General features: G+C 64.7%; 422 protein-coding genes, 1 other RNA gene and 5 pseudogenes (2 of these 428 only partly in view). 203 read left to right on the forward strand and 225 right to left on the reverse strand.

Annotated features, from left to right (window positions below; all coding sequences use genetic code 11):
- From putA to PIN01S_RS00475, 4 genes are all read left to right on the forward strand, one after another.
- Positions 1-6: the end of a trifunctional transcriptional regulator/proline dehydrogenase/L-glutamate gamma-semialdehyde dehydrogenase gene (gene putA, locus PIN01S_RS00460; protein WP_084332869.1), read on the forward strand. Its footprint begins 3966 nt before the window's first position; the window shows 6 of its 3972 coding nt (coding positions 3967-3972); its start codon lies off the left edge, out of view; it ends in the stop codon at positions 4-6.
- Between the two features lie 260 nt (positions 7-266).
- Complete coding sequence (locus tag PIN01S_RS00465; RefSeq protein ID WP_084332870.1) at positions 267-2069, forward strand: acyl-CoA dehydrogenase; 1803 nt, start codon at positions 267-269, stop codon at positions 2067-2069.
- A 294-nt stretch (positions 2070-2363) separates the two neighbouring features.
- Positions 2364-3692 carry a TrkH family potassium uptake protein gene (locus PIN01S_RS00470; protein ID WP_084332871.1) on the forward strand — a complete coding sequence of 443 codons (1329 nt, stop codon included), beginning with the start codon at positions 2364-2366 and terminating at the stop codon, positions 3690-3692.
- Complete coding sequence (locus tag PIN01S_RS00475; RefSeq protein ID WP_212633043.1) at positions 3682-4377, forward strand: potassium channel family protein; 696 nt, start codon at positions 3682-3684, stop codon at positions 4375-4377. Before PIN01S_RS00470 ends, PIN01S_RS00475 begins: the two co-directional genes overlap by 11 nt.
- Here PIN01S_RS00475 and PIN01S_RS00480 read toward each other — a convergent pair whose 3' ends face one another.
- On the reverse strand, positions 4378-5271 hold the full coding sequence (locus tag PIN01S_RS00480) for a LysR family transcriptional regulator (protein WP_084332872.1): 894 nt from the start codon (positions 5269-5271) through the stop codon (positions 4378-4380).
- 85 nt (positions 5272-5356) lie between these two features.
- On the opposite strand from PIN01S_RS00480, the gene PIN01S_RS00485 reads away from it, so the two are divergent.
- From PIN01S_RS00485 to selO, 4 genes are all read left to right on the forward strand, one after another.
- The gene (locus PIN01S_RS00485) at positions 5357-6142 is read left to right on the forward strand and encodes an NAD(P)H-dependent oxidoreductase (protein WP_084332873.1); all 786 of its coding nucleotides are present in this window, start codon (positions 5357-5359) and stop codon (positions 6140-6142) included.
- Positions 6143-6830: 688 nt separating this feature from the next.
- Positions 6831-8576 (forward strand): potassium/proton antiporter, encoded by a 1746-nt coding sequence (locus PIN01S_RS00490; protein ID WP_084332874.1) that lies wholly within the window; start codon positions 6831-6833, stop codon positions 8574-8576.
- Positions 8577-8612: 36 nt separating this feature from the next.
- Positions 8613-11960, forward strand: coding sequence for a mechanosensitive channel MscK (gene mscK, locus PIN01S_RS00495; protein WP_084332875.1), 3348 nt, complete (start codon positions 8613-8615; stop codon positions 11958-11960).
- 106 nt (positions 11961-12066) lie between these two features.
- A complete protein-coding gene (selO, locus tag PIN01S_RS00500) occupies positions 12067-13527 on the forward strand; it encodes a protein adenylyltransferase SelO (protein ID WP_084332876.1) in 1461 nt (486 codons plus the stop codon).
- Positions 13528-13553: 26 nt separating this feature from the next.
- Here selO and PIN01S_RS00505 read toward each other — a convergent pair whose 3' ends face one another.
- Positions 13554-14252: an aspartate/glutamate racemase family protein gene (locus PIN01S_RS00505; RefSeq protein WP_084332877.1), complete on the reverse strand. Its 699-nt coding sequence runs from the start codon at positions 14250-14252 to the stop codon at positions 13554-13556.
- Between the two features lie 217 nt (positions 14253-14469).
- On the opposite strand from PIN01S_RS00505, the gene PIN01S_RS00510 reads away from it, so the two are divergent.
- The 4 genes from PIN01S_RS00510 (at position 14470) to PIN01S_RS00525 (ending at position 18197) form a co-directional block, all read left to right on the forward strand.
- Positions 14470-16260: an SLC13 family permease gene (locus PIN01S_RS00510; protein ID WP_084332878.1), complete on the forward strand. Its 1791-nt coding sequence runs from the start codon at positions 14470-14472 to the stop codon at positions 16258-16260.
- A gap of 82 nt (positions 16261-16342) precedes the next feature.
- Positions 16343-16777, forward strand: a complete 435-nt coding sequence (trxC, locus tag PIN01S_RS00515; RefSeq protein ID WP_084332879.1) for a thioredoxin TrxC — start codon at positions 16343-16345, stop codon at positions 16775-16777.
- A 92-nt stretch (positions 16778-16869) separates the two neighbouring features.
- Entirely contained in the window at positions 16870-17310 is a 441-nt protein-coding gene (locus PIN01S_RS00520; protein ID WP_084332880.1) for a PaaI family thioesterase, read from the forward strand.
- A gap of 89 nt (positions 17311-17399) precedes the next feature.
- A complete protein-coding gene (locus PIN01S_RS00525; protein WP_084332881.1) occupies positions 17400-18197 on the forward strand; it encodes a universal stress protein in 798 nt (265 codons plus the stop codon).
- A 521-nt stretch (positions 18198-18718) separates the two neighbouring features.
- Here the strand turns inward: PIN01S_RS00525 and PIN01S_RS00530 are convergent.
- Positions 18719-19489: a ParA family protein gene (locus PIN01S_RS00530; protein ID WP_084332882.1), complete on the reverse strand. Its 771-nt coding sequence runs from the start codon at positions 19487-19489 to the stop codon at positions 18719-18721.
- Between the two features lie 317 nt (positions 19490-19806).
- On the opposite strand from PIN01S_RS00530, the gene PIN01S_RS00535 reads away from it, so the two are divergent.
- The 23 genes from PIN01S_RS00535 (at position 19807) to PIN01S_RS00645 (ending at position 39074) form a co-directional block, all read left to right on the forward strand.
- A complete protein-coding gene (locus tag PIN01S_RS00535) occupies positions 19807-20532 on the forward strand; it encodes a beta-ketoacyl synthase chain length factor (RefSeq protein WP_084332883.1) in 726 nt (241 codons plus the stop codon).
- A complete protein-coding gene (locus PIN01S_RS00540; protein ID WP_084332884.1) occupies positions 20508-21317 on the forward strand; it encodes a lysophospholipid acyltransferase family protein in 810 nt (269 codons plus the stop codon). The genes PIN01S_RS00535 and PIN01S_RS00540 overlap by 25 nt, the downstream gene beginning before the upstream one ends.
- On the forward strand, positions 21298-21558 hold the full coding sequence (locus PIN01S_RS00545) for a phosphopantetheine-binding protein (RefSeq protein WP_084332885.1): 261 nt from the start codon (positions 21298-21300) through the stop codon (positions 21556-21558). The genes PIN01S_RS00540 and PIN01S_RS00545 overlap by 20 nt, the downstream gene beginning before the upstream one ends.
- Before the next feature lie 9 nt (positions 21559-21567).
- Entirely contained in the window at positions 21568-21819 is a 252-nt protein-coding gene (locus tag PIN01S_RS00550) for an acyl carrier protein (protein ID WP_084332886.1), read from the forward strand.
- The gene (locus PIN01S_RS00555) at positions 21816-22361 is read left to right on the forward strand and encodes a COG4648 family protein (RefSeq protein WP_084332887.1); all 546 of its coding nucleotides are present in this window, start codon (positions 21816-21818) and stop codon (positions 22359-22361) included. Before PIN01S_RS00550 ends, PIN01S_RS00555 begins: the two co-directional genes overlap by 4 nt.
- Positions 22358-24037, forward strand: coding sequence for an acyl-CoA synthetase family protein (locus PIN01S_RS00560; RefSeq protein WP_084332888.1), 1680 nt, complete (start codon positions 22358-22360; stop codon positions 24035-24037). Before PIN01S_RS00555 ends, PIN01S_RS00560 begins: the two co-directional genes overlap by 4 nt.
- Positions 24030-24815, forward strand: a complete 786-nt coding sequence (locus PIN01S_RS00565; protein WP_084332889.1) for a glycosyltransferase family 2 protein — start codon at positions 24030-24032, stop codon at positions 24813-24815. The genes PIN01S_RS00560 and PIN01S_RS00565 overlap by 8 nt, the downstream gene beginning before the upstream one ends.
- Entirely contained in the window at positions 24812-25747 is a 936-nt protein-coding gene (locus PIN01S_RS00570) for a lysophospholipid acyltransferase family protein (RefSeq protein ID WP_084332890.1), read from the forward strand. The genes PIN01S_RS00565 and PIN01S_RS00570 overlap by 4 nt, the downstream gene beginning before the upstream one ends.
- A complete protein-coding gene (locus PIN01S_RS00575) occupies positions 25737-27269 on the forward strand; it encodes an HAL/PAL/TAL family ammonia-lyase (RefSeq protein ID WP_084332891.1) in 1533 nt (510 codons plus the stop codon). Before PIN01S_RS00570 ends, PIN01S_RS00575 begins: the two co-directional genes overlap by 11 nt.
- Positions 27262-27687 carry an acyl-CoA thioesterase gene (locus PIN01S_RS00580; RefSeq protein ID WP_084332892.1) on the forward strand — a complete coding sequence of 142 codons (426 nt, stop codon included), beginning with the start codon at positions 27262-27264 and terminating at the stop codon, positions 27685-27687. Before PIN01S_RS00575 ends, PIN01S_RS00580 begins: the two co-directional genes overlap by 8 nt.
- 8 nt (positions 27688-27695) lie before the next feature.
- Entirely contained in the window at positions 27696-28289 is a 594-nt protein-coding gene (locus PIN01S_RS00585) for an outer membrane lipoprotein carrier protein LolA (protein ID WP_084333572.1), read from the forward strand.
- On the forward strand, positions 28279-30606 hold the full coding sequence (locus PIN01S_RS00590; RefSeq protein WP_084332893.1) for an MMPL family transporter: 2328 nt from the start codon (positions 28279-28281) through the stop codon (positions 30604-30606). The genes PIN01S_RS00585 and PIN01S_RS00590 overlap by 11 nt, the downstream gene beginning before the upstream one ends.
- Entirely contained in the window at positions 30603-31757 is a 1155-nt protein-coding gene (locus PIN01S_RS00595; protein WP_084332894.1) for a cation:proton antiporter, read from the forward strand. The genes PIN01S_RS00590 and PIN01S_RS00595 overlap by 4 nt, the downstream gene beginning before the upstream one ends.
- Entirely contained in the window at positions 31744-32982 is a 1239-nt protein-coding gene (locus tag PIN01S_RS00600; protein ID WP_084332895.1) for an NAD(P)/FAD-dependent oxidoreductase, read from the forward strand. Before PIN01S_RS00595 ends, PIN01S_RS00600 begins: the two co-directional genes overlap by 14 nt.
- Positions 32983-33022: 40 nt before the next feature.
- The gene (locus PIN01S_RS00605) at positions 33023-33751 is read left to right on the forward strand and encodes a class I SAM-dependent methyltransferase (RefSeq protein WP_084332896.1); all 729 of its coding nucleotides are present in this window, start codon (positions 33023-33025) and stop codon (positions 33749-33751) included.
- Entirely contained in the window at positions 33748-34260 is a 513-nt protein-coding gene (locus PIN01S_RS00610; protein ID WP_084332897.1) for a DUF3261 domain-containing protein, read from the forward strand. The genes PIN01S_RS00605 and PIN01S_RS00610 overlap by 4 nt, the downstream gene beginning before the upstream one ends.
- A complete protein-coding gene (locus PIN01S_RS00615; RefSeq protein WP_084332898.1) occupies positions 34257-35447 on the forward strand; it encodes a beta-ketoacyl-[acyl-carrier-protein] synthase family protein in 1191 nt (396 codons plus the stop codon). Before PIN01S_RS00610 ends, PIN01S_RS00615 begins: the two co-directional genes overlap by 4 nt.
- Complete coding sequence (locus tag PIN01S_RS00620) at positions 35444-35899, forward strand: hotdog family protein (RefSeq protein WP_084332899.1); 456 nt, start codon at positions 35444-35446, stop codon at positions 35897-35899. The genes PIN01S_RS00615 and PIN01S_RS00620 overlap by 4 nt, the downstream gene beginning before the upstream one ends.
- On the forward strand, positions 35892-36620 hold the full coding sequence (fabG, locus tag PIN01S_RS00625) for a 3-oxoacyl-ACP reductase FabG (protein WP_084332900.1): 729 nt from the start codon (positions 35892-35894) through the stop codon (positions 36618-36620). Before PIN01S_RS00620 ends, fabG begins: the two co-directional genes overlap by 8 nt.
- Positions 36621-36628: 8 nt before the next feature.
- Complete coding sequence (locus tag PIN01S_RS00630) at positions 36629-37855, forward strand: beta-ketoacyl-ACP synthase (RefSeq protein WP_084333573.1); 1227 nt, start codon at positions 36629-36631, stop codon at positions 37853-37855.
- A 41-nt stretch (positions 37856-37896) separates the two neighbouring features.
- Entirely contained in the window at positions 37897-38340 is a 444-nt protein-coding gene (locus PIN01S_RS00635) for an excinuclease (RefSeq protein ID WP_084332901.1), read from the forward strand.
- On the forward strand, positions 38330-38656 hold the full coding sequence (locus tag PIN01S_RS00640; protein WP_084332902.1) for a c-type cytochrome: 327 nt from the start codon (positions 38330-38332) through the stop codon (positions 38654-38656). The genes PIN01S_RS00635 and PIN01S_RS00640 overlap by 11 nt, the downstream gene beginning before the upstream one ends.
- A 127-nt stretch (positions 38657-38783) precedes the next feature.
- Complete coding sequence (locus PIN01S_RS00645; RefSeq protein WP_084332903.1) at positions 38784-39074, forward strand: hypothetical protein; 291 nt, start codon at positions 38784-38786, stop codon at positions 39072-39074.
- Positions 39075-39111: 37 nt separating this feature from the next.
- Here PIN01S_RS00645 and hemE read toward each other — a convergent pair whose 3' ends face one another.
- From hemE to PIN01S_RS00700, 11 genes are all read right to left on the reverse strand, one after another.
- Positions 39112-40179 carry a uroporphyrinogen decarboxylase gene (hemE, locus tag PIN01S_RS00650; protein ID WP_084332904.1) on the reverse strand — a complete coding sequence of 356 codons (1068 nt, stop codon included), beginning with the start codon at positions 40177-40179 and terminating at the stop codon, positions 39112-39114.
- Positions 40180-40381: 202 nt separating this feature from the next.
- Positions 40382-41800 (reverse strand): FAD-dependent oxidoreductase, encoded by a 1419-nt coding sequence (locus PIN01S_RS00655; protein ID WP_084332905.1) that lies wholly within the window; start codon positions 41798-41800, stop codon positions 40382-40384.
- A 99-nt stretch (positions 41801-41899) separates the two neighbouring features.
- Positions 41900-46348, reverse strand: a complete 4449-nt coding sequence (gene gltB, locus PIN01S_RS00660) for a glutamate synthase large subunit (protein WP_084332906.1) — start codon at positions 46346-46348, stop codon at positions 41900-41902.
- A 239-nt stretch (positions 46349-46587) separates the two neighbouring features.
- Positions 46588-48216, reverse strand: a complete 1629-nt coding sequence (locus PIN01S_RS00665) for an AAA family ATPase (RefSeq protein ID WP_084332907.1) — start codon at positions 48214-48216, stop codon at positions 46588-46590.
- Between the two features lie 7 nt (positions 48217-48223).
- Positions 48224-49330 carry a 3-dehydroquinate synthase gene (aroB, locus tag PIN01S_RS00670; RefSeq protein ID WP_084332908.1) on the reverse strand — a complete coding sequence of 369 codons (1107 nt, stop codon included), beginning with the start codon at positions 49328-49330 and terminating at the stop codon, positions 48224-48226.
- A 51-nt stretch (positions 49331-49381) separates the two neighbouring features.
- Positions 49382-49900 (reverse strand): shikimate kinase AroK, encoded by a 519-nt coding sequence (aroK, locus tag PIN01S_RS00675; RefSeq protein ID WP_084332909.1) that lies wholly within the window; start codon positions 49898-49900, stop codon positions 49382-49384.
- Between the two features lie 7 nt (positions 49901-49907).
- Positions 49908-51989 (reverse strand): type IV pilus secretin PilQ, encoded by a 2082-nt coding sequence (locus PIN01S_RS00680; RefSeq protein ID WP_084332910.1) that lies wholly within the window; start codon positions 51987-51989, stop codon positions 49908-49910.
- A gap of 52 nt (positions 51990-52041) precedes the next feature.
- Positions 52042-52569: a type 4a pilus biogenesis lipoprotein PilP gene (gene pilP / locus PIN01S_RS00685; RefSeq protein ID WP_084332911.1), complete on the reverse strand. Its 528-nt coding sequence runs from the start codon at positions 52567-52569 to the stop codon at positions 52042-52044.
- Entirely contained in the window at positions 52566-53189 is a 624-nt protein-coding gene (pilO, locus tag PIN01S_RS00690) for a type 4a pilus biogenesis protein PilO (protein ID WP_084332912.1), read from the reverse strand. The genes pilP and pilO overlap by 4 nt, the downstream gene beginning before the upstream one ends.
- Positions 53186-53758, reverse strand: a complete 573-nt coding sequence (gene pilN, locus PIN01S_RS00695; RefSeq protein WP_084332913.1) for a type 4a pilus biogenesis protein PilN — start codon at positions 53756-53758, stop codon at positions 53186-53188. The genes pilO and pilN overlap by 4 nt, the downstream gene beginning before the upstream one ends.
- Positions 53758-54822, reverse strand: a complete 1065-nt coding sequence (locus PIN01S_RS00700; RefSeq protein WP_084332914.1) for a pilus assembly protein PilM — start codon at positions 54820-54822, stop codon at positions 53758-53760. The genes pilN and PIN01S_RS00700 overlap by 1 nt, the downstream gene beginning before the upstream one ends.
- Before the next feature lie 184 nt (positions 54823-55006).
- Here PIN01S_RS00700 and PIN01S_RS00705 point away from each other — a divergent pair, with 184 nt between their 5' ends.
- Positions 55007-57439 (forward strand): penicillin-binding protein 1A, encoded by a 2433-nt coding sequence (locus PIN01S_RS00705; protein ID WP_423814494.1) that lies wholly within the window; start codon positions 55007-55009, stop codon positions 57437-57439.
- 62 nt (positions 57440-57501) lie between these two features.
- Here PIN01S_RS00705 and PIN01S_RS00710 read toward each other — a convergent pair whose 3' ends face one another.
- The 4 genes from PIN01S_RS00710 to rpmE all read right to left on the reverse strand — a co-directional run bounded on the left by PIN01S_RS00710 (position 57502) and on the right by rpmE (position 61338).
- Positions 57502-58770, reverse strand: coding sequence for a malic enzyme-like NAD(P)-binding protein (locus PIN01S_RS00710; protein ID WP_084332916.1), 1269 nt, complete (start codon positions 58768-58770; stop codon positions 57502-57504).
- Between the two features lie 99 nt (positions 58771-58869).
- Entirely contained in the window at positions 58870-60303 is a 1434-nt protein-coding gene (locus PIN01S_RS00715) for a M48 family metalloprotease (RefSeq protein WP_084332917.1), read from the reverse strand.
- Entirely contained in the window at positions 60300-61100 is an 801-nt protein-coding gene (locus tag PIN01S_RS00720; protein WP_084332918.1) for a thermonuclease family protein, read from the reverse strand. Before PIN01S_RS00720 ends, PIN01S_RS00715 begins: the two co-directional genes overlap by 4 nt.
- A 25-nt stretch (positions 61101-61125) precedes the next feature.
- Entirely contained in the window at positions 61126-61338 is a 213-nt protein-coding gene (gene rpmE / locus PIN01S_RS00725; protein WP_084332919.1) for a 50S ribosomal protein L31, read from the reverse strand.
- A gap of 191 nt (positions 61339-61529) precedes the next feature.
- Between rpmE and PIN01S_RS00730 the strand changes: the two genes are divergently transcribed.
- The 10 genes from PIN01S_RS00730 (at position 61530) to PIN01S_RS00775 (ending at position 74383) form a co-directional block, all read left to right on the forward strand.
- A complete protein-coding gene (locus PIN01S_RS00730; RefSeq protein WP_169715775.1) occupies positions 61530-63737 on the forward strand; it encodes a primosomal protein N' in 2208 nt (735 codons plus the stop codon).
- 121 nt (positions 63738-63858) lie between these two features.
- On the forward strand, positions 63859-65622 hold the full coding sequence (gene argS / locus PIN01S_RS00735; protein ID WP_084332921.1) for an arginine--tRNA ligase: 1764 nt from the start codon (positions 63859-63861) through the stop codon (positions 65620-65622).
- Between the two features lie 18 nt (positions 65623-65640).
- Positions 65641-66339, forward strand: a complete 699-nt coding sequence (locus PIN01S_RS00740) for an SPOR domain-containing protein (protein ID WP_084332922.1) — start codon at positions 65641-65643, stop codon at positions 66337-66339.
- 148 nt (positions 66340-66487) lie between these two features.
- Positions 66488-67021, forward strand: coding sequence for an ATP-dependent protease subunit HslV (hslV, locus tag PIN01S_RS00745; protein ID WP_084332923.1), 534 nt, complete (start codon positions 66488-66490; stop codon positions 67019-67021).
- Between the two features lie 26 nt (positions 67022-67047).
- On the forward strand, positions 67048-68391 hold the full coding sequence (gene hslU, locus PIN01S_RS00750) for an ATP-dependent protease ATPase subunit HslU (RefSeq protein ID WP_084332924.1): 1344 nt from the start codon (positions 67048-67050) through the stop codon (positions 68389-68391).
- Positions 68392-68472: 81 nt separating this feature from the next.
- Positions 68473-68847 carry a gamma-butyrobetaine hydroxylase family protein gene (locus tag PIN01S_RS00755; RefSeq protein WP_084332926.1) on the forward strand — a complete coding sequence of 125 codons (375 nt, stop codon included), beginning with the start codon at positions 68473-68475 and terminating at the stop codon, positions 68845-68847.
- A gap of 302 nt (positions 68848-69149) precedes the next feature.
- Positions 69150-70829, forward strand: coding sequence for a class II poly(R)-hydroxyalkanoic acid synthase (gene phaC / locus PIN01S_RS00760; RefSeq protein WP_084332928.1), 1680 nt, complete (start codon positions 69150-69152; stop codon positions 70827-70829).
- Positions 70830-71005: 176 nt separating this feature from the next.
- The gene (gene phaZ, locus PIN01S_RS00765) at positions 71006-71863 is read left to right on the forward strand and encodes a poly(3-hydroxyalkanoate) depolymerase (RefSeq protein ID WP_084332930.1); all 858 of its coding nucleotides are present in this window, start codon (positions 71006-71008) and stop codon (positions 71861-71863) included.
- Between the two features lie 158 nt (positions 71864-72021).
- A complete protein-coding gene (phaC, locus tag PIN01S_RS00770; protein WP_084332932.1) occupies positions 72022-73704 on the forward strand; it encodes a class II poly(R)-hydroxyalkanoic acid synthase in 1683 nt (560 codons plus the stop codon).
- 64 nt (positions 73705-73768) lie between these two features.
- Positions 73769-74383: a TetR/AcrR family transcriptional regulator gene (locus PIN01S_RS00775; RefSeq protein ID WP_084332934.1), complete on the forward strand. Its 615-nt coding sequence runs from the start codon at positions 73769-73771 to the stop codon at positions 74381-74383.
- 94 nt (positions 74384-74477) lie between these two features.
- Here the strand turns inward: PIN01S_RS00775 and PIN01S_RS00780 are convergent, their stop codons facing one another.
- The 3 genes from PIN01S_RS00780 to PIN01S_RS00790 all read right to left on the reverse strand — a co-directional run bounded on the left by PIN01S_RS00780 (position 74478) and on the right by PIN01S_RS00790 (position 76177).
- Positions 74478-75335 (reverse strand): phasin family protein, encoded by an 858-nt coding sequence (locus tag PIN01S_RS00780; RefSeq protein ID WP_084332936.1) that lies wholly within the window; start codon positions 75333-75335, stop codon positions 74478-74480.
- Positions 75336-75345: 10 nt separating this feature from the next.
- Entirely contained in the window at positions 75346-75783 is a 438-nt protein-coding gene (locus tag PIN01S_RS00785; RefSeq protein WP_084332937.1) for a phasin family protein, read from the reverse strand.
- Between the two features lie 118 nt (positions 75784-75901).
- Positions 75902-76177 carry a polyhydroxyalkanoic acid system family protein gene (locus tag PIN01S_RS00790; protein ID WP_084332939.1) on the reverse strand — a complete coding sequence of 92 codons (276 nt, stop codon included), beginning with the start codon at positions 76175-76177 and terminating at the stop codon, positions 75902-75904.
- A gap of 192 nt (positions 76178-76369) precedes the next feature.
- Here PIN01S_RS00790 and ubiE point away from each other — a divergent pair, with 192 nt between their 5' ends.
- From ubiE to PIN01S_RS00835, 9 genes are all read left to right on the forward strand, one after another.
- The gene (ubiE, locus tag PIN01S_RS00795) at positions 76370-77140 is read left to right on the forward strand and encodes a bifunctional demethylmenaquinone methyltransferase/2-methoxy-6-polyprenyl-1,4-benzoquinol methylase UbiE (protein ID WP_084332941.1); all 771 of its coding nucleotides are present in this window, start codon (positions 76370-76372) and stop codon (positions 77138-77140) included.
- Positions 77140-77763, forward strand: coding sequence for a ubiquinone biosynthesis accessory factor UbiJ (locus PIN01S_RS00800; RefSeq protein ID WP_084332943.1), 624 nt, complete (start codon positions 77140-77142; stop codon positions 77761-77763). Before ubiE ends, PIN01S_RS00800 begins: the two co-directional genes overlap by 1 nt.
- Complete coding sequence (gene ubiB, locus PIN01S_RS00805) at positions 77760-79367, forward strand: ubiquinone biosynthesis regulatory protein kinase UbiB (protein WP_084332945.1); 1608 nt, start codon at positions 77760-77762, stop codon at positions 79365-79367. Before PIN01S_RS00800 ends, ubiB begins: the two co-directional genes overlap by 4 nt.
- Positions 79368-79453: 86 nt before the next feature.
- Positions 79454-79855, forward strand: a complete 402-nt coding sequence (gene hisI / locus PIN01S_RS00810) for a phosphoribosyl-AMP cyclohydrolase (RefSeq protein WP_084332947.1) — start codon at positions 79454-79456, stop codon at positions 79853-79855.
- A complete protein-coding gene (locus PIN01S_RS00815; protein WP_084332949.1) occupies positions 79848-80180 on the forward strand; it encodes a phosphoribosyl-ATP diphosphatase in 333 nt (110 codons plus the stop codon). The genes hisI and PIN01S_RS00815 overlap by 8 nt, the downstream gene beginning before the upstream one ends.
- Before the next feature lie 26 nt (positions 80181-80206).
- Complete coding sequence (gene tatA, locus PIN01S_RS00820) at positions 80207-80437, forward strand: twin-arginine translocase TatA/TatE family subunit (RefSeq protein ID WP_084332951.1); 231 nt, start codon at positions 80207-80209, stop codon at positions 80435-80437.
- A gap of 12 nt (positions 80438-80449) precedes the next feature.
- Positions 80450-80833 (forward strand): Sec-independent protein translocase protein TatB, encoded by a 384-nt coding sequence (tatB, locus tag PIN01S_RS00825; RefSeq protein ID WP_084332953.1) that lies wholly within the window; start codon positions 80450-80452, stop codon positions 80831-80833.
- Positions 80830-81621: a twin-arginine translocase subunit TatC gene (gene tatC / locus PIN01S_RS00830; protein ID WP_084332955.1), complete on the forward strand. Its 792-nt coding sequence runs from the start codon at positions 80830-80832 to the stop codon at positions 81619-81621. The genes tatB and tatC overlap by 4 nt, the downstream gene beginning before the upstream one ends.
- Positions 81618-82325, forward strand: coding sequence for a 16S rRNA (uracil(1498)-N(3))-methyltransferase (locus tag PIN01S_RS00835; RefSeq protein WP_084332957.1), 708 nt, complete (start codon positions 81618-81620; stop codon positions 82323-82325). Before tatC ends, PIN01S_RS00835 begins: the two co-directional genes overlap by 4 nt.
- Here PIN01S_RS00835 and PIN01S_RS00840 read toward each other — a convergent pair.
- Positions 82322-82819 carry a winged helix-turn-helix transcriptional regulator gene (locus tag PIN01S_RS00840; RefSeq protein WP_084332959.1) on the reverse strand — a complete coding sequence of 166 codons (498 nt, stop codon included), beginning with the start codon at positions 82817-82819 and terminating at the stop codon, positions 82322-82324. The genes PIN01S_RS00835 and PIN01S_RS00840 overlap by 4 nt on opposite strands.
- A gap of 106 nt (positions 82820-82925) precedes the next feature.
- On the opposite strand from PIN01S_RS00840, the gene PIN01S_RS00845 reads away from it, so the two are divergent.
- Together PIN01S_RS00845 and PIN01S_RS00850 are read left to right on the forward strand one after the other, a co-directional pair.
- On the forward strand, positions 82926-83654 hold the full coding sequence (locus PIN01S_RS00845) for an SDR family oxidoreductase (protein WP_084332961.1): 729 nt from the start codon (positions 82926-82928) through the stop codon (positions 83652-83654).
- A gap of 23 nt (positions 83655-83677) precedes the next feature.
- Complete coding sequence (locus PIN01S_RS00850; protein WP_084333574.1) at positions 83678-84271, forward strand: 2-hydroxychromene-2-carboxylate isomerase; 594 nt, start codon at positions 83678-83680, stop codon at positions 84269-84271.
- Here the strand turns inward: PIN01S_RS00850 and PIN01S_RS00855 are convergent.
- Entirely contained in the window at positions 84268-84852 is a 585-nt protein-coding gene (locus tag PIN01S_RS00855) for a TetR/AcrR family transcriptional regulator (protein ID WP_169715772.1), read from the reverse strand. The genes PIN01S_RS00850 and PIN01S_RS00855 overlap by 4 nt on opposite strands.
- A gap of 88 nt (positions 84853-84940) precedes the next feature.
- Between PIN01S_RS00855 and PIN01S_RS00860 the strand changes: the two genes are divergently transcribed.
- Both PIN01S_RS00860 and PIN01S_RS00865 read left to right on the forward strand, forming a co-directional pair.
- Positions 84941-85438: a DoxX family protein gene (locus PIN01S_RS00860; protein ID WP_212633044.1), complete on the forward strand. Its 498-nt coding sequence runs from the start codon at positions 84941-84943 to the stop codon at positions 85436-85438.
- Positions 85439-85503: 65 nt separating this feature from the next.
- Positions 85504-85923 carry a UPF0158 family protein gene (locus PIN01S_RS00865; RefSeq protein WP_084332965.1) on the forward strand — a complete coding sequence of 140 codons (420 nt, stop codon included), beginning with the start codon at positions 85504-85506 and terminating at the stop codon, positions 85921-85923.
- Here PIN01S_RS00865 and PIN01S_RS00870 read toward each other — a convergent pair.
- Together PIN01S_RS00870 and PIN01S_RS00875 are read right to left on the reverse strand one after the other, a co-directional pair.
- Complete coding sequence (locus tag PIN01S_RS00870; protein WP_084333576.1) at positions 85920-86549, reverse strand: response regulator; 630 nt, start codon at positions 86547-86549, stop codon at positions 85920-85922. The two genes, PIN01S_RS00865 and PIN01S_RS00870, sit on opposite strands and share 4 nt — an antisense overlap.
- A 12-nt stretch (positions 86550-86561) precedes the next feature.
- Positions 86562-87914: a cache domain-containing protein gene (locus PIN01S_RS00875; protein WP_084332967.1), complete on the reverse strand. Its 1353-nt coding sequence runs from the start codon at positions 87912-87914 to the stop codon at positions 86562-86564.
- 173 nt (positions 87915-88087) lie between these two features.
- Here PIN01S_RS00875 and PIN01S_RS00880 point away from each other — a divergent pair, with 173 nt between their 5' ends.
- Genes PIN01S_RS00880 through PIN01S_RS00890 form a run of 3 tightly spaced genes read left to right on the forward strand, consistent with a single transcriptional unit; the run spans position 88088 to position 91365 of the window.
- On the forward strand, positions 88088-90154 hold the full coding sequence (locus PIN01S_RS00880; protein WP_084332969.1) for a carbon starvation CstA family protein: 2067 nt from the start codon (positions 88088-88090) through the stop codon (positions 90152-90154).
- Between the two features lie 3 nt (positions 90155-90157).
- Positions 90158-90352 carry a YbdD/YjiX family protein gene (locus PIN01S_RS00885; protein WP_084332971.1) on the forward strand — a complete coding sequence of 65 codons (195 nt, stop codon included), beginning with the start codon at positions 90158-90160 and terminating at the stop codon, positions 90350-90352.
- A 23-nt stretch (positions 90353-90375) separates the two neighbouring features.
- On the forward strand, positions 90376-91365 hold the full coding sequence (locus tag PIN01S_RS00890; protein WP_084332973.1) for a CobW family GTP-binding protein: 990 nt from the start codon (positions 90376-90378) through the stop codon (positions 91363-91365).
- A 202-nt stretch (positions 91366-91567) separates the two neighbouring features.
- Here the strand turns inward: PIN01S_RS00890 and dtd are convergent, their stop codons facing one another.
- Together dtd and pip are read right to left on the reverse strand one after the other, a co-directional pair.
- Positions 91568-92005: a D-aminoacyl-tRNA deacylase gene (gene dtd / locus PIN01S_RS00895; protein WP_084332975.1), complete on the reverse strand. Its 438-nt coding sequence runs from the start codon at positions 92003-92005 to the stop codon at positions 91568-91570.
- Positions 92002-92973: a prolyl aminopeptidase gene (gene pip / locus PIN01S_RS00900; RefSeq protein ID WP_084332977.1), complete on the reverse strand. Its 972-nt coding sequence runs from the start codon at positions 92971-92973 to the stop codon at positions 92002-92004. The genes dtd and pip overlap by 4 nt, the downstream gene beginning before the upstream one ends.
- A 226-nt stretch (positions 92974-93199) precedes the next feature.
- Between pip and PIN01S_RS00905 the strand changes: the two genes are divergently transcribed.
- Complete coding sequence (locus PIN01S_RS00905; protein ID WP_084332979.1) at positions 93200-93631, forward strand: hypothetical protein; 432 nt, start codon at positions 93200-93202, stop codon at positions 93629-93631.
- Positions 93632-93725: 94 nt separating this feature from the next.
- Here the strand turns inward: PIN01S_RS00905 and hutH are convergent, their stop codons facing one another.
- From hutH to hutC, 12 genes are all read right to left on the reverse strand, one after another.
- Positions 93726-95258, reverse strand: a complete 1533-nt coding sequence (gene hutH, locus PIN01S_RS00910) for a histidine ammonia-lyase (RefSeq protein WP_084332981.1) — start codon at positions 95256-95258, stop codon at positions 93726-93728.
- A gap of 4 nt (positions 95259-95262) precedes the next feature.
- Entirely contained in the window at positions 95263-96078 is an 816-nt protein-coding gene (gene hutG / locus PIN01S_RS00915; RefSeq protein WP_084332983.1) for an N-formylglutamate deformylase, read from the reverse strand.
- Positions 96079-96144: 66 nt separating this feature from the next.
- On the reverse strand, positions 96145-97344 hold the full coding sequence (gene hutI, locus PIN01S_RS00920) for an imidazolonepropionase (RefSeq protein ID WP_084332985.1): 1200 nt from the start codon (positions 97342-97344) through the stop codon (positions 96145-96147).
- Positions 97341-98879 carry an HAL/PAL/TAL family ammonia-lyase gene (locus PIN01S_RS00925; RefSeq protein WP_084333577.1) on the reverse strand — a complete coding sequence of 513 codons (1539 nt, stop codon included), beginning with the start codon at positions 98877-98879 and terminating at the stop codon, positions 97341-97343. Before PIN01S_RS00925 ends, hutI begins: the two co-directional genes overlap by 4 nt.
- Positions 98880-98887: 8 nt before the next feature.
- Positions 98888-99718 (reverse strand): quaternary amine ABC transporter ATP-binding protein, encoded by an 831-nt coding sequence (locus PIN01S_RS00930; protein WP_084332987.1) that lies wholly within the window; start codon positions 99716-99718, stop codon positions 98888-98890.
- On the reverse strand, positions 99715-100566 hold the full coding sequence (locus tag PIN01S_RS00935) for an ABC transporter permease (RefSeq protein WP_084332989.1): 852 nt from the start codon (positions 100564-100566) through the stop codon (positions 99715-99717). Before PIN01S_RS00935 ends, PIN01S_RS00930 begins: the two co-directional genes overlap by 4 nt.
- 67 nt (positions 100567-100633) lie before the next feature.
- A complete protein-coding gene (locus PIN01S_RS00940; protein WP_084332991.1) occupies positions 100634-101596 on the reverse strand; it encodes an ABC transporter substrate-binding protein in 963 nt (320 codons plus the stop codon).
- Between the two features lie 59 nt (positions 101597-101655).
- Entirely contained in the window at positions 101656-103329 is a 1674-nt protein-coding gene (gene hutU / locus PIN01S_RS00945) for a urocanate hydratase (protein ID WP_084332993.1), read from the reverse strand.
- 47 nt (positions 103330-103376) lie between these two features.
- A complete protein-coding gene (locus PIN01S_RS00950; protein ID WP_084332995.1) occupies positions 103377-104705 on the reverse strand; it encodes a YjiH family protein in 1329 nt (442 codons plus the stop codon).
- A gap of 264 nt (positions 104706-104969) precedes the next feature.
- Positions 104970-105989, reverse strand: coding sequence for an ABC transporter substrate-binding protein (locus tag PIN01S_RS00955; RefSeq protein ID WP_084332997.1), 1020 nt, complete (start codon positions 105987-105989; stop codon positions 104970-104972).
- 85 nt (positions 105990-106074) lie between these two features.
- Entirely contained in the window at positions 106075-106665 is a 591-nt protein-coding gene (locus PIN01S_RS00960; protein ID WP_084332999.1) for a HutD/Ves family protein, read from the reverse strand.
- On the reverse strand, positions 106662-107414 hold the full coding sequence (gene hutC, locus PIN01S_RS00965; RefSeq protein WP_084333001.1) for a histidine utilization transcriptional repressor HutC: 753 nt from the start codon (positions 107412-107414) through the stop codon (positions 106662-106664). The genes PIN01S_RS00960 and hutC overlap by 4 nt, the downstream gene beginning before the upstream one ends.
- Positions 107415-107544: 130 nt before the next feature.
- Between hutC and PIN01S_RS00970 the strand changes: the two genes are divergently transcribed.
- Positions 107545-108906, forward strand: coding sequence for a formimidoylglutamate deiminase (locus tag PIN01S_RS00970; protein ID WP_084333003.1), 1362 nt, complete (start codon positions 107545-107547; stop codon positions 108904-108906).
- Positions 108907-108972: 66 nt separating this feature from the next.
- Here the strand turns inward: PIN01S_RS00970 and PIN01S_RS00975 are convergent, their stop codons facing one another.
- From PIN01S_RS00975 to PIN01S_RS01010, 8 genes are all read right to left on the reverse strand, one after another.
- On the reverse strand, positions 108973-109521 hold the full coding sequence (locus tag PIN01S_RS00975; protein WP_423814495.1) for a lipocalin family protein: 549 nt from the start codon (positions 109519-109521) through the stop codon (positions 108973-108975).
- A 41-nt stretch (positions 109522-109562) separates the two neighbouring features.
- Positions 109563-109817, reverse strand: coding sequence for an outer membrane protein assembly factor BamE domain-containing protein (bamE, locus tag PIN01S_RS00980; protein ID WP_084333007.1), 255 nt, complete (start codon positions 109815-109817; stop codon positions 109563-109565).
- Positions 109818-109950: 133 nt separating this feature from the next.
- A complete protein-coding gene (locus PIN01S_RS00985; protein WP_084333009.1) occupies positions 109951-110559 on the reverse strand; it encodes a DUF924 family protein in 609 nt (202 codons plus the stop codon).
- Positions 110560-110562: 3 nt separating this feature from the next.
- Positions 110563-111576 (reverse strand): class 1 fructose-bisphosphatase, encoded by a 1014-nt coding sequence (locus PIN01S_RS00990; protein ID WP_084333011.1) that lies wholly within the window; start codon positions 111574-111576, stop codon positions 110563-110565.
- A 132-nt stretch (positions 111577-111708) separates the two neighbouring features.
- Complete coding sequence (locus tag PIN01S_RS00995) at positions 111709-113664, reverse strand: autotransporter domain-containing SGNH/GDSL hydrolase family protein (protein ID WP_084333013.1); 1956 nt, start codon at positions 113662-113664, stop codon at positions 111709-111711.
- Between the two features lie 111 nt (positions 113665-113775).
- Positions 113776-115419, reverse strand: coding sequence for a histidine kinase N-terminal 7TM domain-containing diguanylate cyclase (locus PIN01S_RS01000; RefSeq protein ID WP_084333015.1), 1644 nt, complete (start codon positions 115417-115419; stop codon positions 113776-113778).
- Positions 115420-115625: 206 nt separating this feature from the next.
- A complete protein-coding gene (locus tag PIN01S_RS01005; protein ID WP_084333017.1) occupies positions 115626-116999 on the reverse strand; it encodes a DUF3999 domain-containing protein in 1374 nt (457 codons plus the stop codon).
- The gene (locus tag PIN01S_RS01010; protein ID WP_084333019.1) at positions 116996-120601 is read right to left on the reverse strand and encodes a DUF2339 domain-containing protein; all 3606 of its coding nucleotides are present in this window, start codon (positions 120599-120601) and stop codon (positions 116996-116998) included. The genes PIN01S_RS01005 and PIN01S_RS01010 overlap by 4 nt, the downstream gene beginning before the upstream one ends.
- A 293-nt stretch (positions 120602-120894) precedes the next feature.
- Between PIN01S_RS01010 and PIN01S_RS01015 the strand changes: the two genes are divergently transcribed.
- Entirely contained in the window at positions 120895-121446 is a 552-nt protein-coding gene (locus PIN01S_RS01015; protein ID WP_084333021.1) for a chorismate mutase, read from the forward strand.
- Here PIN01S_RS01015 and PIN01S_RS01020 read toward each other — a convergent pair.
- The 4 genes from PIN01S_RS01020 to PIN01S_RS01035 form a co-directional block, all read right to left on the reverse strand.
- Entirely contained in the window at positions 121443-121874 is a 432-nt protein-coding gene (locus PIN01S_RS01020; protein WP_084333023.1) for an acyl-CoA thioesterase, read from the reverse strand. The two genes, PIN01S_RS01015 and PIN01S_RS01020, sit on opposite strands and share 4 nt — an antisense overlap.
- A gap of 80 nt (positions 121875-121954) precedes the next feature.
- A complete protein-coding gene (locus tag PIN01S_RS01025; RefSeq protein WP_084333024.1) occupies positions 121955-123118 on the reverse strand; it encodes an iron-containing alcohol dehydrogenase in 1164 nt (387 codons plus the stop codon).
- 121 nt (positions 123119-123239) lie between these two features.
- A complete protein-coding gene (locus PIN01S_RS01030) occupies positions 123240-125030 on the reverse strand; it encodes an acyl-CoA dehydrogenase C-terminal domain-containing protein (protein ID WP_084333026.1) in 1791 nt (596 codons plus the stop codon).
- The gene (locus PIN01S_RS01035) at positions 125027-126268 is read right to left on the reverse strand and encodes a 3-hydroxyacyl-CoA dehydrogenase (protein WP_084333028.1); all 1242 of its coding nucleotides are present in this window, start codon (positions 126266-126268) and stop codon (positions 125027-125029) included. Before PIN01S_RS01035 ends, PIN01S_RS01030 begins: the two co-directional genes overlap by 4 nt.
- Positions 126269-126366: 98 nt before the next feature.
- Here PIN01S_RS01035 and PIN01S_RS01040 point away from each other — a divergent pair, with 98 nt between their 5' ends.
- From PIN01S_RS01040 to PIN01S_RS27510, 3 genes and pseudogenes are all read left to right on the forward strand, one after another.
- Complete coding sequence (locus PIN01S_RS01040; protein ID WP_084333030.1) at positions 126367-127278, forward strand: LysR family transcriptional regulator; 912 nt, start codon at positions 126367-126369, stop codon at positions 127276-127278.
- A gap of 293 nt (positions 127279-127571) precedes the next feature.
- Positions 127572-128726, forward strand: a pseudogene (locus tag PIN01S_RS27505) (FIST signal transduction protein); the annotation flags it as partial.
- A 486-nt stretch (positions 128727-129212) separates the two neighbouring features.
- Positions 129213-129590: pseudogene (locus PIN01S_RS27510) on the forward strand (methyl-accepting chemotaxis protein); the annotation flags it as partial.
- 41 nt (positions 129591-129631) lie between these two features.
- On the opposite strand, the gene PIN01S_RS01050 reads toward PIN01S_RS27510, so the two are convergent.
- The 6 genes from PIN01S_RS01050 to PIN01S_RS01075 form a co-directional block, all read right to left on the reverse strand.
- Positions 129632-130072 carry a roadblock/LC7 domain-containing protein gene (locus PIN01S_RS01050; protein ID WP_084333034.1) on the reverse strand — a complete coding sequence of 147 codons (441 nt, stop codon included), beginning with the start codon at positions 130070-130072 and terminating at the stop codon, positions 129632-129634.
- Positions 130065-130607 (reverse strand): GTP-binding protein, encoded by a 543-nt coding sequence (locus PIN01S_RS01055; protein WP_084333036.1) that lies wholly within the window; start codon positions 130605-130607, stop codon positions 130065-130067. The genes PIN01S_RS01050 and PIN01S_RS01055 overlap by 8 nt, the downstream gene beginning before the upstream one ends.
- Positions 130607-131233, reverse strand: a complete 627-nt coding sequence (locus tag PIN01S_RS26615; RefSeq protein ID WP_084333038.1) for a hypothetical protein — start codon at positions 131231-131233, stop codon at positions 130607-130609. Before PIN01S_RS26615 ends, PIN01S_RS01055 begins: the two co-directional genes overlap by 1 nt.
- A gap of 65 nt (positions 131234-131298) precedes the next feature.
- Positions 131299-131703, reverse strand: coding sequence for a hypothetical protein (locus PIN01S_RS01065; protein ID WP_084333040.1), 405 nt, complete (start codon positions 131701-131703; stop codon positions 131299-131301).
- A gap of 11 nt (positions 131704-131714) precedes the next feature.
- A complete protein-coding gene (locus PIN01S_RS01070; RefSeq protein WP_084333042.1) occupies positions 131715-132752 on the reverse strand; it encodes a phosphatase domain-containing putative toxin in 1038 nt (345 codons plus the stop codon).
- Between the two features lie 652 nt (positions 132753-133404).
- Positions 133405-134301, reverse strand: a complete 897-nt coding sequence (locus PIN01S_RS01075) for a LysR family transcriptional regulator (protein ID WP_084333044.1) — start codon at positions 134299-134301, stop codon at positions 133405-133407.
- Positions 134302-134404: 103 nt separating this feature from the next.
- Between PIN01S_RS01075 and PIN01S_RS01080 the strand changes: the two genes are divergently transcribed.
- Positions 134405-135394 (forward strand): zinc-dependent alcohol dehydrogenase family protein, encoded by a 990-nt coding sequence (locus PIN01S_RS01080; protein ID WP_084333046.1) that lies wholly within the window; start codon positions 134405-134407, stop codon positions 135392-135394.
- A gap of 144 nt (positions 135395-135538) precedes the next feature.
- Positions 135539-136027 carry a carboxymuconolactone decarboxylase family protein gene (locus tag PIN01S_RS01085; protein WP_423814493.1) on the forward strand — a complete coding sequence of 163 codons (489 nt, stop codon included), beginning with the start codon at positions 135539-135541 and terminating at the stop codon, positions 136025-136027.
- A 10-nt stretch (positions 136028-136037) separates the two neighbouring features.
- On the opposite strand, the gene pdxR is transcribed toward PIN01S_RS01085, so the two are convergent.
- The gene (gene pdxR, locus PIN01S_RS01090) at positions 136038-137471 is read right to left on the reverse strand and encodes a MocR-like pyridoxine biosynthesis transcription factor PdxR (protein ID WP_212633045.1); all 1434 of its coding nucleotides are present in this window, start codon (positions 137469-137471) and stop codon (positions 136038-136040) included.
- A gap of 64 nt (positions 137472-137535) precedes the next feature.
- On the opposite strand from pdxR, the gene PIN01S_RS01095 reads away from it, so the two are divergent.
- Together PIN01S_RS01095 and PIN01S_RS01100 are read left to right on the forward strand one after the other, a co-directional pair.
- Positions 137536-138018 (forward strand): GNAT family N-acetyltransferase, encoded by a 483-nt coding sequence (locus PIN01S_RS01095; RefSeq protein WP_084333050.1) that lies wholly within the window; start codon positions 137536-137538, stop codon positions 138016-138018.
- A 23-nt stretch (positions 138019-138041) separates the two neighbouring features.
- Positions 138042-138683, forward strand: a complete 642-nt coding sequence (locus PIN01S_RS01100) for an FMN-dependent NADH-azoreductase (RefSeq protein WP_084333052.1) — start codon at positions 138042-138044, stop codon at positions 138681-138683.
- Positions 138684-138997: 314 nt separating this feature from the next.
- Here PIN01S_RS01100 and PIN01S_RS01105 read toward each other — a convergent pair whose 3' ends face one another.
- From PIN01S_RS01105 to PIN01S_RS01125, 5 genes are all read right to left on the reverse strand, one after another.
- Positions 138998-140209 carry an aldose 1-epimerase family protein gene (locus PIN01S_RS01105; protein ID WP_084333054.1) on the reverse strand — a complete coding sequence of 404 codons (1212 nt, stop codon included), beginning with the start codon at positions 140207-140209 and terminating at the stop codon, positions 138998-139000.
- A gap of 196 nt (positions 140210-140405) precedes the next feature.
- Positions 140406-142346, reverse strand: coding sequence for a RecQ family ATP-dependent DNA helicase (locus tag PIN01S_RS01110; RefSeq protein WP_084333056.1), 1941 nt, complete (start codon positions 142344-142346; stop codon positions 140406-140408).
- A 263-nt stretch (positions 142347-142609) separates the two neighbouring features.
- Entirely contained in the window at positions 142610-144154 is a 1545-nt protein-coding gene (locus tag PIN01S_RS01115; RefSeq protein WP_084333058.1) for a phosphoenolpyruvate carboxykinase, read from the reverse strand.
- A 154-nt stretch (positions 144155-144308) separates the two neighbouring features.
- Positions 144309-145202, reverse strand: coding sequence for an Hsp33 family molecular chaperone HslO (gene hslO / locus PIN01S_RS01120; RefSeq protein WP_084333060.1), 894 nt, complete (start codon positions 145200-145202; stop codon positions 144309-144311).
- 300 nt (positions 145203-145502) lie between these two features.
- Positions 145503-145895: an RNA-binding S4 domain-containing protein gene (locus PIN01S_RS01125; protein WP_084333062.1), complete on the reverse strand. Its 393-nt coding sequence runs from the start codon at positions 145893-145895 to the stop codon at positions 145503-145505.
- A 102-nt stretch (positions 145896-145997) separates the two neighbouring features.
- On the opposite strand from PIN01S_RS01125, the gene rimB reads away from it, so the two are divergent.
- Together rimB and rimK are read left to right on the forward strand one after the other, a co-directional pair.
- A complete protein-coding gene (gene rimB, locus PIN01S_RS01130; protein ID WP_084333064.1) occupies positions 145998-146468 on the forward strand; it encodes a retropepsin-like aspartic endopeptidase RimB in 471 nt (156 codons plus the stop codon).
- Positions 146465-147370: a 30S ribosomal protein S6--L-glutamate ligase gene (gene rimK, locus PIN01S_RS01135; protein WP_084333066.1), complete on the forward strand. Its 906-nt coding sequence runs from the start codon at positions 146465-146467 to the stop codon at positions 147368-147370. Before rimB ends, rimK begins: the two co-directional genes overlap by 4 nt.
- Before the next feature lie 29 nt (positions 147371-147399).
- On the opposite strand, the gene PIN01S_RS01140 is transcribed toward rimK, so the two are convergent.
- From PIN01S_RS01140 to ompR, 3 genes are all read right to left on the reverse strand, one after another.
- The gene (locus tag PIN01S_RS01140) at positions 147400-151179 is read right to left on the reverse strand and encodes a bifunctional diguanylate cyclase/phosphodiesterase (RefSeq protein ID WP_084333068.1); all 3780 of its coding nucleotides are present in this window, start codon (positions 151177-151179) and stop codon (positions 147400-147402) included.
- A 96-nt stretch (positions 151180-151275) separates the two neighbouring features.
- Complete coding sequence (locus tag PIN01S_RS01145) at positions 151276-152589, reverse strand: ATP-binding protein (protein ID WP_084333070.1); 1314 nt, start codon at positions 152587-152589, stop codon at positions 151276-151278.
- An 82-nt stretch (positions 152590-152671) separates the two neighbouring features.
- The gene (gene ompR / locus PIN01S_RS01150; RefSeq protein WP_084333072.1) at positions 152672-153400 is read right to left on the reverse strand and encodes an osmolarity response regulator transcription factor OmpR; all 729 of its coding nucleotides are present in this window, start codon (positions 153398-153400) and stop codon (positions 152672-152674) included.
- A gap of 220 nt (positions 153401-153620) precedes the next feature.
- On the opposite strand from ompR, the gene PIN01S_RS01155 reads away from it, so the two are divergent.
- From PIN01S_RS01155 to rmf, 4 genes are all read left to right on the forward strand, one after another.
- On the forward strand, positions 153621-155945 hold the full coding sequence (locus PIN01S_RS01155) for a Tex family protein (RefSeq protein ID WP_084333074.1): 2325 nt from the start codon (positions 153621-153623) through the stop codon (positions 155943-155945).
- A gap of 116 nt (positions 155946-156061) precedes the next feature.
- Positions 156062-156445, forward strand: a complete 384-nt coding sequence (locus PIN01S_RS01160; RefSeq protein WP_084333076.1) for a PaaI family thioesterase — start codon at positions 156062-156064, stop codon at positions 156443-156445.
- Between the two features lie 110 nt (positions 156446-156555).
- On the forward strand, positions 156556-158139 hold the full coding sequence (gene gshA / locus PIN01S_RS01165; RefSeq protein WP_084333078.1) for a glutamate--cysteine ligase: 1584 nt from the start codon (positions 156556-156558) through the stop codon (positions 158137-158139).
- 148 nt (positions 158140-158287) lie between these two features.
- On the forward strand, positions 158288-158512 hold the full coding sequence (gene rmf / locus PIN01S_RS01170; RefSeq protein ID WP_084333080.1) for a ribosome modulation factor: 225 nt from the start codon (positions 158288-158290) through the stop codon (positions 158510-158512).
- 96 nt (positions 158513-158608) lie between these two features.
- Here the strand turns inward: rmf and argA are convergent, their stop codons facing one another.
- The 4 genes from argA to PIN01S_RS01190 form a co-directional block, all read right to left on the reverse strand.
- Positions 158609-159907 carry an amino-acid N-acetyltransferase gene (gene argA, locus PIN01S_RS01175; protein WP_084333081.1) on the reverse strand — a complete coding sequence of 433 codons (1299 nt, stop codon included), beginning with the start codon at positions 159905-159907 and terminating at the stop codon, positions 158609-158611.
- 139 nt (positions 159908-160046) lie between these two features.
- Complete coding sequence (argE, locus tag PIN01S_RS01180; RefSeq protein WP_084333082.1) at positions 160047-161201, reverse strand: acetylornithine deacetylase; 1155 nt, start codon at positions 161199-161201, stop codon at positions 160047-160049.
- A gap of 120 nt (positions 161202-161321) precedes the next feature.
- A complete protein-coding gene (locus tag PIN01S_RS01185) occupies positions 161322-162584 on the reverse strand; it encodes an inorganic phosphate transporter (protein ID WP_084333083.1) in 1263 nt (420 codons plus the stop codon).
- Positions 162585-162624: 40 nt separating this feature from the next.
- Positions 162625-163302 (reverse strand): TIGR00153 family protein, encoded by a 678-nt coding sequence (locus PIN01S_RS01190; protein WP_084333084.1) that lies wholly within the window; start codon positions 163300-163302, stop codon positions 162625-162627.
- A gap of 111 nt (positions 163303-163413) precedes the next feature.
- Between PIN01S_RS01190 and PIN01S_RS01195 the strand changes: the two genes are divergently transcribed.
- Together PIN01S_RS01195 and PIN01S_RS01200 are read left to right on the forward strand one after the other, a co-directional pair.
- A complete protein-coding gene (locus PIN01S_RS01195; protein ID WP_084333085.1) occupies positions 163414-164778 on the forward strand; it encodes a CYTH domain-containing protein in 1365 nt (454 codons plus the stop codon).
- An 18-nt stretch (positions 164779-164796) separates the two neighbouring features.
- Complete coding sequence (locus PIN01S_RS01200; protein ID WP_084333086.1) at positions 164797-165438, forward strand: DUF502 domain-containing protein; 642 nt, start codon at positions 164797-164799, stop codon at positions 165436-165438.
- 3 nt (positions 165439-165441) lie between these two features.
- Here the strand turns inward: PIN01S_RS01200 and PIN01S_RS01205 are convergent, their stop codons facing one another.
- Positions 165442-165906: an Lrp/AsnC family transcriptional regulator gene (locus tag PIN01S_RS01205; protein WP_084333087.1), complete on the reverse strand. Its 465-nt coding sequence runs from the start codon at positions 165904-165906 to the stop codon at positions 165442-165444.
- 128 nt (positions 165907-166034) lie between these two features.
- Here PIN01S_RS01205 and PIN01S_RS01210 point away from each other — a divergent pair, with 128 nt between their 5' ends.
- From PIN01S_RS01210 to PIN01S_RS01230, 5 genes are all read left to right on the forward strand, one after another.
- On the forward strand, positions 166035-166400 hold the full coding sequence (locus PIN01S_RS01210; protein ID WP_084333089.1) for an ACT-like domain-containing protein: 366 nt from the start codon (positions 166035-166037) through the stop codon (positions 166398-166400).
- A 135-nt stretch (positions 166401-166535) separates the two neighbouring features.
- A complete protein-coding gene (tfpB, locus tag PIN01S_RS01215; RefSeq protein WP_084333091.1) occupies positions 166536-168320 on the forward strand; it encodes a type IV pilus assembly ATPase TfpB in 1785 nt (594 codons plus the stop codon).
- 146 nt (positions 168321-168466) lie between these two features.
- The gene (locus tag PIN01S_RS01220; RefSeq protein WP_084333093.1) at positions 168467-169387 is read left to right on the forward strand and encodes an SPFH domain-containing protein; all 921 of its coding nucleotides are present in this window, start codon (positions 168467-168469) and stop codon (positions 169385-169387) included.
- A 2-nt stretch (positions 169388-169389) separates the two neighbouring features.
- Entirely contained in the window at positions 169390-169839 is a 450-nt protein-coding gene (locus PIN01S_RS01225) for an NfeD family protein (protein WP_084333095.1), read from the forward strand.
- Positions 169840-169946: 107 nt separating this feature from the next.
- A complete protein-coding gene (locus PIN01S_RS01230) occupies positions 169947-170249 on the forward strand; it encodes a DUF2388 domain-containing protein (RefSeq protein WP_084333097.1) in 303 nt (100 codons plus the stop codon).
- A gap of 249 nt (positions 170250-170498) precedes the next feature.
- Here PIN01S_RS01230 and gcvP read toward each other — a convergent pair whose 3' ends face one another.
- From gcvP to PIN01S_RS01275, 9 genes are all read right to left on the reverse strand, one after another.
- Positions 170499-173372: an aminomethyl-transferring glycine dehydrogenase gene (gcvP, locus tag PIN01S_RS01235; RefSeq protein ID WP_084333099.1), complete on the reverse strand. Its 2874-nt coding sequence runs from the start codon at positions 173370-173372 to the stop codon at positions 170499-170501.
- 63 nt (positions 173373-173435) lie between these two features.
- Positions 173436-173825: a glycine cleavage system protein GcvH gene (gene gcvH / locus PIN01S_RS01240; protein ID WP_084333101.1), complete on the reverse strand. Its 390-nt coding sequence runs from the start codon at positions 173823-173825 to the stop codon at positions 173436-173438.
- 102 nt (positions 173826-173927) lie between these two features.
- A complete protein-coding gene (gene gcvT / locus PIN01S_RS01245) occupies positions 173928-175010 on the reverse strand; it encodes a glycine cleavage system aminomethyltransferase GcvT (protein ID WP_084333103.1) in 1083 nt (360 codons plus the stop codon).
- A 314-nt stretch (positions 175011-175324) separates the two neighbouring features.
- Positions 175325-176941 (reverse strand): ABC transporter permease, encoded by a 1617-nt coding sequence (locus PIN01S_RS01250; RefSeq protein ID WP_084333104.1) that lies wholly within the window; start codon positions 176939-176941, stop codon positions 175325-175327.
- A 206-nt stretch (positions 176942-177147) separates the two neighbouring features.
- Positions 177148-178149: a Fe(3+) ABC transporter substrate-binding protein gene (locus PIN01S_RS01255; RefSeq protein ID WP_084333106.1), complete on the reverse strand. Its 1002-nt coding sequence runs from the start codon at positions 178147-178149 to the stop codon at positions 177148-177150.
- A gap of 142 nt (positions 178150-178291) precedes the next feature.
- Positions 178292-179509, reverse strand: coding sequence for a 2-octaprenyl-3-methyl-6-methoxy-1,4-benzoquinol hydroxylase (locus PIN01S_RS01260; RefSeq protein ID WP_084333108.1), 1218 nt, complete (start codon positions 179507-179509; stop codon positions 178292-178294).
- An 86-nt stretch (positions 179510-179595) separates the two neighbouring features.
- Complete coding sequence (ubiH, locus tag PIN01S_RS01265; RefSeq protein WP_084333109.1) at positions 179596-180780, reverse strand: 2-octaprenyl-6-methoxyphenyl hydroxylase; 1185 nt, start codon at positions 180778-180780, stop codon at positions 179596-179598.
- Entirely contained in the window at positions 180780-182114 is a 1335-nt protein-coding gene (pepP, locus tag PIN01S_RS01270) for a Xaa-Pro aminopeptidase (RefSeq protein ID WP_084333111.1), read from the reverse strand. The genes ubiH and pepP overlap by 1 nt, the downstream gene beginning before the upstream one ends.
- Positions 182115-182131: 17 nt before the next feature.
- Positions 182132-182683 carry a YecA/YgfB family protein gene (locus PIN01S_RS01275; RefSeq protein WP_084333113.1) on the reverse strand — a complete coding sequence of 184 codons (552 nt, stop codon included), beginning with the start codon at positions 182681-182683 and terminating at the stop codon, positions 182132-182134.
- Between the two features lie 152 nt (positions 182684-182835).
- Here PIN01S_RS01275 and PIN01S_RS01280 point away from each other — a divergent pair, with 152 nt between their 5' ends.
- From PIN01S_RS01280 to PIN01S_RS01295, 4 genes are all read left to right on the forward strand, one after another.
- The gene (locus PIN01S_RS01280; RefSeq protein ID WP_084333115.1) at positions 182836-183045 is read left to right on the forward strand and encodes a TIGR02449 family protein; all 210 of its coding nucleotides are present in this window, start codon (positions 182836-182838) and stop codon (positions 183043-183045) included.
- On the forward strand, positions 183042-183356 hold the full coding sequence (locus tag PIN01S_RS01285) for a cell division protein ZapA (protein WP_084333117.1): 315 nt from the start codon (positions 183042-183044) through the stop codon (positions 183354-183356). The genes PIN01S_RS01280 and PIN01S_RS01285 overlap by 4 nt, the downstream gene beginning before the upstream one ends.
- Before the next feature lie 33 nt (positions 183357-183389).
- Positions 183390-183568: non-coding RNA, 6S RNA (ssrS, locus tag PIN01S_RS01290), on the forward strand.
- Positions 183569-183653: 85 nt separating this feature from the next.
- Complete coding sequence (locus PIN01S_RS01295) at positions 183654-184322, forward strand: 5-formyltetrahydrofolate cyclo-ligase (protein ID WP_084333118.1); 669 nt, start codon at positions 183654-183656, stop codon at positions 184320-184322.
- Here PIN01S_RS01295 and PIN01S_RS27290 read toward each other — a convergent pair.
- Positions 184297-184431: a hypothetical protein gene (locus PIN01S_RS27290; protein WP_256578196.1), complete on the reverse strand. Its 135-nt coding sequence runs from the start codon at positions 184429-184431 to the stop codon at positions 184297-184299. The two genes, PIN01S_RS01295 and PIN01S_RS27290, sit on opposite strands and share 26 nt — an antisense overlap.
- Positions 184432-184626: 195 nt before the next feature.
- Between PIN01S_RS27290 and PIN01S_RS01300 the strand changes: the two genes are divergently transcribed.
- From PIN01S_RS01300 to PIN01S_RS01315, 4 genes are all read left to right on the forward strand, one after another.
- Positions 184627-185076, forward strand: a complete 450-nt coding sequence (locus PIN01S_RS01300; RefSeq protein WP_084333120.1) for an EVE domain-containing protein — start codon at positions 184627-184629, stop codon at positions 185074-185076.
- A gap of 96 nt (positions 185077-185172) precedes the next feature.
- A complete protein-coding gene (locus PIN01S_RS01305) occupies positions 185173-186135 on the forward strand; it encodes an HlyD family secretion protein (RefSeq protein ID WP_084333122.1) in 963 nt (320 codons plus the stop codon).
- Positions 186132-188855 carry a ribosome-associated ATPase/putative transporter RbbA gene (gene rbbA / locus PIN01S_RS01310; RefSeq protein ID WP_084333124.1) on the forward strand — a complete coding sequence of 908 codons (2724 nt, stop codon included), beginning with the start codon at positions 186132-186134 and terminating at the stop codon, positions 188853-188855. The genes PIN01S_RS01305 and rbbA overlap by 4 nt, the downstream gene beginning before the upstream one ends.
- A 1-nt stretch (position 188856) precedes the next feature.
- The gene (locus PIN01S_RS01315; RefSeq protein ID WP_084333126.1) at positions 188857-189975 is read left to right on the forward strand and encodes an ABC transporter permease; all 1119 of its coding nucleotides are present in this window, start codon (positions 188857-188859) and stop codon (positions 189973-189975) included.
- 11 nt (positions 189976-189986) lie between these two features.
- Here PIN01S_RS01315 and PIN01S_RS01320 read toward each other — a convergent pair whose 3' ends face one another.
- Positions 189987-190397 carry a flagellar basal body-associated protein FliL gene (locus tag PIN01S_RS01320; RefSeq protein ID WP_244505922.1) on the reverse strand — a complete coding sequence of 137 codons (411 nt, stop codon included), beginning with the start codon at positions 190395-190397 and terminating at the stop codon, positions 189987-189989.
- 158 nt (positions 190398-190555) lie between these two features.
- Between PIN01S_RS01320 and PIN01S_RS01325 the strand changes: the two genes are divergently transcribed.
- Positions 190556-191533 (forward strand): NADPH:quinone oxidoreductase family protein, encoded by a 978-nt coding sequence (locus tag PIN01S_RS01325; protein WP_084333130.1) that lies wholly within the window; start codon positions 190556-190558, stop codon positions 191531-191533.
- Positions 191534-191619: 86 nt separating this feature from the next.
- Here the strand turns inward: PIN01S_RS01325 and PIN01S_RS01330 are convergent, their stop codons facing one another.
- The 5 genes from PIN01S_RS01330 to PIN01S_RS01350 form a co-directional block, all read right to left on the reverse strand.
- Positions 191620-192585: a CDP-6-deoxy-delta-3,4-glucoseen reductase gene (locus PIN01S_RS01330; protein ID WP_084333132.1), complete on the reverse strand. Its 966-nt coding sequence runs from the start codon at positions 192583-192585 to the stop codon at positions 191620-191622.
- A gap of 68 nt (positions 192586-192653) precedes the next feature.
- Complete coding sequence (gene ubiD / locus PIN01S_RS01335; protein ID WP_084333134.1) at positions 192654-194120, reverse strand: 4-hydroxy-3-polyprenylbenzoate decarboxylase; 1467 nt, start codon at positions 194118-194120, stop codon at positions 192654-192656.
- 122 nt (positions 194121-194242) lie between these two features.
- Positions 194243-195502, reverse strand: a complete 1260-nt coding sequence (gene rho / locus PIN01S_RS01340) for a transcription termination factor Rho (protein WP_084333136.1) — start codon at positions 195500-195502, stop codon at positions 194243-194245.
- Between the two features lie 230 nt (positions 195503-195732).
- Entirely contained in the window at positions 195733-196059 is a 327-nt protein-coding gene (trxA, locus tag PIN01S_RS01345) for a thioredoxin TrxA (RefSeq protein WP_084333138.1), read from the reverse strand.
- A gap of 120 nt (positions 196060-196179) precedes the next feature.
- Positions 196180-196887 (reverse strand): FadR/GntR family transcriptional regulator, encoded by a 708-nt coding sequence (locus PIN01S_RS01350; protein WP_084333140.1) that lies wholly within the window; start codon positions 196885-196887, stop codon positions 196180-196182.
- 279 nt (positions 196888-197166) lie between these two features.
- Here PIN01S_RS01350 and PIN01S_RS01355 point away from each other — a divergent pair, with 279 nt between their 5' ends.
- The 4 genes from PIN01S_RS01355 to PIN01S_RS01370 are packed head-to-tail and all read left to right on the forward strand — an operon-like array spanning position 197167 to position 199993.
- Entirely contained in the window at positions 197167-197952 is a 786-nt protein-coding gene (locus PIN01S_RS01355) for a transporter substrate-binding domain-containing protein (protein ID WP_084333142.1), read from the forward strand.
- 13 nt (positions 197953-197965) lie between these two features.
- Positions 197966-198631 (forward strand): amino acid ABC transporter permease, encoded by a 666-nt coding sequence (locus PIN01S_RS01360; RefSeq protein ID WP_084333144.1) that lies wholly within the window; start codon positions 197966-197968, stop codon positions 198629-198631.
- Positions 198628-199278 (forward strand): amino acid ABC transporter permease, encoded by a 651-nt coding sequence (locus PIN01S_RS01365; RefSeq protein ID WP_170837171.1) that lies wholly within the window; start codon positions 198628-198630, stop codon positions 199276-199278. The genes PIN01S_RS01360 and PIN01S_RS01365 overlap by 4 nt, the downstream gene beginning before the upstream one ends.
- Positions 199265-199993 carry an amino acid ABC transporter ATP-binding protein gene (locus PIN01S_RS01370; RefSeq protein WP_084333148.1) on the forward strand — a complete coding sequence of 243 codons (729 nt, stop codon included), beginning with the start codon at positions 199265-199267 and terminating at the stop codon, positions 199991-199993. Before PIN01S_RS01365 ends, PIN01S_RS01370 begins: the two co-directional genes overlap by 14 nt.
- A 3-nt stretch (positions 199994-199996) precedes the next feature.
- Here PIN01S_RS01370 and PIN01S_RS01375 read toward each other — a convergent pair whose 3' ends face one another.
- Positions 199997-201559, reverse strand: a complete 1563-nt coding sequence (locus PIN01S_RS01375; RefSeq protein WP_212633046.1) for a BCCT family transporter — start codon at positions 201557-201559, stop codon at positions 199997-199999.
- Positions 201560-201697: 138 nt separating this feature from the next.
- Between PIN01S_RS01375 and ppx the strand changes: the two genes are divergently transcribed.
- Entirely contained in the window at positions 201698-203197 is a 1500-nt protein-coding gene (gene ppx, locus PIN01S_RS01380; RefSeq protein WP_084333151.1) for an exopolyphosphatase, read from the forward strand.
- On the opposite strand, the gene ppk1 is transcribed toward ppx, so the two are convergent.
- Together ppk1 and hemB are read right to left on the reverse strand one after the other, a co-directional pair.
- A complete protein-coding gene (ppk1, locus tag PIN01S_RS01385) occupies positions 203184-205373 on the reverse strand; it encodes a polyphosphate kinase 1 (RefSeq protein ID WP_084333153.1) in 2190 nt (729 codons plus the stop codon). The genes ppx and ppk1 overlap by 14 nt on opposite strands.
- 18 nt (positions 205374-205391) lie before the next feature.
- Positions 205392-206402, reverse strand: a complete 1011-nt coding sequence (hemB, locus tag PIN01S_RS01390) for a porphobilinogen synthase (RefSeq protein WP_084333154.1) — start codon at positions 206400-206402, stop codon at positions 205392-205394.
- 229 nt (positions 206403-206631) lie between these two features.
- Between hemB and PIN01S_RS01395 the strand changes: the two genes are divergently transcribed.
- Positions 206632-207192 (forward strand): DedA family protein, encoded by a 561-nt coding sequence (locus PIN01S_RS01395; protein ID WP_084333579.1) that lies wholly within the window; start codon positions 206632-206634, stop codon positions 207190-207192.
- 6 nt (positions 207193-207198) lie between these two features.
- Here PIN01S_RS01395 and PIN01S_RS01400 read toward each other — a convergent pair whose 3' ends face one another.
- Positions 207199-208449, reverse strand: coding sequence for a sterol desaturase family protein (locus PIN01S_RS01400; protein ID WP_084333156.1), 1251 nt, complete (start codon positions 208447-208449; stop codon positions 207199-207201).
- A gap of 188 nt (positions 208450-208637) precedes the next feature.
- Here PIN01S_RS01400 and elbB point away from each other — a divergent pair, with 188 nt between their 5' ends.
- Positions 208638-209297, forward strand: a complete 660-nt coding sequence (gene elbB / locus PIN01S_RS01405) for an isoprenoid biosynthesis glyoxalase ElbB (protein ID WP_084333158.1) — start codon at positions 208638-208640, stop codon at positions 209295-209297.
- A 39-nt stretch (positions 209298-209336) separates the two neighbouring features.
- On the opposite strand, the gene PIN01S_RS01410 is transcribed toward elbB, so the two are convergent.
- From PIN01S_RS01410 to PIN01S_RS01440, 7 genes are all read right to left on the reverse strand, one after another.
- Positions 209337-209786, reverse strand: coding sequence for a YaiI/YqxD family protein (locus tag PIN01S_RS01410; RefSeq protein ID WP_084333160.1), 450 nt, complete (start codon positions 209784-209786; stop codon positions 209337-209339).
- Between the two features lie 54 nt (positions 209787-209840).
- On the reverse strand, positions 209841-211733 hold the full coding sequence (locus tag PIN01S_RS01415; RefSeq protein ID WP_084333580.1) for a cytochrome c/FTR1 family iron permease: 1893 nt from the start codon (positions 211731-211733) through the stop codon (positions 209841-209843).
- 158 nt (positions 211734-211891) lie between these two features.
- Entirely contained in the window at positions 211892-212227 is a 336-nt protein-coding gene (locus PIN01S_RS01420) for an enhanced serine sensitivity protein SseB C-terminal domain-containing protein (RefSeq protein WP_084333162.1), read from the reverse strand.
- A gap of 78 nt (positions 212228-212305) precedes the next feature.
- Positions 212306-212935: a LysE family transporter gene (locus PIN01S_RS01425; protein ID WP_084333164.1), complete on the reverse strand. Its 630-nt coding sequence runs from the start codon at positions 212933-212935 to the stop codon at positions 212306-212308.
- Positions 212936-213018: 83 nt separating this feature from the next.
- The gene (locus PIN01S_RS01430) at positions 213019-213774 is read right to left on the reverse strand and encodes a TerC family protein (RefSeq protein ID WP_084333166.1); all 756 of its coding nucleotides are present in this window, start codon (positions 213772-213774) and stop codon (positions 213019-213021) included.
- Between the two features lie 6 nt (positions 213775-213780).
- Entirely contained in the window at positions 213781-214362 is a 582-nt protein-coding gene (locus tag PIN01S_RS01435; RefSeq protein WP_084333168.1) for a mechanosensitive ion channel family protein, read from the reverse strand.
- Positions 214359-216272: an ATP-binding cassette domain-containing protein gene (locus PIN01S_RS01440; RefSeq protein ID WP_084333170.1), complete on the reverse strand. Its 1914-nt coding sequence runs from the start codon at positions 216270-216272 to the stop codon at positions 214359-214361. Before PIN01S_RS01440 ends, PIN01S_RS01435 begins: the two co-directional genes overlap by 4 nt.
- A gap of 50 nt (positions 216273-216322) precedes the next feature.
- On the opposite strand from PIN01S_RS01440, the gene PIN01S_RS01445 reads away from it, so the two are divergent.
- Positions 216323-216781 carry a TIGR02444 family protein gene (locus tag PIN01S_RS01445; RefSeq protein WP_084333172.1) on the forward strand — a complete coding sequence of 153 codons (459 nt, stop codon included), beginning with the start codon at positions 216323-216325 and terminating at the stop codon, positions 216779-216781.
- A 2-nt stretch (positions 216782-216783) separates the two neighbouring features.
- Here the strand turns inward: PIN01S_RS01445 and PIN01S_RS01450 are convergent, their stop codons facing one another.
- A complete protein-coding gene (locus tag PIN01S_RS01450) occupies positions 216784-217833 on the reverse strand; it encodes an AlgP family protein (RefSeq protein WP_084333174.1) in 1050 nt (349 codons plus the stop codon).
- Positions 217834-217958: 125 nt separating this feature from the next.
- Here PIN01S_RS01450 and PIN01S_RS01455 point away from each other — a divergent pair, with 125 nt between their 5' ends.
- Positions 217959-218615: an FKBP-type peptidyl-prolyl cis-trans isomerase gene (locus PIN01S_RS01455; protein ID WP_084333176.1), complete on the forward strand. Its 657-nt coding sequence runs from the start codon at positions 217959-217961 to the stop codon at positions 218613-218615.
- A gap of 45 nt (positions 218616-218660) precedes the next feature.
- Here PIN01S_RS01455 and rsd read toward each other — a convergent pair whose 3' ends face one another.
- The 8 genes from rsd to PIN01S_RS01495 form a co-directional block, all read right to left on the reverse strand.
- The gene (gene rsd, locus PIN01S_RS01460; RefSeq protein WP_084333178.1) at positions 218661-219131 is read right to left on the reverse strand and encodes a sigma D regulator; all 471 of its coding nucleotides are present in this window, start codon (positions 219129-219131) and stop codon (positions 218661-218663) included.
- 317 nt (positions 219132-219448) lie between these two features.
- On the reverse strand, positions 219449-219940 hold the full coding sequence (locus PIN01S_RS01465) for a disulfide bond formation protein B (RefSeq protein ID WP_084333180.1): 492 nt from the start codon (positions 219938-219940) through the stop codon (positions 219449-219451).
- A gap of 104 nt (positions 219941-220044) precedes the next feature.
- The gene (locus tag PIN01S_RS01470; RefSeq protein ID WP_084333182.1) at positions 220045-221310 is read right to left on the reverse strand and encodes a heme biosynthesis HemY N-terminal domain-containing protein; all 1266 of its coding nucleotides are present in this window, start codon (positions 221308-221310) and stop codon (positions 220045-220047) included.
- Complete coding sequence (locus tag PIN01S_RS01475) at positions 221307-222437, reverse strand: uroporphyrinogen-III C-methyltransferase (RefSeq protein WP_084333184.1); 1131 nt, start codon at positions 222435-222437, stop codon at positions 221307-221309. Before PIN01S_RS01475 ends, PIN01S_RS01470 begins: the two co-directional genes overlap by 4 nt.
- 209 nt (positions 222438-222646) lie before the next feature.
- On the reverse strand, positions 222647-223411 hold the full coding sequence (locus PIN01S_RS01480; protein WP_084333186.1) for a uroporphyrinogen-III synthase: 765 nt from the start codon (positions 223409-223411) through the stop codon (positions 222647-222649).
- Positions 223408-224352 carry a hydroxymethylbilane synthase gene (gene hemC, locus PIN01S_RS01485; RefSeq protein WP_170837168.1) on the reverse strand — a complete coding sequence of 315 codons (945 nt, stop codon included), beginning with the start codon at positions 224350-224352 and terminating at the stop codon, positions 223408-223410. The genes PIN01S_RS01480 and hemC overlap by 4 nt, the downstream gene beginning before the upstream one ends.
- A 108-nt stretch (positions 224353-224460) precedes the next feature.
- The gene (locus PIN01S_RS01490; RefSeq protein WP_084333190.1) at positions 224461-225207 is read right to left on the reverse strand and encodes a LytR/AlgR family response regulator transcription factor; all 747 of its coding nucleotides are present in this window, start codon (positions 225205-225207) and stop codon (positions 224461-224463) included.
- The gene (locus PIN01S_RS01495; RefSeq protein ID WP_084333192.1) at positions 225204-226286 is read right to left on the reverse strand and encodes a sensor histidine kinase; all 1083 of its coding nucleotides are present in this window, start codon (positions 226284-226286) and stop codon (positions 225204-225206) included. The genes PIN01S_RS01490 and PIN01S_RS01495 overlap by 4 nt, the downstream gene beginning before the upstream one ends.
- Positions 226287-226530: 244 nt before the next feature.
- On the opposite strand from PIN01S_RS01495, the gene argH reads away from it, so the two are divergent.
- A complete protein-coding gene (gene argH / locus PIN01S_RS01500; protein ID WP_084333194.1) occupies positions 226531-227925 on the forward strand; it encodes an argininosuccinate lyase in 1395 nt (464 codons plus the stop codon).
- A gap of 45 nt (positions 227926-227970) precedes the next feature.
- Here argH and PIN01S_RS01505 read toward each other — a convergent pair whose 3' ends face one another.
- Entirely contained in the window at positions 227971-228942 is a 972-nt protein-coding gene (locus tag PIN01S_RS01505) for a magnesium transporter CorA family protein (RefSeq protein WP_084333196.1), read from the reverse strand.
- A gap of 161 nt (positions 228943-229103) precedes the next feature.
- On the opposite strand from PIN01S_RS01505, the gene PIN01S_RS01510 reads away from it, so the two are divergent.
- From PIN01S_RS01510 to PIN01S_RS01520, 3 genes are all read left to right on the forward strand, one after another.
- The gene (locus PIN01S_RS01510; protein WP_084333198.1) at positions 229104-229400 is read left to right on the forward strand and encodes a hypothetical protein; all 297 of its coding nucleotides are present in this window, start codon (positions 229104-229106) and stop codon (positions 229398-229400) included.
- 108 nt (positions 229401-229508) lie between these two features.
- Positions 229509-229757, forward strand: coding sequence for a TIGR02647 family protein (locus PIN01S_RS01515; protein WP_084333581.1), 249 nt, complete (start codon positions 229509-229511; stop codon positions 229755-229757).
- A 198-nt stretch (positions 229758-229955) separates the two neighbouring features.
- On the forward strand, positions 229956-232820 hold the full coding sequence (locus tag PIN01S_RS01520; RefSeq protein ID WP_084333200.1) for a class I adenylate cyclase: 2865 nt from the start codon (positions 229956-229958) through the stop codon (positions 232818-232820).
- Between the two features lie 6 nt (positions 232821-232826).
- Here PIN01S_RS01520 and PIN01S_RS01525 read toward each other — a convergent pair whose 3' ends face one another.
- Both PIN01S_RS01525 and PIN01S_RS01530 read right to left on the reverse strand, forming a co-directional pair.
- Positions 232827-233315 (reverse strand): 2-thiouracil desulfurase family protein, encoded by a 489-nt coding sequence (locus tag PIN01S_RS01525; RefSeq protein WP_084333202.1) that lies wholly within the window; start codon positions 233313-233315, stop codon positions 232827-232829.
- Between the two features lie 43 nt (positions 233316-233358).
- Complete coding sequence (locus PIN01S_RS01530; RefSeq protein ID WP_084333204.1) at positions 233359-233982, reverse strand: 2OG-Fe(II) oxygenase; 624 nt, start codon at positions 233980-233982, stop codon at positions 233359-233361.
- Positions 233983-234108: 126 nt separating this feature from the next.
- On the opposite strand from PIN01S_RS01530, the gene PIN01S_RS01535 reads away from it, so the two are divergent.
- Positions 234109-234876 (forward strand): DUF2059 domain-containing protein, encoded by a 768-nt coding sequence (locus PIN01S_RS01535; RefSeq protein ID WP_084333206.1) that lies wholly within the window; start codon positions 234109-234111, stop codon positions 234874-234876.
- 84 nt (positions 234877-234960) lie between these two features.
- On the opposite strand, the gene bipL is transcribed toward PIN01S_RS01535, so the two are convergent.
- The gene (gene bipL / locus PIN01S_RS01540; RefSeq protein ID WP_084333208.1) at positions 234961-235905 is read right to left on the reverse strand and encodes a phospholipase BipL; all 945 of its coding nucleotides are present in this window, start codon (positions 235903-235905) and stop codon (positions 234961-234963) included.
- 123 nt (positions 235906-236028) lie between these two features.
- Here bipL and PIN01S_RS01545 point away from each other — a divergent pair, with 123 nt between their 5' ends.
- The gene (locus PIN01S_RS01545) at positions 236029-236607 is read left to right on the forward strand and encodes a DUF6436 domain-containing protein (protein WP_084333210.1); all 579 of its coding nucleotides are present in this window, start codon (positions 236029-236031) and stop codon (positions 236605-236607) included.
- Here the strand turns inward: PIN01S_RS01545 and PIN01S_RS01550 are convergent.
- The gene (locus PIN01S_RS01550) at positions 236577-237623 is read right to left on the reverse strand and encodes an AraC family transcriptional regulator (protein WP_084333212.1); all 1047 of its coding nucleotides are present in this window, start codon (positions 237621-237623) and stop codon (positions 236577-236579) included. The two genes, PIN01S_RS01545 and PIN01S_RS01550, sit on opposite strands and share 31 nt — an antisense overlap.
- A gap of 110 nt (positions 237624-237733) precedes the next feature.
- Here PIN01S_RS01550 and PIN01S_RS01555 point away from each other — a divergent pair, with 110 nt between their 5' ends.
- From PIN01S_RS01555 to PIN01S_RS01580, 6 genes are all read left to right on the forward strand, one after another.
- Positions 237734-240118 carry a penicillin acylase family protein gene (locus tag PIN01S_RS01555; RefSeq protein ID WP_084333214.1) on the forward strand — a complete coding sequence of 795 codons (2385 nt, stop codon included), beginning with the start codon at positions 237734-237736 and terminating at the stop codon, positions 240116-240118.
- Between the two features lie 178 nt (positions 240119-240296).
- A complete protein-coding gene (locus PIN01S_RS01560; RefSeq protein ID WP_084333216.1) occupies positions 240297-242165 on the forward strand; it encodes a PAAR domain-containing protein in 1869 nt (622 codons plus the stop codon).
- Positions 242158-242847: a DUF2931 family protein gene (locus PIN01S_RS01565; RefSeq protein ID WP_084333218.1), complete on the forward strand. Its 690-nt coding sequence runs from the start codon at positions 242158-242160 to the stop codon at positions 242845-242847. Before PIN01S_RS01560 ends, PIN01S_RS01565 begins: the two co-directional genes overlap by 8 nt.
- Before the next feature lie 105 nt (positions 242848-242952).
- Positions 242953-243441 (forward strand): sugar dehydrogenase complex small subunit, encoded by a 489-nt coding sequence (locus tag PIN01S_RS01570; protein ID WP_084333220.1) that lies wholly within the window; start codon positions 242953-242955, stop codon positions 243439-243441.
- 3 nt (positions 243442-243444) lie between these two features.
- Positions 243445-245028, forward strand: a complete 1584-nt coding sequence (locus PIN01S_RS01575) for a GMC family oxidoreductase (RefSeq protein WP_084333222.1) — start codon at positions 243445-243447, stop codon at positions 245026-245028.
- A 2-nt stretch (positions 245029-245030) separates the two neighbouring features.
- Positions 245031-246359: a cytochrome c gene (locus tag PIN01S_RS01580; RefSeq protein WP_084333224.1), complete on the forward strand. Its 1329-nt coding sequence runs from the start codon at positions 245031-245033 to the stop codon at positions 246357-246359.
- 17 nt (positions 246360-246376) lie between these two features.
- Here PIN01S_RS01580 and lgt read toward each other — a convergent pair whose 3' ends face one another.
- Both lgt and PIN01S_RS01590 read right to left on the reverse strand, forming a co-directional pair.
- The gene (gene lgt, locus PIN01S_RS01585) at positions 246377-247165 is read right to left on the reverse strand and encodes a prolipoprotein diacylglyceryl transferase (protein ID WP_084333226.1); all 789 of its coding nucleotides are present in this window, start codon (positions 247163-247165) and stop codon (positions 246377-246379) included.
- Between the two features lie 9 nt (positions 247166-247174).
- A complete protein-coding gene (locus tag PIN01S_RS01590) occupies positions 247175-247957 on the reverse strand; it encodes a sulfite exporter TauE/SafE family protein (protein WP_084333228.1) in 783 nt (260 codons plus the stop codon).
- A gap of 285 nt (positions 247958-248242) precedes the next feature.
- Here PIN01S_RS01590 and PIN01S_RS01595 point away from each other — a divergent pair, with 285 nt between their 5' ends.
- Positions 248243-249013 carry an NRDE family protein gene (locus tag PIN01S_RS01595; RefSeq protein ID WP_084333230.1) on the forward strand — a complete coding sequence of 257 codons (771 nt, stop codon included), beginning with the start codon at positions 248243-248245 and terminating at the stop codon, positions 249011-249013.
- 27 nt (positions 249014-249040) lie between these two features.
- Here PIN01S_RS01595 and ptsP read toward each other — a convergent pair whose 3' ends face one another.
- The gene (gene ptsP, locus PIN01S_RS01600) at positions 249041-251320 is read right to left on the reverse strand and encodes a phosphoenolpyruvate--protein phosphotransferase (protein WP_084333232.1); all 2280 of its coding nucleotides are present in this window, start codon (positions 251318-251320) and stop codon (positions 249041-249043) included.
- Positions 251321-251332: 12 nt separating this feature from the next.
- The gene (locus PIN01S_RS01605) at positions 251333-251812 is read right to left on the reverse strand and encodes an RNA pyrophosphohydrolase (RefSeq protein ID WP_084333234.1); all 480 of its coding nucleotides are present in this window, start codon (positions 251810-251812) and stop codon (positions 251333-251335) included.
- A 145-nt stretch (positions 251813-251957) separates the two neighbouring features.
- On the opposite strand from PIN01S_RS01605, the gene PIN01S_RS01610 reads away from it, so the two are divergent.
- Genes PIN01S_RS01610 through PIN01S_RS01620 form a run of 3 tightly spaced genes read left to right on the forward strand, consistent with a single transcriptional unit; the run spans position 251958 to position 254821 of the window.
- Positions 251958-252611, forward strand: coding sequence for a histidinol-phosphatase (locus PIN01S_RS01610; protein WP_084333236.1), 654 nt, complete (start codon positions 251958-251960; stop codon positions 252609-252611).
- Positions 252612-252624: 13 nt separating this feature from the next.
- On the forward strand, positions 252625-253728 hold the full coding sequence (locus PIN01S_RS01615; protein WP_212633047.1) for a radical SAM protein: 1104 nt from the start codon (positions 252625-252627) through the stop codon (positions 253726-253728).
- Positions 253721-254821 carry a DNA methyltransferase gene (locus PIN01S_RS01620; protein WP_084333238.1) on the forward strand — a complete coding sequence of 367 codons (1101 nt, stop codon included), beginning with the start codon at positions 253721-253723 and terminating at the stop codon, positions 254819-254821. The genes PIN01S_RS01615 and PIN01S_RS01620 overlap by 8 nt, the downstream gene beginning before the upstream one ends.
- Positions 254822-255574: 753 nt before the next feature.
- Here PIN01S_RS01620 and PIN01S_RS01625 read toward each other — a convergent pair.
- From PIN01S_RS01625 to ilvA, 3 genes are read right to left on the reverse strand one after another with little or no spacing between them, the layout of a single operon-like run.
- A complete protein-coding gene (locus PIN01S_RS01625; RefSeq protein WP_084333240.1) occupies positions 255575-256042 on the reverse strand; it encodes a DUF2269 family protein in 468 nt (155 codons plus the stop codon).
- Positions 256039-257307 (reverse strand): SDR family oxidoreductase, encoded by a 1269-nt coding sequence (locus PIN01S_RS01630; protein WP_084333242.1) that lies wholly within the window; start codon positions 257305-257307, stop codon positions 256039-256041. The genes PIN01S_RS01625 and PIN01S_RS01630 overlap by 4 nt, the downstream gene beginning before the upstream one ends.
- Positions 257308-257323: 16 nt before the next feature.
- Positions 257324-258838, reverse strand: coding sequence for a threonine ammonia-lyase, biosynthetic (ilvA, locus tag PIN01S_RS01635; protein ID WP_084333244.1), 1515 nt, complete (start codon positions 258836-258838; stop codon positions 257324-257326).
- 169 nt (positions 258839-259007) lie between these two features.
- Between ilvA and PIN01S_RS01640 the strand changes: the two genes are divergently transcribed.
- Together PIN01S_RS01640 and rpiA are read left to right on the forward strand one after the other, a co-directional pair.
- On the forward strand, positions 259008-260138 hold the full coding sequence (locus PIN01S_RS01640; protein ID WP_084333246.1) for a calcium-binding protein: 1131 nt from the start codon (positions 259008-259010) through the stop codon (positions 260136-260138).
- Between the two features lie 65 nt (positions 260139-260203).
- Positions 260204-260875, forward strand: coding sequence for a ribose-5-phosphate isomerase RpiA (gene rpiA, locus PIN01S_RS01645; protein WP_084333248.1), 672 nt, complete (start codon positions 260204-260206; stop codon positions 260873-260875).
- A gap of 12 nt (positions 260876-260887) precedes the next feature.
- Here the strand turns inward: rpiA and PIN01S_RS01650 are convergent, their stop codons facing one another.
- A complete protein-coding gene (locus tag PIN01S_RS01650) occupies positions 260888-261808 on the reverse strand; it encodes an SdiA-regulated domain-containing protein (RefSeq protein ID WP_084333250.1) in 921 nt (306 codons plus the stop codon).
- Positions 261809-262020: 212 nt separating this feature from the next.
- On the opposite strand from PIN01S_RS01650, the gene PIN01S_RS01655 reads away from it, so the two are divergent.
- Complete coding sequence (locus PIN01S_RS01655; RefSeq protein ID WP_084333252.1) at positions 262021-263037, forward strand: AraC family transcriptional regulator; 1017 nt, start codon at positions 262021-262023, stop codon at positions 263035-263037.
- A gap of 9 nt (positions 263038-263046) precedes the next feature.
- Here the strand turns inward: PIN01S_RS01655 and PIN01S_RS01660 are convergent, their stop codons facing one another.
- From PIN01S_RS01660 to PIN01S_RS01675, 4 genes are all read right to left on the reverse strand, one after another.
- Positions 263047-263871: an FAD-binding oxidoreductase gene (locus tag PIN01S_RS01660; RefSeq protein WP_084333254.1), complete on the reverse strand. Its 825-nt coding sequence runs from the start codon at positions 263869-263871 to the stop codon at positions 263047-263049.
- Positions 263872-264019: 148 nt separating this feature from the next.
- Entirely contained in the window at positions 264020-264919 is a 900-nt protein-coding gene (locus tag PIN01S_RS01665; RefSeq protein WP_084333256.1) for a universal stress protein, read from the reverse strand.
- 122 nt (positions 264920-265041) lie between these two features.
- Positions 265042-265716, reverse strand: a complete 675-nt coding sequence (locus PIN01S_RS01670; protein WP_084333258.1) for a dienelactone hydrolase family protein — start codon at positions 265714-265716, stop codon at positions 265042-265044.
- A 15-nt stretch (positions 265717-265731) separates the two neighbouring features.
- Complete coding sequence (locus PIN01S_RS01675; RefSeq protein WP_084333260.1) at positions 265732-266412, reverse strand: phosphoribosyltransferase; 681 nt, start codon at positions 266410-266412, stop codon at positions 265732-265734.
- Between the two features lie 291 nt (positions 266413-266703).
- Here PIN01S_RS01675 and PIN01S_RS01680 point away from each other — a divergent pair, with 291 nt between their 5' ends.
- Positions 266704-267630 carry an ABC transporter ATP-binding protein gene (locus tag PIN01S_RS01680; protein WP_084333262.1) on the forward strand — a complete coding sequence of 309 codons (927 nt, stop codon included), beginning with the start codon at positions 266704-266706 and terminating at the stop codon, positions 267628-267630.
- Positions 267627-268388: an ABC transporter permease gene (locus PIN01S_RS01685; RefSeq protein ID WP_084333264.1), complete on the forward strand. Its 762-nt coding sequence runs from the start codon at positions 267627-267629 to the stop codon at positions 268386-268388. The genes PIN01S_RS01680 and PIN01S_RS01685 overlap by 4 nt, the downstream gene beginning before the upstream one ends.
- 137 nt (positions 268389-268525) lie before the next feature.
- On the opposite strand, the gene PIN01S_RS01690 is transcribed toward PIN01S_RS01685, so the two are convergent.
- From PIN01S_RS01690 to PIN01S_RS01710, 5 genes are all read right to left on the reverse strand, one after another.
- Positions 268526-269869, reverse strand: a complete 1344-nt coding sequence (locus PIN01S_RS01690) for a DUF1329 domain-containing protein (RefSeq protein ID WP_084333266.1) — start codon at positions 269867-269869, stop codon at positions 268526-268528.
- Positions 269870-270002: 133 nt separating this feature from the next.
- Positions 270003-270722: a tRNA (guanosine(46)-N7)-methyltransferase TrmB gene (trmB, locus tag PIN01S_RS01695; protein WP_084333268.1), complete on the reverse strand. Its 720-nt coding sequence runs from the start codon at positions 270720-270722 to the stop codon at positions 270003-270005.
- Positions 270723-270774: 52 nt separating this feature from the next.
- Complete coding sequence (locus tag PIN01S_RS01700; RefSeq protein WP_084333270.1) at positions 270775-271569, reverse strand: thiazole synthase; 795 nt, start codon at positions 271567-271569, stop codon at positions 270775-270777.
- A 19-nt stretch (positions 271570-271588) separates the two neighbouring features.
- Positions 271589-271789, reverse strand: coding sequence for a sulfur carrier protein ThiS (thiS, locus tag PIN01S_RS01705; protein ID WP_084333272.1), 201 nt, complete (start codon positions 271787-271789; stop codon positions 271589-271591).
- A gap of 103 nt (positions 271790-271892) precedes the next feature.
- Positions 271893-272270 carry a DUF423 domain-containing protein gene (locus tag PIN01S_RS01710; protein ID WP_084333274.1) on the reverse strand — a complete coding sequence of 126 codons (378 nt, stop codon included), beginning with the start codon at positions 272268-272270 and terminating at the stop codon, positions 271893-271895.
- A gap of 69 nt (positions 272271-272339) precedes the next feature.
- Between PIN01S_RS01710 and mtgA the strand changes: the two genes are divergently transcribed.
- Positions 272340-273068 carry a monofunctional biosynthetic peptidoglycan transglycosylase gene (mtgA, locus tag PIN01S_RS01715; RefSeq protein WP_084333583.1) on the forward strand — a complete coding sequence of 243 codons (729 nt, stop codon included), beginning with the start codon at positions 272340-272342 and terminating at the stop codon, positions 273066-273068.
- 4 nt (positions 273069-273072) lie between these two features.
- Here mtgA and PIN01S_RS01720 read toward each other — a convergent pair whose 3' ends face one another.
- The 5 genes from PIN01S_RS01720 to ftsY form a co-directional block, all read right to left on the reverse strand.
- Complete coding sequence (locus PIN01S_RS01720; RefSeq protein WP_084333276.1) at positions 273073-273681, reverse strand: hypothetical protein; 609 nt, start codon at positions 273679-273681, stop codon at positions 273073-273075.
- A gap of 66 nt (positions 273682-273747) precedes the next feature.
- Complete coding sequence (rpoH, locus tag PIN01S_RS01725; RefSeq protein ID WP_084333278.1) at positions 273748-274602, reverse strand: RNA polymerase sigma factor RpoH; 855 nt, start codon at positions 274600-274602, stop codon at positions 273748-273750.
- Between the two features lie 144 nt (positions 274603-274746).
- Complete coding sequence (gene ftsX, locus PIN01S_RS01730; protein WP_084333280.1) at positions 274747-275772, reverse strand: permease-like cell division protein FtsX; 1026 nt, start codon at positions 275770-275772, stop codon at positions 274747-274749.
- The gene (ftsE, locus tag PIN01S_RS01735) at positions 275772-276440 is read right to left on the reverse strand and encodes a cell division ATP-binding protein FtsE (RefSeq protein WP_084333282.1); all 669 of its coding nucleotides are present in this window, start codon (positions 276438-276440) and stop codon (positions 275772-275774) included. The genes ftsX and ftsE overlap by 1 nt, the downstream gene beginning before the upstream one ends.
- Positions 276437-277807 carry a signal recognition particle-docking protein FtsY gene (gene ftsY, locus PIN01S_RS01740; RefSeq protein WP_084333284.1) on the reverse strand — a complete coding sequence of 457 codons (1371 nt, stop codon included), beginning with the start codon at positions 277805-277807 and terminating at the stop codon, positions 276437-276439. The genes ftsE and ftsY overlap by 4 nt, the downstream gene beginning before the upstream one ends.
- Before the next feature lie 228 nt (positions 277808-278035).
- Here ftsY and PIN01S_RS01745 point away from each other — a divergent pair, with 228 nt between their 5' ends.
- The 4 genes from PIN01S_RS01745 to PIN01S_RS01760 are packed head-to-tail and all read left to right on the forward strand — an operon-like array spanning position 278036 to position 282462.
- A complete protein-coding gene (locus PIN01S_RS01745; protein WP_084333286.1) occupies positions 278036-279391 on the forward strand; it encodes a M16 family metallopeptidase in 1356 nt (451 codons plus the stop codon).
- A complete protein-coding gene (locus PIN01S_RS01750; protein ID WP_084333287.1) occupies positions 279384-280847 on the forward strand; it encodes a M16 family metallopeptidase in 1464 nt (487 codons plus the stop codon). Before PIN01S_RS01745 ends, PIN01S_RS01750 begins: the two co-directional genes overlap by 8 nt.
- Positions 280847-281431 carry a 16S rRNA (guanine(966)-N(2))-methyltransferase RsmD gene (rsmD, locus tag PIN01S_RS01755; protein ID WP_084333288.1) on the forward strand — a complete coding sequence of 195 codons (585 nt, stop codon included), beginning with the start codon at positions 280847-280849 and terminating at the stop codon, positions 281429-281431. The genes PIN01S_RS01750 and rsmD overlap by 1 nt, the downstream gene beginning before the upstream one ends.
- Positions 281416-282462 (forward strand): hydrolase, encoded by a 1047-nt coding sequence (locus PIN01S_RS01760; RefSeq protein ID WP_084333289.1) that lies wholly within the window; start codon positions 281416-281418, stop codon positions 282460-282462. Before rsmD ends, PIN01S_RS01760 begins: the two co-directional genes overlap by 16 nt.
- Here PIN01S_RS01760 and PIN01S_RS01765 read toward each other — a convergent pair.
- From PIN01S_RS01765 to PIN01S_RS01780, 4 genes are read right to left on the reverse strand one after another with little or no spacing between them, the layout of a single operon-like run.
- The gene (locus PIN01S_RS01765; RefSeq protein WP_084333290.1) at positions 282446-283492 is read right to left on the reverse strand and encodes an HlyD family secretion protein; all 1047 of its coding nucleotides are present in this window, start codon (positions 283490-283492) and stop codon (positions 282446-282448) included. The genes PIN01S_RS01760 and PIN01S_RS01765 overlap by 17 nt on opposite strands.
- 7 nt (positions 283493-283499) lie before the next feature.
- On the reverse strand, positions 283500-285578 hold the full coding sequence (locus PIN01S_RS01770) for a TolC family protein (protein WP_084333291.1): 2079 nt from the start codon (positions 285576-285578) through the stop codon (positions 283500-283502).
- Positions 285578-286906: a glycosyltransferase family 2 protein gene (locus PIN01S_RS01775; protein WP_084333293.1), complete on the reverse strand. Its 1329-nt coding sequence runs from the start codon at positions 286904-286906 to the stop codon at positions 285578-285580. Before PIN01S_RS01775 ends, PIN01S_RS01770 begins: the two co-directional genes overlap by 1 nt.
- Positions 286906-288300 carry a TackOD1 domain-containing metal-binding protein gene (locus PIN01S_RS01780; protein ID WP_084333295.1) on the reverse strand — a complete coding sequence of 465 codons (1395 nt, stop codon included), beginning with the start codon at positions 288298-288300 and terminating at the stop codon, positions 286906-286908. The genes PIN01S_RS01775 and PIN01S_RS01780 overlap by 1 nt, the downstream gene beginning before the upstream one ends.
- Positions 288301-288732: 432 nt before the next feature.
- On the opposite strand from PIN01S_RS01780, the gene PIN01S_RS01785 reads away from it, so the two are divergent.
- The 5 genes from PIN01S_RS01785 to PIN01S_RS01805 all read left to right on the forward strand — a co-directional run bounded on the left by PIN01S_RS01785 (position 288733) and on the right by PIN01S_RS01805 (position 293647).
- Positions 288733-289782, forward strand: a complete 1050-nt coding sequence (locus PIN01S_RS01785) for an ABC transporter ATP-binding protein (protein WP_084333297.1) — start codon at positions 288733-288735, stop codon at positions 289780-289782.
- Positions 289779-290690, forward strand: a complete 912-nt coding sequence (locus PIN01S_RS01790; protein WP_084333299.1) for an ABC transporter permease — start codon at positions 289779-289781, stop codon at positions 290688-290690. The genes PIN01S_RS01785 and PIN01S_RS01790 overlap by 4 nt, the downstream gene beginning before the upstream one ends.
- Positions 290687-291475: an ABC transporter permease gene (locus PIN01S_RS01795; RefSeq protein WP_084333301.1), complete on the forward strand. Its 789-nt coding sequence runs from the start codon at positions 290687-290689 to the stop codon at positions 291473-291475. Before PIN01S_RS01790 ends, PIN01S_RS01795 begins: the two co-directional genes overlap by 4 nt.
- A gap of 20 nt (positions 291476-291495) precedes the next feature.
- Entirely contained in the window at positions 291496-292542 is a 1047-nt protein-coding gene (locus PIN01S_RS01800) for an ABC transporter substrate-binding protein (protein WP_084333303.1), read from the forward strand.
- A gap of 67 nt (positions 292543-292609) precedes the next feature.
- Positions 292610-293647, forward strand: a complete 1038-nt coding sequence (locus tag PIN01S_RS01805; protein ID WP_084333305.1) for a histone deacetylase family protein — start codon at positions 292610-292612, stop codon at positions 293645-293647.
- A 4-nt stretch (positions 293648-293651) separates the two neighbouring features.
- Here the strand turns inward: PIN01S_RS01805 and PIN01S_RS01810 are convergent, their stop codons facing one another.
- From PIN01S_RS01810 to PIN01S_RS01820, 3 genes are all read right to left on the reverse strand, one after another.
- Complete coding sequence (locus PIN01S_RS01810; RefSeq protein WP_084333307.1) at positions 293652-294593, reverse strand: SdiA-regulated domain-containing protein; 942 nt, start codon at positions 294591-294593, stop codon at positions 293652-293654.
- 111 nt (positions 294594-294704) lie between these two features.
- The gene (locus PIN01S_RS01815; protein WP_084333309.1) at positions 294705-295370 is read right to left on the reverse strand and encodes a fumarylacetoacetate hydrolase family protein; all 666 of its coding nucleotides are present in this window, start codon (positions 295368-295370) and stop codon (positions 294705-294707) included.
- Positions 295371-295448: 78 nt separating this feature from the next.
- Complete coding sequence (locus PIN01S_RS01820; RefSeq protein WP_084333311.1) at positions 295449-296840, reverse strand: D-2-hydroxyglutarate dehydrogenase; 1392 nt, start codon at positions 296838-296840, stop codon at positions 295449-295451.
- Positions 296841-297039: 199 nt separating this feature from the next.
- Between PIN01S_RS01820 and serA the strand changes: the two genes are divergently transcribed.
- Positions 297040-298269 carry a phosphoglycerate dehydrogenase gene (gene serA / locus PIN01S_RS01825; protein WP_084333584.1) on the forward strand — a complete coding sequence of 410 codons (1230 nt, stop codon included), beginning with the start codon at positions 297040-297042 and terminating at the stop codon, positions 298267-298269.
- Positions 298270-298328: 59 nt separating this feature from the next.
- On the opposite strand, the gene PIN01S_RS01830 is transcribed toward serA, so the two are convergent.
- The 5 genes from PIN01S_RS01830 to PIN01S_RS01850 form a co-directional block, all read right to left on the reverse strand.
- Positions 298329-299171, reverse strand: coding sequence for a lipase family protein (locus tag PIN01S_RS01830; RefSeq protein WP_084333313.1), 843 nt, complete (start codon positions 299169-299171; stop codon positions 298329-298331).
- 104 nt (positions 299172-299275) lie between these two features.
- Positions 299276-299683: a nucleoside diphosphate kinase regulator gene (gene rnk / locus PIN01S_RS01835; protein WP_084333315.1), complete on the reverse strand. Its 408-nt coding sequence runs from the start codon at positions 299681-299683 to the stop codon at positions 299276-299278.
- Between the two features lie 251 nt (positions 299684-299934).
- On the reverse strand, positions 299935-300099 hold the full coding sequence (locus PIN01S_RS01840; protein ID WP_084333585.1) for a DUF1289 domain-containing protein: 165 nt from the start codon (positions 300097-300099) through the stop codon (positions 299935-299937).
- Positions 300100-300127: 28 nt separating this feature from the next.
- Entirely contained in the window at positions 300128-300460 is a 333-nt protein-coding gene (gene cyaY, locus PIN01S_RS01845) for an iron donor protein CyaY (RefSeq protein ID WP_084333317.1), read from the reverse strand.
- The gene (locus PIN01S_RS01850) at positions 300457-301515 is read right to left on the reverse strand and encodes an AraC family transcriptional regulator (RefSeq protein WP_084333319.1); all 1059 of its coding nucleotides are present in this window, start codon (positions 301513-301515) and stop codon (positions 300457-300459) included. Before PIN01S_RS01850 ends, cyaY begins: the two co-directional genes overlap by 4 nt.
- A 177-nt stretch (positions 301516-301692) precedes the next feature.
- On the opposite strand from PIN01S_RS01850, the gene lptM reads away from it, so the two are divergent.
- The 6 genes from lptM (at position 301693) to PIN01S_RS01880 (ending at position 306362) form a co-directional block, all read left to right on the forward strand.
- Positions 301693-301833 (forward strand): LPS translocon maturation chaperone LptM, encoded by a 141-nt coding sequence (gene lptM / locus PIN01S_RS01855; RefSeq protein WP_084333321.1) that lies wholly within the window; start codon positions 301693-301695, stop codon positions 301831-301833.
- A 9-nt stretch (positions 301834-301842) separates the two neighbouring features.
- Positions 301843-303090, forward strand: a complete 1248-nt coding sequence (gene lysA, locus PIN01S_RS01860) for a diaminopimelate decarboxylase (RefSeq protein WP_084333323.1) — start codon at positions 301843-301845, stop codon at positions 303088-303090.
- Positions 303091-303100: 10 nt separating this feature from the next.
- Entirely contained in the window at positions 303101-303931 is an 831-nt protein-coding gene (gene dapF / locus PIN01S_RS01865) for a diaminopimelate epimerase (protein ID WP_084333325.1), read from the forward strand.
- A gap of 13 nt (positions 303932-303944) precedes the next feature.
- Positions 303945-304646, forward strand: coding sequence for a DUF484 family protein (locus PIN01S_RS01870; protein WP_084333327.1), 702 nt, complete (start codon positions 303945-303947; stop codon positions 304644-304646).
- 121 nt (positions 304647-304767) lie between these two features.
- Entirely contained in the window at positions 304768-305673 is a 906-nt protein-coding gene (xerC, locus tag PIN01S_RS01875; RefSeq protein WP_084333329.1) for a tyrosine recombinase XerC, read from the forward strand.
- Positions 305670-306362 carry an HAD family hydrolase gene (locus PIN01S_RS01880; RefSeq protein ID WP_084333331.1) on the forward strand — a complete coding sequence of 231 codons (693 nt, stop codon included), beginning with the start codon at positions 305670-305672 and terminating at the stop codon, positions 306360-306362. The genes xerC and PIN01S_RS01880 overlap by 4 nt, the downstream gene beginning before the upstream one ends.
- A gap of 102 nt (positions 306363-306464) precedes the next feature.
- Here PIN01S_RS01880 and sutA read toward each other — a convergent pair whose 3' ends face one another.
- From sutA to glnK, 5 genes are all read right to left on the reverse strand, one after another.
- Positions 306465-306785, reverse strand: coding sequence for a dormancy-specific transcriptional regulator SutA (gene sutA / locus PIN01S_RS01885; RefSeq protein ID WP_084333333.1), 321 nt, complete (start codon positions 306783-306785; stop codon positions 306465-306467).
- Between the two features lie 183 nt (positions 306786-306968).
- Positions 306969-307391 (reverse strand): secondary thiamine-phosphate synthase enzyme YjbQ, encoded by a 423-nt coding sequence (locus PIN01S_RS01890; RefSeq protein ID WP_084333335.1) that lies wholly within the window; start codon positions 307389-307391, stop codon positions 306969-306971.
- A gap of 94 nt (positions 307392-307485) precedes the next feature.
- Positions 307486-308736 (reverse strand): ammonium transporter, encoded by a 1251-nt coding sequence (locus tag PIN01S_RS01895; RefSeq protein WP_084333337.1) that lies wholly within the window; start codon positions 308734-308736, stop codon positions 307486-307488.
- 77 nt (positions 308737-308813) lie between these two features.
- Complete coding sequence (locus tag PIN01S_RS01900; protein WP_084333339.1) at positions 308814-310127, reverse strand: ammonium transporter; 1314 nt, start codon at positions 310125-310127, stop codon at positions 308814-308816.
- Positions 310128-310159: 32 nt separating this feature from the next.
- Complete coding sequence (glnK, locus tag PIN01S_RS01905; protein ID WP_003457590.1) at positions 310160-310498, reverse strand: P-II family nitrogen regulator; 339 nt, start codon at positions 310496-310498, stop codon at positions 310160-310162.
- A gap of 406 nt (positions 310499-310904) precedes the next feature.
- Between glnK and PIN01S_RS01910 the strand changes: the two genes are divergently transcribed.
- Complete coding sequence (locus tag PIN01S_RS01910; RefSeq protein WP_084333341.1) at positions 310905-311177, forward strand: accessory factor UbiK family protein; 273 nt, start codon at positions 310905-310907, stop codon at positions 311175-311177.
- 36 nt (positions 311178-311213) lie between these two features.
- Positions 311214-312707, forward strand: a complete 1494-nt coding sequence (locus PIN01S_RS01915) for a YifB family Mg chelatase-like AAA ATPase (RefSeq protein ID WP_084333343.1) — start codon at positions 311214-311216, stop codon at positions 312705-312707.
- 1 nt (position 312708) lies between these two features.
- Here PIN01S_RS01915 and PIN01S_RS01920 read toward each other — a convergent pair whose 3' ends face one another.
- Together PIN01S_RS01920 and PIN01S_RS01925 are read right to left on the reverse strand one after the other, a co-directional pair.
- Positions 312709-313686 (reverse strand): SMP-30/gluconolactonase/LRE family protein, encoded by a 978-nt coding sequence (locus PIN01S_RS01920; protein ID WP_084333345.1) that lies wholly within the window; start codon positions 313684-313686, stop codon positions 312709-312711.
- Positions 313687-313737: 51 nt separating this feature from the next.
- On the reverse strand, positions 313738-314661 hold the full coding sequence (locus PIN01S_RS01925) for a LysR substrate-binding domain-containing protein (RefSeq protein WP_084333346.1): 924 nt from the start codon (positions 314659-314661) through the stop codon (positions 313738-313740).
- A gap of 138 nt (positions 314662-314799) precedes the next feature.
- On the opposite strand from PIN01S_RS01925, the gene PIN01S_RS01930 reads away from it, so the two are divergent.
- Positions 314800-316194: a NorM family multidrug efflux MATE transporter gene (locus tag PIN01S_RS01930; RefSeq protein ID WP_084333348.1), complete on the forward strand. Its 1395-nt coding sequence runs from the start codon at positions 314800-314802 to the stop codon at positions 316192-316194.
- On the opposite strand, the gene PIN01S_RS01935 is transcribed toward PIN01S_RS01930, so the two are convergent.
- The gene (locus PIN01S_RS01935; protein WP_084333350.1) at positions 316191-317861 is read right to left on the reverse strand and encodes a putative bifunctional diguanylate cyclase/phosphodiesterase; all 1671 of its coding nucleotides are present in this window, start codon (positions 317859-317861) and stop codon (positions 316191-316193) included. The two genes, PIN01S_RS01930 and PIN01S_RS01935, sit on opposite strands and share 4 nt — an antisense overlap.
- 237 nt (positions 317862-318098) lie before the next feature.
- Positions 318099-319760, reverse strand: coding sequence for a putative bifunctional diguanylate cyclase/phosphodiesterase (locus tag PIN01S_RS01940; RefSeq protein ID WP_423814563.1), 1662 nt, complete (start codon positions 319758-319760; stop codon positions 318099-318101).
- Between the two features lie 163 nt (positions 319761-319923).
- Here PIN01S_RS01940 and rep point away from each other — a divergent pair, with 163 nt between their 5' ends.
- Complete coding sequence (gene rep, locus PIN01S_RS01945; RefSeq protein ID WP_084333352.1) at positions 319924-321933, forward strand: DNA helicase Rep; 2010 nt, start codon at positions 319924-319926, stop codon at positions 321931-321933.
- A gap of 154 nt (positions 321934-322087) precedes the next feature.
- Positions 322088-322660 (forward strand): xanthine phosphoribosyltransferase, encoded by a 573-nt coding sequence (locus tag PIN01S_RS01950; RefSeq protein ID WP_084333354.1) that lies wholly within the window; start codon positions 322088-322090, stop codon positions 322658-322660.
- A 19-nt stretch (positions 322661-322679) separates the two neighbouring features.
- On the opposite strand, the gene PIN01S_RS01955 is transcribed toward PIN01S_RS01950, so the two are convergent.
- The 6 genes from PIN01S_RS01955 to dadA all read right to left on the reverse strand — a co-directional run bounded on the left by PIN01S_RS01955 (position 322680) and on the right by dadA (position 328925).
- Complete coding sequence (locus PIN01S_RS01955) at positions 322680-324812, reverse strand: acetyl-CoA hydrolase/transferase C-terminal domain-containing protein (RefSeq protein WP_084333356.1); 2133 nt, start codon at positions 324810-324812, stop codon at positions 322680-322682.
- 128 nt (positions 324813-324940) lie between these two features.
- Positions 324941-325363 carry a c-type cytochrome gene (locus PIN01S_RS01960; RefSeq protein WP_084333358.1) on the reverse strand — a complete coding sequence of 141 codons (423 nt, stop codon included), beginning with the start codon at positions 325361-325363 and terminating at the stop codon, positions 324941-324943.
- A gap of 142 nt (positions 325364-325505) precedes the next feature.
- A complete protein-coding gene (locus tag PIN01S_RS01965; protein WP_084333360.1) occupies positions 325506-326054 on the reverse strand; it encodes a cupin domain-containing protein in 549 nt (182 codons plus the stop codon).
- Between the two features lie 103 nt (positions 326055-326157).
- Entirely contained in the window at positions 326158-327246 is a 1089-nt protein-coding gene (alr, locus tag PIN01S_RS01970; protein ID WP_084333362.1) for an alanine racemase, read from the reverse strand.
- A 52-nt stretch (positions 327247-327298) separates the two neighbouring features.
- The gene (locus PIN01S_RS01975; RefSeq protein ID WP_084333364.1) at positions 327299-327652 is read right to left on the reverse strand and encodes a RidA family protein; all 354 of its coding nucleotides are present in this window, start codon (positions 327650-327652) and stop codon (positions 327299-327301) included.
- Positions 327627-328925, reverse strand: a complete 1299-nt coding sequence (gene dadA / locus PIN01S_RS01980) for a D-amino acid dehydrogenase (protein ID WP_084333366.1) — start codon at positions 328923-328925, stop codon at positions 327627-327629. Before dadA ends, PIN01S_RS01975 begins: the two co-directional genes overlap by 26 nt.
- Positions 328926-329080: 155 nt before the next feature.
- Here dadA and PIN01S_RS01985 point away from each other — a divergent pair, with 155 nt between their 5' ends.
- Positions 329081-329569: an Lrp/AsnC ligand binding domain-containing protein gene (locus tag PIN01S_RS01985; protein ID WP_084333367.1), complete on the forward strand. Its 489-nt coding sequence runs from the start codon at positions 329081-329083 to the stop codon at positions 329567-329569.
- A 111-nt stretch (positions 329570-329680) separates the two neighbouring features.
- Positions 329681-330994 (forward strand): NAD(P)/FAD-dependent oxidoreductase, encoded by a 1314-nt coding sequence (locus PIN01S_RS01990; protein WP_084333368.1) that lies wholly within the window; start codon positions 329681-329683, stop codon positions 330992-330994.
- Here the strand turns inward: PIN01S_RS01990 and PIN01S_RS01995 are convergent.
- On the reverse strand, positions 330991-331224 hold the full coding sequence (locus PIN01S_RS01995) for a DUF1127 domain-containing protein (protein ID WP_084333369.1): 234 nt from the start codon (positions 331222-331224) through the stop codon (positions 330991-330993). The genes PIN01S_RS01990 and PIN01S_RS01995 overlap by 4 nt on opposite strands.
- Before the next feature lie 154 nt (positions 331225-331378).
- On the opposite strand from PIN01S_RS01995, the gene PIN01S_RS02000 reads away from it, so the two are divergent.
- A complete protein-coding gene (locus PIN01S_RS02000) occupies positions 331379-332827 on the forward strand; it encodes an aminotransferase-like domain-containing protein (protein WP_084333370.1) in 1449 nt (482 codons plus the stop codon).
- Positions 332828-332883: 56 nt separating this feature from the next.
- On the forward strand, positions 332884-334437 hold the full coding sequence (locus PIN01S_RS02005) for a phospholipase D family protein (protein ID WP_084333372.1): 1554 nt from the start codon (positions 332884-332886) through the stop codon (positions 334435-334437).
- A gap of 1 nt (position 334438) precedes the next feature.
- On the opposite strand, the gene PIN01S_RS02010 is transcribed toward PIN01S_RS02005, so the two are convergent.
- The 3 genes from PIN01S_RS02010 to PIN01S_RS02020 all read right to left on the reverse strand — a co-directional run bounded on the left by PIN01S_RS02010 (position 334439) and on the right by PIN01S_RS02020 (position 338335).
- Complete coding sequence (locus PIN01S_RS02010; RefSeq protein WP_084333374.1) at positions 334439-335395, reverse strand: OmpA family protein; 957 nt, start codon at positions 335393-335395, stop codon at positions 334439-334441.
- A gap of 87 nt (positions 335396-335482) precedes the next feature.
- Positions 335483-336631, reverse strand: a complete 1149-nt coding sequence (locus PIN01S_RS02015) for an MFS transporter (RefSeq protein ID WP_084333376.1) — start codon at positions 336629-336631, stop codon at positions 335483-335485.
- Positions 336632-336841: 210 nt separating this feature from the next.
- Positions 336842-338335, reverse strand: coding sequence for an aldehyde dehydrogenase (locus tag PIN01S_RS02020; protein WP_084333378.1), 1494 nt, complete (start codon positions 338333-338335; stop codon positions 336842-336844).
- A 241-nt stretch (positions 338336-338576) separates the two neighbouring features.
- On the opposite strand from PIN01S_RS02020, the gene aptA reads away from it, so the two are divergent.
- Both aptA and PIN01S_RS02030 read left to right on the forward strand, forming a co-directional pair.
- Positions 338577-339890 carry an omega-aminotransferase AptA gene (gene aptA / locus PIN01S_RS02025; protein WP_084333380.1) on the forward strand — a complete coding sequence of 438 codons (1314 nt, stop codon included), beginning with the start codon at positions 338577-338579 and terminating at the stop codon, positions 339888-339890.
- Positions 339891-339899: 9 nt separating this feature from the next.
- Positions 339900-340265, forward strand: a complete 366-nt coding sequence (locus PIN01S_RS02030) for a cupin domain-containing protein (protein WP_084333382.1) — start codon at positions 339900-339902, stop codon at positions 340263-340265.
- 125 nt (positions 340266-340390) lie between these two features.
- On the opposite strand, the gene rpmG is transcribed toward PIN01S_RS02030, so the two are convergent.
- Both rpmG and rpmB read right to left on the reverse strand, forming a co-directional pair.
- Positions 340391-340546: a 50S ribosomal protein L33 gene (gene rpmG, locus PIN01S_RS02035; protein WP_003464575.1), complete on the reverse strand. Its 156-nt coding sequence runs from the start codon at positions 340544-340546 to the stop codon at positions 340391-340393.
- Positions 340547-340556: 10 nt separating this feature from the next.
- Complete coding sequence (gene rpmB, locus PIN01S_RS02040) at positions 340557-340793, reverse strand: 50S ribosomal protein L28 (RefSeq protein ID WP_003242523.1); 237 nt, start codon at positions 340791-340793, stop codon at positions 340557-340559.
- Between the two features lie 378 nt (positions 340794-341171).
- On the opposite strand from rpmB, the gene PIN01S_RS02045 reads away from it, so the two are divergent.
- Positions 341172-342755, forward strand: coding sequence for an ABC transporter substrate-binding protein (locus PIN01S_RS02045; protein WP_084333384.1), 1584 nt, complete (start codon positions 341172-341174; stop codon positions 342753-342755).
- A 29-nt stretch (positions 342756-342784) separates the two neighbouring features.
- On the opposite strand, the gene radC is transcribed toward PIN01S_RS02045, so the two are convergent.
- A complete protein-coding gene (radC, locus tag PIN01S_RS02050; RefSeq protein WP_084333386.1) occupies positions 342785-343459 on the reverse strand; it encodes a RadC family protein in 675 nt (224 codons plus the stop codon).
- 138 nt (positions 343460-343597) lie between these two features.
- Here radC and coaBC point away from each other — a divergent pair, with 138 nt between their 5' ends.
- The 4 genes from coaBC to argB all read left to right on the forward strand — a co-directional run bounded on the left by coaBC (position 343598) and on the right by argB (position 348846).
- Entirely contained in the window at positions 343598-344806 is a 1209-nt protein-coding gene (coaBC, locus tag PIN01S_RS02055; protein WP_084333388.1) for a bifunctional phosphopantothenoylcysteine decarboxylase/phosphopantothenate--cysteine ligase CoaBC, read from the forward strand.
- 4 nt (positions 344807-344810) lie between these two features.
- Complete coding sequence (dut, locus tag PIN01S_RS02060) at positions 344811-345266, forward strand: dUTP diphosphatase (protein ID WP_084333390.1); 456 nt, start codon at positions 344811-344813, stop codon at positions 345264-345266.
- A gap of 1254 nt (positions 345267-346520) precedes the next feature.
- The gene (algC, locus tag PIN01S_RS26895; RefSeq protein WP_212633049.1) at positions 346521-347909 is read left to right on the forward strand and encodes a phosphomannomutase/phosphoglucomutase; all 1389 of its coding nucleotides are present in this window, start codon (positions 346521-346523) and stop codon (positions 347907-347909) included.
- A 31-nt stretch (positions 347910-347940) separates the two neighbouring features.
- The gene (gene argB, locus PIN01S_RS02070; RefSeq protein WP_084333394.1) at positions 347941-348846 is read left to right on the forward strand and encodes an acetylglutamate kinase; all 906 of its coding nucleotides are present in this window, start codon (positions 347941-347943) and stop codon (positions 348844-348846) included.
- A 106-nt stretch (positions 348847-348952) separates the two neighbouring features.
- Here the strand turns inward: argB and PIN01S_RS02075 are convergent, their stop codons facing one another.
- Both PIN01S_RS02075 and pyrE read right to left on the reverse strand, forming a co-directional pair.
- Positions 348953-349546, reverse strand: coding sequence for a DUF4124 domain-containing protein (locus PIN01S_RS02075; RefSeq protein ID WP_084333396.1), 594 nt, complete (start codon positions 349544-349546; stop codon positions 348953-348955).
- Between the two features lie 22 nt (positions 349547-349568).
- Positions 349569-350210: an orotate phosphoribosyltransferase gene (gene pyrE / locus PIN01S_RS02080; RefSeq protein ID WP_084333398.1), complete on the reverse strand. Its 642-nt coding sequence runs from the start codon at positions 350208-350210 to the stop codon at positions 349569-349571.
- A gap of 82 nt (positions 350211-350292) precedes the next feature.
- On the opposite strand from pyrE, the gene crc reads away from it, so the two are divergent.
- Positions 350293-351072 (forward strand): catabolite repression control protein Crc, encoded by a 780-nt coding sequence (gene crc / locus PIN01S_RS02085; protein ID WP_084333400.1) that lies wholly within the window; start codon positions 350293-350295, stop codon positions 351070-351072.
- Positions 351073-351151: 79 nt separating this feature from the next.
- Here crc and PIN01S_RS02090 read toward each other — a convergent pair whose 3' ends face one another.
- Both PIN01S_RS02090 and rph read right to left on the reverse strand, forming a co-directional pair.
- Positions 351152-351520, reverse strand: coding sequence for a DUF4870 domain-containing protein (locus tag PIN01S_RS02090; protein ID WP_084333402.1), 369 nt, complete (start codon positions 351518-351520; stop codon positions 351152-351154).
- Positions 351521-351534: 14 nt separating this feature from the next.
- Positions 351535-352257, reverse strand: a complete 723-nt coding sequence (rph, locus tag PIN01S_RS02095) for a ribonuclease PH (protein WP_084333404.1) — start codon at positions 352255-352257, stop codon at positions 351535-351537.
- A gap of 141 nt (positions 352258-352398) precedes the next feature.
- On the opposite strand from rph, the gene PIN01S_RS02100 reads away from it, so the two are divergent.
- The 6 genes from PIN01S_RS02100 to PIN01S_RS02125 all read left to right on the forward strand — a co-directional run bounded on the left by PIN01S_RS02100 (position 352399) and on the right by PIN01S_RS02125 (position 357891).
- Positions 352399-353262 (forward strand): YicC/YloC family endoribonuclease, encoded by an 864-nt coding sequence (locus tag PIN01S_RS02100; RefSeq protein WP_084333406.1) that lies wholly within the window; start codon positions 352399-352401, stop codon positions 353260-353262.
- A 124-nt stretch (positions 353263-353386) separates the two neighbouring features.
- Entirely contained in the window at positions 353387-354007 is a 621-nt protein-coding gene (gene gmk, locus PIN01S_RS02105) for a guanylate kinase (RefSeq protein ID WP_084333408.1), read from the forward strand.
- 136 nt (positions 354008-354143) lie between these two features.
- Entirely contained in the window at positions 354144-354407 is a 264-nt protein-coding gene (gene rpoZ, locus PIN01S_RS02110; RefSeq protein ID WP_084333410.1) for a DNA-directed RNA polymerase subunit omega, read from the forward strand.
- 60 nt (positions 354408-354467) lie between these two features.
- Positions 354468-356576, forward strand: coding sequence for a bifunctional GTP diphosphokinase/guanosine-3',5'-bis pyrophosphate 3'-pyrophosphohydrolase (gene spoT / locus PIN01S_RS02115; protein ID WP_084333412.1), 2109 nt, complete (start codon positions 354468-354470; stop codon positions 356574-356576).
- 151 nt (positions 356577-356727) lie between these two features.
- Positions 356728-357108 (forward strand): RidA family protein, encoded by a 381-nt coding sequence (ridA, locus tag PIN01S_RS02120; RefSeq protein WP_084333414.1) that lies wholly within the window; start codon positions 356728-356730, stop codon positions 357106-357108.
- A 51-nt stretch (positions 357109-357159) separates the two neighbouring features.
- Positions 357160-357891: a hypothetical protein gene (locus tag PIN01S_RS02125; RefSeq protein WP_084333416.1), complete on the forward strand. Its 732-nt coding sequence runs from the start codon at positions 357160-357162 to the stop codon at positions 357889-357891.
- On the opposite strand, the gene PIN01S_RS02130 is transcribed toward PIN01S_RS02125, so the two are convergent.
- The 3 genes from PIN01S_RS02130 to PIN01S_RS02140 form a co-directional block, all read right to left on the reverse strand.
- Positions 357892-358524, reverse strand: coding sequence for a LysE family translocator (locus PIN01S_RS02130; protein ID WP_084333418.1), 633 nt, complete (start codon positions 358522-358524; stop codon positions 357892-357894). It lies immediately after the preceding gene.
- Between the two features lie 78 nt (positions 358525-358602).
- Positions 358603-359409: a helix-turn-helix transcriptional regulator gene (locus tag PIN01S_RS02135; RefSeq protein ID WP_084333420.1), complete on the reverse strand. Its 807-nt coding sequence runs from the start codon at positions 359407-359409 to the stop codon at positions 358603-358605.
- Positions 359406-360266, reverse strand: a complete 861-nt coding sequence (locus tag PIN01S_RS02140; protein ID WP_084333421.1) for an NAD-dependent epimerase/dehydratase family protein — start codon at positions 360264-360266, stop codon at positions 359406-359408. The genes PIN01S_RS02135 and PIN01S_RS02140 overlap by 4 nt, the downstream gene beginning before the upstream one ends.
- 98 nt (positions 360267-360364) lie before the next feature.
- Here PIN01S_RS02140 and PIN01S_RS02145 point away from each other — a divergent pair, with 98 nt between their 5' ends.
- From PIN01S_RS02145 to PIN01S_RS02155, 3 genes are all read left to right on the forward strand, one after another.
- Positions 360365-361300 carry a hydrogen peroxide-inducible genes activator gene (locus tag PIN01S_RS02145; protein WP_084333422.1) on the forward strand — a complete coding sequence of 312 codons (936 nt, stop codon included), beginning with the start codon at positions 360365-360367 and terminating at the stop codon, positions 361298-361300.
- Positions 361297-363372 carry an ATP-dependent DNA helicase RecG gene (gene recG / locus PIN01S_RS02150; RefSeq protein ID WP_084333424.1) on the forward strand — a complete coding sequence of 692 codons (2076 nt, stop codon included), beginning with the start codon at positions 361297-361299 and terminating at the stop codon, positions 363370-363372. Before PIN01S_RS02145 ends, recG begins: the two co-directional genes overlap by 4 nt.
- A 91-nt stretch (positions 363373-363463) precedes the next feature.
- Entirely contained in the window at positions 363464-364870 is a 1407-nt protein-coding gene (locus PIN01S_RS02155; protein ID WP_084333426.1) for an aminoacyl-tRNA deacylase and HDOD domain-containing protein, read from the forward strand.
- 52 nt (positions 364871-364922) lie between these two features.
- Here the strand turns inward: PIN01S_RS02155 and PIN01S_RS02160 are convergent, their stop codons facing one another.
- From PIN01S_RS02160 to PIN01S_RS02170, 3 genes are all read right to left on the reverse strand, one after another.
- Positions 364923-365705, reverse strand: a complete 783-nt coding sequence (locus tag PIN01S_RS02160; RefSeq protein WP_084333428.1) for a hypothetical protein — start codon at positions 365703-365705, stop codon at positions 364923-364925.
- A gap of 97 nt (positions 365706-365802) precedes the next feature.
- The gene (locus PIN01S_RS02165) at positions 365803-366195 is read right to left on the reverse strand and encodes an SCP2 sterol-binding domain-containing protein (RefSeq protein WP_084333430.1); all 393 of its coding nucleotides are present in this window, start codon (positions 366193-366195) and stop codon (positions 365803-365805) included.
- Positions 366196-366371: 176 nt separating this feature from the next.
- Complete coding sequence (locus PIN01S_RS02170; protein WP_139198525.1) at positions 366372-368147, reverse strand: pyrroloquinoline quinone-dependent dehydrogenase; 1776 nt, start codon at positions 368145-368147, stop codon at positions 366372-366374.
- A gap of 131 nt (positions 368148-368278) precedes the next feature.
- On the opposite strand from PIN01S_RS02170, the gene PIN01S_RS26620 reads away from it, so the two are divergent.
- Both PIN01S_RS26620 and PIN01S_RS27400 read left to right on the forward strand, forming a co-directional pair.
- Positions 368279-368440 carry a hypothetical protein gene (locus PIN01S_RS26620; protein ID WP_169715773.1) on the forward strand — a complete coding sequence of 54 codons (162 nt, stop codon included), beginning with the start codon at positions 368279-368281 and terminating at the stop codon, positions 368438-368440.
- A gap of 340 nt (positions 368441-368780) precedes the next feature.
- Complete coding sequence (locus PIN01S_RS27400; protein WP_084333434.1) at positions 368781-369488, forward strand: response regulator transcription factor; 708 nt, start codon at positions 368781-368783, stop codon at positions 369486-369488.
- Here PIN01S_RS27400 and PIN01S_RS26625 read toward each other — a convergent pair.
- The gene (locus PIN01S_RS26625; RefSeq protein WP_169715769.1) at positions 369471-369671 is read right to left on the reverse strand and encodes a hypothetical protein; all 201 of its coding nucleotides are present in this window, start codon (positions 369669-369671) and stop codon (positions 369471-369473) included. The two genes, PIN01S_RS27400 and PIN01S_RS26625, sit on opposite strands and share 18 nt — an antisense overlap.
- A 372-nt stretch (positions 369672-370043) precedes the next feature.
- Between PIN01S_RS26625 and PIN01S_RS27405 the strand changes: the two genes are divergently transcribed.
- The 3 genes and pseudogenes from PIN01S_RS27405 to PIN01S_RS27515 form a co-directional block, all read left to right on the forward strand.
- A complete protein-coding gene (locus tag PIN01S_RS27405) occupies positions 370044-370364 on the forward strand; it encodes a hypothetical protein (RefSeq protein ID WP_336297429.1) in 321 nt (106 codons plus the stop codon).
- 30 nt (positions 370365-370394) lie between these two features.
- On the forward strand, positions 370395-370763 hold the full coding sequence (locus tag PIN01S_RS02180) for a DUF3302 domain-containing protein (RefSeq protein WP_084333436.1): 369 nt from the start codon (positions 370395-370397) through the stop codon (positions 370761-370763).
- A 3-nt stretch (positions 370764-370766) separates the two neighbouring features.
- A pseudogene (locus PIN01S_RS27515) lies at positions 370767-370997 on the forward strand (HlyD family secretion protein); the annotation flags it as partial.
- A gap of 49 nt (positions 370998-371046) precedes the next feature.
- Here the strand turns inward: PIN01S_RS27515 and copD are convergent.
- The 6 genes and pseudogenes from copD to merR form a co-directional block, all read right to left on the reverse strand.
- Complete coding sequence (gene copD, locus PIN01S_RS02185; RefSeq protein WP_084333438.1) at positions 371047-371985, reverse strand: copper homeostasis membrane protein CopD; 939 nt, start codon at positions 371983-371985, stop codon at positions 371047-371049.
- Between the two features lie 3 nt (positions 371986-371988).
- Complete coding sequence (gene copC / locus PIN01S_RS02190) at positions 371989-372372, reverse strand: copper homeostasis periplasmic binding protein CopC (RefSeq protein WP_084333440.1); 384 nt, start codon at positions 372370-372372, stop codon at positions 371989-371991.
- Between the two features lie 353 nt (positions 372373-372725).
- Positions 372726-373460, reverse strand: a complete 735-nt coding sequence (locus PIN01S_RS02195) for an amino acid ABC transporter ATP-binding protein (protein WP_084333442.1) — start codon at positions 373458-373460, stop codon at positions 372726-372728.
- The gene (locus tag PIN01S_RS02200; protein ID WP_084333444.1) at positions 373453-374475 is read right to left on the reverse strand and encodes an amino acid ABC transporter permease; all 1023 of its coding nucleotides are present in this window, start codon (positions 374473-374475) and stop codon (positions 373453-373455) included. Before PIN01S_RS02200 ends, PIN01S_RS02195 begins: the two co-directional genes overlap by 8 nt.
- 81 nt (positions 374476-374556) lie before the next feature.
- A pseudogene (locus PIN01S_RS02205) lies at positions 374557-375237 on the reverse strand (transporter substrate-binding domain-containing protein); the annotation flags it as partial.
- 24 nt (positions 375238-375261) lie between these two features.
- Positions 375262-375696, reverse strand: coding sequence for a mercury resistance transcriptional regulator MerR (merR, locus tag PIN01S_RS02210; protein ID WP_003131969.1), 435 nt, complete (start codon positions 375694-375696; stop codon positions 375262-375264).
- Between the two features lie 71 nt (positions 375697-375767).
- Between merR and merT the strand changes: the two genes are divergently transcribed.
- From merT to PIN01S_RS02250, 8 genes are all read left to right on the forward strand, one after another.
- Positions 375768-376118 carry a mercuric ion transporter MerT gene (gene merT, locus PIN01S_RS02215; RefSeq protein WP_003131974.1) on the forward strand — a complete coding sequence of 117 codons (351 nt, stop codon included), beginning with the start codon at positions 375768-375770 and terminating at the stop codon, positions 376116-376118.
- A gap of 12 nt (positions 376119-376130) precedes the next feature.
- Positions 376131-376406 carry a mercury resistance system periplasmic binding protein MerP gene (gene merP, locus PIN01S_RS02220; protein ID WP_003131987.1) on the forward strand — a complete coding sequence of 92 codons (276 nt, stop codon included), beginning with the start codon at positions 376131-376133 and terminating at the stop codon, positions 376404-376406.
- Positions 376407-376477: 71 nt separating this feature from the next.
- Positions 376478-378163, forward strand: coding sequence for a mercury(II) reductase (gene merA, locus PIN01S_RS02225; protein ID WP_003158917.1), 1686 nt, complete (start codon positions 376478-376480; stop codon positions 378161-378163).
- 17 nt (positions 378164-378180) lie between these two features.
- Positions 378181-378546 carry a mercury resistance co-regulator MerD gene (gene merD, locus PIN01S_RS02230; RefSeq protein WP_000995360.1) on the forward strand — a complete coding sequence of 122 codons (366 nt, stop codon included), beginning with the start codon at positions 378181-378183 and terminating at the stop codon, positions 378544-378546.
- Entirely contained in the window at positions 378543-378779 is a 237-nt protein-coding gene (gene merE, locus PIN01S_RS02235; RefSeq protein WP_003132004.1) for a broad-spectrum mercury transporter MerE, read from the forward strand. Before merD ends, merE begins: the two co-directional genes overlap by 4 nt.
- Entirely contained in the window at positions 378776-379765 is a 990-nt protein-coding gene (locus PIN01S_RS02240) for a DUF3330 domain-containing protein (RefSeq protein WP_003132006.1), read from the forward strand. Before merE ends, PIN01S_RS02240 begins: the two co-directional genes overlap by 4 nt.
- 130 nt (positions 379766-379895) lie before the next feature.
- Positions 379896-380456, forward strand: a complete 561-nt coding sequence (locus PIN01S_RS02245; protein ID WP_003124096.1) for a recombinase family protein — start codon at positions 379896-379898, stop codon at positions 380454-380456.
- Positions 380457-380458: 2 nt separating this feature from the next.
- Positions 380459-383425 carry a Tn3 family transposase gene (locus PIN01S_RS02250; RefSeq protein WP_001138070.1) on the forward strand — a complete coding sequence of 989 codons (2967 nt, stop codon included), beginning with the start codon at positions 380459-380461 and terminating at the stop codon, positions 383423-383425.
- A gap of 5 nt (positions 383426-383430) precedes the next feature.
- On the opposite strand, the pseudogene PIN01S_RS26180 reads toward PIN01S_RS02250, so the two are convergent.
- From PIN01S_RS26180 to PIN01S_RS02275, 6 genes and pseudogenes are all read right to left on the reverse strand, one after another.
- Positions 383431-383586, reverse strand: a pseudogene (locus PIN01S_RS26180) (transporter substrate-binding domain-containing protein); the annotation flags it as partial.
- A gap of 265 nt (positions 383587-383851) precedes the next feature.
- On the reverse strand, positions 383852-384706 hold the full coding sequence (locus tag PIN01S_RS02255; protein ID WP_084333446.1) for a sterol desaturase family protein: 855 nt from the start codon (positions 384704-384706) through the stop codon (positions 383852-383854).
- Positions 384707-384780: 74 nt separating this feature from the next.
- Positions 384781-385515 carry a helix-turn-helix domain-containing protein gene (locus PIN01S_RS02260; protein ID WP_084333448.1) on the reverse strand — a complete coding sequence of 245 codons (735 nt, stop codon included), beginning with the start codon at positions 385513-385515 and terminating at the stop codon, positions 384781-384783.
- Between the two features lie 11 nt (positions 385516-385526).
- Complete coding sequence (locus PIN01S_RS02265) at positions 385527-385724, reverse strand: hypothetical protein (RefSeq protein WP_077524899.1); 198 nt, start codon at positions 385722-385724, stop codon at positions 385527-385529.
- The gene (locus PIN01S_RS02270; RefSeq protein WP_084333450.1) at positions 385721-387115 is read right to left on the reverse strand and encodes a heavy metal sensor histidine kinase; all 1395 of its coding nucleotides are present in this window, start codon (positions 387113-387115) and stop codon (positions 385721-385723) included. Before PIN01S_RS02270 ends, PIN01S_RS02265 begins: the two co-directional genes overlap by 4 nt.
- Positions 387112-387795: a heavy metal response regulator transcription factor gene (locus PIN01S_RS02275; protein ID WP_084333452.1), complete on the reverse strand. Its 684-nt coding sequence runs from the start codon at positions 387793-387795 to the stop codon at positions 387112-387114. The genes PIN01S_RS02270 and PIN01S_RS02275 overlap by 4 nt, the downstream gene beginning before the upstream one ends.
- 205 nt (positions 387796-388000) lie before the next feature.
- Between PIN01S_RS02275 and PIN01S_RS02280 the strand changes: the two genes are divergently transcribed.
- The 14 genes from PIN01S_RS02280 (at position 388001) to PIN01S_RS02345 (ending at position 399887) form a co-directional block, all read left to right on the forward strand.
- Positions 388001-388360, forward strand: coding sequence for a co-regulatory protein PtrA N-terminal domain-containing protein (locus tag PIN01S_RS02280; protein ID WP_084333454.1), 360 nt, complete (start codon positions 388001-388003; stop codon positions 388358-388360).
- 165 nt (positions 388361-388525) lie between these two features.
- Entirely contained in the window at positions 388526-389086 is a 561-nt protein-coding gene (locus tag PIN01S_RS02285; protein ID WP_084333455.1) for a cupredoxin domain-containing protein, read from the forward strand.
- Positions 389087-389235: 149 nt separating this feature from the next.
- Complete coding sequence (locus PIN01S_RS02290) at positions 389236-389775, forward strand: cupredoxin domain-containing protein (RefSeq protein WP_084333456.1); 540 nt, start codon at positions 389236-389238, stop codon at positions 389773-389775.
- A gap of 99 nt (positions 389776-389874) precedes the next feature.
- A complete protein-coding gene (locus PIN01S_RS02295; RefSeq protein WP_084333458.1) occupies positions 389875-390129 on the forward strand; it encodes a DUF2933 domain-containing protein in 255 nt (84 codons plus the stop codon).
- A gap of 3 nt (positions 390130-390132) precedes the next feature.
- Complete coding sequence (locus PIN01S_RS02300; RefSeq protein ID WP_084333460.1) at positions 390133-392517, forward strand: heavy metal translocating P-type ATPase; 2385 nt, start codon at positions 390133-390135, stop codon at positions 392515-392517.
- A 134-nt stretch (positions 392518-392651) separates the two neighbouring features.
- Complete coding sequence (gene dsbG, locus PIN01S_RS02305; protein WP_084333462.1) at positions 392652-393419, forward strand: thiol:disulfide interchange protein DsbG; 768 nt, start codon at positions 392652-392654, stop codon at positions 393417-393419.
- Between the two features lie 88 nt (positions 393420-393507).
- The gene (locus tag PIN01S_RS02310; RefSeq protein ID WP_084333464.1) at positions 393508-393708 is read left to right on the forward strand and encodes a heavy-metal-associated domain-containing protein; all 201 of its coding nucleotides are present in this window, start codon (positions 393508-393510) and stop codon (positions 393706-393708) included.
- Between the two features lie 194 nt (positions 393709-393902).
- Positions 393903-394640, forward strand: a complete 738-nt coding sequence (locus PIN01S_RS02315; RefSeq protein WP_226283063.1) for a TraX family protein — start codon at positions 393903-393905, stop codon at positions 394638-394640.
- Positions 394641-394873: 233 nt separating this feature from the next.
- Entirely contained in the window at positions 394874-395065 is a 192-nt protein-coding gene (locus PIN01S_RS02320) for a co-regulatory protein PtrA N-terminal domain-containing protein (protein ID WP_404804863.1), read from the forward strand.
- 197 nt (positions 395066-395262) lie between these two features.
- Positions 395263-397239 carry a copper resistance system multicopper oxidase gene (locus tag PIN01S_RS02325; RefSeq protein ID WP_084333470.1) on the forward strand — a complete coding sequence of 659 codons (1977 nt, stop codon included), beginning with the start codon at positions 395263-395265 and terminating at the stop codon, positions 397237-397239.
- A 12-nt stretch (positions 397240-397251) separates the two neighbouring features.
- On the forward strand, positions 397252-397524 hold the full coding sequence (locus PIN01S_RS02330) for a copper resistance protein CopB (RefSeq protein WP_084333472.1): 273 nt from the start codon (positions 397252-397254) through the stop codon (positions 397522-397524).
- On the forward strand, positions 397514-398590 hold the full coding sequence (locus PIN01S_RS02335; RefSeq protein ID WP_084333474.1) for a copper resistance protein B: 1077 nt from the start codon (positions 397514-397516) through the stop codon (positions 398588-398590). The genes PIN01S_RS02330 and PIN01S_RS02335 overlap by 11 nt, the downstream gene beginning before the upstream one ends.
- Before the next feature lie 9 nt (positions 398591-398599).
- Entirely contained in the window at positions 398600-399439 is an 840-nt protein-coding gene (locus PIN01S_RS02340) for a c-type cytochrome (protein WP_084333476.1), read from the forward strand.
- Positions 399429-399887: a DUF411 domain-containing protein gene (locus tag PIN01S_RS02345; RefSeq protein ID WP_084333478.1), complete on the forward strand. Its 459-nt coding sequence runs from the start codon at positions 399429-399431 to the stop codon at positions 399885-399887. Before PIN01S_RS02340 ends, PIN01S_RS02345 begins: the two co-directional genes overlap by 11 nt.
- A 423-nt stretch (positions 399888-400310) precedes the next feature.
- Here PIN01S_RS02345 and PIN01S_RS02350 read toward each other — a convergent pair whose 3' ends face one another.
- The 12 genes from PIN01S_RS02350 to PIN01S_RS02405 all read right to left on the reverse strand — a co-directional run bounded on the left by PIN01S_RS02350 (position 400311) and on the right by PIN01S_RS02405 (position 412946).
- Positions 400311-401636, reverse strand: a complete 1326-nt coding sequence (locus PIN01S_RS02350) for an OprD family porin (protein WP_084333480.1) — start codon at positions 401634-401636, stop codon at positions 400311-400313.
- A 197-nt stretch (positions 401637-401833) separates the two neighbouring features.
- The gene (locus PIN01S_RS02355) at positions 401834-402166 is read right to left on the reverse strand and encodes a DUF2790 domain-containing protein (protein WP_084333482.1); all 333 of its coding nucleotides are present in this window, start codon (positions 402164-402166) and stop codon (positions 401834-401836) included.
- 258 nt (positions 402167-402424) lie between these two features.
- Positions 402425-405589: an efflux RND transporter permease subunit gene (locus PIN01S_RS02360; RefSeq protein WP_084333484.1), complete on the reverse strand. Its 3165-nt coding sequence runs from the start codon at positions 405587-405589 to the stop codon at positions 402425-402427.
- The gene (locus tag PIN01S_RS02365; protein WP_084333486.1) at positions 405586-407067 is read right to left on the reverse strand and encodes an efflux RND transporter periplasmic adaptor subunit; all 1482 of its coding nucleotides are present in this window, start codon (positions 407065-407067) and stop codon (positions 405586-405588) included. The genes PIN01S_RS02360 and PIN01S_RS02365 overlap by 4 nt, the downstream gene beginning before the upstream one ends.
- Positions 407064-408317 (reverse strand): TolC family protein, encoded by a 1254-nt coding sequence (locus PIN01S_RS02370; RefSeq protein ID WP_084333587.1) that lies wholly within the window; start codon positions 408315-408317, stop codon positions 407064-407066. Before PIN01S_RS02370 ends, PIN01S_RS02365 begins: the two co-directional genes overlap by 4 nt.
- 97 nt (positions 408318-408414) lie before the next feature.
- A complete protein-coding gene (locus tag PIN01S_RS02375) occupies positions 408415-408747 on the reverse strand; it encodes a hypothetical protein (protein WP_084333488.1) in 333 nt (110 codons plus the stop codon).
- A gap of 230 nt (positions 408748-408977) precedes the next feature.
- Positions 408978-409637, reverse strand: a complete 660-nt coding sequence (locus PIN01S_RS02380; RefSeq protein WP_084333490.1) for a methyltransferase family protein — start codon at positions 409635-409637, stop codon at positions 408978-408980.
- Positions 409634-409909, reverse strand: coding sequence for a DUF2933 domain-containing protein (locus PIN01S_RS02385; protein WP_084333491.1), 276 nt, complete (start codon positions 409907-409909; stop codon positions 409634-409636). Before PIN01S_RS02385 ends, PIN01S_RS02380 begins: the two co-directional genes overlap by 4 nt.
- 25 nt (positions 409910-409934) lie before the next feature.
- Positions 409935-410387 carry a hypothetical protein gene (locus PIN01S_RS02390; protein WP_084333492.1) on the reverse strand — a complete coding sequence of 151 codons (453 nt, stop codon included), beginning with the start codon at positions 410385-410387 and terminating at the stop codon, positions 409935-409937.
- Between the two features lie 10 nt (positions 410388-410397).
- Positions 410398-411420 (reverse strand): YVTN family beta-propeller repeat protein, encoded by a 1023-nt coding sequence (locus PIN01S_RS02395; protein ID WP_084333494.1) that lies wholly within the window; start codon positions 411418-411420, stop codon positions 410398-410400.
- 155 nt (positions 411421-411575) lie between these two features.
- A complete protein-coding gene (locus tag PIN01S_RS02400; protein WP_084333496.1) occupies positions 411576-412319 on the reverse strand; it encodes a cytochrome c biogenesis CcdA family protein in 744 nt (247 codons plus the stop codon).
- A gap of 6 nt (positions 412320-412325) precedes the next feature.
- Positions 412326-412946: a TlpA family protein disulfide reductase gene (locus PIN01S_RS02405; RefSeq protein ID WP_226283065.1), complete on the reverse strand. Its 621-nt coding sequence runs from the start codon at positions 412944-412946 to the stop codon at positions 412326-412328.
- 179 nt (positions 412947-413125) lie between these two features.
- Between PIN01S_RS02405 and PIN01S_RS02410 the strand changes: the two genes are divergently transcribed.
- Positions 413126-415810 (forward strand): AAA family ATPase, encoded by a 2685-nt coding sequence (locus tag PIN01S_RS02410; protein ID WP_084333500.1) that lies wholly within the window; start codon positions 413126-413128, stop codon positions 415808-415810.
- Positions 415811-416176: 366 nt separating this feature from the next.
- Here PIN01S_RS02410 and PIN01S_RS02415 read toward each other — a convergent pair whose 3' ends face one another.
- The gene (locus tag PIN01S_RS02415) at positions 416177-417568 is read right to left on the reverse strand and encodes a DEAD/DEAH box helicase (protein ID WP_084333502.1); all 1392 of its coding nucleotides are present in this window, start codon (positions 417566-417568) and stop codon (positions 416177-416179) included.
- Positions 417565-418155, reverse strand: a complete 591-nt coding sequence (locus tag PIN01S_RS02420; RefSeq protein WP_084333504.1) for a VspR family transcription factor — start codon at positions 418153-418155, stop codon at positions 417565-417567. Before PIN01S_RS02420 ends, PIN01S_RS02415 begins: the two co-directional genes overlap by 4 nt.
- 110 nt (positions 418156-418265) lie before the next feature.
- On the opposite strand from PIN01S_RS02420, the gene PIN01S_RS02425 reads away from it, so the two are divergent.
- On the forward strand, positions 418266-418493 hold the full coding sequence (locus tag PIN01S_RS02425; RefSeq protein ID WP_084333506.1) for a helix-turn-helix domain-containing protein: 228 nt from the start codon (positions 418266-418268) through the stop codon (positions 418491-418493).
- Positions 418494-418715: 222 nt separating this feature from the next.
- Here the strand turns inward: PIN01S_RS02425 and PIN01S_RS02430 are convergent, their stop codons facing one another.
- The 7 genes from PIN01S_RS02430 to PIN01S_RS02460 all read right to left on the reverse strand — a co-directional run bounded on the left by PIN01S_RS02430 (position 418716) and on the right by PIN01S_RS02460 (position 426732).
- Positions 418716-419171: a hypothetical protein gene (locus PIN01S_RS02430; RefSeq protein WP_084333508.1), complete on the reverse strand. Its 456-nt coding sequence runs from the start codon at positions 419169-419171 to the stop codon at positions 418716-418718.
- Between the two features lie 2 nt (positions 419172-419173).
- Positions 419174-421831 (reverse strand): hypothetical protein, encoded by a 2658-nt coding sequence (locus PIN01S_RS26185; RefSeq protein WP_090257069.1) that lies wholly within the window; start codon positions 421829-421831, stop codon positions 419174-419176.
- Positions 421832-423436, reverse strand: coding sequence for a site-specific integrase (locus PIN01S_RS02440; protein WP_084333510.1), 1605 nt, complete (start codon positions 423434-423436; stop codon positions 421832-421834).
- Positions 423437-424654, reverse strand: a complete 1218-nt coding sequence (locus PIN01S_RS02445; RefSeq protein ID WP_126896125.1) for a tyrosine-type recombinase/integrase — start codon at positions 424652-424654, stop codon at positions 423437-423439. It lies immediately after the preceding gene.
- A 211-nt stretch (positions 424655-424865) separates the two neighbouring features.
- Positions 424866-425138 (reverse strand): HU family DNA-binding protein, encoded by a 273-nt coding sequence (locus PIN01S_RS02450; protein WP_084333514.1) that lies wholly within the window; start codon positions 425136-425138, stop codon positions 424866-424868.
- A 190-nt stretch (positions 425139-425328) separates the two neighbouring features.
- Positions 425329-426486 (reverse strand): NAD(P)/FAD-dependent oxidoreductase, encoded by a 1158-nt coding sequence (locus PIN01S_RS02455; RefSeq protein WP_170837169.1) that lies wholly within the window; start codon positions 426484-426486, stop codon positions 425329-425331.
- A 78-nt stretch (positions 426487-426564) separates the two neighbouring features.
- Positions 426565-426732 (reverse strand): rubredoxin, encoded by a 168-nt coding sequence (locus PIN01S_RS02460; RefSeq protein WP_084333517.1) that lies wholly within the window; start codon positions 426730-426732, stop codon positions 426565-426567.
- A gap of 339 nt (positions 426733-427071) precedes the next feature.
- On the opposite strand from PIN01S_RS02460, the gene PIN01S_RS02465 reads away from it, so the two are divergent.
- Complete coding sequence (locus PIN01S_RS02465) at positions 427072-427449, forward strand: hypothetical protein (protein WP_084333519.1); 378 nt, start codon at positions 427072-427074, stop codon at positions 427447-427449.
- A 164-nt stretch (positions 427450-427613) separates the two neighbouring features.
- Here the strand turns inward: PIN01S_RS02465 and PIN01S_RS02470 are convergent, their stop codons facing one another.
- From PIN01S_RS02470 to glcD, 7 genes are all read right to left on the reverse strand, one after another.
- Positions 427614-427781 carry a rubredoxin gene (locus tag PIN01S_RS02470; RefSeq protein ID WP_084333521.1) on the reverse strand — a complete coding sequence of 56 codons (168 nt, stop codon included), beginning with the start codon at positions 427779-427781 and terminating at the stop codon, positions 427614-427616.
- A gap of 269 nt (positions 427782-428050) precedes the next feature.
- Complete coding sequence (locus tag PIN01S_RS02475; protein WP_084333523.1) at positions 428051-429754, reverse strand: L-lactate permease; 1704 nt, start codon at positions 429752-429754, stop codon at positions 428051-428053.
- 187 nt (positions 429755-429941) lie between these two features.
- A complete protein-coding gene (locus tag PIN01S_RS02480) occupies positions 429942-432119 on the reverse strand; it encodes a malate synthase G (RefSeq protein WP_084333525.1) in 2178 nt (725 codons plus the stop codon).
- A gap of 39 nt (positions 432120-432158) precedes the next feature.
- Positions 432159-432557 carry a heme-binding protein gene (locus PIN01S_RS02485; RefSeq protein ID WP_084333527.1) on the reverse strand — a complete coding sequence of 133 codons (399 nt, stop codon included), beginning with the start codon at positions 432555-432557 and terminating at the stop codon, positions 432159-432161.
- A 74-nt stretch (positions 432558-432631) separates the two neighbouring features.
- Positions 432632-433849, reverse strand: coding sequence for a glycolate oxidase subunit GlcF (gene glcF, locus PIN01S_RS02490; RefSeq protein WP_084333529.1), 1218 nt, complete (start codon positions 433847-433849; stop codon positions 432632-432634).
- The gene (glcE, locus tag PIN01S_RS02495; protein WP_084333531.1) at positions 433830-434909 is read right to left on the reverse strand and encodes a glycolate oxidase subunit GlcE; all 1080 of its coding nucleotides are present in this window, start codon (positions 434907-434909) and stop codon (positions 433830-433832) included. The genes glcF and glcE overlap by 20 nt, the downstream gene beginning before the upstream one ends.
- Positions 434909-436408 (reverse strand): glycolate oxidase subunit GlcD, encoded by a 1500-nt coding sequence (glcD, locus tag PIN01S_RS02500; RefSeq protein WP_084333533.1) that lies wholly within the window; start codon positions 436406-436408, stop codon positions 434909-434911. Before glcD ends, glcE begins: the two co-directional genes overlap by 1 nt.
- A gap of 246 nt (positions 436409-436654) precedes the next feature.
- On the opposite strand from glcD, the gene glcC reads away from it, so the two are divergent.
- The 6 genes from glcC (at position 436655) to PIN01S_RS02530 (ending at position 442802) form a co-directional block, all read left to right on the forward strand.
- Positions 436655-437431 (forward strand): transcriptional regulator GlcC, encoded by a 777-nt coding sequence (gene glcC, locus PIN01S_RS02505; protein WP_084333534.1) that lies wholly within the window; start codon positions 436655-436657, stop codon positions 437429-437431.
- A 109-nt stretch (positions 437432-437540) separates the two neighbouring features.
- Positions 437541-438092, forward strand: coding sequence for a chorismate--pyruvate lyase family protein (locus PIN01S_RS02510; protein WP_084333536.1), 552 nt, complete (start codon positions 437541-437543; stop codon positions 438090-438092).
- A gap of 186 nt (positions 438093-438278) precedes the next feature.
- Positions 438279-439169, forward strand: a complete 891-nt coding sequence (gene ubiA, locus PIN01S_RS02515; RefSeq protein WP_084333538.1) for a 4-hydroxybenzoate octaprenyltransferase — start codon at positions 438279-438281, stop codon at positions 439167-439169.
- Between the two features lie 158 nt (positions 439170-439327).
- Complete coding sequence (gene phoB, locus PIN01S_RS02520) at positions 439328-440017, forward strand: phosphate regulon transcriptional regulator PhoB (protein ID WP_084333540.1); 690 nt, start codon at positions 439328-439330, stop codon at positions 440015-440017.
- A 36-nt stretch (positions 440018-440053) separates the two neighbouring features.
- Positions 440054-441355, forward strand: a complete 1302-nt coding sequence (gene phoR, locus PIN01S_RS02525) for a phosphate regulon sensor histidine kinase PhoR (protein WP_084333542.1) — start codon at positions 440054-440056, stop codon at positions 441353-441355.
- A gap of 109 nt (positions 441356-441464) precedes the next feature.
- Positions 441465-442802, forward strand: coding sequence for a hemolysin family protein (locus PIN01S_RS02530; protein ID WP_084333544.1), 1338 nt, complete (start codon positions 441465-441467; stop codon positions 442800-442802).
- Between the two features lie 89 nt (positions 442803-442891).
- Here PIN01S_RS02530 and PIN01S_RS02535 read toward each other — a convergent pair whose 3' ends face one another.
- The 6 genes from PIN01S_RS02535 to PIN01S_RS02560 form a co-directional block, all read right to left on the reverse strand.
- Complete coding sequence (locus PIN01S_RS02535) at positions 442892-443788, reverse strand: peptidoglycan DD-metalloendopeptidase family protein (protein ID WP_084333546.1); 897 nt, start codon at positions 443786-443788, stop codon at positions 442892-442894.
- A 140-nt stretch (positions 443789-443928) separates the two neighbouring features.
- Entirely contained in the window at positions 443929-444834 is a 906-nt protein-coding gene (locus tag PIN01S_RS02540) for a response regulator (protein ID WP_084333548.1), read from the reverse strand.
- A 108-nt stretch (positions 444835-444942) separates the two neighbouring features.
- Positions 444943-445665 (reverse strand): phosphate signaling complex protein PhoU, encoded by a 723-nt coding sequence (gene phoU, locus PIN01S_RS02545; protein WP_084333550.1) that lies wholly within the window; start codon positions 445663-445665, stop codon positions 444943-444945.
- Positions 445666-445777: 112 nt separating this feature from the next.
- Positions 445778-446611 carry a phosphate ABC transporter ATP-binding protein PstB gene (gene pstB, locus PIN01S_RS02550; RefSeq protein ID WP_084333552.1) on the reverse strand — a complete coding sequence of 278 codons (834 nt, stop codon included), beginning with the start codon at positions 446609-446611 and terminating at the stop codon, positions 445778-445780.
- A 96-nt stretch (positions 446612-446707) separates the two neighbouring features.
- A complete protein-coding gene (gene pstA, locus PIN01S_RS02555) occupies positions 446708-448378 on the reverse strand; it encodes a phosphate ABC transporter permease PstA (RefSeq protein ID WP_084333554.1) in 1671 nt (556 codons plus the stop codon).
- Between the two features lie 132 nt (positions 448379-448510).
- Positions 448511-450169: the 3' portion of an ABC transporter permease subunit gene (locus tag PIN01S_RS02560; RefSeq protein ID WP_084333556.1), read on the reverse strand. 627 nt of this gene lie beyond the right edge of the window; only the last 1659 of its 2286 coding nucleotides appear in the window; its start codon lies off the right edge, out of view; the stop codon is at positions 448511-448513.

Consider the following 450169-nt stretch of genomic DNA (forward strand, 5'->3'; position numbering starts at 1 on the left):
GGCTGACGTCCGGTGCCCACTCCGGTTGCAGCCGGGGCGGCACCACGCCGCGCAGCGTGATGAACGTGGGCTACCCGCCCGGCACGGCGTTCTTCCTTTCTCGCGTCTGCGGACGCACTGCCACGAAGGTGGACGAAGGCGGGGCCACAAGCCCCGCCTTTCGCTTTTCCGTGCCCCGGCTTTTTGGGCTTTATCAAGCGCATGGATGGTGCTGGGCACCCATCATTCAGCGGGACTAGACTCGGACATCCCACGGAGGAACGTCCATGTCCGAAACCCTGCTCAGCTCCCGCAACCTGGCCTTCGAACTCTACGAAGTGCTGGACGCCGAAGCCCTGACCCAGCGCGAACGCTTCGCCGAGCACAGCCGCGAAACCTTCGACGCCGCCCTCGGCACCGCCCGCAGCATCGCCGAAAACCTCTTCGCCCCGCACAACCGCAAGAACGACGAGAACGAGCCGGAGTACGTCAACGGCGAGGCCCGCCTGATTCCCGAGGTGAAGCCGGCAGTGGACGCCTTCCTCGAGGCCGGCTTCCTCAACGCCACGCGCACCTTCGAACAAGGCGGCATGCAGTTGCCCAACCTGCTCTCCCAGGCCTGCTTCGCCCACTTCCAGTCGGCCAACATCGCCACCTCGTCCTACGCCATGCTGACCATGGGCGCGGCCAACCTGATCGAGGCCTTCGGCAGCGAGGAGCAGAAACAGCGCTTCCTCCAGCCGATGATCGAAGGCCGCTTCTTCGGCACCATGGCGCTGACCGAGCCCCATGCCGGCTCCTCCCTGGCGGACATCCGCACCCGCGCCGAACCGGCCGGCGACGGCACCTACCGGATCAAGGGCAACAAGATTTTCATCTCCGGCGGCGACCATCCGTTGTCGGAAAACATCGTCCACATGGTCCTGGCCAAGCTGCCGGACGCCCCGCCCGGGGTGAAAGGCATTTCCCTGTTCATCGTGCCCAAATTCCTGGTCAACGATGACGGCAGCCTGGGCCAGCGCAACGACGTGCTGCTCGCCGGCCTGTTCCACAAGATGGGCTGGCGCGGCACCACCTCCACCGCGCTGAACTTCGGCGACAACGGCGAATGCGTCGGCTACCTGGTGGGCAAGCCGCACCACGGCCTGGCCTACATGTTCCAGATGATGAACGAGGCGCGCATCGGCGTCGGCATGGGCGCCATCATGCTCGGCTACGCCGGCTACCTGTACTCGCTGGAGTATGCCCGCGAACGTCCCCAGGGCCGCCTGCCGGACGGCAAGGACCCGACCTCCAAGCCGGTGCCGATCGTCCAGCACGCCGACGTGCGGCGCATGCTGCTGACCCAGAAGGCCTACGTGGAAGGCGCCTTCGACCTCGGCCTGTACGCTGCCCGCCTGTTCGACGACACCGAGACCCTGCCCACCGAAGATGAGCGCAAGCAGGCCCACGAACTGCTCGACCTGCTCACCCCCATCGTCAAGTCCTGGCCCTCGGAGTTCTGCCTGAAGGCCAACGAACTGGCGATCCAGATCCTCGGCGGCCACGGCTACACCCGCGAATACCCGGTGGAGCAGTACTACCGCGATAACCGCCTCAACCCGATCCACGAAGGCACCCACGGCATCCAGTCCCTCGACCTGCTCGGCCGCAAGGTGGCGCAGAACAACGGCGCCGGCCTCAAGCAACTGACCCGGCTGATCCAGGACTGTTGCCGCCGCGCCGCCGAACACCCCTCGCTGGACGCCCTGCGCCAGCCGCTGGAGCAACTCCTGGCGCGCCTCTCGGCGGTTACCTTGGCCCTGCTCGGCGACCTCATGCAGGGCAAGGTCAACCAGGCCCTGGCCAACTCGGCGCTGTACCTCAAGGTATTCGGCCATGCCGTGATCGGCTGGCGCTGGCTGGAACAGGCCATCCGCGCCGAACAGGGCCTGGCCGGCGGCAACCCGGCGGACGCCGACTTCTATAAAGGCAAGCTCCAGGCCGCGCGCTACTTCCTCACCTGGGAAGTCCCGTCCTGCCATCACGAACTGGCCCTGCTGGAAGCCCGCGATCCGACCTGCCTGGAGATGCAGGACGCCTGGTTCTGATCACCTGACGCAGCGCAGCGTATAGAGGCCGGGCGGAAAACCGCACAGGGTTTTCCACCGGCCACGCCGTTACTGGGCAATGCCTCGCACGGTCCGTCACAGCCCACGAAGATAACCGCTAACCCCGCCGATAAACCTCGCGCGACTCCAACCCTGCGACAGGCTGCAAATACTCGCGGCTCCGGTTGAACCGGGAAGTCCCGCCCCCTATGCTTGCCGCCAACCCGCAGAAGTGACCAGCCCGATGAGTCCACGATCTCGCCGCCGCACGCCCTCGCCATCGACGGGGGCCGAATGAAGCCTCTGCTTCACCCCGCCCGGGCCGTCGCCCTGGCCTTCCTCACCGTGATCCTGATCGGCACCGCCGTCCTGATGCTGCCCATTTCCCAGGCGGAGGGGCAGGCCGCGCCCTGGACCGTCGCGCTGTTCACCGCCGTGTCGGCGGTCTGCGTGACGGGGCTGGTGGTGGTGGACACGGGGACCTACTGGTCGATGTTCGGCCAGTCGATGATCATGCTGCTGTTCCAGCTCGGCGGCTTCGGCATGATGACGCTGGCGACCGTGCTGGGCCTGCTGGTCAACCGGTCGTTCCGCCTGCACACCAAGCTGATCGCCCAGGCCGAATCCCGCACGCTGGGGCTGGGCGACCTCTCCAGCGTCGCCCGACTGGTCTTGACGGTGACGGTGGCGATCGAATTGAGCGTGGCGCTGCTGCTGACGCTCCGCCTTCACCTGGCCTACGGCCTCCCCTGGGGAGAGGCGGCCTGGAGCGGGCTCTTCCATGCCATTTCCGCCTTCAACAACGCCGGCTTTTCCATTCACGCCGACAGCCTGATGCGCTACGCCACCGACGCGCTGGTGCTGCTGCCGGTCATGACTGCCATCGTCATCGGCGGGATCGGTTTTCCCGTGATCAGCGACCTACGCAACAAACTGCGCGATCCCCGCCACTGGTCCCTGCACACCAAGCTGACCCTGCTCGGCACGCTGGTCCTGCTGCTGGGCGGGTTCGCCACGCTGCTGCTGTTCGAGTGGGCCAACCCGAAAACGCTCGGGCCCATGGCCTTCGGCGACAAGCTTCTGTCCGCCGCCTTCGCCTCCGTTTCCGCGCGGACCGCCGGCTTCAACTCCATCGACATCGGCGTGCTGACCCATGAAAGCTGGGGGCTGCACTACTTCCTGATGTTCATCGGCGGCGGCAGCGCCGGTACCGCCGGGGGCGTGAAGGTCGGCACCGTGGCGATCCTGGCCCTGCTGGTCATCGCGGAAATACGCGGCCGTAGCGACTCCGAGGCGTTCGGCCGGAGGGTCGGCCCTTCGGCTCAGCGCCAGGCCATCACGGTGCTTTTCCTGGGCAGCGCGATGATCGTGCTGGGAACGATCGTCATCCTGCGCGAGACCGATTTCCCGACCGACCAGGTCATCTTCGAGGTCATTTCGGCGTTCGGCACCGTCGGCCTGTCCACCGGCATCACCGCCTCGTTGCCGGAATCCAGCCAGCTCATGCTGATTCTGCTCATGTACGTGGGCCGGGTCGGCACCGTCACCCTGGCCACTTCGCTGGCCCTGGGCGAGCGCCGCATGCCCTACCGCTACCCGGAGGAACACCCCATTGTTGGCTAAGTTCTTGTTCACCGAACAATTCGCCTTTTCCAAGGGCGACAGCGTGGTCGTCATCGGTCTCGGCCGCTTCGGCGGAGCGGTGGCGCAAACCCTGATGCGCCTCGGTCACGACGTCATGGGCATCGACCGCGACCCCGAGCCCGTCGACACCTGGGCGGACCTGCTGACCCATGCGGTACAGGCCGACTCCACCAACACCCAGGTGCTCCGCCAACTGGGCGTGGCCGATTTTTCCCATGCCATCGTCGGCATCGGCACCGACCTCGCCGCCAGCCTGATGACGGTCATGGCGCTGGTCGAACTAGGCATCAAGGACATCTGGGTCAAGGCGCTGACCAACGAGCACGGGCACATCGCCCAGCGGATCGGCGCCCACCATGTGGTCTATCCGGAAATGGACATGGGCGAGCGCGTCGCCCACCTGATCACCGGCCGGCTGATCGACTTCATCGAATTCGACGATGGCTTCGGCATCGCCAAGATCCAGGCTCCCCCGCTCGCTCATAACAAGACGCTGGCCGACTCCGATATCCGTGAGAAATACGGCGTCACCATCGTGGGCTTGAAGCGTCACAACGAAGACTTTCAGCACGCCACGCCCAGCACCCTCGTCCTGCCCGGCGACCTGCTGATCGTCACGGGTGCGACCCAGCTCATCCAGAAGTTTGCGGCCGAGCTGAAGTAGTCAAACTGCCCGAGTAATATGCTCGCGCAACCAGCGATGGGCCGGGTCGCGGTGAACGCGTTCGTGCCAGAGCATGACCATCTCGTAGCCCGGCACCTGGAGCGGCGGCTCGACCACCTGCAACGCGGCGTTACCGCGCACCAGGCGTTCGGGCAGCATCGCCACCAGGTCCGAGCCCATCAGGGCCGATACGACGAACAGGAAATGCGGCACGGACAGCGCCACCCGTCGCGACAGACCCACCGCCGCCAGCGCCTCGTCGGTCACACCGCGAAAGCCCCCGCCGTTCGGCGACACGATCACGTGATCGAGCCGGCAGAACCGCTCCATTGAGGGCGGCCGTTCCAGCTCGGGATGACCTGTCCGTCCCACCAGTACGTAACGCTCCGCGAACAGGGTGCGGCCATGCAGACCGGGCGGCGCATCCTCCAGGATATGGAAGGCCAGGTCGATCTCGCCCTGCTCCGCCTGCCGGGCGATGCGCGACGGTACCAGTTCCAGCACGGCCAATCGGCTATGCGGCGCCGCCTTGCGCAATCCGGCCAGGGCCGGCAGCACGATGGTCGACTCGCCGTAGTCGGACGCCATGACACGCCAGGTATGCCGAGCCTCGGCGGGATCGAAGGGCCGCGCGGGCGACACGGCGTGCCCCAACGCCTCCAGCGCCTGGCGCAACGGCTCGCGCAGCTCGTCCGCCCGGGCGGTGGGGCGCATGCCGCGCGGGCCCGGCAGCAACAGCGGATCGCCAAAGAATTCCCGCAGCTTGGCAAGGTGCACGCTCACCGCGGGCTGGGACAGGTTCAGGCGCTCGGCGGCACGGGTGACGTTGTGCTCGCTCAGCAGCACATCCAGGGTGACCAGCAGATTGAGGTCGAGCCTTCCGAGATTACTCACTGCAATACCTGGGATATCGGATATTCATTTCAACTATACCTAGCAAACCTCCATCCTGCCCGCACACCACCTTTGGAGGTCAGCCATGAATATCCTGCTCGTTTATGCCCACCCCGAACCCCGCTCCCTCAACGGCTCGCTCAAGGCGTTCACGATCAAGCGCCTCGAAGCCGCCGGGCATAGCGTCCAGATCTCGGACCTGTATGCGATGAACTGGAAAGCGCAGCTCGATGCTGACGACAGCATCCAGCGCCGGCCCGGCGAGCGCTTCGATCCTTCCCTCGACTCCAGGCACGCCTACGAAAACGGTTTGCAGAGCCTGGATATCGTGCGTGAGCAGGAGAAGCTGCTGTGGGCGGATGCCGTCATCCTGCAGTTCCCGCTCTGGTGGTTCTCGATGCCAGCCATCCTCAAGGGCTGGGTGGAGCGCGTCTATGCCTACGGTTTCGCCTACGGCGTGGGCGAGCACTCCGACAGCCACTGGGGAGACCGCTACGGCGAAGGCACGCTGGCCGGCAAGCGCGCCATGCTGGTCGTCACCGCTGGCGGCTGGGAGCCGCACTACAGCCCGCGCGGCATCAACGGCCCGATCGACGACCTGCTCTTCCCCATCCACCACGGCATCCTTTATTACCCCGGCTTCGACATCCTGCCGCCGTTCGTGGTCTACCGCACCGGCAAGATCGACGAAACCCGTTACGCCGCGATCTGCGAGCAGCTCGGGAAGCGCCTGGACGAGCTGTTCACCACCGCGCCGATCCCCTTCCGCCCACAGAACGCCGGCGCCTACGAAATCCCGGCCCTTACCTTGCGCCCGGAAATCGCGCCGGGGCGGACGGGGTTTGGGGTGCATGTCGGGGATGATGCGTAGGGGCGAATTCATTCGCCCGACGGTGTTGAATCGGGCGAATGAATAGGTTCTGCATTCTGCTGCGAATTGGATAAAACCCCTCTCCCCCAGCCCCTCTCCCGTAAACGGGAGAGGGGAGTCGTGTCGCTCGACGCAGCGAAGTGATCCTGACGCTTTGGCATTGCCAGAAAGCTTGCAGGGTTGGGCCAACTCCGACGCCCCGTCAGGAGGCCGAGCGGAATCGTCGTGTAGGGGGACGAGCGGCATGGATGCCGCGAGAGACGCGATTGGCCAGGGATGGCCCTTCGTGCGGGGCCGCCGAGGTCGGCCCCCGGAGCGGCGATGGAGGGAGGGGAGTCGAGCGCAGCATGACGGGGACGCCTAGTTCCGGATGTCGGGGCAAGCCCTCTTGGTTACTTCTGGGGCGACTGCCAGAAGTGACTCGCCGGGAGGCGAAACAAAAAGTCCCTACTGAACTCGGTAATCGGTTTGGCTCAGTACCTTTCAGCAACACTTACCGCAGACAGGCCAACTTACTTCGCCCAATTCGGCATCATCAGGCGAATGAATTCGCCCCTACAAACTCCAGGCGACACCTCGACACTCACATGCCAGTGCCATGCCCCCGCTTTGACAGCCCAGCCGCGCGCCCGTCAGAATCCGGGCATTCGGCCGCATCCGGCGGCCGCGCAGTAGCCTGGAGCAGCCCTTGGACGCGAATGCCATCAACAGCCTGTTTCTGATCGGCGCGTTGCTGGTGGGCGCAAGCATTCTGGTCAGCTCGGTCAGCACCCGGCTGGGCATCCCGATCCTGGTGATTTTCCTCGCCGTCGGCATGGTCGCCGGCGTCGACGGCGCCGGTGGCATCGTTTTCGACAACTACCCCATGGCCTACCTGGTAGGCAACCTGGCGCTGGCTGTGATCCTGCTCGACGGCGGCCTGCGCACGCGGGTGGCGAGCTTCCGGGTGGCGCTCTGGCCGGCCTTGTCGCTGGCCACCGTAGGCGTGCTGATCACCGCCGGGCTGACCGGCATCGCCGCGGCCTGGCTGTTCAACCTGCACTGGCTGGAAGGGCTCCTGATCGGCGCCATCGTCGGCTCCACCGACGCCGCCGCGGTGTTCAACCTGCTGGGCGGGCGCGGTCTCAACGAACGGGTCAGCGCCACCCTGGAGATCGAGTCGGGCAGCAACGACCCGATGGCGGTGTTCCTCACGGTGACCCTGATCGGCATGCTGGCCAGCGGCGAGACCGCATTCAGCTTCGGTTTCCTCTCCCAACTGGTCCAACAGTTCGGCATCGGCGCCCTGTTCGGCCTGGGTTTCGGCTGGTTGCTGCTGAATCTGATCAACCGCCTCAACCTGGCCAACGGCCTGTACCCGCTGCTGGTGGTGAGCGGCGGCCTCGCCCTGTTCGCCCTGACCAACGCCGTCGGCGGCAGCGGCTTCCTGGCCATCTACCTCTGCGGCCTGCTGCTGGGCAACCGGCCGATCCGTTCGCGCCACGGCATCCTGCACATGCTCGACGGCCTGGCCTGGCTCTCGCAGATCGGCATGTTCCTCGTCCTCGGCCTGCTGGTCACGCCGCACCAGATGCTGCCCATCGCCCTGCCGGCGCTGGGGCTGGCGCTGTGGATGATTCTCTTCGCCCGCCCGCTGTCGGTCTTCCTCGGCCTGCTGCCGTTCCGCGCCTTCCATGACCGCGAAAAGGTGTTCATCGCCTGGGTCGGCCTGCGCGGCGCGGTGCCGATCATCCTGGCGGTGTTCCCGATGATGGCCGGGTTGCCGAACGCACAACTGTTCTTCAACGTGGCTTTCTTCATCGTGCTGGTCTCGCTGCTGCTGCAAGGCGCCAGCCTGCCCTGGGCAGCCAGCCGCCTGCGGGTGACGGTGCCGCCGGAGCCGGCGCCGATCTCTCGCGCCGGGCTGGAAGTCCATCCCACCAGCGAGTGGGAGCTGTTCATCTATCGCCTGGGCGCGGAGAAATGGTGCATCGGCGCCGCCCTCCGCGAGTTGAAGATGCCCGACGGCACCCGCATCGCCGCACTGTTCCGCGACCAGCAACTGCTGCACCCGTCCGGCAGCACCACGCTCAAGGCCGGCGACCTGCTCTGCGTGATCGGCCACGAGCACGACCTCCCAGCCCTCGGCAAGCTGTTCAGCCAGGCGCCGCAGCGTGGCCTGGACCTGCGCTTCTTCGGCGACTTCGTGCTCGAAGGCGATGCCGAACTGCGCGCGGTGGCCGCCCTCTACGGCCTCAAGCTGGGCGACCTGGACGGCAGCCAGCCGCTGGGCCGCTTCATCGCCCGCGAAATCGGCGGCGAACCGGTGGTCGGCGACCAGGTCGAATGGAACGGCCTGACCTGGACGGTCGCCCTCATGGAAGGCCACAAGATTCGCAAGGTCGGGGTGAAATTTCCCGAAGGCGGGCGTCCCGGTCCCGGTCTGTTCCTTTAGACTCTGCACATTTTCAGTCGCGCACGATCCATCACCATGCCTTCTTTGCGTTCCCTCCTGCTGGCCGCCCTGCTCGGCCTTTGCCTGACCACTCCCGGCCTGCACGCGGCCGAGGCTCCCAGCCGGGAAAACGTGCAGCGCAGCCTGGACGGTCTCGCCGACCGCAAGCTGCCGGAGGCGGATCAGAAGGCCGTCCAGCAGACCCTGGAGCAGACCCTCGCACTGATCGACCAGGCCGCCGAGGACAGCCGGAAGCTCGCCGACCTCAAGCGCCAACTGAACGATGCCCCGCGCCTGATCAACGAAGCGCAGCGCCAGCTCGAACGGCTCAAGGGCACGCCGCGCCTGGACGTCGCCCAGCGCTATGGCAGTACCCAGGTACCGCAACTCGAACAACTGCTGTCCGAACGCAGCGCACAGATGGCCGAGTACCAGAAGGCGCTCACCGAAGCCAACAGCCTGATCATCACCTCCCAGACCCGCCCGGAGCGCGCCCAGGCGGAGATCAGCAACAACCAGACCCGCGCCCAGCAGATCAACACCCTGCTCAAGAGCGGCCGCGACGGCAACAAGCCGCTGAGCCCCGAGCAACGCGACAAGCTCAACGCCGAGCTGGCCGCCCTCGACGCCAAGACTCAGCTGCGCCGCCAGGAGCTGGCGGGGAACAGCCTGTTGCAGGACCTCGGCAGCGCCCAGCGCGACCTGCTGGTGGAGCGCATCGGCCGGCTGGAACAGGAGACCCTGGACTTCCAGTCGCTGATCAACGAGAAACGCCGCGCGCAATCCGAGCAGACCGTCGCCGAACTGTCCCGCGATGCCAAGAAAGCCGGCTCCGACCGCCTGCTGGCCCGCGAAAGCGCGGCCAACCTGAAGCTGTCCGACTACCTGCTGCGCGCCACCAACCGCCTCAACGAACTCACCCAGCAGAACCTGCAAACCAAGCAGCAGCTCGACAACCTGTCGCAGAGCGACCAGGCCCTGGAAGAGCAGATCAACGTACTGGAGGGCAGCCTGCTGCTGGCCAAGATCCTCTACCAGCAGAAGCGGTCGTTGCCGCAGATCCAGCCGGACGCCAGCCTCGCCGAGCAGATCGCCGACATCCGCCTGTACCAGTTCGAGCTGAACCAACAGCGCCAACAGTTGAGCGACCCCGCCAGCTACGTGGAGGCCCAATTGGCCAAGCAGCCGCCGGAGGAAGTCACGCCGGAACTGCGCAAGGCCCTGCTGGAGCTGGCGACCACCCGTAACGATCTCCTCGAGCGGCTCAATCGCGAACTGAACGCCCTGCTCAACGAGTCCATCACCCTGCAGTTGAATCAGAAGCAACTGCTCAGCACCGCCAGCCAGTTGCGCGCCACCCTCGACGAACAGATGTTCTGGATTCCCAGCAACCGCCCGCTGGATCTCGCCTGGCTGAAGAACGTGCCGCGCCTGCTCGACCGTCAGATCGACGCCCTGCCCTGGCGCACTGTCTTCAGTGAGTTGAGCGCCGGCCTGGTGGAGCGACCGCTGGTGTTCCTGCCGCTGTTGCTGTTGATCGGCGCCCTGCTGTGGAAGCGCAGCTACCTGTATCAGAAGCTCGCCGAGCTGCATCAGGACATCGGCCACTTCAAGCGCGACAGCCAGTTGCACACGCCGCTGGCCCTGCTGCTCAACGTCCTGCTGGCGTTGCCGGGCGCGCTGTTCCTCGCGCTCTGCGGCTTCGCCCTGCAGATGGATGCACGCGGGCAGAACGCCACCCTGGGCGACGCCCTGCTGCAGATGGCCCAGGCCTGGCTGGTGTTCTACACCGCCTACCGCATCCTCTCGCCCGGCGGCGTGGCCGAGCTGCACTTCCGCTGGGCACGGCCGCAAGTGGCCTTCCTGCACACCCAGATGCGCCGCCTGGGCGTGGTGGTGCTGGCCCTGGTGGCGGTGGCCGCCATCGCCGAGCGCCAGCCGGGCAAGCTGGCCGAGGACGTGATCGGCATCGCCGTGGTGCTCAGTTGCTACGCCCTGATGAGCTGGCTGCTGACCCGCCTGCTCCTGCGCGGCCCGGCCAGCGAGAACGCGCCGGCCTTCCGCCTGCTGATCGGCCTGCTGTTCAGCGCCCTGCCGGTGGCGCTGATCGTCGCGGTCGGCTTCGGCTACTACTACACCTCGCTGAAACTCACCGATCGCCTGATCGACACGCTTTACGTGCTGATGCTCTGGATCGTGGTCGAGGCCACCCTGGTGCGTGGCCTGTCGGTGGCGGCGCGGCGCCTGGCCTACCAGCGCGCCGTGGCCAAGCGCCAGGCGCAACCCAAGGAAGCGCCGGACGGCGGCGAGCTGATCGAAACCCCGGCGCTGGACATCGAGCAGGTCAACCAGCAGTCGCTGCGCCTGATCCGCCTGACCCTGTTCGGCCTGGTCCTCGTCGCGCTCTACTGGGTCTGGTCGGACCTGATCTCGGTGTTCTCCTACCTCGATAACATTGTTCTCTACGAATTCACCAGCGGCAGCGGCGATGCCGTCAGCAGCACGCCGATCAGCCTGCGCGACCTGCTCGGCGCCCTGCTGATAATCGGTATCACCATCGCCCTGGCGCGCAACCTGCCGGGCCTGCTGGAAGTGCTGGTACTGTCGCGCCTGCGCCTGGCCCAGGGCAGCGCCTACGCCACCACCACCCTGCTCTCCTACGCCCTGGCCGGCATCGGTATCGTCGCCACCCTGTCCACCCTGGGGGTGAGCTGGGACAAGCTGCAATGGCTAGTGGCCGCGCTCTCGGTGGGCCTCGGCTTCGGCCTGCAGGAAATCTTCGCCAACTTCATTTCCGGCCTGATCATCCTGTTCGAACGGCCGGTGCGGATCGGCGACGTGGTGACCATCGGCAACCTGTCCGGCACGGTCAGCCGGATTCGCATCCGCGCCACCACCATCACCGATTTCGACCGCAAGGAAATCATCGTCCCGAACAAGACCTTCATCACCGGCCAACTGGTGAACTGGTCGCTGCACGACACCGTCACCCGCGTGACCATCCGCATCGGCGTCGGCTACGGCTCCGATCTGGAACTGGTGCGCAAGCTGCTCTACCAGGCCGCCAACGAGAACCCGCGCGTCCTCAAGGAGCCGGCGCCGCTGGTGTACTTCCTCACCTTCGGCGAAAGCACCCTGGACCACGAGCTGCGCATCCACGTACGCGAGCTGGGCGACCGCAACCCGGCCACCGACGAGATCAACCGCTTCATCGACGCGGAGTTCAAGAAGCACGGCATCAACATCGCCTTCCGCCAGCTCGACGTGTTCGTGAAGAACCTCGACGGCCAGGAGTTGCACCTGGTGCCGGCCGGCAAGAAGACGGAGGCCGCCAAGGACCAGCCCGAGCCGCCGGAAACCGACGTGAACGACGCCCCGCACTGAACCACGCTCCGGCGGGCGGGTTCCAAACGATTGGCGCCTTCGCCTCCGCCCTATCGCTTCCGGGCAATTCCGACCAGAATGCCCGGAGATTGCCCTGGAGCCCGCCGTGAAAAGCCTGACCGACCTGACCTTCGACAACCGTTTCGCCCGCCTGGGCGACGCGTTTTCCACCGAGGTGCTGCCCGAGCCCATCGCCGAGCCGCGCCTGGTGGTGGCCAGCCCGGCAGCCATGGCGCTGCTCGACCTGGACCCGGAAGTGGCGGAACAGCCGGTGTTCGCCGAGCTGTTCGCCGGGCACAAGCTGTGGTCGGAAGCGGAGCCTCGGGCAATGGTCTATTCCGGGCATCAATTCGGCGTCTACAACCCGCGCCTGGGCGATGGCCGAGGCCTGCTGCTCGGCGAGGTGGTCAACGCGGCTGGCGAGCACTGGGACCTGCACCTCAAGGGCGCCGGCCCAACCCCCTATTCGCGCATGGGCGATGGGCGCGCCGTGCTGCGCAGCTCGATTCGCGAATTCCTCGCGTCGGAGGCCCAGCATGCCCTGGGCATCCCCACCACCCGCGCGCTCTGCGTGACCGGCTCGAGCACCCCGGTTTATCGGGAAAAGCGCGAGACCGCGGCCATGCTCCTGCGCCTGGCGCGCAGCCATGTGCGCTTCGGGCACTTCGAGTACTTCTATTACACGCGCCAGTTGGATCAGTTGAAGCAGCTCGGCGAGCACGTGCTGAACGAGCACTTCCGCCACTGCCTGGAGCAGGAAGCGCCCTACGCGGCGTTCTACCGCGAGGTGGTGGAGCGCACCGCCGAGCTGATCGCGCGCTGGCAGGCCTACGGCTTCTGCCACGGGGTGATGAACACCGATAACATGTCGATCCTCGGCGTGACCTTCGACTACGGCCCCTACGCCTTCCTCGACGATTTCGACGCCAACTTCATCTGTAACCATTCGGACGACACCGGCCGCTACTCCTTCAGCAATCAGGTGCCCATCGCCCACTGGAACCTCGCCGCCCTGGCCCAGGCGCTGACGCCGATGGTGGAGATCGATTCGCTGCGTGCCAGCCTCGATCTGTTCCTGCCGCTCTACCAGACCCACTACCTGGACCTGATGCGCCGCCGCCTCGGCTTCGTGAGCGCCGACGACGGCGACGCCAGCCTGGTCGAGCGCCTGCTGCAACTGATGCAGAGCAGCCCGGTGGACTACAGCCGGTTCTTCCGCGAACTGGGCGACAGCGCACCGGAACAGGCGCTGGGGCGGCTACGGGACGATTTCGTCGACCTCGCCGGATTCGACGCCTGGGCCGCCGACTACCGCACCCGCCTGGAGCGGGAAGGCGGTTCCCAGGACGAGCGTCGCGCCCGCATGCACGCGGTCAATCCCCGCTACGTGCTGCGCAACTACCTGGCGCAGCAAGCCATCGAGGCGGCCGAACAGGGCGACTACGGGGTAGTGCGCGAACTGCATCGAGTGCTGTCCCGCCCGTTCGACGAGCAGCCGGGCATGGAACGCTATGCCGAGCGCCCGCCGGAATGGGGCAAGCACCTGGAGATCAGTTGTTCGTCCTGATTCGGATTCGACGCCCGGAAAAGCGCTCACGCCTCGCCGAGCAACCAGTCCAGGCCCATGGCCACGTGCCGCTCGGTGCTGTCCACCAGGGGCAACGGACTGTCTGCTCCGTCGAGCAAGAGGCCGATCTCAGTGCAGCCGAGAATCGCCGCCTCGGCGCCTTCGTCACGCAGCCGCTCCAGGCATTCCAGATAGAAGTCGCGAGAACCGGCCCTGATCTCGCCACGGCAGAGTTCGGCGTAGATCACCCGGTCGATCTCGGCCATGGACGCGGCATCCGGCACCTGCAAATCGATGCCGAACCGCTCGCTCAGGCGCTGCCGATAGAAATCCTCCTGCATGGTGAAGCGGGTGCCCAACAGCGCCGCCTGCTTCACGCCGCTCCGCCGCAGTGCTTCGCCCACCGCATCGCCAATGTGCAGCAATGGGATGTCGAGGGCGGCCTGGATCGCCGGGGCCACCTTGTGCATGGTGTTGGTCGCCAGCAGCAGCGCCTCCGCGCCGGCGCGCTGCAATCCTTGTGCGGCGACGGCGAGCTGCCGGCCCGCCTCGTCCCACTCGCCCGCCGCCTGCAAGGCGGCGATGCCGGCAAAGTCCACCGAGTGCAGCAGCAACGGTGCCGAATGCAGTCCGCCGCAACGTTCGCGGACGCCGACATTCAGTGCCCGGTAGTAGACCGCCGTGGACTCCCAACTCATACCGCCCAGCACACCCAGTGTTCGCATTGCCTGTCTCCTTCTCTATCCGCTCAGCCTAAAGGCTGGTCTCCCATCGGATAGCTACAGCTGGAAAACAACTGAGCGGTACAGCCCTTCTGATAACCAGAAGGCATATAAACCTTAATAAACAGTCTTAGACTCTCTAAAAAAACCTTACTATCTTGGCGGCCTTGTGCCCGCTTGCGCACCGATACCTCACACGAGATTCGTCTTAAGGACGTCCATGCTCCCGGACTCGCTGCCCCTGCTGTTCGTAGCTGCCCTGCTGGTATGGCTGCTGTATTCGTTCGTTCGCGAAAAGTGGAGCCCCGATCTCGTCGCCGCCATCGCCGTGGCCGCCCTGCTGGTGGCCCAGTTGCTCGAACCCAAGGAAGTGCTCAGCGTGCTGTCCAACTCGGCACCGGTCACCATCGCCTGCATGTTCGTGCTCTCCGCCGCGCTGGAGCGCACCGGCTGCATCGATGCCCTGGGCAACTGGCTGGGCAACCTGGTGGGCGTCAGTCCGACCCGGGTGCTCGCCGGCCTGACCATCACCGCCCTGGTGATTTCCGCCGGGCTGAACAACACCCCCGTGGTCGCCATCCTCACCCCGGTGGCCATCGCCCTGGCCAAGCGCGCCGGCACCCAGCCATCCAAGCTGCTGATCCCGCTGTCCTACGCCACCATCCTCGGCGGTACCCTGACTCTGCTCGGCACCTCGACCAACATTCTGGTGGATGGCGTAGCGCGCAAGGCGGGGCTGGAACCCTTCGGCATCTTCGAGATGACCGGCGCCGGCCTGATCATGGCGGCGGCCGGCATGGTCTACCTGCTGACCATCGGCAAGCGCCTGCTGCCGGAGCGCGCCACCTTGTCCAAGCAGTTGCGCCCTGACCTCGACCGCACCTTCATGACCGAACTGCTGGTGCCCCACGATTCGCCGGTGATCGGCCGTACCCTGGCCGAAGCCAACCTCAACGGCGGCAGCGGCCTGCAGGTGCTGAAGATTTTCCGGGAAAAGGCCGAGCTGACTGAGCCCGCCCACGACACCATGCTCGCCGCCGGCGATCGCCTGGTGCTGCACGGACAGATGCAGGACGTGGTGGAGCTGCGCGAAAGCAACCGCCTGACCTTCAACCGCAACGAAGCCTTCGAAACCATCAGCAGCCACGACGTCATTCTCGCCGAGGCCATTGTCGGCCGTAACTCGCGCTACAGCCACCGGCCGATGCGCGACCTCGACCTCACCGCGCGCTACGGCATCGCCGTGCTGGCCGTGCACCGCCAGGACGAGAACGTGCAAGGCAACCTGGACGACTTCCAGCTGCAGTTCGGCGACGTCATGCTGGTGGAAGGCACGCCGCAGCAGATCAAGCGCTTCGCCGACAACGGCGAACTGATCAGCCTCAACGCGGTACAGGAACGTGCTTTCCGCCGCGACAAGGCGCCCATCGCCATCCTCGCCACCCTGTCGGTGATGCTGCTCGCCGCCTTCGGTGTGATGCCCATCGAGGGTCTGGCGATCATCGGCGCCGTGGTGGTGCTGACCACCCGCTGCCTGGACGTGGAAGACGCCTACAAGGCAGTGGATTGGAAGATTCTCAGCCTGATCTTCGGCATGCTGGCGATCAGCATCGCCATGGACAAGGTCGGCCTGGTCGCGCTGATCGTCCAACACGTGATGGCCTTGGTGCCCTGGGCCGGGCCGCTGTTCATGCTGTCCTTCATCTACCTGCTGACCTCGATGCTCACCGAGATGCTCTCGAACAACGCGGTCGCGGTGCTGGTCACGCCCATCGCCATCGGCCTGGCCCAGCAGCTCGGCGTCGACCCGCGAGCCTTCGTGGTGGCGGTGATGTTCGCCGCCAGCGCCAGCTTCGCCACACCCATCGGCTACCAGACCAACACCTTCGTCTACAACGCCGGCGGCTATCGTTTCAGCGATTTCCTCAAGGTGGGCATTCCGCTCAACCTCCTGCTGTGGATCGTGGCGACCCTGGTCATCCCGCTATTCTGGCCGTTGCACGCAGCCTGACCGCACCTGGGCGCCAACGACCGGCGCCCTTGCTTTTGCCGGCCCGCGTCCCCACCTCTTGGTCAAACCGGAGGTGCCAAAAATGTCCGACTCGCTCGTGATCCCCTGCCCGCACTGCGGAACCCTCAACCGCGTCCCGACGGCACGCCTGCGCGAGCAGCCGAACTGTGGCCGCTGCAAGAACAGCGTCCTCATGGACAAGCCGTTCACCCTGAACCAGGACGGTTTCGCCGCCCAGATCAAGGGCGACCTGCCCTTGCTGCTGGATGTCTGGGCGAGCTGGTGCGGCCCCTGCCGGGCCTTCGCCCCGGTGTTCGAACAGGCCGCCAGCCAACTGCGCGGACGCTGCCGGCTGGCGAAACTGGACAGCGAGGCCAACGGCCAGTTGTCGACGCAACTGGGCATCCGCTCGATTCCCAGCCTGATCCTGTTCAGGAACGGCCGCGAGATTGCCCGCCAGAGCGGAGCATTGCCCCTGCCGCAACTGCTCGCCTGGCTGAACGGCCAAGGCATCTGAGCGGTTCGGTCAGTCCCAGGTGATCCCTGCGGTCATTGCCTGGTTCGAAGCGCTGATTAGGCTGGGACATCCGCCCCTGCCGAGACGCCGCCATGCTGCCCGAACCCATCGCCCGCCAGCTCACCGAAGAAAGCATCGCCTTCGTCAAGCGCAGCGGCCTCGTCGCCGAACGGCTCGAACCCGGCCACGTGTGCCTGCGCATGCCGCTGGAGGGCAATCGCAACCATATCGGCAGCATGTACGCCGGCGCGCTGTTCACCCTCGCCGAGATACCCGGGGGCGCGCTGTTCCTCACCAGCTTCGACAGCCAGCGCTTCTACCCCGTGGTCAAGGAACTGAACCTGCGCTTCCGCCGCCCGGCCACCACCGACATCCGGGTCGAGGCGCGACTGTCGGCCGCGGACATCGAACGCCTGCAAAACGAAGCCGCCGAACAGGGCAAGAGCGAGTTTGTCCTGGAGCTGGCACTGACCGACGATACTGGCGAAATCGTGGCCGAGAGTCGGGGCTTGTACCAATTGCGAACACGCTGACGCTGGACCTTGCCCTGAATCAAAATAAGGTCTATTCCAAAGGATCACTCTGAATTGTCGGACAAAACGGATCGCTTGGAGGCCATGCCATGATCAACCACATTCTCGTCGCCCATGACCTGCGCGACACCGCCGACCTCGCCCTGCGACGGGCGGCGCAACTGGCAAGACAGCACAGCGCCCGACTCACCCTGCTTCACGTCTCCCCCGAAAACAATCCCTCCCAAGCCACCCAGGACCAGATCCACCAAGCCCTCGATACCAGCCTGACCCGCTTCGCCCCGCCCGGCAGCGAACTGCGCCTGCGCAGCGGCCGCCCGGCGGACGTGATCCTGCACGAAATCCAGGAACTGGGCGCCGACCTGCTGGTCCTCGGCTCGCACCACCAGCGCCATGAGTTCTTCCCCGGTACCACTCTCGACCGCATCGCCCAGCGCTGCCCGATTCCGTTGCTGGTGGTCGCCCGCGAAGACGATACGCCGTACCGTCGCGCCCTCGCCGCCCTGGATTTCTCCCTGTGCGCCTGCCATGCCTTCAACCATGCCTACCACCTGCTGCCCACCGAGGCGGAACTGCATGCGGTGCACGTCTTCGATAGCGGCAAAGGGTCGGCCAAGCAGCTCCAGGCCGAACTGGACACCCAGCGCGCCCTGATCGCCCAATTGCTGCGGGACGAAACCCAGGACCTCCCGCCCGGCCCGACCCTGACCCATGAGGTCGAACCCGGCAGCCTGCCGCGCACCCTGCAGGAAGGTATCCGCAACCGTCAGGCGGAGCTGCTGGTGCTCGGCACCCATGGCCGCGGCACCCTGGCCAACGCCTTGCTCGGCGATCTGGTCCAGCACTTCCTGAACAAGGCGCCGTGCGATGTGCTGGTGGTGCATTGATTATTTGTCGTAGGGAGCGAATCACTCGCGATGGACTTGACGACACAGTCATCGCGAATGCATTCGCTCTGTCTGTGTAATTGTTGCAGGGAAGTCCTGAGCCAAACCGATTACTGAGTTTCTCCGAGACTTCTTGTTTCGCCCCCCGGCGAGTTACTTCTGGCAGTCGCCCCAGAAGGTAACCAAGAGGGCTTGCCCCGACATCCAGGTCTCGCTGCGCTCGACTTCCCTCCCTCCATCGCCGTTCCGGGGGCCGGCGCGAGGGGCCATCCCTGGCCAATCGCGCCTCTCGCGGCATCCATGCCGCTCGTCCCCCTACACGACGATTCCACTCGGCCTCCTGACGGGGCGTCCGAGTTAGCCCAACCTCTTCTGCAAACCTACTGGCAATGCCAAAGCGTCAGGATCACTTCGCCACGTCTGGCGGCACGAATCGCCCCTCTCCCGTTTACGGGAGAGGGGCCGGGGGAGAGGGGTTTGCCACGCACAGGGAAAATATCCCCAGCGAAACGACAGATAACTCAGCCGTTCTCCAACAACCCATGCAACTCGACGAACTGCTGGGTCAGCTTGTGGCGGGGGTCGAGGAACACCAGTGGCGTGCAGGCCTGGTGCGATTCGCGCATCTTCACCGAACTCATCAGGTACACCGGCAGCACCGGCATTTCCTCGGCGACCAGCTCGTCCAGCAGTTGCTGCGGCAGGCTGGCGCGTGGCTGGAACTGGTTGACCACGATGCCTTCCACTTCCAGGTCTTCGTTGTGGTCTTCCTTCAGCTCGTCGATTTCCGCCAGCAGGCCGTACAGTGCCTGACGGGAGAAGCTGTCGCAGTCGAAGGGGATCAGGCAGCGGTCGGCGGCGATCAGCGCCGATACGGTGTAGAAGTTCAGCGCCGGAGGCGTGTCCAGGTAGATGCGGTCGTAGTCTTCGGCGAGTTCGTCGAGCAATTTGCGCAGCTTGTTGATCTTGTGCTTCGCCTCCAGCTTGGGCTGGAGGTCGGCCAGTTCGGCGGTGGCGGTCACCACGTGCAGGTTGTCGAACGGCGTCTCATAGATGTCGACCTTGCCCTTCTTGGCGAACGGCCCCGAAGACAGGGTCTGCTTGAAGAAGTCGGCGATCCCCATGGGAATCTCGTCGCCCGTCAGGCCGGTGAGGTAATGGGTCGAATTGGCCTGAGCATCGAGATCGATCAACAGCGTGCGGTAGCCTTCCGCCGCACTCACCGCCGCCAGATTGCAGGCGATGCTGGACTTGCCCACTCCACCTTTCTGATTGAACACCACGCGGCGCATGGCACACCTCCCTGAGCGAGTCGAAGCCTGGATTCTATGCAAAGCGGGCGACCAGAGCGAGGCAAACGGTCACCGCGTGACCTGCCGCCGCGCTTCATCGGATGAGCGGGTGTATAAATGCGCGCCCACGGAACCCCGCCGCCGGTCGGCAGTCCATGGACGCCTCCGGTCCGAACAATGTAACCAATGTTTGCGTGCGGTCGAAGTGGCCTGGATAATGCCAGCATTTTGCCAGGGCACCACCGACAAGGCTGTTGTCGATCAGGGAAGCCGACGTCGATCAGGATGCCCGAAAGGGGCCAACTAGAGCTCTGTAAATAACCGTGATTCACTTCAATATCGATCAATGGCGGGCCTGGGCGCCTGGCCTGGACAGCGCCGACGACTGGGTGCGCTGGAGCCGTTCGCCCTGGCAGCCGCCCGCCGGGGACGAGCAGCCGGACGTCGGCTTTCTCCCGGCGATGCAGCGCCGCCGCCTGAGCCGGCTGGCGCGCATGGCGTTCCACGTCGCCTGGCCGCTGGCCGAGGGGCAGCCGCCGCTACCCCTGGTATTCGCCTCGCGCCACGGCGAAACCCCGCGCACCTTCGCCATCCTCGGCGAGCTGGCCCGGGGCGAGCCGCTCTCGCCGACCCAGTTCAGCCTCTCCGTGCACAATGCCATCATCGGCCTGTGGTCGATCCTGCGCGGCGACACCAGCGAGATGACCGCGATCGCCGCCGAGGGCGATGGCCTTGAGCATGCCGTCTTGGAGGCCGCCGCACTGCTCGCCGAGGGCGCGCCGGCCGTGCTGCTGGTGATCGCCGAGGAGCAGCCGCCGGCGGCCTACGCCGACTGGGTCGACGACGTACCCTTTCCCTACGCCGTCGGCCTGCGCCTGACGGCGGGCCGCGACTGGCAGCTCAGTTGCAGCTCCGGCGCCGCCACCGAGAGTTCGGCCGCCTGGCCACACGCCCTCGACTTCATCCTTACCCTGCTGCGCGACGCTGCGCAGTGCCAGCATCAGTGGAAGACGCGCGTATGGAACTGGCAACGCAACCCCTGAAGCCACGGGCCAATGCCCCCTATCTCTGGCGCCTGATCGCCACCGGCCTGAGCTTCGCCCTGTTCGGCATCGGCGGCCTGTGCCTGCGTGTCCTGGTCTTTCCGCTGCTCGCCCTGCTGCCCGGCGACACCCTGACCCACCGCCGCCGCGCCCGGGCCACGGTGAGCCGGCTGTTCTGGCTGTTCGTCCAGTTCATGTACCGCAGCGGCGTGCTGACCTACGAGGTCGAGGGCGTGGAACGCCTCGGTCGGCCGGGACAGATGATCATCGCCAACCACCCCTCGTTGATCGACGTGGTGGTGCTGATCGCCTTCATCCGCGACGCCAACTGCGTGGTCAAGCAGAGCCTGTGGGACAACCCCTGCATGCGCGGGCCGATCCGCGCCGCGCAATACATCAGCAACAGCGGCAGCATGGACATGCTCGACGAGGCCGCCGACGCCCTGCGCGAAGGCCAGACCCTGATCGTCTTCCCCGAGGGCACCCGCACCACGCCGGGCAAGGCCCCCGAGTTCCACCGCGGCGCCGCCGCCATCGCCCTACGCGGCGCACGCCTGGTGACACCGGTGGTGATCAGCGTCGAACCGACCACCCTGACCAAGGCCGAGCCCTGGTACCGCATTCCATCGCGGCGGTTCCATTTCCGCCTGCGCGTCGGCGAGGATATCGACCCCCAGGCGTTCGCCGCCCAGGGTAGCGCCCCCATCGCCTCGCGCAAACTCAACGATTACCTGCACCAGCACTTCATGAAGGAGCTCGCCCTAGATGAGCGAACTGGAACTTGAGATCACCCACCTCATCATCGAGGCCTTGGGTCTGGAAGACATCGGCCCGGAAGACATCGGCCGCGAGCTGACACTGTTCGGCGACGGCCTCGGCCTCGACTCGGTGGACGCCCTCGAACTCGGCCTGGCGATCCAGAAGCGCTTCGGCATCAAGATCGACGCCGACGCCAAGGACACCCGCAAGCACTTCGCCAACGTCGCCAGCCTGGCGGCGTTCGTCAGCGCCCGGCAGGCCGCGTGAGGAGGAACCATGCAAAACCGTGAAGACATCTTCGCCACCCTGCGCGACGCCCTGGTCGAGCTGTTCGAACTGGAGCCGGAGCGCGTCACCCTGGACGCCAACCTGTACCAGGACCTGGAAATCGACAGCATCGACGCGGTGGACCTGATCGACCACCTCAAGCGCCAGACCGGCAAGAAGATCGCCGCCGAAGACTTCAAGAGCGTGCGCACCGTGGGCGACGTGGTCGAGGCCGTGCATCGGATGGTCAACCCGGCATGAGCCGACTGATCGGCCTGGTGCTGGTCCTGGCCGGCCTCGCCTACCCGTTCGCCGTGTACTTCGGCATCGAGCACCTGTCGCCGCGCGTCTTCGCACTGCTGCTCGGCGGGCTCTGGCTGGCGCGCGCGCTGAGCGTGCGCAAACGCCCCGGCGGCCGCTGGATGGCCGGCGCCGCCCTGGCCTTCTGCCTGCTGCTGGCCCTGGCCAATACCCCGGCGCTGCTGCGCTGGTACCCGGTGCTGATCAGCCTGCTGATGCTCGGCCTGTTCGGCCTCAGCCTGGTATATGGCCCGCCGCTGGTGGAACGACTGGCGCGCCTGCGCGAGCCGGAGCTACCGGAAGTCGCGGTGCGCTACACGCGCCAGGTGACCAAGGTCTGGGCGCTGTTCTTTCTCTGCAACGGCCTGCTCGCCGCCGCCCTTACCCTGTGGGCGCCGCTGAGCTGGTGGACGCTCTACAACGGCCTGATCGCCTATGCCCTGATGGGCCTGCTGTTCGCCGGCGAATGGCTGCTGCGCCAGCGGGTCAGGAGGCACGCATGAGCTGGATCGGCATGGATCGCCTGCTGTTGGATGCCCCTGTCGGACGCCTCGTGACCGTCGCTCCGACCCTCGACCTCGCTACCCTGGCCAGCCAGGCCGGGCACCTCGCCGGTGGCTTGCAGGCACGCGGGGTGAAGCGGCTGGCGCTGCATCTGGAAGACGCCGCCGAGCTGGCCATCGCCCTGCTCGGCGCCTGGCGGGCGGACGTGGAGGTGGTGCTGCCGGCCGACCTGCAAGCGCAGAACCGCCAGCGCCTGGCCGAGCGCGTCGACCTCTGGCTGACCGACCAGCCCGGCGACAGCCGCCTGGACGACCTCTACGGCGACGCACTGCCCACCGCCGCGCTCGACCTCGATCGCTGCCGCCTGACCCTGAGCACCTCGGGCTCCAGCGGCGAGCCCAAGCTGATCGGTAAATCCCTGCGCCAGCTGGCCAACGAAGTGGCGGTGCTGGAGCAATGCTGGGGCGCCGAACTGGGCGACGCGACCGTGCTCGGCAGTGTCGCCGCGCAACATATCTACGGTCTGCTGTTCCGTGTGCTCTGGCCGCTCTGCGCCGGGCGTCCGTTGCTCCGCCGCGCCCTGCCGTTCGGCGAGGACCTGCAACGGGCCAGCCTGGAACATGCCGACTTCGCCTGGGTCTGCAGCCCGGCGCTGCTCAAGCGCATGGGCGACAACCTCGACTGGCCGGCGCTCGGCCGGGTGCGTCGGGTGTTTTCCTCCGGCGGCGCCCTGCCCGCCGAGGCGGGGCAGCAGCTTTTCGAGCGCCTCGGCCAATGGCCCACGGAAATCTACGGCAGCTCGGAAACCGGCGGCATCGCCTGGCGCCAGGGCGGCACGCACTGGCAGCCCTTCCCTGGCGTCGAACTGAGCCAGGACGCGGACGGCGCCCTGCGCGTCGCCTCGCCCTACCTGCCGGCCGGGCATATCGAACAGACCGCCGACGCCGTGCGCTTCGCCGAGGATGGCCGCTTCGAACTGCTCGGCCGGCTCGACCGCATCGTCAAGCTGGAAGAAAAACGCATCTCCCTGCCCATGCTGGAACAGGCCCTGGCCGGCCACCCGTGGGTGAGCGAAGCCCGCCTCGGCGTGGTCCAGGAAAACCGCGCCTTCCTCGGCGCCTTGGTGGCGCTCAGCGAAGCCGGCCTGCATGCCCTGCGCAACCAAGGCCGACGTGCCGTCACCGAAGGGCTGCGCCGCCACCTCTCCGGCCATTGCGAGGCCCTCGCCCTGCCGCGCCGCTGGCGTCTGCTGCGGCGGCTGCCGAGCAACGCCCAGGGCAAGCTGCCACAGGCGGAGCTGGACGCCCTGCTGCGCGCGCCCCGGACCAGGCAACCGGAACTGCTAGGCGCGCGCCAGGAAGACGACCAGTGGCTGCTGGAACTGGAGGTGCCGCTGGACCTCGCCCACTTCACCGGGCATTTCCCGCGCACCCCGGTGCTACCCGGCGTGGTACAGATCGACTGGGTGCTGCACCTGGCCAATGAATACCTCGCCGTGCCGACGCGCTTCGCCGGCATGGAAGTGCTGAAGTTCCAGCAACTGGCCCGGCCAGGCGACCGCCTGCAACTGACCCTGCGTTTCGATGCCGAACGCGGCAAGCTGCACTTCGCCTACCGCAACGGCGAGGCGCCCTGCTCGTCGGGACGAATCCTGCTGGCGGCCGGCGATGACTGAGCACAAGCCCTTCGCCCCCTCGCCCCACTGGGGAGAGAAGACCGCCTTCCACCCCTGCGCGGTGATCCCGGTCTACAACCACGAGCACGCCCTGCCGGTGGTGGTCGAAGCGCTGCGCCAGGCGCACCTGCCGTGCATCCTGGTAGACGACGCCTCCTCCCGGGCCTGCGCCGCGGTCATCGATCAACTGGCCGAAGACGAGTGGGTGCGGCGGGTCCGCCTGCCGGTCAACCAGGGCAAGGGCGGCGCGGTGATGGCCGGGCTGCGCGAAGCGCAACGACTGGGCTTCAGCCACGCGTTGCAGGTGGATGCCGACGGCCAGCACGACCTCGAGGACGTCGAGGACTTCCTCGAAGCCGCACGGGAAACGCCCGCCGCGCTGATCTGCGGCTACCCGCGCTACGACGACAGCGTGCCGAAGAGCCGTCTCTACGCCCGCTACCTGACCCATGTCTGGGTCTGGATCAACAGCCTGTCGCTGGGCATCCGCGACGGCATGTGCGGTTTCCGCGTCTACCCGCTGGCGCCGGTGGTCGAGCTGATCGACGCCGTCCGCCTCGGCACGCGCATGGACTTCGACCCGGAGATCCTCGTGCGCCTGGCCTGGCGCAACCAGCCGATGCGCTGGCTGCCGACCCGCGTGCACTATCCGCTGGACGGCCTGTCGCACTTCCGCCTCTGGCAGGACAACACGCTGATCTCGAAGATGCACGCCAAGCTGTTCTTCGGCATGTTGCTGCGCGCCCCGCGGATCCTCTACCGGCGGTGGCGCGCATGAGCGAACCGCTATCCGGCCAGCACTGGGCCGAGCACGAGGAGCGCGGCAGCTTCCTGCTGATGAGGTTCACCGCCTGGGCGGTGCGCCGCCTAGGCCGCCGTGCGCTGGCGCCGCTGCTGTACCTGATCGTCTTCTATTTCTTCCTGTTCGGCCGCAGCGCGCGCCAGAGTGCCCGCCAGTATCAGCAGCACCTCGCCGAAGCCAGCGGCCGCGCCGACCTGCGTCCCACGCTGCGTTCGGTGTTCGGCCAGTTCATGAGCTTCGCCGACAGCCTGCTGGACAAGCTCGATGTGTGGAACGGCCGCCTCGGCCTGGAGCAGATCGAACTGCACGACCCAGCCGGCCTGCGCCAGCAGTTGCGCGGCGCCCGCGGGCAACTGCTGGTCGGCTCCCACCTGGGCAATCTGGAAGTCTGCCGGGCGCTGGCCGAACTCGGCGAAAAAGTGCAGATGAACGTGCTGGTGCACACCCGCCACGCCGAGCACTTCAACCGCCTGCTGGGCGAGGCCGGCGCCAGCCACCTGCGGCTGATCCAGGTGAGCGAACTGGACCCGGCGATCATGCTGCAACTCTCCGAGCGCCTGGATCGCGGCGAGTGGTTGGCGATTGCCGGCGACCGCGTGCCGCTGCATGGCGGCCGGCGCGTCACGGTGGATTTCCTCGGCCATCCCGCCGACCTGCCGCAAGGCCCCTGGCTGCTGGCCGGGCTGCTGCAATGCCCGCTCAACCTGATGTTCTGCCTCAAGCAACAGGGCCGCTACCGGGTCCACCTGGAACCCTTCGCCGAGCGCATCCAATGGACACGCCGCGAACGCGAACAGGTTATCCGCGACTGGGCCCAGCGCTACGCCGACCGTCTCGGCGAACGCTGCCTGAACGCTCCCCTGCAATGGTTCAACTTCTACCCGTTCTGGAAACAGCATGACGACTGATACCGTGGTTTTCGGCGAAGGCCACCTGTCCATCGAGGACGTCCTCGCCGTGGCGCAACGCCGCGCACCGGCCGCGTTGCAGGCGGACGCCGCGTTCCGCCAGCGCATCGCCAAGGGCGCGCAGTTCCTCGACACCCTGCTGGACAAGGAAGGCGTGATCTACGGCGTGACCACCGGCTACGGCGACTCCTGCGTGGTCGCCGTGCCGCTGCAGCATGTCGAGGCCCTGCCGCGCCACCTCTATACCTTCCACGGCTGCGGCCTGGGCAAGCTGCTCGACGCCGAAGCCACCCGCGCCGTGCTCGCCGCCCGCCTGCGCTCGCTGTCCCACGGCGTGTCCGGCGTGCGCCTGGAGCTGCTGGAGCGGCTCCAGGGCTTCCTCGCCGAAGACGTCCTGCCGCTGATCCCGGAGGAAGGCTCGGTCGGCGCCAGCGGCGACCTCACGCCATTGTCCTACGTCGCCGCCACCCTCGCCGGCGAGCGCGACGTGCTCTGGCGCGGCGAAGTGCGCAGCGCCGCCGAGGTGCACCGCGCGCTGGGCTGGACGCCGCTGACCCTGCGGCCGAAGGAGGCCCTGGCGCTGATGAACGGCACCGCGGTGATGACCGGCCTCGCCTGCCTGGCTTATGCCCGCGCCGACTACCTGCTGCAACTGGCCACGCGCATCACCGCGCTCAACGTCATCGCCCTGCAAGGCAACCCGGAGCACTTCGACGAGCGCCTGTTCGCCGCCAAGCCGCATCCGGGCCAGACCCAGGTGGCCGCCTGGTTGCGCCAGGACTTGGCCATCGACGCGCCCACCGCGCCACTGCATCGCCTGCAGGACCGCTACTCGCTGCGCTGTGCCCCGCACGTGCTGGGCGTGCTGGCCGACAGCCTGGGCCTGCTGCGCCAGTTCATCGAGACCGAGCTGAACAGCGCCAACGACAACCCGATCATCGACGCCGAGGCCGAGCGCGTGCTGCACGGCGGGCACTTCTATGGCGGGCACATCGCCTTCGCCATGGACAGCCTGAAGAACCTGGTGGGCAACGTCGCCGACCTGCTCGACCGCCAGCTCGCCCTGCTGGTGGACGTGCGCTACAACCACGGCCTGCCGAGCAACCTGTCCGGCGCGCCCGCGGACACGGCGATGATCAACCACGGCTTCAAGGCCGTGCAGATCGGCGCCAGCGCCTGGACCGCCGAGGCACTGAAGAACACCCTGCCGGCCAGCGTGTTCTCGCGCTCCACCGAATGCCACAACCAGGACAAGGTGAGCATGGGCACCATCGCCGCCCGCGATGCCCTGCGCAGCCTGGAGCTGACCGAGCAGGTCGCCGCCGCCACGCTGCTCGCCGCCAACCAGGGTGTCTGGCTGCGCCAGCAGGGCGGCCATGAGGCCCTGCCGGCGCCACTGGCGCAGATGCGCGAACAACTGGCCGAAGACTTCCCGCCGCTGATCGAAGACCGCGCCCTGGAAGGCGAACTGCGCCTGTGCCTGGAGCGCATCCGCAGTCGCCACTGGAGCCTCTATGCGTAAGGATGGCGTACTGCAGGCCGAGGTGGAAATCCTCGTGCCCTTCTTCGATGTGGACTCGATGGACGTGGTCTGGCACGGCCACTACGTCAAATACCTGGAAGTCGCCCGTTGCGCCCTGCTCGATCGCATCGGCCACAACTACGTGCAGATGCGCGACGCCGGCTACGCCTGGCCGATCATCGATCTGCAGTTGCGCTACGTGCGCGGCGCGCGCTTCGGCCAGCGCCTCAGCGTCCGCGCCGACCTGGTGGAGTGGGAAAACCGGCTGAAGATCAACTACCTCATCACCGACGCCGAGACCGGCGAACGGATGACCCGTGGCAGCACGGTGCAGGTCGCGGTGGAAATCGCCACGCGGGAAATGCTGCTGGCCTCGCCGACCGTGTTCGTCGAGGCGGTGGAGAGGGCGCTGGCGTGAACGGCCTGCTGCTGCGCGTCGTCGGCCTGCTCGCGACCCTGTGCCTGAGCAGCGGCACCTGGGCTTTCGACCTCGACCAGCTCAGCGCCCGGCTCGCCACGCCGGAGGTGGTCCGCGGACCTTTCATCCAGGAAAAGCACCTGCGCGCCCTGCCCCAGCCGCTCGTCAGCCAGGGCCGCTTCGTCCTGGCCAAGGGGCACGGCCTGCTCTGGCTGCTGCACAGCCCGATCCGCCAGGACTACCGCATCGACGATAACGGCATGGCCCAGCGCGGCGCCCAGGGCTGGCAACGCCTGCCGCAGCAGAGCGCCGCCGCCCGGCAGAACCGCTTGTTCCTCGCCGTGCTGCAGGGCGACAGCAGCGGCCTGCAGCACGATTTCGAACTGGCGCTGAGCGGCACGGAAGACGACTGGCAACTGCGTCTGACGCCGCGCTCGGCCCTGCTCAAGCAGATCTTCGAGCGCATCGAGATCGGCGGCGACGCCCTGGTCCGGCGCATCGAACTGCGGGAAACCCAGGGCGACCGCACCGTCCTGCGCCTGCCCGACAGCCAGCCCGGCACGGACCTGAACGACGCGGAGCGCGCCGACTTTGCCGACTGAGCGCCTGCTGCCCCGCCTGTTCCTGTTCGGCCTGCTGGCGCTGCTCGCGCTGGCCGCCTGGCAGTGGCGTCACGGCCTGCCGCTGTCCACCGACCTGATGGAACTGGTGCCCGGCGCGCCGCGCGATGCCTTGCAGCAACAGGCCGAGCAGCGCATGCAGGAACCGCTCAACCGCGAACTGCTGGTGCTGCTCGGCTATCCGCAGCGCGAGCAGGCGACCGAAGCGGCCCAGCAGCTGGAGCGGCGCTGGCAAGGCAGCGGAGCGTTCGAAAGCGTGCAAGGCAGCCTGCAAGCGGACCTGCCCGCGCTGCGCCGGCAATTGCTGGATGGCCGGCTCGCCCTGCTCGGCGAAGATGACCGGCGCCAACTGATCGAACAACCCCAGGCGTTCATCCAACAGCGCGTGCAGTCGCTGTTCGACACCTTCGCCGGCAGCCGCTTGCTGGCCAGCGATGAAGACTGGTTCGGGCTGGCCGAACGCATCCAGAACCACCTGCAACCCCAGGGCGCCTTGCAGGTGGACCTGGCCAGCGGCGCGCTGCTGGTCGAAGCCGAGGGTTTGCAATGGGCCCTGGTACGCGCCCGCACCCGGGCCGATGCCTTCGACCTCGATCTGCCGTTGCAGGTGGAGGCGCTGGTCGACGCGGCCCGTCGCGAGACCGAGGCGAACGGCGGCCGACTGCTCGCCGCCAGCGGCCTGCTGCATGCGGCCGCCAGCCAGCGGCAGGCCACCCGCGAGATGAGCTGGATCGGCGGCGGCGCCGGCCTGGGCGCGGTGCTGCTGTTGCTGCTGGCGTTCCGCCGCGCCCGCGTGCTGCTGGCGATCCTCCCGGTGCTCGGCGGCCTGCTCGGCGGGGCGGTGGCCTGCGTCGCGCTGTTCGGCCAGATTCATGTGATCACCCTGGTGCTCGGCGGCAGCCTGATCGGCGTGGCCATCGACCCGCCGCTGCATTACCTGTCGAAGAGCTGGGCGCTGCGCCCCTGGAGCGCCTGGGGTGCGCTGCGCGCCACCTTGCCGGGCCTCGCCCTGAGCCTGGCGACCAACCTGATCGGCTACCTCGCCCTGGCGTTCGCGCCCTTTCCGGCGCTCAAGCAGATCGCCGTCTTCTCCGCCGCCGGCCTGCTCACCGCCTTCCTCTGTACCCTGTGCCTGCTGCCCGCGCTGTTCAGCAGACTCGACTTGCGTCCCGGGCCGGCGCCGCTGGCCCTGGCGGAGCGCGCCTGGAATCTGCGCCAACGCCTGCTGCGGCGCGTGCCGTCGACCGTCCTGCTGGCCCTGCTGCTGGCCTTCTGCGTGGGTGGCCTATGGCGTCTGAACCTGACCCATGACCTGCGCCAGTGGGTCGCTACCTCGCCGCAGCTACTGGACGAAGCCAATACCATCGCCCGCCTGACCGGCCAGCGCCCCACCAGCCAGTTCTTCCTGGTGCGCGCCGCCGACCAGCAGCAGTTACTCGAGCGCCAGGCCCGGCTGAGCCAACGCCTCGATACCCTGGTCGCCGACGGACAGCTCGGCGGCTACCTGGCGCTCAGCCAGTTGGTCGCCCCGGCGGCGCAGCAGGAGCGTCTGCGCCAGGCGCTGGATGGGCAGCCCGGGTACTGGCAGCCGCTGCTCGACCTCGGCGTCCCGCGCGAAGCCCTCGAGCGCGAGCTGGAGACCCTGCGCAAGTTGCCGGTTCTGGACATCCCCGCCGCCCTGGCAGGGCCGCTCGGCGAGGCCTGGCGACCCCTGTGGCTGGGCGAAAGCGATGGCGGCGTGGCCGGGCTGGTCAGCCTGCAAGGCTTGCACGACACGAACGGGCTGAACGCGCTGAGCGAAGGGCTGGACGGCGTCCGACTGGTCGACCGCCTCGGCCAGCTCAACCGCAGCTTCACCGCCGCGCAATGGACCGCCAGCGAACTCAAGCTGCTTTCCTGCGCGCTGATCGTCGCGCTATTGAGCGTGCCGTTCGGCCTGCGCGGCGCCGTGCGGGTCGTCACCCTGCCGCTGCTGTCGGCAGCCACCGCGCTGGCCACGCTGGGTTGGGTCGGCCAGCCGCTGACGCTGTTCGGCCTGTTCGGCCTGCTGCTGGTCACGGCGATTGGCGTGGACTACGCGATCCTGATGCGCGAACGCGTCGGCGGCGCGGCCGTCAGCCTGTTGGGCAATGCCCTGGCGGCCTTCACCACCTGGCTGTCGTTCGGTCTCCTGGCGCTCTCCAGCACCCCGGCGGTGAGCAACTTCGGCCTGGCGGTGAGCCTCGGCCTGGTGTTCAGCTTCCTGCTAGCGCCCTGGGCCGGCGCAGGCCACCGCCGTGCGACCGGAGGTGCGCAATGAGCGTCGCCCTGTTCTGGCTGGTGGCACTCGCGCTCTACACCGCCGCCCTGTTGCTGGGCCGGCGTTTGGGCCTGTTCCCTATCGTCAGCCAGTTGTTGCTGGCCAGCCTGGGGATACCGGCGCTGCTGCTCGGCTGGATCGAACCGCATGCCGGGCTGAGCGCCGCCGAGCTGCTCGCACCGACCTGGTTGAACGCTCTGTACGGGCTCTGCTTCGCCCTGCTGCTGGGCTACATCCTCGGCGACGTGGTCGATCTGGAATTCAACCCGCAGAGCCTGAAGATCGCCCTGCCGAGTTTCCTGGTTCCCTTGTTCTGCGGCCTGGCCTGCGCCGGCTGGCTGCTGCCCTCGGCCGGCTGGCTGAGTGCGCTGGGCATCGGACTGCTGTTTTCCATCACCGCCATCCCGGTGCTCTACCTGTATCTGCAGAACATCGGCTATCCGCCGGCGGCGACCCGGCGCCTGCTGCACGCGGCAATCCTCATGGACTTGGCCTGCTGGGGCCTGTTCGCCCTCGCCCAGGGCAGCGCCCAGCCGGAGCGCCTGCTCTGGCCCTTGCTGGCCGCCGCGTTGCCACTGGTGCTCCGCGGCTTGCGCCTGCGTCACGACCTCGCCTTCAGCCTGCCGTTCTTCGCCCTGATGCTGTTGTTCCAGCAGTTGCACCTGAACGCGCTGCTGTTCGGCATCGGCTACCTGCTCTGCCTCGCCGCCCTGCGTCAGCCGTTCCGCCTGCCGCTGGCGCCGCGCCACTGGTTCTGGCTGCTGAACGGGTTGGCGATCCCGCTGATCCTCACGTTCGGCGTGCTGCAAGTGAATTTCCGCGAGGCCTGGCAGGGCTCGTCCTGGCTGCACCTCGGCGTGCTGCTGGTGCTGCCGGTGGCGAGCAAGGTGGCCGGCAACTGGCTCGGCCTGCACTGGGCCGACCGCCAGGCCCCGGCCGCGACGAAATGGCGGGAAAGCCTGCTGCTGAATATCCGCGGGCTGACCGAGATCGTTTTCCTCAATCTGCTGCTGCAACAGCGGCTGATCGACGAGCGGGTCTACTTCGGCCTGCTGCTCATGAGCCTGTTTTCCACCCTGCTGCCGACCCTGCTCGGCATCCGCCACCCTCAACAAGAACACCAAGCCAGGAGGCCCTATGGCGCAGCTTGAGACGCAACAACGTGAAGTCGTGATCATCGGCGCCGGCCCTTCCGGCGCGATCGCGGGAGCCTTGCTCAAGCGCCAGGGGCACGACGTGCTGGTACTGGAACGCCAGCGCTTCCCGCGCTTCTCCATCGGCGAGAGCCTGCTCTCGCACTGCCTGGACTTCGTCGAGGAAGCCGGCATGCTCGAGGCGGTCGAAGCGGCGGGTTTCCAGCGCAAGAACGGCGCGGCCTTCGCCTGGAACGAGCGCTACACCGACTTCGATTTCCGCGACAAATTCACCGAGGGCCACGGCTGGACCTTCCAGGTGCAGCGCGCCCATTTCGATCAGGTACTGGCCGACGACGCCGCCCGCCAGGGTGTGGAAATCCGCTACGAGGAAGAGATCGTCGCCGCCGACTTCGACGGCGATTGCCCGTGCCTGCGCGTGCGCCGGGCGGATGGCAGCGAGTACCGGGTGGAGTCCGCCTTCGTCCTCGATGCCAGCGGCTACGGCCGGGTCTTGCCGCGGCTGCTGGACCTGGAGGCGCCGTCGGCCTTCCCGGTGCGCCAGGCGGTGTTCACCCACATCGAGGACCGCATCGCCGGCTCCGCCTTCGACCGCGACAAAATCCTCATCACCATCCACCCACAGCACCGCGACATCTGGTTCTGGACCATTCCCTTCAGCAACGGCCGCTGCTCCCTTGGCGTGGTCGCCGACGCCACCCATTACCAGGGCCGGCCGCAGGACCTCGACGCCTGCCTGCGCCAGTTCGTCGACGAGACACCGAGCCTGGCGCGGGTACTGGAGAATGCCGTCTGGGATACCCCGGCGCGCAGCCTGGGCGGCTATTCGGCGAACGTGAAGACCCTGCACGGCCGCGGCTTCGCCCTGCTGGGCAACGCGGCAGAGTTCCTCGACCCGGTGTTCTCCTCCGGGGTGACCATCGCCATGCGCTCGGCCAGCATGGCCGCCGGCCTGCTGCATCGCCAGTTGCAGGGCGAGCCGGTGGATTGGCAGACGCAGTTCGCCGTACCGCTCAAACGCGGCGTGGATGCCTTCCGGGCCTACGTGGAGGGTTGGTACGATGGCCGCTTCCAGGACGTCATCTTCCACCGCAACGGCTCATCGGAAATCCGCCGGATGATCTGCTCGATCCTCGCCGGCTACGCCTGGGACGAAAGCAATCCCTATGTCGCCGAGCCCCAGCGACGCCTGCGGGTGTTGGCCGAACTATGCGCGCAGTAAAGGCCAACCGATGAACGCCACACCGCCGATAAGGACATCCATGGACCGCGCCGCCCCCACCTACGTCGAAGAGACCCGCTTCGGGTTCTGGTTCCTGCAGAGCCACACCTGGCAGCACCACGTGCTGCGCGTGGCGATCAACGATCTGCTGCGGCTGATCGACCCGCCGCTGCCGGAGCGCCCCGTGCTGCTGGATGCCGGCTGCGGCCAGGGCAAGTCCTTCCGCCTGCTGGCGGACGCCTTCCAGCCGGTCCGGCTCATCGGTCTCGATGCCGATCCGCACAGCCTCGACTGCGCACGCGCCGAGGCCGGGCGGCAGTCGCTGGACGTCGAGCTGATCGCCAGCGACTGCGCGGCCATCCGGCTGCCCGATGCCAGCGTCGACCTGTTGTTCTGCCACCAGACCTTTCATCACCTGGTGGAGCAGGAAAAAGCCCTCGCCGAGTTCTCGCGCGTGCTCAAGCCCGGCGGCTGGCTGCTGTTCGCCGAATCGACCAAGGCCTACATCGACACCTGGGTGATTCGCTGGCTGTTCCGCCATCCGATGCACGTACAGAAGAGCGCCGACCAGTACCTCGGCATGCTGCGCCGGCAGGGCTTCGTGTTCGACGAACGGAACGTCTCCTACCCGTACCTCTGGTGGAGCCGGTCGACCGACTTCGGCCTGTTGGAACGCTGGGGTCTGCGCCGGCCGAAGCCCTTCGGCCAGCGCGAGGAAACCCTGGTGAATGCGGCGGTGCGCAAACCCCTGGAGGCAGCGGCCCGATGATTCGCCCCTGGCCGCTGCTCCTCGCCCTGCTGCTCGGCGCCTGTAGCCACCAGGCGCCGTTGCCCGTGGCCGCCCCGGCACTCGACTGGCCGTTGCAGCTGCATGTGCTGCGCCAGCAGGACGACCAGCGCCAGGACTGGCTGCTGGTGGTGCAACGGGAAGACGGCGCGCTGCGCTGGTCGCTGCTGGACCCGCTGGGCATCCCCCGCGCCCGGCAGTTGCTGGTGCAACAAGACTGGCAGAACGACGGTCTGCTGCCGCCGAACCCGGAGGCGCGCGAACTGTTCGCTGCCCTGCTGTTCGCCCTGACGCCGACGGAGGAACTTGCACAACGCTATCCGTCGGTCCGCTGGACGGCCGACGACAAGGCGCGGCAGCTGTTCGACAATGGTCAGCCACGCTGGCGAGTGGCCTACCGCGCACCGCTGGACTTCGACCTGGTGGCCGCCGACGGCCTGCATTACCGCGTCACTGCGCTCCCCGCGCATGAGCGAGGAGCCACACCATGACCGCCTACCTGAACGCCCTCGGAGTGATCTGCGCCCTCGGTGCCGGCAAACGCGCCGTGGCCGAGCGCCTGTTCGCCGGCGATGTTTCCGGCCTGCGCGAGCAGGACGGCTGGCGCAGCGAGGGTCCGCTGCTGGTCGGTGCCGTGGACGTCCCGTTGCCGGCCATCCCCGACGGCTTGGCCGACCATGCGACACGCAACAACCGGTTGCTGCTGGCCGTCGCCCTGGAAATCGAAACGGATATCCGCCAGGCCATCGCCCGCTACGGCCGGGGGCGCATCGGCGTGGTGCTCGGCACCAGCACCTCCGGCATCCACGAAGCCACCGGCGGCATCGCCCGCTATGTGCAGGACGGCTGCTTCCCCGACGACTACCGCTATCGCCAGCAGGAACTGGCCGCGCCCGCCGCCTTCCTCGCCGAGTGGCTGCAGCTCGACGGCCCGACCTACGCCATCTCCACCGCCTGCACCTCCAGCGGCCGGGCCCTGCTCAGCGCGCGCCGGCTGCTCGACCTGAACATCTGCGACGCCGTGCTGTGCGGCGGCGTGGATTCGCTCTGCGGCCTGACCCTGCAAGGCTTCGGCTCCCTGGAAGCGGTTTCCGCCCAGCGCTGCAACCCGTTTTCCGCGAATCGCAACGGCATCAACATCGGCGAAGCGGCGGCGCTCTTTCTTATGACCAAAGAATCGACGCAGGGCCGGACGATCGCACTGCTCGGCGCCGGCGCCAGCTCCGATGCCCACCACATCTCCGCCCCGGAGCCGGAAGGCCGCGGCGCCCGCCAGGCGATGCTCAAGGCGCTGGCCGACGCCGGGCTGGAGTCCGGGCAGATCGGCTACCTGAACCTGCACGGCACCGCCACGGCGCACAACGACGCCATGGAGAGCCTGGCCGTGAATGCGGTATTTCCCGCTGGCGTGCCCTGCTCGTCCACCAAGCCGCTCACCGGCCACACCCTCGGTGCCGCCGGCGCGCTGGAAGCGGCGTTCTGCTGGCTGTGCCTGAGCGCGGAGAACCGCGACGGCCGGCTGCCGCCGCACCGCTGGGACGGTGTCGCCGACCCGCAGTTGGCGCCGCTGGCCTTCGTCGATGGCGATACTCGCCTCGGCGAACGGCAGCGCTACCTGATGAGCAATTCCTTCGCCTTCGGCGGCAATAACATCAGCCTGATTCTGGGGGCCGCATGATCGATTGGCCGATCGCCGAACTCCTGCCGCATGCCGGCGACATGATCCTGCTCGACGCGGTGGAGCGCTTCGGCGACGAAGACGTGGAGACCCGCGCCACCGTGCGCCCCGGCGGCCTGTTCAACCGCGAAGACGGCAGCCTGCCGGCCTGGGTCGGCGTCGAGCTGATGGCGCAGAGCGTGGCCGCCTACGCCGGCTGCCAGGCCCGCGTGCGCGGCGAGCCGGTGGAGCTGGGCTTCCTGCTCGGCACCCGCAGTTACCAATGCAACGTCGAAGCCTTCGTCGCCGGTGCCGACCTGCACATCCATGCCATCCGTTCGCTGCAGGACGACAACGGCATGGGCGTTTTCGAGTGCCGGCTGAGCGGCCCCGGCATCGAGGCATTCGCCCGACTCAACGTGTTCCGGCCACCGGAAGTGGCCCGCTATCTTCAGGAGCCCGCTCATGACTGATCCGATTCTGGTAACCGGCTCCAGCCGCGGCATCGGCCGCGCCATCGCCCTGCGCCTGGCGCGTGCCGGGTACGACCTGGTGCTGCACTGCCTCTCGCGCCGTGACGAAGCCGAAGCGGTCCGCGCCGAGATCGAAACCCTCGGCCGCCAGGCCCGCATCCTGCAGTTCGACGTCGCTGACCGCGCTGCCTGCCGGGCCGCCCTGGAAGCGGACATGGAGGCCCACGGTGCCTATTACGGTGTGGTCTGCAATGCCGGCCTGACCCGCGACGGCGCCTTTCCGGCGCTGACCGACGAGGACTGGGATGCGGTGCTGCGTACCAATCTCGATGGTTTCTACAACGTGCTGCACCCGCTGATCATGCCGATGATCCGCCGCCGCCAGCCGGGCCGGATCGTCTGCATCACCTCGGTTTCCGGGCTGATCGGCAATCGCGGGCAGGTCAACTACAGCGCTTCGAAGGCCGGCGTCATCGGTGCGGCCAAGGCCCTGGCCATCGAACTGGGCAAGCGCCGGATCACCGTCAACTGCGTGGCGCCGGGGCTGATCGACACCGACATGCTGGACGAACAGGTGCCGGTGGAAGAATTGCTGAAGATGATCCCGGCCCAGCGCATGGGCACGCCGGAAGAAGTGGCCGGGGCGGTGAATTTCCTGATGTCCGAGGAGGCGGCCTACATCACCCGCCAGGTCCTCGCAGTGAACGGAGGGCTGTGCTGATGGCATCCTTGAAGCGTGTGGTGGTGACCGGCATGGCCGGCATCACCGCCCTGGGCAACGACTGGACGACGATCGAGGCGAACTTCGCCGCCAACCGCAGCGGCATCCGCCGCATGGACGAGTGGGACCGCTATACCGAGCTGAATACCCGCCTGGCCGGGCCGATCGACGACTTCGCCGTGCCCCGCCACTGGACCCGCAAGCAATTGCGCAGCATGGGCCGGGTGTCGCGGATGTCGGTGGCGGCGGCGGAGCGCGCCCTGGAGGACGCCGGCCTGCTCGGCGATCCCTGCATCCAGGACGGCCGCATGGGCGTGGCCAGCGGCTCGTCCACCGGCAGCACCGACGAGGTCAAGGCGTTCGGCAACATGCTGCTCAACTCGGTGGCGGACGGGCTCAATGCCAATTCCTACGTGCGCATGATGCCGCATACCACGGCGGCCAATATCAGCATCTTCTTCGGCCTCAAGGGCCGGGTGATCCCCACCTCCAGCGCCTGTACCAGCGGCAGCCAGGGTATCGGCTATGCCTACGAGGCGATCAAGTTCGGTCGCCTGCCGATGATGATCGCCGGCGGCGCCGAAGAACTCTGCCCCACCGAAGCCATGGTGTTCGACGCGCTCTACGCCACCAGCCTGAAGAACGACGCACCGCATACCTCGCCACGTCCCTACGACAATGGCCGCGATGGCCTGGTGATCGGCGAAGGCGCCGGCATGCTGGTGCTGGAAGAACTGGAACACGCCCTGGCCCGCGGTGCGCGCATCCACGCGGAGATCGTCGGCTTCGGCAGCAACGCCGACGGCCAGCACATCACCAAGCCGGAGCAGGCGACCATGCGCCGCGCCATGGAGCTGGCGTTGGAGGATGCAGGGCTGGCGCCGGAGGCCATCGGCTACGTGAACGGCCACGGCACCGCCACCGAGCAGGGCGATATCGCCGAGACCCTGGCCACCCAGGAGTTGTTCGGCAGTCGCATGCCGATCAGCTCGCAGAAGAGTTTCCTCGGCCACACCCTGGGGGCCTGCGGCGCGCTGGAATCCTGGTTCAGCATCGAAATGATGAACCGCGACCGCTACATCCACACGCTGAACCTGGAACAGGTCGACCCACGCTGCGGCGAACTCGACTACCTGATGGGCGAGCCACGGCACATGAGCCATGGCTACGTGATGAACAACAATTTCGCGTTCGGCGGGGTGAACACCTCGCTGATCTTCCGCCGCTGGAGCTGAGCGGCGGCAAACGGATTCACCCACACCGCAAGGAGACAACAATGAAGAAAGCAACATGGATCGGCGCCGCCCTCATGCTCTGCGCTTTACCGGGGATCAGCCAGGCACGCGATACCACCCACTACCTGGACTTCGCCAGCGTGGTGGAGGAAGCCACCCAGGCCGGCCGCCTGGACGGCAGCGTGAAGTTCTACCTGGCCGGCAACCAACCGGCCGGCAAGGTCACGGTAGTCAACCCGAACATCACCACCAGCCAGAAGACCAACGCCTTCAACAAGAGCGACGAGGTTGCCTGCCGCTGGGTGCTGCAATCCGCCCTGATTCGCCTGCAGCAGGCAGCCAAGGCCGCCGGCGCCAACGCCGTGGTGAACATCGCCAGCAACTACAAGAACAAGGAGTACAAGGATGCCGCGAAGTACGAGTGCCATGCCGGCGCGCTGATGGCGGGCGTGGCGCTCAAGGGGCAGTTGGCCAATGTCCAGTAAAGCCTGGGCTCTGACGCTGGCTGCCAGCCTGATCGCACTCGCTCCGCTGGCCCAGGCCGAGGTAGACGGCGAAGCGCTGTATCGCCAGCACTGCGCCCGCTGCCACGGCGACGATGGTCGGGCCAAGACCTGGCGCGGCTACCTGTTCTTCGCCCAGAACCTGAGCAAGGCGAGATGGCAGGAGCGGGAAAGCGACGAGGATATCCTCGAAGCGATCCGCAAGGGCCCCCGCGCCATGCCGGCGTTCGCCGACAAGCTCGACGCCGCCGAGCAGCAGGCACTGGTGCACTACGTACGCTCGCTGCGCCAGCCCTGACTCCACCGCAAGCCGAACGCCCCGCTCGCCGGGGCGTTTGTCTTTCTGCGCGAACCCCGCAGCCCCCATCGAGTCAACAGAAAAGCGCGCCCAGGCGCCATCATCCGTCCCTCGACGAGGAGTTCCGATGTTCAGCCACAAGCACAAATTCGAGATCAACTACATCTACAAGAACGACCCGCGCGCGCAGATCGTCGAAGCGGACAGCGAACGCTTTCCGCGGGAGCGGGCCGCACGCTACCTGATGGAATTGCACCAGGCCGATGCGGAAAACAGCCTGGTGATGCCCGCACCCGATGCCTCGGAGGAAGAGCTGCTACGCCAGGCACAGGTCGTGGGGATTACGGATATCCGGGTCACCAAGCTGGTTCGCGAACACGAACCGGGCACCACGCCGGGCCATTACCAACAGCCCTGATGGCCGGCATCCCAGGCGAAGGGCCGGTCGCGAAGACTCAGCGGTGGTACTGGCCGGACAGCTCGTGGACCGCCTCGAAGAACGCCTTGGCATTGGCCGGATCGACTTCCGGGGTGATGCCGTGGCCGAGGTTGAATACGTGGCCTGAGCCCTCGCCGTAGCTGGCCAGGATGCGCGCTACTTCAGCGCGGATCGCCGCCGGGTTGGCGTAGAGCACCGAGGGGTCCATGTTGCCCTGCAACGCCACCTTGGCGCCAACGCGGGCGCGGGCGCTGCCGATGTCGCAGGTCCAATCCAGGCCAAGGGCTTCGGCACCGCTATCGGCCATGGACTCCAGCCACAGGCCGCCGCCCTTGGTGAACAGGATCACCGGAACGCGCCGGCCCTCACGTTCGCGGATCAGCCCCGCGACGATCTTCTTCATGTAAGCCAGGGAGAACTCCTGATAGGCCGCCGCCGACAGGCTGCCACCCCAGGAATCGAAAATCTGCACCGCCTGGGCGCCTGCCTCGATCTGGCCGTTCAGGTAGGCGGTCACCGACTGCGCCAGCTTGTCCAGCAGGGCGTGCATGGCTTGCGGGTTGTCGTAGAGCATCGCCTTGGACTTGCGGAAGTCCTTCGACGAACCGCCTTCCACCATGTAGGTGGCCAGGGTCCAGGGGCTGCCGGAGAAGCCGATCAGCGGCACCCGTCCGTTCAGCTCGCGACGGATGGTACGCACCGCATCCATGACGTAGCCCAAGTCCTTTTCCGCATCGGGAATCGGCAAGGCCTCGATATCCGCAGGGCTGGACACCACCTTCTTGAAGCGCGGGCCTTCGCCGGTCTCGAAGTACAGACCGAGGCCCATGGCATCGGGGACGGTGAGGATGTCGGAGAAGAGAATCGCCGCGTCGATCTGCGGGTAGCGATCCAGCGGCTGCAAGGTGACTTCGCAGGCCAACTGCGGGTTCATGCACAGGCTCATGAAGTCGCCGGCCTTGGCCCGGGTGGCGCGGTACTCGGGGAGATAACGTCCGGCCTGGCGCATCATCCAGACGGGGGTGGCATCCACGGGTTGCTTGAGCAGGGCGCGAAGGAAGCGATCGTTCTTCAGAGCGGTCATGGCAGTGTCCAACAAAAAAGTGCGGGCATTTTCGCAGAGCGGAAAGCAAAAGGCACGGCGGGTGCCGTGCCTTTTATCTATTGCGGCAATTTGTCTCGCTTCGCGAAAGCTGCAAGCTGCAAGCTGCAAGCTGCAAGCTGCAAGCGAGGCCAGTCTAGGTCTTTCCGCTTTTACTTGCCGCTCATAGCTTGCCGCTGCGTCGTCAGACACCCAGATAGTCGAGGATGCCCTCGGCGGCCTGACGGCCTTCGAAGATCGCCGTTACCACCAGGTCGGAGCCCCGTACCATGTCGCCACCGGCGAAAATCTTCGGGTTGCTGGTCTGGTGCTTGAACGGGCCCTGCTCCGGTGCGACCACGCGGCCCTGGCTGTCCGTCTTGATCTCGAACTGCTCGAACCACGGGGCCGGGCTCGGACGGAAGCCGAAGGCGATGACCACCGCGTCGGCCGGCAGGATTTCCTCGGAACCCGGGATCGGCTCGGGGCTGCGGCGACCGCGGGCATCCGGCTCACCCAGACGGGTCTCGACCACCTTCACGCCTTCCACCTTGTCTTCACCGACGATGGCGATGGGCTGGCGGTTGAAGAGGAACTTCACGCCCTCTTCCTTGGCGTTCTTCACCTCGCGGCGCGAACCCGGCATGTTCTCTTCGTCGCGGCGATAGGCGCAGGTCACGCTCTTCGCACCCTGGCGGATGGAGGTGCGGTTGCAATCCATCGCGGTGTCGCCACCGCCCAGCACCACGACCTTCTTGCCCTTCATGTCGATGAAGTCGTCCGCCGACTTCTCGAAGCCGAGGTTGCGGTTGACGTTGGCGATCAGGAAGTCCAGCGCGTCGTAGACGCCCGGCAGGTCCTCGCCGGGGAAACCGCCCTTCATGTAGGTGTAGGTGCCCATGCCCATGAACACGGCATCGTATTCGGCGAGCAACTGGTCAATGGTGATGTCCTTGCCCACCTCGGTATTGAGGCGGAATTCGATGCCCATGCCGGTGAAGACTTCACGACGGCGGCTCAGCACGGTCTTTTCCAGCTTGAACTCGGGGATGCCAAAGGTCAGCAGGCCGCCGATCTCCGGATTGCGGTCGAAGACCACCGGGGTCACGCCGTTGCGCACCAGCACATCGGCACAACCGAGACCGGCCGGACCGGCACCGATCACCGCGACACGCTTGCCGGTCGGCTTGACCTTGGACATGTCCGGCCGCCAGCCCATAGCGAAGGCCGTGTCGGTGATGTACTTCTCCACCGAGCCGATGGTCACCGCGCCGAAGCCGTCGTTGAGGGTGCAGGCGCCTTCGCAGAGACGGTCCTGCGGACAAACGCGGCCGCAGACTTCCGGCAGGGTGTTGGTCTGGTGCGACAGCTCGGCCGCCGCCAGGATGTTGCCCTCGGAAACCAGCTTCAACCAGTTCGGGATGAAGTTGTGCACCGGGCACTTCCACTCGCAATACGGGTTGCCGCAACCCAGGCAGCGATGGGCCTGGTCCGCCGCCTGCTGCGGCTTGAACAGGTCGTAGATCTCGACGAATTCCTTCTTGCGCTGGCGCAGCAGCTTCTTCTTCGGGTCCTTGCGCCCGACCTCGATGAACTGGAAGTCGTTGTTCAGACGTTCAGTCATTTGAAACCTCTTTACAGCAGCGGCGAGCTTCAAGCTGCAAGCTGCAAGACTTATCACGGTTACGCGGGCCCCTTCCAGGGCCTGCGGCTTGCGGCTGTCTTATTGCGGATTCGCCCGGGTGGTCGACAACAACGACGCCAGGCTCGCGGCCTTCGGCTTGACCAGCCAGAACTTGCGCACGTAGTCGTCCAGGTTCTCCGACAGGTTGCGGCCCCACTCGCTGCCGGTTTCCTGCACGTACTCGGCGAGCACGCGCTGCAGGTGGCTGCGGTAGGCTTCCATCGACTCGTTGTTGATCCGCTGGATTTCCACCAGCTCGTGGTTCACCCGGTCGTAGAAGCTGTTGTCGAGGTCGAGTACGTAGGCGAAACCACCGGTCATGCCCGAACCGAAGTTGTAGCCGGTCTTGCCGAGTACGCAGACGAAACCGCCGGTCATGTATTCGCAGCAATGGTCGCCAGTGCCTTCCACCACCGCATGGGCGCCGGAGTTACGCACGGCGAAACGCTCACCCGCGGTTCCGGCGGCGAACAGCTTGCCGCCGGTCGCGCCATAGAGGCAGGTGTTGCCGATGATCGCCGACTCCTCGGACTTGAACGGGCTGCCCTGCGGCGGGGTGATCACCAGCTTGCCGCCGGTCATGCCCTTGCCAACGTAATCGTTGGCATCGCCTTCCAGGTACAGGTTCAGGCCGCCGGCGTTCCACACGCCGAAGCTCTGACCGGCGGTGCCCTTGAAGCGGAAGGTGACCGGTGCGTCGCTCATGCCCTGGTTGCCGTGGGCCTTGGCGATCTCGCCGGACACCCGCGCACCGATGGAGCGGTCGCAGTTGCAGATTTCCAGCTCGAACTCGCCGCCGCTCTTGGCCGCGATGGCTTCTTTCGCCAACTCGACCATCTTCTCGGCCAGCAGGCCCTGGTCGAACGGCGGGTTCTTCTCGACCTGGCAGAACTGCGGTTTGTCGGCCGGGATCAGATCGCTGCCGAGCAGCGGACTCAGGTCCAGATGCTGCTGCTTCTCGGTTTCGCCCGGCAGGACTTCCAGCAGGTCGGTACGGCCGATCAGCTCGCCGAGGCTGCGAACACCTAACCTGGCCAGCCACTCACGGGTTTCCTCGGCGACGTAGGTGAAGAAATTCACCACCATGTCGACGGTGCCGATGAAGTGGTCCTTGCGCAGCTTGTCGTTCTGAGTGGCGACACCGGTGGCGCAGTTGTTCAGGTGGCAAATGCGCAGGTACTTGCAGCCCAGCGCGATCATCGGCGCGGTGCCGAAGCCGAAGCTCTCGGCGCCGAGGATCGCCGCCTTGATCACGTCGAGGCCGGTCTTCAGGCCGCCGTCGGTCTGCACCCGGACCTTACCGCGCAGGTCGTTGCCGCGCAGGGTCTGGTGGGTTTCCGCCAGACCGAGTTCCCAGGGGCTGCCGGCGTACTTGATGGAGGTGATCGGCGAAGCGCCGGTACCGCCGTCGTAGCCGGAAATGGTGATCAGGTCGGCATAGGCCTTGGCCACACCGGCGGCGATGGTGCCGACGCCGGGCTCGGCCACCAGCTTCACTGAAACCAGCGCCTGCGGGTTGACCTGCTTGAGGTCATAGATCAGTTGCGCAAGGTCTTCGATGGAGTAGATGTCGTGGTGCGGCGGCGGCGAAATCAGCGTCACGCCGGGTACCGCATAGCGCAGGCGAGCGATCAGGCCGTTGACCTTGCCGCCCGGCAACTGGCCCCCCTCGCCAGGCTTGGCGCCCTGGGCCACCTTGATCTGCAGGACTTCGGCATTGACCAGGTATTCAGGCGTCACACCGAAGCGGCCGGTGGCGACCTGCTTGATCTTCGAGCTGCGCTCGGTGCCGTAACGGGCCGGGTCTTCGCCACCCTCGCCGGAGTTGGAACGCGCGCCCAGGCGGTTCATCGCCGTGGCCAGCGCCTCGTGGGCTTCCGGCGACAGCGCGCCAAGGGAAATACCGGCGGAGTCGAAGCGCTTGAGGATGGACTCCAGCGGCTCCACCTCTTCCAGCGCCAACGGCTGGGCGGCCAGCTTCACCTTGAGCAGGTCGCGGATCATCGCCACCGGACGGTTATCCACCAGCGCGGTGTATTCCTTGAACTTCTCGTAGCTGCCCTGCTGCACGGCAGCCTGCAACGCATTCACCACGTCCGGGTTGTAGGCGTGGTACTCGCCGCCATAGACGAACTTGAGCAGACCGCCCTGCTGGATCGGCTTGCGGTTGTTCCAGGCCTCGAATGCCAGCGCCTTCTGCTCCGCCTCGATATCGACGAAACGCGCGCCCTTGATCCGGCTGGCGACACCACGGAAGCACAGCTCGGTGACCTCATCGGAGAGCCCCACGGCCTCGAACAGTTGGGCGCCACGGTACGAGGCGATGGTGGAGATGCCCATCTTCGACAGGATCTTCAACAGGCCTTTGGTGATGCCCTTGCGGTAGTGCTTGAACACTTCGAACAGGTCGCCCAGCACTTCGCCGGTGCGGATCAGGTCACCCAGTACCTCGTAGGCGAGGAACGGGTAGACGGCCGACGCGCCGAAGCCCACCAGCACAGCATAGTGGTGCGGATCGCGGGCCGTGGCGGTCTCGACCAGGATGTTGCAGTCGCAACGCAGGCCCTTCTCCACCAGGCGATGGTGGACGGCGCCGGTAACCAGCGCGGCATGGGCCGGCAGCTTGCCGGGCGCGATGTGGCGGTCGGAAAGCACCAGCAGGACCTTGCCGGAGCGCACGGCTTCCTCGGCCTGATCGGCCATGTTGCGCACGGCCGCCTCGAGCCCGACTGACTCGTCGTAGTTCATGTCGATGACATAGCGCTCGAAGCCGGGGCGATCCATGGTCATCAGGGCGCGCCACTTGGCCGGCGAAATCACCGGACTGCTCAGGATCACGCGGGTCGCGTGCTCGGGCGACTCGCTGAAGATGTTGCGCTCGGCACCCAGGCAGATTTCCAGGGACATGACGATCGCTTCGCGCAGCGGGTCGATCGGCGGGTTGGTCACCTGGGCGAACTGCTGGCGGAAATAGTCGTAGGGCGAACGCACGCGCTTGGACAGCACCGCCATCGGCGTGTCGTCGCCCATGGAGCCAACCGCTTCCTGGCCCTGCTCGCCGAGCGGACGCAGCACCTGGTCACGCTCTTCGAAGGTGACCTGGAACATCTTCATGTACTGCTTGAGCTGGTCGGCGTCGTAGAACGGCGAGCCGTAGTCCTGGTCGTCCAGGCGGGCCTGGATGCGCACGGCGCTCTTGCGCAACCACTGCTTGTACGGGTGGCGCGACTTCAGGCGGTTGTCGATGTCTTCAGTGTGCAGGACCTGCCCGGTCTCGGTATCCACGGCAAGGATCTGGCCAGGGCCGACGCGACCCTTGGCGATGACGTCTTCCGGTTGGTAGTCCCATACGCCGATTTCCGACGCCAGGGTGATGTAGCCGTTCTTGGTGGTGACCCAGCGCGCCGGGCGCAGGCCGTTGCGGTCCAGCAGACAAACGGCATAGCGACCATCGGTCAGCACCACGCCGGCCGGACCGTCCCAAGGCTCCATATGCATGGAGTTGTATTCGTAGAACGCACGCAGGTCGGCGTCCATGGTCTCGACGTTCTGCCAGGCCGGCGGGATGATCATGCGCACGCCACGGAACAGGTCGATGCCGCCGGTGACCATCAGCTCGAGCATGTTGTCCATGCTGGAGGAGTCGGAGCCGACGCGGTTGACCAGCGGGCCCAGTTGATCCAGCTCGGGGATCAGTTCGTTGGCGAACTTGGTGCGACGGGCCTGAGCCCAGTTGCGGTTGCCGGTGATGGTGTTGATCTCGCCGTTATGCGCGAGGAAGCGGAACGGCTGCGCCAGCGGCCACTTCGGCAGGGTGTTGGTGGAGAAGCGCTGGTGGAAGACACAGATCGCGGTCTTCAGGCGCGGATCGCCCAGGTCCGGATAGAACGCGGCCAGGTCGGCCGGCATCATCAGGCCCTTATAGATGATGGTCTTGTGCGAGAAGCTGCAGATGTAGTGATCGACGTCTTCGGCATTGGCCACCGAGGAGCGGCGACGGGCGCAGAAGAGCTTGATGGCAAACGCCTGGTCGGACAGCCCTTCGCCGCCAACGAAAACCTGCTCGATCTGCGGCAGGCGCTCGAGCGCGAGGCGGCCGAGTACGCTGGTATCGACCGGCACCTTGCGCCAACCGATCAGGGTCAGGCCTTCCGCTTCGATGGCCTGGTTCATGTTGGCGCGGGCCTGCTCCGCCTTGGCCGGGTCCTGGTTGAAGAACACCATGCCCACGGCATATTGCTGGGGCAACTCGGCGGAGAAGGCGTCCTTGGCCACCGCACGGAGGAACTCGTCCGGCTTCTGGATCAGCAGACCGCAACCATCGCCCGTCTTTCCGTCGGCATTGATCCCACCGCGGTGGGTCATGCAGGTCAGGGCTTCAATGGCAGTCTGCAACAGGTGGTGGCTTGCCTCACCCTGCATGTGGGCGATCAAGCCGAAGCCGCAGTTATCCTTGAACTCATCAGGATGGTACAGACCTGCTTTCATAGGGAACTCTCACCAGACTGCCTTTTTACAAAGGCGAATTGCTTTGTAATTCAACCGCTTAATACGCGCGCAGGAGCATGCACCAGCTTTGCGCAGGCAAAAGGGAGGTCATTGTACACATCCCCCAACGGGGTCACAAATCTTCGTGACGAATCAATGAAAACATATGTCGCGAAAGCGAAGGAAGAGACCGGAAGGTCGTGCTAGCGACCGACCGGTCAAGGGACGCGGGAAAGCTCTTAGCGAGCCATTTCCTGCTGGATGCTGGCGAAACTCCGTGGCCACGGCTTACCCGCCTGGACCTTTGCTGGGAGCCCCTTTATGGCTGCCTGCGCGGCATTTCGGCTGTCGAAGCTACCATAGGTGACCACATAAAGTGGCTGGCCCTGGTGCATCTTCTTGAAATAGTGGTACTGGCCGCCGAGCTCGCTGACGAGACCCTTGGCGCTGTTTTCCGAGCGCGTTCCCAGCACTTGCAACGCATAGTGGGAACCGGCCTGGGCACGATACCAATCGCCACCCGCGACAGTTGCCGAGACGGCCGGCTTGGCTGCAACGGGAGCCGGGGCAGGCTTCGGTGCCGGCGGTGCAGCAGGGGCCGGGGCGGGCGCTGGCTTGGCAGGTTGGGCCGGAGGCACCGCCGCAATAGGCTGACTGGGTGGTGGTAGCGGAGCGGATTGCACAGGTGTCGGAGCAGGAGCCGGCACAGGCGTCGCTGGCGGAGTGATGTCCACGGGCGAAACCGCACTCGCCGAGGACGGTGGCAGCTCGATGGTCGCACCCGGCACCTCTTCGTCATCGGCCTGCCCTGCCGCTTCCGCCAGGGGAGAACGGATCACCGGCTGAGCCTCTCCCACCAACGGCAACGGGAGTGGCTGCGTCGAACCCGCGAACTCGATAGCCGGAGCCTCCTGCCCCTGGCTGGAAGACGTGGTCGAAGTCGGCGTCTCTGCCGATGCGGCCGGGGCCTGGGTTTGCCCGAGCGGCAACTGCGTTTGCGTCGGCTTAGGTGCCTTGTCGCTCTGTCCCTGCATCAGCCAGGCAGCTCCAACCCCGACGGACACCACGACCAATGCCAGCAGGTGTTTTTTCGGAAGATTGAAAGCGAACCCCGATCGCCGGACCGAACCGCGCTGGGCGAGCATGGCTTCGATCAGCACATCCCGCGCCACTTGATTGATCCCGCCCGGCCAACCACCGGACTGATGGTGAATCTCGGCTATCTGCCCATCACTGAGGATTTCGAGACCACGCCCAGCCCCTTCGAGTCGTTGCGCCAAGTATTCCCGGGTTTCCTCTTCTTCATAGGGCTGCAAGTCAATAGCATGGAAGCGCTCTTCATCCTCGCTCAGCCGCTCGAGCCGCGACACGACAGAGGGTTCGCCGAACAGGAAGACATGCGGCCGCCCCTCGGCATTACCCGCAGCCAGGCTGAGCAGCAGTTCGAGGACCGCATCGTCCAGCTCCTCCGCGTCATCGACCAGCAGATAGACCTCCTGGCCGGTAAGCGCCAACTGGGCCACCTGGGCAAGGATGGATCGGGGATCGGGCGATGCTACGCCCAACCCCTGGGCGATCTGCTGAACCAACCCGATGCCGGCCTCGTTACGCGGCGTGACCACCACGCTCTGCACAGCCTGCTTGTTGGTGCTGGCCACCAAGGCCTGGCGCAGCAACGTCTTGCCACTGCCATGAGGGCCGCTGACCACCAATAGCAATTGGCTGTATCGGGCAAGATGATGCAACTGCCCCAGCACGGGCTTGCGCTGTGCTGGAAAGAACTTGAATCCGGGCACCCGCGCCGCGAACGGGTCGTGACTGAACTGGTAATGGCTGAGATAGGCTTCGTCAGCATGCAAACTGGTCATAGAGCTTTCATTCATCTCCGAGCTTAGCCACCAGCGTCCGGTAATCGGCGCTCAACGTGGCTTGCAAAATCTCCTGCGGGAAATCGCTGGTCACGACCGCATCCCCTAACCGCCTCACCAGCACAAGGCGTAAACGCCCATCGAGTACCTTCTTGTCCACGGCCATATGCTCGAGAAAATCATCGGGCGTCATGCCTACTGGCGGCACGACCGGCAAGCCAGCCCTCTGCAACAAACGAATCCCACGATTTCGTTCCTCGACAGATATCCAACCCAGCCGCGCCGACATTTCCAGAGCCATCACGGTACCGGCCGCCACAGCCTCGCCATGCAGCCAGACGCCATACCCCTGATGCGTTTCGATGGCATGGCCAAAGGTATGCCCCAGATTGAGGATCGCCCGAAGCCCCGACTCCCGCTCATCCACACCGACGACCCGCGCTTTGGCCGCACAGGAGCGCTCGATTGCCTCGGTCAGTACGGCCGAATCCAGCGCACGCAGCGCCGACATGTTGTCTTCGAGCCAACCAAGGAACGGCTCGTCGCAGATCAAACCATACTTGATGACTTCGGCAAGACCGGCGGAAAGCTCGCGAGCGGGTAGGGTGGACAAAGTCGACGTATCGATGATGACCGCCTTCGGCTGATAGAAGGCCCCCACCATGTTCTTGCCCAGCGGGTGATTGATGCCTGTCTTGCCACCTACCGACGAGTCGACCTGCGAAAGCAGCGTAGTCGGAACCTGAAGGAAATCGACCCCACGCTGATAGCAGGCGGCTGCAAATCCGGCCATGTCCCCTATCACACCACCTCCAAGCGCGATGATGGTCGTTCGGCGATCATGGCGCTCGGCAAGAAGACTATCGAAGATTCTCTGCAGCGTTTCCCAATTCTTGTAGGCCTCGCCGTCGGGAAGAACTATCGGCGTCACGCCGTAGCCAGCCAACGTCTGAGTCAGTCGGCCCAAATAGAGAGGAGCTACGGTTTCGTTGGTGACAATAGCCACCTGCCGACCAGCAATATAGGGAACGATCAGCTCCGGCTGCGCCAGCAAACCTTCACCGATGTGGATGGGATAACTACGCTCGCCGAGATCGACCTGAAGAGTCCGCATGACGCCCCCGATAATGAAAGGGCCCTAGAATAACGCAGATCGCCCTGCGCTTTAACGGGGAGGTAGAGACTGCAGACGCTCGAGAATTTCCTGCACGACCATCCGTGGCGGTCGCTCATCGGTCTCTACGATGATATCCGCAATCTCGCGGTACAGCGGGTCGCGGATTTCCATCAAACCTCGCAGAACAGCCCCTGGGTCGGCCGTGCGAAGCAGGGGACGATTCCTGTCCCTGGCTGTTCGATCAAGCTGCTGAGCCACCGACGTATGCAGGTACACGACACGACCACCGGCCCGCAGCGCTTGCCGATTTTCCGGCCGCAATACCGCACCACCTCCGGTAGCCAGTACCACGCCCCCCAAGTCGCACAGCTCAGCAAGCATAGCCTGCTCCCGATCACGAAAGCCCTGCTCCCCCTCGACATCGAAAATCCAGGGAATATCGGCTCCCGTCCGCTGCTCGATTTCCTTGTCGGAATCCTTGAACGGAAAACGCAGCTCTTTGGCAAGCAAACGCCCGATGGTGCTCTTTCCAGCACCCATCGGGCCTACAAGGATCACATTCCGCACTGAACGCTCAACGACTCACAGCAATAGCCTGATTATTCATGATACGCGGAGTGAGGAAAATGAGCAGCTCGGATTTGCTATCCGTAACGGTATCGCGGCGGAACAGTCGACCGAGATAAGGCAGATCACCAAGGAAGGGAACCTTATCCACACTTTTTTGCTGAGTATTCGAGAATACCCCACCGATTACGATGGTCTCGCCATCAGTAACCAATACCTTGGCATTGACCTCATTCTTATCGATAGGCGGAACACCATTGAGCGCGTTGGCAAAGTCCGGGGCATCCTTGGTTACTTTTACCTCCATGATCACCCGATTATCCGGTGTGATCTGAGGAGTAACTTCCAGAGAAAGTGCAGCCTCTTTGAACGAAACGCTAGTAGCGCCACTCGAACTGGCTTCTTGATAAGGAATTTCGGATCCTTTCAGGATCTTGGCCGTTTCCTTGTCCGAAGTAACCACTTTCGGCTGGGAAATCACTTCGCCGTTGCCGGTTTTTTCCATTGCAGACAGCTCAAGGTCAAGCAAAACGTTATTGGTTACAAAACCGATACCAATACCTGATGTTACGTTATCAGCTCCCATATCAACGAACGGAATATTACGAGTCAGATCGTCACCGGTATTACCTGCTTCATCCCCATTATCATCATTACCATAGACAGTCCAATTGCCACCATTGGGATTGATTGACCCACCCCAACGCACACCTAAACTTTTATCATAGTCGACATTAGCTTCAACAATGCGAGCCTCAATCATTACCTGCCGAACAGGAATATCCAACTGAGTAATAATTCGACGCAACTCATCAATACGCTCCTGCGTCAACGTCACAATGAGGCTATTGGTCCTATCATCAAAAATGACCGACCCCCTCATATCATCTTTCAGCGTTCCTTTGGCAGCATCGTCCTCATAAAGCTTCGCAATATCGGAAGCCTTCGCATAATTCAGCTGAATGATGTCCTTTTTAAGAGGAGCCAACTCGGCAACCTGCTTCTGCGCCTCCAGTTCTTGCCGCTCGCGAGCTGCAATTTCGTCAGCCGGAGCGACCATCAGCACATTGCCAATCTTGCGCTTATCCAGCCCCTTGGTCTTGAGGACGAGATCCAGAGCCTGATCCCATGGAACGTTCTGAAGACGCAACGTGATATTGCCTTGAACGGTATCGCTCGCTACCAGATTGAGGTCGGTAAAGTCGGCGATCAATTGCAGAACCGAGCGAACGTCAATATCCTGAAAATTCAAGGACAACTTCTCACCGGAGTAAGTGAACCGTTCCGCTTTACGTTTTTCCAAGTCATCCTGAGTCAGCGGTTTGACGCTGATCGTCAATTTGTTATCAGCCTGATACGCCAAGTAGTCATAGAAACCCGTCGGCTCGATGGTAATCGTAGACTTGTCGGCCTGAGCGGTCGCACTGACGAACTGGACAGGTGTGGCGAAATCCTTCACATCGAGACGAACTCGCAACTGTTCAGGAAGCTGGGTCTTAGGGAAATCCAGCCGAATCTTGCCGCCCTGCTCCTGAATATCCGGGCTAACGGACGGGTCGGAGAGCTCAATGACAACATTACCCTCACCCTGTTCACCACGTTGGAAGTCGACATTGCTGATTGCGCGCCCGACCGGGATATAAGGCTTGGTGACCGATTGAACAGGAGCAGGCGCCGAAACGGCAGGACGGGCGGCCGTCGTGGGAACGACACTTTCGCCAACTACGACAAAAAGGTTATTACCTTCGACACGGGTGCTGTACGGCGCAAGCGTCGTCAGATTGATGATCAGCCGGGTACGGTCTTTCGCTTCGACCACGGTAACGCTACGAGCGTTACCCACACCGATTTCCTTGTTTTTGGCACCCAACTTGTTGCTCACACCCGGTAGGTCGAGTGCGATGCGCGCCGGCTGTTCAATAGTGTAGCCACGCGGCGCCTGAACCGGCTCATCGAAAACCAGCTTAAGCTCGACCTTATCACCCGGTAATGCCGCAACATCCAGAGCTTTTAGATCTGCCGCCAGCAGTGCTGGCGACATCAGGGCGGCCATGAGAGATATGCCGAGGAACGAAAGGGAACTGTTCATTATCTGATTCCGTTGTGCAGATCGCTGATTATTTTTCATCTTGGTCCCGCCCTCAGGAGCGTTCTTTCAGAGTGAGACTCCGCGGACGTTCCAGCCAGCCGCCTTCACCATCCGGAACGATCTCGACCACGTCGATCTGCCCCTCATTGATGGCAACGATGCGACCATGGTTGCGCCCCAGATAATCGCCAACCTTAACCCGATGGACCCCACCCGCGCCTTGAACCAAAGCAAACATTCCAGCTTCGTTCGAGAGCGTGCCGACCATCACGAAGGTTTCGATGTTGAACCCTTCGAGGAACTGTTTAACGCGGGTCTCATCCGGCTTGATGTCTTTCGAACCCTTCTTCTGGCTGGCCAGATCGATCTTCACTGGCGGCTGGAAAGGGCTTCGTAGCGATGCAGCACTATAGGTGAACGCTTCATAAGGTTGGAATTTCGGCAGAGGCTCGATGGCACCTTTAGGCCGCGCACGAACTTCATCCATGTAAGCCTGCAAATCGCTGAAGTCCCCCCCCGCATCACATCCGGAGAGGCCAGCCAATAACAGACCAGCAAATATCAGGCGGGCGGTCTTCATTGCTGCTGCCCCTTGTCGTTATAGCGATACGTCTTTGCAACGATGCTCATCCGCAATTTCGAAACACTGTCCTTATCGACAGGCTTAATTTCGAAGTCGTGCAGCGTCACAATTCGCGGCAAGCTGGCAACACCACTCACAAAGGTAGCCAGATCATGGTACCCACCGACCACCACGATCTGAATCGGCAATTCGATATAGAACTGCTTGACCGATTCCGGTTGGAGCTTGATCTCCTCGAACTCCAGACCACTGCCCAGGCCCGTACGGGTAATATCCTCAAGCAGACCCGGAACTTCAGTGTCGCTGGGTAGCTGCCGCAAAAGGGCCCCGAAGGACTCTTCCATCTCCTTCATCTGATCTTTGTAAGCCTCGAGATTGGCAGCTTGGAATGCCTTGGTGGAAAACTGCTGTTTCAGCGTTTCCTCTTGCGCCTGTTGCTGCTCAAGCTGCGCCTGCAGGTCCTTCAAATGAAAGTTGTAGCCCAGCGCAAGAACGGCAACGATCAACAAAATACAAGTGATGACCTTAACCGGAGCCGGCCACGACCCCAGGTTATTAACATCGAGGTCTGAAAGATCGACCTTTTTCAGACTTTCAAGCGAATCGGCCAGACTCATTTCTTGGCTCCTTCTGCTTCGAGGGACGGCTGCGTCTGCTGTACGGTCAGCTGGAATACGTTCGCCTGATCCACTCCACCTGCCGTAATGGCTTTCACCTCGGTCAGATTTGGCGCCTCGAGCCATTCGGATGCATCGAGGTTACGCATCAAGTTGGAGACCCGATTGTTGGATTCGGCAGCCCCGACGATGGCGATCGTTTTGTCAGTCATCTTCAAGCCAGTGAAATAAACACCGTCAGGCAATGTACGAACCAGTTGATCGAATACACGGCCAATGATCGGCCGGTTACCCTGCAGATCCTGAATGATCTTCATCCGCTCCAGCAGTTGCTGACGGCGCGTCTTTAGCTCGCTGATTTCCTTGATGCGCGCATCGAGGACAGCAATCTCCTTCTGAATGAATGCATTGCGTGCATTCTGGTTCTCGATGGCGCTGTTCAGATACTGATCACCCAGAAACACCAGTGCACCGGAAGCGATCAGAACGCCCGCCAGGGTTACCAGAAACTGCTGCTTTCGTTCTTCGCGTAGCTGTTCGCGCCAAGGAAGTAGGTTGATGCGCGCCATCAGTCGAAACTCCTCATCGCCAAGCCACACGCAATCATCAATGCCGGGGCATCGCTCGCCAGCGCGCCCGCATTGACCTTGCCACTCAATGCCATGTCAGCGAAGGGGTTCGCGACCAGGGTCGGAGTGCCGATCTTCTGCTGGATCAGACGATCCAGGTCGGGAATCGAAGCAGTCCCGCCGGCCAGGAGAATGTAGTCGACATCATTGAATTGACCCGCAGCGAAGAAGAACTGCAGGGAACGAGAAACCTGTTGGACCACCGCCTCCTTGAAAGGCTGCAAGACCTCGCTCTCGTAATCGTCCGGAAGACCGCCCTGCTTCTTGGCGAGTCCGGCCTCTTCCACGGAGAGGCCATAGCGACGCTGGATTTCCTCCGTCAGTTGCCGGCCACCGAAAAGCTGCTCGCGCGTATAGATGGTGCGCCCGTTATGCAGCACGCTCAGCGTGGTCATGGTGGCGCCGATATCAACTACCGCGACGGTCAATTCGTCATGACCATTGCCGAGTTGCGCCTCGAGCAATCCGTAGGCACGCTCCAGCGCATAAGCCTCGACATCGACGACCTTCGCCGTCAGACCGGCAAGCGCCAAGGCGGCCTCGCGGACCTCCACGTTCTCTTTACGGCAGGCCGCAAGAAGCACTTCGACGCGATCGGGATTGCGTGGAGAAGGGCCCTGGACTTCAAAGTCGATGGCCACCTCTTCCAGCGGATATGGAATGTACTGGTCAGCCTCGATCTTCAGCTGAGTTTCCAGCTCATCATCGGAAAGCCCGGCTTCCATCTCGACGGTCTTGGTGATCACCGCAGAACCGGCGACGGCGACGGCGACCGTCTTGACGCCGGTCTTGGCTTTAGCCAGGACGCGAGACAAAGCCTGACCGACACCTTCCAGTTCGGCGATGTTCTTCTCGACGACCGCATTGGGTGGGAGCGGCTCGACGGCGTAAGCCTCTACTTTGTAGCGGCTGCCTGAGCGACTCAATTCAAGGAGCTTGACCGAGGTCGAACTGATATCGATCCCCAGCAGCGAATTCGCTTTCTTAGTGAAGAGCCCTAGCACGACCGATTTCCTATCTGCATCCGAGACTTACGGACTATTTATGTTTTTCCACATTAAATAACAGTCTTGACAGAAGCGCAAATGGCTACCTGGAGGAAAAAGCGCTTATAATGTGAACAGCTTTTCCCTTTTAGCTTTGTCTTCCGCTTAACCCATTCTTTTATCTGGAAATCCAAAAACCTTGATGCGTTTGTTGAAGTTTTTCTGGTGGTCTTTCGTCGCTGTTTTTTGTGGGCTACTGCTCAGTTTCAGCGGCGCATTCCTCTACCTCAGCCCTAGTCTCCCTTCAGTCGATTCCCTTCGTAGCATTCAGCTGCAAATCCCGCTTCGGGTTTATAGCAGCGATGCCAAGCTGATCGCAGAATTCGGGGAGATGCGCCGTTCGCCCATTCATTTCGCGGACATACCACAAGAGTTCATCCAGGCACTGCTTTCTGCCGAGGACGACAACTTCGCCAACCATTATGGCGTCGACGTGACCAGCCTGATGCGTGCTGCCACTCAATTATTGAAAAGCGGCCACATCCAGACGGGCGGTAGCACCATCACCATGCAGGTGGCGAAGAACTACTTCCTCACCAGCGAGCGGAGCTTTTCACGCAAGATCAACGAGATCCTCCTGGCCCTGCAGATCGAGCGCGAACTGAGCAAGGACGAGATTCTCGAGCTCTACGTCAACAAGATCTATCTGGGCAATCGCGCCTACGGAATCGAAGCTGCCGCCCAAGTCTATTACGGCAAATCCATCCGAGACTTGAGCCTGGCGCAGATGGCGACGATCGCCGGTCTGCCGAAAGCCCCCTCGCGCTTCAACCCCCTGGTCAACCCGACCCGCGCCAAGGAACGCCGCGACTGGATTCTCGGCCGTATGTACCGCCTCGGAAAAATCGACGAAGCGAGTTACCAGGCCGCATTGGCAGAGCCTATCGATGCCAGCTACCACGTCCCCACACCGGAACTGAGCGCCCCCTATGTTGCCGAGATGGCGCGCGCCGAAATGGTCGGACGCTATGGCAGCGACGCCTACACCGAAGGCTTCCGCGTGACAACGACGGTGCCCAGCGACCTCCAGCAGGCGGCCAATCGCGCCCTGCGCGAAGGCTTGATCAGCTACGACCAGCGACATGGCTACAGGGGACCGGAAACCCGCCTGCCGAACATGACGCGGGAAGCGTGGCAGCAGGAGTTGAGCAAGCACCGCACCATCAATGGCCTCGAGCCGGCCATCGTCACACAGGTCGAGAAGAGCGGCATCCTCGTACTGACCCGTAATGGCGAGGAAGAAGCCGTCGCCTGGGACAGCATGAAATGGGCGCGCCCCTATCTCAACACCAACAGCCTTGGGCCCCGCCCGCAATCTCCTGCCGATGTCGTGCAACCCGGCGATCTGATTCGCGTGCAGCGTAGCGAAGAAGGCAGCCTGCTATTCAGCCAGGTGCCCTCGGCCCAAAGCGCGCTGGTTTCCCTGGACCCGCAGAATGGTGCCATCCGTGCACTGGTCGGAGGCTTCTCCTTCGAACAGAGCAACTACAACCGGGCGGCCCAAGCCAAGCGCCAGCCCGGCTCGAGCTTCAAGCCCTTCCTTTATACAGCAGCACTGGACAGTGGCTTCACCGCGGCGACCATGGTCAACGATGCTCCCATCGTGTTCCATGAAGCTGGCATGGAAGAGGCCTGGCGACCGAAGAACGACAACAACACCTTCCTCGGCCCGATCCGGTTGCGCGAGGCGCTCTACAAGTCCCGCAACCTGGTTTCCATTCGCCTGCTCCAGACCATCGGCATCGACTATGCGCTGGACTACGTGACCCGGTTCGGCTTCAACAGGCAGGAGCTCCCGCGCAATCTGTCCCTCGCGCTGGGTACCGCCAACCTGACCCCTCTGGAAGTAGCCGGCGGCTGGACCGTCTTCGCCAATGGCGGCTACAAAGTGCAGCCCTACCTGATCGAGCGAATTGAAAGCCGGGAAGGCGAGCCTCTTTATGTAGCCAACCCGCCGAGCGTCCCAACCGAAGAGAACATGGCCCAACAGCCGGAGCCCTCCGAAGAAAGGGAAGCCACTATCACCCAGGTGAGTAACAGCCCCGCCGTCCCCGCCGAACCGGCCATAGCCGAACGCGTGGTAGACCCACGCACCACCTACATCATGACCAGCATGCTGCAGGATGTGATCAAGCGCGGCACCGGACGCAGGGCGCTGAGCATGAAGCGAGGCGACATAGCCGGCAAGACCGGCACCACCAACGAATCCAAGGACAGCTGGTTCTCCGGCTACAACGCAGACTTGGTCACGACGGTCTGGGCCGGCTTCGATCAGCCGGAAAGCCTGGGGCGCAATGAGTACGGCGGGACCGTTGCCTTGCCGATCTGGATCGATTTCATGAGCGCCGCACTCAAGGAAAAGCCGGAGCACGTCCAGCCCGAGCCGGAGGGTCTGCTTACACTGCGCATTGACCCGATCACCGGTCGTGCAGCCTCACCGGGCTCGCCCAACGCCTACTTCGAACTGTTCAAGAGCGAGGATTCGCCCCCGCCCATGAACGAACTCGAACCAGGCATGGGCTTCCCGGGCAGCCCGCTACCCGCCGACGAAGCCGCACCCATCGATCTGTTCTGATAGACAGCCCCATAAAAACAAAACCCCGCCGAAGCGGGGTTTTGTTTTGAGAGCTTGGCAGCTTAGCCGTTGAAGACGTCGTCCACCGACTTCAGCGGGTAGTGCTTCGGATACGGCAGAGTGGCTACGCCGCTCTCGATCGCAGCCTTGGCCACGGCGTCGCACACCACGGTAATCAGACGAGCATCCATCGGCTTCGGAATGATGTACTCGCGACCGAACTCCAGCTTGATGCCACCGTAGGCGTCGCAGACTTCCTGCGGAACCGGCAGCTTGGCCAGGTCGCGCAACGCCAGGGCGGCGGCAATCTTCATTTCTTCGTTGATGCGGGTCGCGCGAACATCGAGCGCACCACGGAAGATGAAGGGGAAGCCGAGCACGTTGTTCACCTGGTTCGGATAGTCCGAACGACCGGTGGCCATGATCACGTCATTGCGGGTTTCATGGGCCAGCTCCGGCTTGATTTCCGGGTCCGGGTTGGAGCAGGCGAAGACGATCGGGTTCGGCGCCATGCGCTTCAGGTCTTCGGCGCTCAGCAGGTTGGCGCCCGACAGGCCGACGAACACATCGGCACCTTCCAGGGCATCGGACAGTGTGCGCTTGTCAGTTTCGTGGGCGAACACGGCCTTGTACTGGTTCAGATCATCGCGACCGGCATGGATCACGCCTTTGCGGTCGATCATATAGATGTTCTCGACCTTGGCCCCCATGCTCACCAGCAGTTTCATGCAGGAGATCGCCGCAGCGCCGGCGCCCAGGCAGACGATCTTCGCCGCTTCGAGCGTCTTGCCGGAGATTTCCAACGCATTGAGCATGCCGGCGGCCGTTACGATGGCGGTGCCGTGCTGGTCGTCATGGAAGACCGGGATATCGCACTGATCGATCAATGTGCGCTCGATCTCGAAGCACTCCGGCGCCTTGATGTCTTCCAGGTTGATGCCACCGAAGGTGATGGAAATGCGCTTGACAGTGTCGATGAAGGCCTGCGGGCTTTCGGCATCGACTTCGATGTCGAACACGTCGATGCCGGCGAAACGCTTGAACAGCACGCCCTTGCCTTCCATGACCGGCTTGGAGGCCAGCGGGCCGAGGTTGCCCAGACCGAGAATAGCCGTGCCATCGGAGATGACTGCCACCAGATTGCCCTTGCCGGTATAGCGGTAGGCCAGTTCCGGATCGCGGGCGATCTCGCGTACCGGCTCGGCGACACCCGGGCTGTATGCCAGAGACAGATCACGGGCAGTGGCAGTGGGCTTGGTCAGCTCGACGCTCAGCTTCCCGGGACGGGGCTGGGCGTGATACTCGAGAGCGGCTGTTTTCAGGTCAGACATGTTGGCATTTTCCGCTTTTGCTGGTGAACAGACAGGCGGCCGAGCATACGCAAGATGAAGGGGCCCCACAAGACTGTTCAGTCACCCGTGTCAAGGCCCCTAGCGTACGACTTTAAGCCAGTCTCCTGGATGCGGCTCGCCGTTTGGGTAGAGGTTGTTGAGAAGGCGGAGACGGGCCTCCGAGTCACCGGGAAGCCGAGAAGACTTGGCGATATCCGCCATGCGCTGCCCCGGAGTGACGCGAACCAGCTGCACGCGCAACGGCTCGGCGAGCTTGCGCTCATTAGCCGCAAGCGGGCGGAAGCTCTTGATCACCGAGAGGAAGCGGGCGTCTTCGCTCTCCAGCGAGCCGCGACCTTTGATACCTGCCAGGAAGATAAAGGCATGGCCGTCCTTGTACAGGACAGCCACACGCTTGGCCGGATTGCCGGGTATGACCGCGGCATGCCCCTCCAGACCAGCCTGACGCAGCGGCTCTTCCTGAGCCAGGCGCTGTGCCCGAACGCGCTGACGTAGGAACTCCGCCGGGGTCATCCCTTGCTTGGGCTCCTCGAGCACCATGGCGACGAAGGCTTGCTGGTCGGGAGAGAGACCAATCAAGGCATCGGGACGGTTGACCATCTGCCAGCCATCCGGAAAGCGCAGAGTGAAACCGAGCCCCGCGTGATAAAACTGCTGGCCACGACGCACACCACTGGCCTCCGAATCGCCGAAAGGCAACCCCTCCAGCGCCTTCAGGAACGCCTCCCGGTTAACTTCCTGCTGCCCGCTCGCCAATGCCTGGGCCGGGCCGATCACCTGTTGCAAACGACGGTCGTTGTCCGGGTGGGTATCGAAGATTCCGTGATAACTGGCAGGAGCCGGCTGGCCGCTCTTCGCCGCTTGATCCCGGGCAAAGGTCTCCTGGTTCTTCAGGATCTTCACGACCTCGATCATCGCCTGCGGATCGTAGCCGCTGCGCGCCAGGTACTGGGCACCGAGCCCGTCGGCTTCCAGCTCCATGTCCCGACCGTAGCCACGCACGAATGCCGTGCCCAGCACATTGGTGAGGTCGCCCGCGGCACTGACTCCGGTGCCGATGGCCACTGCCTGCCCCAACAACCCCCAGGCAGTCGACTGGCTCTGCTGGCGTACGCTGTGGCGAGCGGTGACATGGCCGATCTCATGCCCCAGCACGGCCGCCAGCTCCGCCTCGGTGTTCAGATAGGCGAGCAACCCGCGATGGATATAGATGTGCCCACCGGGCAAGGCGAAAGCGTTGATGTCCGGGCTATCGATGACCGTGAAGGTATAGGCCAGGCTGCTCCGGTGCCCATGCCGTGCCACCCGCTCGCCCACTTGCTGGACATAGGCCTGGAGTTTCTCATCGGCGTAACGCGGGTTCTGCTTGAGGATTTCCTGGCTATAGCGCTGACCGAGATCGATCTCTTCGCGCTCGCTCATCATCACGAAATCGGTGCGCCCGGTCGCCGGATTCACCGCACAGCCAGCCAGAATGAAAGGCGCCAGGAGCAGAGCACAAAGACGCATCATCGAACGACCTCCAGCATCGCGGGAGAAGTGAGAGGCAGCAGCCAACGGGCCTGCCCGGATCTAGCCTCCCCGCTGCGGGACCTATCCATCACCCAACCACGCACTTCCACGTCGCGGCCGGCCAATGCCATGAGCACTTTCTCATCGAAGGACGCGATCAGTCGGGGCTCGACACGCAGGACCAACGGCCCCTCCATCTCGAGCCAGATACCTCCGCGATTCCGCTCCACTTTTGCCACCCGCCCCCTGATCAACGCGAAGCCGCTTTGCTCGAGCGCAGCCGCCTCCAGCCAGGGCGCACGCCGCCAGAGCCCCCGCCGCGCCTCGCGCGCATCCCGCTCGGCGGCACGCTGACACTCCGCCAGGGCCACGTTCGGCTCGACCGCCACGGCGAAGCCCAACCCTTCCGCCAGCAATACGGCCTCGATATTGCGCCCGCCGGCGTCATAAGCATGCGCCAAGGTACGGCCATAGCGGTCCTTGGCCTGCCGACCGGGACGTAGCCCGACCCGACCATCGTTCGCCGCTACGAGCTGAGCAAGGCGCTTGCGCGCCGCCTCGGCAAAGGGCTCGTCGGAACGCCCCTTGCGCCCCAGCTCGGGAGCATTCAGGCCGATCAACCGGATGCTGCGACCATCGACGAGGCGCACGGTGTCGCCATCCACCACCTTCTGCACCGGCAGTTGCGGCAGCTTGCCCGGAGACGGACAGAACGCCATCGCCGGGGAGAACCAAAGAACGGAAACGAAAAAGGCGCCCACAAGGGACGCCTTTTTCATCGACTCGGAAAAACCCATCAGGCTTCCCGTAGCGCGGGCCAGATTACTTGGCGCCGAACACGCCGAAACGCTGCTTGAAGCGATCGATACGGCCGCCGGTGTCCAGCACTTTCTGCTTGCCGGTGTAGAACGGGTGGCACTCGGAGCACACGTCCAGGCTGATCGGCTTGCACAGGGTTGAACGGGTCTTGATGACGTTGCCGCAGCTGCAGGTGGCAACGACTTCATCGTACGCGGGATGGATTTCCGGTTTCATCGTCTGATCCTCAGGTCTAGCGTGCCGCCACCCGACCCTATGTCGGATACCGCACGGAAATAGGCGGCGGATAATACCAGAGCACGGGATCGATGCAAGCGAGGCGGTAACCGGCCGTCGTTTGGGGCCATGCTAAGATCGCGGCCTTTATCGAGGATCGCCGCTTGCCCGACGCCCAACCCCACTCGCCCATCCTGCGTCTTGCCCTGCCCTCGCCGCTGCGTCGCCTGTTCGACTACCGCGCGCCGACCGGCGTACCGCGCGGAGCGCTGCAGCCCGGGGTGCGCCTGCGCGTGCCGTTCGGCCGGCGCGAGGTGGTCGGCGTCCTGGTCGAGCTCAGCGATCACAGCGAGGTGCCCGCCGACAAACTCAAGGCCGCCCTCGAACTGCTCGACCAGCGCCCGCCATTGCCGGCGTCGCTGTTCAAGCTGTGCCTGTGGACCGCGCAGTACTACCAACACAGCTTGGGCGACACCCTGAGCTGGGCGCTGCCCGTCCTGCTGCGTCAGGGCGAACCGGCCGAGGCGAGGCAGGAGCGTTTCTGGCACGCGGCGCCGGATGTGCGCCTCGATGACCCGCGCCTGGCGCGGGCTCCGCGTCAGAAACAGGCGCTGCAGACCCTCGCCCAGCACCCCCATGGCGTGGCGCATCAACTGCTCGGCAAACTGCAGATCAACAAGGACAGCCTCGACCTGCTCCTGGAAAAGGGCCTCGTGCGCGTCGAGGTGCGCAGACATCGGCCTGCCGAGCATCATGGTGGCTGGCTGGCGCAGCCCGAACTGCCGCTGAACGCCGAACAGCGCGCCGCCGCCGAGGCGGTACACGCCGGTTTTGGCCGGTTCGGCGCCTACCTGCTGGCCGGCGTCACCGGCAGCGGCAAGACCGAGGTGTACCTGCAATTGATCCGCCAGACCCTGGAAGCCGGCAAACAGGCCCTGGTACTGATCCCGGAAATCAACCTCGGCCCGCAAACGCTGGAACGCTTCGCCCGCCGCTTCAACGCCCGCATCGCCCTGCTGCACTCCAACGTCAACGACCGCGAGCGCCTGGACGCCTGGCTGGCGGCACGCGACGGCGAGGCGGACATCGTCATCGGTACCCGTTCGGCGCTGTTCACGCCGCTGAAGCATCCGGGCTTGATCATCGTCGACGAGGAGCACGACGCTTCTTATAAACAGCAGGAAGGGCTGCGTTATCACGCCCGCGATCTCGCTCTGGTCCGTGCCCGGCAGGAAGACGTGCCGATTCTGCTCGGCTCCGCCACGCCCTCGCTGGAAAGCCTGCAGAACGCCTATGCCGGCCGCTATGCCCTGCTCAAGCTCACCCAGCGCGCCGGCGGTGCGCGTCAGCCGCGCTTCCTGCGCCTGGACGTGAAGAGCCGTCCGCTGGACTCCGGCATCTCCGGGCCGATGCAACAGGCCATCGGCCAGACCCTGGAAGCCGGCCAGCAAGTGCTGGTCTTCCTCAACCGCAGGGGTTTCGCGCCGACCCTGCTCTGTCACGACTGCGGCTGGATCAGCCAGTGCCCACGCTGCGATGCACGAATGACCGTACACCAGCGATCCGGCGAACTGCGCTGCCACCACTGCGGTCACGCGCAGCGCCCACCGAGCAATTGCCCGGATTGCGGCAAGGTGGACCTGCGCCCGATTGGCGCCGGCACCGAGCGCGCCGAAGAACGCCTGCGCATCCTCTTCCCGGAATACCCGGTGCTGCGCATCGACCGCGACAGTACGTCGCGCAAGGGCGCGATGGACCAGTTGTTCGGCACCATCCAGCGCGGCCACCCATGCATCCTGGTAGGCACCCAGATGCTCGCCAAGGGACATCATTTCCCCCGCGTCACCCTGGTGGCCATCCTCGATGCCGACGGGGGACTGTTCTCCGCCGACTTCCGTGCCAGCGAGCGCATGGCCCAATTGATCGTTCAGGTCGCCGGACGCGCCGGACGTGCCGAGGAGCCCGGCAAGGTCATCATCCAGACCCACCTGGCCGACCACCCTCTGCTCGTGCAACTCACCGAACAGGGCTACTTCGCCTTCGCCGAGCAGGCCCTGAGCGAGCGCCGCGCCGCCGGCCTGCCACCGTTCACCCACCTGGCGCTGCTACGCGCCGAAGCGCACAAGCCCGGCCAAGCCGAGGGTTTTCTCGACGAGGCCTGTACGGAAGCCGATCGGCTCCTGGCCGAACTGCAACTGGGCAGCATCGAGCTGCTCGGCCCCGTTCCGGCGCCGATGGAACGCCGTGCCGGCCGCTATCGTGCGCAACTCCTGCTACAAGGTAACGCCCGCGCGCCGCTGCATCGTCTGATGAACGCCTGGCTGCCGATACTCGAACACCTGCCTGGCGGCCGCGCGGTACGCTGGTCGCTGGACGTGGACCCGATCGACCTGTTCTGAGCCCTTGCCGCACAAGGCATGCGCGCCGCAGGTGGCTTGCAGCTCGCCGCTGCTTTTATAATGCGCAGTTTTCAACCAGCGCCCCGAGGCGCCGCCGTCCCCACGGCCAAACGAGCGGACCATGAAAGACACCATTCGCCAGCTGATCCAGCACGCCCTGAACCATCTCGCCAGCGAGGGCGTTCTGCCCGAAGGGCTGAGCCCGGCGATCCAGGTGGAAAACACCAAGGACAAGAGCCACGGCGATTTCGCCAGCAACATCGCCATGATGCTGGCCAAACCGGCTGGGATGAAACCGCGCGACCTGGCGGAAAAACTGATCGCCGCCCTGCCGGCCAACGAGCAGGTGGCCAAGGTGGAGATCGCCGGCCCCGGCTTCCTCAATTTCTTCCAGAACACCGGCGCCCTCGCCCAGCGCCTCGAAGCCGCATTGGCCGATGCCAAGCTGGGCGTACGCAAGGCCGGAGCGAAGGAGCGGGTCGTCGTGGACCTGTCCGCGCCCAACCTGGCCAAGGAAATGCACGTTGGCCACCTGCGTTCGACCATCATTGGCGACGGCGTGGCCCGGGTGCTGGAATTCCTCGGCGATGAAGTGATCCGCCAGAACCACGTGGGCGACTGGGGCACCCAGTTCGGCATGCTGCTGGCCTACCTGCAGGAAAACCCGGCCTCCGCCGAGAGCGAGCTGTCCGACCTGGAACAGTTCTATCGCGCCGCGAAGAAGCGTTTCGACGAATCCAGCGAATTCGCCGACCGCGCCCGCGAACTGGTGGTGCAGTTGCAGGCGGGCGATGCGGAATGCCTGCGTCTCTGGCACCGCTTCAACGACATCTCGCTGTCGCATTGCCAGAAGGTCTACGACCGCCTCAACGTCAAGCTGACACCCGCCGACGTCAAGGGCGAAAGCGCCTACAACGACGACCTGCCCAATGTGATCGCCGACCTGCGCAGCGCCAGCCTGCTCACCGAGAGCGAGGGCGCCCAGTGCGTGTTCCTCGACGAATTCAAGAATGCCGAAGGCAATCCGCTGCCGGTAATCGTGCAGAAGGCCGGCGGCGGTTACCTCTATGCCACCACCGACCTCGCCGCGATGCGCTACCGCAGCCGCGTACTCAAGGCCGACCGCGCCCTGTATTTCGTCGACCAGCGCCAAGCCCTTCACTTCCAGATGGCTTTCGCCGTGGCACGCCGTGCCGGCTTCGTCCATGACGGCATGGATCTCGAGCACATGGGCTTCGGTACCATGAACGGCGCCGACGGCCGTCCCTTCAAGACCCGCGACGGCGGCACGGTGAAGCTGATCGACCTGCTCGACGAGGCCGAAGAGCGCGCCTACAAACTGGTGAAGGAGCGTAACCAGCAGCGCGCCGAACGGGGCGAAACGCCGCTGAAAGAAGACGAGCTGCGCCAGATCGGCCGCGTCGTGGGCATCGACTCGGTGAAGTACGCCGACCTCTCCAAGCACCGCACCAGCGACTACAACTTCAACTTCGAGCAGATGCTCAGCTTCGAGGGCAACACCGCGCCCTACCTGCTCTACGCCTATACCCGCGTGGCCAGCGTGTTCCGCAAATTGGGGAAGGGCTTCGACGAAATCGAGGGCCACATCGCCCTGGATGCCGAGCAGGAGATCGCCCTGGCGGCCAAGCTGGCGCAGTTCGGCGAAGTGCTCAACAGCGTTGCCGAGAAAGGCGTCCCGCACCTGTTGTGCGCCTATCTGTATGATCTGGCCGGTCTGTTTTCCAGCTTCTACGAGCACTGCCCGATCCTCACCGCGGAGGAGCCGGCACAACAGCAGAGCCGCCTGCGCCTCGCGGCGCTGACCGGCCGTACCCTCAAGCAGGGTCTGGAACTGCTCGGGCTGGAAACTCTGGAACGCATGTAAAGGGAAGCCCGGAAGCGCATGGCGAAGAAAAAAGCAGCACCCAAGCGCGGCGCGAGCCGCTATCAGGCACCCAAGAACAAACCGGTGCCGGGCTGGGTGTGGATGGTCTGCGGCCTCGCCATCGGCGGTTTCCTGGTGTTCCTGATGAAACTGGAGCCGGGGCGCAACGAAGTGAAGCGGCCCAAGCCCGAACAGGCACGCCCCGGCACCACCAGCCAGCCGGCCAAGACCCCGCAGCCGGCGCAGCCCGAGAAGCCGAAGTACGACTTCTACACGCTGCTGCCCGAATCCGAAGTCATCGTGCAACCGGAAGCACTGCCGGAGCCGACGCCGGCACCAACGCCCCCGCCGACACAGCCGCCGGTCAAGCTGACCCCGGAACAGGAGGCAGCCAAGGCCGAGGCGCTGCTCAACGGCAAGACGCCGCCACCGATTCCCACGCCCACGCCGCCGCCCACCGTGGCCAAGGCGCCGGTCACCCAGTTCTTCCTGCAGGCCGGCTCGTTCCGCCGCAAGGACGACGCCGAAGCGGTGCGGGCCCAGATCATCCTGCTCGGCCAGAACGTGAAGGTGGAATCCGGCACCGTGCGCGACGAAACCTGGCACCGGGTAATGGTCGGCCCCTTCGCCAACCGCGAGCAGCTCAACAGCGCGCAAAAGGAACTCAGCGCCAACGGTTTCAGCAACCTGTTGCTGCAACAGCGCCAGGTACGCTGACCCCAGCGGAAGCGGGCTCCGACCCGCTCCATCCGGGCCCGCACGGCAGCGGAGCGACGCAATCCGTCGCTGTCACCCGGCCAGCCTTGAAACCCTCATCCGCCTGCCCCATATACCCTGCATAACGCCGTCTGCAGGAGTAAGTCCCTTGACCACCATCGTTTCAGTCCGCCGCCACGGCAAAGTCGTCATGGGTGGCGACGGCCAGGTTTCCCTCGGCAACACTGTCATGAAAGGCAACGCGAAGAAGGTACGCCACCTGTACCACGGCCAGGTCCTGGCCGGCTTTGCCGGTGCCACGGCGGACGCCTTCACCCTGTTCGAGCGCTTCGAAGGCCAGTTGGAGAAACACCAGGGCCATCTGGTCCGTGCCGCCGTGGAGCTGGCCAAGGATTGGCGTACCGACCGTTCGCTGAGCCGGCTGGAGGCGATGCTCGCCGTGGCCAACAAGGACGCGTCGCTGATCATCACCGGCAACGGCGACGTGGTCGAACCCGAGCACGGCCTGATCGCCATGGGCTCCGGCGGCGGTTACGCCCAGGCCGCGGCCATGGCGCTGCTGCAGCACAACGATGCGCTGTCCGCCCGCGAAGTCGCGGAAACCGCCTTGAAGATCGCCGGGGCCATCTGCGTCTTCACCAACCAGAATCTGACCATCGAGGAGCTGGACTCCGCCGTCTGAGGCGCGTCCGCTCTGGAGCCTTACGCATGTCCATGACGCCCCGCGAGATCGTTCACGAACTCAACCGCCATATCATCGGCCAGGACGACGCCAAGCGCGCCGTGGCCATTGCCCTGCGCAACCGCTGGCGGCGCATGCAGTTGCCCGTCGAACTGCGCCAGGAAGTCACGCCGAAGAACATCCTGATGATCGGCCCCACCGGGGTCGGCAAGACCGAGATCGCCCGTCGCCTGGCCAAACTGGCCAACGCTCCCTTCCTGAAGGTCGAGGCGACCAAGTTCACCGAGGTCGGCTATGTCGGCCGCGATGTGGAGTCAATCATCCGCGACCTCGCCGATGCCGCGGTGAAGATGCTCCGCGAACAGGAAATCCAGAAAGTCCGTTACCGCGCCGAAGATGCCGCCGAAGAGCGCATCCTTGATGCTCTGCTTCCGCCGGCGCGACCGGTCGGCTTCAGCGAAGAGCCGGTGCGCAGCGAAGATTCGAACACCCGCCAACTGTTCCGCAAACGCCTGCGCGAAGGCCAGTTGGATGACAAGGAAATCGACATCGAGGTGGCTGACGTGCCCTCCGGCGTGGAGATCATGGCGCCACCCGGCATGGAGGAGATGACCAGCCAGTTGCAGAACCTCTTCTCCGGCTTGGCCAAGGGCAAGAAGAAGAGCCGCAAACTCAAGGTCAGGGACGCGCTCAAGCTGATCCGCGACGAAGAGGCGGCACGCCTGGTCAACGAGGAAGAACTCAAGGCCCGTGCCCTGGAAGCGGTGGAGCAAAACGGTATCGTCTTCATCGATGAGATCGACAAGGTTGCCAAGCGCGGCAACGTTGGCGGTGCCGACGTTTCCCGCGAAGGCGTCCAGCGCGACCTCCTGCCGCTGATCGAAGGCTGTACGGTGAACACCAAGCTGGGCATGGTGAAGACCGACCACATCCTGTTCATCGCCTCCGGCGCCTTCCACCTGTCCAAGCCCAGCGACCTGGTGCCGGAGCTGCAGGGCCGCCTGCCGATCCGCGTGGAGCTGAAGGCCCTGTCGCCGCAGGACTTCGAGCGCATCCTCACCGAGCCGCACGCCTCGCTCACCGAGCAGTACCGCGAGCTGCTGAAGACCGAGGGGCTGGAAATCGAATTCGTCGAGGACGGCATCAAGCGTCTCGCCGAGATCGCCTGGCAGGTCAACGAGAAGACCGAGAACATCGGCGCCCGCCGGCTGCACACACTGCTCGAACGCCTGTTGGAAGAGGTCTCCTTCAGCGCCGCCGACCTGGCCAGCGAGCACAGCGGCAAGCCGATCCGGATCGACGCCGCCTACGTCAACAGTCACCTCGGCGAACTGGCGCAGGACGAAGACCTGTCGCGCTATATTCTCTAAGAGCAGTTGCAAGCGCCAAGCTACAAGCCGGAAGCATCCCGCTTCGACTTGTAGCTTGACGCTTGCGGCTTGGAGCTTGCGATGCGGATACCCAGCGCCATTGAACTGCACAAAGCCTCGAAGACCCTCACACTGAAATACGGTGAGGGCGAGAGCTATACCCTGCCGGCCGAATTCCTTCGCGTGCACTCGCCATCCGCCGAGGTGCAGGGGCACGGCAACCCGATACTGCAATACGGCAAACTGCATGTCGGCCTCAGCAAAATCGAGCCGGCCGGGCAGTACGCCCTCAAGCTCAGCTTCGATGACGGGCACGACAGCGGCCTGTTCACCTGGGATTACCTCCACCACCTGGCCACCAACCAGGAACGCCTGTGGAAGGAATACCTCGCCGCCCTGGCCGCAGCCGGCAAATCCCGCGACCCCGACGAGTCGGTGGTCAAGCTGATGCTGTAGTCCGCCACCCAGGCGGACCAGACCACCTCCCTCCTCCCCCTCCGCGGTTAGGGCGAATTTTCTAATCCGCCCCGGCATACTCGTCCGGGCATATGGCCATTCGCTGGGCCGCTTGCGCAAAAACCCAAACTCGGGTAACCAAGGAACTGGCAGGTTCCCTGCATCCAATCGAAGGATGCAAATCAAGACGCGGAGTGGTTTTTCCGCAACCGGTAACCCGAGCAGTACCAGGCCGTTCGCCCTGTGTCGCCGCGCACACAGCAGCATGCCGGTATCCGTCTCAGGACAATGGAGCGTCGTTGATGACCCAGAAGAACAACGAAGACTTGCAACGCCAGGCGTCTGAAAACACTTTGAATCTCAACCCTGTCATCGGCTTACGCGGCAAAGACATCATCACCTCGGCCCGCATGGTGCTCTTGCAGGCCCTCAAGCAACCCATTCACAGCATCAAGCACGTCGGCCATTTCACCCTGGAACTGAAGAACGTTCTGCTCGGCCAATCCGAACTCACTCCGGAATCCGACGATCGCCGCTTCGCCGATCCGGCCTGGAGCCAGAACCCGCTGTACCGACGCTACCTGCAGACCTACCTGGCCTGGCGCAAGGAACTTCATGACTGGATCGAGGACAGCAACCTCTCCGAGCTGGACACCAGCCGCGGTCACTTCGTGATCAACCTACTGACCGAAGCCCTGGCGCCGACCAACAGCATGGCCAACCCGGCCGCGGTCAAACGCTTCTTCGAAACCGGCGGCAAGAGCCTGCTGGATGGCCTTTCCCACCTGGCCAAGGACCTGGTCAACAACGGCGGCATGCCCAGCCAGGTCAACATGGATGCCTTCGAGGTCGGCAAGAACCTCGCCACCACCGAAGGCGCGGTGATCTTCCGCAACGATCTGCTTGAACTGATCCAGTACAAGCCGACCACCGAGCAGGTCCATGAACGCCCCCTGCTGGTAGTGCCGCCGCAGATCAACAAGTTCTACGTCTTCGACCTGTCGCCGGAAAAGAGCCTGGCGCGTTTCTGCCTGCGTAACGGTTTGCAGACCTTCATCGTCAGTTGGCGCAACCCGACCAAGGCACAACGCGAGTGGGGCCTGTCCACCTACATCGAGGCGCTGAAAGAAGCCATCGACGTGATCCTCGCCATCACCGGCAGTAAGGATCTGAACATGCTCGGCGCCTGCTCCGGGGGCATCACCACCGCCTCGCTGCTCGGCCACTACGCCGCCACCGGCGAAACCAAGGTGAATGCCCTGACCCTGCTGGTCAGCGTGCTGGATACCAAGCTGGATACCCAGGTCTCGCTGTTCGTCGACGAGCAGACCCTGGAAGCGGCAAAGCGTCGCTCCTACCAGGCCGGCGTACTGGAAGGCCGGGACATGGCCAAGGTGTTCGCCTGGATGCGGCCGAACGACCTCATCTGGAACTACTGGGTCAACAATTACCTGCTCGGCAACGAACCGCCGGTGTTCGACATCCTCTATTGGAACAACGACACTACGCGCCTCCCGGCCGCCTTCCATGGCGACCTCATCGAACTGTTCAAGAACAACCCGCTGACCCGTCCCTACGCCCTGGAAGTGTGCGGCACACCGATCGACCTCAAGCAGGTCAACAGCGACATCTTCTGCGTCGCCGGCACCACGGACCACATCACGCCCTGGGAAGCCTGTTACAAGTCGGCCCTGCTGTTCGGTGGGAAATGCGAATTCGTGCTCTCCAACAGCGGGCATATCCAGAGCATCCTCAATCCACCGGGCAACCCCAAAGCACGCTTCATGACCAACGAAACCCTGCCGCCCAGCCCCAAGGCCTGGCAGGAAGACGCGACCAAGCACGCCGACTCCTGGTGGCTGCACTGGCAGACGTGGATGGCGGCTCGCTCCGGCGAACTGAAGAAGGCACCGGCCAAGCTGGGCAACAAGGCCTACCCGGCCGGCGAGGCCTCGCCCGGTACCTATGTGCATGAGCGCTGACAGCATGCACCTTGCGCAGTACTGCCCAGGGCACCCGGACGTGCCTTACTCAATGGCGGCCGATCATGGCCGGTGTGCCGCCAACGAAGCCCGGACCAGGACCGGCGCCCGGCTTCGTCACTCTGGGAACGTGCCGGATTGCTGTTCCCAGCGGTTCAATCCATAGGGCTCAGTACATGCTGCAACCTTTCGTATTCCGCACCATCGACCTGGACGGCCAGACCATCCGTACCGCCGTGCGGCCGGGCAAGCCGCACCTCACGCCGCTGCTGATCTTCAACGGCATCGGCGCCAACCTGGAACTGGTGTTCCCCTTCGTCCAGGCGTTGGACCCGGATCAGGAAGTGATCGCCTTCGACGTGCCCGGCGTCGGCGGCTCCTCCACGCCGAGCAAGCCCTATCGCTTTCCCGGCCTCGCCAAGCTGGCGGCCCGGATGCTCGACTACCTGGATTACGGCCGGGTCAATGCCATCGGCGTGTCCTGGGGCGGTGCGCTGGCCCAGCAGTTCGCCCACGACTACCCGGAACGCTGCAAGAAGCTGGTGCTCGCCGCCACCTCGGCCGGCGCCGTGATGATCCCCGGCAAGCCCAAGGTGCTCTGGCGTATGGCCAGCCCACGGCGCTACATCCAGCCGTCCTATGGCGTGCAGATCGCACCGGACATCTACGGCGGCGCCTTCCGCCGCGACCCCAACCTGGCCATGGCCCATGCGAGCAAGGTGCGTTCCTCGGGCAAGCTGGGCTATTACTGGCAGCTGTTCGCCGGCCTCGGCTGGACCAGTATCCACTGGCTGCACCGGATCAAGCAGCCGACCCTGATCCTCGCCGGCGACGACGACCCGATCATCCCGCTGATCAACATGCGTTTGTTGGCTTGGCGCATTCCGAATTCGGAACTGCATGTCATCGATGATGGTCACTTGTTCCTAGTGACGCGCGCGGAGGCAGTAGCGCCTATCATCATGAAGTTCCTACAAGAGGAACGGCAGCGTGCAGTGATGCATCCCCAGCCGGCTCCACTGCGCAGTCACTGATCGCGTAATCCAAGTGCGAGGCCCAGGCGCCTGACCCAGCACAGGGCCAGGCGCCACAGATTCCTTTTGCGCGAGCTGTCTGGAATGCGTTCCGGCGCGTATTGGTACAAGCCTTGCTGTTTGGCTCTTGACGGTTAAGACGATGGAGTGTTGCCCCCATGCGAGAGAAACCAGCGGCGAGCGCGTTGCCCGTCCCATCCACTTATATGAACGCGCAAAGCGCCATGGTCGGCCTCCGCGGCCGAGACCTGTTTTCCACCTTCCGCACCCTGGCCTTCCAAGGGCTGCGCCAACCAATCCTCAGCGCCCGACATCTCGCGGCATTCGGCACCCAGCTCGGTCGGGTGCTGATCGGCGATACCCCCTACAAACCCAATCCGCAGGATTCCCGCTTCGCCGACCCCACCTGGCACCTCAACCCCTTCTATCGACGTGGCCTTCAGGCTTACCTGGCCTGGCAAAAACAGATCGCTGCCTGGATCGACGACAGCGACCTGGACGCCGATGACCGCGCCCGCGCCCGCTTCGTCCTCTCGTTGCTCAGCGATGCCCTCTCGCCGTCCAACAGCCTGCTCAACCCGCTGGCCGTCAAGGAGTTGTTCAACACCGGCGGCGCCAGCTTCTTCAAAGGGGTCAGCCACCTGTTCGAAGACCTGCTGCACAACAACGGTTTGCCCAGCCAGGTCAGCAAGCGAGCCTTCGAGGTCGGCCGCAACCTGGCCGTCACACCGGGCGCCGTGGTGTTCCGCAACGAGCTGCTGGAGCTGATCCAGTACAAGCCGATGAGCGAAAAGCAGTACGTCCGCCCGCTGCTGATCGTCCCGCCGCAGATCAATAAGTTCTACATCTTCGATCTGAGCCCGGAAAAGAGCTTCGTCCAGTACGCCCTGAAGAACGGCTTGCAGGTCTTCATCATCAGTTGGCGCAACCCGGACGCGCGCCATCGCGAATGGGGGCTGTCCACCTACGTACAGGCCGTGGAGCAGGCGCTGGACGTCTGCCGCGCCATCTGCGGGAGCCGCGACGTCAACCTACTGGGCGCCTGCGCCGGCGGCCTGACCACCGCGGCCCTGCAAGGCCATCTGCAGGCCCGCCGCCAGTTGCGCAAGGTGGCCAGCTCCACTTACCTGGTCAGCCTGATGGACAGCCAGGTCGACACGCCGGCCACTCTGTTCGTCGACGAAAAGACCCTGGAAACCGCCAAGCGCCGCTCCTATCAACGCGGCGTGCTGGACGGCCGGGTCATGGCCAGCGTGTTCGCCTGGATGCGGCCGAACGACCTGATCTGGAACTACTGGATCAACAACTACCTGCTCGGCCGCCAGCCGCCCGCCTTCGATATCCTCTATTGGAACAACGACAACACCCGCCTGCCTGCGGCGCTGCACGGCGATTTCCTCGACCTGTTCAAGCACAACCCGTTGAGCCGTCCGGGTGGTCTGGAAGTCTGCGGCACCCCCATCGACCTGCAGAAAGTCACCGTGGACAGCTTCAGCGTGGCCGGCATCAACGACCACATCACGCCGTGGGACACGGTCTACCGCTCGACCCTGCTGCTCGGCGGCAACCGGCGTTTCATCCTGTCCAATAGCGGGCACATCCAGAGTATCCTCAACCCGCCGGGCAACCCAAAGGCGAACTATTACGAGGGCAGCAAGTTCAGTGGCGACCCACGTGCCTGGCAGCACGACGCCCAGCATGTCCAGGGCAGTTGGTGGCCGGAATGGTTGAAATGGATTCAGGAACACTCCGGCGAGCAACACGAAACCCGGATGACCCTCGGCAATGCCAACCACCCCGCGATGGAGGCGTCCCCCGGCACCTACGTTCACGTACGCTGACCGGACCCCGCTGGCCGGGAATCCGGCCAGCTTCTCTCACAGGAAGCGACAACAAGAAGACAGGATGAAAACCCGCGACCGCATCCTCGAATGCGCCCTGGCGCTGTTCAACCAACGGGGCGAACCCAACGTCTCCACCCTGGAAATCGCCACCGAAATGGGGATCAGTCCGGGTAATCTCTATTACCACTTCCATGGCAAGGAACCGCTGGTCCTCGCCCTGTTCGAGCGTTTCCAGGACGATCTGGCGCCGCTGCTCGACCCGCCCGGCGATGTCGAGCTGAGCGCCGAGGAGTACTGGCTGTTCCTGCACCTGATCGTCGAGCGCCTGGCGCAGTACCGCTTTCTGTTCCAGGACCTGTCCAACCTGGCCGGGCGCCTGCCTAAGCTGGCGCGTGGCATCCGTCAGTGGCTGAACGTGCTCAAGCGCACCCTGGCCACCCTGCTCGGCCAACTGAAGGCGCGCGATCAACTGGTCAGCGATACCCAGGCCCTCGGCCAACTGGTGGAACAGATCACCCTGACCCTGCTGTTCTCGCTGGATTACCAACGGATTCTCGGCAGCAACGGCGAGGTCCGGCTGGTGGTGTATCAGATAATGATGCTGGTGGCGCCCCACCTCACCAACGGCTCGCGCCAGGCGGCGGAGCAACTCGCCCAACGATACCTGGACACCTGAGTAGGCCGCGCCGCCGACGCGCAGCTGATCGTGAACCGGCTCTGAAACGCGAACGCCCGGCACATGGCCGGGCGTTCGCGTCCATCGGTGTCACTCAGGACGGAGTGCCGGGATTCGCCGGAGTAGCGGCGGGAGCCGGGGTTGCGGCCGGAGCAGCCGCCGGTGCGGCAGTGGTCGCCGGTGTTGCAGGCTTCGCTGCAGCTGCCGGTTTGGCTGCGGCCGGCTTAGCGGCTTTCGGTGCGACCGCCTTGGGGGTCGCCGCTTTCGGAGCAGCAGCCTTTTTCGCCACCGGCTTCTTCGCCGCCGCGGCTGCGGGTTTAGCGGCAGGCTTGGCGGCTGGTTTCGCTGCGGGCTTGGCGGCGGCTGCCGGCTTCGCTGCAGCCTTGGCCGCGGGTTTGGCTGCCGGCTTGCTCGCGGCCTTCGCCGCAGGCTTGGCGGCCGAAGCGGCGGCTTTCGCGGCCGGCTTCTTGGCAGCAGCCACCGGTTTCGCGGCGGCCTTCGGAGCCGGTTTCGCCGCTGCCGGCTTGACCGTGGCCGCCGAGACGCCCGTGAGCTTCTCCAACTGCTTGGTCAGGGAATCGACCTTGGCGTTCAGCTCCTTGACCTCGTTGCGGCTCGGCACGCCCAGGCGCGAGATCGCGCTGTTCAGACGCTTGTCGAACGCCTCTTCCAGCTCGCTCCACTTGCCCAGGGCCTTGCCCTTGACCTCCGCCACCCTGGTTTTGGCTGACAGGGCAGAAGATTTGACCGCCTCGACTTGCTTGTCGACTTCAGTCTTAGCCATTTTTTCCGCCTTTTCGCCGTCCTTGACCAAGGTGTCGAACAGCTTGGTACCGTCCTGACTGATCTTCGAATAGGCGCCCAGACCTGCGAGCCAGATTTGGCGGGAATACTTCTCGACCTCGCCGATCCAGGAACTGGTTTCTTTTTCGACTTTCTTCTTGCCTGCCATCCTGCTCTCCTTATTGAGTCTTCGCGGCACGCTCGAGCTTGGTCTCAGCGACACGGTCGAGCATCGCATTCAACACATCGAGCTTAGCAGAGAGTGCCTCAACATCCTGCTTGGAGGGAATACCGATGCGGTTCAGGGCGCTGGCCACACGGCTGTCGAAGGCCTTCTCGACCTTGTCCAGCTGAACGTCGACCTTCTCCTTCACACTGCTCTTCACGGTGTCGATCTGGGTGTTGGCCGCCTCGACCTGCTTGTCGACCAGCTTCTTGCCCTTCTTCTCGATGCCTTCGCCGGTCTTCACCAGCTCCTTGAAGTACTCGACGCCTTCCTGGCCGGCCTTGGCATAGGCGCCCAGGCCCGCCAGCCAGATTTGCCGTGCGTAGTATTTGGCATCGCTGATCAGCGTGGTCTTGCTTTCGGCTTTCTTGATAACGGCTACCTTGGCCATGATGCACCTCATGCGCAAAAGGGATGGGAACCGCCCGTACGGATTACGGGCTTAAGCGCAAGGTAGAGAGAAAAATTAGAAACCGCATACTAGGTTTGCCCGGGCGGATAACGCCGGATCAACCGAGGAAATCGTCCAACCCCTTCTCGATTTCCCGCTTGATGGTGCTGCCCAGGGCCGACAGCAGCAACCCCAGCTTCACCTCGACCCGCACCTGATCCTCGCCGACCTCGATACGCCCATGCGCGCCGCTGCGGTTGAAGGCCAGGGTATCGCCCTCCCAGTGGTACTCGACGTGGTATTCACTGGCCAGACGCTCGGCCAGGTGCTCGGCTTTCGCCCGGGCGGCGGTCCGGCCAAGCGAATGAGAGCGTTCGACGGTAATGCGGGACATGCAGGACTCCTGGCTGCGACTATTTAACGCACTATAACAAGGCGCCGGCGGGAAGCTGCAAGCTGTCGGCATGCCGCTGGCTCCAAGGGCGCGACGATAGCGTTTCACCGTTTTTCCCGGCGCACGCGGCTTGAAGCCTGCCGCCGCTTTTAGGTTTAGAATGGCCGCCACTTTTCCCCGGTGACAGCGACCATGAACGATCCACGCAAAGGCAGCGATACCGAACCCACCACCCACTTCGGCTACCAGAACGTGCCGGAAAGCCAGAAAGCGCAGAAGGTGGCCGAGGTATTCCATTCGGTGGCCGCCAAGTACGACCTGATGAACGACCTGATGTCCGGCGGCGTGCACCGGTTGTGGAAGCGTTTCACCATCGAACTGTCCGGCGTGCGCGTGGGCAACCGGGTGCTCGACATCGCCGGCGGCACCGGCGACCTGACCAAACAGTTCGCCCGCCTGGTCGGCCCCACCGGCGAAGTGGTACTGGCCGATATCAACGAATCCATGCTCAAGGTCGGCCGCGACCGGCTACTCGACCTGGGCGTCGCCGGCAACGTCAAGTTCGTCCAGGCCGACGCGGAGAAGCTGCCCTTCCCGGACAACCACTTCGACTGCGTGACCATTGCCTTCGGCCTGCGCAACGTGACCCACAAGGAAGACGCCCTGCGCTCCATGCTGCGCGTGCTCAAGCCCGGCGGCCGCCTGCTGGTACTGGAGTTCTCCAAGCCTACCAACGGCCTGCTGTCGAAGGCCTACGACGCCTATTCCTTCAGCCTGCTGCCGCTGATGGGCAAGCTGATCACCAACGACGCCGACAGCTACCGCTACCTTGCCGAATCGATCCGCATGCACCCGGACCAGGAAACGCTCAAGGCGATGATGGTCGACGCCGGCTTCGAGCGGGTGACCTACCACAACATGACCGGCGGCATCGTCGCCCTGCACCGCGGCATCAAGCCCTGATGCTCGGCACCGCCCTGCTCGCCGGCGTTGAGCACGGCGTCAATCGCGTCCTGCGGCTGGACGGGACCGCGCTGCCGCGCCTGGCGAAACTGGCCGGCAAGGTCATCGAGATCGACTGCCAGTCGCCCGCCATCCGCCTCTATCTCCTGCCCGGTGCCGAAGGCCTGCAACTCGCCGGTCAATGGGAAGCGCCTGTCGACTGCCGCCTGAGCGCTCCTGCGGCGACTCTCCTGCGCCTCGCCACGACCCGCCATAAGACCGCCGTGCTGCATGGCCCGGACGTGGACCTGAACGGCGACAGCGGCGTGCTGCTGGACCTCGCAGGCGTCCTTCAGGATCTGGAGCTGGATTGGGAATACGAACTGTCGCACTGGCTCGGCCCGGTCGGCAGTCATCTGCTCGGCAGCCATCTGCGCAGCCGCGCGAACTGGGCCGGCAACAGCCTGGACAGCCTGCGCCAGGACCTCGCCGACTACCTCAGCGAAGAGTCGCGCACCCTGGTCGGCCGCCGCGAAGCCGAAGCGCGATTCGCCGAACTGGACAGTCTCAAGCTCGCACTCGACCGACTCGACGCACGCATCGAGCGCCTCACCGACAAACTCAAGCCCAGCGATAACGAATGAAGCTGCTCGCCGCCCGCCGTCTGCTCCGCATCCAGAGCGTGGTCATCCGCTATCGTCTCGACGACCTGCTCCTCGAATTGCCGCTGCCCTGGTGGCTGCGCACCCTCAGCTACGCCCTGCCCTGGCGCTGGCTGCCACGCCGCAAGACCCACCTGACCCGCGGCGAATGCCTGCGCCTGGCCCTGGAAGACCTCGGCCCGATCTTCATCAAGTTCGGCCAGCTGCTGTCCACCCGCCGCGACCTGCTGCCGCCGGACATCGCCGACGAACTGGCCAAGCTGCAGGACCAAGTGCCGCCGTTCGACCCGGAGCAATCCGTTGCCCTCATCGAGTCGCAGCTCGGCCTCAAGGTCAGCGAGGCCTTCGCCCGCTTCGACAGCAAGCCGCTGGCCTCGGCTTCGGTGGCCCAGGTCCACGCCGCCCAGCTCAAGACTGGCGAGGAAGTGGTGGTCAAGGTGATCCGCCCCGGCCTCAAGCCGATCATTCGCCAGGACATCGCCTGGCTGTTCCTGCTCGCCAAGCTGGCCGAACGGATTTCCGCCGAAGCCCGCCGGCTGCACCCGGTAGACGTGGTCAGCGACTACGAGAAGACCATCTACGACGAGCTCGACCTGCTCCGCGAGGCGGCCAACGCCAGCCAGCTGCGGCGCAACTTCGAGGACTCGCCGCTGCTCTACGTGCCGCAGATCTACTGGGACTGGTGCCGCCCCAAGGTGCTGGTGATGGAGCGCATCTATGGCATCCCGGTGACCGACATCGCCACCCTCGCCGACCAGCGCACCGACATGAAGTTGCTGGCCGAACGCGGCGTGGAAATCTTCTTCACCCAAGTGTTCCGCGACAGCTTCTTCCACGCCGACATGCACCCCGGCAACATCTTCGTCAGCACCCGCCAGCCCTGGAACCCGCAGTACATCGCCATCGACTGCGGCATCGTCGGCAGCCTCACGCCGGAGGACCAGGACTACCTGGCGCGCAACCTGGTGGCCTTCTTCAAGCGCGACTACCGCAAGGTGGCGCAGTTGCACATCGACTCCGGCTGGGTGCCGGCGGAAACCAAGGTCAACGAATTCGAGGCGGCGATCCGTACCGTCTGCGAACCGATCTTCGAGAAGCCGCTGAAGGAAATCTCCTTCGGCCAGTTGTTGCTGCGCCTGTTCCAGACCGCGCGCCGCTTCAACATGGAGATCCAGCCGCAACTGGTGCTGCTGCAAAAGACCCTGCTGAACATCGAAGGGCTCGGCCGCCAGCTCTACCCCGACCTGGACCTCTGGACCACCGCCCAGCCCTTCCTGGAGCGCTGGATGCGCGAGCGGGTCAGCCCGAGAAGCCTGTTGCAGAACCTGCAGGCCCAGGTCGAGCAGGTGCCGCACCTGGCGCACATGACCCGCGACCTGCTGGAGCGCATGTCGCAGCCGCACGCCGCCGACCCTTCGCCGCCGTGGCGCGAGCGTCGGGACGATTGGGCCCTGCGCCTGATCGGCAGCATCCTGCTGGCGGGCGGCGGCACCCTGGCCGCGTCCAGCGTCACCTTCACCAGCCTCGCCGCCTGGCCGGCCTGGCTGATGCTGGCGGCGGGGCTGGTACTGGTCGTGCGCCGATAGCCAGCAGCCAGCGCGGCTGGCACACTGACAACCCCGAAGGTGCGCCTGCCGCACCGTGAGAAAGCCCCAACGGGCGGAATGTAACGATGAACGATTGGCTGGACGAAATTCACTGGAATGCCGAGGGCCTGGTACCCGCCATCGCCCAGGACCACGCGACGGGTCGGGTGCTGATGATGGCTTGGATGAACCGCGAGTCACTGACCCTCACCGTTGCCGAGCAACGCGCCATCTACTGGTCACGTTCGCGTGGCAAGCTGTGGCGCAAGGGCGAGGAGTCCGGCCATGTGCAGAAGCTTCACGAACTGCGCCTGGACTGCGACGCGGATGTGATCATCCTGCGGGTCGAACAGCTCGGCGGCATCGCCTGTCACACCGGACGCGAAAGCTGCTTCTACCGCGTCTACGAGGACGGCGCCTGGAAAACCGTCGACCCGGTGCTCAAGGACCCGGACGCCATCTACCACACGGGACACAGCCATGAGTGACACCCTGACCCGCCTGGCCGAGGTGCTCGAAGCGCGCAAAGGCGCGGCGCCGGACAGCTCCTACGTGGCCAGCCTGTATCACAAGGGTCTGAACAAGATTCTGGAAAAAGTCGGCGAAGAATCGGTGGAAACCATCCTCGCCGCCAAGGACGCCGCTGCCAGCGGTGACTGCAGCGACCTGATCTACGAAACCGCCGACCTCTGGTTCCACAGCCTGGTCATGCTCGCCGCCCTCGGTCAGCATCCCCAGGCCGTGCTGGACGAGCTGGAGCGGCGCTTCGGACTTTCCGGGCACGCGGAAAAAGCCGCGCGCCCCCAGGCTTGAACCTTACCATTTAGCGGAGAAACACCATGGGTATCGGCGGTATCAGCATCTGGCAGCTCCTGATCATCCTTCTCATCGTCGTCATGCTGTTCGGCACCAAGCGTCTGAAGAACCTCGGCTCCGACCTCGGCGATGCGATCAAGGGCTTCCGCAAGTCGGTGGGTGGCGAAGAAGAAAAGCCGTCCGTCGAGGAGCACAAGGGCCAGACCATCAACGGCGAAGCGCGCAAAGTCGAAGAGCCGATCAAGAAAGACTAAGGGCCATCCAGCATGTTCGACGTGGGTTTTACCGAGCTGCTGCTGGTCGGTCTGGTCGCCCTGCTGGTGCTCGGGCCCGAGCGCCTGCCGAGTGCCGCGCGCACGGCAGGCCTCTGGATCGGCCGGCTGAAGCGCAGCTTCAACGCGATCAAGACCGAAGTCGAACGCGAGATCGGCGCCGACGAGATTCGTCGGCAGCTGCATAACGAGCAGATCCTGCAGCTCGAACGCGAAATGAAGCAGAGCATCCAGCCGCCCGCCGCGACGCCGACGCCGACGCCGACGCCGACGCCGACGCCGGACAAGCTGCCGGACGCCCCCGCGCAGGTCAGTGAGCAGCCCGCCGCCAGCGAGCCGCCCGCGGCGCCCAGCCAGGACAAGAACACCCAGTCATGACCGCAAAGCCGCAAGACGACCAGGAAATGCCCCTGGTCGCGCACCTGACCGAACTGCGCAAGCGCCTGCTCTACAGCGTGACCGCCGTGCTGGTGATCTTCGCCGGGCTGTTCTACTTCTCCCAAGACATCTATGCCCTGGTCGCCGCCCCGCTGCGCGCCTACCTGCCGGAAGGCGCCACCATGATCGCCACCGGTGTCGCCTCGCCCTTCCTCACGCCATTCAAGCTCACGCTGATGGTCGCGCTGTTCCTCGGTATGCCGGTGGTGCTCTACCAGGCCTGGGGCTTCATCGCGCCGGGGCTGTACAAGCACGAAAAACGCATCGCCGTGCCGCTGCTGGTCTCCAGCGTGTTCCTCTTCTACGGCGGCATGGCCTTCGCCTACTTCGTGGTCTTCCCGATCATGTTCGGCTTCTTCGCCAGCGTGACGCCGGAAGGCGTGGCGATGATGACCGACATCGGCCAGTACCTCGACTTCGTGCTCACGCTGTTCTTCGCCTTCGGCGTGGCCTTCGAGATTCCCGTGGCCACTTTCCTGCTGATCTGGGTCGGCATCGTCGACGTGGCCTCGCTGCGCAAGTCGCGGCCCTATGTGGTCGTCGGCTGCTTCATCGTCGGCATGGTGTTGACTCCGCCCGACGTGTTCTCCCAGACGCTGCTGGCCGTGCCCATGTGGCTGCTGTTCGAGGCCGGCCTGCTGTTCGGCAGCCTGGTGCGTCGCGAGGATGCCGCCGAGGAAGCCGCCGAAGAAAAGTCCGGCGACCAGCCGCCCGCTCCGCGCCCGTGAACCTGCTGCTCCTGGACGAGGCCGACTTCGTCGCGGCCGACCGAGCGGTCCTGCGCGACCGCCGGCTCAAGCACCTGCATGAGGTGCATCGCGCCGAATCCGGCGACCGCCTGCGCGTCGGCCGTCTCGGCGGGGCGATGGGCGAAGGCCACCTGCTGCGCCTGACCGCCGAGGAAGCGGAGCTGGAGGTACGCTTCGATCAACCGCCGCCGGACAAACTGCCGCTGAACCTGCTGCTCGCCCTGCCACGCCCGAAGATGCTGCGCCGCGTCCTGCAAACGGTATCCGCCATGGGCGTGCCGCGCCTCGTCCTGCTGAACAGCTACCGGGTGGAAAAGAGCTTCTGGCAGACCCCCTTCCTCGAGCCCGAGGCGATCCGCGAACAGCTCATCCTCGGCCTGGAGCAGGCCCGCGACACCGTGCTGCCGGAGGTGATCGTGGAGAAGCGCTTCAAGCCCTTCGTCGAGGATCGCCTGCCGGCACTGGCCAACGGCACCCTCGGCCTGATCGGCCATCCCGGTGACTACCCGGCCTGTCCGCGCGCCGTCGAACAGCCGGTGACCCTCGCCATCGGCCCGGAAGGCGGCTGGATTCCCTACGAAGTGGACAAGCTGCGCGAAGCCGGCCTGCAACCGGTGCAACTGGGCGAGCGCATCCTGCGGGTGGAGACGGCGGTGGCGGCGCTGCTGGCGCGACTCTTCTAGCCCTCAACGCTCCGCGCATGCCGGTGCGCCGGCAGGAGCTGTCCCTGCCATTCCGGCGCTTCTTCCAGCTCGATCTCCTTCGGCACCAGCGGCTCGCCGCATTCGGAACAGACCAGCACGCCGTGCATCACTTGGCCGCAGCCCTTGTGTCGGTGGCGGATCGGCGCGCCTTCCGCGCCTGCCATGTAGCGGTCGCCCCAACTCACCAAAGCCATCACTGCCTGATACAGGTCTCGGCCCTTCTCGGTGAAACGGTATTCCTCGCGGCGCGGCCGTTCCTGATAAGGCACCTTGGCCAGCACGCCGGCCTCCACCAGCCGCTTCAGGCGATCCGCCAGGACATGCCGGGTGACGCCTAGGCGCGCCTCGAAATCATCGAAGCGGCGCACGCCGAGGAAGCAGTCGCGCAGGACAAGCAGCGTCCAGCGGTCGCCGACCACCGACAGGGTACGGGCCAGGGAACAGGGTTGCTGGTCGAGTTCTTCCCAACGCATGACGTCACCTCCAACGAGAAACCCACCTTAACTTGACAGGTTCCAAAAAGGAATTGACTATCCTTCGAGTTCCAAAAAAGAACTAACAAATCAACGAGGAGCGGTCATGAGCGACACCAAGGCGATGCTGGTCATGGGAGCGGGCGATGCCACCGGCGGCGCGGTGGCGAAGCGTTTCGCGCGAGAAGGCTATGTGGCCTGCGTGGCACGGCGCCACGCGGAAAAGCTGGAGCCCCTGGTGCAGGACATCGAGTCCGCCGGCGGCCAGGCCCGCGCCTTCGGGTGCGATGCACGGCAGGAGGACCAGGTCCGCGACCTGATCGAAACCATCGAGCGCGACATCGGCCCTCTCGAAGCCGTGGTCTTCAACATCGGCGCGAACGTGCGCTTTCCTCTCCTCGAAACCACCGAGCGGGTCTATCGCAAGGTCTGGGAAATGGCAGCGCTGGCCGGCTTCCTCACCGGTCGCGAAGCCGCCCGGGCGATGCTGCCGCGCGGACGCGGAACGATCATCTTCACCGGCGCCACCGCCTCGCTGCGCGGCCGCGCCGGTTTCGCCGCCTTCGCCGGCGCCAAGTTCGCCCTGCGTGCGCTGGCCCAGAGCATGGCCCGCGAGCTGGGGCCGCAAGGCATCCATGTAGCCCATCCGGTGATCGACGGCGCCATCGACACCGCCTTCATCCGCGACAACTTCCCGGAGATGTATCAGCGCAAGGAACGCGACGGCATCCTCGAGCCGGACCACATCGCCGAAATCTACTGGCAGATTCACGGCCAGCCGCGCGATTGCTGGGTCCATGAGATGGACCTTCGCCCCTGGCTGGAAACCTTCTGACCCCAACCGACGAGAACGACATGATGAGTAAGTCCGTTGAATTCTTCTTCGACTTCGGCAGCCCCGCCAGCTATCTGGCCTGGACGCAGTTGCCGCGGATCGCCGCCGAGACCGGTGCGACCATCGTCTGGCGGCCGATGCTGCTCGGCGGTGTGTTCAAGGCCACCGGCAACCAGTCGCCCGTGGCCATTCCCGCCAAGGGACGCTACATGCTGCAGGACTTCGCCCGTTTCGCCCGCCGCTATGGCGTGCCGATGACCTTCAACCCGCACTTCCCGATCAACACCCTGCCGCTGATGCGCGGCGCCACCGCCTATCTCGACACGCCGCTCTTCCAGCCCTACCTCACGGCAGTCTTCGAAGCCATGTGGCAACAGCAGAAGAATCTCGGCCAGCCCGAGGTGATCGCGGAAGTCCTGGCCGCGGCCGGCTTCGATCTCGAAGACTTCCAGCGGCGGATCGAGGACGGAGCGGTCAAGGAGCGCCTCAAGGCCACCACCGAAGAGGCCGTCCGGCGCGGCGCGTTCGGCGCACCGACCTTCTTTGTCGGTGACGAAATGTATTTCGGCCAGGATCGCCTGGATTTTGTCGTCGAAGCCCTGCAACGCGCCGGCTAGCCTAGCCCCTCAGTGAACAGCCGGGTCACCTGCTCGCTGAGCGCGTCGGCCGGTTGTTCGCCGAGCAGCGTCTCGCTCAACTGTCGGTCGAGCAGCAACTGCGAAAGGCCATGCACCAGGCTCCAGGCCGCCAGCGTGGCGATCTGCACGTCCCGTTTCGGTGCGGCCTGGCGCACGGCTTCGCGCAGCAGATCGAACAGCTGCAGCGCCGCGGCTTGCAGCTCGGGATGGCGCGACTTGTCCAGCCCGGGGGAGAACATCAGTGCGAACCGTCCGGGCTGCTCCAGGGCGAACGCCACGTAGCATTGCCCGAGCCCCGCCAGTTCGTCCGCCTGCCGGCTGCGTTCGGACAGTTCGTCGAAGCCTTCCGCCGCCAGGGCAGCCAGCAGGCTGTCCCGATCCGGAAAGTGCCGATACGGCGCGTTGTGAGAAACGCCAGCGCGGCGAGCCACCTCCCGCAGGCTGATACCCGCCTCGCCCTTTTCCACCAGCAACTCGCCCGCGGCCGCGAGCAAGGCAGCCTTGAGATCGCCATGGTGATACGGGCGCGCAGACGCCCCATCATCTTCAGGTGTTGACACTGACAACATCCCCTTTTATGTTGACAACGACAACATTATGCCGGCACCCGCCAAGGGATGCCATCGGCCTATCGAAAGGAGGTGCGTCATGCTCTTCATCGTCTTGCTGGTCCTGCTCACCCTGCTCGCCGCCCTCGGCGATCGTCTCGGCGCACCCGGCCTCGCCGGCTGGCCGGCACGGATGCGCCTGGCCATGGCCCTGGCGTTGCTCTTCGTCGGGTTCGATCACTGGCTGACGCCCGGCCGCTACCTGCCGATGATGCCGGACTACCTGCCCTACCATCTGCCGCTGGTGCTGTTCACCGGCGCCTGCGAACTGGCCGGCGCCGTCGGCCTGCTGCTACCGCAAACGCGGCGGCTGGCGGCGACGATGCTGGCGCTGTACTTCGTTTGCGTATTCCCGGCGAACATTCACAACGCGCTCAACGGCCTCAACGTCGACGGCCTGCCCAGTGTGCAGTGGTACTACTGGCTGCGCCTGCCGTTCCAGCCGCTGATCATCCTCTGGGCGTTGTATGCCGGCGGGGTGATCGGCCGCCGCGGCGCCAGCGCGCAGCCCGTCGGGACGATGCAGGCACAGGGCTGACCGGGGCACTGTCCGGGCCGGTCGAGGTCTGTTGTTTTGTTCCAGCAGCCTGCAGACTGACGAACATGCGCCCATTGACCATCGACCTGCCACGCCTCGAAGCCGCCCTGGACGACGACAGCGGCAACGAGCACTACCTCGACCTGGAAACCGGCGGCATCTTCGTCGCCGCCCCGGAGGACCCGGTCCCGGGTGCCATGGAGAAATACGACGTGCAGCCGGACCGCTACCTGCCCATCGACCCTCTGCCCACCGGCGAAGCCGTCGGCATGCGCGAGGGCTTCCTGTTCACCCTGCACGACCCGCATGCGCACACCGTGCTGAGCCACGCCCTGGCGGGCCGCAAGCCGCTGCGCACCTTCGACTACGAACTGGAGAAATACCCGGAAATCCGCCAGGCCTGGCTCGACTACCGTGCCGTGCACCTGCGCGAGCGGGCCCTGGAGTGGTTGCAGGAGAACGGCCTGGAGGCGGCACGGCGTTAGGAGTTCAGCCAGCCGCGCTCCATCGCGTATTTCACCAGTCCCGCCGGAGTGTCGATATCCAGCTTGCGACGGATGCTCAGGCGGTGGGTCTCCACGGTACGCACGCTGATGTCCAGGGCCCGAGCGATGGCCTTGTTGCTCAGGCCCTCGGCGAGCATGCGCAGTACCTCGCGTTCGCGCGGGGTCAGCTCGTTGTCCACTGGTGCCGGGCTGGCCATCTGCTGCAGCAGGTCGGCGCTGTAGTAGCTGCCGCCGGCGGCCACCGCATCGATGGCGGCGACGATCTCACGCGAGGCGGCGTCCTTCAGCACGTAGCCGCGCGCACCGGCACGGATCGAGCTGGTCACGTATTCGGGATGGTCGTACATGCTCAGGATCAGCACACGCAAACCGGGATAGTCGCGGCAGAGCCGCTCGGTGAGTTGCAGGCCATTCATGTCCTTCATGCCGATATCCACCAGCAGCAGGTCCGGCCGCACCCGCTCCACCAGGCTGAGCGCCTCGGCGCCGCTGCCGGCCTCGCCCACCACTTCCAGTTGCGGCATGGCCGCCAGCAGCGCGCGCAGGCCGTCGCGCACCAGTTCGTGGTCATCGACCAGGGCAATGCGGGTAGGTTGGGACGGCATTTCGGACATGGCTCACTCCGGTAGCGGCAGACTCACGGACAGCTCGGTGCGACCCGGTGCCGACGATAACGTAAACCGACCGCCCAGATGGGCGATCCGTTCCCGCATGTTGCGCAAGCCGATACCGCCGGAGCGGGCCTGCTCGATGCGCGCCGGGTCGAAGCCGACGCCATCGTCGCGAACCCGCAGCCGCACGGTGTCGCCCTTGCGCTCCAGGACGATGGCGACGTGGCGGGCATGGGCATGGCGCTCGATATTGGTCAGCGCTTCCTGGACGATGCGGAACAGCGCCACCGACTCGCGATCCGGCAGGCGCTCGTCGCCCAGTCCTTCGCGATAGGTCACCGCCAGGCCGCTGCTGCCTTCGAAGTCCCTGGCGAGTTGGCCGATGGCTGCCGCCAGGCCGAAGGTGTCCAGCACCGAAGGACGCAAGCCGTGGGAAATCCGTCGCACCTCGGCTATCGCCTCGCCCAGTCGTGCCAGGCCGCCACGCAGTGTATCCAACGCTTGATCGCGGCCCGCCTCCAGCTCGTGACAGGCCAGCTCCAACTGGAATTTCACCGAGACCAGCACCTGGCTGATGCCGTCGTGCAGCTCACGGGAGACCCGCGAACGCTCCTCTTCCTGGGAAGTGACGATGCGCTGGGCCAGCAATTGCAGCTTGCGGTCGGCCAGGCGGTGCTCGCTGACGTTCAGGGTTACACCGCCGGCGAACACCAACAGCACCGCGACCAGGGCCACCCCGGCAATCGCCCACATGGTCCGGCGGACGTTATTCGCCACCTCGGCACGGACCTGGGCGGTGGCCCGTTCGATATCGTCGAGGTAGATGCCGGTGCCGAGCATCCAGCCCCAGCGGTCGAGTATCACCACATGGGCCAGCTTCTCCGTGACCTGCCCGGTGGAGGGCTTCTTCCAGCGGTAGCGGTGGAAACCGTCGCCGTTGCGCGCGCTTTCCAGCAGGCCGCGCAAGGCCTGGGCACCGTCCGGGTCGCTCATGCTCAGCAGCAGGTTGCGCCCGACCAGCTCCGGCTGGCGCGGGTGCATCAGGTTGCGGCCGTTGCCATCGTAGACGAAGAAGTAGCCGTCGCTGCCGTATTCCATCCCACCCAGCGTCTCCAGCACCTGCTGCTGCGTGGCGGCATCGTCGCGACCGCTGCCGTAGAGCGGTTCGATGGTGCTCAGGGCGAGGCTGACATAGTGCTTCAGCTCGGTCTGCTTGCTAGCGAGGATGCTGCTTTCCAGCAAGTGCGCCTGCTGCTCGCCAAGACGCTGGGCGTGCAGCATGACCAGCACGCCGATCACGGCGATGGCCAGCAGGAGGGGCAGGATGGCGAGGGCGACGATCTTGTGTTTGAGCTGCATGCGGGCCGTTCGCGTCGGCGGCGCTCTACGTAGTTTTACGTAGGCGCTGGCCGGTAGTTCTGCGAATTCTAACAAAGGCGCCGGGAGCCGATAGTGGCGTGGCCCTCCACCGAGGGCATCAGTCCCTATAACAATCATTGCCGCAGGCCCCGGCCGACGGCAGGAGAACAACAATGCCCCGACTGGCCAGCCATCTCGCCTGGATCGGTGTCGCCCTGCTCGGCGCCTTCGCGCTGGGAACCGTGGCGCTGCACCGCGGCGAAACCATCAATGCCCTCTGGATCGTCGCCGCGGCCGTGGCGGTCTATCTCATCGCCTACCGCTTCTACGCCCGCTTCATCGCCACCCGCGTGCTGCAACTCGACCCGCAGCGCATGACCCCGGCGGTGCGCCACAACGACGGCCTCGACTACGTACCGACCAACAGGCACGTACTGTTCGGCCACCACTTCGCCGCCATTGCCGGCGCCGGCCCGCTGGTCGGCCCGGTGCTGGCCGCCCAGCTCGGCTACCTGCCCGGTATGCTGTGGATTCTCGCCGGTGCGGTCCTGGCCGGGGCGGTGCAGGATTTCATCGTCCTGTTCATTTCCACTCGCCGCGACGGCCGCTCACTGGGCGACCTGATCAAGTCCGAGATGGGGCCGATACCCGGCGTCATCGCCCTGTTCGGCACCTTCATGATCATGGTGATCATCCTCGCGGTACTCGCGCTGATCGTGGTGAAGGCCCTGGCCGAGAGCCCCTGGGGCACCTTCACCGTGATCGCCACCCTGCCCATCGCGGTGTTCATGGGTCTGTACAGCCGCTACCTGCGCCCCGGCCGCATCGGCGAGGTATCGATCATCGGCTTCGTCCTGCTGATGCTGGCCATCGTCGGCGGTGGCCAGGTCGCAGCCAGCCCCTACTGGGGGCCGCTGTTCACCTTCACCGGCGTGCAACTGACCTGGGCGCTGATCGGCTACGGCTTCGTCGCCGCCGTGCTGCCGGTGTGGCTGGTGCTGGCACCGCGCGACTACCTGTCGACCTTCCTCAAAATCGGCACCATTGTCGGCCTGGCCATCGGCATCCTGATCGTCGCCCCCGAGCTGAAGATGCCGGCGGTGACCCGTTTCATGGACGGCACCGGTCCGGTCTGGTCGGGCAGCGTGTTCCCCTTCCTGTTCATTACCATCGCCTGCGGCGCGGTTTCCGGCTTCCACGCGCTGATCTCCTCGGGCACCACGCCGAAGCTGCTGGAAAACGAAGCCCACGCGCCCTTCATCGGCTACGGCGGCATGCTGATGGAATCCTTCGTCGCGATCATGGCCCTGGTCGCCGCCGCCTGCATCGAGCCGGGCATTTACTTCGCCATGAACAGCCCGGCCGCCGTGCTCGGCACCAGCCCCGAATCCGCTGCCGAGGCGATCGCCCGCTTCGGCTTCGTGATCACCCCGGACATGCTTACCAGCACCGCCCAGGCGCTCGGCGAGCACAGCATCATTTCCCGTGCCGGCGGCGCGCCGACCCTGGCCGTGGGCATGGCCGAAATCCTTTCCAAGGTGTTCGGCGGCGACGGCATGAAAGCCTTCTGGTACCACTTCGCGATTCTCTTCGAGGCGCTGTTCATCCTCACCGCGGTGGACGCCGGCACCCGCGCCGGACGCTTCATGCTGCAGGATCTGCTGGGCAGCTTCCTGCCGCGCTTCAAGCGTACCGACTCCTGGACCGGCAACCTGATCGCCACCGCCCTCTGCGTCATGGCCTGGGGCTACTTCCTCTACCAAGGCGTGGTCGATCCGTTCGGCGGCATCAACACCCTCTGGCCGCTGTTCGGCATCTCCAACCAGATGCTCGCCGCCATCGCGCTGATCCTGGCCACCGTGGTGCTGTTCAAGCTCAAGCGTCATCGCTACGCCTGGGTCACCGCGCTGCCGGCAAGCTGGCTGCTGATCTGCACGCTTTCCGCCGGCTGGCTGAAAGTGTTCTCCGACGACCCGCGCGTCGGCTTCCTCGCCCACGCCGCCAAATACCGCAACGCCCTGGCCGAAGGCACCGTGCTGGCGCCGGCGAAGAGCCTGGAGCAGATGCAGCGGGTGGTGTTCAACGACTACCTGGATGCCGGCTTGGCGCTGCTGTTCATGCTGGTGGTGTCGAGCGTACTGGTCTACGGCATCCGCACCTGCCGGCAGGCCTGGCTGAGCACCCATCCCACCGCGAGGGAAAGCGCCTTCCAGCGCCTGCCGCTGGGCAGCGAGGGCTGAGCCGTGTTCGACACGCTGGGCAGGCTCGGCAAATACCTGGGGCAGGCGGCCAACCTGATGGTCGGCCTACCCGATTACGACGCCTATCTCGAGCACATGCGGGAGAACCACCCCGAACGGGAACCGATGACCTACGAGGCGTTCTTCCGCGACCGCCAGGAAGCCCGCTACGGCGGCGGCCAGGGCCGCTGCTGCTAGCCTGAAAAAGGAGACAGACGGACATGACCTCTCCCACCCCCATCCCGGTCACTCTGCTGACCGGATTCCTCGGAGCCGGCAAGACCACCCTGCTCAACCGCCTGCTGCAAGCCGATCATGGCCAGCGCATCGCGGTGATCGAGAACGAGTTCGGCCCGGTGAGCATCGACAGTGCGCTGCTGGTGCGCGACACCGCCGAAGTCATCGAGATGACCAACGGCTGCCTCTGCTGCACAATCCGCGGCGATCTGGCCGGCCACCTGCGGGACCTGCACCGGCGTCGCGCGGCCGGCGAGCTGGCGTTCGACCGGCTGGTGATCGAGACCACCGGCCTGGCCGACCCGACGCCGCTGGTGCAGACCTTCTTCGGCGACCCGGACCTGCTCGAGACCTACCAGCTCGACGGTGTGCTCACCCTGGTCGATGCCGTGCACGCCGACCGGCAGCTCGACGAGCATGCCGTGGCGCGTAAGCAGGTCGGTTTCGCCGATCTGCTGCTGGTCAGCAAGGCCGACCTGATCAACGAACAGGACCTGATCGCCCTGGGCCAGCGGCTGGCCGCGATCAATCCGCTGGCCACGCAACACGTCCTCTGGCCCGGCGAGCTGCCCTATGCCGACTGGTTCTCGCTGCGCAGCTTCCACCTCGACACCCGGGCACCGACCGGCCTCGTCGAGCCGGCGCGCTTTCGCCCGGTCACCCGTTCCTTCGCCGACGACATCGCCGCGCTGCACTGGCAGCACGACGGCCGGGTCGACCGGCAGAAGGTCGGCGCGGTGGTGCAGGGCCTGCTCGCCGAACGCAGCGACGACCTGCTGCGCTACAAGGGCGTGCTGGCCGTGCATGACGACCCGCGCCGCCTGATCTTCCAAGGCGTGCACCGGATCGCCGGGTTCGACTACGGCGAGGCCTGGGAGTCGGAGGACAGGGCGCGCTGCGACATCGTGCTGATCGGCCGGGACCTGCCGACGGAACGGTTGCGCACAGAGCTGGACGGTTGCGCCTTCGGTTAGAGCCTGTTTACGATCTCGCGAGCTAGAGCCATGCAAGGCCTCGGCGGCCCCACGAAAACAGGCCGGGCCGCGTAGGCGAGGACGCGCTGGGGTCGCATTCGACTTTACGAGTTGTAAATGAGCAGTCCGAGTCTGTTTTTAACGCAGCAGGGCCGACGCGCAGCAGATTGTAAACAGGCTCTTAGAGCCTGCAAGGCTCTGGTCAGACGTCCAGCAGAAAGGTCACCGGCCCGTCATTGACCAGATGCACCTGCATCTCGGCACCGAAGCGGCCGGTGGCGACCTGCGGGTGTTTCTCCCGCGCCTGCTTCACCAGCAGATCGAACAGGGCCTCGCCCTGGGCCGGCGGCGCGGCGCTGGAAAAGCTCGGGCGCAGGCCGCTCTTGGTATCGGCGGCCAAGGTGAACTGCGACACCAGCAGCAGGCCGCCGCCGACGTCGCTCAGCGAGCGGTTCATCTTGCCCTCGGCATCGCTGAATACCCGGTAGTTGAGCAACTTGTGCAGCAGCTTGGCGACGCTCGCCTCGGTGTCCTGCGGCTCCACCCCGACCAGCACCAGCAGGCCCTGGTCGATGGCGCCGACGATCTCTCCCGCAACTTCCACCCGCGCACCGCGGACGCGCTGGATCAGCCCCTTCATGCTTCGTCGGGGGCCAGGTCGAGCAGGCGGCGGGCGATCTGGTTGGTAGCGCGCACCAGGGCGTCGCTGATCCCCGGCTCGCCAGCGGCGTGGCCGGCATCGCGGACGATCTGCAACTCGCTGTTCGGCCAGGCCTGGTGCAGCTCCCAGGCGTTGTCCAGCGGACAGACCACGTCATAGCGACCATGCACGATGATGCCCGGCAGGTGGGCGATCTTGTGCATATCGCGGAGCAGTTGGTTGGGCTCGAGAAAAGCGTTGTTGAGGAAGTAGTGGCACTCGATACGGGCGATGGACAGCGCCCGGTGCGACTCGGTGAAGCGGTCCACCACCTGCGGGTTGGGGCGCAGCGTCAGGGTGCGGCCCTCCCAGCAGGACCACGCCTTGGCGGCATGCATCTGGGCGATCTGGTCGGCGCCGGTCAGGCGCTTGTAGTAGGCCTGCATCAGCTCGCCGCGCTCTTCCGGCGGGATCGGCGCCAGGTAGTCCTGCCAATAGTCGGGGAACAGGCGGCTCGCCCCCTCCTGGTAGAACCAGTGGAACTCCTGTGGGCGGCAAAGGAAGACACCGCGCAGGACCAGCGCATGCACGCGGTCGGGGTGGGTCTGGGCGTAGGCCAGGGCCAGGGTCGAGCCCCAGGAACCGCCAAACAGTACCCATTTTTCGATGCCCAGGTGCTCGCGGATGCGCTCCAGGTCGGCGACCAGGTGCCAGGTGGTGTTATTTTCCAGGCTCGCGTGGGGAGTGGACCGACCGCAGCCGCGCTGATCGAAGGTGACGATGCGGTACAGGTTGGGATCGAAGAAGCGGCGGCTCAGGGCATCGCAACCGGCACCCGGTCCGCCATGGATGAACACCACCGGCAAGCCGTCCGGCGAGCCACTCTCGTCGACGTAGAGAACGTGCGGTTCTTCCACGGGCAGCTCGTGGCGAGCGTAAGGCTTAATCTCCGGAAACAAAGTCTGCATGCTGCACTCCCGAGTCTGTGCGTACGGTCCTGTCAGGTCAGCGTCCGGGGTTTCGTTCCTGAAAACCCGGGCGGCCCGTCGAGGCCGGTACGTCCGGACTCGACCCCACCCGGCAAGCCGGGTGCTCACACATCCTTGTAAGGGGCGGAAACAGGGAGTTCCCCTGCGCCGCCTTGGCGTCGATCATTTCGTAAAGGGCATCATAACCATGAAAAAGGAGTTCAGCATGCCGCCCAGACTATTTGTCGCCCCTCTTTTGCTTCTTTTTGCACTGGTCGCCGGTTGCGGGCGTGACGATCCACAAGCCGCGCTCGAAAAGGCCGTACAGCAATTGCAGGAGAACATCGAGGCGAAGCGGACCGGCGACGTGCTCGACCAGTTGCATCCGCAGTTCATCGCCCGCCAGGAATTCGACCGCGACTGGGCCAAGCGCACCATGACCCTGTTGTTCATGCGCCACAAGAACATCAAAGTGCTGGCCCTGAGCAAGGACAGCCGGATCGACCCGACCTACCGGGACAAGGGCCGCACCGACGCCCAGGTCGCCCTGACCGGCGCCGAGGGGCTGATCCCCGACAGCGCCCGGCATTACAGCGTGAAGCTGGAGTGGTGGCTGGAAGACGGCGAGTGGAAGCTGGCGCGGCTGGACTGGGAATGACACCGCTGCGCTGATGCGACGCAGAGCGTCGCGGGAGGCGTTCCCACGCCGAGCGTGGGAACGATCTTCTCCTCACCCCTTCCTCTTCATCTCCTCACGCATACAACCTTTCCGCGCCCACCCAACGCTGGAACCGCCCTTGCTCCACCCAGGCGCGAGCGGCGGCAATATCCGGGGCGAAGTAGCGGTCGGCGCTGTAGCGCGGGACCTCGGCGCGGATCAGAGCCATTACCTCTTCCAGCGCCGGCGTGGTGTTCAGCGGGCGGTGGAAGTCCACGCCCTGGGCGGCAGCAAGCAGTTCGATGGCGACCACCCCGGCGCTGTTGCCGGCCATGTCCGCCAGGCGGCGGGCGGCGAAGGTGGCCATGGACACATGGTCTTCCTGGTTCGCCGAGGTAGGCAGGCTGTCCACCGAGGCCGGGTGGGCCCAGGTTTTGTTCTCCGAGGCCAGGGCCGCGGCGGTCACCTGGGCGATCATGAAGCCGGAATTGAGCCCGCCCTCTTCCACCAGGAACGCCGGCAGACCGGACAACGCCGGGTCGACCAACTGGGCGATGCGCCGCTCGGACAACGCGCCGATCTCGGCGATGGCCAGGGCCAGGACGTCGGCGGCCATGGCCACCGGCTCGGCGTGGAAATTGCCGCCGGACAGCACATCGCCATCGGCGGCGAATACCAGCGGGTTATCGGAAACGGCATTGGCCTCGCGCAGGAACACCCCGGCGGCGAAGCGCAGATGATCCAGGCAGGCACCCATCACCTGCGGCTGGCAGCGCAGGGAATACGGGTCCTGCACGCGTTTGCAGTGGATGTGCGAATCGTGGATGCCGCTGTCGGTGAGCAGATGGCGGTAGAGCGCAGCGACGGCGATCTGCCCCGGCTGGCCGCGTACCGCCTGGATGCGTTCGTCGAAGGGCACATAGGAGCCCTTCAGGGCTTCCACCGACAGCGCACCGGCCACCACGGCGGCGGCGAACAACTGTTCGGCCTGGAACAGCCCGCGCAGGGCCAGCGCGGTGGAGACCTGGGTGCCGTTGAGCAATGCCAGTCCCTCCTTCGGCCCCAGCTCCACCGGCGCCAGCCCGGCCAGGCGCAGTCCCTCGGCGGCCGGCATGACCCGGCCCTCGATTCGCACCTGTCCTTCGCCGAGCAGCGCCGCCGCCAGATGGGCCAGCGGCGCCAGATCGCCGGACGCACCCACCGAACCCTGGGCCGGGATGCACGGGTAGATGTCGCGGTCGAGCAACGCCACCAGCGCCTCCAACACACCCCGGCTGATGCCGGAATGACCACGGGCCAGGGAGCCGATCTTCAGCACCATGATCAGCCGCACGCTGGCGTCGTCCAGCAACGGGCCGGTGCCACAGCTGTGCGACAGCACCAGATTGCGCTGCAACTGGCTGAGCTGGTCGGCGGGGATCGAGGTCCGCGCCAGCAGGCCGAAACCGGTGTTGATGCCGTAGACGGTGCGCTCCCCGGCGATGATCTCCGCCACCGCCGCGCTGGAAGCATCGACGGCGGCGAAGCAGGCGGGGTCCAGGCGCAGGGCGACGGGCTGGCGGTAGGCCAGGCGCAGTTGCTCCAGGGTCAGGTGGCCAGGCGTGAGATGCAGGGTGGTTTTGCTCATTTTTTTATTTTCCTTGGCGCTGTGCGTGGTGCTCTTGGCCCCAGGCCAGCAGTTCTTCGAGGAGTTGTCGCAGGATTCGCCGGGTCGGCGCTGCGAGGTCTTCGCGGTAGGCGAAAGGTTCGGATTCGTTCATGTAGGTGCACTGCGCCAGTTCGAGCTGGACCGCATGGACATCCTCGGCCGGGCGCCCGTAGTGACGGGTGATGTGGCCACCCTTGAAACGGCCGTTGAGCACATGGCTGTAACCCTCGGCGCCGGCGCACACAGCCTGTAGCCGGGCGGCCATCGACGGTGCGCAACTGGCGTTGTCGAAGGTGCCCAGATTGAAATCCGGCAGGCGCCCATCGAACAGGCGCGGCACCTGCGAGCGAATCGAGTGCGCGTCGAACAGCAGCGCGTAGCCGAATTCACGCTTGAGACGCGCCAGCTCGTCGGCCAGGGCGCGGTGATAGGGCGTCCAGATTTCCCGCAGATAACGGGTGCGCTCGTCGGCCGAGGGCTCGACGCCGGCCTGGAACAGCGGCTCGCCATCGAACAGAGTCGATGGGAACAGCCCGGTGGTGGCGCCGGCATAGAGCGGTGTGTCGTCCTCCGGCCGGTTGAGGTCGATGACGAAGCGCGAGTAGCCGGCGGCGATCACGCTGGCGCCCAGTTCATCGGCGAAATCGTACAGCCGGGGGATGTGCCAGTCGGTGTCCGGCAGGCTGAGCGCGGCCGGCACCAGCCCGGCCTCGACCGCCGGGGTCAGGCGGGTGCCGGCATGGGGCATGCTGATCAGCAGCGGCACGCGGCCCTGCCGGAAGGTGAAAGCGTCGATCATGTCAGGTACTCCGGGTCGTTCGATCGCGAATGGATTCGCGTCCACAGATTCGGTAGAGGGGCTGCCTCATCGCACGTCCTCGCCCTGCCGGACCACCCGCTTGGGCAGATCGCCGCCCAGCCAGTAGGCCAGCTCGGCGGGGCGCTGGATATCCCAGGCGACGAAATCGGCGCGCTTGCCGACCTCCAGGCTGCCCAGTTCCGCGTCCAGGCCGAGGGCCCGGGCGGCGTGCAGGGTGACGCCGGCCAGGGCTTCTTCCGGGGTCAGGCGGAACGAGGTGCAGGCCATGTTCAGCATCAGGCGCAGCGACAGCGCCGGTGAGGTGCCGGGATTGAGGTCGCTGGCGATGGCCATGGCCACGCCGTGCCGGCGCAGTAGATCGATGGGCGGCAGGCGGGTTTCGCGCAGCAAGTAGAAGGCGCCGGGCAGCAGCACCGCGACGGTGCCAGCCGTGGCCATGGCGCGCACGTCGTCCTCGGTCATGTATTCGAGGTGATCGGCGGACAGCGCCCGGTAGCGCGCCGCCAGGCTGGAACCGCCCAGCGACGACAGTTGCTCGGCATGCAGCTTGACCGGCAGGCCCAGCGCGGTGGCCGCCTGGAACACCCGCTCCACCTGCGCCGGCGAGAACGCCAGATGCTCGCAAAAAGCATCCACCGCATCCACCAGCCCCTCGGCGGCCAGGGCCGGCAGCAGTTCGGTGCAGATGTGTTCGATGTAATCGTCGGGCCGCCCGGCGTATTCCGACGGCAACGCATGGGCCGCCAGGCAGGTGGCGCGCACCGTCAGCGGCAGGCGCTCGCCCAGGCGGCGGGCGACGCGCAGCATCTTGCGCTCGCTGGCCAGGTCGAGGCCGTAACCGGACTTGATCTCCACCGTGGTCACGCCGTCGCGCAGCAGGTTGCGCAGGCGCCGCTCGGCACTGGCCAGCAGTTCGTCTTCACTGGATTCGCGGGTGGCGCGCACGGTGCTGGCGATGCCACCGCCGGCCGCGGCGATCTCCGCGTAGCTGGCGCCTTGCAGGCGCATTTCGAATTCGCCGCTGCGGTCGCCGCCGAACACCGCGTGGGTGTGGCAGTCGATCAGGCCCGGCGTGATCCAGGTACCGCCGAGATCGACGGTCTCGTCCGCGCCACCTGGCGCCTCATGGCGCGGGCCGATCCAGGCGATGCGCCCGCCCTCCACCAGCAGGGCGGCGTCCTCGATGATCGAATAGCGCCCGCCGCGCATCGTCGCGGCATGGGCGTTCAGCCAGAGTCGTTTCATTGCAATCCTCCGATGGCGGCGCCGATGCCGCTGAGCACCTGCTCATCACGCAGCAGTTCGGCGGCCTTGGCGATATCCGGGGCCAGCCAGCGGTCTTCGTGGTAGGGCGGCACCCGTTCGCGCAACAGCTTCCAGGCCAGCGCCGTGCCGGTACCGAAGCCCGGCCCCTCGATGAATTCGAAAGCCTGGGCGGCGATCAGGTATTCGATGGCGAGAATCTGCGTGCAGTTGCCCAGTGCCTTGGCGAGCTTGAGCGCCGAGTTGGTACCGAGGCTGAGATGGTCCTCCTGCAGCGCCGAGGTGACGAAGTTGTCCACCACCGCCGGCTGCGCCAGTTGGCGGTTCTCGGCGACCAGCGAGGCGGCCACGTACTGGGCGATCATCATTCCCGAGTTGACCCCGCTCTGGCTGACCAGGAACGCCGGCAGGCCACTGACCAGCGGGTTGATCAGACGATCCAGGCGCCGCTCGGCGAGGCCGCCGAACTCGGCCATGGCGATCGCCAGCAGATCGGCCGCCATGGCCACCGACTCGCCATGGGGGTTGGCCTGCGAAACCACTCGGTAGTCGTCCGGCGTACCCAGCAGCAAGGGATTGTCCGTGGCGGAGTTCAACTCCACCTCGATCTGGCGCATGGCATGCACCAGTTGATCGCGGCAGGCGCCATGAATCTGCGGGATCGAGCGGATGCTCAGGGCATCCTGGGTGCGGATGCCCCGGCTGTCGGCGAGCACTGCGCTGCCGTTGAGCAGGGCGCGCAGGTTGGCGCCGACCCGCTGCATGCCGGGGTGCGGCTTGAGCGCGATGATCTCGGCATCGAAGGCATCGAGCTGCCCGCGCAAAGCCTCGAAACTCATAGCCCCGATGATGTCGGCCCACAGCGCCAGGCGGTTGGCGTCGGCCAGGGCCAGGCAGCTCAGGCCGGTCATGCAGGGCGTGCCGTTGACCAGGCAGAGCCCGTCCTTGGCTCCCAGTTCCACCGGCGCCAGGCCCTCCATCGCCAGCGCTTCGGCGGCCGGGACGATGCGCCCCCGGTAGCTCACCTCGCCGATACCGAGCAACGCTACGCCGACGTGGGCCATGTGGGTCAGGTAGCCCACCGATCCCTGCGCCGGCACCCGCGGGGTGATGCCGTGATTGAGCAGCGCCAGCAGCGCAGCCACCACCTGCCGTTGCAGGCCGGATTTGCCATGGCTGTAGTTGGCCACGGCGGCGCAGATGATCGCCCGGGTCTGCTCGTCGCGCAGCGGCTCGCCGACGCCACAGGCGTGGCTGAGCAGCGTGTTGCGGGAAAGCAGGCCGAGTTGTTCGGGTTGCAAGAGGACGTTGCACAACGCACCGAGGCCGGTGCTGATGCCGTAGGCGCGCTCGCCCCTCTCGACGATGCGCTCGACGATGGCGCGGGCATTGTCGATGCGCGCCCAGGCCGCTTCGCTCAACGCCAGGCGGGCACCATGACGGGCCACGGCGACCACATCCTGCCAGCGCAACGGGGTATCGCCGATCACCACCGGCGCGAGGGCGGAAGCCTGCATGCCGTCCATCAGACCACCGCCGCGCGGCGCTGGACGAAACGGTCGACGTAATCGTCGGCCGGCTGGTCGAGGATTTCCCTCGGCGTGCCCACCTGCACCAGCTGCCCGTCCTTGAGGATGGCGATGCGGTTGCCGATACGCAGGGCCTCGTCGAGGTCGTGGGTGATGAAGACGATGGTCTTGTGCAGGCTCTGCTGCAACTCCAGCAATTGCTCCTGCATGTCGGCGCGGATCAACGGATCGAGGGCACTGAACGCCTCGTCCATGAGGATGATCTCGGTATCGGCCGCCAGCGCCCGGGCCAGGCCGACGCGCTGGCGCATGCCGCCGGACAACTGGTGCGGGTAGGAGCCCTCGTAACCGGCCAGGCCGACGATGGCGATCCAGTGGGCGGCGCGCTCGCGACACAGCGCCTTGCTCTCGCCGCGCACCTTGAGACCGTAGGCGACGTTGTCCAGCACCGTCTTGTGCGGCAGCAAGCCGAAACTCTGGAACACCATGCTGATGGTGCGCCGGCGGAATTCGCGCAAGCGCGGCATGTCGTAGGCGAGGATGTTCTCGCCATTGACCAGGATTTCACCGCTGGTGGGATCGATCAGCCGATTGAAGTGGCGGACCAGGGTCGACTTGCCGGACCCGGACAATCCCATGATGACGAAGATTTCCCCGGCGCCGATGCTCAGCGACAGATCGTTCACGCCGACCACGCAGCCGGTATCGGCCAGCACCTCGGCCTTGCTCCGTCCCTGGCGGATCGCGGCCAGGGCCTTTTCGGCACGCGGGCCGAAGATCTTGTAGACGTTTTTGACGACGATCTTGTCCATCGCGACCCCGTTCATTGGCGCACCTCATGGCGGGAGCGGCCATAGGCCTGGGTGATACGGTCGATGGCTACGGCAAGGATGACGATGGCCAGTCCGGCCTCCAGCCCCTTGCCCACGTTCAGTGTCTGGATGCCGATCAGCACGTCTTCGCCGAGCCCGCGGGCGCCGATCATCGAAGCGATCACCACCATCGACAGCGCCATCATGGTGGTCTGGTTGATCCCCGCCATGATGCTCGGCAGGGCCAGCGGCAGTTGCACGCCGAACAATTGCTGCCAGCGGTTGGCGCCGAAGGCGTTGACCGCCTCCATCACCTCGTGGTCGACCTGGCGGATGCCCAGGTCGGTCAGGCGGATCAGCGGCGGTGCGGCATAGATCACCGTGGCGAAGATCGCCGGCACCTTGCCGAGGCCGAACAGCATCAGCACCGGGATCAGGTACACGAAGCTGGGCATGGTCTGCATGATGTCCAGCAGCGGCATCAGCAAAGACCGCAAACGGTCGCTGCGGGCCGAGAGAATGCCCAGCGGAATGCCGACGATCACCGAGATCAGCGTCGCCACCAGCATCAGCGCCAGGGTCTGCATCAGCTTGTCCCACAACCCCACCGCACCGACCAGGAACAGCAGCCCGGTGATCAGCAGGGTCGGCAGCAGACGGCGGGTGGCATGCCAGGCGATGCCGGCGACCAGCGCCAGCATCAGCCACCAGGGCGTCGCTCGCAGCAGGCCTTCGAGATTCACGATGGCCCACAGCAGGGTATCGGATATCTGCCGGAACACATCGCCGTAGTTGGTCACCAGGGCGTCGACCCAGGCGTTGACCCAGTCGGCGATGGAGAAAGTCAGGCGTTCGGGGAACATGGGACCGCTCCGCGCGTGAGGATGAGAGAAAGGATGGGGCGGGCCGCGCGCCCGCCGTCATCCACGATCAGAGCGCCGCCTCGATCTTCTTCGCCGCGTCGTCGCTGACCCAGGCGTGCCAGACCTCCGGATGCTCCTTGAGGAACGTCTTGGCCAGCGTGTCCGAGGCGAGTTTCTCCTTGGCCATCCTGGCCAGGCTCTGGTTGAGCAGGTCGATCGGCAGGTTGACCTTCTCCAGTACCGCCACCAGCTCCGGCGCCTCGTCGTGGAAGGCCTTGGACAGACCGACCTGGATGGTCACGTCCTTGTTCACGCCTTCGCGCTCCCGCAGCTTGACCAGATCGGCCTGTCCCATCAGCGGCGTCGGCGACCAGTAATAGAAGAGGATAGGCTCGCCGCGCCGGTAGCTCGACAGCACCGCCGCGTCCAGTGCCGGGCCGGTACCCGGACGGAAATTGGTGAACTTGTCTTCCAGACCGTAGCTCTTGAGCATCTCGCTGTTTTCCAGCTCACAGGTCCAGCCGGCCGGGCAATTGTAGAAACGGCCCTTGCCCGGCTCTTCCGGATCGCGGAACAGCTCGGCGTACTGGGCCAGGTCGGAAACCGCTTCGAGCCCCGGTGCCTTGGCTGCCAGGTTGCGCTTGGCATCGCCTTCGACGACGTAGCGCGGCACATACCAGCCCTCAGTGGCTCCGACGATGGGAGCGCCGACACCGACCACCTTGCCGGCCTTGGCTGCCTTGTTCCACGCATCGCTACGGCCGATCCACTCCTCGGCGAACACCTGGATGTCATTGGTGCTCAGCGCCTGCTCCATGGTAATGGAGTTGCCCGGCAGGCTGTCGGTTTCGCAGCCGTAACCGTGCTTGAGGACGAATTGCATCAGGTCGGTGAGCAGCATGCCGCTCTCCCAGTTGATCCCGGCGAACTTCACCGGCTTGGAATCGCACCAGCCATCGGCCTGCGCGCTCGCCGCGCCAGCCAGCAACCCCAGGGACAGCAGGCTGGTCATCATCTTCTTGAGTGTCATCGTCTTGTGGCTCCGAGTACGTTGAAGGGCGGCAGTGGAAAACAACCGAAGGCAGCCGCTCAGTCCTTGAGCATCGGCAGGTTCAAGCCCTGCTCGCGTGCGCAGTCAATGGCGATCGGGTAGCCGGCGTCGGCATGGCGCATCACGCCGGTGCCCGGATCGTTGGTCAGCACCCGGGCGATACGCGCGGCGGCCTCGTCGGTGCCATCGCACACGATCACCATGCCGGAATGCTGGGAGAAGCCCATGCCGACGCCGCCGCCGTGGTGCAGCGACACCCAGGTGGCGCCGCTGGCGGTGTTCAGCAGCGCATTGAGTAGCGGCCAGTCGGAGACGGCATCGGAGCCGTCCCGCATGGCCTCGGTCTCGCGGTTGGGGCTGGCCACCGAGCCGGAGTCGAGGTGATCGCGACCGATGACGACGGGCGCCTTCAGCTCGCCGGAACGGACCATCTCGTTGAACGCCAGGCCGAGCTTGGCGCGCTGGCCCAGGCCGACCCAGCAGATGCGCGCCGGCAGGCCCTGGAAGGCGATGCGCTCGCGGGCCATGTCCAGCCAGCGGTGCAGGTGGGCGTCGTCCGGGATCAGTTCCTTGACCTTGGCGTCGGTCTTGTAGATGTCCTCGGCCTCGCCGGACAGCGCGGCCCAGCGGAACGGCCCGATGCCCCGGCAGAACAGCGGACGGATGTAGGCCGGGACGAAACCGGGGAAGTCGAAGGCGTTCTCCACCCCCTCTTCCTTGGCCATCTGGCGGATGTTGTTGCCGTAGTCGAAGGTCGGCACGCCCTGCTTCTGGAAGTCGAGCATGGCCCGCACGTGGACCGCCATGGACTGCTTGGCCGCCTTCATCACGGCGGCCGGCTCGCTCTGAGCGCGCTCGCGGTACTGCTCCCAGCTCCAGCCGATCGGCAGGTAGCCGTTGAGCGGGTCGTGGGCGCTGGTCTGGTCGGTGACCAGGTCCGGGCGCACGCCACGGCGGACCAGCTCCGGCAGGACTTCCGCCGCGTTGCCGCAAAGGGCGATGGAGATCGCCTTGCCCTCGGCGGTGTAGCGGGCGATGCGGGCCAGGGCGTCGTCCAGGTCCTTGGCCTGCTCGTCGACGTAACGGGTGCGCAGGCGGAAGTCGATGCGGCTCTGCTGGCACTCGATGTTCAGCGAGCAGGCGCCGGCCAGGGTCGCCGCCAGCGGCTGCGCGCCGCCCATGCCGCCGAGGCCGGCGGTGAGCACCCAGCGGCCGGCAAGGTTGCCGCCGTAGTGCTGGCGGCCGGCCTCGACGAAGGTCTCGTAGGTGCCCTGGACGATGCCCTGGCTGCCGATGTAGATCCAGCTACCGGCGGTCATCTGGCCGTACATGGCCAGGCCCTTGGCGTCCAGCTCGTTGAAGTGCTCCCAGGTCGCCCAGTGCGGCACCAAGTTGGAGTTGGCGATCAGCACGCGCGGGGCATCCTTGTGGGTACGGAACACGCCCACCGGCTTGCCGGACTGCACCAGCAGGGTCTCGTCGTCGTTCAGTTCCTTGAGCGTTTCGACGATGCGGTCGTAGCACTCCCAATTACGCGCGGCACGGCCGATGCCGCCGTAGACCACCAGCTCCTTGGGGTTTTCCGCCACGTCCGGGTCGAGGTTGTTCATCAGCATGCGCAGCGGCGCTTCGGTCAGCCAGCTCTTGGCGTTCAGCCGGGTGCCGCGAGGGGCGCGGATTTCGGTGTCGCGGTAACGGGTCGGGGCGGTCATGGAAAAAGCTCCTTTACACAGGCAGTTCGTCGAAGGGGCGGCTCGGTTCAGAGCCAGCCCAGGTGCTGGGCCAGGTAGGCGATGGGGATGCTGAACAGCAGACTGAGCAGCGTGCGCTGCAGCCAGACCAGCAGCAGATCGCGCAGGCGCAGCGGAATACGCGTGGCAAGCACGCAGGGAATCGAGGCGGAGAGGAACAGCACGCTGCTCACCGAGACGATGGCGGTCACGAACTTGACCAGGCTGCCGGCGTCCTTCAGCAGCATCGCCGGCAGGAACATCTCGGCCAGCCCGGAGGCGATGGCGCGTGCCACGTCCATGGGTTCGGACAGGCCGAACAGCCAGGTGATCGGGTAGAGCAGCACGCCGATGGCATCGAACAATGGGGTGTATTTGGCGGCCAGCAGCCCGAGCAGGCCGACGGCGAGGATGCTCGGCAGGATCGCCGCGGCCATGCGCAGGCCGTCGGCGAAGGTTTCCAGCAAGGCACGGTGCAGGGCCGGCGCCTGACGCGCCTGGGTAACGCCGGCCAGCCAGGCGCTGCGCAGCCGGCCGACGCCCGGCTCCAGTTGCGGGTCGGGCCGGCCTTGATCGGGCAGCCGCGACAACGGATAGATGCGTGCGCTCACGGCCGTGACGGCGAAGGTCACCAGCAGCGCGCTCCAGAAGTACAGGTTCCACTGCGCCATCAGGCCGAGGGTCTTGGCGACGATGACCATGAACGGTGCCGACACCGTGGAGAAGCCGGTGGCGATGATCGCCGCCTCGCGCACGCTGTAGTGGCCCTGCTGGTACATGCGGTCGGTGATCAATAGCCCCACCGAGTAGCTGCCGACGAACGACGCCACGGCATCGATGGCCGATTTGCCCGGTGTGCGCCAGAGCGGTCGCATCACCGGCTGCATCAACACGCCGACCAGCTCCAGCAGGCCGAAGCCGATCAGGAACACCAGGGCCAGCGAACCCAGCGGCACGATCAGCGCCAGGTTCAGCACCAGCTTGTCGAACAGGAAGGGCAGCATGTCCGGCGCCTGGATCGCCGCGGGCGCCAGGCCGGCGAGGTGCACCGCGCCGAGTGCCAGGCCGATCACCTTGAGCACGCTGAATACCCGGCTCACAGCGGTCCGCCGCCAACTGCCGTCGAACCAGGGCGCCAGCGCGCCGTAGGCCATCAGCAGCAGGGCGACGCCGATCACCAGCGGCCGCGCATGGGCGATCAGCGCACCGGCGGCGTGGTCGAGAAGGATGGTGTTGCGCCCGCCGATGTCGAAGGGCACGAAGAAGATGATCAGCCCGATCAGGCTGAAACCCAGCAGGCGCAGGACGGCGCGTGTGCCGCCGCTGGCGGCCAGGGTGGTGGTCGGCTGGTCGTGCATTGCTGTTCCTCCCGGCAGTGTTTCCGATGGAAACGCATGAACATATCTATGCTTGTATATACAAGACTATGCAAGCGAGAGGCCAATACCGGGATGCGTGCCGCAAGGAAGCACGCATCTGGGCCTGGAATTCAGCAATAGCGCGGGTTTGGCAGCGGCGAACGCACATCCGACGAAGTGTCCCGGCGGCTGCCGGGCATCACAGGCGCGCTCAGAAAGAGGGCGAAACGCCCCGAAAAGGCACCATCGGTAACAGCGGGTGCCTCATTTCAGGCTGGCGTCGATCCGTGCGGCCACCTCGTCGGGTACCCAGCGCGACCAGACCGCCCGCTGCTGGCGGAAGAAAGCCGTGCGCATGTCCGCTACGTCGCGCCGCTGCTCGCCCATCTCGGCGAGTACCTGGTTGAGCAGGGGCAGCGGAATCTCGACCTGCTCGAACATTCCGACCAACCCGGGCGCCCGGTCGTGCAGGTCGCGCGAGACGCCGATGCTGATCTTCGCCGGCAACGAGGCGCCGCCGATGGGATTGGGATGCCGGGGGTCGGACAGGGTGGCCCAGGACTCTTCGCTGAACGGCGGCTCCTCCAGTTGGATCAGCTTGAAGCGCCCCATCAGTGGGGTCGGCGACCAATAGTAGAAAAGGATCGGTTCGCCGCGCCGGTAGGCCGAGGCGATGGCCGCATCCAGCGCCGGCCCGGCACCGGTGCGGAAGTTGGTGTAGCTGTCGAGCAGGCCATAGGCCTTGAGCTTCTGGCTGTTGACCGTTTCGCAGGTCCAGCCGGTCGGGCAATTGTAGAAACGCCCCTTGTCCGGGTCCTCGGAGTCGCGGAACAGAGCCTTGTAGCGCGGCAGGTCGCTGACCTTCCTCAACTCCGGCGCCAGCGGTTCGATGCCGCGCTGGGGATCGCCCTTGACCACGTATTCCGGCACCCACCATCCCTCGCTGGCGCCCTTCACCGGCTCGCCCACGGCGAAGACCTTGCCGGCCTCCTCCGCCTCGCGCCATACCGGGCTACGCCCGGCCCATTGCTCGGCGAACACCTGGATGTCGTTCTGCGCCAGCGCGTTCTCCATGGTCACGCTGTTACCGGGCAGCGCATCGGTGCGGCAGTCGTAGCCCTTTTCCAGGACATAGCGCAGCACCTCGGTGAGAAACATGCCGCTCTCCCAATTCAGCCCGGCGAAGACCACCGGCTTGGGATACGGGCACTCCGCCCGTGCGGCAGGGGCGACCAGCGCCGTCGCCAGCACAACGAGCGAAATGAGGGTGCGGAGCGGGGTCATGGCGATCTCCTCGTCTAAAACGCAGCCGTAGCCAGGAAGGATAGACGACGAGGAAAAGCGGACGGGACGGACGGGGAGCCCCGAATCAAGCCAAAGGCTGTAACTCGATCAGCGCACAGGCGCCCTGCCCGTCGAGGCGCAGCTCCTTCAAAGCGGCGGAAGCGCTGTCCACTTGCAGACAGTCGAGGTACCCCAGGGTCGCCACTGTTTCACCTTCCAGGCGCACCGCCAGCCCATCGGCCAGGGAGAACACCAACCACAACGGCGCCGAACCGAGCACCTGGGCGTCGCCGTCCAGCCGCAGCCATTGCAGGCGGGCGTGGTAGCGGGCCGGCGAGTAGATCAGGTTGAAGTCGCGGATCGGTCCGTCGAGCAACCGGCAGTCCACCGCGCTGTCGCCGGAAAAGGCGAAGGCATCCAGAACCCGCAGGTCGCGCGACGGCTGGCCATCGACGGTCAGGCACATGCCGGTGCCTTCGATCATGCTGATGATCCGCTGGTAACCGTCGAAGCGGGAAAACGCGCCGGACTCGCCGACATCGGCGATGGACAGCCGCCAGCCGAAGCCGTCCAGCCCGTCGCCGGCGTCGCGGGCGATCTCCAGAGTACTGCCGGCACCGTTCTTCCAGGGCATGCGCGGGTAGTCGACGGCACGCAGGTGACGGATCGCGGTCATGAGCTGAAGCGCCCCTCCAGGCGGTAGCGCGAGCCGGGATAGACCAGCCGGGCGCTGGTCACCGCGCGGCGGCCCGACCAGGTACGGCGGCGAATCAACAGGCAGGGCTCATGGCGCTCGATGTGCAGCAAGCGGCATTCCTCCGCGTCGGCGAGGATCGCCTCGACCACGTGCTCGCCCTCGGTGAGCGGCGCCACTTGGGACAGGTAGGCATAGGGCGTGAGACTGGAGAAGTCCTGCTTGAGGTAGTCCGGCGCCAGTTCGGCGTTCACGTAGCGGTCTTCGACCTGCACCGGCACGTCGTTCTCGTAGTGCACGATCAGCGAATGGAATACCCGCTGCCCTTCGCGGATATCCAGCGCCACGGCCCGCTCCGGCCCGGCCAGCTCTTCGCCGAGGCGGATCACCTCGCAACGGTGGCGATGACCACGGGCGGCGATTTCGTCGGCGATGTTATGTACCTCGAACAGGGCTGCCTGACCCTTGGGCTCGGCGACGAAGGTGCCGACACCCTGCATGCGCACCAGCAGCCCTTCGGCGGTCAGCTCGCGCAGGGCGCGGTTGATGGTCATGCGGCTGAAGCCCAGTTGGCTGACCAGTTCCGATTCGGACGGTACGCGGTGATGGGGCGGCCAGGCGCCCGACTGGATCTGCGCAACGATCATCTGCTTGACCCGGGCGTAGATCGGCGCGGGCTGGTCGCCAAGTTGCGCGGCCAGCGGAGTCGGCTCGGAAGGCGTGGCGTTCAAGGGATTCTCCTACTCTTGGGCATACCGGCATGTACCGGATTATCCAACCCCGGACAAGCCGCAGTTTACGGCGCCCTTACACATCTGTATATGTATATACAACTTGAATGCCGATTGCGAGGCCCACGTCATGACCGCCCTCTTCGCCGAACGCGCCCTGCTGCCCGAGGGCTGGGCCCGGAATGTCCGCTTCGAGATCGCTGCCGATGGCCTCATCGCCCATGTGACGCCCGACGCTTCCGCGGACGGCGCCGAGCGCCTGCACGGTCCCGTGTTGCCCGGCATGCCCAATCTGCATTCCCACGCCTTCCAGCGCGCCATGGCCGGCCTCGCCGAAGTGGCCGGCAATCCGCAGGACAGCTTCTGGACCTGGCGCGAGCTGATGTACCGGATGGTCGGCAAGATTACCCCGGAGCAACTCGAGATCATCGCCCGCCAGCTCTACATCGAGATGCTCAAGGCGGGTTACACCGGCGTCGCCGAATTCCATTACGTGCACCATGACAGCGACGGCCGGTCCTATGCCGACCCGGCCGAACTGGCCCTGCGTATCGGCCGGGCGGCTCGCGACAGCGGCATCGGCCTGACCCTGCTGCCAGTGCTCTACAGCCATTCCGGCTTCGGCGGCCAGGCGCCCAACGACGGGCAGCGCCGCTTCATCCACGGCACCGACAGCTATCTGGCCCTGCTGCAACGCCTGGACGCCGCCCTACGGAACGAGCCGGCGCAACGCCTGGGCCTGTGTTTCCATTCCCTGCGCGCCGTCACCCCAGAGCAGATCGACGCAGTGCTGGCGGCGGACGACGGGCAGCGGCCCATCCATATCCACATCGCCGAGCAGCGCAAGGAAGTCGACGACTGCCTGGCCTGGAGCGGCCTGCGCCCGGTGCAATGGTTGTACGAGAACGTACCGGTGAACGAGCGCTGGTGCCTGGTGCATGCCACCCATGTCGCGGATGAGGAAGTTGTCGCCATGGCCCGCAGCGGCGCGGTGGCCGGACTCTGCCCGACCACCGAGGCCAACCTCGGCGACGGACTGTTCCCGGCAGTGGACTACCTGGCCCAAGGCGGTCGCCTGGGCATCGGCTCGGACAGCCATGTCTCGGTCAGCGTGGTGGAGGAACTGCGTTGGCTGGAATATGGCCAGCGTCTGCGCGATCAGCGGCGCAACCGCCTGTTCCGCGCGGATCGGCCCAACGTCGGTCGCACCCTGTATGACGCCGCCCTGGCCGGCGGGGCCCAGGCTCTCGGGCAGAACGTGGGCGCCCTTGCCGCTGGCCGCCGCGCCGATCTGCTGGTGCTGGACGGCAACGATCCCTACCTGGCCACCGCCGAAGACGACGCCCTGCTCAATCGCTGGCTGTTCGCCGGCGGCGATCGCCAGGTACGCGATGTGATGGTGAACGGCCGCTGGGCGGTGCGGGACGGCCGGCATGCCGCCGAGGAAGAAACCGCCCGGGCGTTTGCCCAGGTGCTGCGCGCATTACTCTGAGGGCTCCTACGGTCAGGCGGGTGCTCTGTAGGGGTGAATTCATTCGCCCAACGGAGCCAGGGACCGTCACTCACCCTCGCGCCAGATCAACTCCGACGTGTCGTACCCCTGCTGGCGAGCCACGGTGAGCAGCTCGTCGCGCTGCTCGGTGCTTAGGTTCGGCTTGCGGGACAGCAGCCAGAGGTACTTGCGGTTGGGATGGCCGACCAGGGCGACGCGGTAATCGTCGTCCAGGGACAACACCCAGTACTCACCCTTGGTCAGCCCCGGCAGGAGACGGCTGACACCATTGTCGAAGCGCACCCACAGTTTGTCGGTCTGCCCCGCCTCCTGGGGCTCCGCCTCGCCCTGCACCTGCTTCCACTTACCGGACACCGTACGGCAACGGTTGGTGACCGCCATCCGACCATCGTCCCGCAGTTGATAATGGGCTTCGGATTCCCTGCAGTCGCGCTGGAAGAACATCGGCAGGCGGGCCACTTCGTACCAGGTGCCCTGGTAACGGGCCAGGTCCACCTTGCCGACCGTCTCCGGCGGCGCTTGCCCGGTGCCGGAATTGGCGCAGGCGGTCAGCAACAGGCTGGCGAAGAGGACGAGCGGGAAACGCACGGGGATCTCCTTTACAACGCCACGGCCCGGCAAGGCCGTGGCCGGATTTACTTGAGTCCCTGGCCGGAGAACATCATCACCTTGTCGCCGGCGAACTGGACGCTGATGAAGATCTGCTGGTCGCCCCAGGTGCAACTGGACAGACCCAGCGCGCCGGAGCATTCGGTAGGCTTGCCAAGCAGGTTTTCCACCTCGGCCTTGGTCATCCCGGCCTTGAGCTTGGCGTAGTTTTCCTGGTTGACCTTGCTGCAGGCCGCCAACAGCACGCAGAACGACAGCACGGCAATACGACGCAGGGACATGAACGGACTACTCCTCGAGTGATGATGCGGGCAAGCTTGGCACAAGCAATGGCCCGTTGCCTGCTCACATCGCGGATATGGGACCTAAGCCCGCCCTTGCGGTTCCGTCGTGTTTCGAAGAAAGGGATAGAACCTAGAAGCGCGACCCCGGTCCCTGCAGGAATACCCCCTCTTCCTCGGTGGTTTCCCGACCCAGGATGGCATTGCGATGGGGGAAGCGGCCGAAGCGCTCGATCACCGCGCGATGGCGCTCGGCATAGTCGAGAAAGCCGGCGAATAGCTCGTCTTCGTCCACCGACGAGGCTTCGCGCAGGTCGCGGAAGCGCTCCACCGACAGTGTCTGGCTGTCACGGTCTTCGGCATGCTCCAACGGCAGGTAGACGAACACCTGCTCGATCGGTCGCAACGCCTCTTCCCAGTGCTGCTCCAGGCCATGGCGCACCAGTTCGCGGGAGCGGACGTCACCGGCGAAGGCGTGTGGCGTACCGCGGTGGATCATCCGCGGCAACTGGTCGAGCAGCAGGATCAGCGCCAGCCAGCCGTGGGGTTCGGCGGTCCACTCGGACAGACCGCCTGCCAGCGCCTGCTCGGTCAGATCGCCGAAACGCTCGCGCGCCTCGGCATCCTTGCTGTCGCGGTAGCCGAACCAGAGGCCGTTCTTCGCCGCTGCCACGTCGGCGGCACTGGCGGTCCGGTCTTCGCCGAACCACCAGTCGAGCAGGGACTGCCAGGGAGACCGCATGGCTTACTGCTGGTTGTGGTAGGCGGTGGCGCGCTCGACTTCTTCCTTCGAGCCGAGGAATACGGCCACCCGCTGGTGCAGGGATTCCGGCTGAATGTCGAGGATGCGCTGGCGCCCGTCGGTGGCGGCGCCGCCGGCCTGCTCGATGATCATCGACATCGGGTTGGCTTCGTACATCAGGCGCAGCTTGCCCGGCTTGGAGGGTTCGCGGGCATCGCGCGGGTACATGAAGATGCCGCCGCGGGTGAGGATGCGATGCACGTCGGCGACCATCGAGGCGATCCAGCGCATGTTGTAGTTCTTGCGCAGCGGGCCGGTGTCGCCGGCCAGCAGTTCGTCCACGTAGCGCTTAACCGGAGCCTCCCAGTGGCGCTGGTTGGACATGTTGATGGCGAACTCGGCGGTGCTTTCCGGGACGCGGATATTGTCATGGGTGAGCACGAAGCTGCCCAGTTCGCGGTCCAGGGTGAAGCCCTTGACGCCGTCGCCGAGGGTCAGCATCAGCATGGTCTGCGGACCGTAGATGGCGTAGCCGGCGGCGACCTGCTTGGAGCCCGGCTGAAGGAAGGCTTCTTCGCCGAGGGAGTCGTTCTGGCTGAAGCACTCGTTCGGGCAACGCAGCACCGAGAAGATGGTGCCGACCGAAACGTTGACGTCGATGTTACTGGAGCCGTCCAGCGGATCGAAGACCAGCAGGTAGGCGCCTTTCGGGTATTTGCCGGGAATCTGGTAGGCGTTGTCCATTTCTTCCGAGGCCATGCCGGCCAGGTGGCCGCCCCACTCGTTGGCCTCCAGCAGGATTTCGTTGGACAGCACGTCGAGCTTCTTCTGCACCTCGCCCTGCACGTTCTCGGTACCCATGCTGCCGAGCACCCCGCCCAGCGCACCCTTGGATACGGCGTGGCTGATTTCCTTGCAGGCCCGCGCCACCACCTCGATGAGGAAACGCAGATCCGCCGGGGTGTTATGGCTGCGGGTCTGCTCGATCAGATACCGACTGAGGGTAACGCGGGACATTGGAATGACTCCGGAAGGGAAGGGAAAAACCCGCGCATTTTAGCGCGTTACAAACGTCGATGCTGCAGACACCGACGTCTGTGTGGAGTTCCCCCTTGGAGCCTGTTTGCAGAGCAGACTTTGAACGGGTTCTTACCAGCTCCAGGCTACCGACAGATTCACCCCTTGCTGCGTCTGATCTTCGCCCTTGCGCCAGTGATAGCTCGCGCCCAGCGACAGCTCGCCACCAAGTTTCTGGCTGAAACCGAGACTGGCGCGGGTCAGGCGGTCTTCGGGCGTGTAGCCTTCGAGTGTGAAGTCGATCCCCGGCAGGCTGGTCAGGCTCATGGTCAGTTCGCCCGGATCGTCTTCGTATTCCCGTTCGCGGGCCACTTCGGCGAATACCTGGGTGGACGGGCTCACCGCGAAACGCCCTTGGAAACCGGCGCCGAGGCGTTTGGATGTGCGGGTCTGGTCGTCGTAGGTCAGCGAGGTCGCGCTGTCGCTCTTCTCGGCGTAACCGTCCACCTCCACGCGGGCGTAGTCGGCACTGATGAAGGGGCTCAGGTGCCAGGTGCTGCCAGGCTGGGCTATGTCGTAGCCCAGGCGGCCGCCGAACGCCCACAACTGTCCATCGGTATCGCCTTTCTCGCTACGCGTGACGATGCCCAGGTCGAACTTACGCGAGAGATCGTCGTAATCTAGGTAGCCGCCGCTCAGGGTCAAGTCGGCCCACCAGCGGTTCGACTGGTACTGGGCGAAAGCCGTAGCGAGGTAGCTGCGCAATTCGTAATCGGAATCGGCCCGGCCGGCCTCCAACTCCTGCTGGTAGAGCCCGAGCGCCACACCGGCACGCCAGGCATCGTCCAGTCGATAGCTGCCGCCGAGGTTCAGGCTGTAGCCGTTACCGTCGCCGCTGGCCGAGGCATCCTGCTCGTCGAAGTCCAGGCGCTGCCCACCGGCATTGACGAAGCTGCGCCATTGGCCGACTGCCTGCCAGCCCTCCCAATCCGCCTGCCACTGGCTGCGCAACTGATCCTGATGGGCACGCAGGGTGCCGTGGGCCATCTCCGGCAGCAACGTCAGCTCCCAGGGAGCGGCCAGGAGGGAGTAGGTGTAGTCGGCGAAGATCTGCTGCACCGCGCTGGTCGGGTGCACGCTATCGTTGAAGATGAGTTTGCTGGGATCGGGGGTCGTGCTGCCGATTCCCCAGGTGGCGTTCGGGCTGGCGCAACTGTCGAAGCAGGTGGCGATCAGGTCCTGGGTGGCATCGAAGCCGAAGCTCGCCGCATCCGCGACGATCTCGTTGAACAGCAGCGGCACGTTGAGCGGGATGATTTCCGCGTCGATGGCGGCGAGTTGGCTGACCAGCTCGGTATTGAAGGCCGCGACCAGGCCGGAAATGGTGGCAGAGATTCCGGGAATCAGCGACTCCAGCGCCCGGGCATTCGGGGTCTGCCCTACGTCCGGCAACAGCGACACCACGATGTAACGCGCACCGGCGGCCTCCAAGGCGCGCACGCCATCCGCCAATCGTGTCGCGGAGGCTTGGGCTTGGGCGGTGGCCACGTCCGCAGGCGCGAGCGGGTTGATGATCAGATCGAGGAAATCGTTGCCGCCGCCGTTCACGTAGAACAGAGTATCCGAGTCAATCGGCTGCCCCAGCGCAGCCAGTTCGGCCAGGTAACCGGGACGGGTGCGCAGGTTGGTGCCGTCGGCCAACTCGACCACCGACCCCTCGCCGGTTCCGACGATGGAATCGAGAATCTGCTGGGTGGTGTTGCCACCCACCGCATAGTTGGTGCCGTCCGGCAGGCCCAGTGCAGCATTCACCGGCGAGGTGGAGGCAGTCAGGTCACCGAGGCCAAGCTGCAGGCTGAGCAATTGGGTCGAGTTCAGCGCGAAGAATTCGCTGGAGTCGTAGTTCGGCCCCGTGCGGTTGGTAAAGCGCCGGGTCGAGCCGGCTGGCCCGGATGCATCCGGAAATTGCCCGGCATCGCTCAAGCTGTCGCCGAACACGACCAGCCCGCTATAGGGCGAGGCCATGAGAGAAGAAGACGAGAAAGCCAGCAGGCACGCGGCCGCCAATGGGGTAAGCACATGCTTCATGCACGGTCCCTGTTGTAGTTATTTGGATGGACGATGCGTGGGACTTTAGCCCGGAATGTAACTCTCTGCACAGGGAGCGTCCCGGTTTTCACCCGAATGGGTGAACCTGCTTCAGGCCGGGCTGCAGACCCGGTTGCGGCCTTCGCGCTTGGCCCGGTACAGCGCCGCGTCGGCGGCGTGCAGCAGTTCGTCCAGGGCCTGGCCCTGGTCCGGCCAGATCGCCATGCCGGCGGAGAGGGTCACGCCGCACGGCCCGCCACGGGTCTCGACCGGCGTCGCGGCGCGCTCCCGGCATAGGGTTTCGAGGCGGCGGCGCGCCTCGTCGGCATCGGCGCCGGGCAGGATCAGCAGGAACTCTTCGCCGCCGATACGGAACACCGCATCCGAACCGCGCAGGTTCTCGCCCAGGTGCCGCGCCACGGCCCGCAGCACATCGTCGCCGATCAGATGGCCGTGCTGGTCATTGAGCGCCTTGAAGTGATCGAGGTCGATCAGCGCCAGGGCGATAGGCTCTCGTTCGCGCCGGGCGCGGGCCACTTCCCGGCTGAAGAATTCATCCAGGTAACGGCGGTTGTAGAGGCCGGTCAGCGGGTCACGGAGCGCCTGTTCCTGCAATCGCTCATGAAGACTGGAAATGATCCGCAGACGTTCCTCGCTGGTGGCCAGGGCCTCGGACAGCTTGAGTTCGCCCAGATGGCGCTGGGTCACGTCGCGCAGGTAGAGCATCTGCCCGAGCACATGAGTGCCCGAACGGGTGACGCGCTCGATGGCACGGCTGCGCACCTCGTAATAGCGCGCGGGGCCGGCCAGTGTCAGCAGGCGATCCTGCTCGCCGCTCCACGACGTTTGCAGCAGAGCGTGCAGCTCGGCGCCGAACACCGGCCAGTCGATCAGTTTGCGACCCTGCCAACCGTTGCGCAGGCCGGCCAGCTTCAAGGCCGCCGGGTTGGCCTCCAGCACTCGCCACTGCGGATCGACCACCAGCACCGGGTCGAGCAATTCTTCCAGCAGCAGATGCCGAGCCACCGGCAACAGGTCGAACAGGCGCACTCCGACAATCAGCCAGGCAAACGCCGCCAGGGTGAAGGCGAAGCTGAACGGTGTCGGGTCGAAGCCGAACAGGGTGCGGTCGAACACGACATAGCTGACGTTGGCCGCCCAAGGCACCAGGGTGACCACCACGAACGCCAGGTAATGACGACGGTGCACACCATAGCTGATCACCGCGGCACGGATCACCACACCCAGGCAGAACGTCATCCCCAGGTAGACATAGACGGCCGCCGCATGGAACAGCGGCCCATGGTCGTAGCGCACCGGCGCCCCCGGCTCGGCGGACATCGGCGTGGTGCCCGTGCCATAGAACAGGCCGTGCCAGGGATTGCTCAGGGCCATCAGCCAGACCAGCAGCGGCACCAGCGTCAGCCCGAGCAGGCTGCGCGACGGCAGGGGCTGGCGCACGCTGTTCACGTATTGCCAGAGAAACACGGCCCAGAAGGTCGGCACCCCGATGATGCCGGGCCAGGCCATGGTCGCCCAGAACACCTTGCAGGTCGGCGCCTGGGCGGCCATTTCCAGGCTCGCCGCGGCCAGCCACCAGAGGCTGCCCAAGTGCAGCAGGATGAAACTGTCACGACCGGGAAAGGAGCGCTGCCGTCTGACCCAGCGCGCCAACAGCACCACACCCACGCAGACGGCACCGGTCAGCAGCACGGGGAAGCTCATCGCCCAGGTCGATCCCCCGCAAGCGCTCATGGCAGCGCCACCCCGACGAGCGGAGAGAAACGCCCGCGCCGGACGAATTCCCGGAAGCTGCAGGCCGGTAGTGAGGCTGCCTGGATAAGAGACAAGGAATTTTCCCGAGCCGAGCGGTCATGAATGGAGGAACGGGCGTTTCCGCCCGTGCCTAAAGATACTGCAAAACCATCCGTTACGTGTGGATGTTGGCTATCAAATAGCCATCATTCCTGACGAGGGGTAGCGGGCGACCTCAGGACACTCAACGCCATCAGCACCAGCAACCCGACCCCCGCCACCAGCACGGCCCACAGGCCGATGCGCTTCCAGTCGGTCCCGGCTTCCGGCTGGTCTTGCTTCACCGTTGCGGTAACGGCTTCACCGGTCGGCGTCGCCACACCCAGGCGGGCCAATCGCTCGTCGTCGTAACCGGGGATGAGCGTTGCCAGCGGCAGGTTCGCCGCCTTGGCCGTCGCGTTGCCGAGCGCCAGCGTGTACGGCGGCGTGCCGCGTACCAGGAAGACCACCTGGGTGGTGCGTACGCCGACCTGCAGCCTGGGCGTGGCGCTGCCCAGGCCACCGCCCCGCTCGTCCACCTGCAGTTTCAACTGGTGTACGGGTGTGCCGGGCAGTTCGAGGGTCTCCTGGCGCACTTCGCTGCCATTCTCCGGCAGCCGGTAGAGCAGGCCGCGCGCCAGCCAGAACCACTGTTGCCGGTCGTCGCGGCGGCCCTGCACCGTCACTGGCGCCAGGGTATTGGCCTGTGGCAGCTCGATGCGCAGACGCTCCAGGGGCAGCGCCACGGGCAGCTCCCAGTAGAACTCCCCGTTGCCGGCGCGGCGCGGCGGCAAGTCGCCCGACCAGGCGATCGGCGCCGGCACGCGGGTGGAGCTGACCACCAGGGCCTGGGTCAGGGCCGGCGCCTGCTGCGGGCTTTCCCAGAGCAGCCGCAGGTAGCGCGCACGCAGGCCCGGCAGGGCCATTTCGCGCTGGTCGATGCGCTCGTCGGCGAACGACAGCCGGGCGATCTGCCCATCGCCCCAGGAGCGCCACTGTTGCAAGTCATCGCTGGCCTCGATGGTGAAACGCTGGAATCCCTCGCGATCGGCGCTCCAATCGAGAATCAGCTTCTGCAACGGCTGCTTCAGCGCGCTGGCGTCCAACACCCAGCCGCGCAGCACCTCGCCCGCATCAGCAGCCTGGCCTTCCGTCACTTCGACCAGGGTACCGCCGGTGCCGCGCTGCACACGGATATGCGGGCTGTCCGGGGCACTCGCCGGGCTGTACAGCGGGAACCACTTCACCGGCGTTTCCGTATGGGTCTCGCTGGGCTGGGTGCTGCCCAGGGTGAGGGCGTAGGCCAGCGGCTCGCCCTCGCCGTTGAACACGCGCAGGTCGCGCAGATCGGCATGACGGGCCGTCAGATGCAGCGCCAACGGCAACTCCAACCGATACCAGGGCCCTTCGCCACTGAGTTCCAGCGGCACCCGGGTGGCGAAGCCGTCGGGCGACTCCTGACCGGACAGCGCCAGCGGCGCAGCCAGCACACTGGCCAGCAGCGCCGGCAACAGGCGGAAGAGAGAAGAAAGACGGCTCATGCTCTGGCCTGCTCCACGTCAGAGGCCGGCTGCCGGGGCGGCAGCGGCGCGAAATATCCGATGATCAACAACAGCACGCCGACGCCGATGAAGGACACGATGCGCTCCAGCCCGCCGCGATTGCCCAGCTCGACGAAGAACAGCTTGGCCACCACCACGGCGATCAGCGCCGCGCCGATCAGCCACAATTCACGGCGCAGACGCAGGTGGCCGACGATCATCAGCGGCAGGGCGATCAGCGTCCAGACCAGCGACAGCCCGGCCTGCACCAGCATCGAATCGAGCAGCGCATCCAGCCGGTACGGCACCCCGCCCCAGTGGTGGGCGAAGCGGAATACCGTCGCCGTCAGCAGCGCAAACAGCGACACGCCGGCCACGCCCTGGGGCAGCCAGCGGCGCCAGTCCTCGTCCAGGGAGAGCTGTGGCAGGCTCACCGACAACCAGCGCCAGACGCCGAACAGGACGAACAACAGGCCCAGTTCCAAGGGATTGAGCAGCGGCAGGTAAGGCAGCGGATCGGCGGCGCCGTCGCTGGCGATGTTGGCCAGCCAGAACCAGCCCAGCATCGCCACCGCCAGCGGCAAGGCCGCCAACAGACGGTATTCCTGGCGGTAGGCCGACACCGGCCATGGCCAGGCACGCGGCGCGGCCATGGCCAGCAGGTAGGCGCTCGGCAGCAGTGCCCAGCCTAGCCAGCGCCAGGCGTTGTAATGCTCGGAGAGGGCGAACAGCAGGTAACGCAGTTCCAGCGACAGCACGCCGATGATCAGCCAGCAGCCGAACACATGGGCGGCGCTCCGTGCCCCGACGGGCAGCAGCGACGCCAGCCGGCGCAGGCCGACGAAGTGCACGGCGAACAGCACACCCCAGGCGAGCCAGCCGAAGTCCGCCGCCGGGTGATATTCCGCATGCCAGGCCCAGAGCAGCAGCACGGCAGCCGCCGGCATCAACAGGGTGCAGAGCAGCGCCAACGTACGCCATTCGAAGCGCGGCGCGATCAGGACGACCGCCGCCACGCTGAGCGCAGCGGCCAACAGAATCAGCGATGCCTGCAACTCGGCCGGAGCGAAGCGGACGATCTCGCTGATCAGCGCCAGGCTCCACCAGCCGGTTCCCCAGACCAGCAACACCTGGGACAACCGCTCCAGGCTCGGACCGCCCAGCGCCCCGGCCAGGTCGCGACGAACCACCTGATGCAGGCGCCAGGCGCCGATCAACGCTGCGAGCGCCAGGGCCAGCGGCGTCCAGAACCCGGCATGGCCCAACGGCCGCAGCCCTTCGCCACTCAACTGGCCGAGCAGCAGCGGGCTGGCGGCGAGGAAGGCCACGCCCCCGACACCCTGCAGCAGCAGGCCGAACAGGAAGCTGGCGCGCTGCTGCAGGTGCAGCGCCAGCCAGATAATCAGCAGACCGCTGCCGGCCCAGACCGCGCTGGCGCTCTGCCAGGGCAGCACGAACAGTACCGCCAGGTTGAGGAACACCAGCCCCACCAACAGGATCACCGAGAGCCCGCGCAGCAGGCGGGCGTCGTTGCGCACCAGCGGATCGCGCGCTGCCAGCAACATGCCGCCGATCAGTGCCAGGCCGATCAGCGACGCGCCAATCAGCCCGCGCCAGCCATCGCTGAACACGCCGCTGCCGGCACCCGCCGTATCCAGTTGCAGCAGGAACACCGCGCCGCCGAGCAACTGCACGCCGAATGCGCTGAACAGGAAGGCCCGCGATTGCAGGCGCAGGGCGGCGAACAGCGTCGCCAGCCCGGCCAGGGCCCAGGCGATGGCCGTGGCCTCGGCGGCAAGGCTGAGCGGCGCGATCATGTACAGGAAGCCCAGGCCGGAACAGGCCAGCAACGGCAAACCACGGCGCTCCCAGGGCCCGGCGGCATCTTCCGGCGCATGGCGCAGTTGCCACCAACTGAACAGCAGCGCCACGCCGAGCATCGCAGCGCCCAGCGGCACGCCATCCAGCAGGGTTACGTCGCCGATATCCAGCTTGCCGAGGAAGGCCAGCGCCGCCCCCACTTGCAACAGCAGGGCAAAGCCGCGCGCTAGCGGACGCCGCTGGCGCAGCCCCAGCCAGAACAGGCCGGCACCCTCCACTGCCCAGGCGGCGGAGGTCCAGCGTGCATCCAGGCCGAGCGGGATCGCCAGAGTGCCGAACACCACGCCCAGGGCCAGGCAGGTTTCCACCAGCAGCAGCGCCTGGTTGCGCACGCGACCGGCCAGCAGACGGGCCAGCAGCAGATAGAACAACCCCAACGCCAGCGCACTGAACGCCGGGCCGAACTCCAGGTGACGGATCACCGCGTATTGCAGGCCGAAGCCGATCAGCGGCGGGCCGAACAGCGCCGTCCCATCCACGTAGTCGGTCTTGCCCACCGACCAGCGCAGCAGCGCATCGCGCTCCGTAGGTGCATCGGCGGCTTCGCGCAGCTTGCGGCGGGCGAACAGCAGGCCGATGGCCACGTACATAAGGAAGAACGTCACCAGGAACGGCTCGGTGCTGCCGAACAGCTCCGGCCGGTAGGAGCGCAGCCCCCAGGCGAAACCGATGCCGAAGGTGCCGACGAAGCCGATCAGGTTGAGCAGGCGCCAGGCCTTGAACCAGGCGATGGCCAGGATGCCGGCGTTGAGCAGGATGAAGTAGGAGAACAGCGCCACGTGATTGCCGCTGCCGGTGGAGGTCAGGATCGGCGCGGCGAAGCCGCCGAGCGCCGCAGCCGCGGCCAGGCCCATGGCGTTCTGCGCCACGGCCAGTATCGCCGAGCAGACCGTCACCACCACCAGCAGGCCGAGGGCTTCCTTGGCGTCGAGCAGCGGATGCAGGCGCATGGCGGCGAAGATCGTCAGGTACAACACGGCGATGCCGGCGCCCTGGAGCATCAGCCCGTAGCCCGGGTTGCGCCGGCGCAACCACCAGCCGAGGCCGAGCAGCGCAATGGCACTGGCCGCCACGCCGGCGTAGCGCACGGCCACCGGCACCACCATGCCTTCGGTGGCGTAGCGCAGGAGGAAGGCCAGGCCGAGGAACAACAGCAGCACGCCGACGCGTAGCACGGTGTTGCCGCCGAACAGCCAGTTCTTCGCCCAGTCGATGGCCTGTTCGATGGGAGAGGGTTCGCGGGGTTTCGGCGGAATCGGCGCCGGACGCGACCGAATGGGCTCGGCGGGCGCCTCGACCCGGGCGACGGCCGGCTCCGGCGCTTCGGGCTGGGCGACCTGCTCGAGCTCGGGCTCCGGCAGCTCCCAGATCAAGTCCTCGTCACGGCGTTCCTCGGCGGGCGCTTCCGCCGCTGCGGTCGGGGTCGGGGCAGGCTCAGGCGCGGCGGCCTCCGGTTCCGGCGCAGGCGCCTGGGCCGGCTGCGGCGGCAAGCCCTGCTCCAATCGCAGCAACCGCTCGACGACCGCCGTGGTACCGGCCTCGAAGCGCTGGGCGAAAGTATCCAGGCTCTTGCGCAGCGTGGCGTTTTCCGCCGACAACTGCTGCAGGCGGATGGCCTGTCCCAGCCCGAGCCCCACCAGAGCGCCCAACAGGGCGGCGGTCAGCGATTCGCCGGCCACACTGCCCACCACCAACCCAACCAGCATGAAAATCCATTGCATGCTCTGACTTCCCAACGATGAGAAAAACCCGCGTCCCGCGAGAGACTGTCCAGTGTGGACGTCGCCGACGCCCCTCGCCGGCACATGCCGCCGACGATCGTGGCAATGCGGCAGTATATCGAGGCGCGACTGGCCGAGCGCGGGGGCTGGTGGAAATTGCGAAGAAGGTCCGTCTCACTCCGGCCGTGAAACCTTTCGCATCAGTCGCGCGGAGCAAATCGCCAGCGCTGTTTCCGCCACGGAAACTCGGCTAGGGTCGCCGGATTCGGACACGCCCACTGTAAGGAGACCCCATGCGCATCCATAGACCCCCTCTCGCCGCCCTCCTCTTCAGCCTGGCCCTGGGCAGCGCCCAAGCCGGCGAAACCACCACCCCGGCGCTGGACGCGCTGATCCGGGTGAGCACCGAACGCCTGCTGCTGGCCGACCAGGTAGCTGCCAGCAAGGCACAGTCGGGCAAGGCCGTGGAAGATGCGGCACGGGAAAGCGAGCAACTCGCGACGCTCTCGGCGAAAGCGCCCGACTACCGGCTCACGCCCGAGCAGGTGACGGCCTTCTTCAAATGGCAGATCGAGGCTAACAAGCTGGTCCAATACCGCCTGCTGGCCAAACCGGCGCCCGCCAGCGGCACGCCGGTCAGCCTGGATGCCATCCGCGCCCGCCTGAACACCATCAACGTGGAAATCCTGGAAAACCTCGCCCCGGCCCTGGCCGAACTGCAACAGCACGGCTGCGCCGAAACGCTGTACGAAGGCATTCGCCGCCGCACGAAGCGCGAACACCTGGATGCCTTGCACAAGACCGCTCTGGTCAGGGCGTTCGGCGATACCTGCCGAAGCCTCTAAACCACCAACGCAGCCAACGCTTCGCGCAACCGCGCCGGAATGCTTACCGGCCGGTTGTTCGCGCGGTCGACGAAGACATGGACGAAGCGCCCCGCTGCGCAGGCCTCTTCTTCTCCCGCCTTGAACACCGCCAGCTCGTACTGCACCGAGCTGTTGCCCAGCTTGCCCACTCGCAACCCCACCTCGATGCGTTCGGGAAAGGAAACAGAGGCGAAGTAGTCGCAGGACGAGCTGACCACGAAGCCCACCACTTCGCCCTCATGGATATCCAGCCCACCCCGCTCGATCAGGTAGGTGTTCACCGCCGTGTCGAAGAAGCCGTAGTAGGTCACGTTGTTCACGTGGCCGTAGAGGTCGTTGTCGTGCCAGCGGGTGGTGATGGGTTGGAAGTGGCGGTAATCGGAGCGGGTGTGGCGGGACTCGGTCATGGGGTTTCCTTGGTGCATCGTCGTGGCGAGCGTATTCCGTAACAGGGTATCGGGCGAATGAATTCGCCCCTACAGATGCCTCAATACGCCGCCTGGTAGATCGCCAGTGCGTCCGCCTCGGTGACTTCACGGGGGTTGTTCACCAGCAGGCGCTGCTGGAGCATGGCGTCGCTGGCCAATTGCTGCAGCATCGCTTCCGGTACACCGGCGTCACGTAGGCGGCTGGGCAGGCCGTGGCGTTCGTTCAGCGCCGCCAGTTCGTCGATGAACTGGGCGGTCAGGCTCTCGGCACTCCCCGGCTTCAGGCGTTCGCCCAGCAGCAACGGCGCCAGCTCGGCATACAGCGGTGTCGCCGCCGGTGCGTTGAAGCGCAGCACATGGGGCAGCACCAGCGCGTTGGATAAACCATGCGGAATGTGGAAGTGCCCGCCCAGCGGATAAGCCAACGCATGTACCGCAGCCACCGGCGCATTGGCGAAGGCCTGGCCGGCGAGGCAGGCGCCCAGCAGCATGGCCTGGCGCGCCTCGCGGTTCTGCCCGTTGTGCACCGCCTGGTCGAGGTTGTTCGCCAGCAGGCGCAGCGCTTCGCGGGCCAGCAGGTCGGACAGCGGGTTCTTCTTCAGCGCGCTGGTGTAGGACTCGATGGCATGCACCATGGCGTCGATGCCGGTGGCGGCGGTCACCGCTGGCGGCAGGCCGAGGGTAAGGTCGGCGTCGAGCAGCGCCAGGTCCGGCAGCAGCATCGGCGACACCACGCCCATCTTGGTCGTCTCGCCGGTGGTGACGATGGCGATGGGTGTCACCTCCGAGCCGGTGCCGGCGGTGGTCGGTACCTGGATCAGCGGCAGGCGCTGGCCGCGAGCGTTGCCGACCCCGTAGATGTCCTTGAGGCCCTGCCCGCACTGCGGATGGGCGAGCAAGGCGACCAGCTTGGCCACGTCCATCGAGCTGCCGCCACCGAAGCCGACGATCAACCCGGCGCCGATATCCCGAGCCCGTTGCACCGCATCCAGCACTACCGCTTCCGGCGGATCGGCAAGGACTTGGTCGAACACCGCCACGGCCAGGTCCTCGGCGGAGAAGCCGGGCAGGACGTCATTGAGTAGGCCGAAGCGGGTGATGCCGGGGTCGGTGACGATCAGCACCGAACGGGCGCCCCGCTCCCGGCAGATCGCCGCCAACCGGCGCGACGAGCCGGTTTCGCACATCAATTGGGCCGTGGTGGCAAAGCTGAACGGGTGCATGAGTGCCTCCTGTTGTTCTTGTATGGCATTCGTTGGCCACCCGCCCTTCAAGCCCAAACAGCCTCTCTCCCATTCATGGGAGAGGGTAGGAGAGGGAACGGACGGATGAGCAACACCTTTCTCAAAACGCAAAACTATCCTCATCCAGCGCCATCAGGCACTGCGCCCCACCCCGGATCGCTTCCCGGTGGGCACTGGCCCGTGGCAGCACGCGGCGCAGATAGAAATCCGCGCTCTGCAGCTTGGCACGGTAGAAGGCGGCTTCCCCGCTTCCCACTTCCAGGGCGTCCTGCGCCCGCGCAGCCGCCTGGAGCCAGAGGCCGGCGAGCAGCACGTAGGCGGAATACTGGAGGAATTCCACGGAACAGGCGCCGATCTCCTGCGGATCACGCTGGCTGGCGGCGATCACTTCGGCGCCCAGCTCGCGCCATTCGCCCAAGCGTGCCTGTACCGTGGCGGCCAATTCGCGCAGGGCCGGGCGCTTGGCCTGGTCGTCGCACAGCTCGCTGAACTCCGCCTGCAACGCGCTCAGTTCCGCACCGCCATCGCCCAACAGCTTGCGGCGGATCAGGTCCAGTGCCTGGATGCCGTTGGTGCCCTCGTAGAGCTGGGTGATGCGGCTGTCGCGCATCAACTGCTCCATGCCCCATTCGCGGATGTAGCCGTGGCCGCCGTAGACCTGTACACCGAGGCTGGCCACTTCCTGGCCCATGTCGGTGAAGAATGCCTTGACGATGGGAATCAGCAGCGCCGCCCGCTTGGCGGCCGCATGGCGCACGGTGGCGTCCGGGTGACCGTGCTCCAGATCGAGCTGGCGCGCGGTGTAGGCAGCCAGCATGCGGCAGCCTTCCACCAGGGTCTTTTGGGTCAGCAGCATGCGCCGTACATCCGGGTGGACGATGATCGGGTCGGCTGGCTTGTCCGGCTGTGCCGGGCCGGTCAGGGCGCGGGATTGCAGGCGCTCGCGGGCATAGCTCAGCGCGCCCTGGTACGCCTGCTCGGCTATGCCCAGCCCTTGCAGGCCGACCTGGAAGCGCGCGTCGTTCATCATGGTGAACATGCAGGCCAGGCCCTGGTTGGGCTCGCCCACCAGCCAGCCGGTGGCGCCGTCGAAATTCATCACACAGGTGGCGGCACCCTTGATGCCCATCTTGTGCTCGATGGCCCCACAATTCAGGGCGTTGCGCGCGCCGGGCGTGCCGTCGGGATTGGCGACGAATTTCGGCACGAGGAACAGGCTGATGCCCTTCACGCCCGCCGGTGCGTCCGGCAGACGGGCGAGCACCAGATGGACGATGTTCTCGCTCATGTCGTGCTCACCGCCGCTGATGAAAATCTTGCTGCCACTGACCTTGTAGCTGCCGTCCACCTGCGGCTCGGCGCGGGTGCGCAGCAGGGCCAGGTCGGTGCCGGCCTGGGGCTCGGTGAGGCACATGGTGCCGGTCCATTCGCCGCTCACCAGTTTGGCCAGGTAGGCGGCCTGCAATTCAGGGCTGCCATGCTTGTACAAGGCCAGCACCGCGCCCTCGGTGAGCCCGGAATAGATGCGGAAGGACAGGCTCGCGCCCATCAGCATCTCATGGAAGTTACACGCCACCAGTTGCGGAAAGCCCTGGCCGCCGAATTCGATCGGCCCGGTCATGCTCGCCCAACCATTCTCCACGTATTGCCGATAGGCCTCGCGAAAGCCCTTGGGCGTGGTCACGGCGCCATCGACCAGGGTCACGCCCTCTTCGTCGCTGTTGCGATTCAGCGGGGCGACCACCTCGCCGGTATAGCGCGCCGCCTCGTCCAGCACACCGTCGATCAACTCGCGGTCCAGGCCGTTGCCGAGCAGCGCGCAGTGGCCGCTGACGTCGAACAGCTCATGGATCACGAAGCGCATGTCGCGCAGGGGAGCCCGGTAATTCATGCCGCCACCTCCTTCGCCTCGGCGAAGCCTTTGCCCGCCGCGGCCAGTCGCTCAATCAGCGCAGCCGGGCGCCAGTGCTCGCCGAAACGCTGTTGCAGATGGACGAGCCGCTCACGGATCGCCGGCAACCCCTGGCTGTCGGCCCAGGCCATCGGCCCGCCCTTGTCCGCCGGAAAGCCATACCCATTCAGGTAGACCCGGTCGATGTCCTGGCTGTTCGCAGCGATGCCTTCTTCGAGAATCTTCGCCCCCTCGTTGACCAGCGCCAGCAGGCAGCGCTCGAGGATTTCTTCCGGACCCACGTCCCGACGCCCATAACCGAGCTGTTCGGAGACCTGCTGCACCAGCGCATCCACCTCCGGGTCGTGCTCGGCCTGGCGGCTGCCCTCGGCATAGCGGTAATAGCCCATGCCGGTCTTCTGGCCGAAACGGCCGAGGGCGCAGAGACGGTTGTCCACCTGCACCTCATCGGCGTCCTGCCCCTCGCCAGCCAGTTCGCGGGCGCGCCATTCCAGGTCGATGCCCACCACGTCGTACATGCGGAACGGGCCCATGGCAAAGCCGAAGCCCTGCAACGCGGCGTCCACCTGATGGGGGAAGGCGCCCTCCAGCAGCATCATCCGTGCCTCGCGCACATAGGTGTGGAGCATGCGGTTGCCGATGAAGCCGTGGCAGTTGCCGGCCACCACCGCCACCTTGCCTATGCGCTGACCCAGCTCCAGGCAGGTGTCCAGTACGGCCGGCGCGGTCTTCGCGCCACGCACGACTTCCAGCAATTTCATGATGTGCGCCGGGCTGAAGAAGTGCAGGCCCAGCACCTGCTCCGGGCGCCCGGTGACCGCGGCGATGGCGTCGATGTCCAGCGCCGAGGTATTGCTGGCGAGAATCGCCTCGGGCTTCAGCACGGCATCCAACTGGCGAAAGATCTGCTGCTTCAGTTCCAGGTTCTCGTACACCGCCTCGATCACCAGATCCACCTCGGCCAGCGCCGCGTAGTCGCCCACCGGCTGGATGCGCGCGCGTCGGGCGGCGGCCTCCTGCTCGTCGATGCGGCCCTGGCGCACGTTATGCGCGTAGGTATCGGCGACTGCCTGCCGGGCCTGCTCGAGCATCTGCGGGTTGTTATCCAGCCAATGCACCGGCAGGCCGGCGTTGACCAGACTCATCACGATGCCACGACCCATGGTGCCGGCACCGATGACGGCGGCGCTGTGAATCTTCGAGACGGCATGACTCATTGTTGTTCCTCTCGTGTACGGCCAGAAAACTGCCAGTCACGATAAGGAAGCGGCTACTATTTTTGAAATTTAGTCTTGTGATACATCCTATTTCCCACATGAATATCGCCAACTTCGACCTGAACCTCCTGCGCGTACTGGACGCCCTGCTGCGCGAGCAGAACGTCTCCCGCGCCGCCGAGCGCCTCGCCCTCAGCCAGCCGGCGGTGAGCAATGCCCTCAACCGCCTGCGCGAACTGCTCGACGACCCGCTGCTGGTGCGCATCGGCCGGCGCATGCAGCCCACACCCCGCGCCCTCGCCCTGGAAGCGCCAATCCGCAGCGCCCTGCGCCAGATCGAGCAGAGCCTGGCCGCCGGCGAAACCTTCGATCCGGCCGAAAGCCGCCAGCGCTTCAGCATCGCCGTGACCGACTATGTCGAACTGATCTGCATGCCGTCGCTGCTGGATCGTCTCAGCCAGCATGCGCCGGGGATCGGCATCGATATCCGCCATCTTAGTCCGACGCTGCCGGCCGAAGCCCTGGACAAAAGCGAGCTGGACCTGGTGCTGGGGCGCTTCGACGACGTGCCGGCACGCTTTGCCCGCCAGCACTGGATGAGCGAGACCTTGCAACTGGCGGTACAGCGCGACCACCCACAGGTGGACGGCCCTCCCGACCTGGAGCGTTTCCTCGCCTTGCGTCATCTCTGGGTGCATGGTGGGCAAACCCGCGGCATGGTCGACCAGTGGCTCGGCGAACAGGGGCTGAGCCGGCAGATTCTCTACACCACGCCGAATTACCTGCAGGCCGCGCACATCGTCGCCGGCAGCGAGCTGGTCGCGGTCCTGCCCACCCAACTGGCACGCCACTTCGCCCGGTTGCTGCCGCTGAATCTGTTCGATCTGCCCTTCGCCCTCGGCCCCTTCCACCTGGAAATCGTCCACCTCGCCCAGCGCCAGCGCGACCCCGCGCTGCAGTGGCTGATCGTAGAGATCCAGGCCGTGGCAGAGGGCGCCCGTCACGCCTGACCTTACTCTCAGCGTGGTGCGCTTCATCCCGCCAGAACGCGGTTCATCACACTTTCGTCGGCCGGCGCGCGCCAGTCTGCGGCCGATTGACGCGGATCAATAAACGATCCCGATAGCGGGACCAGAGTCTAGAGGCAATTAGCCATCACTCTTTGGTAGCAATCTGGCGGAGCGGCCTCAACACAATCACCGCAGCGCCGAGAACCTGTTACACGCCTCGCGCCCGGCTCCCGGACGCGAGCGACGCGGCCGCCCCGCCGGGGCCTTCCATGACGCACCGAGACCACGACACCATGAGTTCCCTGTCCCGCTTCCTGTCCTCACGCAAGCAGTCCGATGGCGTCCTCGGCATTCTCTGCAGCCTTCGCCAACTGCCGGAAAAACTGGCCGAGGCACGCATCAAGCCGACCTACATTTGCGGTTTCGTCTCGCCGCACATCAGCCTCGACGACGTAGCCCGGCAGATCGGCCAGCGCTTCCCCGGCGCGGTGGTCAGCCTCTGCACGACTGCCGGCGAGCTGTGCAGCCAGAACGACCGGCTCTACTGCAACACCGGCAACCAGTGGGACCGCATCGTTCTGCAGCTCTTCGATGCCAGCGTCATCGCCGCGGCGGAAATCGTCCACGTTCCCCTGGAAAGCCAGGACATCCGCGGCCAGGGCAAGCGCCTGACGATGGGCGAACGCATCGCCCGGCTGACCGAGTCGATCAAGCGGCTCAACGTGTCGATGACCATCGACTACCGCGATACCCTGGCCAATATCCTCTTCGACGGCCTTTCGGCCTCGGAATCTTTCTTCATGGAGGCACTTTATGAGTCCGGCCGTTTTCCCTGTCTGTTCGTCGGCGGCTCCGCCGGCGGCAAGGGCGACTTCCGCCAGACCCAACTTCATGACGGCAAGCGCAGCTACGAAAACCATGCGCTGATCGTCTTCCTCAAATGCGCGCGGAACATCCGCTTCGGCGTGTTCAAGAGCCAGAACTTCGAGCCCACGCCGTTCAGCCTCAACGTGCTCAGCGCATCCCTGGAAGAGCGCTACATCAGCCAGGTGGTGGACGCCCGCGGCAACATCCGCTCGATGGTCGCCGCGCTCTGCGACACCTTCAAGTGCGCGCCCGGACAACTGGACGCACGGCTGGCGGACTACTCCTTCGCCATCCGCGTGGGCGAGGAAGTGTTCGTCCGCTCCATCGCCCGCATCGACCCGGTGCAGGAACGCGTCCACCTGTTCTGCGACGTCGCGCCCGGCGAGGAGCTCATCATGGTCAAGCGCACCCCGCTGGCCGAGACTACCCGCCGCGACTTCGAGCGTTTCATGCGCAACAAACCGGGCACGCCACTGGTGGGCATCCTCAACGACTGCATCCTGCGCCGCCTGAACAACGAGCAGGCCCTGGCCGGGATGAACGACGTGTTCAAGGGTGCCCCGGTAATCGGCTTCTCCACCTACGGCGAGATTCTCGGACTCAACCTGAACCAGACGCTGACCGCGGTGTTCTTCTTCCGCACCGACGACCCGGACAATTTCCACGACGAATACACCGACAACTTCATCAGCTATCACAGCGAGTTCAAGGCGTTCTTCCTGCGTCGGCAGATCAAGAAACTCGCCGGACTAAGCCAGGTGGTGGTCAAGCAGATCGAGCAGTTCAAGCGCCAGGACTACGCCACCAGCCTCGACATCAACGGCCTCGACGAACACATCCGACCGGTGTTCCAAGGCCTCGGCGACCTCGGCCACATCCTGCTCGACGCCCAGCGCCAGCGGGAAAGCATCGCCGAGCAACTGCGCCAGTGCTCCACCGACCTGCACGGCTCGGTGGACGACCTCACCGACACCATCCACCGTCAGGCCGGCGTCATCGACCAGGCCGGTGGCGCCGTGACCCAACTGGTGAACAAGGCCGACGACGTGGTCGGCAGCGCCCGCGAACTGGCGCAGAACAGCCAGCGCATCCAGTCGGTGGTGCAGATCATTCAGCAGATCGCCCAGCAGACCAACCTGCTCGCTCTCAATGCCGCCATCGAGGCCGCCCGCGCCGGCGAACAGGGCCGTGGCTTCGCCGTGGTCGCCGACGAGGTGCGCCAGCTCGCCGCCAAGACCGGGCAGAACGCCGAGGAAATCAGCCACGACGTCGACCAGCTCGCCACCGCCATCCGCCAGGTCGCCCAGCACATCGAGACCCAATCCGGCGAGGTCGGCGCCCTCACCCAGCTACTCGACGAACTGAAAAGCTCCAGCGGCGTGACGGCCGATACGTCCGAGCGGACCAAGGACGTGGCGAATCGGTTGGTGGATTTGATGCGCTAAGGTCGCTGGGTGGGGCAGACGCCGTCTCGCCCGGCGCCCTCCTACGGCTGCCCGGCCTGGGCCGCGCCGAAGCTCGCCGCCACCTTCGTCACGCAGGATTTGGTATGGGCCAGCAACAGGCCCAGGTTGACCTCTTCGGTGGTGTGCACAGCCAACAGCATCAGGTTATTCGCCGCCGGCACCTGGACGATGATGATCTTCCCCTTCTTGCCTTGCAGCAGGGTCATTTCGCCGGAATCGCTGTCGATTTCCCGCAGCATGGTGCCGGACAGCGCCGCCATCGAGCTGGCCATTGCGGCGAGCTTGCCGGCGTTCTGCAGTTCCTTGCCGCGGAACAGGTAGGGATGCCCGTCCCGATAGGCCAGCAGGGCCAGCGAGATACCGTCTACGTTACGCGCCACCAGTTCATCCAACGCCATTTCGCATTGCCGGCGATCCGGCGTCGGCAGCAAGACGGGAATGTGTTTTTGCCTGTCAGACATCGCTGTACTCCGCGCATAGGAAAACCAAGTCGAATATCAGCGCCATGTCTTCGCGGCGACGGGCGTCCACGACGATCACCGGCCCGACCAGGCCATGTCGGCGTAGCGTCTCCGCCACCTGCTCGCGCAGGGCATCGACATTGCCCTGCACCTTGTTGATCGCCGCGACGAAAGGCGTTTCCCCGATCCGTCCGGCGTAAGTGCGCAAAGTCTCCTCCAGGCCCTCCAGCGGCGCGGCGGACGATGCGTCGATCAGCATCACGACGCCGGCCAGGTTCTCCGCCACCGTATCGAACATGAAGGTGAACCGGGACTGGCCGGGCAAGCCGTAGAGCAGCAGGCGCTCGCCATCGCCCAACGACATTTCGCCGTAGTCCAGGGCCACTGTCGTGGTTTCCTTGATCGACGCGAGTCCGTCGGTACAGGCCACGTCGGTGGAGACCACGGGGATATCGCTGACCGCCCCGATGCAGGTGCTCTTGCCCGAGCCGGGCGCACCGATGAATACAAGCTTGTAGGTGATTTTCCGATCCATCACAGACGGCCCAGTAAGTCGGAAACACGTGCCCCGATACGCCGCCAGAAGCCCGGCCGGCGCCCCCCTTTCGTGCTGTCCAGGATCTCGATATCGACCCGGACGCTGACGGCCTTGCGCTCCTGCAGGATGTCGAGACAGGCCATGACCTCGGCTTCCGGCAAATCGCAGCGTTGCGCGATCTGCACTGCCGACAGGCAATTCGTGCGAATGGCCGCCAGGACGCGCCACCACTCTTTCGGCCATTCGCGGAATTCCGCCGGCCACTCGGCCAGCGCGAAACGGCGTACCTCGCTTTCCAGATCCCGCCGGGATGGTCGGGAACGGGAACGGTCGAAAGCACGCCGCTCACCCTCCTGCAACAACGCCAGCACCTCATAACCCCGGAAAGGCCGGTGGAGCGTGCCCGCCACATGGAGGCGGGGGTGGCGGGCGCAGCCGACGGCATGGACGCCCTTGCCCACCAGCGCCTCGAGCAGAGGGCCACCCGCCGAGTCGTCGAGATTCACCACGACGACGTCGGAAACCGAGGAAGGGTCCGTATCCACCTGCCATTCGCGATCCAGGTACTTCCGAATCAAGGGCAGGATGGATAACAGGGCCTTGAGCTGATCCTCGTCGAACAACAGACATGTAACTGACAATTCCGACATATCTCTCGACCGGATGGCCTCTGTCTCGTTTCGCGCGGTCAGACGGAGGCGTCGATCGCGGCCATGGCGGCGCGCGAACGTACGATCACCATGCCGATGTTGGCCGACGCGCGAGTCACGAACACCGCCACATGGTTTTCATCTTTCTTCGAACGCAGGAACACGTGCAGCAGGTTGGTGCTGAACACGATGATTTCCTGGAAGTAATGGGACTTGCGGTCGGTGATGCCGCGGCTGCGGTCGAACAGCTTCTCGATCTCCACCACGTTGCGGCCCTGGAACAGGTCGCCGGTAGCGGCGGCGACCAGGTCGAGCACCTCGCCGGGATGGGAATCGACGGTCTTCACGCCCAGCAGCATGCCGGTGGACATGTCCACGAAACCGCTGGCGACGCACTCGGGAATGCTGGCTTGCGCCTGGGTAAGTGCTTGATCTAGGGACATCTTCATTTCTCCTATGAATGGCTCAACACGGCCGAGAGGTGCCCATCGCTGAGGCGATCGGCGAATTGGTGCAGAAAGTGCGTCTGTGTCTGGCTCTGGATGGCATAGGCCTGTGCGCCGCGTACCCGGGTGATGGCGGAGGCGGCCGTCTCGCCATACCAGAGCAATACCGTCGCGATGGCGGTCCCCGTTCGGCCCAGACCTCCGCGACAGTGGAAGGCGATGCCTTCGTTGCGGGCGACCGCCTCCTCGGCCAGGCGGCAGAACGCCAATGCCTGTTCGAAGTCGGGCGCATCCATATCGGATATGTGGAAATGGTGGTGGACGATGCCGAAGGACGAGCAGCTCCGAGCCAGGGCGGGCACCTCCTCTTCCAGCGTCACCAGATGGCGGACGCCGGCGTCGGCCAGTTGACGGAACTGTAGCTCGGCCGGTGCCACCAGCCCGGGGCGGCTCATGCCGCACAGCACGCCCGGCACGACCCACCAGATGCCATCGACGGATTGCTCGCGGCTACGCGAGCCGAAACCGGCCAGGTGACCGGTCTCCACGTAATGCCTGCCCGCCTCCGTGCGCGGTTGCGCGAACAGGCGATCGGACCGTCCGGCTTCCACCACCGCGCCGGCATCGAATATCGCGCTCATGCCGCCCAGGGCCAGGCAATCGCGTCGGTCATGCGTCGCCATCAGCACGAAGGATCGCTCCGACAACGGCTTCAGCCAGGCCCTGGCCTCGAGGGCGTCGTCTTCGGTCATGCCGGCGGTCGGTTCGTCGAGCACGTACAGCGAGCGCGGGGCTTCGACGAATGTGCGCAACGCCCGCAGCCTGTTCGCGCTCCAGGCCCGTCGCTCCGCGTCGCCGTGCGGCCTGCGCACGCCGGCCTCGATGCCCGTATGTTGTCGATACCAGCCGACACCCCGCGGGGCGGTATGGCAGGGCAAGCCATCCAGCAAGGCCGCTCCGCTCACCGACATTCCGGCATCGAGTTCGCCGGCCACGGCCTGCAACAAGGATGATTTGCCCGCGCCGCCGGGCCCGATCAGCGTCAACGCTCCGGGGCTCGTTACCGATAGATACAGACTGCGAACGACAGGCTTGCCCGACCTGGCGACGCTGAGCTTCCGAACTTCAAACACGCACAGCACCTAGTGGCCGGATCCAAGGGATCGTTCGCAAGAACGAACTCCCGTTAGCGACAGGCTCTTATGGAATTGGGAGAAGTTCGGGATTTTTACCGTCTCGATCAGAACCCGTACAAGTGGACAATTAACGGGATGTGAGGGGCCTTTCGCCGAAGTTGGCAAATGCAACGAGATACACAATACATATCAATATAGAGATAGATCACAATTTCTCATGAACGACGCGCGTAAAGGCCCGTCGTCAGGCCTCTCATGCCATTCATCACATCATTGTGGGTCAGCGCCTCGACGGCGAGGCGAACCCGGTGCGGCAAATGAGGCGCCTGCAACCACAGGGCATGGCATCGTAGAGAAACGCCGGCTGCTCCGTCAGCAATTGCACGAGCGCACCGGAGACGAGGCGCTCGCGCACCAGCCAGGCAAGCACATTCCAATGTTGTGGCAACGACATCCAGATCGTCGAAGCAAAGGCGATGGGAAGGCATGATTCCAGCGAGACAAATCACCCGTTCTCGCTGGACGCGCGCGTAAGCCCGTCGTCAAGCCATCCGGCCATTCATCACATCATTGCGGGTAAAGCGTCCGTCAGCGCCTCGACGGCGAGGCGAACCCGGCGCGGTAAATGAGGCGCCTGCAACCACAGGGCATAGGCATCGTAGAGAAACGCCGGTTGCTCCGGCAGCAACTGCACGAGCGCACCGGAGGAGAGACGCTCGCGCACCAGCCAGGAAGGCAGCCAGGCAAGCCCCATTCCCAGCGTCGCGGCATCGGCAACCGCATCCAGATCGTCGAAACGAAGGCGATTGGCAGGTGTGATTTCCAGCGGCGACTGACCTTCCTGCGGAAACAGCCATGGGCGGATGCGCCCGGATCGCCGATAAATAACGGCTTGGTGTCCCGCCAATTCCTCCACCCGCTGCGGCCGGCCATGCCGCTCGAGATAGGCGGGCGCCGCACACACCAGCATGCGTTGACGTGCCACGCGGCGAGCGACCAGACCGGGCTTTTCCTCCGGATCGCCGGTACGAATGGCGAGGTCGTAGTCGTCCTCGGCCAGGTCGGAGAAGCGGTCGCTGAACGACAGGTCCAGCTCCAGTGCCGGATACTGCTGCGCCAGTTTCAGCAGCACGGGCGCCACACAGCGACGGCCGAAGTGCACGGGCATGGTGACGTGCAACCGGCCGCGCGGCTCGGCCAGTTGGTCGGCTACCAGCGCATCCGCCGCTTCCACCTCGGCCAACACGATCCGGCAGCGTTCGTAATAGGCACGGCCGAAATCCGTGAGGCTCTGGCGGCGAGTGGTCCGGGTCAGGAGCCGTACGCCCAGGCGCTCCTCGAGAAAACGTACATGCTTGCCCACCATGGGCCCGGACAGTTCCAGTGCCTCGGCAGCCGCGGTGAACGAGCCCAGATCCACGGCCTTGACGAACACCGCCATGCTGGTGAGGCGATCCATATTGGAAACTCCTGGTTTCGACTGTTCTGGCTGTACGACGATTTATCCGCCGATACGGCACCACCATAGTGTATTCGGTCCTTTCAATTTGGAGTCGAACACCATGGCCCGCGTCGTCCGCTTTCACCAACTGGGTGGTCCCGAGGTTCTGCGCATCGAGCACGTCGACATACCGGACCCCAGCCAGGGCGAAGTCCGGATTCGCGTCAAGGCATTGGGCCTGAACCGGGCCGAAGCGCTGCTACGCGCCGGAACCTACATCGAAACGCCGACCTTCCCCTCGGGCCTCGGCCTCGAAGCGGCGGGCCTCATCGAAGCGGTCGGCCCCGGTGTGGAAGGGCTCGCGCCGGGCGACGCGGTCAGCTTGGTACCACCGCAATCGATGGTCCGCTGGCCCACCTATGGCGAGCGCATCAACATGCCCGCCGCGCTGGTGGTCAAGCACCCGCCGGCACTCGACTGGGACACGGCCGCCGCCACCTGGATGCCCTACCTGACTGCTTACGGCGCCCTGATCGACCTCGCCGGGCTACGCCGGGGCGACTTCGTGGTGGTGACGGCGGCCTCCAGCAGTGTCGGCCTGGCGGCGATCCAGATCGCCAATCGGGTGGGTGCGATACCCATCGCGGTAACGCGGACGTCCGCCAAGTGGCAGGCTCTGCTCGAACAGGGTGCGGCCTATGTGGTGGCGTCGGGCGAAGAGGATCTGGCCGCTCGGCTGGCGGAAATCAGCGGCACCCAAGGCGTACGGGTCGTGCTCGACCCAATCGGCGGCCCGATAGTCGCCCCCTTGACCGCAGCCATGGCAGAGGGCGGCATCTTCATCGAATACGGCGGCCTGAGCCCTGAACCCACGCCCTTCCCCTTGTTCGCCGTGCTGAGCAAGCGGCTGACCCTGCGCGGCTACCTCGTCCACGAGATCACCGGCGACCCGGTCCGCCTGGAGGCCGCCAAGCGCTTCATCCTCGACGGGCTGGAGTCCGGCGCGTTCCGGCCGGTGATCGCCAGGACCTTCGTCTTCGACCAGATCGTCGAGGCGCATCGCTACCTGGAGTCCAACGAGCAGTTCGGCAAGGTCGTGGTGAGGGTTTGATTGGGTTACCCCGATCATGGCCCAGTCCGAAACACCGATCTTGGCACTGGGTCACCGGGCCAAGGCTGCGTAGATTCTCGCTCACCGGCCACGGTTGTTCTGCTCGACGCAGACGGACGTCGGTATCCCTTCATCTTTCAGCGAATGACGACCATGAGCCAGCGCATCGACTACTTCAAGATTTCCAAACAAGCCGCCAACAAACTCGTCGAACTCAACATGCTCCTGACCGAGAAGCCGTTCCTCAACGAGGTCGGCCATCTGGTCACGCTGCGGGCATCGCAGTTGAACGGCTGCGCCTTCTGCGTGGACATGCACGTGAAGGAAGCCAAGATCCACGGCGAGCGCGAACTGCGCCTGCACCATGTCGCGGTGTGGCGCGAATCGCCGCTGTTCTCGCCCCGCGAGCGCGCCGTGCTGGCGTGGACCGAGGCCCTGACCCAGTTGCCGCCGCACGGCGTCTCGGATGCACTGTTCGATAGCGTGCGCGAGCAGCTGTCGGAACAGGAACTGTCCGACCTGTCCTTCCTCATCGTCGCCATCAACGGCTGGAACCGCCTGAACGTGGCCTTCCAGGCGGTGCCGGGCACGCTCGACAAGCTGTACGGGCTGGACAAGGCCAACCTGAGCTGAGCCGCTCGCGTCAGAGCGACTGTCGGATCAGCACGCCGAGCTGCTCGGCCTGGCTGGCCATGGCGCAGTTGGTGAAACTGACCAGCAAGCCCGAGCCGCGGTGTTCCGATGCCCACCAGGGCGACAGCGGCTGCCCGGCCACGCCATGCGCCAGCAGTCGCTCGGCCACCGGCAGGTCGCTGCCCTCGCCGGGCAGGCGCAGGAGCAGGTGCATGCCGCCTGGCGAAGGCTCCACCCGCGCACAGCCGCCCAGCCCACGCGCCAGGGCGGCGGCGGTGAGGGCCCGACGCTCGCTGTAGAGCCGGCGCATGCGCTGGATATGACGGGCGAAGTGGCCTTCGGCCATGAAGTCAGCGACGATGGCCTGGGTCATCGCCGGTGTCGTCGCGGCGAAGAGCATGCGCCCCACGCGCTCGAAGGTGGCGACCTGGGCCTGCGGTACCACGAGGTATGCCAGCCGGATACCGGGAAACAGCACCTTGCTGAAGGTGCCCGTGTACAGCACGCGACCGTGACGGTCCAGGCTCGCCAAGGCGGGCAGCGGACGGCTCACGTAGCGGTACTCGCCGTCGTAATCGTCTTCCACCACCCAACTGCCGGATGCCGCCGCCCAATCGAGCAGCGCCTGCCTGCGCGGCAGCGAGAGCGTCATCGACAACGGACTCTGGTGCGCCGGGGTGACGACCGCCACCCGCGCATCGCGGGCGAGCGCAACGCCGCGCGCCACGTCCAACCCCTCCTCATCCACCGCGACCGGCACCGTCTGCAGTCCGAACTGCTTCAGAATCTGCCGTGCCGGTGGGTAGCCGGGATCTTCCACCCAGGCCCGCTCGCCCGGACGCAGCAAGGCATGGGCGACGAATTGCAGGCTGCTGCGCCAACCGGCAGTGACGAATACCTGGTGCGCCCCGCAATCGATCCCGCGCGCCACTTGCAGGTACGAGGCGATGGCGCTGCGCAAGGCGGGCAAGCCATGGGGCGGTGGATAATCCAGGTCCGCCAGGCTCATGCCGCGCGCGTAGCGCGCGCCCAGCCGCGCCCAGGTCTTGCGCGGGAACGCATCCAGCGCCGGCACGCCCATCTGGAACGGCAACAGATGCGAGGGTCGCCAGAGTACATCCTGCTCGAGACCGGACGGCTGCGGTGTATCGGTCGGAGGTGCGGCAGGAGGTAGGATGGGCTGCAGTTCCGGGTTCACCACCGTACCGGCCTGCCCACGCGCCAGCAGGTAGCCTTCGCTGACCAGCAGCGAATAGGCCAGCTCCACGGTCCCGCGCGCCACGCCCAGCTCCTTGGCCAATGCGCGCGCCGACGGCACGCGATCGCCTGGTCCCAGGGTACTGGCGGCGATGGCACCTCGTACCCGTTCATACAGTTGGCGATAGAGCGGCTCGTTTCCCTGTGGGGAGAGCGGCGAAAAGGCATCGTGCAGGGGCATGGACATGGCCTAGTCGGAAAGTCGTTTCATGGCTCAATGCATTGTGGCATAGCCGGCCTACCATGCCGCCATGACCTACTTACATCACCAATCACTCCCCAGCGTGCTGGACTTGGCCGACCCGGCATTACGCCCGCTCGACGGGCCCGGCGACCTGCGCGCCGCCTACCCGGTGATGCGCGAATTGCGTCCTCACTTGGCCAGCGAGGCCGACTTCCTCGCCCGCGTCGAACGCATGCGGCCCCAGGGCTATCGCCTCGTCGGCGCTTTCGATGGCGCCGCGCTGGTGGCGCTGGCCGGCTACCGGTTGCAGGAAAACCTGGTGTACGGCGCCTTCCTCTACGTGGACGATCTCATCACCGCCGAGCCCCACCGTGGCGGCCACTGGGGCGCCCGCCTGCTGCGCGCACTCGACCGCGTGGCACGCGCCGAAGGCTGCGCGCGGCTGGTGCTGGACACCGGTCTCGCCAACGCGCGTGCCCAGCGCTTCTACTTCCGCGAGGGGCTCTACACCGGCGCGCTGCGCTTCCAGAAGCTGCTCGACAGCCACTGATCATCACTTCCGAGGACCACGCCATGCCCCTCCAGGACACCGCCTCCCTCCGCGTACTGCGCCTCATCTGCAGCCCACGCGGCTCGGATTCCGAAAGCTACCGGCTGTCGCAGCAGATCCTCGACGGGCTGGCGAGCCAGGCCGGCGAGCGCGGTCTCGAACTCACCGACCTCGACCTCAACGACTTGCCCCATGTCGACCATGACTATGCCGCCGCCCTCGCCTCGCCAGTCGAGCCGGAGCGTATGCATCCCGGCAGCGCCCTGCACCGCTCCGACACATTGATCCGGCAACTCGAGGCAGCCGACGTCCTGCTGATCGCCACACCCATGCACAACTACACCGTGCCCTCGGCGCTCAAGGTCTGGATCGACCATATCGTGCGGATACGTATCACCTTCATCGGCACGCCCCAGGGCAAACAGGGCGTCCTGCGCGACCGCCCCGTCCACGTCGCCATCGCCTCGGGCGGCCCTTTCAGCGGCGAGAACGCCCGGCAGCCGGACTTCCTCCGCCCCTACCTCAAGGCCGCGCTGGGTACCGTGGGCTTGCACGACCTACACTTCTTCGCCGTCGAAGGCACGGCGCGGGGGGATGCGGCCCTGGAAGCGGCGCGGGAACGGGCCGGGGTGGCAGTCGGGGAATTTTTTGCGATGACGCGTTGAGAGGGGCGACAGTCGATCGTCTTGCCTGACTTGGCCCACGACACGGGTGCAGGAACGGTCCTAACAAACAGGCTTCTGGTCTGAACCGGTGCGAATGGCTCGACTCCGCCCCCTCACCCGGCCCTCTCCCCAGCGGGGCGGGGGGCGGTATGTGCGGGCTTACAGACGCTCGAATTCCTCCATCTTTTAGCCAACACACGGACACCTTGAACGGCATTAACTGAGGACCGTTCGATTGGGCCACTACCTCCCGTAGGGGTGAATTCATTCGCCCGGCGAAGCCCCGCCGGGCGGATAAATCCGTCACTATCCGGTCAGTCCTTGCTCAGATCGACCAGCGGCACCTGGCGGACTTCGGTCTTGCGGCCGGCCTGGAGGCTGTCGACCTGCTTCACGGCCTTGTCCACGGCGACTTTGTCGGCGAGGAGTTGGAAACGCACGTCGAAGTGGCGCTGTTCCTTCGGACCGATGCTCGGGACGAGGCCAAGCGGGCGTTGGTAGCGGCGGTTGTAGGAGAAGCTGGTGCCGGGCTCCAGACCGGTGACGTAACCCTGGCCCTGGGTGTCGGTGTTCTTCCACAGGGAGAACACCGGCAACTGCTGGGTATTGAAGCCCACCGCGATGCCCCGGTCGCCGGCCTTATTGTGGAGGATGGCAAGGGTGTCGCCGCGCTCGTCGGCATAGGGGATGACGTTGTAGACGGTTTCGTCGTAGTCCGGCGTCGGTGCGCGATAGGTCTGCCAGGTGGCGAGATCGCCCTTGGCCTTGTCGTTGAAGGGCGAGACCTGCTTCACCGGGGCGACGAAGCGGGCGTCCTCTTCCAGCAGCGGGGAACCGAAGTTGTTGTGGTACAGCGCCTGGTATTCCTTGGGATAGTCGCCGTTGTTGGTCAGGGTGTCGTGAAGGCTGAAGGCCGTGGCACCAGGCTCGACGGCCAGTTCGGTGTGGATGCTGAAGTCCACTTTCTTGAAGGCTTTTTCTTGCAGCTCGCCGCGCAAGCGGATGCGGTACGGCGGTTTCTCGTCGATTTCCAGTACCACGCGGGAGGCCGGGATGTTGGCGGCGCGGCCGTGGAGGGTGAGCAACTCGCCGTTGTCCACACCGGGGTGGCCGACCCATTCGTAGCCGCAGCGGGTGACCAACTCGTTGAAGCCCTCCAACCAGCCCAGCCCGCCACGGCCGTTGAGTTCGATGAAGGCCGGGTTGACCACTTCGTTCACGGGCGAATCCCAGCCCAGGCGCACGTCGCCAGCCTGGGCGCGGAGGACGTTCATGCCGCGGGTGGGAATGACGGTGAGGGTCATGGCGCCGTTATCGATGTCGATCAGGCTGACGCCTTCCTGTCGGCCGCCATGCAGAGTGCGCAGGCTGACACTGAAGGGCCGGTCGGCCTTGATGCCGAGCTCTTCGCTGGTGACACGCCAGTTCTGCGCCGGGGTATCGGCGTCAATGAGAACACGTTCCCAGGCCATGGCGGGCAGGGAAAAGCAGGCAGCGAGGCCGACGAGCAGGCGGGAGCAGTGCATGGTGAAGTCCTTTGTTGTTGTTCGGGTTGGGTAAAATTAGCTGAATCGATTCAGCTTGCAAACCCAAAAACCAGCATCTACCTGCCTTCGTAGAAGCCAGCTCTGCTGGCGAAGCTTCTCTGCGGCTCATTCGCGAGCAGAGCTCGCTCCTACAGCCACTCGATGAGGCGCCCCGGATGGGCGAATGAATTCGCCCCTACGAACAGGCTCCCGAATACGTCTCCACCCAGGTACGCACCGCGGCGTAGGGGTAGTCTTCCAGGGAAGCGAAGCCGGTAATGCCCTTGGCTTTCAGCTTGGTGAACAGCGGCACGCTGATGCCGCAGAGGAAGCGGGTCAGGCATTCGGCACTGGGGTGGCCGGCTTTCAAGGCCTGGTAGCGCTGGATGAAGTCGCCGCAGAGAGCGTTCACATCCTGCCCTTCCAGCGGCGGCAGCGCGGGCGGCTCGGGCAGCCGGGCGACGAGGCCGTGACACACCGAGCAGTGGCCGCAGCGCATCGGGGCGTCGTGGTCGCCGAAGTAGTCGGCCAGGCGATGGCTGAGACAGTGGTCGCTGGCAAACAACGCGAGCATGGCGTGAATGCGGGCGATTTCACTGGTTTCGTGCTGCTTGAAGTAGCCATGCAGCTCGCCGCTCAGGACCTCGGCGTCGAAGTCGCGCCGGAGCACGCTGTAGACCTCGGTCATCTGCTTGCTTTCCAGTTCGATCCAGCCTTTTTCCTGGAACCAGTCCAGCGCCTTGACCACCCGGCTGCGCTCGGCGCGGTGGTTCCGATAGAGGGCGTCGAAATCCACGGTGCACCAGGTGCGAGCACGGGCCGAGGTCTGCACGATGGCCTCGACGAACTGACGCCGCTCGCCATCGAAATGGCCGACCAGCGTCTCCGGCTCGATGAGGTACTTGAAGCGATACTCGGCGAAATAGGCATAGCGCGGGGCGATGAGGCCGCGCAGCTCCAGTTGCACCAGCAGGGTTTTCAACGGCAGTTGGCGGATGTTGCTCTGCTCGGAGAGCGCGTTGAGCATCAGCTCCCATTGCCCGTCAGGTGCGGCCAGCAGTTCATCGAGCACGCAGCGGATGCCATCGCGCTCGGCGGTATCGCCGTAGACGAAGTTTTCCAGCACATTGAGGCTGTCGCGGTTAGCCAGCACCAGGCAGTCGGACGGCTGCCCGTCGCGGCCGGCGCGGCCAATTTCCTGGCTGTAGTTCTCGATGGATTTCGGCAGGTCGTAGTGCACCACGTTGCGGATGTCCGACTTGTCGATGCCCATGCCGAAGGCAATGGTGGCGACGATGCCGTTCAACCGCCCTTCCATGAACTGGCGCTGGGTCGCCTCACGTTTCTCGTGGGGCATGCCGGCGTGGTAGGCGCTAACGGCGATGCCATGCCGGCTCAGGTGCTCGGCCACCTGTTCGGCGGTTTTCTGCTGGGTGACGTAGACGACGCTCGGCTGGCCCGAGCGGCTGGACAGCCAGTCGACCAGCCGGCGCAGCTTGTCGCGCCCGCTCACCGGTTCGACCAGCAGGTTGAGATTGGGTCGGTAGAACCCTGTGGTAACGACGTCTTCGGCAGCGATGGCGAATTTCGCCCGCATATCGGCGATTACTGGAGGCGTCGCGGTGGCGGTGAGCAGCAGCACCTGCGGGATGCCGAACTGGCGCTGATAGTCGGGCAGCTTGAGATAGTCCGGGCGGAAGTTGTGGCCCCATTCAGAGATGCAGTGGGCTTCATCCACCACCAGCAGGGAGATCGGCACCTGGGCGATGAAGTGGCGGAAGCGTTCGTTCTTCAGGCGCTCCACCGAGATCATGAGGATCTTCAGCTCGCCGGCCTTGGCCTTGCTCATCACCTCGCTGACCTGCTCGCGGCTCTGCGCCGAGTCGATGCTGGCGGCAGCGATACCGTGCCGGCGGAGGAAAGCCAGTTGATCCTGCATCAGCGCCAGCAGGGGCGAGACCACCAGGGTGAGGTGCGGCAGGTGCAGGGCCGGCAGTTGGTAGCACAGCGATTTGCCGGAACCGGTGGGAAAGATCGCCGCCGCGGATCGGCCGGCGACCACGCTTTCGACGACCGCTTCCTGGCCGGGACGGAACGCGGCATAGCCAAACACGCGTTGAAGGCTTTGCTTGAGCATGGGGTGTCACTCCTTTGACCGCTCGATGAGGGTTAAACCTTAACGCAGCGGTCGTGGGTGAATCCGTGAACCGATCCTGCCGCCCCACTGGACGGAGTTGGCGATTTTGCCCGCCACGAACGTCTCGCTTGCAGCGGCGAATTCATTCGCCAACGGAGCACGGTCCCGGATTGCGCTTGGGCTTATCCGGGCTACGTCAGGCTCACGGCGAGCCCCGATAACGAAAAAGCCGCCCGGAGGCGGCTTTTTCATGAACGCTCGGCTCAGAGCTGCGGGCCGGCGTTGCGGATGGCGTCGGAGACGTCGAACTTCTTGAAGTTCTCGATGAACTGCTTGGCGAGGGCCTTGGCAGCCTCGTCGTAGGCGTTCTGGTCTGCCCAGGTGTTGCGCGGGTTGAGCAGGTTGGTCTCGACACCCGGAACGGTCTTCGGCACGTCCAGGTTGATGATCGGCAGGTGCTCGGTCTCGGCACCGATCAGCGCGCCACTCTGGATCGCCGCGATCACGCCACGGGTTGTCGGGATGTTGAAGCGCTTGCCGACGCCGTAGCCACCGCCGGTCCAGCCGGTGTTGACCAGGTAGACCTTGGAACCGAAGCCACGGATACGCTTGATCAGCAGCTCCGCGTACTCACCGGCCGGACGCGGGAAGAACGGCGCACCGAAGCAGGTGGAGAAGGTGGACTTGATGCCGCCGCCGGAGCCCATTTCGGTGGAGCCGACCAGGGCGGTATAGCCGGACAGGAAGTGATAGGCAGCCTGCTCTTCGTTGAGGATCGACACGGGCGGCAGCACGCCGGTCAGGTCGCAGGTCAGGAAGATCACGGCGTTCGGCTCGCCGGCGCGGTTGGCGTCGACGCGCTTCTCGATCAGATCGCGCGGGTAGGCGGCGCGGGTGTTCTGGGTCAGGCTGCCGTCGGCATAGTCAGGCTGGCGGGTTTCCGGGTGCAGCACGACGTTTTCCAGCACGGCGCCGAACTGGATGGCTTTCCAGATGACCGGCTCGTTCTTTTCGGAAAGGTCGATGCACTTGGCATAGCAGCCGCCTTCGATGTTGAACACGCTGCCCACGCCCCAACCGTGCTCGTCGTCGCCGATCAGGTAGCGGCTTTCGTCGGCGGAGAGGGTGGTCTTGCCGGTGCCGGAGAGACCGAAGAACAGGGTCACGTCGCCCTCTTCGCCCATGTTGGCGGCGCAGTGCATCGGCAGCACGTCGGCGTCCGGCAGGAGGAAGTTCTGCACGGAGAACATGGCTTTCTTCATTTCACCGGCGTACTGCATGCCGGCGAGGAGGACCTTCTTGGCGGCGAAGTTGATGATCACGCAGCCGTCGGAGTTGGTGCCGTCACGGGCCGGGTCGCACTCGAAGAACGGGGCGTTGAGGATCAGCCACTCGCTCTTGGAAGCCGGGTTGAACTGCTCGGGGTTGATGAACAGGCAACGGCCGAACAGGTTGTGCCAGGCGGTTTCGGTGGTCATCTTGACCGGCAGGTAGTGCGCCGGATCAGCCCCTACGTGGACGTGGGAAACGAAGCGGTCGCGCTCGCCGAGGTAGGCTTCGACGCGGGCCCAGAGGGCGTCGAATTTGTCCGCCGGGAACGGCCGGTTGATCGCGCCCCAGGCGATGGCAGCCTGGGTGGTCGACTCTTCGACGATGAAGCGGTCGGCCGGAGAGCGGCCGGTACGATGACCGGTCTTCACCACCAGCGATCCGTTGGCGGCCAGTTCGCCTTCACCGCGACGGATGGCCTCTTCGACCAGTTGTGCAGTGCTGATGTCGGTGTAGACGGCGTGGTTGGCTTGCATCATGTGGGTCCCCGTCGGCCAGAGGCCGAGTCCTTCGAACGTTTTGTAGTGAGACGCAGGCCTCGCTACAGCGAAAAAAGTGGGCGCGATTATGCCAGAAAAGCGCGCGGTGGGTAGGAACCTCTGATCCGGTCAAAGGTTCCCTGGTCATGCAGATTCAGTGCCGGGTCTTGGACGGAGCCCCGCTCCCGCCACCGGCGAACAATTGAGCCACATCGGCGGCGTCGAAGATGTAGCGCTGGTTGCAGAATTGGCAATCGATCTCGACTGTACCGTCGTTTTCGTCGAGCAGCAGCTCGGCATCCTGCTGGCCGAGGCTGACCAGGGCGTTCGCCGAACGTTCCCGCGAACAACTGCAGCGGAACTCCAATGCCTGCGGGTCGAACAGCCGCACGGTCTCCTGGTGATAGAGGCGGCGCAGCAGGGTCTCGTTGTCCAGGCCGAGCAGTTCTTCGGCGGTCAGTGTGTCGGCCAGGGTGGTCATGTGCTGCCAGCTGGCTTCGCGCTCTTCCGGGTCCTTGAGGCGGTCGGCCGGCAGTTGCTGGAGCAGCAGGCCACGAGCGCGGCGACCGTCGGCATTGAGCCAGAAGCGCGTCGGCAATTGCTCGGAGGTGGCGAAATAGCCGGACAGGCACTCGGCCAGATTGGCGCCCTCGAGGGCGACGATACCCTGGTAGCGCTGACCCTGGCGCGGATCGACGGTGATCGTCAGCACGCCCTCCGGCATCAGGCTGCGCAGGTCGGCGCCCGGCAGCACCTGCTCGGCGTGGTAGCGGGCAATGCCGCGCACTTCACGCTCGCTGGAGCATTCCACCATCAGCAGCGGCACGGCGCCGGCGGAACGCGCCTGGAGTACCAGCAGCCCATCGAACTTGAGGGTGCCGACCAGCAATGCCGCGGCGGCGAGTATCTCGCCCAGCAGTTGCGCCACCGGTTCCGGGTAGGGGTGTTTGGCCAGGACGTGGCCGTAGCTGTCGTTCAGGGTGGCCAGTTCGCCCCGGATGTCGGTGTCTTCGAAGAGGAACCGCTGGGTGTGATCGAAATCGTGCATAGGGAACCGGTCGTCGCGGAGTGAAGGAATCACGGCGGGCCGCGCCTGGCGCGCCCGTCACGGGATTCGGGGAGGAAAGACCGGAATTCTAGGGGATAACCCCCAGCCTCTCCAAGCCGGGGCGATCGCCGGCCCGCGACCGCTCGAAGCCCGTGGCCTAAGAACCTGTTTACGATCTCGCGAGCTAGAGCCATGCAAGGCGAAAACAGGCGAGGACGCGGAGTTTACGAGTTGTAAATGAGCAGTCCGAGCCTGTTTTCAACGCAGCAGGGCCGACGCGCAGCAGATCGTAAACAGGTTCTAAGCGCCGTCGCGGAAAAAATGAATCTGCCGCCTCTGCTTCTTGGTCGGACGGCCGTCGGTCTGGATGCCGAGGGCACCGGCCTTGCGCAGCGCGGCGGCCTGCTCGCGGCGCTGGATGCTGTCGGCGGTTTCCTCGTAAAGCGCCTGCGCTTCCGGCGCGCCCCGGCGGACGCCGGAAAGGGCGCGGACCACGACGGTACGCTCGTCGAACCCGGTGCGGATGGTCAGTTCATCGCCCACCCGGGGTTCCTTGGCCGGTTTGCAGCGCTCGCCACGGCAGTGCACCTTGCCGCCCTCGATGGCCGCCTTGGCCAGGGCACGGGTCTTGTAGAAGCGTGCGGCCCACAACCATTTGTCCAGGCGGACTTTGTCGTCGTCTTTTTCGTTCATTGCGTCACTCTTCGGCTACCGTCTCTTCTGTTGGACACGGCGATGGATGCGGTTGTCATTTGCCCCAACTAGAATGCCGCCAATTCATTCGGAAAGCCTACCTTGAAGACGTTCGACCACCTTTCCGTGATCGGCCTGCGCGAGTGGATCGCCCTCCCCGACCTGGGTGTGGCCGGCCTGCGCGCGAAGATCGACACCGGTGCCAGCACCTCGGCGCTGCACGCCACCGAGATCGTCGAGTTCGAGCGCGACGGCGCGCCCTGGGTGCGCTTCACCGCGCACCTCGGCACCCTGGTGCAGCTGCGCCATCGCCACTGCGAAGCGCCATTGGTGGCGGTGAAGACGATCAAGAGTTCGAACGGCCAGGCCCAGAGCCGCTACGTCATCCGCACCACGCTGTCCCTCGGCGACCGCGCCTGGCCGGTGGAATTCACCCTGACCTGCCGCAAGGCCATGCGCTACCGCGTGCTGCTGGGTTCGAAGGCCCTGGTCGAGGGGCAACTGGTGGTCAACCCCGCGCTTTCCTATGTCCAGGACAAACCCTCGCTCCCCTCTCTCGCTGGTGCCCAATGAAAATTGCCGTGCTTTCGCGCAATCCGCGTCTGTATTCGACTCGTCGTCTGGTGGAAGCCGGTGAGCAACGTGGTCATGAAATGGTGGTGATCGACACCCTGCGTGCATACATGAACATCGCCAGCCACAAGCCGCAGATCCATTACCGCGGCAAGCGGCTGGAGGGCTTCGACGCGGTGATCCCGCGCATCGGCGCGTCGATCACCTTCTACGGCTGTGCGGTGCTGCGCCAGTTCGAGATGATGGGCGTCTGCCCGCTCAACGAATCGGTGGCCATCGCCCGCTCGCGCGACAAGCTGCGCGCGCTGCAACTGCTTTCCCGGCGCGGCATCGGCCTGCCGGTGACCGGCTTCGCCCACTCGCCGGACGATATCCCCGATCTGATCCAGATGGTCAACGGCGCCCCGCTGGTGATCAAGGTGCTGGAAGGCACCCAGGGCATGGGCGTGGTGCTCTGCGAGACGGAAAAGGCGGCGGAATCGGTGATCGAGGCGTTCATGGGCCTGAAGCAGGACATCATGGTCCAGGAATACATCAAGGAAGCCGGCGGCGCGGACATCCGCTGCTTCGTGGTGGGCGACAAGGTGATCGCCTCCATGAAGCGCCAGGCCAAGCCCGGCGAATTCCGCTCCAACCTGCACCGCGGCGGCACCGCCAGCCTGATCAAGATCACCCCCGAGGAACGCATGACGGCGATCCGCGCGGCCAAGGTGATGGGCCTCAACGTGGCCGGGGTGGACATCCTGCGCTCCAACCACGGGCCGCTGGTGATGGAAGTGAATTCCTCGCCCGGCCTGGAAGGCATCGAGCAGACCACCGGCAAGGACGTCGCCGGGATGATCATCCAGTATCTGGAAAAGAACGGCGGGCCGAACCTGACGCGGACCAAGGGCAAGGGGTAAGGGCTTGAGGGGTGAGTCCCCCCATTCACTTAGGCGATGTGACTCTCGCGCGCATCCATCCAGGCGAGAAAGGCGGTTTCGTTCAGCGGCCGGCTGAAATGAAATCCCTGCCCCAGGGCACAACCGTGGCGGCGCAGGCTGTCCAGCTGGACCTGGCTCTCGATGCCCTCGGCCACGCACTCCAGACCCAGGTTGCGGGCGATCACCAGGATGGTCTCCACCAGCATCGCACCGCTGGTTTCGCCATCGAGATCGCCGACGAAGCTGCGGTCGATCTTCAGCCGGTCCAGCGGCAGGCGCTTGAGGTAGGTGAGCGACGAATAGCCGGTACCGAAGTCATCGATGGCGAAACGCACGCCGAGCCGCTTCAGTGCCTGCATGGCGGCGATGCACTGCTCGGCGTCTTCCAGCAGGACGCCTTCGGTGATCTCCAGCTCCAGCGCGGCAGCCGGCACGCCATGGCGTTGCAGGCAACTGCTGATGCGCTGGGCGAAGTCGGGCTGGCGCAGCTCGCGCGGGCTGATGTTCACCGCCAACACCAGTTCCGGCCACTGCACTCGCCAGCGCGCCAACGCGGCGCAGGCCTGCTCCAGCACCCAATTGCCGAGTTCGTGGATCATCCCGGTTTCTTCCGCCAGCGCGATGAAGTGGGTGGGAGTGACTTCACCGCGTTCGGGATGCGACCAGCGCACCAGCACCTCGGCCCCGGCCACGCGCCCGGAGGCGAGTGACAGCTGCGGCTGGAACACCAGGCGCAACTGGCCACGCGTCATGGCCTGACGCAGTTCGTTCTGCAGTTGCAGGCGCTGGTCGATGGCGGCCTGCATCTCGGGGGCGAAGAAGTGCAACGCGTTGCGCCCGCCCTGCTTGGCCCGGTACATGGCGGTGTCCGCCTGCTTGAGCACATCGGCTGCAGCCTGGCCGCCGAGGGGATGCAAGGAGATGCCGATACTGGCGCTGATCGACAGTTCGTGGCCGTCGATGCGATAGCCGCCGATCAGGCTGGCCAGCAGCTTCTCGCCCACCTCGGCGGCATGCTCGGCGGCGACTTCCGGGGTATCCGCCATGGCCTCCAGCAAGACCACGAACTCATCGCCGCCGAGCCGCGCCAGGGTGTCCTCGGCGCGCAGACCGCCGGCCAGACGCGCCGTGACTTCGCGCAACAGGCCGTCGCCGACCGGGTGGCCGAGGCTGTCGTTGACCGTCTTGAAGTGGTCGAGGTCGATGAACAACAAGGCGCCATATCGGCCTTCCCGCTGCTCTCGGGCCATGGCGTGCTGCAGGCGGTCGAGCAGCAGGCGGCGGTTGGGCAACCCGGTCAGTTCGTCGCTATAGGCCAGGCGTTCGATTTCCCGCTGATAACGCTGGCGCTCGGAAATATCGGTGAAGCTCAGGCGGACCAACCGCCCTTCCCCGCCCGGCAGCAGGACCAGGCGTGCCTCGCAAGGGCGCACGCGGCCGGCGGCATCGCGCACCAGCCAGTCGAACACCGGCGCTTCGCCAGCGAGCGCCGCCTCGATCTGGCGGCTGGCGACCTCTTCTGACGACTCGCCGCCCCCCTGCAACACCGGACTGAAATGCGCCGGACGCTTGCCGAGCAACTGCTCGCGGGGCAGACCGAACAGGCGGGCAGCGTTCTCGTTGGCTTCGACGATGCCGCGCTCGGTATCGAACACCAGGATGGCTTCCGGCGCATGCTCCACCAGGGTGCGGTAACGGGCTTCGGCTTCGTAGCGGTCGCTGATGTCTTCCACCAGGGTCAGGCAGGCTTCCAGCCGGCCGTCGGCATCGCGTACCGCGCGAACGCTGACGCGGGTGTAGACCGGACTGCCGTCCGGACGCAGGAAGCGTTTCTCCAGCTCGTAGCCATCCCGCGAGCCGTCCTGCAATTCCTCCAGGCGCGCCTGGTCGGCCGGGAGATCGTCGGGGTGGGTAATGGCTGCCCAGGTGGTGGCGTTCAGCTCTTCGCGGGACCGCCCGAGAATGCTGCACAGCTTGTAATTCACCTCTTCCCAGCGCTGCTCGGGGGTGGTCAGGGCCATGCCGATCAGCGGTGCTTCGAAGAACAGCCGCAGACGCTCGTCGCGTTCCTGCAACTGGCGCTCGGCCTGCTTGCGCGCGGTCAGGTCCTGCAGCGCGCCGTAGATGCGGATCACCCGCTCGCCATCGCGCTCCACCAGCCCGCGGGCGCGGACCCAGCGCGGATTGCCGCGGGCGGTGCTCAGGTGCAACTCGATATCGAAGCTGTCCTGCCCTTTGAACAACTGGCGCAGGGTGGTCCAGGCCAGTTCGCGGCTGTCATCGTCGAGGTAGGCCAGGGCCTGGCGGTACTCCAGCGCACCGTCGCCGGGTTCGCGCTCGAAGATGCGGTAGCTGCCTTCGCTCCAGAACATCCGGTAGCCGGGCAGTTCCAGCACCCAGCCGCCGAGGTCGGCGATGGTTTCGGTCTGGGTCAGCAGATGGGTCTGGCGCAGCAGCTCCTCGCGACGCTTGGCCAGTTCCTGGGCCAGCCGCTCGCGGCTGGTGACGTCATGTTGCAGGCTGAGAAAGTGGCTGATGCCCCGCTCGTCGCGCATCGGCGCCACGGTGACTTCGTTCCAGAACGGCCGGCCGTCCTTGCGGTAGTTGCGCAGCACCACCTGGCAGGTCTCGCCCCGGTTGCGCGCATGCTGCATGCGGGGCAGTTCGTGCTGGCCCTGGTCCCTGCCGAGCAGGAAATCGCTAGGCTGCCCCAGCGTCTCGGCGCGGGAATAGCCGCTGATGCGCTGGAACGCCGGGTTGCAATAGATCAACGGAAGCCCCTCGGCACGCGCGTCGGCGATGCTGACACCGAGCGGGCTGGCCTCCAGGGCGAGGTTGGCCAGCGCCAGTTGCTGCTGCATCCGCGCGCTGCGCGCCAGCGCCCGGCGCATGTCGCTGAGGCTGCGACCCACCAGGAGCATCGCGATCATCATCAACAGCACGCTGAGGTGGAGACTGGTGCGCTGCGGGCCGAACCACTCCGGTTGGGTCTGCAGCGGCGCCACCAGCGGCAGCGCCAGGACCAGCAGGCTGGTCAGCACGGCGCCGCACAGCGCACCGGGAAAACCCCAGACCAGGGCCAGGACCAGCATGGCGAAACCGATCAGCGGCAAGGTCTGCAACCAGGGCAAGGCCACCAGCAGGCCGGGCAGGCCAACCAGCAGGACCAACAGCAGAGGCCAGGGCGGCAGGCGCTGCGGAACGGGTTCGTCAATCGTCGCCGCGCTGTCGGGCGCCGCGCGCAACCAGCCCTTGCGGCGCAGCGGAGGGGTGCCGAAATGCAGCAACGGCAGGGCGATGGCCAGGACGCTGAGGCTGTCGGCCAATCCGAGGGCCAGGCTGGCATGCAGCCAGTCGCCAGCCGGCAGATGGCCGGTGATGACGAGGTTGCCCTGCACGCCGAGCGCCACCATCGAGGACGGCAGCAGCACACCGAGCAGAATGAAGCGCAGCAGATGATTGAATTCGTTCAGCGCCGGATCGAAGCCGCGCCGGGCGGTCATCAGCCAGCCCAGCCCCACGGCCAGGGTTTCCGGCAGGGCATGCAGCGGCGCCCAGTGCCAGTCCAGATCCCACAACGGCACGCTCAACAGCGCATTGAGGAACAGCGCGGGGAGTATCCGTGGCCCCCACCAGAGGCTGAACGCCAATCCCAGGGCGAAGGGCACATACCAGATCGCCACCCCGCTGGAGAACTGGGTGGAAAGGGATAACCAGGTGCCCAGCTGGAACAACGGCAGGGGCAGCCACCAGGTCCATCGGGGCTGGCGGTCGGATACAACGGGCATAGCGACCTCATGGCAAAGCGCCGCCATAGCATAGTTCAGCAGCCGGTGGCCCGTCTGCATGCCGTGCTGGCGTTATGCCCGAACGGTCGTCCCGTGTCAGACCGCGTCGCGCGGCAGCATCAACCCCAACGGCAGGCACACCCTGGCCTCCAGTCCGCCACCGGAACGGTTGCGCAGTTCCACGCTGCCGCCATGCAGCGCGGCGATGCGCTTGACGATGGCCAGGCCGAGGCCGGTGCCCTTGCCGCCCCGGGCGCGGTCGCCGCGAATGAAGGGGTTAAAGATGTCGGACATTTCCGTCGGGTCGATACCGGGGCCGCGGTCCAGCACGCTGAGCACCACGTAGGGCGCACGGCAGTCGCCGGATACGTAGGCGGCCACCTCGACCTGCTGGCCGCCATGGCGCAGGGCGTTTTCCACCAGGTTGGTCAGCAGCCGCTTGACCGACACCCGGCGCAGCGGGATCGGCGGGATTTGCTCCAGGCACAGCCGTACCTGTTCACCCTTCTGGTTGAACGGCGCCACCACCTCCTGGGCCAGCTCGCCGAGATCGACGTCTTCCACCGGCTCGTCGCGACCGTCGCGGATGAAGGCGAGGAACTGATCGAGGATGGCGTCCATGTCCTCGATGTCGCGCACCATGTCCTCGGCGAACTCGTTGTCGTTGCCCAGCAGTTCGAGGGACAGGCGTAAGCGGGTCAGCGGGGTGCGCAGATCGTGGGAGACGCCGGCAAGCATCAGTTCGCGCTCACGGCCGGCCTGTTCGACGTCCTCGGCCATCTGGTTGAAGGCCCGGTAGACCTCGGTCATCTCGCTCGGCGTATTGCCGATCGGCAAGCGCACGCTACGGCCCTGGCCGACCTGGCGGGCGGCGAACACCAGGCGCTTGAGCGGCGCGCTGAGCTGGCGGACGAAAATCCAGGCGGCGGCGGTGGAGAGCAGGCCGATCCCGAGGAACCAGCCGAGCACGTTCCAGATACGCTGCCCGCGCAACGGGTGCGGATAGAGCGGCACTTTCAGCCAGTCGTCGCCCAGGCTCGGCGCGTACACCCAGAGCGCCGGCGGACTCTTCACCCGCACCCGCACCTCGGTGTCCGGCCCCAACTCGGTGCGCATCTGGCGCTGGAAGATTTCGCTGTACGGCCAGTGCTGTTCGCTGAGCGGCACGGCATCGCGCTGGACCAGCGTGAGCCCGGCCTCGCGGGCGATGTCGTCGCGCGACGAAGGCTCGGCCGCCCAGTAGGCGCGCAGGGTGAGCGCCGCGCCGTGGCTGTACTGGCGGTCCACCAGGACGTCCTCGTTCATCATCAGATAGACGAGGGTCAGCGCCTTGGAAAACAGCACCACGATCAGCACCAGCCAGAGGGTGCGGGCGAAGAAACTTTGCGGGAACCAGAGGGGAGCCTTCATCAGCTGCAAGCTCCAAGCTTAAAGCTACAAGTAGTTACACCGTCCGCTCTTTCTTGCAGCTTGTGGCATGTAGCTTGTTGCTTCATTTATTTCCATCCGGAACGAACACGTAGCCGACGCCCCAGACGGTCTGGATGTAGCGGGGCTTGGACGGGTCCGGCTCGATCAGCCGGCGCAGGCGGGAAATCTGTACGTCGATGGAGCGCTCCAGGGCGTCCCACTCGCGGCCGCGGGCGAGGTTCATCAGCTTGTCGCGGGTCAGCGGCTCGCGGGCATGCTGAACCAGCGCCTTGAGCACGGCGAACTCGCCGGTGGTGAGCATGTGCACTTCATCGCCGCGCTTCAGTTCGCGGGTACCGAGGGACAGTTCGTAGTCGCCGAAACGCACGGTTTCGTCTTCGCTGGCCGGCGCGCCCGGCACCACCGGCGCCTGGCGACGCAGCACGGCCTTGATACGCGCCAGCAGCTCGCGTGGGTTGAACGGTTTGGCCAGGTAGTCGTCGGCGCCCAGTTCCAGACCCTGGATGCGGCTGGACTCGTCGCCCTTGGCGGTGAGCATGATGATCGGGATCTGGTTGTTCGATTCGCGCAGGCGGCGGCAGGCGGAGAGGCCGTCCTCGCCCGGCAGCATCAGGTCGAGCACCACCAGGTTGAACAGCTCGCGGGCGAGCAGGCGATCCATCTGTTCGACGTTCTCCACCGCCCGCACGCGGTAGCCCTGTTCGTCGAGAAAACGTTCGAGCAGACGCCGCAGACGGGCGTCGTCGTCGACCACGAGGATTTTTTCGCCTTCAACGGGGGCAGTGTTCATAGCGTCTCCAGACCAGGACATGGTGCGGATTATGGCGCAGACGCCACCCGCACCGCCGCGACCATTGTTAGCAGATTTTTCCCCGGGCGGAGCCGGCGCTTTCATCGGCTGGTGCGCATTTATCGGCGCCAGCGACCTGACGCCCGCCGCCCCCTAGGTATAATGCCGCCCTTTCACGGCCGGACCGGCCCGCGTGTCTATCTGTCAGGTAAGTGCATTCATGGATATCAACAGTCGTATCGCCGAGGAGCTCGGTGTCCGTCCGCAACAGGTTGCCGCCGCCGTGGGGCTGCTCGACGAAGGCTCCACCGTGCCCTTCATCGCCCGTTACCGCAAAGAGGTGACCGGCAGCCTCGACGATACCCAGCTGCGCCATCTGGAGGAGCGTCTGCGCTACCTGCGCGAACTGGAAGAGCGCCGCGCCGCGATCCTCGCCAGCATCGAGGAACAGGGCAAGCTGACCCCGGAACTGGCCCGCGAAATCAACCTCGCCGACACCAAGACCCGCCTGGAAGACCTCTACCTGCCGTACAAGCAGAAGCGCCGCACCAAGGGCCAGATCGCCCTGGAAGCTGGCCTCGGCGAGCTGGCCGACGCCCTGTTCGGCGACCCGACCCTGGCGCCGGAAGCCGAAGCGGCCCGCTTCGTCGATGCGGAAAAGGGCTTCGCCGACGTCAAGGCCGTGCTGGAAGGCGCCAAGTACATCCTCATGGAGCGCTTCGCCGAAGATGCCACCCTGCTCGACCGCCTGCGCGGCTTCCTCAAGGACAACGCCACCCTCAGTGCCCGCGTGGTCGCCGGCAAGGAAACCGAAGGCGCCAAGTTCCGCGACTACTTCGAACACGACGAAACGCTCAAGGGCACTCCGTCCCACCGTGCCCTGGCGATCTTCCGCGGCCGCAACGAGGGCGTGCTGAGCGTCGCGTTGAAGGTCGGCGACGAAGCGCCGGGCATCATGCACCCGTGCGAAGGCATGATCGGCGAGCGCTTCGGCATCAAGGACCAGGGCCGTGCTGCCGACAAATGGCTCGGCGAGGTGGTGCGCTGGACTTGGAAGGTCAAGCTCTACACCCATCTGGAAACCGACCTGCTCGGCGAGCTGCGCGAAAAAGCGGAAGACGAGGCAATCAGCGTGTTCGCCCGTAACCTGCACGACCTGCTGCTGGCCGCGCCGGCCGGCCCGCGCGCCACCCTGGGTCTCGACCCGGGCCTGCGCACCGGGGTCAAGGTGGCCGTGGTGGACAACACCGGCAAGCTGCTGGAAACCGCCACGGTCTACCCCCACGCGCCGAAGAACGACTGGGACGGCACCCTCGCGGTGCTGGCCAAGCTCTGCGCCAAGCACGGCGTCGACCTGATCGCCATCGGCAACGGCACCGCCAGCCGCGAGACCGACAAGCTGGCCGGCGACCTGATCAAGAAGGTGCCGGGCCTCAAGCTCACCAAGATCATGGTGTCCGAGGCCGGCGCCTCGGTGTACTCGGCCTCCGAGCTGGCGGCGAAGGAATTCCCCGATCTCGACGTGTCCCTGCGCGGCGCCGTGTCCATCGCCCGCCGCCTGCAGGACCCGCTGGCCGAGCTGGTGAAGATCGACCCGAAATCCATCGGCGTCGGCCAGTACCAGCACGACGTCTCCCAGCTCAAGCTGGCACGCTCGCTGGATGCCGTGGTGGAAGACTGCGTGAACGCCGTCGGGGTGGACGTCAACACGGCGTCCGCCGCACTGCTGGCACGGATTTCCGGCCTCAACACGACGCTGGCGCAGAACATCGTGCAATTCCGCGATGCGAACGGTGCGTTCAAGTCCCGCGATGAACTGAAGAAGGTCCCGCGCCTCGGCGAGAAGACCTTCGAACAGGCCGCCGGCTTCCTCCGTGTGATGAACGGCGACAACCCGCTGGACGCCTCGGCGGTGCACCCGGAAACCTACCCGCTGGTGCAGCGCATCGCCCAGGACACCGGCCGCGACATCCGCTCGCTGATCGGCGACTCGGCATTCCTCAAGCGCCTCGATCCGAAGAAGTTCACCGACGAGAAGTTCGGCCTGCCGACCGTCACCGACATCCTCGGCGAACTGGACAAGCCCGGCCGCGACCCGCGCCCCGAGTTCAAGACCGCCGAGTTCCAGGACGGCGTGGAAACCCTCAAGGACCTCAAGCCGGGCATGGTGCTGGAAGGCGTGGTGACCAACGTGACCAACTTCGGCGCCTTCGTCGACATTGGCGTGCACCAGGACGGTCTGGTGCACATCAGCGCGCTCTCGGAGAAGTTCGTCAAAGACCCCTATGAAGTGGTCAAGGCCGGCGACATCGTCAAGGTCAAGGTCATGGAGGTGGACATCCCGCGCAACCGCGTCGGCCTGTCCATGCGCATGAGCGACACCCCCGGCGAGAAGGTCGAAGGCCCGCGCGGCGGCGGCCAGCCCAACCGTGGCGGCCAACCGCGCCAGCCCCAGGCCGCACGCAGCACGGGCGGCGCACAACCGGCCGGCGGCGGCGCCATGGCCGCGCTGTTCGCCAACGCCAAGCAACTGAAGAAGAAGTGACCGAACGCCCGCGACCAGCCAGTCTCGGGCTTCGTCAGTAGGGCGAATTCATTCGCCAAATGAACCCAAGGCGGGCGAATGGATTCGCCTCCTCCGGGAAACCGCAGGAGTTGCCCATGGATATCCCCGAAGACCTGCAATTCAGCAACTTCAGCCGGCTCATCGGCTGCCGCGTGCATCGCCTGAGCGAAGGCGAAGCCGAGATCGCCCTGAGTATGGCCGACCACCTGCGCAACCGGGGCGGCAAGCTGCATGGCGGCGCGTTGTTCAGCCTGATGGACACCGCCATGGGCCTGGCCTGCTCGACCGCCCACGGTTTCGACCGGCAGAGCGTGACCCTGGAATGCAAGATCAACTACATCCGCGCCGTCGGCGAGGGCGATGTGATCTGTCATGCCCGCGTCCTGCATGCCGGCCGCACCACCCTGGTGGTGGAAGCCGACATTCGCCAGGGCGACACCCTCGTCGCCAAGGGACAAGGCACCTTCGCTCAGCTGTAACGCCGAAGGGGCCCCTAGGCTCTATGATGAAAAGCCTGGATACCCCTGGCCTCTTGTAGACACGCCGCGCTGCCCCCATATTGGCGCGACACTGCCTAGGAAACTGACTCTTGAGCAACCTCCTTTCCCGCCGCCTGGCCCTGCTCGGCGAGCGCGCCCCTCTCTCCCTGCTCGCACAGTGCCTGCACGGCATCGAGCGGGAATGCCTGCGTGTGGATGCCGATGGCCAGCTGTCGCTGAGCCCGCACCCCGCCGCGCTGGGTTCCGCGCTGACCCATCCGCAGATCACCACCGACTATTCCGAGGCCCTGCTGGAGTTCATCACGCCGGCCGAGCAGGACCCGGCGCTGACACTGGACGACCTGGATCGCATCCACCGCTTCGTCTACGCCAGGCTCGACGGGGAGTTCCTCTGGAGCGCCTCGATGCCCAGCCAGTTGCCGGACGAGGAGACCATTCCCATCGCCCGCTACGGCGACTCGCTGATCGGCCGCCTCAAGTACGTCTACCGCAAGGGTCTGGCGCTGCGTTACGGCAAGACCATGCAGTGCATCGCCGGCATTCACTACAACTTCAGCCTGCCCGAGACGCTCTGGCCGGTCCTCAAGGCCGCCGAAGGCGACCCGCAGAGCGACCGCGACTACCAGTCGGCGCGCTACATCGCGCTGATCCGCAACTTCCGCCGCTACAGCTGGTTGCTGATGTACCTGTTCGGTGCCTCGCCGGCGCTGCACAAGGGCTTCCTGCGCGGCAACCCGCATCAACTGGAAACCCTGGACGAGGACACCCTCTACCTGCCCTGGGCCACCAGCCTGAGGATGAGCGACCTGGGCTACCAGAACAACGCCCAGGCCGGCCTGACGCCTTGCTACAACAGCCTCGACAGCTATTTGGCCAGCCTGCGCCAGGCGGTCGGCACACCCTACCCGCCCTATGTCGAGATCGGCACCCAGCGCGACGGCGAGTGGCTGCAACTGAACACCAACGTCATCCAGATCGAGAACGAATACTACTCGAGCATCCGCCCGAAGCGCGTGACCCACACCGGCGAGCGGCCGATCCAGGCGCTGGCGGCGCGCGGCGTGCAGTACATCGAAGTGCGCTGCATGGACATCGACCCCTTCCTGCCACTGGGTATCGACCTGACCAGCGCGCGCTTCCTCGATGCCTTCCTGCTCTACTGCGCCCTGCAGGACAGTCCGCCGCTGGCTGGCGACGAGTGCCGCGCCTGCACCAACAACTTCCTCAAGACGGTAAAGGAAGGCCGTCGCCCCGGCCTGCATCTGCAGCGGAACGGCGAAGCGGTGGAGCTGAAGACTTGGGCCCACGAACTGCTCGACGACATCGCACGGGTCGCCGACCTGCTCGATCGCAGCCACGGCGGCCGTGTCCATGCCGACGCCCTGGCGGCCCAGCGCGCCAAGGTGGACGACGCCCGCCTGACGCCATCCGCGCGGGTACTGGACGCCTTGCGCGAGCACCGTGAAAGCTTCGTCGGTTTCGCCCTGCGCCAGAGTCGGACGCACGCCGAGTATTTCCGTGGGCGACCGCTGAGCGAGGCAGAAATGGCGGAGTACGAGGCTCAGGTGCAGCAGTCCCTGGCCGAACAGGAGGAGCTGGAACGCACCCAGGTCGGCGATTTCGATACCTTCGTCGAGGCCTATCAGGCCAGCATCCTCGGCATCGCCATCTAACCTTCAACATGCCTGGACGGGCCGCACGACGAAGTCGCGCAGCCCATCACAAAACCGACAAGTGGCGGCGTTTGGCGGGATAGACAGTCCGGCGAGACGTCGCGTGGCCGGCTAGGATGAGCGGAAATTTCGGAAAAGCGAGCCCCGCATGGCGCCGTCCGACGCCTCTCTCGACAACGATGACAGCCAATGGAGCCTGGAAAGCCTGACGAAGGCCTACCAGCAAGGCTATATGGCAGGTCTGACCGGCCACCCGATCGACCAGCAACCCTACCCCGCCGATGTCGTGGCCGCCGCCTGGGAAGCCGGCTGGGACGACGGGCACGAGCAACTGCTCGCCTCCGGCCGCCAGCCCCAGACCAAGCGCGCCTGACGCTGCGCCCTACCCGTCGGTAGCCCGGATAAGCCGCGGAGCAATCCGGGATCGGTCTGACAGGCGCCACCCTCCCAATCCCAGCACGATAAATACCTACAACGATTTCTCGAAAATCTTCGAATTGCGCTGGTAGTTGTACAGCGACGCCCGCGCAGCCGGCAGGCGCTCGACGCTGCTGGGCTCGAAGCCACGCTCGCGGAACCAGTGCGCGGTACGCGTGGTGAGCACGAACAAGGTCTTCAATCCCTGCTGGCGGGCCCGCTCCTCGATGCGCTCGAGCAGTTCGTCGCCACGCCCGCCGTGGCGGTATTCCGGGTTGACCGCGAGGCAGGCCAGTTCACCGGCGTCCGAATCGGCGATGGGATAGAGCGCCGCGCAGGCAATGATCAGGCCGTCGCGCTCGACGATGCTGAACTGGGTGATCTCCCGCTCCAGCACTTCGCGCGAACGACGCACCAGGATGCCCTGCTCCTCCAGCGGGCTGATCAGGTCGATCAGGCCGCCGACGTCCTCGATGGTCGCCTCGCGCAATTGCTCGAACTGCTCCTGGTCGACCAGGGTGCCGCCGCCGTCGCGGGTGAACAGTTCGGTAAGCAGCGCGCCATCCTCCTGGTAGCTGACGATATGGCTGCGCTTCACCCCACCCCGGCAGGCCTGGGCCGCGGCGTCGAGCAGTTCGGCCTGGTAGCTGGCGCCGAGCCGTGCCAGGTGCGTCGGCACCTGCTGCGGACGCAACTCGCGAATCAAACGCCCTTGCTCGTCGAGCAGGCCGCGTTCCTCGCCGAACAGCAACAACTTGTCGGCCGCCAGGTCGATGGCCGCGCGCGTCGCCACGTCCTCGCAGGCAAGGTTGAAGATTTCCCCGGTGGGGGAATAGCCGAGCGGCGACAGCAGCACGATGGCGCGCTCGTCGAGCAGGCGGCCGATCCCCTTGCGGTCGACCCGCCGCACTTCGCCCGTATGGTGATAGTCGACGCCCTCGAGCACGCCAATCGGCCGCGCGGTGACGAAGTTGCCGCCAGCAACGCGCAGACGAGAGCCCTGCATCGGCGAGGCCGCCATGTCCATCGACAGGCGCGCCTCGATGGCGATGCGCAATTGCCCCACGGCATCGATCACGCACTCCAGGGTGGGGCCGTCGGTGATCCGCAGGTTGTGGTGGAAGTGCGGTGTCAGGCCGCGGTTGACCAGGCGCGCCTCGATCTGCGGGCGCGAGCCGTGGACCAGTACCAGGCGTACGCCGAGACTGTGCAGCAGGACCAGGTCATGGACGATGTTGCCGAAGTTCGGGTGGGCCACCCCCTCGCCGGGCAGCATGACCACGAAGGTCCGGTCCCGGTGCGAGTTGATGTAGGGAGATGCGTGGCGGAGCCAATTGACGTAATCGAGCATGAATGAGCCTGTAGTGATTCTGATGGCTCTCCCCTTCCGTCATGGAAGCGGAGCGACAAGGGAAAGACGGTTCATCCGCCGGCTTTCCCGAACTCTCCCGTTGGGGAGAGGGCAGTCCGTCGTCATCGTCGCAACACGGTCAGACTCCACTCGGGCTCAGGCAATAGTGCTGGATCAGCTCGCGCAGCAGCCGGACGCTCGGCTCCAGGCGCGCCATCTCGAGGTACTCGTCAGGCTGGTGGGCGCAGGCGATATCGCCGGGGCCGAGCACCAGGGTTTCGCAACCGAGCTGCTGAAGATACGGCGCCTCGGTGCCGAAGGCTACCGCACCGGCGGCATGGCCGGTGAGCCGCTCGGCCACATGCACCAGTTCGGCGTTGGCGGCCTGCTCGTAGGGCGGCACGCTAGGAAACAGCGGGGCGAAGTCGATCTTCACCTGGTGCCGCTCGGCCAGCGGTTGCAGGCGTTGGCGGATTTCCAGGCGCAGGTGCTCCGGCGCCATGCCCGGCAACGGACGCAGATCGAACTCCAGGGAACACTGCCCGCAGATGCGATTGGGATTGTCGCCGCCATGGATGCAGCCCAGGTTGAGGGTCGGCTGCGGTACGTTGAACAGCGGGTTACGGTATTCCTTTTGCCACTGGCTGCGTAGCGCCAGCAACTCGCCGATCGCCTCGTGCATGGCCTCCAGGGCGCTATGCCCGAGGCTCGGGTCGGACGAGTGACCGCTACGGCCGAGGATATCGATGCGTTCCATCATCACGCCCTTGTGCAGGCGGATCGGCCGCAGTCCGGTCGGCTCGCCGATCACCGCGGCGCGACCGAGCGGCCGTCCGGCATCGGCCAGGGCACGGGCGCCGGACATGGAGCTTTCTTCGTCGCAAGTGGCGAGGATCAGCAGCGGCTGCTTGAACGGCTGCGCGAGCAGCGGCCGCACCGCCTCGACGATCAGCGCGAAGAAGCCCTTCATGTCGCAACTGCCGAGGCCGTACCAACGGCCGTCGCGCTCGTCCAGGCGCAGCGGATCGCTCTTCCACAGGGCGGCGTCGAAGGGCACGGTGTCGCTGTGGCCGGCCAGCACCAGCCCGCCGGGGCCGCTGCCGTAGCTGGCGAGCAGGTTGAACTTGCCGGGCACCACCTCCTGCACTTCACAGGCGAAGCCGAGGTCACCCAGCCAGGTGGCGAGCAGATCGATCACCGGTCGGTTGGTCTGGTCCCAGTGCGGCTGGGTACAGCTCACCGAGGGCGCGGCGATCAGCGCGGCGAAGGCGTCTTTGAGGGAGGGAACGGGCATCGGCGATTCTCCGGCAGCAGGCCTCCATCATGGACCATCGCCGCAACGGAATAAACCGGCCCCGCCCGTCGGAATGCAGCGGTCTGGCGGACACGCAGGGCGCGTGTCCGCCTTCGACGGTCAGGCAAAGATGCCTTTGAGGATCAGGAAGAACAGGATCGACAGGGCCGCACCCACCGGCAGGGTGATGATCCAGGACATGAAGATCGAGCCGATCACACCCAGGTTCAACGCACCGATACCCCGCGCGATACCGACGCCCAGCACGGCACCGACCAGGGTGTGGGTGGTGGATACCGGCAGGCCGATGGCCGAGGCACCCACCACGGTGGTGGCGGTGGCCAACTCGGCGGCGAAGCCACGGCTCGGAGTCAGCTCGGTGATTTCCTTGCCGATGGTGGCGATCACCTTGTAGCCGTAGGTGGCCAGGCCGATGACGATCCCCACGGCGCCGAGCAGCAGCACCCAGCTCGGCAGCGCGGCCTTGGCACCCACCGCCTCGCCGCCGGACTGGATCACGCCGACGATGGCGGCCAGCGGACCGACCGCGTTGGCCACGTCGTTGGAGCCATGGGCGAAGGCCATGGAGCAGGCGGTGAAGATCATCAGCACGGCGAAGACCTTCTCCACGCTGGAGAAGTGGAACGCCTTGTCCGCTTCCTCATCGACATGGATGCGACTGAGGATCGCGACGCCCAGCAGCATGACCAGGACACCGACAGCCACGGCCAGCAGCAGGCTCTGGTTGCTGCTGAGGTTCAGGCCGATGTGCTTGAGCCCCTTGGACAGCGTCATCACCGCCACCATGAAGCCGGTGAGGAACATGTACAGCGGCACGAAGCGCTTGGCGTTCTTGAACGGGCTGTCGGTGTCGATGATCAGCTTCTGCACGCTCATGAACAGGCCGAAAGCGACCACGCCGGACAGCACCGGAGAAATCACCCAGCTGGCGACGATGGGGCCGACGCCACTCCACTTCACCGCATCCATGGAAATGCCGACGGCCGCGAAACCGATCACCGCGCCGACGATGGAGTGGGTCGTGGAGACCGGCCAGCCCTTCATGGACGCGATCAGCAGCCAGGTCCCCGCCGCCAGCAGCGCCGACATCATGCCCAGCACCATCAGCTCAGGCGAAATCAGCGACGCATCGACGATGCCGCTCTTGATGGTCTCGGTGACCTGGCCACCTGCCAGGTAAGCACCGCAGAATTCGAAGACCATGGCGACGACAATCGCCTGCTTGATGGTGAGGGCTCGCGAGCCCACCGAGGTCCCCATGGCGTTCGCCACGTCGTTGGCACCCACGCCCCAGGCCATGAAGAAACCGAACAGGCAGGCAAGCAGCAGGAGTACGAAACCGTAGTCCGTGATCAGAGACATAAGCGTTTTCTCGTTCGAATCCCAGAAAGGACGCTGGCGCTCATCGCGCCAGCAATTGTTCCAGTCGGTTGCCCACGCGCTGGGCACGGTCGGCGACGTCGCCGATCCAGTCGATGATCTGATAGAGGAACATCACATCGACCGGGGGGAGATCCTTTTCCAGTTTGAACAGGCCGCGGCGCACTTCGATCTGCAGACGGTCGGTGTCCTGCTCGATGGCGTCCAGCTCTTCGATCAGGTTTTCCACCAGCACCGCCTCGCGGCCGCCGAAACCGGTTTCCAGCAACTCGTCCAGCTCGTTCATCGCCTTCAGTGCCTGGGCGCTGGCGTCCACGGTGCGCTGGACGTAGGTCAGCATCAGCGGCTGCAGGGCTTCCGGCACGGTCATGCAGCGGCCGAGCATCAGGCCGGCGATGTCCTTGGCGCGGTTGGCGACTTTGTCCTGTACACTCAGCAGCTCCAGCAGATCCGAACGCGGAACCGGCAGGAACAGGCTCTTGGGCAGGTGCAGGCGCACGCTCTTCTTGAGCTTGTCGGCTTCCTTCTCCAGACGCACCATCTCCTGCTGCACCTGTTCCACTCTGTCCCAGTCTTCCGCCACTACAGCCTGGAAGAAGGGCATCAGATTCGCCGCGCACTCGTGGGCCTTGGCGATGTGCTGTTGCATCGGGCCGATGGGCGACCGGCCGAACAGACTGACGAAGGGATTGGTTGGCATAGGGTGAACCCCGTTTTTAAGAGGCGGCAAGTATACGGATCGCCCCGTGGACCTGCCAGCATGCGTCATCGGGCTGCAACTTTTTCATGATAGGCGCTTGGACTCCGCACCATGGTCAAAGAAACCGAAATCAAGCTGCGCGCCAGTCGCGACACGCTCGCCGCACTGCGCGAACATCCGTTGCTGAAAAAACGCAACAAGAGCGGCTGGGAACGCCGCGAACTCTTCAACCAGTATTACGACAGCGCCGAGCGCGACTTGGCTCGGGCCAAGGTGGCGCTGCGCCTGCGCCGCGACGGCGAGCAGTACATCCAGACCCTGAAGAGCCGCGGCCAGAGCGTCGCCGGGCTGTCCGAGCGCAACGAATGGGATTGGTACCTGGACAAACCCAAGCTCGACCCGAAGAAGCTCACCGACGAGTGCTGGCCAGCCAGCCTGGCCGGGCTGGACAAGAAGTGCCTGAAGCCGATCTTCACCACCGACTTCGTTCGCGAACGGGCGGAAATCGCCTGGGGGCGCGGCAAGGCCAAGGTGGTGATCGAAGCGGCGCTGGACTTGGGCAAGGTCATCGCCGGGAAGCAGGAAGAAGAAATCTGCGAGCTGGAACTGGAACTGCGCCAGGGCGAACCGGAAGCGCTGCTGGAACTCGCCGCGGAGCTGGCCGCCGACCTGCCGCTGATGCCCTGCGACATCAGCAAGGCCGAGCGCGGCTACCGGCTGTTCGATGAAAACAGCTACGCCCTCAGCCTGCCCGCGCCCGAACTGGACGCCCTGATGCCGCTGGACGACGCTTTCGCCGCACTGGCCTGGCATCTGCTCGGCAGCAGCCAGCGCCTCGCCGAACAATACCGCTTCAACGGCCATTGGCGTCTGCTCGGCCTATGGCTTGGCCAGTTGGCCGAGCTGCGTGCCCTGCTCGGCAGCCTCGGCCAGGCCGTGCCCCGGGCCAGCAGCCGCGAACTGCGCGAAAGCCTGGACGCGCTGCTCATGGACTGGCGCCCGCGCCTGCAGGATGGGCAGCACAGCGAAGAAAGCCGGCAGGCCGCCGTCGGGCAGTTCGCCGAGGAGCTGGCCGGCACCCGCTGGGGCCTGTTCTCGCTGCAGGCCTCGCGCTGGCTGCTCGGCCGTGCCTGGGTGTCCGCCCGCAACGAGCGCGGCCAGCGCCAGGGTGCCGCCCCCCTGGGCCGCTGGCTGCCACGCATGCTCGCCGAAGAGGCCCAGGCTCTGCCGCTGACCCGCTACCAGCGGCAGCCGGAGGACCTCGCCGAGCAGTTGCCGCGCATCGAGCGCATGCTGGTCTGGCTGCGCCTGGCCCGCGGCGCGCTGGAGCTGCCGGAAGTCGACCGTCTGTACGGGGAACTGAACAAACTGGCGGCCCTCGCCGTCCAGCCCCTGGACGACGAGCAGTGCGAGCTGCGTACGGCCCAGGCACAGACGTTGATCTCCCTGCCTGCCTGGAAGGCCTTGCAGAAATAAAGGAAGCGCGCCGGGACCATGCTCAGACAAAGCCTACGATCCGTTTTCGCCACTTGGCTCACCGGCCTCCTGGCGTTGCTGCCCCTGGCCCTGACCCTGGCGCTGCTGGCCTGGGTGGTTAGCCTGCTGAACCGCCTGGTGGGCCCCTCCACCCTGGTCGGTCAACTGTTCGCCACCCTCGGCCAGCCGTTCGCCAGCAACCCGTACCTGGCCTACCTGTTGGGCAGCCTGGTGTTGCTGGGGAGCCTCTACCCCCTCGGGCTCGCCGTGCAGTTGGGATTGCGTCGGCCGCTGGCCTGGCTGATCGACGTCACCCTGCGGCGTACCCCGCTGATCGGCAACCTCTACAACCTGGCGGATCGCTTCGTCGGCCTGTTGGACCGCGAGAAGAACCCGGACATCGGTGCCATGAGCCCGGTCTGGTGCTTTTTCGGCGGGGACGGCGCGGCCGTGCTGGCACTGCTGCCTAGCCCGGATCCCGTCGAACTAGAGGGCCGGCCGCACTACGCAATCCTGGTCCCGACCGCACCGATACCGGTCGGCGGCGGGCTGATCTACGTCCCGGTGGACTGGGTGCGCCCGGCCCACATGGGCGTCGACGACCTGAGCGCCATCTACGTCTCCATGGGCCTCACCCCGCCTCCGCCGCGCAAGGACTAAGTTTCACACCGGCAGCGCGGTAGTCGACTTGATCTCCGACAGCGCGACGATGGAGTTCACCTCCTGGATACCCGGCACCTGCGAGAGCTTCTCGAAGAAGAAGCGCTCGTAGGCCTCGATGTCGCGGGTCACGATGCGCAGCATGAAATCCACCGTCCCCATCAGAACGTGGCATTCCAGCACCTCGGGAAAGCCGCGCATGGCCTCGGCGAACTCGGTGAGGTTGGAGCGACCGTGGGCGTTGAGCTTCACCTGGGCGAAGATTTGTGCGTTCAGGCCGACCTTGCGGCGGTCCAGCAGGGTGACCTGGCCACGGATCACCCCTTCCTCCTTCAGCCGCTGGATACGCCGCCAGCATGGCGACTGGGACAAGCCCACCCGCTCGGCGATCTCCGCGGTGGACAGGCTGGCGTCCTCCTGCAGCAGGGCGAGGATGCGGCGGTCGAAATTGTCCAGCATGACGGACATAAGTTTTTCTCGAAATGGATAAAACGAGGCAAGACTATCCCAGTCGCTCGCCACAGGGGACCAATAAGGCAGAAAAAACCGCTCCGGAGCTGGAAAACTGTCCACATCGAAACGACAGGAGCATCCGCATGCCCGCCCACGCCAGCGCCAACCCCCTTCACCTCGTACCGTCCGTGCCGCTGGATCACCGGGCGGACGCCTGGAACGGCGCCGCCATCCGCCTGATCGACGCGCACTTCCATATCCAGGCGGATGCCGAGCCGGACGTGCTCTGCCGCCTGCTCGGTTTCTTCGCGCAACAGCAATTGACGCCGTCGGACGTCAGCGCGCACCGCGAAGACGACGACCGGTTCGCCCTGACCATCCGCCATCCGTCGCTCTGCGCCCGACGCGCGGAAGTGATCGCACAGAAGATGCGCAGCCTGGTCAGCGTTTTCGCGGTCGAACTCCGAGAGGCAACCGCATTGGCGCCCAGGATCGAAGCCCAGGCGTAACCCATCGTTCCAGGCTGGGGACTTGATCACGCTTGGCGCTTCGCCCCGCACCGCGTAATCGGGCATGCTATGGACAAACGGAAGAGAGGTCCCAATGACCTAAGCTTCCAGAGTCGAAAGTGGTCGAGGAACCCCATGACAGCGTTCGCTTCATCCGCCCAGGACCGTTGGCTGGATCTCAACGACGTGCTCCGCGAGCTGGTCAACCAGGGCCGGGTGGACCAGAACACCGCCGAGCAGTGCCTGGCGATCCGTCGCAGCGCGGTGAACAACCAGCAGCACCCGCTGGAATTCCTCGCCGCCCAGCAGATCGACGACCTCACCCGGCCGGGCAGGAAACTCGACCTCGACACCTTGACCCGCTGGCTCGCCGACTTTTCCGGCCAACCCTACCTGCGCATCGACCCGCTGAAAGTGGACGTCGCCGCGGTAACGCCGCTGATGTCCCACGCCTTCGCCCAGCGGCACAAGATTCTCGCCGTGGAAGTGACGCCGGACATGGTGACCATCGCCAGCGCGCAACCCTTGGTACACAGCTGGGAAAGCAACCTGACCCACGTGCTGAAACGGCCGATCAAGCGGGTGGTGGCCAACCCGGCGGACATCCAGCGCTTCACCCAGGAGTTCTATCGCCTGGCCCGCTCCGTCAGCGGCGCCAGCGCCGCCGACCAGAAGGTCAGCGGCGTCGGCAACTTCGAGCAATTAGTCAACCTCGGCTCCGGCGACCAGGAGCCGGACGCCAACGACGCGCACATCGTCAACATCGTCGACTGGCTGTTCCAGTACGCCTTCCAGCAGCGCGCCAGCGATATCCACATCGAGCCGCGCCGCGAACAGGGCACCGTGCGCTTCCGCATCGACGGCGTGCTGCACAACGTCTATCAGTTCCCGCCTCAGGTCACCATGGCGGTGGTCAGCCGCCTGAAGAGCCTCGGCCGGATGAACGTGGCCGAGAAGCGCAAACCGCAGGACGGCCGGGTGAAGACCAAGACCCCGGACGGCGGCGAAGTGGAGCTGCGCCTGGCCACCCTGCCCACCGCCTTCGGCGAGAAGATGGTGATGCGGATCTTCGACCCCGAAGTGCTGTTGAAAAGCTTCGACGCCCTCGGCTTCTCCCTGGACGACCTGCGCCGCTGGCAAGGCATGACCAACCAGCCCAACGGCATCATCCTGGTCACCGGCCCCACCGGCTCGGGCAAGACCACCACGCTGTACACCACGCTCAAGCAGCTCGCCACTTCCGAAGTGAACGTCTGCACCATCGAAGACCCGATCGAGATGATCGAGCCGGCGTTCAACCAGATGCAGGTCCAGCACAACATCGACCTGACCTTCGCCAGCGGCGTGCGCGCCCTGATGCGCCAGGACCCGGACATCATCATGGTCGGCGAGATCCGCGACCTGGAAACCGCCGAGATGGCGATCCAGGCGGCGCTGACCGGCCACCTGGTGCTCTCCACCCTGCATACCAACGATGCGCCCAGCGCGGTGACGCGCCTGCTCGAACTCGGCGTGCCGCACTACCTGATCAAGGCCACCGTGCTGGGTGTCATGGCCCAGCGCCTGGTGCGCACCCTCTGTCCGCATTGCAAGGCACCGACGGAGCTGAGCGAAGAGGACTGGCAGAGCCTGACCAAGCCCTGGAGCGCCCCACTGCCGACAGGCGCCCACCGCGCGGTGGGCTGCCTGGAATGCCGAGACACTGGCTACCGTGGGCGCGCCGGGGTCTACGAGATCATGCTGCTCAACGATGCGATCAAGCCGCTGATCACCGCCGACACCGACCTGGTCGCCTTGCGCCGCCAGGCATTCAAGGACGGCATGCGCAGCCTGCGCCTGTCCGGCGCGCAGAAGATCGCCGCCGGCCTGACCACCCTCGAAGAAGTGCTGCGCGTGACACCGCAGAGCGAGCAGAAGTAGCGATAGGCCCCTCGACCCGCTCTGGGGCGGGCATCTCAGGGCAGGGGCCCATGACTAATTCCCGTTTTCGGGAACCCATACCGGCAAGCTACTGGCGCTCCGCCTAAACTCAGCGTGTTTTCTCCCAACCGCAGGAGCCGTCTCCGATGGAAATCGGAACAGTCATTCTTCTCTTCGTCGGCCTCGCCATCGCCGTGGTCTTCATGGGCTTCAAGGTGGTGCCGCAGGGCTACCAATGGACGGTCGAACGCTTCGGCCGCTACACCAACACCCTCAAGCCGGGCCTGAACATCATCGTTCCGGTGATGGACCGCATCGGCCGCAAGCTCAACGTGATGGAAAGCGTGCTGGACATCCCGCCGCAGGAAGTCATCAGCGCCGACAACGCCATCGTGCAGATCGACGCGGTGTGCTTCTTCCAGGTGATCAACGCGGCCCAGGCGGCCTACGAGGTGAACAACCTGGAGCTGGCCATCCGCAACCTGGTGATGACCAACATCCGCACCGTGCTCGGTTCCATGGAGCTGGACGCCATGCTCAGCCAGCGCGACGCCATCAACGAACGCCTGCTCAAGACCGTGGACGAGGCAACCGCCCCCTGGGGCATCAAGATCACCCGCATCGAGATCAAGGACATCACGCCACCGTCCGACCTGGTCGAGGCCATGGCCAGCCAGATGAAAGCCGAACGCCTCAAGCGTGCGCAGATTCTCGAGGCCGAGGGCAAGCGCCAGGCCGAAATCCTCACCGCCGAAGGCGAGAAGCAGGCGCAGATCCTCAAGGCCGAAGGCGAACGCCAGGCCGCCTTCCTCGAAGCCGAGGCCCGCGAACGGGCGGCCGCCGCCGAAGCGGAGGCGACCCGCATGGTGTCCGAGGCGATCGCCGCCGGTAACGTGCAGGCGGTGAACTACTTCGTCGCCCAGAAGTACATCGACGCCCTCGGCCAGCTCGCCGCGTCGGACAACAGCAAGATCGTCCTGATGCCGCTGGAAGCCAGCCAGGTGATCGGCGCGGTTGGCGGCATCGGCGAGATCGTCAAGGCGACGTTCGACGGCAAGAAGAGCTGACCATGTGGGATTATTTGCAACACCTGTCCTTCTGGGACTGGCTCGCCTTCGGCACCCTTCTGTTGATCCTCGAAGTCTTCGGCGCAGGCGGCTACCTGCTGTGGATCGGCGTCGCCGCCGCCAGCGTCGGCGTACTCACCTTCGCCTTTCCGGACCTGCACTGGACCTTGCAGTTCATCCTGTTCGCCATCCTCTCGGTACTCACCGCCGTGCTCTGGTGGCGGCGCCAGCGCAGCGCGGCCAAGCCTTCCGACCAGCCCGGCTTGAACCAGCGCGGCCAGGAGCTGTACGGTCGCATCTTCAGCCTGCATGAAGCCATCGTCAGCGGCCGCGGCAAGATCAAGGCCGGCGATACCGTCTGGCTGGTAGTCGGCCCTGACCTGCCGGCCGGTACGGCCGTTCGGGTGGTCGGCCAGGAAGGCGTGCTGCTCAAGGTCGAAGCCGCAGCCTGAACAGGCCACGGCCATCCCCGCACCGTCGGGGGTGGCCGCCGAGAAGGGAACTCCAAACGAAGCGCAGGACTCTTAGTTACAGGCTCGAACCCAGAGGAGTCCCTGTCATGCGCCGTTCCCTTGCCTGCCTCGCGTTAGCCTTGTCCCTGCCCGCCGCCAGCGCCTTCGCCGACGGCGATTTCTGGCGCGACGTACTCTCGTCGGGCGCCACCACCGCCTCGACCTACCTGACCTTCAAGGACGACAAGTTGATCGTGGCCGCCAAGGATGACGCCAGCAGCTTCGTCGCCAGCGGCGGCGAGATTCGCGGACCGTACCTGGAAGCCGCGCTGCAGCGTATCCGCGACCAGCACCCCGGCGTGAAAGCCGACGACATGGAGCTGGCTACGGCAATCCTTGCAGCGGAATAGACTGCCCGTCATAACGAAAAAGGCCGCTCCTAGGGGCTAATGCTGTTCATTTAAGGTCATGCACACCTGCTCCCCTCTCCCGTTTACGGGAGAGGGGCTGGGGGAGAGGGCCGAAAACACCGCGAAACTATCGGTGCCCCCTCTCCCTAACCCTCTCTCCAGAGGGGCGAGGGGACTGATCGTGTCTGACCAACGCTTAAGTGAACAGCATTACGCTCCTAGGGGCGGCCTTTCGTTTTACAGTCGGACTCACTCGCGATAAGCATCCACCGGCACGCAGGCGCAGAACAGATTGCGGTCGCCGTAGACGTTGTCCACGCGGTTCACCGTCGGCCAGTACTTGTGGGCACGGGTGTGGACGGTAGGAGTCACCGCTTCCTCGATGCTGTACGGCCGCTCCCAGATGCCGATGACGTCCGCCAGAGTATGCGGCGCACGCTTGAGCGGGTTGTCCTCGGCCGGCCAGTCGCCGTTCTGCACCTTGCCGATCTCGGCGCGGATGCTGAGCATGGCTTCGATGAAACGATCCAGCTCGTGCTTGGATTCGCTCTCGGTGGGCTCGATCATCAGCGTGCCGGGGACTGGGAACGACATGGTCGGCGCATGGAACCCATAGTCCATCAGGCGCTTGGCCACGTCTTCCTCGGTGATCCCGGTTTCCGCCTTGAGCGGACGCAGGTCGAGGATGCACTCGTGGGCCACGCGGCCGTTGCGGCCGCTGTAGAGCACCGGGAAGGCGCCGTCCAGTTTGTGCGCCAGGTAGTTGGCGTTGAGGATGGCCACTTCGGTGGCGTCCTTGAGCTGCGGACCCATCATGGCGATGTACATCCAACTGATCGGCAGGATGCTCGCGCTGCCCCACGGCGCCGCGCTGACCGCGCCGTTCTCCGGGTTCGGCCCTTCCAGTGGCACCACCGGGTGGTTGGCGACGAACGGCGCCAAGTGTGCGCGCACGCCGATCGGGCCCATGCCCGGGCCACCACCGCCATGGGGAATGCAGAAGGTCTTGTGCAGGTTCATGTGCGAGACGTCGGCGCCGATGTCGGCCGGACGCGCCAGGCCGACCTGGGCGTTGAGGTTGGCGCCGTCCATGTAGACCTGGCCGCCCTGGGCATGGATGGCCTCGCAGATTTCCCGGATGCCTTCCTCGTAGACGCCATGGGTCGAGGGGTAGGTGATCATCAGGCAGGAAAGCTGCTCGCCGGCTTCCGCCGCCTTGCGCTTGAGGTCCTCGAGATCGACGTTGCCGTCCTGGTCGCACTCGACGATGACTACGCGCATGCTGGCCATCTGTGCCGAGGCCGGGTTGGTACCGTGGGCCGAGGACGGGATCAGGCAGATGTTGCGGTGCCCTTCGCCACGGCTCTCGTGGTACTTGCGGATCGCCAGCAGGCCAGCGTATTCGCCCTGGGCGCCCGAGTTGGGCTGCATGCAGATGGCATCGAAGCCGGTGATGGCGCACAGCCAGGCGTCCAGCTCGTCGATCATCGCCTTGTAGCCCTGGGCCTGCTCCACCGGTGCGAAGGGGTGCAGGTTGGCGAATTCCGGCCAGGTGATCGGGATCATCTCGCTGGTGGCGTTGAGCTTCATGGTGCAGGAGCCGAGCGGGATCATCGCCTGGTTCAGCGACAGGTCCTTGTTCTCCAACTGCTTGAGGTAGCGCAGCATCTCGGTTTCGCTGTGGTGCGCATTGAACACCGGGTGGGTCAGGTAGGCGCTGCTGCGCTCCAGTTCGGCCGGAATCCCGCTGGCGACACCGGCGTCCAGCGCAGCGACGTCCAGGCCGTGGTCGGCGCCGAGGAAGATATCGAACAGTCGCTCGACCGTTTCGGCGGTGCAGGTTTCGTCCAGGCTGACGCCGAGCTTGCCGCGCCCGAGGATGCGCAGGTTGATGCGCGCCGCCTGGGCGCTTTCGATGATCGCCGTCTGGCTGCCACCGACCTCCAGGGTCAGGGTGTCGAAGAAGTGCCTGTTGATCCGCTGGATGCCTTTCTGCTCCAGGCCGGCGGCGAGGATGGCGGTCAGCCGGTGTACGCGCTGGGCGATGCGCTTGAGCCCCTGCGGCCCATGGTAGACCGCGTAGAAGCTGGCGATGTTGGCCAGCAGGACCTGGGCGGTGCAGATGTTGGAGTTGGCCTTCTCGCGGCGGATGTGCTGCTCGCGGGTTTGCAGGGCCATGCGCAGGGCGATGTTGCCGCGGGCATCCTTGGACACGCCGATGATGCGCCCGGGCATCGCGCGCTTGAATTCGTCGCGGGTGGCGAAATAGGCGGCATGCGGACCGCCGTAGCCCATGGGCACGCCGAAGCGTTGGGCCGAGCCGAACACCACGTCGGCGCCCAGCTCGCCGGGCGGGGCGAGCAGCAGCAGGCTGAGCAGGTCGGCGGCCACGCAGGCCAGCGCCTGCTGGCTGTGCAGGTGATCGATCAGCGGGCGCAGGTCGCGGATCTCGCCGTGAGTGTCCGGGTACTGCAGCAGCGCGCCGAAGACTTGGTGCCCGGCCAGCTCATCCACGCTGGCGACGACCACGTCGAAGCCGAACGCTTCGGCACGGGTCTGCACCACGGAAACGGTCTGTGGATGGCAGTTCTCATCGACGAAGAACAGGTTGCTCTTACTCTTCGCCACGCGCTTGGCCAGGGCCATGGCCTCGGCGGCGGCGGTGGCTTCGTCGAGCAGCGAGGCGCTGGCCAGGTCGAGGCCGGTCAGGTCGATGGTCAGTTGCTGGAAGTTCAGCAACGCCTCCAGCCGGCCCTGGGCGATCTCCGGCTGGTAGGGGGTGTAGGCGGTGTACCAGCCCGGATTCTCCAGCACGTTGCGCAGGATCACCGTGGGCGTGACGGTGCCGTGGTAGCCCATGCCGATCAGGCTGGTCCATAGCTGGTTCTGCTGCGCATGTCCCTTGAGCTTCGCCAAGGCGCCCTGCTCGTCTAGCGCCGCCGGCAGGTCGAGCGCGCGGTCCAGGCGGATCGCCGGCGGGACCGTCTGGTCGATCAGTTGGGCGCGACTGGCGAGACCGAGGCTTTCGAGCATGGCCTGCTGCTCGGCCTCGTCCGGGCCGAGGTGGCGGCTGAGGAAAGCGTCAGGTTGCTGGAGTTGGGCGAGGCTGGGCGTCTGGGACATGGCAGGGGCTCTTCGGAAAGCACGAAGCCCCGCCGATGCGAGGCTCCATGGGGCAGGCTGGGATCAGGCGTCGGCTTCGCTGGCGGCCTTGTAGCCGTCGGCGTCGAGCAGCTTGTCCAGCTCGGCTTCGTCGCTCGGCTTCAGTTTGAAGAACCAGCTGCCGTACGGATCGCTGTTGACGTTCTCCGGGCTCTCGGTCAGCGCCTCGTTGACCGCGATCACCTCGCCGCCAATCGGCGCGTAGATGTCGGATGCAGCCTTGACCGACTCCACCACCCCGGCTTCCTGACCGGCGGTCAGCTGCTGGCCGACTTCCGGCAGTTCGACGAACACCACGTCGCCCAGGGCTTCCTGCGCGTGGTCGGAGATACCCACGGTCACGGTGCCATCCATTTCCAGGCGGGCCCATTCGTGGCTGGCGGCGTAACGCAGATCGGCGGGAATGTCACTCATTGCTTGATCCTCGAGAAAAGGCGGCAGGTCACTGCCAGGAAAATTTAGCAGGCGCGCGGCGGGCCGTAGGCAAACCGCACCGCGCGACTGTCGGAACGTCTTTCAGATGAGCGCCTTGCCGTGGCGCACGAAATTCGGCTGGACCACCCGTACCGGGTACCACTTGCCACGGATTTCCACCTCGGCACGGTCGCCGGTGGCGGCCGGGACGCGGGCCAGGGCGATGGACTTGCCCAGGGTCGGCGAGAAGCTGCCGCTGGTGATCTCGCCTTCGCCGACGCCTTCGACCCGCACCACCTGGTGGGCGCGCAACACGCCGCGCTCTTCCAGTACCAGCCCGACCAGACGCGGCTGGTCGCCGGCACTGCGCTGCGCTTCCAGCGCCTGGCGGCCGACGAAGTCACGCCCGGCCGGCTCCCAGGCGATGGTCCAGGCCATGTTGGCGGCCAGGGGGGAGACGTCTTCGTCCATGTCCTGGCCGTAAAGGTTCATGCCGGCTTCGAGGCGCAGCGTGTCGCGTGCACCGAGGCCGATCGGAGCGATGCCGGCACCGACCAGTTCGCCGAAGAACGCCGTCACTTCGGCGGCCGGTAGCATGATTTCCAGGCCGTCTTCGCCGGTATAACCGGTGCGGGCAATGAACCAGTCGCCTTCCGGCAGGCCCTGGAACGGCTTGAGTTCGTTGATCAGCGAGGCGCGGGCAGAGGTCACCAGTTCGGCCGTGCGGGCACGCGCCTTGGGCCCCTGGATGGCGAGCATGGCCAGGTCGGCGCGCTCGTTCAGTTCGACGGCGAAGCCCTCGGCCTGGCGCGTCATCCAGGCCAGGTCCTTGTCGCGGGTGGCGGCGTTGACCACCACGCGGTAACCGTTCTCGGCGAGATAGACGATCAGGTCGTCGACGACACCGCCGCGTTCGTTGAGCATGCCGCTGTACAGGGCCTTGCCCGGCGTTTGCAGGCGTGCCACGTCATTGGCCAGGAGATGTTGGAGATAAGCGGTGGCCTGGGCGCCCGATACGTCCACCACGGTCATGTGGGAGACATCGAAGACCCCGCAATCGCGGCGCACCTGATGATGCTCCTCGACCTGCGAGCCGTAGTGCAGCGGCATGTCCCAGCCGCCGAAGTCGACCATCTTGGCACCGAACGCCAGGTGCTGGTCGTAGAGAGGGGTGCGCTGTCCCATGGGTTTCTCCTTCCGGGCGTGGCGAAGATGCGGGCATCGCTGCAGCTCGGCTGAGCCTGCTTCGGCAGGTCACTGGCACGTCCGCAGAGCCCACCGGGCGGCGGGTCGCATCGAATGGCGCGCATTGTAGCCGCTCACCGAAAGGGGGTCACTCTCCAAGCTCCAAGCTCCAAGCTCCAAGCTCCAAGCTCCAAGCTCCAAGCTCCAAGCTCCAAGCTCCAAGCTCCAAGCTGATCAGTGTGAGGGTCGAACTGGCGCTACCAAGCACCTACCGCTTTTACTTGCCGCTTGAGGCTTGAAGCTTGCCGCTGCCCCTATCCTATTTGCCGCGCGGAGCGGCGGATGAGACCGATCACCGGCAGCAGCCCGACCAGCACCAGCGTCAGCGCCGGCAGCGCGGCGCGAGCCCACTCGCCCTCGCTGGTCATCTCGAAGACCCGCACCGACAAGGTGTCCCAGCCGAAGGGACGCATCAGCAGCGTGGCCGGCATTTCCTTGAGCACGTCGACGAACACCAGCAGCGCCGCGCTCAGCGAACCGGGCAGCAACAGCGGCAGGTAGATGCGGAAGAACAGCCGCGGACCGCCGACGCCCAGGCACCTCGACGCTTCCGGCAGCGACGGACGGATGCGCGCCAGGCTGCTTTCCAGCGGTCCGTAGGCCACCGCCATGAAGCGGATCAGGTAGGCCAGCAGCAAGGCGGCCAGACTGCCCAGCAGCAACGGCTTGCCGGCGCCGCCGAGCCAGGTGGACAGCGGGATCACCAGTTCGCGATCGAGGTAGCTGAACGCCCACATGATCGCCACCGCCAGCACCGAACCGGGTAGCGCATAGCCGAGATTGGCCAGCCCGACCGCCGACCGGATCGGCCGGGTCGGTGCCAGGCGGCGGGCGAACGCCAGCAGCAGGGCGACACCCACGGTAATCGCCGCTGCCGTGCCGCCGAGGTAGAGGGTATGCAGGATCAGGCCGGTGTAGCGCTCGTCCAGGTCGAAGCGGCCACGCTGCCAGAACCACACCAGCAGTTGCATGACCGGAATGACGAACGCACAGAGGAACACCAGCCCACACCAGGCGCTGGCCGCCAGGGCCTTGAAACCGCGCAGGTGGTACAGGGCCTTGCCGCGTGGCCGCTCGCTGGTCGGGCGTGCCGCTCCCCGGGCCCGGTGCTCGCCATAGAGCACCAGCATCACCGCCAGCAGCAGCAGACTGGCCAATTGCGTCGCGCTGGACAGGCTGAAGAAGCCGTACCAGGTCTTGTAGATGGCGGTGGTGAAGGTATCGAAATTGAACACCGAGACGGCGCCGAAATCCGCCAGGGTCTCCATGATCGCCAGGGCCAGGCCGGCGCCGATGGCCGGGCGCGCCATCGGCAGGGCGACGCGCCAGAACGCCTGCCAGGGCGACTGGCCGAGCACGCGCGCCGCCTCCATCAGCCCCTTGCCCTGGGCGAGGAAGGCGGTACGGGCGAGCAGGTAAACATAGGGATAGAACACCAACACCAAGACCGTGATCACCCCGGCAGTAGAGCGGACACGCGGCAAGCGCAGGCCGCTGCCGAACCACTCGCGCAGCAGGCTTTGCACCGGGCCGGCGAAATCCAGCAGACCGACGAAAACGAACGCCAGTACATAGGCGGGAATGGCGAACGGCAACATCAGCGCCCAGTCCAGCCAGCGCCGCCCGGGAAATTCGCAAAGGCTGGTGAGCCAGGCCAGGCTCACGCCGAGCACTGTCACACCGCAGCCGACGCCCAGCACCAGCACCAGCGTGTTGCCCAGTAGACGCGGCAACTGGGTATCCCAGAGGTGCGCCCAGATTTCACGGTCCACCGTATGCCAGGACAGCACCAGCACGCTCAGCGGCAGCAATACCAGGGCTGCGATGGCAAAGGCGATGGGATACCAGCGACGCTGGGCAGGATGGGCCACGAAAATCCTCGGAACTCAAAAGACGAACGCCCCGGCGAACCGGGGCGTCGAAGTAAAACAGGCGCAAGCTGCAAGCTGCAAGCTGCAAGCTGCAAGCTGCAAGCTGCAAGCTGCAAGCGAATCAGTGTGAGGGACGCGCTGGCGCCATCGTCAAAGCACCTACCGCTTCTGCTTGCCGCTTGTGGCTTGCAGCTTGCCGCTTTTATTTAGTTCCAACCCGCCCGATCCATCAGCTTGATGGCTTCGGCCTGGCGCTTGCCGGCCACTTCCACCGGGATGCTGTCGGCCTTGAAGCTGCCCCAGGCGGCGACTTCTTCGGAAGCCGGCACTTTCGGGTTGGCCGGGAATTCCTGGTTGAGCCCGGCGAACAGGCCCTGGGCCTCTTCGCTGGTCATCCACTCGAGCAGCTTCTGCGCAGCCTCGGCATGGGGCGCATGCTGGGTCACGCCGGCGCCGGACAGGTTGACGTGCACGCCACGGTCGGCCTGGTTCGGCCAGAACAGGCGCACTTTCAGGTCCGGCTGCTGCTTGTGTAGACGGCCGAAGTAATAGGTGTTCACCAGGCCGACATCGCACTGGCCGGCATCGATGGCCTGCAACAGGGCGGTATCGTCGGCGAAGGGATCGGTCGCCAGGTTGTTCACCCAGCCCTTGAGGATTTCCTCGGTCTTGGCCGCGCCGTGGGTTTCGATCAGGGTGGCGGTCAGCGATTGGTTGTAGACCTTCTTGCTGGTCCGCAGGCACAGGCGGCCTTCCCAATTCTTGTCGGCCAGAGCCTCATAGGTGGACAGCTCTTCCGGCTTCACCCGCTCGGTGGAATAGGCGATGGTCCGCGCACGTAGCGACAGGCCGGTCCAGGCGCCGCTGGTGGCGCGATACTGGGACGGGATATTGGCTTCGATGACCGGGGACTTCAGCGGCTTGAGCACGCCTTCCTGCTCGGCCTGCCAGAGGTTGCCGGCATCGACGGTGATCAGCATGTCGGCGGGCGTGTTGGCACCCTCGGCCTTCAGGCGCTCCAGCAGCGGGGCTTCCTTGTCGGTGATGAACTTGACCTTGACGCCGGTCTTGGCGGTGTACTGGTCGAAGACCGGCTTGATCAACTCATCGATACGCGAGCTGTACACCACGATCTCATCGGCAGCCTGGGAAATGCCCGACAGGGCGGTGAGCGCGACAACGGCGAACACACTCTTCTTCAACGACATGGTATGGCCTCTCGCTTCGTTATTATCGGACTGAATGATAGTGAATGGCATTTAGCCTCTCAACCGATGATAAGTCGCAAGTGCAACCAAGTATTGCTTCAGGGCAATGGTTCGGATGATCGCGCTGTCCGTGCGGCAGTGCTCAGGCGCGCGCCAGCTCCGGCAGGTCGCCCGACAGGCCGAGCGCCTGGCGCACGAACAGGGCCTTGGCCTCGGGCAAGCCGTCAACCCAGTTGAGCCCGGCGTTGCGCGCCCAGCGCACCGGCAGGGGATCGGCCTGGAACAGTCGCTCGAACCCTTCCATTGCCGCCATCATCGCCAGGTTGTGCGGCATACGGCGCCGTTCGAACCGGCTCAAGACCCGCGTATCGGCCAAACGCTCACCGCGCTCCAGCGCGTGCAGCAGGACTTCGGCCAGCACCGCCACGTCGAGGAAACCCAGGTTGACGCCCTGGCCGGCCAGGGGATGGATGGTGTGGGCGGCATCGCCGATCAACGCCAGTCCGGGTTCGACATAGCGCTTGGCATGCCGCTGGCGCAGCGGGATGCACAGGCGCGGGTCGGCGTGCCACACCTCGCCCAGCCGCCATTCGAACGCCTTGCCCAGTTCACGGCAGAACGCCGCCTCGTCCAGCCCCATCAGGCGGCCGGCCTCGTCGGGGGTGGCCGACCAGACGATCGAGCACCAGTGCTCGTCCTCGCCCTGCATCAGCGGCAGGAAGGCCAGCGGACCATCGTCGGTGAAGCGCTGCCAGGCAGTACGCTGGTGCGGGTGCTCGCAACGCACACTGGTGACGATGGCGTGGTGCAGGTAATCCCATTCGCGGGTCGTGCAGCCGGCAAGCCGGCGCACGGCGGAATTGGCGCCGTCGGCGGCGATCAGCAGTGGCGTGCGCAACTGGCGGCCGTCGGCCAGGGTCAGCAGCCAGTCGTCGCCGGAGCGGCGCAACTGTTCGAGGCGGGCGTTGGGCAGCAGGCCGATGCCGCTGTCGTGCAGACGATCCAGCAACGCATCCTGTACCACCCGGTTCTCGACGATATGGCCCAGCACCTCGGCGTGCACGCTGGCAGCGGAAAAATGGATGCTCCCGGTGCCGGAACCATCCCAGACCTGCATTTCGCCATACGGGCTGACGCGCCGGGTGGCCATGCCCTGCCAGGCGCCGAGGCGTTCGAGAATCCGCTGGCTGGCGGCCGACAGGGCACTGACCCGTGGCTCGAATGCCGCCTGCCGGTCGAAGGCCTTGACGCTCAGCGGTCCGCCATCCAGCAGAAGGATGTCCAGGCCACTGTGTTCCAGGGCGAGGGCTAGGGCGCTGCCGACCATACCGGCGCCGACGATGATCAGATCCGCTTGCATGTTCATTCCTTACGCGGCCTGCCCGGCCCGCCGCTGCAACCGCACATAGAGAGTGTTCGGCACCCGCGTGCCCGCTTCCGCCCGTTTCAATCGATGCGCGTTCCCAGCCCCATGGCCTGGCGGGCGAACCAGCGCTTGGCCGGCGGCAGCAGGTCGAGACCGAGCAGGCCGAGATTGCGCCCGGCGGCGAGAAGGGGCTCGCCGTTGGAGAACAGACGGGTCACGCGGTCGGAGAAGCCGACCGTGAGTTCCTGATCCAATTGCTGGCTGTCCCGGTACTGCTGCAGGGTGGCGAAGTCGCCGAGCGGTTTCTGGCTCTGCAGGAGCGTTTCGGCCAGCGCCAGGGTGTCGCGCAGGGACAGGTTGTAGCCCTGCCCGGCAATCGGGTGCAGGCTGTGTGCGGCATTGCCCAGCACCACCAGATGCGGGCGCACTTGCTCCTGGGCTTCGATCAGCGACAGCGGGTAGAGATGGCGCACGCCGACCTGGCGGAAGGCACCGAGGCGATAACCGAACCCCTGCTGCAATTCGGCGAGGAAGGCCGCGTCGCTCAGCCCCATCAAGCGGCCGGCATCGGATGCGGGACGGGTCCAGACCAGGGCGCAGCGATTCTCCGGCAACGGCAGCAGCGCCATGGGGCCTTCATCGGTGAAACGCTCGAAAGCCTGCCCACGATGTGCCTCGCTGGGGGTGACGTTGGCGATCAGCGCGCTCTGCCGGTACGGCCGCTGGCTGATGCCGATGCCCAGTTGCTCGCGCAGGCCGGAGCGGCCGCCATCGGCCAGCACCGCCAGTTCGCAATCGACCTGGGAATCGTCGTCGAGGGTCAGCCGATAACCGCCGTCCTGTGCCTCCATCCGGGTGACCTGGGCGGGACAGCGCCAGCTCACCACGTCGCGGTCAAGCGCCTGCCAGAGGCACTGCCCGAGCCAGGCGTTCTCGACCACGTAACCCAGCGCCGGAACACCCTCTTCCAAGGCTTGCAGGCGCGCCGCGCCGAAGCGGCCACGGTCGGAAACATGGATCTGCAGGATCGGCTCGGCACGTCGGGCGATGGCCTGCCAGAGTCCCAGCCGTTCGTAGATGCGGCGAGTGCCGAAAGACAGCGCCGAAGAGCGCGCGTCGTAGCTGGGCTGATAGCTGTCGCCCGGCGCGAACGGCTCGATCAGCAGAATCCGCCAGCCGCGCGCCCGCGCGCCTTCCTGTAGTGCCAGCGCGAGGCTGGCGCCGACCAGCCCCCCGCCGATAATCGCCAGTTGTACGGGCTGCATCAGGCCGCCTCGGCCCGAGCCGCCGCCATCAGGGCCTCGATCTCGGCCACCGTCTTCGGCACGCCGCCGGTGAGAATCTCGCAGCCGGTCTTGGTCACCACCACGTCATCCTCGATGCGCACCCCGATGCCGCGCCATTTCTTGGCGACTTTCTCGTTGTCGGGGGAGATATAAATACCCGGCTCCACGGTCATCGCCATGCCCGGTTCGAGCACGCGCCATTCGCCGCCGACCTTGTAGTCGCCGACGTCGTGCACATCCATGCCCAGCCAGTGCCCGGCACGGTGCATGTAGAACGCCTTGTAGGCCTCGCTGGCGATCAGCTCGTCGACCTCGCCCTCCAGCAGTCCCAGCTCGACCAGACCTTCGGTGATGACCCGCACGGTGGCTTCGTGGGCTTCGTTCCAATGCTTGCCGGGGGCAATTTGGGGGAACGCCGCTTCCTGGGATTTCAGCACCAGTTCGTAAATGGCTTTCTGCTCGGGACTGAAACGGCCGTTGACCGGAAAGGTGCGGGTGATATCACTGGCGTAGCAGTCGATCTCGCAACCGGCGTCGATCAGCACCAGGTCGCCATCCTTGAGCGGCGCGTCGTTCTCGCGGTAGTGCAGGATGCAGGCATTCCTGCCAGCGGCGACGATGGAACCGTAGGCCGGCATCTTCGCGCCGCCCTTGCGGAACTCGTAATCCAGCTCGGCTTCCAAGTGGAATTCGTAGAGACCGGGCCTGCTAACCTGCATGGCCCGCACGTGGGCGCGTGCCGAGATGGCCGCCGCCTCGCGCATCACCTTCACCTCGGCGGCCGACTTGTACAGACGCATGTCGTGCAGCAGATGGTCGAGCGCGACGAACTCGTTCGGCGGCTGCGCCCCCTGGCGGGCCTTGGAGCGGATCACGTTGATCCATTCCATCAGGTGGCGGTCGAATTCGGGGTTGCTGCCCATGGCGTAATAGACCCGCTCACGCCCTTCGATCAGGCCTGGCAGGATGTCGTCGATATCGCCGATGGGGAAGGCATCGTCGGCGCCGTAGTCACGGATCGCCCCTTCCTGGCCAGCGCGCAGGCCATCCCAGAGTTCACGCTCGGGATCGCGCTCGCGGCAGAACAATACGTACTCGCCATGCTCGCGACCGGGAATCAGCGCGATCACCGCCTCCGGCTCGGGAAAGCCGCTCAGGTACTGGAAATCGCTGTCCTGGCGATAGACATGCTCGACATCACGGTTGCGGATATAGACAGGCGCCGCCGGCAGGATGGCGATGCTGTTGGGTTCCATCTGCGCCATCAACGCTTTGCGTCGACGGGCGTATTCCGACTTCGGGATGCTGATCATAGGCGGGTTCGGTCCACTCAGTGCAGGGATGGCTTGGGCGCCGGGGCGGCCGGCTTGGCGCATTCGGTGAACAGCAGCAGCGGCGCGACGCGCAGGTACTCCATGACCTCCATGTAGTCGCTCTCGCCGTCTTCGGACTCTTCCAAGGCGCTTTGCACCTGGGCGATGGCAGACAGGTCCTGCAGCACTTCCATCGCCTCGGACGACAATGCGCCGTCGCGGGCGGTCAGCCCGAAGCCGGCGAGGAAACCCTGGCACCACTGTCCGAGCGCTGCCGCACGTTCGGTCAGCGGCGCGTCGTCGCCGGGCAGCAGCAGGACAACGGTCATGTCGTCGCCGGACAACTCGCCCTTGACCATCTCCTGCAGGCCGATCAGCGCCTGGCGGACAGAGTCCTGCGGCTCGCTGCCCAGCAGGTCGGCGGCATCCGCCAGCCAGGGCTCGACTTCGAATCCGCTGCCGGCACAACTACGACCCAGCAGCAGGCCGTGCAGTTCGGCGGGAGAAACGGGATTCGCACAACCGGAAAGCAATGCGGCAAAAGCGGAATACGGGTTCGAAGTAGGCATGGGCAACTAGGCGGCGGAAGGCGCAATGAATAGAATGAAGGCCACGTATCCTAGCATCGGGCGACGCGCCAAGACCATCGAACCCGCCCGTGTTTGACCCCGTCCGGGGCCGATCCTATATAGTCCAGTCATTTCATCGCCGAAGAGAGCCCATGGAAGACGCCGATCTGCACGCCCTTGCGGCGAAGCTGGAACTCCTGATCCAGCGCGTCGAGCAGTTGAAGGCCCAGAACAGACTCCTGCTGGCGACTGAAAGGGCCTGGCGCGAGGAGCGCGCCCATCTGATCGAAAAGAACGAAATGGCCCGGCTGAAGGTCGAAGCGATGATTTCGCGCCTGAAAGCCCTGGAGCAGGACACATGAACCAGCCGAACACCGTCACCGTGCATATCCTCGACAAGGAATACTGCATCGCCTGTCCGCCCGAGGAACGCGCCAACCTGGAAAGCGCCGCACGCTACCTGGACGGCAAGATGCGGGAAATCCGCTCCAGCGGCAAAGTCATCGGCGCCGACCGCGTTGCCGTGATGGCCGCGCTCAATATCACCCACGACCTGCTGCACAAGCAGCAGCGCCTGGATCAGCAGGTCGACTCGACCCGCGACCAGGTGCGTCACCTGTTGGAAAGAGTCGACCATGCGCTCGCCGCCGATCCGGACGATGGCCAAAGCTGATTGCCTCGCGATGGATTGCGGTATAATCCCTCCCGCTCCCTGGTGTGTGCGCCAGTCGGTGATGTCCCTGAGCCGATACGCACAACCACGGGGGTTGCAAGTTGGGGCCGGTGTGCATGTCCGCCTGACGGAAAGCCTTAACGCCTCCTGCAACCTCCACCTTGAACTTTCGGGTTCAAGGGCTAACCCGACAGCGGCACTTCGGGGGGTCCAGATTCCTGGCTCGCAGCCTGGCCCCGAGGCCGGCTTCGAGCCTTTTCGTTTACGCCCTCGCCTTTTCGCCGCCACGGTGACGATATGATCGCCGCCGGCTCGCTCAGCCGTCCGCAACTGCGCCGCCTGCTGCGCCAGGCACGCCGCGCGCTGACGCCCCTGCAACAGCGCCAGGCCGCCCAGGCCCTCTACCGGCAACTGGCGCAACATCCGCTGTTCCGCCGCGCCCGGCACATCGCGTTGTACCTGCCCAACGACAGCGAGATCGACCCACGCCCCCTGCTCATCGAAGCCCAGCGGCGCGGCAAGGCCACTTACCTGCCGGTCCTGAAGCCCTGGCCGAGCACCCGCATGACCTTCCAGCGCGTCCGCCCCGGGGATAAATTGCGGCCCAACCGTTTTCGCATCCCGGAACCGCGTCTCGATCCTGCCCACCAACGTAAGGCATGGACACTGGACCTGATTCTGATGCCGCTAGTGGGATTCGACGAACAGGGCGGACGCCTGGGTATGGGCGGTGGTTTCTACGACCGCAGCCTTGCTTATCTGGCAATGCGCAAAAATTGGCACAAACCGACACTGTTGGGGCTTGCCCATGAGTGTCAGAAAGTCGATCGACTGACGTTGGCGAGTTGGGATGTGCCTTTGCAGGCGACAGTGACGGACACCGGCTGGTATCCCGGAGACGAGGATCGCACCGCGTCCCTGCGGCGCACTTCGGTGGACGTCAGGGCTGCGGCTGTGCCTGGATGACCGGCATGTCGCTCTGACGTTCCCACAGGCTCTGGGTGTAACCCGTGGTCACCACTCCCAGGCCGAACAGAATAACGAGTACCCACAACAGATCTGGCTTGCGTTTCATCGATTGCCTCCCCCTTCAAGGCAAACTTGCACGATGACCGACAGCGATTTTTCTTATAGGTCGTACGCCGGCGTCACGCTAAAACCGCGGCATTTTCCGCGAACCCGTCGGTGGGTGCAATTTGTTGCACGAACCGACTGTCGGCCGGACATACACTGCCGTCCCGACAGGGACCGTCTCCAAGGAGCAAACTTCATGCCTTACTGGCTGATGAAATCCGAACCCGACGAACTGTCGATCCACGACCTCCAGCGCCTCGGCCGGGCACGCTGGGACGGCGTTCGCAACTACCAGGCGCGAAACTTCCTGCGCGCGATGGCGCCGGGCGACTCGTTCTTCTTCTATCACTCCAGTTGCCCCGAGCCAGGCATCGCCGGGATTGCCCGAATAGCGGGGCCGGCCTACCCCGATCCCACCGCCCTCGATCCGCAGAGCCCATATTTCGATGCCAAGACCAGCCCGGAAAAGAACCCCTGGAGCGCCCTCGACGTGGAATTCGTCGAAGCCTTCCCGGCGGTCCTGCCGCTGGCCCGGCTACGGGACCAAGCGGCCCTCCAGGACCTCGCACTGGTGAAGAAAGGCAACCGGCTCTCGGTCATGCCGGTCACACCGGAGCAGTGGCAAGCCATACTGGCCTTGCGCTGACGCTGGAAAAGGACGGTGTGCCTGCGGTTGACCCTCGTCAACATGCGCAGGTGCGCCACGCGGCAGACTCGTATTACCGCATCGCAGGACGCATCCATGACACATCGCCCCTCCCGCCTGTTCGTCATTCCGCTGCTGCTGGCGCTGCTCGCTGCCGGCGTCTTCGGCTACTGGAAATCCCTCACTGATCGCCTGCCTGCCGGCCTGGCCATGGGCAACGGTCGCCTCGAAGCCACCGAGGTGCAGGTCGCCAGCAAGCAGCCGGGACGCCTCGCCGAGGTGCTGGTGGATGAAGGCGACCGTGTGCGAAAAGGCCAGCTCCTCGCCCGTCTCGACACCCGCACCCTCGAAGCCCAGCGCGCCCAGGCGGAAGCCGAAGTGCTGCGCGCCCGTGAAAACCTGACCGCCAGCGAAGCCAACGTGGCCCTGCGCAACAGCGAGCTGCGCTTGGCCGACCAGGACTTGCGGCGTTTCCGCGAACTGTTCCAGCGCGGCCATACCAGCCGCCAGCAACTCGACCAGCAACAGGCCCGCTTCGATACCGCCAACGCCGCCCTCGACGCGGCCCGCGCCCAGGTGTCCGCCGCCCGCGCCGCGATCGGTGCAGCCGAAGCGCAGGTCGCCCAGCTCATCAGCGAGATCGACGACGCCAGCCTGCGCGCACCGCTCGACGGCCTCGTCCAGTTGCGCCTGGCCGAGCCCGGCGAAGTGCTCGGTGCGGGCGGGCGCGTCCTATTGCTCATCGATCTCGGCGACCAGTACATGAACCTTTACCTGCCGGCCGCCCTGGCGGGCCGACTGACCGTCGGCGACGAAGCGCGCATCCTGCTCGATGCCCTGCCCGAGCAGCCGTTGCCGGCACGGATCAGCTTTGTCGCCGCCAAATCGCAATTCACACCCAAGGAAGTGGAAACCCGCGACGAACGCCAGAAGCTGGTGTTCCGGGTCAAGCTGCGCCTCACCGAACCCGACGCGGTACCCCAGGCCAAGCCCGGCATGCCAGGCGCCGGCTATGTACGCAGCGCCACCGACATCGCCTGGCCGGCCACCCTGCAATGAATGCACCGGCGCTCCGGGCCGAGGGCCTGAGCCACCACTATGGCGCGCAGCAGGCATTGGAGGATGTCGCCTTCAGCCTGCCCGCGGGGACCCGCTGTGGCCTGATCGGCCCGGATGGCTCCGGCAAGTCCAGCCTGCTCGGCCTGATCGCCGGTGTGAAACGCCTGCAGCGCGGTCAACTCGAAGTGCTCGGCGGGCCGATCACACAACGCCGCCACCGCGCCAGCCTGTATCCGCGCATCGCCTTCATGCCCCAGGGACTGGGGCATAACCTGTATCCCGATCTGTCGATCCGCGAAAACATCCACTTCTTTGCCACCTTGTTCGGCCTGAGTCGCAGCGAACGCGAGTCGCGCATGGCAAGCCTGCTGGCTGCTACCGATCTGGCGCGCTTCGCCGACCGGCCGGCGGGCAAGCTTTCCGGCGGGATGAAACAGAAGCTCGGCCTCTGCTGCGCGCTGATCCACGAGCCGGACCTGCTGATCCTCGACGAACCGACCACCGGGGTCGACCCGCTGTCCCGGCGACGCTTCTGGGAACTGGTCGAACGGGTGCGCAGAGAGCGCCCGCAACTGACGCTGCTGGTGGCCACCGCCTACATGGAAGAGGCCGAGCAGTTCGAGCGCTGCCTGATGCTCGACCGTGGCCGGCTGATCGCCGCCGGGAACACCGCCGAACTGGCGGCGGTCACGAGCAGCGGCCGCCTGGACGATGCCTTCACCCATTTCCAGGGCGAGCAGGCGAAGCACAGCGAGCCCCTGTACATCCCGCCGCTGGCGACGGATGCCGGCGAGATCGCCATCGAAGCCCGCGACCTGACCCTGCGATTCGGCGATTTCACGGCGGTGGACAAGGTCAGCTTCGCCATCCGGCGCGGCGAAATCTTCGGCTTCCTTGGCTCCAACGGCTGCGGCAAGACCACCACCATGAAGGTGCTCACCGGACTGTTGCCGGCCAGCGAAGGCGAAGCCAGCTTGCTCGGCCGACCGGTGGACGCCAAGGACCTGGCGACGCGCAAGCGGGTCGGCTTCATGTCGCAGAGCTTTTCCCTGTACGGGGAGCTGAGCGTCCGGCAGAACCTCGAATTGCATGCCCGGCTGTTCGATCTCCCGGCCACCGAAGGACGCGCCCGCTGTCAGCGATTGATCGAGCGCTTCGGCCTGGCCGAACACGCCACGGAGCGGGCCGGCGAACTGCCGCTCGGGCTGCGCCAGAGGCTGTCCCTCGCGGTAGCCGTGATCCATGGCCCGGAAGTATTGATCCTCGACGAGCCCACCTCCGGCGTCGACCCAGCGGCCCGCGACGACTTCTGGCGGCTGTTGGTGGAGTTGTCCCGTGACCAGGGTGTGACGATCTTCCTCTCCACCCATTTCATGAACGAAGCCGAGCGCTGCGACCGCATCTCGCTGATGCACGCCGGCCGCGTGCTCGCCTGCGATACGCCGGCGGCACTGCAACGGCAGTTCCAGGGGGATTCCCTGGAGGCTGCCTTCGTGCGCTGCCTGGAGCAGGCCCAGCAGAGCCAGGAACCGGAACCGCCCGCCCGCACCGAATTGCCGACCACCACGCCCACCGCTGCCCAGGTGCGCCACGGTTTCAGCCTGCGCCGCCTGCGCGCCGTGGCGCGCCGCGAGAGCATGGAGCTGGCGCGGGACCGGGTACGTCTGGCCTTCGCCCTGTTCGGCGCGTTGCTGATGATGGTGATCTTCGGCTACGGCATCTCCCTGGACGTAGAGAACCTTGCCTTCGCCGCCTTTGATCAGGACCAGTCGCCGCAGAGCCGCGCCTACCTGGAAGCGTTCCGCGGCTCCCGCTACTTCGAGGAACACGCGCCGATCCGCAGCAACGCCGAACTGCACCGGCGCCTGCAACGCTCGGAGATCAAGCTGGCCCTGGAAATCCCCCCGGGCTTCGGCCGCGACCTGTATGCCGGCCGGCAGCCGGAAATCGGCGCCTGGCTCGAGGGCGGCATGCCGTTCCGCGCCGAAACCAGCCGCAACTACGTCGAAGCGGTGCATCAGGAAAACCTCCAGCGCATGGTCGCCGAAAGCGCCAATGCCTCTGCCGCGTCGCCCCTCGCCAAGCTGGAAACGCGCTTCCGCTACAACCAGGACGTGGTCAGCGTGAACGCCATCGGTCCGGGCGTGATGGCGCTGATCCTGGTATTCATCCCGGCAATGCTGACGGCGCTCGGCGTGGTCCGCGAGAAGGAACTGGGGTCGATCACCAACTTCTACACCACGCCGCTGACCCGCCTGGAATTCCTCATCGGCAAGCAACTCCCCTACATCGCGGTGAGCCTGCTCAACCTGGCCATGCTGGTGGCGATCAACCGCTGGCTGTTCGGCGTCCCCTTCAAGGGCAGCGCACTGGCACTCGCCGTGGGCGGGCTGCTCTATGTGTTCGCCACCACCGCCCTGGGCCTGCTGATTTCCGCCTTCACCCGCACGCAGATCGCCGCGATCCTCGGCACCATGATCGTCAGCACCCTGCCGACCATCCAGTTCTCCGGCTTGATCGTTCCGCGCGCATCGCTGGACGGCGGCGCCGCCCTCATGGGCCAACTGTTCCCGGCCGGCTACTTCCTCGACATCGCCGTCGGCACCTTCACCAAGGCCCTCGGCCTGCGGGAGCTATGGCCGCAATGCCTGGCCCTGGGCGCCACCTTCCTGATCTTCACCAGCGCAGGCGTGCTCCTGCTGAAGAAGCAGGAGGCCTGAGATGGAGAAGCTCGCCCACATTTTTCGCCTCGGCCTGAAAGAACTCACCAGCCTGCGCCACGACAGCGTGCTGCTGTTGTTCATGGTGTATGCCTTCAGTGTGGCCATCTACATGCCTGCCTCCGGCTCAGTGATCGGTGTGCACAACGCCAGCGTCGCCATCGTCGATGAAGACCACAGCCAGGTTTCCCGGCGACTGGCGGAAGCCCTGCAACCACCGGAGTTCCAGCCACCCGTTCCAATCGCCTACGAGCGGATCGACCAGACCCTAGACGACGGCGAACACACCTTCGTCATCGACATCCCGGCCGGTTTCCAGGCCGATCTGCTGGCCGGGCGCGAACCGGCGATCCAGATCAACGTGGATGCCACCGCCATGAGCCAGGCGTTCATGGGTGCCGGCTACATCGGCCGGATCTTCCAGCGCGAGCTGGCCGCTTACGGGAGCCGCGGTCAGGCCGCCAGCCAGCAGCCCGTGGCCTTGACCAGCCGCGCGCTGTTCAACGCCAACCTGGAGAGCGGCTGGTTCCTGGCGATCATCCAGATCGTCAACAACATCACCATTCTCGCCGTGCTGCTCACCGGGACGGCGTTGCTGCGCGAGCGAGAGCACGGCACCCTCGATCACCTGCTGGTGCTGCCCTTGACCGCGCTGGAAATCATGCTGGCGAAGATCGGCAGCAACGCCCTGGTGGTGGTGTTCTGCACTTGGCTGTCGCTGGAACTGGTAGTGAAGAAGGCACTGGGCGTGCCCCTGGCCGGATCGATCACGCTGTTCCTGGCAGTCACGGCGCTCTATCTGTTCGCCTGCACGGCGCTGGGCATCTTCCTCGCCACGCTGGCGCGTTCGATCCCGCAGTTCGGCCTGCTGTCCATCCCGGTAATCATCCCCATGCTGCTGCTGTCCGGCGGCAGCACGCCGATGGAAAGCATGCCGCAGTGGTTGCAGTGGGTCATGCACGGCTCGCCGTCGACTCACTACGTCAGCCTGTCCACGGCGATCCTCTTCCGCGATGCGGGACCGAGCGTGGTGTGGATGAATCTCGCCGCGCTGACGGCGATCGGACTGGCGTTCTTCTTCGTGGCCCTGGCGCGTTTCCGCAGGAGCCTGGCGGCCTGAGCAGTCCGGGTTTACTGGATGATCAGGTTGTTGAACAGCAGGTCATCCACCAACGGCTTGCCTTCCTCCTGCTCCAGCACTTGCTGGACCTGCTTCAGCGCTTCCTGGCGCAGCTTTTCCTTGGCCTCGACGCTGCCCAGGGTTTCATCGGTCTGCTGGGAAAACAGCATCACCAGTTGGTTGCGGATCAGTGGTTCGTGATGCTCGACCCTGGCCGCCGCTTCGGTGCTGGAGACGCGCAGCGAGACGTCCGCCTTGAAGTATTTCAACCGGGGCCCCGAGCCATAGTTGCCCACCAGCGCCGGCGACAGGCTGACGTAGGAGACTTGCGGCGCATTCTCTCCATTCTCTTCGGCCTTTTCCTCGGCCAGGGCCGCAAAAGGCAGCGACAGAGCGAACAGCAGGGCGATCAGGCTTTTCACGTAAACGATTCCTCGATGGCGTGTGGCCAAGCATACCCAGTGCGACGCCGGCACCCAAGCCCGGAGCTTATGCAGGTTCATCAGGCGGGGCCATGCTCGTTGACCCCACCCCTCGCCCACCTACACTGCCGGGTCATAACAAAACAAAGGAACCGCCCATGAAAGCCGTGCTGTGCAAAGCCTTCGGCCCCGCCGAAAGCCTGGTGCTGGAAGACATCTCCAGCCCCGAACCGAAGAAGAACGAAATCCTCCTGGAGGTATACGCCGCCGGGGTCAACTTCCCGGATACGCTGATCATCGAGGGCAAATACCAGTTCAAGCCGCCCTTCCCCTTCTCCCCCGGCGGCGAGGCGGCCGGCGTGGTCGCGGCGGTCGGCGAGAAGGTCCAACACGTCAAGCCCGGCGACCGGGTGATGGCCTTGACCGGCTGGGGCAGCTTCGCCGAACAGGTGGCCGTGCCCGGCTACAACGTGATGCCGATCCCCGCCGGGATGGACTTCGAGACCGCAGCGGCCTTCGGCATGACCTATGGCACCTCCATGCACGCACTCAAGCAGCGCGCCAACCTGCAACCGGGCGAAACCCTGTTGGTGCTCGGCGCTTCCGGTGGCGTCGGGCTGGCCGCGGTAGAGATCGGCAAGGCCATGGGCGCCCGGGTGATCGCTGCCGCCAGCAGCGCGGAAAAACTGGAAGTCGCCAAGCGGGCCGGCGCGGACGAGTTGATCGACTACTCGGCGAGCAGCCTCAAGGAAGAAGTGAAGAAGCTCACCGGCGGCCAGGGCGCCGATGTGATCTACGATCCGGTGGGCGGCGACCTGTTCGACGAGGCCATCCGCAGCATCGCCTGGAACGGCCGCCTGCTGGTGGTCGGCTTCGCCAGCGGGCGCATCCCCGAACTGCCGGTGAACCTGGCATTGCTCAAGGGTGCCGCGGTGGTCGGCGTATTCTGGGGCTCGTTCGCCCAGCGCCAGCCGCAGGACAACCTGGCCAACTTCCAGCAGCTATTCGCCTGGCATGCCGAAGGCAAGTTGAAGCCGCTGGTGTCCCAGACCTTCCCGCTGGAACGGGCGGCCGACGCCATCAATGCCCTGGGCCAGCGCAAGGCCGTGGGCAAGGTCGTCGTCAAAATACGTTGAAGCAAGCGGGCACAGAGTGAGGACCGACCTCACTCTGTCGTCAAACACCCGCTTTGACTTGTCGCTTGAGGCTTATAGCTTGAGGCTTACCGAGGTGCATAAGCAAACACGTCGGCCCGCATCTGGTGGGCGTCCATTCCGGCTTCCACCAGGGCGTCCAGCGTCGCGTAGACCATTGCCGGCGAGCCGCTGGCGTAGACGTGCAAGGGCTTGAGGTCCTTGAAGTCCTCGCGCACCGCCTCGTGCAGCATTCCGCAGCGCCCGTCCCAGCCGCAGGCATCGCTGACCACCTTGTGCAAGTGCAGATTGGGCAGGCTCCGCCACTCGTCCCAGTGCGACAACTGGTAGAAATCCTCGGGCCGACGCACGCCCCAGTACAGATGCACCGGGTGGGCGAAGCCGGCGGCGCGGCAGTATTCGATCAGGCTGTGCATCTGCGCCATGCCGGTCCCGGCGGCGATCAGCACCAGCGGGCCGTCCGGCAGTTCGGCAAGGTGGGTGTCGCCGAACGGCAGCTGGACGCGTGCCATGCCGTCGCGGCGCAACTGCTCGATCAAGCGGATCGCGCTGGGTTCGCGGGCCAGGATGTGCAACTCCAGTTCGCGGCCGGACAAGGGCGAGGAAGCCAGGGAGAATGCCGACGACTCACCGTCGTCCCGCCGTAGCAACAGGTATTGCCCGGCGTGGTAGCGGGGCGGCTTGCCGGCCGGGGTACGCAGGCAGACGCGGTACACGTCGCCACCCACGTTGCGGCATTCGGACACCTGGCAGCTCAGCTCGCGCACCGGCAGCTCGCCGGGCGCCATCACGCCGTCCCAGTGCAGCACACAGTCTTCCAGGGGCTCGGCAATGCAGGTGAATAGCTCGCCATGATCCAGCGCCACGCCGTTCTGCCGCACGCGCCCCTCCACCAGCAGCGCGGCGCAGACGTGGCAGTTGCCGTTACGGCAGCTTTGCGGGCAGTCGTAGCCAAGGCGCCGGGTGGCATCCAGGATGCGCTCGCCGGGTCGTACCTCCAGCACCGCGCCGGAGGGTTGCAAGGTCACTTTCATCGTTCTTCTCGTCGCTCGGCTCTCATGGCCGATGCCGGGCGCCGGCGAACCGGCGCCTGTCGGGTGAATCAATCGATATCCAGGCTGGCCCAGAGTTCGTCGACGCGGCGTTTGACCGCCTCATCCTGAACGATAGCCCGCCCCCACTCCCGGTTGGTCTCGCCCGGCCATTTATGCGTCGCGTCCAGGCCCATCTTCGAGCCGAGCCCGGAAACCGGCGAGGCGAAATCGAGGTAGTCGATCGGCGTGTTGTCGATCAGCACCGTATCGCGCTTGGGGTCCATGCGCGTGGTGATGGCCCAGATCACATCGTTCCAGTCGCGCGCGTTGACGTCGTCGTCGGTGACTATGACGAACTTGGTGTACATGAACTGTCGCAAAAACGACCAGACACCCAGCATCACGCGCTTGGCGTGCCCCGGATACTGCTTCTTCATGGTCACCACCGCCATGCGGTAGGAACAGCCTTCCGGGGGCAGGTAGAAGTCGGTGATCTCGGGGAATTGCTTCTGCAGGATGGGCACGAAGACTTCGTTCAGCGCCACGCCGAGGATCGCCGGCTCGTCCGGCGGACGCCCGGTGTAGGTGCTGTGGTAGATCGGATCGCGGCGGCGGGTGATGCGTTCAACGGTAAATACCGGGAAACGGTCGACTTCGTTGTAGTAGCCGGTATGGTCGCCGTAAGGCCCTTCGTCGGCCATTTCGCCCGGATGGATCACCCCTTCGAGAACGATCTCGGCGCTGGCCGGCACTTGCAAATCGCTGCCACGCGCCTTGACCAGTTCGGTGCGATGGCCGCGCAGCAGGCCGGCAAAGGCATATTCGGACAGGGTGTCCGGCACGGGAGTGACGGCACCGAGAATGGTCGCCGGGTCGGCTCCCAGCGCCACGCAGACCGGGTAAGGCTTGTCCGGGTGCTTCTGGCACCACTCGCGGTAATCCAGCGCACCGCCACGGTGGCTGAGCCAGCGCATGATCACCTTGTTGCGGCCGATCACCTGCTGACGGTAGATGCCGAGGTTCTGCCGCTCCTTGTTGGGCCCCTTGGTGATGGTCAGGCCCCAGGTAATCAGCGGTCCGACGTCGCCCGGCCAGCAGGTCTGCACCGGCAGCTTCGACAGGTCGACATCGTCGCCCTCCTCGATTACCTCCTGGCACAGCGCATCCTTGAGGACCTTGGGCGCCATCGACAGTACCTTGCGGTAGATCGGCAGCTTGGACCAGGCGTCCTTGAGCCCTTTCGGCGGCTCAGGCTCCTTTAGGAAGGCCAGCAGCTTGCCGATCTCGCGAAGCTCGCCGACATCCTCCGCGCCCATGCCCAGGGCGACCCGCTCGGGCGTACCGAACAGGTTGCCGAGCACCGGAATGGTGTAACCCGTGGGGTTTTCGAACAGCAGCGCCGGCCCGCGCTTGCGCAGGGTCCGGTCGCAGATTTCGGTCATCTCCAGCACCGGCGAAACCGGTGCGGCAACACGCTTCAATTCGCCGCGCTGTTCCAGGGCACTGATAAAGTCGCGCAGATCGCGATACTGCATGCTTGAGCCTCTCGAGGCGTGCAGGTCGGGGCGCAAAGTTTAGCGCCGAACGAGGTTATTCAGAAGGACAGTGCAGAAATGCAAAGGCCGGGAATACCCGGCCTTCGACAGTTCCGAAAAACTTACTTCCGCTTCATCGACTGGAAGAATTCCTCGTTGGTCTTGGTGTCCTTCAGACGGTCGAGGAGGAATTCGATGGCAGCGATCTCGTCCATCGGGTGGAGGATCTTGCGCAGAATCCACATGCGCTGCAGCTCTTCCTCGCCGGTCAGCAACTCTTCGCGACGGGTGCCGGAGCGGTTGATGTTGATGGCGGGGAAGACGCGCTTCTCAGCGATCTTGCGGTCCAGCGGCAACTCCATGTTGCCGGTGCCCTTGAACTCTTCGTAGATAACTTCGTCCATCTTCGAACCGGTTTCCACCAGTGCCGTGGCGAGGATGGTCAGCGAACCGCCTTCCTCGATGTTGCGCGCGGCGCCGAAGAAACGCTTGGGCTTCTCCAGGGCATGGGCGTCGACACCGCCGGTCAGCACCTTGCCGGAGCTGGGGATCACGGTGTTGTAGGCACGCGCCAGGCGGGTGATGGAGTCGAGCAGGATGACCACGTCCTTCTTGTGCTCGACCAGGCGCTTGGCCTTCTCGATCACCATTTCGGCGACCTGCACGTGGCGGGTCGGCGGCTCGTCGAAGGTGGAGGCGACCACTTCGCCGCGCACGGTGCGCTGCATCTCGGTCACTTCTTCCGGGCGCTCGTCGATCAGCAGGACGATGAGGTGGCACTCGGGGTTGTTACGGGTGATGTTGGCCGCGATGTTCTGCAGCATGATGGTCTTGCCGGCCTTCGGCGGTGCCACGATCAAGCCACGCTGGCCCTTGCCGATCGGCGCGCAGAGGTCGATCACGCGACCGGTGAGATCCTCGGTGGAGCCGTTGCCGGCTTCCATCTTCAGGCGCTGGTTGGGGAACAGCGGGGTGAGGTTCTCGAAGAGAATCTTGTTCTTCGCGTTTTCCGGACGGTCGAAGTTGATGGTGTCGACCTTGAGCAGCGCGAAGTAGCGCTCGCCTTCCTTCGGCGGGCGAATCTTGCCGACGATGGTATCGCCGGTACGCAGGTTGAAGCGGCGGATCTGGCTGGGCGAGACGTAGATGTCGTCCGGGCCTGCCAGGTAGGAGGAATCCGCGGAACGCAGGAAGCCGAAGCCGTCCTGGAGAATCTCCAGCACGCCATCACCGGAGATTTCCTCGCCGCTTTTCGCGTGCTTCTTCAGCAGGGAGAAAATCACATCCTGCTTGCGCGAACGGGCCATGTTCTCCAGGCCCATCTGTTCGGCCATTTCCAGCAGTTCGGTAATCGGCTTTTGCTTGAGTTCGGTCAGGTTCATAAATGATTAAGGTATGAGGGAATAAGAAAGCGTTGAGCTTGGGAAGCCGCGCCGCAAGGAATGGCGACAGGATCGCTGTACTTATTCGAAGAGGGTGCGTTGGCGACGGCATGCAGAGGGCGGCGGAAGGAACCGCTGCAGGCCCGAATGTAACACCGGAGCAACGGAGCGTCTAGTCTCGCGCCAAAGAAAAAACCCCGCGCAAAGGCGGGGCTTTTTTCGCACAGCAATCAGATGTTGCTGTCGAGGAAGGCGGCCAACTGGGACTTGGACAGGGCGCCCACCTTGGTGGCTTCGACGTTGCCGCTCTTGAACAGCATCAGCGTCGGGATGCCGCGCACGCCGTACTTCGGCGGGGTTTCCTGGTTCTCGTCGATGTTCAGCTTGCAGACCTTCAGCTTGCCTTGATAGTCCTTGGCGATTTCGTCCAGGACCGGGGCGATCATCTTGCACGGGCCACACCACTCAGCCCAGTAGTCGACCAGCACCGGACCATCGGCCTTGAGCACGTCCTGCTCGAAGCTGGCGTCGCTGACGTTGGTGATGAATTCGCTCATGGAAATTCTCCGTGGTTCGGATGCAAAAAGTGAAAGCCATCATAGCCCGGCTTGATCGCGACCGAAAGCGTCGGGCGATTGAGCCTTTCTATCGTCTGATTAGAAGCCTGCCCACCCCATTCAGTTTCCCGGAGTGCCGAATGCGATCCCGGTACGTAGCGCCGCAGCGCGGATGTGCTCTTCCATAGCCTTGCGTGCCGTGCCCGCGGCGTGCCGTGCCAGTCCACGCAGGATTTTGCGGTGCTCCTGCCAGGTCTCCATTGCCCGCTCCGGGCGAATGAACGGCAGTTTCTGGCTTTCCAGGAAAATCTCTTCACTGGCGGTGACGATCCCGAGGATCGCCTGATTGCCACCGGCCTGGAGAATATGCCGGTGAAAGGCGAAATCCAGTTGCGCCGCCTTTTCGAAATCCCCTCCGCGCAACTCCAGGCGCATCGCCTCGACGTTGTCTTCCAGGGCATCCAGGTCGTCGGCGGTCAGGGCCAACGCGGCGAGCCCGGTGGCGAAGCCCTCCAGGGCGAAGCGCAACTGGAAAGTATCGGCGGCGGATATTCGCTCGGCGAACGGCCAAGTGAACCCACCGGAGACGTCGCGGCGCGCCTCCTGCCCTTGAACGAATACGCCCTTTCCAGGCTGGACGCTGATCACCCCCAAGGCACTGAGGGAAGACAATGCCTCACGCAACGAAGCCCGGCTGACGCCCAGTCGCTCCGCCAGTTCGCGCTGGGAAGGCAGTGCATCCCCGGCACGATAGCCGCCTTCGTCGATCAGCTTGCGGATCGCATGCAGCGCGTAGGCGGGGACAGCACGGGGGGCGGTCGGCAGCATCACTGTTCAGGCCAGTCAGTCCAGGGGCTGGCCCTTTTTAAGGCCAGGACGGGGGGTAGGGCAAGCGACTCCCCCTTTTGGCGCACCACTCGAGACCACGCACCAGAGACGGGCATCGCCTTGGTAGGCCAGGCCACAGACCATTCAACTGTTCAGACCAGTAAGACCTTGTTTAGCCGATAAAAAGCCATCAGGGACTCGATTTTCCTGGCACTGGCATGCGATCTGCAAAAATCCGGAACACGATTTTTCATCCCAATCGTTCTCCGGAGACGCGCCATGCTGAAAATCCGCAAAACCCTGTTCGCCGCCCTGCTGGTCACTCTGGGCCTCGGCCAGGCGCCGGCTCACGCCGATGCGCTGTCCGACGTGATCGAGCGCGGTGTGCTGAAAGTCGCCGTCCCGCAGGATTTCCCGCCGTTCGGCTCGGTCGGCCCGGACCTCAAGCCGCGCGGCCTGGACATCGACACCGCGCAACTGATCGCCGACAGGCTCAAGGTCAAGCTCGAACTGACCCCGGTGAACAGCACCAACCGCATCCCCTTCCTCACCACCGGCAAGGTGGACCTGGTGATCTCCAGCCTCGGCAAGAATCCGGAGCGTGAGCAGGTGATCGATTTCAGCGCTGCCTATGCGCCCTTCTATCTCGGTGTGTTCGGCCCGGAAGACGCCGAGCTGAAGGACATCGCCGATCTCGCCGGCAAAACCGTCAGCGTCACCCGCGGATCGGTGGAAGACATCGAGCTGTCCAAGGTCGCCCCGCAAGGCGCCACCATCAAGCGCTTCGAGGATAACAACTCGACCATCGCCGCCTATCTTTCCGGCCAGGTCGATCTGATTGCAAGCGGCAACGTGGTGATGGCCGCCATCGCCGAGCGCAACCCGACGCGCGTGCCAGTGATGAAGCTGAACCTGAAGAACTCGCCCGCTTACATCGGCCTGAACAAGGGCCAGCCGGGACTGCAGGCCAGGCTCAACGAAATCCTCGCCACCGCCAAGACCGACGGCAGCCTCAACGACATCGCCGAGAAATGGCTGAAGCAGCCGCTGCCGACCGACCTCTGAGCGCGCGCCGACGATGGCTTACCAGTTCGATTTCGCCCCGGTGCTGCAACAGGCCGACCTGTTGTTGCGCGGGGCCTGGTTCACCTTGGAACTGACGGTGATCGGCACCCTGTTCGGCGTCGGTCTCGGCGTGGTCGGCGCCGTGCTGCGCGCCTGGCGCATCCGGCCCTTCGACCGGCTGTTCGGCGTGTATGTCGAGCTGATCCGCAACACGCCGTTCCTGGTCCAGCTGTTCTTCATCTTTTTCGGCCTGCCGTCCCTGGGCATTCGCCTGAGCGAATGGCAGGCAGCGGTGCTGGCGATGGTGGTGAACCTCGGCGCCTACTCCACCGAGATCATCCGTGCTGGCATCCAGGCGATTCCCCGTGGCCAGTTGGAGGCGGCCGCCGCCCTGGCGATGAACCGCTTCGAGGCGTTCCGCTACGTGGTCCTGCGCCCGGCCCTGGCCACCGTATGGCCGGCGCTGTCGAGCCAGATCGTGATCGTCATGCTGGGTTCGGCGGTGTGCTCGCAGATTGCCGCGGAAGAACTCAGCTTCGCCGCCAACTTCATCCAGTCGCGTAATTTCCGCGCCTTCGAGACCTACCTGCTGACCACGCTGCTCTACCTGTCGATGGCCTTGCTGCTGCGCCAGGTGCTGGCCTGGGCCGGACGGCGCCTCGTCGTGAGGAGAGGCTGATGGATTTCACTTTCTGGGACATCGCCCGCAACCTGCTGGTCGGCCTGCAATGGACCCTGCTGCTCTCGTTGCTGGCTTTCGTCTGCGGCGGCCTCATCGGCCTTCTGCTGCTCACCGCCCGGATCGCTCCGCAACCCGCCCTGCGGGGCTTCGCCCGGATCTACATCGAGGTATTCCAGGGCACGCCGCTACTGATGCAGTTGTTCCTGGTCTTCTTCGGCGTCGCCCTGCTCGGCATCGACGTCTCGCCCTGGCTGGCCGCCGCTCTGTCGCTGACGCTGTTCACCAGCGCCTTCCTCGCCGAAATCTGGCGCGGCTGCGTGGAAGCGATTCCGCGCGGGCAATGGGAAGCCTCGGCCAGCCTGGCGCTGAACCGCTTCGAGCAGTTGCGCTATGTGATCCTGCCGCAAGCGCTGCGTATCGCCGTGCCGCCCACCGTCGGGTTCTCCGTACAGGTGGTCAAGGGCACGGCCGTCACCTCGATCATCGGCTTCGCCGAGCTGACCAAGACCGGCGGCATGCTGGCCAACGCCACCTTCAAGCCGTTCCTGGTCTATGGCCTGGTGGCCCTCGGCTATTTCCTCCTCTGCTATCCCCTCTCGCTCAGTGCGCGCTATCTGGAAAGGAGGCTACATGTCACTGCTTAGGATTTCCGCCCTGCACAAGTACTACGGCGAGCATCATGTGCTCAAAGGCATCGACCTCGACATCGAGGAGGGCGAAGTGGTCGCCATCATCGGCCGCAGCGGTTCGGGCAAGAGCACCCTGCTGCGTACCCTCAATGGCCTGGAGGGGATCGACGATGGCGTGATCGAAGTCGACGGCGAATACCTCGACGCCCAGCGCGCCGACCTGCGCAGCCTGCGGCAGAAGGTTGGCATGGTGTTCCAGCAGTTCAACCTGTTCCCGCACCTGTCGGTGGGCGAGAACGTCATGCTCGCGCCGCAGGTGGTGAAGAAGATGCCCCGCGCCGAAGCCCAGCGCCTCGCCCGGCGCATGCTGGAGCGGGTCGGCCTGGTAGAGAAGTTCGACGCCTTTCCCGACCGCCTCTCCGGTGGCCAGCAGCAGCGCGTGGCGATTGCCCGCGCCCTGGCCATGTCGCCGAGGATGCTGCTCTGCGACGAGATCACTTCGGCGCTCGATCCCGAGCTGGTCAACGAGGTGCTGGCGGTGGTGCGCCAGCTCGCCGACGAAGGCATGACCTTGGTGATGGTCACCCACGAAATGCGTTTCGCCCGCGAAGTCGGCGACAAGCTGGTGTTCATGCACCAGGGCAAGGTGCACGAATCCGGACCGCCCGCGGAACTGTTCGCCAATCCGCGGACACCCGAACTGGCGCAGTTCATCGGCTCGGTGAACTGAGCCTCAGGCCGACTTCGAGGACCCGCCTGCCAGCGGCGCGCTCGGCAACGGCAGGTCTTCGCGCAGGGCCTTGTTCAGGCTGAACAGCATCAACCAGAGGATCGCGGCGAACGGCAGGCCGGTACTGATCGCCGCCGTCTGCAAGGCGCTCAACCCGCCGCCCAACAGCAGGACGGCCGCCACGCCCCCCGCACAAGACGACCAGAACACGCGCTGCCCGACCGGCGAATCCAACCGGCCGCCCGCCGTGATGGTGTCGATCACCAGCGCCCCGGAGTCGGCGCTGGTCACGAAGAACACCACCACCAGCAGCATGGCCAACACACTGCTGATGCTGGCCAAGGGGTAATGCGCCAGCAGCGCGAAGAACGCCATGGAGACATCGGCCTGCACCGCCGCCTCGATTCCGCCGGCCCCGAACAGCTCCTCATACAGCGCCGCGCCACCGAAGGCGGTGATCCACAGGAAGGTCAGCAGCGTCGGGACCAGCAGGACGCCGAGCACGAACTCGCGCACCGTCCGGCCACGGGAAATCCGTGCAATGAACAAACCGACGAAGGGCGACCAGGAAATCCACCAGGCCCAGTAGAACACCGTCCAGCCGGACTGCCAGGTGGAATCGGGACGGTAGGTCTCGGTCCAGGAACCGAGGCTCAGCAGGTTCTGCAGGTAATCGCCGGTGTTTTGCACGACGCCGGACAGAATGAACAGCGTCGGGCCGAGGGCGATGACGAACAGCAGCAGGCCGAGGGCCGCCCAGAGGTTGATCTGCGACAGCCACTTGATGCCCTTGTCCAGGCCGAGGGCCACCGACAGGGTGGCCAGCGCCGTGATGCCGGCCACCAGCCAGAGGTGTGCGGCGGTATCCGGGACGAAACCCAGCAGCCCGCCCAAACCGGCCGCGACCTGGCTGACGCCGAGCCCCAGCGAGGTGGCGACGCCGAACAGCGTGGCGACCACCGCGACGATATCGATCAGATGCCCCAGCGGGCCCTGGATATGATCGCCGAGCAGCGGCTGGAAAGCGGAGCGGATGGTCAGCGGCAAGCCACGGTTGTAGCTGAAATAGGCCAGCGTCAGCCCTACCAGGGCATAGACACCCCAGGCATGCAGCCCCCAGTGAAGGAAACTCAGCTCCATCGCTCTCTTGGCCGCCTCGATGCTGTGCCCCTCGATGCGCGGCGGCGAGGCGAAGTGATAGATCGGCTCGGCCACGCTCCAGAACACCAGGCCGATCCCCATGCCTGCCGAAAACAACATGGCGAACCAGGCGGCAAACCCGTAGTCCGGCCTGGCCTGGCTGCCGCCCAGGCGGATATGGGCGAAGCGGCTCAGGGCGAGGTAGAGCGAAAACAGCAGGAACGCCTGCACACTGAGAATGAAGAACCAGCCGAAGTTATGCGTGATCCCTTCCTTGATGGCGGCGAACGCCGCTTCGCTGGCGTGCAGATTGGTGAGCGTGGCCACCACGAAAAGCGTGACGACCAGCAGTGAACCGAAGAAAACCGGTGGATTCACAGTCTTAAAAGAACGAGACCCGAGGGCCTGCATGGATTGAACGGACAAATCAACCTCCTTCATCCAATTGCGGCGCTCTATTATGACACAGGAAATCACAGGTTGCTGGCACGCCAGTACCACACTCCGCGTTGGCGTAAACGCCCTATCGTGGCAGGATGGCGCGGTTCCCAGCGAGACGCCGATATGCCCAAAGCAGCCGAGAATTTTCCCCTGATTGCCGCCATTGACCTTGGCTCGAACAGCTTCCACATGGTGTTGGCCAAACCCGATCAGAGCGAAATCCGCATCCTTGAGCGGCTCGGCGATAAGGTTCAGTTGGCAGCGGGTATCGACGAAGCGCGCATGCTCAGCGAAGAGGCCATGCAACGCGGGCTCGACTGCCTGCGCCGCTTCGCCCAGCTAATCAACGGCATGCCCCAGGGTTCAGTGCGCATCGTCGGCACCAATGCCCTGCGCGAAGCGCGCAACCGCAGCGAATTCATCCGCCGGGCAGAAGAACTCCTCGGCCATCCCGTCGAAGTCATCTCCGGTCGAGAAGAGGCGCGCCTGATCTACCTGGGCGTGTCCCATACCTACCCCAACACGCCCGGCAAGCGCCTGGTGGTGGACATCGGTGGCGGCAGCACCGAGTTCATCATCGGCCAGCGCTTCGAATCGCTGCTGCGCGAGAGCCTGCAGATGGGCTGCGTCAGCTACACCCAGCGCTACTTCCGCGACGGCAAGATCACCGCCGCGCGCTATGCCCAGGCCTATACCGCCGCCCGTCTCGAGCTGATGGGCATCGAGCAGAGCCTGCGCCGCCTCGGCTGGCAGGAATCGGTGGGGGCGTCCGGCACCATCCGTGCCGTCGGGCTGGCCATCAAGAGCGGCGGCCATGGCAACGGCGAGGTCAACGCCGAAGGCCTGGCCTGGCTGAAGCGCAAGCTGCTCAAGCTGGGCGAAGTCGAGAAGCTGGACATGGAGGGCATCAAGCCCGACCGTCGCGCCATCTTCCCGGCCGGCCTGGCCATCCTCGAGGCGATCTTCGATGCGCTGGAGCTGCAACAGATGGCGCATTCCGAGGGTGCCCTGCGCGAAGGCGTGCTCTATGACCTGCTCGGCCGCCATCACCACGAAGATGTCCGCGAACGCACCCTGAGTTCGTTCATGGAGCGCTACCACGTGGACGTCGAGCAGGCGGCACGGGTCGAGGCCAAGGCACTGTCCGCCCTGGATAAGGTCGCCGATGCCTGGGAACTGAACGAAGACTGGCACCGCGAGCTGCTGAGCTGGGCGGCACGGGTGCACGAGGTGGGCCTGGATATCGCCCACTACCACTACCACAAGCACGGCGCCTACCTGATCGAGCATTCCGATCTGGCCGGCTTCTCGCGCCAGGACCAGCAGATGCTGTCACTGCTGGTACGCGGCCACCGACGCAACATCCCCCAGGACAAACTCGCCGAGTTCGGCGCCGACGGCATCAAGCTGGTACGCCTCTGCGTCCTGCTGCGCTTCGCCATCCTGTTCCATCACATCCGCGGCACCCAGGAAATGCCCCAGGTGCAACTGAAGGCCGGGCCGCAGAGCCTGGACATCCAGTTCCCCGAAGGCTGGCTGGCCGCCAACCCGCTGACCCAGGCCGACTTCGAGCAGGAAGCCGAGTGGCTCAAGCGGATCGACTTCACCCTCAGCGTACGCTGATCACCGGGTTGGTCAGCTTCTCCAGCAGGCCGGCCTGCGCGTTGCGCGGGTTCTGGTTGCCGGTCGGGCTGACCCGCACATAGCGGCCGTCCGGCTGCAGAATCCAGCTCTGGGTGTTGTCGGTGAGGTACGACTCCAGCTCTTTCTTCACCCGCGACACCAGCTTCTTGCCTTCCACCGGGAAGCAGGTCTCGACGCGCTTGTCGAGGTTGCGCTCCATCCAGTCGGCGCTGGAGAGGTAGAGCTTCTCGTCGCCTCCATTGAGGAAGTAGTAGATGCGGCTGTGCTCGAGGAACCGGCCGATGATCGAGCGGACCTGGATGTTATGCGAAACGCCGGGAATGCCCGGGCGCAGGCAGCACATGCCGCGCACCACCAGATCGATCTTCACCCCCGCCTGGCTGGCCTTGTATAGCGCGCGGATGATCTTCGGATCGGTCAGCGCGTTGACCTTGGCCATGATCTGCGCCGGCTTGCCTTCGCTGGCATGCTGGGTCTCGCGGGCGATCATGTCGAGGATGCCTTTCTTCAGAGTGAAGGGCGCGTGCAGCAACTTCTTCATGCGCAGCGTCTTGCCCATGCCGATCAACTGGCTGAACAGCTTGGACACGTCCTCGCAGAGCGCATCGTCCGAAGTCAGCATGCTGTAGTCGGTATACAGGCGGGCATTGGCGGCGTGGTAGTTGCCGGTGCCGAGGTGGGCGTAACGCACCAGCTCGCCGTTCTCGCGGCGCAGGATGAGCATCATCTTGGCGTGGGTCTTGAAACCCACCACGCCGTAGATCACCACCGCGCCGGCCTGTTGCAGGCGGCTGGCCAGTTGCAGGTTGGATTCCTCGTCGAAACGCGCGCGCAGCTCGATCACCGCGGTGACTTCCTTGCCATTGCGCGCCGCTTCCACCAGCGCGTCGACGATCTCCGAGTTGGCACCGGAGCGGTACAGCGTCTGCTTGATCGCCAGCACGTGCGGGTCCTTGGCGGCCTGACGCAGGAGGTCCACCACCGGGGTGAACGACTCGAACGGGTGCAACAGCAGGATGTCCTGTTTGCCCACTACGTTGAACAGGTTGTCGCTGTTCTGCAGCAGCTTGGGGATGACCGGCGTGAAGGGTGCGTTCTGCAGCTCCGGGTGGCTGTCCAGGCCAGTGATGCTGAACAGGCGGGTCAGGTTGACCGGCCCGTTGACCTGATACAGCTCACCCTCGCTCAGGTTGAACTGCTTGAGCAGGTAATCCGAGAGGTGCTTCGGACAGGTATCGGCCACTTCCAGGCGCACCGCATCGCCGTAGCGGCGCGAGAACAGTTCGCCGCGCAGAGCACGGGCCAAGTCCTCGACGTCCTCGGTGTCAACCGACAGGTCGGCGTTGCGAGTCAGACGGAACTGGTAGCAGCCCTTCACCTTCATGCCCTGGAACAGGTCGTCCGCATGGGCATGGATCATCGACGAGAGGAACACGTAGTTGTCGCCCGGCCCGGCGATGTCTTCCGGCACCCGGATGATCCGCGGCAACAGGCGCGGCGCCGGGATAATGGCGAGGCCCGAGTCACGGCCGAAGGCATCGACGCCTTCCAGCTCGACGATGAAGTTGAGGCTCTTGTTCACCAGCAACGGGAACGGGTGCGTCGGGTCGAGGCCGATAGGCGTGATGATCGGCACGATCTCGTCGCGGAAGTAGCGGCGCACCCAGGTTTTCAGCTTGGGCGTCCAGTAGCGACGGCGGATGAAGTTGATCTGGTGCTTGGCCAGCTCGGGCAGCAGCACGTCATTGAGAATGGCGTACTGACGGCTGACCTGCTCGTGCACCAGCTCGCTGATCCGCGCCAGCGCCTGGTGCGGCTGCAGACCGTCGGCGCCGGCCTGCTCGCGGGCGAAGTTGATCTGCTTCTTGAGTCCGGCGACACGGATTTCGAAGAACTCGTCCAGGTTGCTAGAGAAGATCAGCAGGAACTTCAGCCGTTCCAGCAACGGATAGGATTCATCCAGCGCCTGCTCCAGTACACGGATGTTGAACTGGAGCTGGGACAGCTCGCGATGGATGTACAGGCTGCTGTCATCCAGGCTCGGCACCGGCGGCGGGGGGGGTGGCACTTCCACCGCTGGGGGCGTTTCCACGATCGGCTCTTCGATCGGTTGCGCGTCGAGCACTTCGCTGTTGGTGAATCCTTCGGTGTTCATCGAGTCGTCCCGGGGTCGTTACCCCTGTTTTAACAGTTCTGCGGCACGTTTGGCGAAATAGGTGAGAATGCCATCGGCGCCAGCGCGCTTGAAGGCGGTCAGCGATTCGAGAATGACCGCTTCGCTCAACCAGCCGTTCTGGATCGCCGCCATGTGCATGGCGTACTCGCCGCTGACCTGGTAGGCGAAGGTGGGCACGCGGAAGGTGTCCTTCACCCGGCGCACCACATCCAGGTACGGCATGCCCGGCTTGACCATGACCATGTCCGCACCTTCGGCCAGGTCCGTCGCCACTTCATGCAGCGCCTCGTCGCCATTGGCCGGGTCCATCTGATAAGTGTTCTTGCTGCCCTTGCCGAGGTTCGCCGCCGAGCCCACCGCATCGCGGAACGGCCCGTAGTAAGCGCTGGCGTACTTGGCCGAATAGGCCATGATGCGCACGTTGGGGTACTCGGCCAGTTCGAGCGCTTCGCGGATCGCCTGGATGCGGCCGTCCATCATGTCCGACGGCGCCACCACCTGGGCACCGGCCTCGGCATGGGACAGCGCCTGCTTGACCAGGGCATCGATGGTCACGTCGTTCATTACGTAGCCGTCGTCGTCGAGGATGCCGTCCTGACCGTGGGTGGTGAACGGGTCGAGGGCGACGTCAGTGATCACGCCAAGCTCAGGGAACTGTGCCCGCAGGGCACGGGTGGCGCGCTGGGCAATGCCTTCCGGATTCCAGGCTTCGGCGGCGTCGAGGGATTTCTTCTCCAGCGGAGTCACCGGGAACAGCGCCAGGGCCGGAATGCCCAGGGCCACCCACTGCGCCGCCTCTTCCAGCAGCAGGTCGATGGACAGGCGTTCGACGCCGGGCATCGACGGCACGGCTTCGCGGCGGTTCTCGCCGTCGAGGACGAACACCGGCAGGATCAGGTCGTTGGTGGTCAGCACGTTCTCGCGCACCAGGCGCCGGGAAAATTCGTCGCGGCGGTTGCGGCGCAGGCGGGTGGCGGGGAACAGGCGGTCGGCGGGAGTAAAGCTCACGGAAGACTCCAGTGCCCACGGCGGGGCGCAATGTGACAGTTATAAGCCGGCATTATGAACAAATCATGACGAGCAGGAGGCCACTGCGACCGGTTGCCGCATGAGCGCACCCAACCCCTGGGCCGGCCGATACCGACCATTCTCCCCAGCCTCGCCGTGCATCGCCAGTGCTTTTCCGCTGGCGGCCGAAGGCGTAGGCTCCGGTCCTTTCGACAGCCTTCCGCTCATCATGCTCGAAACTTTTTTACATCAGTTCGGTTACCCGGCGCTGTTCATCGGCACTTTCTTCGAAGGCGAGACGATCCTGGTACTCGCCGCCTTCCTCGCCCATCGCGGCCTCCTGCAACTCGACCTGGTGCTGGTCTGTGCCTTTCTCGGCAGTTACAGCGGCGACCAGCTCTGGTACTACCTCGGCCGCAGCCGCGGGCGGCGGCTGTTGCAGCGCAAGGCGGAATGGGCGGCGCTGGGCGACAAGGCGCTGGCCCATATCCGTCGGCATCCCGACCTGTGGGTGCTGGGTTTCCGCTTCGTCTACGGAATGCGCACAGTCATGCCGGTGGCCATCGGCCTCTCCGGCTATCCGCCCCTGCGCTACCTGCTGCTGAACGGCGTGGGAGCGGTGATCTGGGCCCTGGGCCTGGGGCTCGCCTCGTACCACTTCGGCACACTGATGGAACAGGTGCTCGGCGACCTGAAGCGCTATGAGTTCTGGGTATTCGGCGGACTGGCGCTGTTCGGTGCGGCGCTCTGGCTGCGGCGGCGCCTGCAGGCCAGACGCAAGCTGTCGTGACCGGACTCAGCCACGCGCGGTAGTTCTGCCGAACCTTGCCGCGCTGCCCGTCATCCACCACAGGGCGATCGCACTGAGCAGAATGTAACCCAGCAAGACCGACCAGGTCATCGGCTTAGCCGCGAACAGTCCGGCATGCTCCGCCAGCCAGAGCACAGGCGGGATCGACAGCAGGCGCAGCCATTCGATAGCCGGCGCCCACGGCCGGTTCTCCAGCCAGGCACCGATCGCATATAGCCCGAAAGCCATCCAGGCCCAGGCCGCCAGCAGGTACGGCAACGCCAGCGTCTCTCCGACCGCCAGCAACCCGCTCCCCACCGCGACATACAGCGCGAACTGCGCCGCTGCGTAGACCTTGCGCCCCGGCGCCAGCGGCACCTCGAACTTCACGAACCCGACCAGATCCGGCTTGGCCAATGGATAGCGGGCCGCCACATCCGCCGGCCGCCAGCCGGTGGGCATGAACCAGATGCGCAGACGGTCCCACCTGGAGGCCGCCTGCGCCGCATCGCGCCAAAGCTGCACGTAGAACTGCAGGTTGGCCCACAGCGGGTTCCAACTGGCCAGCGGCGTGGTCACGCCGAAAACCACCGGGTGTTCGTCCAGTTCCTCCTGAAACGTGCCAAACAGACGGTCCCAGAGGATGAACACTCCGCCGTAGTTGCGATCCATATAGATAGGATTTTGCGCATGGTGCACCCGGTGGTTGGAGGGCGTGATCAACAGCCACTCCAGCCAGCCCAGCTTGGGGATGTGGCGGGTATGCACCCAGAACTGATAGAGCAGGTTCAGCGCGGCGACGGTCAGGAATACCTGGGGCGGCATCCCGGCCACGGCCATCGGCAGGTAGAACAGCCAGCCCAGGAGAAAGCCGCTGCTGGTCTGGCGCAACGCCGTGCTGAGGTTGTACTCCTCGCTCTGGTGATGCACCGAATGCGCCGCCCAGAAGATGTTCCGCTCATGGCCGAAGCGATGGTTCCAGTAGTAGCAGAGGTCGTAGAACACGAAGGCGAAGAGCCAGACCCACAGGCTCTGCCCGGACAACTCGAACATCGCCAGGTGCTGCCAGGCGAAGGCATAGGTGAGCACGCCCACACCCTTGGTCAGCAGGCCGCTGGTGGTGGACAGCACACCCGCACTGAGGCTGTTTATCGCATCGGCCAGCCGGTAGCTGCTGCGCCCGCGCCAGCGGTCGGCGAGCAGTTCCAGGGCGATCAGCAGAAGAAAGAAAGGCACTGCGTAGAGAACGTAATCCATGACCGGCTCGACTAGGCTTATCGATAGCGATGCTAGCCCCGGAACGGCTCTGGAACAGGGCACGGGATGCCAGGCGAAGGGGCATTTGGCGACAGCCATTGACGACCGCCGGGCCGCCCCGTGAAATACCGGCACGAATACGGCAGCCACGCTCTGGGGCCGTCTGAATGACCAACAGGAGTACCTCCATGCACAAAAAAGTCGCCGTCATCCTTTCCGGCTGTGGTGTCTACGACGGCTCGGAGATTTACGAGAGCGTGATCACCCTGCTGCGCCTCGACCAGCGGGGCGCCGAAGTCCAGTGCTTCGCGCCGAACGTCATGCAGTTGCATGTCGTCGATCACTACAGCGGCGACGAAATGCCGGAGTCGCGCAACGTGCTGGTGGAATCGGCGCGTATCGCCCGCGGCAACATCAAGGATGTCCGTGAAGCCAAGGTCGAGGACTTCGATGCCCTGATCCTGCCCGGCGGCTTCGGTGCGGCGAAGAACCTCTCCGACTTCGCCATCAGCGGCGCTCAATGCACCGTCCAGCCCGACGTACTGGCCTTCGCCCAGGCTTTCGCCCAAGCCGGCAAGCCGATCGGCCTGATCTGCATCGCGCCGGCGCTGGCCGCGAAAATCTATGGACCCGGGGTGATCTGCACCATCGGCACCGACCACGAGACCGCCGCCACCCTCGCGCAGATGGGCGCGCAGCACGAGGAATGCGAGGTCAGCGACATCATCGAGGACAAGCAGCGCAAGCTGGTGACCACGCCGGCGTACATGCTGGCCAAATCCATCAGCGAGGCCGCATCCGGCATCAACAAACTGGTCGACCGCGTGCTGGAACTGACCGTGAACTGATCCACCCTGCCCGGCGCGTCCTGCGCCGGGGTTATGCAGTCAACGGCTGAGCCGGGTCAGTATCCGGTCCAGCGCATTGGCGAACGCCTGCCGGTCGCGCTCGCCATAGGCCGCCTGGCCACCGCCCACCTGGCCCTGGTCGCGCAGGTCGGTGAACAGATTGCGCACCGCCAGACGCTCGCCCATGTTGCGCTCGTCGAATTCCTTGCCGCGCGGGTCAAGCGCCGCGACGCCCTTCTTCACCAGACGGTCGGCCAAAGGCACGTCGCTGCAGATCACCAGATCGCCGGGGTGCGCATGCTCCACCAAGTAGTCGTCCGCCGCATCCATGCCGCTCGGCACCACGATCAGATGGACGCAGGCAAAGGCCGGTTTGACCTGGCTCTGCCCGGCCACCAGCCAGACCTCGAAACGCCGCTTGAGGGCGAATTTGACCACCTGATCCTTGGCCGCCCGAGGACAGGCGTCGGCATCGATCCACACACGCATCGGCATCGTTCCTGAACGAGAGGCACTCAGTATGCCACCGGGCACCCCTGCGACCTAAGCCTCCGCCGTACGGCGCTGGGCCAGCCAACTGCGTCCGTAAAGCACCACGATGGCGGTCAGTGCCAAGCCTTGCGCGGACAACGACCAGGCGTCGGCGTGGATGCCCAGCCAATCGAACTCGAAGAACGGTACCGGCCGCGTACCCAGCACCCCGGCTTCCTGCAACGCCGCCACGCCATGCCCGGCGAAGACCACCGAGAGCACGCAGAGCAGGATGGCGTTGGCGCTGAAGAAGGTGGCCAGCGGCAGCTTCGCCGAGCCCTTGAGAATCACCCAGGCCAGACCGACCAACAGCACCAGCGCCGCCGCCGCGCCGGCCAGCACCAGGCCGTGTCCGGCCGGGCCGGCCTGCAGCCAGAGGGTCTCGTAGAACAGGATGACTTCGAACAGCTCGCGGTAGACCGAGAAGAACGCCAGCACCGCGAAGCCCAGCCGTCCGCCACCACCGACCAGACTGCTCTTGATGTACTGCTGCCAGGCCGCCGCATGGCGACGGTCATGCATCCACACCCCGACCCACAGCAGCACCACGCTGGCGAACAGCGCGGTAGCGCCTTCAAGGAACTCGCGCTGGGCACCGCTCACGTCGATCACGTAGGCCGCCAGCGCCCAAGTGGCGACTCCGGCCAGCAGCGCCAGTCCCCAGCCCGCGTGCACGCTGCGCGCGGCCTGCTGCTGCCCGGTATTGCGCAGGTAGGCGAGGATCGCCGCCAGCACGAGGATCGCCTCCAGCCCTTCGCGCAACAGGATCAGCAGGCTGGAGAAGAAGCTCAGGGAGCCGCTCAGACCATCCCCATCGAGCAACCGGGCCGAGCGCTCCAGCTCCGCCTTGGCCTGCTCCAGGCTTTGCGCCGCACGGGCCACGGACTGGCCGTCCTGGATCGCCTGCCGGTAAGCCATCAGCGCTTTCTCGGTGGTCTTGCGCTGCGCCGCGTCGAGGTTGTCTAGGGCGCTTTCCACCAACTCGAAGCCTTCCAGGTAGGCTGCCACCGACAGGTCGTAGGCCTGGTCGCGATCGCCGGCACGATAAGCCGCCAGACTGCTGTCCAGCGTTTCGCGGGTGTAGTCGATCAACTGCTGCGGACCGCGCTGGACCTGCGGCGGCTGGGCGCGCTGGGCCCGGAACGCGGCTGCGGCGGCCTCGCCCTTGGCCTGGGCGATTTCTTCCGGCGTCCGCCCGGCCAGTTCGGCGAGGGTGAAGGTCGCCACCCCTGCCTGGGCCGGCGCAGCGGACAGGCCGGCGATGTAGCTCGCCAGGTCCCAACGCTGCCGCTCGTCCAGTTGGTCGGCGAAGGCCGGCATGTCGGTACCTTCGATACCAAGGGTCAGGGTATTGAACAGGTCGTACAGACTCAGCCGGTCGAGGCGCGTCCGGTCCGTCAGGTCCGTTGGCGGCGGCTCCATGCCCAGGCCGGCCGGCCCGTCGCCGTGGCCGGCATCGCCATGGCAGACGGCGCAATTCTGCGCATAAAGCGGTGCTCCCCGGGAAGGATCGGGCGTGATCAGCGGCATCCGGGGGACCTGATAGACCTCCGCCAGACGTGCTCCGAGCCGACGGGCTTGCTGGGCGACCCGGTCGCCGTCCTGGCGCTGGGTGATGGCTTCGCGCAGATCGGCCACACCCTGCTCCAGTTCGTGGCGCTCGGCACGAGCCGGCAACGCACCGACCAAGCCCTGGAGCACGGCGAGAAATTCCAGTTGTTCGCGGTATTCGGCTTCATCGACGATCTGCCCGGCGGCGACCGTGGCCGGGTAGTCCGCACCGATATAACCCAGCAAGTGCAGGGCCTGGGCGGCACCGTCGAGGGGTTCGGCAAAGGCCGAAAGGCTGCCCAGCGCCAGCAGCGAAAGCAGCAGCGCGGCAAGAAGACGGAAGGGAGAAAACATGAGCGAATCCCAAATGCAAATGGGTGGCATTAGATTGTTGCCTTCCTAATGAATTCGCTCAAGCCCCCGGCCAGGGGTTGGCCGCGACGATTTGTCGCAGCGGACGGAAAGGGAAACGGAAAACGGTCCGCGAGCATACGGACCGGTGGACGGGGCGATCAGGCCTGGTAGAACGCCTGGCAGCGTTCCCGCACGGCGTGCGACAGGCTGTCGTCCGCCAGTTCGATGAGGTCGAGCTCGAGTTCGTCCGGCAGCAGTTCGGCGACCCGCGCGGCCAATCGGCGCTGCATGCGCTGGTCGGCGCCGGACACCGCCAGCAGCAGGCGCGGCTGGGGCCCGAGTGCGGTATCGCGCACCGCGGCCAAGTAAGCTTCGCGCACCGCCAGTTCGGCGCAGGCTCCGGCGATGGCTTGTTCCAACGGCGGGTGGCGCAGAGGCGCAATGGCCATTTCGCCGCTGTCGGCATAAGAGGTGGTCTGGATCGGAGTGGACATGCTCGGCTCCTGAAAAAAAGACCGAGGCAGCCTAAGCGGAGGGCGCCGCATTGTCGCGGCGCCCCGTCACATTCGTCGTTATACCGGCGCGCGGCGGACGCTGGCGAGCAACGCGGCGGCGCCGACGAACAGGCCGGCGAACGTGCGGTTGACCATGCGCTGCTGGCGCGGGGTGTGCAGCAGACTGAGGACCTTGGAGGCCAATCCGGTGTAACCGGCCATGACGATCAGGTCCACCGCGATCATGCTCGCGCCCATGATCAGGTACTGCGGCATCAGCGGCTGGTGCGGATCGATGAACTGCGGCAGCACGGCGAGCATGAACACCACCGCCTTGGGGTTGCTAGCGTTCACCAGGAAACCCCGTAGAACCAGGCTCAGCGGCCGGCCGATGGGACGCTCCTGCGCAGCGGCCATGTCGCCGGGCAGCGCCTGCCATTGCTTGATCGCCAGGTAGACCAGATAGGCGACGCCGAACCACTTGATCAGGCTGAACGCCAGCGCCGATGCAGCGAGGATGGCCCCGACCCCGGCGGCGACGATGGCGATCTGCAAGGCCAGGCCGAGTTGCAGGCCGATGGCGTTCCAATAGCCGCGCCAGAAGCCGTATTGCAGGCCGCAAGACATGGAAGCGATGGCGCCCGCACCGGGTGACAGGCTGATCACCCAGCAGGCGACGAAGAAAGCGAGCCAGGTTTCGAGCGCCATGGCGATACTCCGCGCGAGGAAAGGTCAGAGATTACGCCGCCCTGTCCACGCTGCCTAGCGGCCGAGGACAGGTCGGCAGGCAATCATGCGTCCGGCGCGTTCTTGCGCAGGTGAACCGGCTCGCTGCCCTTGGCCATTTTGGTCCGCATGCGGATGTTGACCGCCTCCACCGCCAGCGAGAAGGCCATGGCGAAGTAGATGTAGCCCTTCGGCACGTGCACATCGAAGGCCTCGGCCACCAGCACCGTTCCCACCACGGTGAGGAAGCTCAGCGCCAGCATCTTCAGGCTCGGGTGGCGATCGATGTAGGCGCTGATGGTGCCGGAGGCGAGCATCATCACGCCGACCGAAATGACGATTGCAGCGATCATCACCGGCACGTTCTGTACCAGGCCCACCGCGGTGATCACCGAGTCGAGGGAGAACACGATGTCGATGATCGCGATCTGGATGATGATGGCCAGGAAGCCACGGGTCTTGCCGCCGGCCCCTTGCTCTTCTTCCTCGCCTTCCAGGCCGTGGTAGATCTCCATGGTGCTCTTGAACAGCAGGAACAGACCGCCGAAGAACAGGATCAGGTCGCGCCCGGATACACCTTCGCCGAACACGGTGAAGAGGTCGTTGGTCAGGCGCATCACCCAGGTGATCGAAAGCAGCAGGAGGATTCGCGTCCCCATGGCCAACCCCAGGCCGAAGATCCGCGCCCGCGGTTGCTGTGCGGCCGGCAGGCGGCCGACCAGGATCGAGATGAAGATGATGTTGTCGATGCCGAGGACGATTTCCAGGGCAGTCAGGGTCAGAAACGCAACCCAGATTTCCGGGTTAGCCAGCCATTCCATAAGGGATCAATGCTCTTTCTGGTGGGTGAAGAACTGCAGCTCGGCTCCCCGCCAGCGCCGTATCGGCTTCTGGAAGAACAAGCTGTTGGGGATTTGCACCGTCGCCGAAACACCGGATTCGCTGCTTTCTTCCAGGGTCGTGTACAACAGGTTGATCGCCGTGACCCGGCCTTTAATCCCGGGCTTGTCGGGGCTATCGATGATTTCCAGTTGGTCGCCGAGGCGGAAAGGCCCGACGGTGAAGATCAGCACGGCACAGAACAGGTTGGACAGCACGCTCCAGATGGCGAAGAACGCCACCGCCGCGACCGCGACGAAACCGGATAGTGCAGTCCATAGCACCGCCGCGGATACACCGAAGCGCTCCAGCACCAGCAGGACGGCGCTGCCCATGATCAGCCAGCGCAGGCCGCCACGCAGGGGCAGCAGCAACTCCAGGGGAAGCTGGTAGCGAAAACCCAGGCGGGTGAGGCCTCGGGTCACCAGGCGCTGCAAGGTGAACGCGACCAGCAGGATCAACAGCACCTGCCCGAATAGCAGGACCGTGCTACCCCAGTCGCCGGCCCATCGCTCCAGCCAGGCGTTCATTGTTGTGCGGCCTCCAGTTCGCGCTGCAGGCTTTCGAGGATTTCCAGGGCGTTCAGCCAGGCTTCTTCCAGCTCGGCTTCGCGACCCTTCAGGCGCGCCTGCTCGGCGAGCAGGTCGCGCAGTTCGTCTTTGCGCGCTGACTCATATAGAGCGCTGTCGGCCAGTCGGGTTTCAATGCCGGCGAGTTTCTCGTGCAGCGCGCCCAGCTCCTTCTCCAGCTTTTCCGCCTCGCGCTTGTGCGGCGCCAATTGCTGACGCAACGCGGCGGCCGCCTGGCGCTGGGCGCGCTTGTCGGTCTTGTCCGCGGCGCTTTCGCTGCTGGCTACCGGCGCCTGGCGGGCACGGTAATCCACCAGCCAGCGGGCGTAGTCGTCGAGGTCGCCGTCGAAATCCTGCACCCGGCCATCGGCGACCAGCAGGAACTCGTCGGTGGTGCTCTTGAGCAGATGGCGGTCGTGAGAAACCACCAGCACCGCCCCCTCGAAGTCCTGCAAAGCCATGGTCAGGGCCAGGCGCATTTCCAAATCGAGGTGGTTGGTCGGTTCGTCGAGCAGCAACAGGTTCGGTTTGCCCCAGGCGATCAACGCCAGGGCCAGGCGCGCTTTTTCGCCGCCGGAGAAATTCAGCACCGGCTCGTCGCAGCGATCGCCACGGAAATCGAAACCGCCGAGGAAATCGCGCAGGGTCTGCTCACGTTCGCCGGGAGCGATGCGTTGCAGGTGCAGCAACGGACTGGCCTTGGCATCCAGCGCATCCAGCTGGTGCTGGGCGAAGTAACCGACAACCAGGTTCTCGCCACGCGTGAGGCGGCCGCCGAGCGGCGGGAGATCGCCGGCCAGGGTCTTGATTAGGGTCGACTTGCCCGCCCCGTTGGGGCCAAGCAGTCCGATCCGCGCACCCGGCGCGAGCTGCAGCTTGACCTTCTCCAGCACGGCCTTGTCGCCATAGCCGAGTCGGCCTTCGGCAAGATCCAGCAACGGACTGGACACCTTGTCCGCCTCGCGGAAGCGGAAATCGAACGGCGAATCCACGTGGGCCGGCGCCAGCTCTTCCAGCTTCTCCAACGCCTTGATCCGGCTCTGCGCCTGACGGGCCTTGCTCGCCTTGGCCTTGAAGCGGCGGATGAAGCTTTCCATGTGCGCGCGCTGCGCCTGCTGCCGCTCGTACGCCTGCTGCTGCTGCGCCAGGCGCTCGGCACGGGTACGCTCGAAGGCCGAGTAGCCACCACGGTAGAGCGTCAGTTTGCGCTGTTCCAGATGCACCACGTGATCGACCACCGCATCGAGGAAATCCCGGTCATGTGAAATGAGCAACAGGGTGCCGGGATAACCTTTCAGCCAGCTTTCCAGCCAGAGGATGGCGTCCAGGTCCAGGTGGTTGGTCGGTTCGTCGAGGAGCAGCAGGTCCGAGGGACACATCAGGGCCTGGGCCAGATTGAGGCGCATCCGCCAGCCGCCGGAGAAATCGCCGACGCGCTTTTCCATCTGCTCGTTGGAGAACCCCAGCCCGGCCAGCAGTTTGCGGGCACGGGCATCGGCGGTGTAGCCGTCGAGGTTGTCCAGCTCGGTATGCAGGCGGGCCACGGCGGCACCATCATGGGCCGCTTCGGCGATGGCCAACTCGCCCTGCACGCGACGCAACTCGACATCGCCGTCGAGTACGTAATCCACCGCCTGGCGTTCCAGGGTATCCACCTCCTGGCGCATGTGGGCGATGCGCCAGTCGGCCGGGAGCTGGCAGTCCCCGGCATCGGGACCGATCTCGCCGCGCAGCAGGGCGAACAGGCTGGATTTACCGGCGCCGTTGGCGCCGACCAGACCGGCTTTCTGGCCGGGGTGCAGGGTCAGTTCGGCGCCTTCGAGAAGACGCAGCGGACCGCGCTGTAGAGTAAGGTTTTGCAGTCTGATCATAATGGCGGCGAAGTCTATCAGCTTCGCCCATCGACCGCCCGGGGAGCCGCATGCCATCTGATCTGTGGAATTTCGCCGTGGACCTTTACGCCCGCCCGGGCGTAGAGCCGGCCTGCCTGTCGCTGCAGGCCGCCGGCGGGGATATCTGCCTGCTGCTATGCGGCGCCTGGCTGGAAGCCCGCGGCGCTCTCCGCACTGCCGAACGTGCGGAACAGTTGAAAGACTGCGCGGCGCCCTGGCAACGCGAGGTGATCGAACCACTGCGCAGCATTCGCCGGGCCTGGCGCGACAAGTCGGCTCAGGACGACGCCCTGGCCACCCTGCGCACGCGCATCAAGCAATTGGAGTTGGATGCCGAACGGCAGTTGCTGCAACGTCTGGAAAGCCTCTGCGTCGCCTGGGAGGAAGGACAGGGGAACTCGTCCTGGCTGGAGATATTGGCAGGCGATGCGGCAGAAAAGTGCCGCGACGCGCTGCTGGAGCTGCGCGTCGCGGCCACTCGACCTTAGCTTTAAGAGGCGCTGGTCGGCGCGGTCCCACTGTTGCCGGTGGCAGTTGCCGATGTTGCCGATGCGGAAGGCGTGGCCGGCGTGGGCTGAGCCGCTGGCGCGGCGGTAGCCGGCTTGGCAGCCGCCGGCTTCGCCTTGGGCGCGGTCGCCTTCTTCACAGCGGGCTTCTTAGCCGGAGCCGGTTTTGCCGCGGCAGTCGTCGTGGCCGGCTTGGCTTCCGGTTTGGACTTGGCTGCGGCAGCCTTAGGTGCTGTGGCCTTCTTCGCAGCCGGTTTCTTCGCCGGCTGGGCGGCGGCCGTTGTAGCTGGCTTGGCGGCCGGTTTCGCGGCAGCGGCAGGCTTACTGGCGGTCTTGGCAGCCGGTTTGCTGGCGGGTTTCGCCGCAGTTTTTGCCGATGCTGGCTTGGCAGCCGGAGGGGTCGTTTTCTTCGCCGCCGGCTTGCTCGCGGCAGCCTTGGCGACTGCCGGTTTGGCGGCAGGCTTGGCCGGAGCCTTGGCAGCCGGGGTAGCAGCCTTGGCAGCCGGCTTCGCGGCAGCGGACTTGGCCGGAGTCGTCTTGGCAGGGGAGGCTTTGGCCGGGGCCTTCTTGGCGACCGGTTTGGCAGCAGCTTTCGCCGTCGGCTTCGCGGCAGCAGCCGACTTGGCCTTGGTTTCACGAGTCGTCAGGGCCTTGCTGGCCGCTTCCTTCACCTTGCCGACGCCCTGGGCGATTTTCAGGCTTTCCTGGGAGTCGCGCTTGAGCTGGACGATGTAGTCGCGGGTTTCGGTCTGGCGGGTCTTGAGGCCGTCGAGCAACTCTTCGAGTTCAGCGATGGCTTCCTTGGCCTTCGCCTGGGCCTTGGCCTTGCCCGCCGCGGCGGAGGCCTGCAGCTTGGCGCGGGCATCGTGCAGTTTTTCCTGCGCCTTGCCTCGCTGCTTTTCCAGCTTGGCAAGCAGTTTCTCTGCGTCCACCAGTGCCTGCGAGCAGGCTTTTTCCAAATGTTCGAGCAGGCTCTGGGAAAGTTGCTGCAACAGGTGAAGCGGAGTGTTGACTGTCTTCTTATTAGCCGGCATGGCGCGCTCCTGGCGGACGTTGATGCGCCTCATACTAGACCCGTGACCCTACGGTCGCCAACTCCGCACATTGAGGCCCTTCACATGGCTGGCATAATCCCCGGCATGCCGATTGGAGAAAGGCCATGTCGCGATACCCTGCCCTGCTGCTCTGCCTGTTCGCCGCCACGCTCCAGGCGGAGGAAAGTCCTCCCACCGAAGACCGGGATCTCGCCTACAGCCTCGGCGTTCGTCTTGGCGAGCGACTACGCGAAGAGGTCCCGGACCTGCAGCTCGATGCGCTGCTCGAAGGCGTCCGCCAGGCCTACCGTGGCGAACCGCTGAGACTCGATCCGGCGCGCATCGACGCACTGCTGGCGGATCACGAAGCACGGCTGCTGTCCGAGGCGCCGCTCGATGTCGAACGAGCCCGCGCTGCCGAAGGACGGTTCCTCGCGCGAGAAAAAGCCAAGGCCGGTATCCGTGAATTGCCGGGAGGCGTGCTGGTGGAAACACTGCGTCCCGGACGCGGCACGGTATCGTCTTCATGGAATCGGGTGCAGGTGCGCTATGTCGGCCGCCTCGCCGATGGCAGCGTCTTCGACGAGAACAAGGAAGCGCAATGGTTCAGGCTGGACAGCGTGATCGCCGGCTGGCGCACGGCACTGCGGGAAATGCCCCTGGGGGCGACGTGGAGACTGGTGATTCCGTCGAGCCAGGCATATGGCGCGGAAGGTGCCGGGGACTTGATCCCGCCCTATGCGCCGCTGGTATTCGAAGTGGAACTGCTGAACGCCGAGTGACGCGTTACCGCCGGCACGAACCGGCGGCAACGAAACCCAGGCCAATCAGACGGCGGCAGCCGATTGCCGGTGGGCGTTGTGCAGCACTTCGATCAGGCAGTCCTCCAGCTCGAAGCGTTCGTGCAGCAACTGGCCGAGGCGTTTGAGTTCCAGGGTCAGGCCGCAGCTATCGGAACAATCGCCATTGTCGCAGCGGTCGTTGAACGACAGTGCCGCCTCGGTGATGGCTTCGATGCGCGGGTAGATCTGCTTGGCCAGCTCCAGGCCACGCTGGTCGCCGAACGCCTTGGCCTCGCCGGTGAGCTGTTCGTAGACCTCGAAATGGCCTGCCGACACGTAGTCGACCAGGATCTGACAGAATTTCTGAACATCCTCCGCGTTGGCGGCGGGCGCCTGCGGTTTGGTGTTGAGGGCGTCGAAGGCACGGACCAGTTCGTGGCGCTCCTGCAACCAGCGGTCGATCAGCTGGTGTACCCCACCCCAGCGTTCCTGGGCGTTTTGACAGCTCTCGAGCATGATGTCCTCGCTTCCCTAATATCCAAATGCTGTTGTACGTCCGCTCCGAGACGGTTTTTTGTCGATCGGTGCTTGAGCATGGGAAGGCGACGATGGAATGGCAATTTCCCGTCGTCACGTGCGGGCCAGATTATGCCCCCCTGCCGCTCGCTTCAAGCCACGCCGGTCGAAAAATTCATACGAACGTTTCAATCGCCGGCCGCACTGCCCGGAACAGACGGACGCGTCGATTACGGCCCCATCGCGGGCTCGTCAAGGCATCATCCGAAGACGGAAAATCATTGCCCCGCCAGGGCGGCGGGGCGAAAAGAGGGAGGTCAGTCGCGGCGGAACAACTGGAACAGGGAGAACAGGATCATGCCGACGAAGGCCAGCAGACTCCATTCCGGAATGCTCATGCCGAACAGGGTCCAGGTGACCTCGGCGCAATCGGCGGTGCCGTGCAACACCAGCCGGACGATGTCCTGGAACGGCAGGGCTTCCATCATGTAGTCCAGGCTCGGCAGGCACGCCGGCAACTGGTCCGCCGGGATGTTCTGCAGCCACACCTGGCGGCCCGCCGTCGCAGCCCCACCTGCGGCGAACAGCACTGCCAGCACCGCATAGATGCGCCGGCCACGGGTGGCGGGCGCATGGATGGCGGCGATCAGGCACACCAAGCCGAACGCGATGACGAAAATCCGCTGCACGATGCAGAGCGGACAGGGTTCGAGCCCTACGGCATGCTCCAGATAGAGTGCCCCGCCCATCAGCAGGACACAGGCGACGAATGCCAGGAAGAACAGGGAACGCGGGCTGGCCAGCGGCATGGCGGCTCCGAGGGGAGGAAAAGAGGCCGATACGGTAGAGGAAAGCGCCCGCGCCTTTCAAGGCACGGGCGCGATCTATCGAACCTGCCGCACAGCTTTCCGGCTCAGACCGGCACGAGCGGCTGGCTCCCCGGCACTCGGTCCGCCATTGCGGCCGGCCCAGGCAGGCTCTGGTCGAACAGTTCGAGCGCTTCCTGGAACAGCTCGTTACTACGCTCCACCGCCCCCAGTTGCGCCAGCAGACGCGCCAGTTCGGTACAGGCCTCGACGCTGCGCCGGAAGCTCAGGCTGGCTTCCAGGTACTCCCGCGCCTTGCCCCACAACTGATTGAGCAGACACAGGCGCCCCAGCGTCAGCAGCAGCACCGGGTCGTTGGGATGCGCTTTCAGCCAGCACTCGCCCGTCTGCAACTGACGCGCCGGGTCACGGCCACGGACCAGGCCATAGCGATACACCAGGCGCTCCACGTAGTCCCGCTTGAGGGCGCCCCGCAGGATTTCCTCGGCTTCCTCCGGCGCCCCCAGACGGGACAGTTGCTCGGCGTAGCCATCGATGAGCACGGGATCGCTGCGCAACGCAGAGGGCATCCGCTGCCAGAGGCCGGTCAGCGGCTGCAGCGCTGTCTCGCCTTCGTTCAAACCCTGATTCCCGGCCTCGGCCAGGGCGGCCAGCCAGGCATGCCGCTCCAGCGCCAACAACGGTTCCTCGGCCATGACCCGCTGCTTGCGCAGCTCCGGCAACAGCGCGCACAACGCGCTCCAGTTCTGCTGCTCGACGTAGATCTGCTGTTGCAGCTTCAAGGCTTCGCGCTGGCGCGGATGCCGGTCACGGATGCGCTGCAGGGTTTCCTGGGCCTGCTGCGCGTCGCCCCGGGCCAATTGCAACTGGGCGCGGGTGAGATCGATCGCCACCTCGGCCTGGGGTTCCTGTTCCTGGGCCTGTCGCAGCAAACTGTCGCTCTCCTCGTATTCGCCCAGCTCGTTGGCGGCCCGGGCGGCCCCGAGGTAATGCACCAGGGGTTGCGGGTCCTGACTGGCGGCCCGGCGAAGATGGCGCAAGGCTCGGGCCCAGCGCCCCTCGGCCAGGTCGAGCAGGCCACGGCGCGCGGCCAGACGCACCCGGCGGCTGCGGTGACGACGCGACCAGGGATTGATCAGCCCGCCGGACACCCCCAACAGGCGGAGCAGCATGCGCAACCCCAGGATCGCCAGCCAGAGCGCGACAATGACCGCCACGAATACCCAGAAGCTGGATTGATAGCGGAACCGGTCGTAGCGGATCAGCACGTATCCGGCATCCGCGGCAATGGCCAGGCCGAGCAGCGCGGCACCGGCTATCACCAGAACACTCAGCAGGTAGAGGCGGCTCATGGGCTGGCCTCCTCAACGGCCCCTGTGGACGGCTCGGGAACGGCTTCGACGGCCACTTGGCGACGTTGTACGTAAGCCTGCAATGCACTCAGGGAAGCGGAGAGATCCGGTACCTCGACCTTTACCGGCTGCGCTGCCAGCTCGTCGATACGCGCCAGCACTGCGCGGCTTTCCGGGTTCTCCTGATTGAATTGCCCCTTCAGCACCGTACCCGCCTGCTCCAGCGCCTTGCGGAAAATCTCGCTCTCGCCATGCAGCGCGGCCCATTGGGCCTGCTCCAGCGCCAGGCTCAAGGCCAGGCGCACCTGCTGCAGGCTTTGCCCGGTCAACAGCGGGCGGACTTCATCGTCGGCATCGAAATCGACGCGAACATAGCGGGACAGTTTTTCCCACCACTGGTCCCAGCGGCTGCTGCCATCGCCTTCGGCCACGGCCGGTGCGAAGCCCTGGCCTTCCGCCGAGACGAACTCCGGCGCCATCGGCGTCAGGCGCTCCGCCTGCTCGCGCAGAGCGGCCAGTTGCAGGAACAGGCCGGTGCGATCCGGTTGCGGCAGGCTGCGCAGCATTTCCAGGCTTTTCGCCAGTTGCTCGCGGGCAGCGAAGGCGGCGGGATCGTCCTGCTCGCGCAGAATCTCATCGGCCCCCTGCACCAGGGCCCTGGCGCTGTTCACATCCTGCAACGCGGAGAGACGCAGGCTGGCCAGGCGCAGCAGGTGTTCGGCTTCGGCCAGACGCCAATCCTGGCGGCTGGCGCCGAGGACGGTTTCCACCCGCTGGCTCAGGCGCTGCTGTTCGCCCTGCAGGTCGGCCAACAGGCGGCGACGCTGCTCGAGCTCATCGATGCTCGGCAGTCGGTCGAGGCGCTCCGTGAGGCGCTGTTCGCGCTGTACCTGGGCCTGCGCCTGGGCCCGGACGTCTTCCAGTTGGCCCAGTTGCTGGCGATCGCGGGCATCGAGCCCTCGCAGTTGCCAGAGGCTCAAGCCGCCGACAGCGACGCCCGCAGCACCGAGCAGCAGCGCCAGCGCTGCCAGTCCGTTGCCTCGTCTGGGAGCCGTCGGAGGAGCGGGTGGAGTGGGCGCCTCGGGCGCGGGTTGGGCATCGTCTTTCAGGGAAGCTGCTTCGCTCACGTATCCATCCTTACGTATCGTTTTCTGCTGGCCACGATGTGCCGCGCGTGGGGCACAGCCGCCTAGGAACCTGTTTACGATCTCGCGAGCTAGAGCCATGCAAGGCCTCGGCGGCCCCTCGAAAACAGACCGGGCCGCGTAGGCGAGTGAGCAGCCCGAGCCGGTTTTTAACGCAGCAAGGCCGACACGCAGCAGATCGTAAACAGGCTCTAAGGTGCGGGAGCCTCCCGCAACGCCGCCAGCAACGCGGAGGCGCTGGCGCCGTGACAATCGATCACATGCTCGGCACCGGCGTCACGCGCCAGGCCAGCGACTCTCGCACTCGGCACGAACAAGGGTAGCCGAGCCAGCTCCGGCCATGCCGGTCCTGCCAGTTCGCGCAGATGCTCGAATCCTTGCCCACTGCTGACCACCAAGCCATTCAGGCGTTCCGAACGAACCCGCTCGATGAGCGCACCGGCCGGATACGCCGGCAAGCGGCGGCGGTACAGTGGCAGATAGTCGACCGCCACGCCTTGGCCGCGCAGACGCTCGGCGAGGAACTCCCGGCCACCCTCGCCGCGCATGATCAGCACGCGCGGTTCAGGCACTTCCAGGGCTTCGGCCAGTGCCGGGAGGTCGAGCAGGGCTTCGCTGTCGTCGCCGGATTCCGGCCAGGTCACGTCGAGGCCATAGGCGGCCAGGATTTCACCCGTGGCCGCGCCGACACTGAACCAGCGCTGCCGCGCGGGCGGCTGCGGCCAGTAGCGGTCGAGTCGCTCCAGGCCGATACGGGCCGCCGGCTTGCTGACCACGATGACCGCGCAGTAGCGATCCAGGTCGAGCATGAGGGTACGTTGTTCGGGCGTTTCGGCCAGCGGCTCGATGTCCAACAGGGGCAGGCTGCTACTGTGGATGCCCTGCTCCGCCAGCGTCGCGGCCAGCGCTTCGCACTCTTCGCGGGGACGGGTCAGCAGTAGCCGCCAGCCACTCATGGATGGCCGGCCTCGCCATAAACCGCCTTGAGAATATCGGCGGCGCCCTGCGCCAGCAGCGCCTCGGCCACCTCGACCCCAAGCCGCTCGGCCTCGGCGGCCGGCGCTCGGCTTTCGGCGCGCAGCAATTGGCTACCGTCGGGGTTGCCGACCAAGCCACGCAGCCAGAGCTGGTCGTTTTCCAGCTCGGCGTAGCAGGCGATGGGCACCTGGCAGCCCCCGTTGAGGCGCTTGTTCAAGGCCCGCTCGGCATGCACCCGCAGCGCGGTGGGCTGGTCATGCAGCGGGGCCAGCAAGGCATGGACGTCCGCATCGGCGCTGCGGCACTCGATGCCCACCGCGCCCTGCCCGCCGGCCGGCAGGCTGTCGGTAACGCTGATGAAGGAGCGGATACGCGCCTCGAAACCCAGGCGAATCAAGCCCGCCGCCGCGAGGATGATGGCGTCGTATTCGCTGGCGTCCAGCTTGGCCAGACGGGTGTTGACGTTACCGCGCAGGAACTGGATTTTCAGGTCGGGCCGGCGCGCCAGCAGTTGCGCCTGGCGGCGCAGGCTGGAGGTGCCGACCACGCTGCCAGCGGGCAGCTCGTCGAGGCTGGCGAAAGTGTTGGAAACGAAGGCGTCGCGCGGGTCCTCGCGCTCGCAGATGCAGTAGAGGCTGAGCCCCTCCGGGAAGTCCATCGGCACGTCTTTCATGGAGTGAACGGCGATGTCCGCCTCATTCTCCAGCAGAGCGGTTTCCAGCTCCTTGACGAACAAGCCCTTGCCGCCGATCTTCGCTAGCGGCGCGTCGAGCAGCTTGTCGCCGCGGCTGACCATCGGCACCAGGCTGACCCTGAGACCCGGATGCGCCGCTTCCAGACGGGCTTTGACGTATTCGGCCTGCCACAGGGCCAGGGCACTCTTGCGGGTGGCGATGCGAATTTCGGAGCGCATGGACAATTCCAGAAAGTGAATTGCCGCCGATGATAACAGGCTCGCCCGCCTCAAGCCCAAGGCCGGTACCAGCACCCGGCAGGTGCTCTCGCAGCTTGAGGCCTGCCGCTACCTTCAAAGGTTATGCATCAGCTTGCGCACACCCGCGACGTGCCGCCGGCTGACGGTCAGGGCATCGCCGTTGAGTCCTTTGAGGAACAACTGGAAGTGCCCCAGCGGGGTCCGCTGCAAGCGTTCGATGCGTTCGCGGGCCACCAGCGCGTTGCGGTGGATACGCACGAAGCGCTCGCCGAACTCGTCTTCCAATGCCTTCAGCGGCTCGTCCAGCAGCACCTCGCCGGCTTCATGGCGAAGCGTCACGTACTTGTGGTCGGCAATGAAGAAGATCACCTGGTCCAGCGGGATCAACTCGATACCCTTGCGGGTCCGCGCACTGATATGGCTGCGCGGACCGGCGCCGGTGTCCGCCGGGGCGCGGGTCAGCGCGGCGAGCTGGACGCGGTTGGGACGCTCGGCCTTCTTCAGGGCTTCGAGCAGGTCCTCCTTGCGCACCGGTTTGACCAGATAGCCCACGGCGCTGACCTGGAAGGCTTCTAGGGCGAATTCGTCATGGGCGGTGCAGAAGATCACAGCCGGAGGGGCCTCCCGCTCACAGAGCCTGGCGGCCACCTGGAGGCCGTCGAGACCGGGCATGCGGATGTCGAGCAGCACGATATCGGGCTTCAGGCTGTCGATCAGGGCCAGGGCCTCTTCGCCATTGCTGGCGGAAGGTTCCAGGACCCGATAGCCATCCAGCTCGCCTACCAGCCGGCTCAGGCGCTCACGGGCAAGAGGTTCGTCATCGACAATCAGGACATTCATATTGCTCTGGCTTCCTGCGTGAGTCTCGCACAAGGATAGCGTAGACAGGTGAAGTGACGCCCGTCACGGCGATCCACGCTGAGACTCGCGCGAGGACCGAAAAGTGCCGCAAGTCGTGCATCGATATTCACCAATGCCTGCCGGGTGCCACGCGACGTCGCCGCCGTGGCACCCTCGTCATAGGGGTTGCTGACACGCAGCTGAAACACCCCGTCCATGTAACTCGCTTCGACCCGTACCAGGCCCCCCTCGATGCGCGGTTGTATGCCGTAGATCAGCGCGTTTTCCAGCAGCGGCTGCAAGGTGAGCTGCGGAATCGGCAGGTCATCGGGCACGTCGTCTATTTGCCACTCTAGCTGCAAACGGTCGCCTAGTCGGTACTGTTCTATGGATAGATACCGTTTAGCCAGTTCCAGTTCATCCCGCCAGCTCACCAGGGTGCCGGGCTTGGCCAGGCTGGCACGGAAAAGATCGGAAAGATCCAGCACCGCCTGCTCGGCTTTTTCCGGCGCGAAGGCGATCAAGCTGGCGATGCTGTTGAGGCTGTTGAACAGGAAATGCGGACGGATGCGCGCCTGCAGCGACTCGATCCGCGCGCGCAACTCGGCCTGCTGCTGGCGGCGCCATTGGCTCTGCAGGTAGAAGTAGCGCAGCAGCAGCGCCGACATGATCAGGCCGATCAGCGCGTGGCGGAGATAGAGGTTCACCTCGCCGCTGCGTTGCAACGGGCCCGCGAGTTGGAAGTAGTCGGCCACCGCCGTACAGGCCAGAGTCAGGCCGACCACGATGGCACTGCAACAGGCTCCCGCCAGCCAGGGGCGCAGGCGCGCCAGTTGCGGCCGCAGGCGGCAGAGCAACGCCGCCGAGAGCAGTACGATCCACTGCACGAACAGCGAGGTCAGGGCCAACCGCACCCAGTTGAAGTCCGGCTGCATCGGCTCGGAGAGCACCAGCACCAGTACCAGCAACTCGGCGAGCAGGACCATGCTCAGCAGGGCCTCGGGCAGGCACAGCTCGGGCAGGAAGAAGTCGTCGTCCAGCAACGGGACTTGTTTGTTCTTGAACCAGTCGATACGCATCGGCGCAGTTTCCGCATGGCCCGTACGGGCGGCAAGCCGGCCGGCTCCGGCCGGGCAAAATAAAGCACTGAAATGCCGAACGAATTCGAAAACTGTGATCCGGGCGACATTGCAGTGTCGACTACCGCCCGGCAAACCGCTGCGGCGGATCGGCCCGCGACCCTGTTATTATCGGCAGACTTTGTCCGCCATGCTGGCCGCTCCCTCGCGGCCCGCCGTTTTGCGCACCAGCCGAGAGAGTTCCATGAGCGTAGAGAAGACCAATCAGTCCTGGGGCGGCCGCTTCAGCGAGCCCGTCGACGCCTTCGTCGCCCGCTTCACCGCTTCCGTCGATTTCGACAAGCGCCTCTACCGCCACGACATCATGGGCTCCATCGCCCACGCCAGCATGCTCGCCGAAGTCGGCGTGCTGACCCGCGAAGAACGCGACGCCATCGAAGCCGGCCTGAAGGAAATCCAGGCCGAGATCGAGGCCGGCACCTTCGACTGGCGCGTCGACCTGGAAGACGTGCACATGAACATCGAGGCACGCCTGACCGACCGCATCGGCATCACCGGCAAGAAGCTGCACACCGGCCGCAGCCGCAACGACCAGGTGGCCACCGACATCCGCCTGTGGCTGCGCGACGAGATCGACATCATCCTCGGCGAGATCACCCGCCTGCAGCAGGGCCTGCTCGGCCTCGCCGAAGCGGAAGCCGATACCATCATGCCCGGCTTCACCCACCTGCAGACCGCCCAGCCGGTCACCTTCGGCCACCACCTGCTGGCCTGGTTCGAAATGCTCAGCCGCGATCACGAACGCCTGGTCGACTGCCGCAAGCGGGTCAACCGCATGCCGCTCGGCAGCGCCGCCCTGGCCGGCACCACCTACCCGATCCAGCGCGAGATCACCTGCCGCCTGCTCGGTTTCGAAGCGGTGTCCGGCAACTCCCTGGACGGCGTGTCCGACCGTGACTTCGCCATCGAATTCTGTGCCGCCGCCAGCCTGGCGATGATGCACCTGTCGCGCTTCTCCGAAGAGCTGGTGCTCTGGACCAGCGCGCAATTCCAGTTCATCGACCTGCCGGATCGCTTCTGCACCGGTTCCTCGATCATGCCGCAGAAGAAGAACCCCGACGTGCCCGAGCTGGTGCGCGGCAAGTCCGGCCGGGTGTTCGGCGCGCTGGCCGGCCTGCTGACCCTGATGAAAGGCCAGCCGCTGGCCTACAACAAGGACAACCAGGAGGACAAGGAGCCGCTGTTCGACGCCGCCGACACCCTGCGCGATTCGCTGCGCGCCTTCGCCGACATGGTCCCGGCGATCAAGCCGAAGCGCGACGTCATGCGCGAAGCGGCCCGTCGCGGCTTCTCCACCGCCACCGACCTCGCCGACTACCTGGTGCGCAAGGGCCTGCCGTTTCGCGATTGCCACGAAATCGTCGGCCACGCGGTGAAATACGGCGTCGACAGCGGCAAGGACCTGGCCGAGATGAGCCTGGACGAACTGCGCCGGTTCAGCGACCAGATCGAAGACGACGTGTTTGCCGTGCTGACCCTGGAAGGCTCGGTCAACGCCCGTAACCACATCGGCGGCACGGCACCGGCCCAGGTGCGCGCCGCGCTCGAACGTGGCAAGGCGCTGCTGGCGGCACGTTGATACTCGAGCGTTCGGGGGCGAGGTACCCCCTCGTCCCGATTTGGCTTAGAGCCAGTCCTTGAACTTGAACCAGGCATAGGACAGCGCCGCCGAGCCGACCATCATTCCCAGCGCCATCGGGTAGCCGAATGCCCACTCCAGCTCCGGCATGGCCTTGAAGTTCATGCCGTAGACGGTGCCCACCAGGGTCGGCGGCAGGAACAGCACGGCGGCGATGGAGAACACCTTGATGATGCTGTTCTGCTCGATATTGATCAGCCCCAGGGTCGCATCGAGCAGGAAGGTGATCTCGCCGGACATCTTCGCCTGGAACTCGCTTAGCGAGCGCACGTCGCGTTCCACCGACTTGAGCCAGCCCTTCGCCGGCTCACCCAGCCAGCCGTTGGCGCCCTGGCGCACGTAGGTGTTCTGCCGGCTGATGCTGAGCAGGCTGCCGCTCAGCTTGGCCATCAGCGAGTTGTTCCGCCCCAGGTGCTTGAGGATTTTCTGCAGGTCGGACTTTTCGCGGCGGCTGTCGGATTCGCTGAAAATCCGCTGCGCCAGGCTGTTCAGCTCCGCCTGGGCGTCTTCCAGGATATCGGCGATGCGGCCGACGATGCCCTCGTTCAGCGAGACGAAGATCATGTCGCTGGAACGGTGCAGCTCCGGCTGGCGGGTACTCTTGGTCTCGAAGCTGCGGAACGAGGTCAGCTCGGCATAACGCACCGTGACCAGCCATTTTGGCGTGAGCACGAAGGAAACGTCCGCCATCACCGGATGCCGCTCGCTGACGCCGCTGACCACGCTGGTGGTCAGGTAGAGCGCGCCGTCCTTCTCGAACAGCCGCGAGGAATCCTCGATGGCGGCCATTTCCTCGCGGGTCGGGATATCCAGGCCAAGGGCGCTTTCGATGAAGTGTTCCTCCTCGGCGCTGGGATGCAGCAGGTCGATCCATAACGTGCCCTGGGGAATGGCGTCGAGCTGCGTCGGCACCCGGCGCTGCAGCCTGTCATCCTGCAAGGTGTAATAGCTGATCATGTGTGTCGGTTTCCTGATCGAACGACCCAGGGTCGGCCATCGCTCCCGGCGATGCAACCCGACCAACCGGAGCTTATAGCCGCTGCGCGCGAACCGGGCGGCCGAATCGGACACAGAAATGGAGCCGTGGCACACTGCCCGACGGAATGAGGAGAACACGCATGAGCGAAACCCACGACTACGAAAACGACGAAGCCTTCGCCGAAGCGACGCTGATCCAGGCGATCGAGAACCAGTTGGAAGCCAACGACCCGCCGGCGGCCCAGGCCACGCTGAACAAGCTGACCCTGGTCGGCTACCCACGCGAGGAAAGCGTGCGCCTGATGGCGTTGGTGCTGGCCCACGAAATCCGCGCCATGCTCAGCGAAAACCGCCCCTTCGACGGCGAATGGTACGACCAGGCCCTGCGCGCGCTGCCGGAATTGCCGGGCGGCGCCGAGGAAGAGTCGGAAGCGTGATCGCCGCGACATCCTGGACCACGCACACCGGGCGATGCCTCGCTACACTGAGCAGACTTGGGCGGCGTGCACCGGCACGCCTCCTTCCATCAGCAGTCGGAGCGGACCATGGCCTTTAACCCAGAGCTTGTCGCCGAAATGGAAATCCTCGCCCTGTTCAACCTGGCGAATCTCCAGGAAGGGCTGAAAATCCACCACACCGCCACCCCCCAGGCAATCGCCGCCGCCCGGCGGCTACATGAAAAAGGCCTGATCAGCCTGCCCGATGGCGGCTACCTGACCAGCCTCGGCCTGGATGCCGCCGAACACGCCCAATCGCTGCTGACCATCCTGGCCGAAGAAGAAACGGTGCAGTAACCTCCCGCCCCGGACGTCTCGCCGAGCCGCTCGGCGCAGACGTCCGCCCCACGACGAAAGGCGCTCAAGCCCGCCACGGAACGGGCGATAACCTGATGCCTGCCGTTCGGCGGCGGCACCCGCCCCGAATCCTCAACCGAGCCGGCAAGACACCTGGCCGACTGATAGTCTTATGCCAGTAGCCGCTCCGAGCAGACCATGACGCGCAGCCAGGAAATCCGTCCGGACATCGACGAAGGCATCGACCGCAAGGTCCTCAGCCAGTTGCGCGCACGCTTCCTGAAAGTCAACGACGGCCGCCTGGAGCGCGCCATGCAGGCCCTGTCGACGCGCCAGCAGCTGGTGCTGCGCCTGCTGCCGCTGCTCTTCCACGTGAACCATCCGCTGCTGCCCGGCTATGTCTCCGGGCGTACGCCGGCGGGTGTCTCCAACTTCGAGCCGGACGACGCCCTGCTGTCCGAAGCGCAGCGCCTGACCCGTTCGTTCGCCTACAAGGCCCAGCGCAGCAGCCCCCTGGGCGGCAAGCCGACGCCACCGATCCACGGCCTGTTCCTGATGGGCAGCCTGGGTACGGTGGCGCAGGCCGAGCAGAGCGACATGGACGTCTGGGTCTGCCATACCCCCGTGCTGTCCGCCGACGAAACGGCCGAATTGCGCCGCAAGTGCGACCTGCTGGAAGCCTGGGCCGCGACCCAGGGCGCCGAGGCGCACTTCTTCCTCATCGACCCGTCGCGCTTCACCCTCGGCGAGCGCGAGGCAAAGCTGACTTCCGACGACTGCGGCACCACCCAGCACTACCTGTTGCTGGACGAGTTCTACCGCACGGCGATTTGGCTGGCCGGCCGTACGCCGCTCTGGTGGCTGGTGCCGGTCTATGAAGAGGCCCGCTACGTCGAATTCACCAACACCCTGCTGAGCAAGCGCTTCATCCGTGCCGACGAGGTGCTCGATCTCGGCCACCTGGCGCACATCCCGCCGGGCGAATTCGTCGGCGCCGGCATGTGGCAGCTCTACAAGGGCATCGAGTCGCCGTACAAGTCGGTGCTCAAGCTGCTGCTCACCGAGGTCTACGCCAGCGAGCATCCCCAGGTGGAATGTCTGAGCCTGCGCTTCAAGCAGGCGGTCTACGCCAACCGACTCGACCTCGACGAGTTGGACCCGTACATCGTGGTCTACCGCCGCCTGGAGGAATACCTCTCGGCGCGCGGCGAGTGGGAGCGCCTGGAGCTGATCCGCCGCTGCCTGTACCTCAAGGTGAACAAGAAGATCAGCCGCCCGCCTCGCAACCGCACCAAGAGCTGGCAGCGCCTGCTGCTCGAACGCCTGACCGGCGAATGGCGCTGGGACCCGCGCCAACTGGCGACCCTGGACAGCCGCAGCCAGTGGAAGGTCCGCCAGGTGAGCCGCGAGCGCCGCGCCCTGGTCAACGAACTGACCTACAGCTACCGCTTCCTCACCCAGTTCGCCCGCACCCAGCAGGCCGCCAGCTCGCTGAACAGCCGCGACCTGGGCATCCTCGGCCGGCGCCTGTACGCCGCCTTCGAGCGCAAGGCCGGCAAGGTGGAGTTCATCAACCCCGGGATCGCCCCCGACCTGGCCGAAGACACCCTGACCCTGGTCCAGTGCTCGAGCCCGGACGCCCCCGGCGAAACCCAGTGGGCGCTGTTCTCTGGCAGCCTGAATGCCCAGGAGTGGGAGGACTTCGCCCCGCTCAAGCGCGCCCGCGAACTGATCGAACTGCTCGCCTGGTGCCACCGCAACGTCGTGATCGACGCCAGCACCCGGCTGTCGCTGCACCCCGGCAGCAGCGACCTGACCGAATTCGAGCTGTCCAACCTGCTCGCCTGCCTGCGCCAGACCGTGCCGCTGCCTCTGCCGCCCGTGGCGGAAACCGCCCTGCTCCAGGCCAGCATGCCCAGCGAGGTGCTGCTGCTGATCAACGTCGGCGTCGACCCGTTGAAACAGCACAGCCAATTGAACGTGCACATGACCACCGAGCGCACCGACTCGCTGGGCTACTCGGGTGTGCGGGAAAACCTGGTGCAGACCATCGACCAGGTCAGCCTGAACAGCTGGAACGAGCTGCTGGTGCACCGCTACGACGGCCCCAACGCCCTGCTCGACTGCCTGCGCGACTTCCTCAACGCGCTGCCGGCCAGGGGGCCGCGTCCGCAATTGCAGGTACGCTGCTTCTGCCGCAACCGCGCTCCGGCCATCGCCGAGCGGGTGGACGAGTTGTTCCGCGAAATCCTCACCAGCCTCGGCGGCGAGCACAACGCCCGCTACCTGGTCCAGGTCCAGCAGCAGTACCACGTGCTCGACCTGACGCCCGGCCACGTCAACCACACCGCACTGCCCGATCTGCCGGCCCTGATCGAGCACCTGGGCCAGGAACTGCCGGGCTACAGTCCGCTGCATCTGGACCGCCATGCCTTGGAAGAACAGGACCTGGCGCTGATCCTGCCGATGGGCCGGGCGGACTGCATCCAGGTCTTCTACCGGCTCGCCGAGGGACGCGCCGAGCTGAACATCCTCGACGAACACAACGCGCTGTGGCGCCAGACCCTGCCGTTCCGCGACGAGCAGAGCCTGCTCACGCCCTTGCAGCGTTTCCTGCAATCGGTGCTCTACCGGCGCAACGCCCTGCTGCCGCTGAACGCTCCGGTGCCGCCGGCGACACTGGAAATCCTATACTACGAAGTGCTCCCGCCGCCGCCCTTGCGCCCGCGCAGCCTGGAGCGCCGGCCGGCTCCACAGGCGCCGGTCAGCCATCCGTTCTATGACGTGCAGGCGATCGTCGAGCCGGGCGAGTCCGGCCGGGTCCATGTGACCCTGTACTGCAACCACCGGGAGTTCTCGGAGCTGGAATACGGCGCCGACCTGTTCGCTGCGGTGGCCCGCCACATCCTCAGCCAGCGCCGCGAGGCCGAGCGCTATCCGTGCTACATCACCGATCTCGACCTGTCCGGCGTGCTCGACGAAGGCCAGACCCAGACCATCCATTACCTGCGTTACAAGAGTCGCCTGGAAGATGCCTTGAACGCCGCGCTGCGCAATGCCTGAACGGGCTCAGCCTTCGAGAGCGGCCAAGGCTGCCTCCGCGGCATCCAGCTCTTCTTCGCTGAACACCTGCACACCTTCGCGGCGAAGCAATGCCGCGGTGACGCCTTCACCGGGCACCTTCACGCCGGAAAAGCTGCCGTCGTAATTCTCGCGATTGCCACAGGACGGGCTGCGTGCCTTCAGCACGGCAATCCGGATGCCTTGCGCACGAACCAGCTCCAGCGCCTGGCGGGCGCCGTCGAGGAAGGCCGCGCTGACATCCTCGCCGTCCACGGTCAGCACCGGCCGTTCGCCGTCCAGCACCTGGCCGCCCTGGCCGCCGGGAATTTCCGCCGGAGGACGCGGAGTCGGCAGACCACCGGCCACCTCCGGACAGAGCGCCACCACGCGCCCCTCCCGCTGCCAGCGCTCCAGCAGGCCGAACGGCCCGTGGGCGCCACCGTCGTAGCGCACCCGGTGGCCCAGCAGGCAGCGGCTGACCAGGATCTTCTGCATGACGTTGTCTCCCATAGCGGAGCGGGTCGCGGGCACCGCAGCGTCAGAGCGGTGCCGCCGAACGCCGCCGGAACCAACCGGTGAGCGACAACCGGTCGCGGGTAGCCGGCAGCACCTCGTGGGGAAAGTCGCCGGACAGGAAGCAGGCCAGGGTGCCCGCCTCCGGCAGGACGTCGCGTGTACTACCGTCGCCGAGATAGAGGCGCAATGCACCGCCCTCCCCGGCCTGCCAGTCGTCGTTCAGGTACAGCACCACGGTGACGGTGCGCAGGTCGTCGTCGCGGAAACGGTCTAGATGGCGCAGGTAATAGGCACCGGGCGCATAGAACGCGAAATGGCACTCGAGGTCTTCGAGGCCGAGAAAAAACTGTCGGTTGAGGGTCTGGCGCAGCACGTCCATGGCCGTCAGGTACTGATCGCCGGCCTCGGACTGGCCGGGCTCCAGCCAGAGGATATGGTCACCCCGGATGCCTTCGTTCACCACCTGCCCGGCGGCGCGGCCGACCCCGGCCGGGTTGAGCTGGCCGGCGGCGGCACGGGCGCGGCACTCTTCGGCCAGTCGGGCGGTCAGAGACTGCGGCAGGAAGTCCGTCTGCTGCGACCAGCCTCGCTCGGCGAGGTCATCGATCAATTGCAGCAGCGGCGGGTGCTCGGGGGTCAGGTTCATGGCGGCGGATTCTACAGCGGCGGACCGTCCCGCAGCAGCGGAATTTTCGCCCGGACGACCGGTCGCACGCTCGACAATCCCGCCCCGCGACGCCGACAATACGCCCCACGCTCGACAGGAGTCCCCATGCGCGTTTTTCTCAGCCTGGCCTTCGCCCTTTTCAGCCTGCCCGCTTTCGCCGACGACTACCTGCAGCTCTATCAGGCCGCCGGCTGGCCGGATCAGCGCGCGCATTTCCGCGACGCCCTGAGTGCCGCCCAGCAGCGCTACCGCAGCAGCCTGCCGCCGGCGGTGTTCCAGGCCCTGGTGGACAACAGCAACCGGCGCTTCGCCGCGCAAGCCATCGACCAACGCGCCCAGGCCAGCCTGCGGCAGAACCTGCGCGACCCACGCCCGGCCCTGGCGTTCTTCCAGTCCGAACTGGGCCGTCGGATCACCGAAGCCGAGACCACGGCCACCCGCCCGGACCAATTGGCCAAGTATGCCAACGGCCTGCCACGCACCGACGCCAGCGCTACCCGCCGCCTGCTGATCCGCCACCTGGCCCAGGCCCTGCCTGCCGCCGAGGCCGGCGCGGAAGTCAGCCTCGCCCTGGCCGGCGTGGCCGCCGACAGCCTCAGCCAGATGATTCCCGGTCTGCTCGGCGGCGATCAGGCCATGGCCCTGCTGGAAGGCCAGCGCCAGCGCCTGATCGGGCAGATCGAAGGCGACCTCGACAACACCTTGCTGCACGTCTACCGCGACCTGTCCGACCCGGAGCTGGAAGAGTTCGTCACCTTCGCCGAATCCGCCGAGGGCAAGGCTTACTACCAGGCCGCCCTGACTGCCCTGCGCGCCGGCCTCGCAGTGGGCCAGAGCGGCGCGAACCTGGCGGAGCCGCAGCAGGGTATTTGATCTATGTAGGGGCGAATTCATTCCCCCGGCGGTGCTGAGTTGGGCGAATGAATTCGCCCCTACAGCGTTAGGCTTCGCCAGGCATCAGGGCTTCAGGCGCTCGCTGAGAAAGGCGAAATAGCGCCGGCGCAGGTCTTCCGTCTCGTTCGCCAGGTGATGCCGCGCTTCCGGCAACAGCAGCAGTTCCGGCTCGCGGAACTTGCTCTCGATCACTTCCAGGTTATGCCGCCAGTCCACCGTCAAATCGGCCTCGCCCTGCACGATCAGCGGGCGCCGGTCGCTGCGCGGCGCGCCTTCGATGCGCGGAATCCAGCGCGACAATGCGCCCACCCAAGCAGTCGGCAGGATGCGCGGTTGCAGCGGGTCCTGGTGGTGGACGAAATCGATGAACGCCTCGTCGCCGGAATTGATGCTGAAACGCCGCGGAATGGACTCCACGAAGGGGCGCAGCATCTGGTAGCTGAACCTCGACCAACCCCAGGCGCGGGGGCGCACCAAGGGCGCCAGGAGAATGGTTTCGCCCAGCTCCGGGCGAGGCTCGCCAGTGAGCAGGTAGTCCAGCAGGATGGCACCGCCGGTGCTCTGCCCGAGCAGGTGCCAGGGCTGCGGCAGGCCGAGCGCCAGGGCCTGGTCGAACAGCCCGCGCAGGACCTGCTGGTACTCGGCGAAATCGCCGATGCTGGCCGGGGCGCCGCTGGACAGGCCGTGTCCCGGCAGGTCGCAGGCCAGCACCGCGAAGCCCATGCCCAGCGCCCAATCCACCACGTGGCGGTATAGCCCCATGTGATCGTAATAGCCATGCAGCATCAGCAGGGTCGCCACCGGCCGGGTCGGCAGCCAGACCTGGGTGGCGATCCGGTAGCCCGCCGCCTCGAAGCTGCCGAGGCGGGTCTGGGCTTCGGGATGGCGCTCGGACGGATCGAGGCCGTAATAGGTCCGGTAGGCCCGTACGGCCGGCGACTCGTCTTCCCCTGCGGCCAAGGGTCGCAGCAGCGATCGCAGGTCTTCGGGCTGGAACGGCTCAGGCATAAGGCTTCCACAGGCTGGTACGGATGATTCGCGATGCGCTCCGGGGCGTCGCGGCGGGCTGCCGATATTCTGCTGCCCGGCGCGGCATGGCAAGCTATCGGTCCTTTCAGTCGATCGACCGCCATGCCGTTGCCCCGCCGCAAGACCATCCTCGCCAGCCTGCTCGCCGTCGTCTGGCTGGGCGCTATGCTCGCCGCCTTCTGGTGGTACGAGGCGCGCTTCATCCGCCCATTCAGCGAGCGCACTACCCTGTTCGCCGGCGATGAACTGCACCTGCCGGACGAACTGGCCGGGCCGGGGCCGATCCGCCTGGTGCATTTCTGGGACCCGGCCTGCCCCTGCAACGTCGGCAATCAGCAGCACCTGGCCGAGCTGATCGAGCGTTATGCACCGCGCGGCGTGGCCTTCTATGCCGTGCAGAAGCCCGGTACGCGGGGCCGCCTGCCGGATGTCCTCGCGGGCCTGCGGCCGATTGCGCAGCTCCCCGGCGCCGACCGCCTGCCGGCCAGCCCGGCGGTGGGCATCTGGGATGCACAAGGCCGCCTCGCCTACTTCGGCCCTTACAGCGAAGGCGCCACCTGCACCTCCAGCAACAGCTTCATCGAGCCCATTCTCGAAGCCCTGGCCCAAGGCCGCAGCGTCGATGCCACCCACACCCTGGCCGTGGGCTGCTACTGTCCCTGGTCCGACGCGGCGGACTGACGCATTCGCTGCTGCCGATAACGCTCCGGCGTCTGCCCATGCCAACGCCGGAATGCCCGGTAGAAGGGCGACAGCTCGGCGAACCCGCAGGCCCGCGCCACCTCGCGAATCGCCATGCCCTGCTCCAGCAACGTCGCCGCCCGCACCCGGCGCACTTCGTCGTGCACCTGGCGAAAACTGCTGCCCTGGGCCGCCAGGGCGCGTTGCAAGGCGCCGCTGTCCATGTCCAGCGCCTGAGCGCACGCCCGCAAGCTGCACGCGTGCAGACCGAGACGGCTGTCCAGCCAATAGCGCAGCCGGTTGAGCAACTGGTTTTCCTCCAGCGCGGCCAGCTCCCGCTCCGCCTGGGCGTACAGCAAGGCATGCAGCGTCGGCTGCGCGGTGCGTGACGGCCGCGCCAGCAAGGCGGCGGGAAATTCCAGGGCATCGTGCGGCTGGGCGAAGCGCGGAGTGAGGCCGAACAAGCGCCGGTGCTCGTCCAGGCGTGCCGGCGCCGGATGACGGAAGGCTATGCTCTGCGGCCGGAACTCGTCGTCGGTGAGTACCGCCAACTGCTTGCAGAACAGCAGCATCACGCACTCCATCTGTTGGCGCAGCGAGGCGAAGCCCCGGTAGTTCAGGTCGATGATCAGCCGCGCCACCCCATCCCGCTCCTCCAGCCGGGCAGCGAAGCCACCGGACAGCACATGCTGGAAACGCACGAAATCCTCCAGCGCCTGGCGCAGGTCCTGGCTGGCCAGTTGCAGGTAGCTGACCACATCCAGCGGGCGCGGCTTCATCACCTCCGCCAGGTGCAGGCCGATATGCGCATCGCCGGTCAACCCCTCCAGGGTCTGCCAGAACAGCGGCGCATCGTCGTGCGGTTCGCGACCGTCGCGGGTGGGCGGTGGCAGCGGCTTGCCCTGGTAGGCGCGGCGATAGATGTCGGTGGGATCGAGGCCCAGCGTGCTCAGCGCCTCGTAGAGCAGGCGGCGCAGGCTCGGCGAATGGGTCAGGGCGGTCGGGGTGGGGTCCATGGTCGCTCCAGCAGATTGACCAGAGAATTCCAGCACTCACACATTGGGTCAATGCCGCTTCGCTCCCGGCCAAGCACAATCGGCGTCCGTCCATGCCAGGGAGCGCCCCGATGAAACGCAGCCTCACCGTCCTCGCCCTCACCGTCGCCGCCGTGACTGCCGGCGGTCTCTGGTATGTCCAGGGCAAGCGCCCGGTTCGCGACGGCGAGCTGGCCCTCGCCCACCTGCAGGCGCCGGTGACGGTGCGCTACGACGAGCGCGGCGTACCGCACATCGCCGCGCAGAACGAGGCCGACCTGTACCGCGCCCTCGGCTACGTACACGCCCAGGACCGGTTGTTCCAGATGGAGCTGATGCGCCGCCTGGCGCGCGGCGAGCTGGCCGAAATCCTCGGCGCCAAGCTGGTGGACACCGATCGTCTGTTCCGCACCCTACGCATCCGCGAGCACGCCGACGCCTACGCTGCCGGCATCGACCGCAACCACCCGGCCTGGCAGGCGGTACAGGCCTATCTCGATGGCATCAACCAATACCAGGCCAGCCGCCCGCTACCGGTGGAATACGACCTGCTCGGCATCCAGCCGCGTCCGTTCACCATCGAGGATTGCCTCAGCGTCGCCGGCTACAACGCCTACAGCTTCGCCACCGCCCTGCGCAGCAACCCGCTGCTGACCTACGTGCGCGACCAGCTCGGCCCCGACTACCTGGATACCTTCGACGTCGCCTGGCATCCGGACGGGGTGATCGATCGGCCAAGCCTGGCCCGCGAGGACTGGCGCACCCTCGGTGCCCTCGCCCAGCTCAGCCTCGGCGCCTTCGAAGGCAATGGCCTGCCGCAGTTCGAGGGCAGCAACGCCTGGGTGGTGTCCGGCACCCGCAGCGCCAGCGGCAAGCCGTTGCTGGCCGGCGACCCGCACATCCGCTTCGCCGTACCGGCGGTGTGGTACGAAGCCCACCTGAGCGCACCCAGCCACGAACTCTACGGCCACTTCCAGGCACTCACGCCGTTCGCCATGCTCGGCCACAACCGCGACTTCGCCTGGAGCCTGACCATGTTCCAGAACGACGACCTCGACCTGATCGCCGAGAAGACCAATCCGGACAACCCCAACCAGGTCTGGTACCAGGACCAGTGGGTCGACCTGGAAAGCCGCGACGACACCATCCGGGTGAAGGATGCCGACCCGGTGACCGTCACCCTGCGCCGCTCGCCCCACGGCCCGCTGGTCAACGATGCCCTCGATTCCAGTCTGCGCGGGCAGACGCCCATCGCCATGTGGTGGGCCTTCCTGGAAACCGAGAACCCCATCGTCGAAGCCTTTTATTCGCTCAACCGCGCCGACACCCTCGACAAGGCACGCACCGCCGCCAGCCAGATCCACGCACCGGGCCTGAACGTCATCTATGCCAACGCCAAGGGCGATATCGGCTGGTGGGCCGCGGCCAAGCTGCCGAGGCGCCCCGCCGGGGTCAACCCGGCCTTCATTCTCGACGCCAGCCGGGGCGAGGCGGAAAAGGACGGCTTCTATCCGTTCGAGGACAACCCGCAGGAAGAGAATCCGGCGCGCGGCTACATCGTCTCGGCCAACTACCAGCCGGTCTCGCCGGCCGGCATCGACATTCCCGGCTACTACAACCTGCCGGACCGCGGCCGCTACCTGAACCAGCGCCTGGGCGAAGCCACCGGCTGGGACCTGCAGAACACCCAGGCCCTGCAACTGGCCACCGGCACCGACTACCCGCAACGCGTGCTCCAGCCTCTGCTGGCCGACCTGCGCGCCGCCGCCGCGGATGAGGCCGAAAAGGCCCTGGTGGAACGGCTCGCCGCCTGGGACGGCCGCCATGAACTGGACTCGGTGCCGGCCAGCCTGTTCAACCAGTTCCTCTATGAACTGGCCCGTGCCGCCATGGCCGACGAACTGGGCGAGGCCTACTTCGCCACCCTGCTCAACGCCCGACCGCTGGACTTCGCCCTGCCGCGCCTCGCCGCCGACGCCGATTCGCCCTGGTGGGACGACCGCGCCACGCCCACACGGGAAAACCGCGCCGCCACGGTGAAAGCGGCGTGGCAAGCGACCCTGGCGCACCTACGCGGCCAGTTCGGCGACGATCCCGACGGCTGGGCCTGGGGCAAACTGCACAGCCTCGCCCAAGGCCACCCCCTCGGCCTGCAAAAGCCGCTGGACAAGCTGTTCAACCTCGCGCCGCTGGCCGCTCCGGGCGGTCACGAAACACCCAACAACCTCTCGCACAAGATCGGCCCAGCCCCCTGGTCGGTGGTCTACGGCCCCTCCACCCGCCGCCTGATCGACTTCGCCGACCCCGCCCACAGCCTCGGCATCAACCCGGTCGGCCAGAGCGGCGTACTCTTCGACACCCACTACAGCGACCAGGCCGAGCGCTATATCCAGGGCAACTACCAGCCCCAGCACCTGGCCGAGGATGACGTGCAGGCGCATACCGAAGGCATGCTGAGGCTGGTTCCGGCGGGTTGACGACCTGGGTAAAACCGTCGGGGTGCAGTGGATCGCATCCTGACGACCTTTCCTGCGATGGCTCACAGACCCTCGCAGCGCTGGTTTCAAGTTTCGAACATCCGGTTTGCAGGCTCCTGCTTCTCTCAGGCAAAGTTTTTCACTAACGGAACTATTCGTTAGTGCTAAGGGAACCAGCATGTCCGGAAAACCCGCCGCCCGCCAGGGCGATGCCGTCACCTGTCCCGCCTGCGGCAAGGCCATCGTCGCCTCCGGCTCGTCAGACGTTACCTTCGAACACCAACCCGCCGCCCGCGCCGGCGATACCTGCATCTGCGGCGCACCGCTGACTCAGAACATGTCCAGCACCGTCCTGATCAACGGCCGTCCCGCTTTGTTCATGGGTAGCAGCGCCGAGAATCGCGGGGTGATCATCAGTGGTGCCGGGACGGTGGTGATTGGCGATCAGGTGGTCCCTGCGGACTTCGAGCCTCCCTCACCGATGCCTGGCGTTCCTTTGGCCCGGCCTGCCACTCCAGCCACGCCCAGCGCCTGGCGCGAGGAGCCCGGCGACCCCGCCCCGCTGGGCCTGGAGGAAGAGGACGAAGAGGAAGAGCTCGAAGAACCCGCCCAGCAGGCCGTCACCCTGCGCATCGGCGTGTTCTTCGACGGCACCGGCAACAACCTTGGCAACAGCGCGCTGGTCGCCGGCTGCTTCGCCAGGGACGTCGATCTGGAGCACGCCGCCGACGGTATCCGCGCCTTCTGCGCCCGTTATGGCTTCGACGGCAAGGGCAGCTCGCCGGACAACAGCTATGGCAACGACAAGAGTAATGTGGCGCGGTTGTATGAGTTGTATCGGGATGACAGCCAGCGGACGCTGGATCGGGAAGAGCCACAAGCCACACTTAAGGTCTACGTAGAAGGTATTGGTACCAGCAGCGGTCAATCCGACTCGCTTTACGGCCAGGCCACTGGGCTGGGCGCCACCGGTGTGGTCGCGCGGGTGGAGCAGAGCCCTGCATTGATCGTGCGGCAACTTCTTATTTTCCAACGTCTTAACCCTGATACGCTGGTCAACCGGATCGAATTCGACGTTTTCGGCTTCAGCCGGGGCGCAGCCGCCGCCCGGCATTTCGCCAACGACGTGCTCAAGGGCGACAAGAGTCTGGTGGCCCAGGCCTTGCCAACCGGTTCCCCCGGTTTAAGCGACGGTTTCGCCTGGCGCCCCGGCGTGGACGTGGCCCTCAACTTCATCGGCCTGTTCGACACCGTGGCCGGCATCGTCTCGCTGCGCGACGGCGACTTCGGCGCCCACAACGCCGCCAACCCCGGCGTGAATTTGCGCCTGACCCCGGACATGGCGCGCAAGATCGTCCATCTGGTGGCCCGCGACGAGGTGCGCCACAACTTCGCCCTCAACAGTGCGGGCACCGCCGATATCCGCCTGCCCGGCGTGCACTCCGACGTCGGCGGCGGCTACCTGCCTCGCGCCCAGGAACGGGTGCTACTGACCAAGCCGCGCAGTCTCACCGTCAGCCGGGATATCCCCCCCGAACGCAGCCATCCCTATCGCGCGACCCAACTGGAATCGCAGAACCATCACTGGTTTCTTCTTGAGAGCCGGGGCTTACCCCTGACCGTCGTGCCTTGGGAAACGGAGCTACCCTACCTGCCGAAACGCGATCCCTTCCCGGAAAAGCGCGTGTATGCCGCCCTCATCAGCAACCGTGTGGTGCTCGGCGACCTCGCCCTGGTCTACCTGCGTATCATGCGCGAGCTGGGCGTACGCAACGGCGTGCCCTTCGACCTCATCGATGACTATGACCGGCAACTGGCCCTGCCCGAGGAGTTGCAGCCCATCGCCGCCAAGCTGATGGCTTATGCCTTGGGGCAGAGCCCGAGCCCGGGGTTGACCGAGCGGGAAGAAGCGCTGCTGTACACGCGCTACATTCATCAGTCCGCCCACTGGAACGCAGCCGTGGGCCGGAACGGCAGCGACCTCGATACGGTCTTCGTCAACCGCCCAGCCGACAACCATCAGCGAGTGATCTACCCCAATGAATAAGGCCCGTCTCCTGCTCAATACCTGTTTGCTGTCGCTGCTGAGTGTGTTCGCCGGTTGTGCCAATGGGCGTGGGGGCTCCCTGCCTTACGACGCGTGGTTTCTGGGGCTGTTTTCACCGGACTACATGGAAGTCTGGGTCGAAACCGTAGAAGTCGTGGACATTAGAAACCGTGGTTTTCTGGGGGTGATGGGCGGCACGGTCTCCATGGGTTATCCGACGGCGTTCAGCCAGGGCATCCCAACCCGATTCAAGGGTAATCCCAAAGGCTGGCCGAAGAAACCCGGCGGTGGCGCGGGTAAACATGTCCTAGGCGCCGACCTACCCCGGGTGATCTATGTGAACTGGCAGTCCCTGGTGGAGCCGCAGACCTACGAGGCCTATATCGAAATACCCGAGGAAGCACGGCAGCTCATGCTCAAGCGAGAGGAGTCCGACTGCAACATGGGTGGCAAATGGAATACCGACTACCGCGAAACCCTGACGATAGGTCTGGCGCCGGGTGGGATCGCCAAGGTCTGGGTACAAGGCCCCTGCCTGGACCCCATCGAAGTCACCCGAGTCATGGGCAAGGTCGATCCGCGCGGCCCCTACCTGGGGCGCTCCGGTGGGCGCTATCGCCCACTCAGCGATATTTCCAAAGCCTACGTCGAGAAATTCGGCGTGCCCTACGGCTCGTGGTAACAACCCCGGCCCTAACACCCCCAAGCTGAACCGAGGCGATAGCCGGTGGTCAGGTATAGGTGTTCGCTCGCATGACGTGATTCTGTCATCGCTACGAGGAGCCCTATGTCGCCCAACCCGCTGTCCGCTGCGTTCCTGACCCGGCGCCGACTGCTCGGCGCGTTCTGTGCCGGTACCGCCGGCTGTGCCTTGTCGGCCTCCTGGCCGCTCGGCGCGGCGCCACGGGACGAGACGCTGGAGACGCTGATGCAGGTGTCGCGTCGGCTTACCGGGCGCGAGGCGCTGGAAGAAGTCATCGGTAAACGCATCCGCGACATCCTCGCCCAACGCCACCCGGAGTTTCCCGACCTGCTGGCACAACTGGCCGACAGCCTGGAGCAGGACCCGGCGCAGTGGAGCGATCCGTTGCAGCGCATGACCCGCGACCTGCTCAGCGGCTGGTACTTGGGCTATATCGGCGACCCCGGCCAGACGGTGCTAGTCAGCTACGAGCTGGCACTGATGCACGGGCTGGTGGCCGACGTGCTGAAACCCCGCACCTACTGCGCGACTCGCCCCGGCGACTGGGCGACGCTACCTGGCCAGGAGACCTGAGCCATGGCCGACAGCGATTACGCCGACTATGTGGTGATCGGCGCCGGGCTGGCCGGCGGCATGATCGCCCATCGCCTGGCCGAGTCCGGCAAGGACGTGTTGTTGCTGGAAGCAGGCCCCCGGCTGAGCCGCTGGGAAATCCTCGAGCGCTTCCGCAACCAGCCGGACAAGAGCGACTTCCAGGCACCCTATCCCGCGACGGAACATGCGCCGCACCCCATGATTCATGTGAATAATGACTACCTGATCCAGAAAGGCGACCATCCCTACAACGTCCAGTACCTGCGCCTGGTCGGCGGTACCACCTGGCACTGGGCGGCGGCGACCTGGCGCTTCCTGCCCAGCGATTTCAAGCTGAAAAGCCTGTATGGCGTGGGGCTGGACTGGCCGATCGGCTACGAAGACCTCGAACCCTGGTATGCCCAGGCCGAAGCGGAGATGGGCGTCTGGGGGCCGAACGACGAGGACCTCGGCTCGCCGCGCTCCGACCCTTATCCCATGGAGCCGCTGCCGCTGTCGTATAACGACCGGCGCATCAAGGAGGTGCTCAACGCCCATGGTTTTCGTGTCGTCACCGAGCCGGTGGCGCGCAACAGCCGGCCCTACGACGAGCGCCCGACCTGCTGCGGCAATAACAACTGCATGCCGCTGTGTCCGATCGGGGCCATGTACAACGGCATCATGCATGTGGAAAAGGCGGAAAAGGCCGGCGCCCGGCTGATCGCCAATGCCGTCGTCCACGGCCTGGAGCGCGATGACCGGCAGCGCATCCGCGCCGCGCTCTACAAGGACCCTGCCGGCGCCGAGCACCGGGTCGAAGGCAAGGTCTTCGTGCTCGCGGCCAACGGCGTGGAGACCGCCAAGCTGATGCTGATGGCAGGGGTCGGCAACCGCTCGGGGCTGGTCGGCCGCAACCTGATGGACCACCCCGGCACTGGCGTCAGCTTCTTCGCCGACGAACCGCTCTGGGCAGGACGCGGCCCCCAGGAAATGACCTCCCTGGTGGATTTCCGCGACGGCCCTTTCCGCAGTGAGTTCGCCGCCAAGAAGATCCATCCCTCCAACCTCAGCCGCCTCGACGAAGTGACCCTCGGCGAACTGCGCAACGGCCCGCTGCGTTTCGGAAAGGCATTGGAGGATCGCATCCGCGACCGCACCGCGCGCTTCGTGCGTCTGGACAGCTTCCACGAGATATTGCCACGTCCGGAAAACCGCATCGTGCCCAGCGCCACGGAGAAGGACGCCCTGGGCATTCCCAAGCCGGAATTCACCTACGCCCTGGACGATTACGTGCGCCGCAGCGCCGCCCATACCCGTGAGGTCTATGCCACCGCCGCGCAGGCGCTCGGCGGCAGCGAGGTACGCTTTCACGACGATTACGCGAATAACAATCACATCGCCGGCACCACGCTGATGGGTGACGATCCGGCCACCTCGGTAGTGGACGCCGGTTGCCGCAGCCACGACCACCCCAACCTGTTCATCGCCGGTGGTTCGGTGATGCCCACCGTCGGTACCGTGAACATCAGCCTGACCATCGCCGCCCTCGCCCTGCGGCTCGCGGAATCGCTCAAGGGGGAGGTCTGAGCATGTGCCGCCCCGTTTTTTGCTTCCTGTTGTGGGTATTGGCCTTTCCCATCGGGGCCGCCCCACGGCTCTCCGCCGAGGATGAGCTGGCGTCCCAGGCCGATTCGCGGCTGTTCAGCCGCGGCGAATACCTGGCCCGCGCCGCAGACTGCGCCGCCTGCCACACGGCCAGCCCGAACGCCCCCTTCGCCGGTGGCGTGGGTCTGGCGACGCCGTTGGGCGCGGTCTACTCCACTAACATCACCCCGGACCCGAAGACCGGCATCGGCAACTACAGCTTCGAGGATTTCGACCGTGCCGTGCGCCAGGGCATCGCCAAGGGTGGCCGGCGCCTCTATCCGGCAATGCCCTATCCGTCCTACGCGAAGCTGAGCGAAGACGACGTGCGCGCGCTCTACACCTATTTCCTCCAAGGCGGCGTGGATGCCATTGCCCGGGAAAGCCGCGAAAGCGATATCCCCTGGCCACTGGACATGCGCTGGCCGCTGGCGGTCTGGAACGGGCTGTTTCTCGACGAGAAACGCTTCGAGCCGCGCGCGGACAAGAGCGAGCGCTGGAACCGCGGCGCCTATCTGGTCCAGGCCCTGGCTCATTGCGGCACCTGCCACACACCACGCGGGATCGCCTTCCAGGAAATCGCCCTGGACGAGCGCCAGGAAGGCTTCCTCGCCGGGGGCAGCCTGGGCGGCTGGGATGCCTACAACATCACCTCGCACCCGAAGGCCGGCATCGGCGGCTGGAGCGACGAGGAACTGCTCCGCTACCTCAGGACCGGCTCGACGCCCGGCAAGGCCCAGGCTGCCGGGCCCATGGGCGAGGCGGTGCAACACAGCTTCCGCTACTTGAAGGACGAGGATCTGCAGGCCATCGTCGACTACCTGCGCAGCGTTCCGCCAGTCGACGACGGCCGCCCCAAGGCCCGCTACGAATATGGGGCACCGGCGAACGACGTGGTGAAGCTGCGGGGCACGCCCGTGCGCCAACCCGGCCAGGCAGGGCCCGACCCGCAACACGAGGGTGCCCGGTTGTTTCTCGGCAACTGCGCCAGTTGTCACCACTGGAGCGGCGAAGGCGCGGCGGACGGCTTCTACCCGGCGCTGATGGGCAACACCGTGCTCGGTGCGCAGAGTCCCACCAACCTGCTCCAGGTGATCCTCAATGGCGTATCCCGTGGCGATGAAGCCAGCCCCGACGCCGCCTTCATGCCAGCCTTTCATGACAGCCTGGACGACGCCCAGATCGCCTCGCTGGCCAATTACCTGTTCGAGCGCTTCGGCAATCCGCAGGTGAAGGTAAATGCGGAGGATGTTGCCCGGCTGCGCCCCAGGTGAGGGCAGCCGGAACCGGATCAGCGTGCCTGGCGCTTGTAGGCCCAGGCGATGAGGCCGAGCCCGCCAAGGATCATCGGCAGGCAAAGCACCTGTCCCATGGTCAGCCAGCCGAAGGCGAGGTAGCCGAGCTGCGCGTCCGGCACCCGGACGAACTCGACGATGAAGCGGAAGATGCCGTAGCAGAGGGCGAACATGCCGGAAACGGCCATGGTCGGCCGAGGCTTGCGCGAGTAGAAGCAGAGGATGCAGAACAGCGCCACGCCCTCCAGGGCGAATTGGTAGAGCTGGGAAGGATGGCGCGGCAGTTGCTGCGGGTCGGTGGGGAAGATCATCGCCCAGGGCAGGTCGGTGGCCTTGCCCCACAGCTCGGCATTGATGAAATTGCCGATCCGCCCGGCGCCCAGGCCGATCGGCACCAACGGCGCGATGAAGTCCATCAGTTCGAAGAAGCTCTTGCCGTTGCGCCGGCCGAACCACCAAGTGGACAGCATCACGCCGATCAAGCCGCCGTGGAACGACATGCCGCCCTTCCACACCTGAAGAATCAGGCTCGGCTGGGCGATGTACGCCGGCAGGTCGTAGAACAGCACATAGCCCAGGCGTCCGCCGAGGATCACCCCGAGCGCCACCCAGAACACCAGATCGGAGAGTTTCTCCCGGCTCCAGGTCGGGTCGAAGCGCTCCAGGCGCCGGGAGGCCAGCCACCAGGCGCCGCCGATGCCGATCAGGTACATCAGGCCGTACCAGTGGATTTTTACCGGTCCGAGGGCAATGGCCACCGGATCAATCTGGGGATAGGGCAGCATCGGGACTCCTTAAACAAGAAAGCTCACGCCGACGCACAGCAGCAACAGTGCGAACAGGCGCTTGAGCACACGCGGCGACAGCTTGTGCGCCAGGCGCGCGCCGAAACGGGCGAAGAACATACTGGTAAGCGCGATGCCGACCATCGCCGGCAGGTAGACGAAACCCAGGCTCCATTCCGGCAGATGCTCGTCGTGCCAGCCGAGCACCATGAAGCTCAGCGCGCTGGCCACGGCGATGGGTAGCCCGGTGGCCGACGAGGTGGCCACCGCCTGTTGCATGGGCACGCTGCGCCAGGTCAGGAACGGCACGGTCAGCGAGCCGCCGCCGATCCCGAAGATCGCCGACGCCCAGCCGATCACCCCGCCGGCGGCGGTCAGGCCGACCTTGCCGGGCACATCGCGGCTGGCCTTGGGGCGCAGGTCGAGGCCCATCTGAATCGAGATAACGATGGCGAACACGCCAATGATCTTCTGTAGCATCGGGCCCTGGATGGCCGCCGCAGTCAGCGAGCCGAGCGCCGCACCGAGCAGGATGCCGAGGGTCATCCAGGCGAAGATCGGCCAGCGCACCGCGCCCTTGCGCTGATGCTCCAGCACCGAGTTGATCGACGTGAAGACGATGGTCGCCAGGGACGTGCCAACCGCCAGGTGAGTCAGCACCGACGGATCGAAGCCCTGTGCGGTGAAGCTGAATACCAGCACCGGCACGATGATGATGCCGCCACCGACGCCGAACAGCCCCGCCAGTACGCCAGCCGCCGCCCCCAGCACCAGGTAGAGCAGGAATTCCATGGCTACCCCCCGAAAAGCAAAGCGGCATGGTAACGGAAGCATCGCCTTCCCCTCCACCGCCGACCGCTTCGTCCAGCCCGACTTTCTTCGACGAGGTATTGCCGACACCGCAATCATCGCCAATTTCACCCTTCGTCCCTGAACCGCTCCAAAGAACGCACCGAAGAGGCAGCACGTTCCCCTCGAATCGGGCTAGGCTGTGGCACACATGCCGAGTTCGGATCGGCATGGCACTCGGCAGCCCGTCTGGTCTCATGAATTGCCGTTGTTCACGGAGGAGTCGCTATGTGTCTGATCGCCTTCGCCTGGCGCCCCGGTCACGCCGTACCCCTGGTGCTGGCCGCCAACCGCGACGAGTTCTACGCCCGCCCGGCCCTGCCGCTGGCGGCCTGGGAAGAGTCCCCCTCGCTCTATGCGGGCCGCGACCTGGAAGCCGGCGGTACCTGGCTGGGTATCGCGCCTGGCGGCCGCTTCGCCGCCCTGACCAATATCCGCGATCCGCGCCAGCCCCCACGCGGCCGCTCGCGCGGCGAACTGCCGGTGCAGTACCTGCGCGGCGATCTGTCCCCGGAAGCCTTCGTCGCCGACGTGGCGGAACGGGCCAACGATTATTCAGTGTTCAACCTGATTCTCGGCGACGATCGCGAGCTCTGGCATTTCAACTCCCGCACCGGCAGTGCCCGCTGCCTGCCGGCGGGCCTGTATGGGTTGTCCAACGCCGACCTGGACACACCCTGGCCCAAGGTGCAGCGGGCCAAGGCGATGCTGCATCACTGCCTGGAGGCCCCGCATCCGGAGGCACTGCTGAACCTGTTGCACGACGCCGAGCAGGCCGACGACGCCATCCTGCCCGATACCGGCATCGGCCTGAACACCGAGCGCCTGCTGTCGAGCCTCTTCATCGCCACCGCCAACTACGGCACCCGCGCCAGCACGGCGCTGATCATGCAGGCCGATGGCGTGCGGCATATCGTCGAGCGCAGCTACGGGCCCCATGGCGGGCATCTGGGCGAGGTGAGTTTGCGGGTGGATGCGGAGGGCAGGACGCTCGCTTGAGCCTCCGTCGCCGAACGCGACGGAGGTTCAGCCCTGGATAGTGGCGGCGGGATTGATCACCCGGCCGAGGCCCAGGTTGCGCAGGGCCAGGTGCAGGGAGCTGTGGATCACCTGCGGGTTGTCGATGTTCATCAACTGGGTGAGCAGTTCGCGCGCCTTGCCCAGGGTGATCTGGCGCAGCAGCCACTTCACCTTGGGCAGGTTGGTGGCGTTCATCGACAGGCTGTCGAAGCCCATGGCCATCAGCAGCACCGCCGCCGACGGGTCCCCGGCCATCTCGCCGCAGATGCTCACCGGCTTGCCTTCGAGGTGGCAATCCTCCACCACTTTCCTCAGCGCCTGCAGCACCGCCGGGTGCAGGTAGTCGTAGAGATCGGCGACACGCGGATTGTTGCGGTCCACCGCCAGCAGGTACTGGGTCAGGTCGTTGGAGCCGACCGATAGGAAGTCCACCTGGCGCGCCAGTTCGCGGGTCTGGTAAACGGCGGCGGGAATCTCGATCATCACGCCCACCGGCGGCATGGGAATGTCCACGCCCTCGTCGCGCACTTCGCCCCAGGCACGGTGGATCAGGTGCAGCGCCTCTTCCAGCTCCTGGGTGCCGGAAATCATCGGCAGCAGGATGCGCAGGTTATCCAGGCCCTCGCTGGCCTTGAGCATGGCACGCACCTGGACCAGGAAGATTTCCGGGTGATCGAGGGTCACGCGGATGCCGCGCCAGCCGAGGAAGGGGTTTTCTTCCTTGATCGGGAAATAGGACAGTGCCTTGTCACCGCCGACGTCCAGGGTACGCATGGTCACCGGCAGCGGGTGGAAGGCGGCGAGCTGCTCGCGGTAGATCGCCAACTGCTCCTTTTCGCTGGGAAAGCGCTCGTTGATCATGAACGGCACTTCGGTACGGTACAGGCCGACGCCCTCGGCGCCGCGCTCCTGGGCGCGCGCCACGTCGGCGAGCAACCCGGTGTTGACCCACAGCGGCATGCGGTGGCCGTCCAGCGTCTCGCACGGCAGCGCGCGCAGGGCTGCGAGGCCCTGGGCCAGTTGGCGTTCTTCCTCGACCACCTCGGCGTACTGCTTGCGCAGCAGCTCGCTGGGGTTGGTGTAGACCTCGCCGTGGTAACCATCGACGATCAGCTCGATGCCATCGAGCTTGGAATACGGCAGGTCGACCACGCCCATGACCGTGGGAATGCCCATGGCGCGGGCGAGGATCGCCACGTGGGAGTTGCCCGAACCGAGCACCGAGACCAGGCCGACCAGCTTGCCTTCCGGCACCTCGCCGAGCATCGACGGCGACAGTTCCTCGCTGACCAGGATGGTGTTGTCCGGGTAGACCAGATTCTGCTTGCGTTCCTGCTGCAGGTAGGCGAGCAGGCGGCGGCCGAGGTCCTTGACGTCCGCCGCACGCTCGCGCAGGTAAGCATCATCCATCAGTTCGAAGCGCTTGACGTGCTCCATGACCACATGCCGCAACGCACCCTGGGCCCACTGCCCGGTACGGATGATGCGCTTGACCTCAAGGCCGATGGAGGCGTCATCGAGCATCATCAGGTAGACGTCGAACAGCGCCCGCTCTTCCGGGCGTAACTGGGTGGCGAGCTTGGCGGACAGCGTCCGCATATCTTCGCGAACCCCTTCCAGCGCCTGCTTGAAGCGCTCGACCTCGGCCTCGATGTCATCGATAGCCTTGTCCGGCACCACTTCCAGGTCGGCTGGCGGCAGCACCACCAGCGCGGTCCCGACGGCGGCGCCGGGCGCACCGGGCACGCCGACGAAACGGGCCTCCTGGATGCCCTTGCCCTGCCGGCCCAAGCCACGGATGGAACCGGTGGCCTCGGCATGGGCGATGACCCCGGCGAGCTGGGCGCTCATGGTGACCAGGAAGGCTTCCTCGCCTTCGTCGAACTGGCGGCGCTCCTTTTGCTGCACCACCAGTACGCCCATTACCCGACGATGGTGGATGATCGGCGCGCCGAGAAAGGAGGCATAACGCTCCTCGCCGGTCTCTGCGAAGTAGCGATAACGGGGGTGGTCGGCGGCGTTCTCGAGGTTGAGCGGCTCCTCGCGGGTGCCCACCAGGCCCACCAGGCCCTCGTTGGGCGCCATGCTGACGCGGCCGATGGAGCGCTTGTTCAGGCCCTCGGTGGCCATCAGCACGAAGCGGTTGGATTCAGGATCGAGCAGATAGACCGAGCACACCTGGCTGCCCATGGCCTCCTTGACCCGCTGCACGATGATCGCCAGCGCCGTCTTGAGATCCTTGGCGGCGTTTACTTCCTGGACGATCTTACGCAGCGTGTTGAGCATGCTCGGGGTCCGTCAATCGCGCGCCGGCAGGCGCGGGGCAAGTTCTTTCAGGGCTCTTCGGTAGACTTCACGCTTGAAGGTCACCACCTGGCCCAGCGGGTACCAGTAACTGACCCAGCGCCAACCGTCGAATTCCGGTTTGCCGGTCACGTCCATCCGCACCCGCTGCTCGTCGGATAGCAGACGCAACAGGAACCACTTCTGCTTCTGACCGATGCACAGCGGCTGGCTGTGGGTGCGCACCAGGCGCTGAGGCAGACGATAACGCAACCAGCCCCGGGTGCAGGCAAGAATTTGCACATCTTGCTGCTCGAGACCGATTTCTTCGTTCAATTCGCGATACAGCGCTTCTTCGGGCGTCTCGGCGGCGTTGATGCCTCCCTGCGGAAATTGCCAGGCATCCTGGTTGATACGCCGCGCCCAGAGCACCTGTCCCAGATCATTGGTCAGGATGATGCCGACATTCGGGCGGAAACCATCGGGATCGATCACGGCTGACAACCTCGCAAACGCATGTTCCGGCATTGTTCCACAAAGCCCGTGAGAGCAGCAACGCAAGGGCTGGCGCAATGGGCAGGCCGGCGAAAAGGGGCTACTCTAGCCGCCCTCCTTCTATACCCAGCAAGAGATATCACCCGTGCGTTTGGCTCTGTTCGATCTCGACAACACCCTGCTGGCCGGCGACAGCGACCATGCCTGGGGCGACTACCTGTGCGAGCGCGGCATTCTCGACGGCGTGGCCTACAAGGCGCGCAACGATGCCTTCTACCAGGACTACCTCGCCGGCCGCCTGAACATCCGCGACTACCTGAATTTCTGCCTGGAAATTCTCGGCCGCACCGAGATGGCCCAGCTCGAACAGTGGCACCGCGAGTTCATGCGCGACTGCATCGAGCCGATCATCCTCGCCAAGGGCGAAGCCCTGCTGGAACAACACCGCGCCGCCGGCGACAGGCTGGTGATCATCACCGCCACCAACCGCTTCGTCACCGGGCCGATCGCCGCGCGCCTGGGCGTCGAGACCCTGCTTGCCACCGAATGCGAGATGCAGGACGGCCGCTACACCGGCCGCACCACCGACGTGCCCTGCTACCAGGAAGGCAAGGTCACCCGCCTGGAGCGCTGGCTCGGCGAAACCGGCCTGAGCCTGGAGGGCAGCTACTTCTATAGCGACTCGCGCAACGATCTGCCGTTGCTGGAGCGGGTCAGCCATCCGGTGGCGGTCGATCCGGACCCGATCCTGCGCGCCGAGGCGGAAAAACGCGGCTGGCCGGTAATTTCCCTGCGCTGATAGGAGCGCGACCATGGACGGCTCGACGGCAACGCTGCTGGCCAGCGACCACACTCCACTGCTCGGCTCCGCCCTGGCGCAACGGCTGAGTGACCAGGGCCTGCCGGTCCGCCAGCGGGCACCGGGGGAACGGGCGGAGCGCTGGCACACCCATCGCCTGGGCGGGCGCCTCTACCGGTTCGCCCAGCCCATCACCCTGACACCCTATGCCTCCGCCCGTCCCTGCTCGGCGCGCTGCCTGTTCTGTTCGGAAAACCTGCGGACGCACGAACCCCTGACGGCTGCGGCGACCTTGCGCCCGAGGGATGACTATTTCAGCGGACTGACCAAGGTATTGCATGCCCTGCGCGGGCTGCCGCTGTCCTATTCGCTGTCCGGCCTGGAAGCCAGCGACGATGCCGACTGGCTGCTGCGTCTGCTGGAAACCCTGGACGACGCCGGCATGGCCCCGTTCGTCGAACAGCGCGTGCTCTATTCCAACGGTGCCGGCCTGGCCGGCCCGCGCGGCACGGAACTGCTCGCCGCCTTGCGCGACTTCGGCCTGAGCTGGCTGGAGCTGTCGCGCCATCACCCGGACGCCACGGCGAACCAGCGAATCATGCGCTTCCGGCCCGGCGAGGCGATTGCCGAGGCGGAGATGTTCGAGCACACCGCCCGGCAGATCGCCGCCCAGGTACCGCTGCGGCTGGTCTGCCTGCTGCAGCGCAGCGGGGTGGATTCGCCGCAGACCGTGGCGCAATACCTCGACTGGGCCAACCGTCTCGGCGCCCGGACGGTGATCTTCCGCGAGCTGTCGCGGCTGGACGGCAGCTACCGGACCAACGCCACCCATCGCTACGTGCAGGATGCCCGCGTGGCGCTGGAACCGTTGCTGCTGGCCTGCCTGGCCGACCCGGCGCTGACGCCGCTAGAGCTGACCGACGGCTACTACTTCTGGAACCTGCGCCTGCGCCACCGCAGCGGCCTGGACGTAATCTTCGAATGCTCGGACTACCGCACCATGCACGACCGCCACGCCGAGGGACGGGTCTACAAGCTCGTGTACTTCGCCAACGGCCAGCTCTGTGCCGGCTGGCAGCCGGGGCATGACGTGCTGCTGGACACCCGCCATGGATAGCCGCAGCTGGCTCCTGCTGGAGCATGAAGACCCGGCCTACCGCCTGCCCGACGACCTGCGCCAACACGACCCGCTCGGCGCCCGCGACTGCGGTTGGGTCGAGCAGATGCGGCCGTTCATCCGCCAGTTCTCGCGACCGGGCGAGCAGGTGCTCGACCCCTTCTGCGGCTTCGCCAGCACCCTGGTGGCAGCGCATCTGGAAGGCCGCCGCGGGCTCGGCTACGAGATCGACCCGGCCCGTGCCGAGCTGTCCCGCGAGCGCCTGCGCCGGCTGAACGCGGAAGGAGCCGAAGTCATCGCCTCGGATTTGCTTGAGGCCCCGCCCGCCGATCCGGTGGACCTCTGCCTGACCAACATCCCCTACTTCGGCTGCGACTGGCCGGCCGACGCCGGGCCGGCGCAACTCTATGCCGCCGCCCATTACGAGCAGTACTTGGACGGATTGGTGGAACGCTTTCACCGCATCCGCGATCTCCTGGCGCCCGGTCGTCATTGCATCCTGATGGCGGAAAACCTTCGGCTCGGAGACCGCTGCGTGCCACTCGCCTGGGACGTGGCCCAGCGCGTCGGCGGGCTGTTCGAACTCTGCGAAGAGCGCATCCTGCTCTACCCGAAGCCGGTCGAACCGCTGCCTGCCTTCAGCAGCCGCAGCGACCGCAGCCACGAATACGCGCTGATCTTCCGCAAACAGGGCAGCACGCTGGATACGGACGATGCGCTGACACTGCTGCGCGCCTTGCGGGACGCCGGGTTCGCCTTTGCAATCTACGGCAGCTTCGCCACCTGGCTGACCAGCACGAGCGCCCAACCACCAGCAGACGTGGACCTGCTGGTGGCGCCCGACGAAGACCGCCTCAACGCCCTGCTCGGCTGGCTGCAAGCCCACCACTTCCGCCTGAGCTGCTGGCAGCAATCGCTGACGCTGCCCATCGCCCTGGCGGACTACCGGGGCCGCTACTACTTCCGCGCCGAACGCCTGGACCGCAGTGGAGGCTTGCTGCGCCTGGACCTGACCTTCGAGCAGGACAGCGAACCGGTGGCGGCACGCCTCGACCGCACCCAGATATGCCAGGGGTTGCTGGTCGCGTCCTGATCATCTGCATCCCCGAATCATTCCCACGCTCCGCGTGGGAATGCCGCCCCAGACGCTCCGCGTCCGCTTGCAGTGAGCGGGCGCGGAGCGCCCTGGCAAGGGTTCCCACGCGGGAGCGTGGGAACCATCAGAATACAGGGCAGCGGGAACGATTGATGAAGGTAATGGCTGGACCTGCCTGAATCTGCTCGAACCATCGAAAGGTTCGCCAGCAGAGCTGGCTCCTACATATGTGTCCAATCCAACCCATACGGATGGGAATGCGCCCACGGACGCTCCGCGTCCGCTTGCAGCGAGCGGGCGCGGAGCGCCCTGGCATGGGGTTCCCACGCGGGAGCGTGGGAACCATCAGAAATTCGCTCCCCACCGAAAGCTTCGCCAGCAGAGCTGGCTCCTACCCATGTGTTCAATCCACTCGTACAGATCGTTCCCACGCTCCGCGTGGGAATGCAGCCTCGGACGCTCCGCGTCCGCTTGCAGCGAGCGGGCGCGGAGCGCCCTGGCAGAGGGTTCCCACGCGGGAGCGTGGGAACCATCAGAAATTCGCTCCCCATCGAAAGCTTCGCCAGCAGAGCTGGCTCCTACCCATGTGTTCAATCCACCCGTACAGATCGTTCCCACGCTCTGCGTGGGAATGCAGCCTCGGACGCTCCGCGTCCGCTTGCAGCGAGCGGGACGCGGAGCGTCCTGACAGGGGTTCCCACGCAGAGCGTGGGAACCATCGGCTTTATTTGCCCTGGGAGTGTCTTGCCCCTACACGCCCTTCCCCACCATCAGGAAGAAGATCACGACGAAGGCGATGAACGCCGGCCAGCCGAGGATGAACCAGAGGCGCATGTAGCGGTGCGCCAGCGGCGGCAGCGGTGTACCGGTCTCCAGGGCTTCGCAGGCCATGTCGCGCACGCGGATTTGCAGCCAGACCACCGGTAGCCAGCAGAGCCCGGCCAGTACGTAGAGCCCCAGGCTCCACAGCAGCCAGGGCTGGGTCAGCGGCCAGCCGGCCAGGTGCACCAGGCCGAGGCCGCTGAGGGGTTGGAACACCGCGGTGGTGGCGATGAACAGCCAGTCTGCGGTGACCAGGTGGCGGAAGGTCACCGCGATCACCTCGACGCGCCCGCTCAGCCAGGCGCGTAGCGCGTAGTAGGCCGAACCGAGCCCGGTACCGAACAGCAGGGTGGAGGACAGGATGTGCAGCGTCTTCAGGATCAGGTAGGCACTCATCGCCTTCTCTCGCCAGCAGGCTCGGTCCACAGCAGCCAAAGCGTGGCCACCATGAGCACGAGGTTCTTCAGTACCGCCCCATAGGGGTCGAACCAGTAGTGCGGCAGCAGCAGGCTGATCAGCAGCATGTAGCCGAGCATCAGCATCAGTTGCCCGCGCAGGGCCCAGCGTCGCCAACGCGGCAGCAACAGGCCGAAACCCAACAGGCCATCCAGCAGGGCTCCGCCGATCACCGCCAGGCTCGCCGGCCAGCCGCTGACCCCGGCCTCGCCCATCAGTCGCAATCCCCAGCCATAACCGGGCCCGAGGCAGACCAGTGCCGTGCCCAGCCAGACCAGCACCAGGCTCGCCAGCAACAGCGGTCGCAGCGCCGCCGTGACGCTGACGACCGGGTTCGGCCAGCCGTGCAGGCGCTCCGCCAGCGAGGCGGCACGGAAGCCGCAGGCGTGTTCAAGGGACTCCGCCGACGCCAGATTGTCGCGCCGGGCCAGCCGGACGGTCTGCGGGTTCAGCGCGCGCCAGCCGAGCAGCGCGCCCACTCGCGCACCGATGGCTGCCAGCGCTGTCGGGACGCGCAGGTAGCGCGCCGGTCCCCAGCCCTGGGCGGTGCGCAGGCGATCGATCAGTTGCGGCTGGGTCATGGGCTCGGGGCCAACCAACGGCAACACCATGGGCTGTTCCGGCCACCGGCGCAGCAATGCCAGGACCGCACCCACCAGATCATCCACGTGCAGCGGCTGGATTCGGGCTCGGGTGTCCAGCAGCGGAATCAGCGGCCAGGGCGACAAACGGGAAAACCAGCCGCTGCTGGCACCGCCTTCGCCCAGTACCAGCGAAGGGCGCAGCACCACGGCGGGAATGCCGAGGCCGAGCAGGTAGGCATCAGCAGCCGCCTTGCTGGCCAGGAAGGGAATGTCGGGCTGCTCGCCCGCGCCGAGGGCCGAGAATTGCAGCACCCGCGCGCCGTGGGCGGCGGCCAGGTCGAACAGGCGCCGCGCACCGCTGTCCTGCACCCGCGCCAGTTCGGCGGCGTCGCTGCCGAGGACGCCCGCCGCGTTGATCACCAGTTCGACGCCCGCCGGCCAGGGAAAATGCGACGGGTCCTCGGCCAGGCGGGCCAAGTCGAGCGCCCGCCATTCGACGCCGGGCAAACCGTCGGCCGGTGGCCGGCGTGCCGTGCCCACCACCTCATGCCCCACGCTACGCAGGGCCTCCAGCAGCCGCCTGCCGATGAAGCCACTGGCCCCTACCAGCAGGATGCGCATCGGCGCGGCTCCAGTCTCAGCCGAGAAACAGCCGGTAGGCCGGGTTGTCGCTTTCGTCCCAGAAGGGATAGCCGATCTCCTCCAGCGCAGCGGGGATCAGGTGGCGCTCCTCCGCCGGCACCTGCAAACCGGCCACTACGCGACCGTCGGCGGCACCGTGGTTGCGGTAGTGGAACATGGAGATGTTCCAGCGCCCGCCGAGCTTGTTGAGGAAGTTGAACAGCGCGCCGGGCCGCTCGGGGAATTCGAAGCGGAACACCAGTTCGTCGCTGACGCCCGCCGCATGGCCGCCGACCATGTGGCGGATGTGCAGCTTGGCCAGTTCGTTGTCGGTCAGGTCGAGCACCGGGAAGCCCTGCTCGCGCAGGCTGGCGACCAGCGCCGCACGCGGATCGCTCTCCGGGTGGGTCTGCACGCCGACGAAGATGTGCGCTTCGCGGTCGGTGTGGTAGCGGTAGTTGAATTCGGTGATCTGCCGCTTGCCGATGGCTTCGCAGAACGCCTTGAAGCTGCCCGGCTGTTCCGGGATGGTCACGGCGATGATCGCCTCGCGCTTTTCGCCCAGCTCGGCACGCTCGGCCACGTGGCGCAGGCGGTCGAAGTTGACGTTTGCGCCGGAGTCGATGCCCACCAGCACCTGGCCCGTCACATTCGTGCATTCCACGTATTTCTTGATGCCCGCCACCGCCAGGGCGCCGGCCGGCTCGGTGATCGAGCGGGTGTCGTCGTAGATGTCCTTGATTGCCGCGCAGATTTCATCGGTGCTGACGGTGATCACCTCGTCCACGTACTGCTTGCAGATGTCGAAGGTGTGCTGGCCGATCTGCGCCACCGCCACGCCGTCGGCGAACAGCCCGACCTGCGGCAGCACCACCCGCTCGCCGGCGGCCATGGCCTGTTGCAGGCAGTTGGAGTCATCCGGCTCGACGCCGATCACCTTCACGTCCGGGCGCAGGTACTTCACGTAGGCCGCGATGCCGGCGATCAGGCCGCCGCCGCCCACCGGCACGAAGATGGCGTCCAACTGGCCGGGATGCTGACGGAGGATTTCCATGGCCACGGTGCCCTGGCCGGCGATCACGTCCGGGTCATCGTAGGGGTGGATATAGACGAGGCCCTTTTCCTCCACCAGCTTCAGCGAATGCGCCAGCGCCTCGGGGAAGGCGTCGCCATGCAGCACCACCTTGCCGCCACGGGCGCGCACGCCCTGGACCTTCAGCTCGGGGGTGGTGCGCGGCATCACGATGGTCGCCTTGATCCCCAGCTCCTTCGCCGCCAGCGCCAGGCCCTGGGCATGGTTGCCAGCCGAGGCGGTGACCACGCCGCGCGCCTGCTCCTCGGGCGAGAGCTGCGCCACCTTGTTGTAGGCGCCGCGAATCTTGAAGGAGAACACCGGCTGCAGGTCTTCGCGCTTGAGCAGAACCTGGTTGCCCAGCCGCTCGGAGAGCTGGCGGGCCGGTTGCAGGGGCGTTTCCACGGCGACGTCGTAGACGCGCGAGGTGAGGATCTTCTTGACGTACTGTTCGAGCATCTCGGGCTTCACGGCGGGGAAATAGGAATAGGCGAGTCTACTCCGCCGAGGCCGCGCGCGGCCACCCGCTCCGGCCGACCAGCGGAACGGAATCTTTTGCCGCTTCGCCAGTCAGCAGTTCAGGCTCCCGAGCAGTGCGCCGCCTCCCCCACCCGTATGAGGATTCATCATGCCTACCGGCATCTCCCGCCTGCTCGTCCAAGGCAGTTCGAACGACGACCTGCTGGTCGCCCATCCCGAGCCCAGCCGTCTGGTCGGCGGCGAAGGCAACGACGTGCTGATCGATGGCCCCGGCAGCGACTCGTTGCTCGGCGGTGGCGGCAACAACCGCCTGTTCGGCGGGCTCGGCGATGACTACTACACCTACGACGTCTACTCGGGCAGCCGCGACGTCATCCTCGACTTCGATCCCACACCCGGCAATATCGACACGCTGATCGTCGGCGAAAGCCTGGAAGAGTTCGGCCCGTTCGAGCGTTATCAGGACGACCTGCTGATCGGCCTGCACGGCGAAGCCGGCGTCATCACCGTGCGCGATTTCTTTCTCGACGCCGCCTTTCGCATCGAACGTTTCCGCTTCGGCGCCACCCATGTGACCGACAAGGACATCCTGCGCAACTTCCACCTGGACCCGGACGCCCCGACCGGCCGCACCGCGGACGATCCACCCAGCTACACCGGCGAGCGCATCCGTCTGACCGGTAAGGAGTGGGCCGACCGGCTGGTGGCCGGCGACCAGGCGACCTACCTGCTCGGCCGCGGCGGCAACGACCTGCTGGTCGGCAGCCGCTACAGCGACGTACTCAACGGCGGCACGGTCAAGCCGATGTTCTTCGGCGACAACCACTGGAATCTGCTCTACGGCGGGCCGGGCGACGACTATTACCAGGTCGACTATTCCTGGGAGTTCAGCGATCACACGCTCTACGACTACGACACGACGCCGGGCAACGCCGACACCCTGCACATTCGCGGCCCCCTGGAACCGCAGTACGTGCGTTTCCGGGGCAGCGAAGGCGGCTCGTTGTACATCGAGCTGGACAGCGAACAGCGCATCGTCATCACCAACTACTTCCTCGACAAGGCGTTCGTGATCGAGAAGATCCGCTTCGATGACGGCTCCGTGCTGGACGAGGCCGCCATCCGCCAGCGTGTGGGCCTGCCTGCCCCCACGCCGCCACAGGCAACGCTGAGCACGCCCCTTCCCTATTGGGCCGGCGAGATGCCCGAGCCGGCAGCCGATGGCGTATTGAGCCTGCTGTTCAGCGTCGGCGCCGCTCTGGGTCACAGCGGCGGATGAGAAGCACTGCGGCCAGACAGGCCGGATGGCTATAATTGCGGTTTTTTCCAGCCCGGCAGAACGTCATGACTCAGGATCAGCTCAAGCAGGCGGTGGCCCAGGCCGCTGTCGACCACATCCTCCCTCACCTCGACAGCAAGAGCATCGTCGGCGTCGGCACCGGCTCCACCGCGAACTTCTTCATCGACGCCCTGGCCCGGCACAAGGCCGACTTCGACGGCGCCGTGGCCAGTTCCGAAGCCACCGCCCAGCGCCTCAAGCAGCACGGCATTCCGGTCTATGACCTGAACACGGTGAGCGAGCTGGAGTTCTACGTGGACGGTGCCGACGAAACCAACGAGCACCTGCAACTGATCAAGGGCGGCGGCGCCGCGCTGACCCGCGAGAAGATCGTCGCCGCGGTGGCCAAGACCTTCATCTGCATCGCCGACGGCAGCAAGCTGGTGCCGGTGCTCGGTGCCTTCCCGCTGCCGGTGGAAGTCATCCCCATGGCCCGCAGCCATGTCGCCCGCCAACTGGTGAAGCTGGGCGGCGACCCGGTGTACCGCGAGGGCGTGCTCACCGACAACGGCAATATCATCCTCGACGTACACAACCTGCGGATCGTCGACCCGATGGGCCTGGAAGCACAGATCAACGCCATCGTCGGCGTGGTCACCAACGGCCTGTTCGCCGCGCGCCCCGCCGACCTGCTGCTGCTCGGCACCGGCGAAGGCGTGAAGACCCTGCGTCGCTGAAACGGCGCCGCCTCAGCGCGGCACCTTGCGGAATAGATAGAAGAGGTTCGGCTCGGACACCAGGTAGAGATTGCCGGCGTCGTCCATCGCCACGCCTTCGGCCTGCGGCACCGAGCGTTGCAGGCCGTGCATCCCGCGCAACAGCGACAGGCTGCTGATCGGCCGGCCGTCGCTGTTCAACTCCAGTACCAGCCGCGACTCATCGGACAGCGCCAACAGGTGGCCGCTGCGCTGGTCGAAGTCCAGGCTGGACAGGTCGCGCACGAACAATCCCTGGTCCCGTCGCGGGTTATCCACCACGTGGACGGCGAACGGCTTGTCCGGATCGGTGTGCGGGAAGCCGTGCACCTCGTAGATCGTTACTGGATCGCGCTCCTTGGCGACGAACAGGCGCTTCCCGTCCAGGTCGTAGGCCAGTCCCTCGAAACCCTTGTTGCCGGACCGGCCGATGCCGAGGGAGAGCTGCTGCGCCTCGGCGGCATCGACGAAACGGGTGGTGTCGTCCAGGCGTACCTTGATCAGCCGCTGGGCGCGCTCGTCGGTGATCACGTAGATGCCCGGGCTGATGTACTCGATGGCCTCGGGATCGCCGAACCCCACCAGCGGAATGCGCCGCAGGATGCGGCCGTCCAGCGACAGCTCGATGATCTCCGACTTCTGGTTGGTGACGGTCAGCAGGCTGCGCCGGTCGGGGTCGAAGGTCAGGGCGGAAACGTCATCGGCCAGGCCCTCGATGGTCTGCGCCTCGATGGCCACCTCGTAATCCGGCAGCCAGATCGACCGCTCCCGCCACTCCTCGGCGTGGCGCCATTCTTGCACGATGAACCAGCCCCGTTCGAACAGGCGGAACTCCTGGGCGGCCAGTGCCAGGCAAAACAGCAGCCCCAGCAGCAGCGCGGCGAGCAGGGTCTTGAGCGTGAGGAATCGGCGCATCAGGCGAACTCGTGTATCGGGGGCGCTAGAAATAGCACATCCAGGCTGAAGCGAAGCTGAACAGCGAAGCGGCCACGGGCACGCTCGAGGGGAACGGAAACGGATGGCCCAAGGGTAACCTCGATGCCCGCGAACGAGGCACGGGCTCATACGGGCGCTCCGAAGCGTTACCAACGGAAACCCAGGGACGGTTCTTCGCAGGGGAACGAAGAATGGGACTGTCATTACCGGCAGAAGAACGCGCACTCACCACCTTGCATACCATCGCCCTGGCGGCGGACCGCCTCGGCGCCGGCGGCATGCGGCTCAAGCCTTTGCTGGACGGCAGCGGCCTGACCCCGGCCGACCTGGAAACCCCGGATAAGCTCATCAGCCATGCCCAGGAACTCCGTGTCTTCGCCAACGCGGTGAAGGCCAGCGGCGATCCCGCCCTCGGCCTGAGCCTCGGCCTGCGCATGCACGTCTCCGCCTACGGCATCCTCGGCTACACCATGCTTGCCAGCCGCACCCTGCGCGATGCGCTGAACCTGGCCCTGGCCTACCCGACGCTGCTCGGCACCTACTTCAAGCTGAGCCTGGAAGAGGACGGCGACGAAGCCCGGCTGGTCGCCACCGGCTATCGCTACGCGCCGGAGCTGACGGTGTTCAACACCGAACTGTGCATGACCTCGCTGCTCACGGTGGTCCAGGACCTGCTCGGCCATGCCATCGCCCCGCGTTACCTGCGGCTGCCGTTCCGCCCGCCGCTGCACGCGCAAGCCTACGCCGACAAACTCGACTGTCCGGTGGAGTTCTGCGCACCGGCCGGAGTGCTCGGCTTCGACGCAGCGCTGCTCGATCGGCCCCTGCCGCTGGCCGACCCAGTGAGCTGTCACTACGGCCTGCAACAGTGCCTGCAACTCAACGCGCAGCTCGCCAGCGGCCCGGACGTGCTGGAGCAGATCCGCCAGCACCTGAACAACCACCTGCGCGACAGCAGCAGCCTGGAGCGGGTAGCCAGCCAGTTGCACCGCAGCGCCCGCACCCTGCGCCGTCACCTGCAACGGATGAACACCAGCTACCAGCGCCTGCTCGACGAAGTCCGCTACGACAAGGCACGCCACCTACTCACCCAGACCGACCTGCCGATCTACCTGATCGCCGAGCAGCTCGGCTACAGCGAAACGGCCAGTTTCCGTCACGCCTTCCAACGCTGGAGCGGCCAGCCGCCGAGCCTGTACCGGCGCTGAAGCGCCGCCTCAGCCGAACCAACCCTCCCGCCCGAACGGCGGATCGTCGCCGGCGGCCTGGAGCAGGCGGTAACGGTCATAGCGGTAGATCGGCCCGTCCGCTCCCTGCGTGCAGTCGTCGCAGACACCACTCCGGCAGGGCAGGCAACAGCCCGCCGCGATCCATATCCGGTTGGCCGGCACGCCGCGCTGCAACCACTCCTCCGCCGTTGCCAGCAGCATCGGCTCCGGCCCGCTGCAGAGCACCGCGTCGGGCATTTCGCCGGCACACAGCTCGTCGAGGTAATCCAGGGGAATGCCCCGACGGCCCCGGTTCGTCGTCTCTTCCAGGGTCTCGATGAAGGGCATGATCAGTTTCCAGCGGCGCCGCTGCCGCCCCAGCACCTGGGCGTCTGTACGGCGCGCGCCGTAGACGACGCTCAACTGGAACGGCATGTGCTGGCTGGCGGCATCTTCGATCAACGCGGCCAAAGAGGCCAACCCGCAGCCGCCGGCGACCGCCAGTATCCGCTGGCTGCTGAAGAACAACGGCCAGCCCTTGCCGAAAGGGCCACGGTAGCCCAGCACGGCACCGGCCGGCAGATCGAACAGCGCGCCGGTCAGGTGGCCGACCCGGCGGATCAACGCATCGAAGTGTCCGTTCCGGTCCGGCAGGCTGACGTAGCTGAACGGCGCCTCGCCGCCCTCGGGCAAGGACAGCATGAAGAACTGGCCGGGAACCGCCGCCAAGTCGCGGGCCAGCGGCTGGTCGATACGAAAGGTGAAATGCCGTGCCCCGTCGCCATCCGCATAGCTATCCAACAGATAGAGCTTGCGTGGGCTCGGGTCGCTCATGACGGCAGGCTCCGCGACGACGGGACGCCCCTGTGGCAACGGCCACCCTCGGAAAGTGCGCGCATTCTGAAACCTCGCCTACGGCCATGGGCCGGAGTGGTGCCCCGGTCCATGCGGCTGGTTCGAGTGGAGTCGAGCGGATGCCCGGTTACGTCTTGACCGCCAGGATGCTGCACGGCACCCGGTACAGGACCTGTTCGGTGGTGCTGCCGACCAGTTTCTCCAGCCCCTTGCGGTGTACGCGGCCCATCACCAGCACATCGGTCTGGTTCTCGCTGGCGAACTCGGGCAGAGCCTGGATCGGCGGGCCCATGACGAAATGCTGCCGGTCCAGCGGCACGCCGTAGCGGTCCGCCAAGCGGGTGAAGGACTCCTTCAACGACTGGCGCAGCTCTTCGGCGAAATCCGCCGCCCAGGCGACCGTACCGGCGGACGCATCCGAGAGGTAGGCGGGCGACAGATCGTAGGCATGCAGCAGATGCAGCTCGGCGTTGCATTGCAGCGCCAGCCCGTTGGCCGCCTGGATGATGCGGTCGTTGAGTCCTTCGATCTGGTTTTCCGGGAGGGACGGATCGACCGCTGCCACCACCTTGCGCGGCAACGGATGGCCCGCCCCGCTCAGCAAATGCAACGGCACGGGACATTCGCGCAACAGGTGCCAGTCCAGCGGGGTGATGAAGGCGCGCTTGAGCGCCGGTTCGTCCTGCACGTCCTTGATCACCAGATCCGGTTGCATTTCCGCCACATGGCGAAGGATTTCCCGCAGCGGTTCGTGGGTCCAGCAAGCCTCGGTGGTGACGTCGATGCCACGGCTGCGCAGCAGCCCGGCCTCGTCCTTCAGCCAGGCGCGCTGTGCGTCCAGGTAGCTGTCGCGGGTCCGCTCCTGGATCGCCTTGTCCAGCAGCGGCAGGGGCATGATCGGCCCGGCGAACGAGGCGATGTGCAGTGCGGCACCGCTGGCTTCGGCCAGGGCGGCGGCCCGTTGCAACGCGGCGGAATGGCGCATGCCCGGGTCGGCGATGAGGAGCAGGCGTTGGTACTGGCTCATGGGGCACCTCCTGGAAAGGGTTCAGGCGCCACCGCAAGCCATCCGCAGGGAGCCATGACCGGACGAACGCACCGGCATGACCACAGGTTGCGACCAGTTGGTCGATCAGGCGTTGATTTGCATCAAACCGAGGGGCGATCTCCCCCGGCGCCGAGGTAGCGCAGGAACCAGTCCCCGGCCAGGCGGCAGACCTCTTCCAGGGTGCCGGGCTCCTCGAACAGGTGGGTAGCGCCCGGCACCACCGCCAGCCGCTGCTCGCAGCGCAGCTGGCGGCCGACCTCGCGGTTCAGGTCCAGCACCACCGGATCGTCGCCGCCGACGATCTGCAGGGTCGGTGCCTTTACCTGCTCCAGGGCCGGGCCGGCCAGGTCGGTGCGCCCGCCGCGGGATACCACCGCGCTCACCCGCTCCGGACGCTCCGCCGCCGCCAGCAGGGCCGCCGCCGCACCGGTGCTGGCGCCGAACAGACCGAGGCGCAGCCGCTGCAATTCGGCCCGCGTACCGAGCCAATCGATCACGCCGAGCAGGCGGCGGGTCAGCAAGGGAATGTCGAAGCGCAGCTCGCGGGTAATCCGGTCGACCTCGTATTCGTCTTCGGTCAACAGGTCGAACAGCAGGGTCGCCAGGCCACGGTCGCTGAAATAGCGCGCCACCTGCCGGTTACGCGGGCTCGACCGGCTGCTGCCGCTGCCGTGGACGAACACCACCAGCCCGGCGGCTTCTTCGGGGAACAGCAGGTCCGCCGCCAGTTGCGCATCTCGCAGCGGCAGGGTCAGCGGTGAGGATAGGGTTCGCATGACATGCCTCCCCGGTCAGGACGACCGCTCCGTTTCCCGCTGCCAGGCACGGTGCAGCAGGTCCAGCACCTCCTCGTCCGTGGTCTGGGAGAAGTCCACGTACCAGCGCCCGATGGCGCTCAGGTACTCCGGCTGGAACGGGCAGACCACCTCGTCGGCGAGGGTTTCCAGGCGCACGACGGTCTCCGGCGCACCCACCGGCACCGCCACCACGATGCGCGCCGGCGATTGCCGCCGCACCGCCTCCACGGCCGCCTGCATGGTGGAGCCGGTGGCCAGGCCATCGTCCACCAGGATCACCTGGTTGCCGCCGAGCGCCGGAAACGGCCGCTCGCCCCGGTAGGCATGGTCGCGGCGGCGCAACTCACGACTCTCCGCCTCGGCCACCGCCTCGATGGTCGAATCGCCGATATGCAAATAATCCACCACGTCCCGGTTCAGCAGCCGCACGTCGCCGCTGGCGATGGCGCCCATGGCCAGCTCCTCGTGCCCCGGCACGCCGAGCTTGCGCACCAGCATCAGGTCCAACGGCAATTCTAGGGCGGTGGCGATTTCATAGGCCACCGGCACCCCGCCGCGCGGCAGGGCCAGGACGATGGCGTTCGGGTTGCGCCGGTAATCGTCGAGCAACCGCGCCAGGGCCTGGCCGGCGGCGACCCGGTCGCGGATGGGTATTTCGAGGCTTTCCTGAGTCATCTTTCCGACCTCGCTGGGCAGGTGATTGAAAGATGCTGCGCCGGTTTTTTTGCGCTCTCTTTGATCCCGATTAACAGTCAAGGCGACAAGTTCCCCGGGAGCGAAAAACGCCTTAGACCGGTTGGCACGAACGCCCGCCGATTTTCCTATAAGCCTCGGAGGCGAACCTGCATGGAAAGCGAGACAGCGAGGATGCGCTTTCCCCTCACCCACCACGTGCCATACCCCCACCGGGTCGGCTAGGCTGTGCGTTTCGCGAAACGACCGCACCCGGACAGACAAGGAGGCGCCGTGTCACCGGCCATCTCGATTCAACAGGTAGCCAAGGTCTACGCCTCGGGGCACCAGGCCCTGAAGACCGTCGACCTAGATATCCGCAAGGGCGAGATTTTCGCCCTGCTCGGCCCCAACGGGGCGGGCAAGACCACCTTGATCAGCATCGTCTGCGGCATCGTCAATCCGAGCGGCGGGCGGGTGCTGGTGGACGGTCACGACATCATCACCGACTACCGCGCCGCCCGCGCCCGCATCGGCCTGGTACCCCAGGAGCTGACCAACGACGCCTTCGAGAGCGTCTGGTCGACGGTGAAGTTCAGCCGAGGCCTGTTCGGCAAGCCGGCGAACCCGGCCTATCTGGAACAGGTGTTGCGCGACCTGTCGCTGTGGGAGAAGCGCGACGCGCGCATCTACCAGCTTTCCGGCGGCATGAAGCGCCGGGTGATGATCGCCAAGGCGCTGTCCCACGAGCCGGAAATCCTCTTTCTCGACGAACCCACCGCCGGGGTGGACGTGGAGTTGCGCCGCGACATGTGGGAAATGGTCCGGGGCCTGCGCGAGCGCGGCGTGACCATCATCCTCACCACCCACTACATCGAGGAGGCCGAGGAGATGGCCGACCGCATCGGGGTGATCAGCAAGGGCGAGATCATCCTGGTGGAAGACAAGGACGTGTTGATGCGCAAGCTCGGCAAGAAGGAGCTGGTGCTGCAACTGCAGCAGCCGCTGGAAAATCTGCCCGAGGCCCTGGCCAACGGCGACCTGCAACTGCGCGCCGGCGGCCACGAGTTGGTCTACAGCTTCGACGCGCAACGCGAGCACACCGGCATCGCCGAACTGCTGCGCACGCTGGACCAGCACGGCATCGGCTTCAAGGACCTGCAATCGAGCCAGAGTTCGCTGGAAGAAATCTTCGTCAGCCTGGTGAGGGGGCGCTCATGAATGTCTATGCGATCCGCGCGATCTACCTGTTCGAGCTGGCACGCACCTGGCGCACGCTGTTGCAGAGCATCGCCACGCCGGTGATCACCACCTCGCTGTACTTCGTGGTGTTCGGCTCGGCCATCGGCGCCAACATGAGCCAGGTGCAGGGGGTGAGCTACGGCGCTTTCATCGTGCCGGGGCTGATCATGCTGGCGCTGCTCACCGAGAGCATTTCCAACGCGTCCTTCGGCATCTACATGCCCAAGTATTCCGGGACCATCTACGAGGTGCTGTCGGCGCCGGTGTCGTACCTGGAGATCGTCATCGGCTACGTGGGGGCGGCGGCGACCAAGTCGGTGATCCTCGGCCTGATCATCCTGATCACCGCCCGCCTGTTCGTCGACTTCGAGATCGTCCACCCGTTCTGGATGGTGGCCTTCCTGTTGCTGACGGCGATCACCTTCAGCCTGTTCGGCTTCATCATCGGCATCTGGGCGGACGGCTGGGAGAAGCTGCAGATCGTCCCGGCGCTGATCGTCACGCCGCTGACCTTCCTCGGCGGCAGCTTCTATTCGATCAGCATGCTGCCGCCGCTGTGGCAGACCCTCACCCTGTTCAATCCGGTGGTGTACCTGGTCAGCGGTTTCCGCTGGAGCTTCTACGGGGTATCGGACGTGAACGTGACCGTCAGCCTGGGCATGACCCTGGGCTTCCTGCTGCTGTGCCTGGTCGCGGTGTGGTGGATCTTCCGCACCGGGTATCGGTTGAAGAACTAGGCCGTTTCGCAGGCCCATCGGGCGAATGAATTCGCCCGATGGGCCAGTGCGGAGATTCCCATACCGGCCGGCCATCGCTTGAGAAACGTAGGGTCGAATTTATTCGACCGCCGGGCAGCATCGGGGCAACAAACCGTTCAATTCCCCTCGCGGCGCAACGCCTGGGGGGTGAAGTCGCGCGGGCCGAGGTTGGCGTTGAAGTCGTACATCGGCTCGTTGTTGTCCAGGCCATCGGCCATGTAGCGCCCGCCCTTGAAGTCGTAGAGCGCTTCCAGGGTGCTGTTGAACATGGGCGCGTCGTAGTAGCTGATCGGATGACTTTCCTGCAGGCCGATCAGGTCGCCTTTCTTGTCGTAGAGGTCCACCACCAGGATTTGCCAGCTATCCTCGTCCAGGTAGAAGCGGCGCTTGGCATAGGGATGGCTGAAACCCTTGCGCAGGGTCGCTTCCACTACCCAGACACGGTGCGGCTCGTAGCGCAGCAGATCGGGGTTGACCGTCTTGGTGCGGAGAATCTGCTCGTAGGGAATGCCCTTCTGGTGCACGGCATAGCTGTTGTACGGCACCAGCATTTCCCGCTTGCCGATCAAGTTCCACTCGTAGCGGTCGGGTGCGCCGTTGTAGGAGTCCACCATGTCGGCGGTGGCCATGCCGTTGGTGTCGGGCTGCAACGCATCGTAGGCCAGCAGCGGCATGCGCCGTACGCGACGCTCGCCACGGTTGAAGCGCCATGCCTTGCGGATCGCCAGCACCTGGTCGAGGGTTTCCTGCACCAGCAGCGCGGTACCCGCCAGCTTGGACGGCGCGACCACCCGGTACTTGTAGTGGAACAGGGTGTTGTCCAGGTCCTGCGGGCCAACGCCTTCGCGGCCGTAGACGAAGTAGACGTCACGCTCCTGCTTCAGCAGGGTGTAGCTGCCGTTGGCCAGTACCGCGGCCTGGTTGGTGACCATGTGAATTTGGTCGCCCCGGTAGCGCATGATGTGGTTCCAGATCGCTTCCTGGCCGTTCTGCGGCAGCGGGAACGGAACGCCCGCGGCGACGCCGCTCACGCCGTTGCCGTTGGCGATCAGCTCGGCGTTCAGCGCATTGAAGCGGGTGGCGTCATAGATACGCTGCGGCGCCGCGGCACTGCGGTGGCCGGGAAACACACGGAGCCGGTAATCCGGATAGGTGCGCAGCAGGGTCTTGATGCCTTCGGGCAGCACATCCTGGTACTGCTCGATATTGCCGGCGTTGACCACATAGCGGACCGGGTCCGCCGCATAGGGATCGGGGTGGTGCATGCCGGGCTGGTAATTCGCCGGCGGGGTGGCAAGCCCGCCGTCCCAGGCCGGAATGCTCCCGGAAGCGTTACCCGCCCGCTCGCCGCCCAGCGGCGTCAGGTCCTGCCCGAGGCGGGACGCCTGGACGGAATCGACTTTGGCCTGTGCCTGCCAGGCACTTGCCGCTAACAGCAGAATGCTCAGTTTTCTCAACATGCTTTTGCTCCCCGTAGCCTGCACCGAACCCTGCCCCGAGTGGGGCGGGCGTTTATTGTTTGAAACACGGTGAGGAGTTGCGCCGGGTGATCCCGGTCTCTTTTGTCTTGCTTGTTGCCGCCCCGCGCCGACCTCAGTCGATGCGCTGGAACAGCAGGTCCCACACACCATGCCCGAGGCGCTCGCCGCGTCGCTCGAACTTGGTCATCGGTCGATCGTCCGGACGCGGCACGAAGCGCCCGTCCTGTGCCAGGTTGCGATAGCCCGGCGCTACCTGCATCACTTCCAGCATGTGCTCGGCATACGGCTCCCAGTCGGTGGCCATGTGCAGCACGCCGCCGATCTTCAGCTTCTGCCGTACCAGTTCGGCGAAAGCCGGCTGAACGATACGCCGCTTGTGATGACGCTTCTTGTGCCAGGGATCGGGGAAGAACAGCAAGACCCGATCCAGGCTGGCATCAGCGACACAGTGCCGCAGCACCTCCAGCGCATCGCAGCTGTAGACGCGGATGTTGGTCAGCCCCTGGGCCTGCATACCGCTGAGCAGCGCGCCGACACCGGGCTTGTGCACCTCGACGCCGATGAAGTCCTGCTCCGGCGCGGCGGCAGCCATCTCCAGGGTCGAGTGGCCCATGCCGAAGCCGATCTCGAAGGTCCTCGGCGCCTGGCGGCCGAACACCTGGTCGAAATCGCGCAGGCCGTCTTCCAGCGCCAGGCCGTACTTCGGCCAGCCCTGTTCGAGGCCGCGCTGCTGCCCTTCGGTCATGCGTCCGGCGCGCATCACGAAGCTCTTGATGGTGCGTTGCGGGCGCGCTGCGTCCTGCCCAGCCTGATGCTCTTGGGTATCGCTCATTGGAAAACCTTGGAATGGCGTCCGGAGCGAGGACCGCTCCGGACGGGGGACATTAGCGGATCATGCCTTCCAGCGGCGAAGAGGCGCTGGCGTAGAGTTTCTTCGGCATACGGCCGGCGAGGTAGGCCATGCGCCCGGCGACGATCGCATGCTTCATCGCCTCGGCCATCAGCACCGGATTCTGCGCATGGGCGATGGCGCTGTTCATCAGCACCGCCTCGCAGCCCAGCTCCATGGCGATGGTGGCATCGGAGGCGGTGCCCACGCCGGCATCCACCAGCACCGGCACGCTGGCCTCTTCGAGGATGATCTGCAGGTTGTACGGGTTGCAGATGCCCAGTCCGGTGCCGATCAGGCCGGCCAGCGGCATCACCGCGATGCAGCCCAGCTCGGCGAGCTGGCGCGCGATGATGGGGTCGTCGCTGGTGTACACCATGACGTCGAAGCCGTCCTTGACCAGCACTTCGGCGGCCTTGAGGGTCTCGATGACATTCGGGAACAAGGTCTTCTGATCGGCCAGCACTTCCAGCTTGACCAGCTTGTGGCCGTCCAGCAGCTCGCGCGCCAGGCGGCAGGTGCGCACCGCTTCCGCGGCGTCATAGCAGCCGGCGGTGTTGGGCAGGATGGTGTAGCGGTCCGGCGGGATTACGTCGAGCAGGTTCGGCTCGCCCGGGTTCTGGCCAATGTTGGTACGGCGCACGGCAACGGTGACGATCTCCGCGCCGCTCGCTTCGATGGCGAGGCGGGTTTCTTCGAGATCCTTGTATTTGCCGGTACCGACCAGCAGGCGCGACTGATAGGTACGGCCGGCCAGGGTGAAGGGCTTGTCGCTGCGAACTTGGCTCATCGGAAATCCTCTTGGGCGGCTAGCCGCCGCCAATGGCGTGCACCACTTCCACCCGGTCGCCCTCGCGAAGCGCGGTGGCGGCATGCTGGCTGCGCGGCACGATATCCAGGTTGAGTTCGACCGCGACGCGACGCCCGGCCAGTTCCAGACGGTCGAGCAGCTCCGCGACCGTCTGGCCTTCGGGCAGCTCGAAAGGTTCGCCGTTCAACTGAATGCGCATGACAAAGCGGTCACAACGTTTGAGGGGGTCGGCATTCTAGCCCGATCCCGGCAGCGGACCAAGGCATGCGACTGCCATTCGTCTTCATTTTTTGACGCGCGGGTCAGATTCCTTGCGCACGCCAGGCCACCAGCCCCAGGCAGACCCATCCGGCGAGAAACGCGGTGCCGCCCAGGGGCGTGATGATGCCGAGCTTGCCGAGGCCGGTCAGGGTCAGTACGTAGAGGCTGCCGGAGAACAGCAGGATGCCCAGGGCGAACAGGATGCCGGCGGCACCCAGCACGCGGCTCGGCGCATGCAGCGATACCAGCGCGACACCGAACAGCGCCAGGGCATGGATCAACTGGTAGTGGACGCCGGTCTGGAAGACCGCCAGGTACTCCGCCGAGAGTTTGGCCTTCAGGCCGTGCGCGGCGAAGGCGCCGAGGGCGACACCGGTGAAACCGAAGAACGCGGCCAACAGGAGACAGGCTCGAAACATGGATAACTCCCGGACAGAGCGAATGCGGCCGCTATAATGGCCCGCTCTCCCGTTCCGGCCAAGCCACGCATGCTCAGAAACCTGCTCCGCCGCCTGATCAAACTAGTGCTCTGGTTCGCCGCCGGTTCGGCGCTGCTGGTGCTGGTACTGCGCTGGGTGCCGCCGCCTGGCACCGCGCTGATGGTGGAACGCAAGCTGGAAGCCTGGAGCGACGGCCGCGCGCTGGACCTGGAGCGGCAATGGCGTGGTTGGAATACCCTGCCGGACGACCTGAAGATCGCGGTGATTGCCGCCGAAGACCAGAAGTTCGCCGCCCACTGGGGCTTCGACCTCGATGCGATCCAACAGGCCCTGGCGCACAACGCCGACGGCGGCAGCCTGCGCGGCGCCAGCACCATCAGCCAGCAGGTGGCCAAGAACCTGTTCCTCTGGTCCGGCCGCAGTTGGCCGCGCAAGGCGCTGGAAGCCTGGTTCACCGCCCTGATCGAATTGCTCTGGACGAAGGAGCGGATTCTCGAGGTCTACCTGAACAGCGTGGAGTGGGGCGACGGCATCTTCGGCGCCGAAGCCGCGGCACGTCACCATTTCGGTGTCGGCGCGGCTTATTTGTCCGCCCAGCAGTCGGCCCAGCTCGCCGCGGTACTGCCCAATCCCCGCGAGTGGAGCGCCGGGCGTCCCGGTGCCTACGTGCAACGCCGGGCCCGCTGGATTCGCCAGCAGATGCGCCAGCTCGGCGGCAGTCATTACATCGATCAGTTGCGGCCGGAGTACCCTCACTGGTGGCCGCGCTGGCTTTGATTCGCTAGTGCTGCTGCAAGGCCCGGCGCGGAACGCTGTGCAGCAACACCACCTCATCGTCCCGCAGATGCGCGGTCAGGCCGAGGTCCGGATAGACCCAGGCCTCGCCTTCGGCCAGTTGCAGGCGCAGACGCGGCTGGCCGAGGCTGGCGACCAGGCGCTCGGCTGCCATCGGGGCCTCGGGTTTCAGGCGAAGGATGGCGATGGCGTGGCTGCCGAGTTCATCGCTAACCTGGCGGCTGAGCGGCTGTTCGGCATCGGTGGGTCGCAACCCGGTGGCTTTCGTCAGGCTGGCGCGCTCGCGGTCGCTCAGCGCCAGCTCGGCCTCGAGCAGCCAGAGTTCGTCCGCGTCGCCGACCTGCCCCCGGTAGAGCAACCGTGGCTCGTCCAGGCGCGGCTGAAGCCAGAGCTCACCCTCCACTTCCTCGCTCAACGCGGCAAGCGTCAGGCGATCCTCGGCCAGCGGCGCCAACAGGCGCTCCCGCCATTCCGCCATCCAAGGCAGCGGCTCGCCCTGGCGGGCCTGCATCAGCCAGACACCCCAGCCGAAGAACAGCACCGCCACCAGGGCGAAGACCAGCCAGTGCTGGGGGCGTAGCGGCGGCATGGGCATGAAAACCTCCGGGCAGAAAAAAGCCGCACTCAGCAGGCTGGGTGCGGCTTTTCATGGGGCTGTGGATTACGCCTGTATCGAACCCTTGAGCTTGTTCATGGCGTTCTTCTCCAACTGGCGGATGCGCTCGGCGGAGACGTTGTACTTGGCGGCCAGGTCGTGCAGGGTCGCCTTCTCCTCGGCCAGCCAGCGCTGGTAGAGGATGTCCCGGCTGCGCTCGTCCAGGCCTTCCAGCGCTTCGTGCAGGTTGCTGGTGGAGCTGTCGCTCCAGTCGGCGTCTTCCAGTTGGCGCGCCGGGTCGTAGCGATGGTCTTCCAGGTAATAGGCCGGGGACTGGTGGGCGCTGTCGTCGTCGGCATCAGCCGCCGGGTCGAACGCCATGTCCTGGCCGGTCAGCCGGCTCTCCATCTCGCGCACTTCATGCGGCTCGACACCGAGGCTCTCGGCCACTGCGTGCACTTCGTCGTTGTTCAGCCAGGCCAGGCGCTTCTTCTGCCCGCGCAGGTTGAAGAACAGCTTGCGCTGCGCCTTGGTGGTCGCGACCTTGACGATACGCCAGTTGCGCAGGATGAACTCGTGGATCTCCGCCTTGATCCAGTGCACGGCGAAGGACACCAGCCGTACCCCCATCTCGGGGTTGAAACGCTTGACGGCCTTCATCAGGCCGACGTTGCCTTCCTGGATCAGGTCGGCCTGGGACAGGCCGTAACCCGAATAGCTGCGGGCGATGTGTACGACGAAGCGCAGGTGCGCGAGCACCATCTGCCGTGCCGCCTCGAGGTCCTGGTGGTAATAGAGGCGCTCGGCCAGTTCGCGCTCCTGTTCCTGGGTGAGCAGCGGGATGCCGTTCACCGCATGCACGTAGGCCTCCAGGTTCGCACCGGGAGCCAGGGCATAGACAGGTTGCAAGGACGTGGTCATGCGAATCCTCCGATTCACTAAAGCTGGCGCAGTGTAGCACTGAGCTATCCGACTGCAAGGGGGCGTAAAAGTTTCGTTACACCCATTTCCAAATATTGCCTGAAAGGCCCGAATACAGGGCCCTTCGGACCATTCAGGACCGCCTCAACGAGGCGCCAGCTCGCTCAGATGCCGCGCCACGGCCAGCCAGGCACCGATGTAACCCAGCAGCACCGCACCCAGCACCAGGGAGACCGCATCTCCGAGAGGAACGCCGGCCAGGGCGAAGTCGCTGCCGTAGAGGCCGGCCAGGCGCACCACCGCCTCGTTCAGCCAATCCAGGCCGAAGGCCAGGATCGCCCAGGCCAGCAGCCCGGCACCCAGTCCGTAAAGTGCACCCATGTACAGGAAAGGACGCCGCACGTAGCCATCGGTTCCACCCACCAGCTTGATCACCTCGATTTCGGTGCGGCGGTTCTCGATGTGCAGGCGAATGGTATTGCCGATCACCAGCAGCAGCGCCATGACCAGGATCAACGTCAGGCCGAAGACGAACCGCTCGCCGAGCTTGAGGATCGCCGTCAGCCGCTCGACCCACTGCATGTCGAGCTGCGCCTGCTGCACCCGTGGCAACTCCGACAGGCGCTGGCGCAGGGCCTCCAGGCCAGCCTTGTCGATTTCTTCGGGGGTCACCACGATAACGCCGGGCAGCGGATTTTCCGGCAGCTCCTTGAGCGCCTCGCCGATACCCGAATGCTGCTGCAACTCGGTCAGCGCCTGTTCGCGACTGACCCACTCGGCCTCCGCCACGTCCGGCATGTCGGCGATTTCCGCGCTGAGCCGCTCGCCTTCGCTGTCGCTGGTGTCGAGCTGCATGAACAGGGAGATCTGTGCGGCACGCTGCCAGGAACCGCCCAGCCGTTCGACGTTGTCGAGCAGCAGCGCCAGGCCCATCGGCAGGCTCAGGGCGATGGCCATGACCAGGCAGGTGAAGAAGCTGCCGACCGGCTGCCGCGCCAGACGCCGCAGGCTATCGACCAGGCTGGCGCGATGGCTTTCCAGCCAGGCGTGCAGCAGGGCCTGGAAATCCGGGCCGTCGTCGTCCTTCTTCGCCGGTTTCTCCGCCTTGGGCTTCGGCGTCGCGCCGACGCGCTCGGCCGGCTTCGGTGGCGGTACGCGGGTCGCGCTCATCAGCCGGCCTCCCCATCGCCGATCAGACGGCCACGCTGCAGGGTGAGCATGCGGTGACGCATGCGCGCAATCAGCGCCAGGTCGTGGCTGGCGATCAGCACCGTGGTGCCCAGCCGGTTGATATCTTCGAATACGCCCATGATTTCCGCCGCCAGACGCGGGTCGAGGTTACCGGTGGGTTCGTCGGCCAGCAGCAGGGCCGGGCGATGCACCACCGCCCGGGCGATGCCCACGCGCTGCTGTTGGCCGGTGGACAGGTCGGCCGGATACAGCTCGGCCTTCTCGTGCAGGGCGACGCGCTCCAATGCCGCGCCGACCCGCTGGGCGATCTCCACCTTGGGCAAGCCGAGGATTTGCAACGGCAGCGCGATGTTGTCGAACACCGTGCGATCGAACAGCAACTGGTGGTTCTGGAACACCACGCCGATCTGCCGACGCAGAAAGGGAATCTGCGCATTGGTGATCTGCGCCAGGTCCTGACCGGCGAGCAGCAGCTTGCCGGTGGTCGGACGCTCCATCGCCAGGATCAGGCGCAGCAGCGTGCTCTTGCCCGCGCCCGAGTGGCCGGTGACAAAAAGGAACTCGCCCCGGCGCACCCGGAAGGACAGCTCGTGCAGCCCGACGTGGCCGTTGGGGTAGCGCTTGCCGACCTGTTCGAAACGGATCATGCGTGCTCTCTTTCCGCGAACAGGGCCTGGACGAAGATCTCCGCCTCGAAGGCGCGCAGATCGTCGATGCCCTCGCCTACGCCGATGTAGCGGATCGGCAGGCCGAACTGCTTGGCCAGGGCGAAGATCACCCCACCCTTGGCGGTGCCATCCAGCTTGGTCAGGGCCAGGCCACTGAGCGCCACCGCCTGGTGGAACTGCTTGGCCTGGTTGATGGCGTTCTGCCCGGTGCCGGCATCGAGTACCAGCAGAACCTCGTGGGGCGCCGTCTCGTCGAGCTTGCCGATCACCCGGCGAACCTTCTTCAGCTCCTCCATGAGGTTGTCCTTGGTGTGCAGGCGTCCGGCGGTATCCGCGATCAGCACGTCGACCCCGCGTGCCTTGGCGGCCTGCACCGCATCGAAGATTACCGAGGCCGAGTCGGCGCCGGTGTGCTGGGCGATCACCGCGATGTTGTTGCGCTCACCCCAGACCTGCAGTTGCTCCACCGCCGCGGCGCGGAAGGTGTCGCCGGCCGCCAGCATCACCTTCTTGCCTTCCAGTTGCAGCTTCTTGGCCAGCTTGCCGATGGTGGTGGTCTTGCCGACGCCGTTCACGCCTACCACCAGGATCACGTAGGGCGCCTTGGCCGTGTCGATCTTCAGGGGCTGCTCCACCGGGCGCAGCAGCGCGGTCAGCTCTTCTTGGAGCGCCTTGTACAGCGCGCCGCTGTCGGCCAGCTCCTTGCGCGCCACGCGCTTGGTCAGGCTCTGCACGATGGCGGTGGTGGCCTCGACGCCGACGTCGGCGGTCAGCAGGCGGGTCTCGATCTCGTCGAGCAGGTCGTTGTCGATGGCCTTCTTGCCGAGGAACAGGCTGGCCATGCCTTCGCCGAGGCTGGCGCTGGTCTTCGACAAGCCCTGCTTGAGACGGGCGAAGAAGCCGACCTTGTCCTCGGCCTTGGGCGGTTCGACGGCCGGAGGCGCCACCGGACTGGGTTCGGTCGGCGCGACAGGCGGCTCGACGTGTTCATGCAGCAATTCGCTGCCGGCGTTGATGCGGAAACGCGAGGTGGCCGGCCGCGGGGTGTCGCCACTCGCTTCGGGGGAAGCGGCCGGCGGCCGCTCCTGCGACACGGGCGCGACTGGCGGAGGCTCCGGTGCGGCGGGAGTGATTTCGGCCGGCGTCGGGGTCTGCGCCGCCTGGGGTGCGCTCGGCGTCAGCGGGGCGGCGGGTTCGCCGCTGCCCTGCGCCGATGCCTCGGGCGTCGGCTCAGGGTGGGCTGGCTCGCCGGTCTGCTCCTGGGGCTTCTTGCGCAGCCAGCCGAACAGGCTTTTCTTTTCGCCGGCCTCGGCCGGGGTCTTCTTGTCGTCGTTGGAACCAAACATGGAGACGGGTTTCTCAAGGGAGCGCCACGCGCAGCCTGCCTGAATAGCCGGCGCCGGGGTCAGAGGCAGGGTGAAAACGCAGTTTTGTGCTGGTTTTCAACGCTGCATGGCCAAGCACAGCAGCTTTAGCAGGCCCGAGACGTGGCCGCCAGGAAATCGGACAAGTATCCTAGCACCTCCCCGCCCGCCGACGCTAAGTCCACCGGGCCGCCGAAAAGAGCTTTATCCATGAATGCGATTGCCCGCCATGCCGCCGGCCTGCTGTTCGGCGCTCTCTCACTGCCGATGCTGGCAGTGGCCGCCGATCCCCAACCCACCCACGAATTCACCCTGGACAACGGCCTTAAGGTCATCGTCCGCGAGGACCACCGCGCGCCGGTGGTGGTGTCCCAGCTCTGGTACAAGGTCGGCTCCAGCTACGAGACGCCCGGCCAGACCGGCCTGTCCCACGCCCTCGAACACATGATGTTCAAGGGCAGCCGCAAGCTCGGCCCCGGCGAGGCCTCGCGCATCCTGCGCGAACTCGGTGCCGAGGAGAACGCCTTCACCAGCGACGACTACACCGCTTATTACCAGGTCCTGGCCCGCGACCGCCTGCCCGTGGCCTTCGAACTGGAAGCCGATCGCCTCGCCAGCCTGCGCCTGCCGGCCGACGAGTTCGCCCGCGAGATCGAGGTCATCAAGGAAGAACGTCGCCTGCGCACCGACGACAAGCCCAACTCGCTGGCCTACGAGCGCTTCAAGGCCATGGCCTTCCCCGCCAGCGGCTACCACACACCCACCATCGGCTGGATGGCCGACCTCGAGCGCATGACGGTCGAGGAGCTACGCGCCTGGTACGAAAGCTGGTACGCGCCGAACAACGCCACCCTGGTGGTGGTCGGCGACGTCACCGAGAAGGACGTCAAAGCCCTCGCCCAGCGCTATTTCGGCGATATCCCGCGCCGCCAGGTGCCGCCGGCGAAAATCCCGCGCGAGCTGAGCGAGCCCGGCGAACGCCTCATCACCCTGCACCTCAAGACTCAGTTGCCGAGCCTGCTGTTCGGTTTCAATGTGCCCAGCCTCACCACCGCCGGGAACCCGCGGGAGGCCCATGCCCTGCGCCTGATCGCCTCCCTCCTCGATGGCGGCTACAGCGCCCGCCTGCCGTCGCGCCTGGAGCGCAGCGAAGAGCTGGTGAGCGGCACCTCCGCCTGGTACGACGCCTCGACCCGGGGCGACAGCCTGTTCGTGCTGTCCGCCACGCCCAACGTGCAGAAGGGCAAGACCCTGGCGGACGTGGAGGCCGGCCTCTGGCGCGAACTCGAAGACCTCAAGAAGAATTCACCCTCCGCCGCCGAGCTGGAGCGCGTGCGCGCCCAGGTCATCGCCGGCCTGGTCTACGAACGCGACTCCATCACCAGCCAGGCCACCGCCATCGGCGAGCTGGAAAGCGTCGGTCTGTCGTGGCGGCTGATCGATGAAGAGCTGGACGCCCTGAAGGCCGTCACCCCGGCCGATATCCAGGCCGCCGCCCGCACCTATTTCACCCGCTCGCGCCTGAGCGTCGCCCACATCCTGCCCGAGGAAGCCCGCCATGACTGAGCGTACCGGCCAGCGTCACGGCCTGTTCGGCCCCGTCCTGCCCCTGCTGATCGCGGCCCTGGCGATGCCCGCCATCCCGGCCGTCGCGGACACCGCCGCCCCCCGTATCGAATCCCTTGCCAGCATTTCCAAGGAGGCTCCGGGCTACCGCAGCCTGGATATCCAGAGCTGGCGTACCGCCGAAGGCGCCAAGGTACTGTTCGTCGAGGCCCGTGAGCTGCCGATGTTCGACCTGCGCCTGACCTTCGCCGCCGGCAGCAGCCAGGACGGCGACGCCCCCGGCCTGGCCACCCTGACCAACGGCATGCTCAATGAGGGCGTGGCGGGCAAGGATGTCACGGCCATTGCCGAAGGCTTCGAAAACCTCGGCGCCGAATTCGGCAACGGCGCCTACCGCGACATGGCGGTGGCCTCGCTGCGCAGCCTGAGCGCGAAGGACAAGCGCGAGCCGGCCCTGGCGCTGTTCGCCCAGGTGGTGGGCAAGCCGACCTTCCCGGAAGACTCGCTGGCACGCATCAAGAACCAGTTGCTGGCCGGCTTCGAATACCAGAAGCAGAACCCCGGCAAGTTGGCCAGCCTGGCGCTGTTCGAGCGTCTCTACGGCCAGCACCCCTACGCCCATCCCAGCGAAGGCACCGAACAGTCGATCCCCGCCATCGGCATCGACCAGTTGCGCGCCTTCCATGCCAAGGCCTATGCCGCCGGCAACGTGGTGATCGCCCTGGTCGGCGACCTCTCGCGCAGCGAAGCCGAGGCCATCGCCGCCCAAGTCTCCAAGGCGCTGCCGGCTGGTCCCGCGCTGCCGAAGGTGGCGGAACCGCAGGCGCCCAAGGCCGGGCTCGGCCACATCGACTTTCCGTCCAACCAGACCCACCTGATGCTGGCCCAGCTCGGCATCGACCGGCGCGACCCGGACTACGTCGCGCTCTACCTGGGCAACCAGATCCTCGGCGGCGGCGGTTTCGGCACCCGCCTGATGGAAGAAGTACGGGAGAAGCGCGGGCTGACCTACGGCGTCTATTCCGGTTTCAGCCCCATGCAGGTAGCCGGTCCGTTCATGATCAACCTGCAAACCCGTGCCGAACTGAGCGAAGGCACCCTGAAGCTGGTACAGGACATTGTCCGCCGCTACCTCGCCGAAGGCCCGACGCAGAAGGAACTGGACGACGCCAAGCGCGAACTGGCCGGCAGCTACCCGCTATCCACCGCGAGCAACGCCGACATCGTCGGCCAGCTCGGTGCGATCGGCTTCTATGACCTGCCGCTGACCCACCTGGAAGATTTCATGGAGAAGGCCCAGACGATGGATGTCGAACAGGTGAAGGCGGCCATGGCCCGTCACCTGGACCCGGACGCCTTCGTCATCGTCACCGCCGGGCCGACCATGGCACAGAAGGAACTGCCGCCGCCCACCGACAAACCCAGACAAGAACCCATCGGGGTTCCGGAGCACTGATGCGACAGCCAGCAGCGAAACGGCACGGCGGCCAGGGCCAGCTCCGCATCATCGGCGGCGAATGGCGCAGCCGGCGCTTCGCCTTCCCCGATGCCCCCGGCCTGCGGCCGACGCCGGACCGCGTGCGGGAAACCCTGTTCAACTGGCTCGCGCCTTATGTCCAGGGCGCCCGTGTGCTGGACCCTTTCGCCGGTAGCGGTGCGCTCTACCTGGAAGCCCTGTCGCGCGGCGCCAGCCAGGCCCTGGCGCTGGACCTCAACGCCGAGGCCATCGCCAGCCTGCGCCAGCACCTGGACACCCTGAACTGCGGCGCCGGGCAACTCCTGCAAAGCGACGCCCTGCGCTACCTGGAAAACCAGAGCCCGACGCCTTTCGATCTGGTGTTCCTCGACCCACCGTTCAACCAGAACCTCCTCGCCCCCACCTGTACCCTGCTCGAAGCACGCGGCTGGCTGGCCAAGGACGCCTGGGTCTACACCGAAAGCGAAGCCCAGCCCTCCTCCCTCGGCCTGCCGGCCAACTGGCGCCTGCACCGGGAAAAGAAGGCCGGCCAGGTGTATTACGCGCTATGGCAACGGGACTGAGCCAGCTACCGCTCTCCTCGCCCCGGCACGGCGCCACGGACAGCGGGTTCAAACCCGCCTGGTGGCTGCCCGGCCCGCACCTGCAGACGCTCTGGTCACCGTTCTGCCGCCAGGCGCCGAGCCTCGAGCGGACGCGGGAGCGGCTGTGGCTGGCGGATGGCGACTTCCTCGATCTCGACTGGCATGGCCCGCACTCGGCGGATGCGCCGCTGGTTCTGGTGCTGCACGGCCTGACCGGCTGCTCCAGCTCGCTCTACGTGCTCGGCCTGCAACAGGCCCTGGCCGCCCAGGGCTGGGCCAGCGTGGCGTTGAACTGGCGCGGCTGTTCCGGCGAGCCGAACCTGTTGCCGCGTGCCTATCACTCCGGTGCCAGCGACGATCTCGCCGAGGTCATCGCCCATCTGCGCGCCCAGCGGCCGTTAGCGCCGCTCTTCGCGGTGGGCTATTCGCTGGGTGGCAACGTGCTGCTCAAGCACCTGGGTGAAAGCGGGGCGGACTGCGCCCTGCAAGGTGCGGTAGCGGTGTCGGTGCCGTTCCGCCTGGATCAGTGCGCCGACCGCATCGGCCTGGGATTTTCGCGGGTGTACCAGGCGCACTTCATGCGCGCCATGGTCGCCTACGTGAAGGACAAACAGCGCCTGTTCGCCCACCAGGGGCTGGCCGACCGGCTGTCGGTGCTGGAGAAACTCGGCCCGCTGGACGGCATGCGCACTTTCTGGGATTTCGATGGCCGCATCACCGCGCCGCTGCACGGCTATGTGGATGCCCAGGACTATTACCGACGCGCGTCGAGCCGCTACTTCCTCGGCGCCATCCAGGTACCGACATTGATCATCCAGGCCGCCGACGATCCCTTCGTGTTCCCCCACAGCCTGCCGGAGCCCGGCGAGCTGTCCGCCAGCACCCGTTTCGAGCTGCATGCCAAGGGCGGTCACGTTGGCTTCGTCGAAGGGCCGCCGAATCGGCCCGGCTATTATCTGGAACGGCGCATCCCGGCCTGGTTACGGACGAGGGTCAACGACCGGCGCTGAACACGCCGGCCCAGTCGTTGGGGAAGCGGGTCTGCAAGGGCAATTGGTCGACCCGCCAGCGTTCCGGCAGCGGTTCCTCCAGCGCTGCCGGTACCAACAGGCCCAACTGACTCGCCGCAAACGGTGAGCGCAGGTCGCTCGGCAGGCGCCCGGCGCGGTCGGCCTGTTGCAGAATCCGCGCCTTCAGCCAGTTGCCGTCCGGCATGCGGACTTCCAGCGGCTGCCCCGCTTGTGCATAGCGACCATAACGCGGCTCCAGGTAGATCCAGAGCACCGGCTCGCCCATGCCTTCCAGGCGCATCAGCAGGGTGCCGGGGCCGACGTTCTCGCCTTCGCCGACCAGCACCTCGGCGACTAGGCCGGGGGCACTGGCGTGCAATTCGAGACCTTGCAGGCGGGACTCCAGCCAGGCCTGCTCGGCATGCTGCTGGAGCAGGTCGCGCGCCTCCCCGTAAGGCCGCTGGCTCAGCTCGCGCTGGCGACGGTCGAACGCCAGCAGATCGCTTTCCCGCGCGTCGCGTTCGCTTTCGGCGGCGATCAGTTCGGCCCGGGTCGCCGCGCCCTGCGCCAGCAAAGCCTGTACCTGGCCGACGCGCTGACGGGCGCGTTCGAGCTGGCGGCTCAGCACCTGCCGCTCATGGCCGTCGATCGATTGCGGAGCCGACGCCTCCAGCCCGGCCGGCAACGCCTGGAGCTGCGCCATGCGCGCACGCCATTCGGGATTGTCCAACTGGATCAGGCGCTGCCCCGCCTCCACCCGGTCACCAGCCCGGACATCGAGATGGGTCACCACACCGGCGTCGCGGGCACGAAGCTCCACCACCGGCATGCGCAGCTGGGCCGGGGCATCCACCAGCCAGAAGCCGTACAGCACCTTGCCGACAAACCACAGCAACGGGCTGGCGACGAGAAACAGAATCAGGTACCAGCGCAACCGGAAGGCCACGCGCTTGCCCGGTGCATAGAGCACCTCCAGGCCTTGTTCCCGGGTGGGGTTGTGTTCTTTGCGGCTGTCGAAACGAATCTTCATGGCTCGGTCACTTGGGGAAATCGGTCCAGGTCTGCCAATCCAGGCCGCTGACACCGACGGGCTGCAACTGGGTGCGCCAGCGTTCGGCTTGCCGGCGCAATTCCACCGCCGGCACACCGGCCCAGCTTTCCTCGGCCGGCAGCATGCGCTCGACGCTCTGCGCCAGGCGGAAGCGCACCGCTGGCCAGCGCAGGGCGATGTCTTCGGCCAGGGCGCCACTGCGCTCGGCATTGCGGGTGTAGATCATCAGGCTGACGCTGCGCACACCCAGACCGGGCAGCGCGCAGGGTATACAGGGCTGGTCGGCAGCGGGCTCGGCGAACCAGCGCGGATGGCTCGACAGCTCCAGGGGCCAGGGACTGACCTGGGCAGCGGCCTTCAGTGTGTCGAGCCAATCCTGCAGACGGCTGGTAGGCACCGGCCAGCCGAGCTGCTCCACTTCCAGATCGAGGTGCAGGCTGGCGAATGGCAGGCTCCGCAGTTGCTCGATCAGCGCGATTAGTCCGTCACGCTGGCCGGCGTTCAGCCAGGCGGGATCGCCCAGCAGCAGACTGACCCGCAGCCCCTCGCGCCCGGCCACGGCCAACAGCTCGCCCAACGCGGCACGGGTGGCCGGCAGGGCATCCACCTGCGCCTTGTCGAGCCCGAGGTAGATCGCCGTCATCCCGGCCCGCCGCAAGGCGCGCAGTTCCCCGGCGCGACGCTTCGGATCGAGCAGTGCGTGGCTGTCCCACAGGTAGCTGGCCTGGCTCCACTCAGCATCCGTCGACACCCTGTTGTCCCGGGCAGCATCCAGGGCGACCCACGGTTGGCGGCTGTCGCCGAGCAGCGCGGCGAAGGCGGCATCGTCGTTGCCGAATACGCCCAGCTCCGCCTCGCGCAGCCAGGCGGCATGCCAGGCGGCGATCAGGGCGAAGCCACTGAGGTAGAACTCCCGCTCGGCAACAAGCTCGGGCAGCACGCTCTGCTCGAGGTCCCGTTCGCCACGGGCGCGCCGCTCGCGCCAGGCGGCCCGGGCCGCCTCGAATTGCTCGCGCCGCAGCGTCAGGGTCGACAGCGCCGCCCGCTGGGCCCGCAGGGTACGGCCAAGCTCCCGCGCCAGGGTCCGCCGCTCGACGTCCACCTGGCGCAGAGCCGCCTGGTAACGCGCTTCGCCGAGACGCTCCCGAGCCCGGTCGTTGCCGAGCAGGTCGAAAGGCGTGGAAAAGTTGAGGCTGGCCACCAGACCGGTACCGGGGGCACCGCCGCCGCTGCGCTCTTCGACGCTTTGGGCGAGGCTGAAACTGGAATCCACTCCGGCATACCACGGGCTCTCGCGCCCCTGTTCGGCCTGCGCCAGACGGTCCTGGCGCTCGGCCAGGCGGGGATGCCGTTCGAGCAGGGCCAGCCAGCGCTCCTGCGCCTGCGGCCGGTCGGCCAGCGGCTCGGCGAGCGCTTCGGCATCGGTCTCCACGGGAGCACTGGCATAGGCCGCCACGGCCACGCGCACTTCATCGGTCACCCGTGCCGTTTCCGCGCAGCGACGGGCCAGTTCCTGCCAGCGGCTGCGCTGCAACTGCGCTTCGGAGGCCAGCAACCAGCCGCCCGCCTGACGCTGCTGGATACGCCGCTCGGCCGCCGTCAGCCCAGGTGCCAGGGCCGCGCACCAGCGCTGCTCCTGCTGGGCGCGCCACCAGTCGGCATAGGCGCCGCGCAGGGCCAGGCGTTGTTCGGCACGGCGCAGGGCCGCGCGCAGTTGCTGGCGCTGGATGTCGTGCTGGCTGGCCTGTACCGCATCGGCCTGGCGCTTCAGGCTGCCCAACAGCGGGTGGCGCACACCCACCGCCAGGTCGAGCCCGTCGTACTCGTCATGCACATCGTCGGTCACCAACTCACGGTAATGCCCGGCGCTGGTACCGGCGAAAAGCTGCCACCCCGCCTCGTCCTCGCGCAGCTCGCGCTCGGCGCGCAAGGCCTCGCTCTCGGCCTGGTCGGCGAGCCAGGCGGGGTCGTTCTCCAGCCCGTTCAACAGATCGGCCAGGGGTAACGGCGCCGCCATCGCGGGCAGGCTGAACAGGCAGGATAGTAGGAGCAACAGACGCAACATCAGAACTTCGTAGCCTTCTTCAGAACCCACCAGGGCGCCATGCTGGTTTCCTCATGGCCGCGGCGCAGCGCTTCGTTGAGCATCGCCACCGCGCTCCAGCAGCGCATCATCAGCATGAACAGCGGAAAGATCGGCACCAACAGGGCCAGGCGCAGGTCCTGGCGCGGGCGTTCGGAGACCATGACAAGCATCGCCAGGTAGAACAGCAGGGTGATCGTCAGGTAAAGCGTGTAGACCAGCACGAACAACAGCAGCAGGGTCGAGCCCGGCAACAGGAACAGCGCCGCCAGGCTGTAGCTGAGGATGATGAACGGCAACACCAACTGGAAGAAGAAGCCGCTGACCAGGGTCATCAGGAAATTCGGCCAGCCGAGCAGACGTGGTGTGATGCTGTGGCTGTGCTTGCGGATATAAAGGAAGAACAGGTCGCCATCCCAGCGCAGGCGTTGCAGGAGAAACTGGCGCAGGGTCGCCGGCGCGTCGGTGTGACCGATGGCCTCCGGCTCGAAGGGAATGCGCAACGGCCGGCGGCCGAAGTAGCTCTTGATCCGCAGGGTGAGGTCGAGGTCCTCGGCGGTATGGGTGTCCCAGCCGCCGATGCGTTCGAGGAAACTGCGTCGGAACGCACCGAAGGCCCCGGACACGTTGTTCACCAGGTTCCACTCGCCGAGGCCGATCTTCGACATGTGGATCGACAGCAGGTACTCCAGCGCCTGCACTGCCGTGCTCAGCGACGCCCAGGCATTGCGTACGCGCAAGCTGCCGGCCACCGCCGGTACCTCGGGGTCGGCGAAATGGCGGACCATGGCGCTGACCATGTTGTTGTCGAACGAGGTGTCGCCATCCAGCGCCATGACGATCTCGCCGGTGGCATGGGCCAGGCCGGCGTTCAGCGACGAGACCCGCCCGCCACGCTGCCACTTGGCAATCGGCCGCAGCTGCCGGCGCGGATAGAGATCGGTATTCAGGCGGAAATCGCGTACCGCACGCAGAGTCGTCTGGTTGGCGGTGGCGCCGTCGACCACCGGGATCATCTCGATATGGCCCGGATAGGTCTGCTCGCACAGGCTGAGCAGGGTCTTCTGTACGTCCAGCCCTTCGCTGTAGCAGGTGATGATGCACGACACCCGCGGCTGGTACAGGCTGTGCTGGGGCGTGCGGCTGTGCCGACGCGCGAACCAGCGCAGCACGCCGAGCAGCACCAGCACGTTCAGCGGCAGCTCGAACAGCAGGAAGAACGGGAACAGGCTCATGAACAACTGGCTCAGCCCATCCGGGCCGGACAAGTCGACGAGCAGCGCCTGGGCCTGTTCGAAGAAGCCGATCATCAGGCCAACTCACCCGCCAGCCGCGCCAGCAACAGCTCGCCATCTTCCTGTTCGAGCAGGTCCTGCGGCGCACTGAAGCCCACCATACGCAACTCGATGTCGCGGGCTTCCGAGGTCTTCAGCAGCTCGGCCACGCGGGCCAGCCGCTGGCGCAGACTGGCGAGCCCTTCGGCACCGGTGTTCGGCAGCAACAGCCAGAGATGTTCCTCGCTGCTGCGGGTGAAGCGGTCGGTCTCGCGTACCGCTTCCTGCAAACGTTCCACCAAGCTGTCCACCAGCGCGTGGCCGCTCAGTTCGCCAAGCTTGGCCAAGGTGCTGGCCAGGTTGACGAAGCGCAGCCCGAGCAGGGAGAACGCCGGCTCGCGGTAACGACGAACGATCTGGATCTGCCAGCCGAGCATTTCGCGGAAGGTACGCGCACCCAGCAGGTTGAGCCGGCCGAACTGCTCGCTGTGGCTCGTCTCACTGACGAAGCCCTGCCGGCAGCGCAACCGACCGGCTTCGGCCAGGCGGAAATGCCGCACTTCGCGCACCCGCAGCTTCTCTGGTTCGTGCACCTGGCCGCAGTCCAGGCAGCGGGCCTCCACGGCGGCATCGACGAAGAACGCCTGGCAACCGCGGCAGCGGTAGTTTTCCAGCGGCCGGTCGTAGTCGCTGCCGATGTGGCGCAGCCGGCTCAGGCAGTTCGGGCAGAGCAGCAGGCCGTCCTTGAGGAAATGCTCCTGCGGCGCGACGTGGCCGCAGGTGAAGCAATGCAGCGATGGCTGCCGCGCGATGTCCAGGGAGTGGCACTCGGCGCAGACATCCACGTAGTTCAATCGGCCCGAGCCACAGTCGATGCACAGGCGCAGGCGGTCCACCAGCTCGCCCTCTTCGAGCAGGCCCTGCTGGGTCATCAGTTGCAGCCAGACGAACGCATTCACCGACTCATCGATGGCCAGCGCCTCGAGCAGCGGGTAGCGGTAGTGCTGCGGCACCTGCGGATCGCGCAGGGCATGGATGTCGCCCCGCGAACGCAGCCACAGCCAAGCCAGCACGCGCGTCTCGAAACGCTCCGGCGCCGCCCCACGGTTGAACAGGGCGAAACGCTCCTTCCACAACCGCCACAACGGCGTCAGCGCACCCAGGTCGACCGGCGGCGTGCCATCGCCCAGGGCGGTGCACCAGGCATCCTGGTCGCGGCAGCAGTAGATCAGGCTGAAGCGATAGCTTTCGCTCAGGCGCAGGCTACGGAGCGCCTGGCCGGCGAGCGGGCCGGGCAGGTCCAGCAGGAGGACGTCATAGGCGGGCGCGGCGAGCAGTTCGGAGAGATCGCCGAAGCGGTCGAGCGGCGAAAGAGACAGGCTCGACTCGGCCGTCCCCAGAATGGCGACGCGAGGAGAAGAAGAAGGCATGTTCAGAGGCGACCGGATAGTTGCGACGCGTGGCGCGAATCACATCGGGCGCGACTCTAGCATGTAGTGGCACTATGGTCCGAGCGAATAATGGCCAACTGACACCACCTTTACACTTGAAGTGTCAGTCCCGCCACTGACTGGCAGGATCGACTTATGACCATCCGGTTTTTTTCAACGCTAAATCCAGGCTGCGGGCAAACCGGGGTTGTTTAGAAGCTCATCCCTCAATGCTCGCTGACAACCAACCGATACCGGTCGATTTCGCCGACACGGGCTGACCTGCCACACAGCATCGCTCCACAACTTGGCCGGATTTATCCCCTTTTGTCCTCATCTATCGTTCTGCCCGTGACGCACCGCTGACAGAATCGATGCGAACGGGCACGCGGGAAGCCCCAGAAGAACAATCGGTTAGAGCCTGCGATAAGCATGTCGAGCGCAATCAGCATCGAGCATCTGTGCATGGAATTCGGCGAGCCGGGGCAAGGGATGAAGGCCCTGGACGATGTCTCCCTGGAAATCCGTGCCAACGAATTCTTCACCCTTCTCGGCCCTTCCGGCTGCGGCAAGACCACCCTCCTCAGGCTGATCGCCGGCTTCGAACAGCCGACCTCCGGCGTCATCCGCCTGTACGGCGAAGCCATGCAGGACCTGCCGCCGTTCCGCCGCCCGGTGAATACCGTCTTCCAGAGTTATGCCCTGTTCCCACACATGACGGTGGCGCAGAACATCGCCTTCGGCCTGGAGATGCGCGGACTTGGCCGGGCCGAGATCGACCGCACGGTAAGCGCCATGCTGGAGCTGGTGAAGCTGCCGGACGTCGGCCGGCGCCGTGCCGATCAGCTTTCCGGTGGCCAGCAGCAACGCATCGCCCTGGCCCGTGCCCTGGCCAATCGGCCGAAGGTGCTGCTGCTCGACGAATCGCTGTCGGCCCTGGATCTCAAGTTGCGCAAGGAGATGCAGATCGAGCTGAAGCGTTTGCAGGCGGACACCGGCATCACCTTCATCTTCGTCACTCATGACCAGGAAGAAGCCCTGACCATGTCCGACCGCATCGCGGTGATGAGCAAGGGCCGCATCCTGCAGATCGGCACGCCCAGCGCAATCTACGAGGCGCCGGTCAATCGCACCGTGGCCGACTTCATCGGCGAGACCAACTTCCTTACCGGCGAAGGGACACCGGAGGGCCTGCGCCTGGCCGATGGACAGTGCCTCGCCCTGAACGAACCGGCCAGCGGACCGCTGACCCTGGCAGTCCGCCCGGAACGCATCCGCCTGAGCGACCAGGGCAATCTGGAAGGCCGCCTGGAGGACATCGTCTACCTTGGCACCGACACCATCTATCTATTGGAAGTCGCCGGCCAGAGCGGTTTTCGCGTGCGCCGGCAGAACGACGAGGGCGCCGGAAACGGGCTGCATCCCGGCGCGCGGGTCAGAATCCAGGTGCCGGCCGCGGCATTGCGGGTACTCGCCGAATGAGCACGTTGCAACAGCGCCAGCAGGCACGGCAGTTACGCCATCGACTGCTGCTCAGCGCACCGGCGATGGCCATGCTCGGGGTGTTCCTGTTGGTGCCGCTGGGCATCATGCTGCTGGTCTCCGTGTTGCAGGGCGGCGACTACGGCGGCGTGAAATGGGGCGAGTACTCGTTCGAGGCCTATGTCAGCTTCTTCTATGAGCGCGATCTCGACGACAGCCTGGTGTTCAATACCGACTACCTGCAAATCTTCCAGCGCTCCTTGTGGCTCTCGGTGCTCACCACCGCCGGCTGCCTGCTGATCGGCTTTCCCACCGCGCTGTACCTGGCTTTACAGGACGAGAAGCGCCGCAACCTGTTGCTGTTCCTGGTCACGGTGCCGTTCTGGACCAACCTGCTGGTGCGGGTGTACGCCTGGATACTGCTGCTGCGCAACGGCGGGCTGGTGGACAGCGGCCTGGGGCTGTTCGGCTTCGACGGCAGCCTGGGCATCCTCTACAGCGACGCGGCGGTGATCGTCGGCCTGCTCTACAGCTTCCTGCCGTTCATGGTGCTGCCGATCTACACCAGCCTGGAGAAGCTCGACTGGCGCCTGGTGGAGGCGGCCTTCGACCTCGGCGCCAACCGGCGCAAGGCGCTGCAACGGGTGATCGTCCCGCTGGCGATGCCGGGCATCGTCGCCGGCACGCTGCTCGTCTTCATCCCCTCGCTGGGCAACTACATCATTCCCGAGCTGCTTGGCGGCGGTAAGTCGCTGATGATCGGCAACCTGATCCAACTGCAGTTCGGCACCGCCCACAACTGGCCGCTGGGGGCGGCGCTGGCGTTCGTCCTGCTGGCCCTGGTGCTGCTGGCGATGCTGTCCTACAACCTGCGCTTCCGGCAGCCGGCCATGGAAGGCCACGCATGAACCGGCGCAACCCCCTGTGGCGCTTCACCGGCGTGCGGCCGACCGCCTGGTTGTTCTTCGCCTTCCTTTATGTGCCGATCGTCGTCCTGGTAGCCCTGAGCTTCAACGGCGGCCAATCGGCGACGCTATGGAACGGCTTCAGCCTGAAATGGTATGCGGCGGTGGCCAACGACCCGGAAATCGTCCGCGCGGCGAAGAACTCGCTGATCGTCGCCAGCCTCGCCACCCTGATCGCCACTATCCTGGCCACCTTGGCGGCGCTGGGCATGCACGGCCGGACGTTCCGCGGACAGACGCTCATGGGAGGCGTGCTCGGCCTGCCCTTGCTGATACCGGAGATCGTCACGGCGGTAGCGACTCTGATGTTCTTCTCTTTCATCGGCCTGAAGCTGTCACTGTTCACCATCCTCATCGCCCATGTGGTGTTCTGCATTCCCTTCGCCTATCTGCCGATCCGCGCCCGCCTGCAGGGCATGGACCCGCGCCTGGCTGAGGCCGCCGCCGACCTGTACGCCTCGCCCTGGCGGGCCTTCTGGCGGGTGGATTTCCCACTGCTGCTGCCCGGCATCCTGTCCGGGGCGATGCTGGCGTTCATTATTTCCATGGACGACTTCGTCATCACCTACTTTGTCGCCGGGGCCGGCGCGACCACCCTGCCGGTATACATCTTCAGCGCCATCCGCATGGGCATCTCGCCGAAGATCAATGCGATTTCCTCGATCATCCTCCTGATTTCAATTCTGTTCGTCGCGCTTTCCTATTACGTCGGCCAACGCCGACGCTGACCGCAAGAAGGAGCTTGGCCATGACCTTACGCCGTACCCCGCTCGCGCTTTCCCTGCTACTGAGCCTGGGCCTCAGCGCCACCGCCCATGCCGCCGGCACCCTGCACTTCGCCAACTGGTCGGATTACTACCCGCCCGAGCTGCTGAAGAAATTCGAGGCGGACACCGGCATCAAGGCCTCGCTGGACGCCTACGACTCCAACGAGACTCTGCTGGCCAAGCTCAAGGCCGGTGGCGGCAGCTACGACGTGGTGGTGCCCTCGGACAGCTTCATCGAAATCATGGTGGCGGACGGCCTGCTCCAGAAGTTCGACAAGAGCAAGCTGCCGAACCTGAAGAACCTCAAGGCGAACTTCCAGGACCTGCGCTTCGACCCCGACCATGACTACAGCGCGCCCTACCTCTGGGGGACCACCGGCTACAGCTACGACAGCGCCAAGGTCCCGGGCGGCGTTCTGGAAGAAAGCTGGAAACCCTTCTTCGAACCGCCGGCCGAGCTGAAAGGCCAAGTGGTGGCGCTCAACTCCATCGAAGACCTGTACATCCCCGCCGCGCTCTACCTGGGCGTCGACCGCTGCACCGAAGACCCGAAGGAAGCGAAGAAGATCCAGGACCTGCTGCTGAAACAGAAACCCATGCTGGCCATGTACAACAGCGACGGCACCATCGAACGCATGGCGGCCGGCGAGGTAGTGATGCACCAGCAATGGAACGGCGCCTTCCACCGCGCCCATGAGCAGCGCGACAGCCTGGTGTACGTCTATCCCAAGGAGGGCGTGCACGTATTCATCGACAACTTCGCCATCCCCAAAGACGCCGCCAACGTCGAGGAAGCCCACGTCTTCATCAACTGGATGCTGCAGCCGGAAAACATCGCCGCCGCCTCCAACTTCGCCAAGTACAACAACGCGGTGGAAGGCTCGGAAAATTTCATGGACAAGGCGCTGTTCGACGACCCGGCGATCAACACGCCACAGGACAAGCTCGACCGCCTGCGTCCCTTCCAGCTCTGCTCGCCCAAGGCCTTGAACCTGCGCACCAAGGTCTGGACCAAGCTGAAGAAATAAGCCCGACGCCCCGACAGGCGGCCCGTTGCGACGCGCCGCCCGAGCCGACTCATCCCGGAGAACCAGCATGCTGACCCTCTACAGCGACGATCACCACCTGCATCACGGCAAGCACGAGCTGATCGGCGGCCAATTCCAGCCCTGCTTCGAGAAACCCAGCCGCGCCGACATGGTGCTGGAGCGCGTACGCGCGGTGAAACTCGGCGACGTGCGCCCCCCCCAGGACTTCGGCCTGGCGCCGATCCGCCGGGTGCACGACGCCGGCTTCCTGCGCTTCCTGCAAAATGCCTGGAGCGACTGGCAGGCCCTCGGCCGCGATCACGACATGCTGCCCATCGCCTGGCCGACGCGGCGCCTGCGCCAAGTCGAACCGACCGATATCGACGGCCGCCTCGGCTACTACTCCTTCGACGCCGGCGCGCCGATCACCGCCGGCACCTGGCAGGCCATCCTCAGCTCGGCCAACGTCTCCCTCAGCGGCCAGGCCGAACTGACCAAGGGTGCCCGCGGCGTCTTCTCGCTGTGCCGCCCGCCGGGCCACCACGCCGCGGCGGACTACATCGGCGGCTACTGCTACCTGAACAACGCCGCCATCGCCACCCAGGCCCTGCTCGACCTGGGCGCGAAACGGGTGGCTATCCTCGACGTCGACTATCACCACGGCAACGGCACCCAGGACATCTTCTACGACCGCGCCGACGTGCTGTTCACCTCGATCCATGGCGATCCGCGCTTCGAGTACCCCTACTTCCTCGGTTTCGCCGATGAAAAGGGTATGGGTGTCGGCGAGGGCTTCAACTTCAACTACCCGCTGGCCGCTGGGAGCGACTGGTCGGTGTGGGGCCTGGCACTGGCCGACGCCTGCCGGCAGATCGCCGCCTATGCACCGGATGCCCTGGTGGTCTCACTGGGCGTGGACACCTTCAAGGAAGACCCGATTTCCCAGTTCAAGCTGGACAGCCCGGACTACCTGCGGATGGGCGAAGCCATCGGCAGGCTGGGCCTGCAAACGCTGTTCGTGATGGAAGGCGGTTACGCGGTGGAGGAAATCGGCATCAACGCGGTGAACGTGCTGCAAGGATTCGACAGCGTCCAGTCGCGCTGATGACTCAGAGCCGGCCCAGTTGCCAGGGGTCCGGCTCGCGGGTGTCCTTGCGGAAGACATAGAACAGGTTGGGCTCGCCGACCATGTAGATGTTGCCGTCGTCGTCCATGGTCACCCCTTCGGCCTGCTGGATGCCCTCGTCCAACCCGTTGAAGCCGCCGATCAGGCTGATGAAGCTGATCGGCTTGCCGTCGCCGTCCAGCTCCAGCAGCAGGCGCGACTCGTCGGACAGCACCAGGATGTGGCCGGTGCGCGGGTCCACCGTCACCGAGGACAGGTCGCGGACGAACAGGTCGTCCGGAGACAGCGGCTCCAGCTTGCCGGGCGCGCCGTCCTCGCCGGGGAACGGCAGACTGAACAGGCCCAGCGGGCTGCGCTCCTTGGCCAACAGAAGACGCTGGTGCCGCGCATCCCAGCCAATCCCCTCGAAGCCCTTGTTGCCGGCCTCGGCGAAGCCCAGGTCGAAGGTTTCCAGCCGCCGCAGGTCGATGCTCTGGTCGGTTTCCGACAGCCAGAACGCCGCGAGCTGGCGCTTGCGTTCATCGATGATCGCCAGCCGGCCATCGCCCAACGCCTCGACCCCCTCGGGATTGCTGAACCCCCGCAGCTCTATCCGCCGCAGGACTTCGCCCTCCAGCGACAGCTCGACCAACAGAGGGTGCTTGCCGGTCACGGTAAAGAGGGTTCGGGTCGCAGGATTGAAGGTCAGGCCGGACGTCTCGTCGTTCTCCAGCCCGGCCAGCGGCTTACCCTGAAGGGCAGCGTAATAACCCGGCAGCCAGATATTCGCCTCCCGCTCACCCTTGGTCAGGTGGCGCTCCTTGAACCAGTAATAGAGGCGATCGTCCCAGTGCAGGTAATTCACCAGCGTGGCACTGACGACCAGCACCCCGGCCAGCAACAGCCAAAGAGGGCGAAACGGGAGGGGAGCGAGGGAACGGAGCATCGACGACGACCTGACTGAGCGATGGCCATCAGACTAGCCCTCGACGGTTAAGTTTCTTCCCGGATTCCGGGGGCCATGCCGGCCCCCTTGTCATCGCGTCGTGCGAATAGGTCAGAGCACCCGGCTTTCGAAACGCGACAACCCTACCAATTCCAACGCCAGGCTGTCCCCGGAATTCAGCGGGCCGACGCCCACCGGCGTGCCGGTCAGCACCACGTCGCCCGGTTGCAGGCTGAAATGGCCGCTGATGTGCTGAATCAGCGGCAGGATCGGGTTGAGCATGTCGCGGCTGTTGCCGTCCTGGCGGACTTCGCCGTTGATGGTCAGGCGGATGCCGATGTCGGTGGTGTCTTCCACCACGTCGCCCGGCACGAAGGGCGCCAGCACGCAGGCGCCGTCGAAGGACTTGGCGATTTCCCAGGGGTAGCCCTTTTCCTTCAGGCGCGCCTGGACGTCGCGCAGGGTCAGGTCCAGTGCCGGGGCGAAGCCGGAGATGGCGTCGAGGATTTCCTCGCGGCTCGGCTGGCGCGACAGCGGCTTGCCGATCAGCACGGCGATCTCCGCCTCGTAGTGCACGGCGCCACGGTCCGCCGGAATGGCGAAACCGCCTTCCAGCGGCACCGCGCAGCTACCCGGCTTGATGAACAGCAGCGGTTCGCTCGGCACCGGGTTGTTCAGTTCCTTGGCGTGCTCGGCGTAGTTGCGGCCGATGCAGACGACCTTGCCCAGGGGGAAATGGATGGGGGTGCCGTCGATATACTGGTGCTGATAGCTCATAGGATTGCTCCGCAGCTGCAAGCCTCAAGCTGCAAGTGAACGCGTCATGCTTTTTCTTGCGGCTTGGAGCTTGCGGCTTTAGTTAAAGATCTTGCCGGGGTTCATGATGCCGTTCGGGTCGAACGCCGCCTTCACCGCCTTCATGTAGGCGATCTCGGCCGGCGAACGGCTGTACTCCAGGTAGTCGCGCTTGGTCATGCCGACGCCATGCTCGGCGCTGATCGAGCCGTTGTACTTCTGCACGGTCTCGAACACCCACTTGTTCACTGTGGCGCACTTGGTGAAGAACTCTTCCTTGCTCAGGCTTTCCGGCTTGAGGATGTTCAGGTGCAGGTTGCCGTCGCCGATGTGACCGTACCAGAGCACCTCGAAGTCCGGGTAGTTCTGGCTGACGATAGCGTCAATGTCGGCGAGGAACGCCGGAACGCGGGACACGGTGACAGAGATGTCGTTCTTGTACGGCGTCCAGTGAGAGATGGTCTCGGAGATGAACTCACGCAGCTTCCACAGGTTCTTCAGCTGCTGCTCGCTCTGGCTCATCACGCCGTCGATCACCCAGCCTTGCTCGACGCAATGCTCGAAAGTGGCCAGGGCCTGCTCGGCACGCTCCTCGGTGGTGGCTTCGAATTCCAGCAGCGCGTAGAACGGCGCGCGGGTCTCGAAGGGCGCCGGCACATCGCCGCGCTCGAGGATCTTGTCCAGGCACTTGTCGGAGAAGAATTCGAAGGCGGTCAGGTCCATCTTGTCCTGGAAGGCGTGCAGGACCGGCATGATGGAGTCGAAGTCCGGTGTGCCGAGGACCATCGCGGTGAGGTTGGTGGGCTGGCGCTCCAGACGCATGGTGGCCTCGACCACGAAGCCCAGGGTGCCCTCGGCGCCGATGAAGAGCTGGCGCAGGTCGTAGCCGGTGGCGTTCTTGATCAGGTCCTTGTTCAGCTCCAGCAGGTCGCCCTTGCCGGTGACCACCTTGAGACCGGCCACCCAGTTACGGGTCATGCCGTAGCGAATCACCTTGATCCCGCCGGCATTGGTGCCGATGTTGCCGCCAATCTGGCTGGAACCGGCGGAGGCGAAGTCCACCGGATAATAGAGCCCCTTGTCTTCGGCGAACTGCTGCAACTGGGCGGTGATCACGCCCGGCTGGCAGACCACGGTGCGGTCCGTGACGTTGAAGTCGAGGATGCGGTTCATGTAGTCGAAGGCCACCACCACTTCGCCATTGGCGGCGACGGCGGCGGCGGACAGGCCGGTACGGCCGCCGGAGGGCACCAGGGCGACCTTCTTCTCATTGGCCCAGCGCACGATCGCCTGGACTTCCTCGATGGTCTTCGGGAAGGCGATCGCCAACGGAGCGGGGGCGAAATGCTTGGTCCAATCCTTGCCATAAGCGCTCAGGGAATCGGCGTCAGTCAGGACTTTGCCTGGCTCGACCAGGGTTTTCAGCTCTTCGATCAAAGCGGTATCGGTCATCTGCGGAACTCTCGGATCATTCATGGTCGCCCTGAGAACGATTCAGGTCGCAACCGAGCAAGGAAAAGGGAGAACATGCTAGCATACGCCCCCCGTGGATCGCGCCCCTCAGCCGATTTCGGGCACCGGCATCCGCCGGTTCGCCAGCGCCACCGCTGGCCGTTTCCCTGAACATTTCACCGGGATCACAGGTACGCAGATGAGCAAGACCTCTCTCGACAAGAGCAAGATCAAGTTCCTTCTCCTGGAAGGCGTCCATCAAACCGCCGTGGACACCATCAAGGCAGCCGGTTACAGCAACATCGAGTATTTCACCGGTTCGCTGCCGGAAGACCAGCTCAAGGAGAAGATCGCCGATGCTCACTTCATCGGCATTCGCTCGCGCACCCACCTGACCGAGGAAATCTTCGACCACGCGAAGAAACTGGTCGCCGTCGGCTGTTTCTGCATCGGTACCAACCAGGTCAACCTGGAAGCCGCCCGCGAACGCGGCATCGCGGTGTTCAACGCGCCCTATTCGAATACCCGCTCGGTGGCCGAGCTGGTACTGGCCGAAGCCATCCTGCTGCTGCGCGGCATCCCGGAGAAGAACGCGTCCTGCCACCGCGGCGGCTGGATCAAGAGCGCGGCCAACTCCTTCGAAATCCGCGGCAAGAAGCTCGGCATCGTCGGCTACGGCTCCATCGGCACCCAGCTCTCCGTGCTGGCCGAGGGACTGGGCATGCAGGTGTATTTCTACGACGTGGTGACCAAGCTGCCGCTGGGTAATGCCCAGCAGATCGGTTCGCTGCACGAACTGCTCGGCATGGCCGACATCGTCACCCTGCACGTGCCGGAAACGCCCGCCACCAAGTGGATGATCGGCGAGAAGGAAATCCGCGCCATGAAGAAGGGCGGCATCCTGATCAACGCCGCCCGCGGCACCGTGGTGGACCTGGAGGCCCTGGCCGCCGCGATCAAGGACAAGCACCTGATCGGCGCCGCCATCGACGTGTTCCCGGTGGAGCCGCGCTCCAACGACGAGGAGTTCGTCAGCCCGCTGCGTGGCCTGGACAACGTGATCCTGACCCCGCACATCGGCGGCTCAACGGCCGAAGCACAGGCCAACATCGGCCTGGAAGTGGCGGAAAAGCTGGTCAAGTACAGCGACAACGGTACCTCGGTCTCCTCCGTCAACTTCCCGGAAGTGGCCCTGCCGTCGCACCCGGGCAAGCATCGTCTGCTGCACATCCACGAGAACGTGCCGGGCGTGATGAGCGAGATCAACAAGGTCTTCTCGGACAACGGCATCAACATTTCCGGCCAGTACCTGCAGACCAACGAGAAGGTCGGTTACGTGGTCATCGATATCGATGCCGAGTACTCGGACCTGGCACTGGAAAAGCTGCAGCAGGTGCGCGGTACCATCCGCAGTCGCGTGCTGTTCTGAGTTGCAAAGCGCAGTAAAAGCAGGGAGGCCTCGGCCTCCCTTTTTCTTTCAGGCCGATTTCACGTCACGGCCACCCGTGCTTCGGGTACGGCGACCGTCACGCCTTGGCGCATCGGCGCGTTCGGATTCTTCAGGGCGTACAGGTAACAGTCGGCCATGCTGTGGTTGTCTTCGATGCTGGCGTAACTGGCGGTGAAGGTGACCGCCAGGCCGATGTGCTGGTAGAGCCAGCCCCCGGTCACGCCGGGCGGCACTTCGGGCACCACGTCGCTGTCGTTGACGACCCGGTAGGTCGGCACGTTGAGCCCGTTGTAGCTGTCGGCGAAGCTCGGCGCGGCCAGGCGCGGGCTGGCGAAGTTGTAGTGTTGCAACGGCAGGTCCGGGTAGCGCTCGCGCAGGTCGAGCACCGCCAGGCTCGACAGTGCACAGCCCAGGCTGTGCCCGCATGACCACAGTTGGCCGCCCGGCTGCAGGCTGTCCACCGCTTGCAAGGCCAGGTCGCGCAGGGAGCCATACAGCTTGAGGAAGCCGGCATGCACCGAGCCGAGGCCGGGTTGCCAGGGATAGGTCTGCTGGTCCGCATCTAGGTCGTCCAGCCAGTCCTGCACCGACTCGGTTCCACGGAACACCAGATAGACCTCGCCCTGCGGGTCGCGGGCAGCGAAACCGAACGGCTCGGATTCGTTGAGGAAGTGCAGTTCGCTGAGAATGCTCCAGATCGGCGCCGAGAAGCGCCAGCCGCCCATATCCGGCGTCTGCCAGGTGAAGTCCTGGGGCCGGCGCGGTTTGCCCTGCGTCTGCCACTGGGTGTACTGGTCGTAGGCGGACTCCACCAGGTTGGCGCACAACAACGCCTGTGGCAGAGAGAAGCCTTGGGGGAAGTAGAGGGGAAGACTGGACATCAGGGCCTCCTTGCCTATGTGGACTGTGCTTCCCCACTCTAGTCGATCGCTATGAATCCTGCTCGCTCGGGAGGAAACCGCCGACGACAGGTTCGCTCGCCGCTCTAGCGGCGGTATTCCCCGGCCGCTTCGGGCTGGTATTCGACATCCAGCAGGGTCAGCCGCAGCGGCTTGCCAGACGGTGTCGGCCAGTCGATGTGCTGGCCCACGGACAGGCCGAGCAACGCGCAGCCCACCGGCGCGAGGATGGAGACGGTGCCTTCGGCGCCGGCTTCCTGCGGATAGACCAGGGTCAGGTGGTATTCCTTGCCACTGTTGTCGTCGCGGCAGTGAACGCGCGAATTCATCGTCACCACGCCCGGCGGCACCTCGTCATGCCCGACCACCTGGGCCCGCGCCAGCTCCTGCTCCAACGCCTGGGCTGCGGGGCCGTATTCCTCCAGGCCATCGAGCAGCTTTTCCAGGCGTTGCAGATCGAGGCGGGTAATGGTGATCGACGGTGTACTGGTCATGACGAACGCGGCTCTCCTGAGTTGTACCGGGCGAAAGCTTTCCCGCCGGGACGGGCCGGAAAGCGAAAACACATAAAGTTGGATATCGGGTCGCGGGATCGCGGCGACGTGACGGATCGGAAAAGGCGCGGCCCGTTCGAGTGGGTCAGCACGCAGACCGGGGCTCTTGCGCACCCGGGACACCGATCGTGACGGGCGCAGGCCCTTGAGCGGACCCTAACACAGCAGTGCAAATAAGCAAGACCACCCGGTCAGTGGGGAAAAGGTGCCAGGCGGGCATGGGCCTGGGCGCAGATTTCCCGGCGTCGCACGTTGTCGGCCCGACCCCACTCGAGGATTTCTTCCAGCGTGCGACCGCACCCGAGGCAGACATCCCGGGTATCGAGACAACAGACCCGCCGGCACGGCGAAGCGATCGTCTCCTCCCCGGTTTCGACGGCCGCCTCAGAGGTCTTCGAACTCGAGTCCTTCACCGATCTGCTCCCGGGTCACCCGCTCCATCAGCTCGCCCAGCGGCTCCTCGCTGGTATCGCAGATCCAGCGGCCGCTGTCCGGATCGTAATCGAAATGGAAGCCGCCGGAACGCGCCGCCACCCATAGCTGGCGCAGGGCCGGCTGGCGACTGAGGATCACTTGACTGCCGTTCTCGAAGCGGACGGTGAGTACGCCCGCCGAGTTTTCCAGGTCGACATCCAGGTCGCTGCTATCGAACACATCCTCCACTGCCTCCTGGGCGGCATCGACCAGATCGTGGAAGCGGGCTTCGCTAAGGGTCATGGGGCGGGGTCCTCGGAAATGAGTGAAAGATGCCGACGGTACTCGCCGGGGCTCTGTCCGGTCCAGCGGCGGAACGCACGGGCCAGCGAACCGGGCTCGCTGAAACCAACGAGAAAGGCGATGTCGGCCAGCTCCAGCGCCGGGTCGCGCAGATAATGCAGCACCAGTTGCTGGCGCGTTTCATCCACCAGTTGGCTGAAGGATAACCCGGCTTCGCGCAGACGCCGTTGCAAAGTGCGGGCGCTGAGCGCCAGCGCCTGGGCCAGCCGCTCCAGATCGGCACCCTGTTCCGGAAGCTGGCGGGCCAGTTCCAGGCGGGCGCGATCCAGCACATGCGGCCCCTGGCGCAGCTCGCCGAGCAGGCGATCGGCATAGGCGTCGAGCATCCGCCGCACCTGGGCATCCGCCTGGCCGAGCGGCGTGGCGAGCAGGCGCTTGGGGAACACCAGGGCGTTATCGACCTGATCGAACAGCACCGGGCAGCGAAAAATCCGTTGGTGCTCGCCGATATCGGGCGGGGCCGGATGCTGGAAGCGGACCTCGGTGGGCGGAATGTCCAGGCCACTGACCCAACGGCCGAAGGTGGTCCAGCCGGCCAGGGTCTCCTCACTGATCTGCCGTTGCTGCTGCGGCAGCAACGGCTCCCAGCTGTGCGCCACCTGGGGCTCCAGTCCGGCCCGCGGCGGCTCGTCGGCCAGCCCGACACGGCCGAGATTGCCCACCAGCGAGGCATAGCGCGCCTGCCGGTGCAACGCATCGGCCAGGGTCGCGCAACTCATCACCAGATAACCGAGCACGCCGTAGTAACCGGGTCGCACCGCCTCACCCAGGTGCAGGCCGAGATCCGGGTCGCCGGTCAGTTCGACGGCCTGGCCGAGCAGCTCCAGGTAGGCACTGGCGGCGATACGCTGGTCGCGCTGGGCGAGGATTGTCACAGGCAACTGGACGCGAGCGAGGAAAGCCGCCGGCTCGACGCCCCGGCGTTGCAGAAAATCCACCAATCCCTGCAGATAAGCCACCGACACCGAACTGGCCAGCGGTTCGGCAATCTCCATCGAGCCTCCCGTCCTCACGATCCCACCATCCAGTACACCCCCACCGCGCCAACCGGGCAACCCGGCGGCGCCCCACGCTCAGCTGGAAGCCGCGCCGGGCGGGAGCCCGGCGCATAGGCAAGGCGCCGGGGGGCCGGTATACTCCGGCCCAATTCACGCTTTTACAAGGATTTCGCCATGAAGCGCCTGCTGCTTCCCTTCCTCGCGCTCGTCATCCTCGGCGCCGGCCTCACCGGCTGCGGCCAGAAAGGCCCGCTCTACCACCCGGACGATGAAAAAGCCGCCAAAGAACACAGCAAAGACCGTTACGAATTCTAAGGAGGCGTCATGCAAGCCTTCACCTATCGCGACGGTCGGCTGTTTGCGGAGGACGTAGCGCTGTCCGCCATCGCCGAGCGCTTCGGCACCCCGACGTACGTTTATTCGCGTGCCCACATCGAGGTCCAGTACCACGCCTATGCCGATGCCCTGGCCGGCATGCCGCACCTGGTCTGCTTCGCCGTCAAGGCAAACTCCAATCTGGGCGTGCTGAATGTCCTCGCGCGCCTCGGCGCGGGCTTCGATATCGTTTCCCGTGGCGAACTGGAACGCGTCCTGGCCGCTGGCGGCGCGCCGGACAAGATCGTCTTCTCCGGCGTCGGCAAGAGCCGCGAGGACATGCGCCGCGCCCTGGAAGTCGGCGTGCATTGCTTCAACGTCGAATCCACCGAGGAGCTGGAGCGCCTGCAACGGGTCGCCGCCGACATGGGCACCACCGCATCCATCTCGCTGCGGGTCAATCCGGATGTGGATGCCGGTACCCACCCCTACATTTCCACCGGCCTCAAGGAAAACAAGTTCGGCATCGATATCGAGCAGGCCGAGGCGGTCTACGCCCGTGCCGCCGCACTGCCGAACCTGCGCATCCTCGGCGTCGATTGCCACATCGGTTCGCAGCTCACCAGCCTGCCGCCGTTCCTCGATGCACTGGATCGCTTGCTGGTCCTCGTCGATCGCCTCGCCGCGCGCGGCATCCAGATCCGCCACCTGGATCTCGGCGGCGGCCTGGGCGTGCGCTACAAGGATGAAGAGCCGCCATTGGCCGGCGACTACATCGCCGCTGTGCGCGAGCGCATCAAGGGCCGCGACCTTGCCCTGGTGTTCGAGCCCGGCCGCTTCATCGTGGCCAACGCCGGCGTGCTGTTGACCCGTGTCGAGTACCTCAAGCACACCGAACACAAGGATTTCGCCATCATCGATGCGGCGATGAACGACCTGATCCGCCCGGCCCTCTACCAGGCCTGGATGGATGTGTCCGCCGTGCAGCCGCGCGAGGGCGAATCGCGCCGCTACGATCTGGTCGGACCGATCTGCGAGACCGGCGACTTCCTCGCCAAGGATCGCGAACTGGCCCTGGCCGAAGGCGACCTGCTGGCCGTTCGCTCGGCCGGCGCCTATGGTTTCGTCATGAGTTCGAACTACAACACCCGCGGCCGCGCTGCCGAGGTGATGGTCGACGGTGCGCAGGTCTTCGAAGTCCGTCGCCGCGAAACCCTCGAGGAACTCTACGCCGGCGAAAGCCTGCTTCCGCAGTGAGGCCGCAACCATGCTATTGCGCTTCACCAAGATGCACGGCCTCGGCAACGACTTCATGGTCCTCGATCTGGTCAGCCAGCACGCGCACATCCAACCCAAGCACGCCAAGCAGTGGGGCGACCGGCACACCGGCATCGGCTTCGATCAATTGCTGATCGTCGAGCCGCCGACCAACCCGGACGTGGATTTCCGCTACCGCATCTTCAATTCCGACGGTTCGGAAGTGGAGCAATGCGGCAACGGCGCGCGCTGCTTCGCCCGTTTCGTGCTGGATAAGCGGCTGACCGTCAAGCGACGCGTCCGCGTCGAGACCAAGAGCGGCATCATCGAACTGGACGTGCGCCCGGACGGGCAGATCCGCGTGGACATGGGCGCGCCGCGCCTCGCCCCGGCCCAGATTCCCTTCCAGGCCGAGGCGGAAGCGCTGAGCTATCCGGTCGAGGTCGACGGCCAGCAGGTCGAGCTGGCCGCGGTCTCCATGGGCAACCCTCACGCCGTGCTGCGCGTCGATAGCGTCGCCAGCGCGCCGGTGCATGAGCTGGGGCCGAAGCTGGAGCATCACCCGCGCTTCCCGCAGCGCGTCAACGTTGGCTTCCTGCAGGTGGTCGACCGCCAGCATGCCAAGCTGCGCGTCTGGGAACGTGGCGCCGGGGAAACCCAGGCCTGCGGTACCGGCGCCTGCGCCGCCGCCGTCGCCGCGATCCGCCAGGGCTGGATGGATTCGCCGGTGCAGATCGAACTGCCGGGCGGCCGCCTGTCCATCGAGTGGGCAGGCCCGGGGCAGCCGGTTATGATGACCGGGCCCGCTGTCCGCGTGTATGAAGGACAGGTTCGTCTATGACCGGAAACCGCTTATGACCGACCAGCGCCAGGACCCGCCCGTCACGCTCGACTCCGAGACCGTCGCCGCCTACCTGCGCCTGCACCCGGAGTTCTTCGTCGATCACGAAGAGCTGATCCCGGAACTGCGCATCCCGCACCTGCCGGGGGAAGCCGTTTCCTTGGTGGAACGCCAGGTCAAGCTGCTGCGCGAGCGCAACATCGAGATGCGCCACCGTCTGTCCCAACTGATGGACGTGGCGCGCGACAACGACCGGCTGTTCGACAAGACCCGCCGTCTGGTCCTCGACCTGCTCGATGCGGCCAGCCTCGAGGAAGTCGTCAGCGCGGTGGACGACAGCCTGCGCCATGAGTTCCAGGTACCCTTCGTCAGCCTGATCCTGTTCAGCGAATCGGCCCTGCCGGTGGGCCGCTGGGTCAGCATCGCCGAAGCGCACCAGGCGATCGGCGGCCTGCTCACCGGCGGCAAGACCATCTGCGGCGTACTGCGCCCGCATGAGCTGGCGTATCTCTTCGGCGAAGACCAGGGCCCGCAGGTGGGTTCGGCGGCGGTGGTCGCCCTCACCCACCAAGGACTGCACGGCGTGCTGGCGATCGGCAGCCCCGATCCGCAGCACTACAAGAGTTCCCTGGGAACCTTGTTCCTCGGCTATGTCGCCGAGGTGCTTTCCCGCGTTCTCCCGCGTTTCGCCACCCCGCTGCGCTCGGTGCGCTAGAAGCGGCGGCAAGCTACAGGCTTCAAGCGGCAAGAAAAAGCACAAGCGATGCGCTCCGCTTGAAGCTTGCGGCTTAAAGCTTGAAGCTTGCCTTGCCTTCCATCCGCTTGGAGCTTGAAGCTTGAAGCTCGCTGCTGACCTTGACGCCTATCTCGAACACTTGCGCCGCGAGCGGCAGGTCTCGTCGCATACGCTGGATGGCTATGCCCGCGATCTGCGCAAGGTGCTGGAGTTCTGCGAGAGCGAAGGGCTGGGTGAGTGGTCCGGGCTCGATACGCCGCGGCTGCGCCGCTTCGTCGCCAAGCTGCACATGCGTGGCCAATCCAGCCGCAGTCTGGCCCGGCTGCTTTCGGCCGTGCGCGGCTTCTATCAGTACCTGGTGCGCGAAGGCCGCTGTCGTCACGACCCGGCCGCCGGCCTGAGCCCACCCAAGGGCGAGCGCCGCTTGCCCCGCACGCTGGACACCGACCGCGCCCTGCAATTATTGGAAGGTGCCGTGGAGGACGATTTCATCGCCCGCCGCGACCAGGCCATGCTGGAGCTGTTCTATTCCTCCGGGCTGCGTCTTTCCGAACTGGTGGGGCTCGACCTGGATGGCCTGGATCTGCCCGCGGGGCTGGTCCGGGTACGCGGCAAGGGTAACAAGGTGCGTGAGCTGCCGGTGGGCAGCAAAGCACGCGAAGCTCTGGAGGCCTGGCTGCCCTTGCGCGCCCTCGCCCGTCCGGCCGACGGCGCGGTTTTCGTCAGCCAGCAGGGCCGGCGTCTCGGTCCCCGTGCCGTACAGTTGCGGGTGCGCCAGGCCGGCGTGCGCGAACTGGGCCAGCACCTGCACCCGCACATGCTCCGACACAGTTTTGCCAGCCATTTGCTGGAATCGTCCCAGGACCTGCGGGCCGTACAGGAGCTGCTTGGACACGCCGACATTGCTACCACGCAGATTTACACGCATCTGGACTTCCAGCACTTGGCGACGGTGTATGACAGCGCCCATCCCCGGGCCAAACGCAGTAAGGACAACACCGAATGACGATTCACCTGATCACCTTCGATCTCGACGACACCCTTTGGGACGTCGCGCCGGTGATGAACAACGCCGAGGCGGCGTTGCGCGAATGGCTCGGCCTGTACGCCCCACGCCTCGGCCCGGTACCGATCGAACACCTGTGGGCGATCCGCGCCCGCCTGCTGGAAAAAGAGCCCGCCTTGAAGCATCGACTCAGCGAGCTGCGCCGGCGCATCCTCTTCCATGCCCTCGAAGACGCAGGCTATCCGTATCGGGAGGCCATGGCGCTCGCCGAAGGCGGTTTCCAGGTCTTTCTCGCCGCACGGCATAAGGTAGAGCTGTTCCCCGAAGTGCACCCGACCCTGGAAGTCCTCGCCAATCGCTACCGCCTCGGCGTGCTCACCAACGGCAATGCGGACGTCCGCCGCCTGGGACTGGCCGATTATTTCCAGTTCGCTCTCTGCGCCGAGGAGCTGGGTGTGGGCAAGCCCGATCCCCACCCCTTCCGCGAAGCGCTCAAGCGCGCCGCTGTGGAGGCCGAATATGCCGTCCATATCGGCGACCATCCCAGCGACGACATCCAGGGCGCACAGGCCGCCGGACTCCGGGCCATCTGGTACAACCCGCAAGGCAAGGCCTGGCCAGCCGAACGCGCACCGGATGCGGAAATCCGCAGCCTGGCGGAATTGCCGGCACTGCTGTCGGGCTGGTGATCGTCACCCGGCCGAACCACCGCCATCCGCTACCGGCGGCATAAACGTCGGGCATGAAAAAGCCCGCGTCATGCGCGGGCTCTTTCGTCAGCATCCGGGTGCTCAGATAGGCCGGCTACCGTATTTGCTGTCCGGCTTTTTCGGCGGGTCAGCGACTACGTTCGGCTCGACTTCCTGCACTTTGCCGCCACGCGCGAGGAACTCTTCCATCGCCCGGGCCAGCGCTTCGCGTTCCTTCTGCTTGGCTTCGATACTCGGCAATTCGTCGACCTCGACAGCCGCCTTGGCTTTCTTGCCAGGCGCGGCTACGCGCTCGTCATCGCTCTCGACCTCGGCATCACCCTCATCCGCGGCGGCCAGTTCCTCGCCGTCCTCCTCGTCAGCCCCTTCCAGCTCGTCTTGTTCCAGTTCTTCGTCGCTCATGTTCAACCTCATGACTTGCGAAAAGCAGGTTAGTTATAGCCCAGCCGCGCACGCTACGTGCGCCACCGGAAAAATTTCAACAACCGTTCCGATCGAGTGGCCGCGACCTTCGGTACTGCTCCGCGGAGCGACGCCACGGTCGCATTCCACCCGATCCAGGGCGCCCCGTGAAGGGGGTGCCGTTCAAAAATCGCCATGCAGGGTCGCCAGGACCCGGCGGGCGCCGCCGTGATCGCGGTGCTCCCCCAGGTAGATACCCTGCCAGGTCCCCATCGCCAGACGCCCCTCGCTCACCGGCAGGCTCACCTGACAGCCGAGCAGGCTCGCCTTGAAGTGCGCCGGCAGGTCGTCCGGACCCTCGTAATCGTGTTCGTAGCCTTCCGCGCCCTGGGGCACCAGACGGTTGAAGAACCGCTCGAAGTCCCGCCGCACCGCAGCGTCGGCATTCTCGTTGATGGTCAAGGATGCCGATGTGTGCTGCAGCCAGAGATGTAACAGACCTGCCTTGCAACGAGACAGTTCCGGCAATGCCGCCACCAGCTCATCGGTGATCAGATGAAAACCTCGAGGGCGCGCACGCAGGGTAATCAGGCTCTGCTGCCACATGTTCGGATCTCCCGCACAGGTCTGGCGCGGCATTCTAGCGCGGCCCCGAAAAAAACAAAGGGCGCCGTAGCGCCCTTTGAACGTTATCGCGGAATCACTGCTTGGTGAATTCCGGATAGGCTTCCATGCCGCATTCGGCGATATCCACGCCTTCGTATTCTTCTTCCTCGCTGACACGCAAGCCGACGACCAGTTTGAGAATGCCCCAGACGATCAGGCTGGCTACGAACACCCAGGCGAAGATGCAGCCGATCCCCAGCAACTGGGCACCGATGCTCGCATCGGCGTTGGTCAGGCAGACGGCCAGCAGGCCCCAGATGCCAACCACGCCGTGAACCGAGATGGCACCGACCGGATCGTCGATCTTCAGCTTGTCCAAACCCAGGATGCTGAACACCACCAGCACGCCACCGACGCCACCGATCAGGGTGGCCTGGATGGCGCTCGGGGTCAGCGGCTCGGCGGTGATCGCCACCAGGCCGGCCAGGGCGCCGTTGAGGGCCATGGTCAGGTCGGCCTTGCCGAACAGAATGCGGGCAACGATCAGCGCGGCGATCAGGCCACCGGCAGCGGCCATGTTGGTGTTGACGAACACGTTCGCCACGGCACTGGCGTCTTCGATGGTGCTGGTCTTGAGCTGCGAACCGCCGTTGAAGCCGAACCAGCCCATCCACAGGATGAAGGTGCCAAGGGTGGCCAGCGGCAGGTTGGCGCCGGGAATCGCGTTGACCTGACCGTTCGCGCCGTACTTGCCCTTGCGCGGGCCGAGCAGCAGGACACCGGCCAGGGCCGCGGCGGCACCGGTCATGTGCACCACGCCGGAACCGGCGTAGTCGAGGAAGCCGGCAGCGTTGAGGAAGCCCGACCCCCACTTCCAGTAGCCTTCCACCGGGTAGATGAAGCCGGTCATCACCACCGCGAAGGCGAGGAAGGTCCAGAGCTTCATGCGCTCGGCGACGGCGCCGGAAACGATCGACATGGCGGTGGCAACGAACACCACTTGGAAGAAGAAGTCGGCACGCGCGGAGTAATACGGCGCGTCTTCGCCACCGGCCGCGACCACGTCGACGGCATGCTCGTCACCGAGCAGGAAACCGATGCTGGGGAGGATGCCGCCTTCCGGGCTGGAGTACATGATGTGGTAGCCGATCAGCATGTACATCACGCAGGCGACGGCATACAGCGCCACGTTCTTGGTGAGGATCTCGGTGGTGTTCTTGGCCCGCACCAGGCCGGCTTCGAGCATGGCGAACCCCGCCGCCATCCACATCACCAACGCGCCGCAAACCAGAAAGTAGAAGGTATCCAATGCGTACTGCAAAGGAATCAAAGCGGTGTTTTCCATGGTTTACCCCTTGCCCTGGCGCTTGCGGCGCCGTGCGGTTGAGGCGCCCGGGTTGGCTCCGGGCGCGCTTCGTGTACTTATAGGTTGTATCCGCGCTCGTTGTGCAGGGAGAGATCGAGGCCGACGGTCTCTTCCTCTTCGCTGACACGCAAGCCCATCACGAGGTCAATCACTTTCAGGATCACGAAGGTCACCACAGCGGTGTAGATGACCGTGAACAGCACGCCTTCGATCTGCACCCAGAGCTGCCCGGCGATGCTTTCCACCTCACCGAAACCGCCTAGCGACGGAGCGGCGAACGCACCGGTCAGGATCGCACCGACAATGCCGCCGACGGCGTGCACGCCGAAGACGTCCAGCGAGTCGTCGTAGCCCAGCTTGCGTTTCAGGCTGGTGGCGCAGAAGAAGCAGATGACACCGGCGGCCAGGCCGATCACCAGCGCCCCCATCGGGCCGGCAGTGCCGGAAGCCGGGGTGATGGCCACCAGGCCGGCGACAGCACCGGAGGCGATGCCCAGGACGCTGGGTTTGCGGTGGGTGATCCACTCGGCGAACATCCAGGCCAGGGCCGCAGTAGCGGTGGCGATCTGGGTGACCAGCATGGCCATGCCGGCGGTTCCGTTGGCGGCCACGGCGGAGCCCGCGTTGAAGCCGAACCAGCCGACCCAGAGCATGCTGGCGCCGATCAGGGTGTAGCCGAGGTTGTGCGGCGCCATGGCGGTGGTCGGATACCCCTTGCGCTTGCCCAGCACCAGGCAGGCCACCAGGCCGGCGATACCGGCGTTGATGTGCACCACGGTGCCGCCGGCGAAGTCGAGCACGCCCCAGTCCCACATCAGTGCGCCGTCACCGCTCCAGACCATGTGGGCGATGGGTGCATAGACCACGGTGAACCAGACCGCCATGAAGATCAGCATGGCGGAGAACTTCATGCGCTCGGCGAAAGCACCGACGATCAGGGCGGGCGTGATGATGGCGAAGGTCATCTGGAAGGTGATGAACACGCTTTCCGGGATGCTGGCCACCAGACTCTCGGTACCCAGACCGGCAAGGAAGGCTTTCGACAGGCCGCCGATGAAGGAATTGAGATTGGTGACGCCCTGCTCCATGCCTGTAGTGTCGAACGCCAGACTGTAGCCGTAGATCACCCATAGGACACTGATCAGCCCGGTGATGGCGAAGCACTGCATGAGCACCGAGAGGACATTCTTGGAACGCACCATACCGGCGTAGAACAATGCCAGGCCGGGGATGGTCATGAACAGCACCAACGCAGTCGCGACCAGCATCCAGGCCGTGTCGCCACTGTTCAAGGTCGGTTCCTCGGCCAGGGCAAGGCCCGGTACGAGGGACAAAAGGGCTCCTAGCCCTGCGATTTTTCGCAGAGTCATGGTTTACTCCTGGGGCGTGGGGTTCGGAGGCTTTAGATCGCGTCGGTGCCGGTTTCGCCGGTCCGGATACGGATAGCCTGTTCCAGGTTCACCACGAAGATCTTGCCGTCACCGATCTTGCCGGTGTTGGCAGCCTTGGTGATGGCCTCGATGACGCGGTCGAGCTGATCGTCGGCGATAGCCACGTCGATCTTCACCTTGGGCAGGAAGTCGACGACGTATTCGGCGCCACGGTACAGCTCGGTGTGGCCTTTCTGCCGACCGAAACCCTTGACTTCGGTGACGGTGATGCCCTGCACGCCGATCTCCGACAGCGACTCGCGCACGTCGTCCAGCTTGAACGGCTTGATGATGGCAGTGACTAGCTTCATGAAACTCTCTCCCGTGTAAGGTGGACTTGCCCCAGGAATACGAACCCGGCTCAAGTCTAAGCGCAGTGTCTGGCTTTGTAACGCGCCGACCGCCCTGGACCGGCCGCTCGGTGCTCAACCATCGCTTCCAGCGAAGCTTCCTCCCCCGCTTCGCCAGTGCACCGGAACTGCATCGGTGCATGCGTCACCGGGGCCCAAGCAGAATTCTTGCCAGATGGGACAACCGTTTGATTTTCAAGCGATTGCCGCCTGAGACCCGCGTCACATCTGGCTTTGCGCCGCACACAACGCACAACAACAGTGCAGACCACCAACCACCACTGCTCGAAAACTGTGCACACCCGCCACTGAAAATCACTATAGCCACTGCGTGATACACTGCCGCCTTTATCCACGGAACTATGCCATGCTGCCGCCCAAAGCCTTGCTCGATGCCCTCGGCACCCATGCTTCGCGCCTGTTCAACGGCGATGCGCCGCTGCCGCGCCAGGAATTCGAAACCCAGTTCAAGGCCTTGTTGCAGAGCGCTTTCAGCAAGCTCGACCTGGTCAGCCGGGAAGAATTCGACAGCCAGATGGCCGTGCTCGCGCGGACCCGCTCCCGCCTGGAAACGCTCGAAGCCAAGGTCGCCGAACTGGAAGTAAGACTCACCCAGGAAACCACGCCGCCCACCGAGTGATGCACCTCCGGGCGGCATGCGATCAAGGAGCGATGCATGTCCCTGGCTATCGTCCATAGCCGCGCCCAGGTCGGTGTCGAAGCACCGGCCGTCACCGTCGAAGCCCACCTGGCCAACGGCCTGCCCTCCCTGGCCCTGGTCGGCCTTCCGGAAACCGCTGTCAAGGAAAGCAAGGACCGCGTTCGCAGCGCCATCCTCACCTCCGGCTTCGAATTTCCGCCGCGTCGAATCACATTGAATCTCGCGCCAGCCGACCTTCCCAAGGACGGTGGACGCTTCGACCTGGCCATCGCCCTGGGCATTCTTGCCGCCAGCGGCCAGTTGCCGCCCGATAGCCTGGACCGCGTCGAATGCCTGGGCGAGCTGGCGCTCTCCGGTGCCCTGCGCCCCGTCCAGGGCGTCCTCCCCGCTGCACTCGCCGCCCGCGACGCCGGACGCACCCTGGTGGTGCCGCGGGCCAATGCCGAGGAAGCCTGCCTCGCCAGCGGCCTGACGGTGATCGCCGCCGACCACCTGCTGGAGCTGGCCGCGCATTTCAACGGCCATACGTGCTTGTCGCCCTACCAGGCACAAGGTCTGCTGCGGCAAACCCGCCCTTACCCGGACCTCGCCGAGGTCCAGGGACAGAGCGCCGCCAAGCGCGCCCTGCTGGTGGCTGCGGCGGGATCGCACAATCTGCTGTTCAGCGGCCCGCCCGGCACCGGCAAGACCTTGCTGGCCAGCCGACTGCCCGGCCTGCTGCCACCATTGGATGAGCGTGAGGCGCTGGAAGTCGCCGCCATCCATTCGGTGGCCAGCCACACGCCGCTGGACGCCTGGCCACAGCGCCCGTTCCGCCAGCCTCACCATAGCGCATCGGGCCCGGCCCTGGTGGGAGGAGGCAGTCGCCCGCGTCCCGGCGAGATCACATTGGCGCATCAGGGCGTGCTTTTTTTAGATGAGCTTCCCGAGTTCGACAGGAAGGTCCTGGAAGTCCTGCGCGAGCCCATGGAAAGCGGCGAAATCGTGATCGCCCGCGCCCACGACAAAGTCCGCTTCCCGGCCCGCTTCCAGTTGGTCGCGGCGATGAATCCCTGCCCTTGCGGCTACCTGGGCGACCCCAGCGGACGCTGCCGCTGCTCGCCAGACCAGATCCAGCGCTACCGCGCCAAGCTCTCCGGGCCGCTGCTCGACCGCATCGACCTGCACGTGACGGTCGCCCGCGAAGCCACGGTGCTGAATGCCCGCACTATCGACGGCCCGGACAGTGCCGGCGCCGCCCGCGAGGTGGCCCGGGCGCGGGAGCGCCAGTTGAGTCGCCAGGGCCGTGCCAACGCCTTCCTCGACCTGCCCGGCCTGCGCCAGCACTGTGCCCTCGACGAAGACGACCAGCGCTGGCTGGAAACCGCCTGCGAGCGTCTCGGCCTGTCCCTGCGCGCCGCTCACCGCATCCTCAAGGTGGCGCGCACCCTTGCCGATCTGGAGCAGGCCGAACGGATCGGCCGGCAGCATCTGGCCGAAGCGCTGCAATACCGCACCAACCTCGGCTGACTCAGCTCCGCGCCGCGCCCACCGCCTGGATGCGCGCAGCCCAGATGACGGTGTCCGCGAGAATGAACAGCGTGTCGTTCCCTTGGCCACCGAAGCAGAAGTTCGCCACCCCCGGCGCGACGATCTCGCCGATGAGGTCGCCGCACGGCTCGAATACCTGGATACCGCTGGCCGACGAGCTGTAGACGCGCCCAGCGCTGTCCAGCTTGATGCCATCGGGGATGCCCGGCGCGACCACGGCGAACAGTCGCTCGTTGGCCAGGTGGCGACCGCCGCGCACATCGAAGGCACGAATATGGTGCGGGCGGTCGACCACATAGCTGCCAGGACCCTGGATCGCGCCGCTGTCGGTGACATAGAACACCGACTCGTCCGGCGAGAAGGCCAGCCCGTTGGGTTTGTCGAAACCATCCGCCACCACTGACAGCATCCCGCTGCGCGGATCGTAGCGATAGACGAAATCCCCCAGCAGCGGCGCATCCTTGAAGCCCTGCAAGGCGCCGTAGCTCGGATCGGTGAACCACACCGTCCCGTCGCTTTTAACCACCACGTCGTTGGGCGAGTTGAAGCGCAGCCCGCACCATTGGTCGACCAGGGTTTCCACTGCCCCGCCCTGCTGGCTCATCCGGGTGATGCGCGCAGGCTCGGTCTTGCTGCCCTGCTCGCAAATCACCAGGTTGCCCTCGAGGTCCAGCGTCATACCGTTGGCCATGTTGGCGTTGGCGCGGACGGTCGTGACCGCCTCGGCAGGCAGCGGAAATATCTCGCCGGCCAGCGAGACCCGTTTGATATCGACCCGCTGGAAACCCGGCAGCGGAACCTCGACATTCTGCGGGACGGTAGTGAAATACAGCGCGTCCTCGTCCCGCACATACACCGGCCCCTCGTGGGCATTGGTTTCTACCAGGGTGAAGAACCGCGGATCGGGACCGGTGACGTCGTGAAAGGCTTCGCTGTAGGCGATGAAATGCGGGCTCATGGGTGAATTCCTTTTCGCGGGATTCCGTCGCCTGAGCTTAGTCCACCGTATCTAGTCCAACAGCTTCACCGCTGGCAGGCACATCGCCGCCACCTCGGCCACCAGAAAGTCGCGCAACCGCTGCAGCCGCTCCTGCCCGCCCCGCCCCTTCGGCCAGACCAGGTAGTAGCTTTCGCCGCTGGCGACTGCACTCGGCCAGGGCAGGCCGATGCGGCCCTGCTCGATGTCCTCGGCGATCATCACCAGGTCGCCGATGGACACGCCATATCCTCGTGCCGCCGCGACCATGCCCAGCTCCAGCGTGTCGAATACCTGCCCGCCCTTGATCGAGACTTGCTCTCCCAAACCCATGCGCTGCAGCCATTTGCGCCAGTCGCGGCGGTCCGGTGTCGGGTGCAGCAACTCCGCCTGCGCCAGACGCTCCGCCGTCCAGGTCTCCTCGGCGGCCAGCGATGGCTCGCAGACCGGGATCAGCCATTCGCGAAACAGCAGCGTCATTTCCCAGTCCGGGTGAGCGGCACCTTCGCCCAGAAGCAGCACTGCACAATCGAAGGGCTCGTTGGCGAAATCCGCCTTGTCCACATCCATCCAGGCGCTGGTCAGTTGCACTTCAATATCACGGTGCTGGTGACGGAAACGACTGAGGCGCGCCAGCAGCCAGCGCATGGTCAAGGTCGAGGGCGCCTTCAAGCGCAGGATGCGGTCGTCCACCTCCAGGGTCGCGCAGGCCCGCGCCAGGGCATCGAAGCCGTCGCTGATCCCCGGCAGCAGCAGGCGGCCCTGCTCGCTCAGCCGCAGGTTGCGGCCCTGGCGCTGGAACAGCCGGCAGCCGAAGTGCTCTTCCAGCGTGCGGATGTGCCGGCTCACCGCGCTCTGGGTGATGGCCAGTTCTTCGGCGGCACGGGTGTAGGAGGCATGCCGGGCAGCGGCTTCGAAAGCACGCAGGGCATAGAGCGGCGGCAGGCGACGCATCACTGATTCAACTCATGAGTTTCAGTCATGTCTGGCATCGCTTTTATCCTTTTGTGCGTCAGACGTTGGCTCATAAGAATAACCGGCATTCCCTACCCGGCCGAAAAACAGCGACAAGCCTGGCCATTGAGCCCTACTCATATGACGCAACCCCTTCGCAACGAACTCCGGGCCATCCTGCACCTGGCCGGCCCGCTCATCGCGGCCCAGTTGGCGCACGTACTGATGGTCTTCACCGACACGGTGATGATGGGCTTGCTCGGCCCCGACGCCCTGGCCGGCGGCGGCCTGGGCGCGGCCAGCTATTCGTTCGTGTCGATCTTCTGCGTCGGCGTGCTGGCCTCGGTGGGCAACCTTGTTGCGATCCGTCATGGCGCCGGCGATGCGCTGGGCGCCGCGCGCCTGGCACAGACAGGGCTGTGGCTCGGCTGGGGCCTGGCGCTGGTGGCGGGATTGCTCCTGTGGAATCTGCAGCCGTTGCTGCTGCGCTTCGGCCAGGCGCCGGACAGCGTCGAGGGCGCCATGCAGTTCCTCTCCACCCTGGTGTTCGCCCTGCCCGGCTACCTCAGCTTCATGACCCTGCGCGGCTTCACCAGCGCCATCGGCCGCGCCGGCCCGGTCATGGCGATCAGCATCGGCGGAGCGCTGGCCAATGTGGTTCTGAACTACGCACTGATCCAAGGCTGGTTCGGCCTGCCGCGCCTGGGCCTGGCCGGTATCGGCCTGGTCACCGCGCTGGTGATGAACGGCATGGCCCTGTTACTGGCAAGGCATATCGCCCGGCATCCCGCTTACGACGTCTATCCACTGATTGCCGGGCTTTGGCGGCCGTCGCGCGCGGCCCTGGGCGAATTGCTGCGCCTGGGCCTGCCGATCGGCGGCACCTATGCGGTGGAATCCGGTCTCTTCGCGTTCTCCGCGCTGTGCATGGGCGCGCTTGGCAGCACCCAACTGGCGGCACACCAGATCGCCATTCAGTCGGTCTATGTGGCCTTCATGGTGCCGGTGGGGATTTCCTACGCCGTGACCTTCCGCATTGGCCAGCACTATGGCGCAGGGCGCCTGCTCGATGCGCGCCGGGCCGGGCGCCTGGGCATCGTCTTCGGTGCTGCCTGCATGCTCGGCTTCGCCGCGCTGTTCTGGCTGGCCCCGGCCTGGGTAGTCGGCCTGTTCCTCGATGGAGCCGACCCGGCGTTCCACGACGTCTTCGAACTGGCCGTAGCCCTGCTCGCCGTGGCGGCCTGGTTCGAACTGTTCGACGGGACCCAGACCATCGCCATGGGCGCGATTCGTGGCCTGAAGGATGCCAAGACCACCTTCTGGGTCGGCCTCGCCTGCTACTGGCTGGTCGGCGCGCCGGCGGCCTGGCTGCTGGCGTTCCCCCTCGGCTGGGGCGCCACCGGCGTCTGGTGGGGGTTGGCCCTGGGCCTGGCCTGCGCGGCGCTCGGCCTGACCCTGGGTTTCGAGTGGAAGACCTCGCGCCTGCTCGATCCGGAGCGCGGCGATGCTACCGACGCGCGAGCCGCACTGCTTTAAGCGACTGGCGAGCCTTCCAGCAGCGAACGACGGATGCCGAACATGAGGAAGCGCGCCAGATCGTTGATCGGTAGCGCCTTGCTGATCAGATAGCCCTGCACCTGGTCGCAGCCGAATTCCCGCAACGTCTCCAGCTGCTCGTCATTCTCCACGCCTTCGGCGACCACCTTCAGGTCGAGGTTGTGCGCCAGGCTGATCATGGCCCGCACCAGTTGACGGTTCCCGGGGCGCTCACCCATGCCGGCGACGAAGCTGCGGTCGATCTTCAGCAGGGTGATCGGCAGGTTGTTGAGGTGGACGAAGGAGGAGAAGCCCGTGCCGAAATCGTCCAGGGAGAAGCGCACGCCCAGCTTGCCGAGCGCCTGCATGGTCTGTAGCACCTGGTCGCTACGGCGCATCACGGCGGTTTCGGTCAGCTCGAATTCCAGCCACTCGGCGGCGACGCCCCGTTCGCGAATCAGACGCTTGAGGGTGGGCAGCAATTGACTGTCCTGGAACTGGCGGAACGACAGGTTTACCGCCATGTGCAGGCTCGGCAGGCCCCGCCCGCGCAGCCACTGCATGTCGCGCAGGGCACGGGCGATGACCCAGTAGCCGAGCGGCACGATCAGGCCGCACTGCTCGGCCAGCGGCACGAACTCGTCCGGCCCCAGCAGGCCGCGTTCGGCGTGGCGCCAGCGCACCAGCGCCTCGAGCCCGACGATCTCGCCGCTCTCCAGGTGCAGGCGCGGCTGATAGTGCAGCTCCAGCTCTTCGCGGCGCAGCGCCCTGCGCAACTCGCCTTCGAGATCGGCCAGGCTGCGCGCGTGGCGGTTGATCCGCGCGTCGTAGAAATGGAAGGTGCAACCCTGGCGACTCTTGGCCTGGCGCATGGCGATGTGGGCGTGCCACATCAGCGGGTCGGCGCCCGTCCCGGCTTGGGCATGGGCCAATCCCAGGCTGCAGCCGATCAGCAGGCTCTCGTCGTCCACCCGGTACGGCTCGGCGAGGGCTTCGATGATACGCTCGGCGACCCGCTGCGCCCGCTGGCCGTCACGCCGCACGTCAAGCAGCAGGGCGAATTCGTCGCTGCCCAAACGCGCCAACTGGTCGCCAGCCTCCAGTTCGGCCTTGATCCGGGCGACGACCTGGAGGATCAGGTGATCGCCGGCCTGGTGGCCGAGGGCGTCGTTGGCATGGCGGAAGTTGTCGAGATCGAGATGGCCGAGGACCAGCCCTTCCGGGCACTCGGCCAGCCGGGCGGCGAGCAGGGTGTGGAAGCCCTGGCGGTTGGCGATGCCGGTCAGCGGGTCCTGTTCGGCGAGCCGGTCCAGGCTGCCCTGCAATGTGCAGCGTTCGCGCGCGTAGCGCAGGCAGCGACGCAGGAGTTCGGGGGTCAGGCTGCCGCGAACCAGCCAGTCGCAGGCACCGGCCGGTGAGAACTCCGGCTCGGCCTCGAGCAGCGCCACCATCGGCAAGGGGCACTCGCTGCCGGAGGGCAGGTAATCCGGCGTGGCCAGCACCAATCCTTCGGGGGTTTCATCGAACAGGCTGCTGGCGATATCCCAGGACGGCGCGGTGATGACCGGCGGCGCACCCAGCGTTGCCAGGCACTGATCGAGCAAGCGGCCCCAGGAGGGATCGTCGGTCAGGAGCAACAGGCGCAGAGGTTCGACGAGCGCAGACAAAGAAAATCCCCCGAGTCAGGTTGGACGCGCGGACCATCGCGGCACGTCGCGAACAACGTGCCGCATGCGCATCCCTACGCGGGAATCTGTCCGAAAGAAGGCCCGGCCGCGTCGGTGCGGCATCACGTGAATGACGCAAGTTATCCAGACATCCCTGCAATCGCCAGCACCTGCCGTCGATCCTGTGAGCGGCATCATGCATGAACGGATGAAAAGTGACGGAGTGAGTGCCGGGCGTCACTGCAGGGCAGACGCACGTACCGACGGATGACCGTGCCGATGCTGCAGCAGCCGCTCAAGCTCGCGCAACGGCAGGGGTTTACTGATCAGGTAACCCTGGGCTTGGTCGCAGCCGAACTGGCGCAGCAGTTCCAGCTCTTCCGGCGACTCGACGCCCTCCGCCACCACCTCCAGGCCGAGATTGCCGGCCAGGTTGATCATGGCCTTGACCAGCCGGCACTGCTCGGGCCGTACGTGCATGCCGGAGACGAAACTCTTGTCCAGCTTGAGCAGGGCGATCGGCAGGCTGGCGAGGTGGACGAAGGAGGAGAAGCCCGTGCCGAAGTCATCCAGGGAAAAACGCACGCCCAGTTCACCGAGGGTATGCATGGTTCCCAGCACGTAGTCGCTGCGCTGCATGACTGCGGTCTCGGTCAGCTCGAACTCCAGCCAGCGGGTGTCCACCTTGCAGCCCTCGATCAGGCGTTGCACGGTGGTCAGCAGTTGGCTGTCCTGGAACTGGCTGAAGGACAGGTTCACCGCCATGTGCAGCCCGCGGCCCTGCTCGGCCAGCCAGCGCATGTCCTGCAAGGCACGGGAAATGACCCAGTAGCCGAGGGGGACGATCAGTCCGCATTGCTCGGCCAGGGGAATGAAATCCTGCGGATAGAGCAGCCCCCGCGCCGGATGACGCCAGCGCACCAGTGCTTCGAGACCGACGATCTCGCCGCTCTCCAGATGCAGGCGCGGCTGGTAGTGCAGTTCCAGTTCATCGCGGCGCAGAGCCCGGCGGAGTTCCGCTTCGAGGTCCGCCAAGCTGCGCACGTCGCTGGAAATACGCTCGTCGTACAGATGCCACGTGCAACCCTGGCGACTCTTAGCCTGCTGCATGGCCAGGTGGGCGTGCCAGAGCAACGCATCGGCGTCCTCGCCGGCACGGCAATAGGCCAGGCCCAGGCTGCATCCCAGCGAGAGGCTCTCCCCCTGGATCCAGTACGGCTCGCCCAACGACTCCAGGATGTTCTGCACCAGGCAGTCGACCCGTTTCGGATCGGCGCTCACGTCCAGCAACAGGGCGAATTCGTCGCCACCGATCCGCGCCAGGATGTCTTGCGGCTCCAGCAGGGGCTTCAGACGCTCCACGACCTGCTGGATCAGTTCGTCGCCGGCCTGGTGCCCGAGGCTGTCGTTGGCGTGGTTGAAGTTGTCCAGGTCGAGATAACCCAGCAACAGGCCACGCCCCCGGTTCAGTTGCAGGCGCTTGGGCAGCAGCGCCTGGAAGCCCTGGCGGTTTGGAATGCCGGTGAGCGCGTCCTGTTTCGACAAACGCTGCATGGACAGCAATTGCCGGCTATAGTGCAGGCAGCGTCGTAGCACTTCGCCATTAAGGCTGTCGCGCGCCAGCCAGTCGCAGATGTCCGCCGGCAGTTGGCTCGGCGCACTGTCCAGCAGCAGGATCGGCGGCAAGGGGCACTGGCTGGCGGTGGGCAGGCAATCGGGCGTGGCGAAGACCAGATCGGGCAGGTGGTCCTGATAGAGGTGCTGGGCGTCGCTCCAGCTACTGGCGGCGAACAGCCAGACCGGCTCCGGTTGCTCGGCCAACAGCCGATCCAGCAGGGAGATCCAATGGGATTCCCGCGAAAGGATGAGCAGTCGGGAGAAATCGGTCTGGCACGTCACAACACCCCCTCCGCGCAATCTAATAATTTACTTTAAGTTATAGCCCTATATATCTAATACATTGCAATTTTTTATTTGTATAGCCCCCTATCGACACACGGGACACTGCAGCGCCGGGCAAGCCTGATAGAATCTTCCGCCCTTTCAATCAGTCCGTTTCGCCATGTCCCGACTCAATCCCCGGCAGCAGGAAGCCGTGACCTATGTCGGCGGCCCTCTCCTGGTGCTCGCCGGCGCCGGCTCCGGCAAGACCAGCGTCATCACCCGCAAGATCGCCTACTTGATCCAGCAGTGCGGCATCCGGGCCCAGCACATCGTCGCCATGACCTTCACCAACAAGGCCGCGCGCGAAATGAAGGAACGGGTCGGTACCCTGCTGCGTGGTAGCGAAGGCAAGGGCCTGACGGTGTCGACCTTCCACAACCTCGGACTGAACATCATCCGCAAGGAGCACGCCCGCCTCGGCTATAAGCCGGGCTTCTCGATCTTCGACGAGGGCGACATCAAGGCGCTGCTGACCGACATCATGCAGAAGGAATACGCCGGCGATGACGGCGCGGACGAGATCAAGAACTACATCGGCAACTGGAAGAACGATCTGGTGCTGCCCGACGAGGCCCTGGCCCAGGCGCGCAACCCCAAGGAACAGACCGCCGCCATCGTCTACCTGCATTACCAGCGCACCCTCAAGGCGTACAACGCGGTCGACTTCGACGACCTCATCCTGCTGCCGGTGAAGCTGTTCCAGGAACACGCGGACATCTTGGAGAAGTGGCAGAACCGCATCCGCTACCTGCTGGTGGACGAGTACCAGGACACCAACGCCAGCCAGTACCTGCTGGTGAAGCTGCTGGTCGGCATGCGCAACCAGTTCACCGTGGTCGGCGACGACGACCAGTCGATCTATGCCTGGCGCGGCGCGCGGCCGGAAAACCTGATGCAGCTGAAGGAGGACTATCCCTCCCTCAAAGTGGTGATGCTGGAGCAGAACTATCGCTCCACCAGCCGCATCCTCAAATGCGCCAACGTGCTGATCGCCAACAACCCGCACGTGTTCGAGAAGCAGCTGTGGAGCGAGATGGGCCATGGCGACGAAATCCGCGTGATCCGCTGCCGCAACGAAGAGGCCGAGTGCGAGCGGGTGGCCATGGAAATCCTCACCGAGCACCTGCGTACCCAGCGCCCGTACAGCGATTTCGCCATCCTTTACCGTGGCAATTACCAGGCGAAGCTGATGGAGCTGAAGCTGCAGCACCACCAGATCCCCTACCGGCTCTCCGGCGGCACCAGCTTCTTTGCCCGCCAGGAGGTGAAGGACCTGATGTCCTATTTCCGCCTGCTGGTGAACCCGGACGACGACAACGCCTTCCTGCGGGTGATCAACGTGCCGCGCCGCGAGATCGGCTCGACCACCCTGGAGAAGCTCGGCAACTACGCCACCGAACGCAAGATCAGCATGTACGCCGCCGCCGGCGAAATCGGCCTCGGCGAGCACCTGGACAGCCGCTTCACCGAACGCCTGGCGCGCTTCACCCGCTGGATGGACAGCGTGCGTCAGCAATGCGCACAGAACGATCCGATCGCCGCGCTGCGCAGCATGGTCATGGACATCGACTACGAGAACTGGCTGCGGCAGAACGCCTCCAGCGACAAGGTCGCTGAAGCGCGCATGGGCAACGTCTGGTTCCTCATCGAGGCGCTGAAGAACACCCTCGAGAAGGACGAAGATGGCGAGATGACCATCGAGGAAGCCATTGGCAAGCTGGTCCTGCGCGACATGCTCGAGCGCCAGCAGGAGGAGGAAGAAGGCGCCGAAGGGGTGCAGATGATGACCCTGCACGCCTCCAAGGGCCTGGAGTTCCCCTCGGTGTTCATCCTTGGTGTCGAGGAGGAAATTCTCCCGCACCGCTCCAGCATCGAGGCCGACACCATCGAGGAAGAACGCCGCCTGGCCTATGTCGGCATCACCCGCGCGCGGCAGAACCTGACCCTGACCTTCGCCGCCAAGCGCAAGCAGTACGGCGAGATCATCGACTGCACGCCGAGCCGCTTCCTCGATGAGCTGCCGCCGGAAGACCTCATCTGGGAAGGCCAGGAAGACGCCCCGGTGGAGGTCAAGGCCGCTCGCGGCAACAACGCCCTGGCGGATATCCGCGCCATGCTCAAGCGCTGACGGCATTTTCCGCGGTCCAACGGGAACGATTACCCGCGCGGAGCACCGATCATGTGGCTGGCACTGGCGCTCCCACCCGCTCGGTGAAAAAATTGCCTGCTTCGACAGGACGCCCGACGCCGGCGCCCGCCATTCGACGCAACGAGGTACGGTCGTGGAGTTACTGAAGCAGAGCATTCGCCAGCGCGGCATCGCCCTTTCCGAGCAGGTGCTCAAGGTGGACGCCTTTCTCAATCATCAGATCGATCCGCTGCTGATGCAGGCCATCGGCCGTGAATTCGCCGCGCGTTTCCGCGAGGATGGCATCACCAAGATCGTCACCATCGAGGCCTCCGGCATCGCACCGGCGGTGATGACCGGCCTGGAACTGGGCGTACCGGTGATCTTCGCCCGCAAGCATCAGTCCCTGACCCTGACCGACAATCTGCTGGTCGCCTCGGTGTACTCCTTCACCAAGCAAGTGGAAAGTACCATCGCCATTTCCACCACCCACCTGTCGGCCCATGACCGGGTGCTGATCATCGATGACTTCCTGGCCAACGGCAAAGCCGCCAAGGGCCTGATCTCGATCATCCAGCAGGCCGGCGCGAGCATCGCCGGGCTCGGTATCGTGATCGAGAAATCCTTCCAGCAGGGCCGCGCCGAGCTAGAGGAAATGGGCTTTCGCATCGAATCCCTGGCCCGCGTGATCTCGCTTAAGGATGGCCAGATCACGTTCCTCGACTGACGTCCGCCACCGCACCTCTTCAGGTGGCGGTAGCCTTGAGACCGGCCAGCACTAGCTTCTGATAGAGCTGCTCGCGCAACCCCTCGGGCTCGGCCAGGCCCATGCGCTGGAGATGGCCGGCATAAGTCTGCGGATCGGGCAGGTCGAACAGCGTGGCCATACCCAATTCGAGGATTTCGCTGAGCTTGAGCTTGCTCTTCAACCAGCGCAGGGCACGCAACAGGTCCTGCTCGTGTCCGGTGAAGTCGCTGCCCAGCGGGTATTCGGCGAACAGGCGGGGATGCTGCGCCTGCAAGGCCAGCAGGCGCCACGGTGTGTTCTGCCGGTACGCCCAGGGCAGCTCGAAATCCTCGGGCAGCTTGCCGGCCCGCTGGGCCTGGTCGATCAGGTCTTCCTGGAAGCGCGAATCGGCGATGCGGATCAACGCCTCGATCACCTCGGCATCGCTCTTCCCGCGCAAGTCGGCGATACCGTATTCGGTGACCACGATGTCGCGTAGGTGACGCGGAATGGTGGCATGCCCGTACTGCCAGACGATGTTCGAAGTGACCTCGCCGCCACTCTCGCGCCAACTGCGCAGCATGAGGATCGAACGCGCGCCTTCCAGCTCGTGGGCCTGGGCGACGAAGTCGTGCTGGCCGCCGACGCCGCTGACTACCCGGCCGTCTTCCAGCTGATCGGCGATTCCTGCCCCCAACAGGGTCATGGCGAACGCACTGTTGATGAAGCGAGCATCGCGCCGCTGCAGACGCTTGAGCCGCTCATTGCCATACAGCCGGTTGATGAAGCCGATGGCGGTCATACCGATGCGTTCACGCTGGGCATCGCTCAATTCAGTAAGGCGTTCGTAGAATGCCTGCGGGCCGAGGAAGAAGCCGCCATGCACCAGTACTCCGCCCGGCGCAGCCTTCAGATAAGGCTCCAGCGCCTCTTGCGTGGCGGTGTCACGCAGATCGGCGGGCACGCGGCGCCCGTCCGGCAGGAACAGCATGTCGCCAAACCGCTCGATCTCGCTGGCCAGCAGGCCACGCTCCTGCAACCAGGCCAACATCGGCTCTTCCAGGTGGGTCGGCAGCCCCGCCTCCAGCAGCAGCCTCAGGCTGCGGGGACGTCCCTCGGCATCCAGCACACCGAGGTTGGCCAGCCATTGCAGGCCTTCGTCGGGATAGACCCGCCGGCGGATCACCCCTGCCTCGATCAGCGCCAGCAGGCCGAGGACGAACATCTCGCTGCACCCGTAGAGCCCTTCGGCGAAAGGCGCGAGCCCACCCTCCCGCCCGATCAGCCGCTCCCAGCGTTGCGGCACCTGCATATCCTCCAGCAGGGCGCGATAACCCGCGTTGTCGCCCTGCCGCGCCAGCAGCGCCGCGGTGAGTGCATCGCCCATGGCGCCGATGCCGACCTGCAGGGTGCCGCCGTCCCGCACCAGGGTACTGGCATGCAGCCCGATGGCATGGTCCTGCAGGCTCACCGGCATGTTCGGCGTCGAGAACAGGGTGCTGCGCTCGACGGGCTCGATGACGAAATCGAACTCCTCTTCGGCCAGCTCCGCATCCCCCGGCATGTACGGCAGTTCCGCATGTGCCTGGGCGACGCACAGAATCGGCTCGCCCGCCGCACGTCGAGCCGCCAGCCGCGGCAAGAGGTCCAGGGTGATGTCGGGGTTGCACGACAGACTCAACCACCCCGGTCGGTGCGGCGAACGTGCGACCAACTGGGCAATGACATTGATGCCTTTGAGATCCAGCCCGCGCGCGACCTGGCTGTAGTTCAGGCTGACGTACTGCTGCTGCGCCAACGGATTGCCGAGCAGGCTGCCCGGGCTCAGGTAGAACTCTTCGAGCCGGATATTCGACGGCAACTCACCCCGCCTCAGATCGGACAGGTAATCCAGTTCGGGGTAGTCGCCATAGACGCGTTCGAAGAACGGCGCGCTGAATCGTTGCTCCAGCTCGCTGCCACCCTGGGGACGCCCTAGCGAAAGAGCGGTATAAATGGTCAGCGAGCGCGAAGCGTCCGCCTTGACCCGGCGATAGAGCAGATTGGCGAAACGGTTCGGCTTGCCCAGGCCCAACGGCAGCCCCAGGCGGATGGGACCGTCGATTCGCGCCAGGACCTGTTCGACGGCCTGTTCCAGCGAGCAGCGTGGCACCGGACTCTCCTCGGCAGCGGCGTTGACCTTTGCTTGGGAGCTTTGACCGCGCCTCTCCGGCTTTGCTCAGCGGAGCCCGGAAACGACGAAGCCGCCCGGAGGCGGCTTCGCTGGCGAAAAGACCGGAATCAGAGACCGGACATTTTCTCGATGGCGCCTTTCAGCTCGTCGTCCGAGCAATCGCCGCAGGTACCTTTCGGCGGCATGGCGTTGATACCGGAGATGGCATGCTTGAGCAGGCCGTCGATACCACCGGCGGCATCGGCACGTGCCTTCCAGGCGGCACCGTCGCCGATCTTCGGCGCACCCAGCACACCGGCGCCATGGCAGGCGTTGCAGTGCTTGGCAATCACGTCGTCGGCGCTGCGTGCGCCACCGCCCGCGGCAGCCGCCACGGCTTCGACACCCTTGCATTCCTGGCCCATCACGCAGACCTCGCCTACCGGCTTGATGCGCTCGGCGATATCGTCGTTGGTCGCAGCCTGGGCGCTAACAGCCCACAGGGCCAACAGAGCGGCTTTGGCCACCAGCATCTTGTTAATCAGGTTCACGTCTCACCCTCATTGTGGCTAGTCACGCCCGCGGCCACGGTTACGCGAGCGGGCGCCAGTATAACGATAAGCCGGTCTCGCCGAAACAACCCTGCGCCGTGCAGGGCCTTGCGGCATTACGTCGCAGGCAGGCGCCGAAGCCCTAGAAATTCGCCGGCGTGGTGGCACTGATCAGGCGTGCCGGCTTGTCGAACGGATTGCGGAAACGGTGGGGCTGGTGGCTCTCGAAGTAGTAGCTGTCGCCCGCCTCGAGGATGTACACCTCGCTGCCGACGGTCAGTTCCAGTCGGCCTTCCACCAGGATGCCGGCTTCTTCGCCTTCGTGGGCGTACATCTCTTCGCCGGTGTCGGCATCCGGCGGGTAGGTCTCGTCGAGGAAAGCCAGGGCCCGGTTGGGTTGCGCCTTGCCGACCAGTTTCATGGTCACGGCGCCGCTGGAGAGGTCGGTCAGCTCGTCGGCCCGGTAGACGACTTGAGGGGGAGTGTCCTGCTCGTAGTCGATGGAGAAGAACTCCACCAGTGTCATGGGAATGCCGCTGAGGACTTTTTTCAGCGAGCTGATCGAGGGGCTGACACTGTTCTTCTCGATCATCGAAATGGTGCTGTTGGTAACGCCGGCCCGCTTGGCGAGTTCACGCTGGGAAAGGCCTTTGAGTTTGCGAATGGATTGCAGTCGAACACCGACGTCCAATGCGGGAGTCCTCCAGGGGGAGCAGGTTGCGAAGTGGCCGTATCATGGCGCCAGCGTTCAGTATTTTCAACAGCCTGACCGCACATCCTGCTCAGTGGCTCGACTACCTCTCGGAATAGACGCGCGGCGCCCGTTTCAGATTGCAGAACAGTTGATAAGGAATGGTCCCGGCCCAGGCCGCAACGTCACTGGCGAGTACTTCCCGGCCCCAGAGCTCGACCCGGCTGCCCAGACCCGCCTGGGGCAGATCGGTCAGGTCGACGGTGAGCATGTCCATGGACACCCGGCCGATCAGACGGCTCGGCTGGCCATCGATGCTCACCGGCGTCCCGGTCGGTGCGTGGCGCGGATAACCGTCGGCATAGCCCATGGCAACCACGCCCACGCGGGTCGGCCGCTCGCTGACGAAGCGTGCGCCATAGCCCACCGGCTCGCCTGCCGGCAGTTCGCGCACACCGATGATCCGTGATTCCAGGGTCATCACCGGCTGCAAGCCATCGGCCGCCGCCTGCGGGCCCTCGAAAGGCGAAGCGCCGTAGAGCATCAGGCCCGGACGCACCCAATCGCTGCTCAGCGGCTTCGGGAACAGCAGCCGGTTGCCGAGGATCGCCGGGGAGTTGCACAGGCTGACCTCCGCCACCAGCCCCTGGCGGGCCTGTTCGAAGACATGCAGCTGCTCGGCGCTGCGCGGACAGCCCAGCTCGTCGGCGCGGGCGAAGTGGCTCATCAGGACGATCTTGCCGACCTTGCCACTGGCCAGCAGGCGCTGGTAAGCAGCCTGGTAATCGGCGGGCTCCAGGCCGACACGGTGCATGCCGGTATCCAGCTTCAGCCAGACGCACAGAGGCATGGCCAGGCTGGCGCGCTCGATGGCTTCCAGTTGCCACATCGAATGGACGACGCACCAGAAATCATGGCGAACGATCAGTTCCAGCTCTTCCGCCTCGAAGAAGCCTTCCAGCAGCAGGATGGGCGCGCGGATGCCGGCTTCGCGCAGTTCCAGCGCCTCTTCGATACAGGCCACGGCGAACCCGCCCGCCTCGTCCAGCAGGGCCTGGGCGCAGCGCACCGCGCCATGTCCGTAGGCATCCGCCTTGATCACCGCCAGCGCACGGGCGCCGGAGGCTTCGCGGGCCAGCCGGTAGTTGGCACGCAGGGCTTGGAGGTCGATCAGGGCACGGGCGGGACGCATGGCAATCTTCGATATCCGAAAAAAAGCCCGGTGACCCGGGCATCAGTGTGAATCAGGGCAGTGCAGCGATGACGGTCATTTCCACCAGCACATCGGGCGAATACAGCTTCGCCTCGACGGTGGCGCGGGCCGGCGCGGCGCCTTTCGGCACCCAGCTGTCCCAGACGGCGTTCATGCCGGCGAAATCGGTGGCCATGTCCTTGAGGAAGATGGTCACCGAGAGGATGCGGGTCTTGTCGGTCCCGGCCTCGGCGAGCATGCGGTCGATGCTCGCCAGGGTCTCGCGGGTCTGGGCTTCGATGCCGGCGCTATGGTGTTCGTCCAGTTGGCCCGCCAGGTAGACGGTGCCGTTATGGATGACGATTTCGCTGTAGCGGGCTTCAGTGCGCAGGCGCCGGATTGACATGCTCGGGGGACTCCTTACGAGTGCTGTAACGGAAGATATCGAGGCCTTCGGCGCTGATTTGCGGGCGCTTCGAGGCCATCAGGTCGGCGAGCAGGCGGCCGGAGCCACAGGCCATGGTCCAACCGAGGGTGCCGTGGCCGGTGTTGAGGAACAGGTTGCGCATCGGCGTGGCGCCGACGATGGGGGTACCGTCGGGGGTCGCCGGGCGCAGGCCGGTCCAGAATTCCGCCCGGGTCAGATCGCCACCTTCAGGGTAGAGATCGCCGGTGATCATTTCCAGGGTCTCGCGGCGACGCGGGTTCAGACTCAGGTCGAAACCGGCGATCTCGGCCATGCCGCCGACACGGATGCGATTGTCGAAACGGGTGATGGCGACCTTGTAGGTCTCGTCGAGGATGGTCGAGGTCGGCGCCATGCCCGGATTGGTGATCGGTACGGTCAGCGAATAGCCCTTGAGCGGATAGACCGGCGCCTTGATGCCCAGCGGCTTGAGCAACTGCGGGGAGTAGCTGCCGAGGGCCAGCACGTAGCGGTCGGCAGTTTCCAGCTTGCCGTCGATCCATACGCCGTTGATGCGGTCGCCGGCATGGTCGAGACGCTCGATGTTGCGGCCGAAGCGGAATTCCACGCCCAGCTTGACCGCCATTTCGGCCAGCTTGGTGGTGAACATCTGGCAGTCGCCGGTCTGGTCGTTGGGCAGGCGCAGGGCGCCGGCCAGCTTGTCGGTGACCTTGGCCAGGGCGGGCTCGACGCGGGCGATACCGGCGCGGTCCAGCACCTCATAAGGCACGCCGGACTGCTCGAGCACGGCGATGTCCTTGGCCGCGGCATCGAGCTGGGCCTGGGTACGGAACAATTGGGTGGTACCGAGGGTGCGGCCTTCATAGGCGATGCCGGTTTCCGCGCGCAGCTCGTCGAGGCAGTCGCGGCTGTACTCGGACAGGCGCACCATGCGCTCCTTGTTCACCGCGTAGCGGGCGGCAGTGCAGTTGCGCAGCATCTGCGCCATCCACAGGTACTGGTCGATGTTGGCGGTGGCCTTGATGGCCAGCGGCGCGTGGCGCTGCAGCAGCCACTTCATGGCTTTCAGCGGAATGCCCGGCGCGGCCCAGGGCGAGGCATAGCCAGGAGACACCTGGCCGGCGTTGGCGAAGCTGGTTTCCATGGCCGGGGCGGGCTGGCGATCGACCACCACCACTTCGAAACCGGCGCGGGCCAGATAATAGGCGCTGGCAGTACCGATCACACCACTGCCGAGTACCAGAACACGCATCGCTGCCTCCTCGACCCGAGATTCTCCGGGCGTCGCTGAATAGAACCGTGATGCGGCGCAGTATAGGGAGGCATGTCCAGTGCTTTTCACTATATTGAGAGCTATATTTGGCGAGAATTCTTGGTGGAAACGCTTTCGACGGAGGGGCATTACCCATGCGTACCCAGCATCAGACCAAGCGGGAACTGGACAAGATCGACCGCAATATCCTGCGCATCCTGCAGCAGGACGGACGGATTTCCTTCACCGAGCTGGGCGAGCGCGTCGGCCTGTCTACCACGCCATGCACCGAGCGCGTCCGCCGGCTGGAGCGCGAAGGCATCATCATGGGCTACTCCGCGCGGCTCAATCCGCAGCACCTGAAGGCCAACCTGCTGGTGTTCGTGGAGATCAGCCTGGCCTACAAGTCCGGTGATATCTTCGAGGAATTCCGCCGCGCCGTGCTCAAGCTGCCCCATGTGCTGGAGTGCCACCTGGTCTCCGGCGACTTCGACTACCTGGTGAAGGCGCGCATCAATGAGATGGCCTCCTACCGCAAGCTGCTCGGCGACATCCTGCTCAAGCTGCCCCACGTGCGGGAGTCGAAGAGCTATATCGTGATGGAAGAGGTCAAGGAATCGCTGAACCTGCCGATCCCCGACTGATCCGGGACTCCGCCCCGGGGTCGACGTCCGGGCGGCTTCCGCTTGCAGCTAAAACTCTATAGCCTGACGACTCTGTAAAACTTTCCAAACACTTCCGTCAGGATTTCGCACATGGATGCCCGCGCTCGCCAGCCCGTTCACACCGAGCAGCATGCCCCTTCCTATTACGCCGCCACGGCCAATCGACAACTGGCCTTCCCTCCCCTGACCGGGAACGAGCAGGCCGATGTCTGCATCGTCGGCGGTGGCTTCACCGGCCTGAACACTGCCATCGAACTGGCTGAGCGCGGTCTGTCGGTGGTACTGCTGGAAGCCCGTCAAATCGGCTGGGGCGCCAGCGGACGCAACGGCGGGCAATTGATCCGCGGCGTCGGTCACGATCTCGAACAGTTCCGCCCAGTGATCGGCGACGAAGGCGTGAAAGCCCTCAAGCTGATGGGCCTGGAAGCGGTGGAGATCGTTCGCGAGCGTATCGCCCGCCATGCCATTCCTTGCGATCTGACCTGGGGCTACTGCGACCTGGCCACCAAACCACGCCATGTGGAGGACTTCCAGGCCAGTTACGACGACCTCAAGGCGCTCGACTACCGTCACGAACTGCGCCTGGTTCCGGCGGAAGAGATGCGCAGCGTAGTTGGCTCCGACCGCTACCTGGGCGGTCTCATCGATATGGGGTCCGGGCATCTGCACCCGCTCAACCTGGCGCTCGGCGAAGCCTCCGTGGCGCAGAGCCTGGGCGTGCGGCTGTTCGAGCAATCGCCGGTCACGCGCATCGACCACGGCAGCGAGCTGCGCATCCATGGCGAACGGGGAACCGTGCGCGCCCGCACCCTGGTAATCGCCTGCAACGCCTACATCAACGGCTTGCAACCCGAGCTGGCCGGCAAGGTGCTGCCGGCCGGCAGCTACATCATCGCCACCGAGCCGCTGGACGAAGCCCTGGCGCACGAGCTGTTGCCGCAGAACATGGCGGTCTGCGACCAGCGTGTCGCGCTGGATTATTTCCGCCTGTCCGCCGACCGCCGCCTGCTGTTCGGCGGCGCCTGCCACTATTCGGGACGCGACCCCGCCGACATCGCCGCCTACATGCGACCGAAGATGCTGAAGGTATTTCCGCAGCTCGCCGACGTGCGCATCGACTACCAATGGGGCGGAATGATCGGTATCGGCGCCAACCGCCTGCCGCAGATCGGTCGGCTGCCGGACCAGCCCAACGTGTACTTCGCCCAGGCCTACTCCGGCCACGGGCTGAACGCCACACACCTGGCCGGCAAGCTGCTCGCCGAGGCCATCGCCGGCCGGGAGAGCCGCGGCCTTGACCTGTTCGCCCGGGTCCCACACCTGACCTTCCCCGGCGGCCCGCGCCTGCGCTCGCCGCTGCTGGCGCTGGGAATGCTCTGGTATCGGCTCAAGGACTTCTTTTAGTCCCAGAGCTGCCAGACCGGCCTATACACCTCCGCCAGCGCCTCCTGGCGGGTCAGGCCGATGTCGCGCAATTGGGCATCATCCAAGCGCGCCAGGGCGTGCCGGGTGGTCAGGCGGCGCCAGAAGCGCTGCCAGCGCCCTTCGTCGGCATTTCCCGTGGTGAAGCGGATGCCTCCCGCCTGTGCATCCCGCTCCCGCGTGACAACCAGTACCTCGCTCCATTCGCGCATCGTCTGTCCTCCTCTGTCCGAGTAGACAGGATGGCGCCTTCTCCCATCGCCGATACAGATTCACAGCAGGCAAATTTCCGTCATACAGATCTGGGCGAAATGCCTCTGAATGGTCTATTTTGCTTTCCATCTGTATGGTCAACGACTCTTCATCATGACTCTGTATGTAACGCTCGCGGAGCTGATCGGCTCCCGCATCCAGCAAGGGCTCTATCTGCCGGGCGACCGCCTGCCCTCGGTCCGAGCCCTCAGCCAGGAGCACGGCGTCAGCCTGAGCACCGTGCAGCAGGCCTATCGACAGTTGGAAGACGACGGCCTGGTGGAGCCGCGACCGAAGTCCGGCTACTTCGTGCCACCAAGCAGACAGAAGCCGGCACTGCCCATGGTGAGCCGTACAGCACAGCGCCCGGTGGAGGTGTCGCAGTGGGACCAGGTGCTGGAGCTGGTCAGCACGCCGCCCTATGGCGACGTGGTGCAGCTCGGCCGCGGCATTCCCGACATCGAAGCGCCGACCCTCAAGCCCCTGCTGCGCAGCCTGTCGCGCCTGAGCCGGCGCCAGAGCCTGAAGGAGCTGAGCTATGGCTGTGTGGAAGGCGAGATCAGCCTGCGCGAACAGATTTCGCGCCTGGTGCTGGACTCCGGCTGCCGTATCCCGCCCGAAGACATCGTCGTCACCACCGGCTGCCACGAGGCGCTATCTGCCGCGCTGCGCGCCATCTGCCAGCCCGGCGACATCGTGGCGGTGGACTCGCCGAGCTTTCACGGTGTAATGCAGGCGCTCAAGGGCTTCGGCCTCAAGGCCCTCGAGCTGCCGACCGATCCGCTCACCGGGATCAACCTGGAGGCGCTGGAAATGGCGCTGGAGCAGTGGCCGATCAAGGCCATCCAACTGACGCCGAGCTGCAACAACCCACTCGGCTACATCATGCCCGAGGCCAACAAGCGCGCCCTGCTGGAGCTGGCCCAACGCTACGACGTGGCGATCATCGAGGACGATATCTACGGCGAGCTGGCCTACCGTTACCCACGTCCGCGCACCATCAAGTCATTCGACGAAGACGGCCGTGTGCTGCTGTGCAGTTCTTTCTCGAAAACCCTGGCGCCGGGCCTGCGCATCGGCTGGATCGCCCCCGGCCGCTACCTGCAGCGGGTGCTGCACATGAAATACATGAGCACCGGCATGAGCGCCCAACTACCGCAGCTGGCACTGGCCGAGTTCATCGGGGGCGGTCTGTACGAGCCGCACCTGCGGCGCATGCGCAGCCAGTACGCCCGTGGTCGCGAACTGATGACCGGCTGGGTCAGCCAGTACTTCCCCGCCGGCACCCGGGTCAGCCAGCCGCAGGGCGGTTTCATGCTCTGGGTGGAGATGCCGCAGGGCTTCGATAGCCAGCGCCTCAACCGTCTGCTGGCGCCGCACAAGGTGCAGGTGGCGCCGGGCAGCATCTTTTCCGCCGCGGGCAAATACCGGAACTGCCTGCGGATGAACTTCGCTCCCAAGCCCGACGCACGGCAGGAACAGGCCGTGCGCCGCGTCGGCGAAACCGTCTCGGCGCTGCTCGCGGAACAGGAGACCGGGCTGGAGGAAATGTCGGTCCGCTGAATCTTGCCAGCCAACCGGCGTCTAACCTGGAAACAATCATCCGCCACGGAGGTTCCGTGCGCGTCTGCCTACTGTTGTTGGCCTTACTCTGCCTGGCCGGCTGCGCCAGCACGAACCAGCCGGTACCAACCCAAGCCCTGGCGTCACGGGAGTCGCTGCTCGGCGCCGCGGTGCAGCGGCTCGCCCGCGAGCATCCGCAGGGGCAGTCCGGCTTTCGCCTGCTGGCCGACAACACCGAGGCCTTCAGCGTTCGCGCCGAGCTGATCCGCGCAGCCCGGCGCAGCCTCGACCTGCAGTACTACATCGTCCACGACGGTTTCAGCACCCGTGCGCTGGTGCACGAGCTATTGCAAGCGGCCGACCGCGGCGTCCGCGTGCGCCTGCTGCTGGACGACACCACCAGCGCGGATATCGACGCCGAGATCGCCGTGCTTGCCGCCCACCCACAAATCCACGTGCGCGTCTTCAATCCGCTGCACTTGGGGCGCAGTACCGGCGTGACCCGCACCCTGGGGCGTCTCCTCAACCTGTCGCGGCAGCACCGGCGCATGCACAACAAGCTGTGGCTGGCCGACAGCAGCGTGGCCATCGTCGGCGGGCGCAACCTCGGCGACGAATATTTCGACGCCAAGCCGGACCTGAACTTCACCGATATCGACCTGCTCAGCGCCGGGCCAGTGGCCGAACAACTGGCGCACAGCTTCGACCAGTATTGGAACAGCGCGCTGAGCAAGCCGATCCAACAGTTCCTCTGGAGCCCGCCGACCGTCGAAGACCTGCTCGACCTGCGCCAGGAGCTGAGCGCCTACCTCGAAGCCTCGCGCAAGGACCGCCCGCGCATCTACCGCCGCCTGATGGCCTATCAGCAGAACCCGCGCCTGCATGACTGGCTGAACGAACTGACCTGGGCCCACAGCCAGGCGCTCTGGGACGCTCCCAGCAAGGTGCTGGCGCGCGGCGAGCCGGACCCGCAGCTCCTCCTCACCCATCAGCTCGGGCCGGAGCTGGCAAAGGTCAGCAAGGAACTGCTGCTGGTTTCCGCCTATCTGGTGCCCGCCGACACAGGCCTCGGCTACCTGACCAACCGCGCCGACCACGGCGTTGCCGTCAGCCTGCTGACGAACTCGCTGGAAGCCACCGACGTTCCCGCCGTGCATGGTGGCTACGCCCCCTACCGCAAACCGTTGCTGGAACACGGCGTGAAGCTGTTCGAACTGCGCCGGCAGCCGGACCAGACGAGCGGGGTCTCACTGGGCAGCAGCGGCTCGTCGAACTCCAGCCTGCACAGCAAGGCGATGGTCTTCGACCGGCAGAAGGTGTTCATCGGCTCGCTCAACCTGGACCCGCGTTCGGTGCTCTGGAACACCGAGGTGGGCATCGTGGTGGACAGCCGGCCCCTGGCCGAGGAAGTGCGAGCGCTAACGCTGGAGGGTATGTCGCCGGCGATCAGCTACGAAGTGCGCCTGGAAAAACGTGACGGCCGCTCGCGCCTGGTCTGGATCGCCGAAGACGACGGCCGCCGGCATACCCTGGACAAGGAACCCGGCGGCCTCTGGCGGCGCTTCAATGCCTGGCTGTCCCAGGCGATCGGCCTGGAAAAGATGCTTTGAGTCACTCGCCGCGGTCGACCAGCTCCACCCTCCGGTTCTGCGCCCGTCCCTCTTCGGTCCGGTTGCTCGCCACCGGGGCAGCCATGCCGACACCCACCGCGCTGAGCCGCTCGCGAGCGATGCCGTAGTCCCGTACCAACGCCTCGACAATGGATTGGGCACGCCGCTGCGACAGCTCGCGATTGTAATCCAGCGCACCCTTGGCATCGCTGTGCCCGACCACCAGCACGCGCATCGGACCGGCCTTCAGCAGCGCAGCGATCTCATCGAGTTGTGGCTTGGAGTCGGCGCGCATGCTGTCCTTGTCGAAATCGAAGAAGATGCCATACAGGGCGACCCGGCCCTTGCTATCGAGATCACGCTGCATGGCGGGCGCATCGACCACCACCATGCGTTGCTCCATGGGTTTCTGTTCCAGCACGTCCAACTGGATCATGCTGCGCCCTCGGTTCTCCCCGCCACCGCTCTTGTTCAGCACCACGTAGAGCGCGGCATACACATCCCCCTCCGGACGCGAGAGGCGCGAGAGTAGATAGCGCTGGTCCTGCTGGTATTCGCGCAAGTCGTTGTCGGTGGTGACGGCATGATTGAAGTTGCGTCCACCGCAGGCTTCCTTCTCGCAGGCGAACAGCTCTTCGAAGCCGGCCTCCTGCAATGCCTGCTGGTAGTTGCGCAGCACTTCCAGCGGCGTGCGTTCCGCCGGGGCGCGATAGACCAGACCAGTGAGCTTGCCCTCCAGGGCAACGGTCGACTCGAGGTTCTTCTCCAGACCGCCATACGCCTTGGCCGGGGTGTTGAAAAAGCGCCGGTCGGTGTAGGCCTTGGTTTCGTACTTGATGATCTCCGCGTCCTGGTAACGCGGAATGAGCGGATGATCGGCGCTCCCCGGAAGATCGGCCGCCAACGCCGCTGCAACGCCGGCGATCCCCATGCCCAACACAGCCATGCCCTTGTACATGCCTTGTCCCTCGGCGATCCGGCCGTGGATTCGGCCGCGCCCAACAAACCTAGACTGACGGGGCGCAGGTCGCCAGCCAGGGACCGATCAATCCATCGCCTCCGCCGGCCCGCCGATCGCCGCACGCTGCCAGGCCAGGAATACGAAGCCCGCTGCGCCCAGGGCCATCACCAACGGCAAGGCATGGCTGCTCAACCACTGGCTGGCAGCGCCGGTGGTCAACGGGCCGAGCAGGCAGCCAATTCCCCAGAGCTGGGCGACATGGGCGTTGGCACGCACCAAGGCATCGTCACGGAAGCGTTCGCCGATGAGGATCAGCGACAGGGTGAACAGGCCGCCCGCGCTCGCGCCGAACAGCACCAGCAACGGCCAGATCAGCGGCGTCTGCAGCAACACCGGCATGCCCAGGCTCGACACCAGCAACGCCACGCCGCAGGTACGGAACAACGACTGGCGCGGCACCCGGTCGGCCAGCCAGCCGACCGGCAACTGCAACACGGCATCGCCAACCACCACGACGCTGGCCATCAGCAAGGCGGTTTCCTGGCTGAACCCCTGGCGCAGCCCGTAGATCGGCAAGAGGGTGAGGATCATCGCCTCGAACGCCGCGAACAACACCACGGCCCAAGCCACCGCAGGCATCCGCCGGGAGAACCGGATCAGGTCGCGCCAGGCATTGCCGTGGGCTTCCACACTGGGCGCGCCATCGCGCCCGAGCAGCAACAGGGACCCACCCACCAGCAGGCAAGCGCCGGTCCAGAAGCCGACATCATCGGCGGTGCCGAGCAGGCCCAGCAGCAGAGGGCCGGACAACTGACTGAGGGCATAACCGGTGCCGTACAGCGCCACCAGACGGCCGCGCCACTGTTCGACAGCGAGCTGGTTGATCCAGCTTTCGCCGAGGATGAACACCACGGTCAGCACCACACCGATCAACAGTCGCAGCAGCAGCCATAGGGGATAGCTCGGCAGCAGCGCCAGCAGGACTACGGATAGCGCCCCGGCCAGAAGACACAGGCGCATCAGCCGCGGCGTACCGATCCAGGCGGCGAGGCGCCCGGCCAGGCTGGCGCCGAACAGCACGCCCACCGCCGGCATGGCCGCCATCACACCAATCGCGAACTGCCCGTAGCCCCAACCTTCCAGGCGCAACGATACCAGCGGCAGGGTCACGCCCAGCGCCAAACCGACGCTGATTACCGACATACAAACCGCGAAATAGGTTGCCCAACGCATCGCTCTTCTCCCACTCCCTCCGGAGCCGTCCGAATCGCTCGGCGCGAAATGCACGCGGCCGGGTTCCCCAAAGGAAACCCGGCCGCGGGTATGGCTCGTGTGAGCCGGCCCCGAAGAGCCGACCTTACCGATCAGGCGCTCGCCCCGATACGGGCGGCAGCCCTGACCGATAGAGCGCGGGGAACCTTGCGGGTTCCGCCGCGCCTTCGCTTACAGCTTGATCCAGGTGGCTTTCAGTTCGGTGTACTTGTCGAAAGCGTGCAGCGACTTGTCGCGGCCATTGCCCGACTGCTTGAAGCCACCGAACGGCGCGGTCATGTCGCCGCCGTCGTACTGGTTCACCCATACGCTGCCGGCGCGCAACGCCTTGGCGGCGAGGTGAGCCTTGGACAGGTTGCTGGTCCAGACGGCCGCGGCCAGGCCATAGGGCGTATCGTTGGCGATCTGCACGGCCTCTTCGACGGAGTCGAAGGCGATCACCGACAACACCGGGCCGAAGATTTCCTCGCGGGCGATCCTCATCGCATTGCTCACGCCGTCGAACAGGGTCGGCTCGACATAGACGCCCCCGGTTTCCTCGAGGGTGCGCTTGCCACCCGCCATCAGCTTGGCGCCTTCGGCATGGCCGGCTTCGATGTAGCCGAGCACGGTGTTCAACTGCTGGGTATCCACCAGCGCGCCGACATTAGTGGCCGGGTCCAGCGGATTGCCCGGCTTCCAGGCCTTCAGGGCCTCGACCACCATGGGCACGAAACGATCCTTGATCGAACGCTCCACCAGCAGGCGCGAACCGGCCGTGCAGACTTCGCCCTGGTTGAAGGCAATGGCACCGGCCGCGGCTTCGGCGGCCGCCTGGAGATCGGGCGCATCGGCGAAGACGATGTTCGGGCTCTTGCCACCGGCCTCGAGCCAGACCCGCTTCATGTTCGATTCGCCGGCGTAGATCATCAGCTGCTTGGCGATCCGGGTCGAACCGGTGAAAACCAGGGTATCGACATCCATGTGCAGCGCCAGCGCCTTGCCCACGGTATGGCCATAGCCCGGCAGCACGTTGAGCACACCAGCGGGGATGCCGGCCTCGATGGCCAATTGGGCGATGCGGATGGCGGTCAGCGGCGACTTCTCGGACGGCTTGAGCACCACCGAGTTGCCGGTGGCCAGTGCCGGGCCGAGTTTCCAGCAGGCCATCAGCAGAGGGAAGTTCCACGGCACGATGGCAGCGACCACGCCCACCGGCTCACGGGTCACCAGGCCCAGCTCGTTGTGCGGGGTAGCGGCCACTTCGTCGTAGATTTTGTCGATCGCCTCGCCGCTCCAGCGAATGGCGCGGGATGCGGCGGGCACGTCGATATTCAGCGAATCGCCGATCGGCTTGCCCATGTCCAGGGTTTCCAGCAGGGCCAGCTCCTCGGCATGGGCATCCAGCAGGTCGGCGAAGCGGATCATCGTCTCCTTGCGCTTGACCGGCGCCAGGCGCGACCACACGCCGGACTCGAAGACGGCTCGCGCATCGCTCACCGCGCGGTCGGCATCGGCCGCATCGCAGCTCGCCACACGGCCGAGCAGACGGCCGTCGACCGGGCTGATGCACTCGAACGTCTCGCCGGAAGCGGCGCCCGTGTATTCGCCATGAATGAAGGCGCGGCCTTCGATCGCCAGGCTCTGGGCACGCTGTTCCCAGTCGGCGCGGGTCAGGGTAGTCATTCGAGCATCCTCTTATTGTCGAAACGCGCAGCCAATGTCGGGCTACGCTGTCAAAAATTCTGCAAGGCCAGGGGCTACCCCAGACTGTGAGCAACCCTAAACCAGCACGCAAGGCATTTCAATATTTTTGACAAAGCCGAACAGAAAGCCCTTGCCTTGTTCGTTTTATCAAACATAGACTCCATCCATCCGCCCTGTTGGCCTTTGGGCGATAACAATCAGAACAACAGACGTGCCGGCGATGAACAGAAAAAACCACAACCTCGACGATTTCTGGATGCCCTTCACCGCCAATCGCCAGTTCAAGGCCAGACCGCGCCTGCTGGAGAGTGCCGAGGGCATGTACTTCACCGCCAGCGATGGCCGGCAAATCCTGGACGGCACCGCCGGCCTCTGGTGCTGCAATGCCGGCCATGGTCGCCGGGAAATCAGCGAGGCGGTCAGCCGGCAGGTCGCCCGGCTGGATTTCGCCCCCACGTTCCAGATGGGTCACCCGCTCCCCTTCGAGCTGGCCGAACGGCTCGCCGAGATCGCACCGGAAGGCCTGAACAAACTGTTCTTCACCAACTCCGGTTCGGAATCCGCGGATACCGCGCTGAAGATCGCCCTCGCCTACCAGCGCGCCATCGGCCAGGGCACCCGTACCCGCCTGATCGGCCGCGAGCTGGGCTATCACGGTGTCGGCTTCGGCGGGCTGTCGGTCGGCGGCATGGTCAACAACCGCCGTGCCTTCCCGCTGCAACTTCCCGGTGTGGATCACCTGCCGCATACCCTGGATATCCCGCGCAATGCCTTCAGCCGGGGCCTGCCGGAATTCGGCGTGGAAAAGGCCGACGAGCTGGAGCGACTGGTCACTCTGCATGGCGCCGAGAACATCGCAGCGGTCATCGTCGAGCCGATGGCCGGGTCGGCCGGGGTCATCCTGCCGCCGAAGGGCTACCTGCAGCGGCTGCGGGAGATCACCGCCAAGCACGGCATCCTACTGATCTTCGATGAAGTGATCACCGGTTTCGGCCGGGTCGGCGAGGCTTTCGCCGCGCAACGCTGGGGCGTGACGCCGGACATTCTCACCTGCGCCAAGGGTCTGACCAACGGCGCCATTCCCATGGGTGCGGTGTTCGTCGACGAGCGCATCCACGATGCCTTCATGCAAGGGCCGGACGGTATCGAGTTCTTCCATGGCTACACCTACAGCGGCCATCCGGTGGCGTGCGCCGCCGCCCTGGCAACCCTGGACATCTATCAACGCGATGGTCTGTTCCGCCAGGCGATCGACCTGGAATCGTACTGGAGCGATGCGCTGCACAGCCTCAAGGGCCTGCCCAACGTCATCGACATCCGCGCCGTCGGGCTGGTCGGCGGCGTGCAACTCGCGCCCAGCGACAAGGGCATCGGCAAGCGCGGCTACCAAGTCTTCGAAGACTGCTTCTGGAATGACCTGATGGTGCGCGTGACTGGCGATACCCTGGCCATGTCGCCACCCTTGATCGTCGAGAAGGTGCAGATCGACAGCATGGTCGGAAAACTCGCCGACGCCATTCGCAAGGCTGCCTGAGAAATGCCCATGAGCATTGACACCCTGATCGACCTCGCCCAGGCCACGACGGCCGCCGAGCACTACCGCCCCGCCGCGGAAAAAATCCTCGCCGGCGATCCCGCGCAAAGCGTGCGCAACCATTACGCCAGCCCTTGCGGCCAGTTCAACGTCGGAATCTGGGAAGGGGCGGTCGGCCGCTGGACAGTCGCCTACACCGAGCACGAGTACTGTGAAATCCTCCAGGGCGTTTCGGTGATACGCGACGCCACGGGTGCCGCCAAAACCATACGCGCCGGCGATCGCTTCGTAATCCCGGCCGGCTTCAGCGGTACCTGGGAGGTGCTGGAACCCTGCCGCAAGGTCTATGTGATCTTCGAGCAGAAGCCGGACTGATCGTTTTTTCTCCCTGTGTGTCACCCTCTTGGCCCGCGTCCCGCGGGCTTTTTTATGCGCGCGCTTTTCCTACGCCCATGAAAAAGCCCGCCATAGGGCGGGCTTCTTCGCGGAGACAGGATCAATTACTTGATCTTGGCTTCCTTGTACATCACGTGCTTGCGCACGACCGGATCGAATTTCTTGATTTCGATCTTGTCGGGCGTGGTGCGCTTGTTCTTGTCGGTGGTGTAGAAGTGGCCGGTACCGGCGCTGGACACCAAACGGATCAGTTCACGCATGATTAGCTCCTTAAACCTTTTCGCCGCGAGCGCGCAGCTCGGCCAGCACTACATCGATGCCGCGCTTGTCGATCACGCGCATGCCCTTGGCGGAAACGCGCAGACGCACGAAGCGCTTCTCGGACTCGACCCAGAAGCGATGATGCTGCAGGTTCGGCAGGAAACGACGACGGGTTTTGTTGTTCGCGTGGGAAATGTTGTTCCCGGTAACCGGACCCTTACCGGTCACTTGACAGACTCTCGACATGCCTCAGCCCTCTAAACCACATGCCCAACCCGGCATGGGTTGGCCGCTTGAACTCTCAGTCATTTGGCGCTCTGCGCCGCGTTTCTTCGGGGTCTTACCGGCCACATCCATCGACGCTGGAACCGGGCCCCTAGAAAAGAGCGCTGCTTTATATCAGAAAGCCCCTTGAGCAGCAAGGGTCGGGGCGAGTTACCCACAGCCCGTTCCTCCGCGCCCGCAGCGCCTGCGCGCTTGTTGGCAGAACGACCACTCGTCGCCTTCTTATCGTTGTCCTACGCAACGCAGTGGACTAGGGTAACCCACTCAAGGCCGCCAACGGTCTTGCATGACTCGCCCAGTCCTCGGATGGGCATCCCATCGTCACGCCAGGAGTCCGTCATGCGACTTGCCGCCCTCGCCCTGCTGCTTGCTCCCCTTTCCTTATATAGCCAGGCCGCCAGCCTTACGGTGTGCACCGAAGCCAGTCCGGAAGGCTTCGACGTGGTCCAGTACAACTCGCTCACCACGACCAATGCCTCCGCCGACGTACTGATGAATCGCTTGGTGGAATTCGATGCCGAGCGCGGTGAACTGGTACCGAGCCTCGCCCAGGAATGGTCGGCTTCCGCCGATGGCCTGGTCTACGACTTCCAGTTGCGCCAGGACGTGAAGTTCCACACGACCGATGCCTTCAGCCCCAGCCGCGAGCTGAATGCCGAAGACGTTCTGTTCAGCTTCCAGCGCATGCTCGATCCACAGCATCCCTGGCACAAGGTCGCCAAGACCGGTTACCCCCACGCCCAGTCGATGCAGTGGCCCACCTTGATCGACAAGATCGAAGCCCCCGATCCGCATCATGTCCGCATCACCCTGCGCCACCCGGATGCCACCTTCCTCGCCACGCTGAGCATGGGTTTCGCTTCCATTTATTCCTCCGAATACGCTGCCCAGTTGATGGCCGCCGGAACGCCGGAAAAACTCAACGCCCAACCAATCGGCAGCGGACCGTTCGTGTTCCGCCGTTTCCAGAAAGATGCCGTGGTCCGCTACCAGGCCAACGACGCCTACTTCGGCGGCAAGCCCCAGGTGGACGACCTGATCTACGCCATCACGCCCGACGCCAACGTGCGCCTGCAGAAGCTGCGGCGCGGCGAATGCCAGGTCGCGCTGTCGCCCAAGCCACAGGATGTCGCCAGCGCCCGCGGCGATGCCGCCTTGCAGGTCATCGAGACACCGGCCTTCATGACCGCCTTCGTCGCCATCAATACTCAGCATCCACCGCTGGACAAACCAGCGGTGCGCCAGGCAATCAACCTGGCCTTCGACAAGACCAACTACCTCAAGGCGGTCTTCGAAGGCAGCGCCGTTCCAGCGAACGGTCCCTACCCGCCGAATACCTGGAGCTATGCCCGCTCGCTGCCGGGTTATCCACAGGACCAGGCCAAGGCGCGTGCCCTGCTGGCCGAAGCCGGCTTCAAGGATGGCTTCAAGACCACCCTCTGGACGCGTCCCTCGGGTAGCCTGCTCAACCCCAATCCCAGCCTGGGCGCGCAACTGCTGCAGGCGGACCTGGCGAAGATCGGCATCCAGGCGGAGATCCGCGTGATCGAATGGGGCGAGCTGATCCGCCGGGCCAAAGCCGGCGAGCACGATCTGCTGTTCATGGGCTGGGCCGGCGATAACGGCGACCCGGACAACTTCCTCACGCCGCAGTTTTCCTGCGCCTCGGTGGAATCCGGACTCAACTTCGCCCGCTATTGCGACAAGGCGCTGGACAACCTGATCACCGAAGGCAAGCGCCTCAGCAACCAGACCGAGCGTGCCCAACGCTACGAACAGGCCCAGCGAATCATTCAGGAACAGGCGCTCTGGCTGCCGTTGGCCCACCCCACCGCCAGCGCGCTGCTGCGGGCCGGCGTGAGCGGTTACAAGGTCAACCCGTTCGGCCGGCAGGATTTCTCCAAGATCAGCCTGGGTCGCTGAAACGTGCCGGGCGTCAGCCCGGCCTCAACTTAAAGCCAACCGTATTCGGCCAGGGACAACGGCTCCCCGTCACCGACGATGAAGTGATCCAGCACCCGCACATCGATCAGGGCCAGCGCCTCTTTCAGGCGCAACGTCAGATGGCGGTCGGCCTGGCTGGGCTCGGCGACGCCGGAAGGATGGTTGTGCGTGAGAATCAATGCCGCCGCATTGTGCGCCAGGGCGCGCTTGACCACTTGGCGCGGGTACACCGAGGCGCCATCGATGGAGCCGTGGAACAGCACTTCGAACGCCAGCACCCGGTGCTTGGCATCGAGGAACAGGCATGCGAACACTTCGTGATGCTCATGCCGCAGACGCGCCTTGAGGTAATCGCGCACCGCCTGCGGACTCTCCAGCGCCGAATCACGGCGGATGCGCTCCGCCAGATGCCGCCGCGCCATTTCCAGAACGGCCTGTAGCTGGGCGAACTTGGCCGGCCCCAGGCCGAGGTGGCGGCTGAAGGTCTTCAAGTCCGCCTCCATCAATTGCCGCAGGCCGCCGAAGTCGTTGAGCAGATGGCGCGCCAGATCCACGGCGCTCTGCCCGGAGACACCGGTGCGCAGGAAGATGGCGAGAAGTTCGGCGTCTGTGAGGGCCGCCGCGCCCAGGTTCAACAGTTTCTCCCGCGGGCGTTCCGCCGCAGGCCAATCGCGAATACTCATGGCACCTCCTTGTGGAAAAATCCGGTCCGCTGCTCCGCAACGGACGCTGTGCTATCTTAGCCCCCTCTTTTGCGCGGCGATCGGCCTGGGGAGGCGTCATCGCCGCCGCGTCACATCCACCTCGATTAAGGCAGGCCTATGCAGCGGCTGTATCGGAAACGCATCGTCCTGGGCGTCGGCGGCGGCATTGCCGCCTACAAGAGCGCAGAACTGGTCCGCCGACTCCGTGACCAGGGCGCGGAAGTCCGCGTGGTGATGACCCAGGGCGGCCGGGAATTCATCACACCGCTGACGCTCCAGGCCCTGTCCGGGCACCCCGTCCACCTGGACCTCCTCGACCCGGCCGCCGAAGCCGCCATGGGTCATATCGAGCTGGCCCGCTGGGCCGACCTGGTGCTGATCGCACCGGCTACCGCCGATCTCATGGCCCGCTTGGCCCAGGGTGTCGCCGACGACCTGCTGACCACCCTGGTGCTGGCCACCGATGCCCTGGTCACCCTCGCACCCGCTATGAACCAGGCGATGTGGCGCGACCCGGCCACCCAGGCCAACGCCCAACTGCTCGCCGAACGCGGTTTCCGCCTTTTCGGGCCAGCCTCGGGCAGCCAGGCCTGCGGGGACGTCGGCCTGGGCCGCATGCTCGAAGCGGACGACCTGGCGCAGCTTGCCGCCGACTGCTTCGAGCGTAAAGCGCTGAGCGGGCGCCACGTGCTGATTACCGCGGGACCGACCCAGGAAAATATCGATCCTGTGCGCTATATCACCAACCACAGCTCCGGAAAGATGGGCTTCGCCCTGGCCGAAGCCGCTGCCGAAGCCGGCGCCAAGGTCACCCTGATCACCGGGCCGGTGCACCTGCCGACACCGGATCGTGTCGACCGCATCGATGTGGTCAGCGCCCGCGACATGCTGGCCGCCTGCGAAGCCGCCATGCCCTGCGACCTGCTGATCGCCGCCGCCGCCGTGGCCGACTACCGCCCGGAAGTAGTGGCACAGCACAAATTGAAGAAAGACCCCACCAGCGGTGATGGCTTGTTGTTGCAGCTGGTGCGCAACCCGGACATTCTCGCCACGCTGGCCCGACGGTCCGATCGCCCGTTCAGCGTCGGCTTCGCCGCGGAAACCGAGAACCTCCTCGAATACGCCGCCCGCAAGCTGAAGGACAAGAATCTCGACCTGATCGTCGCCAACGACGTCGCCAACCCCTCCATCGGCTTCAACAGCGAGGAGAACGCCGTGAGCGTGATCGACCGCGAGCTGCTGGAAACCCGTTTCGCCCAGACCAGCAAAGGCAAGATCGCCCGGCAGCTGATTACCTTTATCGCCGAACGCCTGAACAAGAACTGACCCCATGCACGCTCTGCAAGCCAAGATTCTGGATTCCCGCCTGGGCAGCGAATTCCCGCTGCCACAGTACGCCACGCCCGGCTCCGCCGGTCTCGACCTGCGCGCCATGCTCAAGCAAGACCTGACCCTGGAGCCGGGCCAGACCGTGCTCATCCCGACCGGATTGTCCATCCATATCGCCGACCCTGGGCTGGCCGCGCTGATCCTGCCACGCTCCGGCCTCGGCCATAAGCACGGCATCGTCCTCGGCAACCTCGTCGGCCTGATCGACTCGGACTACCAGGGCGAACTCATGGTGTCCTGCTGGAACCGTGGCAACGACGCCTTCACCATCGCCATTGGCGAACGCATCGCCCAGCTCGTGCTGGTACCGGTGGTGCAGGCGCATTTCGAGCTGGTCGACGAGTTCGACGAAAGCCTGCGCGGCGCCGGCGGTTTCGGCCATTCGGGCAAGCAATGACACCCACCTCAGGACGATGAACGCCGGGGAGACACCGTGAAACTCTTCAAGCGCAGCGCCAAGGACAGCGGGGCGATCGCCGTGCCCAGCGAATCGGACAAATCCACCCGGACCGGCGCGGGCTTGCGCCCCCTGCTGCCCGGCCTGGCCGCCGCCGCTATAGGGCTGCTCGCCGCATCGGCCCTGCTCTGGTTCGGCACGCTCGGCAGTGCCCGCCAGCAGCAGCAGGCCCAGCTCGCCCAGGCCTGGGGCAGCAGCCAGGCCGCCGCTCTGCAACAGACCCTCGACCAGATCGGCGCGGACACCCGTGCCGCCGCGCGCAACCCGGCGCTGCTGCAAGCGCTGCAGAGCCAGGACAGCTCCAGAATCCAGGCGGCCGAGCGCAGCCTGGCGTATTGGGACGGCGTCGTCGATGCCTATATCAATCAACGTGGCCAGGCCACGCAGAACACCACCCGCCCCGCCCCGATGAACTTCGCGGCGCTGGACCTGCTGCAACGTGCCGAAAGCGGACAGAATCCCGCGCCGGAAGCCTATAAGGTCGGGCAGCGCTGGCTGCTCTACAGCGCCGCGCCGCTGCGCCTGAACGACAACATGCCAACCCAGGGCTCCCTGCTGCTGGTATTCGACCTGGAGCGGCTGCTGCGCGCCTTGCCGCCCATGCCGGCGGACATCGGCCAACTGCAGCTCACCCAGAAGTTCGGCAACGCTCCGGAGCAGGTCCTGTTGCAACGCGGACAAGGGCAAGGCAGCCCGTTCATTTTCAGCAGCGGCAACCCGAACTGGAAGATGAGCTTGATTCCGGGCCCGGCTCTGAGCCAGGTGGGCGTCTCGCCGGTCATCCTGATCATTGCAGCGTTGATCGCCCTGGCCGGCGCCCTGCTGGGCCTGCAACTGGTCCTGAGCGGACAGCAGAAGCGGTTGCGTGACGACGTTCTCCTTCTTGGGCAGATGATTCAGGAACTCTCCAGCGGCAAGACCATCAAAACTCCCAGCTTGAGCGTAGCGGCACTTGGCGCCCTGGCTCAGAGCCTGGCCCGCCTGTCCAAGCGCAGGAACGAGCCGGCGATGGCCAACGGCACCAGCCAGAAGACGGCGTCCAGCAAACCCGTCGAGCCCCCGCGACCCGCCAAGCCAAGCAAACCCGCCGAGTTGGTCGATCCGCTATTCCAGGACACTGACATTCTCGACATCGATATTCTCGACGAGGACCAGGACCTCCTTGGCCTCGACACTCTGGAGCGAGATTCCGCCATGAGCACCCAAGCGCCCAAGCTGCCCGCCAGCATCTTCCGTGCATACGACATCCGCGGCGTGGTCGGCGACAGCCTGACCCCGGAAACCGCCTACTGGATCGGCCGCGCCATCGGCTCCGAGAGCCTGGCTAAGGGCGAGCCGAACGTCTCGGTTGGCCGCGACGGCCGTCTGTCCGGCCCCGAGCTGGTGCAACAACTGATCCAGGGCCTGCTCGATTGCGGCTGCAAGGTCAGCGACATCGGCATGGTGCCGACCCCCGTTCTGTACTACGCGGCCAATATCCTGGCCGGCAAGTCCGGCGTGATGCTCACCGGCAGCCACAACCCGCCGGATTACAACGGCTTCAAGATCGTGGTGGCCGGCGATACCCTGGCCAACGAGCAGATCCAGGTGTTGCGCCAGCGCATCGAGAACAACGACCTGGCCAGCGGCGTGGGCAGCATCGAGCAGATCGATGTGCTCGACCGCTACTTCAAGCAGATCCGCGACGACATCGCCATGGCCCGCAAGCTCAAGGTGGTGGTGGATTGCGGTAACGGCGTCGCCGGCGTGATTGCGCCGAAACTGATCGAAGCCCTGGGCTGCGAAGTGATCCCGCTGTTCTGCGACGTGGACGGCAACTTCCCCAACCACCACCCGGACCCGGGCAAGCCGGAGAACCTCGAAGACCTGATCGCCAAGGTCAAGGAAACCGGCGCCGACCTCGGCCTGGCCTTCGACGGCGACGGCGACCGCGTCGGCGTGGTGACCAATGCCGGCACCATCATCTATCCCGACCGCCTGCTGATGCTGTTCGCCAAGGACGTCGTATCGCGCAACCCCGGTGCCGACATCATCTTCGACGTCAAGTGCACCCGCCGCCTGACCGGCCTGATCAGTGGCTATGGCGGCCGCCCGGTGATGTGGAAGACCGGCCACTCGTTGATCAAGAAGAAGATGAAGGAAAGCGGCGCCCTGCTCGCCGGCGAGATGAGCGGTCACATCTTCTTCAAGGAGCGCTGGTTCGGCTTCGACGACGGCATCTACAGCGCCGCCCGCCTGCTGGAGATTCTCAGCCAGGACAAGCGCGACGTGGAGCAGGTGTTCGCCGCATTCCCCAGCGACGTGTCCACGCCGGAAATCAACGTCAAGGTGACCGAAGAAAGCAAGTTCACCATCATCGACGCCCTGCAGCGCGATGCCCAGTGGGGCGAGGCCAACCTCACCACCCTGGACGGCGTGCGCGTCGATTATCCCAAGGGCTGGGGCCTGGTCCGCGCCTCCAACACCACGCCGGTGCTGGTCCTGCGCTTCGAGGCCGATAGCGACGACGAACTCAAGCGCATCCAGGACGTCTTCCGCAGTCAGCTCTACAATGTAGCCCCTGACCTCAATCTGCCGTTCTGACCGGACGGCGCCTGTTCCACTGGAGCCCTGCATGACCCTCAGCCGTGACGCCGCCACCCAAGTCGCCAAGGTACTGTCCGAGGCGTTGCCCTATATCCGTCGCTTCGTCGGCAAGACGCTGGTGATCAAGTACGGCGGCAACGCCATGGAGAGCGACGAGCTGAAAACCGGCTTCGCCCGCGACGTGGTGCTGATGAAGGCGGTCGGCATCAACCCGGTGGTGGTACACGGCGGCGGCCCGCAGATCGGCGACCTGCTCAAGCGGTTGTCCATCGAAAGCCACTTCATCGACGGTATGCGCGTCACTGACGCGCAGACCATGGATGTCGTGGAAATGGTGCTCGGCGGCCAGGTGAACAAGGACATCGTCAACCTGATCAATCGCCATGGCGGCAGCGCCATCGGCCTGACCGGCAAGGATGCGGAGCTGATTCGCGCGAAGAAGCTCACCGTGACCCGTCAGACGCCGGAAATGACCCAGCCGGAAATCATCGACATCGGCCATGTCGGCGAGGTGGTCGGGGTCAACACCGAACTGCTGAACATGCTGGTCAAGGGCGACTTCATTCCGGTGATCGCCCCGATCGGCGTCGGCGCCAACGGTGAGTCCTACAACATCAACGCCGACCTGGTGGCCGGCAAGGTGGCCGAGGCGCTCAAGGCCGAGAAGCTGATGCTGCTGACCAACATCGCCGGCCTGATGAACAAGCAGGGCGAAGTGCTGACCGGGCTGTCGACCGAGCAGGTCAACGAGCTCATCGCCGACGGCACCATCTATGGCGGCATGCTGCCGAAGATTCGCTGCGCCCTCGAGGCGGTACAAGGCGGCGTGACCAGCGCGCACATCATCGACGGTCGCGTACCGAATGCCGTGCTGCTGGAAATCTTCACCGACAGCGGCGTCGGCACCCTGATCACCAACCGCAAGCGCCACTGAATACGAATGCGCCATGAGCCGGACTCATCCGGCTCATGGCGTTCGATTTTCGGTTATTCAAGAAATACCGGACTGGCCCCGCCACTCCGCAGTCGACCCAAGCGCTTTAGCGAGCGCTTCCCCCCAGCAACTCACCGACGCGGATACGCTCCGCGGCGAAACTGGTCTCGGCCTGCTCACGCAGGGCCTGGTAGCGAGCAACGTCCTTCTGCAGACGCCGCTGGTCGCTCTTCACATTCTCGATCTGCTTGACCAGCTCTTCCGGAACCTGGCGGCCAGCCCGCTCGTGATCGGCAGCCTGACGCTGCAGGTTGTCCTGCTGGGTGCGCAGCGACTGGAGGTTGCCCCGGGTGACGCCGATCAGACCGTCCAGCTCCGCCAACCTGCGGCTCCTGGCGCGGTCGACGTCATCCACGCTGGTGTAGAGCCTCATCAGCTGAGCATCCGACTTGGCCTGCTCCTTGGCTTTCAGCATGCGCCGTACTTCTTCGGGTGTCGGCGCAGGCGGCACGACCCGGACCACACGGCCCTGCTCGTTAAGCACCTCATAACCCTTGCCGATGTATTGAGGCGGCACACCCTGCCGGTCCAGCACGGTCACCCCTTTGTCATTGACATAACGATACAGCTCGGCGGCACTCGCCCAGCAGGGCAGCAACAGCGTCAACAGCGCGGTAAAGCGGATCGCACCCTTGGTCATAAGGACTCTCGGTCGGTTGGCGTCAAATTCCGTATTGCGCGCGATAGGCCTCCACCGCCGGCAGATACCGCTTGAGCTCGGTGTCGCCGGCCAGGTATTCCAGCACCTGCTCCAGAGAGACGATGCTGACCACCGGCATGCCGAAATCCCGCTCCACTTCCTGGATCGCCGACAGCTCCCCCTGTCCGCGCTCCTGTCGATTGAGAGCGATCAGCACACCGGCGGCCTGGGCGCCTTGCGCCTGGATAATCTGCATCACTTCGCGGATCGCCGTACCTGCAGTGATCACATCGTCGACAATTAATACGCGACCTTTCAAGGGTGCGCCGACCAAAGTGCCACCTTCGCCGTGATCCTTGGCTTCCTTGCGATTGAAGCACCAAGGCACGTCGAGCTGATGTCGCTCGGCCAGGGCCACGGCAGTCGCCGCCGCCAGGGGGATGCCTTTGTACGCTGGCCCGAACAGCACGTCGAACGCGATACCGCTGTCTACTACCGCAGCCGCATAGAAGCGCCCCAGCTGGGCCAGGGCGAGCCCGCTGTTGAACAGGCCGGCATTGAAGAAGTAAGGGCTGGTCCGCCCGGACTTGAGAGTGAACTCGCCGAAGCGCAATACACCGCGCTCAATGGCAAAACGAATGAAATCGCGTTGATACGCCTGCATGAAAAAAGCCCCGGACGGCACGGATTTAGCTTATTGGGATGAGCTCGGGTATCATACACGCAGGTGTTTTTGGGGGCCATTTATGCGGATCATCAGTGTGAACGTGAATGGTATTCAAGCTGCCGCCGAGCGAGGACTCCTCAGCTGGCTGCAAGCTCAGAATGCCGACGTCATCTGCGTGCAGGATACCCGCGCCTCCGCCTTTGAACTGGACGACCCAGCCTTCCAACTGGATGGCTATTTCCTTTATGCCTGCGATGCCGAAGTGCCCGCCCAAGGCGGCGTGGCGCTCTATTCGCGGTTGCAACCCAAGGCGGTGATCAGCGGCCTCGGCTTTGAAATGGCCGACCGCTACGGACGCTACCTGCAGGCCGATTTCGACAAGGTGAGTATTGCCACCCTGCTCCTGCCCTCCGGGCAGGGCGGTGACGAGAACCTGAACCACAAGTTCAAGTTCATGGACGACTTCACCCATTATCTGGACAAGCAGCGCCGCAAGCGCCGCGAGTACATCTATTGCGGCTCGCTCTACGTTGCCCACCAGAAGCTGGACGTGAAGAACTGGCGCGATTGCCAGCAACTGCCTGGCTTCCTGGCGCCCGAGCGCGCCTGGATGGACGAAGTGGTCGGCAACATGGGGTATGTAGATGCGCTACGCGAAGTCACCCGCGAGGGCGACCTGTACAGTTGGTGGCCGGACAGCGAACAGGCCGAGATGCTCAATCTCGGCTGGCGCTTCGACTATCAATTGCTCACGCCCGGCCTTCGCCGCTTCGTGCGCAGCGCCCGCCTGCCGCGACAGCCGCGTTTCTCGCAGCACGCTCCGCTGATCGTCGATTACGACTGGATGCTGAGCGTCTGACCCCGACCGCATTGAAGGCGACCAGCGATAACCGATGACCATTACACCCGCCCCGGGCCTGCGCCCGGGGCGGGTCACGTCATTTCACCAGGCGCAGGCAGAAGGGGTAACGATAGGCCTGGCCTTCATTGGCCTTGATCCCACCGATGATGGTGAGCACCAGCGCCCCGATGCTTACCAGCGCCAGCAGCGGGAAGCCGATCACCACCAGCATCAGCAGGAAGCACGCCACCACGGCGATGGCGACGGTGATCTGGAAGTTCAGCGCCTCCTTGCCCTGCGTATCCACGAACGGATCGAAGTCCTTCTTGATCTGCCAGACGATCAGCGGACCTAGCAGATTGCCGAACGGAAAGACCAGGCCGAGAAAGGCCGCGAAATGGCAGAACATGGCCCACTGGCGAGCCTCCTGGCTCGGCATGGGGGCGGGAACCTGCTCGTCGTTCATTCGGCGCTCCTCGCTCAGTCGGCCAGTGCCGCGCGTTGCAATTCGAACAGCTCACGCACGCCTTGTTGCGCCAGGGCCAGCATGGCGTTCAGCTCTTCCGGCTGGAACGGCGCGCCTTCGGCGGTACCCTGCACCTCGATGAAACCGCCCGCGTCGGTCATCACCACGTTCAGATCGGTCTCGGCCGCGGAATCTTCCAGATAATCCAGATCGAGGATCGGCTCGCCCTGGTAGATGCCCACGGACACCGCGGCGACCATCTGTTTCAGCGGCTCGCCGCCTTTCAGGGTGCCGCGCTTCTTCAGGACCTTCAGTGCATCGGCCAACGCCACCATCGCGCCGGTAATGGATGCGGTGCGGGTGCCACCGTCGGCCTGGATCACATCGCAGTCGATGTAGATGGTGTTCTCGCCGAGCTTGGACATGTCCAGCGCGGCGCGCAGCGAGCGGCCGATCAGACGCTGGATCTCCAGGGTCCGGCCGCCCTGCTTGCCACGGCTGGCTTCACGCTGGGTCCGCTCGCCGGTGGCCCGAGGCAACATGCCGTATTCGGCCGTCAGCCAACCTTGCCCCTGCCCCTTGAGAAAACGCGGCACGCCGGATTCGACGCTGGCCGTGCAGATCACTTTGGTATCGCCGAACTCCACCAGCACGGAGCCTTCGGCATGCTTGGTGTAGTTTCGGCTGATGCGGATCGAGCGCAGCTGATCGGCGGTGCGGCCACTGGGACGCTTCATCGGGAAATACCTGTTTCGTTCGGATGGATACCTGCCCGGCATTATAGAGCCCCGGTCGCCGCGCGGACATCGCAGATTGGGCAGGCCGACGCACTGCGCTACAATCCTGCCCCTTTCGAACTGGAATTCCGAGGTAACCCCATGGTGCACAGCATGACCGCCTTCGCCCGGGCCGAGCGGGCCGGCGCCCACGGCACCCTGAGCTGGGAGCTGCGCTCGGTCAATCACCGTTACCTGGAACCGCTGCTGCGCCTGCCCGAAGCCTTTCGCGATCTCGAAGGCGCGGTGCGCGAGGCGCTGCGCCAGGGCCTGTCGCGCGGCAAGGTGGAATGCACCTTGCGCTTCGCCGAGGAAACCGCAGGCAAACCGCTGCAGGTGAACCGCGAGCGCGCCACCCAACTGATCGCCGCCGCCGAAAGCGTCTCTGCCCTGATCAGCCAGCCGGCTCCGCTCAACCCGCTGGAAGTCCTGGCCTGGCCTGGCGTGCTGGTGGCCGACGCAGCCGATCCGCAGGCACTCAATGCCGAAGCCCTGGGCGTATTCGCCGAAGCCCTGGCCCAGCTCAAGACCGGCCGCGCCCGCGAAGGCGCCGAGTTGGCCCGCCTTCTGGAAGAGCGCCTGGATAGCATTCTCGACGAAGTGGCCGCCCTGCGTACCCTGGTTCCGCAGATGCTCGCCGCCCAGCGGCAAAAGATTCTCGACCGTTTCGCCGAACTGCAGATCGAGCCGGACCCGCAGCGCCTGGAGCAGGAACTGGTCCTGCTGGCCCAGAAGAGCGACGTCGCCGAAGAACTGGATCGCCTGAGTACTCACGTCAACGAAGTGCGCCGCGTGCTCAAGGCTGGCGGTGCCGCCGGTCGGCGCCTGGACTTCCTGATGCAGGAACTCAACCGCGAAGCCAACACGCTGGGCTCGAAGGCATTCGACCCGCGCAGCACCCAGGCGGCGGTAAACCTCAAGGTGCTGATCGAGCAGATGCGCGAACAGGTGCAAAACATCGAATGAAACGGCACGTCATGCTGTCAGAGCGTGACGGCCATCGCGCCAACGCAGCGTGACAACCGAATACCGGGGCTGCCCGGACCACGAACGGACACAGTCCCGCCCACAGTCTTTGCAGGAAGATTCCATGCCCGCCACCACCGGCACCCTCTACATCGTTTCCGCACCGTCCGGCGCCGGCAAGACCAGCCTGGTCAAGGCCCTGATCGACGCCCTGCCCCAGGTCCGCGTATCGGTATCGCACACCACCCGGGGCATGCGTCCGGGCGAAGTGGACGGGGTGAACTACCACTTCGTCAGCCGTGAGTCCTTTATCGAGATGCTCGATCGCAACGAGTTTCTCGAACATGCCGAAGTCTTCGGTAATCTCTACGGCACCTCCCAGCGCTGGCTGGAGGAGACCCTGGCCGAAGGCTACGACCTGATTCTCGAAATCGACTGGCAGGGCGCCCAGCAGGTCCGCCGGTTGATGCCCCAGGCGCGCTCCATCTTCATCCTTCCGCCTACCCAGCAGGCCCTGCGCCAGCGCCTGACCAACCGCGGCCAGGACAGCGACGAGGTGATCGAGCGGCGCATGCGCGAAGCGGTCAACGAGATGAGCCACTACGTCGAGTACGATTACCTGGTGATCAACGACGATTTCGCCACCGCGCTGGATGATCTCAAAGCCATCTTCCGCGCCAACCAGTTGCAGCAAGGCTCGCAGCAACAGCGCCACGCCGATCTATTGAGCCAGCTTTTGGCATGAACCCACCGCGAGGCGATGTCCCGACCGCTGCTTGCCGCGCGAGCCGGGGCTTCCCTTAATGGTGGTGATTTTTTAGACTATCCAGTCCGCTCGCCCATTCGGGCTCGGCACTTTTCGCTATCAGTTGAGGAACACCATGGCCCGCGTCACCGTTGAAGACTGCCTGGAAAACGTCGATAACCGCTTCGAGCTGGTCATGCTCGCCACCAAGCGTTCCCGTCAACTCGCCACCGGTGGCAAGGAACCCAAGGTCGCCTGGGAAAACGACAAGCCGACCGTCGTCGCTCTGCGCGAAATCGCCGCCGGCCTGGTCGACTACGACGTGATCGCCCAGGACGACATCGTCGAAGAAGAGCCGATCTTCGCTGCCTTCGAGGACGAGGCCAACGAGGCCCTGTAACGCCATGCCCGGTCGAAGTCACGCGGCGCAGGGGCAAACGGTCCGGCAGGGGGTACACCCATGCCGAGCATAGATACCCTCGCCGAACGGCTGTCGACCTACCTCGGCCCGGACCAGGTCAACCTGGTCCGCCGTGCCTATTTCTATGCCGAGCAGGCCCATGACGGCCAGCGCCGGCGCAGCGGCGAAGCCTACGTCACCCATCCCCTGGCCGTCGCCGGTATCCTCGCCGACATGCACATGGACCATCAGAGCCTGATGGCCGCCATGCTGCATGACGTGATCGAGGACACCGGCATCGCCAAGGAAGCGCTGTCTTCCCAGTTCGGCGAGACGGTGGCGGAACTGGTCGACGGGGTCAGCAAGCTGACCCAGATGAACTTCGAGACCAAGGCCGAAGCCCAGGCGGAAAACTTCCAGAAGATGGCCATGGCCATGGCCCGCGACATCCGCGTGATCTTGGTCAAGCTGGCCGATCGTCTGCACAACATGCGCACCCTGGAAGTGCTGTCTGGCGAGAAACGACGACGCATCGCCAAGGAAACCCTGGAAATCTACGCCCCCATCGCCAACCGGCTGGGCATCCACAGCATGCGCGTGGAGTTCGAAGACCTGGGTTTCAAGGCCATGCACCCGATGCGCTCCGAGCGCATCCGTCAGGCGGTCAAGCGCGCCCGCGGCAACCGCAAGGAAATCGTCAATAAGATCGAAGAGTCGCTCAAGCACTGCCTGGAGCGCGAAGGGCTCGAAGGCGAAGTGATCGGCCGCGAGAAGCACCTCTTCAGCATCTACCAGAAGATGCGCGGCAAGCGACGGGCGTTCAACGAGATCATGGACGTCTACGCCTTCCGCATCATCGTCGACAAAGTCGACACCTGCTACCGCGTGCTCGGCGCGGTGCACAGTCTCTACAAACCGCTGCCCGGCCGCTTCAAGGACTACATCGCGATTCCCAAGGCGAACGGCTACCAGTCGCTGCATACCACCCTCTTCGGCATGCACGGCGTGCCCATCGAGATCCAGATCCGCACCCGCGAGATGGAAGAAATGGCCAACAACGGCATTGCCGCGCATTGGCTATACAAGTCCAACGAAGACGACTCGCCCAAGGGCACCCATGCCCGCGCGCGGCAGTGGGTCAAGGGTGTGCTGGAGTTGCAGCAGCGCGCGGGCAACTCGCTGGAATTCATCGAGAGCGTGAAGATCGACCTGTTCCCGGACGAGGTCTACGTGTTCACGCCCAAGGGCCGCATCATGGAGCTGCCGAAAGGCTCCACCGCGGTCGATTTCGCCTACGCCGTGCATACCGACGTCGGCAACACCTGCATCGCCTGCCGCATCAACCGCCGCCTCGCGCCGCTGTCGCAGCCGCTGGAAAGTGGCGCCACGGTGGAGATCGTGACTGCGCCGGGCGCGCGGCCGAATCCGGCATGGCTGAACTTCGTGGTCACCGGCAAGGCCCGCACCCACATCCGCCACGCCCTCAAGCTGCAACGCCGCTCGGAGTCCATCAGCCTCGGCGAGCGCCTGCTGAACAAGGTGCTGGCCGGTTTCGACAGCCACCTGGACAAGATTCCCGCCGAACGCATCCAGCAAGTGCTGGGCGAGTACCGCCTCGAAGTGCTGGAAGACCTGCTGGAAGACATCGGCCTCGGCAACCGCATGGCCTATGTGGTCGCCCGCCGCCTGCTGGCCAGTGACGGCGAGGAAGCGCCGAGCAGCGAAGGTCCGCTGGCGATCCGCGGTACCGAGGGCCTGGTGCTGAGCTACGCCAAGTGCTGCACACCGATCCCCGGCGACCCCATCGTCGGCCATCTGTCGGCCGGCAAAGGCATGGTGGTGCACCTGGAAAGCTGCAAGAACATCGGTGAAATCCGCCACAACCCGGAGAAGTGCATCCAGCTCTCCTGGGCCAAGGACGTCACCGGCGAATTCAACGTCGAACTGCGGGTAGAGCTGGAACACCAGCGCGGCCTGATCGCCCTGCTCGCCGGCAGCGTCAACGCCGCCGACGGCAACATCGAAAAAATCAGCATGGACGAGCGCGACGGCCGCATCAGCATCGTGCAGATGGTGGTCAGCGTGCATGACCGCGTCCATCTGGCCCGCGTGATCAAGAAACTGCGTGCACTCAAGGGTGTGGTCCGCATCACCCGCGTTCGCGCGTGACGGCGGCGGCAAGCTACACGTCGCAAGCCACGGCCCCCGGCTCTTGCAGCCCTTGGCTTGCAGCCTGTAGCCTGATCCGCCTTTATTTTGCAGCTTGCGGGGGGCGGCCATCCGTCTTACCGCTTGAGCTGCCTCTTCCAAGGAGTTCCCCATGAGCAAGAGCGTGATCAACAGCGACAAGGCTCCCGCCGCCATCGGCACCTATTCCCAGGCGATCAAGGCCGGCAACACCGTGTACATGTCCGGGCAGATCCCGCTGGACCCGAAGACCATGGAACTGGTGGAAGGCTTCGAAGCCCAGACCGTGCAGGTGTTCGAAAACCTCAAGGCCGTCGCCGAAGCGGCCGGTGGCTCGTTCAAGGACGTAGTCAAGCTGAACATCTTCCTCACCGACCTGTCGCATTTCGCCAAGGTCAATGAAGTCATGGGCCGCTACTTCGAGCAGCCCTACCCGGCTCGCGCCGCTATTGGCGTGGCTGCGCTGCCGCGCGGCGCCCAGGTGGAAATGGACGCCATCCTGGTCATCGAGTAAGCCCCTCCGGCGGAGCCCAAGGCTCCGCCGTTCCATTCTGGAAGGAACCCCATGCGTTACCCCCTCGCCCTGCTCGCCTGCGCCGCGCTGCTCGCTGGCTGCGCCAACCAGCCCAAGGACCCCAGCGGAGTCTGGATCAACCAGGCGGCCATCGATGCCGCGGCCGAAGGCCAGAGTCTCCGCGAAGCCCTGATGGCCTATGGGCCCAACCTCGAATGGCAGATCGACGGGCAACGCGGGATCGCTAGCTACAGCAATGGCTTCGAACTCGGTGAAGGCCAACTGGTACTCGATGACGGCAAGCGCTGGCGCGTGGATTTCTACGGCGACTACCACGAATACCTGCGCTTGAAAGGCGGCGAGCTCCTGCAGGAAGGCAGCGAAGTCTGGCCGGAGCAACGCTTTGCCCGTGCCGAACCGCGCGCAGGCGGTACCCCACCGGGCAGCCGCTTCGAAACGGCACTGTATGCCGCCTACCTCGGCGGCGACTGGTTGATCCGCGAGGGCCAGGGCAAGGGCGGACTGGTGCGCTTCCATGCGGATGGCCGTCTCGAAGGCCTGCCCGGCGCCGACCGCTATGCACTTTGCCTGGCCGGCGACTGCGCCAGCATGAGCGGCGAGAACGATGCCCTCTGGCTACAGCTCGGCGAACAGGGCCGGGAATGGCTGTTCAGGCGCGACGGCGACACCCTGGAAATCCTCGAAGCCCGCAACCGCGCCCAGTTCGATGAAATGCCGGACTACCATCCCGGCGCCCGTGCCTGGCTGCTGGAACGCGACTGATCACGACCAGCCCGGCTGCACGGCTCCAATCGCCAGCCAGCCGCCCAGTACCAGCAGCAGCGCGCCGCAGATCCGGTCGAGCAGGCCGACCCGGCGCCGCAGCCAGGTCCGCCAGCGCGCATGGTCGAGCAGACGGACCAGCGCCATATCCCAGAGCAGCACCACCAGCGTCATCCAGCCCATGCTCAAGGCCAGGGCCCAACCCGGCATGGCCGCTTCGCGCAGTACGCCGAACAGCCCGGCATAGAAAATCGGCAGCTTCGGATTGAGGCTGCTGGCCAACACCCCCTGGATTAGCCCGTCGGACCAGCGCCCACCCGCCCGCTCACCCTGCTCCGGCAATGCCAGCTCCCGGCGAGAGCCTAGGGCCTGGAGACCGAGCCAGACGAAATAGCCTCCGCCGATACCCTGGATGAGCCGCCACAGCCAGCCGCCTTCTCCCGGCAGCAGGCTCAAGGCGAGCAGGACCATCGACATGCTGATCAGATTGGCCAGGGCGATCCCGCCAGCGCAGCCATCGGCCTGGCGCCGGCCTTGCAGCAGCGCCGCCCGGATCAACAGAAAGAAATCCGGCCCTGGCGAGAGCAGCGCCGCAAAATGAGTACCGGCGACCAACAGGAACAGAGCGAACATGGACGACCTCCGCGAACACGGCGGACAGTCTCGATGGCGCGGGGTGGGAAGTCTTGGAGAAAACTCAGGTGATAGCTGTCAGGCCGGCATGCCCGCGCTGCGCCGGAAATGCCCCGGCGTCACCCCGGTGAAACGCTTGAAGGTGCCGGAGAAATGCGCCTGATCGTAGAAGCCGAGCGCCAAGGCCACATCCAGCAGTGGCTCGCCCTGCAACAGGCGGCGCTTGGCCTCGCGGACCCGCCGCTGCAACAGGTAGGTATGCGGCGGCACACCGTAGGCACGGCGGAAAGCGTCGATCAGATGACGCGGATGGCGCTGGACCAGCGCCGCCAGTTGTTCCAGGCCGATCGCCTCGGTGTAGTGCGTCTCCAGATAGTCGCGCAGGCGTGCCGTAACGCCGCCGTCACGGCTCGCCGGCACCGCCGCACGCAAGCCGCCATGGCGTACGAAAACCAGCTCCAGCACCGCCAGCAGTTCGCTCTCCAGGGCCAGGGCGTCATTCCTTTCGAATTCGGCTGCCAGCCGAGCCAACCCGGCGGCCACCGCGCCGTCATCCGCCGGGTTCAACTCGCGAAAGCCGCGCGGCAGGACCTTGCGCCCGAGCAGCACCGGCAGGCGCGCTTCCTCGATATAAAGCATGCGGTAGACCAGCCGCTCCGACTCGGCATGCCCGGTATGCGGCTCCTCGGGATTCATCAGCGACAACTTGCCGGCCGGGATGGCATGCCGCGCGCCACGGCACTGATAGCCGCCCACACCGTGCAGGATGGCGCCGATGGCAAACGCATCGTGGCTGTGGCGACCGAACGCCTGCCCGGAAAAATCGGCATGGAACAACTCCACCCCCGGCAACCAGGGCCGCGCCAGCAGGCGGTTGGCGCTCATCCGGCGCTCTCCAGGATCGCCGCGTAACCTTCCCGGTAGCTCGGATAGCGCGGCGTCCAACCCAGGGCGCGGGCCCGTGCGTTGCTACAACGCTTGCTGCCGGCCCGGCGCACCGTGGCCTCCTCGGCCCACTCGGTCACGCCCAGCCGGTTGCGCAGCCAGGCGACCACTTCCTGCAACGGCGCCGGCGCATCGTCCACCCCCAGGTAGCAATCGGCCAGGGCGGTGCCGGCGGCATCGGCGCGTAACAGAAAGGCCAGCAGCCCGGCGGCATCGTCGCGATGGATACGGTTGGCGAACAACGGTGGCTCGCTGGCCACCCGGTAGCCCTGGCGCACCTGATTGAGCAGCCACTCGCGGCCCGGCCCGTAAATGCCGGTCAGGCGTACCACGGTCGCCGGAATGCCGCTGGCCAGGGCGATCTGCTCAGCCTCGCGCATCACCCGGCCGGAATAGCCCTCGGCCTCGGCGGGCGAATTCTCATCCACCCACTCGCCGCCCTGCTGAGCATAGACCCCGCTGCTGGAGACGAACAGCAGTCGCCGCGGCCTCTGTCCCCGATGCGCCAACCAAGTCAGCACATGGCGAAGCCCGTCGATGTAGGCGGCACGATAGCCCGCCTCGTCGTGCTGGCTCGCCGCCGCGCTGTAGACCAGGTAATCCAGCACCCCCTCCGGCCAGTCCGGCGGACACTGCGGCGCCTGTAGATCGCCGGCCACCGGCAGGATCGATCGCGGTAGCGCCGCCACGTTACGGCGCACGCCATATACACGCCAGCCGTCGACGGCCAACGCCTCGCCGAGCCGACTGCCGACATCGCCGCAACCGGCGATCAGCATCGTAGGCGCCTGGGTCATGGTGACACTCTCCGAATTTTCGCCAGCGCGCAGTGTAGCCCGGTTGGTTCGGCGCTGTGCAAAGGCTATGCTTGGGCGCAATCTGATGGAAAAACACTATGACCCTCACCGAACTGCGCTACATCGTCACGCTCGCCCAGGAACAGCACTTCGGCCGTGCCGCCGAGCGCTGCCACGTCAGCCAGCCCACGCTCTCGGTCGGCGTGAAGAAACTGGAGGACGAACTCGGCGTGCTGATCTTCGAGCGCAGCAAGAGCGCGGTGCGCCTGACCCCGGTGGGAGAGAACATCGTCACCCAGGCGCAGAAGGTGCTCGAACAGGCCCAGGGCATCCGCGAACTGGCCCAGGCTGGCAAGAACCAGTTGGCCGCCCCGCTGAAGATCGGCGCCATCTATACCGTCGGGCCCTACCTGTTCCCACACCTGATCCCGCAACTGCATCGAGTGGCACCGCAGATGCCGCTGTACATCGAGGAAAACTTCACCCATGTGCTGCGCGACAAGCTGCGCACGGGCGAGCTGGACGCCATCATCATCGCGCTGCCCTTCCAGGAAGCGGACGTCCTGACCAAACCGCTCTATGACGAACCCTTCTACGTATTGATGCCCGCCGGCCACCCCTGGACCGGCAAGCACACCATCGACAGCGAGTTGCTCAACGACAAGAGCCTGCTCCTGCTCGGCGAAGGCCACTGCTTCCGCGACCAAGTGCTGGAAGCCTGCCCGACCCTGCACAAGGGCGAGGAAGCCAGCAAGCACACCACGGTGGAGTCCAGCTCGCTGGAAACCATCCGCCACATGGTCGCCTCCGGTCTCGGCGTTTCGGTTCTGCCGTTTTCCGCCGTGGACAGCCACCACTATTCCCCCGGCGTGCTCGAAGTGCGTCCGTTCACCCCGCCAGTGCCCTACCGCACCGTGGCCATCGCCTGGCGCGCCAGCTTCCCGCGGCCCAAGGCCATCGAAATCCTCGCCGACTCGATCCGCCTCTGCTCGGTGGCGCGCCCGCAATTAGTGGAAGAAAAGCAGCCGGCATGACCGAACTGGCGAGAATCCCGGTCACCACCCTGAAAGGGGTGGGCGCGGCACTGGCCGAAAAGCTGGCCAAGGTGGGGTTGGAAACCCTGCAGGACGTGCTCTTCCACCTGCCGCTGCGCTACCAGGACCGCACCCGCATTACCCCCATCGGCGCGCTGCGCCCCGGCCAGGATGCCGTGGTCGAGGGCACCATCGCCGGAGCCGATGTGGTCATGGGTCGTCGGCGCAGCCTGCTGGTCCGCCTGCAGGACGGCAGCGGCACCCTCAGCCTGCGCTTCTTCCATTTCAGCCAGGCGCAGAAGGACGGGCTCAAGCGCGGCACCACCCTGCGCTGCTACGGCGAAGTCCGTCCGGGAGCCTCCGGCCTGGAGATCTACCACCCGGAATACCGTGCCCTGGCCGGTGCCGAGCCGCCCCCGGTGGAACAGACCCTGACGCCCATCTACCCGACCACCGAGGGCCTGACCCAGCAGCGCCTGCGCGGCCTCAGCCAGCAGGCCCTGGCGCGTCTCGGACCGCACAGCCTGCCCGACTGGCTGCCCGAGGAGCTGGCCCGCGATTACCGTCTCGGCCCGCTCGACGAAGCGATCCGCTACTTGCACCGGCCGCCACCGGACGCCGACCTGGAAGAGCTCGCCGAAGGCCGCCACTGGGCCCAGCACCGTCTGGCCTTCGAAGAACTACTCACCCATCAGTTGTCCCTGCAACGCCTGCGCGAAGCCGTGCGCGCCCAGGCCGCGCCGGCACTGCCGTCGGCGAAGAAGCTGCCGCAACGCTTCCTCGCCAACCTGGGCTTCAAGCCCACCGGCGCGCAGCAGCGGGTCGGCGCCGAGATTGCCTACGACCTCAGCCAGCACGAGCCCATGCTGCGCCTGGTGCAGGGCGACGTCGGCGCAGGCAAGACGGTGGTGGCCGCCCTCGCCGCCTTGCAGGCGCTGGAGGCCGGCTATCAGGTGGCGCTGATGGCGCCAACCGAGATTCTCGCCGAACAGCACTTCCTCAATTTCAGCCGCTGGCTGGAGCCGCTCGACATCGAAGTCGCCTGGCTGGCCGGCAAGCTCAAGGGCAAGGCCCGCGCGGCCGCACTGGAACAGATCGCCGGCGGCTGCCCGATGGTGGTCGGCACCCACGCACTGTTCCAGGATGAGGTGCAGTTCAAGCGCCTGGCCCTGGTGATCATCGACGAACAGCACCGCTTCGGCGTGCAGCAGCGCCTGGCCCTGCGCCAGAAAGGCGTCGACGGCCGGCTCTGCCCGCACCAACTGATCATGACCGCCACGCCCATCCCGCGGACCCTGGCGATGAGCGCCTACGCCGACCTGGACACCTCGATCCTCGACGAACTGCCGCCCGGCCGTACCCCGGTGAACACCCTGGTGATCGCCGACAGCCGCCGCCTGGAAGTGATAGAGCGCGTCCGCGCCGCCTGCCGCGAAGGCCGCCAGGCCTACTGGGTGTGCACGCTGATCGAAGAATCCGAGGAGCTAACCTGCCAGGCGGCGGAAACTACCTTCGAAGAACTTTCCTCGGCCCTCGGCGAGCTGCGTGTCGGGCTGATCCACGGGCGCATGAAGCCGGCGGAAAAGGCCGCTGTGATGCAGGAATTCAAGGAAGGCCGGCTGCAATTGCTGGTGGCCACCACGGTGATCGAGGTGGGCGTCGACGTGCCCAACGCCAGCCTGATGATCATCGAGAACCCCGAACGGCTCGGCCTGGCCCAATTGCACCAGTTGCGCGGCCGGGTCGGCCGGGGCAGCGCCGCCAGCCATTGCGTACTGCTCTACCACGCCCCGTTGTCGCAACTCGGCCGCGAGCGCCTGGCGATCATGCGCGAGACCTGCGACGGCTTCGTCATCGCCGAGAAAGACCTCGAACTGCGCGGCCCCGGCGAGATGCTCGGCACCCGCCAGACCGGCCTGCTGCAGTTCAAGGTGGCCGACCTGATGCGCGACGCAGACCTACTGCCGGCGGTACGCGATGCCGCCCAGGCCCTGCTGGCACATTGGCCCCAGCATGTCAGCCCGTTGCTCGAACGCTGGCTGCGGCATGGTCAGCAGTACGGACAAGTGTGATACAACACCAGGGGCGCTTGTCGCCTGCCCGGTAGAGCCGCTCCAAGCTGGTTATACTCCGGGCACACGTTCTCCCAGCCGGACCCCGCTTATGACCGAAGCCGCCCTCGCTCCCGCCGCCCCGCAACCGCCTGCCATGATCCAGCAACTCTTGGAAAAACTCGGCATCCCCTACCAGGTACGCCGCGACCGGGTCGACCTGGCACCGGCACAACGGGCCCAGGCGGTGTTGCTGGAGGACGCGGTCGGCTCGCTGCTGGTGCTCTTCCCGCAGAGCCAGCTGCTCGATCTCAACCGTCTCGCCGAACTCACCGGGCGCAAGCTCGCCGCGGTCAAGCCGGACCGCCTGGAACGCATGCTCGGCAAGCACAGCCTCTGCGTACTGCCGGCGCTGCCGCCGCTGACCGTTTCCCCCTGCCTGTACGACGAACGCCTGCTGCAGGTGCCCTCGCTGCTGGTCGAGTCGGGCGAAGCCGGCGTGCTGCTGGAAATCGGCATCGACGCGTACCGCAACCTGCTGAGCAAGGCCAGCGCCGCACGCTTCGGCGAACCCCTGGAGAACATCCGACCGAACCTCGACCGTCCGCACGACGACCGCGCCGAGATCACCCAGGCCGTGCAGGCCTTCACCGCCCGGCGCATCCAGCAGCGCCTGGAAGAAACCATCGAGATTCCGCCGCTGCCGGCCACCGCGCAGAAGATCATCAAGCTGCGCGTCGACCCGGACGCCACCGTCGACGACATCACCGGCGTGGTGGAAACCGACCCGGCCCTGGCCGCCCAGGTGGTGAGCTGGGCCTCGTCACCCTACTACGCCGCACCGGGCAAGATCCGCTCGGTGGAAGACGCCATCGTCCGCGTGCTGGGCTTCGATCTGGTGATCAACCTGGCGCTGGGCCTGGCTCTCGGCAAGACCCTGAGCCTGCCCAAGGACCAGCCGCAGCAGGCCACCCCCTACTGGCAGCAGGCGATCTACACCGCCGCGGTGATCGAGGGCCTGACCCGCGCCATGCCGCGCGCCCAACGCCCGGAAAACGGCCTCGCCTACCTCGCCGGCCTGCTGCACAACTTCGGCTACCTGGTCCTGGCCCACGTCTTCCCGCCACACTTCTCGCTGATCTGCCGCCATCTCGAGGTCAACCCGCACCTCGACCATAGCTATGTGGAACAGCACCTGCTGGGCATCACCCGCGAACAGATCGGCGCCTGGCTGATGCGCTACTGGGACATGCCGGAAGAGCTGGTCGCCGCGCTGCGCTTCCAGCACGACTCCGAGCACCAGAGCGAAAACGCCGTCTATCCCAACCTGATCTACCTGGCCGTCAGCCTGCTGCGCGAGCACGACATCGGCGAGGGCCCGAAGCGGCCGTTGCCGCCGGAACTGTTCGAGCGTCTGGGATTGAGTCAGGAAAAGGCCGAAGAGGTCGTGCGCAAGGTACTGGATGCCGAAGTCGCCCTGCGCGAACTGGTGTCGCAGTTCCCTGGCGCCCATGGCTGATGCCGGCTGGGCCTGACCACCGCTCGTCGCTGCTGCGACGAGCGGGGCCCAATCACCTCAAGGCCGCACGGCGGGCGGCGAAGACTTCCGGCAGCAACGCCACGCAAGCCCCGAGCAGATCGCTCACTTCCGGCCGCTCGTAGAGTTCCGCATAGGCAGCCAACTGGCCGCTGGGCTGCTGGCGGTAGGCGTACAGCATGTAGGACTCCACTCCCTGACGACTGGACTCGCGCAGCTTTTCCGCCTGGCTGGCGGTCTGCTTGGCCAGCGCCACCTCGTCCAGGTCCTGATTGCGCGCCCACAGCGCCAGCAATGCCTGGGTCTTGCCCACCTCATAGCGCAGCAGCGCTGCCAGTTCGCTGGTCCGCGCGGCGGCGTCCAGGCGTTTGACCAGTGCCAGCCGCTCGGGACGCGGCGGACGGTCGCCCAATTGCGCCCGATACTGGGCCAGCCCCTCGGCGCCGCTCTCGCCCACCGCCCGCTCCACTTCGGTGAAGCGCCGGGCCAGCGGGCTGTCCAGCAGGCGCTCCGCCTCCTGGAGCTGCTCGGCATTCACCTGCGGCGCCAACCGGGCCGCCAGATCACCGCACAGCGTATCGGCGGCGAACGCCTCGCCGAGCCGGGCCTGCTGCTCGGCGGGAAAGCCGTTCTGCAGGAGTGGCGCGGCCTGTTCGCAGAGCAGCCGGACACCGGCCAAGTCCAAGAACCGGGCCAGCGCCAGGGGGGCGACGGGGGAAGGTGAAACGGCCGAAGCACCGGGCTTCGCCGAAGTGGATTCGGCCGCTTGAACGGGCAGACCGGGCAGCAGGGCCAGGAGCAGAAAGAGAGCACGCATGCGGGCAGGCTTCACCGAGAAGATTGCGCCACAGCCTAACGGGACCGCCCGCCCGCGGCAAACCTCGAGCGGGGTTCCTGTGAAACGGGCCGCGCGGTCAGGCGGCTTTCTTTTCGGCGGGCTTTTTCTTCGGCACCAGGTACTTGGTCAAGCCCTGGAACCACATCACCAGCGCCGGGTTGCCCTGGATCTGGATGTCCTTGTTCTGGATGCCCTGCATGAAGGCCAGTTGCTTGTTCTTAGCGGTCATGGTCGCGAAGCCGTAGGCCCCATCCTTGAAGCCGAGGGAGAACGCCGGCTCCCGGGCGGGGCCGCGCTTGCTCTGGATGCGCTGGTCCTTGACGATGAAATGACGGGCGATCTTCCCGTCCAGGGTGTGCAACTGGAACGTCAGGTCCTTGCCTGCCAGTTGCTGCTGGAAATCGGGATTGTCGCGGCTGGCCTTGGCCATCAGGCGGCCCAGCATCCAGAGAAGAAAGCGGAATTTCATGCGCACAGCCTCGGGCGGGTAAGAAAAGGCGGCGCATTGTAGCGGTTTGCGGAAGGGACTACACCGACCTTTCAGTGGGTGACCGGCGGTTCGGCGAGGAGCCCGGAACCCTGGGGCTCCGGGCTCGTGTCATTCAGTTGGCGGCGCCGTGGAATGCTTGTCTCACATCGGCGCGGTTAATCCGGCAGGGCGAAGACCACCACGGCATTACCACCACTGCCAGGCTGAAGTTCCGGCGTGAGGCGGAGATACGCACCGCTGGTCAGGAACGATCCAACCGGCACCGCGATATATTGCCGACCGTCGACCGCATAGCTGATCGGGAAACCGCCAACCTGCGCCGGCACGACTTGCTCCCACAGAACCTGTCCCGTCATTTGGTCGAGCGCGCGGAATCGACGATTCACGTCTCCGCCGAAAACCAAGCCGCCGCCCGTTGTCAGGAGCGACGTCACGCCAGCCCTGTTATCGAACTGCCACAACTGCCGGCCCGTCTTCACGTTGATGCCGCGGATGGTACCGACGTTGTCATTCGCACCGGGTGCGAATTGAAATCCTCCATTTTCCACATCTTCATTGCCCATCACGGCATTCATGCAGAGATTCGATTCCGGGTAATAAATGGTGTTGGTAAGCGGGCTATAGGCTCCCGCTGGCCAGTTCTTTCCGCCCACCCAGCTCGGGCAGAGTGTAAATTGCTGGCCCACTCCCGTTGGGATTTGCTCGACCGGGATATCCGCGCGCCCTGACAAGGGATCGATACTGCTTATGAGGTTTTGATAAACCGTATCGCGGGCCCACAGGAACTCACCCGTTTTGCGATCGATCGAGTAGAAGATGCCTGTCTTTCCGAAAATTCCCGCGACGACCTTGCGTACTTTACCGGAGCGCATCTTTGGATTGATCCAGTCCACTTCACTGGGGTCCGGTTCGACCGGCGTATCTATCAGGATGCGTTCAAACGTATGGTCCATGTCATATTGATCGCGGAAGTGCTGCTGGTGCCATTTGATCGCGCCCGTATCAGCATCGATGGCGAGCGTTGACGTCTGGTACAAGAACTCATCGTCGTAATGGCCCGGCGGGGCGAAACGGAACTTCGAATTCGGCGATGTCACCGACGTGCCGATGTAGATCAGGTTGAGTTCCGGATCGTAGCTAGGCGCGATCCATGTACCGATATGGCGCCGCGTCTCGTAGGGAACACCGGCCCAAGTTGCGTCAGCGTCCGTTCCAGGTTGTGCGATGGTATAGGTGCGCCAAAGTTGTTCGCCCGTTTTGAGATCGTGAGCGGCAACGAAGCAGCCATCTGCATCTCCGGGTGATTTTGTATTGGCGCAACTGCTGCCAACTATCGCTTTTCCATTGGCAATGATGGGTCCGGAACTATGAATCTTGCCGATCGGGCCCGTCGACTTTTCCCAAAGCAACTTTCCGGTCTTGGCATCGACAGCGATGATGTAGCTGTCCTTGGTGAGGAGTATGAGACGATCCCGCCAAATCGCAATCGAGCGGGTGATGCGGGCACCGAGTACCTTATCTGCCGGGAGTTCTCGACGATATTCCCAAAGAAGATCGCCGGTGGCGGCGTCGAGCGCCTGAATGACATCATCGCCGGTGGCGAAATACATGACACCGTTATGAACGAGCGGCGTTGACTCCATCAGGCCGCCATCGCCAAACGTCCGGGTCCAGGCCACCTGGAGATTGCCGACATTGTCGCGGTTGATCTGGGAAAGCGGGCTGTAACCCCATGAGTCCAAGGTACGCCGCCACATCAGCCAGTCGCCATCGGGCGGGTTCTGCAACATCTTGTCCGTCACCGGAACAAAATCAGAAAGAGGGCTCTTCGCAACGGCCGGATTGACGCTGCCTATTAATATGGCCAAGAAAATCGTTCGCAGTACAAGAGGCCTATTATTGTGCATTCTCTTAAGCTCCTTTTTATTCACGGAACGTCATCATTGACGGGACGATATATTGTCATTAGACGAATGCGCTTTTATTCACCGAATTCAGGGGCGAATTAAAAGTTAAAACTCCAATAATTCGAAAGCCTAGCAGCCCGAATGAACTTGGCAGAATGCCTGGTATTGATCGTTTTTATTTTGCGAACGGCGGCAAACTTTCCCGCTACTTCTTGAAGTATTTAACAAAATCGAAAACTGACAGAAATTTCCTCATCGCACCCAATACCGAGGTGAAAAAGATGAGCTTAACTGCAAAGAGTTCGCAGGCAGGCTGAATCACTCGAGCCTCTGATCAAGCGCAGAACGGGATTACAACGTTAACTATTTGAAATAGAAAAGCCCCGATTACGGGGGCTTTTCATGTTCACAGAAAAACGTTCTGTGCTTAGTTCACTGCGTCCTTGAATAACCATTAGGAAAACGTATCAGATTCATGCCGAGACGAAATCCATATAACAATCATACACTTACGAATGAAATCTGTCTAAGATTGATGTATTGGTTTCAATCCACGGCTACACCATAGGATTCCGTCACCGAAACCTCAAACTCCCAGGGATTTTGAAACACTCATCGCCCGCTGGCTGCCTCCTTCACTTCTTGCGCCATCAGAAAATGACCCCCATCGCGAAACCGGCTCCCCTCAAGATCCTTGTTGTCCACGAGCATCCTGCACTCCGATCCCAGATTCGCATAAGCCTAGAAGGCTCCGGATATGAGGTGATTGAGGCACATAGCTGTAAACAAGCGGTTGGCCTCCTACATTCCTCTGAATTTTCAGCAATGATTGTTGACAATGATGCGCACGACTTTGAGAGCGCATCCCCTCTATCCGAACGGAAGTTCACAAGGAATTCCAACGTACCCTGCATCGTACTTGCGACTAGCCGCATACTTCAAAAACCCTCGAAGTACTTCAATGCAGAAACGGATGATTATTTGTTAAAGCCATTCAAGATCACCGAACTCGACAACCATGTAAAGGCCACATTTAACACGCATCACGGAAAACCGAAACTAACACTTGGCAGCGTCACGGTCTGCAGGACGTCGTGCACAATAACAATCAACCGATCTACATCCGCGCTTCCACGCAAGCAAATGGAACTGCTTTACACGTTAATAAGCAATTCACCAAGAGTAATTAAAAAGCAACACTTCGCAGAGACCCTATACCTGCCTAATATGAAGGTAACCCAGCCCAAACAGGCTGTTGAGTCGCTGGTATTTCGTTTACGAAAGCGACTGCGCGCTGCCAGCTGCGATGTGCGCATAAAATGCATTCGAGGAGTGGGGTACAAGGTCTCAGTCAGCAAAAGGTAAATATCCAAATTGCAATATTTTAATGGCGCAACCGATCAGCCAAGAAAACTCCATGCGTTCCGCTCGTGTGCTGAGTTGAGTGACAACAGCCGTCTCATCAGCAGCCTCTCGCTGCAATATGGATCGAATGGCTCCCCAAACCTCAGAGAAGGCTAACGCCCCGGATTGCTCGTTCTCCATCATGAACGAACTGAAGCTGCTCTAATTGCTCTTGAAGGCCAGTGGCAGAGTAGAGGTAGACTCAAGATCAGGTATCCGCATGGGCCACCCGCCTACCGATAGCGACATCGGTACTAGCCAGCTTCAGGTGCGGAGGTAGATCTAATTGAAAGGAATAGCAAATCTACAAATTCACAATACGGCAGGGACCGTTACTATCGCCGCCCCCATTTACAGTCGTAAGAATGACTGACTGATAAACTCTCAGGTTTCTTCCCAGAAGCAACAGGCCCACTGACAGGGCAGCTACCTCTGTTCCCAGCTACTGTTGACCGACCCGTTAAAGGTCCAGAGTCCGATTTTCCGTAAAATCAGTTCAGAAAATATTTCGTGTACGTGGACGAAAGCGGTGACCACGGCCAGGGAAGCGTCTATCCAAACTACCCGGTTTTCGTCCTTGCCTTTTGTGTCTTCCACAAGAGCCACTATGCGCAACGCGTCGCACCGTCAACTGAGACGTTCAAGTTTAAGCATTACGGTCATGACCTCGTGATATTACCCGAGACCATATCCGGAAGGGGAAAGATGGCTTCCGACTCGACGGTTGTATCGGCAAACTCAACGGTTGAGGGAGGCGCTGCGTCTCTGCATCAACTGGATAGCCGGTGCCCATATTTGTGCAGAGCCTCTCTAGCGCTTTGCACTACACTGCCTTAAACGCTTAGTTCATCACGAACGGAAGAGACTATGCTCGATTACTTCGCACTGGGTTTGTTGATTTTCGTCGGGCTAGTGCTGTTTTACGGAATGATAGTGATTCATGACATCCCTTGCGAAATTGCCAAGCACCGCAACCACCCCCATCAGGATGCGATCCATGCTGCCGGTTGGGTCAGTATGTTCACATTGCATGCGCTCTGGCCGTTCCTGTGGATTTGGGCGATGCTGTACCGAGAAGAGCGTGGCTGGGGCTTTGACGATGGCAAGTCGCCGCAAAGTCATGCCGTTAGCCTGGAGCAACAAATTGCTGAACTGCAACAGCGTATCGAAAGGCTGGAGAGGGCAGCAGAGCCGCCACTTGTCTCGGGTACAGTCGATTCCGGCGAGGGAGTCTGAGCCATGGACCTTCTGCTTGCACTCACCTATGCGGCCTTTGCTGTCGCGCTGTTCAAGATCTTTCGCATCCCGCTGAACAAGTGGGCCGTACCCAAGCGGTGTTGGGCGTAGTGCATTGATTTTGCCTTGATCTTCGCAATTAACTACAACCACCCACACTCAAGGACTTCGAGTTCGTATTTCGCATCCATACTTTTAATCACCGATTTTACCGGCGAGGTAATCGACGTGCCGGAGGGAAATCAACGGATCAAGGGGGCCTTTCTGTGCAGCTTCTTGAGTTCTATACAGTGCCCATATCCACCTCAGGGCTCAAGGTGCCCAGCCAAGCGACTAGGCACACAATGATTATTGCTACTGAGAATTCTATGGCCATGCTGCGCCGCAAAACATTAACCGCGCCATCGTACTCTCCACTCTGGATCGAGCGTGCCAAAAGTGGGCTCAAGTGAAAGCGGTTCAGCGTGGCTAGTGCGAGCATCGCTACAAATAGTAAAACTTTCAGAGAAAGCAGTGCGCCATAAGTGCTAATCGCTATCCCATCCAGCGTCGGGCCAACGATAAACAGATAGTTTACAGCACCTGTAATAACCAGGCTCACTACGATCAATGCACCCGCAGACTCGAATCCGGTAAGAACTCTGGAAAGAATTCGCACCTCCTGTTCGCCATTGAGTATCTTTGCCCTGAGCAATAGAGCGAATGCCGCCAATGCGCCCAGCCAACCACCTGCAGCCAAGAGGTGGAAGATGTCACTAGCGAAATGTATATAGCGGCGATTGCCCTCATCCATCGCGCCATGCCCAGTCCAGGCGAGGGTTGATAGCGCGATGGCACCGCACACAGTAACTAGCCAAAGGCTCAAGGTCGGAAGGCGTCGGTTTACTGTCAAGGCCATACCCGCCAGAACAAGGGCAGCTAGACGAACCATCCACGTGAGCCCAACGTCAGTACCGGTAATCACCATTTCGAAGATATGGTGATTAAGCTCCGTAAGCTCTGAAACTCCACTCATTGCCTTGGCAAGCAACAACATGGCAGCGAGTGACAGGAGTATGCCAGCAAATACTGCACCAAAGATAAGCGACTCAAAGTTCAAGACAGCGCCGGATACTCGCTCTTTCCCCCTGAGACTGTACAAACCAAAAATGGCCAATCCGAACAGCAGCATGAGGTCCATATAAAGAGCGAAGCGAACGGCGATGTTGATTGAGTCGCTCATGGATCATTTCACGTTGAAAACAAGGCTGCCTGTTACTGGGTGAGTGTCGGAAGAGACTGCTCGCCATTCAACCTTGTAGGTACCCGTGGTTAACGGAGCGGCGGGTGTGATGACCATCGTTTTTGGATCATCGCTGCCGGAAACATTCGCCTTAACACCCATCGGGGAATTCGGCATGCCGGGCATATCGGTCATGATCAGCTTCGCACCGGAGAACTGAGCCGTGAGGTTTTCCGAGAAATGCAGCTCAATCTTGGATGGTGCGGTGGAAGTCGAGCCTTCCGCAGGAGTAGAGGACACTAGCTTTGGATGTGCTTGGGCCATAGCGCTCAACAGCAAACCAGCGCCCAGTGCAACAGCTGCGGTAGTGGTTTTAAAGAATGACATGCAAGACTCCTCACAGCGTTAGCTGTTGGTACGAGGTTTGGTGGGGAATTTCTAGTTTTTACTTCTCGATCCTGGTTAGAACCACTCGCCAACACCAAGCGTATGCTGCGTCCTGGTAGGCACTGAACCGAGGTTATGGATCAAGCTAGCCACTTCGTAGAGCTAGGACACGATGCCACATCACCGCCGACCGTTCGATTACATTTCAGTAAGGTTGGCGGGCACTTTCTGGGGCGACGTTGAGGGCAGGAAGTAGCTCCCTGCCTGCAGCTCACCAAACCTTATTCGATGAGCAAGCCGAGAGCGGCGGTGATAAGTGACAGAGAGTTGGGGCCGCGTCGCAGCCCCCCTCGTCAAAGCACCTGCCTGAGGAAACTCTGTGCCCGTGGGTCCCGCGGCTGATCGAAGAACTGCGCGGGGGGCGCGTCCTCCAGCAGTTTGCCGTGGTCGAAGAACAGCACCCGGTCGGCCACTTCGCGGGCGAAGCCCATTTCGTGGGTGACGCAGACCATGGTCATGCCTTCCTGGGCCAACCCCTTCATCACGTCCAACACCTCGCCGACCATTTCCGGGTCCAGCGCCGAGGTGGGTTCGTCGAACAGCATCACCTTGGGCTCCATGCACAGGGCGCGGGCGATGGCCACGCGCTGCTGCTGGCCGCCGGACAGGCGCGAGGGGTACTCGTTGGCCTTCTGCGCGATACCCACCTTGGCCAGCAGCGCCTGGGCCTTGGCCTCGCGCTCGGCCTTGCCGCGCTTGCGCACAACCTTCTGCGCCAGGCAGAGGTTCTCCAGCACCGTCATGTGCGGGAACAGGTTGAAGTGCTGGAACACCATGCCCACCTCGCGGCGGTAGGCATTCACATCGGTCTTCGGGTGGGCCAGGTCGACGCCATCGATGACCACCGAACCGGCGTCGAACTCCTCCAGGCCGTTCAAGCAGCGCAGGAAGGTGGATTTGCCGGAGCCGGAAGGCCCCAGTACCACCACCACTTCGCCCTTGGCCACTGCCGTATCCACCTTGTCCACGGCGCGTACGAGATGGCCGCGGGCGTTGAAGGTTTTAATCAGTTCACGGACTTCAATCACTTTGAGCGAGCCTCCGTTCCAGGCGGCTGGCGATTTGCGACAGCGGCAGGTTGATGACGAGGTAGAGCGCGGCGATGCAGAACCAGATCTCGAAGGTGGAGAACGAGGTGGTGATCGCCTCACGGCCGCTCTTGGTCAGTTCGGTGATGGCGATCACCGAGACCAGCGAGGTGTCCTTGACCAGGCTGATGAACTGGCCGGCCAGCGGCGGCAGCACACGCTTGAACGCCTGGGGCAGGATTACGTGGCGCATCGACTGGGCGCCGGTCAGGCCCAGGGAACGGGCCGCCTCGTTCTGCCCTCGGGCGACGGACTGCACCCCAGCACGGACGATCTCGCCGACGTAAGCGCCGGTGAACAAGGCCAGCGCCGCCACCCCGGCAAATTCGCGGGAGAGGTTCAGCACGGTACCGATGAAGAAGTAGAAGATGAAGATCTGCACCAGCAGCGGCGTGCCGCGCACCAGCTCGACGTAGACCGTGGACAGGTCGCGCAACGTAGGGTTGTTCGACAGCCGGCAGAGGCCGGTGAACAGGCCAATCACCAGGCCCAGCGCGCCGGAGACCACGGAGATCCACAGAGTGGTCCAAAGCCCCCAGAACAGCGGCCCAAGTTTCCAATGGCGGGTGACGCCCACGACATCGCCCTCGGCCACCTCATCCCCTTTGGCGAGCTTCAGGCTGTCTCCTGCGACTTCCAGTGCTTGCCGGTTTCCCGCTTCACTGACCAGGACGACCTGAGAGGTTGCGCCGCGTACCGCGATGTCTTCGACGCGTCCGAAGTCGCTGGCACGATGCTCGTCCTCAGCTTGGTAGGCGAAATACTGCGGTACGCGATTCCAGCGCCATTCGTAGGAAATCAGCGAAGTGGAATACCAGAGTCCATAGGCCAGCGCTAACAACAGGAAAGCCGTCAGGGCGTGCCATGGCCATTGGTCAAACTTCTTAAGACTCGCCCGGGAGGGCTGCCCCGCCAGTGCACCGGCGGGCAGCAGGCGTCGTATAAGTGTATTCATAGAGAGATCTCGAGCGCGGGCGTTGAGGTTGTACGCAACAGGGCCTGGGTTGAAGCCAGGCCCTGCCGGATTTCGGATTGCTTACTCCATTTCCGCGAGCCAGTCGGTCTTCTTGAACCACTTGGCATGGATGCGATCGTAAGTGCCGTCCTGCTTGCTCTGGCGCAGGAAGTTGTTGATCCAGTTCAGGCTGTCGTAATCGCCTTTCTTCAGACCGAAGGCCAGGGGCTCGAAGGTGAAGGGCTCTTCCAGGAACACCAGCTTGCCGGCGCCGGCCTTGTTCACCGCCACCACGTTGTAGGGCGCGTCGTAGATGAAGGCATCGGCCTTGCCGTTGACCACATCCATCAGCGCTTCCTGCTCGTTGTCGAAGCCGTGGTACTGGGCCTTGGCGATCAGTTTCTTGGCGACCATCTCACCAGTGGTGCCGATCTTCGAGGTGATGCGGTACTGACCATCGTTCAGGTCCTTGTAGGACTTGATCTGGCCTTGCAGCTCCTTGCGGATCAGCAGGGTCTGGCCGACCACGATGAAGGGTTCGGAGAAGTTGATGCGCAGGTTGCGCTCCTGGGTCAGGGTCATGCCGGAGCCGATCATGTCGAACTTGTCGGTCAGCAGGGCCGGGATGATGCCGTCGTAGCTGGTGGACACCAGTTCCAGCTTGACGCCCATGGACTTGGCCATGGCCTTCAGCACATCGACTTCGAAGCCGATGATCTCGCCGCGCTTGTTGGTCATCTCGAAGGGCATGTAGGGGTCGTCTCAGAAAACGGAAAATAAAGCACGCTAAGGCATAGCCGAACCTGCCAAGCTTGCTCCACCCTGTAGTGACGCGATCAGCGGGCAGGAAACGTTCCCCCTTCGCGCATGGCAGGCGCACACCAACTCAGACAGCACGGCCTCCATGCGCGCCAGGTCAGCCATTTTCTCGCGCACGTCCTTGAGCTTGTGCTCGGCCAGACTGCTGGCTTCCTCGCAATGGGTGCCATCCTCCAGCCGCAGCAGCTCGGCGATCTCATCCAGGCTGAAGCCCAGCCGCTGGGCTGATTTCACGAAGCGCACCCGCGTTACATCCGCCTCGCCATAGCGGCGGATGCTGCCATAGGGCTTGTCAGGCTCCAGCAACAAGCCCTTGCGCTGATAGAAACGGATGGTCTCCACATTGACCCCGGCCGCCTTGGCGAAAACGCCAATGGTCAGGTTCTCCAAATTGTTTTCCATATCGCTTGACTCCGTACATGAGTACGGAAGTAAGGTTACGCTATCCAATTTCAATTCGAAAGGACAAGCGCATGTCTGAACCAAAAACCGGGCGCGGCGCGCTCTTCACTGGAGGGCTTGCCGCCATCCTCGCCTCGGCTTGCTGCCTCGGGCCGTTGGTTCTGATCGCCTTGGGGTTCAGCGGCGCTTGGATCGGCAACTTGGCGGTGTTGGAACCCTATCGCCCCATCTTTATCGGCGTGGCGCTGGTGGCGTTGTTCTTCGCCTGGCGGCGCATCTACCGGCAGGCAGCGGCCTGCAAACCGGGTGAGGTCTGCGCGATTCCCCAAGTGCGAGCTACTTACAAGCTCATTTTCTGGATCGTGGCCGCGCTGGTTCTGGTCGCGCTCGGATTTCCCTACGTCATGCCATTTTTCTACTGATCGGAGTTCACCATGAAGAAACTGTTTGCCTCCCTCGCCCTCGCCGCCGTTGTTGCCCCCGTCTGGGCCGCCACCCAGACCGTCACGCTGTCCGTACCGGGCATGACCTGCTCCGCCTGCCCGATCACTGTCAAGAAGGCGATTTCCAAGGTCGAAGGCGTCAGCAAAGTTGACGTGACTTTCGAGACACGCCAAGCGGTCGTCACCTTCGACGATGCCAAGACCAGCGTGCAGAAGCTGACCAAGGCAACCGCAGACGCGGGCTATCCGTCCAGCGTCAAGCAGTGAGTCACTGAAAACGGCACCGCAGCACAACGGACGTCATTGTCTGGCGCCACAAACGATAAAGGATCTGTTGCATGACCCATCTAAAAATCACCGGCATGACTTGCGACTCGTGCGCGGCGCACGTCAAGGAAGCGCTGGAAAAAGTGCCAGGCGTGCAGTCGGCGCTGGTGTCCTATCCGAAGGGCACAGCGCAACTCGCCATCGTGCCGGGCACATCGCCGGACGCGCTGACTGCCGCCGTGGCCGGACTGGGCTACAAGGCAACGCTAGCCGATGCGCCACTGGCGGACAACCGCGTCGGACTGCTCGACAAGGTGCGGGGATGGATGGCCGCCGCCGAAAAGCACAGTGGCAACGAGCCCCCGGTGCAGGTAGCGGTCATTGGCAGCGGTGGAGCCGCGATGGCGGCGGCGCTGAAAGCCGTCGAGCAAGGCGCGCAGGTCACGCTGATCGAGCGCGGCACCATCGGCGGCACCTGCGTCAATGTCGGCTGTGTGCCGTCCAAGATCATGATCCGCGCCGCCCACATCGCCCATCTGCGCCGGGAAAGCCCGTTCGATGGCGGTATTGCGGCAACTGTGCCTACGATTGACCGCAGTAAGCTGCTGGCCCAGCAGCAGGCCCGCGTCGACGAACTGCGGCACGCCAAGTACGAAGGCATCCTGGGCGGTAATCCGGCCATCACCGTTGTGCACGGTGAGGCGCGCTTCAAGGACGACCAGAGCCTTACCGTCCGTTTGAACGAGGGTGGCGAGCGCGTCGTGATGTTCGACCGCTGCCTGGTCGCCACGGGTGCCAGCCCGGCGGTCCCGCCGATTCCGGGCTTGAAAGAGTCACCCTACTGGACTTCCACCGAGGCCCTGGCGAGCGACACCATTCCCGAACGCCTTGCCGTAATCGGCTCGTCGGTGGTGGCGCTGGAGCTGGCGCAAGCCTTTGCCCGGCTGGGCAGCAAGGTCACGGTCCTGGCGCGCAATACCTTGTTCTTCCGTGAAGACCCGGCCATCGGCGAGGCGGTGACAGCCGCTTTCCGTGCCGAGGGCATCGAGGTGCTGGAGCACACGCAAGCCAGCCAGGTCGCCCATATGGACGGTGAATTCGTGCTGACCACCACGCACGGTGAATTGCGCGCCGACAAACTGCTGGTTGCCACCGGTCGGACACCGAACACGCGCAGCCTCGCGCTGGACGCAGCGGGGGTCACTGTCAATGCGCAAGGTGCCATCGCCATCGACCAAGGCATGCGCACGAGCAACCCGAACATCTACGCGGCCGGCGACTGCACCGACCAGCCGCAGTTCGTCTATGTGGCGGCAGCGGCCGGCACCCGTGCCGCGATCAACATGACCGGCGGCGATGCGGCGCTCGACCTGACCGCAATGCCGGCCGTGGTGTTCACCGATCCGCAAGTGGCGACCGTGGGCTACAGCGAGGCGGAAGCCCACCACGACGGGATCGAGACCGACAGCCGCACCTTGACCTTGGACAACGTGCCGCGTGCGCTCGCCAACTTCGACACACGCGGCTTCATCAAGTTGGTTATCGAGGAAGGCAGCCATCGGCTGATCGGCGTACAGGCGGTCGCGCCGGAAGCGGGTGAACTGATCCAGACGGCGGCTCTGGCCATTCGCAACCGCATGACGGTGCAGGAACTGGCCGACCAGTTGTTCCCCTACCTGACGATGGTCGAGGGGTTGAAGCTCGCGGCGCAGACCTTCAACAAGGATGTGAAGCAGCTTTCCTGCTGCGCCGGGTGAGAAAAAGGAGGTGTTCAATGAACGCCTACACGGTGTCCCGGCTGGCTCTTGATGCCGGGGTGAGCGTGCATATCGTGCGCGACTACCTGCTGCGCGGATTGCTGCGCCCGGTGGCGTGCACACCAGGCGGCTACGGCTTGTTCGATGATGCCGCCTTGCAACGGCTGTGCTTCGTGCGGGCGGCCTTCGAGGCGGGCATCGGCCTCGACGCGCTGGCGCGGCTGTGCCGGGCGCTGGATGCGGCGGACGGCGACGAAGCGGCCGCGCAGCTTGCCCTGCTGCGTCAGTTCGTCGAGCGTCGGCGCGAAGCGTTGGCCGATCTGGAAGTGCAGTTGGCCACCCTGCCGACCGAGCCGGCACAGCACGCGGAGAGTCTGCCATGAACAACCCCGAGCGCTTGCCGTCCGAGACGCACAAACCGATCACCGGCTACCTGTGGGGCGGACTGGCTGTGCTGACTTGCCCCTGCCACCTGCCCATCCTCGCTGTCGTGCTGGCCGGCACAACCGCCGGTGCTTTCCTCGGCGAGCATTGGGTCATCGCGGCGCTCGGTTTGACCGGCCTGTTCCTTCTGTCCCTGTCGCGGGCGTTGCGGGCATTCAGGGAAAGAGAATGAGCGCTTTCCGGCCGGATGGATGGACGACGCCGGAACTGGCCCAAGCGGTCGAGCGCGGGCAGCTTGAACTGCACTACCAGCCCGTCGTCGATCTGCGCAGTGGTGGGATTGTCGGCGCGGAAGCCCTGTTGCGCTGGCGTCATCCGACGCTTGGACTATTGCCACCGGGCCAGTTCCTGCCCGTGGTCGAATCGTCCGGCCTGATGCCTGAAATCGGCGCTTGGGTGCTGGGCGAAGCCTGCCGCCAGATGCGTGACTGGCGAATGCTGGCATGGCGACCGTTCCGGCTGGCCGTCAATGTTTCGGCGAGCCAAGTGGGACCGGACTTCGACGGGTGGGTAAAGGGCGTGCTGGCTGATGCCGAGTTGCCCGCCGAGTATCTCGAAATCGAGCTGACCGAATCGGTCGCGTTTGGTGATCCGGCGATCTTCCCCGCCCTGGACGCCTTGCGGCAGATCGGTGTGCGCTTCGCCGCCGATGACTTCGGGACGGGGTATTCCTGTCTGCAACATCTGAAGTGCTGCCCAATCAGCACGCTCAAGATCGACCAATCGTTTGTCGCCGGGCTCGCCAACGACCGCCGCGACCAAACCATCGTGCACACCGTGATTCAGCTTGCGCACGGGCTGGGCATGGATGTGGTGGCTGAAGGCGTGGAAACATCGGCGAGTCTTGATCTATTGCGACAAGCGGACTGCGACACAGGACAAGGCTTCCTGTTCGCGAAGCCAATGCCGGCGGCGGCATTCGCCGTCTTCGTCAGTCAATGGAGGGGTGCCACCATGAATGCAAGTGACTCGACCACCACCAGTTGCTGCGTGTGCTGCAAGGAAATCCCGCTCGATGCCGCCTTCACCCCGGAAGGCGCGGAATACGTCGAGCACTTCTGCGGGTTGGAGTGTTATCAACGCTTCGAAGCGCGTGCCAAGACAGGGAACGAAACCGATGCCGATCCGAACGCCTGCGACTCGCTACCGTCAGATTGAGGCATACCCTAACTTGGCGTCAGACCATCCGGCGCTAAATCGTCAGAATAGAGTTGCCTTCCGAATTGATTGACATACGCCGTCAAGGGTCATAGATTTCTTCCTGACACATTTCCCTCAGGAGGATACCTTGCACGGTCAGCGCATCGGTTACGTCCGCGTCAGCAGCTTCGACCAGAACCCAGAACGGCAGCTCGAACAGATCCAGGTGGATAAAGTGTTCACCGACAAGGCGTCGGGCAAGGACACACGGCGGCCCGAACTGGAACGGCTGCTCGCCTTCGTGCGCGAAGGCGACACGGTCGTGGTGCACAGCATGGATCGTCTGGCGCGCAACCTCGACGACCTGCGCCGCCTGGTGCAGGGCCTCACCCAGCGCGGCGTACGCATCGAGTTCCTTAAGGAGCATTTGACCTTCACCGGCGAGGACTCGCCGATGGCGAACCTGATGCTGTCGGTAATGGGCGCGTTCGCCGAGTTCGAACGCGCCTTGATCCGCGAGCGGCAGCGCGAGGGCATCGCGCTCGCCAAGCAGCGCGGGGCCTACCGTGGCAGGAAGAAATCCCTGTCGTCTGAGCGTATTGCCGAACTGCGCCAACGTGTCGAGGCTGGCGAGCAAAAGACCAAGCTGGCTCGTGAATTCGGAATCAGTCGCGAAACCCTGTATCAATACTTGAGAACGGATCAGTAAATATGCCACGTCGTTCAATCCTGTCCGCCGCCGAGCGCGAAAGCCTGCTGGCGTTGCCGGACACCAAGGATGAGTTGATCCGTCACTACACGTTCAGCGAAACCGACCTCTCCATCATCCGGCAGCGGCGCGGCCCGGCCAACCGGCTGGGCTTCGCCGTGCAGCTCTGTTACCTGCGCTTTCCTGGTGTCATCCTGGGCGTCGATGAGCCGCCGTTTCCGCCCTTGTTGAAACTGGTCGCCGACCAGCTCAAGGTCAGCGTCGAAAGCTGGGACGAATACGGGCAGCGGGAGCAGACCCGGCGCGAGCACCTGGTCGAACTGCAAACGGTGTTCGGCTTCCAGCCCTTTACCATGGGCCACTACCGGCAGGCCGTCCAGTTGCTGACCGAGATGGCCTTGCAGACCGACAAGGGCATCGTGCTGGCCAGCACCTTGATCGAGCACCTGCGGCAGCAGTCGGTCATTCTGCCTGCCCTCAACGCCGTCGAGCGGGCGAGCGCCGAAGCAATCACCCGCGCCAACCGGCGCATCTACGATGCCTTGGCCGAACCGCTGTCGGACGCGCATCGCCGCCGCCTCGACGATCTGCTCAAGCGTCGGGACAACGGCAAAACGACCTGGCTGGCCTGGCTGCGCCAATCGCCCGTCAAACCGAATTCGCGGCACATGCTGGAACACATCGAACGCCTCAAAGCGTGGCAGGCGCTCGACCTGCCTTCTGGCATCGAGCGGTCGGTGCACCAGAACCGCCTGCTCAAGATCGCCCGTGAGGGTGGCCAGATGACGCCCGCCGACCTGGCCAAGTTCGAGGCGCAGCGACGCTATGCCACCCTGGTGGCGCTTGCCATCGAGGGCATGGCCACCGTCACCGACGAAATCATCGACCTGCACGACCGCATCCTGGGCAAGCTGTTCAACGCCGCCAAGAACAAGCATCAGCAGCAATTCCAGGCGTCCGGCAAGGCGATCAACGCCAAGGTGCGGTTGTTCGGCCGCATCGGCCAGGCGCTGATCGAGGCCAAGCAGGCGGGCCGCGATCCGTTCGCCGCCATCGAGGCCGTCATGTCCTGGGATGCCTTCGCCGAGAGCGTCACCGAAGCGCAGAAGCTTGCGCAGCCCGAGGACTTCGATTTCCTGCACCGCATCGGCGAAAGCTACGCCACGCTGCGCCGCTACGCGCCGGAATTCCTTGCCGTGCTCAAGCTGCGGGCCGCTCCCGCCGCGAAGGACGTGCTCGACGCCATCGAGGTGCTGCGCGGCATGAACAGCGACAACGCCCGCAAGGTGCCCGCCGACGCGCCGACCGAGTTCATCAAGCCGCGCTGGCAGAAGCTGGTCATGACCGACACCGGCATCGACCGGCGCTACTACGAACTGTGCGCGCTGTCGGAGATGAAGAACGCGTTGCGTTCCGGCGACATCTGGGTGCAGGGGTCGCGCCAGTTCAAGGACTTCGAGGACTACCTGGTGCCGCCCGCGAAATTCGCCAGCCTCAAGCAGGCCAGCGAATTGCCGCTGGCCGTGGCCACCGACTGCAACCGGTACCTGAACGACCGGCTGACGCTGCTGGAAACACAGCTTGCCACCGTCAACCGTATGGCGACGGCCAACGAGCTGCCGGACGCCATCATCACCGAGTCAGGCTTGAAGATCACGCCGCTCGACGCGGCGGTACCCGACACCGCCCAAGCGCTGATCGACCAGACGGCAATGATCCTGCCGCACGTCAAGATCACCGAACTGCTGCTGGAGGTGGACGAATGGACGGGCTTCACTCGGCATTTCGCGCATCTGAAATCGGGCGACCCGGCCAAAGACAAGAACCTGTTGCTGACCACGATCCTCGCCGACGCGATCAACCTGGGCCTGACCAAGATGGCGGAGTCTTGCCCCGGCACGACCTACGCCAAGCTGGCTTGGCTGCAAGCCTGGCACATCCGCGACGAAACCTACGGGGCGGCGCTGGCCGATCTGGTCAACGCACAGTTCCGCCATCCCTTCGCCGAGCACTGGGGCGACGGCACCACCTCATCGTCGGACGGCCAGAACTTCCGCACCGGCAGCAAGGCCGAGAGCACCGGCCACATCAACCCGAAATACGGGAGCAGCCCAGGGCGGACGTTCTACACCCACATTTCTGACCAGTACGCGCCATTTCACACCAAGGTCGTGAACGTCGGCGTGCGCGATTCGACCTACGTGCTCGACGGCCTGCTGTACCACGAGTCCGACTTGCGGATCGAGGAGCATTACACCGACACGGCGGGCTTCACCGATCACGTCTTCGCCCTGATGCACCTCCTGGGCTTCCGCTTCGCGCCGCGCATCCGCGACCTGGGCGACACCAAGCTCTACATCCCGAAGGGCGACGCCGCCTATGACGCGCTGAAACCCATGATCGGCGGCACGCTCAACATCAAGCACGTCCGCGCCCATTGGGACGAAATCCTGCGGCTGGCCACCTCGATCAAGCAGGGCACGGTGACGGCCTCCCTGATGCTCCGAAAGCTCGGCAGCTACCCACGCCAGAACGGCCTGGCCGTGGCGCTCCGCGAGCTGGGCCGCATCGAGCGCACGCTGTTCATCCTGGACTGGCTGCAAAGCGTGGAACTGCGCCGCCGCGTGCATGCCGGCCTGAACAAGGGCGAGGCGCGCAATGCGCTGGCCAGGGCAGTGTTTTTCAACCGCCTGGGTGAAATCCGCGACCGCAGTTTCGAGCAGCAGCGCTACCGGGCTAGCGGCCTCAATCTGGTAACGGCTGCCGTCGTGTTGTGGAACACGGTCTATCTGGAACGGGCTGCGCACGCGCTGCGTGGCAACGGCCATGCCGTTGATGACGCGCTGTTGCAGTACCTGTCGCCGCTCGGTTGGGAGCACATCAACCTCACCGGCGATTACCTCTGGCGCAGCAGCGCCAAGATCGGCGCGGGCAAGTTCAGGCCGCTACGACCGCTGCAACCGGCTTAGCGTGCTTTATTTTCCGTTTTCTGAGGCGACCCCATGTAGGTCGGGTCCATGCCAACGCGCAGGGTGCCGCGTTTGACTGCGTCGTCGACCATGCCGGCATGGGCGGAAAGCCCGGTAAGCGCGCAGGTAGAAAGCAGAAGCATCGTCAGGAGTTTTCTCATGGGTATCTCTTCTTGTTGGATGAGTGCGGCTTTGTATTGACACGTACTTCATTGCGCGTGCCTGTATATACATGCACGCAAGTCATGGGCCAATTCAGGCAACCCAAGTGAAATCTGCCGTGCCGCACTGAAATAGAGAGGTCGCGAGTGAATGAGCACACTAGGCCCTAGTCATGGCCTGTTACTCATCGTGACGATCGCTGGGGAATTTTTTCCCGATGCATATGAGCATTAGTGTGGTGTGGCGTCGACGCCGCCTGCCTTGCTACTTCCGTTTGAACGGCGCGACCAACTGCGCCCGATAGCCCACTGGGTAGTCCCGCTCCAGAAGCCCCACTTGCGCCTCGCCGAGCTTGCCCGCGCTGTCGTAGAAGGTCCCCAACAAGTGGTCCCACACCAGAAAGAACTCACCAAAATTGACTTGGGCGTCCTCGAATTCGCGCTTGTGGTGCCAGCGGTGCGTCTCCGCAACCCCAATCATGTAGCGCAGCCAGCCGAGGGAGTAGTCGAGGTTGGAGTGCTGGAAAGCCAAATGCACGGTCAGGATGCCAAGCCAGGCCGCCACGACGGCGGACAGCGCGCCCGTCGCAAACAGCACTAGCAGCCCCGGCCCCGCCATGATCACCGCATGCAAGGGATGCCGGCGTTCGCCATTCATCCAGTAGAGCCGTTCGGCACTGTGGTGGGGTTTATGCAGACGCCACAGCCACGGCACATGGTGGCTAAGCCGGTGCATGGCATAAAAGCTGAGGTCAAGAACCCCTGCTGCGATAAGCAGTTGGCACCACAAGGGCAGCTCTGTTGGGAAGGTGCGAACCGCATCAGGCACCCAATCACCCAGTCGAGCCAGCACCGTGGCGGTGAACTGAATAACGGACAGGTTGACGAGCGTATGCAGCAGGTCGGTCAGAGTGTCTTGGCGATCTTCCAACCAGCTCTCCCGAAAGGGCTGCAGTCGCTCCAGCATGGCGATCGAAAGAAGCCCCACTGCGGCAATGAGTGGGGTGGTTGGCCAATATGGAAGGCCTTCGTACAGCAGCCAGAGCATCCAGCCGGCCGTGCCGCCAAAGACCACGGGATAGCTGAACCAACGGATCATGAACCTGAGGTAGCTGCTCATCGCACAGTCCTCCCTGCAGTGACTAGCACTTTGAGCCACTCAGGTGGGGCTAGGCTTGAACGAAAAAGCTGATCTCAGCCGATCAGGTGGACGTGACCCAGCGCCGAAGTCGGGTCGAGGCCAAACAGGTTTCGGAAGGTCCGGGAGAAGTGCGCGGCATCGGCAAAACCGGCAGCATGGGCGGCCTCGGTCAGGCTGCGGCCGGCAGCAATATTCTGAAGCGCCGCGACCAGACGGCTCCACTTCCGGTAGCTGCGCAGTGGCAAACCAGTCTGCTCAACGAACCAATGCGAAAACCGAGTCGGCGACAGATGGACCAGCCTGGCCAGGTACTGTCGACCATGTATCGACTCACGCACGGCAGCGAGTACGGTCTGCAGTCTCGGATCAATGACAGAGGCGTTGGCCAGGCTGAGGGCTTGGCGAACCCGATCTCGCATCTGCTGGGCTGAAACGTTCGGTTCTGCCAGCAAGCTCTGCAGGGCGAAGATAGCCTCCATGTCGATGTCCACGGTTATCGCGTCCGCCCCGGCATGTAGGGCAAAGGCCTCTTCGGACAATGCGTCGAGGTAGATCGAAAGGATCTCTATCGCTTCGATCCGATGCATGACGCCGGCGCGGATGCAAACAGCTCGGGCCCTGACTTCGGAACCCGGGGTATGCACAGTGAGCTCGGTGGCTAGGCCAATAGTAATCTGGTGGGCCATATGGCAATGCCAATCTTGGCCTCCGGCCTGCCCAAGGAAGACGCCCAGTCCGGGGGATATCCAAGCCTGGCCACGCCATCCAACACCCTGCACTGTGTTCACGCGGAAGACCTTCAGGTTTCCGCGTTCCGCTGGTTGGCAATTTTTTGCACTTCCGCTTGGAACGCTTCATCGAGCACGCTGGGTTTCTTGCGCCAAGGCTGGCGATCAGGCTTGCGCTGGGCGGCGTAAAGCACCACCTCACCTCCGTCGCGCTCGACGAAACTGCGCGCTTGCTGCTCCAGCTCCGCCCGAAGTTGCTCTTTGGTCATACGGTCTCCCTTGTCTCGTTTAGCCGAGGAAACTCCATGTGAAAGGTGGTATGACCGTGCGCCGACGTGCACCAGATCCGACCGCTGTGGGCTTCGACAATTGACCGGGTGATCGACAGCCCGAGACCAGCATTACTGGGAGTGCCTTCTCGCCGTGCGGGGTCGGCGCGGTAAAACCGGTCGAACAGGCGCTTGAGGTGTTCAGCAGGAATGGATTCGCCCGGGTTCTCGACACTCAGCCTGGTCGACGCAGCCGTCTGGGCGATTCTCACCGTGACACTCTTTCCGGGCGGGGTATAGCGCAGGGCATTGGAAAGTAGGTTCGAAATGGCGCGATCCAGCATCAGCACATCACCGCGAACACTGCCCAGCCCTGTAAGCTTGAGTGCTATCCCACGATCATCTGCCATCAGTTGGTAGTACTCGAAGAGCTTGGCGACCACCGTCTCCAGTTCGACCAATTCACGCTGCGGCACGATCAAGCCATTATCCGCCTTGGCGAGGAACAGCATGTCGTCGATGATCCGCGACATGCGCTTGAGGTCGTCGAGGTTCGAGTAGAGATTTTCCTCATACGCCTCAATGTCCCGCTTCCTGGACAGCACGACCTCCGTGTGCGTCATCAGGTTGCTAACGGGTGTCCGCAACTCGTGGGCGATATCGGCGGAGAAGTTAGAGAGCCGCACGAAGGCCTCATCCAACCGGGCCAACATCGCGTTGAATGACGTCATCAACTGCTGCAGCTCCAAGGGCACCGGCTCCATTGGAATGCGCTCCTTTAGCGATTTGGCCGACATCGAGGCCGCCACCTGGGTGACTTGCCGCAGAGGCCGCAAGCCACTGCGTGCCACGACCCAGCCCAGCCCAGCACTGACCAGGGCGCTGATGACCAGCCCAATGATGAACCAGCGCTGCAAGGCCTCGAAAAAGGCCATGTGGTGGGTCACGTCCAACACCAACAACAAGGTCAATGGTGCTGCCAGACCCGGGACGTTGAGCTCGGCCGTCAAGCCGCGGTACATGTACTCCTGATCCTCCCACTCCCACATGGTGGGGGCCGACCTGACGCGCAGCCCTTGGGGAACATTCACCATGGTCGGCTCCGCGAACAGGACCTTGCCATCGCTGTCCAAGATGATCGCAGCTAGGTCCCGGTGTGCGCCGAGTAGCGCACTGAGCTGCGGCTTCAGATCGGTGAAGTCGGTCACGCTGGGTAATCCCTGCAGGATGCTTTGCGCCGACTCCAGCTTTTCCACCAGGACTTGGTAGTCGAGCGACTTGAAGTGACGCTGGCTCAGATGGTTGAAGCTCAGCCCGGCCACGGTCAAAACTGCAGTCACGGCGAGCATGAACATCAGGCTCATCCGCGCCGTCAGGGAGAGATGCCTCATTCCGGGTCGGGCCCATCGAGCATGTAGCCCATGCCGCGGGCGGTATGGATCAGCTTCACCGCGAAGTCATCATCAATCTTCGCACGCAGACGGCGCACCGCTACCTCGATCACATTGGTATCGCTGTCGAAGTTCATGTCCCAGACCTGCGAGGCGATCAGGGACTTCGGCAGGACTTCACCGCGCCGTCGGATCAACAATTCCAGCAGGGAAAACTCCTTGGCGGTGAGCTCGACGCGCTTTCCACCGCGCGTGGCGCGGCGCTTCAGCAGGTCAACTTCCAGATCAGCAATTCGCAGGATCGCCTGAGTTGGCACACTGCTACCACGGCGCAGGAGTGTCCTCACCCGCGCCAGGAGCTCGGAGAACGCGAAGGGCTTGATCAGGTAGTCATCGGCGCCCAACTCCAGCCCCTTTACCCTGTCATCGACCCCGTCCCGGGCAGTCAGGAAAAGCACCGGAACGTCTTTCCCGGCGGCGCGTACCATCCGCAGCACTTCCCAACCGTCCAGCCCCGGCATCATCACGTCCAGGATCAACAAGTCATAGGACTCGCTGAGGGCATGCTGAAGCGCATCAGTCCCCGTCATGACCCGATCGACATTGAACCCAGCCTCGCTGAGCCCCTGTTGCAGGTAAGTGCCGGTTTTAGGTTCGTCTTCAGCAACCAGTAATTTCATTGCGCAGTATCCATGTGTCGAATGGACGCAGTTTGCAGTGAATACCACCCCCCAACCACAAGCTTACAAAAATGTAATTCTGGCTTCAGGCCTCTGTCAGGGAACGCTGGCTAGGGTTCAAGCATGAGCGATGAGTGTGCGCTCGCCCGGCCCCAAACGACCAAGCCAGCAGGGCCGGCCCCACTACTTGTATGGAGACTGCCCTATGAGATCACTGAAACCCCTGCTTCTGGTTGGGTCGCTCTTGCTGTCTTCTGCAGTGTGGGCTGAAGGCGGGAGCGATCGCACGTTTCAACGCATCGAGCAGATGCGCGACAAGGCCGAGGCCGTGCTGATCCAGGCAGAAAAGGCGCCGGCCAGCGAGCGTCATGTGCACATGAAAGAGCACATGAAAATGCTCGACGACATCATGACGCAGCTCCACAACGAACATCCCAAGCCGGGGATGACGGCCGAGGAACATCTGGCGTGGATGGAGCAGCACGACAAGCTGGTGGACGACGTACTCGGGCAAATGATGCGTGAGCACAAGCTGATGCTGGCTGACAAAGAATGCCATCCCTAACGAATTTCCCCATCTTCAAGGCCTTTCGTGATTGCTCCTTTGGCCTGGCGGCGCCTTCGCGGCGCCGCACTTTTTTCACCTGACAGAGATGTAGTTTCGGGGTAAGCCGCCCGACAGCCGTCGGGCAATAGCATGAGATTTCAACCAATCCTGAGAGGTCTCATCATGAATAGCTTAAGTCCCACTATGTTGATCGCCGCATTGTTCTTCGGCACCGCTACGCAAGGCTTCGCTGTCGCGGCGGGTACCGAATCCAATGCTCCTCGGCAAGCCCAGGCCTCGCCCTCCACGCGCACCGTGTTCATCAAGCTGGACGACATTAGCTTCAGCCAGAAGTCGATCGACGTGAGACCCGGCGAGACTGTCCGCTTTGTGTTGAAGAACGAAGGGGCGCTGATGCACGAATTCAACATCGGCCGTGTCTCATTGCAACACGAGCATCAACGCGAAATGGCGGCCCTGATGCAGGACGGCACCCTGACACCGACGGGCAAGGCGAAGTCCATCGTTTGGCGCGAGCGCAATACCGGTCCTGGTGACTCCACCCCGCCCAGCTATCCAGAAGTCATTGAAGCGACACACGACGACCCGAATGCCGTCCTAGTCGAGCCCGGGACGACGAAGGAGTTCGTTTGGACCTTTGCTGACGCAACCAACTTAACTTTTGCCTGCACCCTGCCAGGCCACACTCAGGCCGGGATGATTGGCGACTTTGTGATGCGTTGACCGACGATTCGTCTGCCCCCAGGTCTTCGGACCGGGGGGCGGCACCTCGTCAAGCCTTACAGATATGTAGCGTTCGCGTAATCCTGCTGGCAGCTCTGGCTGGCTAGCATCGAAGACGTTTCAACCCACACTATGTTGCGAGGTTCATCATGCAGAAGGCCAAGCCCGCTTCTTCCCTGATTGCCATTGTTTCCCTGCTCACCGGTGCAATCGCCCAGGCCGATGCTGGCCACGCGAAGGACGATGTTGGACGACCCGGCACTCTGGCCGAGGTTGACCGCACCATCGAGGTGACGATGGGCGATGTCTACTTTGCCCCGGAAAGTATCGATGTCAGAGACGGAGAAACCATCCGGTTCGTGCTGAAGAACGATGGCACGACGTTGCACGAATTCAACCTGGGTAAAGCGGCCTCCCACGCCGCTCACCAGAAGGAAATGGCCACCATGTTCCAGAACGGCACGCTTAGCCCAACGGGACGCAATCACGACATGCAGGCAATGGACCATACGATGGGGGGCATGAAGATGGTCGGCATGGAGCACAGCGACCCCAACAGCGTGCTGGTCGAACCGGGGGCCACTCAGGAGCTGATCTGGACCTTCAGCAAAACCACCGGTTTGCAATTTGCCTGCAACGTGCCCGGCCACTATCAACTCGGCATGGTCGGCCCGATCAACGTGCAGTGAGCGGTATTGATTGGCGTCAACTGCTGTTCACGAGGTGTCGTCTAGGCTGAGGAACGCGGCAGCGGACGACACTTCCCCCCTCAGCTCGGGAGTTGAATCATGACGGAATCCCATCACCATGGCACCGAACCGACTACACCCTTCTGGCGGAGCAAAGCGGGAGTCGCGCTGATCATGCTGGCGGTGATCGGTCTGTTCTATGTGGCACGGGAGCACTACGGCCACCTTTCCCTCGCTTTACCGTACTTGATCCTGCTGCTTTGCCCGTTAATGCATCTCTTCGGACATAACCATGGCGGGCATTCTCACCAGGACCGCGAAGACCCCAGCAAGCCGGACAACAGAGGGAACTAATCCATGCACACCGCTTCGTGCCAGCACGGCCATGACCACTCACACCAGCATGAGCAACCGGATGGAAGTCAGCGCGATCCGGTGTGCGGCATGGCAGTGCCGCCGGACAGTCGCTTTCGTGAGCAATACCAAGGTCAAACCTACCGCTTTTGCAGCGAGAAGTGCCTGACCAAGTTCCAGGCGGAACCTGCGCAATACGTCGCCCCAACAGGCGACCACGCGCATGCGGGCCACGAGCATGCTAACCATACCCAGCCGGCCGTTGCGCAGGTGCCCGGTGCAGGCGTTGCCGAATACACCTGTCCCATGCACCCGCAGATCCGCCAACCCGGCCCTGGCACTTGCCCGATCTGCGGAATGACTCTGGAACCGGTCATTCCCGAGCTGGAAGAGGAGGAGAATCCGGAGCTCAAGGATTTCACCCGTCGGTTCTGGTGGACCCTGCCCTTGACCGTGATCGTGACCTTGCTGGCCATGACCGCGCACCAGCTGCAATTGCTGCATGGCGCGACCCAGAACTGGGTTGAGTTCGTGCTGGCGACGCCGGTGACCCTGTGGGCCGGCTGGCCCTTCTTCGTACGCGGGGTCGCCTCGATCCGCCACCGCAGCCCCAACATGTGGACGCTTATTGGCCTAGGGACAGCAGCCGCCTACCTCTACAGCGTGGCCGCGACCCTGGTCCCTCAAGTCTTCCCGGCGACCTTCATGGAGGACGGCCGCATCGGTGTCTACTTCGAAGCGGCCGCAGTCATCATCTCGTTGACCCTGTTGGGGCAAATGCTTGAGCTAAAGGCACGCTCGCAAACCTCGGCGGCCATCAAGGCTCTCCTGGGCCTCGCGCCCAAGACTGCGCGGCGTATCAATGCCGATGGTGGCGAGGAAGATATTCCCCTGACTCACGTACACACAGGCGACCACCTGCGGGTCCGCCCGGGGGAGAAAGTCCCGGTCGATGGGATAGTACTGGAAGGCGAAAGCGCGGTTGATGAATCCATGTTGACCGGTGAACCCGTACCAGTAATGAAGAAAGCTGGTGAGCCCCTCATTGGAGCCACGCTCAATACCCACGGCAGCCTGGTGATGGAAGCGCAGAAAGTCGGCGCCGAAACCATGCTGTCGCAGATCGTGCAGATGGTCGCTCGTGCTCAGCGCTCGAAGGCGCCCATGCAGCGAATGGCTGATATCGTCGCCGGGTACTTTGTCATGGGGGTGGTGCTGATTGCGGTCTTGACCTTCCTCGGCTGGGGGCTTTTCGGGCCAGAACCCGGTTGGGTCTATGGCCTGATCAATGCCGTTGCGGTACTGATCATCGCTTGCCCGTGTGCATTGGGCCTCGCCACGCCTATGTCGATCATGGTGGCAACGGGCAAGGCTGCTGGTAGTGGCGTGCTGTTCCGGGACGCAAGCGCCATCGAAAACCTGTGCAAGATCGACACCTTGATCGTGGACAAGACCGGCACCCTGACCGAGGGGCGCCCAGTGTTCCACAGCGTCGTGGGTACCAGTCGGTTCGCACCGGCCGAGGTCTTGCGCCTGGCAGCCAGCCTGGACCAGGGCAGCGAACACCCGTTGGCCCATGCGATCGTCGACCATGCACGGGCCACCGGGGTGGTCCTAAGTAAACCCGAAGCGTTCGAGTCCGGCTCCGGCATTGGCGTTCGTGGCCAGGTGGAGGGCATGCAACTGCAGCTTGGCAATACCGCCTTGATGGAGGACGCCGGGCTGGATATTTCCGCGCTCAGAGATCGGGCTGAGCTGCTCCGCCTGGATGGTATGAGCATCATGTACCTGGCTGTTGATGGAGTGTTGGCCGGTCTGCTGGCGGTGTCCGACCCGATCAAGCCAAGTTCCAAGGAAGCGGTAACCCGCCTTCAGGCCGACGATGTGAAGGTCATCATGGCCACCGGAGATGGGGTGACCACGGCCCGCGCGGTAGCGAAGCAGCTGGGGATCGAGGAAGTCCACGGCGAAGTGAAACCCCAGGACAAGGAGAAGCTGGCAGCCGACCTGCAGGCGTACGGCCGTCGTGTGGCAATGGCCGGCGACGGGATCAACGACGCCCCCGCACTGGCGCGTGCCGATGTCGGCATCGCCATGGGTACCGGTACCGACGTGGCGATGAACAGTGCCCAAGTGACTCTGGTGAAGGGTGACCTGACGGGCATCCTGCGGGCACGGCAGCTCTCCGTGGCCACCGTGAAGAACATGCGTCAGAACCTGGGTTTTGCCTTCCTCTACAACGCGATGGGCATACCGTTGGCGGCTGGTTTGCTCTATCCGCTGACGGGGCATCTGCTGTCGCCGATGATTGCCGCCCTGGCCATGAGTGTCAGCTCGGCCTCGGTAGTCTTTAACGCGCTGCGCCTACGGCGTACTGACATCGGCTGAACCGGCCAGCTTCCAAGGTACGGCCAGCGGCGCGAAGATGCATAGTGTACCTGTCGCCAGGTCGTACCTGATCGGTGAGATACCCCCGCGAGTCTCGCGGGGACCCTGGCGATTACGCGAGAGAGGCCTCAGCCATGATGCGCCACAAGTACCTCCCCCTGTTGCTCACCTTTGTCAGCTTTCTGCTCGCCGCCGTCGCCCAGGCCGCGGAGCTGCCAGCGCCCATCAAGGCGATTGAGGCCCGTGGCGTCACCATCGTGGGCGAGTTCACGGCACCTAGCGGTCTGCGAGGCTATGCCGCGCGCTACAACGGCCAAGGGTTGGCCCTTTACCTCACGGCCGATGGCCAGCACGTGCTGGTGGGGACCCTATTCGATGCCCAAGGCGAGGATCTGACGAGTGCAACGCTGGAGCGTCTGGTCTTTGAGCCGATGGCCAAGGAGGTGTGGGCACGCCTGGAAAAGAGCACCTGGATTGCCGACGGGCGCCAGGATGCGCCACGCATCGTCTACATGTTCGATGACCCGAACTGCCCCTACTGCAATAAGTTCTGGCACCAGGCGCGCCCGTGGGTTGAGTCCGGCAAGATCCAGTTGCGCCACATCATGGTGGGTCTGCTCAGCCCCGACAGCGCCGGCAAGTCAGCGGCCCTATTGACCGCCAAACAGCCAGAAGCCGCACTGAAACAGCATGAGATGGCTGGTGACACGAGCACGCTCAAGGCTCTGGAAATGGTGCCCAACAATGTCCAGGCGCAACTCGACGCCAATCTTGCACTGATGACGGAACTGGGCAGCGAGGCAACGCCCACAATCGTCTATCGCGATGCGAAGGGCCGCCTGCAAATGCAGAAGGGATTACCGCCCGCCCAGGCGATGACAGAAGTTCTGGGGCCGAAATAAACTCCAATCGGGCTTGACCTTCCCACGAGGTCAAGGTTGAAGCTGGATGTGCGGCAAAAGATGCCGTTCCAGCATGAGAGGTCCCGCGATGTTCGTCTTGGAAGTTTCCGGTATGGGGTGCGGCAGTTGTGTCAGCAAAATCACCAAGGCCATCCAGGCAGCAGATTCGGAGGCCAAGGTTACGGTCGATCGCGCTGCCGGCAAAGTGAGTGTTGAAAGTGTCATGGCAGCCGAAGGCGTGAGTAAGCTGGTTCAGGCATTGGGCTATCCCACCAGAGTCAGCGCCTAGTGGTCCTGCTTTCAGACCGGCTCCGAGAGGGGCCGGTGCTTACCCTGCCTCACACGCTTGCTGCTAAATGAGTCGCCCTGGGCTTGCAGGGTGGCGGTGACTTGCCGGTGAGCATGGTTGCCCTAGAAACCGATTGCAGAGGGTCAAAGCCAGTCGCTACCGAGTGATCACGGTCCTGCGATCAAGGGGTACAGATGAGCGCGCTGATGCACCGGCCAGAGGCCTCAAGTCGCAATGGCAGCCTGGATCTCATCAAATGGGTCGCCATGGCGACCATGCTAATGGATCACCTCCGCTATCTGTGGCCGGACGCGAACTGGTTGTTCGTCATTGGTCGGTTGGCCTTTCCGCTGTTCTGTTTGGGAATTGCCACCAACGTCGCTCGCACCCGTGTCGGTGATCTGTATACCGACAGCAACGTTCACTATCTGGGCTGGCTGCTCGCCTTCTCCGTTATTTCTGAGTTGCCCTACCGAATGCTTTCGCCGTTGAGCAGCACACTCAATGTGATGCCAACCCTGATGCTTGGGTTGCTCGTGGCTTGGGGCCTCCACCACCGCGACCGTCCGAGCTTGTGCCTGGCCCTGGCGACGATGCTGATCGCTACGGTACTGCACTCACGCTTGATGTACGGTGCATTCGGGGTGCTATTGCCGGCCGCTTTGCTTCTCAGCCTTCAGCGATTCTGGGGCTGGTGGTTGCTCCCTGCTGCCGTGGCGGCGCTGGCCAATAGTCGTAATCGATGGCTTGCCGATACCGGACTCACGACAGAGACGCTTGCCCCCCTCATCACTGCGTTTGCTACACCGATAGCGGGACTTTGGCTACTACGTCAGGCAATTGACCCCGCCATTTGGCCGATTCGGCGCTGGGGGTACCTGTTTTATCCCGGACACCTAGCGGCTCTGCAGCTCATTCGGATTGCGCTGTAGCGCCGGTTGGCAGCCCGTCCAGAGAATGCGAAGGGAAGTTTCTTTCCGGCATGCCATGGACACTACAGAGCAAGCGGGAGCCGCTACACACAGGAAATGCTGACCTGACAGAACTGTAATGTTCAGCTCAGGTTGCTGACAGCACGGGGCGGTTAAGGTGACTTCGAGTCTGACACTCAGCCCGGACATACCGGGCTAACCCGTACAAATTCGAGGATACCCACATGAAATCCATGAAAGCCCTGATTGTTGTTGCCGCCCTGACCGCCTCGTCCTTCACCATGGCCGCTGGTGGCGGTGATCGGACCATGGCCCGTGCCGACAAGCTCGCCCAGGCGTCGATGGAAGCCTACCGCTTGGAAAAGCAAAAGGCGGAGTCGTCGGTCGCTGAAAAGGCCAAATCGGCTGAGCACGCCAACTGCTGAGTCCAGAGCGAGTCGGCCAACCTTACAGAAATGTAATCTTCTGAAAGGTCGGGATATGGCAGTTTTATGCTCGCGGGAGCGTGTCTCAAGGATCGACCGCGGGCACGCCCACTAGGGTGTAGGAATCATCTGGTGCGGCAGCCTAATCGCGTTGGTTGCACAGCGCTGGCTCCACTGACTCATTGGACATACACGGCATGCATTGCAAAACCTCAAGGCGAACCTTCGTCAAAGGCCTAGCCGCCGGCGGCATTCTGGGCGGACTGGGCCTTTGGCGTACCCCCGTCTGGGCGGTGACCAGCCCTGGTCAGCCCACTGTGCTGAGCGGTACCGAATTCGATCTGTTCATTGGCGAAACTCCAGTGAACATTACGGGTTCCGCGCGTACGGCCATGACGATCAACGGCACCATTCCTGGGCCGATTCTGCGTTGGCGCGAAGGCGACACTGTCACCCTACGCGTGCGCAACCGCCTGAGCGAAGACACCTCCATTCACTGGCACGGCATCATCCTGCCGGCCAACATGGACGGCGTGCCGGGCTTGAGCTTCCATGGCATCGCCCCGGATGGGATGTATGAGTACAAGTTCAAGGTCCACCAGAACGGCACCTACTGGTACCACAGTCACTCCGGGATGCAGGAACAGGTTGGCGTCTACGGCCCCATCGTGATCGAACCGAAGGAACCAGAATCCTTCCAGTACGACCGCGACTACGTGGTGATGCTGAGTGACTGGACCGACGAAAATCCGACCCGCGTCATGGCCAAGCTGAAGAAGCAGTCGGACTACTACAACTTCCACAAGCGCACCGTTGGCGACTTCATCAACGATGTGAGCGAGAAAGGCTGGGCCGCCACCGTCGCGGACCGAAAGATGTGGGCCGAGATGAAGATGAGCCCCACCGATCTCGCCGATGTCAGTGGCTACACCTACACCTACCTGATGAACGGCCAGGCACCTGACGGGAACTGGACTGGCCTGTTCAAGCCGGGCGAAAAGATTAGGCTGCGCTTCATCAACGGTTCGGCCATGAGCTACTTTGACGTACGCATTCCCGGGCTGAAAATGACCGTGGTGGCGGCGGACGGTCAGCACGTCAAACCGGTGAGCGTCGACGAGTTCCGCATTGCCGTGGCAGAAACCTACGACGTCATCGTCGAGCCTGAAAGCGAGCAGGCTTACACCATCTTCGCCCAGTCCATGGACCGCACCGGGTATGCACGCGGTACCTTGGCCGTACGTGAAGGGCTAAGCGCGACGGTACCTGAGATTGATCCCCGTCCCCTGATTGGCATGGGGGACATGGGCATGGACCATGGCAGCATGGGTGGTATGGATCACGGCAGCATGGCTGGCATGGACCACAGCAAGATGGCCGGGATGGACCATAGCGCCATGCAGGGCGATATGGCCGGTATGGACCACAGCAAGATGGCTGGCATGGACCATAGCGCCATGCAGGGCGACATGGCCGGCATGGACCACAGCAAGATGGCCGGGATGGACCATAGCGCCATGCAGGGCGATATGGCCGGCATGGACCACAGCAAGATGGCTGGCATGGACCATAGCGCCATGCAGGGCGACATGGCCGGCATGGACCACAGCAAGATGGCGGGAATGGACCATGGCAGCATGGGTGGCCAGATGCAGGCTCACCCGGCGTCCGAAACCAACAACCCGCTGGTCGACATGCAGACCATGACGCCGACCCATAAGCTCGACGATCCCGGCATCGGCCTGCGCAACAACGGCCGCCGCGTGCTCACCTATTCCGACTTGCGCAGTACCTTCATCGATCCGGATGGCCGCGAACCCGGCCGCACCATCGAACTGCATCTCACGGGCCACATGGAGAAATTCGCGTGGTCGTTCGACGGGATCAAGTTCTCCGATGCCGAACCCCTGCGTCTCAAGTACGGGGAGCGTGTCCGAATCACCCTGGTCAACGACACCATGATGACCCACCCCATCCACCTCCACGGCATGTGGAGTGACCTGGAGGATGAGAACGGAAACTTCATGGTACGCAAGCACACCATCGACATGCCGCCGGGCTCAAAACGCAGCTACCGCGTTACTGCCGATGCCCTGGGCCGCTGGGCTTACCACTGCCACCTGCTGTTCCACATGGAAATGGGCATGTTCCGTGAAGTTCGTGTGGACGAGTAAAGGAGAGTTTGTATGAGCCAAATCATGAAGCGCACATCCTGGGTCGCCGGCGCACTGTCCGCGGCTGTATTAGCCGTCCTGTTGGTACCCGCCGCGATGGCGAGTGAGAAAACTCACGCGGATCACGAGAAGGGGCAGTCTGCTCAAGGGCAGCAGATGGACCATAGCCAGATGAACCATGACCAGATGCAAGGTATGGATCACAGCAAGATGAAGGATCACGGCTCGATGAAGCACGAGCAAAACGCGGACAAGGCTAAAGCGAGCCAGGATCATGATGACTAGGATTTCAGCTCCATCCGCCCTGGCGCTGATTGTCTCGTTCAGCGCCTTGCATGCAGGCCTAGCGAGCGCCGCTGAGGAAATGGACCATAGCAAGATGCAGGGCATGGATCACAGCCAGATGCAGGGTATGGACCATAGCAAGATGGGCCAGGACCAGATGCAAGGCATGGACCACAGCCAGATGCAGGGTATGGACCATAGCAAAATGGGCCAGGACCAGATGCAAGGCATGGACCACAGCCAGATGCAGGGTATGGACCATAGCAAGATGGGCCAAGATCAGATGCAAGGCATGGACCACAGCCAGATGCAGGGCATGGACCATGGCTCGGCTGACGCCGCCCCTACTACAACCAGTCGGACGCCTATTCCGGTCCTGACCGATGCTGATCGCGCAGCGGCCTTCCCTCCGCTACCCGGGCACGGCATCCACGACAGCAAGGTCAACACCTTCTTCCTGCTTGACCAACTGGAATACCAGGACGCCGACGAGGGCAGCGTGCTCAGTTGGGATGCCTCCGGCTGGATTGGCGGCGACGTCGACCGCCTTTGGCTGCGTTCTGAGGGCGAGCGCACAAACGGGGTGACTGAAGAGGCCGAAGTGCAAGCGCTCTGGGGGCATTCCATCGGCCCTTGGTGGGATGTCGTCACGGGTGTTCGCCAGGACTTCAAACCCGGCTCGCCCCAGACCTGGGGTGCCTTCGGCCTTCAGGGTATGGCGCTCTACGCTTTCGAGGCCGAAGCCACCGCCTTTGTGGGCGAGAATGGCCAGACCGCTGCACGCTTGGAAGGTGACTACGACATTCTGCTCACCAATCGGCTGATCCTGCAGCCGACCGCGGAAGTGAATTTCTACGGCAAGAACGATCACGAGCGCGGCGTTGGCTCGGGCCTGGCCAACACCGAAGTCGGGCTGCGTCTGCGTTACGAAATCCTCCGAGAATTCGCCCCGTACATCGGTGTCACCTGGAACCGCTCCTACGGCAATACCGCCGACATGCTGCACGAAGAAGGTGAAGACCGAGAAGAGGCACGCTTTGTTGCCGGTATCCGGATGTGGTTTTGAGTACCTGACATGAAAAGAACAATTAAAACCTTAGCCATTGCGAGTGTTGTCGGTGCAACCGCGATCATGGGTGTCGCCTATTTTGGCGTAGTGAACGTCGGTGCCGACGACCCCCATCTAGCCCCTGTCCACGCGTTTCTGACGATGGTCCGCGAGCGATCGATCGAGGTGAGGGCGCGGGACCTCCAGGTGCCGAACCTGGAGGACGAGGCGCTGATTCGCGCCGGTGCCGGTAACTACAACTCCATGTGCATCGGGTGCCACCTTGCTCCAGGCGTCGCTGAAACCGAACTCAGTAAAAGCCTGTACCCGTCGCCGCCGAATCTGACTAAGGTCGGCGTGGATGGCAGTCCGGCCAGTGCGTTCTGGATCATCAAGCACGGTATCAAGGCCACGGGCATGCCAGCCTGGGGCAAGAGCATGGGTGACCAGTACATCTGGGGTATGGTCGCCTTCCTGCAGCAGCTGCCTTCGCTGGACGCCGCCCAGTACCGGGCCCTAGTTGCCAGCAGTAGTGGTCACCAGCACGGCGGTGGCGAATCCAAGATGCACAACCACGAAGGCCAGCACGGCGACAACGTGTCGGCGGCCGGCAGCCACCATGGCAGCGCTGGCGAAGATCACCACGCAGTTGGGCAGGCAGGTGACGATCACCACATGGGCGAATCGGCCAGCCAGGAAGCGGATCATCATGCGGCTGAACAAGGCGGCCAGGCTGATGAGAGTCACCATGCTGGCGAGGAAGGTGAAGCACACCACCACGAGATGGAGCAGGCCCAGGACGAAACTCCTCCGTCCTCAAAGACGCACACCCATGCCGATGGCAAAGAGCACGACCATGAAAGCTAAGTCTCATCGAAAGCTGCGCCTCGTAGCGCTCACCTCCCTGTTCCTGGTGTCCGCGGCCCAGGCTGCAGAATCCTTGACGGTTGATGTCCACCGGAGCGCCAGTTGCGGCTGCTGCAAGAAATGGGTCGAGCATCTGGAAGCCAATGGCTTCAAAGTCATCGATCATGTCGAGTCGAATATGGCTTCGGTCAAGCAGCGCCTGGGCGTAGCCCCACGGTTAGCGTCCTGCCATACCGCAGTGATTGACGGCAAATTCATCGAAGGGCATGTCCCGGCCGCTCAAGTCATCGAGCTCAGCAAACGCTCCGATCTGCGTGGCATTGCTGTGCCCGGCATGCCGGCCGGCTCTCCCGGGATGGAAGTCGGTGGGAAGCAAGACGCTTATCAGGTCATTGGCCTGACCCAGGCGGGAACCGACCAGGTAATCGCCGAGTATCCGGCCAAGTAACGGACAGTTCGTTCCGCCTGCGCACCCGGCCAGCCATCAGGTTTGCCGGGTTTTCCTTGTTACGTCCCTCGCGCAATTGCACTCACCCTGAGCGCTGCGCTGCTCCCAACGGTTGGAGGACCTTGCTGACTGTTTTTCGGGATAGCCTTGATCGACGGATGCAGGCTCTTTAAAGCATGCACAACGTAGGGGACCAACCACACGCTGGGCATTCGGTAAGGGGCTTGTTGCGTCGTTTAATGTGACTGTCTAATCAGGTCCATGGCACAGCGAGATCTCTACAGTCGGCGCTCTGGCTGAGCTTTCGGACCAGCGAAAAAAGAGGCGCCCGTAGGCGCCGAGGATTACCTCCAAGGGAGCACAATGGAGGTAATGGTGATGGATCGGGGTGAACACCTTGCGAGCCGTTCATCCCAGTGCCGTTTACAGCACTTCAAGCGGGTACTCGACGATCAGTCGGAACTCATCCAGGTCCGACTCAAAGTCGGTCGCGCGCGTGGTGGCTTGGCGGATACGGAAAGACAGGTCCTTGAGTGAACCACTCTGGACCACGTACTTGGCCTCGATATCCCGCTCCCAGCGCTTCTGGTTGGTCAGCGGATCGCCGTTGGCATCCCGACGCATGTAGACGGCGTTGGCGTTGGTGTAGTCCGCGTCCCAGCCCTGCGCATAGCGGGTCATGAAACTCAGGCCCGGCACGCCGAAGGATTCCATATCCAGGTCATAGCGAACCTGCCAGGATTGTTCCTTCGGTGAGTTGAAGTCGCTGTACTGGATGGAGTTGTCCAGGTAGATCGAATCAGACTGCCGCAGGTAGTCGAAGTCATCGTCACCGTTGTTGCGCTGATACGCCACGATGACGCTGTGGGCGCCAAACTTCACCCCGGCCTTACCGCTCCAGATGTTGTTGTTGAAGCTACCGAGGAGCTGTTTGCCCTCGTCTACAGCCTTGTAGTAGTTGAACCCACCAATCAGCGCTACGTCATCCGCAAGCGGATAGCTCAGCGTGGTGCCAAAGTAGTACTGGTTCCAGGCGTCCTTGAGGCGGCTGCTGTACAAGCTGACGGCAACGCTGTCATTCATCAAATAGTCGCCGCCGAAGTAGGCGATCCAGGGCGAGTCCACCGCGCCGGCGTAGAAGGTGGCAAAACCGTCCCGCATGCTGCTGGAGTTAGGCTGGCTCATCGCATGCAAGCGCCCCCCCTGCAGGGTCAGTCCATCGATGCTGGTATTGGCGAGGGTAATACCCCGGAAGCTTTCCGGGAGCAGGCGCGAATCGCCGTATTGCACCACCGGCGTCACCGGGAACACATCTCCGGCTTTGATGACGGTATCCATGAAGCGGGCTTTCACTGCGCTCCCGACCTTGGAGTAATCATCTTCGGGCTGACCCGCGCTGTTGTATGGCATGACGTCGACCGAGCCACCGGCACCTGAGCGGCCGTCACCCGAGTCGAGCTTGATCCCCAGCATCGCAAAGGCATCGATTCCGAAGCCTACCGTGCCCTCGGTGAAGCCCGACTCGAAGCGTCCCATGATGCCGTGGGCCCACTCTTCGGAAAAACCGTTGCCGGTGCGACTCGACTGTCCTTTGCGGAAATCGCGATTGAAGTAAAGGTTGCGGTTGAGGATGGTGAGGCTGCTGCCCTCAATGAATCCTTCAGGCTTTGGCTCATCGGCCATTGCGCCGTGTCCAACGCTGATGCCCAACGCAATGAGCGAGAGGCCAAACAGGCTCTTGTTGTTCATTTTATACTCCTGGCGTGATTGGCAGTTCTTCTGTTAGTGGTTTCTTATTAAGAACAGGTGATGCGCCAAGTCCGCTGATACGCACCACGGCCATAGTTCCACACGCCAACTAACGCCAGGATGACTTCAAAATTACTTTTCTGTCAGCAAAAAGTAAGCAAGTAGCGTTCAAATCCACCTGCGCTTTTGTTCATTAATTAACCGCCATGGGGACAGCCAAAACCTTGGACGCGGTATTCAATGGTGTGCAGCTCGCCTTGGGAGTCCTCATAAGTCATACGTGCCGGCACCACGCCGCAGGCACTGCTGCTGGGCGTAACGCTCACAACTTTGGCGATGTCCAAATTCATCCCGTACTTATAGTGCTTTACGTCCGGCACAGCCTTGCCCTGTGTTTCAGCATACTGCGCCATGGCTTTCTCATTGGACTGGAGCATTCGCCCAAATACCCGGTCGGCTCCGCCTTCGGCTAATGCAAACGATGAAACTGCCAGAAGGGATATCGTCATGACTGTTTGGATTGCTTTCATTCCATCCACCTTAATGTCGGTTTACCCACTGGAATGTTAGAAAACCCACCTGTCATAAAGCTGAGGCGAAAATTACATTTTGGTAAGCGATATGCCAGAAACTGGCAAATAACAGGAGGCAAGCGGCAATCTTTCAGGCGCTTATTAAGCATGGAGATTAAAACTTACAATTCGCGCAAAATTTGAAGTAAATCAAGTTGCAGTTAAAGCGCTAACTGCAGGAAGAATTTTTCCTTCCTGCAGTTAGCTGTTACTCGCTTAAGATCGCGCCGAGACTGCGTGTCGATTGTTCAAGGGCGCTCGTAGGTGCCGGCGACGCATCAGGCAGTAGGCTGCCGGGAGGACGAACAGCGACAGCAAGGGTGCAGTCACCATGCCGCCGACCATCGGAGCGGCGATACGGCTCATGATCTCGCTGCCGGTGCCGCTGCCCCAGAGGATCGGCAGCAGACCGGCGATGATCACCGCCACCGTCATGGCCTTCGGTCGCACACGCTGCACGGCGCCTTCGCGAATTGCCGCGAGCAGACCCTCCTCAGTCGCGTCGCCGGCATCTTCGCGCTCGGCCCAGGCATTCTTCAGGTAGAGCAGCATGATCACGCCGAACTCAGCGGCGACGCCGGCCAAAGCAATGAATCCAACGCCGGTGGCCACTGACAGGTTGTAGCCGAGCAGATAGAGGAACCACATCCCTCCGGTCAGGGCGAACGGCAGGGTAGCCATGATCAGGAAGGCCTCGTCGAAACGAGCAAAGGTCAGGTAAAGCAGAACGAAGATGATCAGCAGCGTGGCCGGTACCACCAACTTAAGCCGTGCATTGGCCCGTTCGAGAAACTCGAACTGCCCCGAGTAGGTAAGGCTCATCCGCGGTTTCAGCTCGACCTGCTCGCTGACGACCTTGCGCAGGTCGGCCACCACCGAGGCGATATCCCGACCACGCACGTCGATATACACCCAGCCGGAGGGCCGGGCATTTTCGCTTTTCAACATGGGCGGACCGTCGGTGGTCTTGATCCTCGCCACCATGCCCAGGGTGATTTGCAGACCCTGCGGAGTGAAGATCGGCAACTGCTCCAGAGCCTCTGGCGAATCTCGCCACTCCCGTGGGTAGCGCACGCTGATCGGGAAGCGCGCCAAGCCTTCGATGGTTTCGCCGATGTTCTCGCCGCCGATGGCACTTGCCACGATGGACTGGACGTCAGCGATGTTCAGCCCATAGCGCGCGGCGGCCTGGCGATCGATGTCGACATCGACGTAGCGACCGCCGGTGAGGCGTTCGGCGAGCGCCGAGCTGACACCTGGTACTGTCTTGGCGACCTGTTCCACCGCCTGGGTAACGGCATCGATGTGCGCCAGGTTGGGACCGGCGACCTTAACTCCAATCGGGCTCTTGATCCCGGTCGCGAGCATGTCGATACGGTTGCGGATCGGTGGAATCCAGATGTTGGTCAGTCCCGGCACCTTCACCACCCGGTCCAGTTCTTCCACTAGCTTTTCCGGGGTCATGCCCGCGCGCCATTCTTCGCGTGGTTTGAACTGGATAGTGGTCTCGAACATCTCCAAAGGCGCCGGGTCGGTGGCCGTCTCGGCGCGGCCCGCCTTGCCAAAGACGTGTTTGACTTCCGGTACTGTCTTGATCAGGCGATCGGTCACCTGCAGCAGCTGGCTGGCCTTCTGTGCGGACAGGCCTGGCAGTGCCGAGGGCATGTAGAGCAAGTCGCCTTCGTCTAGCGGCGGAAGGAACTCGCCGCCCAACCGCGAGATCGGCCACAGGGCGCTGACAAAGACCACCACAGCCACCACCAAAGTCAGTTTGGGATTGCGTAGCACCCACTCCAGTGCGGGCTCGTAAATTCGGATTAGCCCGCGATTCAGCGGGTTCTGCTCTTCCTTCGGAATGCGCCCGCGAATCCAATAGCCCATCAGCACTGGAACCAAGGTCACCGACAACGCAGCAGCAGTCGCCATGGCGTAGGTCTTGGTGAAGGCCAGCGGCCCGAACAGGCGGCCCTCCTGTGCCTCCAGGGTAAACACGGGGATAAAGGACAGGGTGATGATCAGCAGGCAGAAAAACAGCGCCGGCCCGACCTCGGCGGCGGCATCGCTCATCACCTGCCAGTGATGCTTGCCCTTCAATTCCTCGCCTGGGTGGGCGGCATGCCACGCCTCGATCTTCTTGTGGGCGTTCTCGATCATCACTACTGCGGCGTCCACCATGGCGCCGATGGCAATGGCAATCCCGCCCAGGGACATGATGTCGGCGTTGATTCCCTGCTTCTGCATGATGATGAAGGCGATGAGCACGCCGATCGGTAGAGAGATGATCGCCACCAGCGAGGAGCGCAGGTGCCAGAGGAACACTGCACAGACCAAAGCGACCACGATGAACTCCAGCAGTAGCTTGTGGCTGAGGTTTGTCACCGCGCGATCAATCAACAGACTGCGGTCGTAGGTAGTTACGATTTCCACCCCGGCCGGCAGGCTTTTCTGCAGCTCGTCCAACTTGGCTTTCACGGCGCCGATGGTCTCGCGAGCGTTCTTGCCACTACGCAAAATCACCACGCCGCCGACCGTCTCGCCCTGGCCATCCAACTCGGTGATTCCGCGGCGCATCTCCGGCCCTTGCTGAATCGTCGCCACGTCGCCAAGGGTGACTGGCACGCTGCCGTTAACGAGTTTGAGCGGCACGGCGCGAAAATCGTCCAGCGATTTCAGGTAGCCGGTGGCGCGCACCATGAACTCGGCTTCGGCCAGGGTCAGCACGGCGCCACCAGTTTCCTGGTTCGCCTTGCCGATGGCCTCAATCACCGCGTCCTGGGTAATGCCCTGGCTGGCCAGACGCACAGGGTCGAGTACCACCTGGTATTGCTTGACCATGCCACCCACGGTGGCCACCTCGGCGACGTTGGGCAGGGTCTTCAGTTCGAACTTGAGAAACCAGTCCTGCAAGGCGCGCAATTGCGCCAGGTCGTGCCTACCGCTGCGATCCACCAGGGCGTACTGGAAGATCCAGCCCACTCCGGTGGCATCCGGACCTAACGCCGGTTTCGCCGTGGTCGGCAGGCGACTCTGGATCTGGCTGAGGTATTCCAGCACGCGGGAACGGGCCCAGTACAAGTCGGTGCCATCCTCGAAAATCACATAGACGAAGCTGTCCCCGAAGAAGGAATAGCCCCGCACCGTTTTCGCCCCCGGGACCGAGAGCATGGTGGTCGCCAGCGGATAGGTAACCTGGTTCTCAACAATTTGTGGCGCCTGGCCCGGGTAAGGGGTGCGGATGATCACCTGGACGTCGGAGAGGTCGGGCAGCGCATCCATCGGCATGTTCTGCACCGACCAGACGCCCCAGGCCGTCGCGAACAGGGTGGCCAGTATGACCAGGAAGCGGTTGGCCAACGACCAGCGAATCAGCGCGGCAATCATGGCTGGCCTCCGAGTTTTTCCAAACGCTCGACCACCAGACCACTGTCGGTCTGACGTACCGTGACACGGACCTTGTCACCCGCCTTGATCCCAGCCATCACGGTGGGATCGGCGAGCGGGTAGGCCATGGTCATGCCCGGCATGCCCACGGTCTCGAATGGCCCATGGGCCAGGGTAACGCTGGCAGCGTCGATCGCCGTGACCTGCGCGTCGGCTTCGTCCCGCACGGGGGCGGCGGTGGAGGTGGGTTTGCTCTCGGTGGGCGCGGTTAGGCCTTTGAGACTAGCCTCGGAGTCCAGCAGGAACTGCCCGGAGGCGACCACCTGCTGGCCTTCCGTGAGCCCTTGGGTCACTACGGTGCGGCCGGAACTTTCCGGCCCAAGCCGGACCTCCACCGGACGATAGCGACCGCCGTCCTCGGCAAGCATGACCAATGCCCGGCGACCCGTGCGCATGACAGCTTCGCTGGACACCCAAAGGACGCTCTGCGCGGTGGAACGATTCAAACGGACCTGGGCAGTCAGGCCGGGACGCAGGCGACCATCGGGATTGGGCAATTCGACGCGAACCCTCAGCGTGCGGCTGTCCGGATTGGTTTCCGGCAGAATCGCATCGACTGTCCCGGCGAGCACTTCGCCAGGAAAAGCCGGCAGGCGTGCTTCAACTGCCTGGCCTTGCGCAATCGAGCCAGCTTCTGATTCGGGGACAGCAAGGCTCAGCCAGACGCTGCTCAGACCATTGATGCGCGCCAGATTGGTGCCGGCCGCCACGGTCATGCCGGTGCGCACATCCAGTTCCTGGATGACGCCACCAATCGGACTGCTCAACGTCAGAACCGGTCGAGACTTGCCGCTGCGTTCGACCTGGCTGATCAGTGCCGTCGGCATGCCCAGGAGTTGCAGGCGCTGACGTGCAGCTGCCAACAGGCCGGCATCGCCGTTGTTTTTCAGTGCGAGGAACTCCTCCTGGGCGGCAGCCCAGTCCGGGATCAGTAGGTCCACCAGCGGCGCCCCAGCCTTGAGCACATCCCCTGGCGCCCGGGCGTAGACCCGTTCGACGAAGCCGCCAGCTCGCGCCTGGACCACCGCAACTTCTCGTTCGTTGAGGGCCAGCACGCCGACTACATCCAGAGAGTTGGTGAGGGGGCCGCGAGTGACGGTGGCCAGTCGCAGGCCCAGGTTCTGCGTCAGACTGGGGTCGATGCTGATGGCAGTGCTGTCAGCGCCTTCGTCGGCATATTTGGGCAGCAACTCCATGTCCATGAAGGGCGACTTACCCGGCTTGTCGAACTTCTGCTGGGGGCTCATGGGGTCGTACCAGTACAACACCTTGCGTCCGTCCTGAGCGGCGGTGGAGTGCTCGGCAGTCGCCTTGGAAGCGTCGTCCATGCCGGAGGAGGCGTACCAGTACCCGCCTGCTAACCCCAGGGCGATCGAGAGGCCGCTCAGTAGCGCACCTTTCCAGAATTGTGCGCTCATTGGTGACTCTCCCCGTAGGTGAAGTGGAGCTTGGCGCCGGTCAGGGCACGCTGTCCCTCGATGTCGATGTGATTCAGACGTGCCTCAATCAGCTCGCGGCGTGCCGCAATAACGGCGGACAGGTCACCCGTGCCGGCGCGGTAGCTGGCCGTGGTCAGGTCGACCTTCTCTTTCGCCAGCGGCAGCAGGCTGTCCTGACTGCGACGGACCGAGCGGTTCAGGCGCTCGTATTCAGCAAGGTCCGCTTCCAGTTGCTGGGCGCTTTCCCGCGTACGAGCTTCGCGCTCGGCCTCCAGCTGGTTGAGCTCGGCACGGCGGGCAGCGATCGTGGGGTTCTGTCGGGACCCTGGAAACAGCGGAAGGTCGAAGGTGAACTCCACGCTCACCATGTCGCCAAACTCACGGGCTCGGCGTTGGTAGTCGACCTCCCAGCTCCAGTCAGGCTTCTTGTCTGCCTCTGCCTCGCGCACTTTGGCTTCCGCCTCGCCGGTGATGTGCGCATACGCTGCCAGCTCAGGATTCCGCTCCAGCTTGCCGGCATATTCCGAGGCCGCAATCGGCCAGGCTGGCAGTTCGCCGACCAAAGGCTCGTCCGCGGCAGGACCGATCCAGCGGCGCAGCGCGGCACGTGCCTCGGCCTGCTGGCGAACCAGTTCGTCCTCCTGCTCGGCGAGTTGGGCCGCCTCCTGTTTCGCGGTCACCGCATCGGCTGACTGGGCCCGTCCCCCGGCAATTTGCGCGTTTACCGTGGTGGCCAGGAGCCGATTCTCCCGGAACAACTCGCCAAAGAGCGCTTGCTTGCGCTCGACCGAATAACGGGTGATCCAGGCTTCAGCGGTACCCTGACGAACCTTCAGGCGCTCGATGCGGCCATCTGCGGCCGCGCGATCGACGGCTGCATTGGCGACTTCACTGCGCGCCCGGCGCTTGTCGCCGTTGGGCATTTCTTGCATGACCCCGACCATCTGCATGGTCATGAAGTCTTCCTTGAGCATCCAGCGGTCGGGGCCGCTAACGGGGTAGTTCTGCACGCCGAGGATCAATTTGGGGTCTGGCAGTTCACCGGCAGGGATGGCCGCACTGCTGGCAGCCTGAAGTTTGTAAGTCTGCGCGGCGAGCGATGGAGCGTTGTCCTCAGCCAGCCGCAAGGCTTCGTCGAGGGTCAAGTCGGCGGCGTGGCTGGGTGCACCAATTACAGATGCCACCAAGGCGGCGATCGGCCAGCCGGTGCAATAGCGTGTGGGGTTCATCATCACGATTCCTGTGAAGTTCCGCTGCGCGGCGTACGGCACGTACGGAGATTAGCTGCGCCGCGTGAGTAGCGCGGCAGTCAGTCGGGAACAGGAATCAGACGCGGGGGGGATGCCAGATACTGGATGGCGTTCGCTCAGGCAGGAAGTCGCTGATCGAGGTCATTGCTACGGGGAAAGCCAGGTCCAGAACAGGCTTCAGGAATCTCACCTGCAGGATGCTGACGGTCTTGCACTCCAGGCCAGGCTTGCACGGCTTGCCATGATCGGAGTTGCCGTGACAGCAGTCCGCACCCGTGTCCATCATTTTGCTCATACCCGCGGACTTCATCGGGCAGGGCTCCGACGGCGACTGCTCGCCCGCCATCCCGTTGAAGGGAAGCGCGAAGGCGATCAGCAGGAGCAGACACAGGCGCAAGTAGCGTTGCATGCGGGACAGTTTAGACCGGGCTCTAGGGGCTAACAATTACGATTCTGTAAGGCTGGAGCGCGTTCGCCGAGGTTGATCGAGGACTCCACGTTGCCCATTTTTCACGCTCATGTACGCCCCTTGCGCCGAACAAAATCCTCCTCTGCTCGTTCATGGAACTCTCGCACACCGGACTCCTTGTGTGCAGCGGCTCTTGTGTGACGCTGATTGAAACTTTGCTGCTCCATGCTTCAGCCTCCCTGACCCGCTCTCAACCGTGCTCGAAAGCGCGGAATGAACCTGGGTGTAGCACGGGCATAGGCGTCATAAGCGGCGCCGAACTCCTTGCGCATGTCCCGCTCTTCGGCAACCGCCAAGCGCCCGTACATCACCAGCAACACCGGGAACATCACCAACGTCAGAAGTGTTGGCCACTGAAGCAGAAAGCCCAGGAGAATCAGGACAAAGGCTACGTACTGAGGATGTCGAAGCCACGCATAGGGCCCAGCCGTGGCGAGTGAATGTCGGCGCTGTGCGTGGTACAGCACGTTCCAGGCGGCCGATAGCAGATAGAAGCCGAAGCCCAAGAACACGTAGCTGGCAATGTGCAGCACACTGAAATGCGGATCGCCTTTTTCACCTAGCAACGTCGACCAAAGATGGCCAACGTCGTGGGACAGCAGATCGAGGTTAGGGAACTTGGATTGCAACCAGCCTGAAAGCAGGTAAATCGTCAGCGGGAAGCCATACATCTCCACGAACAGGGCGACGATGAACGCAGAAAATGCACCGAAGCTCCTCCAATCTCTGGCAGTCGCCGGTTTGAAGAAACTGAATGCGAACATGATGAAGATGGCTGAGTTGAGGAAAACCAGAGACCAGAGACCATATGCAGTTTCACCGTGGTTCATGATGGATCTCCCGGCTTACGCGCATCGGTCTTCCCGGAGGGGCCGGAATTGTTCTGGCCTGGGTGATGGTGCCCCCCGTGCCCACGGTGCATGAAGACATGCATCAGTGGGCAGGCGAGTAAAAGCAGATACGGCAGGGCTCCGACCACATGGGCGAGGTGCTCGGTCAGCAGGAAATAGATTGCGACTCCACCGATCACCACAAGGCCGATTGCGTAACGGGATCGCCAGAAGTTGGGGGGCGAACCATGTTTATCGGATGGTTGGTTCATGGCGTCTCCTCGGAAGGGTGATGAGCTACTTCGACGGCGCAGGAGGCATGCGGTCCATCATCATCTGCATCATGGATTCCATCATGTCCATGCGCTTTTCCATCATCTGTTGACGTGCGGCCATATCACCGTCGCCTTGCATTCCCCCCATACCCGGCATTCCACCCCCCATGGACTTCATCATGGCCATGCCGTCCTTCATCAGCGTCATATGCTCGGCCATCAGTGCCTGACGCGCTTCCGGGGTTTTGGCGGCGGCCATTTTTTCGTGCATGGCTTGCATGGCCTTCATGTGCTGGTCCATCGCCGCCATTTGCCCCTTGTCCATTTGCTGGACGGCGGGTGTCTGCGCGGCGGCGTCCGAACCGGCAGTGTTGGCCGGGTGGTGCGTTGAGTGCTCATCGGTGTTTTGCGCCATGGCGCCAAGTGATGTTGCTGTCAAACAGAGTCCGATCAGCACAGTGCGAATGTTGGACATCATCATCTCCTTATTCGGCTTTCGGCGGCTTGTAGCTGATCCCATTAGGTCCGGCGCCAACCTTGTACGTGCCAACGACCTTGCGGCTGTCCGTATCGATCACGGAGACAGTGCCCGCTTCAATGTTGCTGACAAACACATAACTGCCATCGGTACTGATGGCCACACCATGCGCCCCTTTGCCGGTCGTCACGGTGCCGATAGGACTCCGCGTTTGGGGATCGACGATAGAGACGCGATCATCCGGGTTCTGGGCGCTGCCCTGGTTCGCCACATAGACCTGACGACCATCTACGGTGGCCATCATCTGGATTGGCGTACGGCCCACATCAACCGTGCCGACTACCTTGCGTCCAGCGGTATCGATGATGCCCAGCTGGTTCGCTGCACTGAGCGAGACAAACGCGAGTCGTCCATCAGGCGCAAAACCGACCTGGACCGGCGCTTTACCCACCGGTACTTGAACAGTCTCCTTGAGCGTTGCGACATCAATGAGCGATACGCTATCGCTGCGCATGTTCGCGACGTAAAGGGTTTTGCCGTCTGGGCTTAAGCGCAGCCCATGGGGATAGCGCCCCGTCGGGATGCTCGATAGCTCGGTCTGCTGGGTGAGGTCGAAAACTCGTACGCGGTTGGCGGCCGAATCGGTCACAAAAGCGAGCTGTCCTTTGGAGTCGGTGACCACGTGCGCCGGGTGGTCGCCTGCCGGCAGGCTGAACAATGGCCGGTCCAGAGCGGTAGTACTGAAGACAAGCAACTGCCCACCGGTTTTGTCACCACTCGAGTGCCCGGCATGTCCGGATATTCCAACGACCAGGAGCAGGCTGCCGTCGGGAGAAACCTGCACGTTGTGCGGAGCGATCGGCAATGCAACCGTGCTTACCGCACCTGTAGAGAGGTCCACCTGGCTGATGGAAGCGGCCCGCTCATTGGCCGTGTAGACGCTTCCAGCTGGGTTTGCCAAGGCCAGGCCCAAGTGCGTCAAGAAGGATAGACCTAAAGCCAGAGAGGTAAACCGCTTAGCTTTCATCATGTTTTCTCCACCGCAAGACATCGCATTTGAGCCGAACAGGCCAGGACCTCAGCTCAAGCTATGCGTGAAATGCAGGGGAACTCTTGATCGCCGTCAACAAATTCGCTTGGGCACCATGGCGCGGCGCTCCTGCTTACCATGGGGGACGTATCGCGCTAACCAATCCGACCTAGAGCCGGAAATATTTCCAGTAACCACCAGGCAAAGTCAGTCAATTGGCCGGTCACCATGGCGACTCCCATGAGGATCAGGACGACGCCAGCGCTGAGATGGATGGCCCGACTCCAACGACGAAGACGTTTCAGGTGGGCAAGGAAATGGTTGGTGAACCAGGCCGTCAGCAGGAATGGGAGACCTAGACCGAGCGAGTAAATCGACAGCAGGGCGACGCCACTGGCACCGGTACGGCCGGTGGCGGCGCTCAGCGTCAGAATGCTGCCCAGGATAGGACCGATGCAGGGCGTCCAACCGAAGGCAAACGCCACGCCCAAGACATAAGCGGCCAGCGGCCCTCCGCTGGACTTGAGTTGGTGAACGAAGCGCACGTCCATATTCAGCCAGCGCGGATTGATCAAACCAGTGATAAACAGGCCGAAGGCAATCACGATGACGCCGCCAATCAGGTTGGTTTCCTGCCGATAGGCGATCAGCAATTGGCTAATGGCAGTGGCACTGGCCCCCAGCGCAATGAAGATGGTGGAAAAGCCCAGCACGAAGCTCAGGCTCATGCCGATCACTGCGAGCCGCTCCCGGCGGCTTTCCAGCACCTGCAACTCATCCACCGAGCGACCGGCAATGAAGGACATGTAGCCGGGAACCAAGGGCAGCACGCAGGGAGACAAGAACGAGATCATGCCCGCCGCAAACGCACTCAGGATGCCGATGTCACTTAGGCTCATCGCGGACTATTTCCTCGATGGGGAAGCCATTACCTCTTGCACAAACTCAATGACCTCCGGACTGTCCCACTCGGCCGCACCGGCTTTACGGCCGAGCTCTCGTCCCTCGCGATCCAGCAGCAAGGTGACCGGCAAGCCGAAGGCGCCGAGGCTTTGGATGGCTTGCATGTGCTCATCGAGGTAGATCGCGAGGTGCTGGATACCGATCTCCCGGTAAAAGTCCCGCACCACCGGCAATCCGCCTTGATCGAGCGAGAGCGCCACCACCTGGAAGTCGTTACCGCCCAGCTTTGCCTGCAGGCGATCCAAGGTCGGCATTTCCTGACGGCAAGGGACGCACCAAGTGGCCCACAGGTTGAGCAGAACCACTTTGCCGCGGAAGTCAGCCAGGCTGAGCGGCTTCCCTTCGCCATCGACGAAACTGACCGCATCCAACGGTTTGGGCTCAGGCCAGATGATCAACCCCGCCCGAGTGCCGTTTTCCGTTGATGGCTCGGCGCCGAAGGAAAGACGAGCCCCAACCATCGGCAAGAGAAGGCACAGCAGCAGCCCGCAGGCTCGTAGATGCCAAGGCAATCCCGTGCTACCTGAGACCAGGTAAATGGAGCAGGGAGACGCGCTGGTCATGGCACACCTCACGAGCAACTGTCGTTTTGAACTGCCGAATCGGCGCTGGCTGGCCGCAATCACCGAGGAAGCAAGGCTGCTATTGGGACTATAGCAGTGCCGACCCGCCATTCATCTGGCCCCTTGCCATTCCTCGACGCGGACCTCTTTAATCGGCGTCTCAGGCAAAGGAGGCTGATATGGCACTGTTGGATGAGATTGTCGGCTGGGCCGGCGGGTTGAGACCGTGGCAGCAAGAAGCACTGCGTCGCATCTTTGCGCGACCAGAGCTTTCTCAGGCTGACGTGGATGCCATCTTGCAGCTGGTTCGCGAGCAGGAAGGCGATGGCACGGCGCCCGCGGAGTTGAGACCTTTCACCGTGGACGACGTCCCGGGTGCCGGTAGTGGCGCCACGGTGCGGTTGGTGGGGCTATCCGGTCTCGATCAGGTCAACGGTTTCCCGTCCGGCCGCTCCTTTGATTTGGCACCGGAGGGCATGACCATCTTGTTTGGTCACAATGGTGCCGGTAAATCCGGTTATGCCCGGGTTCTGAAGAATGCATGCAAGGCCCGGCATCGGGTGGAAGTACTGCCTAATGCGCTCGATCCAGCGCCTGGGCCACCCTCTGCAGACTTCGCCATTCTGGTGGACGGGGAGTTGGATACTGCACGCTGGGTGCAAAATAGTCCGGCCCATCCTCACCTCAGTTCTGTCTCGGTGTACGACGTTGCCTGTGCCAACGACTACATCGATGCCGAAGGCGTTCCCGCCTTTCAACCCTACGGGTTGCCACATCTGACCCGTCTGGTCGCCCTACAGCGCGACCTCCAGGCCCGTATCAACACCGAGCGTGGTGCGCTTGCGCTGGACGCCCGGCAATTCGAACCGTTGAAAGGAAACACCGACGTCGGCCGTTTCATTGCCGACCTAGGAGACAGTTCCGACCTGACTACGCTCGCTCGGTTGGGTACGCTCAGTGAAGCGGAAGCACAGCGGCTCATATTTCTCAAACAGACGCTGCTAGAAACTGATCCAGGGCCCAAGGCGCTGGCCCTGGAGCGTCTGGCCACTCGCTTGGACCAAGCACAGCAGCGGGCAACAATTGCACAACGCTGGGTGAACGATCGGGCCATCACGCGTGCGAAAGAGCTGCTCGATGCCGAGAAGACAGCGAACTTCGCCATGACCCTGGCCCAAGCCAGGCTTCAGGGCACCGCCGCGCAGCCCGGAGAACCCGCTTCGCAAGTGTCGGCGCCCGCCGCCCCCTTACTGGAGGGAACGGGGAATGCCCTGTGGCAAACCCTGTTCCGCGCCGCCGAGGCGTTTTCACAGCAGTCGGCGTACCCGGACCACCCGTTTCCACACCTCGATGCCGACGCGCACTGCGTACTCTGCCAGCAGCCTTATTCGACCGATGCCGCCGAGCGCATGCGTCGTTTTGCAGCCTTCGTCGCGGATAGCGCAACGGCCGAAGCCCAGGCTGCGCACAGCGCGCGGCTGGAGGCGCTTGGCCGGGTGAAAGCAGTTGATCTCAGCGTGCTGGACGAGCCAACGCTGGCTGACGTGGGGGAGCGCCTGCCCGAGCTGCATGCCGCGATAACGCAAGCGGCGGCGGTGTGGGCAACGCGGCATGCCTGGGTGACTCAGGTGTTGGAGTCCGGCAATTGGGCCGCCGATGCCGAGGAACTGCCTCCCGAGACCAACTTGGATCAGTCTTTCGCAGCCAACGCTGCCGCGCTGCGAGCCGACGCTACCACCTTACGGACGTCGGCCAATCCTGCAATACGTCAGGCATTGGTAGGAGAACTGGCGGAGCTGGAGGCGCGGCAGCTTCTTACTGGACACCGCGCCGCGATTGAGCGCTTTATTCAGGACAGCCAGACTAACCAGAAACTGAGTCGATGCCATACCGCCCTTAACCCACAGGCAGTGTCGCGCAAGCTGACAACACTCGCCACGACGCATGTCACCGATGCCCTGGCGACCGCTATGAATGCCGAGCTGAAAGCCTTGGGCTATCGGCGCCGGGTGCAACCCGAACTGACCGGTCGTACGGACCTCGGCCTGACCAAGGTCACGCTTCGACTCAGCGACATCGCCCTGAAGGCCTCGAAGGTGCTTTCTGAAGGTGAGCAACGGGCCATGGGATTGGCCATGTTCCTCGCCGAGCTCGAATCGCAGGCCCATACATCCACGGTCGTCTTTGACGACCCCTCCACCTCACTGGACCACGTTTACCGTCGCGCCATTGCCAGGCGCCTGGTCGCGATGGCAGCCACGCGCCAGGTACTGGTGTTCACCCACGATGCCGTGTTCTTGACTGAACTCGCCATGGCCCTCCAGCAGGCTGATCGCCCCGCCAGTTACAAGACCATCAGTTGGGATGAAGCGCCAGGGCTAGTGAGCGATGGGCTGGCCTGGGCCACGATGGACACCAAGGCCCGCTTGAATGATCTGCGGGCGCGCACAAAGGCGCTGAACGCCGATCTAAGTGAGTACCCGGCTGATGAGATCGAGCGCCAGATCTCAGCCGGCTATACCAGCTTGAGAGGAACGATCGAGCGGGCGATTCGTGAGGTTTTCCTGAACAACACGGTCCAGCCTTTCAGCGACGTCGTCAGCGTGGATTCGTTCGGTGCTGTCGTTGGGCACCCTCAGGACGAGTGGGAGGCGCTGCAGGCGGCCTATGCGCGGGCCTGCGAGGCGACCGAGGCCCACGATACCCCCGGGGAGCGCCAACTCCCGCTGCCACCGCGCGAGGACCTGCTCCACGACATCGCCTTGGTCATTGATCTGGTTGACCGTGCGACGGCACGTCGTAAGGCCTACGAGACTCAGCGCAACGAACGGACAGCTCAACGCAAGAAGGTTTTCGGCGGCTAGTCCTTCCCAGCACTCAAGCCGATCGCTGTTTAGGGCTCGGCTTGAGCCAACCCGCCTATCGGTTGTGGATCTGCGCCCCGATCAGAGCAGGCGAGGCAACTGCACGTGGTTGAGCACTACTGGGAGCAATTAGGCGAGACCCGGTTGTGCGGCGCGGCCCAGAGGTAGCAGACCTGGTCTTGCTGAGTGATGGTTTCATAAAGCCACGCACGTACTACCTGCTCAGCCCCTGGGCGCCTAACTCGGAATTATGCGGCTTTATGCGGAAATTCATAATTTATGGAAAGACCATCTCGCCCGAAGGTACGAACCCTCATCTTCTTCCGTCTGCGCGCCATCTCGATGTGAGCGCGCTTGAGCGAAAACCTAAAAGAGCGCCAACAGCTGATGGTGATAACGCTGTGAAAAGCTGACTTGGTAGGTCGGTGTGGAGTCCGAACTACCCAACGACAAGTCCGGGGCCGCACTCGTACGCACTGGATGCTCAGCGCCATGGTTGTGCAGGTTACTCAGGTGGAAACTGACAACCGTTTCACCAGTGGCCTCACCAGCGACCGGAGCAGTCGAGAGCACCCGGCTTAAAAGGGCTAAATCCTCTGGTAAATCATCGGCCACTCGCTGGGAGAATCCCTCGAGTGTTGACTCTGCTAGAACGAATAACCAAGCCTGATCATCGCATGTGCCCGTGCGCCGCAGCACACGCCCCAATACCTGCCGATAGTGCAGCTCCGTGCGAATGCGGCTGAGGTAGCAACAGACTTGTAAACGAGGAATGTCCGTCCCTTCACTGATCATCCCTACTGCAACGATCCAGCGGGATTTGCCGCTCCGGAATTCGTTTATCAGGTGCTGGGCACGTGCATCTCTGTTGGTAACAATGCGGCAAGACTCCCCCTTGGCTTCAAGTGCAAAAGCCACCTGGTGGGCGTGCTCGACGTCGGTGGCAACTACTAGTCCGGCTGCATCCGGCTTGATCGCCCGGAGCTCATCGAGCTTGGCAATCCCAAGACCGAGCATTTGATTGATCATATCGGGATGGCGAAGAAGCTCCTCGTACGAGACCGGCGACTCGTTCAGCAGCTGGTCGATACTAGGAAAGAGCCTGACCGCGCTGTCATCTTCTAGCTCTTCTGTCAGCTTCACCGCGTGGTTATCCAGCAGCACGATTCGAGGCGAGCGGCAGACATTGTCCGCGATAGCCTCTTCCAACCCGTACCGATAATCACAGATCAATCGACCCTCCGGCTCTGAGTAACGAGCCAGCGCAATGCCCTTGTCGTCGGAACGCCACGGCGTGCCCGAGAGTGCCAAGGTAAATGCTGCACGGTCCTGTATTTTCTGGATGATCTGCTGCCCCCAGGCATTGCTCAGCAGGGGATCATGGCCGGCGCAGTGGTGAATCTCATCGAACACAGCCAACACACGATAGTCGTCCAGGAGCGACCAGAACGCCTCTGCCTGATACTCCATCGCCTGATAAGTGCAAGCGTCGCCGATGGCGCCGATGAGGCCATCAAGTCGCTTGCCTAACACTCTCGAAAAGGTGGACCGAAACCCTTCGACGACTTGGCACGAAGGGGCAAAACAGAGGACCAGATCAATCTCGCCCTGTTGGAGCAAGCAGTTGGCCAGTTCTGCTGCCATCCACGTCTTTCCAGCGCCGGGTGTCGCTTGGCAGAAGAAGTGTGGCGTCGTGACATAGTGGTCCAGCGCCGTCGTAATGCATCGACGCTGCCAGTCTCTCAATGACGCCTTCATTGCTTTGGCACAAATGTCTTGAGCGTCTTCTCGACAGCGCGAAGATGCCCCAGCAGGCGAGAGCTGCGATCCCGTGCGTCAAGATAGTCACCCTCCACCCGATCCTTGAGGTGCGGCATTTCGTCGAGGAGTTGCTTATAGCGCTCCGTTTCGCCCATTGAAGTCAGAAAGTCGAGCCGTATCTCCTTCAACAGCGATTCCAGATGCTCCAAGACATCGAGGTCTGAGGTTGGTGGAACCCCATGACCGATGTCCTCAGCCTGCTGCTGCAACGGCTTGTCCTCCGGCTTGGAAGTGCTCCCGAATCCGTTGTCGACGAGGTCAAGATTCAAGCCTTCAGGGACTGGCAGCAGGTGATAAACCTGTCCCCGCCTGCGCCGATCGGCGTCCTGAGTGATCCACCCAACTCGCAGCATGCGCCGAATCTGCTCATACACGTACCGCCGCACCTCGCTGAGGTTGAAGCTTGTTCCCGGAAGACAGTTGGCATAGGCATCGCGCAGGTCACGGGTTGTGAATTGCACATATCTCTCCTGCTGCAGCAGGTCGTACAGCCGCCTGTCGAAGATGAACGATTCCGATTTCATGCGGGTACCTGGAGCGGGTGTCGCGGAGCAGCTAAAAATACGGATTATAGTCCGTGGCCGATGCGTCCGCAAACGCAGGATATTGCCGCCTCAGGGGAATCGAGGCGGCCATGGGTCAGCTTGCGAACGCATTGGGCAAGAACATCCGAGCACAGAGGAAGGCCAAGGGGCTTTCTCAGGATGCCTTGGCGTTGGCCTGCAAAATCGACCGAAGCTACATGGGGCGAATTGAGCGCGGTGAAGTTAACCTCACCGTGGAGAAGTTGTATTCCATAGCCGGTGTCCTGCAGTGTGAGCCAGGATTTCTGCTGCCCCCAGTATCCATTGGCCTCGATTGACGACCCGACATGGATCAAGAACGGCTCAACAAACTTCTTCCCTTTGGTGCTTAGACCCAACTGTGAGTACTGCACTCATCCAGCCAAAATTGGGGAGAGGGCCCACTTAAACTGAGCATTGAGCCGAAGCCCTCAGCCCCGCATCTGGCATGTGAACAAAGGCATTGCTGGTCGGCTGACACTCGTAAAACCCAAGCAGTGCAATCCGGAATCCCCTATTCACTAGGTTTCCTTCGAAGGGAGTTTGACCACCGCGCCACCTTTGGTGGGTTTGCGGAAAACCGGACTCTCATCTAAAAACTCCGCTGGATCAATGTTCTTGCGTCGAGCAATCATTGAGGCGTAAAGGACCCTTTCACGCTCCCTATTCAACTGCTTCGTCAGTTCCTCGACCTGCGCCTTGAGTGCTTCGATTTGGTGCTCTCGCTCACGATCCTTCGCTGCTTTTAGCGATATTTCCTGATCGAAATGTTTTTCGCCTCGGGCATAACTTTTGACCACCTCCTTGATGCGCTGGAACTCCTTTTCGAATTCCTTGTTCCGCCACAAAGTAGGTTTAGAGACACCACACTTCTCGGTAATGAACTTCCAACTGAAAAATGAAGGAGATATCAGCTGTCTTTCGAACTGTTGGAGGATGGAAAAGGCCTTGTCCCATTGGTCAGCAGGAATAGTCACAATCAAGCCGCTCCACACTGAAACACGCAATCATTTGGAATCGAGCCCTCAAGCCTAAAGGGCTGGTAGTCCTTACTCTGCTCAACCTGGCCGTCAGTAAGCACAATCTCGGAGCGATCCAATATATAGGATGCGTTCCTGTAAACTGTCATTTGATGTTCGATATGCATTTCAACAGACTCAACTGGCACATCCGGTCTATTCAATACTTCGAAAAGCCTTGCAAGTTCGATTTCTGCCCGACTTCGCTCTGATTCAATCTGCTTGACTTGAACTGGATCAGAAAGATCCACAACAAACTCCCTGCATCCCTTGCCAGAATTACCAGTTAGACACTTAAGATGAAATTCACAAGGCCTCAAATTTAGATCACGAAAACAATGTCCGAGCGGACCGTAATGTACGGTTTGCAGCATAGCATTCAAAAAATGCTGCACATCCTCAGCGGGGACATTATTTTCAGACCAATTCTTTACCTTATTTGCCAAATCTCCAATAAAACGGGACTGCTCAGACAGCATCAATTCACTAACTTTCGTGGCGCGCTCTTTTGCCGTCTGATGGTCGTAGTGGTCGCCTTGGCCATCAGTCCTTCCCATCCACTTATTCACAATGCTTGCAGCCAAGCCCGCCCGGAAAAGTGAATTCGTTTGCCAATGTCGCCCCTTATGAGTCTGGAACGTCTTTAAAATCTCTTTATCAGCACTAACACCGTAGCGAATGAATGCTGACTGCCCCTCCCTAGCTGGCTTTATTGCATACAGGACAGAAAAGTAACCAAGAACACATGGGATATGCTCGTTATATACACCCCCAAGATTGCTCGGCACAACGAACAAATAGTCAGATACTCTCTGGTTGATGCCAAGCGCGGCCGAGCTGATCTCTATTCCTTCAGCCAAAAGCTCGTCTCGAATCTCCTGGATCAGCTCAGAGCTAACTTTAGTGTTGACCGAAACGAAAGCACTTACGACTGCATCCTTAATACTAGCCTGTTCAATTAAAAAACCAGATACGGCACGGTATTTTAGACCCGAACTGACAGCCGAAGGCTTGTAGAAATGTTGCCGACCTTCGGAAATCCGTAGAAACGAGTAATAACTGCTTGAGCTCCCTGCGGCAATGGAAGTCATAGTTTTCCGGTTAAATAACTCGGGATAGAGCTCCTCAGCATCATTTACCGGAATATGAGTTTCGGCATCATAACCGCCGCCAACAATAGTGCGCATCGCCGCCACTGCGTCGGCATAACTTAGATAGACGACTCTTCTGCCATACGGGCAAGATTCGCCCGTGAACGCAAAAGCCTCCACCGAAGGCATGTTCTTAAACTTTAGCCTCCCATCAAGCGCGCAGGTATCTTTTGAGCGACTATTTTCAGGCTTGCGTTCATGGAGTATCTCAAAGAACTCATCATAAAATAGCACGCTACGCCTAAGCTCGACCAAGCGGGCTATACGATCCTTGACATCACGCCCCCGCACATAGTGGGCACGCTTTACTTTTCCGAGGGGTTTAGAAACTACATTGAAGCCATTGTTAACGTAGAATTTAAGGAGTGTTTGAGCGTCAGAACCTGTGGACGCGAAAGGCAAGTATTCACCGAGCTTCTTAAGCTCTATGAGTTCGTTATCAGGTAGATGCTTCAGAACACGCAATCGGCTTTCGGCTGCGGAAACATTAGACTCCACAGCTTGAGAAAGACGATCCAGGGCTGACGCAACTCTAAGCCCGATGGTCTCTATCCTTGCCAAGAAGCGATCATCTAAGTTTCCTGCAAAAGATCCATCCTCAATGCTCATAGCCCGCTTTCTGAAGGGCTCGCAAATGGCATCAATCCTGTCCACTGCATCGCGCAATGCGGCTCTCCAGATGGTCGGTACGTACCTAGCCACTGGCTCAGATCCTTTTTCCGTCCACACCCGGCAATACATCTCACCGTTCATTGAAATCAGGCAGTTCTTAGGTAACCGCAGAACTTCTCCGATCCTTAAACCCAAACCATACTGAAATGCCTGAGTCAAAACCGCAAGCATATCCATTTGTGCTCGAAAGCTACCATCCCATTGCTCCTGTACTGCCCATTTCAAAGAGATGATTGCTTTCACTAACTCAGGAAGTGGCAATTTACGCTCAAGCGCGACACGCCCATACTGATCCTTTTCCTGAAGATCTTTCGTACCTATAAGATCAAAGTTTTGAACTATTAAGGAAGACTCAAAGAGAAACTTAATAAATATATTTAACGAGCGACATACCCCGGCCGGCGACTTGTAATGCGACCGAAGAAAGCCAAACGTTTTCATGTAGGACGACTGACTCAGGCCTTGAAGATTGACAGCACCCTGCGCAACCATGTACTTAAGCGCTGAAGCCAGGTCAGTGACGCGCCCAGCAGTGATCTGCTTGCTTTCAGATCTTCTATCCCAAAGATATGAAACCAGAAATACCTTATTTAGTAGAATTAACTCAGAATTGAGCTCGCCACGAGCTAGCAAATATATTTTATGCCGGCCTTTATAAAGCCAAACTGAATCCCCCCAGCACTCCCCCTTAAAGCAACTAAGCTTGGTAAAGCGCTTCTCCGCGATCAGAGCAAGTCCCTTCAGCTTTAATCGTAGTTCTTCATGCAAAATGTCCTTAACCGCTATATTTTGCATTCAGATTTCCTTGACATTAATCAGCACAACGTCATGCCCTTCGGAGTAGGCGATTGCAGCGCGACAGCCGGCTATCGCCTGATCAATAACCGAAACGACATTAGCAGTACTCACCGTCAGCAGATGACTCTTCCGGGCAACCAAACCTTCCAGCGCACTTTCATGAGCTGCAGTGTTCTCGTTTGGGCAAAACCTATCGCATGAATAGCAAGCCACAGCCGGCTCTTCGAAACAGATTGAGCGAGATGCACACTTCCCAATTACATTAAAGTTTATTGGCTCACAGACCTGGCTATAGATATTGCCTTCGAGGTCACCCTCTCTCATCCAAGCCGCTGTGAATTGCTTCTGCTCAACGCGACTCAGTGTGGCATTCTCTAGAATCTCCCACATCTCGTGAGTGAATCTGAAGTAGTGCTTAATACTATTCGTATCGTTATGATCAAGTAAATCGGCCAGCTCTTCTGGTGTACAGCCCGACATTACTGCTTGCGTACCCACGGTATAGCGAAACCTGTATGCACATAAATTGAATCGCTTACCGGTACGAGGAGAAAATGGGAGCCTATGCTCATTTCCCCACAGCATATAATTTATTCTACAGATTGACTTGTGATACAGCACAGCCCGTTTCGATTGATCCGAAAAGTAGTCGCTTGACAACCGTTCTACATCATCCCAATAGTGGCTACCTAAGGAGTTTCCATCTCTTTCGAGGTCCACAGGCTTGGACGTCATGAAAATTGGAAGCTCTGCCGGGTCGACTCCATCCAGAGTTGGGGCTGAATCTATGTAAGCCTGGATAAGTTTTGTTGTTCTTTCTGTGAGTATTCGTGAGCTAAATTGGGTTCGCCTATCACGTGATTTTTGCTTCACGCGTGGGACATTTAGATACCAAATGCCCGACTTTTTGTCCCTAATAAAATCCTTTCGTCTCAACAGAGAAATTTGGATCGGCCTCAGACCAAAACATAAACACAGATCCAAGACCAAACGAAAACCCAGCGGAAGTGATTGCCTGTCCACCTGGGCCGATAGCACGGATACTTCCTCTCTGGTAAACGGACCTCTATCTTCGTCCATCACAAAGAGAGCTAGGTAGGTATTTTGCTTAGACGCATAGTTGCGTAGTTTTTGAAAGTCCTCATATACCTCAAGCGCTAGACCTTCATAGCCATGAAGCAATACAAACCTCAAAAATTCCTTGCACGCAGTAATATGCTCGGCCTTATCTCTACCCTCTTGGACAGGAAGGCTATCCAAGAACTGATTGATGTGTATGCCCTTTGACATTTCACGGGCAAACACCTCAAGAAACTTAAACTTCAGTCGCACAGTTGAAGCGTGATATCGCTCAATGATATAGCGAAGATAACTCGCAGCAATCTCCCTCAATTCAAAATCCATTAGATTAAGATACTGGGACTTGAGGTACACGAAATCACTGGTATCATCCGGCAGTTTTATTACTTGACGAAAGAAGCCATGATCATCAAACAACTCAATGTCATATCCCAGACGACTTTTGATGAATGTGGCGTCATTCCATAAACCTTGCAGTTCACCGGGGGCGGTCAGCGATAGTTGACTCTGGGTGGATTCCATTTAATTGACCGCCAGCTGCTGAAGAGCTTCCTGTTGAAGCAAGATTTGTAACTCAGAAACTTTTGATTGTATTGATCCTTTCGCATAATGCTCAGGCATATCACTATTTCTAGCCCAACCTCCTGCTGCCTCTTGGATGGGAGCCTTCATCACTTTACGACTTAGACCACTCGAATTCTTAAACTTCTTATCCAGCGCGCAATTCAAAAGATCATGAAAAGTATTTCGCAAACGATGCGGACTTAACAGGCCAGAAAACTCTGGGTGCTGCTGAATTAGTTCATTAAGAATTGAATTTGGTGTTTGCACTGAAAGAGGTCGCCCATCTCGATATGACAAGAACAAATAGCTTGTTGACTGCCAACCGATAAATTCTTTTCTGACATTCACAATGTAATGCTCGACCAGCGCAGCGAATTTATCATGCAATTCCACTTGCCTACCGAGTGTCTTGACGGAGGGAGACTCTGCCCGGGGATAATCAACAACGTCCCTACTTTTGAAGATGTCGAAATATTTTCGACGCCCGGTCAATTGAAAGTCATTTAGTTTCAATAGCAAGGTTTCACCCTTGCGATTTCCGCCTAACATCAAAAGAAGTAGGAGGATATAGTTCCTCCATCTGACCTTATAAGTCTTCCAGGGGTTCAATCCATTGTTGTCGCTCGGATCAATAATGGCGATGAATTTCGCTTGGAGTTCTGGAGTAAGGCCAATCTTGTCTTTCCTGTCGCCTCTATAGGGCGCCTTCATATACAACTTGAAACCCGCAGCCATCCGCTCATACAAGCGCTTAGCAATTTTCAGTTGCTCTAGGTTTCGGGCGCACCGGCCCTCATAGAACAACCATAGGTAGTCTATGAATTTTTTTGCGCAACGCATGCGTGCACTGTACCAATTGGGATCTACTCGCTCGCCCGTCTGTTGTGCTAAGCCGCAGTAAGATGAGAGGGACTCGATCTCCCCAATTGTAAGAGGGCTAAGACCAGCAATGCGCTGTATTAAATCTATTTTCTGAGTTTCGCAGAACCGATAAAGGATCAGAATGGCGCTCTGATCAATTCTTATTGTGTTTGGCTTCGAACCATTATCGAATCGCTGCAAGGCATATGCGCCTGCAAATGCATCAACTTGGTTATCTGCAGTTACTAACTTGAGTTTAAGGCCGCCCAACTTTTCGAATACGACGGTTGTGAGCGAATAGACTGAATCCTTCAAATGAAACACCGTGCTTTTTTGCGAGCGCGGCAGCCTATAACCCGGCCGAGAGAGCGTCAATAATGAAACGCGCCCTTTTCAATACGATCACTTTTCCTTTTGATAGAAAAATGAAACACTGTTTCATGATTTTTGATTTAGCCAGAAAGCAGAAAGCCCCGATTTACGGGGCCTTCCAGAACTTATCCACAGAAAATGAAACGATCTACGTTTAATTTACCGCTTCTTTCAGCGACTTCCCCGGCTTGAAAGCCACGGTGTTGCTGGCCTTGATCTTGACCGGCTGACCGGTTTGCGGGTTCTTGCCGGTGCGGGCGCCACGATGACGCTGCACGAAGGTTCCGAAGCCGACCAGGGTCACGCTGTCCTTGCGGTTCAGCGCGCTGGTGATTTCTTCGAGAACGGCGTTGAGAACGCGGTTGGCTTGATCCTTGGTCAAATCGGCCTTCTCGGCGATAGCGGCGGCGAGTTCCGGTTTACGCATAAATGCCTCTTTTTACGGTTTTGTTGTTGTTGTTGCCGTGCTGTTCTGCCCCGAACAGCGCCCTAGATACCGCGACGGCTCTGCGCCGCGGCAGACTGAGGGAGGATGGCACGCCGCTGGCACCTGCGCCAGTCTTGTCAGACAGTTTGTAAGGCCAAAATGATGACTCAACCGACAGAACAGGAGACATTTACGCCAACAGTGGCGGAAGCTCCTTATTCAGCGCCAGTTTTTCCTGCACCGCCGTACCGGTCAGCGCATAGCCAAGCAGACGCCCCTCGGCATCCCGGCAGAGTACCTTGAGGTCGGCGCCGGAGCCCTCCACCGTCCACTCCCCTTCCATGCCGCGTGGCGGCGGCGATACCACCAGCGGGCAGACCGGCGTTTTCACCGTTACCGGCATCGGCCCGTAGCTCACCGCCGTCGGGTTGCCGGCCAGGGTCTGCGCCAGGGCGCGGGCGCAGGTCATCAGCGGCATCACGTAGAGCAGGTTGAGGCCATCCACCTCGGCGCAGTCGCCGAGGGCATGGATGTTCTCGTGGGACGTGCGCAGATAACGGTCCACCATCACCCCACGGTTGACCGCCAGGCCGGCGGCCGCCGCCAGCTCGATGCGCGGGCGCAGGCCGACGGCGGAGAGCACCAGATCGCAGGCGATGCGGGTGCCGTCGGACAGGTGCGCATCCAGGCTGCCGTCGTCCAGGCGATTCAGGCTGGCCAGGGTCGGACCGAGGTGGAAGCGCGCGCCGAGGCTTTCCAGCCCGGCCTGGACCGCCGCGGCGGCGGCCGGGTGCAACAGCGCCGGCATCACCTGCTCGCAGGGTGCCACCAGTTCCACCTGATAACCGGCGACGCTGAGGTCGTTGGCGTATTCGCAGCCGATCAGGCCGGCACCAAGCAACAGCACGCGCCGCTTGCCCGTGGCCGCGGCACGGAACCGGGCGTAGTCCTCGAGATCGTTGATCGGGTAGATCGCATCCAGGGCCTCGCCGGCCACCGGCACGCGGATGGTCTCGGCTCCCCAGGCCAGCACCAGGTCGCGGTAGGGCACCGCCTCCTCGCCGATCCAGATGCGCTTGTGCCCCGGATCGATCCCGGTGATGCGGGTATGGGTGCGGATTTCGGCGTTCAACTGCTCGGCCATGGCGCCGGGTTCGGCCATGGTCAGGCCGTCGGCATCCTTGTTCTTGCCGAAGCCGGTGGACAGCATCGGCTTGGAGTAGGAGCGGCCATCGTCGGCGCTGATCAGCAGCAGGGGCGTATCGCTGTCCAGCTTGCGGAACTCCTTGGCCAGGTTGTAGCCGGCCAGGCCGGTACCGACGATCACGACGGGTGCACGCATATCCACTCCTGTTTGTTGTTCTGCGAAACGGCGCGACGGCCAGGGGCCGTCGCGGTCAAGGAAATGAGTCAGGCCGGTGGCCTTTCAGGAAATCTCGATCATCTCGAAGTCGATCTTGCCCACCCCGCAATCCGGGCAGACCCAATCCGGCGGGATGTCTTCCCAGCGGGTACCGGGCGCGATGCCCTCTTCCGGCAGGCCTTCGGCCTCGTCGTAGATGAAGCCGCACACCACGCATTGCCATTTGCGCATAGGTACATATGCCTCTTTGCAGCGATCGCCTGACCCTACCCCAAATCCGCCATTATCGCCAAGGCATGGGCCTGCAGGCCCGACGGAGGTACGGGTCCGCGCGGATATCCGGAAATGTGAACGAATCGCAACCGCCACGCCTTCGCCCTGCCCACGGAACGCCGGGGATCACTTACACTCCAAGGCACTCTAGCCGCCCGGATGGCGGTGGGAGCGGTGCAACGGCCGGTGACCTGTCACCGGGGTGACTGCCACCAGGGCGGCGTTTCCGCACCCTGCCAGGGCTGCCGACCGGCTCGCTGCAGCGCGTATTTCCCGAGCAGTCATAGCGAGGCCCGCATGCCCCTTCGACAGAGTCAGAACACCCGCCGCGCCATCGCCGAGGCGATCGTCAGCATGGATGAACACTGGGTAGCCCTGTTCGGCGAACTCGGCATCGGCGATTCCTGCTACAGCGACCTGCTGGTCAACATGTGGCTGCGCCGCAGCGAATCCTTGCGCAAGACCGATCTCTACCCCTTCATGCCCGGCATCAGCCGGCGCACCGCCGTGAAATACGTGCAGGAAATGATCGACGTCGGCCTGCTGGACGAGAGCGGCACCGAGGACGACAAACGCGTCCGCCACGTAACCCTCACCCCGATCCTGTCCCGCCGCCTGGAGCGCTACTTCGACCAGGTGTACGCCCTGTTCGAGGCCATCGAACCGACGGATTGAGCGGCCCAAACGCCTGATTTCCATTCCAACGAGGGATGGCTTTTCGTAGGAGCCAGCTCTGCTGGCGAAGCTTTTGCGCGGCCCCCAATCGCGAGCAGAGCTCGCTCCTACTGAAGAAACAAAAACGGCGGCCATCGGCCGCCGTTTCGCAATCCATCGCCGTATCAGGCGATTTCGATCATTTCGAAATCGGCCTTGCCCACGCCGCAGTCCGGGCACAGCCATTCTTCCGGCACGTCTTCCCAGCGCGTTCCGGCCTGGATGCCCTCGTCGGGCCAGCCCAGGCTCTCGTCGTAGATCAGGCCGCAGACCACACATTGCCACTTCTTCATAACTAACCTCGGTGAATCCCCAACGGGCTTGCGCGGGCAACCTATACCAATTCGCCCGCGCTCGCCAAGCCGCCGTCCGGCGGAAGCCGGCCAACCAAAGACTGGCGGACTCTCAGAACCTGTTTACGATCTCGCGAGCTAGAGCCATGCAAGGCAAAAACCGACGAGGACGCGCTGGGGTCGCATTCGACTTTACGAGCTGTAAATGAGCAGTCCGAGTCGGTTTTTAACGCAGCAGGGCCGACGCGCAGCAGATCGTAAACAGGTTCTCAGGGGTTCGCCGCCACCAATGGGTCGCTGATCCCCAGACCATACAGCGCCAGCATGGTCAGGCTGCCGGCGAGGATCAGGTAGTAGAGGGTCGGCAGAATGGTCTTGCGCAGGGTGATGCCCTCTCTACCGAGCATGCCCACGGTGGCCGAGGCTGCGACCACATTGTGGATGGCGATCATGTTGCCCGCCGCCGCGCCCACCGATTGCGCCGCCACCAGCATGGCGCCGGAGACGCTGAGCAGCGTCGCGGTGTTGAACTGGAACTGCGCGAGCATCAGGTTGGACACCGTGTTGGAGCCGGCGATGAAGGCCCCGAGGGCACCCACCGATGGGGCGAAGAACGGATAGACCGCGCCCACGCTGTCCGCCACCAGCTTGGCCATGGCCACCGGCATCGACACCAGGTCGGCGCCGTTCACCCCCGAGTTGATCAGGATGCGCACCATGGGGATGGTGAAGATCAGCACGAAGCCCGCGCCGAGCAGGGTGCGGCTGGATTCGCTGACCGCCGCCCGGAGTTCGGCGAAGCGCATGCGATGCAGGAAGTAGGTCAGCAGCACGACGATGCAGAGGATGCCGCCGGGCAGGTAGATCGGCTCCAGCGTGCCGGAGATACCGATCTCGCCGAGGATGTCCTTCCAGCCGAAGCTGAATGCCATCAGCGTCGCCTTGACCTCGGGGAAAGCGCGGGTGATCACCAGCAGCAGCGCCAGGATGAGGTACGGTGCCCAGGCCATGGGCACGGAAATCGGTGCCTTGCCGGCCACTTCGTCGAGCTTCATCTGGATGCTGCCCATCCACTCCGCCGGCCAGTCCTTCGGGTCGGCGAAATCCCACTGTTCGCGGGGCAGCAGGAAGCCGGCCTTGGCCGCCGGCACCACGATGGCCAGGCCGACCAGGGCACCGATCATGGAGGGGAATTCCGGGCCGAGGAACACGCCCGCCGCCATGTAGGGCACGACGAAGCTGACGCCGGTGAAGATCGCGAAGGGCGCGATGGCCAGGCCCTCCTTCCACGATTGGTTCTTGCCGAAGAAGCGCACCATCACCATGACCATCACCAGCGGCATGAGGATGCCGCACAGGCCATGGGTGATCGCCACCCGCGAGGTGATGAGCTGGAAGAAAGTGTCCCAGTCGCTGCCGACGCTGATCAGCTGGGCGCTGAGGCCGGTCTTGTCCAGGCCGGCGCCGACGCCCACCAGGATCGGTGTGCCCACCGCACCGAAGGATACCGGGGTGGACTGCACCATCATGCCCACCACCACGGCCGCCAGGGCCGGGAAGCCCAGCGCCACCATCAGCGGCGCGGCCACCGCCGCCGGGGTGCCGAAGCCGGAAGCGCCTTCGATGAAGCAGCCGAACAGCCAGGCGACGATCAGCGCCTGCACCCGGCGGTCCGGGCTGATGCCGGAGAAGCCGCGCCGGATCGCACTGATGCCGCCGGAATGCTTGAGGGTGTTGAGCAGCAGGATCGCGCCGAAGATGATCCAGAGGATCGCCGCCGTGAGGATCAACCCTTGCAGGCTGGAGGCGATCACCCGGGTCAGCGACATGTCCCAGGCGAACAGGCCGATGGCCGCGGTGAGCAGGAAGACCACCGGCATCGCGTACTTGGCCGGCCAGCGGAAGCCGACCAGCAGCACGCCGGCCAGCACCAGTGGCGAGAAGGCCAGGAGAGAGAGCAGCGTCTGATTCATGTTGGGTCCCTTGTTGTTGTTGTGAACCACTTTCCCCGGGGATGCCCCGGTGCCACGCACGGGAACGCACCGGCGGTCACCGGCCGCTCCAGAAGCGCCGGTGCGGGGATCGACCCACGCCGGCGCCAATGCTCGAAAGCCCCGGAACACTTGCGTGAGCGGGGCGCGATCTATCTAACCGTTGCCTTCACCCCCGGGCCTTGAAGCGTTGCCGCCACTGGTGCAGCAGCGGCTCGGTGTAGCCGCTGGGCTGTTCGCGGCCCTTGAAGATCAGGTCGCAGGCCGCCTGGAACGCGGCAGAACCGGCATAGTCCGCGGCCATCGGGCGGTAGGCCGGATCGCCTTCGTTCTGCCGGTCGACCACCTTGGCCATGCGCTCCAGGGTTTCGCGCACCGCCGCCTCGCTGACCACGCCGTGGTGCAGCCAGTTGGCGATGTGCTGGCTGGAGATGCGCAGGGTGGCGCGGTCTTCCATCAGGCCGATGTTGTGGATGTCCGGTACCTTGGAGCAGCCGACGCCCTGTTCGACCCAGCGCACCACGTAGCCGAGGATGCCCTGGCAGTTGTTGTCCAGCTCTTCCTGGATTTCCTGCGGGCTCCAGTGCCGCTGGGCCACCACCGGCACACTGAGCAGGCCCTTGAGCAGCGCGTCGCGCTCGGCGGCCGGATCGACGGCCTCCAGCTCACGCTGGGCCGCCTGCACATCGACCTGGTGGTAATGCAGGGCATGCAGGGTAGCGGCGGTGGGCGACGGTACCCAGGCGGTGTTAGCGCCCGCGCGGGGGTGGGCGATCTTCTGTTCGAGCATGGCCGCCATCAGGTCCGGCATGGCCCACATACCCTTGCCGATCTGCGCCTTGCCGCGCAGCCCGCAGGCCAACCCGACCAACACGTTGTTGCGCTCGTAGGCCTGGATCCAGGCGCTGTTCTTCATGTCGCCCTTGCGCAGCATCGGACCGGCTTCCATGGCGCTGTGCATCTCGTCGCCGGTGCGGTCGAGGAAACCGGTGTTGATGAACACCACCCGCGCCGAAGCGGCGGCGATGCACGCCTGGAGGTTGATGCTGGTGCGCCGTTCCTCGTCCATGATGCCCATCTTCAGGGTGTGGCGCGGCAGGCCGAGCAGGTCTTCGACGCGGCCGAACAGTTCGTCGGCGAAGGCCACTTCGGCGGGACCGTGCATCTTCGGCTTGACGATATAGACACTGCCGGTGCGCGAGTTGCCGCGGCGTTGCAGGTCATGCAGGGCGATCAGGCTGGTCAGCACGCCATCGAGGATGCCTTCGGGGATTTCCCGGCCGTCGCCGTCGCGGATCGCCGGGTTGGTCATCAGGTGGCCGACGTTGCGCACGAACAGCAGCGAGCGGCCATGCAGAGTCAGCGGCGCGCCGTCGGCACCGGTGTAGGTGCGGTCCGGGTTGAGCCGGCGGGTGATGCGTCGACCGCCCTTGTCCAGCTCTCCCACCAGATCGCCGCGCATCAGGCCCAGCCAGTTGCGGTAGACCAGCACCTTGTCCTCGGCATCGACGGCGGCCACCGAGTCTTCGCAGTCCATGATGGTGGTCAGCGCAGACTCCAGCAGCAGATCCTTCACGCCGGCGGCGTCGGTCCGGCCGATGGGGCTGGCCGGGTCGATCTGGATCTCGATGTGCAGGCCGTTGTTCTTCAGCAGCACGGCCACGGGCTGGGCGGCATCGCCCTGGTGGCCGACGAACTTCTCCGGCTGGGCGAGGCCGGTGCGGCTGCCGTTGTTCAGGGCGACCTGCAGGCGTCCGTCCACCACCGTGTAAGCCGTGGCATCGGCATGGCTGCCATCGGCCAGGGGTGCAGCCTGGTCGAGGAAGGCACGGGCGAAGGCGATCACCTTGGCGCCGCGTACTTCGTTGTAGCCCGGCCCTTTCTGCGCACCGCCCTCTTCGCCGATGGCGTCGGTGCCATAGAGCGCGTCGTACAGCGAGCCCCAGCGGGCGTTGGCGGCGTTCAACGCGTAGCGCGCGTTCATCACCGGCACCACCAGCTGCGGCCCGGCCTGTTCGGTGATCTCGCGGTCGACGTTGGCGGTGCGGACCTGCACCGAAGCGGGCGTTGGCAGCAAGTAGCCGATGGATTCGAGGAAGGCACGATAGGCCGGCATGTCGGCGATCGGCCCCGGATGTTCGCGATGCCAGGTATCCAGCTCGGCCTGCAGGCGGTCGCGCTCCAGCAGCAATTGACGGTTCTTCGGCGCCAGGTCGTGGACCAGGGCGTCGAAGCCCTGCCAGAAGTTCTCCGGGTCCAGGCCGGAACCCGGCAGGGCTTCATCCTCGATGAAGCGCAGCAGGTTGGCGGCGATGTGCAGGCGGTGGCGTTGCAAGCGTTCGGTCATTTCAGCTCTCCGGTAAGGTGAAGGTCGGCGAAGAGGCGGTCAGAGCACCGCCGTTCCCGCTTTCGCCACCTGGGCGTCCTGTTCGGCTTTGACACCGGAAACGCCGACCGCGCCGATCACCTGGCCGTCGACCCTGATCGGCACGCCGCCTTCCAGCGAGGTCAGCAGCGGCGCGGAGAGAAAGGCGCTGCGCCCGCCGTTGACCATCTCTTCGTAGCCTTTCGATTCGCGCCGGCCGAGGGCGGCGGTGCGCGCCTTCTCGGTGGCGATGTAGGCACCGATCGGCGCGCAGCCGTCGAGGCGCTCCAGGGCCAGCGGATGGCCGCCGTCATCGACCACGGCGATGGCCACGGCCCACTGGTTGCGCTCGGCCTCGGCCCGCGCGGCGGCGAGGATTCGGCTGACTTCCTGCTGGGTCAGGACGGCTTTGCTGTACATGCGGTCTCCTTCTTCATCGTTCGATCTGCCGGGGTTCGTTGCCGACATGCTTTCGGGATTGGCGATACGTTGGCTCATCCCATCGCCTCGTCCACCAGCTCGATCCAGTGCCGCACCGGCGTCCGGCCCGCGCCGTCGAGGTGGGTCTGGCAGCCGATGTTGGCGGTGGCGATCACGTCCGGGTGGCCGCTTTCCAGGGCGTTGAGCTTGTTGTCGCGCAACTGCCGCGACAGCTCGGGCTGGGTGATCGAGTAGGTGCCGGCCGAACCGCAGCAGAGGTGCGCATCGGGTACCTCGGTCAGGTGGAAGCCGAGGCGGCGCAGCACGTCCTCCACCGCACCGCCCAGCTTCTGGGCATGCTGCAGGGTGCAGGGGCAGTGGAAGGCCAGGCGCAGGTCGCCGTGCGCGCCGAGGCGCTCCAACGGCTCGGCGCGCAACACTTCCACCAGGTCCTTGGCCAGGGCGCTGACCCGCGCCGCCTTGGCCGCATAGGCCGGGTCGCTGGCGAGCAGGTGGCCGTAATCCTTGACGAAGGCACCGCAGCCGCTGGCGGTCTGCACGATGGCTTCGGCACCGGCTTCGATGGCCGGCCACCAAGCGTCGATGTTGCGCCGCGCCCGTTCGAGGCCGGCGTCCTGGGCATTCAGGTGATAGTCCACCGCCCCGCAGCAGCCGGCTTCCCGTGCCGGCGTGACGGCGATGCCGAGACGGTCGAGCACGCGGGCGGTGGCGGCGTTGGTGTTCGGTGACAGACCCGGCTGCACGCAGCCTTCCAGCATCAGCACGCGGCGCGGATGGTCCGTCTGCGGCCTCGACCGCGCCGACTTCACCGCACGCGGCAGCTTGGCCTTGAGTGCTTCCGGCAACAGCGGGCGAAACGCTTGGCCGGTGCGTAACAACGTCGTGAACAGGGTCGGATTCGGCACGATCCGGCGCAGCCCCTCGCGCAGGACCCGTTCGCCCAGCGACCGGGGCACGCGCGCTTCGACGTAGGCGCGGCCGATGTCCAGCAGGTTGTGGTACTGCACGCCGGAGGGGCAGGTGGTCTCGCAGTTGCGGCAGGTGAGACAGCGGTCCAGGTGCGCCTGGGTGCTCTCGCTGATATCGCCGCCTTCCAGCGCCTGCTTGATCAGGTAGATGCGCCCGCGTGGGCCGTCCAGCTCGTCGCCCAGCACCTGGTAGGTCGGGCAGGTGGCATTGCAGAAGCCGCAATGCACGCAACTGCGCAGGATGCGCTCGGCCTCGTCGGCGCGCGGCAGTCGCTTGGCGTGTTCACTCAGGTTGGTTTGCATGACTCGACCTCAGACCCGCGTACATCCGCCCGGGGTTGAAGATTCCCAGCGGGTCGAGTTGTGCCTTGAGCTGGCGGTGATAACGCAGCAGCGTCGGCGAAAGGGGGTGGAGCGGGCTGGCGGCCCGGCCGGGAGTGAAGCAACTGGCATGGCCGCCGACCTCGGCGACGATGGCGCGGATGACGTCAGCCTCGGCCTCGGACTTCAGCCAGCGCTGGGCGCCGCCCCAGTCGATCAATTGCGTACCGGGCAGCGTCAGCGCCGGCGTGTGGTTGGGCAGCGACAGCCGCCACAACGGGCGCGGGCCGCGGAAGAAGTCCAGGCGCTGCTCGCGCAGGTCGTGCCAGTAGCTGTCGTCCAGGTCCTCGCCGCCCAGGCGTTCGCGGGCGGCGGCCACCGAGCCTTCGCCGCCTTCCAAGCGCAGGTGCAGTGCCTGGCCGTCATGGCTGGCGGCGGTGATCGGGATCGGCTGCTGGCCCCACTCGGCCAGCTTGAGCAGGGCGCGCTCGACGTCCAGCTCCAGGCGCAGGCTCAGGCGGCGGCGCGGCTTGGGCAGCACCTTGAGGGAGACTTCGGTGATCACGCCGAGGCAGCCGAAGCTGCCGGCCATCAGCCGCGACAAGTCGTAGCCGGCGACGTTCTTCATCACTTCGCCACCGAAGCGCAGATGCTTGCCCTGGCCAGTGATGAGCCGGGTGCCGAGAACGAAATCGCGCACTGCGCCGTACCAGGGCCGGCGCGGGCCGGACAGCCCGGCAGCGACCATCCCGCCCACCGTGGCGTCCCCGAAGTGCGGCGGCTCGCAGCCGAGCAACTGGCCCTGGGCGTCCAGCGCCGCTTCCAGCTCGGCCAGGGGCGTACCGGCGCGGACGGTGATCACCAGCTCGGTGGGGTCGTAGGTGACGATGCCCCGGTGGGCGCGCAGGTCGAGTGTCTCGCCGGCCGTCTCGAGACCGAGGAAAGCCTTGCTGTCGCCACCGCGAATGCGCAGCGGCGTGCGCGTGGCCAGGGCGCGGTTGACCTGTTCCAGCAGGGCTTCACTGGTGTCTTGGGCAGTCATCAGAAACGCTCCAGGTCGGGGAACGGCAACTGGCCGTGGTGGACGTGCATGGCGCCGAATTCGGCGCAGCGGTGCAGGGTCGGGATGTTCTTGCCGGGGTTGAGCAGGCCGGTGGCGTCGAAGGCCGCCTTCACCGCGTGGAAGGTGGTCAGCTCGTCGGCGTTGAACTGGGCGCACATCTGGTTGATCTTCTCGCGGCCGACGCCGTGCTCGCCGGTGATGCTGCCGCCCACCTTCACGCAGAGTTCGAGGATCTTGCCGCCGAGGGCCTCGGCGCGTTCCAGTTCGCCGGGCTGGTTGGCATCGAAGAGGATCAGCGGGTGCATGTTGCCGTCGCCGGCGTGGAACACGTTGGCCACGCGCAGGCCGTACTCGGCGGACAGCTCGGCGATGCCGCGCAGCACGCCGGGCAGCTCGCGGCGCGGGATGGTGCCGTCCATGCAGTAGTAGTCCGGGGAGATGCGCCCCACTGCCGGGAAGGCGTTCTTGCGTCCGGCCCAGAAGCGCACCCGCTCGGCCTCGTCGCGGGCCAGCCGCACCTCGGTGGCGCCGGCCGCTTCCAAGACCTGGCGCACCCGCTCGCAATCGTCGTGGACGTCGGCCTCCACGCCGTCCAGCTCGCAGAGCAGGATGGCTTCGGCCTCCACCGGGTAGCCGGCATGGATGAAGTCCTCGGCGGCGCGGATCGCCAGGTTGTCCATCATCTCCAGGCCGCCGGGGATGATGCCAGCGGCGATGATATCGCCCACCGCGCGGCCAGCCTTTTCCACCGAATCGAAGCTGGCCAGCAGCACCTTCGCCACCTGCGGCTTGGGCAGCAGCTTGACGGTGACCTCGGTGACCACGCCGAGCATGCCTTCGGAACCGGTGAACAGCGCCAGCAGGTCGAAGCCGGGGCTGTCCAGGGCATCGGAGCCGAGGGTCAGGCGCTCGCCCTCGACGGTGACGATTTCCACGCTGAGCAGGTTGTGCACGGTCAGGCCGTATTTCAGGCAATGCACGCCCCCGGCGTTCTCCGCCACGTTGCCGCCGATGGAGCAGGCGATCTGCGAGGACGGGTCGGGAGCGTAATAAAGGCCATGGGGCGCGGCGGCCTGGGAGATCGCCAGGTTACGCACGCCGGGCTGGACCCGCGCGAGGCGGGCCTCCGGGTTCACGTCGAGAATCCGGTTGAAGCGCGCCATCACCAGCAGCACGCCCTGCTCCAGCGGCAGCGCCCCGCCGGACAGGCCAGTGCCTGCGCCACGGGCAACCACCGGGACCTTGCGCCGGTGGCAGAGCTTGAGAATCGCCTCCACCTCTTCCACATGACGCGGCAGCAGCACCAGCATGGGAGTCGTGCGGTAGGCGGACAGGCCGTCGCACTCGTAGGGCTTGAGGTCTTCCCGGCGGTGCAGGATTTCCAGGTCGGGCAGATGCTGCTGCAGTTCGGCAAGCAGCACCGCCTTGTCGACCTTGGGCAGCGCGCCGTCGACGCGCTCGTCGTACAGGATGCTCATGGCAGGCTCGCTCGGATCGTTGTTGTTGTGCGCGCCACGACAGCCGCATGGCACGGGATGGCCGGCATGATTAGTCCGCACCGGTCACTCCGTCCACGACGCGGCGCACTGGTCCGACCAGTTCTTTCGGGTCGCGTTTTCCGCCGTTCCGACGAAAGCCACATGGCATTGGGTATTGAGCGGGGTAAAGTGGCGTCTCGCGAACCGCTTTCGAACTGGTCCTACCAGTTGCAGGAGAAGCCCCTCATGCCCTTGGAAACGACACCGGAACAACGCCGCCAACTCGCCGATGTGGTGGCCGAGCGCATCGAGCGACTGATCCTCGACGGCGTGCTCAAGGTCGGCCAGGCGCTGCCCTCGGAACGGCGTTTGTGCGAGAAGCTGGGCATCTCGCGTTCGGCACTGCGTGAGGGCCTGCGCGTGCTGCGCGGGCGCGGCATCGTCGAGACGGCCCAGGGGCGCGGCTCCTTCGTTGCCCGCCTGACCCAACCGAGCGACGCCAGCCCCCTGATGCACTTGTTCAGCTCGCAGCCGCGCACCCTCTACGACCTGCTGGAAGTCCGCGCGCTACTGGAGGGTGAATCGGCGCGTCTGGCGGCGTTACGCGGCACCGACGCGGATTTCATCCTGCTCACCCGCCGCTACGAGGAAATGCTCGCCGCCCACGCCGAGCCGCACAGCCACGATCCGCACGAGCATGCCCGCCTCGACCATGCCTTCCACCTGGCGATCTGCGAGGCTTCGCACAACCCGGTGCTGGTACACACCCTGCAATCCTTGACCGACCTGATGCTGAGCACGGTGTTCGCCTCGGTGAACAACCTCTACCACCGCCCACCCCGGATGAAGCAGATCGACCGCCAGCATGCGCGCCTCTATCACGCGGTGATCGAACGCCTGCCGGAACAGGCCCAGCGCGCCGCCCGCGAACATATCCACAGCATTCGCGACAACCTCAAGGAGATCGAGCAGGAGGAGCAGCGCCTGGTGCGCGCCACCATGCGGCTGGAAGGTTGGACATAAAGGCAGCGGCACGCTTCAAGCGGTAAGCGGCAAGAGAAGCCTTGAAGCTTGTAGCTTGCCGCTTGAGGCTGCCTTAAACTCCCGGCTCTTTATTTGGCCTTGTCCCGCCGTGCCTGACGCCGCCCTTGCCCATCCCCCCCGCTGGCTGACCGCCGCACAGTTGCATCCCGCGCCTTGCGCCGGTGTGCGCGACTGGTTGTTCGATCAGGGGTCGCTGACCCGCCGCCTGACCGCCCTGTCCCAAGGCACCTTTGCCGTCGAGCCGCTGGTGCAGGGCTGGCAGGTGTTGCGTGCCGACGAGTGCACCGCCCTCGACGTGCCCGCCGGCAGCCAGGGCTGGGTACGCGAGGTCTACCTGCGCGGTTACGGTGACGCCTGGGTGTTCGCCCGCAGCGTGGCCGCCCGCAGTGCCCTGGAAGGTTCGGGGCTCGCGCTCGGCGAGCTGGGCAGCCGCTCCCTGGGCGAGCTGCTGTTCAGCGACCGTGCTTTCGTTCGCGGTCCCATCGAAGTCACCCGCTATCCCGCCGCCTGGTTGCCCGCCGAGGTCCGCGCGGAACGCCTGTGGGGCCGACGCTCCTGCTTCCGCCGGGGCGAGCTGGGTGTGCTGGTGGCGGAAGTCTTCCTGCCGGCGCTCTGGCACAAGGCCGAGCTCGACGCCTGAGCCTTCGTGAGCGGTTGAATTCGCCCACACCACTGTTGTAGGAGCGAGCTCTGCTCGCGAAATAAGCTACGCAAAAGCATCGCCAGCAGAGCTGGCTCCTACGAAAAGCGTGATCGGCATCGCACACACCGCTCCCCTGCCGTCCGGGCCACGTATAATCCGCCGCAGTCCGCCCGGAGAAGCCGCATGTACCTGAACCTGCTGCAACAGCTCAATCGCCTGCATCCCCGCGCCTGGGACTTCATCCAACTGACGCGCCTGGACAAGCCGATCGGCATCTACCTGTTGCTGTGGCCGACCCTGTGGGCGTTGTGGGTGGCGGCCGAGGGTGTGCCGAGCGCGAAGAACCTGTTCATCTTCGTCTTCGGCGTGATCCTGATGCGCGCCGCCGGCTGCGTGATCAACGACTACGCCGACCGCAACTTCGACGGCCACGTCAACCGCACCAAGGCCCGCCCCCTGGCCAGCGGCAAGGTCCGCCCGCGCGAGGCGCTGATCCTGTTCGCCGTGCTGGTGACACTGAGCTTCGTACTGGTGCTGTTCACCAATGCGGCCACCATCTGGCTGTCGTTCGGCGGCCTGGCCCTGGCCGCGACCTATCCGTTCATGAAGCGCTACACCTTCTATCCGCAGGTGGTGCTGGGCGCGGCCTTTTCCTGGGGCATGCCGATGGCCTTCACCGCCGAGACCGGCAGCCTGCCGGCCGAAGCCTGGCTGTTGTACATCGCCAACCTGCTGTGGACGGTGGCCTACGACACCTATTACGCCATGGCCGACCGCGAGGACGATCTGAAGATCGGGGTGAAGTCCACCGCCATCCTGTTCGGCGAGGCCGACCGCCTGATCATCGCCACCCTCCAGGGCATGGCGCTGTTCTGCCTGCTGCTGGCCGGCAGCCGCTTCGAGCTGGGCATCTGGTTCCATGCCGGCCTGCTGGTCGCCGTGGCCTGCTTCGCCTGGGAATACCGCAGCACCCGCGACCACGATCCGCAGAAGTGCTTCGCCGCCTTCCTGCACAACCACTGGGCCGGGCTGGCGATCTTCGTCGGCCTGGTACTGGACTACGCGCTGCGTTGAGCCCCGCCCGGCGCGTCGTTTGCCAAGCCGTTCCGCTTTCCGACGCGCCGTGTCTACCGCCGGGCTTTCCGCCACCGCTTGCAGCCCACTTGTCACATCGCTGCAATAATTCCGTTATCTAATGCGGCGCAACAGAGAAAACGACCCGAGGCTCTAGCATGGTTGGCAAGAACATCCTCATCGTTGACGACGAAGCCCCGATCCGCGAAATGATCGCGGTGGCCCTGGAAATGGCCGGCTACGAGTGCCTGGAAGCGGAGAACACCCAGCAGGCCCACGCCGTGATCGTCGACCGCAAGCCCGATCTGATCCTGCTCGACTGGATGCTGCCCGGCACCTCCGGCATCGAACTGGCACGCCGCCTGAAACGCGACGAACTGACCGCCGGCATCCCGATCATCATGCTCACCGCCAAGGGCGAAGAGGACAACAAGATCCAGGGCCTGGAAGTCGGCGCCGATGACTACATCACCAAGCCCTTCTCGCCGCGCGAACTGGTCGCCCGCCTGAAGGCCGTGCTGCGCCGCGCCGGCCCCAGCGATACCGAGGCGCCGATCGAGGTCGGCGGCCTGTTGCTCGACCCCATCAGCCACCGGGTCACCATCGACGGCAAGCCGGCCGAAATGGGGCCCACGGAATACCGCCTGTTGCAGTTTTTCATGACCCACCAGGAACGCGCCTATACCCGCGGTCAGTTGCTCGACCAAGTCTGGGGCGGCAACGTCTACGTCGAGGAGCGCACGGTGGATGTGCACATCCGCCGCCTGCGCAAGGCGCTCGGCGATGCCTACGAGAACCTGGTGCAGACGGTGCGCGGCACCGGCTATCGTTTCTCCACCAAAAGCTGAGACCGCCCCACCGGGCCGTCGACAAGGACGCGATAGGTGAATCAAAACTGGCGCGGCGCCGTGGTGCGCCGCCTGCTGCTTCTGTTGGGCGGCTGCCTGCTGCTCGGCCTGATCACGGGGCAATACGCCTGGGCGCTGGTGATCGGCCTCGGCGCCTATCTTGGCTGGACGCTGACGCAACTCCTGCGTTTGCACAAATGGCTGCAGGAACACAAACCCGACGAGCCACCGCCGGACGGCTACGGCCTGTGGGGCGAGGTGTTCGATAGCATCTACCACCTGCAACGCCGCGACCAGAAGGTCCGCGGGCGCCTGCAGGCGGTGATCGACCGCGTACAGGAATCCACCGCGGCCCTGCGCGACGCGGTGATCATGCTCGACAGCGACGGCAACCTGGAGTGGTGGAACCGCGCGGCGGAAACCCTGCTCGGGTTGAAGACGCCGCAGGACAGCGGCCAGCCGATCACCAACCTGGTCCGCCATCCGCGCTTCAAGGAATACTTCGAGCAGGGCAACTACCGCGAGCCGCTGGACCTGCCCTCGCCGATCAGCGACCGCCTGCGCCTGCAATTCCTCATCACCCGCTACGGCAACCGCGAGCATTTGATGCTAGTCCGCGACGTCACCCGGCTGTACCAGCTGGAGCAGATGCGCAAGGACTTCGTCGCCAACGTCTCCCATGAGCTGCGCACGCCGCTGACGGTGATCGCCGGCTACCTGGAAACTCTGGTGGACAATGTCGAGGACGTGAATCCGCGCTGGCTGCGCGCGTTGCAGCAGATGCAGCAGCAGGCCGGACGCATGCAGAACCTGCTCAACGACCTGCTCCTGCTGGCCAAGCTGGAGGCCACGGATTATCCGTCGGACAGCCAGCCGGTGGCCGTCGACCTGCTGCTGCTCTCCATCAAGAACGATGCCCAGGCCCTGTCCGGCGAGCGCAACCACCGCATCACCCTGGAGGCCGACCCGCACCTGCGTCTCAAGGGCAGCGAGACGGAGCTGCGTAGCGCCTTCTCCAACCTGGTGTTCAATGCGGTGAAGTACACCCCGAGCGAAGGCGAGATCCGCATCCGCTGGTGGGGCGACGACCAGGGCGCGCACCTCGCCGTGCAGGATTCCGGCATCGGCATCGAAGCCAAGCACCTGCCGCGCCTGACCGAGCGCTTCTACCGGGTCGACTCCAGCCGCGCCAGCAACACCGGCGGTACCGGGCTGGGACTGGCCATCGTCAAGCACGTACTGATCCGCCACCGCGCGCGCCTGGACATCAGCAGCACGCTCGGCAAAGGCAGCATCTTCACCTGCCACTTCCCGGCACAACAGGTGGTCAAGCGCTGACCGGCTCCCACGGGCCTGGGCAAGCCAGCCACCTGCGGTTAGTCTGCGGGGCTTGAGATACGCTTTCCCGTCCCCATTTATCTGGAATCACAAGACACAAACCGCCCCCATGGACCCTTCCGGTTTTAGCGCCAGCGCTTATTTCGCCGACTTCGGCCTGATTCTCTTCGCCCTCTTCCTCGTTCTGCTCAACGGTTTCTTCGTCGCCGCCGAGTTCGCCATGGTTAAGCTGCGCGGTACCCGCGTGGAGACCATCGCCGACCTGCACGGCTGGCGCGGCAGCCTGCTGCGCCGCGTGCACAGCCAGCTCGACGCCTACCTGTCGGCCTGCCAGTTGGGCATCACCCTCGCCTCCCTCGGCCTCGGCTGGGTCGGCGAGCCGGCCTTCGCCCACCTGCTCGAACCGCTGCTGACCTCCCTCGGCATCGGCTCGCCGGCGCTGATCCACGGCATCGCCTTCTTCAGTGCCTTCTTCATCATTTCCTACCTGCATATCGTGATCGGCGAGCTGGCGCCCAAGTCCTGGGCGATCCGCAAGCCCGAGCTGCTCTCGCTGTGGACGGCCGCACCGCTGTACGCCTTCTACTGGCTGATGTACCCGGCGATCTGGCTGCTCAACGCCAGCGCCAACGCCATTCTGCGCATCGCCGGCCAGGGCGAGCCCGGTCCGCACCACGAGCATCACTACAGCCGCGACGAACTGAAGCTGATCCTGCACTCCAGCCGTGCCCGCGACCCCAGCGACCAGGACATGCGCGTGCTGGCCTCGGCCGTGGAGCTGGGCGAACTGGAAGTGGTGGACTGGGCCAACTCCCGCGAGGACTTGGTCTACCTCGAACGCAACGCGCCGCTGCACGAAGTGTTCAGCGTGTTCCGCCGCCACAAGTACAGCCGCTACCCGGTGTACGACGAGGAAGCCGGCCAGTTCATCGGCCTGCTGCACATCAAGGACCTGCTGCTGCAACTGTCGCTGCTGGAAATGCTGCCCTCGGCGCTCAAGCTCAGCGACCTGATTCACCCCATCGAGCACGTGTCCAAGCACATGCCGCTGTCGCATCTGCTGGAACAATTCCGCAAGGGTGGCTCGCACTTCGCCCTGGTCGAGGAAGCCGACGGCAAGGTGATCGGCTACCTGACCATGGAAGATGTGCTGGAAGTGCTGGTCGGCGATATCCAGGACGAACACCGCAAGGCCGAGCGCGGCATCCTCGCCTACCAGCCGGGCCGCCTGCTGGTACGTGGCGACACCCCGCTGTTCAAGGTGGAACGCCTGCTCGGCCTCAACCTCGACCACATCGAAGCGGAAACCCTGGCCGGCCTGGTCTACGAGACCCTCAAGCGCATGCCGGATGAAGAGGAAGTGGTGGAGACCGAAGGCCTGCGCATCGTCATCAAGAAGATGAAAGGCCCGAAGATCGTCCTGGCCAAGGTCCTTAAATTAGCCTAAAAGCGGCCACAAGCGACAAGCCTCAAGCGGCAAGTAAAGGCAGCACTGAGTCGCTTGCAGCTTATGGTTTGCCGCTTGCCGCTGCTTTTTTATTCGCCGCCAACTGCAAAGTTGGGCAGGCTGTCCACCGGCTGGGCGAACTGGAAGGGGATCGACTCCAGGGCCAGGCCGACGTTGCGCTGGACCACGAAGTGCAGGTGAGGCCCAGTGCTGTTGCCGGTATTGCCGGAGCGGGCGATGAAGCTGCCGGCCTCCACCCGTTGGCCTTCGCGGACGCTGACCGAACCTTTCATCAGGTGCAGGTAGACGCCCATGGTGCCGTCGTCGTGGAGGATGCGCACGTAGTTGCCGGAAGGGTTGTTGCCGCGCCCGCTCTGCCCGTTCTCGATCTTCACCACCATCCCGCTGCGCGCAGCGACGATGGGCGTGCCTTCGGGCATGGCGATGTCCATGGCATAGCGGCCCTTCGGGGTGAAGTGGCTGTACTTGCCGTTGGCGCCCTGGGTCAGGCGGAACGGGCCGCCGCGCCAGGGCAGCGGATAACGATGCAAGCTCGGCTTCAGGCGGGGGTCGCCCATGGCGTAGCGCAGCTTGGGCGTGTAGCGCATCGGCTTGTCGGCATCGCGAGGCGCCAGGGTGGCGAGGCGGATGTTGCTGCGCGGCGGCAATACCCAGCGGATCGGCTTCTCCGGCGCACCAAGGGCGTTCTCCACGCCTTTGAGGCTCAACTCGACTTCCACCGGTGCATAGAGATCGTTACGCACCAGCAGCGTCTCGCCGGCGTCGTGCTTCTTGGTCTCCAGCTTCACCAGGTTATCCAGCCGCTCGACCATGCGGTCGCGGAAGACGAACACCTCCGCCCCTGCCACGGCTTTGTCGCTGTAAGTGACCACGCCGTTGGCATCGGTGTACTTGTAGATGGTCAGGGCCGCGACCGGCGCGGTCGCGGTCAACAAACCGCAGAGAAGAATCAGGCGCCCTAGCATAACGTCACGGATCTAGTACTTATGAGTATCCGGGCTGGTAAGACTAGCAGCGGCAAAATGCCTTCGCGAGACGCCAGCCGTCGGTGTGTGACGTAGTTGCACTTCGCCTGACGAGCGGTACGGCGTGGTGCTGACCCGCGTCAGGCGCCGGGTACGAAGTGCTTCTGCGCGGTGCCGCGGGCGATCAGGCGGGACAGGTAGTCGAGCTTCTGTGGGTCGCGGTCGACGAAGCGGAAGGTCAGTTGCAGCCATTCGCTGTCGGGCTTGGGTTCCAGCGCGGCGACGGCATGAAGGTAGCCGTTCAGGCGCGCCACTTCGGCGCTTTCGCCCTGCTCCAGGTCGAGCACGGCGCTTTCCAGCACCTGCGGCAGCGGGTCGCCGCGACGCACCACCACCAGGGCCTCCTTGAGGCTCAGGGCCTTGATTACGCAGGCCATGTTGCCGCCCGGCAGGCGCAATTGCCCCTGGCCACGGCCGCCGGGCGCCTGGGCGGCGGGCTTGGCCGAAGCCGTCGGGGCGGGGGTGGGGGCGGCACGGGGTGCGGGTTCCGGTGCCGTGGGCTTGATCACCTCGGCCTTGCCGCCGGTCAGCGCGGCCAGCGAATCGTTCGGCAGGCCGCCGGCGAGGCTGCGTGCCGGGGCGCTGGCGGCCAGGGCTTCGAGGCGCCCGGCGCGGTGCAGGGCCTTTTTCACCTTGGTGATCAACTGGTCGTTGGAGAAGGGTTTGCCGATGTAATCGGAGACGCCCGCCTGGATGGCCTGGACCACGTTCTCCTTGTCACCGCGGCTGGTGACCATGATGAAGGGAACGCCCTTCAGCTCCGCCTGTTCGCGGCACCAGACGAGCAATTCCAGGCCGGACATCTCCGGCATTTCCCAGTCGCAGAGGATCAGGTCGACCGGCTGGCGGGACAGCATCTGCTGGGCCTTGCGCCCATTGATCGCTTCTTCGATCTGGATGCCGGGAAAGTGGTCGCGCAGCCCCTTCTTCACCAGATCACGAATGAAGGACGCGTCGTCCACCACCAGCACACGGACTTTAGTCATTGGCCACTCCTGAAGAATGGCCTAAGCATAGCCTCGGAGGCTGGCCAAAGGCCAACGGAAGCGGGACATCGGCCTACCGGCCGACGGGCTCGCCTCCGCGGCCGGGACTTATTCCTTGCCCTGCACTTCTTCCTGCATGCGCGCCAGACCCATGTGGCGCACGTCGGTGCCGCGCACCAGGTAGATCACCAATTCGGCGATGTTGCGCGCATGATCGCCGATGCGTTCCAGCGAACGCAGCACCCAGATCACGTTGAGCACGCGGGAGATCGAGCGGGGATCTTCCATCATGTAGGTGACCAGTTCGCGCAGGGCGGTCTTGTATTCGCGATCGACGGTCTTGTCGTATTGCGCCACCGACAGCGCCAGGTCGGCGTCGAAGCGGGCGAAGGCGTCCAGCGCCTCCTGCACCATCCTGCGCACCTGGTCGCCGATGTGGCGGACTTCGACGTAGCCGCGCGGCGACTCGCCTTCCTCGCAGAGCTGGATGGCGCGGCGGGCGATCTTCGAGGCTTCGTCGCCGATGCGCTCGAGGTCGATCACCGACTTCGACACGCTGATGATCAGGCGCAGGTCGGAGGCCGCCGGCTGGCGACGGGCGAGGATGCGGACGCACTCCTCGTCGATGTTGCGCTCCATCTGGTTGATCTGGTCGTCGATCTCGCGCACCTGCTGGGCCAGGCCGGAGTCGGCGTCGATCAGCGCGGTGACCGCGTCGTTGACCTGCTTCTCGACCAGCCCGCCCATGGCCAGGAGGTGACTGCGCACTTCCTCCAGCTCGGCGTTGAATTGCTGGGAGATATGGTGGGTAAGGCTGTCTTTGTCGATCATTCGTTTCGCTCCGCGAAAGCTTCAAGCTGCAAGCCTTAAGCTGCAAGCTAAGTATTCGTGCACTGGTTGCTCTTGCTTGCCGCTTGAAACTTGCGGCTTGCCGCTGCCCTTTTTAACCGTAGCGTCCGGTGATGTAGTCTTCGGTCTGCTTCTTCGCCGGGTTGGTGAACAGCGTATCGGTGTCACCGAACTCGATCAGCTTGCCCATGTACATGAACGCCGTGTAGTCGGACACCCGGGCGGCCTGCTGCATGTTATGAGTCACGATGACGATGGTGTACTTGGATTTCAGTTCGTAGATCAGCTCTTCCACCTTGAGGGTGGAGATCGGGTCCAGTGCCGAGCAGGGCTCGTCGAGCAGCAGAACTTCCGGCTCCACGGCGATGGTGCGGGCGATCACCAGACGCTGCTGCTGGCCGCCCGAGAGGCCGAGGGCGGACTCGTGCAGGCGGTCCTTGACCTCGTCCCAGAGCGCGGCGCCCTTGAGGGCCCACTCGACCGCTTCGTCGAGCACGCGCTTCTTGTTGATGCCTTGGATGCGCAGGCCGTAGACCACGTTCTCATAGATGCTCTTGGGGAACGGGTTGGGCTTCTGGAACACCATGCCGACGCGGCGGCGCAGCTCGGCGACATCCTCGCCCTTGCGGTAGATGTTGCGGCCGTCCAGGTTGATCTCGCCGTCCACACGGCAGCCGTCCACCAGATCGTTCATCCGGTTGAAGCAGCGCAGCAGGGTCGACTTGCCGCAGCCGGACGGGCCGATGAAGGCGGTGACGCGCTGCTTCGGGATGTTCATCGACACGCCGTGCAGCGCCTGCTTGTCGCCGTAGAACAAATTCAGGCCGGGCACTTCGATCGCCACGGTCTCCTCGGCCAGGCGCAGGTTCTGCTTGTCGCGGCCAAGGGCAGCGATGTCGATGCCATGGCTGTGGGTTTCGTGTTGCATATGCTCACTCCGTTCGCAGCGGCACGCTGCAAGCTGTAAGCCGCAAGCCGGGAGCCGCTGTTTTTGAAGCTTGCGGCTCGAGGCTTGCAGCTGCTGTTAATGGTCCAGGGCCTTGTATTTCTCGCGCAGGTGGTTGCGCATGTACACCGCGCTGAAATTCAGCAGGGCGATCACTACCACCAGCAGCAGCGCGGTGGCATATACCAGCGGCCGCGCGGCCTCGACGTTGGGGCTCTGGAAGCCGACATCATAGATATGGAAGCCCAGGTGCATGATCTTCTGGTCCAGGTGCAGGTACGGATAGTTACCGTCCAGCGGCAGGCTCGGCGCCAGCTTGACCACACCGACCAGCATCAGCGGCGCCACTTCGCCGGCGGCACGCGCCACGGCGAGGATCAGGCCGGTCATCATCGCCGGGCTGGCCATGGGGATGACCACGTTCCACAGGGTTTCGATCTTGGTCGCGCCCAGCGCCAGGGAGCCTTCGCGCACCGCACGGGGAATCCGCGCCAGGCCTTCCTCGGTAGCGACGATCACCACCGGCAGGGTGAGGATGGCCAGAGTCAGCGAGGCCCACATCAGGCCGGGGGTGCCGAAGGTCGGCGCCGGTGCGGCCTCGGGGAAGAACAGCCGGTCCAGCGAGCCGCCCAGGACATAGACGAAGAAGCCCAGACCGAACACACCGTAGACGATCGACGGCACGCCGGCGAGGTTGTTCACAGCGATTCGGATGACGCGGGTCAGCGGACCCTGGCGGGCGTATTCACGCAGGTAGACCGCGGCGATCACGCCGAACGGGGTTACCAGCACGGCCATCAGCAGCACCATCATTACGGTGCCGAAGATCGCCGGGAAGATGCCGCCTTCGGTGTTCGCCTCGCGCGGGTCGTCACTGACGAACTCCCAGAGCTTGCCGAAGTAGAAGCCGAACTTCTGCAGCATGGACATCGCGTTCGGGCGGAAGGCACGGACCACCTTGCCCATGTTCAACTCGATCTCACGGCCATCGCTCACCTTCACGGTGACGCTGTCGCGCTGGAACTGCTGGTGGAGGTCGGAAAGCTGGCTCTCCAGCACCTTGTACTCGGCATCCAGTTCGGCGCGCTCGGCGTCCAGCTCGGCCTGCGCAACGGCGTCCAGGCGTCCTTGCAGCTCCAGCTTGCGGGTTTTCAGGCGCAGGCGTTCGAGACCGGCGTTGATGCGACCGATGTCCTTTTTCTCCAGGCGCTCGATCTGCGTATGCAGCAGGTCCACGCGCTCGATGCGCTTCTGGAATTCGTCCCAGGCGCCCTCGCCCTCGGCCACCACTTGGCCGCTTTCCTTGACGTTGACCAGATAGCCGTAGAAGTTGCCCCACTCGCGGCGCTCGATAGCCATCAGCTCGGCCGGGCGGCGCACATCGCTCAGCCACTCACCGATCACCCAGCTGAAGTCGGCGCCGAAGATTTCGCGGTTGCCCACCTTGAGCAACTCGCGGGTCATGAATTCGCCGCCTTCCACGTTCACCGGCAGGCCCGTGGCCGCCAGGCGCGCACGCGGCACCTCTTCGGCCTGGACCACTTCACCGGCCAGGGTCTTCGCCGGCTCGCCGGGAATCTGGTAGGTGCCTTCGATGATGTTGGCCGGCCAGAAGTGGCCAAGGCCGCGCACGGCGATCAACGCCAGCAGACCCAAGGTCATGATGATGGCGATCGACACCGCGCCGCCATTCAGCCAGACCCAGGGAGAGCCGCTCTTGAACCAGGTTTTCAGGGAATCCTTCTTCACGGATTTTCACCTTTCGAATTCGCTTGCCGCTGGGGATCGGCGCCATCCGCACCAACCCTCTCCCGCCCTTCGGGCACCCTCTCCCATGAATGGGAGAGGGCTATCGGATGAGCCCGCTGCGCGGGCCATGTCTTATAGAGACGCATACTTGCCGCGCAGCCGCTGACGGATCAGCTCGGCCAGCGTATTCATCACGAAGGTGAACAGCAGCAGTACCAGCGCGGCGAGGAACAGCACGCGGTAGTGGGTACTGCCCACCTCGGACTCCGGCATTTCCACCGCCACGTTGGCGGCGAGGGTACGCAGGCCCTCGAAGATGTTCGCTTCCATGATCGGCGTGTTGCCAGTGGCCATCAGCACGATCATGGTCTCGCCGACGGCGCGACCCATGCCGATCATCAGTGCCGAGAAGATGCCGGGGCTGGCGGTGAGGATCACCACGCGGGTGAGCGTCTGCCAGGGCGTGGCGCCCAGGGCCAGGGAACCGAAGGTGAGGCTCTTCGGCACACTGAATACGGCATCCTCGGCGATCGAATAGATGTTCGGGATCACCGCGAAGCCCATGGCCAGGCCGACCACCAGGGCGTTGCGCTGGTCGAAGGGGATGCCCAGGTCGTTGGACAGCCACAGGCGCATGTTGCCGTCGAACAGCCAGTTCTCCACGTGCCCGCTCATGCCCAGGGCGAACCAGCCGACCGCCAGCACCACCGGGATCAGCAGCGCCGCTTCCCAGCCGTCCGGCACGCGCAGGCGCACCGACTCGGGCAGGCGGCTCCAGACGTAGCCGGCGAGCAGGATGCCCAATGGCGTCAGCAGCAGCAGGCTGAAGATGCCCGGCAGGTGGTTCTCCACGTACGGCGCCAGGAACAGGCCGGCGAAGAAGCCGAGGATGACCGTCGGCAGCGCTTCCATCAGCTCGATTACCGGCTTGACCTTGCGGCGCATTGCCGGGGCCATGAAGTAAGCGGTGTAGATCGCCGCGGCAATCGCCAGAGGGGCCGCCAGCAGCATGGCGTAGAAGGCCGCCTTGAGGGTACCGAAGGCCAGCGGCGAAAGGCTCAGCTTGGGCTCGAAGTCAGAGTTGGCAGCGGTGGACTGCCAGACGTACTTGGGCTCGTCGTAGCTCTCATACCAGACCTTGCCCCAGAGCGCGCTCCAGGAGATTTCCGGGTGCGGGTTGTCGACCAGGAAACGCTGCAACTGGCCCTTGGACTCCACCACCAGGCGGTTGGCTCGTGGCGACAGTGCGGCGATGGCGGCGCCTTCGGCGACCGGCTCGGTGAGCAGGGTGCGGTGCGCGGTGCTATGGAAAATCCCCAGCTTGCCGGCGGTATCCAGGGCGATGAAGCCCTTGCGGCGCTCTTCCGGAACGATCTGGCTGATGGCGGCGTTGCCCAACTGGAAGCCTCGGATGTTCTTCAGCTCCGCCTTGCCGTTGGCGTCGCGGACCATGAACCACTGCTGGATGCCGCCCTTGGAGTCACCGACCATCAGGGAGATGCCGCCGAGCAGCGCGGACACGCTGGAGACTTCGGCCTGGGGGTCCTGCAGCAGGGTATAGCGGCCGTTCAACACCCGCTTGCGCAGGTCGAACACGTCAGCGGTGGCGCGACCGTTGAAGACATAGAGCCAGAGCTGGCGCGGGTCGATCAGCAGTTGCTTGATCGGATCGGCGATCTGCGGGAGAGCGATGCGCTCTTCTTCCAGGTTGACCTCGCCGGTCAGCAGGTTCTCTTCGCGACTCAGGCTGATCAGGTGCACTTCGCTGCCGGTGGAACCCGCCAGCATCGG

Origin of the sequence: Pseudomonas indica NBRC 103045, assembly GCF_002091635.1 — a bacterium.
GTDB lineage: Bacteria > Pseudomonadota > Gammaproteobacteria > Pseudomonadales > Pseudomonadaceae > Pseudomonas_M > Pseudomonas_M indica.

Excerpts from the sequence above, each read along its gene's own strand:
- PIN01S_RS00465 (WP_084332870.1), top strand. The coding sequence starts at position 267 with ATGTCCGAAACCCTGCTCAGCTCCCGCAACCTGGCCTTCGAACTCTAC.
- PIN01S_RS00470 (WP_084332871.1), top strand. The coding sequence starts at position 2,364 with ATGAAGCCTCTGCTTCACCCCGCCCGGGCCGTCGCCCTGGCCTTCCTC.
- PIN01S_RS00485 (WP_084332873.1), top strand. The coding sequence starts at position 5,357 with ATGAATATCCTGCTCGTTTATGCCCACCCCGAACCCCGCTCCCTCAAC.
- mscK (WP_084332875.1), top strand. The coding sequence starts at position 8,613 with ATGCCTTCTTTGCGTTCCCTCCTGCTGGCCGCCCTGCTCGGCCTTTGC.
- PIN01S_RS00505 (WP_084332877.1), bottom strand. The coding sequence starts at position 14,252 with ATGCGAACACTGGGTGTGCTGGGCGGTATGAGTTGGGAGTCCACGGCG.
- PIN01S_RS00510 (WP_084332878.1), top strand. The coding sequence starts at position 14,470 with ATGCTCCCGGACTCGCTGCCCCTGCTGTTCGTAGCTGCCCTGCTGGTA.
- trxC (WP_084332879.1), top strand. The coding sequence starts at position 16,343 with ATGTCCGACTCGCTCGTGATCCCCTGCCCGCACTGCGGAACCCTCAAC.
- PIN01S_RS00520 (WP_084332880.1), top strand. The coding sequence starts at position 16,870 with ATGCTGCCCGAACCCATCGCCCGCCAGCTCACCGAAGAAAGCATCGCC.
- PIN01S_RS00525 (WP_084332881.1), top strand. The coding sequence starts at position 17,400 with ATGATCAACCACATTCTCGTCGCCCATGACCTGCGCGACACCGCCGAC.
- PIN01S_RS00530 (WP_084332882.1), bottom strand. The coding sequence starts at position 19,489 with ATGCGCCGCGTGGTGTTCAATCAGAAAGGTGGAGTGGGCAAGTCCAGC.
- PIN01S_RS00540 (WP_084332884.1), top strand. The coding sequence starts at position 20,508 with ATGGAACTGGCAACGCAACCCCTGAAGCCACGGGCCAATGCCCCCTAT.
- PIN01S_RS00545 (WP_084332885.1), top strand. The coding sequence starts at position 21,298 with ATGAGCGAACTGGAACTTGAGATCACCCACCTCATCATCGAGGCCTTG.
- PIN01S_RS00550 (WP_084332886.1), top strand. The coding sequence starts at position 21,568 with ATGCAAAACCGTGAAGACATCTTCGCCACCCTGCGCGACGCCCTGGTC.
- PIN01S_RS00555 (WP_084332887.1), top strand. The coding sequence starts at position 21,816 with ATGAGCCGACTGATCGGCCTGGTGCTGGTCCTGGCCGGCCTCGCCTAC.
- PIN01S_RS00560 (WP_084332888.1), top strand. The coding sequence starts at position 22,358 with ATGAGCTGGATCGGCATGGATCGCCTGCTGTTGGATGCCCCTGTCGGA.
- PIN01S_RS00565 (WP_084332889.1), top strand. The coding sequence starts at position 24,030 with ATGACTGAGCACAAGCCCTTCGCCCCCTCGCCCCACTGGGGAGAGAAG.
- PIN01S_RS00570 (WP_084332890.1), top strand. The coding sequence starts at position 24,812 with ATGAGCGAACCGCTATCCGGCCAGCACTGGGCCGAGCACGAGGAGCGC.
- PIN01S_RS00575 (WP_084332891.1), top strand. The coding sequence starts at position 25,737 with ATGACGACTGATACCGTGGTTTTCGGCGAAGGCCACCTGTCCATCGAG.
- PIN01S_RS00580 (WP_084332892.1), top strand. The coding sequence starts at position 27,262 with ATGCGTAAGGATGGCGTACTGCAGGCCGAGGTGGAAATCCTCGTGCCC.
- PIN01S_RS00595 (WP_084332894.1), top strand. The coding sequence starts at position 30,603 with ATGAGCGTCGCCCTGTTCTGGCTGGTGGCACTCGCGCTCTACACCGCC.
- PIN01S_RS00600 (WP_084332895.1), top strand. The coding sequence starts at position 31,744 with ATGGCGCAGCTTGAGACGCAACAACGTGAAGTCGTGATCATCGGCGCC.
- PIN01S_RS00605 (WP_084332896.1), top strand. The coding sequence starts at position 33,023 with ATGGACCGCGCCGCCCCCACCTACGTCGAAGAGACCCGCTTCGGGTTC.
- PIN01S_RS00610 (WP_084332897.1), top strand. The coding sequence starts at position 33,748 with ATGATTCGCCCCTGGCCGCTGCTCCTCGCCCTGCTGCTCGGCGCCTGT.
- PIN01S_RS00615 (WP_084332898.1), top strand. The coding sequence starts at position 34,257 with ATGACCGCCTACCTGAACGCCCTCGGAGTGATCTGCGCCCTCGGTGCC.
- PIN01S_RS00620 (WP_084332899.1), top strand. The coding sequence starts at position 35,444 with ATGATCGATTGGCCGATCGCCGAACTCCTGCCGCATGCCGGCGACATG.
- fabG (WP_084332900.1), top strand. The coding sequence starts at position 35,892 with ATGACTGATCCGATTCTGGTAACCGGCTCCAGCCGCGGCATCGGCCGC.
- PIN01S_RS00635 (WP_084332901.1), top strand. The coding sequence starts at position 37,897 with ATGAAGAAAGCAACATGGATCGGCGCCGCCCTCATGCTCTGCGCTTTA.
- PIN01S_RS00640 (WP_084332902.1), top strand. The coding sequence starts at position 38,330 with ATGTCCAGTAAAGCCTGGGCTCTGACGCTGGCTGCCAGCCTGATCGCA.
- PIN01S_RS00645 (WP_084332903.1), top strand. The coding sequence starts at position 38,784 with ATGTTCAGCCACAAGCACAAATTCGAGATCAACTACATCTACAAGAAC.
- hemE (WP_084332904.1), bottom strand. The coding sequence starts at position 40,179 with ATGACCGCTCTGAAGAACGATCGCTTCCTTCGCGCCCTGCTCAAGCAA.
- PIN01S_RS00655 (WP_084332905.1), bottom strand. The coding sequence starts at position 41,800 with ATGACTGAACGTCTGAACAACGACTTCCAGTTCATCGAGGTCGGGCGC.
- gltB (WP_084332906.1), bottom strand. The coding sequence starts at position 46,348 with ATGAAAGCAGGTCTGTACCATCCTGATGAGTTCAAGGATAACTGCGGC.
- PIN01S_RS00665 (WP_084332907.1), bottom strand. The coding sequence starts at position 48,216 with ATGACCAGTTTGCATGCTGACGAAGCCTATCTCAGCCATTACCAGTTC.
- aroB (WP_084332908.1), bottom strand. The coding sequence starts at position 49,330 with ATGCGGACTCTTCAGGTCGATCTCGGCGAGCGTAGTTATCCCATCCAC.
- PIN01S_RS00680 (WP_084332910.1), bottom strand. The coding sequence starts at position 51,989 with ATGAACAGTTCCCTTTCGTTCCTCGGCATATCTCTCATGGCCGCCCTG.
- pilP (WP_084332911.1), bottom strand. The coding sequence starts at position 52,569 with ATGAAGACCGCCCGCCTGATATTTGCTGGTCTGTTATTGGCTGGCCTC.
- pilO (WP_084332912.1), bottom strand. The coding sequence starts at position 53,189 with ATGAGTCTGGCCGATTCGCTTGAAAGTCTGAAAAAGGTCGATCTTTCA.
- pilN (WP_084332913.1), bottom strand. The coding sequence starts at position 53,758 with ATGGCGCGCATCAACCTACTTCCTTGGCGCGAACAGCTACGCGAAGAA.
- PIN01S_RS00705 (WP_423814494.1), top strand. The coding sequence starts at position 55,007 with ATGCGTTTGTTGAAGTTTTTCTGGTGGTCTTTCGTCGCTGTTTTTTGT.
- PIN01S_RS00710 (WP_084332916.1), bottom strand. The coding sequence starts at position 58,770 with ATGTCTGACCTGAAAACAGCCGCTCTCGAGTATCACGCCCAGCCCCGT.
- PIN01S_RS00715 (WP_084332917.1), bottom strand. The coding sequence starts at position 60,303 with ATGATGCGTCTTTGTGCTCTGCTCCTGGCGCCTTTCATTCTGGCTGGC.
- PIN01S_RS00720 (WP_084332918.1), bottom strand. The coding sequence starts at position 61,100 with ATGGGTTTTTCCGAGTCGATGAAAAAGGCGTCCCTTGTGGGCGCCTTT.
- rpmE (WP_084332919.1), bottom strand. The coding sequence starts at position 61,338 with ATGAAACCGGAAATCCATCCCGCGTACGATGAAGTCGTTGCCACCTGC.
- argS (WP_084332921.1), top strand. The coding sequence starts at position 63,859 with ATGAAAGACACCATTCGCCAGCTGATCCAGCACGCCCTGAACCATCTC.
- PIN01S_RS00740 (WP_084332922.1), top strand. The coding sequence starts at position 65,641 with ATGGCGAAGAAAAAAGCAGCACCCAAGCGCGGCGCGAGCCGCTATCAG.
- hslU (WP_084332924.1), top strand. The coding sequence starts at position 67,048 with ATGTCCATGACGCCCCGCGAGATCGTTCACGAACTCAACCGCCATATC.
- PIN01S_RS00755 (WP_084332926.1), top strand. The coding sequence starts at position 68,473 with ATGCGGATACCCAGCGCCATTGAACTGCACAAAGCCTCGAAGACCCTC.
- phaC (WP_084332928.1), top strand. The coding sequence starts at position 69,150 with ATGACCCAGAAGAACAACGAAGACTTGCAACGCCAGGCGTCTGAAAAC.
- phaZ (WP_084332930.1), top strand. The coding sequence starts at position 71,006 with ATGCTGCAACCTTTCGTATTCCGCACCATCGACCTGGACGGCCAGACC.
- phaC (WP_084332932.1), top strand. The coding sequence starts at position 72,022 with ATGCGAGAGAAACCAGCGGCGAGCGCGTTGCCCGTCCCATCCACTTAT.
- PIN01S_RS00775 (WP_084332934.1), top strand. The coding sequence starts at position 73,769 with ATGAAAACCCGCGACCGCATCCTCGAATGCGCCCTGGCGCTGTTCAAC.
- PIN01S_RS00780 (WP_084332936.1), bottom strand. The coding sequence starts at position 75,335 with ATGGCAGGCAAGAAGAAAGTCGAAAAAGAAACCAGTTCCTGGATCGGC.
- PIN01S_RS00785 (WP_084332937.1), bottom strand. The coding sequence starts at position 75,783 with ATGGCCAAGGTAGCCGTTATCAAGAAAGCCGAAAGCAAGACCACGCTG.
- PIN01S_RS00790 (WP_084332939.1), bottom strand. The coding sequence starts at position 76,177 with ATGTCCCGCATTACCGTCGAACGCTCTCATTCGCTTGGCCGGACCGCC.
- ubiE (WP_084332941.1), top strand. The coding sequence starts at position 76,370 with ATGAACGATCCACGCAAAGGCAGCGATACCGAACCCACCACCCACTTC.
- PIN01S_RS00800 (WP_084332943.1), top strand. The coding sequence starts at position 77,140 with ATGCTCGGCACCGCCCTGCTCGCCGGCGTTGAGCACGGCGTCAATCGC.
- ubiB (WP_084332945.1), top strand. The coding sequence starts at position 77,760 with ATGAAGCTGCTCGCCGCCCGCCGTCTGCTCCGCATCCAGAGCGTGGTC.
- hisI (WP_084332947.1), top strand. The coding sequence starts at position 79,454 with ATGAACGATTGGCTGGACGAAATTCACTGGAATGCCGAGGGCCTGGTA.
- PIN01S_RS00815 (WP_084332949.1), top strand. The coding sequence starts at position 79,848 with ATGAGTGACACCCTGACCCGCCTGGCCGAGGTGCTCGAAGCGCGCAAA.
- tatA (WP_084332951.1), top strand. The coding sequence starts at position 80,207 with ATGGGTATCGGCGGTATCAGCATCTGGCAGCTCCTGATCATCCTTCTC.
- tatB (WP_084332953.1), top strand. The coding sequence starts at position 80,450 with ATGTTCGACGTGGGTTTTACCGAGCTGCTGCTGGTCGGTCTGGTCGCC.
- tatC (WP_084332955.1), top strand. The coding sequence starts at position 80,830 with ATGACCGCAAAGCCGCAAGACGACCAGGAAATGCCCCTGGTCGCGCAC.
- PIN01S_RS00840 (WP_084332959.1), bottom strand. The coding sequence starts at position 82,819 with ATGCGTTGGGAAGAACTCGACCAGCAACCCTGTTCCCTGGCCCGTACC.
- PIN01S_RS00845 (WP_084332961.1), top strand. The coding sequence starts at position 82,926 with ATGAGCGACACCAAGGCGATGCTGGTCATGGGAGCGGGCGATGCCACC.
- PIN01S_RS00850 (WP_084333574.1), top strand. The coding sequence starts at position 83,678 with ATGAGTAAGTCCGTTGAATTCTTCTTCGACTTCGGCAGCCCCGCCAGC.
- PIN01S_RS00860 (WP_212633044.1), top strand. The coding sequence starts at position 84,941 with ATGCTCTTCATCGTCTTGCTGGTCCTGCTCACCCTGCTCGCCGCCCTC.
- PIN01S_RS00865 (WP_084332965.1), top strand. The coding sequence starts at position 85,504 with ATGCGCCCATTGACCATCGACCTGCCACGCCTCGAAGCCGCCCTGGAC.
- PIN01S_RS00870 (WP_084333576.1), bottom strand. The coding sequence starts at position 86,549 with ATGCCGTCCCAACCTACCCGCATTGCCCTGGTCGATGACCACGAACTG.
- PIN01S_RS00875 (WP_084332967.1), bottom strand. The coding sequence starts at position 87,914 with ATGCAGCTCAAACACAAGATCGTCGCCCTCGCCATCCTGCCCCTCCTG.
- PIN01S_RS00880 (WP_084332969.1), top strand. The coding sequence starts at position 88,088 with ATGCCCCGACTGGCCAGCCATCTCGCCTGGATCGGTGTCGCCCTGCTC.
- PIN01S_RS00890 (WP_084332973.1), top strand. The coding sequence starts at position 90,376 with ATGACCTCTCCCACCCCCATCCCGGTCACTCTGCTGACCGGATTCCTC.
- dtd (WP_084332975.1), bottom strand. The coding sequence starts at position 92,005 with ATGAAGGGGCTGATCCAGCGCGTCCGCGGTGCGCGGGTGGAAGTTGCG.
- pip (WP_084332977.1), bottom strand. The coding sequence starts at position 92,973 with ATGCAGACTTTGTTTCCGGAGATTAAGCCTTACGCTCGCCACGAGCTG.
- PIN01S_RS00905 (WP_084332979.1), top strand. The coding sequence starts at position 93,200 with ATGCCGCCCAGACTATTTGTCGCCCCTCTTTTGCTTCTTTTTGCACTG.
- hutH (WP_084332981.1), bottom strand. The coding sequence starts at position 95,258 with ATGAGCAAAACCACCCTGCATCTCACGCCTGGCCACCTGACCCTGGAG.
- hutG (WP_084332983.1), bottom strand. The coding sequence starts at position 96,078 with ATGATCGACGCTTTCACCTTCCGGCAGGGCCGCGTGCCGCTGCTGATC.
- hutI (WP_084332985.1), bottom strand. The coding sequence starts at position 97,344 with ATGAAACGACTCTGGCTGAACGCCCATGCCGCGACGATGCGCGGCGGG.
- PIN01S_RS00925 (WP_084333577.1), bottom strand. The coding sequence starts at position 98,879 with ATGCAGGCTTCCGCCCTCGCGCCGGTGGTGATCGGCGATACCCCGTTG.
- PIN01S_RS00930 (WP_084332987.1), bottom strand. The coding sequence starts at position 99,718 with ATGAACGGGGTCGCGATGGACAAGATCGTCGTCAAAAACGTCTACAAG.
- PIN01S_RS00935 (WP_084332989.1), bottom strand. The coding sequence starts at position 100,566 with ATGTTCCCCGAACGCCTGACTTTCTCCATCGCCGACTGGGTCAACGCC.
- PIN01S_RS00940 (WP_084332991.1), bottom strand. The coding sequence starts at position 101,596 with ATGACACTCAAGAAGATGATGACCAGCCTGCTGTCCCTGGGGTTGCTG.
- hutU (WP_084332993.1), bottom strand. The coding sequence starts at position 103,329 with ATGACCGCCCCGACCCGTTACCGCGACACCGAAATCCGCGCCCCTCGC.
- PIN01S_RS00950 (WP_084332995.1), bottom strand. The coding sequence starts at position 104,705 with ATGCACGACCAGCCGACCACCACCCTGGCCGCCAGCGGCGGCACACGC.
- PIN01S_RS00955 (WP_084332997.1), bottom strand. The coding sequence starts at position 105,989 with ATGACCCCGCTCCGCACCCTCATTTCGCTCGTTGTGCTGGCGACGGCG.
- PIN01S_RS00960 (WP_084332999.1), bottom strand. The coding sequence starts at position 106,665 with ATGACCGCGATCCGTCACCTGCGTGCCGTCGACTACCCGCGCATGCCC.
- PIN01S_RS00970 (WP_084333003.1), top strand. The coding sequence starts at position 107,545 with ATGACCGCCCTCTTCGCCGAACGCGCCCTGCTGCCCGAGGGCTGGGCC.
- bamE (WP_084333007.1), bottom strand. The coding sequence starts at position 109,817 with ATGTCCCTGCGTCGTATTGCCGTGCTGTCGTTCTGCGTGCTGTTGGCG.
- PIN01S_RS00985 (WP_084333009.1), bottom strand. The coding sequence starts at position 110,559 with ATGCGGTCTCCCTGGCAGTCCCTGCTCGACTGGTGGTTCGGCGAAGAC.
- PIN01S_RS00990 (WP_084333011.1), bottom strand. The coding sequence starts at position 111,576 with ATGTCCCGCGTTACCCTCAGTCGGTATCTGATCGAGCAGACCCGCAGC.
- PIN01S_RS00995 (WP_084333013.1), bottom strand. The coding sequence starts at position 113,664 with ATGAAGCATGTGCTTACCCCATTGGCGGCCGCGTGCCTGCTGGCTTTC.
- PIN01S_RS01000 (WP_084333015.1), bottom strand. The coding sequence starts at position 115,419 with ATGAGCGCTTGCGGGGGATCGACCTGGGCGATGAGCTTCCCCGTGCTG.
- PIN01S_RS01005 (WP_084333017.1), bottom strand. The coding sequence starts at position 116,999 with ATGAGCCGTCTTTCTTCTCTCTTCCGCCTGTTGCCGGCGCTGCTGGCC.
- PIN01S_RS01010 (WP_084333019.1), bottom strand. The coding sequence starts at position 120,601 with ATGCAATGGATTTTCATGCTGGTTGGGTTGGTGGTGGGCAGTGTGGCC.
- PIN01S_RS01015 (WP_084333021.1), top strand. The coding sequence starts at position 120,895 with ATGCGCATCCATAGACCCCCTCTCGCCGCCCTCCTCTTCAGCCTGGCC.
- PIN01S_RS01020 (WP_084333023.1), bottom strand. The coding sequence starts at position 121,874 with ATGACCGAGTCCCGCCACACCCGCTCCGATTACCGCCACTTCCAACCC.
- PIN01S_RS01025 (WP_084333024.1), bottom strand. The coding sequence starts at position 123,118 with ATGCACCCGTTCAGCTTTGCCACCACGGCCCAATTGATGTGCGAAACC.
- PIN01S_RS01030 (WP_084333026.1), bottom strand. The coding sequence starts at position 125,030 with ATGAATTACCGGGCTCCCCTGCGCGACATGCGCTTCGTGATCCATGAG.
- PIN01S_RS01035 (WP_084333028.1), bottom strand. The coding sequence starts at position 126,268 with ATGAGTCATGCCGTCTCGAAGATTCACAGCGCCGCCGTCATCGGTGCC.
- PIN01S_RS01040 (WP_084333030.1), top strand. The coding sequence starts at position 126,367 with ATGAATATCGCCAACTTCGACCTGAACCTCCTGCGCGTACTGGACGCC.
- PIN01S_RS01050 (WP_084333034.1), bottom strand. The coding sequence starts at position 130,072 with ATGTCTGACAGGCAAAAACACATTCCCGTCTTGCTGCCGACGCCGGAT.
- PIN01S_RS01055 (WP_084333036.1), bottom strand. The coding sequence starts at position 130,607 with ATGGATCGGAAAATCACCTACAAGCTTGTATTCATCGGTGCGCCCGGC.
- PIN01S_RS01065 (WP_084333040.1), bottom strand. The coding sequence starts at position 131,703 with ATGTCCCTAGATCAAGCACTTACCCAGGCGCAAGCCAGCATTCCCGAG.
- PIN01S_RS01075 (WP_084333044.1), bottom strand. The coding sequence starts at position 134,301 with ATGGATCGCCTCACCAGCATGGCGGTGTTCGTCAAGGCCGTGGATCTG.
- PIN01S_RS01080 (WP_084333046.1), top strand. The coding sequence starts at position 134,405 with ATGGCCCGCGTCGTCCGCTTTCACCAACTGGGTGGTCCCGAGGTTCTG.
- PIN01S_RS01085 (WP_423814493.1), top strand. The coding sequence starts at position 135,539 with ATGACGACCATGAGCCAGCGCATCGACTACTTCAAGATTTCCAAACAA.
- pdxR (WP_212633045.1), bottom strand. The coding sequence starts at position 137,471 with ATGTCCATGCCCCTGCACGATGCCTTTTCGCCGCTCTCCCCACAGGGA.
- PIN01S_RS01095 (WP_084333050.1), top strand. The coding sequence starts at position 137,536 with ATGACCTACTTACATCACCAATCACTCCCCAGCGTGCTGGACTTGGCC.
- PIN01S_RS01100 (WP_084333052.1), top strand. The coding sequence starts at position 138,042 with ATGCCCCTCCAGGACACCGCCTCCCTCCGCGTACTGCGCCTCATCTGC.
- PIN01S_RS01105 (WP_084333054.1), bottom strand. The coding sequence starts at position 140,209 with ATGCACTGCTCCCGCCTGCTCGTCGGCCTCGCTGCCTGCTTTTCCCTG.
- PIN01S_RS01110 (WP_084333056.1), bottom strand. The coding sequence starts at position 142,346 with ATGCTCAAGCAAAGCCTTCAACGCGTGTTTGGCTATGCCGCGTTCCGT.
- PIN01S_RS01115 (WP_084333058.1), bottom strand. The coding sequence starts at position 144,154 with ATGATGCAAGCCAACCACGCCGTCTACACCGACATCAGCACTGCACAA.
- hslO (WP_084333060.1), bottom strand. The coding sequence starts at position 145,202 with ATGCACGATTTCGATCACACCCAGCGGTTCCTCTTCGAAGACACCGAC.
- PIN01S_RS01125 (WP_084333062.1), bottom strand. The coding sequence starts at position 145,895 with ATGAACGAAAAAGACGACGACAAAGTCCGCCTGGACAAATGGTTGTGG.
- rimK (WP_084333066.1), top strand. The coding sequence starts at position 146,465 with ATGAAAATTGCCGTGCTTTCGCGCAATCCGCGTCTGTATTCGACTCGT.
- PIN01S_RS01140 (WP_084333068.1), bottom strand. The coding sequence starts at position 151,179 with ATGCCCGTTGTATCCGACCGCCAGCCCCGATGGACCTGGTGGCTGCCC.
- PIN01S_RS01145 (WP_084333070.1), bottom strand. The coding sequence starts at position 152,589 with ATGAAGGCTCCCCTCTGGTTCCCGCAAAGTTTCTTCGCCCGCACCCTC.
- ompR (WP_084333072.1), bottom strand. The coding sequence starts at position 153,400 with ATGAACACTGCCCCCGTTGAAGGCGAAAAAATCCTCGTGGTCGACGAC.
- PIN01S_RS01155 (WP_084333074.1), top strand. The coding sequence starts at position 153,621 with ATGGATATCAACAGTCGTATCGCCGAGGAGCTCGGTGTCCGTCCGCAA.
- PIN01S_RS01160 (WP_084333076.1), top strand. The coding sequence starts at position 156,062 with ATGGATATCCCCGAAGACCTGCAATTCAGCAACTTCAGCCGGCTCATC.
- rmf (WP_084333080.1), top strand. The coding sequence starts at position 158,288 with ATGGCGCCGTCCGACGCCTCTCTCGACAACGATGACAGCCAATGGAGC.
- argA (WP_084333081.1), bottom strand. The coding sequence starts at position 159,907 with ATGCTCGATTACGTCAATTGGCTCCGCCACGCATCTCCCTACATCAAC.
- argE (WP_084333082.1), bottom strand. The coding sequence starts at position 161,201 with ATGCCCGTTCCCTCCCTCAAAGACGCCTTCGCCGCGCTGATCGCCGCG.
- PIN01S_RS01185 (WP_084333083.1), bottom strand. The coding sequence starts at position 162,584 with ATGTCTCTGATCACGGACTACGGTTTCGTACTCCTGCTGCTTGCCTGC.
- PIN01S_RS01190 (WP_084333084.1), bottom strand. The coding sequence starts at position 163,302 with ATGCCAACCAATCCCTTCGTCAGTCTGTTCGGCCGGTCGCCCATCGGC.
- PIN01S_RS01195 (WP_084333085.1), top strand. The coding sequence starts at position 163,414 with ATGGTCAAAGAAACCGAAATCAAGCTGCGCGCCAGTCGCGACACGCTC.
- PIN01S_RS01200 (WP_084333086.1), top strand. The coding sequence starts at position 164,797 with ATGCTCAGACAAAGCCTACGATCCGTTTTCGCCACTTGGCTCACCGGC.
- PIN01S_RS01205 (WP_084333087.1), bottom strand. The coding sequence starts at position 165,906 with ATGTCCGTCATGCTGGACAATTTCGACCGCCGCATCCTCGCCCTGCTG.
- PIN01S_RS01210 (WP_084333089.1), top strand. The coding sequence starts at position 166,035 with ATGCCCGCCCACGCCAGCGCCAACCCCCTTCACCTCGTACCGTCCGTG.
- tfpB (WP_084333091.1), top strand. The coding sequence starts at position 166,536 with ATGACAGCGTTCGCTTCATCCGCCCAGGACCGTTGGCTGGATCTCAAC.
- PIN01S_RS01220 (WP_084333093.1), top strand. The coding sequence starts at position 168,467 with ATGGAAATCGGAACAGTCATTCTTCTCTTCGTCGGCCTCGCCATCGCC.
- PIN01S_RS01225 (WP_084333095.1), top strand. The coding sequence starts at position 169,390 with ATGTGGGATTATTTGCAACACCTGTCCTTCTGGGACTGGCTCGCCTTC.
- PIN01S_RS01230 (WP_084333097.1), top strand. The coding sequence starts at position 169,947 with ATGCGCCGTTCCCTTGCCTGCCTCGCGTTAGCCTTGTCCCTGCCCGCC.
- gcvP (WP_084333099.1), bottom strand. The coding sequence starts at position 173,372 with ATGTCCCAGACGCCCAGCCTCGCCCAACTCCAGCAACCTGACGCTTTC.
- gcvH (WP_084333101.1), bottom strand. The coding sequence starts at position 173,825 with ATGAGTGACATTCCCGCCGATCTGCGTTACGCCGCCAGCCACGAATGG.
- gcvT (WP_084333103.1), bottom strand. The coding sequence starts at position 175,010 with ATGGGACAGCGCACCCCTCTCTACGACCAGCACCTGGCGTTCGGTGCC.
- PIN01S_RS01255 (WP_084333106.1), bottom strand. The coding sequence starts at position 178,149 with ATGTCGTTGAAGAAGAGTGTGTTCGCCGTTGTCGCGCTCACCGCCCTG.
- PIN01S_RS01260 (WP_084333108.1), bottom strand. The coding sequence starts at position 179,509 with ATGCAAGCGGATCTGATCATCGTCGGCGCCGGTATGGTCGGCAGCGCC.
- ubiH (WP_084333109.1), bottom strand. The coding sequence starts at position 180,780 with ATGCAGCCCGTACAACTGGCGATTATCGGCGGGGGGCTGGTCGGCGCC.
- pepP (WP_084333111.1), bottom strand. The coding sequence starts at position 182,114 with ATGATCAGCATCCCGAAGTCGGAATACGCCCGTCGACGCAAAGCGTTG.
- PIN01S_RS01275 (WP_084333113.1), bottom strand. The coding sequence starts at position 182,683 with ATGCCTACTTCGAACCCGTATTCCGCTTTTGCCGCATTGCTTTCCGGT.
- PIN01S_RS01280 (WP_084333115.1), top strand. The coding sequence starts at position 182,836 with ATGGAAGACGCCGATCTGCACGCCCTTGCGGCGAAGCTGGAACTCCTG.
- PIN01S_RS01285 (WP_084333117.1), top strand. The coding sequence starts at position 183,042 with ATGAACCAGCCGAACACCGTCACCGTGCATATCCTCGACAAGGAATAC.
- PIN01S_RS01295 (WP_084333118.1), top strand. The coding sequence starts at position 183,654 with ATGATCGCCGCCGGCTCGCTCAGCCGTCCGCAACTGCGCCGCCTGCTG.
- PIN01S_RS27290 (WP_256578196.1), bottom strand. The coding sequence starts at position 184,431 with ATGAAACGCAAGCCAGATCTGTTGTGGGTACTCGTTATTCTGTTCGGC.
- PIN01S_RS01300 (WP_084333120.1), top strand. The coding sequence starts at position 184,627 with ATGCCTTACTGGCTGATGAAATCCGAACCCGACGAACTGTCGATCCAC.
- PIN01S_RS01305 (WP_084333122.1), top strand. The coding sequence starts at position 185,173 with ATGACACATCGCCCCTCCCGCCTGTTCGTCATTCCGCTGCTGCTGGCG.
- rbbA (WP_084333124.1), top strand. The coding sequence starts at position 186,132 with ATGAATGCACCGGCGCTCCGGGCCGAGGGCCTGAGCCACCACTATGGC.
- PIN01S_RS01315 (WP_084333126.1), top strand. The coding sequence starts at position 188,857 with ATGGAGAAGCTCGCCCACATTTTTCGCCTCGGCCTGAAAGAACTCACC.
- PIN01S_RS01325 (WP_084333130.1), top strand. The coding sequence starts at position 190,556 with ATGAAAGCCGTGCTGTGCAAAGCCTTCGGCCCCGCCGAAAGCCTGGTG.
- PIN01S_RS01330 (WP_084333132.1), bottom strand. The coding sequence starts at position 192,585 with ATGAAAGTGACCTTGCAACCCTCCGGCGCGGTGCTGGAGGTACGACCC.
- ubiD (WP_084333134.1), bottom strand. The coding sequence starts at position 194,120 with ATGCAGTATCGCGATCTGCGCGACTTTATCAGTGCCCTGGAACAGCGC.
- rho (WP_084333136.1), bottom strand. The coding sequence starts at position 195,502 with ATGAACCTGACCGAACTCAAGCAAAAGCCGATTACCGAACTGCTGGAA.
- trxA (WP_084333138.1), bottom strand. The coding sequence starts at position 196,059 with ATGAGCGAATTCATCACCAACGTCAGCGACGCCAGCTTCGAGCAGGAC.
- PIN01S_RS01350 (WP_084333140.1), bottom strand. The coding sequence starts at position 196,887 with ATGCTGCCGACCGCCCCCCGTGCTGTCCCCGCCTACGCGCTGCATGCG.
- PIN01S_RS01355 (WP_084333142.1), top strand. The coding sequence starts at position 197,167 with ATGCTGAAAATCCGCAAAACCCTGTTCGCCGCCCTGCTGGTCACTCTG.
- PIN01S_RS01360 (WP_084333144.1), top strand. The coding sequence starts at position 197,966 with ATGGCTTACCAGTTCGATTTCGCCCCGGTGCTGCAACAGGCCGACCTG.
- PIN01S_RS01370 (WP_084333148.1), top strand. The coding sequence starts at position 199,265 with ATGTCACTGCTTAGGATTTCCGCCCTGCACAAGTACTACGGCGAGCAT.
- ppx (WP_084333151.1), top strand. The coding sequence starts at position 201,698 with ATGCCCAAAGCAGCCGAGAATTTTCCCCTGATTGCCGCCATTGACCTT.
- ppk1 (WP_084333153.1), bottom strand. The coding sequence starts at position 205,373 with ATGAACACCGAAGGATTCACCAACAGCGAAGTGCTCGACGCGCAACCG.
- PIN01S_RS01395 (WP_084333579.1), top strand. The coding sequence starts at position 206,632 with ATGCTCGAAACTTTTTTACATCAGTTCGGTTACCCGGCGCTGTTCATC.
- PIN01S_RS01400 (WP_084333156.1), bottom strand. The coding sequence starts at position 208,449 with ATGGATTACGTTCTCTACGCAGTGCCTTTCTTTCTTCTGCTGATCGCC.
- elbB (WP_084333158.1), top strand. The coding sequence starts at position 208,638 with ATGCACAAAAAAGTCGCCGTCATCCTTTCCGGCTGTGGTGTCTACGAC.
- PIN01S_RS01410 (WP_084333160.1), bottom strand. The coding sequence starts at position 209,786 with ATGCGTGTGTGGATCGATGCCGACGCCTGTCCTCGGGCGGCCAAGGAT.
- PIN01S_RS01415 (WP_084333580.1), bottom strand. The coding sequence starts at position 211,733 with ATGTTTTCTCCCTTCCGTCTTCTTGCCGCGCTGCTGCTTTCGCTGCTG.
- PIN01S_RS01420 (WP_084333162.1), bottom strand. The coding sequence starts at position 212,227 with ATGTCCACTCCGATCCAGACCACCTCTTATGCCGACAGCGGCGAAATG.
- PIN01S_RS01425 (WP_084333164.1), bottom strand. The coding sequence starts at position 212,935 with ATGGCGCTCGAAACCTGGCTCGCTTTCTTCGTCGCCTGCTGGGTGATC.
- PIN01S_RS01430 (WP_084333166.1), bottom strand. The coding sequence starts at position 213,774 with ATGGAATGGCTGGCTAACCCGGAAATCTGGGTTGCGTTTCTGACCCTG.
- PIN01S_RS01435 (WP_084333168.1), bottom strand. The coding sequence starts at position 214,362 with ATGAACGCCTGGCTGGAGCGATGGGCCGGCGACTGGGGTAGCACGGTC.
- PIN01S_RS01440 (WP_084333170.1), bottom strand. The coding sequence starts at position 216,272 with ATGATCAGACTGCAAAACCTTACTCTACAGCGCGGTCCGCTGCGTCTT.
- PIN01S_RS01445 (WP_084333172.1), top strand. The coding sequence starts at position 216,323 with ATGCCATCTGATCTGTGGAATTTCGCCGTGGACCTTTACGCCCGCCCG.
- PIN01S_RS01450 (WP_084333174.1), bottom strand. The coding sequence starts at position 217,833 with ATGCCGGCTAATAAGAAGACAGTCAACACTCCGCTTCACCTGTTGCAG.
- PIN01S_RS01455 (WP_084333176.1), top strand. The coding sequence starts at position 217,959 with ATGTCGCGATACCCTGCCCTGCTGCTCTGCCTGTTCGCCGCCACGCTC.
- rsd (WP_084333178.1), bottom strand. The coding sequence starts at position 219,131 with ATGCTCGAGAGCTGTCAAAACGCCCAGGAACGCTGGGGTGGGGTACAC.
- PIN01S_RS01465 (WP_084333180.1), bottom strand. The coding sequence starts at position 219,940 with ATGCCGCTGGCCAGCCCGCGTTCCCTGTTCTTCCTGGCATTCGTCGCC.
- PIN01S_RS01470 (WP_084333182.1), bottom strand. The coding sequence starts at position 221,310 with ATGAGCCGCCTCTACCTGCTGAGTGTTCTGGTGATAGCCGGTGCCGCG.
- PIN01S_RS01480 (WP_084333186.1), bottom strand. The coding sequence starts at position 223,411 with ATGAGTGGCTGGCGGCTACTGCTGACCCGTCCCCGCGAAGAGTGCGAA.
- PIN01S_RS01490 (WP_084333190.1), bottom strand. The coding sequence starts at position 225,207 with ATGAATGTCCTGATTGTCGATGACGAACCTCTTGCCCGTGAGCGCCTG.
- PIN01S_RS01495 (WP_084333192.1), bottom strand. The coding sequence starts at position 226,286 with ATGCGTATCGACTGGTTCAAGAACAAACAAGTCCCGTTGCTGGACGAC.
- argH (WP_084333194.1), top strand. The coding sequence starts at position 226,531 with ATGAGCGTAGAGAAGACCAATCAGTCCTGGGGCGGCCGCTTCAGCGAG.
- PIN01S_RS01505 (WP_084333196.1), bottom strand. The coding sequence starts at position 228,942 with ATGATCAGCTATTACACCTTGCAGGATGACAGGCTGCAGCGCCGGGTG.
- PIN01S_RS01510 (WP_084333198.1), top strand. The coding sequence starts at position 229,104 with ATGAGCGAAACCCACGACTACGAAAACGACGAAGCCTTCGCCGAAGCG.
- PIN01S_RS01515 (WP_084333581.1), top strand. The coding sequence starts at position 229,509 with ATGGCCTTTAACCCAGAGCTTGTCGCCGAAATGGAAATCCTCGCCCTG.
- PIN01S_RS01520 (WP_084333200.1), top strand. The coding sequence starts at position 229,956 with ATGACGCGCAGCCAGGAAATCCGTCCGGACATCGACGAAGGCATCGAC.
- PIN01S_RS01525 (WP_084333202.1), bottom strand. The coding sequence starts at position 233,315 with ATGCAGAAGATCCTGGTCAGCCGCTGCCTGCTGGGCCACCGGGTGCGC.
- PIN01S_RS01530 (WP_084333204.1), bottom strand. The coding sequence starts at position 233,982 with ATGAACCTGACCCCCGAGCACCCGCCGCTGCTGCAATTGATCGATGAC.
- PIN01S_RS01535 (WP_084333206.1), top strand. The coding sequence starts at position 234,109 with ATGCGCGTTTTTCTCAGCCTGGCCTTCGCCCTTTTCAGCCTGCCCGCT.
- bipL (WP_084333208.1), bottom strand. The coding sequence starts at position 235,905 with ATGCCTGAGCCGTTCCAGCCCGAAGACCTGCGATCGCTGCTGCGACCC.
- PIN01S_RS01545 (WP_084333210.1), top strand. The coding sequence starts at position 236,029 with ATGCCGTTGCCCCGCCGCAAGACCATCCTCGCCAGCCTGCTCGCCGTC.
- PIN01S_RS01550 (WP_084333212.1), bottom strand. The coding sequence starts at position 237,623 with ATGGACCCCACCCCGACCGCCCTGACCCATTCGCCGAGCCTGCGCCGC.
- PIN01S_RS01555 (WP_084333214.1), top strand. The coding sequence starts at position 237,734 with ATGAAACGCAGCCTCACCGTCCTCGCCCTCACCGTCGCCGCCGTGACT.
- PIN01S_RS01560 (WP_084333216.1), top strand. The coding sequence starts at position 240,297 with ATGTCCGGAAAACCCGCCGCCCGCCAGGGCGATGCCGTCACCTGTCCC.
- PIN01S_RS01565 (WP_084333218.1), top strand. The coding sequence starts at position 242,158 with ATGAATAAGGCCCGTCTCCTGCTCAATACCTGTTTGCTGTCGCTGCTG.
- PIN01S_RS01570 (WP_084333220.1), top strand. The coding sequence starts at position 242,953 with ATGTCGCCCAACCCGCTGTCCGCTGCGTTCCTGACCCGGCGCCGACTG.
- PIN01S_RS01575 (WP_084333222.1), top strand. The coding sequence starts at position 243,445 with ATGGCCGACAGCGATTACGCCGACTATGTGGTGATCGGCGCCGGGCTG.
- PIN01S_RS01580 (WP_084333224.1), top strand. The coding sequence starts at position 245,031 with ATGTGCCGCCCCGTTTTTTGCTTCCTGTTGTGGGTATTGGCCTTTCCC.
- lgt (WP_084333226.1), bottom strand. The coding sequence starts at position 247,165 with ATGCTGCCCTATCCCCAGATTGATCCGGTGGCCATTGCCCTCGGACCG.
- PIN01S_RS01590 (WP_084333228.1), bottom strand. The coding sequence starts at position 247,957 with ATGGAATTCCTGCTCTACCTGGTGCTGGGGGCGGCGGCTGGCGTACTG.
- PIN01S_RS01595 (WP_084333230.1), top strand. The coding sequence starts at position 248,243 with ATGTGTCTGATCGCCTTCGCCTGGCGCCCCGGTCACGCCGTACCCCTG.
- ptsP (WP_084333232.1), bottom strand. The coding sequence starts at position 251,320 with ATGCTCAACACGCTGCGTAAGATCGTCCAGGAAGTAAACGCCGCCAAG.
- PIN01S_RS01615 (WP_212633047.1), top strand. The coding sequence starts at position 252,625 with ATGGACGGCTCGACGGCAACGCTGCTGGCCAGCGACCACACTCCACTG.
- PIN01S_RS01620 (WP_084333238.1), top strand. The coding sequence starts at position 253,721 with ATGGATAGCCGCAGCTGGCTCCTGCTGGAGCATGAAGACCCGGCCTAC.
- PIN01S_RS01625 (WP_084333240.1), bottom strand. The coding sequence starts at position 256,042 with ATGAGTGCCTACCTGATCCTGAAGACGCTGCACATCCTGTCCTCCACC.
- PIN01S_RS01630 (WP_084333242.1), bottom strand. The coding sequence starts at position 257,307 with ATGCGCATCCTGCTGGTAGGGGCCAGTGGCTTCATCGGCAGGCGGCTG.
- ilvA (WP_084333244.1), bottom strand. The coding sequence starts at position 258,838 with ATGCTCGAACAGTACGTCAAGAAGATCCTCACCTCGCGCGTCTACGAC.
- PIN01S_RS01640 (WP_084333246.1), top strand. The coding sequence starts at position 259,008 with ATGCCTACCGGCATCTCCCGCCTGCTCGTCCAAGGCAGTTCGAACGAC.
- rpiA (WP_084333248.1), top strand. The coding sequence starts at position 260,204 with ATGACTCAGGATCAGCTCAAGCAGGCGGTGGCCCAGGCCGCTGTCGAC.
- PIN01S_RS01650 (WP_084333250.1), bottom strand. The coding sequence starts at position 261,808 with ATGCGCCGATTCCTCACGCTCAAGACCCTGCTCGCCGCGCTGCTGCTG.
- PIN01S_RS01655 (WP_084333252.1), top strand. The coding sequence starts at position 262,021 with ATGGGACTGTCATTACCGGCAGAAGAACGCGCACTCACCACCTTGCAT.
- PIN01S_RS01660 (WP_084333254.1), bottom strand. The coding sequence starts at position 263,871 with ATGAGCGACCCGAGCCCACGCAAGCTCTATCTGTTGGATAGCTATGCG.
- PIN01S_RS01665 (WP_084333256.1), bottom strand. The coding sequence starts at position 264,919 with ATGAGCCAGTACCAACGCCTGCTCCTCATCGCCGACCCGGGCATGCGC.
- PIN01S_RS01670 (WP_084333258.1), bottom strand. The coding sequence starts at position 265,716 with ATGCGAACCCTATCCTCACCGCTGACCCTGCCGCTGCGAGATGCGCAA.
- PIN01S_RS01675 (WP_084333260.1), bottom strand. The coding sequence starts at position 266,412 with ATGACTCAGGAAAGCCTCGAAATACCCATCCGCGACCGGGTCGCCGCC.
- PIN01S_RS01685 (WP_084333264.1), top strand. The coding sequence starts at position 267,627 with ATGAATGTCTATGCGATCCGCGCGATCTACCTGTTCGAGCTGGCACGC.
- PIN01S_RS01690 (WP_084333266.1), bottom strand. The coding sequence starts at position 269,869 with ATGTTGAGAAAACTGAGCATTCTGCTGTTAGCGGCAAGTGCCTGGCAG.
- trmB (WP_084333268.1), bottom strand. The coding sequence starts at position 270,722 with ATGAGCGATACCCAAGAGCATCAGGCTGGGCAGGACGCAGCGCGCCCG.
- PIN01S_RS01700 (WP_084333270.1), bottom strand. The coding sequence starts at position 271,569 with ATGAGCCAAGTTCGCAGCGACAAGCCCTTCACCCTGGCCGGCCGTACC.
- thiS (WP_084333272.1), bottom strand. The coding sequence starts at position 271,789 with ATGCGCATTCAGTTGAACGGCGAACCTTTCGAGCTGCCCGAAGGCCAG.
- PIN01S_RS01710 (WP_084333274.1), bottom strand. The coding sequence starts at position 272,270 with ATGTTTCGAGCCTGTCTCCTGTTGGCCGCGTTCTTCGGTTTCACCGGT.
- mtgA (WP_084333583.1), top strand. The coding sequence starts at position 272,340 with ATGCTCAGAAACCTGCTCCGCCGCCTGATCAAACTAGTGCTCTGGTTC.
- PIN01S_RS01720 (WP_084333276.1), bottom strand. The coding sequence starts at position 273,681 with ATGCCCATGCCGCCGCTACGCCCCCAGCACTGGCTGGTCTTCGCCCTG.
- rpoH (WP_084333278.1), bottom strand. The coding sequence starts at position 274,602 with ATGACCACGTCCTTGCAACCTGTCTATGCCCTGGCTCCCGGTGCGAAC.
- ftsX (WP_084333280.1), bottom strand. The coding sequence starts at position 275,772 with ATGAGCGCGACCCGCGTACCGCCACCGAAGCCGGCCGAGCGCGTCGGC.
- ftsE (WP_084333282.1), bottom strand. The coding sequence starts at position 276,440 with ATGATCCGTTTCGAACAGGTCGGCAAGCGCTACCCCAACGGCCACGTC.
- ftsY (WP_084333284.1), bottom strand. The coding sequence starts at position 277,807 with ATGTTTGGTTCCAACGACGACAAGAAGACCCCGGCCGAGGCCGGCGAA.
- PIN01S_RS01745 (WP_084333286.1), top strand. The coding sequence starts at position 278,036 with ATGAATGCGATTGCCCGCCATGCCGCCGGCCTGCTGTTCGGCGCTCTC.
- PIN01S_RS01750 (WP_084333287.1), top strand. The coding sequence starts at position 279,384 with ATGACTGAGCGTACCGGCCAGCGTCACGGCCTGTTCGGCCCCGTCCTG.
- rsmD (WP_084333288.1), top strand. The coding sequence starts at position 280,847 with ATGCGACAGCCAGCAGCGAAACGGCACGGCGGCCAGGGCCAGCTCCGC.
- PIN01S_RS01760 (WP_084333289.1), top strand. The coding sequence starts at position 281,416 with ATGGCAACGGGACTGAGCCAGCTACCGCTCTCCTCGCCCCGGCACGGC.
- PIN01S_RS01765 (WP_084333290.1), bottom strand. The coding sequence starts at position 283,492 with ATGAAGATTCGTTTCGACAGCCGCAAAGAACACAACCCCACCCGGGAA.
- PIN01S_RS01770 (WP_084333291.1), bottom strand. The coding sequence starts at position 285,578 with ATGTTGCGTCTGTTGCTCCTACTATCCTGCCTGTTCAGCCTGCCCGCG.
- PIN01S_RS01775 (WP_084333293.1), bottom strand. The coding sequence starts at position 286,906 with ATGATCGGCTTCTTCGAACAGGCCCAGGCGCTGCTCGTCGACTTGTCC.
- PIN01S_RS01780 (WP_084333295.1), bottom strand. The coding sequence starts at position 288,300 with ATGCCTTCTTCTTCTCCTCGCGTCGCCATTCTGGGGACGGCCGAGTCG.
- PIN01S_RS01785 (WP_084333297.1), top strand. The coding sequence starts at position 288,733 with ATGTCGAGCGCAATCAGCATCGAGCATCTGTGCATGGAATTCGGCGAG.
- PIN01S_RS01790 (WP_084333299.1), top strand. The coding sequence starts at position 289,779 with ATGAGCACGTTGCAACAGCGCCAGCAGGCACGGCAGTTACGCCATCGA.
- PIN01S_RS01795 (WP_084333301.1), top strand. The coding sequence starts at position 290,687 with ATGAACCGGCGCAACCCCCTGTGGCGCTTCACCGGCGTGCGGCCGACC.
- PIN01S_RS01800 (WP_084333303.1), top strand. The coding sequence starts at position 291,496 with ATGACCTTACGCCGTACCCCGCTCGCGCTTTCCCTGCTACTGAGCCTG.
- PIN01S_RS01805 (WP_084333305.1), top strand. The coding sequence starts at position 292,610 with ATGCTGACCCTCTACAGCGACGATCACCACCTGCATCACGGCAAGCAC.
- PIN01S_RS01810 (WP_084333307.1), bottom strand. The coding sequence starts at position 294,593 with ATGCTCCGTTCCCTCGCTCCCCTCCCGTTTCGCCCTCTTTGGCTGTTG.
- PIN01S_RS01815 (WP_084333309.1), bottom strand. The coding sequence starts at position 295,370 with ATGAGCTATCAGCACCAGTATATCGACGGCACCCCCATCCATTTCCCC.
- PIN01S_RS01820 (WP_084333311.1), bottom strand. The coding sequence starts at position 296,840 with ATGACCGATACCGCTTTGATCGAAGAGCTGAAAACCCTGGTCGAGCCA.
- serA (WP_084333584.1), top strand. The coding sequence starts at position 297,040 with ATGAGCAAGACCTCTCTCGACAAGAGCAAGATCAAGTTCCTTCTCCTG.
- PIN01S_RS01830 (WP_084333313.1), bottom strand. The coding sequence starts at position 299,171 with ATGTCCAGTCTTCCCCTCTACTTCCCCCAAGGCTTCTCTCTGCCACAG.
- rnk (WP_084333315.1), bottom strand. The coding sequence starts at position 299,683 with ATGACCAGTACACCGTCGATCACCATTACCCGCCTCGATCTGCAACGC.
- cyaY (WP_084333317.1), bottom strand. The coding sequence starts at position 300,460 with ATGACCCTTAGCGAAGCCCGCTTCCACGATCTGGTCGATGCCGCCCAG.
- PIN01S_RS01850 (WP_084333319.1), bottom strand. The coding sequence starts at position 301,515 with ATGGAGATTGCCGAACCGCTGGCCAGTTCGGTGTCGGTGGCTTATCTG.
- lptM (WP_084333321.1), top strand. The coding sequence starts at position 301,693 with ATGAAGCGCCTGCTGCTTCCCTTCCTCGCGCTCGTCATCCTCGGCGCC.
- lysA (WP_084333323.1), top strand. The coding sequence starts at position 301,843 with ATGCAAGCCTTCACCTATCGCGACGGTCGGCTGTTTGCGGAGGACGTA.
- dapF (WP_084333325.1), top strand. The coding sequence starts at position 303,101 with ATGCTATTGCGCTTCACCAAGATGCACGGCCTCGGCAACGACTTCATG.
- PIN01S_RS01870 (WP_084333327.1), top strand. The coding sequence starts at position 303,945 with ATGACCGACCAGCGCCAGGACCCGCCCGTCACGCTCGACTCCGAGACC.
- PIN01S_RS01880 (WP_084333331.1), top strand. The coding sequence starts at position 305,670 with ATGACGATTCACCTGATCACCTTCGATCTCGACGACACCCTTTGGGAC.
- sutA (WP_084333333.1), bottom strand. The coding sequence starts at position 306,785 with ATGAGCGACGAAGAACTGGAACAAGACGAGCTGGAAGGGGCTGACGAG.
- PIN01S_RS01890 (WP_084333335.1), bottom strand. The coding sequence starts at position 307,391 with ATGTGGCAGCAGAGCCTGATTACCCTGCGTGCGCGCCCTCGAGGTTTT.
- PIN01S_RS01895 (WP_084333337.1), bottom strand. The coding sequence starts at position 308,736 with ATGGAAAACACCGCTTTGATTCCTTTGCAGTACGCATTGGATACCTTC.
- PIN01S_RS01900 (WP_084333339.1), bottom strand. The coding sequence starts at position 310,127 with ATGACTCTGCGAAAAATCGCAGGGCTAGGAGCCCTTTTGTCCCTCGTA.
- glnK (WP_003457590.1), bottom strand. The coding sequence starts at position 310,498 with ATGAAGCTAGTCACTGCCATCATCAAGCCGTTCAAGCTGGACGACGTG.
- PIN01S_RS01910 (WP_084333341.1), top strand. The coding sequence starts at position 310,905 with ATGCTGCCGCCCAAAGCCTTGCTCGATGCCCTCGGCACCCATGCTTCG.
- PIN01S_RS01915 (WP_084333343.1), top strand. The coding sequence starts at position 311,214 with ATGTCCCTGGCTATCGTCCATAGCCGCGCCCAGGTCGGTGTCGAAGCA.
- PIN01S_RS01920 (WP_084333345.1), bottom strand. The coding sequence starts at position 313,686 with ATGAGCCCGCATTTCATCGCCTACAGCGAAGCCTTTCACGACGTCACC.
- PIN01S_RS01930 (WP_084333348.1), top strand. The coding sequence starts at position 314,800 with ATGACGCAACCCCTTCGCAACGAACTCCGGGCCATCCTGCACCTGGCC.
- rep (WP_084333352.1), top strand. The coding sequence starts at position 319,924 with ATGTCCCGACTCAATCCCCGGCAGCAGGAAGCCGTGACCTATGTCGGC.
- alr (WP_084333362.1), bottom strand. The coding sequence starts at position 327,246 with ATGCGTCCCGCCCGTGCCCTGATCGACCTCCAAGCCCTGCGTGCCAAC.
- PIN01S_RS01975 (WP_084333364.1), bottom strand. The coding sequence starts at position 327,652 with ATGTCAATCCGGCGCCTGCGCACTGAAGCCCGCTACAGCGAAATCGTC.
- dadA (WP_084333366.1), bottom strand. The coding sequence starts at position 328,925 with ATGCGTGTTCTGGTACTCGGCAGTGGTGTGATCGGTACTGCCAGCGCC.
- PIN01S_RS01985 (WP_084333367.1), top strand. The coding sequence starts at position 329,081 with ATGCGTACCCAGCATCAGACCAAGCGGGAACTGGACAAGATCGACCGC.
- PIN01S_RS01990 (WP_084333368.1), top strand. The coding sequence starts at position 329,681 with ATGGATGCCCGCGCTCGCCAGCCCGTTCACACCGAGCAGCATGCCCCT.
- PIN01S_RS01995 (WP_084333369.1), bottom strand. The coding sequence starts at position 331,224 with ATGCGCGAATGGAGCGAGGTACTGGTTGTCACGCGGGAGCGGGATGCA.
- PIN01S_RS02000 (WP_084333370.1), top strand. The coding sequence starts at position 331,379 with ATGACTCTGTATGTAACGCTCGCGGAGCTGATCGGCTCCCGCATCCAG.
- PIN01S_RS02010 (WP_084333374.1), bottom strand. The coding sequence starts at position 335,395 with ATGTACAAGGGCATGGCTGTGTTGGGCATGGGGATCGCCGGCGTTGCA.
- PIN01S_RS02015 (WP_084333376.1), bottom strand. The coding sequence starts at position 336,631 with ATGCGTTGGGCAACCTATTTCGCGGTTTGTATGTCGGTAATCAGCGTC.
- PIN01S_RS02020 (WP_084333378.1), bottom strand. The coding sequence starts at position 338,335 with ATGACTACCCTGACCCGCGCCGACTGGGAACAGCGTGCCCAGAGCCTG.
- aptA (WP_084333380.1), top strand. The coding sequence starts at position 338,577 with ATGAACAGAAAAAACCACAACCTCGACGATTTCTGGATGCCCTTCACC.
- PIN01S_RS02030 (WP_084333382.1), top strand. The coding sequence starts at position 339,900 with ATGAGCATTGACACCCTGATCGACCTCGCCCAGGCCACGACGGCCGCC.
- rpmG (WP_003464575.1), bottom strand. The coding sequence starts at position 340,546 with ATGCGTGAACTGATCCGTTTGGTGTCCAGCGCCGGTACCGGCCACTTC.
- rpmB (WP_003242523.1), bottom strand. The coding sequence starts at position 340,793 with ATGTCGAGAGTCTGTCAAGTGACCGGTAAGGGTCCGGTTACCGGGAAC.
- PIN01S_RS02045 (WP_084333384.1), top strand. The coding sequence starts at position 341,172 with ATGCGACTTGCCGCCCTCGCCCTGCTGCTTGCTCCCCTTTCCTTATAT.
- radC (WP_084333386.1), bottom strand. The coding sequence starts at position 343,459 with ATGAGTATTCGCGATTGGCCTGCGGCGGAACGCCCGCGGGAGAAACTG.
- coaBC (WP_084333388.1), top strand. The coding sequence starts at position 343,598 with ATGCAGCGGCTGTATCGGAAACGCATCGTCCTGGGCGTCGGCGGCGGC.
- dut (WP_084333390.1), top strand. The coding sequence starts at position 344,811 with ATGCACGCTCTGCAAGCCAAGATTCTGGATTCCCGCCTGGGCAGCGAA.
- algC (WP_212633049.1), top strand. The coding sequence starts at position 346,521 with ATGAGCACCCAAGCGCCCAAGCTGCCCGCCAGCATCTTCCGTGCATAC.
- argB (WP_084333394.1), top strand. The coding sequence starts at position 347,941 with ATGACCCTCAGCCGTGACGCCGCCACCCAAGTCGCCAAGGTACTGTCC.
- PIN01S_RS02075 (WP_084333396.1), bottom strand. The coding sequence starts at position 349,546 with ATGACCAAGGGTGCGATCCGCTTTACCGCGCTGTTGACGCTGTTGCTG.
- pyrE (WP_084333398.1), bottom strand. The coding sequence starts at position 350,210 with ATGCAGGCGTATCAACGCGATTTCATTCGTTTTGCCATTGAGCGCGGT.
- crc (WP_084333400.1), top strand. The coding sequence starts at position 350,293 with ATGCGGATCATCAGTGTGAACGTGAATGGTATTCAAGCTGCCGCCGAG.
- PIN01S_RS02090 (WP_084333402.1), bottom strand. The coding sequence starts at position 351,520 with ATGAACGACGAGCAGGTTCCCGCCCCCATGCCGAGCCAGGAGGCTCGC.
- rph (WP_084333404.1), bottom strand. The coding sequence starts at position 352,257 with ATGAAGCGTCCCAGTGGCCGCACCGCCGATCAGCTGCGCTCGATCCGC.
- PIN01S_RS02100 (WP_084333406.1), top strand. The coding sequence starts at position 352,399 with ATGGTGCACAGCATGACCGCCTTCGCCCGGGCCGAGCGGGCCGGCGCC.
- gmk (WP_084333408.1), top strand. The coding sequence starts at position 353,387 with ATGCCCGCCACCACCGGCACCCTCTACATCGTTTCCGCACCGTCCGGC.
- rpoZ (WP_084333410.1), top strand. The coding sequence starts at position 354,144 with ATGGCCCGCGTCACCGTTGAAGACTGCCTGGAAAACGTCGATAACCGC.
- spoT (WP_084333412.1), top strand. The coding sequence starts at position 354,468 with ATGCCGAGCATAGATACCCTCGCCGAACGGCTGTCGACCTACCTCGGC.
- ridA (WP_084333414.1), top strand. The coding sequence starts at position 356,728 with ATGAGCAAGAGCGTGATCAACAGCGACAAGGCTCCCGCCGCCATCGGC.
- PIN01S_RS02125 (WP_084333416.1), top strand. The coding sequence starts at position 357,160 with ATGCGTTACCCCCTCGCCCTGCTCGCCTGCGCCGCGCTGCTCGCTGGC.
- PIN01S_RS02130 (WP_084333418.1), bottom strand. The coding sequence starts at position 358,524 with ATGTTCGCTCTGTTCCTGTTGGTCGCCGGTACTCATTTTGCGGCGCTG.
- PIN01S_RS02135 (WP_084333420.1), bottom strand. The coding sequence starts at position 359,409 with ATGAGCGCCAACCGCCTGCTGGCGCGGCCCTGGTTGCCGGGGGTGGAG.
- PIN01S_RS02140 (WP_084333421.1), bottom strand. The coding sequence starts at position 360,266 with ATGACCCAGGCGCCTACGATGCTGATCGCCGGTTGCGGCGATGTCGGC.
- PIN01S_RS02145 (WP_084333422.1), top strand. The coding sequence starts at position 360,365 with ATGACCCTCACCGAACTGCGCTACATCGTCACGCTCGCCCAGGAACAG.
- recG (WP_084333424.1), top strand. The coding sequence starts at position 361,297 with ATGACCGAACTGGCGAGAATCCCGGTCACCACCCTGAAAGGGGTGGGC.
- PIN01S_RS02155 (WP_084333426.1), top strand. The coding sequence starts at position 363,464 with ATGACCGAAGCCGCCCTCGCTCCCGCCGCCCCGCAACCGCCTGCCATG.
- PIN01S_RS02160 (WP_084333428.1), bottom strand. The coding sequence starts at position 365,705 with ATGCGTGCTCTCTTTCTGCTCCTGGCCCTGCTGCCCGGTCTGCCCGTT.
- PIN01S_RS02165 (WP_084333430.1), bottom strand. The coding sequence starts at position 366,195 with ATGAAATTCCGCTTTCTTCTCTGGATGCTGGGCCGCCTGATGGCCAAG.
- PIN01S_RS26620 (WP_169715773.1), top strand. The coding sequence starts at position 368,279 with ATGCCTGGTATTGATCGTTTTTATTTTGCGAACGGCGGCAAACTTTCC.
- PIN01S_RS27400 (WP_084333434.1), top strand. The coding sequence starts at position 368,781 with ATGACCCCCATCGCGAAACCGGCTCCCCTCAAGATCCTTGTTGTCCAC.
- PIN01S_RS26625 (WP_169715769.1), bottom strand. The coding sequence starts at position 369,671 with ATGATGGAGAACGAGCAATCCGGGGCGTTAGCCTTCTCTGAGGTTTGG.
- PIN01S_RS02180 (WP_084333436.1), top strand. The coding sequence starts at position 370,395 with ATGCTCGATTACTTCGCACTGGGTTTGTTGATTTTCGTCGGGCTAGTG.
- copD (WP_084333438.1), bottom strand. The coding sequence starts at position 371,985 with ATGAGCGACTCAATCAACATCGCCGTTCGCTTCGCTCTTTATATGGAC.
- copC (WP_084333440.1), bottom strand. The coding sequence starts at position 372,372 with ATGTCATTCTTTAAAACCACTACCGCAGCTGTTGCACTGGGCGCTGGT.
- PIN01S_RS02200 (WP_084333444.1), bottom strand. The coding sequence starts at position 374,475 with ATGAATACACTTATACGACGCCTGCTGCCCGCCGGTGCACTGGCGGGG.
- merR (WP_003131969.1), bottom strand. The coding sequence starts at position 375,696 with ATGGAAAACAATTTGGAGAACCTGACCATTGGCGTTTTCGCCAAGGCG.
- merT (WP_003131974.1), top strand. The coding sequence starts at position 375,768 with ATGTCTGAACCAAAAACCGGGCGCGGCGCGCTCTTCACTGGAGGGCTT.
- merP (WP_003131987.1), top strand. The coding sequence starts at position 376,131 with ATGAAGAAACTGTTTGCCTCCCTCGCCCTCGCCGCCGTTGTTGCCCCC.
- merA (WP_003158917.1), top strand. The coding sequence starts at position 376,478 with ATGACCCATCTAAAAATCACCGGCATGACTTGCGACTCGTGCGCGGCG.
- merD (WP_000995360.1), top strand. The coding sequence starts at position 378,181 with ATGAACGCCTACACGGTGTCCCGGCTGGCTCTTGATGCCGGGGTGAGC.
- merE (WP_003132004.1), top strand. The coding sequence starts at position 378,543 with ATGAACAACCCCGAGCGCTTGCCGTCCGAGACGCACAAACCGATCACC.
- PIN01S_RS02240 (WP_003132006.1), top strand. The coding sequence starts at position 378,776 with ATGAGCGCTTTCCGGCCGGATGGATGGACGACGCCGGAACTGGCCCAA.
- PIN01S_RS02250 (WP_001138070.1), top strand. The coding sequence starts at position 380,459 with ATGCCACGTCGTTCAATCCTGTCCGCCGCCGAGCGCGAAAGCCTGCTG.
- PIN01S_RS02255 (WP_084333446.1), bottom strand. The coding sequence starts at position 384,706 with ATGAGCAGCTACCTCAGGTTCATGATCCGTTGGTTCAGCTATCCCGTG.
- PIN01S_RS02265 (WP_077524899.1), bottom strand. The coding sequence starts at position 385,724 with ATGACCAAAGAGCAACTTCGGGCGGAGCTGGAGCAGCAAGCGCGCAGT.
- PIN01S_RS02270 (WP_084333450.1), bottom strand. The coding sequence starts at position 387,115 with ATGAGGCATCTCTCCCTGACGGCGCGGATGAGCCTGATGTTCATGCTC.
- PIN01S_RS02275 (WP_084333452.1), bottom strand. The coding sequence starts at position 387,795 with ATGAAATTACTGGTTGCTGAAGACGAACCTAAAACCGGCACTTACCTG.
- PIN01S_RS02280 (WP_084333454.1), top strand. The coding sequence starts at position 388,001 with ATGAGATCACTGAAACCCCTGCTTCTGGTTGGGTCGCTCTTGCTGTCT.
- PIN01S_RS02285 (WP_084333455.1), top strand. The coding sequence starts at position 388,526 with ATGAATAGCTTAAGTCCCACTATGTTGATCGCCGCATTGTTCTTCGGC.
- PIN01S_RS02290 (WP_084333456.1), top strand. The coding sequence starts at position 389,236 with ATGCAGAAGGCCAAGCCCGCTTCTTCCCTGATTGCCATTGTTTCCCTG.
- PIN01S_RS02295 (WP_084333458.1), top strand. The coding sequence starts at position 389,875 with ATGACGGAATCCCATCACCATGGCACCGAACCGACTACACCCTTCTGG.
- PIN01S_RS02300 (WP_084333460.1), top strand. The coding sequence starts at position 390,133 with ATGCACACCGCTTCGTGCCAGCACGGCCATGACCACTCACACCAGCAT.
- dsbG (WP_084333462.1), top strand. The coding sequence starts at position 392,652 with ATGATGCGCCACAAGTACCTCCCCCTGTTGCTCACCTTTGTCAGCTTT.
- PIN01S_RS02310 (WP_084333464.1), top strand. The coding sequence starts at position 393,508 with ATGTTCGTCTTGGAAGTTTCCGGTATGGGGTGCGGCAGTTGTGTCAGC.
- PIN01S_RS02315 (WP_226283063.1), top strand. The coding sequence starts at position 393,903 with ATGAGCGCGCTGATGCACCGGCCAGAGGCCTCAAGTCGCAATGGCAGC.
- PIN01S_RS02320 (WP_404804863.1), top strand. The coding sequence starts at position 394,874 with ATGAAAGCCCTGATTGTTGTTGCCGCCCTGACCGCCTCGTCCTTCACC.
- PIN01S_RS02325 (WP_084333470.1), top strand. The coding sequence starts at position 395,263 with ATGCATTGCAAAACCTCAAGGCGAACCTTCGTCAAAGGCCTAGCCGCC.
- PIN01S_RS02330 (WP_084333472.1), top strand. The coding sequence starts at position 397,252 with ATGAGCCAAATCATGAAGCGCACATCCTGGGTCGCCGGCGCACTGTCC.
- PIN01S_RS02335 (WP_084333474.1), top strand. The coding sequence starts at position 397,514 with ATGATGACTAGGATTTCAGCTCCATCCGCCCTGGCGCTGATTGTCTCG.
- PIN01S_RS02340 (WP_084333476.1), top strand. The coding sequence starts at position 398,600 with ATGAAAAGAACAATTAAAACCTTAGCCATTGCGAGTGTTGTCGGTGCA.
- PIN01S_RS02345 (WP_084333478.1), top strand. The coding sequence starts at position 399,429 with ATGAAAGCTAAGTCTCATCGAAAGCTGCGCCTCGTAGCGCTCACCTCC.
- PIN01S_RS02350 (WP_084333480.1), bottom strand. The coding sequence starts at position 401,636 with ATGAACAACAAGAGCCTGTTTGGCCTCTCGCTCATTGCGTTGGGCATC.
- PIN01S_RS02355 (WP_084333482.1), bottom strand. The coding sequence starts at position 402,166 with ATGAAAGCAATCCAAACAGTCATGACGATATCCCTTCTGGCAGTTTCA.
- PIN01S_RS02360 (WP_084333484.1), bottom strand. The coding sequence starts at position 405,589 with ATGATTGCCGCGCTGATTCGCTGGTCGTTGGCCAACCGCTTCCTGGTC.
- PIN01S_RS02365 (WP_084333486.1), bottom strand. The coding sequence starts at position 407,067 with ATGAGCGCACAATTCTGGAAAGGTGCGCTACTGAGCGGCCTCTCGATC.
- PIN01S_RS02370 (WP_084333587.1), bottom strand. The coding sequence starts at position 408,317 with ATGAACCCCACACGCTATTGCACCGGCTGGCCGATCGCCGCCTTGGTG.
- PIN01S_RS02375 (WP_084333488.1), bottom strand. The coding sequence starts at position 408,747 with ATGCAACGCTACTTGCGCCTGTGTCTGCTCCTGCTGATCGCCTTCGCG.
- PIN01S_RS02380 (WP_084333490.1), bottom strand. The coding sequence starts at position 409,637 with ATGAACCACGGTGAAACTGCATATGGTCTCTGGTCTCTGGTTTTCCTC.
- PIN01S_RS02385 (WP_084333491.1), bottom strand. The coding sequence starts at position 409,909 with ATGAACCAACCATCCGATAAACATGGTTCGCCCCCCAACTTCTGGCGA.
- PIN01S_RS02390 (WP_084333492.1), bottom strand. The coding sequence starts at position 410,387 with ATGTCCAACATTCGCACTGTGCTGATCGGACTCTGTTTGACAGCAACA.
- PIN01S_RS02395 (WP_084333494.1), bottom strand. The coding sequence starts at position 411,420 with ATGATGAAAGCTAAGCGGTTTACCTCTCTGGCTTTAGGTCTATCCTTC.
- PIN01S_RS02400 (WP_084333496.1), bottom strand. The coding sequence starts at position 412,319 with ATGAGCCTAAGTGACATCGGCATCCTGAGTGCGTTTGCGGCGGGCATG.
- PIN01S_RS02405 (WP_226283065.1), bottom strand. The coding sequence starts at position 412,946 with ATGACCAGCGCGTCTCCCTGCTCCATTTACCTGGTCTCAGGTAGCACG.
- PIN01S_RS02410 (WP_084333500.1), top strand. The coding sequence starts at position 413,126 with ATGGCACTGTTGGATGAGATTGTCGGCTGGGCCGGCGGGTTGAGACCG.
- PIN01S_RS02415 (WP_084333502.1), bottom strand. The coding sequence starts at position 417,568 with ATGAAGGCGTCATTGAGAGACTGGCAGCGTCGATGCATTACGACGGCG.
- PIN01S_RS02420 (WP_084333504.1), bottom strand. The coding sequence starts at position 418,155 with ATGAAATCGGAATCGTTCATCTTCGACAGGCGGCTGTACGACCTGCTG.
- PIN01S_RS02425 (WP_084333506.1), top strand. The coding sequence starts at position 418,266 with ATGGGTCAGCTTGCGAACGCATTGGGCAAGAACATCCGAGCACAGAGG.
- PIN01S_RS26185 (WP_090257069.1), bottom strand. The coding sequence starts at position 421,831 with ATGCAAAATATAGCGGTTAAGGACATTTTGCATGAAGAACTACGATTA.
- PIN01S_RS02440 (WP_084333510.1), bottom strand. The coding sequence starts at position 423,436 with ATGGAATCCACCCAGAGTCAACTATCGCTGACCGCCCCCGGTGAACTG.
- PIN01S_RS02450 (WP_084333514.1), bottom strand. The coding sequence starts at position 425,138 with ATGCGTAAACCGGAACTCGCCGCCGCTATCGCCGAGAAGGCCGATTTG.
- PIN01S_RS02460 (WP_084333517.1), bottom strand. The coding sequence starts at position 426,732 with ATGCGCAAATGGCAATGCGTGGTGTGCGGCTTCATCTACGACGAGGCC.
- PIN01S_RS02465 (WP_084333519.1), top strand. The coding sequence starts at position 427,072 with ATGCCCCTTCGACAGAGTCAGAACACCCGCCGCGCCATCGCCGAGGCG.
- PIN01S_RS02470 (WP_084333521.1), bottom strand. The coding sequence starts at position 427,781 with ATGAAGAAGTGGCAATGTGTGGTCTGCGGCCTGATCTACGACGAGAGC.
- PIN01S_RS02475 (WP_084333523.1), bottom strand. The coding sequence starts at position 429,754 with ATGAATCAGACGCTGCTCTCTCTCCTGGCCTTCTCGCCACTGGTGCTG.
- PIN01S_RS02480 (WP_084333525.1), bottom strand. The coding sequence starts at position 432,119 with ATGACCGAACGCTTGCAACGCCACCGCCTGCACATCGCCGCCAACCTG.
- PIN01S_RS02485 (WP_084333527.1), bottom strand. The coding sequence starts at position 432,557 with ATGTACAGCAAAGCCGTCCTGACCCAGCAGGAAGTCAGCCGAATCCTC.
- glcF (WP_084333529.1), bottom strand. The coding sequence starts at position 433,849 with ATGCAAACCAACCTGAGTGAACACGCCAAGCGACTGCCGCGCGCCGAC.
- glcE (WP_084333531.1), bottom strand. The coding sequence starts at position 434,909 with ATGACTGCCCAAGACACCAGTGAAGCCCTGCTGGAACAGGTCAACCGC.
- glcD (WP_084333533.1), bottom strand. The coding sequence starts at position 436,408 with ATGAGCATCCTGTACGACGAGCGCGTCGACGGCGCGCTGCCCAAGGTC.
- glcC (WP_084333534.1), top strand. The coding sequence starts at position 436,655 with ATGCCCTTGGAAACGACACCGGAACAACGCCGCCAACTCGCCGATGTG.
- ubiA (WP_084333538.1), top strand. The coding sequence starts at position 438,279 with ATGTACCTGAACCTGCTGCAACAGCTCAATCGCCTGCATCCCCGCGCC.
- phoB (WP_084333540.1), top strand. The coding sequence starts at position 439,328 with ATGGTTGGCAAGAACATCCTCATCGTTGACGACGAAGCCCCGATCCGC.
- PIN01S_RS02530 (WP_084333544.1), top strand. The coding sequence starts at position 441,465 with ATGGACCCTTCCGGTTTTAGCGCCAGCGCTTATTTCGCCGACTTCGGC.
- PIN01S_RS02535 (WP_084333546.1), bottom strand. The coding sequence starts at position 443,788 with ATGCTAGGGCGCCTGATTCTTCTCTGCGGTTTGTTGACCGCGACCGCG.
- PIN01S_RS02540 (WP_084333548.1), bottom strand. The coding sequence starts at position 444,834 with ATGACTAAAGTCCGTGTGCTGGTGGTGGACGACGCGTCCTTCATTCGT.
- phoU (WP_084333550.1), bottom strand. The coding sequence starts at position 445,665 with ATGATCGACAAAGACAGCCTTACCCACCATATCTCCCAGCAATTCAAC.
- pstB (WP_084333552.1), bottom strand. The coding sequence starts at position 446,611 with ATGCAACACGAAACCCACAGCCATGGCATCGACATCGCTGCCCTTGGC.